This is a genomic window from Campylobacter coli (assembly GCF_009730395.1).
Lineage (GTDB): Bacteria > Campylobacterota > Campylobacteria > Campylobacterales > Campylobacteraceae > Campylobacter_D > Campylobacter_D coli.
The window spans coordinates 57,672-519,044 of the sequence record NZ_CP046317.1 but is presented as its reverse complement, the minus strand read 5'-3'; the positions used below and the strand labels follow the sequence as shown (position 1 = coordinate 519,044).

Here is a 461,373-nt window from a genome sequence, read left to right as displayed (position 1 = left end):
CCACCATTCTAAGTCCTGGCATAGAACCCATATCGATACCTAGAAAATCGATTTTAATCTGCATTTCATCTAAAAATCTTAACCACTCTCTTCCACCTATGATCAAAATAGCTCCCAAAATAGCTCCCGTAGTAGAACCTAAGCCGCCTAAAACTATAATTATAAGCAACATAAAAGTAAATTCAAAACCAAATTGCTCTGGAGAAACAGAGGCAAGAAGACAAACCAAAAGTCCTCCACCTACGCCCTCTAAAAAAGCAGAAGTTCCAAAAGCAAGAGTTTTAGTCCAAAAAGTATTTACTCCCATAGCGCTTGCAGCGTCTTCATCATCTCTAATTGCTTGCATTGCCCTGCCAAATTTAGAATAAACCAAATTTAAAATCAAAATAACAGATATAATCGCCACTCCACCTGTCCAATAAAGATTTGAAAGCAAAGGAATACCATTTAAGCCCATAGATCCATTTGTCCAACTTGGAAAATTAATCGCTAATTTTTGGATAATAATACCAAAACCTAAAGTTACAATAGCTAGATAATCCCCTCTTACACGAAAAACAGCAAAAGCAAGGATTAAAGATAAAACACAAGCGCTAAAGCCAGCGACTAAAAGTGCTAAGATGAAAGAATTTGTATGCAAAGCTAAAATGATAGGATTTGGGTCTTCTAAACTGAATAAATCTAATTTTTGTTCCGAGCTTAAAAGCACTAGAGCCGCAGCATAAGCACCTACTGCTATAAAACCATTTGGCTCTAAAGAAAACTGACCTGTGACACCATTGATTAAATTATAACTTACTGCTAAAGTAATATAAATAGCAATTTGATTTAATATACCAATACCATAGCCATCAAAAAATTGTGGAGCAAGCATAATAAAAGCAATAGCTAAAACAATATAAACTAAAGCTGAAATTTTAATTTTTACCATTTTTAAAACCTACTCTTTTCAAAATTTATGCCCAAAATTCCCGTTGGTCTAAAAAGTAAGATAAACACAAGAAAAATAAAAGCAAAAGCATCCTTAAAACCCGAAAGCTCTGGAAAGAAAGCCACGGCCATAACTTCAGTCAATCCTATAATGAGTCCTCCTAGAACCGCTCCTACTACAGAGCCAATCCCTCCTAAAACTGCTGCTGCAAAGGCCTTAAGTCCAACTAAAGTTCCCATAGTAGGATAAGCAGAATAGTAATTACTCGACCAAAAAATCCCTGCTAGAGCAGCTAAAGCAGATCCTAAAGCAAAAACAATGGCAATAATTCTATTTGCATTAATTCCCATTAAATTTACAGTTTGTATATCAAAAGCCAAAGCACGAATGGCTATGCCGTATTTACTTTTATAAAGGATAAAAAGGACTCCAAGCATTACTACTAGAGTTACTAAAGGTACAAGCAACGAACCTAAAGTTGTACTAACACCGCCTATGCTAACCAAAGTTTCAAATATTGGTGGTGCTGGAAATTGCTGTTCGGTTGAAGTAAAAATCACATTAAAAAGATTTTGTAAAAAAAAGCTAATACCGATTGCAGTTATCAATAATGAAATTCTAGGAGCTTTTCTTAAAGGCTTATAGGCAATTTTATCTATCAATATTCCCACAATAGAAGAAAAGATCATAGAAGCCACAAGTGCAGCTGCAAAAATAACAACAAGATATTTTCCAAGCTCATCGCTACCAAAAAAAGTTTGATTTAAATGATTGATAATTGGAGAAAAAAAATTTATCAACAAAAGGGCTATATAAGCACCCACCATCATAATATCACCGTGTGCAAAATTGATCAGCCTTAATACACCATATACCATGGTATAGCCCACGGCAATAAGTGCGTACATGCTGCCTAGACTAAGACCATTAACAAGTTGTTGTAAAAATAAAGTAGAGTCCATATTTTTCCTAAGGATTTATAGTATCTTTATAAGTTTGTTTTTGATTTTTAATTTCTTTCACTACCACAGAACGAGTTGCATTTCCGCTTTTATCGATACTAATAACCCCAGAAACTCCTTCATAATTGTTTGTTTGGTGAATTTTTTCATTAATACACTCACTTGTAAGTGTATTTTGACAAGCATTCATAGCATTAAACATTACAAAATAAGCATCCGCTCCCATAGCTGTAAAATTTGGAACCTCTTTACTTTGATTTTCCTTTGCGTATTTAGCTATAAAATCTTTACTTAGCTGGGTTGTAGGATTGTTTGCATCAAAGCTATCTGTAAAAATATATCCTTCGCTTGCATTGCCTGCTAATTTAATAAAAGTAGCATCTGCAACCCCATCAGCTGAACCCATTGGGGTATTTAAACCTATGAGCTTTGCTTGCCTAACAAACAAAGAAGCTTCGCTATAATAAAGCGGAAGGAAAATAAAATCAGGATTTAAAATTTTAATTTGAGTTGCAATAGCTTTAAAATCTTTATCGCCTGAATTTACTCTAAGAGTTTTTAAAATTTCACCACCCTTAGCCTTAAATTCTTTTTCAAAAGCCTTAGCAAGTCCTAAAGAATAATCCGTACTTTGATCAACCACAATTACAGCTTTTTTGTGGTTTAATTTTTCAAAAGCGTATTTTGCCAAAGATGAGCCTTGAAAACTATCCATAAAGCAAACTCTACTTGAATATAATTTGTTTTCTAAAAGCTTATCTCCTGTTGCAGCAGGAGCGATAAGAGGAACTTTATTTTCTTCAGCTATGCGCATTACTTGTAAAGTATTTGCAGTAACCATTTCACCGATAAGTCCTAATACCTTATCTTGATTTACAAGGCGGGTAGCAGCACTTGCGGATTCGATCTTATCTCCCTTAGTATCCAAAACAACAAGATTGATTTTATCTCCGTTAGCTAAAGTACTTTGCATTTCATTAGCTAATTTTATACCCTCTAAAGCACTTTGTCCATAAGCTGCCGTTGCCCCACTTAAAGGTAAAACAACTCCTAAATTTACTTCTTTTGCTTGTAAACTTAAAGCCAAAGCTGCTGCTAAAATTATTTTCTTTTTCATTACTTTTCCTTAGGATTGATTAAAGTTTTATAAACTTGCTTGCCATCTTGTATTTCTTTTATAACAACAGGACGAATTGCATTACCGCTTGCATCAATGCTAATAATTCCACCCACACCTTCGTAATTGCTTGTTTGATGGATTTTTTCATTGATACACTCGCTAGTAAGTGTATTTTGGCAAGCATTCATAGCATTTAGCATTACATAATAAGCATCCGCACCCATAGCTGAAAAAGCTGGAAGATTTGCATTGCCTTTTATTTTTTCATATTCATTGATAAAAGTTTTACCACGAGCAGTAGAAGGGTTACTTGAGTCAAAACTATCTGTAAAAACCACTCCATTTACAGCAGTTGAGCCCAAATCTATAAAAGTTTGATTATTAACCCCATCTCCAGCAGCTAATAATTTATCAAAACCAATTTGTTTAGCTTGTCTAGCAATAAGAGCAGCTTCAGGATGATAAATTGGCATATAAACAAAATCAGGATTTAAACTTTTAAGCTGTGAAACTACAGCTCTAAAATCTTTATCGCCTGAACTGATTGCAAGTTTTTTGATCACCTTACCGCCATTCTCTTTTAAAGATTTTTCAAAAGCTTTTGCAAGTCCTAAAGAATAAACATTACTTTGATCTATAATAACAACAGTATTTTTAAGGTTTAATTCTTTTGTAACATAACTCGCAAATTTATCCCCTTGAAAACTATCGCTAAAGCACACACGAGAAGCGTATTTTTTGCCCTCTAGAAGTTTATCTCCTGAAGCTACTGGAGCAATGAGTGGAATTTTTTTATCTTCTACAATTGATATAGCTTGTATAGTATTTGGCGTGGTAGCCTCTCCTATAATCCCTATAACCTTATCTTGCGCTATAAGACGATTTACTGCACTTGTAGTTTCAAGTTTATCGCCTTTAGTATCAATAACGATTAACTTTACTTCATCACCATTATCTAACTTAGCATTTAATTTATTAGCAAGTTCTATACCATTAAAAACATCTTGCCCATAAGCAGCCACTGGTCCTGTTAATGGCAACACTACTCCTAAATTAATTGTTTTTGCATATAAACAATTTGCCAAAGCTAAGGCACTAAAAACTAAAGTAACTTTTTTCATCTTATCCATCCTTTCATTAAATTAAACTCAATATTTTATTTTAAAAAAGTATTATGTTTCGTTTTTTGCGGTGGTTCTTCTTCTAATAAATCTTTCACTTGCAAATCAACAGCAAAATTTCCACCCTTGATATATGCAATGATATTATCCATATCATCGTGGCTTAAATTTCTAGCATAAAAAGCCATTTGTGAAGCATTAGCAGAAGTACTACCATCAAGAGTATAACCCACCAAGGCCGCTTTAATATCCTCAGGAGACATATCTTTTAATACTCTAGAACCTGCGACACTTTTTTCAGCATTATCTCCATGGCAAGTATTGCATTTATTTTTAAAATATAAATCCTTGGCTTGAACCATATCGTATTGTTTATTTGCATCAAAAGTATAAGTAAAAAAAGACTTCAAATTTATACCAAAAAGCGCTACAACAAAAATCGAAAAAATTGTCAAGTAACGAAACATATCCTACCTCTATTTTATAGTGATTTCGGTGCGGTTTGTAACATTGTGTTTTTTGTTTTTATTATCTGTTTTTTTAACCCTTTGCGTCTCGTATCTATAGCGCACAACGCCCGAAACTTCAACATCTTTAAAAACTTCATCTAAGGGAGCCGCATAAGAAAAAGTTAAAACATTAATTACCGCCGATAAAATCAAAAATAGCTTTTTCATAATCACCCTTACAAACCAAAATTTTAATTATATCAAAAAAAGATAATCAAGCCTCAATGTCCGCCCTTGTGTAAAAAATAAAGCCCCACACAAAGAGCTAAAATAGATCCGGCAAGAAAAGCCATATCTGTAGGAGTAGCAAATTTCATTTGTAATACCCTTTGAAAGAAATTTACTACCAAAACCATGATAATCACTTTTGCAAGCTTATCTTTAAGCTGATCTAAACTATGCACCTCCAAGACTTTACTTTGCTTGGTTTGTTTAAATTCTTCTATCTCGCTAATAAAAAGTTCATACACTCCAAAAGAAAAAATAAATAAAACCAAAGCCATAAGATAAAGATCTACAGCTCCTATAATCAAAGCTACCACATCTTCATGTAAATCAATCTTGATTCCAGCGCTAAAGAAATATTGATAAGTATAAAGAATTACTTTTAAAACATCATAGCTTGCAATAAAAAATAAAACAAAAGCGCCCACAAGACCGAATATTACGGGTAAAATTGTAACAATACGACTTTTAACAAGCAAGGATTCAAAAATTTTCTCTAACACTCTTTTACTCCTTTTATTTATTTTCTAATTCTAACCATTTTTGAGCAATGCGCACTGCATTTGTAGCAGCACCTACGCGAATTTGATCTGCTACGCACCAAAGATGAAGTATATTTTTATGTGCAACATCTAAGCGAATTCTACCCACATAGGTTTCATTTGTATCGCTAGTCATTAAAGGCATAGGATATTTTTTATCTTTTGGTTCATCTATAACAACAACACTTGGTGCATTTTGGAGTATATCTCTTGCTTTATTTACATCTACTTCTTTTGCAAAATGCATAGTAATTGCTTCACTATGACTTCTTAAAACTGGAACTCTTACACAAGTAGCTGAAATTTCTAAATTTTTATGAAGAATTTTTTGTGTTTCATTGATCATTTTAAGCTCTTCTTTTGTATAGCCATTATCCATAAATACATCAATTTGAGGAATCAAATTAAGTGCTAAAGTATGAGGAAATGTTTGAGCTTCAAATTCATCAAGCTTGAAAGCAAAAAAGCTTTGCATTGCGCGAACCAATTCTTCCATACCTTCCTTACCTGCTCCACTTGCTGCTTGATAGGTACTTACATCCACACGCTTTAAATCAAAAGCATCATTTAAAGGTTTTAAAATATGCACCATTTGTATAGTTGAACAATTTGGATTTGCAATGATACCTGTTTTTTTCCATTCTTTAATATCTTCAGGATTGCATTCTGGAACGACTAAAGGCACATCTTTTTCCATTCTAAAATGACTTGTGTTATCAATTATCACAGCACCTGCTTCTGCAGCAAATTTAGCATATTTTTCACTTACACTTCCGCCTGCACTAAAAAAAGCTATATCTACAGGATTTTCTCTAAAAACATCCTCGGTAAGCTCTTTTATTGTATAAGATTTGCCTCTAAATTCTATTTGATTACCTGCGCTTTTTGCACTAGCCAAAGGCAAAATACTCTCGACTGGAAAATCAAGCTCATCTAATACATTTAAAAGCTCTTCTCCAACCGCACCTGTTGCTCCAACTATAGCTATTTTTTGTTTTTTTGACATTATTTTTCCTTTATTTTGTATTGTTTGATTTTATTGTTTAAATTTTCTATACTCATTCCAAGTTCGTTGCTTACTTTTTCTTTATCAAATTCACATTGCTCTAAAATTTGCTCTAGCAATTCTTTTTCTAAATTTTTTACATCTTTTTTTACACTTCTTGCTTCTAAAAATAAATCTTGTTCTGAAATTTCTAATCCCTCGCTTAAAATACAAGCACGCTGAACTATAGAAATAAGCTCTCTTATATTGCCTGGAAAATTATATTCAAGCAAAGCTTTTTGAGCTTCTTGACTTATTTTTTTCATTTCGAGCTCATACTCTTTACAAGTATTTTCTAAAACTTTTTGCGCTATGCCCAAAATTTCTTCTTTTCTTTCTCTTAAAGGGGGTATATTAATAGGAACTGTATTTAAACGATAATACAAATCCGATCTAAATTCTCCATTATCGATCTTATCTTGCAAATTTGCATTGGTCGCACTAATAATCCTTACATCTATTTTGATACTTTTAGTACTTCCAAGTCTTGTGATTTCTTTTTCTTGCAAGGCCCTTAAGAGTTTGGCTTGAATTTCATAAGGCATTTCACCTATTTCATCTAAAAATAAAGTTCCATTATTTGCCATTTCAAAAAGTCCTATTTTGGTGGCATTAGCATCAGTAAATGCCCCTTTTTCAAATCCAAAAAGCTCACTTTCTATCAAATTTGAAGGGATGGCAGCCATATTGATAGCTACAAAAGGCTTTTGGGAGCGTTTAGAATTTTGATGAATAAAACGTGAAAAAACTTCTTTACCCACGCCACTCTCACCAAAAAGCATAACTGATGCATCTGTTTTAGCAGCCTTTTGACTCAAGCTTAAAACTTGTTCTAATTTATCAGAACTCGAGAAAAAACCATTTTCTTGTTTTTCTTCTTGCTTTTTTATTTTTTTATCCGCAGTTTTTTCTCGAATAACTTTTGCACGCTTGATAGCCTCAACCAAAGTTTCTATATCAAAAGGTTTAGTTAAAAAATCCTTCACACCTAAGCGTACCGCTTCTATGGCGCGATTTAAAGTTGCATTTCCTGTCATAATGATAAAATCATATTTATTTTCACAAGCCTTAATAAATTCTAGTCCATCAATTCCAGGCATATTAATATCTGTAATAATCAAATCTGTATCTGAATCAATTTTTTTTAAAGCTTCTGTGGCTGATTTGTAAGATTTTATTTGAAATTCTTCATATTCCCCAAGAGCTATTTCAAGGGATTTTCGCATATTGATATCATCTTCAACAATCACCAAATTCATAACTAGCCTTTGATTTTTTAGCAAATAATAGCAAAATACGGCTTAAATTTACTTTTTTTTAAGATAGTAAATCAAAGCATTTCTTTCTCCAAATTCTACACTAAAACGCAAAGGTAAAATTTTAACATAGGTTTCATTTTGTGCTTTTAACAAGTCTGTTTTGACTATATCTTTTACAGAAATTCTAGCACCCATAAAACAATCACTTAATTCATCTTTATGGGCATTTAAAAAATCAAATTTAATAGCCTTAGACATATCATCATCTATCATACCCAATTCTGTTCTTGGAAGTTTTTTTAAATCATCATCAGTATAAGAAATTTCGCAAGCAAATTCACTTATAGTATTTTCACTACGCGTCATTGCAGGGGATAAATTTTGACTTTGATGAAAAAGGATTAAATTTTTGTTAGAAAGTTCTGCCCAAAATATAAATTCATCTTGGGCAATTAGTTTAAAACTAAAAAATATTAATAAGCAAACAATTCTTTCCACTTGTCCGCATCAATCTTAAGTTCTACATTAACTCTGTAAAGGCCTTGATTAAAATTCTCATCAATTATGCTAGCATTTTTAATTAAACCATTTACTTGTACAGTGATGGTTGAGCTTCTAAGCATTGCATCTTTTACAGTATCTTTACCATTAACTTTAACGCCATAAAGCTTACTTGCAAGCTGTCTATAAGCATCTGTAATTGCGGCTCTTTTTGCTAATGCTAAAGCTTGAGCACTTGAAACAGTATTAAGAGGAGCAATTCCTTCTCCTACAGCACTAAAACTAAGCTCACTTTCGCTTACATCAGGAGCTAGCATTTTTTCTTCTCTAATAATATCACGAACATCGTCTTTATCCACTTTTTGAACAACAATATCCGATGCTTGAGCTGAAGTACTTGGACTATTTGGATTTTTAGCTGTAGTACTGTTTGTACTCGCTGTACACCCTGCAAAAATTCCTGCTATTATTAGCATAAAATAAAATTTTTTCATATTTACACCTTCAAAATATTGTAATTATTTGATAAAAAAGCAAAAAGCGTTCCAACTCAAATAACTATTATAAATTTAAATCTAAGTTTTCATCGCTTATTTCATCCTCAAGCTCTTCTTTAGGACATTTAGCGATGCTAACCACCTCGTCATTTTCAACATTAACCACAATAACACCACTGGTATTACGCCCCGCTTTTCTAATGCTTTGCATATCAACGCGTATCATTTTACCACTGCTTGTTAGTGCCATTAAATCCATACTTTCATCTACAATTACAACGCTAATAAGCTCTTTGGTTTTATCGGTTAACTTCATACAAATGACACCTTTTCCGCCTCTGCTTTGAAGTCTATATTCTCCCGCATTTGTTCGCTTTCCTATACCCTTAGCGCTGATACTTAAAATCTCTTGCTCATCATTTTCTATAACAACAGCACCTACTAATTCGTCATTTTTCTCTTTAAACTTAATAGCTGTTACCCCACGACTTACGCGACCAATCTCACGCACTTTTGCAAGAGGAAATTTAATACACATACCCTTTTTAGTCACTGCAAAGAGCATTTTACCCTTAATGGATTCAATTAAATTTTCATCAGAGTTTGTATTTTCATCATTAAGACTGTCATCATCTAAAAGTCCTGTTTCTTCATTCTCATCTCTTTGAACGATAATAGCAGTAACTAATTCATCATTTTCATCTAAGTTAATCGCTTTTACACCCACACTTCTGATATTTTGATATTCACTTAAATTGGTGCGTTTTACTATACCATTTTTAGTAAAGAAACATAAGGATTTGTTTTCATCAAAATCAGTAGTCGGAATGATAGCCATGATTTTTTCATCAGCTTGTAAATTAATCAAATTAACAACCGCTTTTCCTTTAGCTGTTCTTGAGCCTTCAGGTATCTTATAAACTTTCAACCAATAAAGCTGTCCTCTATCAGTAACAAACATTAATGTATCATGAGTATTAGCAGTAAAGAAACTTTCGATAAAATCATCATCATAAGTCGTTACAGCAAGCTTACCTTTTCCACCGCGTTTTTGTTTTTCGTATTGTTTACTTGGCACTCTTTTAATGTATCCACGATGAGTAATGGTTACAACCATATTTTCATTAGGAATCAAATCTTCAATATCAATATCATCATAATCATCTTCTATTTGCGTAATACGCGGCACATCAAATTTGCTTTTTATCTCTTTTAATTCATCGCGGATAAGATTTTCTAGCAAAGTTTCGCTTTTTAAAATCTCATCAAGTCTTGCGATTTCTTTCATAAGCTCTGCAAGTTCATTTTCAATTTTTTCTCTTTCAAGTCCTGTTAAACGGCCGAGTTTCATATCTAAAATCGCATTAGCTTGAAGCTCGGTAAGTCCAAATTTAGCTACCAAAGAATCTCTTGCTGTAGTATTATCAGGACTATTTTTAATTAAAGCTATAACTTCATCAATATTATCTAAAGCTATTTTTAAACCTTCTAAAATGTGAGCTCTTGCTCTTGCTTTTTGAAGTTCAAAAATTGTTCGTCTGATAATCACTGTTTTTCTATGGTTTAAGAAAAGATTTAAAAGTTCAATTAAAGAAAAGATTTTTGGCTCTTTGTTGTGAATAGCAAGCATAATCACACCAAAAGTACTTTCCATTGTAGTAGATTTAAAAAGATTATTAAGCACTATCTCACTCATCGCCTCACGCTTGAGTTCGATTACAACACGAATTCCTTCTCTATCACTCTCATCTCTAACTTCTGAAATTCCTTCGATTTGCTTTTCTTTTACAAGCTCTGCAATTTGTTCTATGAGTCTTGCTTTATTAGTCTGATATGGAAGTTCATCTATAACGATAATGTCTTTATTGGATTTTTTTTCTATGTGAGTTTTAGCTCTTATTTTTACTCTACCACGCCCTGTGCGATAAGCTTCGATAATGCCTTTTTTGCCATAAATTATCCCACCCGTTGGGAAATCAGGACCTTTGATAAATTGCATCAAATCTTCTAAACTAGCATCCTTATGATCAAGCAAATACAAAAGTCCATCTACAAGCTCGTTAAGACTATGCGGAGGAATATTTGTCGCCATACCTACAGCAATACCACTAGAGCCATTTAATAATAAATTTGGCACCCTAGCAGGTAAAACATCGGGCTCACTCATAGAATCATCGTAGTTTGGAACAAAATCTACCGTATCTTTATCTATATCGCGTAAAAGCTCTTCTGCTAAAATTGTCATTCTAGCTTCAGTATAACGCATTGCAGCAGCGCCATCACCATCGATAGAACCAAAGTTTCCTTGTCCATCGATACTTGGATAACGCATAGAGAAATCTTGTGCCATTCTTACTAAGGCATCGTAAACAGCAGTATCGCCATGTGGATGATACTTACCGATAACATCCCCTACTATACGAGCAGATTTTTTATATGCACTTCTACTTCCTACGCCAAGATCATTCATAGCATAAAGTATTCTTCTGTGAACAGGCTTTAAGCCATCTCTAGCGTCAGGAAGTGCACGACCGATAATAACGCTCATAGAATAATCTAAATAACTACTTTTAATAGAATTTTCTATATCTATAAGTTCAATATCAGAATCTTTATTAAAAATATTCTCCATCAATTTTCCTTCGCAATTTCAAACTATTATTATAGCATATTAAACTTTTGCATCAGCTAAAACAACCGCAAAAAGAACAGAAATTTTATTTTTTTCTAAAAATTGCTTAGCTTCAAGTAAACTAGAACCCGAAGATACAATATCATCTACCAAAATTACAGGATTGTTAATTTTTTTTAAAAGTTTAAATTTTCTTTTATTGTCTTGTCTAAATTTTAAACTTTTTCCAGAATACTTTAGATGATTTTGTGCATGTAAGGCACCAAATATAGGCTTAATAAATTCTGTCTTTAAATATTTTGCTAAGATGGCTGAATGAGAATAAAGTAAATTTTCAACTCTATCATCTAAAGGAATAACATTAATTTGCTCATTTACAGAAAAAAAATTTTTAAATTTAAAAAAACTTAATTTTGCCAAGAAATGAAATACAAAATAACCATAAAATTTATGTTTAGCGTGCAAAAGATGTTTAATCTCATGATATTTATAAAAAGAATAAACTTTAAAATCTTTTTCAAGTTCTCTTACGCCTAAAGAAAATTCCGATAATTCTTCAGCGCAATGATGACAAAAACAAAGCAGAGTAAAAACTCCGCAATTTAAACATTTCAAAGCTCTGAGATTATGCTTGCTGCTTTATTTGCCATCTGTTTAATCAGTAAATGTGTGTAAAAACTGATATCTTTTAAATTTTCAAAACCTTGAACATCTTGTTTGGTGCGTAAAGTGAATTTTTTATTTTTATTAATATCACTCAAGCTTAATACTCCAACAAGTCTTGAATGAAGTCCTAGACTATCTTGTTTTGCACTATAACCCGTAAAAGCAAGATCAATTTTAGTTACATAAGGTGAATTGGCTTTATTATCATCAAGGACGATAATACCTCTTGCTTCAAGCTCTTGTTTTAAATAAACATAAAAAATAGCATTAAAATCAAGATTTACAAATAATTTTTGCCCATTGGCATTAAGCACTTTTTGCTCTTCTTTTAAATCATAAAATCTATGCAAGTAGACTTTTTTGAGAGCCACACCCGTATCTAAAGTTCTTTTATTTGCACAACATTGTATCCCAATATCGCTAACATATAAAAGGCCTTTGATTTTTGCCTCAAAACCACTAGAACTCTCGCAAGGAACACACTGAGAAGCTTTAGAAAGCTGATTTACTTGAGTAAAAGTATTTTGTTTGCTCGCACAAGCATTTAAAAATAAAGCCAATGCTATAAAAAATAAAATTTTCTTATTCATCTTTTTCTCCTTAAAAAATATTTTGAAAAATATTTTTCTAAATTGTATTAAAAATACAAGCAAATTTCAAGCCAAGTTTTAAATTTATCATCAATCTATCTTTAAAACACTCAAAAAAGCCTCTTGAGGTAAATTTACCTTACCTATAGCTTTCATTCTTTTTTTACCTTCTTTTTGCTTTTCTAAAAGCTTTCTTTTTCTAGTAATATCCCCACCATAGCATTTTGCGGTTACATTTTTACCCATAGACTTAACCGTTTCTCTTGCGATGATTTTATTGCCTATGCTTGCTTGAATGGCCACTTCAAAAAGCTGTCTAGGAACTATTTCCTTCATAGCACTAACAAGTTCTCTTCCTTTACTTTGCGCTTTTTCATTTGGCACGATAATACTTAAAGCATCGACATTTTCACCCGCTACTTTAATATCAAGCTTTACTAAATCCCCTACACGAAATTCAATAGGCTCATAATCAAAGCTCGCATATCCTTTTGTTAAAGACTTTAATTTATCATAAAAATCCATCACAATCTCATTTAAAGGCACATCGTATTCCAATAAAACACGCTCAGGTGTAATATAGTCCATCTTAACCTGCACTCCTCTTTTTCGATTTAAAAGAGTGATTAAATTTCCTAAAAATTCACTAGGGGTAATGATAGTAGCTTTTACATAAGGCTCTTTGATATGATCGATCTTATTCACCGGCGGTAATTCGCTTGGATTTTGAATTTTTATAAGCTCTCCATCGGTTTGATAAATCTCATAAGTTACAGTTGGTGCTGTGGCGATTAAATCAAGATTAAATTCTCTTTCAAGTCTTTCTTTAATTACTTCCATATGTAAAAGCCCTAAAAATCCTACCCTAAAACCAAAACCTAAAGCTAAAGAGGTTTCAGGCTCATAAGTGATGGAGCTATCATTAAGCTTTAATTTATCCAAAGCATCTCTTAAGTCTTCAAATTTATCCGTTTCTATAGGATAAAGTCCTGCAAATACAAAAGCTTTAGCCTTTTCAAATCCCCCTATGGCTTCTTTGGCTTTGTTTTTTACTAAGGTGATAGTATCGCCCACTTGCACATCACCTACTGTTTTAAGCCCAAGCACTACAACCCCTACTTCGCCTGATTGCAAGGATTGAGTTTTGATAGGACTTAAGGGATGAGGATAAAAAAGATCTTGAACTATATGTTTTTTTTCTGTACTCATTACCAAAACTTCATCATTTTTAGCAATGCTTCCTTCATAAATTCTAACCAAAGCCAAAGCCCCTAGATAATTATCAAACCAAGAATCATAAATTAAAGCCTTAGTAGGAGCTTCATCATCTGTTTTTGGTGCAGGGATTTTAGTAATAATTGTTTCTATAAGCTCTTTTATACCCACTCCTGTTTTTGCACTCACGCAAATTGCATCTTTGCAATCTATACCTATAATATGCTCGATTTCATGCTTTACTTTCTCAACATCAGCATTAGGCAAATCGATTTTATTAATCACAGGAATGATTTCAAGATTATTTTCAAGCGCTATATAAACATTAGCTATAGTCTGTGCTTCAACACCTTGAGAAGCATCTACTACAAGCAAAGCCCCTTCACAACTTGCCAAAGAACGACTCACTTCATAAGAAAAATCCACATGGCCAGGAGTATCAATAAGATTTAAAACAAAATTTTCATTATTAAATTTATAATTTAAACGCACTGATTGTGCTTTTATGGTGATACCACGCTCTTTTTCTATATCCATAGTATCCATAACTTGTGAACTCATCTGCCTATCGCTAATAGCACCACACTCGCTAATAATCCTATCTGCAAGAGTAGATTTTCCATGATCTATATGTGCTATGATGGAAAAATTTCTAATATTTTTTACCGACAAAATTTCATCCTAAATATAAAATTTTAAAGCTAGGATTTTAACAAAATTTATGTTTAAAACAAATAAATTTTATTTTATATAAAAAACTTCAATTGAAATTTATATAAAGCATATTAAAATATCAAATGCTTGAAAAATATTTAAAATCAGCTATATTTTTAGCTCTTTATCCCTTAGCAATGTTAGCTTCTAATTTGCACGAATTTATAGCACTAAGTCAAAATAATGAATCCTATCTCATTAAGCAAATGCAAAGCGAACAAGCAAATTTAGACAAAGAACAAGCTTTTAGAAATTACCTACCCTCTCTTAGTCTAAACTCAGCTTATGTAGCCAACAATAAAGATCGCTTCATTATCGATCCACAAGAAAGTTTATTTGCTAAAGTTTCTCTTAATTTTTTACTTTTTGATGGGGGTGCTAGAGAGGCTAATTTAAGAGCTTTAGAAAGCAAAGAAAAATTAAGCCTTTTAGACAAAGAACAAAGCAAAAATTACCTTGCCCTAAATGCAATCACACTTTATTTTAACACCCTAAGTCTTAAAAAAATTTTACTAGCAAATCAACAAAAAGTAGCTTTTTTAAAATCAACTTTTGAAAGATTGCAAAAATTTTACGACGCAGGACTTAGCCCTAAAGATGAACTTGAAAGCATTAAAGCTAAATACCATTTAAGCTTATTAGAGCTCAGTCAAAATGAATTAAAACTTGCCAATATACAAAAAGAGATTAAAATTTTAAGTGATACAGATTTTAAAGTGCAAGGGAATGCTTTTTTAGAAAATCCGCAACAAGAAAAAAGTCAAAACTATGAAGTAATGATAGCTAAAGAACAAATCAATCTTGCTAAAGAAAGTGTAAATTTAGCAAAAGCTGAATATTTTCCAAAATTTTATATTCAAGATAATTTTAACTTTTATAAAAACAATTATAATCCAAAAGTTCCAGCTCCTTTTGTAAACTTAGCAGATCAATTCTTAGAAAAATATTCTCAAGGTAATCAGTTTATTTTAGGTATGGAATGGAAAATTTTTGATTTCAATGCAAGGGCTAAAGAAGTTGAAAAAGAGCGTTTAAACGTTCAAATAGCCAATGCAAACGCAAGATTTAGTGAGAGAAAAAATAAAGAAGAATTAAATTATTTAGACAAAAGTTTAAAAGTTTTACAAGAACAAATTTTAGCTCTTAATCTTAGCTTAAATGCTGCAAATTTGGCTTTTGAAAGTGTAGATAAAAAATACCAAGCAGGACTTGTTTCTTATGTGGAATATCTTCAAGCTTTAGAGGCTAAATTTAAAGCACAAAGCGATTTAGAGCTTGCTAAAAATGAATTTGAAATTACTAAAGCAAATTATTATTTTAATGCGGGTATAGATCTTAATTCAAAGGTTAAAGAATGAAAAAAATTCTATTTTTACTTCTTGCTTTTAATTACGCCTTTGGCGAAGAAATTTACGCGAGTTTCAATGTAGAAGCATCAAAACAAAGCAAGCTTACCCTTGAAAGCATAGGTTTAGTTCAAAAAATTCCTGTAGAAATTGGACAAAAAGTCAGCAAAGGAGAACTTTTACTTGCTCTTGATCAAGAAAGTGAAAAAATAGCTCTTCAAAATGCTCAAAATTCTTATCAACTTGCCCTTGTAGAATACGAAAATACTAAAAGTAGAATGCAAAAAATCAAAGCTGTAGAAAATGTTATAGACAAACAAAGCTATGAAGATATGAAAGCTAAATTTGATGCAGCTAATTTAAATTTAATCAAAGCAAAAATCAATATAGCTTATTATAAAAATATCATGGCAAAAAAAGAATTGCGTGCACCTTATGATGCTATTATCGCAAACAAATTTATACAAGTGGGCGAAGGAGTAGGAGGAGTAGCTCAACCTTTGATAGAAATTTTTTCCTATCCACAAAGCAAACTGATTTTAAGTTTTGATGAAAAATATAAAGATAAAGTTAGATTAGGCGATGATTTCTTTTATAAAATCGATCAAAATGGTACAGAATTGAAAGGAAAAATCAGCCTTATTTATCCAAGTATAGAAGTAAAAACAAGAAAAATTTATGCTGAAGTGCAAACCACAAATCTAACACCAGGGCTTTTTGGTGAAGGTAGAATCATCACTAAAGATTAAAAATGTTTAAACTAGCTATAAACCGACCTATTACCGTGCTAATGTTTTTCTTAGCTCTTATGATTTTTGGGCTAATCTCTGCTTTTAGCATGAGTGTAAATTTATTTCCTAATGTTTCCATACCTCTTATAAAAATCACAAGCAAGATAAATGGGGATTTAAATTTCGTAGAATCAAAAGTCACTAAAGAAATAGAAAATGCTTTAAGTGAAATCGATGGAGTAAAGACCATAACCTCAACTGCATATGATAATTTTAGTGTAAGTGTAGTTGAGTTTAAACTGGGTAAAAATCTTGAAGTAGCTGCCAATGATGTGCGTGATAAAATAGGAACTTTAAGCCTACCTTCTAAGCCTGAAATTGAAAAAATCAGTTCAGATTCTGGTTCTGCTATTTCACTTTTTCTATATTCTAAAGATAAATTACAACTCATGCGTGAAATTAATGATAAAATCAAGCCTTTTTTGCAAAGGATTGATGGGGTAGGAAAAATCGAAGCTAAGGGGTTTTTAGAACCCCAAATTCGCATAGAATTAAAACCAAACGAACTTAGAAAATACAATCTTAACGCCCTTGATGTAGCAAATATCATCAAAAGTCAAAATTTTAAACAAGCCCTAGGTGAACTTAACAACAATCAAGATAACTATATCATCAAAGGCTATTTTGAAGCCACAAATTTAGAAGAACTTAGCAATCTTCGCATAAAAACAGGAGTATTTTTAAGTGATATTGCTAATATTTCAAGCCTTTATGAAGATGAAAAACAAAGTGCTTTATACGAAGGTAAAGAAGGGGTGCTTTTAGAACTCGGAAAAATCACAAATTATAACACCCTTGAAATGATTAAAAATGTCAAAAATGCCTTGCCTATTTTAGAAAAACAAATTCCAAAAGATATAAGCATTAATATGCTTTATGATAAAAGCTTAAATATCCACAAGCACCTTTCTCAAGTGATTTTTGATATGGTTTTGGGGATTTTTCTAACCCTTGTTATCGTGTTTTTATTTTTAAGAAATTTAAGTGCAACTCTCATTGCTTGCATAGCTATACCTACTTCTATCATTTCAACTTTTTTTATTATCGATCTTTTAGGCTATGATTTAAACCGCTTAACTTTTATAGCTTTAACCTTAAGCATAGGAATTTTTATCGATGATGCTATAGTAGTGATTGAAAATATTGCTAAAAAACTAAAAACTTATCCGCCTTTACAAGCTGCTTTTTTAGGTATCAATGAAATAGGTTTTAGCGTTTTAAGCATAAGTATAGTTTTACTTTGTGTTTTTATCCCTATTTCTTATATGAACTCTATATCAGGGCTTTTTTTCAATGCCTTAGGCATAAGCGTTGCAAGTGGGATAGTTATAAGCTTTTTGGTTTCTGTATTTTTAATACCTAGTATTGGGGCAAGATTTTTAAATCCAAAAGAAAACAAGTTTTATGAAAAAACAGAAGCTTTTTTTGAAAAAATAGAGCAAAAGTATGAAAATTTACTCTATAAAATTTTACAAAATAAAGTAAAATTTATCCTAGCCACTCTTGTTTTTATAGGGTTTTCTTTTGCTTTAGCCACTCGCATAGGGCTTGATTTTTTACCTATGGAAGATGATAGTGAAATTCAAGTTTTGCTTGAAAGCAAAAAGGATTTAAGTTTAGAAGCCATGAAAGAAAAAAGTTTAAATTTGCTTGAAAAAATCAAAAATGATAGCAATGTCAAATACGCTTTTTTACTTGTAGGCTATGATGATGCCAAAGATGCTACAAAGGCTAAAATTTATGTTAAACTTAAAAATTTAGACGAAAGAAATTTAAGACAAAGTGCCATAGTAAGTTTATATCGTCAAAAATTTCAAGATGAAAGTTTAAAAATCAAAATTTTAGAACTTCCAAAGATAGAGGGTGCAGGCATTGATGATCCCGTGCAATTTTTAATCTTAGGAGATGATTTAAACACTCTAAAAGAAGCTGCTTCTCAGGCAAAAGAAATTTTAGGTACTAATGCACGCATTGTAGATATAAGTGATAATGCTAATGCTACAAAAGATGAAGTAGCCTTACACATCAACAAAGAAAAAGCCAAACTTTTAGATGTCAATCCTCAATATATCGCTGGGGTTTTAGGGTATTCTTTCTCGCAACTTAGCGTAGGAAGCATGGATAGAGGCAATTCAAAAGATGATATTATCCTAAGTTTTGCTCCAGAATTTAAAAAAGACATAGAAGCTTTAAAGCGCATTAGCATTAAAAACAACCAAGGTATAAATTTAGAACTTTCAAGCGTGGTGGATTTTATATACAGTAAAGATTTAAAAACTATCAATCGTTACAATAAAAACCGCTCTGTGAAAATCACAGCTGGAGTGAATGATCTTTCCTTAGGAGCGGTGCAAAAACTTTTACTAGATAATATGGATAAAATTTTAAATAACAATCCAAGTCTTAGCTATGCTTTTTCAGGCTTTATCAATCTTTTAGGTGAAACCGTGCAAGGTTTTGCTATGGCAGTAGCACTTGCTTTTGTTTTAATTTATCTTGTTTTAGCCGCACTTTATGAAAGTTTTATTCTGCCTTTAATCATCATGATAACCATGCCTTTAGCCTTTGGCGGAGCTTCTATAGGGCTTTTTATCACAGGGCATAATTTTTCACTTTTTGTACTTATTGCCATCATCTTACTTTTTGGTATGGTAGGGAAAAATGCTATTTTACTCGTAGATGTAGCTAATAAAAAATGCCATGAAGGTTTAGATCCCGATAAAGCTCTTTTAATCGCTGGAAAATCGCGCTTAAGGGCTATATTGATGACAACTTTTGCTATGATTTTTGCTATGCTCCCACTTGCTCTTTCAAGGGGTGCGGGCTATGAAGCTAATTCTCCTATGGCAATAGCCATTATCTTTGGACTTATAAGTTCGACTTTGCTTACCTTACTCGTAGTACCTGCACTTTTTAAATTTTGTTTTAAACTAGATAGCAAATTAAGAAAAATTTATGAGAGAGAAAAATTAAATTAACCAAAATGATTAATTTAATTTTTTTAAATATTATTCTTATAAAGTGCTTTTAAGTTATCATAGGCGATTTGTATTTTTTCAAACTGTTCTCTTGCGTAAGCTTTTTCTATTGCACTTTTTCCTTGATGAAAATCAGGATGATAAAGTTTTACCAAAATCAAATATTTTTGTCTGATTTCACTAAGATCATTTTGCGGAGTGCATTCTAAAGTATTAAAATAATTACTAAAAAGCTTAGCTAAAGCATTAAATTTCCATTTCATATTTTCTTTATTGTGAATATTTTGGCGAAATTTTTTATACTCTTCGCGGTCAACTTCAAAATTCACGCAATATTTTAAATGCTCGCTCTCATTTGCAAAAGCTTCAAAAAGTTCAAGGGTATTCTCGTTTTTATATTCTAAAATTAGAATATTTGTCATTTCATTATATTCTATATTATGATCTTGAAAATAATTTCTTATATAAGTAATAAATAATTTTTCATTAGAGCTTAACTTCATCAAAATTCTACCCGCAACAAAATCAATCTTGATAAACAACATAGGCTTAAGCATATTATTTTGCTCAAAAATTAATCTAAAAGTTTTAAAATGAGCATCTTGTAAATTCTCTATACCTTCATTTGTGCTTTTACGATATTTTTGATCTAAAACTTTTAAGAAATAACGGCGCTGTGGAATTTCATTTTCTTCAAAAAAAGAAAAAATTTTATTTTTACGCCCTACTACCTTTGTGAAATTTTTGGTAATTAAGTCTTTAAAATACTGAAAAACATTAATATCATCGGTATTAACATTGATAGTTTCTAAAGTTTGCACGATCTGCATCTCATCTCTCCCATAAAATCTCATTCTCAAAAAGCTCTTTTGTGCCTTTTAAAATTTCATTGGGTGTATAATCGGCTTTATACGATAAAGATTGACACTTTTTTACAAAATATCCCAAATAAATATATTTTAATTTTTCTTTTTTGGCTATCTTTATTTCGCTAAGTAAAGAAAATTTACCCAAAGAAAGATGAGAAAAATCTGGATCATAAAAGCAATAAATACTAGAAATTCCATCTTCAAGCCAATCGATTAAATCCACACAAACAAGCTTATCCTCCACATAAAAAGCAAGCTCATAGCCAAAATTCATAAATCCATCAACATAAAGATTGTAATATTGTCTGAAATTTAAATCATATCTTTTCCAAGTTTTTTTCTCTTCCATAAAGCGGTGATATTTATCATACAAAAACAAATGTTCATTACTTAGTAAAGGTTTTCTTAATATGATTTTGGTATTTGTGTTTTTATTGATCACTCTTCTTTCGCTGCGCGAAAATTGATATTCGTCTACTAAAATTCTAAGGCTTAAACATTCTTTGCAATCCTTGCAAATAGGACGAGAAAAATACCTACCAAAACGACGCCAGCCACGCCTGATAAGCTCGCTATTAATTTCCTTAGAGCAATTTTCTATATATTTGTACTCTATCCTAGAACGCCTATCTTTTAGATAAGGACATTCGTCTTCAAGAGTACAAAAACCAATTTCTAGCATTAAATTTTCTTAATATCTGCATTTTTAATAAATTCCAAAAACTCATCCTGTAATTTCTCTTGTTTTAAAAAAACTTCTTGCATTTCTTTATCTAAGTTCATTTCTGGTGGCTGTGTTTTTATCTCTTCATTAAAATGCTTCATATCCTTTTTATTTGAATTTTTAGGGCTTTTTTGCTCCTTAGAATGAGTTTGCATTTCTTTTTTTATGCTCTTAAGACTATCAAAAAAATCCATTATTCTCTACTTTCGCGTATTTTCTTTAAAGTAGCTGCGATTGCAGCGATAACTTCTTCTTTATTATCTTGATGGCGATCTTCGGTATTTTCTAATAATTCTTGCATATGAGTTTCTATGAAAGAAGTGTCAAAATACCCTCTTCTAAATTCTCTTGTTTTAGTAATCGCGATCAAAAATGGTATAGTTGTTCTAATATCTATGGTAAATTCTTTCAAAGCTCTTTCAAGTTTATTAACCGCTAAATCATAACTTGTAGCTTTTATGATTAATTTTGCAAGCATAGAATCATAATAAGGAGGCACGGTATAATCTTTATAAATATGACTGTCCACCCTTACAGATGGTCCAAGTGCTGGATAATACTCCCCTATCTTACCTGGACTTGGAATGAAATTTTTCCATACATTTTCAGCCGTAATCCTTGCTTCTATAGCAAAACCTCTTGGCTTGATATCACTTTGTTCTAGATCTAAAATTTCCCCGCCTGCGATACGAATTTGACGCACGATCAAATCCACACCCGTAATTTCTTCAGTTACAGGATGTTCTACTTGAATTCTTGTATTCATTTCCATAAAATAAAAGCGGTTATAATCATCAAGTAAAAATTCTATAGTCCCCGCATTTGTATAGCCAACAGCCTTAGCAGCAGCCACAGCAGTAACACCCATAGTTTTTCTTAGATTGTCTGAAATTCCAGGACAAGGTGCGATTTCGATCACTTTTTGATGTCTTCTTTGAATAGAACAATCCCTTTCGCAAAGATGGATAATATTTCCATAATTATCCCCTAAAATTTGAAATTCTATATGGCGAGGATTGACTACATATTTTTCCATAAATACTTCATCATTGTTAAAATAAGTCAATGCTTCTCTTTTACACGAATCAAAAGCATTTTCTAATTCTTCTTCTTTATGAACGACGCGAATTCCTCGTCCGCCACCACCTCCTGAAGCCTTTAAAATCACAGGATAGCCTATTTTTTCTGCAAATACTTTGATTTCATCCATGCTATAAGCATTTAATTTTTCTGTTCCTGGAACGATAGGAATCCCATTTTGAGCCATTAATTTACGAGCTATGTTTTTATTTCCCATTTTGTGGATAACTTCAGATTTTGGACCTATAAAAATAATTCCTGCTTCCTCACAAGCTTTAGCAAAATCATAATTTTCACTTAAAAATCCATAACCAGGATGTATAGCATCAGCCCCACAAGCTTTAGCAATTTCTATAATTCTTCCTACATCCAAATAACCCCTTATAGCATCTGTGCCTATGCGATAAGCTTCATCGGCAATTTTTACATGCAAACACTCACGATCAGGTTCTGTAAAAACCGCAACACTTTTAATATGTAAATCCCTACAAGCACGGATTACACGGACAGCTATTTCAGCACGATTTGCTATAAGAATCTTATGAATTTGTACCATAATTTGCCTTTATAAATTTTATTTACATACTCATATTCTAGCAAAATATCCTTACAAAAACTTAGCAAAAAATTTAATTTATTTTAGTTATAATAAACTTTTAAATTATTCCGAAAGAAAAATTACAATTTTACATGATTGCCGATAAAAAATTATTTTATTTAAGTTGCATTTTAATAAGCATAGGTATAGTATTTTCATATTCTCTTACTGTTTTTACTGTGCTTTTTTTTGATTATAATGAATTTCACTTTTTTATACGCCAACTCTTTTTTGGGCTTAGCGGTATATTAATCATGTTTTTTATTTCTCGTCTTGATCCTGATAAAATACTTGCTAAAAGAATTATCCTAGCCATACTTATAGGCTCTTTTATATGTATTATTATCCTGCCTTTTTTACCCTCTGCTTTGGCGACTGCTAGTGGAGGCGCAAAGCGTTGGATTCGCTTAGGACCTCTTTCTATTTCACCTGTGGAATTTTTTAAAATAGGACTGATTTATTTTTTAGCTTGGAGTTATACAAGACGCATTGATGATAGCAAAAAAGCGATTAAGCATGAAGCTTTAATTCTCTTGCCTTATTGTATTTTAGCTTCTATCGTGATAGGCTATATTTACATCACACAAAATGATTTAGGGCAAAGCGTTATTTCTTTCTTTTTAATTTTAGCTCTAGCTTTTTTTGCAGGTGCTAGCAAAAGACTTTTTGCCTTTGGAATTTTAATCATTATGATGATAGGAATCATGGTAATTTTTAGCAATCAAAGGCGTATCCAAAGGATAGCTTCTTGGTGGGGAAATATACAAGATGCTTTCTTGCCTATGCTTCCTGATTGGATGGCAGATGCTTTAAGGGTAAGTGGCAATAGCGAGCCTTATCAAATTTCACACTCCTTAAATGCCATAGCTCATGGAGGGTTATTTGGTGAAGGACTTGGGCTAGGTACTTTTAAACTTGGTTTTTTAAGTGAGGTGCATACTGACTTCGTTCTTTCAGGCATCACAGAAGAGATAGGACTTTTTGGCTTGGGGCTTATTTGTTTTATTTATCTTTGGATGATTTTAAGAATTTTTAGAATTGCAGGAAGATGTGAAGAAAAACAAGATTTTATATTTTGTTCAGGCATTGCTTTGCTTTTACTCTTTTCATTCTTTATGAATGCCTTTGGTATCATTTCTCTTACGCCTTTAAAAGGGGTTGCAGTACCTCTTTTAAGCTATGGGGGAAGTTCAATGTGGGCAATTTGTATAGGAATTGGATATGTTTTAATGATTTCAAAAAAGGTTAAATTATGACAATAGTTCTAACAGGTGGCGGAACGGGTGGACACCTAGCCATTGTGCGATGTTTACTAGAAAGTGCGATTAAAAAAAACATAGAGTGTGTTTATATAGGAAGTCAAAATGGTCAAGATAGAGCTTGGTTTGAAAGCGAAACTCGTTTTAAAGCGAAATTCTTTTTAAGTTCTCGTGGGGTTGTCAATCAAAACAAACTTGGAAAAATCAATTCCTTACTCCACACATTCAAGCTTAGTAAAGAATGTAAGCAAATCTTTAAAGATTATGATATCAAAGCGGTTTTTAGCGTAGGAGGATACAGTGCTGCTCCTGCTTCTTTTGCTGCTTTGTTTTCACACTTGCCTTTATTTATTCACGAGCAAAATTCAAAAAGCGGTTCTTTAAATAAACTTTTAAAGCCTTTTGCTAAGCAATTTTATAGCGCTTTTGAAAAAGAAATCGTACCCTACCCTGTGGCAGATAAATTTTTTGAAAAAGCAAGAATTCGCAAAGAATTAAAAAATATCATTTTTCTAGGCGGATCCCAAGGAGCTAAATTCATAAACGACTTAGCCTTAAACCTAGCTCCAGAACTTCAAAAAAAAGGCATTAATATCATTCATCAATGCGGAAAAAACGAGCTTGAAAAGTATCAACAAGCTTATAAAGACTTAAATATACAAGCTGATGTATTTGACTTTAGCCCTCATTTAGAAGAAAAAATGCAAAATGCAGATTTGGCTATTTCGCGAGCGGGTGCAAGCACACTTTTTGAACTTTGTGCCAATACTCTACCAAGTATTTTCATACCCTACCCTCACGCTGCTAAAAATCATCAGTATTTTAATGCTAAATTTTTACAAGATAAAGCTTTATGTCAAATTTTTATGCAAAATAACACCTATCCTGATGAAATTTTAAAAGCTATATTCAAGCTAAATTTAGAAGATATTTCTACAAGGCTTAAAGATATGGCACAAAAAAATGGTGCAGATATTTTGCTTGAAAAGGCATTAAAGCTTATCAAATAACTTTGCTTTTATAGGCTAAATATCCAAAAATATTAACAAGTATGCCCACGATAAAAAGTATACAAATAGAGCTTGTAAAATTTCCAAACATATCATGGAAAAATCCTATGATCCATTGCCCTTGCGCTGCGATTAAATATCCAAACCCTTGAGCAAAAGCCGAAAGTCTTGCAGCTATTTTTGCATTAGAACTTTTTTGAGCGATAAAAAGCAAAGCGATGCCAAAAACACCACCCCAAGGAAACCCCACAATAAATGCAGCAAGCATAATCATAAACCGAGTATCAAATGCAAGTAAAATTCCAAAAGATACCGCATACATCGCGCACAATATAGCTATATAAGGCGTATGTAAACTCTTTTTAAGTTTTCCTAAAAGCAAGGGACCAAAAAGAGAGATTGGAGCGGCTACAAGTTGAGAAAAAAGTACTATATTGGTTGCAAAATCTTTATCATAGCCTTTTTCTACGATTATTTGCACATACCAAAAAAACAAAGAATAAGCCAAAAAACTTTGAAAACCCATAAAAAGAGTGATTTTCCAAGTGGTTGGATTTTTTAAAAGATTGATTTTTTTACTCTCTTTTTTCTTGGTACGAAAAAAGCGGCCATTTTTAGCTTGGGGATAATAAATCATTAAGGCAATAAAAGAAAAAACCGACCAAAAAACCATAGCACCCGCTAAATCAAATATATTTAACAAAGGCATAGATAAAGCAATTCCTGCTATAGAAGAAATGCTTAAAACAAGACTATAAATTCCCATCATACTTGCCATTTTTTTAGGAAATTTTTCCTTAATAAAACTTGGCAATAACACATTGGCAATAGCTATACCACAACCTATACCAAGCATTCCTAAAAATAAACCATAAACACCTAAATAAGAACGAATAAGTTCTGCGATAAAAATAAGAAAAATTCCAACAATAATCGCACGAATAGGAGAAAAATAACCCACTATAAAAGAAATGCTACCAAAAGCTATCAAAGGAAGGCTAGTAAGCACACCTGCAAGAGTGGAATTAAGATTATACTCATCTTGGATAATATCGATCATGGGTCCTATCGCAGTAATAGGAGCCCTAAGGTTAAATGCTACAATTATGACAATAGCAACATTTAACCAAAAAATTTTTCTAAAAGAAAGCATTAAATCCTTAATTTTTAAGTTCTACTTTAAGTATTTTACCTTCTACCATCTTAGGAATCCATAAAGTATCACCCTCTATAAAGATATCTGCAGGACCTTTGATAGAAGGCAAATCAAGCTTTAATGCTTTATCATCTTCTAAACGATAAATCACCCCGTTTAAATTTTCACCCCAAGAACTTACAAGCAAGGCATTTTCATAAGGAACGATTCCATCATAAGCTTCTTTTTCATTTTTAATCACGCTTAGTTTTTTGTCATTTAAATCATAACTCATCACAACACCGCCACTAGCACCATCTGGATGATATCCTGCTATAAAAAGCTTATCATTTTTTCTATCTAAGTAAAGTCCATTAGGACCGCCAAATTTAGCGATATCAAGTTTTAATAACTCATCATATTTTTTCGCTTTTAAATCCACTTTTAAAACAAGTCCTGTGCCTGTATCGCTTACCAAAAGTGTATCGTCATTTAGTTTTTCGATAGCATTTAGAAAAATTGCACCCTTTATAGGCAAATTAAACACTTCTTTTTTGCTTTTCAAATCAAAACCACGCACCACATCAATATCCACCACATAAAGTGTATTTACAACTTCCATCATACCTTTTGGGGCATTTAGATTGCTTATAAATTTATGCTCAAGCACTTTGCCATTTTTATCAAGCTTAGAGATAAAACCATCATTGTCTTTTGCCAAAGGCTCAAGTTTTTCACCTACATTAGATACATATACAGAATTTTTATCTACAAAAATACTTTCAGGGCTTTTAAAGCCATCAAATTCTTGATATTTCAACTCGCTTGCTCCAAGCAAACTTGCTCCAACAAGCGCTAAACTTAAAACATATTTTTTCATACTTTTCTCCTTTTGTTAAAAATATTTATGCTGATTATATTGATTTAGATAGAAAAAGTGTGCTAGTTTTTTGATAAAAAATACAAGTTTTTTGATTTTTGATATTGCTTAGGGGTTTGATTGTATTTTTCTTTAAATCTCTCGATAAACCAAGCCACTGAAGAAAAAGCACATTCATTAGCTATTTCATTTACATTTTTTTTAGAAAATTCAAGCAAAACTTTAGCTTTTTGCAATCTTTTTTCATCTAGCCATTTTTTAGGACTTTGCCCGAAGCATTTTTTAAATTCTCTAGAAAAAGTAGCAAAATCAAGCTTTGCAAAATCAGCCATTTCGCTCACGCTTACAAATTCTCTCCCACAATACTCAAAAAGCTGCGAAAGATCTAAACGAAATTCTTTTAAAATTCCAGCTAAAAAGCCTATGAAATAAGTATTTTTATTTAAAAGTAAATGCAAAAAAATCTCTTCAAATTTAAGACTGACTATGGGATCTAAAATTTGTGTATTCTCATCAAAATGCGGGGTAAAACTTTCTAAAATTCCTTGTAAAATTTTATCATTTTTTACCCAAAAAATTTCACTCTCCTCACTTGCTTGTTCTAGTTTAAAAAGATCTTTATACTTATAAATAAGCTCGATTAAAAAAGCATTATCAAAGAAAAACAAATAAGCTTCATAAACACCGCTACTAAGTCCTACATTGCTTAAAGTATAATTTCCCGCTTTTAAAAATAAGGTTTCATAAGAGTCGATTTTATAGTCTTTTGATGCCGTATGTAAAATTTTATATCCTTTTCTTACAAAGGTTAAAAGATGGCTGCCTACATTGACAAAAGAAGAGTGTGAGGCGCTTACTTGGGTATATTTTGCAAAAGTACAGGATTTAAAATTTTTATAATCCACACCTTTTAATTGTTTTAAATCTTGTGGCAAGGAAAGAATTTGCTCCATTGTTTCACTCTTTATCAAAGCAAGTTTCTTTTACATTCAACAAGATATTTTTTCACATCTTTTTCGCGCATTAAAACCTCACGCATACAAACACCAGCTACATTGATATCTTTAAAGCTTGCAATATTTTGTACATTAATCCCGCCTATAGCATAAAGTGGAATTTGGCTAAAAGAAAGTAAAGAATTTAAAAATTCAAGCCCCCTTGGCTCTAAATCTTTCTTACAAGAACTCTCAAAAATATGACCTACAAAAGCATAATTTACCCCATAATTCATCGCCTCTAAAAGCTCTTCTTTACTATGCACTGAAGTGCCTATCATATGAAAATACTTACTCATCTTTGGCTCTTGCCTTAACAAAGCAAGTGGCATATGAAAATAGCGATGTCCTAACTTTAAACACTCTCTATCAAAAAAATGCAAAAAACAAGTTGTTTTATGTTTAGCACAAATAGCTAAAACCTCTTTAGCCAAATCATAATACTCAAATTCACTCAAATCCTTCTCTCTAAGCACAAAAGCATCTATGCCTGATTTAGCAAGCTTTTCTACTTGTTTTAGAAAGTCTATCTCGACGCATTTTCTATCGCTTATAGCAATGATTTTTTTATCCCACATAAATACTATCGCTCATCACAGCTTGCAAATTTGAGTTTTTAAGCATAGCTAAAATTTCATCCACGCCTCGATCATCTGAAATTTCAAATTGTCCATCGCCTTTTTTCTCGCCCTTATGCTCTCCTATACCCACGCTTACTCCTGCACTCATTTTTGTCGCTCCAAGTTTTACAACCTCATCTCTAAAGCCTACTCTTTCACGACTTGATATAGTAATACCTGCAAAAGGCAAAAAAAGTCTATAAGCACAAAGCACTTGCAAAAGACGTTTTTCGCTTACATCTTTGGGGTGAATTTTAGCATTATTGATAATAGGTCTTAAACGAGGTACTGAAATAGAAATTTCAGCATGCGGATAAGCCTTTTGTAAAAAGTACGCATGAAGAGCTGTTGCAAGTGCATCTTTTCTAAAATCATCAATCCCCAAAAGTGCTGCAAAAGCTACTCCTCGCATACCCGCTCTTAAAGCTCTTTCTTGCCCATTAAAACGATAAGGAAAAATACGCTTTTCACCCCCTAAATGAATTTTAGAATACTTTAAAGGATTGTAGGTTTCTTGAAAAATGGTTACATAATCACAGCCATTTTCATGCAAAATTTTATACTCATCCTCATTCATAGGATAAATTTCAACACCTACAACCTTAAAATACTGCCTAGCTATCTTGCAAGCCTTTGCGATGTATTCTACGCTTGCAAACTCTCTTCCTTCGCCTGTTAACATTAAAATTTCTTGCAAACCCGTTTTAGCAATAGCTTGCATTTCTTCATGAATTTCATCTTCACTCAGCTTGGCTCTTGCGATTTTATTTCCTTTTTGAAAACCGCAATAAACGCATTTAGAATTACAATAATTTGACAAATAAAGTGGAGTAAAAAGCGAGATAGAATTCCCAAAATATTTTTGCTTGATTTTAGCCGACTTAAAAGCTAATTCTTCTATAAAATCTTCAGCCGCACTTGAAAGTAAAGCTTTTAAATTCTCAATGCTCAAATGTGTAGCATTTAAAGCCTCTTGCACTTCTTTAGCACTGTATTTTGTTTCATCATAATTTTGAATTTCATCTAAAACCTTAGATAAAATATCACTTTTTATCTCTTGCATATGGGGTAAATACTGCATATAATCTTGCATGATCAATCCCTTAAAAAGCCTGTTAATGGAGAACTAGCCTTAGCCTCACTCACACTTGCTAAACCTGCTAGATAACCCGCTCTTCCAGCCTGTATAGCCAAGGAAAATGCTTTTGCCATCAAAGCGATATCCTTTGCTTCAGCTATAGCTGTATTTGCCATCACTGCACTTACTCCCATTTGCATAGCCTCGCACGCTTGCGCAGGAGTTCCAATACCTGCATCTACAATGATAGGCAAATCGATCTCATTAAGCAAAATTTGTATAAATTCCTTAGCACACAAGCCTTTATTACTCCCGATAGGCGCTGCTAAAGGCATGATAGCTGCAGCCCCTGCATCACGCATAGCTCTAGCCGCATAAAGATCAGCATGCATATAAGGCAAAGGGGTAAAGCCTTCTTTTGCTAAAAGTTCACAAGCCTTAATGGTTTCATAATTATCAGGCAACAAATACTTACTATCGCCTATAACCTCTATCTTTATAAGCTCTCCACAGCCAAGCTCTCTAGAAAGTCTTGCGATACGCAAAGCCTCATCAGCATTTCTAGCTCCTGAAGTATTAGGCAAGAGGGTTATATTTTTAGGGATATAATCAAGTATATTAGCAATCTCACCCGTATTTGCACGGCGCAAAGCCAGCGTGATGATTTCTACTTTGGCTTCTTCTATGGCTGATTTTATAAGCTCTAAAGAATACTTTCCTGATCCTAAAATAAATCTTGATTTAAATTCATATTTTCCTATTTTTAAGCTATCATTTTTTAAATTTTCTTGCATTTTTTACTCCTTATCTGCTAAAAGCTCTAAGACAAGATTACTTTGATGTCCAGCACAAATATTTACACGCGGTGCCATAAGTCCATTTCCCACTTTAGCACCATTTACCAAATCCCCGCATACATAGAAATTTTTAGCGATTTTTCTTGTTTGTATGCTATTGCTATCGCCATATCCTGCAAGTCCTGAAGCACAGATTAAAGTAGTATCTTTATAAAATCTATGAAAATTTTGCGCTATCATAGCCTTTGCAAGCGCGCCATCAAAAGCCTCGCAAACTATATCCATATCTTTAAATAAATCGGGTAAATTCTCTTCATCGATTTTTAAGGTGCAAATTTCAGTTTTGATATAAGGATTTATTTCACTGATTTGCTCTTTTAAAGCCTCGGTTTTAAATTTCCCCAAATCACTTACGCGGTAAGCTTGGCGGTTAAGATTGCTAGGCTCAACCACATCAAAATCAATCAGCTTTAAATACCCCACACCGCTTCTTGCCAAATTTATCGCTATATGTGAGCCAAGCCCACCCAAACCACAAACCGCCACGCGCCCATTTTTAAGCTTATCGTGAAGTTTTGGAGTGTGTCTTGCCCTCATCATCGCATCTAGAGCATCTTTTGGAGGCAAGGTGTTTCTTTCTATGCAAAAAAGCTCATCATTTTCGTGAATTTTTATATTTTCTTTCGTTGCAAAACCATTGACAATCCACACATCATTTTCATTTTTGCTTACACTTTTGAAAAAATCCAAACTGGTGCTAAATTCTATATCTAGTTCCTTACCATTGAATTTAATTCTCATCAGCCACCCCCTACAAAACTCACGATTTCCGCTTTATCGTCTTCTTTTAAAATCAAATTTTCAAATTCACTTTTAGGTATAATCTCTCCATTTAATTCTAAGGCGATAAGTTCGATTTTAAAACCCTTTTCTTTGATAAAATCCATAAATTTAAGCTCTTTAAGCTCAAATTTTTCTCCGTTGATAATCATACTTTTCCTTGTATTTGCTCTTCTACTTTAATTTTTGCATTATCTAACAATTGTTTAGATTTTTTCCTTAAATTAAAACTTTCTTGTATATATTTTGCAATTTTTTCTTGAGTTGTAGGATCTATTTTAGGGATAAAAATTTTAGACAACTCTTCTTTGTTTATAGCGCAAAGTATTGTTCCGCTTGGAAATTTCTTTAAATATTCTTGAAATATTTGACTTTTAAACATTACAAGCAAAGTTTCACTATTTAATAATTTTGAATTTAATACAAAAAACCCTGTTGAGACTAAATGCTTGTCAAATTCTTGAGTAATCAAAGCACAGCTTGATAGGCTACCCTCGATACTTGAAATAATTACATCTCCATTGCTTACTATTCTTCTTGCTCTTGTGGGTAAATTTTTTCCCAAATCACTAATTGGCTCGTTAATATTACCATTGTTGCCTATATTTGCAAGTTCTATGTAATTATAATTTTCATTGTTTTTAGGTGTAAAATTTGTGTCTTTATTGTTTATAATGTTTAAAAAGCTATCATATCCATTTGAATAAGATTTTATAAATTTTTCTATGTCTTCATATTTACTTTGATAATATTCACTATCCAACCTTCCTGTTTTTAGAAAAGATTCTTTTAGGGTGCGTATGGAAATATTTGGTGAGTTTGTAGAATTATTTGTTTTAGAATTTAGTAAACTTTGCAATGGATTCTTTGGATCAAGTCCTAGTTCATTATATAAAATTTCCTCTGCTTTTTTATACAACTCTTTGCTTTCTTCTAATGCCTTATGAGAATCTTTTACCAAATTTTGAATTTCTAGCTGAAATTCTATAGGAAGAATGGGGATTGGTAGTTTCTCATAAAATGCCGTTGGCACTCTTTGTCTTCCACTAGTACCTACCATATTATCAGTGGCTATCTTTCTTATAGAGTCCCTATTTAAATAACAAAATACAAACTCTGTGAGAAATCTAGGATCACGAATTCTAAACACATTAAATTCTGTACTCCCAAAACCAATGCCATTGTATAAATCCGTAGCAATTGCACATTTGCCATGTTCCATACAAGGCGTTATTTTGGCAATCAAAATATCATTTTCTGCAAAATAAGTATATCCATTTTCAAATTCTACAATTTGTCCCTGTTCTCTATGATGTATAAAACCACTACCTAGATTTTGCATTGACAAAAAAGTAACAATCGCATCTTTTGAAAAATTATTTATTTCAGCTTTTGAAGGATTTATATCTGCAATATTTGATAATTTTTCATATGATAAATTAGTATTTGTATATAAATTTGATTTTTTAAATGGTTCAGAATCTATTCTAAAGCTCTCATTATCCTTTTGAGCTTCACTAAGCTTTAATACACTTACTTCTAAATGTGGATATTTTTCCTGCAAAGTTTGGTTTAGATTCATTTTATTCCTTTTTTTTATTTCAATCTAAGTAAAAAATATTTATAATTATAAAGCTCAACTACCGGTGGTAGAAAGAGATGGCTAGCTTTATGCTTCTTGCAGATGCCTAAATCTGCACCAAACCCCTAAAACCATTCGCAATTCTTTAGCTCTATATCATTTCCGTTTATATAATTTCTATATCTTTTTTCATAAGTATTTTTATTATATCCTTTATCTATGTAGAAACTTGTCACTAAAAATGAACTACTTCTGCCTAGCTTTTGCAAAATAACTATAAAGTTATGGTTATGTAACCACAAATAAAAACGGATTGCCCGTTTCTCTTTATAATAAAAAGCTTTGATTTCAGAATGAGTATGATTGATAATAATTTGTTTAATCCAATTTATTCTGCAAGCTCTTTGGCTATCAAACTCCCTTGTTTTATTTTGTTTGTTTTCTCGTGTTGTGATATGCCAAAATATCTTTTCTTTCCCCTTATGCTTCTTATGTGATTGCGGATCTATATAAATACAACCTGCTAAATACAATGGAGCCTCAATAAAGTCTTGTTTGAAAATTTTATAAGCTAAGTCAAATTTTTCATTTTCACATTTACAAGTGCTAAAATCCAAGAGGTGATACATTATTGTTTACCTTTACTCAATTGAATCCTAAAAATATTAAATTTATTTTCCCAAGGTGGCGTTCCTTTATCTAATTCAATATTTGCCAATGTTTCAATTTTATTTATAATATAATTTTTTATTTCGCTTACATGTTCTATATCATTTCTTGCTTTGTATGAAATAGCACCTATTAACAAATCCACAAGTTGAACAATATTTGATTCATGTGATTGAATTGTAAAAATTTTTATATTTACTGATTGTTTAAATTTATTAAACAAAACTTTTTCCAATCCTTTTATTTTATCTCCACTCTTCGTATCTTTATAATCAAGATATATTTTTATTTTTGTATCAATATCTATTAAATTATGCAATGCTTGATAATACATTTTATAATAAAATAAATCGTGATCTCCTTGATTGTAAATATCATGTTGTAGAATGGTTTTATTTGGAATTAATACAGCTTTAAACCACATATATACAGAAGAAAAAAAGAATTCTAATAATTCATCATAAAAACCTTTTTGACTTAAATTTAGTTTTGTCCATTTAATTTCTTTATTATATTTATATTTATGCTTTAAATATTTAATTGTTTTATTAATTTTAATAATTTCAGATGATGGAACTTTAAGCGCTCCTAATACCATAACCTTTGAACACAAAGTTAGATTATCTTTGTAGGATAAATGATTGCTTTCATCGCAAAAAATTTTAAATTCTTTCATACTATCCATTCGCTTATTCTTTCCAAAAACTCAAATTTTCTGCTTTTGCAAATTCAATAAAAGCTTCAGCTATGCCATCTTTTTGCAAGTCTTTATATTTTTCTACATTTAACCTATATTCTTGTATTCTTTTGTCAAACTCTTCTTGGCTTTCATCTTTTTGTTTTATAGGCTCATCGCCTTCTAAATGCGGATGAAACAAATCATGTTTTACAACTAAATGATCATGAGAATCTAAAAGTGGGTAATAAATCTTTTCACCTGAATTATCCTTACTGGGCTCACTCATAGTAGCAAAGAAGATATTATAGTCCTCACACTTTGGACATAATTTATCATCCCATTTTTGTAAAAATAAAACACTTGTTTTTGTCCCCGTGTGTGGTTTAAAGACATTTCCATGAAGTCCTACAACTGCCAAGATTCTAGCTTTTTGTGCGATAAATTCTCTTATATATTTATCGCTTGAATTATTAAAACGCCCTTGTGGAAGCACAATAGCCATTCTGCCACCAGGACGCAACATATCTAAATTTCGTTCGATAAATAAAATATCTCTTCCTACTTTACTTTGAGGTTTGCCATTTTCCTTTTTGCCCAACTCATATCTAGCTAAAATTCTACTCTCTTTTATATCTCCTGCAAAAGGTGGATTTGCCATTAAAATATCAAAATTAAAATCCCTATTTTGATTTTTAGTCGCTCTTAAATTTTTTAAGCGTTTAAAACCTTCAAAATACACATCTTGCCAATCTTCATCATCTTTTACCCATTCATCCCATCTATCAAAGTCAATGGAATTTAAATACAAAACATTTGTATGCCCATCACCTGCAATTAGATTAAGCATTTTTGATACGCGCACACTCTTTTCATCAAAATCTATACCAAACACTTTTTCTTTTACATAATCTTGACACTCAGAAATCTTTTCTTGGGCTGTAAAGAGATGGCTTGCTTCTATGCCTCTTTCTTTATAAATTGAACGCCACACATAAAAACAAGTATGTATCGGAAATCCACAACTTCCACTTGCAGTATCTATCATACTTTCATCTTTTTTAGGATTTAGCATTTTTACACACATATCTATTACATAACGCGGAGTAAAATATTGCCCTTTTTCACCTTTTGAGGATTTATTCACTAGATATTCAAAAGCATCATCAATCACTTCTAAATTTGAGTTAAATAACTTTACATTTTGCAATGATGATACACATACACTTAGGTGCGAAGGAGAAAGTTTAATTTTCTCATCATTATTAAATACACCTTCCCATTTTTTCTTTGCTTTATCAAAGAGTTTTTCTATTTTTTGCTTAAGTTCAGAATCAGACTCTCCATAATTTCTAAACTCTAAGCTCTTTGTTCTATCTCTTGCACCCTCTAGCTCATCAAAAAGTTTTATAAATATAAGCTTAAAACATTCTTCAAATACATCAACTCCAGCATTTGCCAACACCTCATCTTCCATTTCTGTAACTAAATTCTTTAAACTTCGCTTTTGACTTTTTAAAATATCTTCTTTAATCAAATCATCAAAGGTAAATTTTACTTTCAACAGATCTGGTAATGTCTGGTTTGATGCAGGAATATTTGGAATAGATTCAAAATAATTTGGATCTTTTCTATGATAATAGCTAATTTCTTTACCATTGCACCACACAGCCATAGTTGCACCTGTAGCATTACAATAACTTTTTAATTGTTCTTTGCCATCTTTCAACTTTGGCTTTTTTACTTCTATAATGATGTATGGGGTTGTGATTTGGATTTTATCCATTATCACAATATCAGCCCTTTTTACTTCGCGTCCAAAATGCACACCAAATTCAATTTTTATCATATCTTTAGGATAGTTATATTCATTTAAAAGCTTATCGATATAAAGCTGACGCACAATTTCTTCTGGCGTAAGTTTAATTTCTTTATCGCGGATAAGGCAATTAGTATAGTATATAATTTGGTTATTTTTGTTTGTTTTAGCTATAATTTTAGTTTCCAATTCAGCAATAGCTTTTTTACTAAATAGATCTAGCTTGTAATCACTATCTTTTAAAATTTCCTCAATCATTCTAAACCTTTAAAAATTTTCTATCAAGTCTTTAAAAACAAGGCAAAGTTTTTCAAATTCTTCTATACTTACTCTTTCATCAATAGCGTGAATTCTATCATTACAAACCCCAAATTCCACTACCTTTACACCGTATTTTGCAAAATACCTTGCATCACTTGTGCCGCCTTTAGTATTAAGCTCTGGCACTTCATGGGTGATTTTTTGAACGCTTTCATTCATTTTTTGAACGATTTTATTGTCGATATTTGTCAAAAAAGCTTCGCTTGATTGTTTTAGCTCTAACTCATAGTTTAAACCATGACAAATTTTTTCTACATAACTTTTTACATCTTCTAAATTTGTATCAGGAGAATTGCGAACATTAAACATAAGTCTTAAATCATTTGGAGTAACATTACACACCCCCATACCTCCACGAATATCAGTTATAACGATTTTTGAAGGGCTAAATTCAGCACTACCTGGATCAAGATCAAAACCCGCTAAAAGTTTTAAAACCGGTGCGAAATCATGCACAGGATTGATACATTTTTCAGGGTAAGCCGCATGTCCTTGTTTTCCGCGTATCAAAAGCTTACCATTGATAGAACCACGACGCCCTATTTTAATACTATCGCCGATTTTTTTAACACAGGTTGGCTCTGCAACCACAGCATAATCAGGTAGCATATCTCTTTCTTGCATCCATTCTAAAACAGCCTTAGTTCCATATATAGCTTCGCCTTCTTCATCACTTGTTAAAATAAGACTCAGTCTTGCTCCTTTAAAATCCGCATTCTTTACCGCATCCACAAAGGCTGCTACTCCGCTTTTCATATCTTGAGCACCCCTTGCATAGATAAAGCCTTCTTTTTCCACAGGCGCAAAAGCATTATTACTCCAACCCTCGCCTGCAGGCACCACATCTACATGCCCACCAAAAGCTAAATGCTCGCCTTCATCTTTAAATTTTTTAGTGAGTAAAAGGTTTTTAATGCCTTCTTTTTCTATAAAAAAAGCTTCAAAATCACTCAGTTCCATAGCGATGAAATTTAAAGCTCCATCATCATTTGGCGTAACAGATTTAAATTTTAAAAGTTCGATTAAAAATTCTTTTGCATTCATTTTTTTATCCTATAAAAGTTTTATATAATAAATTAAGAGCAAAATACTCTATAATTATAGCTGAAATTATATTGATTATAAAAACAACTTTTGCACTAAAAACATGACTATATCTTGCCACCACAAAGGCTAAAGCACTTACCCAAAAAAGTATAGCCACAACAAGCCCTAAAGTCATCAAATAAGCATGATCACTACTTAAAACCACACTTGCAGCGCTAAGCCAAAAACCTATCACATAAGGATTAGAGCCATTTAAAATGATACCTTTAACATAGCTTTTTAAAAGACTTTCTTTAAAATCTTTATGCTGATCCAAATGCAAATCTTCATTTTTCTTTTTTAACATCAAATAAGCCATATAAGTTAAAAAACAAAAACCAAAAATCGCCAAAAAACGCATAAAAATGACATTGTCTAAGAAATTTAAAAGCCCAAATTGAAGCAAAAAAAGATAAAGCATATCTATACTAAATGCTCCAAGTCCTACAGCTATGGAATTTTTAAAAACTTTTAGTGCATAAGTTAAAATCAAAATATTTACAGGTCCAAAAGGCACACTCACTCCAAAGCCCAAAAAAACTCCACTTAAAAAAGAATCAAACATTGCCATCTTTCATAAAATTTTCTATATCAAGTGCGATTTTATCAATAGCGCTTATAATATCTTCAGTGTAGATTTTATCAAAATACCGCTCTAAATTCGCATCTTTTTCATAGATATTTAAAATACTTTTTTCGCATATTGAAGCATAACGCCCTACAGGCAAAACCGCCCCACTTGTGCCTACGCTGATAAAAAGCGAAGTTTGATTTAGCAAAGAATAAAGCGTAGCATAAGCAGGGGCTTGCTCTTCAAACATGACTATATTGTGTCTTAAATCCTTACTTTTGCATTTTGGACATTGTTTATCTGTGAATTTTTCATAGCCTATATTAAAAATTCCTTCACATTTTAGGCAACGAAGTTCGGGCAAAAATCCATGCAAATGTACTACATCTTTACACCCTGCACGCTCTAGCAAATCATCTACATTTTGCGTGATGACAAAAAGGTTTTTACCCCATTTTTCTTTTAACTGTGCGATTTTTTCATGGGCGTGATTTGGCTTTACATTTTGAAGTTGTGCCCTTCTTGCATCGTAAAAATCAAGTACTTTTTTAGGATTTTTTCTAAAACCTGTTGCAGAGCAAACCTCCATCACATCGTATTCTTCCCAAAGTCCATCATTGTCTCTAAAAGTTTTAAGCCCGCTTGGAGCAGACAAACCCGCTCCGCTTAATATCATAATGTTTTTCATAGCTAAACCTTATAAAATTTACAAAGTTTAGCGAAAAATGCTTTAAGAAAATAAATATTTTTGTAAGATTTTTTCTTTTTCTTTTTCTAACAATTCTAATTTAAGATTAAGAAAATCAATTTGTTGTTCCACTAATTCAATGTTTTGAACAATTTTTTCTTGAATTTCTAGCGGTGGGAGTGGGATTGTAAGATTTTCATAAAAACTTATAGGAACTCTTTTGTGTCCACTTGCTCCAGTCATAGCAAGAGCTGCTTTTTCTCTTATATTTTGTTGATTTAGATTATAGAATAAGAAACTGCTATCAAGCCCTGTTTTTGCTCTAAAAATATGAAATTCTGTGCTACCAAAACCTATGTTATTTGTTAGATTTTTTGCGATAGCACATTTACCATTTTCCATGCAAGGAGTAATTTTTGCAATCAAAATATCATTTTCTATAAAATATGTGTAGCCTTTTCTTACTTCGTTTAATGACCTATCTATCTTACTTTGAATATAACCCTTATCTGAAACACTAGCCATTTCTATAAATGAGACAAGCATATTTTCATCAAGTTTTGATATTTCTTTTTTGCTAGGATTAAGTTCTATATATTGTTCATTCTTTAAAGAAATTCTCTTCCAGCCATCTTTTGGTGGAGTTGAGAGAGTTTGTAAAAGCTCTTGTATGGTTTTAGAAAAGTTTTTAAAAGCATTAAAATCTTGCTTTCTTTCCTTGCTTTGAGTTTCTTCAACTAATACTTCAGAATGACTAATTTGTTCTTCAATTAGCGAAAGCAAAAGATTAAAGTCAAGTTTAGATTCTAATTTTTGCAAATTTTCTAAAATAGAATTTAGCTCATACCCCCCCCCATCATCTATAATACCGCATTTTTGAAGTATTGTCTTGATTAAATTTTGATACTCTTCTACACTCATTCTTATTGTGTTATACTGCTCTTCTACCTTTTCACATTCTGCCACGATTTGCTTTTGAATCTCAAAGTCTGCATTTGGTATTAAAATAGATTCTAAATTTGTTTTATTGATTCCGCCTTGAGCCGAACCTGTAATTTTAGATTTTAAAGCTTGTTGTCCACTATAAGAATGTAATATATAAAATAAATATTTTTGTTTTGCTATATTATCACAACGCAATAAAAAAATATGCTCATTAATCATTGCAGATTTCCTAATAAATTCATTACGCACCATTGCAATTTTTCCAGTTAATGCACCATCTTTACATATTAAAATATCAAATTGTTTTACAATTCCTTTATCTTGCAACGCAAAACTTTCATAAAATTCTATTGGTACATACTTAGGATTATCTAATTTGATATACCCACTTTTATTGTCTATATGTTCTCCACCAAGACTCAGTGCACCGTTTTCATATTTGCCGACACCACCACTAGGACGCTTTGCGGTTTGAATATCTAATACAAAATCTTTAAGTCTTACTAACTCAAATTTAGAATTTATAAAAGGATTAGACATCTCACTTTGCGTTGAATTGCTAGGATTTAAACTTATAGCTTTATTAAATTCCACTTTTTCAAAATCCATCATATCAACAAGCCTTGCTTTTGTAGCATAAATCTGCAATTCTTGCGGGATAACATCAAGCGTATTTAAAAAAGATTTGTAGATTAAAGTATTAAGCTTAGTTTCATTTTGTGGATTGCCTCTTTCAAAAAGTGGGCTCAAATAAGGCTCGTGCAATTCTTTTAAACCTTCATCACCTTTTCTATTACTCCACTCATAACCTAAAAATTTCTTTTGTTCTTTTATATCACTTGGGGATTTTATGATTAAAACTTCTTGATTAAGACTTAGACTAAAATAAAGCAATTTATCCTTTTCGATTGCCTGAGCATAAGCTAAAAAGGCTTTATCTTCTAAATCTTGCTTATCTTTACTTTCTTTATAAATTTTAGATTCTTTAAGTTTTTTATAATCACTTGTTTGCCTAAATGCATTGCGATAATCTTTAAAGGCTTCTAGCTCTGCAAGTTTAGAATCTAAATTACCATTTAAAAAATTGCTATAAAGCTCTTTATCAAATTTTCTAAAATCACAATACGCACTTAGATAATTTTGATAAAAGTTTTCATTGTCTTTTAAATTTTCAGTTTCTATGCGTTCTTTAATCAAACTATAATCTTGAGAAATAAGATGATTTTCTTGTTTAAAAGTTTCTTTTTTGCGTAAAAATAAAATAATCGTATTTGTCCCTGTTGCTCCAAATGTTTGATTACCTAGCTCTACAATGGCAATAAAATCAAAATTTTGAAATAATATTTCTCTTGTATTTTTATAAATAGAATCTTTATTTAAAATAGAACTTGGTAAGATAATAGCAGCTTTAGCATTATCATTTAAAATTTGATTTGCTCGCTCGCAAAAAAAGCATTCGATAGAATTATTTGTTTCTATGTTTATATCATCGTTGAAAAGTTTATAAGTATTTTTAGATTTATCACTTAAAGTTTCTAAAAATCCTTTTACAGAATAAGGCGGATTTGCTATAAGCAAATCAAAACTATTTGATTCTATTTGTGGTTTTGCTTTTTCTCCTTCTAAATTATTTGTATTTGCTAATTCAAAAGAAGCAAGTGCATCAGCATATAAAATATTGATTTCATTTTGCCCATACATTGCACTTGATACCTTAGAAACCTTACTTAAGCGATACTCTTTTTCAATACCATAAATATTTTTATAATGCTCTTTAAGCTCATCTTCTGTTAGATAACGCTTAAGCTCATTGGCATAGGTGTTTAAAAAATGTCCAGCACCACAAGCATAATCAATCACCCTTAAAGCTTTAGAGCTTTTGCTTAACATTTCTTGAAGCGGTAAAGAATACATAATAAATTCACAAATTTGAATAGGGGTAAAAAACTGCCCTTCATCTTGCTTCATACCTTTTTGTAAAAAAAGTTCAAAAAGATTGCCTAAAAATTGATTTGTAGAGTTTTGAGTAAGCTTGTAATTTGCAAAAAGCTCTACTATTTCTTTTAATACAAGTGCATTTTTTAAGAATAATTCTTTATTATGCACTTCTAAAATGCAAAATCATTATTTGAATAAAATTTTAATTCTTTGATGTAATTTTGCATTACTTCTTTTAAAGTTTTTATCTTTAATTGCTTAAAGTCTTTTTCTATATCTTCATTAGATACAAAGGTAATTTTCTCTCCTAAGAATTCTTTCATAGCTTCTTTATAAAGCCACATTAATCTATCTTGCATATTTGCATAAGTATCTGCCATTACACCAAAATATCCAAATTTGAGATTGTTTTTATTAAAAGTTTCATCATAAATTTTGCAAAGAAAAATATTTACAAGTTTATCAAAGGCATTTTCCTTGCCTGATATATTATGCTTGCGTAAAATTTTTGCAAATTCGTGATATTTGCCTTCTTCTTTAAGTTCTTTAAGATTATCAAAAGTTGGAGTAATTTCTAAAATTTTATAGGCATTGACATTTGCTTCAAAAATACCTTGTTTAAAATATTGCAGTTCATAACTTTCTTTCCAAGTTTTAAAAAGTTCTATATTGTTATTAGATTTTTTATAAGAATTTTGCAATTCCTTTTCTTTTAGATATTCTTCGTTATCGTAAGCTTGTATGATGTAATTTTTATATTCTAACTTATCGCTAAAATCACTTGTATAAAGACAAAGATATTTTACACCTTTTTCTTGCTGAAAATAAGAAAAAAGCTGTCCGCCATCTTCTTGCATTCTATTCCATTCTTTTATAAATTCACTATTTTTAGAATCTGTGGTTTTACATTCTATAATCAAATAAGGATTGTTTTCATTATCCTTTACTAAAATATCAGCCTTACCACCTTTTTTATCCCTGCCAAGATTCCATTTTGGCTCTAACTCTAAATGTTCAGCCTTATAACCTTTTTCTAAAAGTCTATGCACACATTCAAAAACTACAAAATTTTCAGGGTGTGAAAAATTAGAAGTAGTTTTATCGTGAATTTTTATTTCTTTTGGATAATTAATACTTTGGTTTTTATAATCTATTAAAAGAGTGTAATTATTGATTGTTTTTACATAATTTTCATTTTTATTTTTAAAGCCTAAGTTTTCTAAAACTTGTTTTAAATTATCTTTTGTAATCATTTATTTCCTTATAATTTTACCACCTTAGCACCAAAACCACCTTGATTGATCGGTGCGTCATTAAAGCCCTTGACACTTTTATGAGTTTTCAAAAACTCTCTTACAGCAAAGGCAAGCTTTCCTGTTCCTATACCATGGTAAACTAAAACTTCATCAAAGCCTGCAAGCAAAGCATCTGAAATAAATTTATCAAGCCTTGAAATAGCTTCATCACTCCTAAGCCCGTGCAAATCCAAGCTAACGCTAAGATTAGTCGGTTTTGCCACACTAATGCTTGTTTTTGGACTTATTTTAGGTGCAGGAGTGCTTTTTTTAAGCAGTTTTAAAGGCACACGAAGTTTGATCCCATCACTTTCAACCATAGCATCGTTTTTAGAAATGCTTATGATTTTACCCTTAATTTTTTCATATTTTACAAAATCCCCCACACGCAATTCTTCGTTTTGCTCCATACTTGGCAAGATGATTTCTTTTTTAAGTTCATTGGCTTTATTAAGACTTCTTTGCTTGTCTTTTATATCTTTAAGCTGTATGGTTTTTTTAGCTTCTTCTATGGCTTTGTGAAATTTAAATTCTAAATTTCTCAAACTCGTACGAAATTCTTGTTCATTTTTTTCTTTTTGCTCTTTTAAGGAAAGTAAAATTTCATCGACTTTTTGCTCTTTTTTCTCGACATTTTCAAGCTTAGCTTTTAGTTCTAATTCAAGATTGATATTTTTACCCACAAGCTCTTCTAAATTTTCTTTATCCTCGCCATAAAGCTTTTTAGCCTCGCTAACTAAATTCGGCGGAATCTGATAACGCAAAGCGGTTTCAAAGGCATAAGATTTTCCTATGGTGCCTTTTAAAAACTCGTATTTTGGGCGTGAAAGCTCTTCATCATATAAGGCAGCGATGAGTTCAACTTGCTCATTCTTTGCTAAAAGCATGGCAAGGCGTTTGTGGTGTGTAGTAATGATGATTTTAAGATTATTAGCTATGAGTTTTGAAATTAACACACTATACAAACAAGCCGCTTCTTCAAAATCTGTTCCAAGCTCTATTTCATCGATACCTAAAAGCAAATTTTTCCTAGAAAAAAGTCTAGAAAAATGCAACATTCTTCCTGCAAAAGTTGAAATGTCGTTTTTAACATTTTGCGGATCTTCTATGATGGCATCAAATTCTTTAAAAGTACCGATTTTACTTTCACTTGCTTTTATATGCATAGGCAAAAGATGTTTAGCTAAAAATGCTGCGCTTAGCATGGATTTTAAAAGCATGGATTTTCCGCCTGCATTTACCCCTGTGATGATTAAAACTTGTTTTTTAAATTCCAAACTCACGCTTTTTGGATTTTTTAAGGCAGGATGAGCGAAATTTTTAAGCACTAAATCCGTACTTTGATCACACAAAACAAATTCAAAATCCCTTTTTTTAGCAAGCAAAACCCTAGCACTATAATGATCAAAAAGATCAAAGGCTGTATTGATAAATTTTAAAAAAGGTAGGTTTTTTGCTAAAAAAGCTGAGAAATTTTTAGCGTATTCATAATAAATTTCTTCTTTTTGATTTTTGATTTTTTCTATATCATTTTGCAAATTTTCAACACTTAAAGGCACGATATAAAAGCCACCGCCATTACTTCTGCCTATGATTTTTGCTTTAATAGCGTGATTAAACCCGCCTCTTACAAGCAAGGCTTCAAGATTGTTTATAAGATGGATTTGTGTATCGATAAGATAAGGCATTAAAGCTTTTGTATAGCAAAATTTCTTAAACTCAGCTATTATGCTTTCATTTTTTAATCTTAGAGCGGCATTAAGATTTACAAGTCTTTCATCTAAACTTTCTTTTAACTCCCCTTTTTCATCGAAATTCAAACAAAGCTCCAAAGCCCCGCTAACAAATTCTATCTTTTGTAGCCAAGAGTCTAAATTTGTTCCTAGTTTTATTTTTTTTAACTTTTCAAAATAACGAAAAATTTTTACAAATTCAAAAATTTCATCTAAATGTAAAATTCCTTGCTTACTTAAATGAACCAAGGCTTTATCAAGATTGCTAAGCTCTGGTATAGTAGGAAATTCCACCTCGCAAAGCTCATGTATACGTTTAAAATGAAGATTAGAATCTCCTTGCAAAAAAATCTCCTTATCTCTTGCAAAAAGGGCTTTAAACTCTTCTAAATAGCTGTTTAAATCAAGCTTTGAGATCAATTCTTCTTTTGTATCATTCATCATTTAACCTACAATCTTTAATATCTATGATTAAAGAATTAAAACTTTGATTATTATCCTTTGAAATAAAACTTCCTGTACCAAATTCATAATTAAAATACGCCTTAGAAACATTGATATCTTTACATAAAATATTTTTATTTTGATTAAAAGCTACGATAATATCTGTTCTTAAATGACTTTTTTGCGTGTTTTCAAATTCAAAAAATACTGCTAAAACAATAAAAATCACAAGCAAAATACCAAAAAAAGGTTTAGTTTTTTTGCCTAATTTTTCACGCAAAGCAAAAGTGATTAAGGCTAAAATTAAGATGATTAAAAGATATAAAAAAAACCTACTCATTCTTTTGCCTTAATTTATTACTGATATCTCCTGCGCCAAAACCTATAATAAGCCCTTCTTCAAAAACCTGCCCCTTAGAAGCCACCAAAAATTTACCCTCTCTTTTAATATCTTCTACAAATAAAGCCTTAGGAAAAACCGCCTTTAAATCAAGTTCTATAGACTCTTCTCCTGCAGCATAAACAGGTAAAATTATAAGCTCATCAACACCTTCAAAAGCCTTTGCAAATTCCTTTAAATTTGTAGCCAAACGCGTGTAGCGGTGAGGTTCAAAGATAGCTGTGATTTTTTTATATCCGCCTAATCTTGCATATTCTTGTGCTGCACTTAAAGTCGCTTTTATTTCGGTAGGATGATGACCATAATCATCGATTAAAACCAAATTTTCATCAGCATGTAAAATATCAAAACGCTTTTTAATACCTTGATAATTTTTAAGCCTAGTTCTTATCGTTTCTATATCTAAGAAATTTAAAGCCGCTAAAATCGCCAAAGACGCATCAAGGGCTAAATGATATCCCATGCCAAAAACTTTAAATTCACCTAAATCTTTCAACTCAAAGCTTGTAAAAGGTTTGAAATTTTCTATACACATGGTGCAGTTTTTGATATCTTTGCTTGGATAAAGCTTGATTGACTCATTTTTATAATTTTTCAAAAACTCATCTTCAGCATTAATCACGCGAATTTTAGCCGTGTCTAAAAACTCTGTATAAGCATGATGGAGTTTTGAAACTTCATTACCATAATGATCTAAATGCTCTGCTTCTGCATTAGTAACTATAGCCAAATAAGGATTTGAATTTAAAAAAGAACTATCGCTCTCATCAGCTTCAAAAACAAGGTTTTGGCTTTCTTTATAAATCATATTTGAACCAAATTCTTTTAAAATCGCTCCGATGATCACAGAAGCATCATCAAGTAAAGAAGCTAAAATACTTGAAGTCGTGCTTTTTCCATGTGCTCCTGCAACTGCAAAAACACGCTTATCTTCTAAAATAAGAGGTAAGGCTTCCTTGCGTGAAAGGCATTCAATGCCTAATTCTTTAGCGTGTTTAAATTCAGGATTTTCTTCTTTGATAGCAGCAGAATAAATAACTAAATCTTTGTTTAAAATATTGTCTTTATGATGAGGGATACTGACCTTAACCCCTTCTTTTTCTAGTTCGTTAGTGATTTTACTTTCTTTAAGATCACTTCCGCTAATCTTAAAACCTTTTTCTTTTAAAAATCTTGCTAAAGCGGAAATTCCTATACCGCCTATGCCGATAAAATGGATATTTTGCATCATTTAAACCTTTATACCTTAAAGGCTAAATTTTAGCACTTTTTTACTAAAATAAAAATATAAAAAAGCTCTTAAAACTTTATAAAAAAGCATTATTTTTAAAAATTTATATATTCTTTATTAACTCCCAAATCATTTCATTTCTAAAAAAATCAATTTTTCATTTCCTTGTGTATTATTTTCATTCATCTTTTTTCTCTTTTCTGAGTTCCATTGCTTCTTTAAGGAAAGTGGTATCAATTTCACTAGTAGCGTTTATATGGAAAAAGATTTTTTCAAATTCTTCATCACTTAAGCCTAGCAAATAAGGCATTACATAGGGTTTTATAATGGCATTAATTCTTTCAAAACAACCTTTTGTTGGATCATCGCCATCACTGAATAAACCAGGTTCAAGGTATTCTTTGGCCTTATCTCCAAAGGTATGTATCACTATATGTCCTGGAGAAGGTGAATATGAAATTTTACGATAATATATAAAAAAAGTTCCTAAAGGAAAAACCAAATCATTTTTAATATGATACTCAATCACAAGTTTTTCTTTTGTGACATAAATTCTTTTAATATTTGCCATTTTATAGATCGCTCGTGCAAATGCATATATGCCTAAAAGAAATGTAAAAAAACTATAAACCATTTATAATCTATTTCTTTATTAAATAATCTAGGAAATAAATAAAGAAAAAAACATAAAAATACAATATATGTTATCCAATAAAGCAAAAACGAAGGTATATCCTTTTTTCCTTCCCAAATGATTTCATCTTGAGTGTCTTGTTCTTTGATTTCTGTGTTATTGTTTGTTTGGCTCATTTTTATCCTTTACTCTGCCTTAAGCTCTCCACCTTTAACCACAAGTCCATTAGAGTCTATAATCACTTCTACTCCGCCTGCTTTAATAATAACACAATCTTTCTTAGTAACAATTTGAGTATCACCTACTTGATGGAGGATTTGATTACCTGCCTTTACTTCACAATCTGTTTGAAAGTCAAAAGTTGAATTGTCTGATTCTAAAGAATATTGCTCTTCTATCTTTGTTTGCATGGAATTAGACTTTAAAGATGTGTTATCTTGTATATGGGCGGATAAATTTTGATGAACATTAAGGAAAAATTCTTTTTCTATTGTTTGGGTTAAAGACTTTTCTATTAATAATTTATTTTCTCCCTTCACATTCCTTATCTCATCTTTATGGATAATAGTATTTTGATTTGCACCTATTTCTATGTCTTTGTTTTCTCCTACAAGCTCATGAGAGTTTTTAGCTATTCTTACTTTATTATCTACTCCTACATTTAAAGTATTGCTTAATCCTACTAATTTTTCAAAAGCGGAAATTCCTATACCACCTAACCGATAAAATGGATATTTTTCATTATTTAAGCCCATATTAAAAAAAGTTATTTATAATAAAAAATTTAAATTATAAATAAACAATAAATATAAGGAGTATTTTATGAATCCATTAAAGGTTTTTAGTAATGTAAATTTAGGTTGGCTTATAAGGCACTACATCTTTGGAATTATTATTTTATCATTCTTTTATTTTGCCTTGCCCACACATGACTTTTATTTATTTTTTACTTTAATAATTAACCTAATATTCTTTCCTTTTGCATGTTTTGTATGGGAAGAACTAAAAAATATGCTATTAGGTGATAATGTATTTATTGTTAATGCTATATTTTTACTTTTAAGTAAAATAATTATTAAATTAATTTTATTTATGCTTGCTATACCTATTGGAATTATTGGATTTTTAATTCTTTGGTTTATAATCAACAAAAAACAAGAATTATGAAATTCACACTAAGCTTATTTAAATAAGCTTAGTGTGAATTTAATCTTTAAAACCCTTTAACTATCTTATCAAAAGCCCAAATTTTTCTAGCTTCATCTGCTTTTTTAGGCTCTATGATAAGCATTTCTTCTTCAGAACCTAATTTACTTTCTATCTCACCAAAAGCATTGATAAACAAAGTATCACCGTAAAAATTCCATTCATCTTTTGTTTTACCTATGCGATTGACTCTTAAAATGCTTGTAGAATTTAAAAACGCTCTTGTTTTTAAAAGTTCTTCCCATCTTTGTTTACTTTCAAAGGTACAAGCACTAGGAACGATAACCAAATCAATTTTTTTCGCCATAATCTGTTGCCAAAAAATATCAAAATGTGTCTCAAAACCAAAAAGCAAAGCACATTTTAATTTTTCATAATTAAAAGTAAAAATTTTTAATTCTGATGGAGTTTTGTTGCTGAAAAATTTTTCTTCATTCCAATGTTCATAAGGCATTAAAATTTGCTGTTCATAACTTTTAACACCATTTGGAGTAACTTTTAAGCAGAGTTTTTTATAACTTTTAGCTTCAACGCTAACATAAGGAGCGATGATTTCTAATTCGTATTTTTTAGCAAGTTTAATCAAGCTTTCTTTTTTAGCTTCGCTTTGTTCTTTTATCATATTTTTTGGCATGTGTAAAAGTTCTGTAAAAAAACTATTAAGCACATATTCGCCCAAAACGACTAAATTTGCTCCACTATCCTTAGAAGCTTTTAGATAATAATCAAGCCTTGATTCGCTCAATGCTAAAGTCGGAAACTGCAAAGCTGCTATTTTACTCATCGATTTGCTCCACTTCAAGCCTTGCTTTTTCAATGCTTTTTAATCCTTCTTTATAAATTTTCACACTTTCATCTAAGCTTAGTTCTTTATCATTGAGCTTTTCTAAGGATTCGTTTGCATTTTTTAAGTTTTCTTCAAAACTCATTGATTTACCTTATAATTTGGCGCTTCATGAGTTATCGTTACATCGTGAACATGGCTTTCTTTAAGTCCCGCACTTGTGATTTCAACAAATTCAGCTCTTGCTTGAAAATCTTCTATATCTTTAGCACCCACATAACCCATAGAAGAACGAAGTCCCCCTAAAAGCTGATGTACAACATTTTTTATACTTCCTACATAAGGCACGCGTCCTTCTATACCCTCAGGAACTAATTTATCCTGTGCAGTTCCTTGCTGAAAATATCTATCTGAACTTCCTTTTTGCATAGCCCCTATCGATCCCATGCCACGGTAGGATTTGTATTGTCTTCCTTGATAGGTAAAGAGCTCACCTGGACTCTCATCAGTACCTGCCAAAAGAGAACCTATCATGATCGAACTCGCACCCGCTGCCAAAGCCTTTGCAATATCACCTGAATACTTAATCCCTCCATCAGCGATCACAGGAACACCATATTTTTTAGCCTCCATAGCACACTCATCAATAGCTGAAATTTGTGGCACACCTACTCCTGAAACGATACGCGTAGTACAAATACTTCCTGGGCCAATACCCACTTTAACAGCATCAGCGCCTGCTTCACAAAGTGCTTTTGCAGCAGCTGCGGTAGCGATATTACCCGCGATTAAATCTAAATTTGGATATTTTTCTTTAACGCTTTTTACTGTATCAATGATACCTTTAGAATGCCCATGCGCTGAATCAAGAACTACAGCATCTACTCCAGCTTCTACCAAAGCATCTACTCGATCCATTTGCCCTACTCCAATCGCAGCCGCTACGCGCAATCTTCCAAAACTATCTTTATTTGCATCTGGATATTCTTTGCGTTTTTTAAGATCTTTTATGGTGATAAGTCCTTCTAAGCGTCCTTGCTCATCAACTATAGGAAGTTTTTCTACTTTGTTTTTGCTAAAAATTTTCTCTGCATCATCTAAAGTGCACCCTTTAGGAGCTGTGATCAAAGGAGCCTTAGTCATTACATTTTCAACCAAATTTGAATAATCATTTTCAAATCTCAAATCGCGATTAGTAAGAATGCCTATGAGCTTTCTATCGCTATCTATCACAGGAACTCCTGAAATTCTATACTCTGCCATGATTTCCAAAGCCTCTGCTACACTTGCTTTAGGACCTACAAAAATAGGATCTATGATCACCCCGCTTTCACTTTTTTTCACTCTTTTAACTTCTCTCACCTGAGAAGCTATATCCATATTTTTATGAATTACACCAAGTCCACCAAGTCTTGCCATCATGATAGCAGCCCTATGCTCTGTCACTGTATCCATAGCAGCAGAGATTAAAGGCATGTTTAAAGTGATGTTTTTAGTAAGTTTGGTGTGAATTTTTACCTGTTTAGGTAAAACCTCAGAGTAGCAAGGGCGTAAAAGTACATCCTCAAAAGTCAAAGCACGCTTAATTATATTCATTTATTTTTCCTTTATAATTTTTTCTAAACTTAAAGCTCCATCTAGCAAAGTCTGCTCATCAAAAGCCTTGCAAATAAGCTGGGCTGAGATATTAAGCCCTTCTTTATCCTTGCCCACAGGCACACTAATGCCTCCAAGTCCTGCTAAATTTACAGAGATAGTATAAACATCTTCTAAATAAGTTTGCATAGGGCTTTTTTGAGTATCAAATTTAAAAGCCGTTGTAGGAGTTACAGGCATAAAAATAAGATCAGCATCTTGTAATATTTCTTCATATTTTGCCTTGATAAAAGCCCTAGCTTTTTGTGCTTTTATATAATAAGCATCATAATAACCACTGCTTAAAACAAAGGTTCCTAGTAAAATTCTTCTTTTTACCTCTTCACCAAAACCTTCGCTACGAGTATTGATATACATATCTTTAAGATTTTCTGCATTTTGCGAGCGTTTTCCATAACGCACCCCATCATAACGACTTAAATTTGCACTCGCTTCAGCTGTTGCGATGATATAATAAGCTGCAATATCAAATTTAGAATCAAGCATATTTTTATAAACAATTTCATGTCCATTTGCTTTTAACATCTCTATACTTTTTAAAAGCGCGGCTTTTACTTCAGCGCTTGCTTCATTGACATAATTTTCTATCACAGCAATTCTCAATTTTTTCTCTGCATTTAAATTAGGAGCAGTAGGTGTAAAATCTACTTTCGCACTTGTGCTATCCATCTTATCATAACCTGCAATGGCATCATAAAGAATAGCTGCATCTTCTACATTTTGCGTTAAAACGCCTATTTGATCAAGGCTTGAAGAATAAGAAGCAAGCCCATATCGACTCACTCTTCCATAGCTAGGCTTAAACCCCACACAACCACAAAAAGCAGCTGGCTGACGCACTGAACCACCCGTATCGCTACCCAAACTAGCCAAAGCCAAACCACCTGCTACGGCAGCAGCACTACCACCACTTGAACCACCTGGAACTCGAGCGAAATTTAAAGGATTTAGGGTTTTTCCATAAAATGAAGTTGCACTTGAGCTTCCCATGGCAAATTCATCCATATTAGTCCGTCCATAAGGACTAAAACCTTTAGATCTTAAATTTTTAATAGCAGTAGCATCATAAGGAGCTACATATCCTTGTAAAATTTTACTTGCACAAGTTAATTCCCAGTCTTTTACACTGATATTATCCTTAATCGCTATAGGTATACCTTCGCCCCCATCGCTTAAGTCTTTACCTAAGAATTGCTCTATATAAGCACCTATTTTATTTTCTTTCTTAGCCTTATCATTGAGTTCTTTTTTTAGATTTTCAAGCTCTTCTTTAGAGTATTTCAAAGCTTCTTTTAAGGTTATCATTCTTTTTCCTTCTGTTTCTTTGCCAAATTTTTAATAAAAACAACCGCCACTGCACAAAAAATAGCGGTGATTGCTATAGTAGCTATAATAATGGAATTGGGGATAGGATTATCAAGCATGTTTTAAAACCTCAGCGCAACGCATGCAAGGCTCATCCTCTTTAGCGCTTTCTACTTTCCAACATCTAGGACATTTGCAAAGCGTAGCTTTCATAATCCTAAAGCTCTCATTCTCCACTTCAAATTCACACAAAACTTCACCCTGTAAATTTTCATCAAAACTTACCATAAACCAATCATTTAATTCATCTTTAGGTATAGAATTTAAAAGTTTTGAATTTGTGTCAAGATTGAGTTCTAATGTTGATTTGATCACTTTGTCTTTTTTTAGTATATCGATATTTTCAAAGAATTTCTCACGCACGCTCAATAAAAATTCATCATCTATATTAAAATCATATTCAAATTTTTCTTCCAAGCTCAAATCAAATACATCCTTAGCATCGCCTTTTATCAAGCTATTAGCATGCTCTAAAGCCTCATCTACACTATAGGTTAAATTTGGAGCTAATAAATTTAAAAGTTCTCTAGCGATTAAAGCCATTGCCACTTGTGCAGATTTTCTGCGCTTGCTATTTTTAGCATCACAATACAGCCTGTCTTTGCTTATGTCAAGATAAATTCCACTTAAATCAGCGCTTAAGAAATTTAAAAGCACATTAAAACCTTTTGCAAATTCATAGGCTAAGAAATTTTCTTTAGCACTTTTAAATACGCGTGTAGCACGAGTCAGTATCCATTTATCTATAAAGCTAAATTCCTCTACTTCTAAATTTTCCAAGTCATTAGTATTTGCAAGTAAAAATCTTATGGTATTTCTTATTTTTCGGTATTGCTCGCCTACTTGTTTTAAGATATTGTCTGAAATTTTTAAATCAGTAGAATAATCACTCAAAAGTATCCAAAGTCTTAAAATTTCCACCCCATAAGTTTTAGCTACATACTCAGGAGCTATAACATTACCTTTGGATTTTGACATTTTTTGCCCTTTTTCATCCGTGGTAAAGCCATGGGTTAAGATACTTTCATAAGGAGCAAATTCATTGATAGCTGTTCCTACAAGCAAAGAGCTTTGAAACCAACCTCTATGCTGATCGCTTCCTTCTAGATACATACTTGCTCTTTTCTCTCCTGCATCGTAAATTCCGCTATTTAAAACCGCATTCCATGTGCTTCCACTATCAAACCAAACATCTAAAATATCATAAACTTTTTCTAAATTGTCTGCATTGTATTTTGAATTTTGTGGTATTAAATCTTTAATTTCAAATTCCCACCAAGCATCTGCTCCATGTTTTTCAAATATATTTGCCACAAAATCAAAAAGCTCAGCATCAAAAATCACTTCTTTAGTATTTTTATCTCTAAAGAAAGCTATAGGCGTCCCCCAATCTCTTTGTCTTGAAATACACCAATCAGGACGATTTTCCACCATAGAGCCTATTCTTTTTACTCCGCTTTGTGGATAAAATTTTGTTTTTAAAATTTGCTCTTTAGCACATTCTCTTAAAGTTTTGCCTTTTAATTTTGGCTCATCCATTAAAATAAACCATTGCTTAGTCGCTCTATAAATCACAGGTTTGTGAGTTCTCCAACAAAATGGATAGGAGTGTATGAATTTAGAAGAATGTAGAAGATGATTTCCTAAAAGCTCTAAAATTTTTTCATTAGCCTTGAAGATATGAAGTCCTATAAACTCATCAAGCAAATCAGATGGCAAGAGTCCTTTGTGGCGTAAGGTTTCATCATAACATCCACCATCATCAACAGGCATTAAAACTTCAATACCGTATTTCAAACAAGCATAATAATCATCTTCGCCATGTCCTGGAGCTGTATGTACAAGTCCGCTTCCACCTTCCATTAAAACATGCTCGCCCATAATCAAGATGGATTTTCTTGAATTTAAAGGATTGATAGCTTCTAATCCTTCAAACTCTTTTGCATTAAGCTCTTTTTGAATTTCACCCTTTGTCAAACCTTTAGCTATCATACTTTCAAGCAAAGCACTAGCAAAAATCAATCCTTCTTTAGTGATAACATAGTTTTCATTTGGATTTAAAGCGATAGCTTGATTTGCCACCAAAGTCCAAGGAGTAGTAGTCCAAATCACTGCACTTGCTTTTGAAATGCCCAATTTTTGACAAGATTGCTCATCCAAGTCAAAAGCCACAAAAATAGAATAATCCTCTTTATCTTCGTATTCTACCTCAGCTTCAGCAAGAGCTGATTTAGCCGCCCAACTCCAAAAAACAGGTTTAGAACGCTCGCAAAGCAAACCTTTTTTAGCAATCTCGCATAAAGTGCGGTAAATCGCCGCTTCAAATTCAAATTTCATCGTAAGATACGGCTTATCCCAATCCGCAATCACACCAAGACTTTTAAATTCATCTCTTTGGATGTTCACAAATTCGTTTGCATGCTCTCTACAAAATGATCGAATTTCTTTTTTACTCAAGCTTTTTTTCTTATCTCCAAGTTTGATTTCAGCTTGCTGTTCTATAGGCAAGCCATGACAATCCCAACCTGGAGTAAAGCGAATGCTTTCTCCATTAAAATAATGCGTTTTGATAATCGTTTCTTTTAAGATTTTATTTAAAGCATGTCCTATGTGGATATGTCCATTAGCATAAGGAGGGCCATCATGAAGAGTAAAAGCTTTCTTCGCCTCTTTGCGTTTTGTTTTCATTTTTTCATAAGCGTAATTCTTGCTAAACCATTTTTCAAATCTCTTTGGCTCAAATTCTGCCAAATTAGCGCGCATTGCAAAAGTAGTATTTGGCAAAAGCAGGGTATCTTTATAATCCATTGTTCCACCTAGATGAAGTTTTTATAATCTTAAATTCTACTCAAAATAATTTAAAATTTAGCTATAATTACTATAAAAAAGGAAAAAATTATGAAACATTTGCTTTTTCTTATCGGTGATGAACTTATAATGAATGAAAATTTTAAGGATTATATTTATCGTAGTTATGAAAATAAATTTAAAGAAATTCATGAAACTCGTTTTCAAAATAAAACCGATAAAGAATTACCCTTTTTGCTTGAAAAATTACTAGACAAATATGATTTCATAACTCTTTTTACCACGCCAAACCACTATGCTACCATAGCAAAAATTTTAGCCACCCTAAGTGAAGACAATCTAGTCTTAAAAGAAGATAATCTAGTCCCTGATAAAGCTTATTTTCAAAAGGATAGTTTTATATGTGATTTTATCAATTCAAAAATCAATGTTATCAAAACAAATCCAGGACAAAAACTTCCTCCTTTGCTTGGAGATATTTTTCCTAATTTTGCTTATTTTTGTTTATTAGGCATAGATGATGAGAGTGCCGTTTTACTGCTTGATACCTTAACCAAATCTTACGAAGTCAGTATAAAATCAAGCAAGATATTAGAAAATCTTACTCTTATTAAAGCAAGTTGTGTTAATTTTGGCAAGCTAGATGGTTTTTTAACGAGTGTAAAAAATCTTTTTGGACAAAAAGTATTTTTAGGCAAAGATCCTATACAATTTATCGTTTCAAAACTTTTAGAAAAAAAGATCAAAATTTCTTTTGCAGAAAGCTGCACAGGCGGACTTTGCGCAAGCACTCTTACAAAATTTAGTGGAGTGAGTGAAATTTTTGAAGGTTCTATCGTAAGCTATTCTAATAAAATCAAACACGAATGGTTGGGTATTAGTGAAAGCATTTTAGAAAATCAAGGCGAATACAGCGAGCGTTGTGTGTATTTTATGCTTAAAGGTATCTTTAAGACCGCAAAACCTGATTTTGCACTAGCTATTAGCGGTGTTACGGGAGAGCAAGATGAAGGGTTGGTAAAATCAGGCACAGTTTATATAGGAGCGATGTTTAAAGATGGAACATTCGTCCAAGAAACTCTTTATTTAAGTGGCGACCGTGAATTTATGCAAAAACAAGCTACTTTAGCGAATTTTTGCTTGCTTTTAAAATTAAAACCTGAAATATTTGAATTTTAAAGGGATTGATAGTGAGAGAAATTAATTTAAAAGAAGACTTAGAAAAAATTTATCCCTTAATAAAACAATTAAGAAATAATCTGTCTTTAGAGGATTTTTTAGAAAAATTTCAACTTGCTAAAAAAACTCAACATTATAAATTTTTTGCATATGAAGACAAGGGAGCTTTCAAAGCAGCTTGTGGAGTCATGCCCTTTAATGTACTTTATCATAATCATTGTCTTTATATTTGTGATTTTGTCGTAGATGAAACTTTAAGAGGAAAAGGTATAGGTCAAGCTTTTTTGAAAAAAATCCAAATTTGGGCAAAAAATCAAGGATATGAAGAATTAGAACTAAGTTCAAGTTTTTTTAGAACACAAGCTCATGAATTTTATATCCAAAAAATGGGTTTTGAAAAATCTGGTTTTGTTTTTAAGAAAAATATCAAACTATAATATTTTTTGATTAAGCTTTGCATTTTATAATTAATATTATTATTTTTGATTTTAAGGAATAAAATGAATTTTAAAGAACTAATTTCAAAACGCAGAGCTTGTAAACTTTTTAATGATAAAAAAATCAATGAAAAGGATTTGCATTTTATCTTAGAAAGTGGAATTTTAGCTCCTAGCTCACATGGATTTGAGCCTTGGAAATTTATCATACTAGACAAAAAAGAAGACAATCAAAAGCTTGCTAAACTTTGTTTTGATCAAGCAAGCGTAGCAAGTGCGAGTCATAATATCATTCTTTTAGCAAGAAAAGACTTGCAAAGCAAGGATGAATTTGCACAAAAACAGATTCGTCGTTTTGCAGGCTCCAAGGAAGAAAATTTTCAAAGAATTTTAAAGATTTATACTCACGATACTGATGCAATGAATGAAAAAGAACTTTATCATTTTGCACAACTTCAATGCTATCTTGCAATGATGCAAATGTCGCTAGCTGCGATGAGTTTGGGGATTGATTCTTGTATGATAGGGGGCTATGAAAAAGCTAAGGTTGATAATTTTCTTAATTTAACTTATCCTTTTGAAACTGCTGTAATTTTATCCTTAGGATATAAAGCCCATGAACCAAAATATTCTACTCAACGCTTAAATTTTAATGAAGTCGTCGAATTTTACAAGGAAAAATAATGAAAAAAGAACTTGAAATTTTTAGCACAAGATATTCTTGTAGAAATTTTAAAAATGAAAAACTTAAAAAAGAAGATTTGGATACTATTTTAGAGATAGCAAGATTAAGTCCTAGTTCTTTAGGGCTTGAGCCTTGGAGATTTTTAGTGGTGCAAGATGACAATAAAAAAGAAGAGCTGGCTCAAATTTGCAATCAACAACAACATGTAAAAGATTGCGGGGCGTTAATTATCATTGTTTCAAGGCTTGATTTTTTAGATTATTTTGAAGATAAGCTTAGAAAAAGAGATATGAGTGAAGCAGAAATTCAAAAACGCTTAGATACTTATATGCCTTTTTTACAATCCCTTAGTCAAGAACAAAAAATATCCTATGCAAGAGAACAAGCTCATATAGCACTTGCGAGTATACTTTATAGTGCCAATGCTTTAAATATAGCAAGTTGTACCATAGGCGGTTTTGATAAAGAAAAACTCGATTCTTATCTTTTGCTTGATACTAAAAAAGAAAAATCTACTTTGGTGATAGCTTTAGGGTATTCTAATGATGAGAAAATTCCACAAAAAAATCGCTTTGAATTTGACAAGATAGTTCAATTTCTTTGATTTTTACCTTGCTCTTTTAGGCAAGGTGTTTATATTTTTTACATTATATTTCAAAAAAATATAAATTTAAATATTTTTTTACTAAAGCTTTGCCTAAATCTTATACAATTTTATCTAATAGTTTTATCTTAATCTAAAATAAGGTTTTTTATGAACATACCCAATACTTTAGCTGTGCTAAGGATGATTTTAGCACCCTTGCTCTTTTTTTTATTGAGTTATAAATTTGATAATATACATCAAAGCTGGATTAATTATTTTGCTGCTTTAACTTTTGCTTTGGCAGCCTTGAGTGATTTTTTTGACGGCTTTATAGCTAGAACCTTACAACAAACCACAAAGCTTGGTGGAATTTTAGATCCTCTAGCAGATAAAATGTTAACCCTAGCAGCTTTTTTAGGCCTTCTTCTATCAGGAAAGGCTAATGAATGGATTGTTTATCTTATCTTAGTGCGCGAATTTTTTATCACGGGTTTTCGCGTGGTTATGGTAAGTGAAAATTTAAATGTCAATGCTTCTTTTACTGGAAAATTAAAAACAACTTTTCAAATGATAGCCATAGGGTTTTTAACTATGGAATGGATAGGTGGAGATATCTTGCTTTACATTGCTTTATTTCTCACGCTTTATTCAGGATTTGAGTATATTTTTAGTTATGTTAAGCAAAGCAAAGGAAAATTACAATGAAATCTTTACTTTTTTTAGCTTTGATTTTAATTCTTGGGTTTAAATTTTACTCTATAGAATTTTTAGCAACCATCTTAGTTATTTCTTTTTTGATTTTCTTTCACGAACTAGGTCATTTTTTAGCAGCAAAATCCTTAGGTGTTAAAGTAGAAATTTTTAGCATAGGTTTTGGACAAAGCTTATTTGAGCGTGAATTTAAAGGTACCAAATACCGCTTGAGTGCTTTACCATTAGGCGGTTATGTTAAGCTTAAGGGGCAAGATGATATGCAACCTGGTTTAGAAAATCAGGATCAAGATAGCTATAGTATTTTAAGCCCTATGAAAAAAATTTATATTCTTTTTGCAGGACCTTTTTTTAATCTTTTCCTAGCCTTTTTGCTTTACATAGCCATAGGAAATTTAGGCATACAAAAACTAAGTCCACAAATAGGAAATATCGCACCTAATTCAGCTGCAGCTTTAGCAGGACTTGAAAATAATGACACTATACTTGCTATAAATGGCATAAAAATTCAAAGTTTTGATGAAATTTCTAATCACCTAAGTCTTGAACCCTTAAAAATTCTTATCGACAGAAAAGGAGAAAATTTAGAATTTCTTATCACTCCAAAACTAGGACAAGCTTATAATGATTTTGGACAAGTTGTTTCAAAAGCCCAGCTTGGAGTAAGCCCTAGTGGAAGCACCACTATAATCTATCATCAAGGCATGCAAAGTATAAATTATGCTTTAGATGAGAGCATTAAAGCTTCTACTCTTATAGTAAAAGGTATAATCAAGCTCATAAGTGGTGAAGTTGAGGCTAAAAATTTAGGTGGTATTATCACCATGACTGAGCTTACTTCAAAGGCGGCTGAGAAAAGCTTGGTTGTATTGCTATTTATCACTGCTTTAATCTCCATCAATTTAGGAATTTTAAATCTCTTGCCTATCCCTATGCTAGATGGAGGACATATACTTTTTAATCTTTATGAAATGATTTTTAGACGCAAAGTTCCACCAAGAGCTTTTGAATACCTTAGCTATGGAGGAATGGCTTTGCTTTTAAGCTTGATGGTTTTTGCAACATTTAACGATATCATGAGAGTGATGCAATGAATTTATTTAAATTTCCTATACCTAATTTTAATGACAAATCCAAAAGTACTATTTTTTGGCGTCATATGCGATTTTATTCTAGAAAATTTTTATACTATCCTCAAGTTAAATTTCTTGAAAAAACGCTCAATATGAAAGGAAATGAACACCTAAAGAACTTTTTTTCAAATAGACCCGATGCTTGCTACAATGTCACAAGAAGATTTTGCGATAAAAGCTTTAGCGCTAATGAGCGTGTTAAAACTTTGATTTATGATGTAAACAAGGGACTTGAAAGTTTTAAATTTCTACCCCAAGATCAAATTATTTTCAAATTTGATGAAGATTTTGAACTCTACTTAGGAAGCAATCGTCATGTATCCGAAGAGGGTTTTTGGGCACTTTCTTTAAGATATCAAAACGCACCATTGAACAATGCTGTTTTTGTTTTACCTTAGATAATAAGCTTTTAATTTCTTGCATACAAGGTTATCAATACTCTGATTTTAATGTTTTAGATATCAATAAAATCTTTACAAAAAAATGCTACGGATTGCGTCCTATTGCCCTGCTTATAGAGTGTATTAAAATGCTTTGTGTATCTTTAAAACTCGATGCCACGCTTGGAGTCCATGAAAAAAATCAAATCCGCTCTCAAAAAGGAGAGGATAAAGGCTATTTTGTTGATTATCAAAAAATTTGGTTAGAAAATGGGGGAAAGCTTGTCAAGATCAATAATCATTTATATTATGAACTTTCTCACAAGCGAAAAAATCTTGAAGAAATTCCAAGCAGCAAGCGTTCAATGTATAAAAAACGCTTTGCTATACTTGAAGAAATCAAACAAGCTTTAGATCAAAGCTTGTTTATATAATACTCTTTAGATATTTCACACTTCTTTCACAACCCTCTTTTTGTAAAATTAAAAGTCTTTCTAGATGCTCTTTAGAGACTTCTTGAGGGTAATAATACTGCATTGCTTTTAAGTCATTAAACAAGGGCTTTTCGATTTTAAAAGCTCCTTTGCCCAGCTCTTTAATCCCACCTGCACCCTCTTCTCTCTTAAAAGTGGCACAATAAGGATAGCATTGTTCTACATTGATACGATCTAATCCAGCTTGTTTTAAAATTTCTACACAAGTCTTAATATCCAAATTTCCCTCACCTAAAGGCACGCCACATACATACTTAGTATCATCTTCTATAAATACGATATGATCTTTACAATGTGTACTAAAAGTATGTTTAGCCATATTCTCACAAGCTTTAATAGGCTCTTCATAAGCCATCATTGAATTCCCAAAATCATATAAAAATCCTATTCTAGGATGATGAATCAAATTTAATAATTCAAGCAAATCATCAGAAGTTTGATATTCGTGATTTTCGATGGCAAGTTTTAAATCATACTCTTCTAAAAGCGGAATTAAAGCTTTGATCTCATCTGCTGTACTTAAAAATTCACTCTTGTCAAATTTGGCCGTGATTTTAGAATCATCATAAGCTCCATCGCTAGCATTTTTAACCTTTTTATTCTTGTCTGTCAAGGGGACATAAGAACGGATGATTTTAACCCCTAAAAGCTGAGAAACTTTCGCAATTTTTTCAAATTTGTCCTTATCAAAACCCTTAGAATCAATCTCACAATACATACCATACGTGTCTAATTTTTCTTTAATTTTTTTAAGATGACTCTCGTCGTTGCTTCCTAAACAGCCCCACTCCTCATCCAAGCCAAAATCTTTGATAATATTTATAATAATGCCATCACAACCTAGCTCCTCAGCAAAATCGATATAAGAAAATATATCCATTCTGCCATTTTGAAACCAAAGGTGCATACTTTCTGTTTCTAAACCAATTTTCATCACGCTACCTCTTGTAATGTTTTTTTCTTAGCTATCATTCTAAGCAAGATAGTTGTTATAATCACTCCACAAATCGCAAAAAATCCCATTAAGGCAAAAACGATTTGATATCCCAATAAACCTTTAAACTGATCTATAATAAAACCATAAAGCGCGAAACAAAAAAGTTGTGGAGAATAACCAAATATACAAGCTATACTCATCGCAGCACCACTGATCTCTCTTGGCATTTCAATCTCATCCACAGGAGCAAAAAATGTAGCACGCATAGTAAAAACAATAGCTGCAAACCCTAAAGTTAAACTCATTCCAAAATAAATATTTAACTTTTCATGCGGCATAAAAATAAAAATTAAAATTGCAACTGCAGCCAAAATAAGAGCAAAGCGCAAGTATCTTGTAGAAGAACGGAAAGTCTTATCTGCCAAATAGCCTCCAATTGGTCCTCCAACCAATTTTAAAGTATATTGATTGATAATACCATAAGCACCCACCAAAGCTACTGGCATACCATAAATATCTTTTAAAAAAGGTATAAAATATGTAAGTCCACAATACACCGAATAAATAGTAAAAATTGTCAAAGAAACTACCCAAATTTCAGGTGTTTTAACAGCTTTTATAACTCCATTCCAAGCAGCTTTATTTTTACTGATTTCATGCCCCTCGTCATCTTTAGTGCTGATCTTATCATCTTCAAGTAGAAAATATGCTAATATACCCGCAATAATTACACAAGCACTATAAAAAAGTATAGCGGCTTTAAGTCCACCTGCTCCAGAACCCAAAAGTAAGAAAATCCCTAAAGCACTAAAAGCAACTATAGTATCTACAACCCCACGCCCTGCTTCTAAAAATCCAAAAAGTCTTCCTTGTTGAGTAGAGTCTCCAAGTAAACGAATAGCCTTTAAAAGCACAGGCCAATACACCACTTCACCAAACAAAGAAAGCAAACCCCAAGCAATCAAAATTCCATAAAATGAAGGAAAAGTAGAAATATAAATTCCCACCAAGCCAACGCAAATCAATGAAAAAGGAATAAGAATTTTTTTGGAAAATCTATCTGCTATATAAATAGAAGCGAAATTTCCTACAGTCTGAACTATCCCATATACTGAAAGCGCAAGCCCAATTTGAGTATTGCTAAGATTCATAAATTCCTGCATAGGTACATAAAAAGCATCTTTTAAAGAAGAAAGTTTAAAAACCGTTCCCCCGCCAATCACTAAAACAATAAAAGTAAACCATCGTATAGGTTTTGCATTTTGCATGAAATATCCTCCCGTATTTTAATTATCTAAACTCAGGTATCATCAAAATAAATAATAACATAAAATCAAAATAAGCAAGTATATAAATATTAATTTTTTTTAATATGTTGTAATTAAGTAACAAATGATAATCAACATAAAACTAAATTAAACATTCTCTATTGACGCCCGAAAAGTAAAGATTAAGTATATTTTGATATAATTAAGCTTTGCATTGTAAAAACTTTGCAAAATCCTTGCCTGTGAAAAACATAGGCTTAACATCCAAAAGGAGAATATATGAAACATTATGAGGTTTTATTTATTTTAAAACCAACGCTTACCGAAGAGGAAGTGAATGCAAAGTTGGAATTCGTAAAAGAAGTCCTTGTAAAAAATGGTGCAGAAATTGAAACCGTTGTTCCAATGGGCACTAGAAAATTAGCGTATAAAATCAAAAAATACGAAAGAGGAACTTATTTTGTAATTTATTTCAAAGCTCCTACAAACTTAATTGCAGAGCTTGAAAGAATTTTAAGAATTACAGAGGAAGTAATAAGATTTTTGATTGTAAAATATGAAAATAAAAAAGAAATTGCAGCTTGGGAAAAACTAAGCCATGGCATCAAACAGTCTAAAAAAGAGATCAAACCTTTAGACGCGCCTGAAATTCAATAAGGAAAAAAATGTTTAATAAAGTTGTTTTGGTAGGTAATCTAACACGCGATATAGAAATGCGTTATGGTCAAAATGGAAACGCTATCGGAGCTTCGGCTATCGCGGTAACAAGAAGGTTTACCACAAATGGAGAAAGACGAGAAGAAACTTGCTTTATCGATATTAGCTTTTATGGTCGTACTGCTGAAGTAGCAAACCAATATCTCTCTAAGGGTTCTAAAGTCCTTATAGAAGGTCGTTTAAGATTTGAACAATGGAATGATCAAAATGGACAAATGCGCTCTAAGCACAGCGTTCAAGTTGAAAACATGGAAATGCTAGGAAACAATCCTCAACAAGGTGGAAATTTTAACAATGGTGGAAATAATTATGGAGCTAATAATAATTATTCAAATTATGAAAACCAAAGTTACGATCCTTATATGAGTGAAAATAATTTCAAAAAAGCTCCACAGCAAGCACAAACAAAAACACAAAATCCTAACCAAAACCAAGAAAAAATTAAAGAAATTGATGTTGATGCTTATGATAGCGATGACACCGATTTACCATTTTAAAGGATAAACTATGGCAGAAAAAAGAAAATACTCTCGCAAATATTGCAAATACACAGAAGCAAAAGTTGAATTTATTGATTATAAAGATACAGCTATGTTAAAACATGCTTTATCAGAAAGATTTAAAATCATGCCCCGCCGCTTAACAGGGACAAGCAAAAAATACCAAGAAATGGTAGAAGTTGCTATCAAACGCGCTAGACATGTAGCTCTTATTCCTTATATAGTAGATAGAAAAGAAGTAGTTAACAATCCTTTCGAAGGACTATAAGTTATTAAAAAAGGCAAAATCAATATTTTGCCTTTTTCTCCCCTCGCTCTAGATTTTAAACCAAAGCGTATTTTAAAACCTCATCAAAATCTTTAACTCCAATTATTTTCATATTATCTTTAACCTCATCAGGAATATCTTTTAAATCTCTTTCGTAATTTTTCTTTGGAATCAAAGCTATTTTAATATCAGCCTTATATGCTGCGATAAGCTTTTCTTTGAGCCCTCCTATAGGCAATACATTACCCGCCAAATCTATTTCTCCTGTCATTGCTACATCAGAACGAACTTTTTTATCACTAAAAACTGAAGCAATAGCTGTACTCATCGTAATTCCAGCACTTGGTCCATCTTTTGGAGTTGCACCATCGGGTACATGGATGTGCAAATTATAACTATCATAAACATTAGTTTTAGGATCAAGAATCATCTTTTTAGGAATTTTAATCTTCCCTTCATCGATTAAAACCTTAATCACACTAAAAGCAATTCTAGCAGATTCTTTCATCACATCACCCAAACTTCCAGTAAGAGTTAACTCTCCCTTGCCTTTGATCTTAATCGCTTCAACCTTTAAAACATCTCCACCCACACTGGTCCATGCTAAGCCATTGACTTGTCCTATGCGGTTTTCTCCATCATGCTTTTCTATCTCAAAAACTTTTTTATCTAAAAATTCATTTAAATTTTTAACATTGATACTTACTTTTTTGATATTTTCTAAAAGTAATTTTTTAGCACTTTTACGGCACAGTTCAGCTATCTTTCTGCGTAGATTTCTTACCCCTGATTCTCTAGTGTATTCGCTTATGATAAGCTCTATAGTCTCATCATTAATATCTAATTCACTAGATTTTAATCCATGTTTTTTAAGTTCATCAGGAATTAAATATTTTTTAGTAATGTGAAATTTTTCATTTGGAGTGTAAGAGCTTAACTCTATAAATTCCATCCTATCTCTTAAAGGAGCAGGTATATTGCTTATATCATTAGCTGTTGCTATAAAAATCACCTTGCTTAAATCAAGATTAAAATTTAAATAATAATCCCTAAATTTAGAATTTTGCTCCGGATCTAAAATTTCTAAAAGAACTGCGCTAGGATCACCTCTAAAGCTTCTGTTTAACTTATCAATTTCATCAAGCACAACTACAGGATTGATTTGTTTTGCTTCAATTAAACCCTGAGTAATGCGCCCCGGCATCGCACCTATATAGGTACGGCGGTGTCCGCGCAATTCATTCACATCTTCTAAGCCCCCTAAAGCTATACGAATAAGTTCTCTTTTTAAGGCCTTAGCGACAGAATTAGCCAGTGAAGTTTTTCCAACTCCTGGAGGCCCATAAAGACAAAGTATAACCTTAGCCCCATCTTTATCTGCTACACCGCGTTTTTCTAAAAGCTCACGAACAGCAAAATACTCTTCAATGCGCTCTTTTGGTTTATTAAGAGCATAATGATCATGATTTAACTGCTTAGCCACTTCTTTGATATCAAGTTTTTTCTTTGCTATTTTCTCAAAAGGCACATCCAAAGCGGTTTCAATATAAGTTTGTATCATAGAAGCTTCAGAATTATCCTGATGTATACGTTCAAATTTTTCAATTTGCTTTTTAATTTCCTTATAAGCATCCTCGTGCATAAATTTCTTTTTGCTTTCTAATTTTTTATAATAATCTCTAACTTCGTCTTCTTTTTGATTGTCACTACCTAATTCTTTTTGAATTTGTCTAAGTTGCTCTTTTAAAAAATATTCTTTATTGACTTTATCAATACGAGAATGAACTTTGTTTTTAATTTCCTTTTGAATTTTATTGGCTTCTATCTCTTGGGCTATCAAGTCTATTAATTTTAAAAGCTTTTCTTCTAGATCGGTTAAGATAAAAAATTGATAAGCTTCTTGCTTTTTTATACGAACAGTATTTAAAATCAAATCACAAATTCTAGAAGCATCTAAACCCTCATCTATAGTTCGGAGCAAATCAGGTGAAAAATAATGGCTAATATTTGCCAAAGCTCTAACTTTTTCTTTTAAAACATCCAGTAAAGCTTCTTTTTTTGTGCCCTCTAAAAACTCTTCTTTAATTAGCTCTATTTTAGCCTCTAAGGGCTTGCTCGAAAGTGGTTTTATAATCCTAGCCTTAGCATAACCTTGAAAAAGTATTTTTACTCTACCATCAGGCAAGGGAACTTTTCTCATAATCGTTCCAACTACCCCACAATCATAAATTTCATCAAAAGATCTTCCATTTTCGAGCTTTGAAGGGGCTACAAAAAGCATTGAATCATTTTTAATAGCTAAATCCAAAGCTTTCATATTTGCTGAATCGCTAATAAAAATTGGAGTAATCATAAATGGATATAAAAATAATTCATCTTCTACTAAAATAGGTAAATTACTTGGATAATTTTGCATTTCTTCAATTTGCATCAGTTTCCCTTAAATCTAAAATTTTTCAAATATACTTCTATACCAAGGAAGTTCTGGCTTGATAATGCTTTGTTGATAAAACTCACTTTCTTGCAATCTTTCTTGGTAAATTTCAGCACTTTGAGTATGACCTGTACGCTCATATAAATCCTGTATTGTATCATTTAAATAAAATACAGCTAAATTAAATTTAGTTAACATAGTCTGTACTAAAGGTTCGTATTCTGTATAAGGATAATCATTTAAAAAACTATCTATTTCTTTTTGGCTTTCAAGCATTAAAGCTTGGTTACGATTTGGCACGGCAAAGGCATCAAATTTAGCTTTGATTTTAAGATAGCGAATATAATCTGCATTGCGTGAATTTCCAAATTTTTTATTATACTCATCTAAATAAAACTCCGCTAATTGATATTCTTCTTCATCCATATGTGCTTGTGCTAAGATAATTTGTGTTGTTTCTAAAAGCGGATCTGCTATATGCTCACTTGCCATACCATTATAATGATCATCAGCTTTTTCCAAATCTTTATCTTGCAAATCTTTAATGATTTGTTTATACCATTCACTTGCACTTAAATTATACAATCCTTCATCATTTTTTGTACTGCAAGCACTGAATAAAATCCCCAATAAAATACATAGAAAGAAATTTTTTTTCATTAATTTTTACCTTTTTCATTTTTTAGTTAAATACACTATTTTAAATGCTTTATGATTATTTCTAGTTAAAATTATAGTGAAAATAAATAAATAAATTTAAATTTTGGAACTAATATTGCTTATTTTGTGATAAAATATTTTATTATAAACTCGAGGAGAAAAAATGACACTAGCTGTTAAATGCCCTATCTTAGGTTTTGAAGAAACCAAAAATATGGAATTTTCAACCATTGATGAAGTGTTTGTAAGACTTAAAAGTCTTGATGGAAAAGATTTTTCTTTTGTTCTTATTAATCCTTATCTTATAAGACCAGATTATGAATTTGAGATACCTACATACTACCAAGAATTGCTTTCTTTGACACCAGAGTCAAATATGAAAATTTTCAATATAGTAGCAATTGCTAAAAGTATAGAAGAATCTACTGTAAATTTCCTAGCTCCTGTGGTTATTAATCTTGATAATAATTCCATGGTGCAAGTAATCTTAGATACTGTAGCTTATCCTAACTTTTTTCAAGCGGATCAAATTGCAAATTATATTAAGAAGTAATGAAAGCTGATTTATATATACTTGCTAATGGTGCGATGGCGCAAGCTTTGGCTTATGGATTAAAAGATTCTTATAATATCTATATAGTCGGTAGAAATTTAGAAAAGCTTCAAATTTTAGAAAAAGAAGGTTTTAAAACTTTACTCTATAAAGATTTTAATATAGAAAATAAAAATATTATCTTAGCTTTTAAACCTTATGCCTTAGAAAGTGTCGCAGCAAATTTAAAAGGCAAGGCAAAAATTTTAATTTCAGTTTTAGCCAATACGGATTTTGATAAATTAAAACTTATCCAAGCCCAAAATTATGCAAGGATAATGCCAAATACAGCAGCTAAATATAAAGCTTCCACAACTCCTTATGTTTTAAAAAATTCAAATTTTAAAGATGAAGTCATAGAAATTTTAAATACTTTTGGCAAAGCTTATAAGTTAAACGAAGAAAAACAAATGAATGCTGCCATGGCTATAAGCGGTTGCGCTCCTGCTTTTTTAGCATTAGTAGCTGAAAGCATTGCTAATGCTGGCGTGTATGAAGGATTATCAAAAGAGCTGAGTTTAAATCTCACTCGTTCGCTTTTTAAAAGTGCTGCAGCCTTGCTAGAAAACGAGCACCCAGCCATCATTAAGGAAAATATCTGCTCGCCTGCAGGTGTTACCATAAAAGGGATTAAAGTATTAGAGCAAAAAGGTATCCGTGGGACTTTTTTTGAGGCTCTTAATGCTAGTGCAACATGAAAGTTGCATTCTCGCTTTTAGAATTAATTCTTTATATAATTATCCTAGGATTAATTTTTACAAGTATTTCTAAATTATTTTATCAGCTAAATGACAATCATGATTATTTAAATTATTTTGAAAGATTATACACACTGCAAGATAAACTTTATACCGATCCTCATCAAAGAGATATAAAACTTCATATACAGAATTTAAAAACTTTTGATTTTAAAGAAAACTTTGTAAATGATAATATCTTTCAATTTAAAAAATTACATATTCAAAATCAAGATTACTCCCTATATTTTTACGATGAATAAAGCTTTTAGTCTTTTTGAAACTATTCTTGTATTAATTCTAATCGGATTTTTAGCACTTTTTCTATCAAGGACATTGTGGGAATTTTATTATTTAAACAATCAACAATTAAAAATGAAAGATTTGATACTAAAAACTCATTTAAGTGTGTTAAGATTAGAAAAATTGCTTCAAACTTGCACTAATATTACTTTTGAGCCAAATCATATAAGCTGTTTGCTTAAAGATGATTTATTATATCTTGATGATAATAAAGAAAAATTATTAAATTCTAGCCTTATTTTAGAAAACAATACAAGTTTATATTCTCCCAATAGTAATTTTAAACTTCAACTTCAAAATCGAAAAGAATTGTATAATGATGAGCAAAATATCATTTATGCTTTAGTAAATAAAGAAATTAAAAAAATATTCATTCATTCAGAAAATAATATCACTGCTTCTTTTAAGGGTAAATTTATCCCTATCCAAGCTAGAATAAAATTATTTCTTAAAGAAGATAAAATTCATTATGAGCTCTATCCTTATTTTAATAATCAGCTTGAGCAATATTCTATATTTATGGATAATGTAAGCTTATTTGAAATAGAAAAACAAAAACTTAAAATATGTTTAAAAGAACAAGAGCAAGAATATTGCCTTACAAAAAGGTTATTCATATGAAACGAGCCTATATTTTACTATCCTTGGTATTTTTAATCAGTGCTTTAGGGATATGGCTTAGTTTAAATATCACCACTTCAAGTTATATACCAAGATTTGTAAAAGATGCTTATTATTATTTACAAGCCCAAATTTTAGCCGATGAGAAACTCGTTAAATATTTACTTTATCAAGCTAAATTAGACGGAAAGGAATGTTTAGATTCTATCACGCTTCACTATCCTAATTTAAACGATAAAATCAAAATACAATACCACTATCCCATAGCCCAGTGTAAAAATTTCAAATTTCAAGCGATCAACAAAGATGCAAATTTAAGCCAAGATGGTATCATAATCGCGCATATGAGTATAGCGTTAAATACACAAAAAAATGTCAATGATGAAATTTTAATAAATAAAACCTTTATCTTGCATACAAAAGAATCATTTTGGAATCAAACTAAATAAGACTTTTAGCCAATTTCACACACTCTTTTAAATCCTGTTTAGAACTTATAAAAAGATTATCTAGATGAGTAAGTTTTTTTGCTGTGCTCTGCCCTATTGCTATGACCTTATCTTCCTTTTTTAAATCATATTGTTTAAAAAAATTTTCCACACTCAAAGGAGAAGTAAAAATAAAAATAGCAGGATGAAGGATTGTTTGCTTGCTTTTTTTAAAAACATTCTTATAAACAATGATATCTTGTAAATCTACCCCATAAGTTCTAAGATCTAAATTTAAAGTAGAAGCTATATTTTCAGCCCTTAAATAAAGGCATTTTTGGTTTTTTAATTCCTCTTTAAAATGATTAAAAAGCTCACTTCCATAAGATTTTGGCGCAAATTGAACCTTTTTAAAACCCATATCCTTAGCAAATTGAGCAGTGTTTTGCCCTACTGCATATACATTAATATCTAAATTTAAACTATTTTTTGTTTTTTTTAAAGCTTTTAGGGCATTTTTTGAAGTACAAAGTAAAGCATCAAATTCATCTAAATTGACACCAAAATCGTAAAAAACTATCTCATTTAAAACAAGATTTTCCACACCCTCAAAAACAGTCTCATTTAAAAGATAAATTTTCATTCATTTCTTGCCTAAGCTCTTTAGCTGCCAAATAAGCATTTTGCGCATCCATTATGGCTCTAACTACTGCAATGCCACTTATTTTAATGCCCTTTAGTTCTTTAATCAGCTCTTTATCAATCCCGCCTATTGCTACCACGCCTATAGGGCTTTTTTCGCAAATTTGACTCAAGGTTTCAAAACTTATAACAAAACTTTCTTTAGTTGGAGTAGCCTTAATCGCACCACAACCTAAATAATCAGCCCCGTCAATATCTTTTAATTGTTCTAAGTTCTTAAGACTTAAGCCTATGATTTTTTCTTTACCTAAAATTTTTCTTGCAAAGCGCACTTCTAAATCCTCTTGCCCTAAATGCACCCCATCAGCATCTAAAGCCAAGGCGATATCGATTCTATCATTGATTAAAAAGGGTATTTCATACTCCTTGCAAAGCTTTTGTACTTTCAAGCCAAGCTTGTAAAATTCTCTTGAACTTAATTCTTTTTCACGAAGTTGGATTATACTTACTCCACCCTTTATCGCTTCTTCAAGCGTGTTTAAAAAAAGCTCGTCACTTTTTTTTCCACGACTTGCTACAAGATAAAGACTAAGATCTAAATCATTTTTCATTTAAAAACCTGAAAAAATGGTTAGTTGGCCCACAGCCCTTCCCTAAATTTAAAGAATAATAAATCGCATTTCTTACATATTCTTTTGCCTCACTTACAGCATTATACAAATCTTTTCCCAAGGCTAAATTACTAGCAATTGCCGAAGAGAGTGTACAACCTGTACCATGAGTGTTTTTTGTTTCTATGCGTTCGCCTTTTAAAATAAAAATTTCATTACCATCAAAAAGCACATCATTGGCATTTTCTTCACTATGCCCCCCTTTAAGCAAAACAGCTTTTGCTCCTTGCGTACATAAATATTTAGCCGCTTTTATCATATCTTCTTCATTTTTTATTTTAAAATCGCAAAGAAATTCCGCTTCTGGGATATTAGGCGTAAGAATATCTGCAAATTTCACTATGGTTTTTTTAAAAAAATCACAATTTTCTTGTGGCATTAAAGCAAAACCATTTTTTGCAAACATCACAGGATCGATAACTATATTTTGGGGTTTGAATTTTTCTAAATTTCTAGCCACGCACTCCATCAGCTCACAAGTTCCTATCATTCCTATTTTAGTAGCCTTTGGCACTATATCTTCAAAAACAGCAAGCATTTGCTCATCCACGCTTTGAGCGGGTATGTCATGAACTGAAATCACTCTTGCTGTATTTTCAGCTACCACACTCAAAACAACACTCATACCAAAAAGATTGTGAGCACTAAAAGTTTTAAGATCAGCTTGTATGCCAGCCCCACCACTACAATCACTTCCAGCTATACTCAATACAGGAATTAAATCACTTCCTTTTGCTTTCATTATTCTTCCTTTAAATTTTGAATCAAATTTTCACCCTCTAAAGTCAATTTTACTCCCTTGAAGGCAACTTTTCCAAAAGCAATAATCGCAACATGGAAAATTTGATAAAGTTCAAAAAGCTCGTATTTTTTTTCTAAAATTTGACACAAATTTTCTTGCTCGTTTTCTATGCCGCTTTCAAAAAATTCTCTCAATTCTTCATAATTTTCAAATTCATAACCCAAATGTGTAGCCAATCTTTGCGTATAGCTATCCACAACCAAAATTTCTCTTTTGCAAAGATAATTTAAAATGCTATCCACGCTTTCAAAGCCTAAACCTTTAGTATTTAAAAGCCATTCTCGATCTACATTTTTCTTAAAATTTTCTATATTGCTATAAGTATCTAAAATCTTATTTGCTAACTCTTTTAAGCGTTTAGCTTTGGTATTGTAAAATCCACTTGGTTTTATCAGAGTAGCAAGCTCTAGATTGGATAAATTTGAAAGCTGCTCTAAGCTTGAAATTCGCGCATTTTTTAAGTTATTTAACGCCTTTAAGACATTATCCCATTTTGTATTTTGGGTTAAAATCACAGAAATTAAAAGCTCAAAATCGCTCAAGCCTTGATTCTCAAGCCAATCAAATTCTTTAAAATCCAAATTGCAAGCAAGAAGTTTTTTAAAAATATCAGCTCCATTCATTCAATACTCTCCTTAAAGGCTAAATAAAATTGCTTTGCAGTTCTTCCACTTCTACTTGCTCTTAAATTTGCAAATTCTTTTGCTTTTTTATGCAAAAGCTCTTTATCGCATTTTATATCTTTAAAATAAAAATCAACAAGCTTTAAATACTCGTTTAAATTTCCTTGATAAAAACTAAGCCAAAGGCCAAATCTATCGCTTAAACTCAATCTCTCCTCAGCCGCATCGCTTGCATGAAGCTCTGTATGAGCAACTTGAACTCCTTGATTATCACTCATACTTTCACTTAATAAATGGCGTCTATTAGAACTCGCATAAATAATAATATTTTGCGGAGGTGCTTCTATACTACCCTCTAACAAGGGCTTTAAAAATTTATAACTATCATCGTTTTTTTCAAAGGAAAAATCATCACAAAATAATATAAATTTAAAAGGCTGTTCTCTTAACTCATCGATAATATCAACTAAAGCAAATAAATCATCTTTAGCTAACTCTACAAGCCTTAAGCCTTTGTCTTTAAATTCATTAAAAATAGCCTTAATCAAGCTTGATTTACCCGTACCCTTAGCACCCCATAAAAGTGCGTGATTTGCTCCTTTATTATGGATAAAATTTAAAGTATTTTGATAAAGGACATTTTTTTGTTCTTCCATGCCCAATAAATCATTTAAGCTGATATTATCAAGATCTATAATGGGTTTTAAATAATCTTTTCTAGATCTATAAATTGCCGCATAAGTTTTATCCCAGTCAATCATTTATTTATCTTTCCTTAAATGCGTTAAAACTGCTTCTATAATATCATCATCATCTTTGCTTCTTGCTTTAATAAACTCTTTTTCATCATTGATCTTTACAAATTGTATATTTTGCTCAAAATTGCTTATGGTTTTAAATTTCCCCAAAGCTAAAATTTTAATTATAATCAGCATTAAAAATTGCTTCGTATAAAGATCAAGTTTCCCAAAGCGATCCTCTATCTCACCTTCAATTTCATAGACTTCATCTATATTTTTACATTTACTAAGTCTACGATAAAGCTCCAATCTTAAACGATCTTCATTGATAAGTTCTGAATTTAAAAAAGCATTGATGGTAAGTTTTAAGTCTATTTTTTTCTCTTCAAAGCTTTCTTTTTTAGTAAGTGCATTTAACTCATCTTCTAGCATTTTAAGATACAAGCTAAGTCCAATTTGCTCTATGTGTCCGCTTTGATCGATACCTAGCAAATTTCCACCTCCGCGAATTTCAAGATCATGATAAGCTAAAACTGAACCTGCTCCTAAATAAGAATTACTCTCTAAAGAAACAAGACGCTTAAGTGCATCTTGAGTAAGTTCTTCTTTATTTTCAACTAAAAAATAACAATACCCCTGCCTATCACTCCTGCCTACACGGCCGCGTAATTGGTGCAAATCAGCCATTCCAAATCTATCACTTCTTTCGACTATCATAGTATTTGCATTAGGCAGATCAATACCGCTTTCAACAATAGAAGTGCTTAAAAGTAAATCGTATTCTTTGTTTTCAAATTTAAGCATTTCTTCTTCTTGAATCTTCGCATCAATTTTAGAATGCAAAATCAAAATCCTTAAATTTTTAAATAAATCAAGTAAATGTTTTTTACATTGCTCTATACTTGCAATATGATTGTGTATATAAAAAATTTGTCCGCCGCGTCTTAATTCTCTTGTTATAGCCTCTTTTAAAAGCGCATCATCATTTTCTTTCACAAAGGTTCTAACATCAAGCCTATCTTCTGGAGGGGTTTGTAAAACACTATAAGATTTTATAGAGCTTAAAGCTTGATTTAAACTCCTTGGTATAGGAGTAGCAGACATAGATAAAAGATGAGAATTTTGGGTTAATTCTTTTAATTTTTCTTTTTGTTTTACTCCAAATTTATGCTCCTCATCAATGATAACAAGGGCTAAATTTTCACATTCTACATTTAAAAGTGCGTGGGTGCCAATCACCACGCAGGCTTTGTTTTGTTCTAAATTTAACATTAAAGTTTTTTTCTCTTTAGTGCTTGTAAAGCGATCCAGTTTAAAAACTTCAATGCCAAAAGGCTCAAAACGCTTTTTTAAACTCTTATAATGCTGATGAGATAAAAGCGTGGTAGGCGCAAAGAAAAAAGCACAAAAACCGCTTTTTACCACGGGATAAATAGCATTCATCGCAACTTCGGTTTTACCAAAACCCACATCACCGCTTAAAAGTCTATCCATCACTTTGCCGTTTTCAAAATCGTTTAAAATTTCTTCACAAGCCTTATTTTGATCTTGTGTATAAGAAAATCCAGCTTTTGAAACAAAATAAGCTTGATCTGCATAATCTATCTTGATTTCTTTTGGTTTAATTAAAGCTCTTTTAGCCGCCATAATAACAATCTCAGAAGCAATAGCCAAAAGCTTGGTTTTTAGCCTTTCTTTTAGCCTGATAAAAGTCATTTTTCCCAAGCGATCTAAAAGCGGTATGCCTCCACTAGCTCCTAAATACTTATCTATCATATAAAGATTTTCAACCGGTAAAAGAAGTTTATCGCTATTTTGATATTCAATGGCAACAAATTCTTTCTTAGCCTCACTAATGCTAATCATTTCAAGACCTAAGAATTTACCCACACCATAATCCTCATGAACGATAAAATCACCAATTTTTAACTCATCTATAATCAAATTTGCTTTACGCTTATATTTTTGTTTTTCTTTATGATTTAATGAGATGATAAGTTCTTGATTGCTAATTAAATTAAGGATCAAATCGCTTTTTTGAAAAGAAATATTTTGTGTATTTTCAAGCTCTAAAGCCTTAAACAAAGCTTCATTTTTAGCCAAAATCGTAATTTTTTTATTTTGTTGCAAAGAAAAGAAGTCTTTATTGTAAGAACTTTTTAAATCCTTATAAACAGAGGATTGGGGTATAATTTTAGCATTGATTTTGCTAAGATCTTTATCCCATTCTTCTTGATTGAATTTTTTGATACTTATAAAATCAAGTTCTAAATAATCACAAAAATCATCAATACACCAAAATCCTAAAGAATTAATATCATTAATCAAAACATCGCTATTGAAATTTTCTAATTTGTCTTTAAAATTTTCATAATTTTCCTCAGAAAAATATGTCAAAAAAGGACAAATTTCAAGTTCTTCATATTCTTTGGGAAATGATTTTTGATTCATAGGATCAAATTTTCTAATGCTTTCTAACTCATCTCCAAAAAGCAAAACCCTAGTAGGTAATTCTTCATTGATACAAAATATATCAATAATCTCTCCGCGTATACTTACCTCACCCTTATCTTGAACCATATCCACAAATTCATATCCAAGCTTGTTGAGCTCATTTTTAAATTCACTTAAATTAAAAACATTTTTCTTAGAAAGTTTGTAATTTTTTAAATGTTTTTGACCGGGTAATTTTTTAAGTATGGTAGACAAAGGGGAAATAAGAATTTTAGTATCTTTTTCCTTGTGATAAGCATTTAAAACCTTGCAAAGCTCAAAAAGCTCCTTGGAAAAAGCCCTTAAATCATCTCCGAATTCAGCTCTAAAATCAGGTAAAACAAAGGTTTTTAGATCCTTAAAAAGAGCAACTTGAGAAAGCAAAAAAGATTCTTTATCATCTTCGCAAAGCACTAATTGTGCTATATTTGAATCTTGTAAATACTCAAAAAAATTTGCTTGCATTATTCTGAGCTATTCTCTAACAACCTTACAGGCTCTTCTTGCTTTATTTTACTAGTCCCATTAAAACGACCGCCATTTTCTATAGCTAAGTCTTTAATGCTGATATTCCCGCTAACCACGCCACCTGCTAAAATTTCAAGGCTATCTGCCTCCAAATCGCCTTCAAAGCAGCCATTAACAACTATCTTATCAGCCTTAAGCTCACCTTTTAAATTCCCATTTTTTCCTATAACTACTATGCTTTCAGAATGCACTATACCATTAAGCTCTCCATCCACATGAAGCATAGAAGCAAAATAAAATTCACCCTCTATTCTAGCACCTGATGAAATTACTGTTGTTTCGGAACTGGAGCTAAGTGCTGTGCCGTTACCGCTTTTATTAAAGATTGCCATGGAACTCTCCTTTCTTGATTAAAAAACTCATTCATATTTTTTCTTTCTAAATTTAAAAAATATAAAGGTTCTAAGGTTTTATTAATAAACCTTACTTCATAGTGCAAATGCGGACCTGTTGAAAGTCCTGTGTTGCCAGTATAGCCTATCAGTTGCCCCTTATTGACAAACTGGCCTGCTTTAACAACATCTTTTCTCACCATATGAGCAAAAACAGTTTTAAAGCCAAAATTATGTAGCAAAATCACATTATACCCATAACCATTGTCACTATATCCTGAAAACTCAACCACCCCACTAGCAGGTGCATATATAGGCGTACCTATCGCTGCTCTTAAATCAATACCTGGATGAAATTCTCTTCTTTTCAAAAGAGGGTGTTCCCTCCATCCAAAATTTCCCGTAACGCCTTTATTTTCAATAGGCCATCCATTAGGAATTTGTCCTAAAATCCCAATTTGCTGCTCATTTGTAAGCTTTAAATTATCAAGCCTATCTGTAATAGTAAGATTATTTTCAGCTTCTAAGCCCAAAGCTTCTTCAAAAGAAGCAATCTTATCTTCTATAGCTGCATATTGCTTTGCTTTTTCTTCAACATTTTTTTGCATTTGCGCATTAGCAAGTTCTAATTCCTTGCTTTTTGCTAAAAGCTCTTCTCTTTTAGTACTAATATCACTCAGTTTGCTATCAAGATATTTAATATAAAAACCGCTAAAAATTAAAAACAAAAATATAAAAGCTACTACATAAAGAACGATTTTTTTAATGATCTGATTTAAATAAAAATGCCTTGAACCATTAATATCTGTAATAGTGATGGTAAATTTATTTTTTATCACTCCACTCCTTTAAAAAACTTTCGACTAAAGCGAAAGAACCAAAAACTAAAGTTTTTTTCTTTTCATCTAAAGAAACAAATTCTTCACACTTAAGATTTAAAGCATTGGCAACTTGATAAATTTTATCATTAGCCAATCTTCTTTCTAAACTTACATATTTATATATTTTTATTGTATCAATAATAGGCTTTAATGTTTTTAAAATCTCAAAAATATCTTTATCAAGATAAGAATTGTAGATTAAAACAAGCTTTTCGCCACTAAATTTTTTACACAGGGCGCTAGCAGCCATAACATTATGACCCACATCCACATACAAATGGGGCGCAATTTGCTCACAGCGTCCCTTTAAATTTAATTTTCCTAATTTTAACAAAGCTTGACTAAGTTTTTCTTTAGAAAGTAATATTTCTAATGCATTTAAGGCTAAAATTAAATTGTGTCTTAAAAATTCAGGCAAATCGTATTTTTGAACATACTCATTTAATTGCATTAAATTTTCATCCTTTAACTGCCATGAAAAATATAATTTTGTATTTTTTAAAAATGCTATTTTTTGAGCCATTTGCAAAACTCTTTCATCTTGCTCGCTTGAAATCAAAGCTTGTTTTGCCATAACTTTAAATTTTGTTCTAGTAATCTTTTCTAAACTATCTCCTAAAATTTGAGTATGATCAAATCCCACCTTTGTAAAAATACTCAAGCTTTTATCAAAAACAGAAGTTGCATCATATTCACCCCCAACTCCTGCTTCAAAAATCGCATAATCACAATCTTTAAAAAGCTCGACTGCTAAAAAAGTAGCATATTCAAAATAGCTAAGTTTTTTTAAATTATCCTTAAAAATATCTAACAAATTTTCATGCGCGAGCTCTAAATCATTTTCGCTAATAATATCTCCATTTTTATAAAAGCGCTCACGAAATTCAAAAATATGCGGACTGGTATAATGCCCCACTTTAAAACCCAAGCCTTCTAAAAGCTGGGTTAAAAATCTACCCGTACTTCCTTTTCCATTGGTTCCTATAATATGCACAATGGGTTTAATCGAAAAATTTGTTTTATATTTTTCATACATTCTAAACATAACAAAACGATCGATCTTGTCATAATTTGTACTTTTTTGTACTAAAAATTCATCAACCTTACTGATCTTTTGCATTGTTTCTTTCATCTAAATTTGAAATTTGATTCATTAATTCTTCTAAAATATTAGCATGGGGCTTACTTTGCTTATCCAAATAAGCTGTGATAATTTTTGGAGTAATAATATCTTGCTTATAAATAAAACGAAAATTTTCAATAGTCTTTAAATTTTCTCGGACAAGCTGTGCCACTTTTTCTTTATTTCTTCCAGGTGAAATAATAAGATAACTCTTTTCATCTATCATCCAAAGCTCATCAAATTCAGAGCAATTATCTTTTAAAATTTTTTTAAAACGCACAAAAATTTCATTTAAGCTACCTACCCCATACCTTTCCATAATAAAACGATAATTTTTTATAGAAAATAATGCTAAAGAATAATTAACTTTATATTTATTGTAATTTTCATCCAATCTCTCAAGCTCTTTTAAAACACTCCAAGATTCACGCTCTTCTAAATTTTGCGTAAATTCAATTTGTGCATTTAAAGAATTAATCCTCTCATTAAGTTGTATAAATTTTTGTTTTAAAAGTTCAAAACTAAGTTTTATTTCCCCTTGTTTATCGGGTTTTAAGGTATTTATAAAATCCATATTTTGCTCATTGGACTTGTTTAACAGCATAAAAAGTTCATAAATCTTTTTCAAGTTATCATTAAAAAAATTTAAATTTTTTTGCACATACATATTATCAACCATCACACGACGATTGACAAATTCTAAAAGTTCATTTTTAAAACCGCTTTCACTTAAAAGAAAGGGTTTTTGAAGTAAATTTTGTGCAAAACCATGAATTTTAAGATCCTCAACCAAAGATGGATTCAAACAAGAGGCCAAAAGTTCAGCAAAAACTTCTAAACTTCTTTCTTCTAACTTATTTAAAAGTTTTTTAACCACGGTATCAAAATCATCATATTTTGCGATGCCATATCTTCTTAATCCACCTTCTAAATCATTTTCGTTATAATTTTTTTCAAATTCTTTCCATTTTTTAGAAAGCAAATAAATACTTTCGCTGTCCATAGTTTTTGAAATTCTAATAGAAGTAATTTTAGCCAAGTCTCTGATTTTTTTATCTTTACTTACTTGCAAACTTTTAGATAAGGTAGCCAAAAAATCGAAAAATTCACTAAATTGCTTTCCATTTTGTCTATTTAATGCGGAGATTAAAAAGCTTATTAATTCTTCTAAAGTACGGATGGATTTAGAATTTAACTCTTGTTGATAGTTTGGTAAAAGCAAAGCTTTATATTTTTCAAGCTTGGCTTTATTTGAGCTTATTAAACCATATTTTTTAGAAAGCTCTTCAAAAATTTCTGTATAATTTTCAGGGGTAGGACGAAGCTTTCTATCCTTAAGTGTGATTAAAGTTTCTTTTGCTATTTCATTAATATTGGGCAGCACGCTTTTGTCCCTTGATAGCTATTACTGAAATAAATTCATCAAAAGCTTCGCTAGAAGCTGAGCGTATAGCTTCGTAGCGCGCTGTATCACTGATAATACTGTTAGGTGATATATCAAAATTATAGCTTCCACTTGTATTAAAATGTTCGACGCTACCATCCTTAAATACCACTTTAAATTCTAGATTAAGTTTGGCTTTGTAGCTTACAACATAACCATTTTGATCATAGATTAAAGGGATAAATTCAAGATTATTCATCCTAACATTGATCACATCATCTGCCTCATGTTTTAAAGCCAATCTTCGTCCCAATTTTGAAATAACCATCTCTTTAAGCGTATCGGCTACGAAAATACTGTTTCTAGGATCTTGAAGGCTTAATTCCACATTCACATATACTTTATCATCAAAAATATTATCCGCTACTTTTGAAGTTGGAACATAACCACACGCCCCTAAAAACAAAGCTACGATAAAAAATAAAATTCCTTTCATTTTATCACCAAATTTACCAGTTTTCCCTCTACATAAATCTCTTTAACTATGTTTTTACCCTCTAGCCATTTTGAAACTTTTTGCTTTGCTAGCTCTAAAATTTCATCTTGACTTGCCGAGCTTGAAACTTCAATTTCTCCACGCTTTTTGCCATTTACGCTGATGCCTAAATTTAAACTATCTTTTACAAAAACTTCTTCTTTTAAATTTAAAACCTTAAAATTCTCACATTTAAAAAGCTTATCACTTAATTCAAAGCACACATGAGGAATAATAGGTTCTAAAATATTTAAGATAATATAAAAAGCTTCCTGTTCTAAAGCTTCATTTTTACAAGGAGCTAAAGCATTAAGCGCTTCCATACAAGCAGCGATTAGGGTATTAAAAGCAAAGCTTTGAGTATAAACTTCAAAAGATTTTTTCAAAGCTTCATACACTTTCAATCTAGCGTATTTTTCTTCCTTATTTAAATCATCATGCTTAAATTCTAAAAGCTCCCCAGCTCTTACATTTTGAGCCCTATCATAAAGCCTACAAATAAACCTATAAGCCCCCTCAACCGCATCATCATTCCATTCAAGTTCTTTAACAGGAGGTGCAGCAAAAAGGATAAAAAGTCTTGCAGTATCGGCTCCGTATTTATTGATAATATCATCAGGATCGACTACATTTCCTTTGGATTTAGACATTTTGGCACCATCTTTTAAAACCATACCTTGAGTTAAAAGTCTAGCAAAAGGCTCATTATCCTCTAAATAGCCTAAATCTTTTAAAACTTTTTGAAAAAATCTTGCATAAAGCAAATGTAAAATGGCATGCTCTATGCCACCTATATATTGATCAACATTCATCCAATACTTCACACTTTCTTTATCCAAAGCCTTTTCTTGCCATGTTTTTTCATCACTTGCAAAGCGTGCAAAATACCATGAACTTTCAAAAAAAGTATCCAAAGTATCGCTTTCTTTTTGTGCTTCTTGTCCACATTTTGGACAAGTACAATTTTTCCAAATAGGATGTTTTTCAAGCGGATTGCCCTCTCCTGTGATTTGAATATCTTCAGGCAAGGTAATAGGTAAATTCTCAATTTTTTGAGGCACAATCCCACAATTTTTGCATTTTACCATAGGTATAGGAGCACCCCAGTATCTTTGGCGAGAAACTCCCCAGTCGCGAATTTTAAAATTAATAACCCTTTTTCCTAACTTTTCATCTTCAAATTTTGAAATAATTCTCGCTCTTACTTCATTGCAATCAAACCCATTAAATTCACCACTTTGGATAAGCTTTCCTGTTTTTTGAACATGAGGAAGCTGTGCATCTTCACACTCAATCACTTGCTTGATTTCAAGTTTGTATTTATTAGCAAATTCAAAATCTCTCTCATCGTGAGCTGGAACAGCCATTACAGCCCCACTACCATAATCAGCTAAAACAAAATTTGCCACCCAAACAGGGAGTTTTTCTTGAGTCAAAGGATGGATAGCGTAAATTCCTAAAAAACACCCTTCTTTATCAGCTATTTGTCTTTCCCTAGCGCTTTGTTTTTGCATATTTTTAATTTGTTCTACTTTTTCATCATCTAAACAATTTGCTTGTATTAAATTTTGCACAATTTTATGTTCAGGTGCTAAAGCTACATAAGAAATACCATAAATAGTATCTGCGCGAGTAGTAAAAACTTCAAAAGATTGTGTCTTTGTTTTTTCCAAGCTTTCTTTGTCTAAATTTAAAGAAAATTCCAAACCTTCACTTTTACCTATCCAATTTTCTTGCATGGTTAAAACCTGAGAAGGCCACTTATCTTTTAAATTTTCAAGTTCGCTTAAAAGTTCCTCTGCATAGGCTGTAATTTTTACATAATACCCTGGCATCTTTTTTTGAACCACTTCATGTCCACAACGCCAACACTTTCCATCTTCTACTTGCTCATTTGCCAAAACGGTTTGATCTTGCTCGCACCAATTTACATTCGCTTCTTTGGTATAAATCAAACCTTTTTCATACATTTTGATAAAAAATTCTTGTTCAAATTTTGTATAAAGCGGATCAGAGGTTGCAAGCATTCTTTTTTTTGAAAAAGAAAACCCTAAAGAAAAAAGTTCATTTTTCATATAGGCTATATTCTCATAAGTCCAAGATTTTGGATGAATTTTGTGCTTAATAGCTGCATTTTCAGCGGGCATACCAAAACTATCAAAACCGATAGGATGTAAAACATTATAACCTATCTTGCGATAATATCTAGCAATAGCGTCACCTATACTATAATTTCTCACATGTCCCATATGTATACGACCACTTGGATAAGGAAACATAGATAAAATATATTTTTTAGGTAGGGTTAAATCATCTTTGGGTTCAAAATACTCATTTTTGTCCCAAATTTCTTGCCATCTTTTTTCTATTAAATTTGCATCATAAGCCATAATATTCCTTTAAACCGTTCCTTTTTCATACATTGCACGATTGCGTTCTTTTTCTTGCTTTCTTTTAAGTTTTTCAAGCTCTTTATTTCTAAAATCAATAACACTGAATTTAAACCAAAGTAAAGTCGGACTAGCTACAAAAATAGAACTTAAAGTTCCTACAACAATACCCACTATCAAAGCCAAAGAAAATCCTTGTATCATCTCTCCGCCAAAAAAATAAAGTATGACAACAGTGGCCAAAGTAAGACCTGAAGTTAATACCGTTCTAGATAGGGTTGCTGAAACACTTTCGTTAATAATAGGAGCAAGCTCGCTTTTTTTACTCGTCTTAATTCCCTCTCTAATTCTATCAAAAATGATGATTGTATCATTTAAAGAATATCCAAGCACTGTTAAAACCGCAGCCAAGGTATCTAAATTTACATCGATTTTAAACAATGAAATCGCCCCTAAAGTAATCACAACATCGTGAATTTCGCTAATAATTGCCGCTAATGCAAAACGCCATTCAAAGCGTATTGCGATATAAATTAAAATCGCTACTAAGGATACAATGATAGCCATAATACCTTTATTTCTAAGCTCATCGCCCACTTTTGGACCCACAACATCCGCGCGACGCACTTCAAATTTGCCCGTATCTTTTAAAAGGGTGCTAATATGCTCTCCTATATCACTACCTAAGCTATCATTGCTTCCTAAAAAACGGATAGTAATCTCTTCTTTGCTTCCAAATTCAGTTACGGATAAATTTTGAAAACTGCCTTGTTTTTCTAAGATTTCACGAATTTGAGGAATGGGAGCTGCTGTATCGTATTTAAGCTGGATTAAAGTACCTCCACTAAAGTCAATACCAAATTGCAAACCCCTATCCCAAAGCAAATAAATAGACCCAAAAAATAAAACGATAGAAAGAGAAATTGCAGCAAAACGCATTCTCATAAAATCATAAATTTTCTTTTCGCTAAAAAACTGCATTATTTTCTCCTATAACCAAACCAAAATCTTGTATTATTACTTTTTTCAATACGGCGCATAAAATAATCAAACATTCCATGCGTTCCCCAAATAGCAGTAATCATAGAAACAACAATACCAATTCCTAAAGTCACTGCAAATCCTTTAACAGCACCTGTTCCATAAGCATAAAGTGCTATAGAGGTTACAAGAGAGGTGATATTAGAATCTATTATCGCGCTCATAGCATTTTTATAACCTTGCTCTATACTTGCTTTGATATTTGCACCCTCGCGCAAAAGCTCTCTGATACGCTCATTAATGATAACATTGGCATCAACAGCCATACCTACAGTTAAAACAAGTCCTGCCATACCTGGTAAAGTCAAAGTTGCACCAAACATTGCCATTACAGCCACAACAACCAAAACATTAACGAGCATTGCAATATTTGCAAAAATTCCTGCCATACCATAATAAAGCACCATAAATACCACGATAAAAATCGAAGCACCTATAAGAGCTATCATACTCATTTTAATACTATCAGCACCCAAAGATGGACCTATACTTCTTTGCTCTAAAAGTTTAACTGGCGCCAGTAAAGCCCCACTTCTTAAAGCCACAGCCACATCTCGTGCTTCTTCTTGAGTAAAAGCCCCGCTGATTTGACCACTTCCACCGCCTATGCGTTCATTAATCGATGGAGCAGAATATACTTTATTATCAAGCACGATAGCCAAACGCTTTCCAACATTTGCTCCTGTATAATCAGCAAATTTCTTAGAACCTTCAGCATTTAAAGTAAAATTAATAACAGGATAATTACTCGTATCACTAAGCCCTACTCTAGCATCTGTAAGCATAGAACCATCTAAAATAGGAATGCTTTTTAAAGGATATTTTAAATTTGGATTTCTAGAATCAGGAACTAAAACAAGCCCATAGCTTGCCGCTTCAGCATCACTCATATTAGAAGCTTGACTCATTTTAGAATCATCCACTTCCATGAGTTGCAAATGAGCTGCTTTAGTAATGCGCTCTTTAGCCCTTAGTTCATCCTCTTTGGTTTTAATTCCTGCCAATTCGACTAAGATTTTATCTTCGCCTTGTTTTGCAATCGTTGGTTCTGCTAAGCCAAATTGATCCAAACGATTTCTAATAGTCTCAACTGCTTGCAAAAGAGCAAAATTCTCTATACTTTTAACCTCTTCTGAGGTAAAAGAAATTGTATAATGCATATCTTCTCTTTGCACATTAAGTCCATTAATTTCCTTAAGCAAATTCTCAGTCTTAACTATATCTGCATTATCTAATAAAGTAAAATCCAAACTATCATCATGAATATTTAATCCATCGTTTAAAATATTCTCTTTGTTAAAAGAATAACTCAAAGAAGAAGCGACGGATTTGATTTTAGATTTTACAGCCTCTTGATTATCTACACCCAAAAGCATATAAAGTCCGCCTTGTAAATCAAGTCCTAAATTGATTTTCACTCCTCGCTCGGATTGCAAAAAAGAAGGGAGTGAAAAAACAACTCCAAAAATAAATACCGCAATAAAAACAACCAATCGATAAGTGATTTTAGAATTACGCATCAATTTTCTTTGCTATAAATTCTCTTGAAATTTTTGCAGTAACATTGTCTTCATTAAGCTTAACTTTGATAAAATCGTCCTCTGGTTTTACGACTTCACAAATAAGTCCGCCATTAGTGATGATTTTATCTCCTTTTTGCAAAGACTCAAGCATTTGTTTATGTGCTTTTGCTTGTTTTTGTTGTGGTCTTATAACCAAAAAATAAAAAATTGCAAATAGCACAACAAGAGGTAACAATGAAGTTAAAATTGAATTTTCTGCCATATTTTTCCTTTATTCCAAAAAAATTAAACACTAATTCTACCATTTTTAAAATAATAAAAGTCTTTTTTATAGCATTTTTGCTTTCAAATTGTATTTATTTATCTTTTTTTGAAAATATTTTTACCCAAGCGATCAGTTCATTTCTTGCAATTTGGGGCTTAGTCTTGCTTTTAAAAAGCAAAAGTCCTAAGCAATATTTTTGGATAGGATTTTTTGTAGGGATACTTTGGTTTTGGTGGATAGGACTTTCTTCGATTTATTTTGACTTAAATTATTTAGTACCTATAGTTATTATCCTTATAGGTATAGTTTATGGAATACTCTTTAGAATTTGTTATTTATTTAAATTCGATTTTTTACGCCTTTGCGGAATTTTTTGTTTAAGCTTTATTCATCCTTTAGGCTTTGATTGGCTTAATTGGGGAGTTTATACTGTATATGGTTTTTTTGACCCAAGTTATCGTGGTATTATTTGTATTTTTTTACTAGCATATATTATTCATGAAAATTATATTTCAAGATATTATAAAATTGCTATTCTCTTAATTATATTTTTTATAGGCTTTCAATACGATGAAAAAAAATCAGAAGAGCTAAATCTATCCTATAAGCTTATCTCCACAGATATATCTCAAGATCAAAAATTCCTTCAAGAAAATGTATCTGTAAATTCAGACAATCTAATCAAAGAAATTATTCAAGCCATCAATGAAAAAAAAGAGCTCGTCATCTTGCCAGAAACCGCTTTTGCATTTAATCTCAAAAACACCTTATACGAAAAAATGCTAAAAGAGCTATCATACCAAATTATCATCATAACTGGAGCATTTAACATACAAGAGGGTAAAACTTACAATAGTACATATATTTTTAAAGGAGGCAATAGCTATATACTCAATAAACATTTTTTAGTACCTTTTGGAGAAGAAATTCCATTTTTCAAAAAAACAATACAAAAATACTTCTTACCCAATATAGCAGAATTTGATCAAGGACCATTACAAAGCAAATACAAACTCAATGATCAAATCATTACCAATGCTATTTGTTACGAAGCTACAAAAGAACAAAATTATAAAAATTCAAAAATTATTATAGCTATAAGTAATAATGCTTGGTTTAATTATTCTAGCGAATACAAACTACAAAAACTACTCATGCAATTTTATGCAAGCAAATATGGAGTTAGTGTATACCATGCCACAAATGGCAAGGAAAGTGGTGTAATCAAACCTAAAGAAAAATTTGTGCAAAAGATTAAAAATTATTTTAACAAGCAAGATAAAAGTTAAAAAATTTTTATCTTTGTGCAAAAAATTATATTAAATACACAAGCTCTCAAAAAAATTAATCATTAAATTTTAATTTTAAGATATTTTAAAATTAGATATGTTTTAATAATTTCTTTATAATTTACAAAAGGAGATAATGCTATGGATAAAGTTGTATTTATTACAGGAGGCTCTACTGGTATTGGCAATGCTTGTGTACATAAATTTCATAATGAAGGCTATAAAGTAGCCTTTATGGATATCAATCAAGAAGAAGGACAAAAAATAGCGAATAATTTAAAAGATGTCTTATTTATAGCAGGAGATACAAAAAATAAAGAAGATATTAAAAATGCTGTCGCTAGAGCATTAGAAAAATTTGGAAATTTTGATGTAATTTCTTTAAATGCAGGAATTCATCGCTGCAATACCATTCTTGATATTAGCGATGAGGAGCTTGATTTGATTATTCAAACCAATATTTATGGCTATGTAAACACCATGAGGATCGCCATTCCTCATATGAAAAAAGAAGGCGGAAGTATTGTAATCAATGCCTCTGACTAATGTTTTGTAGGAAAGCCAAATAGCTTTGCATACGGACTTACAAAAGGTGCTTTAGGACAAATAACAAAATCTTTAAGCTTAGATTTAGCGCCAAAAATTAGAGTAAATGCTGTATGTGCAGGAACTATCAAAACACCGATGGCAGAGAGATTATTTCAAGACTTTGCCAACATTACACATGGTGGAAATACAGATTTTTATTGGCAAAATGAAGCAGAAAAATATCCTTTAAAAAAAGTAGGACAAGCCAATGAAGTAGCCGAGCTGATTTATTTTTTAGCAAGTCCAAAGGCAAGTTTTATAACTGGTGGACTTTATTTGATTGATGGTGGATTAACAGCAGGAATTCCTCATTAAATACAATTTTTACTTAAGAAAAAATCATTTTTGCCGATTTACTTTATAAATAAAACTTTATTTATAAGGTGGCAAAGATGATTAATGGTATAAATTCCTATTCAAGCTACAATTATACAAATACTTTTAGCAATAATACTCCAAATACAAAATCATCTAACACTGTAAATGAAACTTCAAACCTTGTAAGCGATAAATCTGGGGCAGTAAATAAAGTTTTAGGTTATGGAGTAGATGAGAATGGCTTTTTTACAAGCGATTTTAACGAAGCTGCAGGCTTACCAAAAGATTATAAGATTTATGCTAAAGATATAGAAAATTTTGTTAATATTCAAACAAAAAGTCTATTATCAAGTTATATTAATATTGATATAGCAAAAAGTATAGGAAATGCTTATAAAGTATTTTCACAACTTTTAAATGATGAGTTAAACAATAAAATCAATTTTGCAAAAGAAGACTTAGTAAAAATACCACAAGGTTTCGAATTTAATCAAAATACTTTGGAGATAAATAAAAAATATAATTTAAATGATAAAGAGTATAAAGATTTTATGTCTAATTATCAAAATTACTCTCCGACTTCCCATAATATAAAAATAATGACTTTTTTCTCACTTGATGATAAAAGTGATATTTTTAAATATTCTTTAATAGATCCTACTCCTTATAGTAATAATGATAAAACTATAACAAAAAGTGGTATTTTTATGACTTTCTTTACTGGATTTCAAGCAAAAAACTATTTTATCGAAGGACAAACAAGTATTTTAGGCAAAATGCAAGGATTTGATAAAACTATGAGTCAAAGTGAAATTGATAATTTAAACAAATTCATAAGTGAAAATAGTATGAATTTTAAAGGAGATATTTTTAAGCTTTTTGATTTATTAAATTCAGATATGAGCATTGATGATTTTAAACAAAAAATACTAGAACAAAAAGAAAATTTAAACAATCCTACAAAAAATACAAATAACAAAGAAACTTTAGAAGAAGACAAAGAAAAGCCATTTAAACCTATACAAGCGCAAAGTTCAAGCGAAACCTATAAAGATGATAATAAAATGAATGAGCTTTTAAAAAAGCTACTGGAAAATAAATTTGGCACAAGCGATGAATTAGAAATTCTTTTTGGTATGAAGTTTAGCGATGATGATACAGGAGAATTTAATAAAATTCTTTCTTTAAACTCTGCACCAAAAAGCATAGATATTAAGGCTTAAGAATTATTTTTATCTATCAAGCCTTTTAATATCCCTTGCATTTTTTTAGAGTTTTCAACCATCTCACTATCAAGATAAAATAACTCTTCGGCTTTATCCTTTACTTTTTATAAAGCCTTTAAATCTTTAAAATCTCTTATTAGATATTTAAACAATCGCTTGTCTGTTTTTCTTTCTGCGATTATAAATAAGCTTTTTCTGTCTTTTTCATATTCATAAGAAATGGACTATCATACCTTGTATCGTGGATACTTTTGCCTATATATTCTTTTACAATCTCAATAAGTCTATTGATGAAGTTTGAATTTTAAATTGGTTTTATATTAAGATGAAATTTAAAGTATGATAAGCCTTGAAAAACAAGGCTTATTTAATTAAAGTCTTAAATTGATCTATAGCATCAAGTTTTTCCCAAGGATAATCCTTTTGTCCTACTTGTCCGCGAGCTGCTACATCAGCATAAAGAAAAGTGTCTTTGCTAGGTTTATCAAGACCAAATTTATCACGAATCCAATTTGGGGTTAAAGAGAAATTTTTCATTACAAAATCACTTAAAACATCATCATTTACCCCTGTATTGGTTCCTAAACAATCTACACTTACAGAAGTAGGTTTAGCAACACCTATGGCGTAACTGAGTTGAACTATACATTTTTTAGCAAGTCCTGCTGCGACTATATTTTTAGCAAGCCATCTGCCCGCATAAAGTCCACTTCTATCAACCTTGGTATAATCCTTGCTAGATTGCGCACCCCCTCCTATAGGAGCATATCCTCCAAAACTATCCACTATAAGTTTTCTTCCTGTTAAACCACTATCATGTAAAGAAGAGTGATTGACATATTTTCCTGTTGGATTGATCAAAATTCTAGTTTTTTCAGGATTAAAAAGTTCTTTTGGTAAATCACTTTCTAGGATCAATTTATTTACTAAAGCTCTTAAATCCTCTATTTTCATACTTTCAACGCAAGGTACAGAAACAACGATAGTATGAATACTTTGCGGTTTACAATTTTCAAAATTAGCTTTTGTACCATAATCAATAGTCACTTGAGTTTTAATATCTACACCCAACTCTTGCGGATGAGCTTTTGCATAAGCATAAACCTTATCACAAAGCGCTCTTGCGTAGCTTATAGCTGCTGGCATATACTCTTTAGCCTCACAACTTGCAAAACCAAACATAATACCTTGATCTCCAGCACCTGTTTCACCATCTTCTTGATCTACACCTTGATTAATATCAGGGCTTTGCTCATTTAAAAATACCATAACATCGACTTCATCAGGATGCAAACATTGTTCTTTACTAAAATATCCTGCTCCATCATAGCCTATATTTTTCAAAACATCTTTAACTAAATTATCGTAATCGGCTTTACTAAGCTTGTGATTTGATTTAACTTCTCCTCCTATCACAACCTTATTTCCTGCGACAAAAACCTCACTCGCCACCCTTGAATTTTTGTCATTTTTCAAGAGTATATCCACTATTGTATCAGCGATTATATCAGCGCATTTATCTGGATGACCTGCGCTTACGACTTCTGAAGTGAATAGATACATAAAAAGTCCTTTCATAAAAAATGAGTTACAATTCTAACTCAAATAAATTTATTCAAGCTTAATGCTTTAAAAAATTCACTAAAATTAAGCAAAAGTTCGTTAAAATCAAGTCCGATATATTGCATCAAATTTCAAAATAATAAAGGTTCTTATGTTCTCAAAACTAGTTCAAAGCTACGCCAAAGGTAGTCTAATCCTTCAAATCTGCGCAGGTATAATTTTAGGCATACTCGTAGGAATAAGCTCTAAGGAAATAGCTGAAGTTGTCAATTTATTGGGAGTTTTATTTACCAATGCTTTAAAAGCTATAGCTCCTATTCTTGTCTTTATACTCATTTTAACTTCGATTTGTACGAGAGATTTTTCTCAAAGTAGTTCTAAGATAAGAAATATTGTCATTTTATATATTGTAGGAACTTTTTTAGCAGCAGCTTGTGCAGTGATTGCAAGTTTTATGTTTCCTGTGGAATTAGTCCTAGAAGGAGTTCAAAAAGCAGAAAATACTTCTCCTATGCATTTAAATGAAATTTTTAAGAATTTACTTTTAAATATAGTAGATAATCCTATCAATGCACTTTCAAGTGGAAATTATTTAGGAATTTTAGCTTGGGCAATAGGCGGTGGTATAGCTTTGAAAAATTGCTCGCAAGAAGCAAAACAAATTTTTGTAGATATCAATGAAGGGGTTTTAAAAATTGTTAAATTTATAGTAAAACTCGCTCCTTTTGGAATTTTTGGTTTGGTGGCTAATTCTGTGGCACAAACAGGAGCGCAAGGATTGTTAAGCTACGCAAAACTCTTAGTATTGCTTGTACTTACTATGCTTTTTGTTGCTTTTGTAATCAATGCCTTAATTGTTTTCATTTATACTAGAAAAAATCCTTTTCCTTTGATTTTTATCTGCTTAAGACACAGCGCTTTTTTTGCTTTTTTTACAAGAAGCTCAGCTGCAAATATTCCTGTAAATATGGCACTTTGTGCTAAACTTGGAATCAATAAAGAATTTTATAGTATCTCCATCCCTCTTGGAGCAACCATAAACATGGCAGGTGCAGCAGTAACCATAGCTATACTAAGCCTTAGTGCCGCACATAGCGTTGGCATACAAGTAAGTTTTTTGCAAGCCTTTTTATTAAGCATTATTGCTACTTTTGCAGCCTGTGGCGCAAGTGGCGTAGCGGGCGGTTCGCTTTTACTTATCCCTTTAGCTTGCTCTTTATTTAACATAGACTATGATATCGCTATGAAAGTAGTTGCAATAGGGTTTATCATAGGCGTAGTACAAGATAGTGTTGAAACGGCATTAAATAGCTCAACAGATGTTTTATTTAGTGCTATTTGTTCTAAAGATGAGTTAAATTACGATATAAGGTAAATACAATGAGGCATCTCATCACAACAAAAGATTTTACTAATGATGAAATAATGGAGCTTTTTGAAGAAGCAAGAAATTTTTTAGATGAAAAACCTAGAACCTTACTCGAAGGCAAAAGTGTTACAACGATATTCTTTGAAAATTCCACGCGTACACTCTCATCCTTTGAAAGTGCCGCAAGAAGACTAGGAGCTAGAATTTTACGCCTTGATGTTTCAAGATCGAGCTCTAGTAAAGGCGAAACACTCTATGATACAGCGACTAATTTAGACGCTATGAGTCCTAATGCTATCATAGTAAGACATGCAAATTCAGGAGTACCTCATATTTTAGCTTCTCATATGCATTGTCCTGTTGTAAATGGTGGAGATGGCAAACATGCACACCCTACTCAAGCCCTACTTGATCTTTTTACAATTTATGAACATTTTAAAGGTGATATCAAGGGTAGAAAAATCTTAATCGTAGGAGATATTAAAAATTCAAGAGTTGCCTCTTCAAACGCTGAGCTTCTAACAAGATTTGGTTTAGATATCACCTTTGTGGCACCGCCCCATTTTATGCCTCATTCACCTTTAAAAAAATCTTATTCTTTAAATGAAGATTTAATCTCAAAAACCGATATTATAATGAGCTTAAGAACACAAACAGAAAGACATAATAAAATCATTTATGGTTCTTTAAAAGATTATGCAAATGATTTTTGTATCAAGCTTGATTTGATTAAAGATAAAAAACTCATCTTGCTCCATCCTGGCCCTGTACATAGAAATATCGATATAAGCGATGAAGTGATGGATGATGAAAGAGCTTTAGTTTTAAAACAAGTTAAAAATGGCGTTGCTATCAGAATGGCTGTTTTAAAAAAATTGATTTTAGAAAGCTAAGGAGAAAATATGTTAACTTGGGATTTGGGAGTATTGTTTAAAAACGAAGATGAATTAGAAAACACAACGCAAAACTATATTCAACAATCTAAAGAATTCAAAAAAAATTATTCTACTACTTTAGATAAATTAAACCCTGATGATTTTCTAAACGCTTTAAAAGAATACGAACATTTACATTTAATACTCTCAAAAATTATGACTTATGCTTATTTATGCTTTGCTAAGGATAGCTCCAAGGGTTCTTTTTATACTAAATATGAACAAGAATGTAAAAAAATAGAAGAAAATTTATTATTTTTTGAATTAGAATTTTGTGAACTTAGTGAAGAAAAAACTAAAGAATTGATTAAATTTTGCAAAGGCTATGATTTTTACTTGCAAAATCTTCTTCAAAATAAACGCTATAATCTAAGCCAAAAAGAAGAACGCATAATGCTTTATCTTTCAAACACAGGAGCTAATGCTTTTAGTAGATTATTTGATGAAAGCATGACTGCATTAAAAATTCCTTTCGAAGGCAATAAGCTTAGCGAGGAAGAAATTTTAAGCAAGCTTTACAATAATGACAGAAAAATAAGAAAAAAAGCCGCTAAAAAATTTACCAAAGCTCTTGATAAAAATTTAAATTTACTCACTTTTATTTTCAATATGATCAAAACAGAATTAAACAATATCTGCAAATTACGCGGATATGAAAGCGCAGAAACTCCAAGGCACTTGCAAAATCAAATCACCCAACAAAGTGTTGATTCGCTGATTCAAACCACGCAAAAACATTTTTACCTCGTATCTAATTTCTATAAAAGAAAAAAACAAATTTTAGGCTTTAACAAACTTAAAGATTATGATCGTTATGCACCCATTGGCAAAGAGGCAAAATTCAGTTTTGAGGAAAGTAAAAAAATCATTTTAAATGCTTTTTATGATTTTTCTCCTGTTTTTGGAGATATTGCAAAAGAAGCATTTAAAAAGGGTTGGATAGATGTTTATCCACAAGATAAAAAACAAAGTGGTGCTTTTTCACATTCAGCTACCCCAGATACTCATCCTTTTATCTTGCTAAATTATACAGATGGAAGGCGCGATCTTTTTACGCTTGCTCATGAGTTAGGACACACCATACATCAAAAACTTTCTTATAATGTTTCTTTTTTAAATCAAAATACTCCTTTAACTACAGCTGAAACTGCTTCAGTGTTTGCTGAAATGTTGGTATTTGATTATGTTAAAAACAAGCTCAAAAAAGAAGAATTGTTAGCGCTTTATGCTGCAAAAATCGAAGATATTTTTGCCACTCTTTATAGACAGATTAATTTCACTTGTTTTGAAAGACGCATTCATGTTAATGAAAATGAGCTAAAAAGTGAAGAAATTTCTCAAATTTGGATGGAAGAATCTCAAAAAATGTTTGGTGAAAGCGTGGAACTAAGTAAAAATTATGCCCTTTGGTGGAGTTATATTCCTCATTTTATCCATAGCCCTTTTTATTGTTATGCTTATGCTTATGCCCAGCTTTTAGTACTCGCGCTTTATGGGCTTTACAAGAGCAATGCTTGTAGCAATTTTAAAGAACTTTATATCAAAATGCTCTCTCTTGGAGGAAGCGTGAGTCCAAAAGAACTTGTGGGAATGTTTGGATTTGATATAGAAGATAAAAGCTTTTGGGAAATAGGTATAGTAGAAATCAAAAAACTTATCGATGAATTTATGAGGCTAAAATAATGATAGAAAAAATTCTTGAAAATGAAAATTTCATTGCTTTAATGCAAAAAAATTGCTATGATTTACTTTCAATCTTAATCCAAGAAAATATAGAATTTTCTATAGTGGCTAATACAAATTTTATTGATTTTGATCCTGTGTTGCCTGAAAATTTGGATGTTAAACAAAATCCTTTTGCATTATTTGTCCTTGGAGGATATACTTTTGAGTCCATTCAATTAGAAAAAGATCATATACAATTTCATGCAGGTTTTGGTCCTGATGATTTTGCTAGCTATGTTAAAGTAGATCTTGGAGCAATTACTCAAATTCAAGTTGAAAATAGTGTTTTGTTTGTTAATTTTAGTTTTTACAAACGCAAAGATAATACAAAGTCACAAAAATCCAAAAATATCTTTTTAAACAACCCTAAAAACAAAGACATTTTCAAAAAATGAATTTATTTACAGGTTTAAACGAAAGTCAAAAAGAGGCTGCAAGTCATATCGATGGCCCTATGCTTATACTAGCAGGTGCAGGTAGTGGAAAAACCAAAACAATTACAACGCGTCTTGCCTATATGATTGGGGAAGTTGGAATTCCTGCTATCAATACCCTAACCCTAACCTTTACAAACAAGGCTGCAAGTGTGATGAAAAATAGAGCCTTAAGCCTTCTTAATAGCAATGAAAATCCTTTACTTTGCACTTTTCATAAATTTGGCTTATTGTTTTTAAAACTCCATATAGAAAGATTAGGAAGAAAAAATAATTTTATTATCATCGATAATGATGATTCTAAAAAAATTTTAAAAGAACTCATTAATGATGATAAAACTAGCCCTCATCAAATTCTTCAGTTTATCTCACACTTTAAAAATGAAAGTAAAAGTGTTCAAGATGTATTTAATGATCTAGAATTGTTAAAAGATAATGAAATCAAACACCAAGCCTTGCAAAAAATTGCTATTTATTATCAAAACTATCAAGAATATTTACTCAAGCACAATTTCGTAGATTTTGATGATCTTTTACTTTTGACCAATATTCTTTTGGAAAATGATCAAAATTTCGCCAAAGAGCAAAGCTCTTTTTATCGTTATATCACAGTCGATGAATATCAAGATACCAATGCTTTACAATACAAAATTCTTAAAAATCTTTGCTGCGTTCATGAAAATATATGCGTTGTAGGGGATGATGATCAAAGCATTTATAGTTGGCGTGGTGCAAAGATAGAAAATATTTTAAATTTCCAAAGTGAATTTTCAAATGTAAAACTTGTTAAATTAGAGCAAAATTATCGTTCTGTGGGTATGATTTTAAAAGCTGCTAATAACCTAATATCACACAATAAAAAACGTCTTGGAAAAACCCTACTTTGCACAAAAGATGAGGGTGAAGATATTCAAATTCTAAGTTCAGATAATGAAAAAATCGAAAGTGCATTGGTGGCTAAAAAAATCAAAGAGCTTTTAAATTCGGGCATTTATGCTGGAGAAATTGCTGTTTTATTTCGTATCAATGCTCTTTCAAGATCCATAGAGGAAGCCTTTATGAAGGAAAAAATTCCTTATAAATTGCTAAGCGGAATGCGTTTTTATGAAAGACTTGAAATCAAAGATCTCATTTGCTATTTTAGAATTTTAATCAACCCTAATGATGATTTATCCTTTAAACGCATTATCAATAGGCCTAAAAGAAGCATAGGTGAAAAAGCTTTACAAAATTTAGAAGATTATGCACAAAAAAGAAAAATTTCACTCTTTGAAGCATTGTGCGAAAGCGATGGCAGTGTGGGAATTTTTTCTCTTAAAAAAGCACAAAATGAGGCAAAAAAATTCATACAAAATATTTACAAACTTAGAGAATATTCTGATTTAAAAAAAATGATTGAAAAATTTGAAGAACTTTTTGCTCTTAAAGAATTTTACGCTCTTCAAGAGGATGGCGATGAGCGCGTATTAAATATTGATGAATTTTATGCAAGCATCAAAGAAAAAATAAAAGAAGAACCACAAACAACCCTAGAAGATATTTTAAGTGAAATTTCACTGTTAAGCGATCAAGATGGGATTGAGGGAGAATGTGTATATCTTATGAGTGTGCATGCGAGCAAGGGTTTGGAATTTGATCATGTATTTATAGTAGGACTTGAAGAAAGATTTTTTCCTTTGAATGAAAGCGATATAGAAGAAGAAAGACGCCTTGCTTATGTGGCTATCACTCGCGCTAAAAAATGTCTATCGCTAAGCATTGCAAAATCTCGTTTTTACCGAGGAAGTCGCACGGAATTAGACTCTAGTCGTTTTTTAGAAGAAAGTCAATTAACAAAAAAAATCTCTATAAACAAAACCGAACAAGGATATCATAAAGGAGATCTAGTCAAACATAAAATTTTTGGCATAGGACGCGTTATTAGTGTCAATAAAAGCGCAAAAGAAGAAAAACTTACCATAAATTTTGGCGGGATAGAACGCATTATTATGGCAAGTTTTGTGGAAAAAGCCGTATGAATAAAATTTTTGTTGCTTTTAAACCCGCGGAAATGAGTTCTAATGCTTTTTTAGGTCAGATAAAAAAAAGATATAAAAATAAAAAGGCAGGTTATTCAGGAACCTTAGATCCCTTTGCCAAAGGGGTTTTAATAGTCGCCTTTGGGCAATACACTAAGCTTTTTAGATTTTTAAAAAAAACTCCAAAAACATACCAAGCAACACTTTGGCTTGGGGTTAAATCTCTAAGTCTTGATAATAAAAACATACAAGAAATAAAGCTTATAAAAGCTTTTGACATTAAACTCTTAGAACAAATCAAAATGGAACTTTTAGGAAAAATTTCTTATACTCCACCGCAATTTAGTGCTAAAAGAATAGAAGGTAAAAGAGCTTATGAATTTGCCAAAAGAGGTGAAAATATAGAGTTAAAATCTTGTATAATGGAAATTTTCTCTTGCAAAATCATACATTATACTCATCCCTTTTTACAGCTTGAATTAAGCGTTAGCGAAGGAGCTTATATAAGATCTTATTGTGAGCTTTTTGCTAAAAAATTAGGTATTAATGCCACTTTAAGTTCTCTTGAGCGCACCCGTGAGGGAGAATTTTTTTATAATCACGAAAAAAGCTTAAATGTGTTAGAATATCTAAATTTAAAGCCCAATTTCATTAAAGATTTAACAAAACTTGAAAATGGCACTAAAATATCCTTGGAAGAATTAAAATTTCAAGATGAGGGTTTTTATTATATAGAAAATAAAAAGTATTTTAGTATTATAAATATTAAAGAAAATAAAGTAGAATATCTTTTAAATAAGGTTGAAAAATGTTAATATTATCGCGAAAAGAAAATGAAAGTATTGTTATTGGTGAAGGAATTGAAATCAAAATCGTTCAAACTGGAAAAGGATATGCCAAAATAGGCATCGATGCTCCAAAATCTCTAATGATTTTAAGAAAAGAACTCCTTACTCAAATCAAAGATGAGAATTTACATTCTGTGGTAAAAAACGATGTTAAATTAGATGATTTAAGCAAAAAATTGATCCCATGAAAGCATATGCTAAAGCAAATATTTTTTTAAAACTTGTCGGATTTGATAAAAGACGATATCATCTTTTAGAATCTCGCTTTATACTTTTAAAAAACCTTTTTGATGAAATTCGTATCGTTGAAAAAAGCTCTAATTCTCCTAAAGGTTTTGAAATCATTAGCAATTTTAATTGCGAGGATAATATCATCACAAAAGCTTATCATTTACTTTGTCAAAATGGCTATCAAAATAAATTAGAAGAATTTTTTAAAACCAAAAGCTTAAAATTAATCAAAAATATCCCCACATGTGCAGGACTTGGGGGAGGTAGTAGTGATTGCGCAAGTTTTTTAATGCTAATTAATGAAGAACTAAACTTAAAATTAAGCACTCAAAAACTTATAGAATTAAGCACTCAACTAGGCAGTGATATTGCTTTTTTCTTGAGTGGTTTTGAAAGTGCTAATGTAAGCGGATGTGGTGAAATCATAGAAGAATTTAATGATACTATACCGAGCCTAGAATGGGTTTTTCCTGAAGTATCTTGTCAAACTAAAAAAGTTTATGATGAATTTGATAAAGGGGAAATTGATTTTGAAAAAAACATTCTTGAAGCTAAAATTTACAAAGATTTAAACACGAAAGAACTTTTAGAAACTTTTAAAAATACCCAGCTTAATGATTTATTTACTCCTTGTGTAACTTTATATCCTAAAATGTTTCTTTTTTTAGAACAAGGTTTTTTCCTAAGTGGAAGCGGAAGTAGTGTTTTTAAGGTACATCAATGAAAGTCATTGCTAGAAATAAAAAAGCCTTATTTGATTATAGCATTATAGAACGCTTTGAATCAGGAGTGGTTTTAAAGGGTAGTGAAGTCGTGGCTTTACGCGCTGGAAGGGCAAATTTAAAAGACTCTTTTGTGCGTATTATTAAGGGTGAATTATTTTTGCTAAATGCTCATATATCGCACCTTAGCACTACGCATTCTTATTATAAACATGAAGAAAGAGCTGCTAGAAAACTTTTAATGCACCGCAAACAAATAGATAAGCTTTTAGGCAAAGTTAGTATTGAGGGATACACCTTGGTAGTCTTAGAACTCTATTTTAACCATAAAAACAAAGTTAAAGCCACGCTAGCCTTAGCCAAAGGAAAAAATCTGCACGATAAACGCGAAAGTTTAAAGAAAAAACAAGCAGATATGGAAGCAAGATCTGCTATGAAAAATTACAAATAAAGGACTAGTATGAAAAAGAAAACGATATTGTCATTTTTTATCATTATAGGTTTTTTTATAAGCGCTTGCTCGCACCAAGAAGACATACAAAATGATTTTATGTTTGAAGAATACAGCAAAGGCGATAAGATTGTATTAAATAGCGTAAATGGAGGAGCTAAAACCTTAATTCGAACCGATAAAGGCTTCATTGTTGAAGGCGAGGAAGATAAAGTGTTGATGATTGATTTTTTTGGAACTTTTTGCGCTCCTTGCAAAGAAGAAGCTTTAGAGCTTAGCAAACTTTGGAAAAATAACTCAAATAAATTTATTATCATGGGGCTAACACATTTTGAAGATGTAAGTGATGAAACGGTTAAAAAATTTGCTGATGATTATGGAGCTTATTATTTCTTAAGTAATGATTCGCAAAATGATCGTATTATTGCTCAAATTTTAAAAGATATAGATTATCAAAGCATGGAGCAATTGCCTTTTAAAGTAGTAATGAAAAATGGAATTTATCAAAATCTTAGCAATTATTGGGATAGTAACACTTCAACAAATTTTTATTTAGGTAAAATTCCAACAGATTTTATACAAGATGATTTAGATAAAATTTATAAAGAAAAATAATGCCAAAGTTAAAAGTATTAGAAAAAAGTAAGCTTAAAGAGCCTAAAATGTTTAAGGTTATATTATTAAACGATGATGTAACCACGATGGACTTTGTTATTGAAGTTTTAATCAATATTTTCTACCATGATTTTGAAACAGCTAATAAAATTATGTTAGAGGTTCATCTTAATGGCAGTGGAATTTGTGGAATTTACACTCAAGAAATTGCACTTTCAAAGCAAAAAAAAGTTTCTGATGCTGCTAAATTGGCAAATTTTCCTTTACAAACTAGAGTGGAAGAAGAATGAAATATCAAGAAAATTTACAAAAATACCTTGATAATGCTAAACATTTAAGCACTATCAATCGTCATGAATTTACAACTTGTGAGCATGTGCTTTTTGCTATATTAAAACTAAGTTCAGATTTTAAATCAATATTTGAAGAACTCGCAGATGCCGAATTTGAACTTTTAGAAAGTGAACTTAAAAATTATATAGCAGAAAAAAACCAAAGTTTGGATCAAGAAATCGAACCTGTTAATTCTATAGTTTTAGATGAAATTCTTAATCATAAAAATGAAATAAAAATCATTGATTTTTTAGAAAAACTCATCCAAGATGATAGGACATATTCGAGCTTTCTTTTACAAAAACATGGTATGAATTTAGAAAAAATTCAAGATTTTAAACAAAATAGCGAAATAGAAAATTTAAATTCTTACGCAAGCGACTTAACGCTTTTGGCGCAAAAAGGTAAAATAGACCCTTTAATAGGAAGAAAATTCGAGCTTGAGCGTATTATACAAATCCTATCAAGACGCAAGAAAAACAATCCTATTTTAATCGGAGAAGCTGGAGTTGGAAAAACTGCGATAGTTGAAGGACTTGCATTGGCCATTGCTGAAAAAAAAGTTCCAAAAAATTTGCAAAATGCTAAAATTTTTAGCCTAGATATAGCAGGATTGCTTTCAGGGACTAAATATCGTGGCGATTTTGAAAAACGAATCAAAGAAGTCTTAGAAGGACTTCAAAAACTTCCTAATGCTATCTTATTTATAGATGAAATTCACACCATAGTTGGAGCTGGAGCAACTGGAGAATCACATACAGATTTTTCTAATCTACTCAAGCCAGCCTTAAGCAATGGCACTTTAAAATGTATAGGTGCAACCACTTTTATGGAATATAAAAATACTTTTGATAAAAACAAAGCCTTAAGTCGCCGTTTTGCTAAAATCAATGTAGATGAACCAAGCCAAGAAGAAGCTTTTCAAATTTTACAAGGCTTAAAAAGCAAATATGAGGATTTTCATAAGATTAAAATTAGTGATGAAGTCCTTCAGCAAGCTGTTATTTGGGGCAAGAAATTTTTCAGCGATAAATACCTTCCTGATAGTGCTATAGATCTTATCGATGAGCTTGGAGCTTCTTATGTTCTTAAGGCAAAAACTAAAAAAAATGCCGATATTAAAGATTTAGAACAAGTTTTAGCCAAAATGACTCATCATCATAAAATGTTTGAATTTGATCAAAATAAAGCCTTGATGAATCTAAGTCTTAATTTAAAGGCAAAAATATTTGGTCAAGATGAAGTGATTGACAAGCTTGTTGCGACCCTAAAACAAAGTTTTGCAGGATTTAAAAATTTAAATACCCCACGAGGAGTATTTTTATTTACAGGATCTAGCGGAGTTGGAAAAACTGAACTTTGCAAAGTTTTAGCAGAATTTTTAGGTTTAAATTTAGAGCGTTTTGATATGAGCGAATATGCAGAAAAACATAGCATAAGCAAACTCATAGGTTCTCCTGCAGGATATGTGGGATATGAAGATGGAGGACTTTTAAGCAATGCGGTTCGAAAAAATCCTTTCAGTCTTATCCTCTTTGATGAGATAGAAAAAGCTCATCCTGATTTAAGCAATACTTTCTTGCAAATCTTTGATAATGCAGAGCTTACAGACAATAGTGGCCTTAAAGCTGACTTTAAAAATACTATTATAATCATGACTTCAAATTTAGGGCTAAAAGAAAGCAATGAGCTTGGATTCCTAAGCAAAAATGAAGAAAAAAGCAACCGTGCTATTAAAGATTTTTTTGCACCTGAATTTATCAATCGTATTGATAAAATTCTTCATTTTAACGATCTAGATGATACTGTGCTTGTTAAAATCATTCAAAAAGAATTAGATGAAATTTCTAAAAATCTTAAAAATATCCAATTAGTTGCTGATGAAAAAGCTAAGCTATACTTAGCGAAAAAAGCCTACAATAAAGAATTTGGAGTAAGATTATTAAAACGCATTATTTCCGAAGAAATCGGAGAAAAAATCAGTGATGAAATTTTATTTGGAAAACTTAAAAAAGGCGGGATAGCTAAAATCAAGCTTAATAAAAATGGAAAGCTCGATCTTATATTCTAAACTTATGGATGCGCCCAAAGACGCACCCGTTTTTTTAAGTCAAAAACTAGAACCTGATTTTATCTTAAAAGCCTATCGTTTTGGGCTTTTTCCATGGACCAACAAACCCGTTACTTGGTGGTGCCCTGATCCTAGATGTGTATTAAATCCCAGCGAAATTCATATCCAAAAAAATATGAAAAAATTTATCAATCTTTATCAAATTAAACTTGATTATGATTTTTTAAGCCTTATCCATTTGTGTCGCAACACGCGTCCTCAAAGTTGGATTGATGATGAGTTTATAGAAAATTACTATGAGCTTTTTAAACAAGGATACGTTCATACTTTAGAACTTTATGAGGATAAAGAATTAATTGGGGGAATTTATGGACTGATTATAGGTAAGGTTTTTTTTGGAGAAAGTATGGTAAGCCTTAGAAAAAATGCTTCAAAAATAGCTTTAATCAAACTTTGCAAGCTTCTTAAACCCTATGATTTTGTCATAGATTGTCAAGTTTATAATAAACATTTAGAATTTATGGGAGCTAAAAATATCGAAAGAAAAATATTTTTAAATATTTTAAAAGAAAAATGTGATCAAGAAAGTGGATTTACAAATTTTAGCACCTTAATCAATCAAATATAACTTCTCTTCATTTTTATACTTATTTTTTAATTTTTGATTATCATTAGCTTGTGATTTGCATTCATATCAACTTTTTATTGTCTAATCAAATGTTAAATATATTTTTGATACCTATTATAATCATCTTACACCCCATCGCCACAATAAAAACCTGAGCGATACGCGAAAAGACATGTAAAATAAGCTTTCCAACAATTTTTTCAATCGTAGCAGCAAAATGAAAAAGTGCAAACATAAAAATAAAAGCTATTATCACACCTCCAAAAGCTATATCCAATCCACCATCCTCTGAAATCACTATCACACTAGCTAAGGTTCCAGGACCTACAAGCATTGGAAAAGCCATAGGTATTAAACTTTGGCGTAAAATTTCTTTCTCATTTGCTTCTTGATAAGAATCAAAACTTTGAGTTGCAAGCTTGGTTGAAAATAATAAATTTTTAATAGCCATTATAATTAAAACCAAACCCCCAGAAACTCTCAAATCATCTAAAGAAACCCTAAAAATATAATTCATAAACAAAGGTCCTGAAAATAAAAAAGCAAGCACAATAGCCAATGCTGTATAAAGTATAGTTCTAAAAAGTTTTTTTCTAAGGGCTAAAGGTAGGCCATCGCTCATGGCTAAAAATTGCGTTAAATTACCAAAAGGATTTAACACAGCCAATAATGTTATGCCCGCAAAAAACATTAAATAAAGCTCAGAGCCTACATTTGAAAACATTTATTATTCACCTTTTACAAATTCTAAAGAGATGGAATTAACACAATGTCTAATATTTTTAGCAGAAAAACCCTCTCCCTCAAATACATGGCCTAAATGGCCATTGCAATTTGCACATACAATTTCCGTGCGAATGCCATCTTTATCAGGAAGTCTTTTAATAGCCCCTTTGATTTCATCATCAAAGCTTGGCCATCCACAACCTGACTTGAATTTATCTTCAGATCTATAAAGCTTAGACCCGCATTGCTTGCAAAGATAGATCCCTTTTTTGTAAAAATTATTATATTTACCACTAAAAGGAGCTTCAGTGCCCTTGTTTAAAATAACCCTAGCTTCTTCTTCGTTTAATTTTTTCATAGTTTATCCTTGATGAAATTGTTCTAAATTACTACTTAAGAATTATAGCAAATTTTATTTTTTATCAAAATGTATTTTCCAAAAAAGCTTTAGTTTGAATTTTTTATAGTAAAAATTTAGTTTTATATATTAAAATCAAAAAAATATTTTAGAAAGACTTAAAATGCAAAAAGAATTTTTTAATGAACTTGAAAAAATACTCTATGAGCAAAATCTTGATAACAAATTTGAAAATTTTGCTATATTTTATGATGATTTTAAAAGCCAAAAATTCATTTTTAATCACGAGCAAGGAAGTATTTTTAAGACAAATATTAACCCTGCTTTAAAATTATTGCACCCTACTCGCATTAGACGCCCTAAATTTGTAAATTCTACCCATTCTTTAGCAAAGATTGTTCATTCCATTGCGCATATAGAATTTAGTGCTATCAATTTAGCCTTAGATGCAAGTTATCGTTTTAAAAATCTACCTCAACAATTTTATATCGATTGGCTAGAAGTTGCCGATGAAGAAATCAAACATTTCAAGCTTTTAAATGCAGCATTAGATGAGCTAGGTTATAAATATGGGGATTTTGCTATTCATGATAACTTAGAAGCCGCGCTTGAAGCCACAAAAGATTGTTTGAGTTTAAGAATGGGAGTGGTTCACCGAGGGTTAGAAGCCAAGGGGCTTGATGCAAATCCTTTTGTAGTAGCAAAACTTGAAAGCTCAAACCATCCCATAAAAAGTCTTTTAAAAGATGTTTTGCATATTATCTTAAATGATGAAATAAAACATGTAAGCAAGGGTGATAACTGGTGGAAATTTTCCAATCAAAACAATTATGATTTTATAGAACTTTGTAAAATGTTTAATCAATTTTCCCTAGCAGGTAAAAAACTTAATATCGAAGCAAGAATAAAGGCTGGATTTAGCAAAGCAGAATGTGAGGCTATAGCTCAATTCTATGCTTAAGCTTTCATCTTAAATTTAGAAAAAATAAGGGTATAAATCGCTCTTATTATCCCATAAATCACATACAAACTTGCTAAGATTACTAAACTTTCAAGTGGATAAAGATATAAAAAAGAAAAAACAATAATTAAGATAATCAAAACCTTTAAAACACTTGATCTATTAAAATCTAGCTTTTTAAAACTTGGATAGCGTATATTGCTAACCATTAGCAAGCCTAAAATCGCTTGCAAGATTAAAAAAATGATTCCATATGCTCTTAAAAAATCATAATAATAATAACTATAAGTCCAAATAGCACTTACTACAGCAGCAGTAGGTATAGGAAGTCCTATAAAAACAGATGGTTCATAAGTTCCTGTAGTGACATTAAATCTTGCTAGGCGTATTGCTCCAAAAACAACAAAAAAAGCAGTTATTAAAGAGCCATATCTTCCAAATTCAGAGCCAATAACCATATAAAAAAATATGGCCGGTGCGGCGCCAAAGGCTATCAGATCGGCCAAAGAGTCAAATTCAATGCCAAATTTAGAAGTAGTCTTTGTAAGCCTTGCAACACGACCATCAAGACCATCACATATTAAAGAAAAAATAATATACAATAAAGCCATATAATAATTGCCTTGTATAGAGGCGATTATAGAAATTACACCCAAAAACGCTGAAGCTGCTGTAAAAAGATTGGGTAAAATATAAATAAATTGTGATTTATTATTGTTCATTTTTTATCCTTAAGCTAAGTAGCCTAATAAAGAACCTGATTTTAACTCGTCTCCAAGTCCTACATGAATTCGTGTATCTCTTGGCAATAAAATACTTATGGTTCCATTAATTAAAAAACCCATTTTATCTCCAACTGTCAAGCTATGAGATAAATTATCAAGCTTCAATTTTCTATCAAAAGAGCCTGCATATATCCGTAAAACAACATTAGATCCGTTACTTGAAGCAAAAATACTTACATTTTCATTCATTATTCTAGCGCTTTTTAATTCGCTGCATAAAAAAAGTCCATGCTTTAGCGCAATATCATTAATATCCATTTTAAAAGGAGTGTAAAAAGCTCCAGCATCATAAAAAGCATTTTTAATGCTTATTTCAACACTTTCACCTAAATATTTATCAAATGTATTTTCTATTCTAGTTATCCTGCCATCAATAGGTGATAATATAGCCTTACTATCATTGCATACCCTTACACGATTTGGGATTCTAAAAATAAACAAAAGTACCAATAAAAATAAAAAAAGAAGGACAGAAAAGCTATAAAATATCCAACAAATAACAAATAAGATAAAAACTATAGCTATAAACCAATGTCCTTCTTTAGCAATATATTTTCCCATTACTCTGCTTGTTTGCTTTCTTCTTTATGTTCTTCGTTTATTTCCTGCAAACGCGTAGGAAGATTGTTTTCATTTTCATAACTTTTGATAATATCTCTTACCTTAGCACCTTCTATGGTTTCTTCTTCATAAAGTGCTGCAACCATGGTTTCAATCGCACCCTTATAAGTATTTAAAGTGTCTTTAACATCTTTATAACGCTCATCCAAAGTCTTTTTAACATAATCATCTAAAGATTCAGCCATTTTTTCAGAATAATCTTTTATAGTTTGGCCACCTGTTAAAAAAGTATTTCTTTGCTTTTCAAGCACCATCAAGCCTGCAATTTCACTCATACCATACATTGAAATCATAGCCTTGATAATATCTGTTGCTCTTTCAAGGTCATTGCTTGCACCGGTAGAAATTTCGCCTATAAATACCTCTTCTGCAGCACGCCCGCCCAAAAGCACATCAACTTCGGCAATAAGCTCATGCTTTTGCATTAAAAATTTATTTTCTTCAGGCGTATTGAGTGTATAACCAAGTGCAGCAAGCCCTCTAGGAATCACAGAAACCTTACTAACGCGTTTTGCACCCTTTGTAGTTTCAGCAATTAAAGCATGTCCACATTCGTGATAAGTAATGATTTTCTTCTCTTTGTCGTTAATGCGACGTGATTTCTTTTCAAGGCCAGCTATAGCTCTTTCAACAGCTTCTACAAGATCATTTTGTTCTACATATTTTTTCGAATCCCTACCTGCTAAAAGCGCTGCTTCATTGATAATATTTGCAAGATCAGCTCCCGCAAGCCCTGCGGTTAAACGCGCTATATCTTCTACTTTAACCTTTGGAGAAATTTTCACATCTTTCATATGCACTTTTAAAATATCACATCTACCTTTAAAATCAGGCTTATCAACCAAAACTTGACGATCAAACCTTCCCGGTCTTAAAAGGGCCGCATCCAAAACTTCAGGTCTATTAGTAGCTGCTAAAACAATTACTGGAGAACTTTCAGTCCCAAAACCATCCATTTCAGCTAAAAGCTGATTTAAAGTTTGTTCTCTTTCATCATTGCCACCCATCATACCGCTTGCGGCACGACTTTTACCTATGGCATCAATTTCATCGATAAAAACAATAGCAGGAGCTTCTTTTTTTGCATTTTCAAATAAATCCCTCACACGAGAAGCACCCACACCCACAAACATTTCTATAAAAGATGAACCCGAAACGCTAAAAAATGGCACATCAGCTTCACCCGCTACTGCTTTTGCTAATAATGTTTTTCCTGTGCCCGGAGGTCCTACAAGCAATAAACCTTTTGGAATTTTTGCACCAAGCTTAATGTATCTTTCTGGATATTTTAAAAAATCTACTATTTCCTTAACTTCTTCTTTTGCCTCTTCTACGCCCGCAACATCGTTAAATTTAACTTTTGGTTTTTCTGAATTTACAAGTTTTTTAGAGCTGCCTATACCAAGTATAGAACTTCCCATGTTTTTTTGCATACGACTTGCCAAAAACATCCAAATTCCAAAGAAAATAAATATAGGCAAAACCCAAGAAAATAAAATATCTGTAAACCAATTTGTTTCAGAATAAGCTCCATAAGCAATATTCTTACTATCAAGCAAGCTTACAAATTCAGGATCATTAACTTTTTTAGTAGTATAGACTGTATTTTGAGCACTAGAAACTGCTTTTATAGTAGTTTGTCCTATACTTACTTGATTGATCTGTCCACTTTCAATAAGTTTTTTGAGTTCAGAATAAGGTACATTTTTGCTAACCTCAGTTCCATTTAAAGCACCACCTAAAGATCCATTGCCATCAAAAAATCCCTTAAAGACAATTATCATAACAATAGCAAAAATCGCAAAAATAAAAATTGGATTCTTGTTGAAAAAGTTATTGCCCTGCGGATTACCCTTATTGTTAGGAGCATTGTTGTTATTATTCATCATTTTTCCTTTGTTTTATTTTTATATACCAAAGAGCACCATTCATTGATTTGCATTTCATCAATAAGCTCTAAATCCTGAAATTTTTCTTTTACTCTTGTTTTATACTTATCCAAAATTCCAGATAAGATAAGTATAGCATTATCTTCTAAATGCTTTTTAATATCTTTTTCTAAAATCAAAATCACATCAGCAATTATATTTGCAACCACCAAATCATATAATCCCTCTGCCTTATCTACAGAACCATGCCAAGCTTGTGCGAAATTTACATTATTTAACTTTGCATTGTCTAAGGCACTTTCAATAGCCAAATCATCAGTATCACAAATTTCAACTTTGCATCCTAATTTTGCCATAACAATGGCTAAGATACCGCTTCCACAGCCTATATCTAAAGATCTTGAATTATTTTTAGCAAATTTTTGTAGAAATTTTACACAGCCATAAGTACTTTCATGATGCCCAGAACCAAAAGCTAAAGCAGGATTGATTTTAATATTAAGATAATTTTCTTTTTCTTCTTGCCAAGTAGTATGAATATAAATATTATCAATTAAAATGGGCTTTATTCCTTTTTTATATTCTTCCACCCAGTCTTTATTTTCTTTTTTTTCAATGCTTTTATGAAGTATAATATTTTCTTTTAAATTGAATCTTTGACTTAATTTTTGGGCAAAAATTTCAATTGCCCAAGCAAGCTCTTCTAAATTTTCTTCCGAGCGTATATAAATACCATTATCTTTTTCTTCTATAGCGTCTACACCCAAATCGAAAACAAAATCAAGAAATAAATTTTTATACTGCTCTTGAATTTCAAGAAACAGTTCATAATAAAATTTTTGCATTAATTATTAAAAATTACTCAGCTTCAGAGTCTCCGTTGCCGGTACCTAAAACATCTTCAAGTTTTTCTTTTAATACTTGTGGAGTAAAAGGCTTAACTATATAATTGTTTACCCCTGCTTTTAAGGCAGTAATCACCTCAGCCTTGCCCCCTTCGGTAGTAACCATAATAATAGGCATATCTTCATATTTTTTTTCTGCTCTTACTTTTTTAACAAGCTCTAAGCCATTCATCTCAGGCATATTCCAATCAGTAATTAGAATTTTAATATCTTCGTTTTTTTCAAGTAAATCCCAAGCTTCAACTCCATGTTCAGCTTCAAGAACATCATTATGTCCGAGTCTTGTTAGGGTATTTTTTATAATCCTTCTCATAGTAGAACTGTCATCAACAACTAACAATTTCACAATTTCGTCCTTTCAAAATTTTCATAAATTTTATATATTGTATCCTTTTTAGCCTTATTAATCAAGTTTCTAAAAAATTTTAAAAGTGAATTATAGCATTTTTTACTATATTTTTGTTTAATTTTTTTTATAAAAATGATTGTTTTTTAATTTTTTAATCCAAAATTTCATAAAGAATTTCAGTAAAATCAAACTTTAATATATTAAAATAATATTAATTACCATCTTTATTATGATTAAATTCAGGAACTATTTCTTTTAAAATTTCAGCTATATTTTGGCAATCTTGCAATTTTTTAATATAATCATTTAAAATTTGAATATCCATCTTTTCATTTTTAGCAACAAAAATACTCTCATATTCTGTCTTTGCATCATTCTCATCGATTAGCAATTCTTCAAAAAGCTTTTCTCCACGTCTTAAACCTGTGATTTTTATCTCTAAGTCTTCTCGGTTGGATAGAATAAGCATTTTTTTAGCCAAGTCCATAATCTTAACCGGCTCGCCCATATCCAGCACAAAAAGCTCACCTCCTTTTGCGATAGCTCCAGCTTGCAAAACAAGCTGCACTGCTTCACTTACTAGCATAAAATAACGCACTATATCAGGGTGAGTTAAGGTTAATGGCTCATTATTTGCAATTTGAGCTTTAAATTTAGGTATCACACTTCCACTTGATCCTAAAACATTTCCAAAGCGCACACAAGAAACTTCAAAATTTTCATCACTCGAATTTAAGGTATAAAGCTCACATACTCTTTTAGTGCATCCCATGATATTTGTTGGACGTACCGCCTTATCTGTACTTATCATAACAAATTTTTTTACTTTATTTTTTTTAGCTACATCGCATAGAGTTTTAGTACCTACGATATTATTAAGCACAGCAGAATGCGGATTTTGCTCACAAAGAGGCACATGCTTATAAGCAGCTGCATGCAAGATCAATTCAGGCTTATACTCCTTAATAATCTCATCTAAACTTTGCTCGTCTAAAATACTAAGCAAAACAGGGGTAATTTTTTCTTTATATAAGCTTAAATCTTCATTAATCTTATAAAGATTAAATTCGCTATGATCAAGCATTATAAGATGTTTTGCACCAAATTTAATACACTGCTTACAAAGCTCACTTCCTATAGTTCCGCCTGCGCCACTTACCAAAACTACTTTATCTTTTAAAAATGAAGCCACAGCACTATCATCTAAATCTTTAGGTTTTCTAGCAAGCAAATCTTCTATGCTGATATCTCTTGCTTCATTTCTTGTAAAAGAAAAAATCTTAACATCACTGATTCCATAAGCAATAAGCTCTTCAAACAAAGCTTTAAGCTCAGCTTGATCTAGTTTTAAAGCTATAATAGCAGTTTTAACACCTTCATTGACATAATCTTTAATTTTACTTTTATCTTCAACGATAAATTTATCGCAATATGTTCCTATAAGCTCTCTTCTAGCATCTACAACACCCACAGGAAAAAGACCCAAAGAGCCTTCCTTTGCTCCCTTTAGCAAATGCAAAGCCTTTGAAGTAGCACCCACCACTATACAAGGAGTTTCTTCTTCTTTTGCGCGGGAAGGCTTAAAGTCTATAAGCATTCTTTTAGAAATTCTTAAAGTGCCTACAAACATATAAGAAAGAATAAGATCAATACCTATAACCGAACGCGGGAAAGGATTGAAAAAATCATCGTAAAAATAAAAAATCAACAAAAAACAAATTTCAGCCAAAACCAAAGCAAAAAATATCTTTCTTGCTTCACTTAAGGAAAAAAATCGCCATGCCACCTTATAAATTCTAAAAATAAATAAAAAAGCTATTTTTAAAACCAGTAAAATAAGTCCCGCTTTAATCATACCCTCATAAAAAATACTAGGAATTTCCCCGCTAAAACGCAAAGAAAAAGCTAAAAATATAGAGAGTATAAACAAAAATGCATCAAAACATAAGAAAAAAATCAGCCTTTTGCTTTTATAAAAATCCATCATCAAGCCTTTACGCTCTTGATAATAAGTTCTGAAATTTCACGCACATTGTCTTTACTCATCGCTGTGCCACTTGGCAAGCATATCCCTTTTTTAAAGAATAACTCACTATTGCCATTTACATAAGCCTTGGCACCTTTGAAAACCTCTTGAGTATGCATAGCTTTCCAAAGTGGGCGTGTTTCAATTTGCTCTTTTTGCAAATCTGTTATAAGTTTTGAAATTTTTGGATGCAAAATCAAGTCTTTTTGCGAAATTTCTATACATTTTTGATAAGCATTCATTTCGTTTTTATCAAAATCAATCAAAGCCGTGCTTAACCAGCGATTGCTTCTTGAATTTTCAAGCTCATCTAAAAAGACAAAACTATCACCTAAAAATTCTTTATACCACTCATAAATTTCTCTTTTTTTTAGCACTCTTTGTTCTAAAACTTCCATTTGCGCCACGCCAATAGCGCCTAAAATATTACTCAAGCGGTAATTATAACCATAATCTAAATGTTCATAATGCAAACAATTTTCCCTTGCCTGAGTGCTGTAAAATCTCGCTCTTTCGATTTTTTGCTTATCTTTACCTATAAGCATACCACCGCCTGAAGTGGTGATGATTTTATTTCCATTATAAGAATAAGCTCCAAATTCTCCAAAAGTTCCTAAAGCCCTACCCTTGTAAAAACTTCCCAAAGCCTCGGCGGCATCTTCGATTAAAATAATATTTTCTTTTTCGCAAATTTGGACGATCTCATCCATTTTGGCCGCATTGCCATAAAGATGAGTTAAAATTAAGGCTTTTGGTTTTTTTTCGCTCTCTTTAATAGCAAGCTTTAACAGATCAATATCTATATTAAAAGTCTCATCACAATCAATAAAAACAGGTTTTGCCTTAAGATAGCAAATAGGAGCCACTGAAGCAATAAAAGTAAAAGATGAAGCTAAAACAATATCATCTTGCTCCACTCCTGCTACTCTTAAAGCCAAGTGCAAAGCGGCCGTAGCTGAATTTAGCGCCAAAGCATTTTCGCATTGAGCGTAATCTTTAACACTTTCTTCAAAACGATTTACAAATTCGCCCAAAGGAGCTATATAATTGCTTTTAAATACTTCTTCTATATATTTTAACTCATTGCCACCCATGTGCGGAGGAGAAAGAAAAAACCTCATTTTTTATCCTTTATTATAAACAGTGATTTTACTAAGATGATGTATTTTATCTAAAATAATTTACTAAGTATCAAACATTAAAAATTCTTTTGCAATCAAAGCTTATTTTTATTATATCTTAAGATTAAAAGTAATTTTTTAAGGATTAAAATATCTACATTCTTTTTGCAGGCACTCCCACAAAAACACCCTTTTCGCTTTGACTTTTCACTAAAGTCGCCCCACCCCCTAAAATGCTATCATCTGCCAAACTTAAATTTGGCAAAACACAAGAATTAATCCCTAAAAAACAATTTTTGCCAATTTTGACATTTCCTGCACACTTAGCCCCAACGCTTATATGGGAAAACTCACCCACCTCACATTCATGCTCTATCACGCTTGAAGTATTTAAAATCACGCCTTTTTTGATTTTTGCTTTTGCATTTACTACCACATAAGGCATTATTAAAATTCCAGCATCTTCTGCTATATCCGCACTTTGGCTAATAATCGCACTTTTGTGGATAAGATTTACGATCTTAAAGCCACTGTCTGAAATTTGGTTAAAAAGCTTTTTTCTTATTTCATTATTTCCAATAGCTATGAAAATATCATATTTTGGCAAAGAGCTTTCAAATTTTTTACCCTTAAAATCATCTAAAAAAATACATTCTTTATAGCCCAAATTCGTAGCGACATCAGCACAAACAAGCCCATGTCCGCTCGCACCATAAATGTAAATTTTTTCAGTTCTTGCCATTAAATTTCTCCGTTGTAACATGACCTTCTTTGCTTACTCCGCTTCTTTTTAAAACCTTTAAGGCTGTTAAGAACATGATTTTTAAATCTAGTAGAAAAGAAATATTTTTTACATAATACACATCAAGTTCAAATTTTTTTTGCCAAGAAATCGCATTTCTACCATTTACCTGTGCCCATCCTGTGATACCAGGACGCACTTTATGGCGGAGTTTTTGCTCTTCATTGTAAAGGGGTAAGTATTCTACTAAAAGAGGTCTTGGACCCACAAAACTCATATCACCCTTTAATACATTAAAAAGCTGTAAAAGCTCATCTAAGCTTAAACTTCTAACAATCTTCCCAAAAGCCTTCAAACGCAACTCATCACTTAAGAGCTCGCCCTTTTCATCTCTTTCATCACTCATGGTTTTAAATTTATAAATTTTAAAAATTTTTTCATTTAAACCTGGACGATTTTGAGTAAAAATCACACTACCTTGAGTTATTTTTAAAAGCAAAGCAGTGATTAAAATAAGAGGCGAAAAAAGCACCAAAAGAAACAAAGCCAAAACAAAATCAAAAATTCTTTTTATCCATTTCTCATACATTTTTAATCACCCTATCATAAAGTTCTAAATAACGCTGCGCGATAACATTTTCATCGTATTGTAAAGCATCCTTAGCTGCATTTTTACCTAGATTGATTCTTAAACTTTCATCTTCTAATAAAACTTGTATTTTTTCTATTAAATCTTTACTATCTTTGGTCTTAGCCCAAAGCCCATCATAAGCATTTGAAATTGCCTCAACACAACCCTCACAATCACTTACTACAATAACTTTGCCACAAGCTTTCGCCTCTAAAACACTTACTGGAAATCCTTCTTTATAGCTTGGCAAAACAAAGATATCGCAATTTTGCAAAAGTTCTACTATATCACTTCTAGCACCCAAATAAAAAACCTTGCCTGAATTTAAAAATTCCAAACTCGCACAAGAAGGATTATCATCTCTTCCGCCCACTAAAACAAAATTTGCCCTATCTTTTAAATACTCTGCACTTTCATAAAATTCTTTTACACCTTTATGCCACAAAGCCCTAGCTATCATCAAAACAATAGGCTTTTCATCAATTTTTAAATTTTGCCAAAAAGCTTTTTTAGCTTCTTGCTCCACTCTCATAGGAAAGAATTTTTTAAGATTGATACCCACGGATTTAATCACGCAAATTTTATTTTCCTTAAGTCCTAAATTTCGCATAAAATCCGCATTAGCTTGATTTACAAAGATGAAAGAATCAGCGATTTTAAAACTAAGTTTATAAAGAGTATTGATAACAAAACGCACTAAATTTGCTTTAAAACCCTTGTCTATATAAAAAGATCCAAGTCCCTCAACAAGACCGATTTTATAAGGAATTTTGGCATATTTTGCAGCTATTAAACCAAAGGTATTGCTCTTATGAGCTCCACTTTGCAAAAGATCCAAATTTAAGTTTTTTAAAACATTTTTAAGATGTAAAAAATTTTTAAAAACAATTAAAGGATTTAAACTCGCTCTTGAAAGCTCATAAACAACGATATTTAAATTTAAAGCCTTTAATTTTTCGGTATATTCATCTTGTGGCACTATGACAAAAACCTCATCTCCTCTTGCAATCAAAGCTTTAATTATAGGCAATCTAAAATGATATATACTTGCTCCTGCGTGAGTTAAAAAGCCTACTCTCATTGTAAAAACCTTTAAATTTTGAGTTTAAAAACTTTTGCATCTCTAGCATTAATCACTAAATCATACAAATTTTTATCATAATTTCCAAGGAAAAACATTTGCACATAAGCACTATTAAACATAGTTTTATCCATTAAAATAAACTGAGCATAAGGTATGGTGCTATCTTTAAGATAAAAAATATAAAATTGAGCCATATCATCAATAGGAGTGATTTTATATTCACCTTGTTTGATAGAATTAATCTCTATGATACTATTTACGGATATAGTACTATTATTTATTTTAAAACTTCTAAAATCATCACTTAATGCAATACCATTGCTAAGATAAATTTCTCCATTTTTAACATCAAGTGGATAAGCTGCACTAAAAGTAAAAGGTTTATTTATCTCACCTGTCTCCAAATCCACAAAAGAAAAACTAGCCACAGTTGAAAAAATCAAAGACATTCTAGCTGGCATATAGATATACACATCGCGTGTTTTTGGCATATTGATTTTAAAATCAGGCTTGGAAAGCGAAGCTAAAAACAAATCCACATTATTTTGATTATAATCTTTCATCATGGCTTGTAAAAGATCATTTTTTAAAATATCATTTAAAGGGGCGTAAAAACTTTTTTCTGTGTATTCTACACTAAGTCTTGCCATATTTGCAGCAGCCACTTGATCTTTACTTAGAACAAAAGATGGGAAAAAATTATCCTTGCCTAAATGCTTACCCCCATCAGCCAAAGTTTTAACATCGCTGTAATACCTAATAGGATATCCATAATCCCACCAAGTTACTACATAATCTTCTCTTTGTGCAATTTTTTTAAGCTCATCTAATTTCGTAGCCTCATTTTGAGAAAAAACAGTTGGTGCTTTATAATTGTTGATATGATAGAACATAGGAATTAAACTTAAAAAAGTAAAAATAAAAACGCCTATATTGGCCCACCAATAGGTATTATTGTTTTTTTGTTTTCTTTCTTGCAAAAGACTCATTAAAAAACCAAATCCAAGTGCTAAAACAGGTACTGCATAAATAGTAAAACGAAGTCCACTCTTAAGTGCTAAAAATCCTAAAGCTAACATCGGCAAAGCCAAAATCATACTTTTATGTTTTCTAACAAGGAAAATAAAGCCGATTAAAGATACAAAAAATACAAGCTCGCTTCCGCTAATCCTTTGCATAAAAATACTTAAATCTATACTTTCTACCTCTTGTATGGTTTGATTTACATTAAAATACATAAAACCTTGAGCCAAATTTGCACTCTCATCACTTCTAAAAATATAAAATTTAAGTTGATAGAGTATAGGATCAATTCCACCGCTTAGTATCAAAAATACCAAAGTTGCCAAACCTAAAATTCCAAGCAAAGCAAAGCTAAAACGCTTATTTTGCAAAACAAAAAGACTAAAAAGTATGACAATGATGGCGCTTTGATAAAACCAAGCTATATTTGAAAGTGTGATAGAAGCTAGGATAATAGCCATATAAAGCGTTTTTTCTTTTATATGAAAAACCAAGGTATAAATAAAGAAAAGTCCTAGTAAAGCAACATTTAAAGTATAGCTTGATGGATACCACCAAAGATAAATTCCTACAAACAAAGGCAGTGTTATTAAAGATAATAAATCTTTTTTCAAAATCAGCCTTATCATAAAGAAAACTATCATCATTGCAAGAACTATAACAAGCATATCAGTATCATAATATCCGCTCATCGTGCGATTATAATAGCTATTAGCTATACTGGCTAGCAATGCTGCAACAAACCCCATTAAAGGGCGTTTGTATTCATTAGCAATCAAAATCAAAGGTATAACCACCAAAGAAGATAAAAAAGTACTGATATATATAAAAATGCTTTCTAAAGAAAAAGGAGTTATTTTATAAAACCAATATGTGAGCGTTGAAAGCGAAGAACCATAATAACTCAAATCATTAGGTTGATGAAAACCCGCTATCATATCTCTTGCACCCTCTGCAAAAGCATATCCATCATTTGAGATAATCATAAGCTCGTTATTGAAAAAATATTCATTAAACTCACTTGCCCAAAAAATCCAATAAAACCTACATAAAACACTAAAGACATACGCTAAAATTATAAAAGCCAATAAAATAAAAGTTGGGTTTTTAAAGTATTCTTTTTTTAACATATCTTATCCTAATAAATATTTTAAAGCATTGCGTGCGATTTTTGCTTTATCAAAATCAAGAGCCCTATCCTTGGCCTTTTTCTTATAAGCTTTTCTTAAATTTTCATCCTCGAGCATTGTTTTTAAGCCCATAAACATAGAATTTTCATTATTTACTTCTACTAAAAGTCCAAATTCATCATCTCCAAAAAGCTCTCTTGCACCACTTCTATGATCAGTGCAAACCACCGCACAGCCACAAGCTAGACTTTCGATTAAAACATTTGAAAAACCCTCAAACACAGAAGCAAAAGCAAAAAATTCACACTTAGACATATATTTGTAAGGATTATTATCAAAGCCCAAAAGCAAAACTTTATCTTCTAAATTCAAGTCTTTAATCAAAGCCAAAAGCTCATCTTTTAGCACTCCCTCGCCTAAAATCACAAGCTTTAAATCTGTTTTTAATCTCGCATAAGCACGGATAAGCAAGGCATGATTTTTACCCTCATCAAGCCTTCCCACGCTTAAAATAAATTTATCCTTTAAGCTTATATCTTCAAGTGCTTTTTGTTCTATTTTTTCCAAATCTATAGCATTGTATAAAATTTCACATTTTGCTTTGTCAATTTTAAAATTACACAATAAATCTTCTAAATTTCCCTTAGAATTAGGCAAAATCAAATCAGCCCTTGGGTAAAGCAAAGTAATCAAAAGTTTATTGGCTAAAGAATTGAAATTGTTTTTAGCATACATCACGCTTGGAGTGGTACATTCGTTGATTACAAGGCGAGTTTTGTTGCCAAATATTTTTGCCATCAATGCAATATAATTAGGCCTATTTAAAAAAACAAATTCTGTATCGATATTTAATTTTTGGCAAAGTTTTTTATATTTTAAAGCTAAAAAAGGAAGTTTTAAAAATTTTAAAATAGGATTTTCACTAGGTTTTGAACGCTCTAAAAAATGGATTTTGCATTCAGAAATTTCATAAGAAATTTTATCATTCATTAAAATCAAATGCACTTCAAATTTCAAACTTAAAATCGGAAGTAAAGTTGCCACTACTCTTTCAGCACCCCCACTTCCTAAAGAATAAATAAAAATCGCTAATTTTTGCATAAAGCCACCCGAATTTTTGATAGTTTTTCAATCATTTTACTTGGAATTATACTTAAAGTAAGTAATATCAAAGCAGGAGCATTGATTTTAATGCTCAAACTTTTAAACAAACAATGATAAAGTGCTTTATAATTTGCACTTAATTTTGCATAATACGCTGCCATTTTATAATAACTCGCACAAGTTTTTCTATAATCATCATCCCCAGAAGCTTTTAACTCATTTTCTAAAATTTTCGCAAGCTCTAAATACCCCAAATGCACCCTATGAGCATTTTTACTCGCTCCTAGCGTGACACTATCTTTTCTAAAAACACGATAAATTCTAAAAGCTTTATGGATATAAAAACTTTTTTCTTCGTATAAATTCACCCAAAGTGTGGCTTCGTTGCCATAAAATTCCTCGTTAAAACGCTTATTTTTAAGCAAAGAAGCCTTAAAAACAGAAAAAAATTCCCCACTAAAACGCTGCATTAAAAAATCTTTCTTAGAAATTTCATCCTCTTTTTGCAAACCTCTACCGCTAAACTCATCACTTAAAATTCCTTCTTTTTCTATAAGGCAATTTCCAAAAACATGAGAATAACCCTCATCTACTTTTTGCATTAAAACACCCAAAGCATAGGGTAAAAGCTCATCATCATCATCTAAAAAGGTTATAAATTCACCACTTGCTTTATCCAAGCCATTGTTTTTATTGCCATTAGGGCCTTGTTTGTAGTTTTGATTTAAAAAATACTTAATGCGTTTATCACTTTTTTGCAAATTCTCTACAACGCTTTTAGTATCATCACTAGAATTATCATCGCTTATAATGATTTCTAAGTCTTTAAAGTCTTGATTTAAGATACTCTGAACTGCCTTTTGAAGTAATGAAGAACGATTAAAAGTAGGAACTATAACAGAAAGTTTAGGCATTTTTAACCTCATCAATAAGCTCAAGCCATTGCTTTTTAATATGAGAAATTTCAAAATCTTCACATCTTTTTTTAGCATTTATAACGATATTTTTTCTTAGTTGCTCATCTTTTAATACAAGCTCAAGCTTTCTAGCCAAAGCTATTTCATCATCACAACCCACTAAAAATCCATCCTTATTATCGTTAATTAAGTCCTTAGCTCCATTATAATAAGAAGTTGAAATTCTACACACTTCAAAATACAAACTCTCGATCAAAACCGTTGGCAAACCCTCAACAAAAGAACAAAGACAAAGTACTTTAGCCTTTTCATAGAGCGCTTTTACATTTTCAACACGCCCTAAAAACTTCACTCTTATGCCTAAAGATTTTGCCTTATATTCAAGCTCTTGTCTTAATTCCCCATCACCAGCCACAACAAATTCATAATCCTCTTGCAATTTTTTATCTAAATGCGCTATGGCTTTTAAAAACATTTGAGGGTTTTTATTTTGATCTAAACGACCTATAAAAAGCACCGAATTTTCTTTTTCAAAATGCTCATTTAAAGAAATTTCTGTGCTAAAATGACAAGGATTAGGCAAAAGTTTTACCCTTTTTACAAATTTTTCATAATAAATTTTATCACTACTTCCAAGCACGGTCAAAGCATCGCAAAAAGGATAACTCAAGCGTCTTAAAAAACGCCAAATTTTAGATTTTAAATAAGCTTCATTACTATGTTCGCTTATGATTAATGGGGTTTTTAATCCTATCTTAGCAAAAATACAAGCAATATTTGTCGTATCTAAAAAAGAGATAAAAACATCGCTTTCATTTTCTTTTAAAGCTTTTCTTAATGCCAGATATTTTTTAAAACGGCTTGCGATTTTATGATATAAAGTGTCAAATCTAAATTGCTCTAAAGTTATAAGTTTGATATTTTCTTCAAGTTTATAAAAAGAATCGCCCACATGAAATTTGATGATACTTACTTCATGCTGAGTGCAAAGCGCATTTGCTAAAGTCGCTAAAACACGCTCAGCACCTCCTGAATTTAAAGTGGCTATGATAAAAGTTATTTTCACTTTTTATCCTCCTTAAAAAGTTTGCCATGTTCTAAACGATAGATGCTATCACAACGCGTGATGGTTGAAAGACGGTGCGCAATAATAATCATGGTTTTGTCTTTAGAAATCTTATAAATTTCATCCATAATCCTTGCTTCGCTTTCAGTATCAAGCGCAGAAGTAGCCTCATCAAGAACTAGAATTTCAGGATCTAGGTACAAAGCTCTTGCGATGGCTATGCGTTGCTTTTGTCCACCGCTTAAATTACTCCCACCATCGCCTACTTTTGTTTGCACTCCTTGGGGTAAATTTTTCACAAAATGTTCTAAATTAGCTTGCTTAATCACCCTTTGAAGTTTTTCTTCATCTACTTCATCTCCAAAGCTGATATTTTTAGCAATGCTGTCATTAAAAAGATAGATATTTTGCGGGATATAACCTATTTTTTGGCGATAATTCTTAACATTTTTCATATTTAATTCATTTTTATCTACAAGCACCCTACCCTCTCTAGGACTTAAAAGTCCTATGATTATATCCACTAAAGTGCTTTTTCCACAACCACTTTCTCCTATAAATGCGATCTTTTCGCCTTTTTTTATACTTAAATTTAAACAAGTAAATAAATTCTTTTTGTCTTTATATCCAAAACTTAAATTTTCTAGTCTTAATTCTTTATCAAAATCAATTTTTTCTTCACCCAAACTCTCTTCTTTTTGCTTTAAAATTTGATAAATAATATCTAAAGAAGAGCGATAATAAAGTAAATCATGATAGCTTGTAATGATACGATTTGCACTTGGCATCAAGCGATAAAGCGCTAAAACAAAAATGGAAATAGTCGCTAAAATTCCGGATATATCGCTTTGATTTTTAAATACTAAAAAAACCACTATAAAAACAAGTACACAAAAGCCAACCCCTTCAAGATAAATTCTTGGCATGGCACTTACGCTTTCATTGGTGATATTTGCCTTAGCAAAAATCTCGCTTTGAGTTTTAAAAAGATTTAAAACGCCATCTTCTTTGGTTTTGAGCTTTATTAATTTAAAATTATTTAAATTTGTATTAAGAATTTCAAAAAAATTCTTCATCGCTTCTTCGCGTTTAAGACCTGCTTTTTTAACGATAGGACTAAGAACTTTGATCAAGATAAAAGCATTTATAATCATAAAAAGACTTAAAAATAAAGTGATTTTATAATTTACTAAAAGCATGAGAGTGTAAAGTAAAAGCACGACAAAAATTTCACTCATCATCAGCAAAAATGATGAAATCATAGTGCTTAGATTGTAAACTTCTCCGGTAATAGACTTTAGAATTTCGGATTGATTTTTTTGAGTAAAATTTTCATAATCTGTATTTAAAAATTTTGCAAAAACTTTATAAGCGATAGCATGATACCTACCCTTTGAAAAGCGGGCTAAGAGGTGAAAATAATAACTATTTAACAAAGCGCGCAAAACATAAAAGACAATAAGCACAACACCAAAATAAACTATAATCTCAAAAACAGGTAAAGCAAGATAGTCTTTAAGCTGGATTAAATACTTATTTCTATCAAAATAAGAAAAATCACTAGCCAAAGTAATAAAAGGCATCACTAAAGAAATAGCAAAACTTTCTATAAAAGAAATAAAAACCGAAAAAAGCAGTAAAGAGAATAAAAATTTTTTATCCTCTTTACTCAAAATAAAAAATATTTTTTTTAGCACTGCTTTTCCCAATCAAATGCAGATTTGCAAATAAGATCCAAATCATCAAATTTAGGCTGCCAAGAAGTAAGATTTCTAATCTTGCTTGCATCAGAAATCAAAACTGAAGGATCACCTGCACGGCGTGGGGCAAGCTCGACTTTAAAATCCACCCCACTTACTCTTTTCATCGCATCAATAACCTCTTTTACACTAAAACCATGACCATAGCCCACATTAAAAATATTGCTTTCATTATTTTCTAGATAATCCAATGCCGCCAAATGAGCACTTGAAATATCATCTACGTGGATAAAATCTCTTATACAAGTGCCATCTTTTGTATCATAATCATCACCAAATATAAAAAGCTTATCGCGTTTTCCTGCTGCGCATTCTGCTGCTACTTTGATAAGCAAAGTCGCTTTAGGATAGCGCTGTCCTAATTTATAATCCATACAAGCACCTGCAACATTAAAATATCTTAAAATACAGTATTTAAATTCAGGATGAGCCATATTTGCATCACGCAAAACCTCTTCACTCATAAGCTTGCTGCGTCCATAAGGATTGATAGGTGCTAAAGGACTATTCTCCCTTACAACAGGGGTTGTAGGTTCACCATAAGTAGCTGCTGTAGAAGAAAAGATAAATTTACCCACCCCTGTTTGGATACAAGTTTGGATTAAATTGGTTGTATTAATCGTGTTATTCATATAGTATTTTAAAGGATTTTGCATGCTTTCAAACACTTCAATACTCGCTGCAAAATGCACCACTGCATCAAATTTTTCCCTTTCAAAAAGTGCTTTTACGCCTTCAAAATCACTTAAATCTTGCTCAAAAAATTTAAATTCTCTTATATTTTGCAAATCATCAATAGCAATTTTAGAACCCTTAGAAAGATTATCTAAAACGCAAATTTCATGATTTGTTTTTAAAAACTGCCTTAAAGTATGAGAGCCGATGTAACCTGCACCACCACTAATAAGAATTTTCATTTTTTACCTCGATGATTTAAAATTAAAAATCAATTTTAATATATTTATTTTAACGATTAAATTTTCATCTTAGAAATTTCATTTTCACAAGCTTTACAAAAAATTTCCACATAGGCACGATTTGCTTTTTTTGCTTTTAAAAATTCACTCATAGAATTTAAAAAATAAGCATAATCCTCATCGCTTACATTACCCTTGATCAATTCGTATTTTAAAAAAAGCATATAGGTGTTTAAAACATCACTTTCGCAATACTCGTGAATTTTTTCAATCTTATCTTCATAATAAAGCTTCATCACCTCATCGCCATGCACATCGTATTTACCTGGTAAATCTGCCATAGCACAAATCGTATCAAGCTTTAAACCCCTTGTCGAACCAAAACTTTCAAACAAATCACAATGTTTTAATTCTGAAAATCTAGTTTTATAATTATTCCACTTATCACTTTGTGTATCAAGATAATTAGCCGCTTTGATATTGTATTTTAAAGCCCTTAAAACAAGTAAAGGCATATCATAATTTTTACCATTAAAACTGACTAATTTTGGCTCGTATTTTTCAATGAAAGCAAAAAAATTATGGATCATTTCTTTTTCATTTTCTCCATCGATTTTATTTACTTTTATAAATTTTCCATAATGATCGCTAATAACTGCGCAAATGCTTACGATCTTATGATAAGGCAAGGGTAAAAACTCACTTCCGCTTTGCTCTTTTTGCCACTCTAGCGCTTTTAAGCTTACTTCTAAATCTTCTCCTTCAAAAGCCAAAGTTTTGTGAATTAAATCCGTATCTGGGATGCTTTCACAATCAAAAATGCAAATATAACCTTCATTTTTCATCATTTTTAACCTTTTTTCAAATAATTTTGCTAAAATCATAGCAAAAATTTAAAAATTTTAGGTTTTAATGAAAATAGCAATCATTCGTTTATCAGCCCTTGGGGATATTATCCAAAGTGCTGTGGTTTTACAATTTATCAAAAAATTTAAAAAAGATATAGAAATTCATTGGTTTGTGGATGAAAAATTTGAAGGCATACTCAAAAATCATCCCCTAATCGATAAACTTTATGCTTTGCCTCTAAAGGACAAAAAAATCATTCAAAGTTTAAAAATACTTTTAGAGGCTAGAAAAAATAATTATAATGCGGTTATGGATCTTCAAGGGCTTGTAAAATCGGCTATTGTGAGTAGAATTTTAAGTAGAAATAATTTTGGTTTTGATAAAAACAGCCTTAAAGAAAGCTTTGCGCATAATTTTTACAACCAAAAATTAAACATAGATTATAATGAAAATGTTTTTGTAAGATATCTGGGTCTAACTTCTTTCATGCTGAATAAGTATTTTGATCCTAAAGATCTAGCTTTTAAAGAAGATGTTTTTAGCGTGGATGAAAAATTAAAACAACTCTTAAGCGAAAAAATGCAACTTACAAAAAATAAAAAAAACATACTCATCCATGTGGGATCAAGTGAAGAAAATAAAATCTATCCTAAAACCAAACTTGCACTACTTTGCACACTCATCATCAAAGAATTTCCTGAAATAAAAATTTTCTTAGGCTGGGGCAATCTTAAAGAATATGAATTTGCTAAAGAAGTCATAGAGCTAGGCGCTATAAGTCAAGACAATATAGAAATAGCTCCTAAATTTAGTCTTGAAGAATTGATAGTTTTTACAAAATCCATGGATTTAATCATAGGAAATGATAGCGGCCCAACACATCTAGCTTTTGCTTTAAATAGGCCTTCTATAACCATCTTTGGTGCAACGCCAAGCTACCGCAATGCTTTTAAAACCAATATTAATAAAATTATCGATACAGGTAAAAAAATCACAAATGCAAAACATCTTGATAAAAGCGACTTTTGTATAAGTACTATCGAAGAAGAGGATATCTTAAAACTTGTCAAGGAACTTTTCGGAGATGAATAAAGATTATCTTTACCTTAGTGCTTATTATATACTTAAATTTTTAGTCTATACTATGCCTCATTTTATTTTAAATTTCCTTGCTTTTTGTGTTTCAAAGATCGTTTTTAAACTCGATAAAAAACATAGAAAAATCATAGATATAAATTTAAAACTTTGCTTTCCCTATAAAAATGAAAATGAAAGAAAAGAACTTGCTTTTAAAATTTATAATAATTTTGCCAAATTTGGATTAGATTGCATTAAAAACCAAAACACAAGTAAAGAAAAAATTTTAGCTAAAGTCGTCTTTGACAATGAAGAAATTTTAACCCAAGCCTTAAAGGAGCAAAAAGGGGTGATTTTCGCTACTGCTCATTATGGAAATTGGGAGCTTTTAAGTCTTGCTTATGCTGCTAAATTTGGAGCGATTTCCATAGTGGGTAAACAACTCAAAAGTCAAAGAATGACCGAACTTTTAGCTAAAAATCGCACTCAATTTGACATAGAGCTTATCGATAAAAAAGGTGGACTTAGAAAAATGTTAAGTGCTATTAAAAACAAGCGTGCACTTGGCATACTTACAGATCAAAATTGCACCGATAATGAAGGGGTTAGGCTTGATTTTTTTGGTAAAAGAGTAAATTATCAAGCAGGAGCTAGCATCTTAGCCAAAAAAACAGGAGCTTTGATCATACCTGCTTATATTTATCAAGGAGAGGATGAAAAATTTCACATTAAATTTTTCAAAACCCTTGATCCTTTAAACTCTAGCCTAGAAGAACTTACAAAATACCAAGCAAAAACTTGTGAAGAAATGATCCAATTTAAGCCTGATGAGTATTTTTTCTTTCATCGTCGTTTTGCAAGCTATGATGAAAAACTTTACAAAGGTATCAAATGAATCTTGAAAAAATAAGCGTTATCATCATAGTTAAAAATGCTCAAAATACCCTCTTTGAATGTTTAAATTCTTTAAAAGAATTTGGAGAAATCATACTTTTAAACAATGAAAGCACCGATGATACCTTAAAAATTGCCAAAGAATTTCAAAAAGATTTTACGCATTTATACATTTACGAAAGCAAATTTATAGGCTTTGGAGCTTTAAAAAATCTTGCTTTAAGCCATGCTAAAAATGAATGGATTTTAAACATAGATGCGGATGAGATTTTAGAAAACGAAGCCAAAGAAGAATTAAAAAAACTTGAATTTAAAGAGCAAAATATCCTAGCTTTAACGCGCAAAAACCTTTACAAAGGAGAATGGATAAAAGCTTGTGGCTGGTGGCCTGATCATGTTTTAAGAGTGTTTAATAAAAAACATACAAAATTTAATGAAAACTTAGTCCATGAAAGCTTGATCTTATACCCAAATACTCACAAAATTTATCTTAAAAATGGACTAAGGCATTTTGCTTTTGAAAGTATTGATGACTTGCTTGACAAACTTCAAAAATACTCCAAGCTTTGGGCTTTGCAAAATTTACACAAAGAAAGTGGAATTTGCAAGGCTTTGGTGCGTGGGTTTTGGACTTTTTTTAGAAATTATGTTTTAAAAAAAGGAATTTTTTACGGATATAAAGGCTTTATCATAAGTGTATGTAATGGTTTGGGAGCTTTTTTTAAATATATGAAACTATATGAGCTAAAAAAGCAAAAGCCAAAAACTTGCGCTTTAATAATAACAACTTATAATCAAAAAGAACGCCTTAAATTAGTGCTTGATAGTGTTAAAAATCTAGCCTTTTTACCCAATGAAGTTTTAATCGCAGATGATGGTAGCAAAGAAGATACAGCAAGGCTTATTGAAGAATATCAAAAAGATTTTCCTTGCCCTTTAAAACACATTTGGCAAGAAGATGAGGGTTTTCGTGCTGCAAAAAGTAGAAATAATGCTATTAAAGCTTCTAAAAGTGAATATATAATTTTAATTGATGGTGATATGATTTTAGAAAAAGACTTTGTAAAAAATCATTTAGAATTTGCAAAACGCAAAGTAATTTTACAAGGTTCAAGAGTAATTTTAAATAAAAATGAAAGCGAAGAAATCTTAAAAAACAATAATTATAGTTTAGCTTTTAATAAAAAAGATTTTAAAAGTTCTAAAAATTCTTTTTTAGCTAAAATTATCTATAAATTTTCAAAAATAGAGCAAAAATTTTTTGATACCAAGGAAATAGTAAGGGGCAGTAAAACCTGTAATATGAGTTTTTTTAAAACTGATTTTGATGAGCTTGATGGTTTTAATGAAAATTTTATTGGTTGGGGTAGAGAAGATAGTGAATTTGTAGCTAGATTTTTATTTAATAAAGGCATTTTTAGACGCTTAAAATTTAAAGCTATTGCTTATCATATTTATCACAAAGAAAATAGCAAAAAAATGCTCGAATACAACCATAAAATTTATTTAGATACCATACAAAATAAAAAGATTTCTTGGAAAGGTTAAAATCAATGAAAAAAGTTGGTGTGATTGTACCTATATACAATGTAGAAAATTTTTTAAAAGAATGCCTAGAAAGCATAATTAATCAAAGCTTTAACAATTTAGAAATCATACTAGTTAATGATGGAAGCACTGATAAAAACTCTTTTGAGATCGCAAAAGAGTATGCCTTAAAAGATCAAAGAATCACTCTTTTTGATAAAGAAAATGGAGGGCTTAGTTCAGCTAGAAATACGGGACTCGAATATTTTTATAAAGAATATAAGCTTGAGTTTTCAGATGAAAAAGATGATTTTTATACTTTTATAATTGCCAATGAAAATCCACAAAATGTTTATAAAATTTACAAAAGAAAAAATGCTTGCAAAGATAAAATTTTAAAAATTCCTAATATTGATTACTTAATTTTTTTAGATTCTGATAATTCTTGGGAAAAAGATTGCATAAAAGAGTGTGTTAAAAAAATGCAAGGTATAGATGTATTATGGTTTGATCATCTATGTATTTACGAAAAAGAAATTAAAAACAAAGGGCAAAATACAAGAATGCAAATTTTTCAATATAAAGAAGAATGTATTATAAGCCCAAAAGATTATGCCCAAAGAGCTCTAAAAGTTGGTTCAAGAGATATTTCCTTTAGTTGGGGTGGAATGATTGATTTTAATTTTTTAAAACAAATTAAGCTTAAATTTATAAATTATATTATCAACGAAGATATACATTTTGGCATGGTTCTTTTTGCTAGCGCGAACATGATTTATGTCTTACCAAAAAAACTCTATAAATGCTTACTTAGAACAAATAGTATTTCAAATCATGATAAAAAAGTAACCAAAGCCAATATTTCTCATTATTATAAAGATATTTATAGAGCTTTTGATGAAGATGCCAAACTAGCTAAAGAATATTTAAAACTAGCAAGCAGAGTAATTACCATGTTAAAACTCATAGATTTCTTTCAAAATAAACTAGAAAACGAAAATAGTAAAGCTATAAAAGAAGTTTTTTTACCATTTTATGCAAAAAAGGCTTTGAAATTTAACAAAACAAATCTTGATCCTTTAAATCTTAAAAATGAACTAGATAAAATCAAGCCCTTTGCACACAATATTTTACCTTATGATATATGGAAAATTTTACAAAGAATTAAAAATATTTTTAATTAACTTGCATAATGATTTTATCTATATAAGAATCTTTTTTTACACTTCTAAAATGCGTTAGTTTATGTAAAAAACTTTGTTTTTTAATCTCCTCCCAAAGCTTGTTATCAAATTTATCCTTAGCATAAAATTGCAATAAATGGCATTCTATATCACTTTTATTTTCAAAGATTTCATTTTTAATATAACCATTTCGTTTTAGAAGTTCAAATAAAATTTGCTGAGTAAAATAATAAAAATATTTTGAGTTTTCTTCTTTTTGCCAAAAATATATCAATAAATCTCTTAAAACACTAACAATTTTATTATTTTCTTTTGCTATTAAAAAACTGTTTAGAAGTCTAACCATAAAATCATCATTCCAATTAAAGTAACCGTAGGAAAAATATGGACTTTTGATAAACTTTTTTAGTTCTTTCTTATTTGGTCTATGTCTTGCTCTTTCAAAAGCAAAAAATTCCCTATTTCTTAGATCTTGCGGAATTTTATCGCTTAAAAATATACTTGCATCGCACCAAATCCCTCCATAAGTAGCCAATAAACATACCCTTAAAAGATCAGAAAAAAATACTATAGTTTTTTCTCCAAAAGTCTTTTTTTTGATTTTTTCAAGTACAAAGTCTGGAAATTCTAAATAATTTTCTATATTTTTTTCATTTAAAATGATAATTTTATACTCACTACCCATATGCTTCTTTACCGATTTAAAACATTGCCGTATCATATAGCTTGCATTTTCCTCGCCTTGAAACCATAATTGCCATATAATTTTATTGTCTTTAAAATCTTGCTTTTTCTTAAAAACGAATGAAGGAATTTTGCCTTTAAAAAAGGGTTGTATATAATTTTCATCTAAATACTTACTTACTTTTGGATGATCTATTTTGTAAGATATATGAGCCCTTAATTTTCTTCTTAAAGGTTTTATAGGAATTAAATTGGTTAAATTATATATTATCTTATTGTACAAATTCATAGTTTCAAACCTTTTTAAAAATTATTTTAATATAATATCAAAAAATATTTAAGGTTTATACATAATAATGCAAAAAGAAATAACCATTGTTACCGCTTTTTATAATGTAGGCAGAACCACAAGAAGCAATGAACAATATTTGTCTTACTTCGATTTTTGGGCAGGCTTAAAGAATAAGGTAATTATTTACACTACAGATGATATGAAAGAAGCTATTTTAGAAATTAGAAAAAAACATAATTTAGAAGATAAAACTATAATCATTACAAAAGATTTAAAAGAATTTGACAAAGAAAATTTTGAAAAAATCCAAGAAACCTTTAATAACTATGATCAAAGTTTAAATAGAAAACATCCAAAAAACATTGAGTGCAATAATGCAATGTATTGTTATTTAATGTATTTAAAACCTTTTTTTGTAGTTGATGCTATAGAAAAAAAATTAAGCAGTGAAAATATAATATGGCTTGATTTTGGTTTTAATCACAGAGATGAATTTTTTACCAATAAAGCAGAATTTAATTTTTTACTAGAAAAACCAAAAAACATAAATGACAAAAAAATTAATTTTTTCTCAATTAAAAATGAAGAGAAAAATACTATTCCAGCAATTTATTACAATATGGAAATTTTTATAACAGGAAGTATTTTTTATGGCAATATCAATTCTTGGAAGATTTTCAAGCAAGATTTTGAAAAATGTTTAAATTGTTTCTTATCTTTTAATATTGTAGATGATGATCAAATTATGCTTTTGTGGTGCACAAGAAATAATCCAGATAATTATAAAATTATTAGAACTTATGAATGGTTTGGCTCGTTGCTTTCTTTTATTCCTGATGATATTAAATCACATTTAACCTTCAAAAGAAAGAATAGTAAATACTACAAAACCATTAAAGAAGAAATCAAAAAAGATATCTACAATAAACAGTATTTTAAATTTTTATTTCATTCTTTAAAATATGGTTATTATAAATTTATTAATAAAAAAAATATAGATTTATAATCAAATGAACTATAAATTTTTAAAAAGCTTGAATTATTTTAGTAAAATAAATAAAATCTCATTTTTAATTTTAACAATAAATAAACTTAATATAAATTATTTTAATAAATGTTATAATATATTTATAAATAAAAATTATCGCCAAAACCACTCACTTAAAAGTAATTAAATAAGCATGTATGTTTCAAAAATAAAAATCAAAAATTCTGTATAATATAATAGAAATTAATAAAGGTTTTAAAAATGAATAAAAATTTAAATTTTACAAAAAAATCTGTATTAATAGCAGGGAATGGGCCTAGTTTGAAAGAAATTGATTATTCTCTACTTCCGAAAGAATATGATATATTCCGTTGCAATCATTTTTACGCAGAAGATAAATATTATACAGGAAAAAAAATAAAAGCTGCATTTTTTGTTATTCCTTATTTTTTTAATGAGTATTATACTATGCAAAAAATGCTCCAAAATGGTGATTATGAATGTGAAAATATAGTCTGTAAAATGTATAATTTTCAAGATAGAAAAGAGAAAATTTTTCGTGAAAATTTCAAATATTTTTTCCCAGCAGCTATAAATGGATATGATGCTTTCTTTTATAAGCTAAAAGAATTAAGTAACATGATAGATTTTGACTTTTGCTATGAATATAACACAACAGAAATGCTTACTGGCACTTATGTTATATGTTGCGCTGTTGCATGTGGCTATAAAGAAATTTATTTAGCTGGCATGGATTTTGGAGATGAAAAATATAACTATTTTAGCGAAAAAATTGAAAAAATAAAAGAAAGCAAAAAACGAACTACCAAAATGCATCATAAAAGTATTGATTTAAAAATTTTGGATTTTCTACAACAGCAGTATAATGTAAAAATTTTTTCAATTTGTCCAAATAGCTCTATAAATGCATTTATACCTCTACATCCAATACAAAACAATGAAAATATTTTTAAACCCATAGAACGTCCAAAAGATGCTATTAAAACCCAGCTTACTCCACCAATTAAAGCTGTAAGAAGATATAAACGACTTTATTTGGAATCCAATATAATTATTAAGTTTTTTCACGAACTTGTGCAAGTTCCAAGACGCATAAGACATTATTACTCAAAAACAAGATATACAAGATAGGGATAACTATCTATATTGTCCCTTTTTCTCCACTTAATATAATCTTAACTTGAGGATCAAAAAAGGCTTTTATGGTGATATTATAAAATAAATCTTTACTTTCATTCCAAGTAAGTAAATCAATGTCTTGATTTTTAATCATAAATTTAGATTCTTTTAAAAAATGATATAAATATTCCCTATAAGGAAAACTTATAGCGTTAAAATTATCAGTATCGATTGCTTTTTGAATTTGTTTTTTTATTTGATCAGAATTTTGTAAAAGATTTGCACTTGTTATTTCAAATAAATAATAACTTGTATAAAAACCATGGCTTTTAAATATGCCTAAAAACTTAAATTTGGACTTTCAACAATCAAATTTTTAATATTAAAGCCAGTTTCTTTACATATGCCTAAAAGCGTTTGGAGTGATTTTTGCATATTATATTCATTAAGATTTTTAAAATCTATCCACAATTTAGTTTGCAAAGGTCTTATTTCTTCATCTCTAATCACAGCTAATTTTAGCAAATCTTTTAAATTTAAAAATATTGATTCCTCCCTCCTATCATGTCCTATATCAAAGTAATTTTTTTCTGCTAAATAATGCACATCCACTTCAAAACTTTGATACTTTTCTTTAAAATCATTAAATTTTTTTAAATCATTTGTCCTATGAAGCCAAATTTTACTAGGAGATTTAAAAGGATATTGTCAATCACTGCCACACAACTTTAGCTCTTCGTCATAATTTTTATTTGCAAACAATCTAATTCTATCTTTATTATAATTATCGCTAAACAAGCTGCGATTGTTTTCTAAATCTTCCACATCTAAACCTAAAAGATCTAAAAATGCATGCAAAAAATCATCGCTCATAAAAAGTAAATTTTGTGCTTTTTTGATTTTATTGATTATATCTGGATGGTTTTGTTTTAATTTATCACTTGTAAAAATCATAAAAGGAATTTCAGCCATATATCTTGAACCAATTGTTTCAGTATAACCAAAAAAATCTCTAAAATCATAAACTTCATCACCATGATCGCTAAGATAAAAAACAATAGCTTCCTCATCTTTAAAATAATTACAAATTTCGCTTACAACAAAATCATTATAATAGATAGCATTTAAATAGTGTGATTTTATCTTTGCTTGCCTATCATTTAGCTTTGCACTTCCATTTAAATTATCTAAACAATTTTCTTTTAAATCTTTAATGCTAAATTTTTCAAATACTTTAGAGTAACGCTTGGCGTATTCCATATGTGTTCCCTGTAAATGCAAGATATGAAATTCTTTTTCTTTGTGAGAAAGTTTTTTTAATTCCTCTAGTATCTGCTCGTCTCTTGCAAGAGTTTGTCCTGTAAAGAAATTGTCTAAAAATATAGCTTTATTAGATAACCTTGCCATTGATTCTGGCGCATTACCAAGCGTAGATACAGATTCTTGATTACTAATCCAATAGGTATAATATCCACCCTCGCTCATAATATTAACAATATTTTTGTTTAAACCAAGCGATGGAGCTATTTTCATAATTTGAAAATGTAAAAATTTTAGAAATTGCTGGATTTGTATGAGCATGAGGTGCTATAACATCGGTGAAAACAAAAAGATTTTCACTATTTCTTAAAGCCTCTAATTTTGGTGTTGTTTTTAATTTATAATTATAGAGACTCATATAATTCCTTTAAGTTGATTCTCCCATTATAACAACAATTTTTGGAATATTTTTAGAATTGATAACTTTGTAAGTTTTATTTTGTTTTTTTAATTCTCGTTCTAAATCATTAAGTTGCATTAAATACTCATTTGCATTTCCTCTTATTGTTTTTATAGCCTCAAACCAACTATAAAGTAAAAAATCATCTATAAAATACTTATGTGGCTTTTTTACAACTGAAATCAAACATACAAGAAAAATGATAATTTTAGAAATATCTAAAATATGATACTCATTAGGTAAAAATAACAAACCATTATAAGGGATTAAAAATAAAACTATACTAAAAATAAAAAACCACTTAATATACATATTATCTTAAAATCAAAATAGCTTGATATAAATTCTTTTGTTTCAGAAATAGTTGTAAACAGGATAGCTTCTAAAAAAGTTGTATTTAAAAAAGAATTAAATTTAAAAAATAAAAATAAATTCACAATTCCTACTATAAAAAATAAAGCCACCAAAACAAATTCAAATATAGTTTTAAAAAAATCAGGAAAAAACTAATAACAAAAAATAAAATATACAATACACTAAAATTACGTCTTATAATTTGAAACATTCTTTTTGAGAATAATTTAAAATTGAAATAAACTTGCTTAGATAAATATATCAAGGAAAATAAAATAATATTTACACTCAAAACATAAACAAAACTTTTCATAAAAACAACATTTAATATTAATTAATCCCGAAATAAAAATATTATAAAAAATTTATTGTGACATTATTTTACTTAAAATGTAAATTTCTCACTTCATGCAAATTAGATATTTATGTTTTTAAAAATAATATCATATTATTTCAAAATGTGCAATTTTATTTCTAATACTATTTAATTCTTTTTCTTCATCTTTGTTTAAAGTAAACATATGTTTTTTTAAAGTCAATTTTAAATTTTTAATCATCATTTCTTTTAAAAATTCAATATCAAGAATTTTTGGTTCAAAGTCAATTCGATTGTCTTTCAAATCATTAAAAGTATAAGGTTTTAAAATACCCTTTAACGCTGAAAATCTATCTTCATAAACTTTATCTTCTTGCAACAAGATAACAGGAATTCCTAAGGCTATACAAGGCGCTGCACAATGAAGAGCTGTGGTTATAACCAGTTTTGCCTCTGATGCATATTTTTCTAAAATATCTTGAGCTTCTTTATAGCATTCTTGCCATTCATTTTTAAGATTTCTGTTTTTAATTTTTATAGCTTTTTGATTAATTTCTATTGCCTCCTTTTTAATAAAATCGGGAAGCAAGGAACTCATTTCATGATTTAAATTAACCAAAAATATAGAATTTTGCTTTGCACTAACTTCTCTTTTCGGTAAAGTCAAAGTTAAACACCTAGAAAAATAAGCATTTGCACCTTTCTTATTGAAATAATCTAAAGTAGATAAATCTCTACATCCTATTTCAAAATCTTTAAAATCAACATTTAAAACATCAAAATACTCTTGCATTTTTTTAGTGAAATGAGTCCCTATATAAACTGGAAAAATTCGCTCATTAGGCAAAAAATTATAATCATCCGCAAACCAACCTTGCATAATACATATACTTTCTTTTTTATTATAAAGACTAAAACTATCTCTATTGTAAAAATGAAATTTTGCATTTTTATCAATTAGCTCTATGAGACTTCTTGTAGCAATTGTCTGAATATAATCTCCTAAGTTATATGCTTTAATCCCGGGAATATACAAGTATTTAAAAAGACAATAATCTCCTCCTATTTCCTCTCTCCTTGGATATTTTTTCATACCAAAACTAGAAAATTTTTTATTAATCAAATGAGAGTATTTTTTTAAAATAAAATTTTTATTTTGATGATTATACATATAAATTTTATACCTATAATGATCTTTTTTATAAATTAAAGACAATATTTGCCACTTTAAAACACGTATTTTTTTAAAAATCATTTTTAATATCCCTATAAATTATCAATCCTTCTTTTTAAATCCAACTCTTCTTTATTTAAAACATCGAACAATTGTTTGTAAAATTTATCATTTTCAAATTCTAAAGAAAGCTTTTTTATCAGCTCATTGCTTTTTACTTTATCTTGATAATTCTGCCATAAAATTTCTTTATTTTTGTTTTCATATCTTCCATTTGGATTAAATTCATAATGATAAATACAAGTTTTAAAAACAGCTATTTTCTCGCAAAACATAAAATAAATATAACAAAAAAGCACATCTTCGCCGTAACTCAAACGCTCATCTATTTTAATTTTTTCAAAACTTTTTAAGATGATATCTTTTTTAAAGCACTTCGCCCAAACCGACCAGCAAAAATGCCTTTGTTTGCTTAAGAATTCTAAAAATTCCTTTTGATTAAAAACTTCATCTTGTTTAAAACGATAAAATTGTTTGGTTTTTACTCTATGCACAAAGGCATCAAAACAAAGTAAATCAAAACCTTTTTTCATCTCTTTAAACGCTATTTCACAAGCATCAAGCGTCAAAAAATCATCACTATCTAAAAACATTATAAAATCAGAACTGGAATGTAAAACTCCCAAATTTCTGCTTGCAAAAGTGCCTAAATTTTCCTCATTTTGAAAGATTTTTATCCTTGGATCTTTTTTAGCAAATTCTAAAACTATATTTAAACTATTATCTTTACTTTTATCATCAATAATCAAAATTTCAATATCTTTTAAAGTCTGATTTATACAACTTTGCAAAGCCCTTGAAATAAAATCACAAGAATTAAAAAGCGGGATTATGATCGAAAGTTGTGGCATATTTTTCCTAAATTTTGTTAAAATAATAAAAACAATTCTATCAAAGTTTAGGAAATTTATGAAAATTTTTATACATCTTCCCACTTGGCTAGGCGACGCAGTGATGGCTTCACCTGCTTTATACGCTATAAAAGAACATTTTAAAAATGCCCAATTTATCCTTTATGGATCTTTGGTTTCCACAGCACTTTTTAAAGAATTTCCTAATTCTAAAACCATCATAGAAAATAAACAATCCCGCTACAAACAAGCCCTATCTTTACGCAAAGAACTTGGTAAAATCGATCTTAGCTTTGCTTTTAGATCTGCGTTTTCTTCCAAGATTATCTTACATATTCTTAAAACAAAACAAAGATATTTTTTTGACAAAAACAAGCACAAAGAAGAACATCAAGTTTTAAAATACCTTTATTTTATAGAAAACTCACTTAATACAAAAGCTCATTTTAAGGACTTAAAACTTCCATTTAAGCTAAAATTTCAAAACCCTCTTATCTTAAGAAATGGTAAAAAAATTCTAGGACTCAACCCTGGTGCAAGCTTTGGAAGTGCAAAAAGATGGGATGCGAGTTATTTTGCTAAAGTGGCTTTAAATTTCAGCCAAAGTCATGAAATTGTAATCTTTGGCGCAGGAAAAGCCGAACAAGAACTTTGTAATGAAATTTATCAAATTTTAAAAGAACAAAACATAAAAGTAAAAAATCTTTGCAATAAAACCACCATCAAAACCCTTTGTCAAAATATCGCTTTTTGCGATCTTTTCATCACAAATGACAGTGGACCTATGCACATAAGTGCGGTTTATAAGGTAAAAACCGTGGCTATTTTTGGCCCTACGAAATTTACCCAAACTTCACCTTGGCAAAATGAAAACGCAAAATTAGTGTATTTAGATCTAGCTTGTATGCCTTGTATGCAAAAAACCTGTCCTTTAAAACACCACAAATGTATGAAAGATTTAAAGCCTCAAAGGGTTATAGAAGAAGCTAGAAATTTACTTAAAAACCCTCATCTATGATCTGACAAAGCGTGTGCATGATTAAGATATGCATTTCTTGAATTCTAGCCGTATCATCACTTGGCACGACAAGATTATGATCGCAAAGCTCATTCATCTTTCCGCCTCCTTTACCGCTAAGCCCCAAGCAAAGCATATTTAACTCTTTAGCCTTTTTAAATGCTTCTAGGACATTAGGACTTTTTCCACTGGTTGAAATGCCTATTAAAATATCATTTTCATTTCCCAAAGCTTCTACTTGCCTTGAAAAAACAAACTCAAATCCATAATCATTGCCTATAGCACTAAGTGCTGAAGTGTCTGTTGTCAAAGCTATACCCGCTAAAGCTTTGCGTTCTTTTTTATATCTGCCGCTAAGCTCCGCTGCAAAATGTTGAGAATCTGCGGCACTCCCACCATTTCCACAAATTAAAATTTTTCCACCTTTTTTTAAACACTCACACAAAAGCTCGCCTACTTTTGCGATTTGCCCTTTTAAAATTTCACTTTCCTCGGCAACTTTTTGATGTTCTTGCCATTCTTTTTCTACTAAATTTATCATTTTTTATCCTTGATTTTTTCTATAATCTTACTTGTACTAAACCCCTCTTCAAAATCGATCAATTCAACTCTTGAAACTAAATTTGAACCCACTACAAGCTTATCTTTATAATCGGCTCCTTTTACCAAAATATCAGGCTTTAAAAAGCTTATAAGCTCTAAAGGTGTATCCTCATCAAAAATCACTACAAAATCCACAAAATAAAAAGCCGCAAGCATACAAGCTCTTTGAAATTCTGAATTTATGGGACGATCTTCACCCTTAAGCCTTTTTACACTTTTATCAGAGTTTAAACCAACGATTAAAATATCGCCCAATCTTTTTGCTTTTTCAAGATATTTTATATGTCCAAAATGCACGATATCAAAACAACCATTTGTAAAAATGATCTTTTTATCGCTTTGTTCCAAAATCTTTAAAAGCTCTTCTTTGGTTTTGATCTTTTTTTCAAAACCTACGCGTTTAAGACTTTTCATCTCATCAAAGGTCACACTCACACTGCCTATTTTACTCACCACGATAGCCGCTACTTCATTTGCAATCTCACAAGCTTTAAAAATTTCTACCCCACTAGCCAAACAAAAAGCCAAAACAGCGATGACACTATCACCTGCTCCGGTTACATCATAAACTTCTAAAGCCTTAGCAGGAGCTATGCGCAAATTCTCATCAAAAAGAGCAATCCCTGCTTCTGAAAGCGTGATGATAGAATAACGCAAACTAAAATCTTCTTTTAGTTTTTTAATACCTTTTTCTAAATTTTCGCCCTCTAAATTCTCAAATTTCAAAACCTCTAAAGCTTCTTTTTTATTGGGTGTTAAAAGCGTTGCTCCACTGTATTTACCAAAATCATTTCCTTTAGGATCGATTAAAATAGGTATATTTAGCTCATTTGCTTTTTGGATAAAAGCCTTACACACTTTAGGCGTTAAAACTCCTTTTGCATAATCACTTAAAACCACAGCTTTAAAATTTTCAATTCTTTTGTTAAACAATTCTACAAGCTCATCTTCTAGCAAAATCGCACTCGTATCCTCTTCATCAAGTCTTAAAACTTGCTGATTATGTGCCATTATGCGATTTTTAAAAGGGGTTTTGCGTCCTTTTTGGATTAAAAATTCTCCTTTTAAATTTTCTTTTAAAAATTTCCCACTCTCATCATCTCCTACGACACCAAGCGCAAAAACATCTGCTCCTAGACTTTTTAAATTTGCATAAACATTTGCCGCTCCGCCTAGTCTTTTATCTTCTTTTAAAGTTTTTGCCACTAAAACAGGAGCTTCAGGACTAATGCGCGAACAATCACACCAAGTGTAATTATCCACCATAAAATCCCCTATAATTAAAATTTTAGGTTTTTGCTGGCTTAAAAACTCAAGCATTTACTTCCTTTTCAAAAAGTCTTTTTATCTCATCTAAATAATCTTTAATCCCCTCTTCAAGACTAAATTTTGGCTTATAACCCCAAGTTTCATCTAATTTTGCTTGAGTATGAAATTGATAAGATTTTGCATAAGGATTAGGGATATACTCGCAAGTTAAATTTGTATGAAGTTCTTTTTGTAAAATATCTACTATATCTTGAAAGCTTCTTGCTACTCCACTTCCTACATTATAAACCCCGCATTTTGATTCAAGAGCGATTAAATTTGCACTGATAACATCTTTGATATAAGTAAAATCTCTAAAAATTTGATCACTTCCTTCAAATAAACGCGGATTTTTTCCAGCTAAAATTTGATGAGCAAACTGCACCACCATCGAAGCGGTTTTATTTTTATAAAACTCACCCTTACCATAAACATTAAAATACCTAAGTCCTACCAAATGGGCTTTATCGTAGTATTTTTTAGCTAGCTTATCCATCATAAATTTGGAAAATGCGTAAGGATTTTTAGGCTCTTCATCCTTGCCTACGGTTTGTGGGCTTTTTGCATCGCCATAAACAGAAGCTGAACTAGCATAAACAAGCTTTGCGTGAAGTTTTATGCTGAGTTCTATAAAATCTTTAAAAGTATTAAGATTCGTCTGTAAAACCTTAGTTTGATCAAAAACCGTTGTATCTGAAATCGCTGCTTGATGAAAAATCACTTCGGGTTTAAAATCTTCGATTTTTTTTAAAACCTTTTCATCGTTAATATCACCCACAAAAAGCTCACCATTAAAATCGAGTAAATTTTTAAAGTGTCCAAAACTTTGCAAATTTCCATTTTCAAAAGTCGCATAACTACGCATTTTATCGATGATTAAAATTTCATGTTTTTCTTGCAAATTTAAAGCCAGTTGCGAACCTATAAATCCTGCACCACCTGTGATTGCTATTTTCATCTATCTTCCTTTTTTTTGAAAAAATCTAAAAGTTCGTTTAAATTTTTAAATTGTCTAAAAAAATCGCCTTCTTTTTCTTCTTCATTTACCAAACACAAAGTGCCAATTTGTGCATTTTTTCCAGCTTGCATATCGCTAAGATTATCCCCTATAAAAATAGAATTACCCATATCTATATCAAATTCTTCCCTAGCTTTTAAAAGCATCCCTGCCTTAGGCTTGCGACACTCACAACCCTCCAAATGAGGACAATGATAAATTTTATCAATCTTTATATTCTCTTTCAAGAATTCATTAAGCATAAAATCACAAAGCTTAAAAAAGTCTTCTTGGGTGTAATATCCTCTTGCAATGCCTGATTGGTTCGTGGCTACAAAAAGCAAGTATTTTTGCGCTAAAAAATATCTACAAAGCTCAAAAATTCCATCACAAAACTCAAAATCCTGAATTTTATAGATATATTTTTTATCTATATTTATAATGCCATCCCTATCTAAAAATAACGCTTTTCTTTTCATAGAATATATTATAATATAATTCAAATTAAAGAAAATAAACATTTTGATATTTTTAAGAAAAATGTTAAAGTTAAAAATATATAATTATTATGTATTAAAACTTTTCAAGGAGAATATAATGAAAAAATTATTAGTAGTTTCTGCTTTAGCATGTCTTGGCGTATCAGCTTTCGCCGCAGATGGAGCTACACTTTTTAAAAAATGTGCAGTATGCCACGGCGCAAAAGCAGATAAAGTTTATCTAAACAAAGTTCCAGCATTAAAAAGCATCTCTTCAGCTGAAAGACTTCAATATATGAAAGAATACTCAGAAGGTAAAAGAAATGCTTATGGACAAGGCGCTATCATGAAAATCAACCTTAAAGGTTTAACTGAAGAAGATTTCAAAGCTATCGAAGCTTATATCGAAACTTTATAATTTTAAGGCTTTCAAAATTTAGAAAGCCTTTATTTTCTCTTTTCTAAAGCTTCTTTTTTTCTTTTTTCTAATTCTATAGCATCGCGCAAAGCATCCTCATCATCATTTAGAGTAGTAAATTTATAATCATCATCAAATTGTTTAGTCCTTATCCCCCAAAGCAAGGTAGCCAGTATAATAAAAAAACCCAGTATTGAAACCCCTATCATCATCATGATTACACTATTCATTTTTTATCCTTAAAGCATTTAAAATCACCATTATACTACTAAAAGACATAGAAAGCGCTGCAATTAAAGGATTAATTAAACCTAAAAATGCCAAAGGTATGGTAAAAGCATTGTAAGCTAAAGAAAGGATTAAATTTTGCTTGATAATTTTATAAGTATCCTTAGAAAGCTTAATGGCGTATTTTAAAGAAAGCAAATCATTTTTTAAAAGCAAAATATCACTATTTTCAATCGCCAAATCACTCCCTTCTCGCAAAGATATTGCCACAGCAGCATATTTTAAAGCCAAGGCATCATTGACTCCATCGCCTACAAATAAAACTTTTTTCTTATGACTTAAATTTTCAATTGCTTGCATTTTATCTTGAGGCAAGCAGGAAGCATAAAAAGAAGTAATTCCTAATTCTTTGGCAATTTTTTCAACCGCTCTTTCATTATCTCCACTTAAAATCATCGTATCAATCTTAGCTTGTTTAAGATAAGATATAAGCTCTTTAGCACCTTCTCTTAATACGCTTGAAAATTCAAAATAAGCAAGAATTTCATTATCACGCGCAAAGATAAAATGAGAATTGTTAAATTCTTTTTTACATTTTATCCCATTATCTTCTAAAAATTTCGAACTTCCGCCCAAAAATAAAGTATTATCAAGACAAGCTTTAATGCCCTTTGCTTGAATATTGCTCAAACCCTTAAAATCCAAATTTAAAAGCTTTGCATTTTTATCTTGTAAAAACTGCGCTACACTTTTAGCAATAGGATGATTTGAAAGCGATACAAAGCTATAAAACTCATTTAAATTTAGCCTTTCATCTAAAAAAACTTCAGCTATTTTTAATTGGGTTTGAGTAAGAACTCCTGTTTTATCAAATACTGCTATATCGCATTTTGAAAGTTTTTCAACCACGCTTGAATCCTTAAACAAAATCGCCCTTTTTAAAGCCTGACCCAAAGCGATAAGATTGCTTACTGGAGTAGCTAGAGCAAGAGCGCAAGGACAAGCGATGATTAAAACAGAAATTGCATGAACAAGTGAAATTTCAACACTTTCTTTATGATAAAACAACCAAAACAAAAAGCAAAGCAAGGCAAGGGTTAAAATAGTACGAGAAAAATAAGCAGAAATTTGAGAAACCAAACTTTCAAGCCTAGCTTTTTTAGTACTAGCAAATTCTAAAAGTCTTATGATTTGATTTAATTTAGAATCCTTATAAAGCTTATTTGCTTCATATTCTATACTTCCATCTAGCACAATACAAGCTGAATTTACAATGCCACCTACACCTACAAAGCAAGGCTCATTTTCACCACTTAAAGAAGAAGTGTCGATACTTGCTTCACCCTTTTTGCAAATTCCATCTATGAGAATTTTATCCCCACTTTTAAGTAAAATTCTATCTCCGATATTGACCTTTTGAACATCTTTAGGCTCAAAATCTTTGCCATTAAAAACCAAAACTTCATTTTGTAAAAAATCATTTAAGCCATCTACTGTATCCAAAGCGCGTTTTTTGCTAAACATTTCAAGATACTTGCCTATAAAAACAAAACAAATAATCATAGCCACAGAATCAAAATACACCTCACCCACTCTAAAAAACATCGCCCATAAAGAATATCCATAAGCCAAGCTTGCTCCGCTTATAACCAAACTATCCATATTTAAACTACGCATTTTTAGGGCTTTAAAAGCGCTTTTATAAAAATTCGAACCCGTATAAAAAAGCACAGGAGAGCAAAGGATAAATTCAGCAAAATTTAAAATATCTTTAATATCTCTATCCATACCGCTAAAAAATCCCGCGTATTTTGCTACTGCTATCCACATGATATTCATCACACAAGCAATGGCAACTATGAGTTTAGAATAAAATTCGCGCTTGATCAAATCCGCCTTTTTGGAATTTTTAGACGGATCATAAGCACTGGCTTTGTATCCTATGCTTTCAATAAGATTTAAAATTTGTGCCAAAGAAACGCTTTGCTCATCAAAAACAATGCGTGCTTTATGCGAAAGGTGATTGATATCTAATTCCAAAATTCCTTCTTGTTTGGTTAAAACTCTCTCATTAAGCCAAACACAAGCAGAGCATTCTATACCGTGTATCATGAGATAAATTTCGCTAAAACCCTCTTTGGTTTTGGTGATAAACTCATCATAATTTTTGTTAGAAAATTCCAAGCTAACCGGCTTTAGTGCGTTATTGCCCAATCTTTCGTAAAATTCATCTAAGTCACTTTCATGTAAAATTTCCCAAACGCTCAAACAGCCCCTACAGCAAAAAAATTTACCCTTAGCTTCTATCATTTGAGATTTTTGATAATCTAGTCTACAATGTTCACATTTCATAATCATTCTTTAAAAAAATATTTTTTATAATTATAGACAAATTTGACAAAAAGTATATTTTTTTACTAAAATCACGGTTTTAATTTGCTACAAAATTACTGCTTTCTTGCGAGGACTTATGGAAAAAGAAAAAAAACAACATCAAAGAACCCACATTCCAGTGGAGGGTTATAAAATTGAAGACTTAAAACTACTTGACTTAGAAAACCTAGTTAAAATAGCTAATGAATGCGAGATAGAAAATCCTAGAGAATTTCGCCGTCAAGAACTCATTTTTGAAATTTTAAAAGCCCAAACCAAAAAGGGTGGTTTTATCCTTTTTACAGGAATTTTAGAAATTTCTTCAGAAGGTTATGGCTTTTTAAGGGGTATGGATTCAAATTTAAGCGATAGTGTCAATGATGCTTATGTTTCAAACTCACAAATTCGTAAATTTGCTCTACGCGTGGGCGATATAGTAACTGGACAAGTTAGAGAGCCTAAGGATCAGGAAAAATACTATGCTCTTTTGAAAATAGAAGCGATTAATTATTTGCCTTTGCAAGAAGCTAAAGAAAGACCTTTATTTGATAACTTAACTCCTATTTTTCCAACAGAAAAAATCAAACTCGAATACGATGCTATGAAATTAACTGGAAGAATTTTAGATCTTTTTACCCCTATAGGTAAAGGACAACGCGGACTCATCGTAGCACCGCCAAGAACGGGTAAAACAGAACTTATGAAAGAGCTAGCAAGTGCGATTGCTAAAAATCATCCTGAAATGCATTTAATCGTTCTTTTAGTCGATGAAAGACCTGAAGAGGTTACTGATATGCAAAGATGTGTAAAGGGTGAAGTGTTTAGCTCTACTTTTGATTTGCCTGCTTATAATCATGTTCGCGTGGCAGAACTAGTTATCGAAAAAGCAAAAAGAATGGTAGAAACAGGCAAAGATGTTATCATTTTGCTAGATAGTATCACAAGGCTTGCTAGAGCTTATAACACTGCAACTCCAAGCAGTGGAAAGGTACTAAGTGGTGGGGTGGATGCTAATGCACTTCATAAACCTAAACGCTTTTTTGGTGCAGCAAGAAATATAGAAAATGGCGGATCTTTGACCATAGTAGCAACTGCACTTATCGACACAGGTTCAAGAATGGATGATGTGATCTTTGAAGAATTTAAAGGAACGGGTAATAGCGAAATAGTCTTAGATAGAAATATTTCAGATAGAAGAATTTATCCTGCGATTAATATCATCAAATCTGGAACTCGAAAAGAAGAACTTTTACAAGGAGTGGCAGAACTACAAAAAATTTGGGCTATTCGTTCAGCGATTTCTCAAATGGATGATATCGAAGCGCTTAAATTTCTTTATTCAAAAATGTTAAAAACTAAAGACAATGTAGAACTTTTATCTATTATGAATGAGTAGAGATGCTTCAAGCCTTAGCGATTAAATACAGACCTAAAACCTTTGATGAACTCATAGGACAAAAAACAGTCAGCACAAGCTTAAAATATGCATTAAATCACAATCGCCTAGCTCATGCTTATCTCTTTTCAGGCTTACGCGGAAGCGGTAAAACTTCAAGTGCCAGAATTTTTTCTAGAGCTCTAGTTTGTGATAATGGCCCAAGTGATACTCCTTGTGGAACTTGCAAACAATGCCTTGCCGCACTTGAAGGTAAACATATAGACATCATAGAAATGGACGCCGCTAGCAATCGCGGGCTAGAAGACATACAAGCTCTTATTGAACAAACTAAATATACCCCTTCTATGGCAAGATTTAAAATCTTTATCATCGATGAAGTGCATATGCTAACACCTCAAGCTGCTAATGCACTTTTAAAAACACTAGAAGAACCTCCAAGCTATGTGAAATTTATCCTAGCGACCACCGATCCTTTGAAATTGCCCGCTACCGTGCTTTCAAGGACACAACATTTTCGCTTCAAACAAATTCCACAAAATGAAATTTTAAATCATTTAAAAGAAATTTTAAACAAGGAAAATGTCAAATTTGAAGAAGAAGCCTTGAAATTTGTCGCAAGAAGTGGAAATGGCTCTTTAAGAGATACTCTTACCTTGCTTGATCAAGCTATTATCTTTTGCCAAAATGATATAAGCACGAGTAAGATTACTGATATGTTGGGTTTTTTAGATCCTGCTAAAATCAAAGAATTTTACCATGCCATTTTAACCAAAAACAAGGATAGAGTTTTTGATTTTTTAGAAGAGCTTAAAGACTATGAAGCCTCAAGCGTGATCGATGAAATGCTTTTTTATCTAAAAGAAAGTTTTTTTGCAAAAAGCAGTGAATTTTCAACTCTCATTTATGAAAGGTTTTTCCGTATCCTAGCAAGAGCAAAAAATCTCATCTGTGATGATGATGGCTTTACGCTTTGTGTGATGGCTTTTATGATGATGGAAGCAAGTCATTTAAAAGAAATCGATACACAAATTAATGAAATTCAAAAAAACCTTACAAATACAAATTCTAATCTAGAAAAACAAGAGGTAAAAACCCCTATAGTATTAGAGATTCAAAAATCTTCAACGATTAAAAATGCATACGAAATTTTACTTGAAAAAATCTACGATAGAGATTATGAACTTGGAGAATGCTTTAAACAAAGCACTCAATTTGTAAGTTATGAAAATGAAATTTTAACTATTAGTTCAAACGCGCAAGGAAGTAACCGCGATAAGCTTAATAAGGGCTTTAAACTCATTCAAGAACTTTTTAGAAATCATTTTGGCTCTAATGCTAAAATTGTCGTGCAAAAAGCAATCATTATAGATGAGAGCAAATTACAATCCCTAACCCAAGAACTGCCTCAACAAAATAATGAAGCACAAGCTCCTAAAAAAATAGATCTTCACTCTTCTTTTAATGAGCTAAAACAAGGAGCAAAGAAATTTGATCCTCAAGAGGATACAAAAGAAGCTTTAAGAGAATATTTTGGCGAACCCAAAATAGAAAACTAAGTCTCTAAAGCTTAGACTTTTCTAAGTCTTAGAGAATTAAGCACTACACAAAGTGAGCTAAAACACATTGCAAGTGCTGCTAAATGAGGACTTAAAGTGATGAAAGGCACAAAGCCTGCGGCTATGGGAATACAAAGAATATTATAAAAAAACGCCCAAAAAAGATTGAGCTTAATAATATTTTTTGTCTTTTTAGCAAGCTTAAAACACCAAGAAATAAGCCTTAAATCATCTTTCATAAGTATAAAATCTCCAGCATTTTTAGCTAAATCACTTCCTTCTTTAAAACTCATACTCACACTTGCTAAATTTAAAGCAGCTGCATCATTAATCCCATCTCCTACAAAAAGTGAATTTTGCTTATGCTCTTTAATGATTTGCAATTTTTCTTCAGGCAACAATCCTGCCTTAAAATCAGCAATACCCAATAAATTTGTGACACTTTGTACGCTTTTTTCATTATCTCCACTTAAAATAATGCTTTGAATTTTTTGCTTTTTAAAATCCTCTATAAGCTCTTTAGCCCCTTCTTTTAAGGTATTTTTTAGAGTAAGCACCCCTAAGCACTCACCATTTTTAGCAAAATACACACAAATTAAAGCTTCTTCTTTTAAACTCTGTAAAAATTCATCTGCCTTTTCTAAATTTTTTACTCCACTCTCTTGCATAAATTTTAAATTTCCTAGCAAGTATTCTTCATTTTCTTCTATGTATTTTACACCCTTGCCTATAAAAATTTCACTACTTCCTTTTAGAATTTGAGCTTTTATCTTAGAAGCTTTAAAGATAGCCTTAGCGATAGGATGAGAACTTGAACTTTCGATTAAGGCTAGCATTTGAAAATCTTTAGCATTTAAATTGTGCCTAAAAAGTTCTAAATTATTTTGCGTTAAGGTGCCTGTTTTATCAAAAAAAGCTGTCTTGATTTTATTTAAATTTTCTAAAGCAGCAGGGTTTTTGATTAGGATAAAATTTTTCATCGCCGCACCTTGAGCGGTGATTAAAGCGATAGGAGTTGCAAGCCCTAAGGCGCAAGGGCAAGAGATTAAAAGGACTGCACAAGCGTGTAAAAAAGCTTCACTTACGCCTACTTTAAAACTCCAAAATACAAAAACTGCCAAGGCAAAAGCGATTATTGTGATGACAAAATATCTAGAAATTCTATCGACTGAATTTTCCAAAGGAGTTTTGACATTTCCTGCTTTAAAGACAAGATCTTTGATCTGTTCTAAAGTGCTATCCATAGCCTTTTTACTTGCTTTTATATGTAAATTTCCATTTAAAAGTATAGAGCCTGCCTTTATCTCATCATCAACTCTTACACTGCTAGGCAAAAATTCTCCGCTTAAAAAACTCGTATCAATCTCGGCCTTACCTTGGATCACTACCCCATCAACTGCTACGCTTTCACCCTCTCTTACTACTATAATATCTCCATTTTTAACAAAAGCACTTAAAATTTCATTAAGCTCCCCTGCTTCGTTTAAAATTTTAGCCTTTTTTATATCAATTTCATTGAGTCTTTTTTGATAATTCAAAGCCTTAAATTTAGCATTTGTCTCTAAAAATTTACCCAAAAGCACAAAACTTATAATCATGGCCGCACCGCTAAAATAAAGGTGCTTTTCATCTTCAAAAAGATTTAAATATATACAAAAAGAGTAAGCAAAGGCACTGATACAGCCTAAAGCGATTAAGGTATTCATATCTAAATTCCAATTTTTTAAACCCTTAATCGCATGAGAAAAAAAAGTCCTACCGCAATAAAAAATCACAAAAAAGCTTAGAAGCATTTGCATATTTTGACTTAAAAAACTTGTGTCAAACATTTCAAAATACATAATCAAAGCACTTAAAACTATGCTTAAAAGCAAATTTTTACGCAAGGAGATGAGTTCTTTTTTACGGTATTCTTCCAAATTTTGCTCATTTTCTAAAATCTCAAAGCCAAGACTTTGAATTTTTTCAATCACATCTTGACTCCTTGCCTCATCTTCGAGTAAAAATACCCCACTAGAATTCACATAAGAAACACTTGCATCACTCACTCCTTGTATTTTCTTACAAGCACGCTCTATGGCATTAGAGCAATTTACGCAAGTCATTTTGCCTATTTTTACACGAAATTCTTGCATTATTCAATCTTTTCTAAAACTTCAAAACCAAGTTCGCCAAGTTCTTTTTTAAATTCTTCTTCTCTCGAGCTATCTAAATTCAAACTTAGTGTGCGGGGATTTGCATCAAGATCTATTTTGATCTCTCCAAAAATATCTTCTAAAGAATTTTTAATCAAATTTGCACAATTTTGACAATTGATATTTGCGACTTTAAATTTCATTTTTACTCCTTAAAGGTTGAATGGTAATATGCCCTATTTCAAATCGGTGTAACAAATCATGCGACAAATCATAAGATAATTGTTCAAATTCTTTCAAATCATCGATATTAACTCGTAAATGCATAGAAGCTACTAACATTTTATTGGTAATTTGTGTGATATGCAAATCAATCACCTCTTCTACTTTAGAATTTAAAAGCAAAGCTTGTTTTACCTCTTCTATATCCACAGGAGAGGTTTCAAGTAAAATATTTACACTTTGCTTAAGAAGTGTTATAGCCCATCTTAAAAGTAAAAGCGATAAAATAATAGCTAAAATCGTATCTATATAAACTATACCGCTAAAATATACAGCAATACCACCTATAATCACTACCAAAGAGCCCAGCAAATCACTCATCATATGCAAAAAGGCTGATTTCATATTGACATTTTCTAAATTTGCGCCTCTAAACATCATAAAAGCATTTATAGCATTGACTAAAAAACCTAAAACAGCTACTATAATCATAGTTTTAGCATCGATACTGCTTGGATTTATAAGCTTTTCTATAGCTTCATAGATGATAAAAATCGCTGATAAAATGATAGTTAAAGCATTGATAAATGCGACCAAAATTTCTAAGCGAAAATAACCAAAAGTCTTTTGATGATCCTGCCATTTTTCTATAGCGATAATAGCTAAAAAACTAAGTGTTAGAGCAAAAACATCTGAAAACATATGCAAAGTATCACTTAAAAGCGCAAGAGAATTAGAAAGTAAAGAGTATATAAATTGAACCAGCATCATTGAAAAAGTCATCAAAAGAGAAATTTTCAATATTTTTTTATCCACACTCCTTGCATCAGCATGATGATGTTCATGAGAGTGATCTTCGTGGTTATGTTTAGATTTATTCACTAAGGGTTCGTGTAGTAAAAATTCATACATTTTATATCCTTTTTGCTTGATATTTTAAGATATTAAACTAAAAAGGATATAAAGATTTATATTTTTCATAAAAATTAAAAATCAAAAAGTTCGCCTAGCCAGCTTTCTCTTTTTTTCTTTTTGTAATAATGATCGTGGCTTTGATGACTATAAGAATGATCATTATATCTAGGCTCTTGTCTTGGAGCTTGGTTAAAACTTGCCGTATTAGGAGTGCTGCGTTCTATGATTTTATCAAGTTCTCCACGATCAAGCCAAACACCACGACACTTTGGACAATAATCAATCTCAACTCCGCTTCTATCGCTCATTACCAAATCAACATTACAAACAGGACACAACATGTATTTTTCCTTTTTTATAAAATTTTCAAAATTATAATAAGAAAGATTAAACAAAAATCAATGCTTTTTAGCATGCCTTGTCATCATAAAACTTTGCTCAAAGAATATAAGCAAGGTAACGCTTACCCCTATAGCCAAAGCCAAAGTTACCGAAAGTGTGGTAAAAAAATAATCAAAAAACTGCACCAAAAATTCAGACTTAGCCTTTAAATCATCACTGCGTATAAAAGAGATAAGATATAAAATAGCCTTATAAGCATAAATACCAGGTATCATAGGAATAAGCGCAGGAAAAGCAATAACCTCAGCAGGGGTTTTAATAATCTTAGCCAAAGCAATACCCAAACAACCCACGCAAAAAGAAGCTACAAAAGTTGCAATTGCCAAAGTTTCAAAATGAAAATATTCTATCAAGGTAAAGCGAAGTCCGTGAGCAATGGCCGCTAAGAGTGCAGATAAAATAAGAGTTTTTAAAGGAGGATTACAAGCATACGCGAAACCAAACCCAGCCATAGCAGCAAAAAACATATCTTTTAAGATAAATTCAATCATTGTAAAATCCCAAATTTTGAAATACTAAGAGTCATATAAATTCCAAGAGCAATACAGCAAATTAAAATAGCTACGCTGATAATACGACTTAAACCCATTAAAATATGATCTTTTAATATATCGATTATAGAATTGATAAAAAATACCCCCGGTATAAGATATAAGATACTAGAACCAAGTGCTGCATCAGAAGTATTTGTATAGCCCATATCTAAACCCAAAAATACAAACCAAGAAGAAACAAAAGAGCAAAGAATGTATTGAATTCTTAAATCTATTTTTATCTTAGTAAGGGCAAATCTTAAAAGCAGTCCTAAAAAAGTCGCAAAAAATACCAAAACCCCTGCGCCAAAATCCCCGCCAAAAAGTCTACAAAAACCTGAATTAGCTATAGAAACAAATAAAAGATTTAATACATAAGAATGTTTTTTTTGAATACTTATAGCATTAAAGGCTGATTTTGCTTTTTCAAGTTCGTATTTGTGATCGTATATGGCCCAACTTAAAGCACTTAATTCAAAAATAAGTTTAAAATTAATATGAGCATGATGATTAGGTATCACATAGGTTCTTTGTATGGAATTATCTTCAATATCTACAATATTTAAAGTGATATGGTGAAAAAAGAAATTAATATTGATCTCATATCCATAAACTTGAGCTATCCTGCCAACGCATTTAGCAACTCTAGCTGTGTAGGTTCCTGCGCTTAAAAGTGTTTTGGTATAGTCGATTAGAAAATTTGTTAAACTTTGAATATCAGGCTTTTGCATATTTATAATTTCTTTAAAATCAAATTTATATAATTATAACAAAATTTCAAAGCAAAGGAAATAAAATGTCAAAAATCGGTATTGTGGGTTTGGGTTTTGTGGGTGCAGCAAGTGCTTATAATATTGTTGTGCAAAATATTTGCTCCGAACTTTATTTATATGATATCAAGCAAGACTTAGCCTTAGCACACGCGAGAGATTTAGAAGATATGTCTGCGATTCATTCTTCTTATACGAGAATAATTCATGCTACAAATTTAGAACAACTAGCAAGTTGTGATATTATCATCCTAGCTTTCAGAAAAGAAAATTTAAAAGAATTATCCAGTCGTTTAGTTGAGCTTCAAAACAATATCACCGAGCTTAAGGATATTGTTTTGAGTTTAAAACATGCAAATTTTAAGGGTAAATATATCGTTGCTACAAATCCAAATGATACGATTACTTATTATACTCAAATTCTAAGCTCTTTACCTAAAAACCATGTTTTTGGAAGTGGAACCAATCTTGATAGCTCTAGACTTAAAAAAATTCTAGCCAAAGATTTAGATCTTAATCCTAAAGATATCACCGCTTATATGATAGGAGAGCATGGGGATTCGCAATTTGCCGCCCTTTCTACGGCTAGTGTTTTAGGGCAAAATTTACTAACATTTTGCGATAAGATGGGTAAAAAATTAGATATAGAAAATATCGAAAAAGCAGTTGTTGATGAGGGGTATTTTATCTATAAACGCAAAGGAAGAACCGAATTTGGCATAGGAACTTCTTGTGCAAATTTAGCTAAAGCTGTTTTAGAAGATAGAAAAAGCTTGTATCCTGTAAGTGTGGTTTTTGATGATTTAGCATTTTCATTGCCTGCTATCATAGGAAAAAATGGGGTAGAAAAAATCTTTGAACTAGATTTTAACGAAAGAGAAAAAATCAAGCTAGAAAATTCAAAACTGCAAATTAAAAATGCTATACAAAGTGTGAGCGATAAAATTTAAGCCTTTTTAGCAAAAGGCTTTTTTATTTTTATATAAATTAAACTTGCCAAAACTATAAAAATAATTATAACAATAAGAATTTGAGTCAGATAAGCTTTAATCAATTCTTCATTTTCTCCTATATAATAACCCAAAAATGCGAGTATACTTACCCAAATAGCACTACCTAGTGCAGTAAAAAGCACAAAATTAACAAGTTTCATTTTAACCAAACCCGCAGGCATGGAAATATACTGACGAATTCCTGGCAAAAGCCTACAAGTAAAAGTGGAAAATTCTCCGTGTTTATTAAAAAATTCTTCAAATTTGGCAAATTTAGCTTCATTGATACCAAAATATTTACCCCATCTAAGTACAAATTTTTTACCCCAAAAAAAGCAAATATAATAATTAATCAAAGCTCCTAAAACAGAGCCTAAAACTCCACTTAATATACAAAAAACTATATCAAGCTCGCCCTTATGCGCTAAATATCCTGCTGGAATCATCACAACTTCACTTGGAAAAGGTATAAAACAACTTTCTAAAGTCATTAAAATAATAATGCCTAAATATCCCCAATCACTAGCAGTTTCGATAATAAAATGAATGATTTCTTGCATATTAGCCTTATAGAAGAAAAATTTCCAAAATTGTAACTTAAAAAAATAAACAAATTAAAGCAAGTATTTAAAATCATACTTTCTAACTAAGATTTATACAGAAGCTATCTTAGCTAGTCTAGTAAAAGACCAGCTTTAGTAGGCAAGATAAAAATTAATGTAAATTAGATTTTATCACAGATTTTAATATCGATGATTTTATCACCTTGACGAATAGAATCTAGCACTTCCAAACTTTCTTCATCTTTTGGATCAATTTGCCCAAAAACAGTATGAACTCCATCTAAATGAGCTTGAGGGCTGTGACAAATAAAAAATTGAGAGCCACCCGTATCGCGTCCTGCGTGTGCCATAGATAAGGTTCCACGCTCATGTTTATGTTCTTGATCATCACATTCGCAAATGATTTCATATCCAGGCCCACCTACACCATTGCCGTGTGGACAACCTCCCTGTATGACAAAATTTGGGATCACACGATGAAAATTTAAATCTTTATAAAATCCCTCATTAGCCAAAGTAGCAAAATTACAAACCGTTTGCGGAGCCTCATCGCCAAAAAGTTTTAATTTCATTGTGCCTTTTTCAGTTTCTATAAGAGCAAATTTGTATTCATTTACTTTGCTTGTGTCGATTGTTTTTATCATTATTTCTCCTTAATCTATATTTGTATAAACAGCTTGAACATCATCATCATCTTCTAACTTATCTAAAAGTTTTTCTATATCGCTAAGCTGTTCTTCGCTAAAGCTTACAGGATTGTTTGGTATATACTCAAGTCCTGCTTTTTTAAGAACTAAACCCTTAGTCTCTATAGCAGAACTTAGCTCACCAAAGGCAGTATAATCACCGCTAATTACTAACTCTTCTTCATTTTGTTCTAATTCTTCAAGCCCTGCATCGATCAAATCAAGTTCTAATTCTTCTAAATCTCCTGCAAATTTTTCAAGATGAAAAACCGCTTTTCTAGTAAACATAAAGCCTAAAGATCCATTTTGTAAAACTTCTCCACCATTTTTGCTAAAAATGGCTTTAACATTAGCCACGGTGCGCGTAGGGTTATCGCTCATACATTCAACTATAACCAAAGCTCCATGTGCAGCTTTTCCTTCATAATGAATGTTTTTAATATCTGCGCTATCTTTTCCACTCGCACGCTTAATAGCCGCATCTATATTATCTTTTGGCATATTATTTGCTTTTGCTGTGGCTATAGCACTTCTTAATTTTGGATTCATATCAGGATCAGTGCCACCTTCTTTAGCAGCTACTTGTATGGCTTTAGCAAGCTTAGGAAAAAGCTTACTCATTTTATCCCATCTAGCCTCTTTAGAAGCTCTTCGGTATTCAAACGCTCGTCCCATAAATTCTCACTTTCTTTAAAGATTTTTAAACTTAAAAGTATAAACTAAAAAGGCTAATTAAAGCTTTAAATGGTATGATTTTACCATTTATTTTTAGGGAGAAGCTTTTTGAATATCGCAAAAAAAGAACTTTTTGTTGCTTGGTTTTTCTTGATTGCTGCTATTGTATTTGAAGTTTTAGGCACTAGTTTTTTAAAAATGGAAAATCAAATTTTAGGCTATATATTTATGGCTTTATTTATAGCTTTTTCTTATTTTTTTATGGGCAAGGCGATTAAAAAAATTCAAGTAGGCATAGCCTATGCTGTATGGGAACTTTTAGGGATTATTCTTATACTTTTAGTTTCTTTTATAGTTTTTAAAGAGAGTTTAACCTTAACTCAAATTCTAGGCATTATTCTTTCTATCGTTGGAATTATCATGATTAATATAGGCGAGGTTAAAGAATAATGTATATTTTTATTATTGTTCTATCGGCATTGTTAGATATCGTAGCAAATTTATTGCTAAAAAAATCAGATGGTTTTAAGAATAAAATTTGGGGCTTAGCTGCGATTGTCAATGCTATACTTGCTTTTTTTCTACTTTCTTTTTCTTTAAAATATGTTCCTTTAAGCATAGCTTACTCAACTTGGGGTGCTATAGGCATCATAGGAACTTGTCTTGGTGGATGGATTTTATATAAAGAAAAATTAAACAAAATAGGAATTTTAGGTATCATTATCGTGATAATAGCAGTATTTTTGCTAAATTATTAAAACAGCAAAATGCTGTTTTAATGTTCCATTTTGTTTTTTGCTTCAATACCCATTAAAGAAAATGCGGTTTTAATACTAAGAGCAACCAAAGAAAATAATTTAAGCAAATCATTTTCATTTGCAGAGCCTACAACTTTATTTTCATTGTAGAATTTATGAAAATTTGCAGCTAAATTTTTAAGATAATCAGGAATTTTTTGCAAAGCTCTAGCCTCAAAAGCATCGTTTAAAACAGCCTTTAAATTCAAAGCTTCAAAAAGCAAATTTACGCCATCTTGATTTAAACTTTGTAAATCAGCTTTCATTACATCATCGATTTTTTTACCAGCTTTAGCAAACACTTGATGAATTCTAGCGTGTGCATAGTTGATATAATACACAGGATTAGAACTATCTTCTTTTTGCAAATCACTGATATCAAATTCCAAATGCGTATCGCATTTTTTGCTCAAAAAGATATAACGCAAAGCATCACTTCCTATCTCATCAACCACATCGCTCATCAAGATAAAATTTCCTGCTCTTTTACTCATTTTATAAGGTTCTCCATCTTTAAGTAGGGAAACCATTTGTGCTAAAATAATCTCAAGATTATTAGAGTCAAATCCCAAAAATTCCATCGCAGCTTTCATTCTAGGGATATAACCATGATGATCTGCTCCCCAAATATTAATACACTTTCCATAACCACGACTCATTTTATCTTTATGATAAACAATATCTGCTGCCAAATAAGTCCCGCGTCCATCTTCACGGATAATTACCCTATCTTTTTCATCGCCTTTTTGCGAAGAAGCAAGCCAAATTTTACCTTCTTGCTCGTAAATTCCTTTATGCTCTTTTAAAGATTCTAAAGTTGCATTTAAAGCATCATAATACGATCTTTCGCTTACATAGCTGTCAATTTTAATCTTTGCTTGTTCTAAATTTTGTTTAATCAAAACAAGCATTTTATCTTTTGCCCAATCAGCCAAACTAGGGATATTTTCTTCGCTAAAAAATTCTTTACCAAATTTTTCAAAAGCTTCTTTTGCTAAATCCGCTATATACTCGCCTTTGTAATATTGCTCTGGATATTCAACATTTTCATGAAGTATATTTTCTTTCACACTTAGTAAAATAGAAAGCCCTAGTAAATAAATTTGATTACCCGCATCATTGACATAGTATTCTGTATTAAATTTATAGCCCAAATGTCTTGCAAGTCTTGTTAAGGTATCACCAAAAACCGCACCTCTTGCATGCCCTATATGTAAAGGGCCTGTAGGATTAGCACTGACATATTCAAGCAAAAAACTTTCAGTTTTATCCTCTCCTTTGGAAAATTCATTTGGATTTTGTAAGGCTTTATTTGCAAGCTCATTTAAAAAGGTTTTTGATAATCTAAAATTCAAATATCCATTGAGTGCTTCAACCTTATCAAAATAGCTATGTTCTTGAAATTTAGCAGCTAGTTCATTTGCTATAGAAATAGGCGATTTTCTTAATTCTTTAGCTAAAGAAAAAGCCAAAGGGGTAGCAAAATGAGCTAGATTTTTATCCTTTGGATTTTCAAGTGCAAAATCGCACTCTAAAATTTTTTTAATTTCATTAAAAATAATATTTTTCAAAAACTAAGCCTTAAGATTTTTTTACTTCATCTATATTTGCATCAGTATTTGCATGATTGGTTGTATTTTGCTTTTCTTCGATTTTATGCGCATTTTTTGCTGCTTCATCCTCATTGCTCATTTCATCTTTAAAAGTCTTAATACCCTTACCCAAGCCTTTTGCAAGCTCTGGTATCTTTTTGGCTCCAAAAAGTAATACAACAATTAATAAAATAATTAACCAATGACTTGGACTTGACCAACCACCCATTTTATTCTCCTTTGTTCCAAATATTTTGAATTTGCTCTAGATTTTGCCCTTTAGTCTTAAACTTATGGGCAATTAAAATTGCTCTTAATGCTTCGTAACTTTCCTCTAGCTTATCGTTAATGATAAAATAATCATACTCATTAAGCTCTTTCATTTCATCACTTGCATTTTGCAATCTCTTCTCTAGTTGCAATATTGTATCAGTATTTCGCTTAATAAGTCTTTTTTTTAATTCATCTTTATTTTTTGTAGTGATAAAAACAGAAATGATTTTTTCAGCCATTTTCTTTTTGACTATCTTAAAACCTTGTACATCTATATCAAAAACAACTATTTTTCCATCATTTAAAGCATTTTGTGTATGCTCAAGCGAAGTGCCGTAAAAATTTTCATGCACTTTAGCCCACTCTAAAAACTGCTCTTTATCTATACCTTGCTGAAATTCATCATGCGTGATAAAATAATAATCCACTCCATGTTGCTCACCTTCTCTTGGTAAGCGTGTTGTCGAAGAAATAGAAAAATAAAGCTCTTCTTGAAATTCATCAAAAAGCTTTTTTAAAAGAGTGGATTTTCCAGCTCCACTTGGCCCTGAAACCAACAATATAAAAGCACTCAATTTTTATCCTCATTAAAACTAATGCTAATATTTATATTCATATTCATACCCTTAAGTGCTGCTTTTAAGGTATCATCTTTAATGCTTGAAGTGATAGCCCCTGCTATACTTTGGCTTAATTCATTAACAATTTCTTCACCTGCTTCACTTGCTAGTTGATCTTCTTTGATTTTTAATTTCTCGCTTTTGTTATCCTCTAAAGTAGATATTTCTTCGCCTAAAGCTTCTTGTATATCGCTTTCTTTTAAACTATCAAAATCATTGATTTGTAATTTTGGAACAACGATTTCCTCATCATTATTTGGCAAATCTTTATCGTCTAAAATAGGCTCTTCTTTAAAATCCTCTAAAACCTTAATACTATCATCGCTATCAATATCGTATTCAAGCTCATCAAGTTGTGCTAACTCTTCTTTGATTTGATCTTGAGTGCTTAAGCTACTCATTTCTTCAAAATCATCATGTTCATTTAAATTTTCTTGATCTTCTACAACAGGCAAGAAATCCTCTACAGCTTCATCCTCTTCTTTTCTTTGACCTAAAAATTCAGCATCTTCTGGAATATCATCAAAATCGATTTTTCTTTCTTGCTCTTCAACGATAGGAAAATCATCTGTAATAAAATCTTGCAACTGAGTTTTACTAGGCTCCTCTGCATCTTCTAGTACTTCCGGTTGAGCTTCTTCTGCATCTAAATTATTATTTACAATTGCCTCTTGAGCTTCAGAGTTTTCATTATCTTGCACTAAGTCACCATTTAAATTATCAACTTGATCTTCAAGTTCTTGAGTATCTTCTATTTTATCTTGTTCATCTTGGTTTGCATCTTGTTCTTGTGTATCTTGCTCTTGAATTTCAAATTCTTCTTCATTTTCTTCGCTAGTTTTGTCATTTAAAATATCATCTTGAAATGCTACTTCCAAAGCTTGCTCATCTTCATTTTTTTCCTCTATATGATTAGCTGTGGTTTGTTCTGACGCATCATTCTCTTCTTGATCTTCATCAAGACTTAAATCATCTAAATTTAATTCTTTATCGGTATTTTCACTAGCAATTTCTTTCTGGTTTGTTTCTTCTTCCATGTCATATAAAGCTAAAGATTCTAAATTTTCTTCCATAGAAAGCTCATTTTCTTGCGTATCTTCAGTATTTTCATCAGGCAAGTCATCTAAATTTAAACCATCTAAATCTAAACTGATATTAGCGTAAGGATTTTCAGCTTCTTCGATTGGCAAAATAATGTCATCTGCGATTTTAAGATTTTCTTGATTGAGTAAATTTAAAAAGTCTGTAGGTAAAAATGGTTTATGCAAAATTAAGGCATCAATATCCACACTTTGATTACGCGGCGCTAAAAAAATTAATTTATCGCATTTTTCTTTAAGAATTTTCAAAGGAGCAGGTGTATCACTGTCGACTATAATCACATCATAATGACCTAAATTTTCATCATAGGCATTAATTTCCTCAAAATCATAAGACATTTTTTTTGCACTCAAGCTTATAAGTCTTGATACAACAGGGTTTTCATTCAAAAGTAAAATTTTCATCACTTTAATCCTTAAAAATAATTGCTATTCTATAACATTTTCATTTATCCTTTGCTTAGGCGAAAAACAGAGTTTGCATATGAGTAAAAACCTCCAAAATCAAATCTTTAAAATATTGCATCATCACAAGCAAAATAGCTATTAGAACTACAAATCCTAAAGCTATCTTGATAGGATAACCAATTACTAAAAGATTGAATTGTGGCATAGTTTTCATTAAAAGCCCAAAAATAGTATCTGCCAAAAGAGAAATTCCAAGTATTGGAAAACTCATCGTAAAACCTATAATGAAAATATTCAACATCCCCATATTTAGATAATGCATTAAATTTTCATGAGGATAAAAACCGCCAAGATTTATATAACCCAAAGAATGACTTAGAAATAAAAGCATTAAATGATGACCATCAAAAGCAAGAAAAAATAATAAAGCAATCAAATGCAAAATTTGAGAAGTAATAGGCATATTTGTTCCAGAACTTGGATCTAAAACGCTTGCCATAGTAAATCCCATAGTAAAAGCTATCTGCTCGCCCGCCATCATAACAATAGCAAAAACAATCTGCAGCATAAGCCCTGCTATCATTCCAAAAACAATTTCACTTAAAAGCTGTATAATAAAAAAACTATCTAAATGCAAAATTTCAAGTTTTGCTAAAGGAAATAAATACATTGTTAAAAATAATGCAAAAGTAGTTTTGATAATCATAGGGATAGAATTATGAGAAAAAAAAGGGAAAAATACTATAAGCCCACTCATTCTAGCAAAAAGCAACATAAAGGTAGCTACATTTTTATCTCCTAAATAATTAACAAATTCCATTGGTATTTAAAATATAAGTTTTATCACAAAATTGAGCAAGCTTAGAATCATGAGTAACAAAAAACAAAGCAGCATCATTTTCTTTAGCATAAGAAACCAAAAGCTCTATGACATTTTTAGCATTATCAAAATCTAAATTTCCTGTAGCCTCATCGGCAAAAATAATTTTTGGTTTTTTACAAAGCACTCTAGCTATACTCACGCGTTGTTGCTGACCTCCGCTTAATTTACCTATTTTTTGTTTTAAAAGCTCGTGAATGCCTAGTTTTTTTAAGATTTTTTCATCTAAATCTTGGTTTGATAAAACACTAGCAAGTTCTATATTTTCTAAAGCTGAAAAACCTTTAAAAAGATAATGGGTTTGAAAAATGATGCCCAAGTCATAACGACGAATTTTCAGTCTTTCATTTTCACTTATCTTGTAAAGATTTTGACCCTTAAAAAAAACTTCGCCCTTATTTGGCTTTAATAAAGAAGAAATTATATGCAAAAGAGTAGATTTTCCGCAACCACTACTGCCTTGTATAGCAATGCAATCTTTTTGATTTAAAGAAAAATTTAAATTTTCAAAGAGCGGATAATCAAAGCTGTGACCTAAATTTTCCGCTCTTAATAATTCCATTTTGATACTTTAAAGCTGTGCAGCAACTTCAGCAGCAAAATCTTCGGTTTTCTTTTCTAAACCTTCTCCTACTTCAAAACGAATAAATTCAACGATTTTAATTTTTCCACCTAATTCTTTTTCTTTTTCAGCAATTACTTGTTCAATGGTTTTTTTATCATCCATTACATAAAATTGACCCATTAAAGTAAGTTTGCTGTCAAGTTGAGAATTATCCGCTATAAAGCTATTCATTTTACCAGGAATAATATTGTCCCAAATTTTCTCAGGTTTGCCTTGAGCTTTGAGCTCTTCTTTTATATTTTCTTCTGCTTCTTTTAAAATCGCATCGCTAAGTTGTTTGCGGCTTGCAAATTTAGGAATTTTATGCTCTGGTTTGTTTGGATCTTTAAGTCTGCGTCTTTCTTCATTTTCTTTTTCAAGCTCTGCAACTAAAGCTTTGTATTCATTTTCTACAAATTCTATATCCAAATCTTCATAGCTTAAATAGCTTGGCTTCATAGCAGCTATATGCATACAAAGTTGTTTTAAGAAATCTCTTGATTTATTTGCTACCTCAGCATTATCACAAGCTGCAGCGATGATAACACCCACACGACCATTAGTATGGATATATCCATTTACCACACCATTTGCACTTGCTTTTAAGCTAGCAAATCTTCTTACAACCAAATTTTCACCGATAGTTGCAATTTGACTTTTTAAATATTCTTCAAATTTTACGCCGTTGATTGTACTAGAGTGAAGCTCTTCAACACTTTGCAAGCTATTGTTTTGAATGTGTGCTGTTGTATCTTTTGTTAAAGCAATAAATTGATCATTTTTAGCCACAAAATCTGTTTCTGAGTTAATCTCACTTACCGTTGCGCTTGTAAAATCATCACTTACCTTAACACTTACCAACCCTTCTGCGGCAAGTCTATCAGCTTTTTTAGCAGCTTTACCCAAGCCTTTTTCTCTTAAAAGTTGAACTGCTTTATCAAAGTCTCCATTTGTTTCACTCAAAGCATTTTTACAATCCATCATCCCCGCGCCTGTACTTTCGCGGAGTTCTTTTACCATTGCAGCAGTAATTTCAGCCATTATTCTTGCTCCCCATTAAAATCTTCTTCACTCATTGCTTCATCTAAAACTTCTTTTTTTTCTTCATCTGTGATTTCTTTTTCTTCACTTGGCAAAGCTTCACCATCTTGTTCTCTTAACGCTTTTCCTTCATTGATAGCTTCAGCCATTTCTTGGCAGAAAAGTTGCACTGAGCGGATTGCATCATCATTTCCTGGAATAGGATAAGTTACAAGATCAGGATCGCAGTTTGTATCTAACGGAGCTACTACAGGGATTCTTAGTCTATTTGCTTCTTGAACTGCAATTTTTTCTTTTACTGTATCTATAACAAAAATCATATCTGGTTGTGTTTTCATATAACGAATTCCACCAAGATAAGCCAATAATTTTTCTTTTTTTCTTGTAAGCATTAAAGCTTCTTTTTTGGTTAAAAGTTTAATACTTCCATCTTCTTCCATTTTTTCAATAACTTCTAATTTTCTAATTGATTGGCGAATAGTTCCAAAATTTGTCATCATACCGCCCAACCATCTGTGATTTACATAAGGCATACCGCATTTTTCAGCATATTCTTTAATCGCTCCACCCGCTTGTTTTTTTGTACCAACAAAAAGTATAGTTTTTCCTTCAGCAGCAGCATCGCGAACGATATTGTAGGTATATCTAAAATATCTCAAAGTTTTTTGTAAGTCTATTACATAAATACCTTTTCTCTCACCAAAAATAAATTTTTTCATTTTTGGATTCCAGCGTCTTGTTTGGTGTCCAAAGTGTACACCACATTCCAATAAATCTCTCATACTTACCATGAGTTTCTCCTTATAATTTAGCTTTATTCCTCCGCATCCCTTATCTATAAAACAAGCTAAAAGGACTTGATGCGTGTGAAATGAAGCTAAAATTATATCAAATTTAAGTTTAGTATTTACTTATAAATATACTCTTTAGTAAGGCTAAGATTATTATTGATTTCTTTCGTAATTAAAAATTGAAACAAATCTACACTTCCAACGCGAAATGCAGAAGCACAAGAACGAAGATACAGATCCCACATTCTTACAAATTCTTCATCATATTTTTCTCTGACTTGAGGTAATACTTGATTAAAATTCTCACTCCATATATCTAAAGTTTTAGCATAGTGTATTCTCAAGCTTTCTGCCAAAAGAAGATGAAAATCCCACTCACTCATAGCACTTACAACCTCTCTTAACGATGGCAAATAACCTCCTGGAAAAATATATTTATCTATCCAAGCATTAGTTTTTCCTTCAAACATTGCCAAAATTGAATGCAAAAGCATAGAACCTCCTGGTTTTAATACTTGTTTTGCCTTCATGAAATAAAGTCCTAAATTTTCTTTACCCACATGTTCAAACATTCCCACTGAAACAACCTTATCAAAATAATCCTCAAATTCTAAATCTTGATAATTTTGAAGTCTTATCTCCACTCTATCTTCAAGCTTAAGCTCTCTTACTCTTTCTTGGGCTTTCTTGCATTGCTCTTCTGAAATAGTAACTCCAACAACCTTAACTCCATATTTTTGTGCCGCCATAATAGAAAGCCAACCCCAACCACAACCTATATCCAAAAGCTTTTCGTTAGGTTTTAAATCGAGTTTTTTAAGAGTATGCTCTATTTTGTTGATTTGAGCTTCATAAAGAGTATCGCTAGAAGTCTTAAAATAAGCGCAAGAATAACTCATCGTATCATCAAGCCAAAGCCTATAAAAATCATTGCCTATATCATAATGACTTTTGATGTTTTTACTTTCTTCTTTTTGGGCTATTTTACTCAAGATATCTTCTTTATTTTTTAAAAAACGTTTATTGGAAAAATAATACAAAACTTTAGCTATTTCATCATAATCACCCTCTATTTCTAACTTGGACTCCATATAATGTTTTGCAAAAACTAAACTCGTATCACTAAATAATTTTAACAAAGGTATTTTTTCTTTGAAAATTAAAGAAAATTTAGCAGGTTGATTGCCCACATAAAATTCTTCTTGATCCCAAAATACAATTCTAAAATTTCCATAATTCCATTTTGAAAGAATAAATTTAATCATTTGTTTTTCAAGCATGATATACTCCAATTAATAAAAATTATTATTTGATAGTATCTCTTAATTAGGTTTAAAATTTAATAAAATCGAAGAAAAGAAGGATTTTTGCCACAGATGTAAAATAGTGGCAAAAATTTTATAATATTAATGTAGTTTAGACCAAACAGAACGCTTCCAGCCTATAGCAAAAATACTTAGAATTACAAAGAATATCATTATATAAATTCCTGTGCTTTCTCTTTCTTCTTTTTTGCTATCGCCCACTTTTTCAAGATAAGAAACAACTTTAACTTGTGCATCTTCTGTTAAACCTACTCTTGGCATAGCAGTTCCTGGAAGAAGTTTTTGAGTATTATTGATAAAATCATGCAAGTATTGCTCCCCGCGAGATCTAATCATCATAGAAAGATCAGGTGGAACCGAACCTAAATAATTTGCCAAGTCATTATGGTTAGATAGGGTAAAGAAATTATCATACTTAATATCATGACAACGACCACAAGCTTCTATAAAAGTACTTTTATCTTTAGCAAAAGCAATTTCTTTTTCAACTAAAGCTGATTTCTCGTTAGCGTCTTCAATTTTTGAGTACTTAAGCTCTGCCTCTTGTTTAATTGTAGCATTTTCCTTAGCTTCAAATTTAAGACCTACTTCTTTTAAATAAGCAATAACATCGGCTATATTTGCATTTACAAGCTCTTCACTATCTCCTGAAACCTCACTATTGTAAGCAGTCATAATGAAAGCATCACCAAATTTATGATCTACCTTCAAAGCAAGAGCAGGATTCATGATCAAAGCAGCTAAAAACTTCTCATCAAAAATAACACCTGCTGAGCTAAGATCTGGTGGAATTACACCTAAAGAAGAATCTGTAATATTTGCTGCTATATCATCTTCTTTAACGCCATGACATGCAAAACAATTATTATTAAAGAACTCCTTGCCTTTTGCGGCGTTTCCTTTAGTAAAATCAATTTTTGCAACATCTGCCCAAAGCTCTTCTACTTTAGCTAAATTTTCTTTAGCCTTATCTAGATCTTTTTGAGCACTTTCTATTCTTTTTGCGTCATTTGATTTTTTCGCATCTTCTAAAGCTATTTCTTTTTCTGCTATAATACCTTTAGCATAAGCTGTATCTTCTGCTGCATAATCAAAATTAGCAGGAGCAACATGGGGTTTCATTACAGAGTGAGCATAAGGCTCAACTCCCCAATAAACAAGAGCAGTAAAAACTACTACTACTAAAAATATTTTTAGCTCTCTCATTGCTTAGCTCCTTTTCTTTCCATGATAGTTATTACAGGTAAAACGACTATAAATAAAAGTAAAAATATTATAGAAGCATAAAAACCAACCCAAGCATTTACACCTGTTGGAGGTAATTTTCCATAAATAGTTAAAACTATGAGATCTATAAGCAATACCCAAAACCAAATAAAAAATAAAGGTCGTTCATGAGCAGGTTTAACTACATCACTTCTATCAAGCCAAGGAAGCAAGAAGAAAATAATTTGTGCGATACCAAAAGCAGCCAAACCTATATCAAAAGCTTTAATACCTGCAATATCAAAGAAAAATCCTCTTAAAACTTCATAACTCCACAAGAAATACCACTCAGGATAAATATGTGCTGGGGTTTTAAGTGCATTAGCTGGATCAAAGTTGATAGGATCCATTGCAAAACCAAATTTAAAACTTACCAAATAGAAAAAGAAAATCATAAAAAGACAAATATACATAAAGTCTTTAGATAAAAATCCTGGCCAAAAAGGAATTACTTTAGAACCTTTTGTATCACCTGCCATGTATTTTTCAGCTTCTAAATCAAAATCTAATTCTTCAGCAATTTCATTATTTACATGAGGAATTCTTAAAGAATAAAAGTGGAATGCTATGATAGCAATGATTACTATAGGAAGTAAACATACATGAAGCATAAAAAATCTTGTCAAAGTTGGATCAGAAACTGCATAATCACCACGAATCCAAATAACAAGCTCAGGTCCAATAAGTGGAATTCCACCAAAAAGATTAGTAATAACTTGAGCTGCCCAATAACTCATTTGTCCCCAAGGAAGCATATATCCACTAAAAGCTTCGGCAGAGAATACAACAAACAAAAGCATACCGCTTACCCAAATCATCTCTCTACCACGCTTATAAGAACCATAATAAATTCCTGTTAGCATATGAATATAGATAATTAAGAAGATAACCGAAGCGGCAACACCGTGCATATGACGCCAAAGCCAACCATATTCCACTTCCTGCATGATAGTTTTATTTACACTATCAAAAGCAAGAGCAGTATCAGGCTTATAATACATAACAAGCAAAAGCCCTGTAATAAAAAGCACAGTAAAAAGAGTAGTTAAAATAACTCCCATTGCCCAAAGAAAATTGATTTGCTTTGGAATCCAATATTTTACCATTAAAACATCAAGTAATTTATGTACTGCTAGTCTTTGATCAAGCCAATCCACTAGCCCATTAGCCTTTCTAATATGCGCCATATTAAGCTTCCTCCGTCATTTTTTTGTATTCTGGACCTTCTTCACCTAGAACAAGTTTGGTTCCATCTATTTTAAAAGGAGGTATATCAAGAGGTCTTGGAGGAGGCCCAAAGGTATTTTTTCCACTTGTATCAAATTCACCACCATGACAGGCACATTTAAAAAGTTGCTCACTTGCGTGATAAGCAGGAATACAACCCAAATGAGTACAAAGTCCTATAACAACAGTATATGCAGCATTATCTACCACAACATCTCGCTTTGTATCCTTTTCCATATTTGGATCTTTTTTTAAGATAAAAATAGGCTTTTTACGCCATTCTATAGTTCTAAGCTCTCCATCTTGCATTCCTGATAAATCTACTGTAGTAAAACCCGCAGCTTTAACACTTGGAAGCGGATCCCAAGTTTTTTTCACCGCAACAAGTGAAAAAACACCGCCTACAGCAGCTACTGTTCCAAATGCAAAACCCATAAAGCTTCGTCTACTTTCAGATGTAGCCATAACTTTGTCCTTTCGTTTTTTTATTTTTAACCAAATTATTAGTGTATCTAAAATAAAATAAATTTTTTCTTTGTTTACTAAGTTTTGTTTTAATATTGTAAAACAAGTGCAAAAAGTGAACAAGTAAGTACTGGTAAAGTGATTAAAAAACCAAATTTACAATACTTCCAAAAAGAAATTTCTATACCTTTTTTTGCTAAAAGTCCCAACCAAAGCAAGGTAGCTAAAGAACCTATGGGAGTAAGTTTTGGTCCTATATTAACTCCTAAAAGATGTGCATAAACCATACTTTGAGGAAAATTTTTTAAAGCCAAATCGCCAATCAATGCCATAGGCAGATTATTAAATACAGAAGAAAGAAAAGCCGAGATAAACCCTGTTCCAAAAATAGCAGTAATTGCATTTTGAGCCAAAATATCATAGATAAAAATTAAAATATCGCTGATTCCAACTTTATGTAAGGAAAAAACCACCATATAGAGTCCAAAACTAAAAGCAAAAATACCCCAAGGTACATTTTTGATAATTTTCAATGCCTCTCTTTTTTTTAAAAAACAAACAAAAAACCAAAAGAGTAAAGCGCCGCTTACAGCAAAAAAACTAGCATTTAAGTTATAAATTTCTCCTATAAAAAAACTTGATACAAAAAATATTAAATAAATAACACAAAAAATAAAAAGCTTTACCGAAATACAATCATTTGATAAAATATTGATTTCAAGCCCCTTAGGTAATATTTTTGCAAAAATCAAAAATACCATTATAATAGTAGACAATAGCACAAATAAATTAGGCAAAAACATAGTCTTAGCGAATTCTAAAAAATCAAGATTAAAATAATTAGCTGTAATAATATTTGTCAAATTTGAGATAATTAAAGCATTTGAACTTGCATCGCACAAAAAAGAAACACTGAGTAAAAATGCACTTAAGATAGCGCTTTCTTTATAATTTTTAAGAGTTGAAAAAAGCGCAAGTACAATAGGCGTAATGATTAAAATAGCTCCATCATTTCCAAATAAAGCCGAAAGACAAAAAACAAAAGCGAGCATAAAAAGCATTAATTTTTTAGTGTGAATTGCATGAGAATTTTTAAGTTTTGAAAGGCGCAAAATTCTTATAGCTATAAAGCTAAAAAACCCTAACACTTCCAAGCTAAAGGAAAGTATAATCAAGCCCACAAGTGTTAAGGAGCTATCCCAAACAAGATCAAAAACAAAAGAAGCATCCTCTAAATTAACCAGCTTAAAAATAAATGCAAACAAAGCCCCAAAAATAGCAATCAACCATAAAGGCAAATTCCACGGACGCCAAAAAAGTAAAATCAAGGTAATTATAAAAATTACACTGGCAAGCATTAAGATTTTTTCTTTTGCATTTTTATATAAATTTGTAAAATATCCAAAGCCGCAGGGGTAATCCCACTGATCTCACTCGCTGCAAAAAGCGTTAAAGGCTTATGTTTTTGAAGTTTTTCTACAACTTCATTACTCAATCCACTCACACTTGTAAAATCAAAATCACTTGGAATTTTCATATCAATTAAATTTTTCATTTTTTCAACTTGTGATTTTTGCATAGCGATATAATGATAATATTTAGCCTCATTTAAAATTTCTCTTAAAGAATACTCATCCATATTCTCAAAAATCGTATTTAATTTTTTTAGCTTTTCTATATCAAAACTCGATCTTGCGACAATTTTTTGCAAATTGACTATGGAAGTGATTTTTTCCTCTCCTATACTCGCTAGAAAGGCATTATTTTCAGTATTTGGAGTAAATTCTTTTTCAAGAAGTAATTCAAGTCCTTTTTGAGTATTTAAACGAATATTTTCTATAAACTGATAAGACTCATCTTCTAAAAGACCCAACTCTTTACCATACTTTCCAAGTCTTACGATGGCATTTTCTTCTCTTAAAAGCAGTCTAAATTCAGCCCTTGAAGTAAACATTCTATAAGGCTCTTTTGTGCCTTTAATGACTAAATCATCAATCAAAACACCGATATAAGCTTCATCTCTACGCAAAATAAAAGGTTCTTTATTATCCAAAGCTAAAACAGCATTCACTCCCGCCATAAAACCTTGAGCCGCTGCTTCTTCATATCCTGTAGTGCCATTAATTTGTCCTGCGCAATAAAGATTTTTAATTTTTTTTGTTTCTAGAGTATGATAAAGCTCCGTTGGTTCTATATAATCATATTCTATAGCATAGCCAAAGCGTGTAATTTTAGCCTCTTCAAAACCTTTTACTGAGCGTAACATTTGAGTTTGTACTTCATAAGGTAAAGAAGTAGAAAAACCGTTAATATAATACTCCGTCGCATCGATAGTTTGAGGCTCTATAAAAAGATGATGACTTTCTTTGTCGCTAAAACGATTGATTTTATCTTCTATAGAAGGACAATATCTTGGCCCCACACCTTCAATCTGTCCCGTAAAAAGTGGAGCACGATAAAAATTATTCTTAATAATCTCATGTGTAGTTGTATTAGTGCGTGCGATATAACAAGGAAGTTGTATAGGATTAAAATTTTTTGTTCTAAAGCTAAAAGCTTTAGGGTTTTGATCGCCGTATTGAATTTCTAATACATCAAAATCAATACTCTTAGCATCCACTCTTGGGCAAGTCCCTGTTTTTAGTCTACCCATTTTTAAGCTAGTACTTAATAAATTCTGACCCAAATTCACAGAGGCAAGCTCCCCTACCCTACCCGCTGTAAGTTTATTTTCCCCCACATGGATAAGTCCGTTTAAAAAAGTCCCTGTAGTTAAGATCACTTTCTTCGCTTCATAAGTATTTTGAAGATTGGTTTTAACCCCTACAACGCTACCATTTTCATAAATCAATTCGCATACTTGCTCTTGAGAAATTTCTAAATTCTTAAGCTTTAAAAGCTTATTGCGTGCAACGATACGATATTTATCCATATCAATTTGCGCCCTACTTCCTCGCACCGCAACACCCTTACTTTCATTTAAAATGCGAAATTGTATCCCTGCTTCATCGGTGATTTCACCCATAAGACCACCCATGGCATCAAGTTCTTTTACCAAATGTCCTTTTGCAAGCCCTCCTATAGCCGGATTACAACTTGCTGCTCCTATTTGCTCAATCAATGTAGTTAAAAGTAAGGTTTTTTTACCCATTCTAGCAGCAGCAGCACTTGCTTCAACACCCGCATGTCCGCCACCTATAACAATGACATCAAACATATTTTGCCTTAAAAATGTGAATTATTAAAAGAAAGATTATATAATACTTAGACTTAAAACAAACTCGTTTTAAGTCTAACAAAAAATTATCTAGTTTCTTGAAGAGAGAAAATTAACTCATTATAAGTTTTATCTGCATCTTTGCAGAAATTTTTAAGCATCTCAACACCCTTATTTAAACCTTGTTGTTGTTCTACTCTTAGAAGATCACTATAAAGGCTTTCTATCGTAGAAATAGCGCTTTTATTTGGCATACGACGAACGGAATAATAGCCTATGATATTATTATTAATATCTATTGATGGAGTTACATTTGCAAAAACCCAATAATAATTATTATCTTTGGTTTTGTTTTTTACGTAAGCAAAAATTTCCCTACCCTCTCTCATATAATCCCATAAATATTTAAAAACAGTTTTTGGCATCTCTTCATGTCTTACTATGTTATGAGGTTTATTTAAAACTTCACCCATGGTATAACCTGCATATTTTAAAAAATCATCATTTGCATAAACTATTCTACCTTTTAAATCTGTTTTAGAAGTAATTAAACTATCTTCTTGCAAAAAAATTTCTCTTGACATTTTCCCACCCTCTTAATTTATATTTTTAATTTTGCTAAGATTTCAGCACTTCTTTGCTCTAGTGATTTAATATCATTTACAATCGCATCATAAGCTTTTTGATCGATATAATCTTGACTTGATTCTTCTATTGCTTTTTTAGCGTTATCTTTTATAAATTCTTTAGCTAAATTTAACTCAGTTTCAGAACTAAGCTCATTAATAACACCTTGAGCTCTCTCATCTTGACAAAGATTAGAAATTGGATCTACACTTTCAAGATTGAAATTTTGAGCCCCATTTAAATTTAAATATATATTTGATTTATAAAGAATATGATCGATTTTAACCACAGATAAAATCAATCTCTTTGCAAAGGATCCAAAATTAACACCAAGAGTACTACTATTTTCTTCTAGACGTTTAAAAGCTTGAGAAAATTTATTAATTCTTTCTTCAGATTCACTAACAATGTTAAAAACTTGCTCACTGCCACTTTGGATATTTACAAAATCTTGTTGCATAGTCTGAATTGCAATAGAAATTTCACTTGTAGATCTTTGAGTCCTTTCTGCTAATTTTCTAACCTCATCAGCCACAACAGCAAATCCTCTACCATGCTCTCCTGCACGCGCAGCTTCAATAGCAGCATTTAAAGCTAGAAGATTGGTTTGATCAGCTATATCACGTATTACTTCAACCACTGAAGTGATATTTTGAGAATTAGCCACAAAAGTTTGCACTGTTTCCTTGCTTGAATTTACAACATCCATTAAAGAACCCATAGCACTTTGTAAAGAATCCACTTCTGAGCCATTTTCTGTAGCTGTATGAGTAATGGCATCAACTGTATCATATACATTTTTCATCATACTAATATCTTGATTTAATGAGCTAGAAATTTGAGACATATCTTTATTTTGATTTCCAAGGCTTAAATCCATTAAAGTTCTTGATAAAGCATTTTTAAAAGTAGATCTTGCTGTCACTTCTATGTTTGCTAAAGCTTTATTTATAAATTCGATATTATGAGCAAAAATTCCTTTTAAACCTTCAGGTAAAGCCTTGCGATAAAATTCACCTTTTTGAGAACAAGAAATAGACGTATTAATTTCCCTTAAGTAAGCTTCTAGCCCATCAATAGTATTGTTAAGATTATCTGCTATTTCGGCTAATTTTTTGCTTTTTGTTTTTACATAGATAATTCTATTGTCAAAATTTCCTTCTTTTAACTCTCTACAAAGAACCAAAAGTTTATCTATCATTATTTGCTCATCTTTGTGTTGTCTAAACAAATAAATCATTAAAACAGCGATTAAAATAAAAATTATCACTCCAACATAAATATGAAAAAAAATAGCACCTAAAATACCAATAATGCTTAGAAAAATAGTTAATAATAATCCATTTTTCACCATAAATTTACCCCTTTTATTGAAAATTTTTTGAAATCATAAATCAAAACAATACTTTAACGATGCACTGATTTAATTTTTAGTAGAAGATTATATAATAATAAAGATTAGATATATCTTATTTTAATTATTTTCTTGTAAGTTAAAAATAAGCTCATTGTAAGTCATTTTATAAGAACTTACAATATCCATTAAAGCTGAAACTCCAGCATTAATACCTGATTTTTTCTCTTTTTCAAGTAAAATTTTATAAACTTCTTCGATTATAGAAATAGATTTTCTATTGGGTGCACGACGAACAGAATAATAATTGATGATATTTCCATTAGCATCAAATGAAGCACTTACATTTGCAAAAACCCAGTAAAAATTACCATCTTTGGCTTTATTTTTCACAAATGCAAAAATTTCATCTCCTTTTTGAATATAATCCCAAAGACATTTAAATACAGTGCGTGGCATATCTTCATGTCTTACTATATTATGAGATTTATACAAAAGTTCATCAACTTTATAACCTGCGTATTTTAAAAAGTCATTATTGGCATAAATGATATTTCCCTTAAGATCAGTCTTGGATGTGATAAGAGCATCTTTTGCTAAGAATATTTCTTCCATAGTTTAATTTTAATTCCTTAAAATTTTAAATATAATTTCAAATTATTATAATTTATTTATAATAAAAAATAAATAAATTAATTATGATATTTAATGAGATAAATAAAATCATAATAATTGAGAAATTTAGTAACACGATTAAAAAAATTGATTTTACTAAAAACTTGTTTTAATTATTTAAACTATGTTCTATTTATTTTTTGCTAAACTTTTAGAATTAACTTAATCTCTAAAAGTGGAATTATAAGGAGTTATTTTGGAAACTTTAAGTCAAACCTTTGCAGAAAGAAAACCTCCATTATATAAACGCATGTTTAAAAGTTTGGGTTTTTGGGTTATTGTAGGTATTGTTGCAGGCATTGTGCTTGGCTATGTAAATAAAGAAATGGCTATAGCGAGTAAACCTGGAGTTGATTATTTTATAAGCGCTTTAAAAGTTCTTATTGGTCCTATTATTTTTGTTACCCTAGTTTTAGGTATCATTAGCCTTGAAAGCCTTAAAAAAGTTGGAAGTATAGGTGCTAAAGCAGTTATTTATTTTGAAGTTGTAAGCACCTTAGCGCTTGCTTTAGGTATTTTTATGGCAAACATAATGCAACCTGGTCACGGGATGAATCTTGATCCAAAACAACTTGATACTACAAGCGTGCAAAAATACATTTCTCAAACAACTGAAGTAAGTGCAAGTTCAGAGATCATGCATATTTTACAAGATGCTATGCCAAGGGATATCATAACTCCTTTTACCGAGGGCAAAACTATGCAAGTTTTAGTTATTGCTATCATTACAGCTCTTATTATTTCTTTAATGAGAATAGAAGATAGACAAGCTATTCAAAGAGTTCTTGAAGTAATTCAAAACTTTGTCTTTAAAATTTTACAAGTTATCATGTATTTTAGTCCAGTTGCTGCTTTTTCGGCTATGGCGGTACTTATAGCCCAATACGGTTTAGGCTCTTTAATTAATCTTGCATATTTATTACTAGTTATGCTTGTATCATGTCTTATTTTTATTTTTGGAATTTTAGGTTTAATTTGTTATTTTGCAAAAGTCAATATATTTAAATTTATGCGCTTTATTTCTAGAGAAGTACTTATAGTATTTGCAACAAGCTCTAGCGAATCCGCTCTTGCTCCTTTGATGAGAAAACTTGAAAAAGCAGGTCTTTCTAAGGCCACTGTCGGACTTGTTTTACCAACAGGTTATAGTTTTAATCTTGATTGTACCAATATATACCTAGCTATGAGTTTGATTTTCTTAGCTCAAGCTTTCAATGTAAATTTAAGCTTAGCTCATGAAATAAGTATTCTAATAGTCTTGATGATAGCTTCAAAAGGTGCAGTAGGTGTTACAGGATCAGGATTTATTGTTCTTGGAAGTACTCTAGCCGCTTTAGGCAATATGGAAATTTCTGAAGCAAATGCAACTTTAGCACAAGTTTTACCTGTAGCTGCGATAGGAGTTCTTTTAGGGGTTGATAAATTTATGTCAGAAATGAGAGCGGTTGGAAATCTTTGTGGAAATTCAGTTGCAGCTTTAATCGTAGCAATATGGGATAAGCAAATTGACTGGGAAAAATTCCGCTACGCTCTAGATAATCCAGAAAAATTCCACAATGCTGGTATGCATTAACGCACCCTTTGCAAGAAGTCATAACGATTAACTTCTTGCAAGACATTATCCTTTTTTCTAAGTTGCTTCACAAAGCTCTCATTAAAATTGAAACTAAAACCCACCTGCAAAACAGTATCGTCAATAGCTTCATTTGCACTAAAATCACGGTGTAATATTTTTAAACTCAAAACACTATAGGGCGAATACGACACTTGATAATTTATCTTCTCACTATCCTTGCTGATATCAAAGATAAAAGCACTATAAGATGGTATAGTAAAACTTACTCCAAACTGCAAATTTTCATCTGCTTCATTTGGAACATAATAATTACTATAAGCTTTTACAAATTGATAATAACCCAATTCAGCTCCAAAGCTTTTACTTTCTTTTTGCTCTTTTTGCCCATCAATAAAGCCATTTATACCCAATAAAAAATCATCTTTCTCATAACGATTGATTAAACCACCTGAATAATTATAACTATCTTGTGTAGCATAAAATTCTTTTTGAAAAAGCAAAGAATTATTCTCCCCCTCATAAAGCGAGTTTAAATTTTTAATTTGCACATTTTCATTTTGAAAATCTAAATTTCCATCCGTTTTATCAATACCATTTTTATTTTCTAATACATTAGATAATATACCATTTAAAGCACTTTTAAAATCAATATTTTCTTCCTTTATTGTCGGTGCTTTTTGGGTAGCTTGATAATTAAATTTTTGCCATTTATTTTGATTATTTTTTAAGGCATTATCTAACTCATCGGCATTTAGCAAAGAGAAAAAAAGTATAAGCATATATAAAATACTTTTCATCACTTTTCCTAAAATTATAATTTATTTATTTTTCATTATAAAAAATTAAAATAAATAAAAATTAGCTACAGAGAATAAGAGCTCTAAAATTTGCAAATTCAGGATTATAAGGGTATAATTAAAGTTAAAAAAGGCTTAACTTTATGCAAAAAGATAATCTTATCGCATTTATCATCTTTACCATTAGCGTAATCGCATTTATCATTTGGGGATTTGGCTATATCTCCCAGCACCAACTCATACTCTTTATACTCGCTTCCATTTTTGGCATATTTATGGCATTTAACATAGGCGGAAATGATGTAGCAAATTCTTTTGGTACTAGTGTGGGAGCTAAAACCGTAACCATAAAACAAGCTTTGATCATAGCAGCTGTTTTTGAACTCAGCGGTGCTATTTTTGCAGGGGCTGAAGTAACCAAAACTATACGCAGTGGAATAGTTATATTTCCTGAACAATTTGATCCTATGCTTTTTGTTGCTATCATGCTAGCCGCTCTTTTAAGCTCGGGTGTTTGGATTTTTATCGCCACAAAAAAAGGCTTGCCTGTATCTACTACACATAGTATCATTGGTGGTATAGTTGGAGCTAGTATCATGATGGGGCTTTTAAAATTTGATGGATCACAAACCTTATCCATGGTTAAATGGAGCGAAATAGTAAGGATTGCTGTATCTTGGGTGATTTCACCTCTTTTAGGAGGACTTGTAGCTTATATCATCTACTCTTATATAGATAAAAAAATACTCAAACCCTCAGAGAAACTTGGCGAAGAATTAAAAAATTTAAAAAAAGAAAGAAAGAAATTTAAAGAAAATTATTTTTTAAATCTTAAAACCAAAAGTATGGAAGAGCAAATCAAAGAACTCTCAGCCATAGCCTTAGAGGATGAAGGACAAGAAAATAGCTTCTATAAAAATCAAATCAAAGAATTTAAAGAAAAAGAAAAAAATATAGATATTTATTCTGTTTTAAAAACACATATGCCTATTATCGCTTGCATTGGAGCTGCTATAATTGCTGCTATGTTTTTATTTAAAGGTTTAAATAATGTTAGCACTTTAGATATTTTGCAAAATTTTTGGATTATAGGAATTGTAGGAACCATAAGCTATGTTGTAACCTTTGCCATAGTAAAGATTGTTAAAAAAACCGAATTAAACAAAACGACCGATAGACTTTTTGCTTGGTTTCAAATTTTTACCGCTTCTAGTTTTGCTTTCTCTCATGGGGCTAATGATATAGCTAATGCTATTGGCCCTTTTGCTGCGATTTTAGATGTTCTTAAAAACGGTACTATCAATGCAAATTCTCCCGTACCTTTTGCTGCTCTAGCTATGTTTGGAGTCGCTTTGGTTATAGGACTTTGGTTTTTAGGAAAAGAAGTAATTACCACTGTGGGTTCTAAGCTAGCTTCTATACGCCCTACCACAGGATTTAGTGCAGAACTTGGAGCAAGTATAGTCATACTTTTAGCAACTCAATTTGGAATTCCAGTAAGCTCAACACATATTTTAATCGGTGCAGTTTTGGGTATAGGGGTATATAATAAAAATGCAAATTGGATGATGATGAAACCTATAGGTTTAGCTTGGATTATTACTTTGCCAGCCGCTGGGATAATGGCAGCACTTGTATTCCTAGGATTTAAATTAAGCTTAGGACTTTAAGCTTAATTTAAAATTATTTTTTCACCCTTTACAAGATGTAATTTAACCTTTCCAAAAAGTTTGTCATTTGCATAAAGTGAGCTTTTTGGAGCAGAAATTTCTTCATTTTGATCAAAAAGAACCAAATTTGCTTCCTTACCAACTTCTATAATTCCACTATTTAAACCTAAAAATTCACTTGGATTTTGGCTTGTTGCTTTGCAAAGATTTTGCCAAGTTAGAAGATCTTCTTTGATAAGAAAAGTATAACAAAGGCTCATAAATTCACATACACTATGAATGCCAAAAGCCGCCTCATCAAAAGCTAGATCTTTTAAAGAAATAGACTTTGCGCTATGTAAAGAACTTAAGAAGTCTATCTTTCCTTGTTTTAAAGCTTGTTTCAAACTTTCTTTATCTTCTTTGCTTCTTAAAGGTGGATTGAGTTTTGCTGCTGTATTAAATCCAGCACATGCACTATCATCTTTGATTAAATGATGTATGCTGATAAGTTTTAAATTTTCATCCTCTAAAAGCTCTATAGAACGCTTAAGACTGAGCAGATCAAAAATCACTTTAACACCATAAAATTTAGCTATTTCTTGAATCTTTGCTACTTCACTACTTTCAGCTACTGCGCTCATGCCTGCAAGACCTAATTCAAAACCTGTCTCACAATCATTCATCACGCCATTATCATCAAAATTCTCATCATGACATTTTACAAAAATACTTTTTTCTTTCATTAAAGCATATTGCATACCTACACGCAAAATATTTGCATTACTCGAACTCTTAAGTTCTAGAGCATGCGCACCTTTGTTAAAAAGCGTAGCTAAATTCTTAAGCTTGCCTTGTTTGTCTAAAGCACAAATACTTGGAAAAATTTGAATCTTTCTAGTTTTTAAATTCTGCAAAAAAAGCGAAAAGCTTTCTTCATCAAAATCCATGCAATCACGCAAGATTATAGCACCAACCCCTCCTCTTAAGCACTCTTTTTCTAAGAGTTCTAAATTGCTTAGGGAGAATTTATCATTTTTTAAATTTACACATAAATCTACAAAGGATGGCAATAAAGTCATTCCTTGAGCATCTAATACTTCATCATTATCGTCTAAATTTGCGCCTATTTTTACTATCTTTCCATCTTTAATTAAAAGATCTTGTAAATTTTCACCATAAATTTTAGCATTTTTAATCAGCATTGAAACTCCTAATTATCCTTTGTTTTTAATAAATTTTGTACTGCTTGTTTAACATTTTTTCCTTGCAAGATCTGTACTATTTCATTTACAATAGGTGTATAAATTGCTTTATCTTTTGAAATCTTTGCTATAGCATAGGCTGTTTTTACCCCCTCTGCCACCTCACCTAATTCCTGTAAAATATCATCGAGTTTTTTTTCTTTTGCCAAAGCCAAACCCACGCGATAATTTCTTGACAGTACACTAGTTGCAGTTAAAAATAAATCTCCTGCGCCCCCAAGCCCCAAGAAAGTTTCTTCCTTAGCTCCAAAAAATTTACCAAAACGATGCATTTCAATAAGACCTCTAGAAATCAAAGAAGCCCTTGCATTATTTCCAAGTCCTAAACCATCGCTTATACCGCTAGCAATGGCTAAAACATTTTTATAAGCGCCACAAATTTCAGCACCGCGCACATCATCATCTGTATATACTTTAATAAAATCTGGAAAAAAACTTGCAAATTTTTTACATAATTCTTCTTTTATCCCACTTACAACTAAAGCACAAGGAAGATTTTGCATTACTTCGGCTGCAAAAGAAGGACCGCTTAAAACACATAGCTTATCTCTATCTATAAATTCGCTAAAAATTTCATCTAAAAACTTACAAGTTGAAGTATCTATACCCTTAGAAGCGATAAGAATTTTTTGACCCTTGTTAACAAAATTTTGTTTAAGCCAAGAATAAATTCCTTGAGAGCTTAAAGCAAAAACCAAATATTCACAATTCAAAGCCTGCTCTAAACTCACAAAATAAGGCAAATCTCGCTGTGTGCGAGAAGTCATAAAACAAGTATTATTAATACTTAAAGCACTGTATAAAGCACTGCCCCATTTTCCTGCGCCGATGATTGCAATTTTGCTCATCAGCCCAACTTTGCTTTTAAAATTTCATTGACCTTGTTAGGATTAAAGGCTCCCTTACCTTCTTTCATAGTCTGCCCTACAAAGAAACCAAAGAGCTTATCCTTCCCGCTTTTATACTCTGCAACCTTATCAGCATTGGCATTTAAAATTTGCTCAATTACTGCTTCGATAGCTGAATCATCGCTAACCTGCTTAAGCCCTAACTTTTCAATCGTTTCATCAATATCCATATCTGGATTTTCAAAAACATGAGCTAAAACATCCTTTGCTGCTTTTGCACTGATCACACCCTCTTCTATGCGTTTGATTAAGGTACCAAGTTTGATCGCATCTACTGGGGAATTTTCTATCGTTAATTCCCCTTTTAAAAGTCCCATAAGTTCAGTATTTAACCAATTTACACAAAGCTTAGGATTTAAATTTAAAGCAATCAAACTTTCAAAAAAACGACTCATTTCTAAAGAACTGATTAAAACCTCAGCATCACTTTCTTTTATACCAAGCTCGTCTATAAAGCGTGCTTTCTTCTCATCAGGAAGTTCAGGGATTTTAATATCCAAAAACTCATCTTTTAATAAAACAGGCAACAAATCAGGATCTGGAAAATAGCGATATTCTGCCGCTTCTTCTTTACCACGCATACTTCTTGTAACTAAATTTGTTGTATCAAAAAGTCTGGTTTCTTGAACTACTTCTTGTTCGTAAGTTCCATCTTCCCAAGCCTCACTTTGTCTTTTTACCTCATATTCTATAGCTTTTTGGATAAAACGGAAAGAATTAAGATTTTTAATCTCTACTCTAGTGTAAAGCTTAGTATCGCCCTTTGGTCTTATACTTACATTAGCATCACATCTAAAACTTCCCTCTTGCATATTTGCATCAGAAATATCTAAAAAACGTATGATAGAATGAAGTTTTTTAAGATACGCCACTGCTTCATCACTGCTTCTAAGTTCAGGTTCGCTTACAATTTCAAGCAAAGGAGTTCCTGCGCGGTTTAAATCTACTTTAGAATAATTATTTTCGTGGATATTTTTACCCGCATCTTCTTCTAAATGCGCTCTTGTAATACCTATGCGTTTATTTTCGCCATTTATATTGATAAAAAGCTCACCTTTTTCTACTATAGGAATATCAAATTGTGAAATTTGATAAGCTTTGGGCAAATCTGGATAAAAATAATTTTTTCTATTAAAAACACTTTTTTTGTTTATAGTGGCATTTACCGCTTTCCCAAAAGCGATGGCCTTTTTTACCGCTTCTTCATTTAAAACAGGTAAAGCACCCGGTAAAGCCAAACAAGTGGGACAAACATTTGTATTTGGAGCTTCTCCAAAAGAAGTTGCGCATGAGCAAAATATTTTTGTTTTGGTGTTTAGTTGAGTATGTACTTCAAGTCCTATAACTACTTCAAACATTGATTTTCCTTGAATTTTAATGCTTTATTTTATCCTTTTTTCTTTTAGAAAGGCTTTAAATATTATTTTTAAATGTTATAATCTATAAAATAATTTATATACAAAGGAGTTAAAATGCCATTACTTGATAGTTTTAAAGTAGATCATACCAAAATGCCAGCACCCGCTGTGCGTTTAGCTAAAACAATGAAGACACCAAAAGGCGATGATATTAGCGTATTTGACTTGCGTTTTTGCATACCCAATAAAGACATCATGAGTGAAAAAGGTACGCATACACTAGAACACTTATTTGCAGGTTTTATGAGAGATCATTTAAATTCGGATTTGGTTGAAATCATCGACATTTCGCCTATGGGATGTCGCACAGGTTTTTATATGAGTTTAATTGGCACACCTGATGAAAAAAGTGTTGCTAAAGCTTGGGAAGCCTCAATGAAAGATATTTTAAATGTGAGCGATCAAAGTCAAATTCCTGAACTCAATATCTATCAATGTGGAACTTGTGCTATGCATTCTTTGGATGAAGCAAAAGAAATTGCACAAAAAGTTTTAAATTCTACCATAGGCATAATGAACAACGAAGAATTAAAACTTGAAAATATCTAAAAATTAGTCCTTAAATTTCTAATGACTAAGCTTTTTTTAATATATTTTTTTATACAATGTGCAGAATTTAACTTTCTAAGGAGAAAAAATGAAACTGATGTGCCAGATGTGTAATATCTAGTGCGTCCTTTGGCTTTAACATTATGTTTCCAAAGGCCCAAAAGGTGGATAAGGAGATATAATGTGTAGAAAAGTCAAAAAGTTTATTTTTTTCAAAACACAACTTAAAATCCTAATTTTTAGTTAAATCTTACGAAACAAAATCTAAACATTAAGATATCTTCTTATCCTTAAATATAATTTTAAGGAGAGAAAATGAATTTACCTGTACTTGATTTAAAGATTTATGAAAAAGACAAAAGTGCCTTTCTTAAAAATCTAAGAGAAATTACTTCAAATGTAGGTTTTTTTTATCTTATCAATCACGGTATCGATAAAAATTTAAATGAAAATTTATTTAAACTTAGTAAAGATTTTTTCAATCTTCCTAGAAGCTCTAAAGAACTTATTTCCATGGTGCATTCGCCTCAATTTAGAGGTTATACAAGCGAAGGCTTTGAATATACTGCTGGAGAAAAAGATTATAGAGAACAAATTGACATAGGCACAGAAAGAAAAGCTTTAAAATGGGATTTAAATTCGCCCCTATGGCAAAGATTAGAAGGTCCAAATTTATGGCCTGATGAAATTCCTGAACTTAAAGAAATATTTTTAGCTTGGCACGAACAAACAAGAAACGCTTGTTTAAAAATTTTACAAGCATTTGCCGAAGCTCTTGATCTGCCTAGCGATGCCTTTGGCAAACTCTATGGTGAAAATTCTTATGAACATTGTAAAATCATACACTATCCAAAAATCTCCAAAGATGCCTCTCAAGGAGTAGGACCACACAAAGATGGTGGACTTATTACCTTTGTTTTTCAAGAAGAGCAAAACGGACTTGAGGCTTTCATAGACGATCAATGGATTAGTGTTCCTCCACTTGAAGGTAGTGTTGTGGTTAATATAGGAGAATTTTTAGAATTAGCCACTAATGGTTATCTAAAAGCTACTATACACCGAGTAAATTTAAGCCCTAAAGAACGCTTTAGTATAGCTTATTTCCTTGGAGTGCAGCTTGATAAAGATATTCCTATTTTTCCATTAAATCCTGAACTTGTCCAAGAAAGCAAGGGCGTGGATACAGATCCAAAAAATCCACTTTTAAGAAATGTTGCTAGCAACTATTTTAAAAGAATGATACGCTCACATCCTGATGTAGCACGCATTTATCACAGCGATTTAATAGAAAAATTCAGTTTCGCATAAAAAGGAGGGAATAATGACTATATTTGCAAAAGCTTTTTGCATAGCAACTCTTTTTACAGGCTTTGCCTGGGCTAATGAAGAACTTAAAGTAGGTTCTTCAGTTGTCCCACATGCAGACATTTTAAAGTTTATCAAACCTACTCTTCAAAAGCAAGGTTATGATTTAAAAATTTACGAATTTAATGATGGGGTGATTCCTAATATTATGGTGGAAAATGGCGAACTTGATGCAAATTATTTTCAGCATGAACCTTATTTGAAAGAATTTAATCAAAGACAAGGCACTCATCTTGTAAAAGTTGCTAGTATTCATATCGAACCTATGGCGGTATATTCTAAAAAACATAAAGAATTTCAACCTAAAACAGGGGCAAGTATATCAATACCTAACAATCCTACAAATGAAAGTCGTGCTTTACGCATAGTAGCAAGTGCGGGATTAATCGAGATTAAAGATAGCGAACTTGTTACGCCTTTGGATATCGTAAAAAATCCTAAAAATCTTAAATTTGTAGAATTAAAAGATGCCCAACTTACAAGAAGTTTAGATGATGTAGATTACTCTCTTATCAATAGTAATTTTGCAATTTTATCGGGCTTAAATCCTATAAAAGATGGACTTTATACAGAAAATAAATATAGCGAATATGGCAATATCATCGCCGTTAAAGCAGGAAATGAAGAGCTTGATAAAATCAAAGCCTTAGTCAAAGCTTTACAAAGTGATGAAGTTAAAAATTTTATAGAAGAAAAATATCAGGGTGCTTTAATCCCTACTTTTTAATTTAACAACAAAGGAGAACAATATGAAAAATTCAATCATTTCTTACCCAAGAATAGGTGCAAATAGGGAATTAAAATTTGCTATTGAAAAATATTTTAAAGCTCAAAGTTCTAAAGAAGAGCTTTTAGAAACTGCTAAAAATTTAAGAGCTAGACATTGGAAAGATATCCAAAATGCGGGGATTGATTTCATTCCTAGCAATGATTTTTCGTTGTATGATAATGTACTAGATGTGGCTGTGCTTTTTAATATCACTCCAAAACGCTATAAAGATTTAAATTTAGATCCTTTAGATGAGTATTTTGCACAAAGTCGTGGTTATCAAGGAAAAAATGGAGATACCATAGCTCTAGCAATGAAAAAATGGTTTAATACAAACTATCATTATTTAGTACCTGAGTGTGATGATGCAAGTATTATAGCTTTAAGTGGAGATAAAATTTTTAAAGAATACCTTGAAGCAAAAGAGCTTGGCATAGAAACAAAACCTGTTTTAGTGGGAATTTTTACCCTCTTTAAACTCATAGCCTTTAAAGATGAAAATACTAAACAACTCGCTAAAGACAAGCTTTTACAAGCATACATTGAACTTCTTAAAAAGCTTAATTCATTAGGGGTAGCATGGTTAGAACTTGATGAACCTTATTTAGTTTATGATTTAAATCAAGAAGATATTGCTTTATTTGAAGAATTTTACAAAGAACTTTTAAAACACAAGGGAGAAGTTAAAATCTTGCTTCAAAGCTATTTTGGAGATTTAAGAGATATTTATACTAAACTTCTAGAAAGTGATTTTGATGCTTTGGGGCTTGATTTTGTAGAAGGCAAAGAAAGTTTAAATTTAATCCAAAAACATGGTTTTGCTAACGACAAAATACTTTTTGCAGGTATAGTAAATGGTAAAAATATCTATGCTAATGATTACGCAAAAAGCTTAAAACTTATCAAAGAACTTCAAAAATACACTCAAAATATAGTTATAAATACCTCGTGTTCACTCTTGCACGTTCCTTATAGCACAGAATTTGAAACTAAATTAGATTCAAGTTATCTTAAACTTTTCTCTTTTGCAAAAGAAAAACTTAAAGAATTACAAGACTTAAAAGCTATCATAAATAGCAATGAAGAAAATCCTCTTTTTAAAGCCAATCAAGAACTCTTTAAAAATATTCCTAATCGTTTAGATGAAAAAGTAAAAGCTAGACTTCAAACTCTAAAAAAAGAAGATTTTGTAAGAAAGCCTGAATTTAAAGAGCGTATCCAAATTCAAAAAGAATTTTTAGAACTTCCTGTTTTACCAACCACAACCATAGGATCATTTCCTCAAAGTGCTGATGTACGCTCTAATCGTCTTGCTTTTAAACAAGAAAAAATTTCAGCACAAAACTATACTGAATTCAATCAACAAAAAATTAAAGAATGTATCCAAATTCAAGAAGAAATAGGACTTGATGTTTTAGTGCATGGGGAATTTGAAAGAAATGATATGGTGGAATATTTTGGAGAAAATTTAAAAGGCTTTTTATTTACTCAAAATGGCTGGGTTCAAAGCTATGGAACAAGATGCGTAAAACCACCTGTAATTTGGGGCGATGTATCACGCACAAAACCTATCACTCTAGCATGGTCTAAATTTGCTCAAAGCTTGAGTAAAAAAATCGTAAAAGGTATGCTAACAGGTCCTGTGACTATACTCAATTGGTCTTTCCCAAGAGAAGACATCAGCCTAAAAGAAAGCACCGAGCAAATAGCTTTAGCTTTAAGAGATGAAGTTTTAGATCTTGAAAATGCGGGCATTAAAATCATACAAATTGATGAAGCGGCTCTAAGAGAAAAACTGCCTTTAAGAAAAAGCGATTGGCATAGTGAATATTTAGATTGGGCGATTCCTGCTTTCAATCTTGTACATAGCGGAGTAAAAACCAAAACACAAATTCATACCCATATGTGTTATAGCGAATTTAGCGATATCTTAAAAGAAATTGATGCAATGGATGCAGATGTAATATCTTTTGAAGCTTCAAGATCAAATCTCAATCTTTTAGATACCCTAAAAGCTGTTAACTTTCAAACTGAAGTTGGACCAGGAGTTTATGATATACATAGCCCTAGGGTGCCTAGCGTGGAAGAAATAAGCTCAACCATAGAAAAAATTCTTAACAAATTGCCTAAAGAGCAAATTTGGATCAACCCAGACTGCGGACTTAAAACAAGGGGTTATGAAGAAGTTGTAGCTGCTCTTAAAAATTTAGTTATTGCCACACAAAAAATAAGAGAGAAATTATAAGGGGGTTTTATGTGTAGCTTTTCTTTTGAAATTTTTCCACCAAGAAGAGATGAAAACATTAAGAATCTTAATGCAATTTTAGATGATTTAGGACAATTAAGTCCTAACTTCATCAGTGTAACTTTTGGTGCTGGCGGCTCTATAAATTCAAAAAATACCCTAGAAACAGCAAGCTTAATTCAAGAAGAATATAAAATTCCTAGCATAGTGCACCTACCTTGCATTCATTCTAGTAAGGAAAAAATTATAAGCATACTTCAAGAATGCAAAGAAAGACAACTTGATAAAATTCTTGCTTTAAGAGGGGATGTATGTAATGATTTGGAAAAAAGTAAAGATTTTTCTTATGCAAGTGATTTGATCTCTTTTATCCGAAAGCAAGGAGAAATTGAAATTTATGCGGCTTGTTATCCTGAAAAACACAACGAATCTCGAAATTTTATAGAAGATATACACCATCTTAAAAATAAAGTTGATGCAGGCACAGACAAACTCATCACTCAACTTTTCTACGATAATGAAGATTTTTACACTTTTAAGCAAAATTGTGCTTTAGCGGGTATTAATATTCCTATTTATGCAGGCATTATGCCTATTACAAACAAAAGACAAGTATTAAAAATTTCACAGCTTTGCGGAGCTAAAATTCCACCTAAATTTGCCAAAATTTTAGAAAAATACGAAAACAATACTTTAGCCTTAGAAGATGCTGGAATTGCTTATGCCATAGATCAAATTGTAGATTTGATTACTAGCGGGGTGGATGGAATTCATCTTTATACCATGAATAAATCCAAAGCAGCTATAAAAATTTATGAAGCCGTAAAATATTTATTAAAAGAAGAACTTCACGCTTAAAAATAAAACTTACTTGCTTTTATCTTGATTGATTTTAAGTTTTAATTCATAATTTTCTATAAGACAAACAAAAACTAAAGATAAAAGCAAACCCGGAAGAAGTCCTAAGAAAAAATATAAAAAAGAATGAAATTTAAAAAAGAAAAAAAGTGCGCCAAAAAGCATTAAAGCTAAGGACGCACCTTTGAAGAATTCTAAGATATAAATCAATGACCTTCCTCAACTATCGTTGCACCTGCTAGATAAACATAAGTCAAAATCATAAAAATGAATGCTTGTAAAAATGCCATAAAAGTTAAAAGAACATATGCAGGAAGCGGTGCAATATAAGGCACAAGAGCCAAAATTACCATTAAGAATAAATCATCACCCTTGATATTTCCAAAAAGACGAAAAGATAAAGAAACAACGCGAGAAAGGTGAGATACTACTTCGATAGGAAACATCAAAGGAGCAAGGAATTTAATAGGACCCATAAAATGAGCAAAATATTTTATAAAACCTTGAGTACGAATTCCTTCAAAATGATAATAAACAAATACAATAATAGCCAAAGAAAGTGTTAAATTTAAACTTGCTGTTGGAGCATGAAAGCCTGGTATAATACCGATGATATTACTAAAGAAAACTATAATTCCCAAGGTTGCTACAAGAGGAAGATATTTTCTCGCACCTTTTTCATCTCCCATAGTGTCGCGTCCCATTGACAAAACACCCTCTAAAAACGCTTCACCTAAATTTTGCATACCGCGTGGAACAAGTTGCATAGAACGAGTAGCCATTGAAGCACAAATGACAGCAATCAAAGCTACCAAACCTAAATGAAAAAAATAAGAAAAAGTATGACTTGAGTCAAGTAAAGAACTGAATAAAAATAAATCTTTCATAATTTCCTCGCTATTTTTTTAAACTCTAATTATATTATCATCTTGCTTATATTTTAATGAAAACCAACAAAATATTTACTCCTAATTTAATAAAAAAATAGCTCTAAATTTGTTGATGTTAAAACAAAAAATATAAGGCTTTATAGCAATATCACATCCATTCTAAAACTTGGGCAAGCTCTTTGGCTACAAAGCATTTAAGCCCTACATCTTCTAAAGGTTTAGATGGAATAATAGCATTTTTAAATTTTTGCATTTTAGCTTCTTTTAAACGGGTATCAAGACTAAAAACTTCTCTTATTTCTCCATTTAAACTCAACTCCCCTATAAAAACACAATCCTTACTCAAAGGGCGATTTTTAAAACTAGAAATAATAGCCGCAACCACAGCCAAATCAGCCGCAGTTTCATTTACCCTTACTCCACCGCTAATATTTACAAAAACATCATAATGACCAAGAGGAATTTCTAATTTTCTTTCAAGTAAAGCCAAAAGCATATCAAGACGATTTTTTTCATAGCCTGTGGCACTGCGTTTAGGATAAGAACTCTCGCACACTAGAGCTTGCACCTCTAAAACCAAAGCACGAGAACCCTCCATTACAACACCTAAAGCACTGCCTGAAGTAGCTTTACCTCGCGTAAAAAAACGATTGGCTAAATCTTTTGCACTAATTAAACCCTTAGGAGTCATTTCAAAAATTCCCACCTCGCTTGTGCCACCAAAGCGATTTTTAAAACCCCTTAAAAGCCTGATTTCTTTAGTTGCATCCCCTTCAAAATAAAGCACCACATCGACCATATGCTCTAAAACCCTAGGGCCTGCTATGGCTCCTTCTTTGGTGATATGTCCTATTATAAAAGTGCTGATATTGTAAGTTTTGCTTACTCGCATAAGTTCAAAAGTGATCTCGCGCACTTGAGTGATACTTCCAGCTGCTGAAGCAATTTTGTTTGAATATAAGGTTTGTATGGAGTCGATGATAAGAATTTCATAATTTTTCTTATGCAATTCTTCTAAAATATTTTCAAGACAAAGCTCTGTAAGTAAAAATAAATTAGGAGTATTAGCCTCAAGACGATCGGCTCTTAATTTGATTTGCGCCTTACTTTCTTCTCCGCTTACATAAAGAACTTTTTTATTTTTTTTAGCCAAATTAGAAGCAATCTTTAGTAAAAGTGTAGATTTGCCAACCCCAGGGCTACCACCTATAAGCACCAAAGAACCCTCAACAAGCCCTCCACCTAAAACCAAATCCAGCTCATCATCATCAGTGCTACACCTTGAAAAATGCTCGAGCTCCACATCTTCTATACAGATAGCCTCGCTTGCTTTTGTACTTGCTTGTGCGATTTCTTTTAAAACTTTAATTTGTTCAGATTTTAATTCTATAAAACTATCCCAAGAACCACACTCAGGACATTTTCCAAGCCATTTGCTTTGCTGATTTCCGCAAGCTTGGCATTCAAAAAGAATTTTATTTTTAGCCATGATACTTTCTTTAAAGAATATTTATTGCAATAATTTTTCACATTATAACAAAAATTAAATTAAAATTTAACAAAAAGTCAAATAAAATTAAGTTTTATATGATTATAATACAAATAAAATAAAAAAGGCTAGAGTATGCAAAAATTACTAAAAGTCGCCCTAATCCAATTTGCTCCAAAATCTTACGAGGTTCAAAACAATCTCGATAAAGCCTTAAAGCTTGCCCATCTTGCATTAGAGCAAGGTGCTAGACTGATAGTTTTGCCTGAACTTTACGATAGTGCTTATTGTGTGGAAGATCAAGATGAAAAATTTAGCTTAAATTTACATCAAGCACATCCTAATCTTGATGCATTACAAAAATTAGCTAAAAACTATCAAGCTTATATCGTAGCATGTTCTATAGAAAAAGATACCCAACTTTATGATAGTGCTTACATCATTAGTCACAAAGGTCTTTTAGGTGTTTATAGAAAAATTTATCTTTGGGGTAATGAAAAAGAAAGATTTGCAAGAGGAGATAAATATCCTATTTTTGAACTAGAATTTGAAAATTTTAAACTCAAATTAGGTTTGCAAATTTGTTATGAAATAGGCTTTAGCGAAGGATCTAGATTTTTAGCGCTTCAAGGAGCTGAAATCATTTGCTTTCCTTCAGCTTTTGGAAAAGCAAGAACTTATGTTTGGGATCTAGCAAGTAGATCTAGAGCCTTAGAAAATGGTGTTTTTGTCTTGGCTGCTAACCGATCTGGAAGTGAAATTTCTAAGATAAATAATGAAACTTTAACCTTTGCTGGAAAATCAAAAATTATCAATCCTAAAGGAGAAATTATAAAAGAGATCTTAGAAGAAGAAGGTTTTATCATAGCTGAACTTGATCTTGAAGAAGTTCAAATTCAAAGAAAAAATTTACCTTATCTTAAGGATTTAAATCTCAAATTAAATCAAGAAATATTAACAAACATCCATCTTAATACAAAGGAGTAAAAATGGCAAAAGAAATTCTAGTTGCTTATGGCGTGGATATTGATGCGGTAGCAGGATGGCTAGGAAGCTATGGAGGTGAGGATTCTCCTGATGATATTTCAAGAGGTCTTTTTGCGGGTGAAGTGGGTATCCCTAGGCTTTTAAAACTCTTTAAAAAATATAATATTCCTGCAACTTGGTTTGCTCCAGGACATTCCATAGAAACCTTTCCTGAACAAATGAAAATGATAGTGGATGCAGGACATGAAATAGGTGCCCATGGATATTCACATGAAAATCCTATTGCAATGAGTGCTAAACAAGAAGAAGATGTTTTACTTAAAAGTATAGAACTTATAGAAAAAATCAGCGGAAAAAAACCAAGTGGATATGTGGCACCTTGGTGGGAATTTTCAAATATCACCAATGAGCTCTTGCTTAAACACGGCATCAAATACGACCATTCTTTAATGCATAATGACTTCACACCTTATTATGTGCGTGTTGGAGACAAATGGACTAAAATTGATTATAGTAAAGATGCCAAAGAATGGATGAAGCCTTTGGTACGCGGACAAGAAACAGATTTGATTGAAATTCCTGCAAATTGGTATTTAGACGATCTTCCTCCTATGATGTTTATAAAAAAATCTCCAAATAGCTTTGGTTTTGTCTCTCCAAGAGATATAGGCCAAATGTGGATAGATCAGTTTGATTGGGTTTATAGAGAAATGGATTATGCTATTTTTCCTATGACTATACATCCTGATGTAAGCGCTAGACCTCAAGTTTTACTCATGCATGAAAGAATTATTGAACATATCAATAAACACGAAGGTGTAAAATGGGTAAATTTAAACGATATGGCGGATGATTTTTCAAAACGCTTTCCAAGAAAAAAATAAATTTGCAAGGCTTTTAGCCTTGTGAATTCAAAAGGATAAAAATGTGTATTTTATGTGGCGAAATGATAAGTACTTTACATTGGAGTGAATTAAATTTTAAAGAAGAAAAACACGAACTTAGCGTAGGTGAAGAACAAAAAGAAAGATTAAGGATAAGACTTAAAAAAGTCAAAATTTTAAATGAAATTTTAGAATTTTATGGATTAAAACTTAAAGAATGGCAAAATTCAAAATACATACTAAGCAATAAAAAAGGGCGTGATATTATCGTTAATGATTTGGGCGATTTGTGGATTAAGGCTAGCGAGCTTGAAAAAAAATCATTTGATGTATTAGATGAAAATCTACTTCATTTTTTAAGAGCTAAGCATGGCTAAAATTCCCGTTCATGTTGTTACCGGTTTTTTAGGAAGTGGAAAAACAACCTTTTTAAAAGAAATATTAACCAATCAAGCTCTTAACGATATCGCTCTTGTAATCAACGAACTAGGGGAAGTTTCTTTAGATCATAAACTCGTACAAACAGATTTTATCGAGGAGCAAACTTTATTTTTAAATGCAGGTTGTGCTTGCTGCAATAAAAGAGAAGATTTGCAAAAGAAATTTAAAGAATTGCTTGACAATTTTGAAAACAAAGGTAAAAAACCTCAAAGAGTCATACTAGAAACCTCAGGCTTAGCAAATCCTGCACCTATTATCTTTACTTTTCAAAGTGATGTGTTTTTAGCCAACCATTTTGAATTAGCCAATATTATCACTTGTATTGACGCTTTTGAAGGGCTTAATCACTTACAAAATGAAGAAGCTTGCAATCAAATATTAAGCTCTGATTTTTTAATACTCACAAAAAAAGATCTTAATCCCCATACCCAAAGCTTAGAAGAAAAGATAAACACTTTATATCCTAATATACAAATCATAAGCAAAGAAAATTTTAATTTCGATATGCTTTCTAGCCATCATAAAATTCAAAGAGAAATTAAAAATATAGAAATAAAAAGCCATAAAGATGACATAAGTTCTATAACTCTTATTTTTGACAAGGCTATAAATTGGAATATTTTTAGCATTTGGCTTAGCATGCTTTTACATGAACACGGATCAAAAATTCTAAGAGTAAAAGGACTTATCAATACAGAGGAATCTTATCTAACCAACATTAATGGAGTAGGACATCTGATTTATCATCCTACGCATACTAAAATTTCAAGCCTTAATCATCCTTCGCAATTGGTATTTATAGCGAAAAATTTAAAGCTAGATAAGATTAAGGAATCTTTAGAAAATTTTTTAAGGCTTGAACAATTAAATTAATCAAAAACACCCTCTAAAAGTGTGTCTAAGAAATTTTGTGCATTAAATTCTATCAAATCTTGCATTTTTTCACCCACCCCTATATACAAAATAGGAAGTTCTAATTCACGCGCTATACTAAAAAGCGCTCCACCCTTTGCTGTGCCATCAAGTTTAGTAATAATAACTCCATCAAGCTGAACAAGTTCATTAAAAGCTTTAGCTTGTAAAATGCCGGCATTGCCTTGAGTGCCATCAAGTACTAAAATTTTTCTATGCGGGGCATGAGGCATAGCTTTAGCCGAAATTCTAACGATTTTCTCTAGCTCATTGGCTAAATTTTTTTGATTTTGCAAACGACCCGCTGTATCGATGATAACCTTATCAAAACCCTTAGCTCTAGCCTTGCTAATAGTATCAAAAGCAACCGCCGAAGGATCATGACCTTGTTGGGTTAAAACTATATCTACCCCTACTTTTTCAGACCAAAGTCTTAGCTGCTCTATCGCCCCTGCCCTAAAAGTATCACAAGCGCCTAAAATCACTTTTTGACCTTGGCTTTTGTATAAATTAGCAAGCTTAGCTATACTCGTGGTTTTACCCGCGCCATTTACCCCTAAAATAAGCTCCACAAAAGGCTTTTCATCTAAGAATTCTTTATTTTCGTAAAGAAAATAAGAACCCATCACACGCTTTAAATCTTCTTTTTTAACCTCATCACTGGGTGGTAAATAATAAATGATTTCTTCTACGATCTCATACGCCACATCTGCTTCAAGTAAAATTTCCTCTAGTAAATCTTTGGTAATTTTTTTATTTTCACCTTTAACACCCACTATACTTTCAAGGGTTTTTGCAAGTCCTTTTTTAAAAAAATCAAACATTAAAGTATCGCCTTTTGTATATCAATTTCTAACATTTCTTCTGGAATCAATCCTAAGTATTGATTTATAAGCTGAGAGTTTTTATCATATAAAAACATAGTAGGAATTCCATTAACTCCGCCTAAAATTTTAGCTAAAAGATAATTATTTTCACCATTGGCTATTTTATATAAAATCTGATTTTTTTGAGCAAAAGCTCTAAGCTCCTCATCACTCTTATCTTCAAGTAAAACACCCACTATATTAAACTGCTCTTCATATTTTTCTTGAAGCTTATTAAGATGCGGAATCTCTGCAATACAAGGGGAACACCAAGTAGTAAAAAACACAAACAAAGTTGCTTTATCTCCATCAGCAAAATTTAAATTTTCATTATCTTTTTTTATAAAAATTGAATTTCCGTCTATTAAATTGAGATTAAATCTCAAGTTCTCACTTTGACTTAAGCTTGATTGAACGCTTGCATTCATATCACTTTGATCTTTTTCTTTATCATTGCTACAAGCAACAAAAAAACTCAAGAGTATAGCTAGTGTAAATACTTTTTTAATTTTCATTCTATTATTTTCCTTGTATCTTTGTAAAAAATGTTAAAATTATATCATAGTTAAGATAATAATTTTTAAAAAGGCACACGATGCAAAAAACATCTTTTAGGACTTTGCAAAAAAACCGTCTCGCGCAACACAAAAAACTTAAATTCAAGCAAGATTTCATAGTGTTTAAGGAATGTTTTAACTTGATTAAAAAAACAAAAGCGAAAAATATTCTAATTTTCATTCCTTTAGGATATGAGCCAAATTTACTCAAATTTAGACATATTTTTAGTAAAAATCATAAACTTTTTGTCCCATTTATGCAAGATAAAAGTTTAAAAATTGTAAAATTAAGATTGCCTTTTATTAAAAAAAGGTTTGGGGTATTAGAACCCATGGACTCCTTTTTGAAAACTAAAATTGATATAGCTATCATACCCGTGATAGGAGTAGATAGAGAATTAAAAAGAATAGGACATGGGCAAGGTTTTTATGATAGATTTTTTGAAAATTTAAACTATAAACCTCTTGTAATTTTTGCTCAAAGTATCAATGCTATAAGTGAAAAAAAATTAACCCAAGAGCATGATATTGCGGGTGAATTTTATATCAACCCTTATAAAAAATACTACAAGAAAGACAACAAATATGATAGAATCACTTATCGCACTTATAACCGCTATAGTCGGTCTTGGAATAGGATATTTAGTTGCAAAAAAAATCAATGATGCTAAATATGAAATTTTTGTTGAGCAAGCAAAAGCGAAAGCAAAAGCTATAGAATACGAAGCTGAACTGATTTTAAAAGATGCCAAAAATTCAATCCTTAATGCCGAACTTGAAGTGAAAAAAAAATACGAGGATAAAACTCACAAAATTCAAAAAGAATTCAATCAAAAATTTGATGAATTATCCAAAAAAGAGCAAAAACTTCAACTTCAAGAAGAAAGCTTAAAAGAAAATCAAGAAGAATTATTACGCTCTAAAAAACAAATGCTTGATTTACAATCAGATGCTGACAAGCTTAAAAAACAATACCAAACAAAACTCAATGATGTTTTAAATATTTTAGAACATTCAGCAGGGCTCACTCAAGATGAAGCAAAAAATATCATTCTTGAAAAAGTAGAAGAAAACTCACGCAATGAAATTGCTCATATCGTTAGGAGATATGAAGAAGAGGCTAGAAATGAGGCTAAAAGAAAGGCAAATTACATCATAGCACAAGCAACCTCTCGTTTTGCAGGAGAATTTGCTGCTGAAAGACTTATTAATGTTGTCAACATCAAAAACGATGAGTTAAAAGGGCGTATCATAGGCAAAGAAGGACGCAATGTTAAAACCTTAGAAATGGTTTTAGGAGTAGATATCATCATCGATGATACACCTGGAGCCATCATAGTAAGTTGCTTTAATCTTTATCGCCGTGCTATTGCAACTAAGGTGATTGAACTTTTAGTAGAAGATGGAAGAATTCAGCCTGCTCGCATAGAAGAAATTCACGAAAAAGTATGCAAAGAATTTGATAATGCTATTTTAGAAGAAGGTGAAACTATACTGATGGACTTAGGGCTTTCTAAGGTCCATCCAGAAATCACCAAACTTATAGGAAAGCTTAAATACCGCGCAAGCTATGGACAAAATGCTTTAGCACATTCTTTAGAAGTAGCTCATTTAGCAGGAATCATCGCTGCTGAGTGTGGAGGGGATGAAAATTTAGCACGACGCGCAGGAATTTTACACGACATAGGCAAAGCTTTAACGCATGATTTTGAAGGCTCTCATGTAGACTTAGGAGCAGAACTTTGCAAACGCTATAAAGAACATCCTGTGGTTATTAATGCTATTTATGCTCACCATGGACATGAAGAAGCTACAAGCATAGAATCAGCAGCCGTTTGCGCAGCCGATACGCTCAGCGCTGCAAGACCGGGTGCTAGACGCGAAGTCTTAGAAGCTTTCTTAAGAAGAGTAAGCGAGCTTGAAGAGATTGCTAAAAGCAAAGAAGGTATTAAAAATGCTTATGCGATTAATGCGGGAAGAGAAATTCGTGTCATTGCAAATGCAAAACTTGTAAATGATGATGAAAGCGTGCTTTTAGCCAAAGAAATAGCTGCTGAAATTCAAGAAAAAATGCAATACCCTGGAGAAATCAAGGTAAATGTCATACGCGAACTAAGAGCCATAGAATACGCCAAATAAGAGAGCTAATATGCAAGATATGATAGATACCTTACTAAAATACGGCTATATAGTTTTATTTTTCTATTCTTTAGGTGGTGGAATGGTAGGAATTTTAGCCGCTGGAGTTTTAAGCTCTCAAGGAAAAATGGATTTGGCTTTATGTATAAGCATAGCTTTTGTGGCTAATACTTTGGGTTCTACCTTGCTTTTTATACTTGGAAAATACTATAAAAAAGATATTATGCCTTATTTTAAAAATCATCGCCGAAAACTTGCCCTTGCTATGATGAAAACCAAACAACATGGAGTCGTTTTGCTTATAACTCAAAAATTTGTCTATGGCTTAAAAACTTTTATCCCCATAGCTGCAGGCATAGCAAAATATAAATTTATTAATTTTTTCATCATCAATACTTTTGCTAGTTTACTTTGGGCAGTGCTTTTAGGATATAGCGCTTATGCATTTGGTTTTGCCATAGAAGCAATTTTTAATAAGTTAAGCTCTTATCCTTATATTGCACCTTTATTTTTAATCGTATTGGTTGGAATTATTTGGTTTTATTTGACTAAATTTTCTAAAAAATAATGTCTTTTTGGAATTCTTTATATCTAAACCTTAAAGAATTCCGTTATTTATTTTTATTTGGCTTTATTGTTTTTGTTTTTAATATATTTTTAGAATATAATCATTTTTTAAACCTTAAAGAAAAGAAACATTATCTAGTAGAAAATGCCTTGCTTTTACAGTATTATCCAAAACATAATAAAAACAATAAAAAATACTGGGTTTTAAAACTTAAAACAAAGGATTTTATCCTTTATACTACAAGCTTTAAGGATTTAAATTTAAGCAAAAATCAGCTTTTGAATTTAAAAATAATCACAAATAATATTTCCTTTAAGGATTATCTTGGAAAAAGCTTTTATGCTCCTAGCTATGGTTTTGAAGTATTAGGATATCTTAAAAACAATACTCTCATTTCTTATTTTTTAAACCAACATACAAATGAAAAAATACAAGAATTTTACGGAGCTTTATTTTTTGCCCTACCCATCTCCTCAGAACTTAGAAACGATGTTAATCATTATGGTGTTGCTCATTTAATAGCAATCAGTGGTTATCATATAGGTTTACTTTTTACTTTGGTATTTTTTATACTCGCACCCTTGTATAGTTTTTTTCAAAAAAGATATTTTCCCTATAGAAGCTTACGCTTTGATTTAAGCATTTTTATTTTTATCTTGCTTTTTGCTTATGCTTATCTTATAGGCTTTGTGCCTTCTTATGTTCGTTCTTTAATCATGGCTCTTTGGGGTTTTTATCTGCTTTGTAAAAATATCAAAATTCTAAGCTTTTTTACCCTTTTTATAAGTATATATCTTTGTATAGTCCTTTATCCTAGGCTTTTATTGAGTATAGGATTTTTCTTTTCTTGCCTAGGAGTTTTTTATATTTTTTTATATTTGCACCATTTTTCAAAATTATTTAACAATTTCTTAAATATCATCTTAGTGAATATATGGACATTTTTTTGTATGATTACTCCTGTGCTTTATTTCTTTCCTCTTATCAGCTATCAGCAATTCCTAGCCATTATTTTGAGTGGAATTTTTATAGTCTTTTATCCTTTGGTTTTATGTTTGCATTTTATAGCACATGGAAATCTTTTAGATCCTGTATTGATTGACTTTTTTAATCTTAAATTTTATGCTTTAAATATTAAAATACCAACTTGGGCTTTAATATCCTATCTCATACTTTCTTTCATAGCTATGCGTTATAAAATTTTAGCTCTTTTTTGTATTTTTGCGAATTTTATCCCCTTTATCATGATTATGATTTAAAAAATAATAAATTTTAATCCCAAAAAGATAAACAATCCAAGAAATATAAATCCAAATAAAGAAAAAAAGTATAGTAGAAAAAGAACCATAAACACTAGCATAAGTTTTGTTATAAACTATATAATACACAAACAAATTCTTTCCTATATACCAAATAGCTCCCGCCGCAAAAGAAACGAATATCAAGCTTTTAAGAGTTCCTTTTTGAATAGAACTTGAATAAGATATAAAAAACAAACCCCAAATGATCACAAAAGGCAAAATTTCAAAAAAATTAAAACCTATTTTATAATCATCCAAAGCTTTCTGAATCAAACCCGATATATAAAAACTAAGTCCTAAGCCTAGTGGGACAAGGGTTAAAAGCGTCCAGTAAGAACTAATACTTTGCCAAAGTCCTTTTGGCTCACTTTTTGTAATGCGATTGATTACAAAATCATAGCCTGAAAAAAAAGCCAAAGAAGTAAAGGTCATCGCTATAAGACCCACTATACCCAAATTTACACTATTATTTAAAAATGTGTCAAGATAAGCAGCAACTATATCTTGCTGTGCAGGTATTAAAAAAGCAAAAATGATTTGCTTGGCTTTTTCATAATAAGCCTTAAAACTTGAAATTTGCGTAAAAACAGAAAAACACACAAACAAAATTGGTATCAAAGATAAAATAGTATAAAAACTAAGCGCTGCGGCATAATTTAAAATTTCTTTATCTCGCAAATTGGATAAAATAGCAAAAATTCTCTTCAATCTTTTCCTTTTTAAAGCCCCATTTTAAAAGGATTGAGAATATTATTTGGGTCAAAAGCTTTTTTAATATTTCTCATTAAATTCATTTCGGCATCAGAAAAAGCTAATTTCATAAAAGGAGCCTTAGAAAGTCCTATTCCATGCTCTCCACTTAAAGTTCCTCCAAGCTCCACAGTAAGCTTAAATACCTCTTCTACTGCTTCATAGCCTTTTTTTACTTGTTCTTCATCATTTTTATCAGGAACCATAATATTAGTATGCACATTTCCATCACCAGTATGACCAAAACAAGGAATTTTAAAACCATATTTTTTAGAAATTTCATCTATACCTTCAAGTAAAGCAGGAAGTTTTGACCTTGGGACAGTAATATCTTCATTTAATTTTAAAGTCCCATACATAGCTATACTTTGAGAACAATTTCTTCTAGCAAACCAAATATCTGCTGCTTCTTGCTCATCTTTGGCTATTTTAAACTGACTTGCTCCTGCGTCTAAAAAATGCTCTCCTAAAATTTTCAAATCTTCATCAATAGCTTCTTTTACATTGCCATCTACATCAGCAATCAAAATAGCTCCCGCATCCACAGGCAAACCTTTGTTAAATTTACTTTCTACTGCTCTAATGCTAAGATTATCTAAAAATTCCATAGATACAGGATTAACCCCACTTGCAAGACTCTTATAAACTGCATTCATAGCGCTTTTTACACTTGGAAAAATTCCAAAAGCTGTTTTCTTGAATTTAGGCAAGACAATAAGCTTTAAGGTAAGCTCACTTAAAACCGCTAAAGAACCCTCACTCGCGATTAAAATACCTGCGAGATTATATCCTGCAACATCTTTGATGGTGCGTTTACCCGCACGAATGATTTCCCCATTAGGCAACACAGCCCTTAAAGCCATAACATAATCTTTAGTAATGCCATACTTTGCAGCTCTCATACCTCCAGCATTTTCACTTACATTGCCTCCTAAGCTAGAATACTCCATGCTAGCAGGATCGGGCGGATAAAAAAGTCCATGCTTAGCCACTTCTCTTTGTAAATGTATATTAATCACACCTGGTTGCACTACTGCGACTAAATTTTCAAGATCGATTTCTAGAATTTTATTCATATGTTTTTCAAAGCTTAAAATCAAACCTCCATTAACAGCCAAAGCTCCTCCTGTAAAACCCGAACCCGCCCCACGAGGAATGATAATGATATTATTTTCATTACAAAATTTTAATATTTTAGAAATATCCTCCTCGTTTCTTGGAAACAGCACCCCATCGGGCAAATAATGCTTTTTTGTAGCATCATAACTATAAGCACGCTTATGAATATCATCAAAATAAGCATTTTCACTACCTAGAAGTTTTATAAAATATTGTTCAAATTCTTTTTTCATTGGCTTACCTTAGGAATATTAATTAAAGCATCATAATATCTATAATAATTACCCACTTCTTGGGAATTAAAATCAAAAAAATTACTTTTATAACCACCTATACGAGAATAAAAAGGAACTTGTATACTGCTTGGTTTAGATATGGTTAATTCATAAAGCTCACTAAAATCTTGACAATCAACTATCTTTGCCTTATCCTCTAAAGCAAAAATCAAAATTCCCACAGCATTATCGGCACAAAATTTTCTAAAATCACTACGCTTTGGAGCAAGAGATGAAGAGCGGATGAGTTGTGCTCCTAGCATATCAATATGAGTAAAATAAATTTCTGGAAAGCTAAATACAAGCTCATTATAAGTTTGTTCATCTGGAGCAATCACTAAACCTCTATCATAAAGAAAATTTAAAACCACCTCATTACCCTTTTGTGGTACAACATTTGGCAAAGGCAAGGCATCTTGCTCAAGATCAGCAAAAACACTGAATTTTAATTTTGCCAAACCCTTTTCTTTAGCTATAACACTAGCTCTTGCTATAATGCTTTTTGAAGTTTGAAAACGCTGTATAACAACACCGCTTGAATTTAATTTTATATCAGGACTATCTTCAACATAACCATAAATATCTTCAACCTTTAAAAGTTCCATTTTTACAGGCTTTAAATTTAAATCTATTGCAAAAAGACTCATACTTAAGCTTAAAATAAATGCTAGAAATTTAAGCAAACTAACTCCTTAAAAAATCAATTTAATGTATTATAATCCTTTTTTGTTAAGCAATTGTAAGAATTATAAAGTAAAATATAGCTTTTAAAAATTTAAAAATCCTCGAAAAAATAAGGTCTTTATATGAAAAAACTCTTACTCCTATTTGCATTTGTTATTCAAAGTTTTGCCGCACTTAGCGTTGAAGAACTTACTTGGGATAATGGCGATACTTTGCTTAAATTCTTGCAAAGAAATTCTATCCCTATATCGCTTTATTATGGGCTTGATAGAGAAGATCAAGAACTTGCCTCTGATATAGCTTATAAAGTAAAATATCAAGTTTTAAAAGATGAAAATAATAATATAGAACAAGTTTTAATCCCTATCAGTGATGATTTACAAATTCATATTTATAAAGATAAAAACAATCAATACACCCTTGCCTTTTCTCCTATTTCTTATCAAAAAGAAGATAGAATTTTACATTTAACAATCAAAAGTTCAGCCTATCAAGATGTTTATGAAGAAAGTGGTAGCAGTACTCTAGCTCGTGCTATGGTGCGCTCCTTTCGAGGAAGTGTTAACTTTCGCAATATCCAAAAAGGCGATAAGGTTACTCTTTATTATGAGCAAAAAAGACGCATGGGAAAACTTTGGGGGGATATTGCTATAAAAATGGCTGTAGTAGAAATTAACAAAAATGCACAAGAAGTATTCGCTTTTAATGATATTTTTTACAATCGCGATGGAAAAGAAGTGGAAGCTTTTTTATTAACCAAACCTGTAAATTATACAAGAATATCATCAACTTTTAGTACTGCAAGATATCATCCTATACTCAAACGCTATCGTGCACACCTTGGTATAGACTATGCAGCGCCTACTGGAACACCTGTAAAAAGTGCAGGCAAAGGGACAATCACTTTTGTAGGCACTAAAGGAGGATATGGAAATGTCATACAAGTAAAGCATGATTCAGGCTATATGACTTTATATGCTCATTTAAGTCGTTTTGCAAAAATTAAGAAGGGCCAAAAAGTAAATCAAGGTCAACTCATTGGTTATGTAGGTTCAACAGGCATGAGTACAGGCCCACATTTACATTTTGGTGTTTATCTAAACAATAAAGCCATCAATCCTGCTTCAGTAGTTAAAATCGCTAAATCAGAGCTAAGCGGAAAAGCCAAAGAAGAATTTAAAAGCACTATAGTAAAATATGAAGGAATTATAAACGAAGCCTTAGCTGCTAATAAGCCAAATCCTCCTAAAGAAGAAGATTTTGAAAATTATATAGAATTTTAAGGATTGCTAAGCAAAGCCTTATCTTTAGCTTCTATCAAGGAATTAAGAAGAGCTATAAGCCCTTCTCTTTCTTTGCTTTCTATCTCTTTAAATTCAGCATTAACAAGCTGATTTACTAAAGCTTCATTAAGCAAATCCCCATCCCCAAACTCTCTAGCTTTTTGAATAATTTTTAATACTCTTAAATCTTTTTTTTCATACATCAAATCAACCCTTTAGATAAACAACACTCACAAAGCGTTTTAAAGTCTTATCGCGACGATAAGAGTAAAATGTCTTATCATCAAAACTACAAATATTACTGTCGATAATATTTTTAATACCTAAATTTTGAGCCTGAAATTTTACCAAAGCTTTTAAATCAAGTTTTCTTTCATCTAAAAAATCTTTAAATTCTACTCTTGCAAATTCTAAAATTTCTCCATCTATTTCATAGTTTTTAGCACAAATACTAGGCAAGATAAAAAGATGAAATTTCTGCATGTCTAAATTAGGATTTTTTGTATAAATTTTATCCACACACTCTTTTAAAATATTTTCAAAACTCCCTTTTCTTCCTGAATGAAGTGCCGCTATAATGCCACTTTCATGCCATAAAATCAAAGGCAAACAATCAGCACTTAAAACACAAAGTGCGGTATTTTTTTCTATACTTATCAAGCCATCGCAACTTAGATTTTTTAAATTCTCATCATAAATTTCAACTTTATTGGAGTGAATTTGATCCATAAAAACACATTTTTCAATATCCTTAAAACCCAAATGAGAAAATAAATTTTCTTTATGAACTTTGGCTCTAAAGATATTATAGTCTTTATCATAAGCGCAAAAAACACTGACTTTTTGATTCTTTAGTAAAGATAAGCAATTCTCTCCACTTCTTCCCATGATAGTCCCTTATCCTTATCTTGCATTTGTGCATAAATATAACGAGCAAGCAAATCGCTTTCTATATTGATTTCTCGGCCTATTTCATATTCTTTAAAAAGTGTTTCCTTAAAAGTAATAGGTATAATGGTTAATCTAACGCCATTTTCTATAATTTCATTGATCGTAAGGCTAACCCCATCTATACCTATACTGCCTTTTCTTGCCATAAATTTCATCGCTTCTTTAGGCAAAGCTATATAAAAATCAACCCCATTTTCATCTTTTTCAATCTTTTCAAGCCTACCAATAAAATCAATATGTCCTTGCATCAAATGTCCATCTATCCTATCTCCATACCTTAAAGCAGGTTCTATATGCACCTTATCTTTTAAATTTTGTACTGCTATGTGCTTGCGACTCTCGTGTGAAAGTTCGAGTTCAAAACCATCGCTATGAAGTTTAGTCACGCTCAAACAAGCTCCATTAACAGCTACACTATCGCCCAAATTAGGGCGATAATTTGCCTTTAAATTCAAAACATTATTTTGATAAGATTTAACCTTAGCAATCTCTCTTATAAGTCCATTAAACATCACTTAACCTTAAAAAATTTTATTCAATAATTTATTGATACCCTCATCTACTTTTTCTCCTGCTTTTTGAACTCCATCTTGGGCTTTATCGCCTACAATATTTTTAATGGAATTTACTACACTACCCGCTTCAAGTTTAACTTGGGGCTTTTGTGTTGTTCCTGTTATATTGCCTTTAAAATTGGCTCTATCTATCTTGATATCAAAAGGCAAATTCAAGCTTCCGCTTTTAGAATTCAGCATACCTGAAGAAACAAGGACATAAGAACGATCCGCTTGCATATTTAAATCAAGCTTGATGTTTTCTTTGTTAATAAGCGCTTTAGCATTGGCAGTATGAAAAACATCAGTAGTGATATCTTTTAAAGTAATAAGCTTAAGAGCTGCAGTGATAGCATTAGGTTTAAGCTTACCCTCTTTCATATCTGCATTAACCTCTCCTTGCTCGCTTATAAGATTATACTTAGCATCTAAATTTGCCTTGCCTTGATATATATCTATAAAATCAAGTCCACTTGCCAAAGTACTTAAATCCACTCCCTCTAACTTTGCATTTAAAATATTATTTTTCAAAGTACTATCAAGTTTTCCTTCAAATAAATTTTTACTCAATGCAGTAAAATTTAAAGTTTTATCAAAACCAATTTTTCCATTAAAACTCGCCTTTCCTTTGAGTTTTCTATCGAGTAAAAAACCTAGCTTTGAAAAATCAGCAATATCTAAAACATAATCCGAATTTAACACCATTTTGTTAATGTCAAATTTTCCTTTAAAATTACTAAGATTAGCCAAAGAAGAATTTAAAACACCCTCAAAATCAGCGATATTATTTTTTAAATCTGCTTTGATATTTAAATCATAATTTGTATTGCTTGGAAATTTTTTATCCATTATCTGACTTAAAACTACAGCATTTAAAATACCTTTAGCTTCTGCATTTATCTTGCCATTAAGATTGTTAAAATTTATATCATCTAAACGCGCACTAGCATTAACTATCCCGCTTGCATAATTTGGCATACCTACAATAGTAAAAACCTTGGAAAGATCAAGCTTGTTTATATCTAAGTCTAATTTTTTTCCATTAGAATTTGCCTTGATTAATCCACCTGCTATATTTGCATTAGCATTTAAATTCTGAATTTGAGCGCCTATAATATGTGCTTTTGCGTTAAGTTCTGCCTTGCCTTGTAACTTTTGTCCTGCTATGGCATTAAATTGAGATAAATCATCAATAAAAGCATTTAAGTCTGTGTTTAATTCTGCATTTTTAAGATTGTAAGTTCCATCAAGTTTTTTAATATTGAGCAAATTAGACGCTAAAAGCGCATTATAAGATATATTGCCATTTTTAGCTTTAGCTTTGGCATCAAGACTAAAATTTGTATTTGGAAGATCGAGCTTGGCTATTTTTTTAATTTCAGCACTATTTAATTTTGCATTATTGATTTTTACATCTGCATTGAAATTTGCAAAATCCAATCCCTCGCTTACAAGATTTGCATTTAAATTTCCAGAAACAATACCACCATAGCCTATAAGAGCTAGTATTTTTTCCAAGCTAGCATTGCTTGCATTAAGATTTAATTGATTGTTTTTTAAATTTGCCTTCACTTCTCCGCCAAGCCCTATAACATTAGCATTTAAACCAGTTAAAGCATTATTAGCTACACTCGCATCACCCTTTACTCCTAAAGATCCATTTAGCTTTGTTTTTGTAAGCTTTTCAAGTTTTGCAAGATTAGGGACTGATAGATCAAAATCCGTATTTAGGGTATTTTGAATAAGATTATAAAGGGTTTTTTGAGTTTGTAAAGTTAAATAACTATTATAAATTTTACTCACTGTATAGACTGTATCATCTTTAATATTTGCTAAAATTTCAGCTTTAAGATTGGAATTTTCAGGTAAATCTATATTGAATTCTTTTTTAATTTCTGCATAATTTATATAAGTATTATCAAGTTTAATGATAGCATTTCCATCAGGTTTTAAATCTTTAGCAGAAATTTTACTTGCTATATCTATAGTTCCTTTGGCTAAATTTCCTCGTCCAAAAAGTGCTAGCAATTCAGAAATTTGAAGATCGTTAGCGCTTAAATTTAAAGCAATAGGAGAATAATTATAAACTCTTGCATCTAAAAGCACATTAGAGCCAAACAAATACCCCTTGCCATCGATCATAAAATCGCTCGATTTACCATTAATCTTTCCCAAAAAAGCCAAATTTTGATTTAAATTTAAACCTAAATTTTTAGCATAATTTTTATCCAAACTGATAATATAATCAAGATCAAAGCCAAGTTTAAATAGACTTAAATTTCCTTCTAGTTTTAAATCGGCCATATTGGCTAAATTTGCCTCAATATCAAGACTTGAAAAACACAAAACAAACTGAGTAATATTGGCATCAAGACCTGTACTTTGCTTGATTTTATCTTGAATAAAATTTGCGACTATATTATTACCAAGGCTAGTAAAAAGCAAGGTATAAAGTGCGATTAAAAGCACCACAATAAAAGCCGCTACTCCATAAAATATTTTCTTCACTTTAAATCCTTTAGTTTTTTTTATTAATTAACTTTAGTCTAATTAACTAAAGTTTTATAAATATTTTTACTCAAAGTATTGACAAAATTCATTTTTTATAGTATGATATTATCACTCAAAATTAAAGAGTGCTAAAAATCAATATTTTTAAGGATGGACAAAATGAATTTTCAACCTTTAGGAAAGCGTGTTTTAGTAAAACGCGTAGAAGAAACCAAAACAACAGCTTCAGGTATAATTATACCAGATAATGCTAAAGAAAAGCCTTTAATGGGTGAAGTAGTAGCAGTAAGTAAAGAAATCACTGATATTGCAAATGGTGATAAAATCGTATTTGCTAAATATGGCGGAACAGAAATCAAAATTGATAATAGCGAATATTTAGTTTTAAATTTAGATGATATTTTAGGAATTTTAAAATAATTTATAAAAAAGGATAAAAAATGGCAAAAGAAATTATTTTTTCAGATGAAGCAAGAAACAAACTTTATGAAGGTGTTAAAAAATTAAATGATGCAGTAAAAGTTACTATGGGACCAAGAGGACGCAATGTTTTAATCCAAAAAAGCTTTGGTGCTCCAAGCATTACTAAAGATGGCGTAAGTGTTGCTAAAGAAGTAGAGCTTAAAGATAGTCTTGAAAATATGGGTGCTTCACTCGTAAGAGAAGTAGCGAGTAAAACAGCTGATCAAGCAGGCGATGGAACAACTACTGCAACGGTTTTAGCTCATGCAATTTTCAAAGAAGGTTTAAGAAATATCACAGCAGGTGCAAATCCTATCGAAGTAAAACGCGGTATGGATAAGGCTTGCGAAGCTATAGTAGCAGAACTTAAAAAACTTTCTCGCGAAGTAAAAGATAAAAAAGAAATTGCACAAGTTGCTACAATTTCAGCCAACTCTGATGAAAAAATCGGAAATTTAATTGCTGATGCTATGGAAAAAGTAGGCAAAGATGGTGTTATCACTGTTGAAGAGGCAAAATCAATCAATGATGAATTAAATGTAGTTGAAGGTATGCAATTTGACAGAGGTTATTTAAGCCCTTATTTTATAACCAATGCAGAAAAAATGACGGTAGAACTTTCAAATCCTTATATCTTGCTTTTTGATAAAAAAATTGCAAATTTAAAAGATTTGTTACCGGTTTTAGAACAAATTCAAAAAACAGGGAAACCACTTTTAATCATCGCTGAAGATATCGAAGGTGAAGCACTTGCAACTTTAGTTGTAAACAAACTACGCGGCGTATTAAATATCTCTGCTGTAAAAGCTCCAGGTTTTGGAGATAGAAGAAAAGCTATGCTTGAAGATATAGCGATTTTAACAGGTGGTGAAGTGATCTCTGAAGAGCTTGGAAGAACTCTTGAAAGCGCTACAATACAAGATCTTGGACAAGCTTCAAGCGTAATCATCGATAAAGATAACACAACCATCGTAAATGGCGCAGGCGAAAAAGCAAATATTGATGCAAGAGTAAATCAAATCAAGGCTCAAATAGCTGAAACAAGCTCTGATTATGATAGAGAAAAATTACAAGAAAGACTTGCTAAATTAAGCGGTGGTGTTGCAGTTATCAAAGTAGGTGCGGCAACTGAAACTGAAATGAAAGAGAAAAAAGATCGCGTTGATGATGCTTTAAGTGCAACTAAAGCAGCAGTTGAAGAAGGTATAGTAATAGGCGGTGGCGCAGCTTTAATCAAAGCTAAAGCTAAAATCAATCTTGATTTAAAAGGTGATGAAGCTATCGGCGCGGCTATAGTTGAAAGAGCTTTAAGAGCACCTTTAAGACAAATCGCTGAAAATGCAGGATTTGATGCAGGTGTAGTTGTAAACAGCGTTGAAAATGCTAAGGATGAAAATACAGGTTTTGATGCTGCAAAAGGCGAATATGTAAATATGCTTGAAAGTGGAATTATCGATCCAGTTAAAGTAGAAAGAGTAGCTTTACTTAATGCAGTTTCTGTAGCTAGTATGCTTTTAACCACAGAAGCAACAATCAGCGAGATCAAAGAAGATAAACCTGCAATGCCTGATATGAGTGGCATGGGCGGAATGGGTGGCATGGGCGGAATGATGTAAGCCCTACTACGAATAATCAGCAAATTCCTTGCTGATTATTTCTTTTTAAACTGCCAAATTTTATAAGATACAAAAAATAAAATCAAAAAAACAAGAAAATTAAAATACGCATTAAAAATCTGCCAAGATACGATAAAAGACAATACCATAATCACGCCATAAAAATTTGCAAAGCGAGTCATTTGCCTAAAAGTCTTCGCATTTATCAAAATATACTCTAAAAATAAAAGTGAAATTAAGATACAAAGATTGCTTAAATCATTGTGTGTCAATGACATCCCCCAAAAGGTGGTCTTCCTATGTATGTTTGCTCTCCAACACCTGGTGCATTAGCATACGAAATGCCATAACCCATACCAAGCCTTATTAAAGCAGCAATAGGCACAGCCCTATCTTCTCTTTGTTCTTCGGCATATTTACAAACAGCTTGCATAGCTGTATAAGACAAACATAAAGCTATGAGATAAATCAAACTTTTTTCATGGTTCATTTCTCTCCTTTGTAATTTGTGAAATTCTACTTTATATTTAATAAATTTAATATTAATTATCAAAAATTTATTTTATTTTATAAGATTAAATATCTATAATAAAGCTTTTTTAATAAACTTATTTTTATAGAAAAATAAATTTTTATTGATAATAACTATTATAAAATGAGAAAATGTTTATAGAGAGTTTCAAGCAAGTGGATGCAAAAATTTTATTGTCCTTTTTCAAATCTTCTTTGCACTCCAGCTTAACTCAAAAACACTCCCTTGATTTTCTACAGATTCGCAAATGATTTTAATATCATTATCATCGCAAATCTTTTTCACCAAAGAAAGCCCTATGCCAAAACCTCCTTGATCGGTATTAAATCTCGCATATCTATCAAAAATATGCTTAAGATTTGATTTTGAAATTCCACAACCTGTGTCTGCGATACTTAAAAAACCTGTTTTTAACTCTATCGAAATTTCCCCACCTTTTTTGTTGTATTTGATTGCATTACTTAAAAGATTATCTATGAGTTTAGAAATTTGGTTTTTAGAAGCGAAAATACTTGCTTGATGTAAATTAAGCTTTAGACTGATTTTCTTTTGCTCAAAAAATATTTTAAAATATTCTAGCCTTTCTTCAATCAATGCTTTTAGGTCAAGTTCTTGTTTGTTAAGCTCTAAGGTATTGGGAAAATTATAAAAAACAAGATCTGAATACACTTGAGATAAACTTTTTGCAGCTAATTTTATCCTTGTGAATTTGGTATTATGCTCTAGTTTTTGATTTTCAAGTTGTTCTATACTCATCAAAATCACACTTAAAGGGGTGTTAAGCTCATGGGTTGAATCTTTGATAAACCGATTAAGAGTGATAATCTTATCCTCTAGTGGCTTTAGGGCAATTTTTACTAAAATATAAGCTATCAAACCCAATATGCAAAAAGCCATAATAGCAAAAGAAAAAACCTTTATTCTAATCCAAATAAGATCCTTTTTAACATCCTCACCTTGAATTAAAATTTTCAATCTACTTTCAGTATTTGCATTATCTTCATTTGTATGTTTTAAAAAATAATTATCTGTATTCATACGATCAAGAAAAAATACTTTTCCATCGTAAATTCCCCTGCCCTTAAGTTCAACCTTTGCTTTTCTAAAATCAAAATCCAAATTATCAAAAATAGCTTGTTTTTTATCAAAAATAGCAAATTTAAGTCCAGTACTTTGAGCAATATTGCTAGCACTTTCATTCATAGGAACAAAACGAGAATTTAGGATATTTATAATGATATTTCTATGATTTTCTCTTAAAGAAGTACCTTTTACAACCACTAATTCTTCATATAATTTTTGATACCATAAGGTAAAAAAGATTGCTAAAAAAATACCCGTAGTAGTTAAATAAATCAATAAAATTTGCCTAATGACTTTTTTAGCCATAGCAATATCCTCTACCCCTTTGATTGATAATTTTTTCTTTTCCTAATATTTTGCGTAAATTTTTAATATACGCTCTTAAACTAAGCTCGCTAGGTTCTTCATCATACTCCCAAAGCTCTTCAAAGATTCTTTCTGTACTTAAAAAATTATTTTTATTTTTTAAAAGCAAAGATAATAGCTTGATCTCTTTACTGGGTAGAGTTAAAGCCTTATCAAAATGATAAAGAATTTGTGAGGTAAAGCTGAATTTAAACCCATTCCCCAAATCTTCATAATCTTCATTTTTATGAGAAAAAGCTCTCTTTAACAAAACTTGAATACGAATTGAAAGTTCTGCAAGCTCAAAAGGCTTGCGTATATAATCATCACAACCTGCATTATAACCCTCTTTCAAATCTTCTGTCGTATTTAAAGAAGTCATAAAAATAGCTGGAGTTTGTTTTCCACAAGCTCTTAATTCTTTTAATAAAGAAAATCCATCACCCAAAGGAACCTTAACATCTAGTATCCACAAATCAAAATGTTTTTCATAAGCAAGTTCTAAAGCTTCTTTAGCATTGGTGCATAAATAAACTTCATAACCCTCATCGATTAAAAATTCTTCTATAATCTCACTTAAACTTAAATCATCTTCTAAAAGCAGAATTCTAGCTGCCACAAGACACCTTTCTTTGATATTTCTTGAAATTGTATCAAAAAATATTGAAAAAATGGTTTAATACAAATTAATTTATATTTAACTTATTTTTATGTTATAATCTTTAATGCAAATAAATTTTTCAAGGAGTCAAAATGCTTCCAAAATGGGATAGCAGTTTTAGTGTGCACAATGCCAAAATTGATGATCAGCATAAAAAACTTTTTGAGCTTGCAGCAAAGGTTGAAATTGTTTCTGATAGATCGGTAAGCAAAAATGAAGTAAAAGAGCTTTTGGCTGAATTTTTCAATTACATGAAAGATCATTTTAATGATGAAGAAAAATATATGCAACTCATTGCTTATCCAGCATTTGAAGAACATAAAAAAATTCATAAAGAAATCATACAAACTATGATTAATCTTATTAAAGATATCAAATCTACAAATGATCTTAAGGAAAAACTTTACATCATAGCGAAAAAATGGCTTTTAGAGCACATACTCTATGAAGACATGAAGGTAGAAAAATGGAGAAGCTCTTCTTTAGCAACAGATGAAGGTAAAGATGTCAGCTTTGAAGCAGCAGATGATAGTGATGATGACAAGCCGCAATTTTATCTTTATAAATGCAATTGCCCAGGTAAAGTACATGATGTCCCTTATGGTATCCATCAAAAAATTGAATTACAAGGGCACAAATTCACTTGCAAAATCTGTAAGCAAGCAATTACATTTTTTCAAAAACATTCCTAGAAAGGTTAAGTTAATGAAACAAGAAACTAGAAATTATTCCCTTAGAATGCCTTTAGAACTTAAAAAACGCTTAGATAATTTGAGTAAAAATCTTTCCAAGCCTAAATCAAGTATAGTTAGAGAAGCCTTAGAAGCCTATCTTAACGAAATTGAAGATTTTTCTTTTGCAGTCAATGCCTTAGAAGAATTAAAAGACGGAGATTATTCAAAAGCAAGTAAAAAGATAGATAAGGTTGTGGAAAATCTTCAAAAGGAATCAGATGATTTAGGTGATTTTGATTTTGCTATCGAAGCCTTAGAAGAACTAAAGGACGGAGATTATTCAAAAGCAAGTAAAAAGATAGATAAAATCGTTAAGAACCTCAAAAAACCTGAATAAAAACTTTTATAGAAACTTTATCACAATGCGATAAAGTTTCTTGGCTGTAAAATTGATTTAAAAGCCTTAAAAATAAAATCCCATACTTGTATAGAGTCTATCTCTTCTTTTTCCATCTGCTTCGTATTTATAAGCTGCCTTTGCTAAATCTAGTTTAATATAAAATCCATTGGGTTTAATATAAAGCAATTCCAACCCCACTGCATCCACAAAAATATCATTTTTTCCTTCTCTACCCGCCATATTGATATCATTATCTAAATAATCTTCATTCCATCCATGGGCAAATTCATAAAAAAGGGGTAATGTAAAAATTAGGATTAAATATATTAAATCTTAGTCCAATTGTTGTTAAAATCATACTATCTGCCTCTCCAAATCCATTAGGATAAGCTCTAACGCCGTAAGCTCCTCCCAAAGTCGCAGTCTCACTAGAATCTAGCTGATAATCTCCGATAGTTTTTTGATAGCTAATATTAAGAATGTGTGAAATTTTATTATTAAAATAATAAGCATTATTCGAAGCTGCATTAAATTTCCAAAATTCTCCCATGACAGGACTATTTTCTAAAAATACACTTTTTGGCTTTATATCCCCATAAGTAAGTTGCGTGTTATAGCTAAGAATGTTATTAGGAATTAAACCTATAGTTCCTTCAGTTCCTAAATAAAAGGCATTGCTTTCTTTGTTAAAATCAATTCCAAAGCTTCCATAAATATCTTCAAGCTTTCTATAAACATAACCTCCAGTAAGATATAGAGAATTAGTTGTGTTGATAAAGAGTGGATAAGATAAATCCACCCCTAAATCTAAAGAACTTCCATAAGCACCTAAACTTTCGTATTCTTCTCCTAATTCATAATTGCTTTTATTCACTCTAGGAGAAACTTTGAGATTTCCTAAGAAAAAATTATAAGTAAATCCATAACTTTTTTGCATTTCATCAGAAAGTTGTGCAAAGTAATTAAGAGAATCTCCATATCCTAAGAGATTATTTAAAGCGCCACTCACACCAGCTCTATAAACACCAGAGCCCTTGCTTCCATAATTATCAAAGAAAAGTATCGCATTTGCTTTTTTGGAATCTTCTATTGTAATAATCACATCTGTAGTTTCGTACTCACTCCCAGCAACTAAACTTCCGCTTGCTTTAATTCCTGACATTTCATTGATTTTATAAATCGCATCTTCCAATGCTTTAGTTCTTAAAATTTTTCCTTGGAGTGATTCTTTTAGCTTAGAGCTAATAGCACTCTCTTTTAGATGCTTAGAATAATTTTTAACTTGATATTCTCCAAGTTTTCCTAGCATAATATTAATTTGGATTGAATCTGTGATCTCTTGTTGAGGAATATAGGCAGTTGCCGATGGATAACCATGGTATTGAAAATAATAAGAAACGATATTGACAATTTCTTGCAAGGTTTCTACATTTAAATCCGATCTTTTTAGAGCAATAATAGATTCTCTAAGCCATACTTCATTGATTCCAAGATCTTCTAAAGTGAGTGTTTTTCCATCCTCTTTAGTATCCACAAAGAATTTATATTTAAAGCGAAATTCTTCAGAGCTTGGTGCTACTAATCCCTCTTTATCTAAGACTTTCTTAGTATCCTCTTGTAAAGAATCTTGTTTATCCATTTTAATATCTAAAGGGGATTGTTTACTTTTTAGAGTATTTTGAGTGTTTTCGTTTTGAGGGACATTTTTATAATGGGAAATCTCTATCATTTGCTCTAAAGCTTCTGCATTTTCTTTGTTTTGTTGCGAAAGTGCTCTTGTTAAAAGACAAGAAGCTAGAATGATACTCTTTAAAAAAGGTTTTTCCATAAATTTCCTTGCTTTGTATTTTTTATTTTGCTTTAGGCAATTGGGCGATATAAGCACTCACTGCTTCAATATCGGAAGTGGTAAATTTCCAATTTTTCATATTAGCATACATGATAACTTTTGCTCCCCCATTATCTGCTTTCCCTACAGCATAGCCTTGAAGCTGTTTTATGAGATAGGCTTTATTTAATCCTCCGATTTTGATATTACCCTTGCTTCCAGGAGCTATTTTATCTCCATTTACGCCATGACAAGCAATACATTTTTTATAAAGATTCTCTCCCTTTTTGATTAGGATATCATTCGCTATGCATACTCCTACACACAATTTTAAACCCACTAATATTTTTTTCATTTTTTGTCCTTCTTTTAAAATTTTCTTTGTTAAGTTATTGATTTTTAATCACTTTGGATTTCTCCATAAATCACTTTTCCTTTATTATCTAAAGATAAAGTTAAAGGAACAACCCTTAGGTTTTCTTGTTGGAGCTGAGGAATCTTTTTATAATTAAGTGTTTTTGGATTTTTAGAAATCCTCCCTAAGAGTTGATTTAATTGGCTTTTATTCATAGCATTGCCATTAATACCACTAAAACCATTTTGACTTGAAATTAATGCAATTTTACTTCCTTTTTCAGGAGCTTTTTCTCCCTTTTTTAAAAGTAGAGTGATTTAGGATTCTTCAGAGAGATTAATAGGAGTCTCTAAACTTTCAATAAAAGGTTTATCTTGATTATTAGAATGATAAATTAAACTATAATGTTCAAAGTTATTAACTACTCTAGCCCTCAGAGCTTGCTCTAAAATCAAATGGTTATCTTTTGTAAGCTGCGCCAAAGAAGGTGCAGGCAGTGTGATATCATCGGCTTTATTATTTGTATAGTTTGGAATTCTAATCACACTCCCACTTAGCACATTTAAAAGCGATCGCTCATGGATAGAAACATCTCCACCAATATAGAGTGTATTGCCATAAGAGAGTGCTAGATTGCTATTGGCATCAGGAATTGCACTTGCTGCAATATAGATAAAATCTTTTTCTTTATCATAAGCTCCAATTTCTAAATCTTGAATACTTAAAAGATTGTGATGTACTCTCTTGCCAACTCCACCTATTAAAATCAATTCCGAACCTTCAGAAATTCTATCAGTATTAAAGCCTACATTATTAAAAATAACTTGATTATTTTTAGATTCTTCCACCTCACGAATACCATAAATATTAAGCATAGAAGTCGCCCAATAATTGCTTGCTTTAAAGAGATTATTCTTTGCAAGATTGGCTGCTCTAATATACACACTGCTTTCTCTATTAACTCCCTCTCCAGAAGCTTGTGCTTCTACATTGTGATAGAAGACTTGATTGTTTTCTACATTCATAGCCTCTACTCCAGAGCGAATATCCTTTCTTCCAAAGACATTATTTAAGCTAATCTTATTGTGTTTTGCATACTCTGGATAATGGATAGATCCTTCAAAGTTTTCTTGTGTGGTTGCATAAATAAAAAGTGGTAGAGAAGCTTGAGAATCTTTAAAATCAATCACATTAAAATTAGCCTCTCCATCAAGTGTGTATCCACTAAAGAAATCATAAATCCCTTGTACTTTCACTTTTTTACTTATTCTTTTTAGCGCAGGAACATCTTTTAAGACAATGGAGTTTGCATTTGCATCCCCTTTATTTGTCTTTCCTCCAAAGAAATTTGCTAAAAAATAGCGTTATAAAAAATGGGAGTTTTTCCATCCGCTCTTAAATTTAAAAGAAAATTATCTATAACAAGGGTGTTTTTGGTTGCATCATAAGCTTTTTTACCATTCCCATCAACAAAAGCTCCCGCGATATGAACAGGAGCAAAAGAAGAATACAAACCGCTTGGAGCATGGATGTTGAATTCCACCCCATTAAGATTAAGTTTATTTTTTTCAACCTTTCCATTATAGGCTAATCCTCCAACAAGATGGGTTATCCTTTCATCAAGAATAAATTCCCCTACCATATCTCTATAAAAAGAGGCAGTGTGAATATCTACTTTAGAGCCTTTTTGGGCAAGCAAAGAATTTCCTATCGCATCACCAAAGATAGCAAGCCCTCCTACAGCATAAGGAGCTCCGTTTAATTTAAGATTATAAATATTTTCTACTCCCATATTTATATAACTTCCATCAAGAAGTTCTAAGGTATTATTTTTCGCATTTCCTTCTCTAGCAAGCCCACCACTAATAACATAATTTATTTTATCTTTCTCTTCTTTTTTTGGAGGATTTTTTGTTTTTATGTTGCTTGGCTCTAGAAAAACCGCAGAGCTTAATTCTGCCTCTTTAATAAGAAGTTTATTGTTGATAGAATCTCCCTTTAGAGAACTCCCGGCCACTAAAAAAGGAAGGATTTTTATAGGATGCAAGTTTTTATCCATAGGGTTAGCAGCATGCATACTTTGCACTTCCAAGATTTCTTCTGAGGAATGATTAAGAGTTAAAATTTCAAGCTTAGCGCCTTGTAAAGACTGCTTAGGGTTAAAAACTTCTAAAGTGATGTCGCTTACAAGTCCTTGTTTAAATACACCATAATAATTAGTGCCATTGATTTGCTTAAAGGTTTTGTCATCAAAATCCCAAACTTCCTCATTAGAAAAACTATGCCTTGGAGTTTGAAATCTTTTATCGCCTATAGATATAGCTTGACTTGCTGCATACGATACGCTATTAAATATCAAAGCTACGCTCGCAAAAGATAAAAATATTCTATTTTTTAGAAAAAATTTCACCTGCATTATTTTCCCCCTCAACTTAATAAATTGAAATTATATTTGATTAAAATCTTGTTTATCTCACAAAGAAAGCTTTTACTTTCTTTGTGATTAAAATGTGATTGCTATACAAGGATTATTAGTTTTTGCATTGTCACTTGTGATGCAAACTCTTCCTCGTTCTCTTTCGTCTTCTTTGATATGACTTTGTGTTTCTTCTGCAGGAAGAATAAGAATAGACTCTGTAGAGGTAAGTTTTACTTGTTTAGAAAAAGTATTAACTATATCTGTGCTATCTGTGTTGTTTGTAGTTTGGCTATCTCCTGAATTCTCATTTTCTGGAAGAGATAAAATAGGTTTATCTGCCAAATTTTCGATGGCATTAGCATCAATACTACTTCCTGCGATAGCAAATGTCCCTTGAATATCAGTATATTTATCTTCAAATGAATATTCTTTAGTAATTAAATCGTCTAAAAAAGGTTTATTTTTGTTTTTAAGAATATCCAATAAACCCTGTGCTTCAGCATAGTAAGCATCGATTTTTTCTTGTGTGTTTTTATAGACAACTTCTAACTGATCATAAGGAAGTAAATCATTTTGCATAGCTTTTTGATAGACTCTTTCTAATCTTTTTATTTCAGCTTTTAAAAATTCCAATCGATTGAGATTGTTTTTAATACTTTTTAATTCAGGTTTTAAAATAGTGTTTACATACTCTTTTAGATTGGCAAGACTCTCAATGATATAATTGTATTTACCCATAGAGGTTTTGTAAGTACTTTCATCACTTCCATACCATTTTTCAAATTCTGTTTTTAATCCTCCTTTGTTAAATTCAGTATAGAATTCTAAGGATTGTTTTAAAGATTCTTTTAGCTTTTTATCGCTTGTATTTTTTAATAGATATAAAAGAATAGCCACATCACCTTCATTGAATTTGTTAAAATCGATAGAATCTATATTTAACACATAATCCTCATTTAAAATTTCATCGATGATGGTTTTTAAAATTTCATCTTCAAAATCACTCTGTTCAAGAGTAATACTTGAAAGCTCTCCTTCGTTTGGAGCTGTAGGTGAAGAGCTTGATCCTGATCCGTCGGGATCTACCTCTGATATTTTTGGAGTATTGTAAGTAAAATTATCCTTATCGAAGGTGATTTTGAATTTCTCATTTCCTATTTTACCACCATTTATCATATGAAGATGGGAGTTGCTAGTGGAAGTATTTGTAAGATACTCCAAACCTGCAATTTTGCTTTGATTAATAAAAGTTTGAAAATCAGTTGTATTTGATAGATTTAGGATATTTTCATTGTGGGTAATATAATTCTTGTTCGACGATGAATTTAATAACCCATAGAAGTAAATATTAGAATTGGCAATGTTACTACCATTCTCTATATTTCCAACAAATCCACCTGCATAAATAGATTTTTCATCCAGACTAGCGGTACCATTGGCGCTAATTTCTCCTATGTTATTTAAAATAATATTTTTATAAGTTCCAGCGCCTGCATATCCTGTAAAGCCACCTGCATAATTATTATCACTAATATTTTTTATATTATTTAAAGCAATATTTTCAAAAGTTCCATTGTTTATCCATCCGGCAAAGCCACCTATAAAACCAATACCTTTAATACTTTCAATATTGTTTAAAACGATATTTGATAAGCTCGCTATACCATTCTCATTATTAAGAACACCTCCCACAAAGCCACCTGCATGACTACCACTAATCTCTTCTAAATCATTTAGAACAATATTCTCAAATATCACATTACCTTATGTCATTCCCGCAAAACCACCTGTAAAAGCTCCAGATTTAATAAATCTTATATCTTTTAAACCGATGCCATCAAAAGTTGTATTGCCCGTTGTATATCCTACAAAACCCCCACCATTATTCTTACCATAAATACTTTCTATATTACTTAAAATAATACTTGAAAAATCTCCACCGTTAATTTGACCAGCAAAGCCACCTGCATATTTCGCAACTCCAATGTTGCCTAGATTTTTTAAACTGATATTATTAAAAGTCCCAGAATTTATCTCTCCTGCGAAACCACCAGAAGAACTATTTTCGCCATTAAAGCCTTCTATGGTATCTAAAGCAATATTAGAAAAAGTTCCATTTTCTATATGCCCTGCAAGTCCTCCTAGGTATTTATAAGAAAAGGCATATTTGGGAAATTGCAATCCATCAATAGTTAAATTTTGCACACTCCCACCCTTAATATAACCAAATAATCCTACATAAGTTTTATCAGCAACATCAATTTGTATATTAGAAAGTGTATGGTTATTACCATAAAAATTACCTACAAAACCATTACCAAACCCCACAGGATTGATTGTACTAGCACCTGCAAAATCAATATCTTTGCCTAAATATACATCTTTAAATTTTAATTCTCCAAATATCCCCTCATTGACTAATTTTGCAAATCCTTTCCAAGAATTAATCATCTCTTCATTGCTTGCACTTTGAGATCCAATGTAAAGGTATTCTTTAAAATTTCCATTAATAGTAGCAGTACCAGTAAACTCATAATTATCAACTAAATTTGAATCATCTTTATAGGCATCATATACATCTTTTACCTCATATTTAAAAAAGCCTTCACTCCCAATTTCTGCTTTTAAATGAGTAGAGTTGATTCCAAAATCTTCTAAATAAACCTTATCTCCCTTGATATCTACTTTATCTGCTTGAAGTGTTCCTTTTATATTTTCTACCTTGTTTCCTACTAAAACAATTTCATTGGCTTTAATAGTTCCCATATTAACCACATCGCCTTTATTGGCATTAAAAACTGGAGAAAAAGAACCATCGACTGAAAAAGTATTGATTGCATCTATACCCATTGGAGTTATAGAAACTCCAAATTTATTGGCATTGATTGTAGCTCCTTCGCCTACTAATACCCCACTAGGATTTACAATATAAACATTGTTAGTTCCACCATTTAAAGTTCCTAGAATTTGAGAAGCTTTGTTGGTATAATCTAGATTTAAATAGTTTTTGCCATTTGTAGTGAAATTAACAGTATTGTCTTTTCCGATATTAAATCCACCGCCCCAAGCAATCACATTGTGTGTTTTATCTCCTGTGATATTCATTATATTGCCATTTGTAGCAATACTTCCAGTTCCATTGATAAACTTACCTCCGCTAGGTAAATTTGATGCTGTTAAGCTTTGAGCTAAAACCAAACTTGTAATTACAGAAATATTTACAATAACTCTTAAAGATTTGCTAAGATGATTAGTAAAGTATGATGAAGTATTTAAAAAATGTTTTATGTTTAAAAGATTAGTTATGTTCATCCCCCCCCCCTTTTTTTTTAAATACACAATATACGATCAGGACTTTTTAACATTATATTCCCCTTCTTTTTTATGGTTCGGATTATACTTATTGTTTTATTAAAAAAATAAAAATGAGATGTTCTGAGTGAAATTTTAATACAAAATTACTCTTAAATAATATCTTTATATTTAAAATTCTATAATATCTTAAAATTTAAGTATTTTATAATGCTTATAATTCAAGCATCACACGCAAAAATTTACACCATGCTTCATAATGAAAATACAAACATAAAATAAATAAATTTCATATTTCAAATACTAAGAATTTATATCAAAATTTGCTATTTAAAAGATAAAAAATAAATTAAAAAACTGATATGATTATAACATTGGGTTTTGGTATGATAAAATATACTTAATTCCATAACTTAATATTTGGATTTATTAAAAAATAAAATATGATTTTATAGAGAGTTAGAAGTGGCTCCGGATGTAGGATTCGAACCTACGACCAATCGGTTAACAGCCGACTACTCTACCGCTGAGCTAATCCGGAATATCTTAAAAAGTAAAATGTAATTATATTTGATTTTTAAAACTTTGTCAAGCATTTTTTTAAAAAAATGCAAAAAATATTTTATTCTTTAACGATAATACTCTTTAAATTTCTAAAATAAAATAAATTTACACCCTCTTCATAATCATAATCAAGCTTCATTCCATGAGATTCTAAAATAGTATTGACTATGTAAAGTCCAAGTCCAAAGCTTGATTTTTGCTTCGAGCCTCCTTGGGTAAAAGCTTGAGTATAATACTCTAAAGTGTTATTTAATTCAGGACCTCTATTTTTAAAACAAATATAATCATCCATTATATCGATTTGTATAAAGCCATTTTCAGAATGCTTAATACCATTATCAATCATATTTTTAATCGCAGTGGTAAAAAGCTTGAAATCTACATTTACAAAAAAGCTTTCATCCATAAAAATGCGTATGTTATTATCATCTCGCATAGCAATTTCTTTGGCTTCATCCAAAACATCTAAAATATTGTATTTTTTGCGGTTGATAAATGCTGCTCCTGAAGTAATCTGCTCTATGGCCGCAAATTCATTGATAAGAATTTCAAGACGGTTAAATATACTTTCTAATCTTTCTTTGTATTTATTATCCTCTAGCATTTCAAGAGTTATAAGCCCTTTGGTAATCGGGGTTTTAAGCTCGTGCATCATATTTCTTAAGAAAAATTGGCGTGATTGATTGAGCTTACGAATTTGAACGATCGCTTGATAAAAAGCCTCACTTACTTGAGAAATTTCATCCACCCCCGTGCTTACATCTTCTATATCATTAAGCTTTCCTTGTGCAAATTTATCAATTTGCTTCTTTAAAGCTTTTAAAGGCTTCAGTTTTTTAAATATATAAATATAGAGCAACACAAGTATACAAATCACGGCTACAGCTATGGCTTTAATGATAAAATATCTATAGGTTTGATAGTCTTGATCTTTGTAAAGATTTACCTTGCCATCAAAAATGATATTTAAATACACTTGTCTATCATAAGAGATGATTTCGATCAAGCCATTATTGACCTCGACTCTAGCTAACACTTCCCCGCCAAAAAGAATTCTACGAATTTGTCTAACCTCTAAGATAGGCTCCATTTTATTGTAATTTTTCGTTTGTTCTTCAAATTCTCTTTCACTAATTATCCCTGCAAAATTTAAAAGCCTTGCGTTGGCTATTAAAGAATATTTGGTATTTAATTCTCTAGTATAATTTTGCTGATCGTATTCTATAAGCCACAAAAACCCAAGAATAACACTGACACCAGCAAAAATAAAAATAAAAGTTATGGTATAAAAAATAGATGAACGATTCATTGAGTCAGCTTATAGCCTATACCTCTGATAGAATGGATATATTTTGGAGTTTTTGGATCATCACCCATTTTTTGACGAATACGGCTGATGATTACATCGATGCTTTTATTGCTTGAGTCTTCACTGATTGAAGAACAATTATAAACAAGCTCTTCGCGACTGACAACACCGCCTTCTTTTTTGATCAAATAGCTTAAAATGTCAAATTCCGCATTGGTTAAAGTCAGCTCTTGTCCTTTCATTGTGATGATATGCTTGTATTGATCATAAACAAGATCTTTAACGCTTTTTGCTATGGCGCTTTTTGTATTTGAAATGCGTCTTAAATGGCTTTTAATGCGCGCTTGAAGTTCTTTAGGATTATAAGGCTTTGGCAAATAATCATCCGCGCCCAATTCTAAAGCATTAACCTTATCTGTAATATCATGTCTAGCGCTTGAGATAATAATAGGCGTATCATACTTTTTACGAATTTCCTCACACACTTCAAGTCCATCAAGTCCTGGCAAGGAAAGATCCAAAATTATAAGCTGATATTCTTTTAAAGCAAGTTTTGAAAGACCTATATAAGGCTCGTGTGCGATATCAACTTTCATATCAAATTTTTCTAAATACTCAGCCGTAATTTCAGCAAGCTCTAAATCATCTTCTATCATAAGGATATTTGTCATTGCATTCCTTTTACTGTATTTAATCTTAGTTTTTAAATTCTAAACTAAATTATATAACGAAAGGGAAACCCTTTCATAAAAATTATTTAAGTATCAACAAAGTTGCAAAACCATTACGATAAACCCAAATTTTAGTAAATTCTTTTTTCTTCACTTGTCTTAAGGCTTGTTCTAAATCTTTTAAATTTTTAATTTCACTTTGTCCTACGCCTATAATGATATCACCCTCTTTAAATCCTGAATCCTTAGCCCTGCTCTTATCTTTAACACTTTCTACAAAAACCCCATTTACATCTTTTGGAATTTGCAAACGCTCTTTAAATCTTGGATCTAAATTTCTTAAAGTCATACCCTCGATCAAATCATTTTGAACGGTTTTAGGATTTTCTTTTTCTCCTTTAAGGATAAAATCAACCCTTTTATTTTCCCCATCTCTTTCAAAATCGAGTGAAATTTTTTGACCTATCTCTAAAGTGCCTATATAGTTTTTAAGATCGCTTGGACTTTTAATCACTTTATCATTTACCTTAGTTACCAAGTCCCCACGCTTAAGTCCTGCTTCATCAGCACTTGAACCCTTTTGTATATCGGTAATTAAAGCACCATCTTGATTTTTATAAGCTTTTTTAGTATCACCCTGTAAAGCAGAAATAGTTACACCCAAAAATCCTCTATCAATCCTACCCTTTTCAATAAGCTTTTTAGCTATATCTTTCACCATATTCGAAGGTATTGCAAAGCCGATGCCATTATTTCCACCCCCACGAGAAAGAATGGCTGAATTTATTCCTACTAAAAATCCGCGACTATCGACTAAAGCGCCGCCTGAATTTCCAGGATTGATTGAAGCATCTGTTTGGATGAAATTTTCATATTGGTTTAAGCCTATATTGTCTTTATTTAAAGCAGAAATTATCCCGCTTGTAACACTAAATCCAACACCAAAAGGATTTCCTAAGGCAAAAACAACATCTCCTTCCATTAAATCATCTGAATTTGTAAAAGTAATAGCCCAAAGATTGTTTGCTTCTATTTTAATCACTGCTAAATCCGTCTTTGGATCCTTGCCTATAAGCTTGGCTTTATATTCTGTATCACTGCCTGGCAAACTTACACTGATAGTATCTGCATCATCTACTACATGGTTGTTTGTAACGATATAACCATCTTGCGAAATAATCACACCCGAGCCCAAAGAGCTTACCACTTCTTTATCATTTCCTCCTCTTCTTTGTGGAAAATCAAAATCAAAAAATTGTTTAAAATAAGGGTCGTTAAAAAAATCATCTAAAGGACTTGGACGATTGGCTCTTGTAATGGTTTTTGAAGTAGAGATATTTACAACAGATTTTTTAGCATCTCTTATCGAATTATGATAAGAAAGAACTACATCTCCAGCCGCAGGATTGACACGATTGCTTGTTATACTTGTTTCATTAAAATTGATATTTGCAGCAAATAAAGCACTTGCTAAACTCAATGATACAATAAGCTTTTTCATTTTGTTTCCTTTTTTATTTATATTATTCTTAAAACATATAATTTGTAAAATATTTTACGCATTTCATAAGTATAAAACCGAAAATTTACAAAATTGTAAATGAAAGCTTGAGTGATAAAAATTTATAAAACTTGATTGACTTAGGCTAAAGTTTTTGATATAATTTCTATTAAATAAAACAATTATATATTTTTTAAGGAATAACATGAATAGCTTATATGAAACACTTGGAGTATCTAAAAATGCTAGCGCAGATGAAATAAAAAAAGCCTATCGTCGTTTAGCAAGACAATATCATCCTGATATCAATAAAGAAAAAGGCGCTGAAGAAAAATTTAAAGAAATCAATGCCGCTTATGAAATTTTAAGTGATGAAAAAAAACGCGCACAATACGATCAATACGGAGACTCCATGTTTGGAGGACAAAGTTTTCACGATTTCTCAAAAAATACAGGTGGGGTCAATTTAGATGATATCTTAAAAGATCTCTTTGGTGGAGGCTTTGGTGGAGGCTCTTCTAGAGGAAGTCGTTTTAATGGTTTTTCATCAAAAGGCTTTAACACCGGCTTTGGAGGTTTTGGCGGATTTGAAGAAGAGGATTTGGATTCTACTATAGAACTTAGCATTCCTTTTGAAAAAGCAGTGGTAGGTGGAGAATATAGCTTTAATCTTCAAGGAGAAACGATCAAATTTAAGATTCCACATGGGATCAAACAAGGAGAAAAACTTAGAATTCGTAACAAGGGTAAAAATGGCCGCAATGGAACACGCGGGGATTTGATTGTTAAAGTTAAATTAGGAGAAAGTGAAATATATCAAAGAGAAGATGATGATTTATATCAAAAAGTTGATATCTCTTTAAAAACTGCCCTATTTGGTGGAAAAGTCACCGTTAATACTCTTAAGGAAAACAAAAAAGAAGCCACCATAACCATACCTGCAAATTCTAAAAACGGACAAAAAATTCGCCTTAAAGGCTATGGGGTGCAAAATCGCAAAAGTGACATCTATGGAGATATGTATTTGGTATTAAATGTTGTTTTACCAAACACTGAAACCTTAGATGAGAAATTAATCGAAATGCTAAAAGAAAAACTATCATAAAAAAAGGAGTAAAGTCATGGAACACCATTATAATGAACCCGTATATTTAATAAGTGTCGTAGCAAAAGTATTAAGCATACATCCACAAACCCTAAGACAATATGAAAGAGAAGGTTTGATAGAACCTAGTAGAACTGATGGAAAAATAAGGCTCTATTCTCAAAGGGATATCGATCGTATCAAGCTTATCTTGCGTTTAACGCGCGATATGGGGGTAAATTTGGCAGGAGTAGATGTGATTTTAAAGCTTAAAAATCAACTTCATGAATTTGAAAATTTAATCGATGAGCTACGCTTAGAGCTTAGCAAACAACAAAATCCAAATGCAAGCTCAAAAGCAGTTGTAAAACATAAAAATAGTTTTGATTTAATTTTTTATGAAAAAAAATAGATGGATAATTTTTTAGAAATTTTTTTAATTACAGCTGCTCTAGCTATCGTTCTTAATGTTATTTTCAAGAAATTTGAAATTCCTACTATTATCGGTTACATTGCTGCAGGAGAGATTATTTCTAAAATTTATCATCTAAGTGGCAAGGGTGAGATTACACATATTGCTGAATTTGGTATAGTATTTTTAATGTTTACTATAGGGCTTGAATTTTCTTTTAAGCATTTAATAGCCATGAAACAAGAGGTATTTTTAAATGGCTCTTTACAAATGCTTACTTGCGGCTTTGTTTTTATGTTGCTAGCTATAGGAATTTTAGGACTTGGTGATAAAAGCGCAACCATAGTAGGTTTTGCTCTAGCTCTTTCTTCAACCGCAGTGGTGCTTAAAATTTTAAATGATAATGGCGATATTAATGAGCAATACGGAAGAAAAGCCTTAGGGATTTTACTTTTTCAAGACATAGCTGTGATTCCTTTGTTATTGCTTGTGGATATTTTCTCTTCAAATAATCAAAACATAGGACAATTACTCCTTACAACTCTTCTTTCAGCAGTTATCTTAATCGCTTTACTTTTCTTTATAGGTAAATACTTAGTCGATAGGATATTTAGACTGATTATACGCGCTTCCTCGCAAGAAATTTTTATCAGTACTATACTCTTTATGGTGATTGGGGCAAGCTTTTTGGCAAATTATTTTGGTTTTTCTTATTCTTTAGGAGCTTTTATCGCAGGAGCCTTGATAGCAGAAACTAAATATAAACATAAAATCGAAGCAGACTTAATCCCTTTTAGAGATTTACTCTTAGGCTTATTTTTTATAACCGTAGGAATGCAAATTCAGCTTCATATCGTAGCACAAAATTGGTTTATTATCTGTGTCTTAACCTTACTTATAATGGGTTTAAAATTTGGCATAGTATGTGGTTTTTTATTTTTATATACCAAAAAAAGAGTGGCTTTAAAAACTGCTTTTTCTATCGCTCAAGTTGGAGAATTTGCTTTGGCAATCTTCTCGCTCTTGCAAGCAAAAAGTATGCTAGATGTTGAAACTGCTCAAATTTTGATTGTTGTTTCTATTGTAACTATGATTATCACCCCTTTTGTATTAAACAATATAAGAAAAATAGCCAATGTAGTAGAAGATATGACTTTAAACACTAATGTTGTTCAGCAAAGCACTCACAGCACCCTAAAAAATCATCTTGTAATCTTTGGATACGGACGCTTAGGACAAGAGATAGTGCAAAAAATCAAAAATACTGGTGTTCCTTATTTGGTTTTAGAAAGTGATTTAAATTTGGTAGAACTTGGCATAAGTCGGGGTGAAAATGTCGTTTTTGCCAATGCTGCCCAAGAAGAAACACTCAAGATAGCCAATATAACAGAATGCGCAGTAGCAATCGTAACCATAACCAACGAAGCCAAACTCGAAATGATTTGTCAGGTTTTAGCTTCTTATCCAAAGCCTATTGATACAATTATCCATGTTAATGGTAGTCTTGAAAAGATACTTTTTTCAAGTATCGATGAAAACATACGCATTGTAAGATCTGAAAAAGTCATCGCAAGAAATTTAGTCCAAGAGGCTCTAGAATGCAGAATTCACAAAAATACTTAAAGGATGGTATTGGCAAAAATAGATGAAAAAACTCTAAGGGTTAAATATTTAAGAGCCTTGGAAAAATTTGCAAATGCAGCTATTTCGGCTTTAAAAAAAGAAAATTTTGATAAAGAGAAATTTCAAGAAAGAATGGAAAAAAATAAAAAAATAGTTGAAAAATGCGAGGCGGTAAATTTAAATTCAAGCTATAATAAAAGCTTAGAAAATTTTGTAAATCATTGCCTTGATTTTTCAAAACAAAAAGAAGAACTTCTAAGTCTTGCAAATGCTTTAGATAAACTTAAAAAAGGTGAAAAGAAAGAAAAACATAAAACTTATTTGAAGGATTATTATGATTAATGTATTTTTTGATATGGATGGCACCTTAATCGACAGTGCAAATGCTATATCTTGTGCTGTCAATGAGATAAGAAATGAACTAAATTTAAGCCCACTTTCTAGGGAGAAAATCATGCAAACCATCAATACTCCAAATGTAGACTGGGCAAAAGAGCTTTATAGTATAGATAATTTCCATCATTCTAGCTTTAAAGATGGTTTTGAAAAATATTTCATCAAACACTATGAGCAAAGCGTGGTTTTATTTGAAGGGGTTAAAGAAATATTGGAATTTTTAAAAGAGCAAAATTGTTTTTTAGCTATCGCCACTAATGCGCCTCAAAGCTCGCTTTCTAGCATACTTAAAAAACATGAAATCATTCCTTATTTTGATAAAATTTTAGGTGTAAGTCTTGGTATAGAACCCAAACCCCATCCTATGATGCTAGATCTTTTAAAGTCTGAAGCGCCCCACAAAATAAGTGTTTTTATAGGTGATAGTCAAAAAGATAGAGAATGTGCGAAAAATGCTAATGTGCCTTATTTTCATGCGAAATGGTATCAAAAGGATTTACAAGAAAATGAATTTAGCAATGCAAACGAACTTAAAAACTTTTTAGAGAAGTATTTATAAGTTTTTTAATGAAAATTGAGTTAAAATAAAATAAATTTTTAAAAGAGTACATATGAGTGAATTATTAATAGAAATCGGAACAGAAGAACTACCCGCTATTCCTTTACTAAAAGAATTAGCCAATATAGAAAAAAAATGGAAAGATGTTTTAGAAGATTATCGCTTGGTGAGTGATTTTAAATTTTACTACACTCCGCGTCGCTTGGTGATTTTTCATAAAAATTTCGCAAGCAAACAAGAAGATAGCTTTGCTGAATTTATAGGTGCACCTAAAAATGTCGCTTATAAGGATGGTCAATTATCAGCCGCAGGACAAAGCTTTTTACAAAAAGCAGGCATTAGCGAAAATGAGCTTTCTTTTAAAGAGATCAAAGGTAAAGAAGTCTTGTATCATCAAAAAGCCATTAAAGGTTTGCAAAGCCAAGAAGTTTTAGGAGAGATGATTCATCAATTTTTAAAAAGTCTTAACTTTGGTAAAAGCATGCGTTGGGGTGCGAATTCTTTTGAATTTATCCGTGCAATCCGCTCTATAGTTTGCATCCTAGATGATAATTTAGTCGAATTTGAAAGCTATGGTGTTAAGAGTGCTAAAAAAACTTTTATACACAGAAGTGTAAGCTATGACTTGCAAGAATTTAATAACGCAAAAGAATATTTTAGCCTTTTAGAAAAAAATTACATTATCTTAGATCCACTCCAAAGAAAAGAGAGAATACTCAAGCAATTTAAACTCCTAGAAAGCCAAAACAATATCCAAATAGGCGAAGATGAGGAGCTTTTGGCTGAAGTTATTGCTATCACAGAATACCCTAATGCACTTTTAGGAAGTTTTGAAGAAGAATATCTTCAAATTCCTAGCGAAGTTATCATTACTTCCATGAGAGAAAATCAACGCTATTTTGCAGTCTTTAATGAAAAAGGTTTAAGTAATCATTTTATCGTTGTAAGCAATGCAGTGTGCGAGGATTACTCAAAAATCATTCACGGTAATGAAAGAGTTTTGCGCGCAAGACTTAGTGATGCAATGTTTTTCTATCAAAACGATTTGCAAAGTGGCTTAAATCCTGAAAAACTCGCTAAAATGACTTATCTTGAAGGCTTAGGAACAATGCAAGATAAAAGTCTAAGAGAGATAAAAATCGCTGAAGTTTTATGTCAAATGCTAAACAATGATAAAATCGCAAATATAAGCACTGCGATCAAATACGCAAAAGCTGACTTAGCAACGCAAATGGTTTATGAATTTACAGATTTGCAAGGCATTATGGGAAGCTATTATGCACAAAAAATGGGTCTAGATTATGAAATTTGTCTTGCTATAAAGGAGCAATACCTACCAAATTCCGAACAAGCTCCACTTCCTAGCACTGAATTTTCAAGCATAGTTGCCCTTGCAAACAAGCTTGATACTCTCATAGGACTTTTTAGCATAGGTAAAATTCCAAGCGGTACAAAAGATCCTTACGCCTTAAGGCGTGCTGCTAATGGGATAATCAAAATTGCCCTAAATTTAAACAAAGAATTTGACATTCAAGCACTACTAGAAAAACTAGCAAGCCATTATAAAAACTTTGATATGCAAATTTTAAAAGATTTTATTTTTGAAAGACTTTATACCTTTTATAGCGTTAATGCTTCTTTTATCAAAGCGGTTTTAAGCTCTAAAAGCACAGATCTTATCCACATCAATCAAAGCGTAAAAGCCCTTATAGAATTAAGCAAAAAAGCTAATTTTCAAGAAAATTTCACTACCTTTAAAAGACTGGCCAATATCGCTAATAAAACTTCGCACAAAGTCGATGAAAACCTTTTTGTTGAAGAAGCAGAAAATAAACTTTATAAAGCCTTTAAGGAAAAAATTCAAGCACACTCTTTACAAGAAAAACTTGAAAATCTCTTCTCACTTAAACCTTTTATAGACGAATTTTTTGATAAAGTAATGATCAATGCCAAAGATGAAAAACTTAAAAATAATCGCCAAGCACTTATCTATGAAATTTACGAAGAATTTCTAAAAATTGCCGATCTTAAAGAGCTAAGCCTATGAAAGCTTTTTTTCTTTTTTTAAGTCTTGCTCTTTGGCTCTTTGGAGCTCAAAATTTCGAGCTTATCAAAGGACAAGCTTTATTTTTGGAACTGGATAAAAAAGATTTTATTTCTTTGAAAAACGAAGATAAAATTTTAGCTACCTTTCCTCATCCTAAAAATCAAGAGAAAATTTTAGCTATATTTTCACTGCCTTATAAAAATCCTCCTCAAAATACTAAGCTTACCGCTCTTTATAAAAACAAAAAAGAAGAAATTTTTATAAAAACTTTGGAAGGCAATTACAAAAGTGAAAAATTAAGCGTAGAGAATAAAAAAGTTTTTCCACCTAAAGCTGTTAAAGAACGCATTGCTAAAGAATTTAAAGAAGCTAATGCAATTTATAGTTCTTATACTCCAAAAGCTTTATTTGATGGCTCTTTTAATACGCCTTTAAATTCTTTTATTACGAGTGATTTTGGCAAAGCAAGAACCTTTAATGAAAAAGTTGCAAGCTATCATAGCGGAACAGACTTTAGAGCCGCTGTAGGAACCCCCATCTATGCGGCTAATTCAGGTGTAGTAAAAATAGCAAAAGATCGCTATTTTGCAGGAAAATCAGTAGTCATTGATCATGGTTTTGGCATTTACTCGCAGTATTATCATCTTTCTAAAATCGAAGTTAAGGTAGGACAAAAGGTTAAAAAAGGTGATTTTTTGGGGCTAAGTGGAGCTACAGGAAGGGTTAGTGGACCACACTTACATTTTGGTATTTTAGCTGGAGGTAAACAAGTAGATCCTTTGGATTTTATCTCTAAATTTAATACACTTTTTCAATGAAATTTAGCGAATTTTTTCACGCTTGGCTGCATGAAAGTTATTATAAAAACGCTGTTAGTATAGGCAAAAATGGAGATTTTTTTACCGCAGTAAGCGTGGGAAATCTTTTTGGCACTCTTTTAGCAAAGCATTTTTTAGATCTTATAGATAAAAAAGTCTTAAAACTTCCCTTAGAACTTGTAGAAATAGGAGCCAATGAGGGCTATTTGAGTAGAGATTTTTTAGCCGCTTTGCTTGAATTTAGGCCTGAAATTTTTTCCAAGCTTTCTTTTTTTATCATAGAGCCTCATGAAAAATTAAGAAATTTGCAAAAAAAGACCTTAGAAGGCGTGGAATTTACACATAAGAGAAGCTTAAAAGAATGTCATTTTGAAAATGCCTTTTTCTTTTGCAATGAGCTTTTTGATAGTTTTACTTGTGAATTGATAGATGATGATAAAATGGCCTTTATTAAAGATTTTAAACTTGTTTTTGAGCCTATGGAGGCTAAATTAAAAGAAAAATGCGAAATTTTAAATTTAAAAAAAGGCGAATTAAGCCTAGAATTGGAAGAATTTTTTAAAGATTTGGATAAAGCTTCTAAAAAATTTATCTTTGCAAGTTTTGATTATGGCGTGTTTAATCCCCAACAATTTAGCATTAGAATTTATCAAAAACATGAAGTTTTTAATCCTTTTGAAATCACTTTAAAAGATTTTTTTGGTAAAAGCGATTTAACCTACAATGTCAATTTTAATCAAATTCAACAGCTTATAAAAGAACATGATTTTAAACTCTTAGCTCTAAAAAAACAAAACCAAGCCTTGATTGATTTTGGTTTTGAAGAATTATTAAAATACATCAAAGATAAAAATCTTAAGACTTATGAAAATTTTCTTTCACAAAGTAAAATTTTATTTTTTAATTTTGATGAAAAATTTCACTTCTTTGAATTTGCTAAATTCTAGCATGATTGTTTTCTTTATTTTTCAAATCAAGCATTGCATAACTAGCATCTGCTATATTAGCATAGTCTTTGATTTGAGAGATAAGTTCTTTAGGATTCATCAGTAACTTTGTCCTGTATATTTTTCATCACTTTTTATAAATTTACCATTGGTAAAATAATGAAAAGATCCTCCGCCTGCACTTTTACGACTTATGCTTGAAAAGCTAAATCCTCTTCCTTCATCTCCAAATAAACCATAGTTTTTTACTTTATAATCTATCATGGTAGAAAAAACAACAGGATATTTTTTACCCTCACACACATAATAAGTTGTCATACCTAAATAAGGTCTTAATTTTTTATAGTTTTCTTCACCCATATATGCTTTAAATTGATCTTCATAGTATGCAAATTCGGGTTTATCTTTGAAGTTGAAGTTTGATTCTCCTATTTTATAATTATAATCATTACGATAATATTTACAACCATTAGAAAGGATTTGGGGGAATTTTTTCTTCAAATAAGAAAAATTCACAAAATGAGTTTCATTTCCTACTTTAATTTCACTACCCAAATACTTACTACGAAATTCTTCTCTTTTTTTTCTCTAATTCCAATATCTCTTCTCTTATTTTTTTATCAAAGATATAAATTCCACCATAATTACTTGCAAGAGTTTTTATTTCACTTGCTTTTTTTCTTTAAAAGCACATGCACTTAAAAAGATTAGGGTAAATAAAGTAAAAAATAATTGCTATGGTAATTTTCATTGGTAATCTTTTAAATTTAAATCAGCCATACAAAGCCCCTCCCTTAAACCCTCATCAATCACTATAAGTTTTTCTCTTTCAAAAATACTAAAAAGCAAAAAACATCCCGCAACTAAATAATTTTTTCGCGTATTTCCTACCCAAAAACTTGCCTTTTTTTCATCCATATACCAAAGTTTTTGCCCAAAAGTTAAAAAATCATTGATATTTAATCTTGCACCATTGATTTTCTTTGCCTCGTATTTTTCATAATTTAAGCCTTTTTTTAAAGCCGCTAAAGCCGTAGGGACACCTGAATTTAAAACGATATTTTTCATCTTGCTTTGTTTTAATGCTTTTTTTAAACCATTGCTTTGCCCAAAGGCCTCAAAAGCCATGGTTTTTAAAAAATTATCGTGAATTAAAAAATGAATTTTTAGCTTTTTATCTTTAAATCTATAAGGAAAATTAGGATATTTTTGAAGTATTTTTTTAAAAGAAAAAGAATTTGCGATTTTTTTTATCTTGCATTTTTCATAAAAACTGATAATACCAAAATCAAAACTTTGAAAATTATCCCTAAAAGAAAATTCACAAGATGCGCCCCCTAAATCACAATACCCACAATCCAAATTTAAGCCTAAATTTAAAAGCCCCCTTTTCATACCCAAAACGCTGATTTTAGCTTCAATTTTGGCATCTATCACTTTAAAATCAATTTGAAATTCCTGTTTTAAACGAGTAAAAATTTCATTCGTATTGCTTGCTTTTCTAAAAGCTGCAGTTGCGACTGCTCTTGCTTGGCTTAAGTCATATTTTTTAGCTATTTCTTGAAGTGCATTGCGAAGTTTTTCTATGGCTTCATCACTTATCTTTCCAGTTTTATCTAAGTTTTTAGCCGAACCTATGATAAATTCATATTCATCCAATTTTTCAAATTTTTCATTTATAAAAACCGCTCTTAAAGTATTTGAGCCAAGATCTATACCTAACATCACTATCCTTATTTAAATTTATAGTATAATAGCAAAAAAGTTCTAAAGGAAAAATATGCTTTTAGGTGTAAATATCGACCACATTGCAGTATTAAGACAAGCTAGAATGGTAAATGATCCTGATCTTTTAGAAGCCGCTTTTATAGCTGCTAAATTTGGAGATCAAATCACTTTGCATGTAAGAGAAGATCGTCGTCATGCTCAAGATTTTGATTTAGAAAATATCATACGCTTTTGCAAAAGTCCTATCAATTTAGAATGTGCTTTAAATGATGAAATTCTAAACTTAGCACTTAAATTAAAACCTCATCGTATCACCCTAGTGCCTGAAAAAAGAGAAGAGCTTACCACAGAAGGGGGGCTAAATTTAAATCATAATAAAATCAAAGAAAGTATAGAAAAACTTCAAAATGCGCAAATCGAGGTTTCACTTTTTATCAATCCTAGCTTAGAAGATATACAAAAATCATATGAATTAAAAGCTGATTTTATAGAACTTCACACAGGACATTATGCAAATTTGCATAACGCACTTTTTAGCAATATCTCTCATACAGCCTTTGCTTTAAAAGAATTTGATTTAAGCAAAAAAACATTACAAAGTAAATTTGAAGAGGAGTTAAACAATATAGAAATTTGTGCTAAAAAAGGAGTGGAGCTTGGATTAAAAGTCGCTGCTGGGCATGGGCTAAATTATAAAAATGTAAGCCAAATAGCAAATATCAAAAAAATTTGCGAACTTAATATCGGCCAAAGTATTGTAGCAAGATCGGTTTTTGTAGGACTACAAAATGCGATTTTAGAAATGAAAGCACTGCTTTAAAGATGAAAAAATTAGCCATTAGCATAGGCGATATCAATGGCATAGGGCTTGAAATTCTAGCACGCTCACATGAAAAATTAAGCCAAATTTGCACTCCTTATTATTTTATCCATGAAAGCTTGCTTCAAAAAGCTTTAAAACTTTTAAATTTAGAGCTTTTAAATGCAAAAATCGTAGCTTTTAAAGATGCTAAAAATTATGAATTTACACTGCTTAAAAAGCATAATTCTCTTGAAATTTATTCTTTTGGCTTGCCTTTAAATTTAAAAGTGGATGAAAACTTTGACATTAAAGCAGGAGAAATAGATGCAAAAAGTGGCCTATATAGCTTCTTAAGCTTTAAGGCGGCAAGCTATTTTGTTTATAAAAACCACGCACACGCCCTACTTACTCTACCTATACATAAAAAAGCTTGGGAGGATGCGGGGCTTAAATTTAAAGGACATACTGATGCACTAAGATTCTTTTTTAAAAAAAATGCCATCATGATGCTAGGATGTAAGGAACTTTTTGTAGGACTTTTTAGCGAGCACATACCCTTAGCAAAAGTAAGCAAAAAAATCACTTTTCAAAATTTAAGTATTTTTTTAAAAGACTTTTATCAAGAAACTCGCTTTAAAAAAATCGGACTTTTAGGTTTTAACCCACATGCAGGAGATTATGGGGTGATAGGAGGCAAAGAAGAAGAGCTTATGCAAAAGGCTATCGCTTTTGTTAATGCTTTTTTAAATTCTAAAAAAGATGAAAAATTCTTTAAAAAAGCTCTAAAAGATGAAAAATTACAAAAAGAATTGCTTTTAAATTTTAATACAAAAGGTGTTTATTTGCCCTACCCTTTAGTCGCAGATACAGCTTTTACAAAATCAAATTTAAAAGCATGCAATCGCTTAATAGCCATGTATCACGATCTTGGCTTAGCACCCCTAAAGGCTTTGTATTTTGAAAAAAGTATCAATGTGAGTTTAAATTTGCCCATTATACGCGTAAGTGTTGATCATGGCACCGCCTTTGATAAGGCCTATAAAAATGCCAAAATCAGTACTAAAAGCTATTTTGAAGCAGCTAAATTTGCTTTAGAATTGCCTTCTAAAGCTTCAATCTAGCATTATCATCGATCAAGCCCTCTTGGGCTAGATTGTCTATAAAAATTTCCAAATCTATAGGATCTTGAATGCTCATTTGGATTAAATTTTCATATCTATCTACTTGATTATTAAAAATTTGCTTTAATCTTTCTTTGCTTTGAGTATCTTTTTTAGCTTTTTGCATAAGCTCTAAAAATACTTTAGCATAAGTTTTTTCTATACAATCAGTCTTGTAAACAAAAGGCGATTGAGGATCTTGATCTGCTTGCAAAAGATCGTTTGATATAACTTTGGCACAATTTTTTCTTTCTCTAAACATTTTTTTCACAACCAATTTAAAATCTTCTTTTATAATTTCATTTGCATTTTTTAAAAGCTCTTGATATAAACTTATAAAGATATTATCCATCAAAGCAAGTTTTTTATTTTCAAATTCATTAATAGCGCCTATTTTATTGCATATGATTAACTCATCATCATTTTTGCCATTATTTTTAACCTTAGAACAATCAAAACTCGCTCTAACTTCATTTTTATATATAAGCTCATCAAAACTCAAGCCCCATAAGCTAAGAAAACTTAAAATTGTTAGTAAAATTATCTTCATTGCCTCTCCTTATTTTTTGTTTTATTGTAACAAAAATATTTTTAATTTTTTTAAAAAAATCAAAATACAAATTTTTAACCATCACAATACAGATTTATTTCAAACAAATTAACAAAACTGTGAAAACTCCTTTTACTTTTTGATAAATGATCAAAAATTTTCTAAAAAATTATCCAAAATTTCTAAATTGGAATAAAAATTGCTTATCTAATTTAAAATCAAAAAAACAAAAGGAGGAGAAAATGGTGGTAAAAGATATCCAAACAACTTCAAGCTCTATGTTTAGTGCCACAACCAAGGTTAAGGAAAAAAGCACTTCAGCAGATGAATTTCAAGCTACTCTAAATGAAGTTAAAAACAAAGAAGAAAAAGAAGACAAAAAGACAAGTTCAAGTGAATTTACTAATGAAGATCTTGATCTTAGTGCTGTTAAAGAAGATTTTAAATCTTATGCTTGGCAAAAAATGAGAGAAGATCAATACAAAAAAAATGAAGAAGATTTACTCAATAAACTTTTTGCAACCATTGATGCGGGAAATACTGCTAAAATATAAATTTAAAATTTCATTGCGAGAATTTTTCAATTCTCGTATAAATTTATAAAACACCAAAATAAGACAATCACAAATCTTTCATACAACAAAACACATTTATTTTTATTAATTTCTGTTATAATTTTATGAAAAAAACAAAGGAAAATTATGATTTTTATCGACGCTTGCTTTAAAAAACCTACACCCTATACACCCGTTTGGATGATGCGTCAAGCAGGAAGATATTTGCCTGAATATATGAAAGTTAGACAAGAAGCGGGAGATTTTTTATCCTTATGTAAAGACTACAAAAGAGCTTCGGAGGTTTCTTTACAACCTGTTGATATTTTAGGAGTTGATGCGGCGATTATCTTTTCAGACATTTTAGTAGTCCCTCTTGAAATGGGAATGAATTTACGCTTTGAAAAAGGCGAAGGACCGGTATTTCAAACACCTATTTCAACCTTAGAAGACCTTAACAAGCTAGATGATAAAAATGCTTATAAAAAACTAAACTATGTTTATGATGCTTTAAAACTAACACGCGAAAAATTACCGCTTGATAAAGCTTTGATAGGATTTTGTGGCAGTCCTTGGACTATAGCAACTTATATGATAGAAGGAAGCGGAAGTAAAAATTATGCAAAATGTAAAAAAATGCTTTATCAAAATCCAGAACTTTTGCATGAAATTTTAAATAAACTCACTCAAGTTTTAAAATCTTACTTAGAAGAACAAATCAAAGCAGGTGCAAATGCGGTGCAAATTTTTGATAGCTGGGCGAGTGCTTTAGAATGTGATAAATTCTTTGATTTTTCATTTAAGTATATGCTTGAAATTTCTGATTTTATTAAAAACAAATACCCTCACATACCTGTAATTTTATTTCCTAAAGGCATTAGTGGCTATTTGGATAAAATCGATGGAAATTTTGATGTTTTTGGAGTTGATTGGAGTACTCCTCTTGATTTAGCACGCGATAAATTATCCCACCAATACACCCTACAAGGCAATATGGAACCTTGCAGACTTTATGATAAAAAAGCTATCAAACAAGGCGTAGAAAATATTCTTGAAATTATGCAAAATAAAGCTCATATTTTCAATCTAGGTCATGGAATCTTGCCTGACATTCCTGTTGAAAATGCAAAATACTTTATCCAGCTTGTGCAAGAAAGTTCAGCCAAATGAAAATTCTCTTTGGCCCCATCAATTCAAGACGTTTTGGAAGATCTTTAGGTATTGATCTAAGCCCTAGCAAGAAACAATGCAATTTTGATTGCGTATATTGCGAACTTGAGGCTCAAAAACCTCAAGAAAAACAAGATGAGATTGTAAGCGTAGAAGAAATCATTTTAGAAGTTCAAGGCGCTCTTGAAAAAAATGTCCCATTTGACTTTCTTACCTTAACAGCCAATGGGGAACCAAGCCTTTATCCTCATTTAGATGAATTGATCTCATCCTTACGCAAGATTGCTAAAGATAAAAAATTGCTCATTTTAAGCAATGGCACCGTGGTTTTAGATCAAGACAAATTCAATACCTTATTAAAGTTAGATGTGGTTAAATTTAGCCTAGACAGTGCTATTTCTAAAACCTTTTACCGTATTGATAGGGCTTTAAAAAATATTAACTTAGAAAAAATGATAGAAAAAATGGCAGAATTTAAAACCCAATTTAAAGGTGATCTTGTAATGGAGATCCTTGTCGTAAAAGATCTTAATGACAATGAAGAAGAATTTATCGCTTTAAATCAAGCTTTAGCTAAAATAGCGCCCTTAAGAGTTGATTTAAGCACCATTGATAGACCCCCAGCTTATGCGGTTAAAAAAATAAGCGAAGAAAGACTTTTGGAACTTTCCAAACTCATAACTTCCACTCCCGTGCTTTTGCCCAAAAGACACTATGAGGGTGAAAAGTTAAATTTTAATGAAGAAGAATTGCTAAAAATGCTTCATCTACGCTCACAAAGTGAGATAGATATAGAAAATAAATTAGATAAAACTTCTCAACTTCTTTTAGACAAGCTTATAAAAGAAGAAAAAATAAAGATTCTTAATCTAGCAGGAGTTAAATTCTATAAAGCCTAATTTTTAGGCAAATATTTTCTAATCAAAGCTATAAGATCATTTCTGCTGATATCATTTAAAACCTCGCTTACGCAATCAAAATCCCTCACCCTCTCCCTAGAAAAGAATATAATATGACTTTGAGGGTGTTGCTTTTTATAAGCGCTAAGAATAGAACGCATCTGCTCAAGATCAAATTTAATCAATTCATAATCAAGCAATATCAAACGATAAGCTTCTTTTTTTAATTCTTTTTTCAATTCACTAAAAGAATTCACGCGCATATTTTGGGAGCATTGTTTTTCTATGATATTAAAAAACAAAGTTGCATCAAACTCATTTTGTTTAAAAAGCAAAACATTATTTTGATAAGGAGTTTGAAATTTTAAAGCACAAATTTTATCAAGTTTTCTTTGCAAAATATTTTCAAGCTCTTTTTTTTCAAAAGGTAGGCTTAAAAAATACTCATAATATAAGTTTTTACTACGCCCAAACACGATAAAATCATCAGCTTTCTTAGAACTTTGCTCTAAAATTTTATCCTTAATGAAAACCACATGAAAATCATTGATATCAAAACTCAAACTCTTAAAAATAGTATTTTCTATGCCAAAATAAGACAACAAATTTGCTAGCAAAAATGCTTCAAGCCCATCATCACTTACTATCGCAGCACTTGCTTCAAATTGCAAAACATTGCCCTGTGCCACCCCTATGCTTTTATGGTATTCTAAAGCTTGATTAAGTCCAAGTCTAATTTGTTCTTTTTGATGTTTTAATGCATTTAAAACAAGTGATTTGATTTCCTTGCTTGCTTCTTCTTCATCTAAACATCTTACAACGCCCTCAATATTGCCAATTTGATACAAACTATCCTCTAGCAATTTTGCATAAGTTTCTTTTTCATGAGAAATCTTAAATAAATCTTGATTTAAATGTGCTATTTTTTCCCGAATCAAATCCAAACTCGTTTCGATATCTATCTCTTCAGCATGTATAAATTCATTTTTAATTAATAAAATTTTTTGATCTTTCCTAGCCAAAGCTCGTTTTTTTCGAAAAAGGAAAAATATTAAAGTTAAAGACAAAATAAAAATACTAGCAAAAAAAGTAAGTTTAATTTGCTCAAGGCTTTCATGAATTCTTGTAAAATCTATACTTAAAAAAGCCAAAATAATATTAAAAATAAAAATAATCCAAACCAATAACAAATCAATCTTCCTTTATTTTTTGTGCTGATTTTTTTCCTACTAATTGGCACAATTCTTCAAAATTTGCCTCATAAATAGCTTCAAAACTTCCATAATACGCCAAAAGTTTTTGTATAACTCCCGCACTAAGTCCTGATTTTACAAGCTTAGAGCTTGATAAATCTTGTTTTTTCTTAGTGTTTTGATGAAAACTTATGGCAAAACGATGTGCTTCATCTCTTAATTTCTGTAAGAATTGTAATTTTTTATCGTTAATGCTTAGGGCAAATTCTCCTTTTAAAGAGTGAATTTTATCTTTAGCCCCTCCTTTAGCGCGGTGAGCTTTAGCATTGATTTTTTCTTTTGAGATTGCTAAAATATCAACATTTGCCCCACTACTTAAGATGATTTCTTTAGCTAAATCAAGCAAAGCCTTTCCCCCATCTATAAGCCACAAATCAGGAGCAGGCATTTTGTCAAATTCTAATGCTCTACGCGTTAAAACTTCACGCATTTGCTCATAATCATTTTTGTATTTTAAATGAAATTTTCTATAATTTGACTTATCCCAAGTACCCATTTTATAAGTTATCATAGCTCCTACATTCGCCACACCTTGCAAATGAGAATTATCAAAAACTTCTATACAATTTGGCAGATTTTCAAGCTCGAAATAATTTTTAAGTTCTTTTTGTATATTAAAATCACTATTTTTTTGCTCTTTTTGTATATTTAAACACGCATTTTGAAATGCCAAATCACAAATTCTTCTTTTTTCCCCTATTTTAGGAACTTTAATGCTGATTTTTTTATCAAATCTCTGGCTTAAAATTTCTTCTAAAAGCTCCCTGTCTTCAAAATCCTCATAAACATAAACAGTATTTGCAACCAAAGGAATGTCTACGCTAAAATTTTCTAAAATAAGCTGTTTATAAATCTCATTTTTATCAAAATCTGTATTGTTTTTAAGCGGAGTGATTTTAGAATTAGCGCTGATGATTTTTCCATTTTGCACCACAAAACGCAAAGTTGAAAGCATAGAGCTTTCACAAGCTAAAGCAAAAATTTCAAAGTCTTCTAATTTAGCGATATCAATCTCAACTTTAATTTCCAAATCCCTTATCGTAGCAATCTGATCTCTTATTTTTGCCGCTTCTTCATAATTCTCATTTTGGGCTAAATGAAACATTTGTTTTTCCAAATTTTTCACTAAAATACTAGGGCTTAAAAGAGCATTGATAGCTTTATCTAAAATCAAACGATATTCTTCTTGGGTAATTTTTTTATCACAAGGCGCAAGACAACGAGAAATTTGATAAAAAATACAAGGAGATTTACAACTTGCTTTTTGCTTTAAAGGATAGTATAAATAAAGCGCATCTAAAAGCTCTCTAGCTCCTTTAAAAAAGGGGCCAAAATATTTGATTTTACTTTTTTTAACTAATTTTCTAGTGATTTCAAAACGCGGAAATTCTTCATTAAAATCTACATAAATATAAGGATAAGTCTTATCATCTCTTAGTAAAATATTGTATTTTGGATGAAGTTGCTTGATAAAAGAATTTTCCAAAATCAAAGCATCAGCTTCTGAATTTGTTGTAATAAATTCCAAATGCACCGCTTCTTCTATCATTTTTTGAATTCTTAAAGAATTTTTTGGATTGGCGCGTAAATTTGGGGTAAAAGCAAAATAAGATCTTACGCGGTTTTTAAGATTTTTAGCCTTGCCTACATATAAAAGCTTTCCTTCGGCATTAAAATACTGATACACTCCAGCATTTGCAGGTAGGGTTTGAAGCTCTTCTTTGAGAGTATTTTTAAGTAAAATTTCAGCCATTTCTTATCATCTGCCTTATTTCTTCAAATTTCTTTGCTAAAATTTTATTTTCAAATTTATTTTCAAATTTTCCAAGGCTTAATTCTATATAGGGTTTTTTAGCCGTGAAATTTTCATTATTTTTTATTGTATTATTGTATTTTTGTGTAAAAATTTTTAAATCTTTTATATCTGAAAATCCACTCAAAGGATACATTTTTCCGTATTTTTTTATGAGAACTTTAATATAAATTTTGCTATTATCGTGATTTAATTCTTGGTAAGCGGCTGAATTTAAAGTCACTATATTTAAAATATGATTTTTTATATAAATTCTAGCGATTAAACGCTGTTTGGCAGGCGGAAAAGAATTTAAAAAATCTTTACAAAAAAATAAGGTTTTTAAGGGTCGATAATGAGACTTACTCATCAAGTCATTAAGAATGGCGCTAGTATTTTTAATTATCTTTGGACTTTGAAATTTTTCCATAAGATGATTTTAGCATTTTTTTTCTTAATTTTTTTGTGTGCATGTGGCTATAAGGGCAACCCACAATACACTAGCTACGAACAAAATGGTTCAATAAAAAGCATTAAAAAATACGAACAATTAAATAGGTGGTAGAATGAAAAAAGCAGATATTTTAGTTTTAGATTTTGGATCGCAATATACTCAGCTTATAGCAAGAAGATTGAGAGAGCAAGGCGTTTATGCTGAGATTTTGCCTTTTAATGTAAGTTTAGCAGATATCAAAGCGAAAGAACCTAAGGGTATTATTTTAAGTGGTGGCCCTGCAAGTGTTTATGCAACAGATGCGTACTTTTGTGATAAAGAGGTTTTTAATCTAGGCTTACCCATACTTGGAATTTGTTATGGTATGCAACTCATGGCTCATCATTATAAAGCCAATGTTGCTCCAGCAGGACACAAAGAATACGGCAAAGCAAGTATAGAAATTCAAAAAGATAGCGATTTGTTTAAAAATCTACCTAAAAAACAAATCGTTTGGATGAGTCATTCTGATAAGGTTGAAAATTTACCACAAGGTTTTGAAGTTTTAGCAACAAGTGAAAATAGTCCGTATTGTGTTTTTGCAAATGAAGAGAAAAAATTCTTTGCCTTGCAATTTCACCCTGAAGTACAACACAGTGAATTTGGCAAAAGCATCTTGAAAAATTTTGCAAAATATGCTTGCAATTGCGAAAGTATTTGGAATATGGGATCTTTTGCAAAAACTCAAGCTGAAAAAATTCGCGAAGAAGTGGGCAAAGATAAAGTTCTTTGTGCTGTAAGCGGCGGGGTAGATAGCAGTGTCGTAGCAGCCTTACTAGCAAATGCAATCAAAGATCAAGTTATAGTAGTTTTTGTAGATAATGGACTTTTAAGAAGTGACGAAAAAGAACAAGTTGAATTTATGTTTAAAAACACTTTAGGGATTAATCTTATAAGCATTGATGCAAGCAAGATTTTCCTAGATCGCTTAGCAGGAGTTACTGATCCTGAGCAAAAACGCAAAATCATAGGCAATACCTTTATAGAAATTTTTGAAGAAGAAGCTAAAAAACACAAAGATGTGAAATTTTTAGCTCAAGGCACACTTTATACTGATATCATAGAAAGTTCGGTTATAGGTGCAAGCAAAACTATCAAAAGCCACCACAATGTAGGTGGATTGCCTGAAAAGATGAATCTTAAACTTGTTGAGCCATTAAAAGAAATTTTTAAAGACGAAGTGCGTGCTTTAGGTATCGAGCTTGGATTAAGCAAAGAAATAGTTTATCGCCATCCTTTCCCAGGCCCTGGTCTTGCTATACGCATCATGGGAGAAGTCAATCGCCCAAGTCTTGAATTACTACGCAAAGCAGATGTAATCTTACTTGAAGAACTAAGAAGCACAGGTTGGTATAATAAAACTTGGCAAGCTTTTTGTGTATTGTTAAATGTAAAAAGCGTTGGTGTTATGGGAGATAACCGAACTTATGATAATACCATTTGTGTTCGTGTTGTTGATGCAAGTGATGGAATGACAGCGACTTTTTCACACATACCTTATGAAATTTTAGAAAATATCTCGCGTCGTATTATCAATGAGGTTGAAGGTATTAACCGCGTAGTTTATGATATCTCAAGTAAACCACCTGCAACTATAGAATGGGAATAAATTAAAAAATCTGAAAACCTGATAATAATATACAGGTTTTCAAGAATTTAAAACCCTCATTAACAAATTTTTAATACATAAAAAACTAGCATATAAAGTCATAGAAAAAGCTTATATTAAATGTATTAATTTTATTATAAAAATCAAAGAGTGTTAAAATTTTTAGGAATATGGATGGAAAATAGTATAAAAGATTCATACAATAAAATTTGTAAAAAGTGGAGTGAATTTCGCAAAAATACCTCAATCAATCAATGCATTGTCGACTTCGCAAATAATTTAAGTCCAAATTCAAGAGTGCTAGATATTGGTTGTGGAACTGGATATCCTATCGCTTTATATTTATCAAAACAAGGATTTCAAGTTACAGGGATAGATATTTCAGAAGAAATGATAAAACAAGCACAAAAACTTAACTTACATAATGCCACTTTTTTAGTAGAGGATATTTTAAATTTCAAAACAGATAAAAAATATGATGCAATCATCGCATTTGATTCTATTTGGCACATTAGGTATGATAAACAAGAATGTATTTATCAAATCATTTCTTCTTTGTTGACATCTGGTGGATTGTTTTTATTTACTCATGGAAAAAATGATGGCGAAATTATAAGCACAATGTGGAAAGAATCATTTTATCATAGTGCTTTAGATTTAGAAAAAGTACATAAATTATTAAAGCAAAACGGATTTGATATCTTATCTTCCATAGAAGATTATATAGAAGAAACTACGGGTGATCGAGAATTGCTCATTATTGCTAAAAAGAAAGAATTATAATATAGCTTTATTTAAAATTATCAAGCTTTAATCCAAAAATTTTACAATGCGTGCTTATTTTTAGGACAATCCGTGTAATAAAGCATTAAGTTGTGTTTTATCAAAAAAATGGGGATAAAAATTTACTTCTTACAATAATACACCACAGCGGGTGGGAAATTTTGCCAAACAACTTTTGAAATTCTCACCTCTGTAAAAAGAGAAAATATCTTTTGACGAAATTTTAAACTTGAATAAGTAGGTAGCACATAAGCAAAGGTGCTAAAATATCCGTTAGGTTTTAAACTTTTATGGATGATTTTTAAAAGCTTTTCTTGCTCGTGATCCCTAAGCAAACTCCACGGAATTCCACTTATAATCACATCTGCATAGGTGATATTTCTTTGCCTTAAAAAATAAGGTAAATTTTCAGCACTCCCTATTTCTATATCCAAATTTACAATTTTTCTTTTAAGCTTATCTGCCATATTTTTATTGATTTCTATAGCAAAAAATTGTGCTTTTTTATTTTTATATTTTAAAATATTTTCAGTAAAAACACCTGTGCCAGGTCCAATCTCTACGATATAGTTTGCTTGACGCAAATTAATATTTTGAGTCATAACAAAACCTAGCTTTTGAGAGCTAGAACAAAAAGCACCGATTTGTTTTGGATTTTTAAGATATTCATAAAAAAACATTCAATTTTTCCTATGGTAAAAAAAATATAACTAAAAAGAATTTTAAAATCAAACATGTAATTTTATTCTTTTGCTTATAAAATTTTTATAAAAATAAAGCTAAAATTATCTTTTAAAAACTTTCAAGGATGAAATATGCATGGAAAAATAGCTATATATATGGATTCCACAGGGCGTGGAACTGTAACGAATTCAGCAAATACTTTTTTTGACTTTAGTCGTCAAATTTGGAATGATAAAAAAAGTATGCCAAGTGTTGGGATGCTTGTTGAATTTCGCACGCTCTCTAGTGATAAAAAGTCTGAAAACGGCGCTCCTGTGCCTGTAAGCAAAACTATCACAGGGATAAAACCTTCCAAATTTCAAGAATTTAAAGAGGGTGATTTTATCACTGAACATGATTTTTGGAAAACCAATAGTGATGATGAGCTTGAAGATTTACAAAATTCTCGCAGAAGTGCGTATATTACAGAACTTTATAGAAGCATTGATTTTGATTCTATAGAAAAAATTCCCTTATCTTTTACTATTCCTCAAGCCATACAAAAATATTTTGCCCATGAAATTTTATCTGTTGAAGCCTTGCAAGCCAATTTACAAGATGAAAAAGATATTCCTTGTATTTTGGACTATCTCATTCTTAAGAGATTTTTATTTAAAGCTTATGATACTTTAATTTTTATGGATAATAGTATAGATCAAACCCAATTTAGCGCCCTAAAAAGCATTATGATGCACTTAGAAAATTCTTACAAACAAATGATAGCAGATAAAAAACCCAATATCACTAAAATATTTAATGAAACTTTCTTATCTTTACAATGCCATTACCAAGCTTTAATAGCCACTATAGATACAAGAAAAAACCGCCTTGCTTCACTTGAAGCACAAATGAAAGCTTTACAATCTGAAATTCAACTTAAAAGCAATGCGGCCAATGCAGATCCTGAAAAACTCAAAGCAAGACAAGAAAAATTAGCAAAACTTCAAAAAGAAGCGGAGTATTATAGAACAACCCTTAAAAGACTGGGTGCTATACAAGAGGATTTTTATAAGAAAAATTATAATATTTTTGAAAATGCTTTCAAGCTTTCACGCGAAAAACTCTTTAAAAAAATAATTACAGGTCTTAATTTATGTGCTACGATAATGGATGTTAAAATTTGGCACCTGTCCTTAAAATCATCAGGGGTTAAAAATTCTTATTTTACTATGAGTAATATAGAAAATTCTTTCTGTTCTCTTTCTTTTGCAGAACATTACTTAAGTCGCTTAAATAAATCCGCTCTAAATCCTTTTGATCAAAAACTTTTAGTTTATATCCAAAAAATTACCAAAGAACAAAGAAAAAAATTTTTAGTCGTGACTTCGGATTTGGATTTGCTTTGTAAATTAAAAATAGAAACCTTTGCGCAAAATCCTTATTTCATAGTAAAGTACGCCCCTAAAAAAGTCAATTATCAGTCTTTAATGCGTGATAATAGTTTTGATATAGTGTTTATCGATGAAAAACATGTATGGGAAAGTGTAGCAGATATTATTTTAGAAGGAAAACATTTTGATAAAATAGGAAAAACCAAATTTAAACTGATTTAAACATAGAATTTTAAGCTAAATAAGGCTATAATTTGCTTGCCTAAACAGTTCGTGATATTTAAAGTGATCCAACATATTTTTATTAACTGTGATTGTGCGATTTACCGTGTTCTGTGGCGTCGTTTGAGTTTCGAAAGAAGCGAGAAGTTACAGCCTTTAAAAATCGCCTAACGGTTTTCTTTGACTTTTTGGGGTCAATCTTTATTAAGCGGCTGTTTGGGTTTTATATAAGGAGAATAAATGAAAATAATGATTTTGGGTAGCGGTGCTCGTGAATATTCTATCGCTTTAGCGCTAAAGCGTGTGGATGAAAATTTAGAATTTTACTTTGCTCCTGGTAATGGTGCTACCGAAAGTCTTGGAACCAATCTCAATTTTAAAGATCCTGTAGTTTTAGCCACTTATGCAAAAGAAAAAGAATTTGATCTATGCATAGTGGGTAGTGAAAGTTTTTTAGCTGAAGGCGTTGTAGATATTTTTAAACAACACAATATTCCTATTTTTGGACCTACAAAAGCTGCAGCTATGCTTGAAACTTCTAAATCTTTTATGAAAAGCTTTTTAAAAAAATATCGTATTAAAACAGCAAAATTTTTAAACACAAATGACATAGAAAAAGCAAAAAACTTTATATTAAGCTTAACTCCTCCTATAGTCGTTAAAGCCGATGGGCTTTGTGCTGGCAAAGGAGTAATTATCGCAAAAACTCACGAAGAAGCCATAGAAGAGGCTTCTAAAATGCTAAGTGGAGAAAGCTTTGGAGAAGCGGGTAAACTTATCGTTGTGGAAGAATTTTTAGATGGCTTTGAGCTTAGTATTTTTGCGGTATGTGATGGCAATGACTTTGTGCTTTTACCTGCTGCACAAGATCATAAAAAACTTTTAGATGGGGATAAAGGACCAAATACGGGTGGTATGGGAGCTTATGCTCCGAGTTCTTTAGCTAATGAAAGCTTGCTTAGAAAAATACAAAAAGATATCATTATCCCAACTCTTGCAGGTATGAAAAAAGAAGGCAGTGAATTTTGCGGGGTATTGTTTATAGGTATTATGGTTGTAGGCAATAAGCCTTATGTCTTGGAATTTAATGTGCGCTTTGGTGATCCTGAATGTGAAGTTTTAATGCCTTTGATTGAAAATCCTTTAGAACTTATTTTAGCCACTACACAAAAGCGTTTAAGACACACCAAGATAAAAATTAAAAAAGATTATGCAGTGGGCGTAGTATGCGCGAGTGAAAACTATCCTTACAAAAGCTCTCCAAAAAGTGAAATTTCTATAACAAATATTCCTGAAAATACACATATTTCTTATGCTGGAGTAAGTTTAGAAGATGGTAAACTTATGGCAGATGGTGGGCGTGTATTGGTTTGCGTTGGTACAGGCTCAAGCATAGAAGAGGCACAGAAAAAAGCTTACGAGCTTTGTGAAAATGTTCATTTTAAAGGCAAGCAATTTAGAAAAGATATCGCTCATCAGGTTATTCAATGAAAGAAGATTTACTTACGCGTCTTGAGCGAGAAAATCTTACCATTGCTAGTTTCAATAAAAGGATATTGGCATATTTTATCGATAATCTTGTACTTTCGCTGATTGTATTTGTTATTTTTTATGATAAATTACTTAATGCTAAGGATTTATTTGATACAGCTCAAATTTTGGGCGATTTTTACTTAGGATTTTTATTGCTTCATATTACTTACCAAACAATTTTTACTTATTTATATGGGGCAAGTTTAGGAAAAATGGTATGCAAAATCATTATTTTAGATGAAGACTTATTAGACAAACCCAATTTAAACCAAAGCTGTATACGCTCAATCGTTAGGCAAATAAGCGATATGGCATTTATGTTGGGCTTTGCTTGGGCTTTAAGCAATGATTTACGCAAAACTTGGGAAGATTATCTAGCAAGGACAATAGTAGTTAATGTGGCGTAAAATTTTATTTTTAAGCGCTAGTCTTACTTTACTCAATGCCACTCAAGTTGATATCTATGCACTTGATGCTAAAAAACAAGGGGATATACTCACTGCAAACGATGATGTGATTATTTTTTCAGATTTTTATTTTATCACTGCCAATAAGGCTATTTACAATGAAAAAACCGGAGATTTAGAGCTTTTTGGTGATGTGAATATATTAAGAGGACAAAATGAACGCTCTCATTCAAACTATGCTAAAATCAATTTAAATTCAAATGAAGCTAATTTTAATAATTTTTTCTTTTCTAATAATAATTTAGAAGTATGGTTTCAAAGCAAGACTAGCTATTTAGATGAGAATGTTTTCAAAAGCGAAATTTCAGCTGTTTCAAGTTGTAATGTCGAAGATCCTGATTGGGAAATTCGCTTTTCTAAAGGATGGCTCAATAGGGAAAATAATTTTGTTCATTTATATAATGCAAAATTATATGTTAAAGATTTTCCTATATTTTATTTACCCTATTTTGGTTTTAGTGCAGATACCCACCGCCAAAGCGGACTTTTAATCCCAAAAATAGTCTTAAAAAACAGCGAAGGTTTGTATTATGAACAGCCTATTTATATCGCACCTTATGAAAATTGGGATCTAGAATTAAATCCTCAAATTAGAACCGATCGTGGTTTTGGGCTTTACTCAACCTTAAGATTTATCGACTCTCCTTATTCTATAGGAGAGGTAAATTTAGGAGCTTTTAGAGAAAATTCATCCTATTATCATGATGAAAATTTAAAAAACCAAAGTCATTACGGCGCAGAATTAAAATATGCTAGAAATGATTTAATTAAAACCCTGTTGGGCGATAATTTTCAAGAAGGCTTATGGATAGATGCTACCTATCTTAATGATATAGATTATCTTAATCTTGGCAGCAGGGATTATCGTGATTTAAATTCATTAGTTACTTCAAAAATCAATTATTTTCTAGCGGATGAAAATAATTATTATGGAGCTTATGCAAAGTATTATATCGATACTTCTGCATTAAATAACGATAATACCTTACAAGAATATCCAAGCTTTCAATATCATCGTTTTTTGAATAATTTTTTTGATGAACGCTTGCGTTATTCTTTTGATGCATCTTTTCATAATTTTTATCGCCCTGTAGGCCCTTATGCAAATCAATTGAATTTAAATTTGCCTATTTCTTATCATAATGCTTTTTTTGATGACTTCTTGCATTTTACTTTTACCGAACGCTTTTATGCTTCATTTTTAAACTATAGTCATTATCCTCAAAAAGATCATGAGCATTATTTTAGAAATACGCACGATTTTAATCTTTATACTGATTTATCTAAAGCATATGATAATTTTTTTCATACTCTTAATTTTGGGTTAAAATATGTTCTTCCAGGAGCCAAATCAGGAAGTATTTCAGAAGATTATCTTGAAGAAATTGACAAAGAAGAGGAACATCTTGGCTTTTATACTACTCAATACTTTTACAATAATGAAGGTCAAAAAAAAATCAAACATAGAATTAATATTGATTATTTAAACAAGCAAGGTGAGTTTGATGAGATAAGCAATTTATTAAGCTATTATTATAATAACAATATCAGTTTTAATAGTGAGATTATTTACTCTGATCTTCAAGATCGTTTTACAAATATCATCAGTCAAATGGAGATCAATCCTAACCCTAAATTCAATTGGAGTTTTTCGCATGCTTATCAAAACGATGAGTATGGAAAATATAGTTTTATAGGCACGCGCGCAAATTACCTTGCAAATGCAAATTATCATTTGTTTGGAGGAATTTGGTTTGATACCCAAAGAGCGCATGCTAATATGTGGGAGCTTGGATATACTTTTCAACGCAAATGTTGGAATTATTCTTTAATGTATAGAGAAAGAATTGATCCGCAACTTACAAGTGCGGGAATTACTGCTAAAAATCAAAGCGGTATTTATTTTATTTTTAACTTCTATCCTTTAGGTGGAGTTAAATACGATTTTTCTTTAGCAGAAACGGAGAGTAAAATTTAAAATTAAGGAATGAGATTTGCTAAATATTTTTAAAAGTTTGACAAATTTATTATATGGAAAAAAAGGACAAATGATGCAATACAGTATAGAAATCAATGGCAATTTAGAAGTATTCGATATAGAAAAAGTAGCTAAACAAGCTGCAGGTGCTGTGCTTATGCGACAAGGAAAAAGTGTCGTTTTAGCCGCGGTTGCAAGAGAGGAAAAGCCTGTTGAAGAAGACTTTTTGCCTCTAACTGTTCAGTATATAGAAAAAGCCTATGCAGCAGGAAAAATCCCGGGCGGCTATGTTAAAAGAGAAACCAAACCAAGCGATGCAGAAACTTTAACTGCACGCATTATAGACAGAAGTTTGCGTCCACTTTTTCCAAAAGGATATGCCTACCCGACACAAATTGTCGTAATGGTTCTTTCTGCTGATCCTCAAGTAGATCTTCAAGTTATGAGTCTAAATGCAGCAAGCGTAGCACTTTATCTTAGTGATATTCCTATGAAAGCTCCTGTTTGTGGAGTTCGCATAGGTCGCATAGAAGAAAAATTTGTCCTAAATCCAAACAATGAAGAACTTAAAAATAGCACCCTTGATCTTTATGTAGCAGGGGTTAAAGATGAGCTTTTAATGATAGAAATGCGTGCTTTACCTAATCAAAAAGAAGATGAAATCTTTATCGAAGTTCCTTATGCAGATGTTTTAACCCAAACAACTTCACAAAGCATGAATGAACTTAGCGAAGATGAAATTTTAGAAGCGCTAAGTCTAGCCCAAAAAGCTATATTAAATGGCTCTAATGCTTATGAAGAAGCTTTTTTGAAACATAAAAAATCAAGCGATTTAAATTTCAAAGATGAAATAGAAAATTTCGAACTTCTCGCCTTTATAGAAAATAATTTTCACGATCAAATCGTACAGGCTATCAATCAAATGGCAAAAAGTGAAAGAGCGAGTGAGTTAAATAAAATTGCTGAAAAAATATTAAATTTTGAAAGCGCGACAAAATGGGATGAAGAAAGTATTTTAAATGCCCTAGCAAAAGTCAAACATAAAATCGTTCGTAGCCAAATTTTAAATACAAAAAAAAGAGCAGATGGTAGAAATTTAAATGAAGTGCGTCCTATTGCCATAGAAACAAATATTTTACCTAATGCACATGGCTCTTGCCTTTTTACACGCGGACAAACTCAAGCTTTGGTTGTGGCGACTTTAGGTAGTGAAAATGATGCGCAAATGGTTGATGTGTTAACCGAAAAAAATCCTATCAATGAACGCTTTATGGTTAATTATAATTTTCCAGGTTTTTCAGTAGGCGAGGCAAGCCCTATCAAAGCACCTGGAAGAAGAGAGTTAGGACATGGAAACTTAGCCAAAAGAGCCCTTTATCCAAGCATAGATGAAAATTATCCTTATATTATCCGTTTGGTAAGTGAAATTTTAGAAAGCAATGGCTCTAGTTCTATGGCAACGGTTTGTGGAGGGTCTTTAGCCTTAAGAGCAGCGGGAGTACCTAGCTTAAAACTTGTAGCAGGAGTAGCTATGGGGCTTATTTTTGAAGGCGATCAATATGCTATTTTAACTGATATCATGGGCTTAGAAGATCATGATGGGGATATGGATTTTAAAGTAGCAGGTAGCAAAGACGGTATCACAGCCTTACAAATGGATATCAAATTGGGCGGTATTGATCAAAAAATACTCAAAGAAGCCTTGTATCAAGCTAAAGAAGGTAGAATTCATATCTTAAATATCATGGAAGAAGCACTTAAGGAAATTGTTGTTAATGAAGAGGTATTGCCAAAACTCGAGCTTTTCAATGTTGATCCTTCAAAAATAGTCGATATCATAGGTCAAGCTGGAAAAACTATCAAAGAAATTATTGAAAAATTTGGTGTTTCTATAGACTTAGATCGTGAAAAGGGTGAAGTAAAAATTGCGGGCAATGAAAACGAACAAATTAAAGCCGCAAAAGATTATATTATCAATATCACAAGTTCTCAAAAAAATAATAAAAAAGGCTTTAAAGAAAAAGATCTATCAAACTTTGAAATCGGCGAAGAATTTGAAGGAAAAGTCAAAAAAATCACGAATTTTGGAGCCTTTATAGAACTTAAAAATGGAATTGATGGCTTGCTTCATAATTCTAAAAGTAAAAATCTCAATTTAAGTGAAAATCAAATTTTAAAAGTAAAAGTAAGTGAGATTAAAAATGGCAAAATCTCTGTGGATTTATGCGAGTGAGTGAGTTTTTAACTCATCCTTTTAAACCCTTTTTTGATAAGGATTCTAAAATTTTAATTTTAGGATCTTTTCCCTCGGTAAAATCAAGAGAAGATGGATTTTACTACCAGCACCCAAGAAATCGTTTTTGGCCTATACTAGAAACACTTTTTGATACAAGATTAGAAAATATAACAAAACAACAAGCGTTTTTAAAAGAAAAAAATATCGCCATTTGGGATGTGCTTCAAAGCTGTAAGATTAAAAATTCAGATGATAAAACCATAAGTTACGCAAAGGCTAATGATTTAAATTTAATCCTTTCTCAAGCACAAATCCAAGCTATTTTTACCACAGGGAAAAGTGCTTATCGATTTTTTACTAAATTTCATCCTCATTTAAAAGCCATAGCCCTACCCTCAAGCTCTCCTGCAAATTTAAATTTTTCTTTTGAACAACTTTTGCAAAGCTATAAAATAATCAAAAATTTTATAAAATAATTTTTGATTACGTATGTAAAAAATACCCAAAAGCATATATAAAAATAAAATTATTTCACAAAAAAGTAATACATATAAAAACACACCTTCGCATATAAAAAACATAAATCCAAAAAAGGCAAATAAAAATAAAGCTAAAGTTCCTAAAAACAATTTAGAAAGATCTTTAGCACAAAAAATCATATAATTTATAAAAAAATCAAACATTTTAAGATTTATGACATCCTTTTAGCAAATTTTAATCAGCTTTTGTGATAGTGAGTCATTTTTTATTTATATAAATTTAAACTATAGATGAATTTATATTTTAATACTGATATTAAATTATAATCTTGTTTTTATAAATTTAATATTAATTATCAAAATAATTTTTATAAAAAATGAGCTTTTCTAATAAGCTTGTATTAATGTTTTCTATTTAAAATTATTAAAAAATATATAAAGGAGTTTTAAATGCCTTTTGTAAATATACGCATTACCAAAGAAAACGGTGAACCTACAAGCGAACAAAAACAAGAGCTTATCGCAGGAGTTACAGATTTACTCGCTAAAGTTTTAAACAAAAACAAAGCCTCAACCGTAGTAATCATTGATGAAATCGATACAGACAATTACGGCTTAGGTGGAAAAAGTATCACTCAAGTAAGAAAAGAAAAAAGCTAGTTTATATCTAGCTTTTGAGTATTGTCCTTAAATTCAAACTCTACCTTTTTTGCTCCAAAACCTTTGGCTATAGCTTCTAAAGTATCTCTAGCACTTTTGTGAATTTTACTTTCTAAATTTCTAATAAGATTTAATGACAATTCTTTAACCTCTTCTTTGGCTTCTCTTATAAGTTTATTTTTGTCATTTTCACTAAAGCTAAGTCCTGTGCTATTAATAGAATCAGGCAGTAAAAAAGGCAAAAATTTAGCATTTTTTTCATCATAAAATTTCATATCTATAATGCTGTGCTTGTATTTGCATTCAGGCATAATAATCTTATAATGATCATTATCTAAAACTATGATTTCAAAATTTTTATCTCTTAAATCATATAAAAATGTGATCTCAAATTCAAAAATCAAAGCAATCTGTCTTTCGCTTAAAGACCAACCCAAAATACTTTTCCAAATTCCGTTAAAAGCACTATCTTTTTTAGTAACAATTTCTTTACTAAAGACTTGAAAAACACTAAGCTCTCCTATGGATTTAAGTTGGGTAATATCATTGCTAATATGAATGTCCTTCTCTTCTATTTTAGAGCTATTTTTAAACTGCTTTATAATGACAAATACAAGCAAAATAACAATCAAACTAAGTAAAATGAGTTCCATAAAATCACCTTTCTAAAGAATTATAAACCTTGATTAGAAAAAATATAATTTCTTTCAAATATCAAAAAAATTATAGCATTTAAAATAAAAATACAGCAAACAAAAGCAAAAACAAGTTCTACACTAAAATGCGCTGTTATCAATCCTCCTCCAAAAGCACCGCAAAAATTTCCTAAAAACTGACAAGTTTGATTAAAGCCAAATACAAGGCTTAAATTTTTAGCACTAACACCTTTTTTAAGCAAAGCATTCACGCAAGGCAAAAGTCCTCCAAGACCTATTCCTATAAGCAATCTTACGAAAATAAGTGCATAAACATTGGTAGCCAAGGATTGTAAATAAAAACAAATTCCACAAAATATCAAAGCGCTAAAAATAACCTTGCTAGGGCCGATTTTATCTGCTATTTTTCCAAGTTTTGGCGCAAAGAAAAGGTTGCTAATCCCACTTGCAGCTACAACTATACCTGCCCAAAGAGCCAAATTTTCACCTTGATAAATTTGTTCTACATAAAGACTTAAAATAGGCATAACCCCAAAAGTTCCAAACTGAATGATAAAAGTTGTGATAAAAATAATAACAATAAGTTTTTTATTTTCTTTAAATTCTTGAGTATTTTTTTTTGCTTCTTTTTGAATTTTTCTCTCATGAATAAAAAGAAAAATTGTCACAAAAGAACAAGCAAGCAAAAAGGCTACCAAATCAAAAACTACACTAATGCTAAAAATTCCTGCCGCAACTCCACCAAATAAAGGACCTAACAAACTCCCACTGATAGATGCAGTAGAAAGTGTCCCCAAAGCATAAGCTACTTTTTCTTTGGGTGCTATTACAGCGATAAAAACAACAGCTGCTGCGGTAAATCCTGATACAATACCCGTTAAACCTCGTATCAAAACCACTTCCATAGCATCATGAGCAAAACTAAGCCACAGCGTTAAAGCTGACATTCCTAAACTTGCTCGAAGTAGCATATTTTTATAGCCGTATTTTGCACCCAAATATGCCCACAAAGGTGAAAAAATAGCCATTCCAAGTGGTGTGATTCCAAAAGCTAATCCTGAGTAAAATGCGATTTCGCTAGTATCTGTATGTCCTAATTCTTTGATATATAAAGGCAAGATTGGAGCAATTTGACTAAGTCCCATACTTGTAGTAAAGACGCCAAACCAACATACCCATAAAGTCCTATTGAAATTTTCCATAAAATTATTGTATGATATTTTTTATAATTTTCAATTAAATTTCAAGGATGAAAATGAAAAAGATAGTTTTTGTATGTCTTGGAAATATTTGTCGTTCCCCCATGGCTGAATTTGTTATGAAAGATCTTGTTAAAAAAGCAAATTTAGAAAAAGAATTTTTTATAACCAGTGCTGGAACCTCAGGAGAACACGATGGAGAAAATATGCACTATGGCACTCAAAATAAACTTAAAAGCTTAAATATAAAATATCAAAATTTTACAAGCAAAAAACTCACTCAAGCACTTTGTGATGAAAGTGATTTTTTAATCACCATGGATAATTCTAATTTTAAGAATGTTCAAAAAAATTATAAAAATACTCAAAATAAACTTTTAAAAATCACTGATTTTGCTTCTCATTTAGGATATGATGAAGTCCCTGATCCATGGTATAGTGGGAATTTTGATGAAACCTATCAAATCATTTCTTTAGCGTGTAAAAATCTTTTAAGCCATCTACAAAAATAAATCATTTATCTTTACAATATTTAAATATATATCTTTCTAACATAGAGGAATTTCCAGAAATTCCTCCTTGGTGGATATAAAGCAAGGGATTTTTCCATTCTCTTTTTAAGGCTATGCTCAATCCTAGCATGTCATAAAGCAAGTCAAATTCTATTTGACATTCTTGTTTTAAATCTTTATAAAGCTGATAAAATTCTAGATAAAGTTTAGAAAAATGATATTTTTTATCACTTTTTAGAATTTCTAAATTCGAAAAATCATAATTTTTAATAAGATTTAAAATTTGAGTTTTAAGGTAGCACTCATCTCCAACACAAGCACAAGTAAAAACTTTAAATTTGGAATTTTTAGCTAAAAATGCAGCCGAAGTTCCTGTGCCAGAGGGTAGAAAAATATCAAAATCTAAACCTAAATTTTTACTTTGACTTTCTATTTCCTTGGCTAGTTGAATATAACCTGATTCGGCATTTAAATTAGCAACTCCTTGCTCTATAAAAACATCATCTTTTTCACACAAAGAAAGTGCAAATGTTTTTAAGTCTTTATCGCTATGATTTTCAATAAAATAAACATTATTTTCCAAGGCTAATTTATAATTACCGCAAGGATTATTTCTTAGATAAGTAGGAATCTTTTCGCAAGCATAAATAAGAGTTAAATTTCTTTTACTTGCAAATATGCTAAGTGCTACTAAAGCATTACTTTGAATGCCACCATAACTTATAAAGCGTTGGCTCTGATTATAATTTTGAGAAAGGTAAAAAGCAAGTTTTCTAGCTTTATTTCCATTGATCTCTCCTAGCAAATCATCACGCTTGATATAAAATTCAAATCCTTGAAATTGAATTTTTTCTATAGGAGAAATTAGCATTTAAAATTCTTAGTGAAACTCAAAAAACTTTTCAACATCTTTTAAAGCATTATCATTTTTAATACTGAATTTAATCTCTATGCGGCGGCTTTTATCTTTATCCTCTACTCCATTTACAAGAACAGGATCAGAAAACGATCTGCCACTTGCCATCAAAAGTTTTTGCAATCTTATATCCTTATAAAAAGTATAGATAAAATTCATCACTTCATAAGCACGCTTTTGGGATAAATCAAGATTATAAATATAAGATCCATCGCTATCCGTATGCCCTTCAATGATAATATTTTCAATATTAGACAAAATCTTTGGATCATTGATAATAGCATTAAAATACTCACTTAAAATTTTTCTCAAACTCGCCTTAGCTTCATTTTTAAGCGTATAAGAATCCTTATCAAACAATACCTCAGAAGGTAAAGAAATAGAACCTGTTTTTTGATCTATGGTGATATTGCTATCGAGTTTAGCTTGTAGCTCTTTACTTAGATTCTCGCGAATCAAACTTAAATTTTGAACCTTTTCTTTTGCTTTATCAAAGCTTTCTTGCAAATTTCTAATTTCTTCATCTTTCTTTTCTAGCTGACCTAGCAAAATCAAAATTTGCTTATCTTTATTATCTATAGATGAATTAAGCTCTTTGCTTAATTGCTCATAATTAGTGATATTTGCTTCAAGTTCTGCTTTTTGAGAATTTATAAGATTTAAAGCACTTGAAGCATTGTTTAAATCAGAGCTTAATTTAAAAACAATAGCTTCTTTATTTCTAAGCTCTTCCTTGCTTTCTTCTAAGCGTGCTTCTTGTTTGTTAAGATTATCTTTAATTTCTCTTAGATCGCTTTGAGTTAAAACGTATTTAACTACAATAGCACCTATTAACAGGATAAAAACAAAAAGTAGCCCTGCCATCAAGTCAGCATAGGCTATCCAAAAATTACCTTCTTCTTGCTCATTTTTCATTTATCTTCTTTTTCTTCTTTATTAAAATTTTTATTAGAATCTAAAGTGTCGCTATCATTTTGATTTTCTTTGGTTTGCTCTGTATTTTCAGTTATCTTTTCGCTTGAAAGAATTTCATTTTCTATATTATCTTGCTCTTCTTGAGCAGGATTAGGAATTTTACCTATTTTAGCCATCACTTCATTTGTTTCTTCATTTAAATTCTTAATTTCTTGCTTTAATTTATCCATCATTTTGATTTTCGCATCGATACTTTTTTCTTCTTCATAAACTTCTTTAAATTTATGCATACCCTCAAAAAGACTTGCTTTAAAACCTTCAAAAACTTTTTCTTGACTTTCTAAAATGGCTTTTTCATATAATTCAAAATTTTTACCAAAACGATCTACTTTTTCATCAAAAGCAAGCAAGGTTTTATCAAAATGCTGAATTTTTTCACTACTGATATCAAGAAGGCGGTTATATTGTTCAGACATTCGCATATTGATTTCTTTTAAATTTTGATTAAGCATTCCTATACCATTTAGCATTTCGCCATACATTTTTCCAAGATCTCTTTGATCTCTTTGTGCTCTACTTAACTCACCCATAGTTTGCTTAATATGCTCCCCACTCAATCTTATAGCTTTTTCTTCTACATTGAGCATATCTTGAAAAATTCCAAATTTTCTATCTATAGTATGATCAAGCTCTGCAAAAAAATCTTGATTGCTTACTTGTTTAAAAATGGCACTGATTTTTTCAAAATGTTGCAAGCTTTCACTCAAATATCTTTGATCAAGCTCTTCTTTTGTCCAAAAAAATCCACTTGTAGAATTTTTTTGACGATTTAACAAACGCTCGATCTTACTCTTTCCAAATTTTTCAAAAAACATCCACCAAAGAGCTAGAAAAATACCATAAATTGAAACATAAAAAGCAGTTCCTACACCACTTAGCAAAAGAGCGATCTCTTGCTCTAAGGCTGCTGTATCGCTAGAGCTAAAATTAGGCATAGACAAGGCTATACTGATAAAAGTTCCTAAAATTCCCATCATAGGAAAAATAGCTGCACCAATACTAGCAAAGTTTTCATTCCTTGCACCCCTAACATAAGCATAAGCAAAATCATCAAAATTTGCATTAGATTTTGTATCCTTACCTATAGTAAGAAAATGCTTCATAATATGTCTTTTTAAGGCTTGTTTAAATTCATCTTTTTGTTGTTCAAAAATGCTGTATGCGTATTCAGAACTATGCCTTGCAAACACAAGGGCTGTGAAAAAAATAAAGCCTATCATAACAACAGTGTGCAATTCGACTTTAAAATTTATAATATCATAATAACCCAATAAAATAAAAACATAAAGTAAAGCGGGTATAAAAATAATTTTTAAATAAACCAAATATCCTTTTTTCTCTTTACTTTCTGGCAGAATGAGTTCTGAAATTTCATCCGATCTTATATCCATAACACTAATACCCCATTAGCTAAATTCTATTTTAAAGATTGTTATCAAGCAATTTAAAAAATCTTTAAAATAAAATTTGGAAGATTTAAGCCAAAGGCTTAATTTCTTCCTATACAATTTAAATCTTCAAAAGCAAGTTCTAAACGCTTTATCATACTTTCCTCACCGCTTCTTAGCCAAACACGCGGATCGTAGTATTTTTTATTAGGCTTATCTTCACCTTCTGGATTGCCAATTTGGCCTTGCAAATATTCACGGTTTTTTGCTTCATATTCGCGAACTCCGTCCCAAAATGCCCATTGAGTATCTGTATCGATATTCATTTTTACTACACCATAACTCACCGCATCTTTGATATCTTTTAATTCGCTTCCACTTCCACCATGGAAAACAAAATTGATCGGCTTATCAACTTCTAGGCCAAATTTTTCTTTTACAAATTTTTGTGAATTTTTAAGAATTTCAGGTTGTAAACTTACATTTCCTGGTTTATAAACTCCATGTACATTTCCAAAGCTGGCTGCTATTGAAAATTTATCGCTGATTTTCCCAAGTCTTTCATATGCAAGTGCTACATCTTCAGGCTGGGTATAAAGCTTAGAATTATCAATACCTGTATTATCCACTCCATCTTCTTCTCCCCCAGTGCAACCAAGTTCAAGTTCGAGTGAAATTCCCAAAGAATCAAGTTTTTTAAGATATGTTTCGCAAGTGCTTAGATTATCTTCTAAATCCTCTTCGCTAAGGTCAAGCATATGAGAGCTAAATAAAGCCTGTCCGTGAGTTTTTTTGTACTCAGCATTTGCTTCTATAAGTCCATCTATCCAAGGTAAAAGCTTTCTAGCAGCGTGATCTGTATGTAAAATCACTGGGATACCATAAGCCTTAGCAAGCAAATGCACATGCTTAGCCCCGCTAATCGCTCCTAATACATCACCTTGTGGACAATTTTTTCCTGCATAAAATTTCGCTCCTCCATTAGAAAATTGGATGATAACAGGAGAATTTACTTTTTTAGCAGCTTCTAAAACAGCATTGATCGAATCAGTTCCCACTACATTAACGGCAGGGATAGCAAAACCCTGTGCTTTAGCGTATTCATAAACTTTATTAAGCTCATCTCCGCTAACAACCCCTGCTTTTACGATGTCTAACAAGCCCATTATTTGTATTCCACTTTAGCATTGTTTAACAAATCTTGACCTTTTTGATTGATCACTTTTTTAAATTCTTCAAATTTCAAACCATTTTCAATGCCTTTTTTAACATCATCAAATTTGATTTGTTCTTTTGCACGAGAATTTTCTTTTAAGATTACATGATAGCCAAAATTTGTTTTTACAGGAGTGGTTGTAATGGTGCCATTTTTAAGTGCAAATGCTGCGTCAGTGAATGGTTTTACCATTGTTGATTGATCAAACCAACCTAATTCTCCACCTTGATTTTTTGAACCTGGATCGATTGATTTTTCTTGAGCAAGCTGGCTGAAATTATCATCTAAAGCTTTACCTTTTAAACCTTTGAGTTCTTTAATGATATCTTTAGCTTCTTGTTCGCTAGATACTAAAATGTGCTTAGCTTGAACTGCAGCAGGTTTGATATATTTTTCTTTATTTTGTTCGTAAAATGCTTTAACTTTAGAAGAATCAACTTTAATAGAATTAAGAATTTTTTCTTGATAAACATTAACAAGTATGCTATCTTTTGCGCGTTCTAATTCTTTTTTATAAAGAGGATCTTTTTCTAAATTTTGTTTTTTAGCATCTTGTAGTATCAAATCTTGCATGATGTATTGTTGCAAAAGAGCCTTTTTTTGATGATCAGGCAAGCTTTTAAAATCCTCTCCTCTAAGCATCGGTGCAAAAAATTCACTCACTTCAGTATCGCTTATATTTTTACCATTTACAGTAGCTATAGTAGCTGCATTTAAATTTAAAGTTACACCTGCAATTAAAGCTGCGGCAATTAAAGAAACTTTTCTCATTTTAGACTTCCTTTTTTAATAAAATAGATTAAAATCAATTATATCTCAACTTGGTTTAAAGCTAATTAATTAAAATAAAAAAATGAAAAGAAATTCAGAAATCAAAGAACTTTTTTTAAAACATTTTGATAAGCCTACTACAGAATTAAAGTTTTCAAATCTCTATGAACTTTTAGTCTGTGTGATGCTTTCTGCACAATGCACCGATAAAAGGGTTAATCTTATCACCCCTGAGCTTTTTAAAGCTTATCCTGATATCACAAGTCTTGCAAATGCAAATTTATCAAGCCTTAAAACCTATATACAAAGTTGTTCTTTTTATAATAACAAAGCCCAAAATCTCATCAAAATGGCTCAATCAGTCCGTGAAAATTTCAACGCCGAAATTCCACTGGATGAAGAAAAATTAAAATCCTTAGCAGGAGTAGGACAAAAAACAGCCCATGTGGTTTTGATCGAATGGTGTGGTGCAAACTGCATGGCAGTAGATACTCATGTTTTTCGTGTTTCTCACCGCTTAGGACTTAGCAAGGCTAAGACTCCTGAAGCGACTGAAGAGGATTTAACACGCATATTTAAAGACAATCTTAACTATCTTCATCAAGCCATGGTGCTTTTTGGACGCTATACCTGCAAGGCTAAAAAACCTCTATGTAAAGAATGTTTTTTAAACCATCTTTGCAAAAGTAAAGACAAGGAACTTGAATGAAACTTATCATCTTTTTATTAGCATTTACACTTCATGTTTTTGCTTTAGAAGCTTATAAGCCCGATAAAGATTTTGCGCCTTATTTTAATCCTTTAAATTGCTCTGTTGTTTTGGATAAATTTTTTTATACCAATTGTTATGATTATAAACTCAAAGGCACTAAAGCCGTAGCCTATAAAGTCGAAGCGTCCAATCTAAAAGAAAAACAGATCAAAAAACGAGCTCGCTTTGAAGATGACACAAATATCCCTAAAAAATACCGCAGTACTTGGAGTGATTATAAAAATAGTGGTTATACCCGAGGACATATAGCCTCAAATGCTTCTTTTCGCTTTAGTAAAGCAGCACAAACATCGGTTTTTTTGATGAGTAATATCACTCCACAAAATGCACAAGTTAATGCAACGGTTTGGAATGAAATCGAACAAAGAGAAAGAAGTCTTGCTTTTAAATTCCAAAGCGTTGAAGTGCTAAATCTAATACTTTATGGTAAAAATCCTAAATTTATTAAAAATGGCATTGCTATACCGAGTTCTTATGTTAAGATTATCAAAACTTCTCGGTTTGAAGAATGTTATGAAGTACCCAATAACAATATCCAGAGCGAAGAAATCAATGATTATAAAATTTCTTGCAATAAATTCTAAAGGCTATGAATGGAAATCAGTGCTTTAACCATAACCATACTTTACATTATAGGAATTTCAGCAGAGGGTATGACAGGTGCCTTGGCTGCAGGCAGACATAAAATGGATCTTTTTGGAGTAATTTTCATAGCCTTAGTAACTGCCATAGGAGGTGGAAGCATACGCGATGTGCTTTTAGGTCATTATCCACTTACTTGGGTTAAACATCCTGAATATATTGTTTTAATTTGCCTTTGTGCTCTTGTTGCCACTAAAATTCCACGCATTGTTAGCAGATTAGAAAGTTTATTTTTAACGCTTGATGCCATAGGACTTGTAGTCTTTAGCATACTTGGCGCACAAATTGCAATAGAACAAAACCATGGCTTTATCATCGCAATCTCTGCAGCAGTGATTACAGGTGTTTTTGGTGGAATTTTAAGAGATATTTTATGCATGAGAATTCCTTTAGTTTTCCAAAAAGAAATTTATGCAGGAATCGCAATCATAGCAGGGGCGATTTATTATACTTTAATGGTTTATCTTCAACTGCATGCTTTAATTTGCACGCTTGTAACGCTATTTGTAGGAGTTACAGCTAGGCTTTTAGCGATCAAATACCAATGGTCCTTACCCATTTTTTCTTATAATGAGGAAAAATAATGAATTGTATTTATAAAAATTTGCTAAGATAAAAAGAAGCGTGATAAAAGTTTAATTATGCTTTTTAAGGAAAATACTATGAATAAAGCAATACTACTTACCCTTATTTGTTTATTTTTTACAGCTTGTGAACAAACCAAAAGTGTAGAATACTACAAAGCTCATCCCGAAGAAGCCAAAAAAAGAAGTGATGAATGTCGTTTGAAATCTATCATCAGTCAAGATTGTGTAAATGCTCATAGCGTTGCTATCCCAAAAGAAGATTGGGATGAAGGCCATGATACACAAACAAGATAATTTTTATTTAAAGGCTATAAAGGTTTCAAAATTAACCCACTTAAAAACACTTTCTATTTTTTCAAATCCTGCATTCTTAAGCATATCTAAATTTTCTTTTTCACTATAAGGGATAAGAACATTTTCCAAAGCCTCCCTTTTGGCTGCAATTTCGATTTTAGAATAACCTTGTCTTTCTTTATAATCTGCATAAAGTTCTATCATATTTTTAGACAAAAAAGCATCTTCATAAAGAATTTTTTCACTCATGATAAAAATACCACCTTTGTTTAAATTCTTATAAATTTCATTAACAAGTTCTTGTCTTTTAGGCGGACGGATGAATTGCAAAGTATAATTAGCTACAAATACATCACTTTGAAAAAAAACAAAATCACACAAATTCGCTTCAAAAAATTCTATATTTAAGCCATAAGCTTGTGCTTTTGATTTGGCGATTTCAAGCATAGAAGGTGCATTATCCGCACCAAAAAGCTTAAGATCTTTTCTTAAGCTGGCTAAAAAAATTAAAAAATTCGCACTAGAACAACCCAAATCACAAACCTTTGCTCCCTCTTTAGTCAATTTTTTTATCAAATTTGCACAAAGTTCTAAATTTTCCCTATAAAAAGGCACAGAGCGATTAATCATATCATCAAAAACACTTGCGACACTCTTATCAAATTCAAATTGTTTGGTTAGCTTTTCTTTAAAAAGTTCATCTTTCATTTTTTATCCTAAACACTCTTTAGCTTGATTTATATCTTTTGAAATTTGTTCTTTAAGTTGGGCAAGGTCGTTAAATTTTTGATTTTCTCTTAGAAATTCTACAAATTCAAGCTCCAAAACTTCTCCTATAGCTAAGCTTTCATCAAATTTTTCTATAATATGACTTTCTATGGCAAATTGCATATCACTAGAGCGCACACCCACAAAACTTACACTCTTATAGCGCTTATCATGAAAACTCACGATGCTAGCATAAACGCCATTTTTAGGTAAAAAATATTCCTCGCATTCTAAATTTAAAGTTGCAAAAAGCTCTTTTGAGCCAAGCCCTTGACCCTTTATAAGCTTGCCTTTGATTGCATAATTTCGCCCCAAAAAAGAATTTGCCTTTTTGATATCACCTTGCGTCAAATACTCTTTAATCAAGCTTGCATGAACACCTACTCCATCTAGCTTAAATTCATCTATGATCGTTGTTTTAATCCCACTAAGGGCTTCTATATCTTTTGCCTTATAACTTCTATTTTTTCCAAAAGAAAAATCAAAACCTACAACTATACGCTCCAAATTTACAAATTCTTCTTTTAAAGCTTGTAAAAAATCCTTACCATCTAAAGCTTTGATGTTTTCAAAATCAAGCTCTATAATCTCTTTTTGAGCTAGGAATGCTTTGTCTTGATTGGTACAAAGTTTTTTACCCTTAAATTTATCGATAATCAAAAGAGCTCCAGAATCATCTAAACATTCTATAAGTTTTCTATGTCCTAAATGAACTCCATCAAAACATCCTATGGCTAAAGTTTTAATATTATTTTTTAGTGTAGTAGTAAAAATATTCAATATTACCCTCTTTTCCTTTGATTTTAGACTCTTCACAACATTGCAAGATCCAACCTAAACGCGCGCAAGCATTTTCAAATTCTCTCATAGCTTTAAACACGGCTTTTTCATCTTTTAAAACACCCTTTTTATCTCTTTTTGCTTGCTTGCCAACTTCAAATTGAGGCTTAAAAAGCAAAACTATATCCTTTAAAGCTAAATTATCGATATACGAGAGCAAATAAGCTAAAGAAATAAAACTAACATCACAAGTGATGAAATCAAATTTTTGCTCGCTTTTAAAAGTTCTTAAATCTGTATTTTCAATAATTTCAATCCTTTTATCATCGCGTAAACTAGGATGGAGTTGATTATCACCCACATCTAAAGCACTTACTTTTAAAGCCTTGTGTTCTAATAAAATTTGCACAAAACCACCCGTACTTGAACCTATATCAAGGCAGGTTTTATTTGCTATATTGATATTATGATTTTCTAAAAAATATTTGAGCTTAAAAGCCGCGCGAGAAACATAAAGCTCGCCTAAAAGCTCTAAATTTAATTCTTTAGAATTTAAAAGCTCTTCTTGATCTGCTATCTTATTTTTAAGCAAATTTTGCACATCAAAAGAAGCTTTATAAGGCTTGGAATTAAGTAAAATTTCTTCATTTTCTATCAATTCCAAAGCTTTATTTCTGCTAAGATTTAAACGCTTTGCTACAAAAATATCATATCTCATTGAAGACTTTCATTTAAGGCTTTTTGCAATTCTTCTTTCTCTTTGGAAAACCACCAAATTCCTATCTCAAAGGCATTTTTATCCAAAAGTTCTTGCACTTGTTTTAAATTTTTAACTAGTCTATCTTTATCATTTTGAAGCATACTTAAATTTTGCTCTTTTAAAAAAGAAAGATTATTCATCATCAAAACAAGCTCTTTTTGATAAGCTTTTGGATTTTGGTTTTTATCCTCTATGATAAAAAATGAAGCTAGAGTTATAAAAAATGAAAAGACAAAAACATAAGTTTTCTTTTTTGCCTTAAAAGCAAAATTATAAAGATAGGCCACAAAGGAGCAAAAAATAAAAAAATTAATAAAATCAAAAATAAAATTTAAAACCCTAAACCAAAAAAGCCCCAAAGAATATAAAAAATATTCTTTTAAAGCATTTATAAGTGTTAAAATTTGAGAAATTAAATCAAAAATAAAAAACTTTGAGTTTTTATAATAAATAATACTTTGATTAAAATCTTCAAGATTAAAACTTTGTATAGGATTTACCACCCCATTAAAAATCGCATATAACAAAGCTAAAATCAAGCTTGATAAAATGATTATTCTAAAATCATTATAAGCATTATCTAAAAACTGCAACTGAAGTTTTTGCTTGAAAAAAAATAAAAATAAAGGCAAGAGTACAAACAAAAAAAATCCATCTTGTTTTTCAAAACTGATCAAATTTAAAAACAAAGAAGCAAGTGCAAACAAGGCCATAAAAAAACTCAAGCTATAGATATAAAAATCTCCCGCACTCACACGATAAATCAAACTATCTTTAATCATCGTTGCTTCTTTTATGATATTTTTTCTAAGCCTTAAAAAATAAAAAAATTCCAAAAAAAATGCTAAAAAAATAGGGATTAAAAAAAGCGAAACCCAAGCAAATTTTTGCCAAAAAAATAAAAATGCAAAAATACTCAATAAAACAAATAGCTGAATATTATTTTTCAATAAGCTCATTGAATTCATTCTCATCAATACATTTTACACCCAGCTCTTGAGCCTTGTCGAGTTTAGAACCTGCTTCTTGACCAAAAAGCACATAATCAGTCTTTTTAGAAACCGATCCACTAACCTTACCTCCAAGACTTTCTATTAGATTTTTAAACTCATCTCTAGGGCGTGAAAGCGCGCCTGTGATCACGAAAGTCTTGCCAAAAATAACACTATCTTCTTGAATTTGCACCTTTTGCTCTTTTAAATTTAAAAGCTTATAAAACTCATCAATTCTTGCACTATTTACACGAGAAAACTCACACAAAGAAAGAGCCATTTGCTCACCAAAACCTTCTAAATTTGCATAAGCTTCTAAACTTTGTTTATGCCATTCTTTACCAAAACTTAAAGCTAGCTTTTTAGCAGCCACTTCTCCAATATGCTCGATCCCCAAGGCGGTAATAAAACGAAAAAGCTCACAATCCCTTGCTTGCTCAATGGCATTTAAAATATTATTGATCTTTTTTTCTTTAAAACCTTCCAAGCCTTCAAAATCACTAAATTTAAGATGAAAAATACTCTCAAGTGTGTTTATTTTTTTCTCTTTAAACAAAAGCTCGACTATATTTTCTCCAAGTCCGTCGATATTAAGACATTTTTTAGAAACAAAATGAATGATAGAATTTACAAGTCTATCCTCACAATCAATATTTTGACATTTTATTAAAGTTCCTTCATCCAAAAGCTCACTTTGACAAGTAGGACAAAGCTTAGGGCGTGAAATTTCCATCTCTAAACCTTCTCTACGCTCTTTAAAAACCTTAGTGATTTTAGGGATAACATCACCACTTCTTATCACGCTTACAAAATCATTGATTTTAACATCAAGTCTTGCAATCTCATCAAAATTATGAAGTGTGGCTGATTTTACTACAACCCCATCTAAATTTACAGGTTCTAAAACCGCCACAGGAGTGATCACTCCGCTTCTTCCTACTTGTAAATTTACTCCTATTAAACGCGTGGTTTTTTCAAGTGCGGGAAATTTAAAAGCTGCCATAAATTTTGGAAATTTTACCGTATAGCCTAGCTCTTTGCAAAGTGCAAGATCATCAACTCTTACCACCATTCCATCCATCATCATAGGCTTTTGATCTCTTAGGCTTAAAAGCTCGTTATAAGCTTTTAAAACTTCGTCTAAATTAGCACAAAGCTTAATAAAATCATCCTTTAAAAAACCAAGCTCTCTGATAAATTGCATCACTTCGCTGTGCTTGGTAAAATTTAAGGTATTTTCCCCTACTCCCCAAGGATAAAATTTCAAATTTCTTTCTTTAGTGATACTTGTATCAAGCTGCCTTAAACTCCCACTTGCAGCATTGCGTGGATTGGCAAATAAACTTTGATTTAAAAGGGCTCTTTTTTCGTTGATTTTCTCAAAATCATCTTTTAAAATCACCACTTCTCCACGAATTTCTATCTTTTCTTTATAATTTATAGTTTTTGGGATATTGTCGATTTCAAGCACATTAAGCGTTATATCCTCACCCACTTCGCCATCGCCTCTAGTGGCGCCGCTTACTAATTTACCATTTTCATAAAGCAAATTTAAACTCGCTCCATCAAATTTAGGCTCTATAAAAAAGTTTTTTTCACATTTTGCGCGTTTTGCCCAAGCCCTAAGCTCACTCTCATCAAACACATCTTCCATCGACCACATACGCTTTAAATGAGCTATTTTTTTAAACTCGCTTTGTATAGTAGGAGCTATTTTTTGCGTTGGAGAGTCTTTTGAAATTTCATCTTTATTTTGTTCTTCAAAAACTCTTAATTCTCTGATTAAAGCATCGTATTCTTCATCGCTAGCCAAGGGTTCATCTTTTTCATAATACGCCCTCATCCAAGAAGCAGCCAAGGCAACTTTTTCTAAATACTCTTTTTTTGTCATTTAAACTCCTATGCTTTGCATCGCATTTGCCATTGCAAAAAGCTGTTTATGTTCGTATAAATCATGCACCCTTATAATGCTCGCGCCATTTTCAAAAGCCTTTAAATGCAAATACAAAGTCCCCGCTAAGCGATCTTTAACTTCACTTTCATAATACGCATTGATCACACTTTTGCGACTTGCTCCTATAAGCAAGGGCTTTTTAAATTGCAAAAAATGTTCTAAATGCTTGATTAAAATCATATTGTGTTCTGCACTTTTGCCAAAGCCAATTCCCACATCTAAAATGCTTTCTTTCACTCCTAAAGTATCTAAAATTTCAAGTTTTTCTTTAAAAAAACTACTCATTTCATCAAGCAAATCATCATATCTTGGATCATCTTGCATGGTTAAAGGATCATTTTGCATATGCATAAGGCAGTATTTTGCATTGTATTTGCTTGCAAGTTTAGCTAAATTCAGATTTCTTAAGCTGCTGATATCATTGATAAATTTAAAGCCTTTGTTTAAAGCGTATTCTAAGCAATATTCATCAAAACTATCCAAACTAAAAATGGCTTTTTCATAATAATTTTTATCATAAATTAAATCCAACACATTTTTAAGTCTTCTAAACTCTTCTTCCTTGCCACAATATCTAAACTCTTCTTCCTTGCCACAATACACGCTTTTTGGCCTAGAGCTTACCGCTCCTATATCAATATACTCGGGATTTAAGGCCAAAATTTCATTTAATCTTTCTTCAAAATCTTTATAACTCACCCTAGAATCAGCATTAAAACTATCTTCATTGACATTTATAACCGCCATAAGCTCTGCTTGCTTTGGTTTTGAAAAATCATTTTCTAAAAACCTAGCTAAATTTTTAAGCCCAAAATCTTGAAGTTTTTCTTTGTTTATAAGTTTTTGAATTTGTTCTTTTGTGGCCATTAAAAGTGCATTAGAATATGTGATTTTAGCAGTGATGACTTCCTTGTGTGTTATAAGCTCAGCTCCCACCCTTAAGGCATCTTGTTTTAAAATATTTGCCGCAGGAGTAGCTATATCTTTAATCAAAATAAAATGAATTTGAGTTTTTTCACTCATAATTTTTTGCCCCATTTTATGAGGATTTATAAAAGAGCAAAGTAAGTTAAAATCAGTGTTTGGATTGATTTTAAAAAATTTCATTTTTCATTCTTTGTATAATAATTTAATAAAAGCGTAGCCAGTATCAAAGAGCTTTTGGAATTTAATTTTGCAAGCTCATAGCTTTCATAAAAAAATTCAAGCTCATCGGCATTAAAATCTTTAAATTTAACACTTTCTTCTGCAATCAGTGCGATTTTTTCCATTAATTCTGCTTTATCTAAATTTTCATTTTCTTGTAAAAACTCAAACAAAGTCTTTAAATCCATTTTATTAAGTTCTAAATTTAAAGTATTTTTAGCCTTTATTTTGTTGCGTTTTTCACAAATAAGACGCGATTTTATAGTGGGCAAAAGTAAATTTTTAGAAGGAACTACGATGAGAAATTTGATATTTTTTGGTGGCTCTTCAAGAAGCTTGAGTAAAAAATTTTGAGCTTCTATCCTAAAAGAATTCGCCATTAAAACAATGATTTTTTCACTTGTTTCTGCGATATAACTTTCCTTTTCAACTGCCTTAGCATCATCGATTAAAAACTCACTTGCAACTTCTTTAGGTATAAAACGCAAAGAATTAGGATGAAATTGTTTTAAAAGTTCAGCTCTAATACCGTCAAAATCATCAGTGATGATAATTTTACTTACAAACACTAAAGACTCACTTTGGAAAATAAAATCGCATCCAAACTCGTATCAAAAAGTTTATAAAGAGTGATAAGCTTGACATCCAAATCTTTATCTTTGGAATTCAAATAAAAACTATCTTGCAATTGCTCATCAAAAAGCCATAAAAGACTATCGTCGCGTGATTTAGCGATTAATGATTTCTTATCGCTTGCACTTCCTATATAAAAATAAATAAAGCCATTAGGAAACGAAATATCAAGTAAATCATTAAGCAAGGCTATATCTTCGATATTTTGTATCTTTTTTTTACATAAAGATTTTAAAGACACAAAAGGAAGCATGGGGCGAGTAGTTTTGGAATTTATATTTGCTAAAAAGTATTCTTCATACCAAGCCCTTTGTTCATCACACATTAAAACAAAGGTTCGCCCCTCTAAAAGGTATCTTAATCTTGCGGCCATTAAAGGAGCCCATTCTAAACGACGGGACTCCATCCAAGCCATAAATGTTCCGCCATTGCGGATATTTTCAAGTGTAAAACTTAAAAAATCGCTCATTTATTTATCAAGTCCATAGCACTCATGCAAGGCTCTTACCGCAAGCTCGCCATATTTTTCATGTACAATCATTGAAATTTTAATCTCGCTTGTAGAAATCATACCTATATTAATACCCTCATCCGCCAAAGCTTTAAAGGCTTTACTTGCTACACCCGAATGTGATTTCATACCCACGCCCACTATAGAAACCTTAACCACAGCACTATCACTTTCTATAGTTGTCTTAGAACCTAAAATTTTCTGCATAGCATTTTTTGCCAAATCAAGCTCGTTTTGAGGCACGGTAAATCCTAAATTTGTAGCTCCATCTACCCCAACATTTTGTATGATCATATCTACATTGATATTTTCATCCGCTAAAACAGAAAAAATTTCAGCTGCAATCCCTGGTTTATCTTCTATATTTCTTAAAGTTACTCTTGCTTGATTTCTATCTAAAGCAATACCGCTAACTAAAGCTTGTTCCATTCCATCTTCTTTTGTTATCATTGTACCCTCATTATCATTAAAACTACTTCTAGTAACTAATTTTACATTTAATTTTTTTGCAAGTTCAACCGAGCGATTTTGTAAAACCTTAGCCCCCAAACTAGCAAGTTCAAGCATTTCTTCATAAGAAATTTTATCAAGTTTTTTTGCCTTTGGTTCAATCCTTGGATCTGTAGTATAAACTCCATCCACATCGGTATAAATTTCACATAAATCCGCCTTAAGAGCTCCCGCAACAGCAACCGCACTCAAATCACTTCCGCCACGCCCTAAAGTTGTAACATCACCCTCTTTATCAACTCCTTGAAAGCCTGCTACAACAACTATCTTTCCTTCATTTAAAGCCTTGGTGATTGCTTGAGTGTCGATATAAGAAATTCTAGCCTTTGTAGAAACGCTATCTGTAATAATTCCTGCCTTTCTTCCTGAAAAAGCAAGAGAAGGATATCCCCTTTCATTTAGTGCAATAGACAATAAAGCACTCGTTACGCGCTCACCACTACTTAAAAGCATATCCATATCTTTGCCATTAGGATTTTTACTAAAATATTCTGCTTGCTCTATTAAAGTATTTGTAACTCCGCTCATCGCTGAAACTACAACCACAAGTTGATGTCCCTCTTTTGCACTTTTTATGACACGCTCTGCTACTGCATCAATGCGTTCTAAAGTGCCGACACTTGTTCCGCCATATTTTTGAACTATAAGCATTAAATATAACCTTTCTCTTCAAAATATTTAATAACTTTAACATAAATATTTCTTTTGAAATGATTTATGATTTCAAACACTTGTTTTACTCCGACAAATTGATAAGCATCAAATTCAGGATGTTTTGTATTAATATTAATTTTAGCGCCATGTTTTAATCGTACTAAAAAATATTTTTGGCTTTGTCCATCATAAGGATACATTTTTTTAGCAACCTTTTCTGGAAAGTCATAACTCAACCATTCAGGGTGCTCAGCTATGATTTCCACTTCGTCTGTGCCAATCTCTTCTTTAAGCTCTCTTAATACAGCACTTTTAGGGTCTTCTCCCTCATCGATACCACCTTGTGGAAACTGCCAAATATTATCCATATCGCTTCTTTTAGCTATAAAAAGCTTACACTCAAAAGGATAAGCGCTTGATAAAACAATAGCAGCGACATTGGGTCTATATTTTTTTTCTTTTTCCACTTTTTTCCTTCAATTTTAAGCTTATAATTTTAACCTAAATGAAATCAAAATTTCATTAAAATAAGAAAATAACATTATAAATTTTAAGGTTTTTATGCATTTATATATTCATATCCCTTTTTGCGAAAGCAAATGCCATTATTGTGCTTTTACGAGTCTAAAAAAACATGATTATGAAAATAGGTATTTTGAGGCTTTATATGAAGATATTTCTTTTCACTTGCAAAAATTAAATATCAAAAAAAACAGCATTAAAACCCTCTTTATAGGAGGAGGCACCCCAAGTGCTGTTAGTGCAAAAAATTTTGAAATGATCTTAACACTTTTAGAACCTTTTTTAAGTAAAAATATAGAATTTTCAAGCGAGGCCAATCCCAATTCAGCCGATATAGAATGGCTTAAAACAATGAAAAATTTAGGGCTTAATCGTATCTCTTTTGGAGCACAAAGCTTTCATCCTAAAAAGCTGGAATTTTTAGGAAGAATTCACGATCAAAAAATGATTTTTAAAGCATTAGAAAATGTGAACAAATTGGGATTTAAAAAGATTAATTTAGACTTGATTTATGATACAAAATTAGACGATAAAAAAATGCTTGAATTTGAACTTGAACAATTAAAACAAATTAAAAATTTAATCACTCATCTAAGTGCTTATAATCTTACCATAGAACCACTGAGTGCTTTTGCAAAAAAGGAACATTTTAAAAAAAACGCACCCTATTTAATGAAATTTTTCATCCAAGAACTTCAAAATCTTGGATTTTTACAATACGAAATCAGCAATTTTGCTAAAAATAATGCCCAAATTTGCAAACATAATTTAGCCTACTGGAAGGGTTTGGATTATCTAGGTTGTGGTTTGAGTGCGGTAAGTTGCTATAAAAATGAGCGTTTTTATACGGCTAAAAATTTAAAATCCTATCTTCAAAACCCTATATTTAGAGATGTTGAAAAACTAAATCAAGAAGATTTGAATTTAGAACATTTATTTTTAGGACTAAGAAGTATAGTGGGTATTAAAGAATGCAAATTAAGTAAAATTCAAAAAGAAAAGGCTAATTTGCTTGTAAGAGAAAAAAAGCTCAAATTTGAAAAAGGGCGTTATTATAATCTTAATTTTTTAATTAGCGATGAGCTTGCCTTATATCTCTCATCTTAAATTCAACTTTTTTAAGTAAAATGTTCCTTTTATAAAATTTCAAATTTTTAAGAGTATTGTTTATGAGTTTTGGTGAAATTATTGTAATTTTAATAGTAGCAATTTTAGTTTTAGGGCCTGATAAACTTCCTGAAGCCATAGTGCAAATAGCAAAAATTTTAAAGGCTTTAAAACGCAATATCGATGATGCAAAATCAAGCATAGAAAAAGAAGTTCGTATCAATGATTTAAAGGAAGAAGCTAAAAAATACAAAGATGAATTTTCAAGTGCAAATGAAAACATCCGTAAAAAACTTAGTTTTGAAGAATTTGATGATTTAAAAAGAGATATTTTGGATAAAACTAAAGTGGATTTGACTTTTGATAGCAGAGAAAATTCCACCCCTAGCCCAAACGAACAAAATCCAAATGAAAATCAAAAACCCAAACTCAATCCATTTGAAAATCAAGAAAAAGTAGAAAAATAAATGTTTGAAGAATTAAGACCCCATTTAATAGAACTTAGAAAGCGTCTTTTTATTAGCGTTGCTTGTGTGATTGTAATGTTTATAGTATGTTTTGCTTTTCGTAGCTATATCTTAGATGTATTAAAAGCACCTCTTATTCAAGCTTTACCCGAAATAGCTAAACATGTCAATGTTATCGAAGTTCAAGAGGCTTTATTTACAGCTATGAAGGTAAGCTTTTTTGCTGCTTTTATCTTTTCTTTACCTGTTATTTTTTGGCAGTTTTGGAAATTTGTAGCTCCAGGTCTTTATGATAATGAAAAGCGTCTTGTAGTACCTTTTGTAAGCTTTGCAAGCATTATGTTTGCTTTAGGGGCTTGCTTTTGCTATTTTATTGTAGTGCCTTTGGCTTTTAAATTTTTAATCAATTTTGGTTTAAGTGAAGATTTTAATCCTGTAATCACCATAGGAACTTATGTGGACTTTTTTACAAAAGTAGTTGTTGCTTTTGGCTTGGCTTTTGAAATGCCTGTTATAGCATTTTTCTTTGCTAAAATTGGACTTATTGATGATAGTTTCTTAAAACGCCATTTTCGCATAGCTGTTTTAGCTATCTTTGTATTTTCAGCCTTTATGACTCCACCTGATGTCTTATCTCAATTTTTAATGGCTGGGCCACTTTGCGGACTTTATGGACTTTCTATTTTAATCGTTCAAAAAGTAAATCCTGCTCCAAAAGATGAAGAAAAAGAAGAAAGCGATAAATGAAAGATTTACTTCTTTCAAGCTATGATTATACCTTACCCAATGAACTTATAGCTACTTATCCTGTGCATCCTAAAGAAGATGCTAAACTCTTAGTTTTTGAGCAAAAAAATAATCAAATTTCTCATACTACTTTTAAAAATTTACAAGATTTCTTACCTGATTGTGCTCTCTTTTTTAATGATACTAAGGTGATTAAAGCAAGAATTTATGGAAATAAATCAAGCGGTGGAAAAATAGAACTTTTCTTACATCAACCCTGTTTAGATTCACAAGATTCGCTTTTTTTAGCACAAATTAAAGGGCGTGTTAAAAAAGATGAAATTTTATCTTTTGAACAAAATTTAAAAGCCAAGGTTATAGAACTTTTAGATGATGGCTTACGCAAGGTGCAATTTTTTCAAAATGATGAAGTTTTAAATACCTTCAAGCTTTATGAACTCCTTGATACAATAGGACATGTGCCCTTGCCTCCCTATATCAAAAGAAGTGATGAAAAAAGTGATTTAGAAGATTATCAAAGTATTTTTGCTAAAAATTTAGGGGCAGTAGCAGCTCCTACAGCTAGCTTACATTTTAGTGAAAATATGCTTGAGAATTTAAAAAAAAGACATGAAATTTATCATTTAACTTTGCATGTTGGTGCAGGAACTTTTAAAAGTGTAGAATGTGAAAATTTAGAAAATCACAAAATACATAGTGAATTTTTTGATATTCCTAAAAAGGCATGTGAAGTGATTGATTCCCAAAAAAAGATTTTAGGCGTAGGCACTACAGTAACAAGGACTATAGAATACTACGCAAGAACCAAACAAAACCAAGGCTTTTGCGATCTTTTTTTGCATCCTCACAACCCGCCCTTAAGACAGGACTATCTTTTAACTAATTTTCATCTACCAAAATCAACTCTGATTATGTTGGTTTCAGCATTTATAGGCAGGCAAAATTGTCTTAAGCTTTATGATATTGCCATAAAAGAAAAATATCGTTTTTACTCTTATGGCGATGCTATGCTTATTTTATAAATTTATTCTTTAAATTTCATAGCAATTTTTGCTTGAAGTTTAAGCCAATCTTTTTGAAGCATTATAGGAAAACCCCCATAAACCCTACCGCCTTCAAGATTTTTACTCACACCACCGCGTGCTGCAATAGTGCTAAAATCCCCTATTCTTAAATGGCCGCTCGTTGCACTTTGTCCACCCATAACCACATTGCGTCCAAGCTCACTTGAACCCGAAATTCCAGTTTGTGCAACGATAATGCAATTTTGTCCTATATCGCAATTATGACCTATTTGGACAAGATTATCTACTTTTGTTCCTGCTTTAATGATAGTGCTATCAAACACTGCTCTATCTATTGTTGTGCAAGCTCCTATTTCAACAAAATCTTCTAAGATAACATTACCATTGTGATAGATTTTATAATGCTCTCCATTTTTATTGTGCGCATAACCAAATCCATCGCTTCCTATTACGCAATTTGCAAGTAGATGACATTTTTTGCCAATTTTGCTATCATTATAAATCACCACATTAGGATGGATAATGCTTTCTTCGCCTATGCTAACATTATCTCCTATATAAGCTCCTGCCATAATGACAACATTTTCGCCTATATTGACATTATTGCCTATATAAACATTTGGCATGATTTTTGCACTTTTTGCTATATTTTGAACTTTTTCTTTTGCGTTGCTAAATAAAGGTTTAGCAAAAATTTTACTCAAAAAAGCAAAACACAAATGCGGACTTTGAGTAATGAGAGCTTTTGTATCTTTAGGCACTAAATTTTCATATTCTTTAGCAACCAAAATCGCTGCTGCTCCTGTGTTGGGTATATCTTTAATATTTCTTTCACCATCACAATAAGTAAGCTCGGTAAAATTCGCCCTCAATAAAGAATTTAAAGCCGTTATTTCGATATCTTCGCCTTCGTATTCTAAACTTAAAAATTCCGCTATTTCTTTTAATCTCATTTAAGCTCCATTAAAACCGATCCACTGCGAACAATGTCGCTAGGATTGTATTTTTTAATTGTTTTTAGAAAATTTTCTATACGATTTGTATCATCAGCTACAAGCAAGAAAAGAAAATTTTCATTGCTATTTGCAATAGTACCATTATAAGCTTTCAAAACGGCATCAAGTCCACCTAAATTTTCACTGAGTGGAATTTTTACAAGCGCCATTTCTTTTTCTATAAATTCATCTCTTTCTATTACCTTATAAGTAGGTATAAGTTTATGCAACTGCTTTACTATTTGCTCAAAAACACGCTCATCTCCAAAAGTAACTATATTGATACGAGAAAATTCTCCACCTAGTAAAGGAGCGACGGTTAAGCTATCGATATTATATCCCCTACCTGAAAAAAGTCCTACGATACGAGAAAGCACACCATGTTCATTTAAAACTATAACCGATAAAACACGTCTCATTGCTTATCCTTTAATTTTGGTAAAATCATATTATAAATAGCCCCACCCGCTGGCACCATAGGAAGCACATCTTCAAAGCGATCTATAAATACGTTAAGCAAGCTTGTTTTATTGGACTCTAAAGCTTGCTTGAATGCTGTGCGAAACTCATCTTTTGTTTTTATATTATATCCTTCACATCCAAAACCTTCAGCTATCTTTATAAAATCTGCTTGCAAGCTTAAATCTGTAGCCGAAAAATGCTCTTCATAAAACATGCTTTGCCATTGGCGAACCATTCCCAAGAATGAATTGTTTAAAATAATATTTATGGTTTTAATACCATTTTCATAAGCTGTCATCAGTTCTTGAATATTCATTAAAACAGAACCATCACCCACAAAATTTATAACAACTTCTTCTCCTACCGCAAGCTTTGCACCCAAAGCAGCAGGTAAAGAATACCCCATCGTTCCTTGTCCGCCACTGGTTGCAAGCTGTCTTGGGTAATTAAAAGGATAAAATTGTGCAACCCACATTTGATGTTGTCCTACATCAGTGATTATCCTTGCATCTGGAGCAAGTTTTGCACATTCTTGTATTACCCATTGAGGTTTTAAAACCTCATCGCTATCTTCATAAGCTAAAGGATAAAGCTCATCATAACGCTTAAGAGTTTGCCTCCACTCATGGATATTTGACTTAAATTGATTTTTTTTCAATTCTTCCAAAAGCTCTTTAACAACTTCTTTAATATCTCCAACTATAGGAAAATGCGCATTGATAATCTTAGAAATAGAACTTGGATCTATATCAATATGCACTATTTTAGAATGCTTGGCAAATTCACTTGTTTTACCTGTAATCCTATCATCAAAACGCGCGCCTATTGCTACCAATAAATCACATTCACTCAAAGCCATATTAGCTGTATAACTTCCATGCATTCCTGCCATTTTAAGATTTAGCTCATCATCACTTCTTAAAGTTCCAAGAGCCATTAAGGTTTCAACGGCTGGAATTTGAGTAATCTTAACAAGTTCTCTGATCTCATTAGCCGCATTTGATGCTATACATCCGCCTCCAAGGTAAAAAAGAGGACGCTTAGCTTCTTCTAAATTTTCAGCCAATTTTTTAATTTGTTTTGAATTTCCTTTATAAATAGGCTTATAAGTTTTCATTGAAATTTCTTTTGGATAATCCCAAATACCAAGGGCTGCACTTACATCTTTTGGTACATCAATATGCACAGGACCTTTTCTTCCACTTTTTGCTATGTAAAAAGCCTCTTTTAATATTCTTGGAAATTCTTCTATGCAAGTGACTAAATAATTATGTTTTACACAGGGGCGAGAAATTCCTACCGCATCAATTTCTTGAAAAGCATCGGTGCCTATTAATGAATTTGCAACTTGACCTGAAATCAAAACCAAAGGTATAGAATCACTATAAGCTGTCGCAAGTCCTGTGATGGTATTAGTAAAACCAGGTCCGCTTGTAACAACAGCTACACCCACTTCACCGCTCATTCTTGCATAAGCATCGGCTGCATGTACAGCAGCTTGCTCATGACGCACCAAAATATGCTTAAAATACTTTTGCAAATAAATTTCATCATAAATATTTAAGGCTGCTCCACCAGGATAACCAAAAACTATCTTAACATTCTCTTCTTTTAAAGCTTCGCAAATCATTGCCGAACCGCTTATTTTTCTCATAAGGCCTCCTTTGAAAATCAAATTATAACAATAATTCAATCTTTTATTTAGATAAAATATAAAAAAGTTTGAAAATTTTAATTTAAAAGCTCTCTAAGTGTTACATTTAATCTTTTTCCATCCACCCTTGCTCCAAATTTAGCCTTTGCTTCTTTCATCACCAAACCTTGATCTTTTAAAGAACTAACCCCTAAATTTGCAATCATTTCTTTTAAAGCTGCTTGCAATTCCTCATCGCTTAATTGCTGAGGTAAATAACTTTCAAAAAGTGCTATTTCTTTTTGTTCTTTTTGTGCCAAATCCTCTCTTCCACCTTTAGAATAAAGCTCGATAGCATCTTTGCGCTTTTTAATCTCGCTTGCGATAATTTTTAAAATTCTTTCATCACTTAGCTCTATTCTTTCATCTACTTCGACCTGTTTAAACGCGGCATTTAGCGTTCTTAAAGTATCGCGTTTAAAATCATCTTTTTGCTTCATCGCTTCTTTGATATCATTTAATATCTGCTCTTTTAAATTCATTATATATCCTTTTATTTTAGTTAAAATTACAAATTTTAAGATTTAAACCAAAGCCTTTTAAGCCTATATAATCCTTATCACAACTTTGCGACATAAGCTTAATCTCTTCTATGCCAAAATATCTTAAAATTTGCGCACCTATACCATAATTTTTAAATTGAGTTACACTTGATTTTTCACCCTGCATAAAAACTATCACTCCTCCATTTTCACTCAAAAAACGAATTTGATCTAATAATTTAGAAAATTTATCAGAGGTTAAAAGCTCAAAATCACTTCCGCTAATATGAAATTTAACATTTTCACATTTTTGAATTTCTTTAAATGCAAATGCTATATGCTGAGCATTATTATGATCTGTAAAAATGAATTTTTGTGCTTTAAAACCTGCTAAAATAGCATCACTTTTTTCTTGTAATTTAATAAGACTTTCATTTTTTAAGCGATATTCTATGATATCAGAAACAGCTATCATGTTTAGATTATGCTTAGTGCAAAATTCTTCCAAATCACTTCTTCTTGCCATATCTCCATCATCTTTAACAATCTCACAAATCACGCAAGCTTGTTTAAGCCCTGCTAAATGACAAAGATCAACCGTTCCTTCTGTATGGCCTGTGCGCTCTAAAACACCGCCTTTTTTGGCTATCAAAGGATTTATATGTCCAGGGCGTACAAAATCACTCGCTTTTGCATTATCGTCTGCAAAAATTTTTATCGTCATATCTCTTTCATAAGCACTTACACCTGTAGTTGCATCTTTTGCATCCACTGTGATTGTAAAGGCTGTTTCATGATTTGAAGTATTTTTGGGCACCATCAAAGGAAGTTCAAATTTTCTTGCAAGTTCTTCTGCGAGTGCTACACACACAACCCCTCTAGCTTCTTTTATCATAAAATTTACTTTTTCTTTAGTGCTAAATTGAGCTGGAAAAATCAAATCTCCTTCATTTTCTCTATCTTCTGCATCTACCATTACAAGCATTTTTCCTTCTTGTAAATCCTTAATTGCTTGTTCAATGCTTACAAACTTCATTTATAATCCTTAAAATATTATTTTTTTTAAAATTATAACTTCATTTGCTTGACAAATAAATTAAAATTGATTATAATCTCGTTTTTACTTTTTAAAAATTAAATATTGGGGTATCGCCAAGCGGTAAGGCAACAGGTTTTGGTCCTGTCATTCAGGGGTTCGAATCCCTTTACCCCATCCACGAACTAAACTTCAAACACAAATTTGATTGTCGCGAAGTAGAGCAGTGGTTAGCTCGTCGGGCTCATAACCCGAAGGTCGGGAGTTCAAATCTCCCCTTCGCAACCAAAACTTATCCATAACTTTAAATCTTAAATATGCAAAAATGATTTATTTTAATTTTCTAGAATTTTATTTTTTAACTAAAAAAAATCGCATTATAAAATAATATAAAAAATAAATTTATAACTAACACATAAGATATAATATGATATAAATTTTTAAATAAAATTTGATGAAGAACTTAGGAAGAAATTAAAGTCATTTTTAATAAAAAATAAAATGATGGTGGTTAGAGGCAGAATCGAACTGCCGACACGCAGATTTTCAGTCTGCTGCTCTACCGACTGAGCTATCCAACCGAGTCATCTTTAAAAATAAAGTGTAATTATACTTTTTTTTCTTTAATTTAAGTTTAAATATAAAAATAAAATTTTATTTGCCTTAAAGTTTTAATCCGATAGAATAGTCGGTTTAAAATTAAAAACCAATGAGGATTTTTTTGAAACAATTTGGCTTAGACAGACGAACTTTTAAAATTTTGCTAGCAGGATATATTGTCATTGCTTTACTTGGCGCTATTCTTTTGCATTCAAGTTGGGCTCATACAAGTCCTATTAGTTTTATCGATGCTTTTTTTACTAGTACTTCAGCTGTGAGTATGACTGGACTTATTGTTAAAAATACAGCAGTTGATTTTACCTTGGCAGGACAAATTATTATTTTAATTTTAGTTCAAATTGGCGGCTTAGGTTATATGAGTATAGGGCTTTTTGTTTACTTGATTATACGCAAAAAAGTAGGTTTTAATGGTAGAAACTTACTTAAAGAATCTTTATTTTATCCTTCCATGGAAGGACTTTTTAAATTCTTTAAAAAAGTTTTACTATTTATTTTTACAATAGAACTTATAGGCACTATACTTCTTACCATGCGTTTTGCACTTGAGATGAATTTTGGTAAAGCCTTATGGTTTGGATTTTTTCATTCAATCAGTGCTTTTAATAATTCAGGTTTTACTATTTTTGAAAATGGACTTCTTGCCTATAAGCACGATGTAGCTATTAATCTCATCTTTACTTCTCTTATTATCATTGGTGGACTTGGATATTTTGTCTTAGTTGAATTGTATTTTTTTCAAAGAAAAAGACTGCAAAATTTAAGCCTACATACCAAAGTAGTTATTATGGCAACCCTTTTTCTTATCATTTCTTCAACACTTATTATCTTTCTTTTAGAGTATGCTAACCCAAAATCCATAGGTAGCTTTTCTCTTTTTGATAAAATTTTGAGTTCTTATTTTATTGCGATCAATTACCGCACAGCAGGATTTAATACACTCGATATGAGTGGCTTGCATGATGCAAGCTTATTTTTTGGCTCTTTATTTATGGTGATTGGAGGAGCACCGGGTGGAACAGCAGGGGGAATGAAAATCACAACTGTTGTGGTGCTTTTGTTTTATGCTTACTGGAGCATTCGCAATGGAAGGGTAAGAATTTTCAACCACGAAATTCCACAAGAGATCATTTCAAGAGCATTTATTATAGCAGTGGGTTCGGCTGTTTATATAGTTATAGCGGTTATTTTCCTTTCTTTGCTAGAATCAGAATTTAATTTTATCCATCTGCTTTTTGAAACCTCATCAGCATTTGCAACAGTGGGAATTTCGGTAGGAGATGGGGGAGATCTTTCGCTTTGTGCTTTATTTAGCAATCCAAGCAAAATTATTATTATTATTATGATGTTAAGCGGAAGGATTGGTGTTTTTGCGTTTTTACTTTCTGTATTTCAGCAAGATAAAGCGATACATATCAAATTTCCTAAAGGAAAAATCTATTTATAAAGGTTAAATATAATGAAAAAGCTTAGTTACGGGGTTATAGGACTTGGAAAATTTGGATCCGTAGTCGCAGATGAGCTTCTTGCTGGAGGACATACTGTAATCATAGCCGATAAAGATGAAGAAGCTTTAAAAAGTATACAAAATTCACCAAGCTATGCCTATATCTTGGATTCTACCAATATTTCAGCACTCAAAGAAGCGGGTTTTCATGATGTAGAAGTCGTGATTGTAAGCATAGGTGAAAATGTTGAAAAATCCATACTTACTCTAATGGCTCTTAAAGATATAGGAGTAAATAATATTATCGCAAAAGCCACTTCTAACATTCATGGGCAAATTTTATCCAAACTTGGGGCTACAAAAGTAATCTATCCTGAAAAAGAAAGTGCTAAAAAGCTTGTAAAAGATTTTTTAACCAAAGATGCAGATTATGAGGTTTTTGATCTATCGGCTAATACTATCCGTGCTATTAAAATCACTATAGATGACAAATTAGCAGGAAATTCATTAAAGCACATTGCACAAAATATGAGAGTTATTAGCTATAAAAAACTTAATACAGACTGGGAAATATTGCCTGATTTAGAAACAACTACTGTTTATGGTGGTGATGTTGTAATCTTACTTGGAACGGTTAAAGAGCTTAGAGAATTTGAGCATTAATTAAGTAAGATTTAAAGCCTTGCAAACCTTTATAAAACGCTTTAAGGCTGCTTTTTCTTTGGTGGAAATTTTATGATATATGATTTCATCTAAATAATATCTAATATCTTTTATATCTAAATCCCTTGTTTTAGCATAATTTTGGAGTATATAATAAGGAATTTTAATCTTTGTTTTTGGAAATTTTTTTAAGATTTGTTTATATAAAGCTTTTTTTTGCACACATGAAAACCTAGCAAAAACAAAAGGCAGGCCTGTTTTTTCATGCCATTTTGTGCACAAATCAGTATACCTAGAAGGATCTTGTAAATAAAGTTTTAAAGCCTTATCACCTATAATCACCCTCCCCTCTTGTTTTAAAACCTTAGCTAAAGCATTAGAAGTTGCCGAGCTTGGATCTTTAGCATTGGGTGTATTTTTTTCTACTAAAACACTTAAAACTCTTTTATTGGCACAAATACCCAAATCTAAATTTTTATATTTTTTTCTAGCGCTTTCTATACTTGAAACAATAGCTGCATCAATTCTTCTATAAAATAAATCTTTATTTAGCTTACTTGGAACTCCTTTTTTATGCTCCATACTTGCTTTAAAACCATTAGGTAAAGGATATTTCTTAAGATATATATGCAAAGGTAAAAGATTAATATAATCAATTTTTCCAAAAATCATCTCTTTTAAAGAGTGTTAAACACTCTATCTCCTGCATCTCCAAGCCCTGGGATAATATAACCTTTTTCATTTAAACCTTCATCAATACAAGCCACAAAAACTTCTACATCATCATGCATTTGGCTAAATTTTTGCAAACCTTGTAAAGCAGCAAGTATGGATATAAATTTTATTTTTTTAACTCCTTGGCTTTTTAAAAAATTACAAGCCTCTATAGCAGTCCCACCTGTAGCAAACATAGGATCTATAACAATAGCGGTGCGTTTTTTTGCATCTTTAGGAAGTTTTTGAAAATAAAAATCCGCCTTGAGAGTTTTTTCATTTCTAACAAAACCCAAAAATCCTACACTAGCATCAGGAATAAGTCTAAAAATACTATCAAGCATACCCAAAGCTGCCCTTAAAATAGGGCATATCATAATCTTTTCATCTAATCTTTTTACCTTAGCATTAGCAACAGGGGTTTGAATTTGTGTTTCTTTTAAACATAAATCTTTAGTCGCTTCAAAAAGCAAGAAAGTAGAAATCTCATCAATGAGCATTCTAAAATGGAAAGGTTTAGTTTCTTTATCGCGCAAAAACCCTAATTTATGCTCTATCAAAGGATGGCATATGTGATGAATATTTTTCATTTTAAACTCTCAAAATATGTTTTCTCATCAAATTCCTTAAGCAAAGCTACCCCATCTTTTACAGCCGCAGCAGCTACCGCAGTACTTACAACAGCCTTAACCCTCTCATCAAAAGGTTTTGGGATAACATAATCCTTTCCAAATTCTAAATGGCTTATCTTATAAGCATTTTTAACCGCATCACTTACAGGTAATTTTGCCAAATCTGCTAAAGCTTTTGCTGCAGCTACTTTCATATTTTCAGTAATTTTTGTCGCACGCACATCTAAAGCCCCACGAAAAATAAAAGGAAAGCCTAAAACATTATTGATTTGATTAGGATAATCACTTCTTCCCGTTCCTACAATAGCATCTTTTCTAAGCCTTGCCACATCTTCAGGCATCACCTCTGGAATAGGATTTGCCAAGGCAAAGATAACAGGATCTTTTGCCATAGACAAAATCATCTCATCATCTAGTATCTTTGGTGCACTAAGCCCCAAGAATACATCCGCATCTTTCATAGCCTCTTTTAAAGTATCTGCTTGCGTATCGCTTACAAATTCAAGCTTGTATTGATTTAAGTCTGTTCTTTTTTTATTGACCACACCCTTACTATCTACAAGAATGATATTTTTAACACCTAAATTTCTATACATTCTAGCACTAGCAATACCCGCAGCTCCTGCTCCACTTACAACAACTTTAATCTCTTCAAATTTTTTACCACTTATCTCCATAGCATTCATAAGCCCTGCGGTTGAGATAATAGCGGTTCCATGCTGATCATCGTGCATTACAGGAATTCCTAAATCCTGCAAAGCCGCTTCGATTTCAAAACATTTAGGTGCTGAAATATCTTCTAAATTGATTCCGCCAAAAGTAGGTGCTATGGCTTTACAAAAAGCAACAATTTCTTCAATGCTGTGTGCTTCGATTTCTAAATCATACGCATTTACATCAGCAAATTTTTTAAACAAGCAAGCCTTACCTTCCATAACCGGTTTAGAAGCTTGCGCGCCGATATTTCCAAGACCTAAAACCGCAGAACCATCACTAACGATAGCTACTAAATTCGCTTTGTTTGTATAAGTATAAGCAAGCTCATTATTAGAAGCAATTTCAATGCAAGGTTCTGCAACACCTGGACTATAAGCCAAAGATAAATCATGACTTGAATTCATAGGTTTTGACGGCTTTATATCTATCTTGCCTCCTAAGTGATATCTTAAAGCCTCTTCTTTTAAATTCATTATTTTCCTTTAAAATCTAAAAATTTTTTTATTCTTTTTTTACATTCATTGACCCCTAAAAACTCTAAAACTTCAAAAATGCTAGGACTAACCGCACTTCCTGTTAGAGCTATGCGTATAGGTTGAGCCAAATCTTTTAATTTTACCTCATTTTTTTGTAAGAATTCGTTAGTAAATTCTTCAAAATCTTTTGCACTTTTCTCTTCATTTAACTCATTTGCATAGTTTTGAAGCAATAAAAGATTGTTTTCGTTTATAAATTTATTTATAGCATTTTCATCATAATTTTGTGGCGCTTCAACGATACTTTTAGCTCCGCTAATAATTTCAAGTAAAGTTTTTGCGCGCTCTCTTAATAAATCGAGTAAAAATCCTGCTTTTGTATAAACGCTTAGATCAAAACCAAGATCTTTTAACTGACGATTGATTTCTTCAAAAGGCAAAGTCTTGATATAATGAGCATTGAGCCATTCAAGTTTTTTAAAATTATAACAAGAAGCACTTTTGTTGATATGATTAGGATCAAAAAGCCTTTTAAGATCTTCTAAAGAAAAAACCTCATCATCGCCATGGCTCCATCCTAAACGCACTAAAAAATTTAGCAAAGCTTGAGGTAAAATTCCCATAGCCTTGTATTCCATCACATCGGTTGCTCCGTGTCGTTTTGAAAGCTTTTTACCATCTTCTCCATGTATCATAGCCACATGGTAAAATTTAGGAATTTCAAATCCTAAAGCCTCATAAAGCACGATTTGTTTAGGAGTATTTGAAAGATGATCATCCCCTCTAATCACATCGCTTACTCCCATTAAAGCATCATCAATTACAACTGTAAAATTATAAGTAGGACTTCCATCACTTCTTGCTATGATAAAATCATCTAAAATATCTTCTACTTTAAATTTCACTTCCCCTTTAACACCATCTATAAAGCAAATTTCACCCTTTTGAGGAGCTTTTATACGCACCACGGGTTCTATATTTGATGGTGGAGTTCCTGTAAAATCCCTGTATCTGCCATCATATCTTGGGCGTTCTTTGGCCGCTTCTTGTTTAGCACGGAGTTCGTCAAGCTCTTCTTTACTCATATAACAATAATAAGCCTTGCCCTCATCCAAAAGTTTTTGTATGTATTTTTTATAAAGATCAAAGCGTTCAGACTGGTAAGTTACCTCACCATCATAATCCAAACCACACCATTTAAAGGCTTCTATGATAGCTTGCGTAGCTTCTTTGGAATTTCTTTTTAAATCCGTATCTTCTATACGAAGTAAAAAATTGCCCTTATTTTTTCTTGCATACAAATAACTATAAAGAGCGGTTCTTAAACCACCTATATGCAAATATCCTGTAGGGCTTGGAGCGAAACGAGTCGTAAGTTTTCCTGTCATTTTTTGCCTTTTCTTAAATTTTAATTGATATAATGCGATATTTACACTTAAATAAAGGTTTGAAATGAAAAAAATTTTACTAAGTTTTGTATTTTTTATAAGCTTAACTCATGCAAATACTATAAATGCTATTGCTGTAGTGGTAGATAAAGAGCCTATCACAACCTATGATATAGAACAAACCATGAAAACCCTAAATATACCTAAAAATCAAGCCTTGGGGATTTTGATTAATGAAAAAATGGAGCTTTCACAAATAAAACAATTTGGAATTTATACGAGTGAGCTTGAGCTTGATAATGCCATTGGTAAAATGCTAGCACAAAATAAAATTTCACTTGAAGACTTTAAAAGAGATTTACAAGCTAAGGGGCAAAATTACGAACAATTTCGTAGCAATTTTAAAAAAGATTTTGAAAAAAGAAAACTTTATGAAAAAATTGCCAGCACAGCTAAAACCGATTTTAGCGATGAGGGGGCTAAAAAATTTTTCGAACAAAATAAAAATAAATTTACACTCTTTACCGAAATTAATGTAAATATCTATCGTTCTAACAATGCACAAGATTTAGAAAATATAAAAGCTACCACAAAAACTGCACTTAAAGCAGAAAAAGCCACCCTCACTCCTAATAATTCAGATCCAAGACTTTTAGGACTTTTATCATCTATACCCATAGGAAGCTTTTCTCCGGTTTTAAATTCGCAAAAAGGTTATGAAATTTATCAAGTAAAGGATAAAAACGGAGGACAAACTCCAGAATATTATCAAATTAAAAATGAAATACTCAATGCTTATGTAAGCGAGCAAAGACAAAATTATATACAAGATTATTTCGATAAATTACGCTCAAAAATCAATATAGAGTATTTAAGATAAAATCAAGATGGAAAAAATCCATCTTGATTAATGTCTAGCAAGATAGTTGGTATCGTAATTATTACTAATAAAATCAGGATTATCCATCATTGCAAGATGAAAATCTTTAGTAGTTTTAATCCCACCTATAATCAGCTCATCCAAAGCTACTTTCATTTTTGAAATGGCTTTGTTGCGATCTTCTGCCCAAACCACAAGTTTTCCTATCATAGAATCATAATACGGCGGCACGCTGTAGTCTTGATAACAATGGCTTTCCATTCTAACATTGCGCCCTGCAGGTGGAACATACTTGATAATCTTACCTGGACTTGGCAAGAAAGTCTTAGGATCTTCAGCAGTGATTCTACATTCTATAGAATGTCCTTTTAACTTCACATTTTCTTGAGAAGGTAAAGCATAACCTTCAGCTACTTTAATCATTTGTTCAATGATATCAATCCCGCTCACCATTTCGCTCACACAATGCTCAACTTGCAAACGCGTATTCATCTCTATAAAATAAAAATCCAAATTTTTATCTACTAAAAATTCAAAAGTCCCTGCACCCTCATAGCTTATAGCTTTAGCAGCTTTTACTGCTGTTTCGTGAAGTCTTGCGCGAGTTTTTTCATCGAGTAAAATTGCTGGAGATTCTTCTATAAGTTTTTGGTGGCGTCTTTGCATAGAGCAATCCCTCTCACCAATATGGATCACATTTCCAAAACTATCTCCGATGATTTGAACTTCTATATGGCGTGGATTTTGTATGTATTTTTCCATATACATAGTCCCATCGCCAAAAGCTGTCATCGCTTCACTTTCAGCTGACCAATATGCTTTTTCAAGGTCTTTTTCATGCTCTACTACACGCATTCCACGACCTCCGCCTCCAGCTGCTGCTTTTAAAATCACAGGATAACCGATCTCTTTAGCAAGTTTTTTAGCCGCTTCAGCACCCGCTAAAGCTCCATCACTTCCTGGTATAACAGGAACTCCTGCTCTTTGCATAACTTGCTTAGCTTTTGATTTATCACTCATCAAATTCATAGCTTCAACCGAAGGCCCTATAAATTTGATATTGTGTTTAGCACAAATTTCAACAAAAGTTTGATTTTCGCTTAAAAATCCATAACCTGGAAAAATCGCATCCGCTTCTGCAATTTCAGCTGCTGAAATAATAGCAGGTATATTAAGATAACTTTCAGAACTTCTTGCTTTTCCTATACAAATACTTGCATCTGCATATTTTAAATACAAAGCATCTTTATCTGCTTCAGAATAAACGCAAATTGCTTTTTTTCCCATTTCTTTAATTGTTCTTAAAGCTCGAAGTGCTATTTCTCCACGATTAGCAATTAAAATGCTTTTAATTTCCATTTTATAATTTCTCCACCGTAAATAAAGGCATACCAAATTCTACAGGCTGACCATCTGCAACTAAAATTTCTACTATTCTACAATCAAATTCAGCTTCGATCTCATTCATGATTTTCATCGCTTCGATGATAGCGATAGTATCGCCTTTTTTAACTGAACTACCCACTTTCACAAAAGGAGCTGCGCCTGGGCTTGGAGCTTGATAAAAAGTTCCTACCATAGGGCTGTTTATACTTGGTTTATTTGATTTTGCACTTGAAGGCTGTGCTTCATTAACTACATTAACATTAATAGGCTGTGGAGCTGGAACAGGTGGGCAAGCCAAAGGAGCTGGAACATCACAACACATATCTCTTTCAAGTTCGATTTCAAATCCATCTTGCTCTTTGATTTTTATTTTACTGATATTAGCCTCGGCAAACAAATTTACTAATTCTTTAATCTCTTCTTTTGTCATATTTTCATCTCCTGATTTTAAGAACTTAATCTAGTATTATATTAAAAAACTTGAAATTTAACTTTAAAAAATAAAATTTCACGCTTAAAAGTTTCATAAAATATAAAAAATAAGCTATAATCCAAAAAAATTATGTTTAAAAATAAAGGTATATTAAATGGGTTTAAAAGCGGATAATTGGATAAGAAAAATGGCATTAGAACACAAGATGATCGAACCATTTTGCGAAGCAAATATAGGAAAAGGCGTAGTAAGCTACGGACTTTCAAGCTATGGTTATGATATACGCGTGGGGCGCGAATTTAAGATTTTTACCAATGTAAATTCTACCGTAGTGGATCCAAAAAATTTTTTAGAAGAAAATGTGGTGGATTTTGAAGGTGATGTATGTATAGTCCCTGCTAATTCTTTTGCACTTGCTAGAACTATAGAATATTTTAAAATGCCTGATGATGTTTTGGCTATTTGTCTTGGAAAAAGCACCTATGCAAGATGTGGTATCATCGTAAATGTAACTCCTTTTGAACCAGGCTTTGAAGGGCATATAACCATAGAAATTTCAAATACCACTCCCTTGCCTGCAAAAATTTATGCTAATGAGGGCATTGCACAAGTATTATTCTTACAAGGTGATGAAAAATGTGATACAACCTATAAGGATAAAAAAGGCAAGTATCAAGCTCAAACGGGTATAACCTTGCCAAGAATTTTAAAATAGGAACACTTATTGCTTTAATTTTAAAAAAACTTAAACAAAGGAAGGCAAAATGTTTAACAAAAAAAATATCTTAATCACAGGCGGAACAGGCTCTTTTGGAAAAACCTATACTAAGGTTTTATTAGAAAATTATAAACCTAATAAAATCATCATTTATTCTCGTGATGAGCTCAAACAATTTGAAATGGCAAGCGTTTTTAATGCTCCTTGTATGCGTTATTTTATAGGGGATGTAAGAGATAAAGAACGCTTAAGCGTTGCTATGCGTGATGTGGATTTTGTTATACATGCTGCTGCGATGAAGCATGTGCCTATTGCTGAATATAACCCTATGGAATGTATCAAAACCAATATCCATGGCGCTCAAAATGTGATCGATGCTTGCTTTGAAAATGGGGTTAAAAAATGTATCGCTCTTAGCACAGACAAGGCTTGCAATCCTGTAAATTTATACGGTGCAACCAAACTTGCAAGCGACAAGCTTTTTGTCGCTGCAAACAATATAGCAGGTAACAAACAAACACGCTTTGGTGTTACAAGATATGGCAATGTTGTAGGTTCAAGAGGATCGGTAGTACCTTTCTTTAAAAAGCTTATTGAGCAAGGTGCTAAAGAACTTCCTATCACCGATACAAGAATGACTCGTTTTTGGATCAGCCTTGAAGATGGAGTGAAATTTGTACTGAGCAATTTTGCAAGAATGCACGGAGGAGAAATTTTCATCCCTAAAATTCCTTCGATGAAAATCACCGATCTAGCTCATGCTTTAGCTCCTCATTTAAGTCATAAAATCATAGGTATCAGAGCAGGAGAAAAACTACATGAAATCATGATTTCAAGTGATGATAGTCATTTAACCTATGAATTTGAAAACTACTATGCTATAAGTCCTAGTATTAAGCTTGTAGATCAAGAGAGTGATTTTAGTATCAATGCCTTGGGCGAAAAAGGACAAAAGGTAAAAGATGGTTTTTCTTATAGTTCGGATAATAATCCTTTATGGGCAAGCGAAAAAGAACTTTTAGAAATCATCAATCACACCGAAGGTTTTTAAAATGCTTACTTATTCTCATCAAAACATCGATCAAAGCGATATAGATGCGCTTACAAAAGCTTTAAAAGATGAAATTTTAACTGGAGGTAAAAAGGTAGATGAATTTGAAGAAGCCCTTTGCGAATATGTGGGCGTAAAACACGCTTGTGTATTAAACTCAGCTACTTCAGCTCTTCATCTTGCCTACACAGCACTAGACATCAAAGAAAAAATCGTTTTAACCACTCCTTTAACCTTCGCTGCTACAGCTAATGCAGCCTTAATAGCTGGAGCTAAGGTAGAGTTTATCGACATTAAAAACGATGGCAATATTGACGAAAAAAAACTAGAAGCAAGACTTTTAAAAGATAGTAAAAATATAGGAGCTATTAGCGTGGTGGATTTTGGGGGAAATAGCGTTGAAATAGATGAAATTTCAAGCCTTGCTAAAAAATACAATATCCCTTTAATCGATGATGCAAGCCATGCTTTAGGTGCCTTATATAAAAGTGAAAAAGTAGGAAAAAAAGCCGATCTTTCTATCTTTTCTTTTCATCCTGTTAAACCCATCACTACTTTTGAAGGCGGGGCTGTGGTGAGTGATAATGAAGAGCTTATCACCAAAATCAAGCTTTTAAGAAGCCATGGTATCATTAAAAAAAGGCTTTGGGATAGCGATATGATAGAACTTGGCTATAATTACCGCTTAAGCGATGTTGCTTGTGCTTTAGGGATAAACCAGCTTAAAAAACTCGATCACAATCTTGAAAAAAGAGAAGAAATTGCAAGTTTTTATGATAAAGAATTTGAAAAAAATCCTTATTTTTCCACGATAAAAATCAAAAATTATAAAAAAAGCTCAAGACATTTATACCCTATCTTGCTTTTTCCTGAATTTTATTGTCAAAAAGAAGAACTTTTTGAAAGCTTACTTCATGCAGGAATTGGCGTACAGGTACATTATAAACCAACTTATGAGTTTAGTTTTTATAAAAAACTCTTAGGAGAAATCAAACTCCAAAATGCGGATAATTTTTACAAAGCCGAGCTTAGCATACCTTGTCATCAAGAAATGAATCTAAAAGATGCAAAATTTGTAAAAGATACTTTATTTAGCATTCTTGAAAAAGTTAAAAAGGGATATTGTGAATAAGCTAGACTTTAGAAGCCAAGATTTTAGCCAAACTGGAAAGGCTATGTATGAACTAGCTTGCGAACTTTTTCCTATCCCTAGAAGCATCACAGGGCAAGGTTTTAGAGCTAGCTTAGAAATTTTAAATAAAACTCTGGGCGGGGGGGGGTATACTCAAATTTCACTCTATAAAAAGTGGCACAAAGGTTTTTGACTGGATAGTCCCTGATGAATGGAACGCTAAAGAAGCCTATATCATCACTCCAGAAGGAGAAAAAATTTGTGATTTTAAAAAGCATAATTTACACCTTCTAAATTATAGCGAAGCTATCGATAAAGAAATCGAACTTGAAGAACTTCAAAATCATCTTTACTCCATAGAAGAAATGCCCGATGCTATTCCTTATGTAACGAGTTATTACAAAAGGCGTTGGGGATTTTGTCTCACGCATAATGAAAGAAAAAAACTCAAAAAAGGCAAATACAAAGTCTATATCAATGCGAAACATGATGAAAATGGGGTTTTGGATTATGCTGATTTTATCCTACCTAGTACGCAAAATTCAAAAGATGAAATTTTAATTTCAACCTATCTTTGCCACCCTTCCATGGCAAATAATGAGCTTAGTGGTCCTGTGGTGGCTATTTTCCTAGCAAAATGGCTTTTGAGTTTAAAAGAAAGAAAGTATAATTACCGCTTTGTCATCATTCCTGAAACCATAGGCTCTATAGTCTATCTTAGCAAACATTTAGAGCATTTAAAAAAACATGTTAAAGCAGGCTTTGTGCTTTCTTGCTTAGGCGATGATCATGCTTACTCACTCATACACACACCCAAAAAAAACACTCTAAGTGATAAAGTTGCCTTACATACGCTTAAAAATAAAGAAAATTTCAAAGCTTTTAGTTTTTTGGATCGTGGGAGCGATGAAAGACAATACAATGCTCCGCTTGTAAATCTTGGCATTGTAGGAGTATGTCGCACAAGATACCTAGAATACGAACAATACCACACCAGCAAAGATGATCTCAATTTTATCTCTGAAAAAGGTTTAATGGGTGGACTTCAAAGCATACAAGAAATGATTTTAAATCTAGAAATCAACGCCGTATATGAAAACACCATAGTATGCGAGCCCAATCTTGGCAAAAGAGGACTATATCATACCCTTAGCACTGCCAATGACATTCCTTTAGCTTGTAATTTTCTAGCTTACTGTGATGGAGAGAATGATATCATCGATATAGCCAATATCTTAAATATGCAAGCTTATGAATTTAAAGAACTTTTGGAAAAAATTTTAGAATATAAACTTTTAAGCATAATTCATTAAATTTTTAGCATGATTATCTTCAATATCCTTAACAATTACATCATATGCCTTAGATAAATCGATTTTCTTAATACAAAGATTTTCAAATTTTTTAAGCTCCATCACATTTTCTTTTATAAAAAGATTTTCCAAACCATTAACATCTGTTAAAACTCCATCTTTACGAACAAACATATCATAAGTTTTCAGTTGCGTAAATCCTTTTTCGTCTGTATATAAAGCCTCAAAACTTTTGTTAAAACGATAATCGACTTTTAAACACTCTTCCACATAATGCACAAAAGTAAAAGAATCTTGCAAAGGCAAATTTACAATAATCATTTTTGCATTATTTTTATGCATAAAAGCAAAAGGAGAATTATTATCAAAAGCTCCCTTATTCTCAAGCATAACAAGTTCTTTTTGAAATTTTCCAGCAACCGCAAAAGAATAAATAGGGTGTTTTGTTCTTCTAAAATCATCTCTTTTAAGAGCTATATTACCTAAAGCTCCAGTTTGTGATTTAGAATTTAAAATATCATATGCCAAACCTTTACAAAAATCCCAATTAAAAGTATGAATAGCTAGTGTATCTACATTATCTTTCATACAATCTAATAAAAAATTTAATTTTTTTCTATTATCTCCATCTATATTTTGCAAAAATTGCATCAAATTCCCTGTAAATAAAATAAAATCATCTTTATTTAACTCTAAGAAATTTATAAATCGTATTATCTTTTCCATGTTAAAACCTAAATAAAATATTTTATAATTAATGAAAAATTTTATGATACAATATATTAATTTTAAACATTCTTAAGAAAGTGGTATACAATGGAAAAACAATTTTATGAAATTTTAGAAAATATACTTGAAACCAAAGTAGATGAAAATACAAATTTAAGCATGGAAAACTGCAAGAACTGGACTTCTTTAGCTCATATTGATATCATCATGAGTTTAGAAGAAGAATTTGAAATCAAATTCAACAAAGATGAATTAAGTCAGCTAAAATCTCAAAATGAACTTTTAAAAGCTATTAAGGAGAAATTATGTTAAAAAATACTAAAAAACTATTTAAACTCATAGAAGAAAAAAATGCTTTGCATAAAAAATGTTTAGATGGATTGCAACTTTCAGATGAAGAATATAATGATTTAGAAAAACTTATCATCTATTATAAAGATACATTAAACATCAATCTAGAAGAACAAGCTAAAAGTTATATAGTTGTACTCAATGACACTCTAGAAGAAACTAAATATTTTATAGAATTTGGAAAATATAGATATAGCACTTTAGCAGAAGTAAAAAATATGGTATATTTCAATGAAAATTATATGAAGCAATACATGGTGGGACTTGCTATATCTTCTTTTATTTGGAATGCTCATATTGAAGTTAGAAGATATTTTGCTAAATATATAGATAAAAAACAAGATCGAAAAAGCACTTATCTTGAAATCGGTCCTGGTCATGGAGAATTTTTTGTTAAAGCACTAAGAAGTCAAAAATTTATAGAATATTATGGAATAGATATTTCTCCTATAAGTTGTCAAATGAGCAAAGATATGGTAGAAAATCAATTTGGAGTAATTAATCAAAATAATTTTAAATGTGATTTTATATGTAAAGATTTCACTAAATGCAATTTCAACAATAAAGCAGATTTAGTTGTAATGGGAGAAGTCTTGGAGCACGTAGAACAACCTTTACAGTTTATGAAAGATGTAAAAACTTTACTGAATGATGGTGGAGAAATTTTTGCAACCATCCCTATCAACGCTCCTGCTATTGACCATATTTATTTATTTTCCCATCCTGATGAAGTTAAAGATTTACTTAAAAATGCAGGTTTAAAAATCAAAGAATGCGAATATTTTATGGCAAATAATTATTCTTTAGAAAAAGCATTAAAAACAAAAAATGCCATTGTTATGGCAGTGGTTTTGGAAAAATAATGAATCTTTTTTCACCCCATTTAAAACGCAATGAGCTTATAAAATTTGCCAAAGAATTAGACTTTAGTAAAAGTCAAGATCTTCTTATCAATATCCATAGAAATCATGCTTTTGAAGGAGTGCAAAGTATCATTGCTCCTTTTTTACATTTTGCTAATTTAAGAGCTGATTTTAATTTCAGCTCTTATGATGATAGCTTGAGTTTTGATAATTTTAAAGAAGCTAATTTAGAACTTTTATGGCTAGATTTAACCCGCTATAAAAATAATGTGCAAAATTTTATAGAAGAAAGACTTTTAGTATTAAGAAAAATTTCACAAAACCCTATTTTAGTCCTTAGTTTAGGAGAATTTAAAACAGATAAAAAAATTTTAAATTGTGAAATTTTTAACATAGAAAAACTCATAAAAGAGTATTTTGATGAAGAAGATATTTTAGACTTAGCTAAAGAAGAACTTACAGGCTCTAAGCTTAATAATAAAGCCTTGATTTTTTTAGCACAAATTTTAGGACTTAGCCTCATCCCTGCACTCGTAAAACCCGCTCTTAAAGCTCTTGTACTTGATCTTGATAATACCTTGTATCAAGGAATTTTAGGTGAAGAGGGTATAGATAATCTTAATTTAAGTCCTTTGCACAAAACCTTACAAGAAAAAATTAAAACTTTTAAAAAACAAGGGTTTTTACTTGCCCTAGCTTCAAAAAATGAAGAAAAAGACGCAAAAAAACTTTTTGAAATAAGGAAAGATTTCATCTTACAATGGGATGATTTTGATGCTAGAATGATTAATTGGGAGCCAAAGGGTGAAAATATCTTAAAAATTGCTAAAAAATTTAATATAAATACTAACGCTATGCTTTTTATAGATGATAATATCGCCGAGCTTGAAAATACCAAATTTACAGGCGTTAAAACACTTTTATGCGATGAAAATATACTTTATAAAATCAAACTTTTTCCTAATCTTTTAAAACTTTCAAATACCAAAGAAGATCAAATTCGTGCCAAAGATATAGCAGCCAATGCTTTAAGAGAAGAGCTTAAAAGCTTAAGCGATGAAGAATATTTTCAAAATCTTGAAATCAGCTTAAATTTTAGCAAAAATGATCTGCAAAATATCCCTCGCATTAGCGAACTTTTAGGCAAAACCAATCAATTTATCGCTAATTACACACGCTTAAATCAAGAAAAAGTCGCACAACACATGCAAAAAGAACTCATTGTAAGTGTGAGTATGAGTGATAAATTAAGCGATAGTGGGATTATCGCTATTTTTGTTTTTTCTTGTAAAGAAGGAAATTTATTTATCGATGATCTTTGCATTTCTTGTAGGGCTTTAGGTAGAAAACTTGAAACTAGAATGTTTTTTAAAGCCTTTGAACTAGCTTTATATTTCTTTGATCTTAAAAACAATAATGCAAGGCTTTACTATCAAAAAGGCGAAAGAAATATGCCATTTTTGAGCTTTTTAGAACAAATTTCCAAAAAATTTGAAAAAAACTCAGCCCTTATTCCATTTCAAAATTTAAACTTCAAAGGACTTATAATCCATGAAAACTAGATTTGATAAAGCTAAAATTTCAGGCATTTGCGTAAGCGTACCTGAACATAAAATTTGCATTGATGATGAGTTAGAAAGCGTTTTTTCAAATGATATTAAAACCCTTAAAAGAATGAAAAAAGTCATAGGCTTAAAAACACGTTATATTTGTGATGAAAACACTTGTGTAAGCGATCTTGGCAAACACGCAGCCAATACACTTTTACAAGGTTTAAATATAGATAAAAATAGTCTTGATGCACTCATCGTAGTAACTCAAAGTCCTGATTTTTTCATGCCTTCTACGGCTTGTTATTTACACCAACTTTTAAATTTAAGTTCTAAAACTGTAGCTTTTGATTTAGGGCAAGCTTGTGCAGGGTATTTATACGGCTTATTTGTCGCTCATTCTTTAATACAAAGTGGCTTAGGTAAAATTTTACTCATTTGTGGAGATACTTTAAGCAAATTCATCCACCCTAAAAATATGAATTTAGCTCCTATTTTTGGTGATGGAGTAAGTGCAACTTTGATTGAAAAAACGGATTTTAACGAAGCTTTTTTTGAGCTTGGAAGCGATGGAAGACATTTTGATAAACTCATCATTCCAAAAGGTGCGATGAGAATACCTAAAGCAGATATTTTTAACAATGATTCGCTCATGCAAACTGAGGAGTTTAGACAATTAGAAAATCTTTACATGGACGGAGCAAATATTTTTAATATGGCTTTAGAATGCGAACCTAAAAGCTTTAAAGAAATTTTAGAATTTTCTAAAGTAGATGAAAAAGACATTGCTTTTCATCTTTTTCATCAATCTAATGCGTATTTGGTTGATTGTATTAAAGAAGAATTAAAACTTAATGATGATAAAGTTCCTAATTTCATCATGGAAAAATACGCTAATTTAAGCGCTTGTTCACTACCTGCTCTACTTTGCGAACTAGATACTCCAAAAGAATTTAAAGCGAGTTTAAGTGCTTTTGGTGCAGGGCTTAGCTGGGGAAGTGCGGTCTTGAATTTCAAAGATTTATACACAAAAGATATTTTAATTTACACAAAGGAGAAATAATGACAAAAACTGAATTTTTAGAAGAGCTTAAAGAAGCTATGCATAGAGATGAAGACTTAAATGAAGATATGCTACTTGATGATATAGATGAGTGGGATAGTTTGGCTTTTGTATCTGTGATGGTGCTTTATAAAAATCTTTTTGCTTTAAAAATCACAGCCGAGGACTTGAAAAATTGTCAAAAAGTGAGTGATTTAATCGATTTAGCAAAGCTTGATTAAAACCTTTAAGGTTTTAATCTTTTATCTCTAATTCAAATTTATCTCCCACATCTTTAAATATAAACACTTTATTCCCACAAGGATAAGAGATGGAATTTTCTTGCATAAAAGATTTTCTTTTTTGTAATTTTTCAAGCATTAAAGGAAGTTCTTTTCTAAATAAGGCTTTATCAGGTATACCACAACCATGATCTAAATTTTTAATAAATTTTCCATCAATTTTATTTTCATCTATCAAATTTAAGCTTACATCGTAACCTAAAATTTTTAATATTTGCATGGTTTGTTCTTTAAAATTTGCTGGAGTTAAAGGATCTTCTTTACTATGATAACTCACATAAATAATATTTTTATTTTTTTGACTTTGCAAAATCAAATGATCCTTATTTAACAATGTTCTAATAAAATAATTTTCATTATTAAAAAAATAAGGTGAATTTTCTTTACGCGTCCAGTGGGTTTTTAGAAAAAAAATAATCCTATTATGTGGAAAATCTTCATAATAATCACCGTAACTATGTTCCATTTCTCTTCCTAAAATATAATTTAAAGGTGGCAAAGCCGAACCCGAATTATCAACCACACCATCCACATACCAAGGAGCTATCTTTGCTATGAGTAAAGATAGGTATCCTCCATAAGACCCCCCCCCATAAATTTTTGGTAAATCTGCAAATTTTGGAAAGCGTTTAACTAGATCTTTTAAAGCATTGATATGATCAATAGCTGCCATAATGCCAAAATTTTGATAATCTCCATTAGGCGGGATAAAAGTTGAAGTAAAATTTAGTTTAAAGTTATGATCGAGTTTATTTTGCATTTTTAAATTTTCTACATGTTTCACTAAAGAATTCGCTAAAAAAAGCGCATTATCATTATTTATTTCACCATAAGAAAAATGAAACTGATTTAATAAATTTTTAATATTTTCAATATCTTCCTCTTGAAAATATTTGTATGCACTATATTTCTCAACATCTGAACGCCTTTGGCAAAAACAATGATAAAAAACATTTATTGTCACTACATCAAAATTTTTAGCAATATAATTTCTATAAGAATCTAAAAAATATATATTTGCATTAGCTCCATAACCTCCTATGACAAAAACTATAGCTTTGAGATCTTTTTCATCATCATAACTTATGCGGTATTCAAGTTTACTAGTTCTTTTTATATTTAATTCTACATCATCACAAGAATCGATTTCAAAGATTTGGTTTATGAGCATATAAAGGCCTTTTTTATTAATTTATCGATATTATATTACAAAAAATTAAAAAGGTAAATCATGACAACTCACATCTACGATTTTTTAGAAAAAAGTTTAATCAAATTTAGCGAAAAAACTGCTTTTGTAGAACCCTTTGCCAAGGAAAGAAAAGAAATCACTTATAAAGACTTTGATCTTTTTTCTAAGAAACTAGCCAGTGAAATTTTAAAAACTTTAGGAAATGATAATCCTACTCAAGCTCCTGTTTTAATCATCTTGCCTAAAGGGATTGATTGTTTGATTTCATTTTTTGGAGTGGCACTCAGTGGAAATTTTTATACACTTTTAGATGAAAAAAGTCCTAAAGAAAGAGTAGAAAAAGTTATAGAAGTTTTAAAACCTAAACTTTTTATCACTTCAAAGGATTTAAATTTTAATTTAGATTTGCCTACGCTTTATACACAAGACTTTGAAAGTTTTAATATAGATGAGAGTTTGCTAAAAAATGCTAAAGAAAAACATATAGATACTAATTTACTCTATGTTTTCTTTACAAGTGGGAGCACAGGCATTCCTAAAGGAGTAAGCATAGCACATAAGAGTGTGATTGATTATACTTTTTGGGTGTGTGAGACTTTTAAATTTGATGAGAATGAAATTTTAGCCAATCAAGCACCATTTTATTTTGACAATAGCATTTTAGATATTTTTTCAAGTGTAAAATCAGGAGCGACTTTACACCTTTTACCTAATCATCTTTTTGCTTTTCCAAATAAAATTTTAGAATGCTTAGAAAAAGAAAAGGTTAGTGCTATATTTTGGGTACCTTCAGTGCTGATTTATTTTGCAAATACTAACGCGGTAAATGCTTCCACTCTAAAGAATTTAAAAAAAGTATTATTTTGCGGAGAAATCATGCCTAATAAACAATTAAACATTTGGCGCAAACATTTATCCGATACACTTTTTGCCAATCTTTATGGCCCTACAGAAATCACTGATGTGTGTTCTTTTTATATAGTAGATCGTGAATTTAAAGATGAAGAACTTTTGCCTATAGGTAAAGCTTGTAAAAATACAGAGCTTTTAGTCTTTGATGAAAATATGAATTTGATAAATCCTAAACAAACAGGTATAAAAGGTGAACTTTATGTGAGAGGAACTTCTTTATCTTTAGGATACTATAATGATAAAGAAAAAACCAAACAAGCTTTTATTCAAAATCCTTTACATGATAATTATTTAGATTTACTCTATAAAACAGGAGATATCGTTTCTTATAATGAATTTGGTGAGCTTTTATGCTATGGACGTGCAGACAATCAGATAAAATATATGGGACATAGAATAGAACTTGGAGAAATAGAAAGCGTGATAAATTCTCATGTGAATATTAAAAACAGTGCTTGTATTTTTAAAGAAGATATTATTTGTTTTTATGAAAGTGAAGAAGAAATTAATTTTAAAGCCTTTTTAAAAGAAAAATTGCCTAGTTACATGATCCCAAAAAATTTTATTAAACTCGACAAATTTAAGCTTAATCAAAATGGTAAAATTGATAGAAAGGTTTTAAAAGAACTTGTTTAAATAAATATTTTATAATTTCAAAAAACTAAAGGAGAAAAAATGCAAGAAATCAAACAATTTTTTATCAATATAGAAAGAACAGATATCAATGAGAGTATGGAAAATCTAGTAAGTGAAGATTTTATCGATAGTATCGATATTATGGCTTTGGTTGCCGAAATAGAAAAATTTTATAAAAAACCCTTAAAAGCAGAATTTATCACACCTGAAAATTTTGAAAGCTTTGAAAATATCAAAAAAATGCTTGAAACTGCAATGAAAGACTAATCTTTCCTTGCAAGTTCAAGCTGTTCTTTTAAAGAATTGATGATTTCATTTTTAGAAACAATAATTTGTGCTATAAAATCTGCCACATCATCCCAATCTTTACTTAGCATATGGGTTAAAGTATAGTTTTGTTCATATTCTTCCCAATTCACAGGAGTAAAAAGAGAATTTTTATGCGGGAAATATTTGTTTTTTACCCATTCAAGTGAAGAAGCAAAATAATCCACATAAGCTTTAGCAATATCTTTTTGCACTGCAAATTTTAATCTTTTTTCTTTGCTGCCTTCAAATTTTCTTCTTGCCATAAAAAGCAAAGAATTAAGATTATCCTGCTTTAAATCTTTTTGATTTAATCTTGACATAAGCTCCATTCCTAAAAGATTAAAACTTTCATTTTTGGTTTGTTTTAAAACAAAACTCTCATCCCATTCAAGTCCTAAATGATAAACAAAATCCTTAAGTAAAGTCCCTCCTACATAATCCTCCCTTAGAAGTCTTACTATCAAATTTTCTTCTCCAAATACCTCAGCATGAGTTTTGCAAATCCATTCATAGTCAAAAATATATTTTCTAGGATGATCTTGCGGAGCAAAATCAGCAGAATAATACCCCATATTGTTTTTATGATCTTGAGAACAATGTGAGTTTAAATAACCCAAAGTATCTCTAAAATACACAATAATATAAATTTGAGTAAAACCTAACTCTCTCATAATCTTTTCTAAAATTTCTACATGTTTTTTGGTAGAAAAATCCCAAACTATACCCTCAGCTGAAAAAATAAATTTTTTATCTTTATGTAAAGCACTTTCGCTTTTAAAATTTTCTATAGCTCTAAGAAGTCTTTCGTTTTTAATACAGCTTAAAATACTCTCTTTTTGCAAAATATCTTCTTTTTGAACTAGTTCTAAAACCATATCTACCAAAGCCCAATGCCTATTTGCCACTCTAAGGCTTTTTGGATAAATATAAGCTTGATTTAACACTTTATTTTCATTTATAATAAGAAAATTTTGCAAGCTTGTCGTTCCAGTTTTTGGTGTTCCTATATGCAAATATGCTGTCATTTAATTTCCCTTGTTTTAATCTTTTATCTCTAATTTAAATTTATCTCCCACATCTTTAAAAGCAAACACTTTATTTCCACAAGGATAAGAGATAGAATTTTCTCGCATAAAAGATTTTCTTCCTTGTAGTTTTTCAAGCATTAAAGGAAGTTCTTTTCTAAATAAGGCTTTATCAGTCATTCTAAGCCCATGTTCTAAACTTTTTATAAATCTACCATCTACATCATTTTCATCTTTTATTAAATGTAAAGTAGCATCATATCCTAATTCTTGATAACATTTATAAAGCTCTATTTTGTTTTGCGCTGATGCACGCGTATCTTGTAAACTATGATAACTCGAAAAAACAATATCACTATCAATATTTGCTTGAATTTTAAGATGATTTGAATTTAAAATTGCTCTAATTAAATAATTCTCATCCCCAAAATAATAAGAAGAATTCATATTTCTATTCCAGTATTTATATACAAAACAATAAAGTCTATAACCACTTCCTTCGAAATAAAATTCCCCTTGATTCATTTCTCTTCCTAAAATGCACACCAAGAATGGTAAGCAAACACCCGAATTATCAACCACACCATCCACATACCAAGGAGCTATCTTTGCTATGAGTAAAGATAGGTATCCTCCATAAGACCCCCCCCCATAAATCTTTGGAAGGTTTTTAAAATTTGGAAATTTTTTTACAAGATCTTTTAAAACATTGATATGATCAATAGCTGCCATAACGCCATAGTTTTGATAATCTCCATTAGGTGGGATAAAATCACAAGAAAGTTCTATTTTTTGGCTTTCATCAACCAAACCTGCTTGTTTCATTTTATTAACTTTTTGCTCTATAAGAGGAATAATTGATTCAAAATTATCTTTATTAACCGATAAATGTCCTAAATTAATATTTTTTAAAATACCATTGATACGCTCTAAATCATCTTGATTGGGAATAAGCTTTGGATTATACTTTTGATCAATACTTTGTCTTGCACAAAAACAATGATAAAAAACATGTATCACTACAACATCAAAATTTTTAGCAATATATTCCCTATCAAAATCTAAAAAAGAAATATTTGCATTAGCTCCAAAACCACCCACTATAAAAACTATGGCTTTGATATCTTTTTCATCATCATAGCTAATGCGGTATTCAAGTTTGCTAGTTCTTTTTATATTTAATTCTACATCATCACAAGAATCAATTTCAAAGGTTTGATTTATAAGCAATTTTAAGCCTTTTATTGTATTTTAAAGACAATTATACTTAAATTTTAGTAAAATAAAACACAAAAAACAAGGCTTAACTATGAAAAATCTTTGCATAATCCCTGCTCGTGGTGGATCAAAAAGAATTCCTAGAAAAAATATCATTGATTTCCTAGGCAAACCTTTAATCGCTTATAGCATAGAAAATGCTTTAAATTCAGGTATTTTTGATGAAGTGGTGCTTTCAAGTGATGATGAAGAAATCATAGAAGTAGCCTTAAAATACGGTGCAAAAGCTCCTTTTGTGCGTGATAAAAATTTAAGCGATGATTATGCTTCAAGCACTGCTGTAGTGCAAAATGCCATAGAAATTTTACAAAGCCAAAATCAAATTTATGATCATGTCTGCTGCCTTTATGCTACTGCTCCTTTATTAAATAAAGACATTTTAAAACAAGCCTATGAAAAATTTATACAAAATCAAAGCAAGTTTTTATTTGCTGCTACTGAGTTTGAGTATCCTATACAAAGGGCATTTTATCTAAATGAAAACAATCAAGTTTATATGTTTGATGAAAAACATTATAAAAGTCGTTCACAAGATCTAACAAAAGCTTATCATGATGCAGGAGCTTTTTATTTTGGTACAAGCAAAGCTTGGCTTGAGGAAGATTTTATATTTAAACCTCATTCTAGCGTGTTTGTATTGCCAAAAAATTTAGTTTGCGATATAGACACCATACAAGATTTGGAATTTGCAAAAATACTTTATAAGGTAAATCATGAAAGTGCTTTTTAGAAGCGATAGCTCCAGTCAAATAGGCTTTGGACACATTAAACGCGATCTAGTCTTAGCTAAACAATATGATGATGTAAGTTTTGCTTGCTTGCCTTTAGAAGGCTCCTTGATCGATGAAATTCCTTATCCTGTTTATGAGCTTAGTAGCGAAAGTATCTACGAGCTTATCAATCTCATCAAAGAAGAAAAATTTGAACTTCTTATCATTGATCACTATGGCATCAGCGTAGATGATGAAAAACTGATCAAGCTTGAAACAGGGGTGAAAATTCTAAGCTTTGATGATGAAATAAAGCCTCATCATTGTGATATTTTACTCAATGTCAATGCCTATGCAAAAGCAAGTGATTATGAAGGTTTAGTGCCTTTTAAATGCGAAGTAAGATGTGGTTTTTCTTATGCTTTAATCAGGGAAGAATTTTATCAAGAGGCCAAAGAAAATAGAGAAAAAAAATATGATTTTTTCATTTGCATGGGTGGAACTGATATAAAAAACCTTTCTTTACAAATTGCTAGCGAATTACCTAAAACAAAAATCATCAGCATTGCAACCAGCTCTTCTAATCCTAATCTTAAAAAATTGCAAAAATTTGCAAAATTACATAACAATATTAGATTATTTATCGATCATGAAAATATTGCAAAATTGATGAATGAAAGCAATAAACTCATCATTAGTGCAAGTTCTTTAGTCAATGAAGCCTTGCTTTTAAAGGCAAATTTCAAAGCTATTTGTTATGTTAAAAATCAAGAATCTACAGCAACTTGGCTTGCTAAAAAAGGGTATGAAGTGGAGTATAAGTATTGATAAAACTTAAAAATTTCACAGAACTTAATTCTCAAGAAATAGAGCTGATTTTTAAATGGCGCAATCACCCCGATATCAATCAATTTATGAAAACAAAATATATTGATTTTGAAGAACATTTAAGATTTTTAAAAAAATTACATCAAGATTCTAGCAAAAAATATTTTTTAGTTTTTCAAGATGAACAGATTATCGGCGTAATTGATTTTGTCAATATCACAACTAAATCTTGCGAATTTGGACTTTACGCAAAACCTAATTTAAAAGGCGTAGGACAAATTTTAATGAATGAAATTATAAAATACGCTTTTGAAAACTTAAAAGTAAATACTCTTAAAGCTTATGTTTTCAAAGACAATCGCAAAGCTTTAAAATTATATCAACAAAATCATTTTACTATTTATGATGAAGATAAAGATTTTTACCATATTTGCCTAAAGCAATCTGACTGCAAAGCCTTGCCTAGCTAATTCTTCTTTTACATCTTTAGGGGTATACTTAGAAAAATGAAAAATATAAGCACCCGCTAAAGCATCAGCACCTAAATTTAAAGCCTCGACTCCATCACTTGGATTGCTAAGTCCTCCATTGATAATAAGAGGAATTTTAAGTTTATTTTGAAAGATCTTTAAAAGTTCTAAATCATAACCCTTTGCCCTTCCTTCAAAATCCACAGAAGTTAAAAGAAGCTCTCCAGCTCCTTTTTTTTCATATTCTAAAGCAAGTTCTAAAGGACTTTTTTCAAGTAAATTTCCCCTGTCATAAACACAAAATTGCTCTCCTTTTCTTTTAACATCTATAGAACAAACTATACATTGAGAACCAAAACGATTAGCCGCTTTACTTATAAAATCCATATCTTCTAAGGCCTTAGAATTGATAGAAATTTTATCCGCACCTAAATTTAAAATCTTTTGTATATCTTCAAGGGTTTTTATCCCGCCACCTATAGTTAAAGGCATAAAACATTCTTTAGCAAGATCTTCTATACTTTCAAAATCTATTTCTCCACTTTTTGAAGCATCTATATCTAAGATAATAAGCTCATCAACATTGCGTGCATTATAAATTCTCATTGTTGAAGTTAAATGCCCTATAGTGCGAAAATCTTTAAATTCTATACTTTTAACAAGTTGAGAATTTTTAAGCAAAACACAAGGAATTATTCTAGTTTTTAACATTTAAAGCCTTATAAAATTTTCTAAAAGTTTTAAGCCTAAATTTTGACTTTTTTCAGGATGAAACTGCGTCGCAAAAATATGATCTTTTTGCAAAGATGCGACAAATTTATGCCCATATTGTGCTTTAGCACTTACAAACTCATCTTTGCATTTCACATAAAAAGAATGCACAAAATAAAAATCACTCTTATCTTCTATGCCTTGATACAAAGGATCTTGTTTTAAAATTTCAAGCTCATTCCAACCCATGTGTGGGATTTTTAAATTTAAATCCTCTTCAAATTTGACTACTTCACCTTCTATAAAACCAAGTCCTTCGCAAACTCCACCTTCATAGCCCCTTTCTAAAAAAAGCTGCATTCCTAAACAAATGCCTAAAATAGGTTTTTTTTGTACTAAAACTTGCTCTTTTAAAGCTTCTATAAAACCAAGTTCTTTTAAATTTTTCATCGCTTCTTTAAAAGATCCCACTCCAGGTAAAAGCAATTTATCTGCTTTTTGCAAATCTTTTGGATTTTTAGCTATGAAATTTATAGCTCCTATTTTTTCAAAAGCCTTAGCAACAGAGTTTAAATTTCCCGCCTTGTAATCAATGAGCGCTATCATTTTAAAACACACTCGTCTTTTCTTACCAAAGAACCATCATAATCTCTTATAAATTTACCATTTTCATCACGTTTAAAAATTTTTTTATTGGTAAAAGAATCTACTATTTTTTGAAATTCTTCCTCGCTAAAACCACTGAATTCAAGGTATTTTTTAATAGCCTTTTTAGGGGGCTTGCCATCGTATTTTTGTACCAAACGCACCCCTTCTTCACGACTGATATAACCTAAACGAATATCCAAACAAGCATTATCTGTTGCTCTACCAAAGCCGTATTTGCAGTATTTTAAATAATCATGCACATGATTAGAATAACAATCTAAATTTTCAAAATTTTCATAAGTAGTCTCAACAGGATGATCTAGAGTTAAAAAACCATATTTTTTAGAAATTTCAAGAATTTTTTTATAATCCCATTTAAAATAATACCCTAAAAATAGCCCCGTAACCCCTACTCTTTGAAGTTCTTCATCACTTGGATAAGTATATAAAAACAAATCTTTTTCAGTGATACCATTTACCCCAAGCATATCAGAAGCACGATTTCCTAAAAGCCCGCCAAATTCTTCAAGCCACTCTCTGCCTAAAATATTTTTATTTTTACTACTCGCAGGACCGCCATACTCTATCTGTGGACTTTCTCCCCAGATGATCAAAGGCACTCCAAAATTTACCGCTATGCGTGGAACAGAAGTAAAAATTCCCAAATGGTTTTGCCACTCATTATCCCCTGTTCTTATAAAAGCTTCACGGGCAAGTTTTTGATAAACTTTTGGATCACGCTTGATATGGATCAAATCCACGCCAAGATGATTTAAATTGTCTAAATTTTTGCGCCCTATTTTCGTAGGCACACTAGGCTCAAAACACACACACAAAGGATTAAGTCCAAGTTCAAGCATTTTAACCACTTGAAAAGTAGAATCTTTTCCGCCACTTACTCCGATAACACAATCATAAACAGGATGTTTTTTGTATTTTTTTATAAGCTCAAAAAATTCTTTTTCTCTTTCTTGCCAATTAATATTTTGATTTTTAGCTTCTTGAGAACGACAAGCATCACAAACACCTTCTTCATCAAAATGTAAATCAGGCTTAGTATCTGGCATCACACATTTTTTACAAAATCTCATAAATTTCCTTTAATTAGTCTTAAATATATATCGTTATAATTAAATTTTATTTTATAATTTTATATATTTATATTATATAAAAATTAAAAAATGAATAAATTCTATGATTTAAATCCCTATGGCATTTTTTGAATGAAACCAAGCAAAATCATAACAAAGTCGTAATATTTATATAATATAAATATATAAATTGAAGAAATATATAATATAATTATATATCATTTTAGTCAGGAAATTTACCAAAGAAAGAAAAACATGCAAATAGGAAATTTTAACACCGATAAAAAAGTTTTTATCATAGCAGAACTTAGTGCAAATCACGCAGGAAGTCTTGAGATGGCACTTCAAAGCATAAAAGCAGCCAAAAAAGCAGGTGCTGATGCGATAAAAATTCAAACTTACACTCCAGATAGCATGACTCTAAATAGCAACAAAGAAGATTTTATTATTAAGGGTGGGCTTTGGGACAAAAGAAAACTTTATGAGCTTTATGAAAGTGCAAAAACCCCCTATGAATGGCATTCTCAAATCTTTGAAACCGCACAAAATGAAGGCATACTTTGTTTTTCAAGTCCCTTTGCTAAAGAAGATTTGGAATTTCTAAAACGCTTTGATCCTATAGCCTATAAAATCGCTTCTTTTGAAGCTAATGATGAAAATTTCATGCGTTTAATCGCCAAAGAAAAAAAACCTACTATCGTTTCAACGGGCATTGCTACAGAAGAAGAACTTTTTAAAATCTGTGAAATTTTTAAAGAAGAAAAAAATCCTGATTTAATCTTTTTAAAATGCACTTCGGCTTATCCTACTGCCATAGAAGATATGAATTTAAAAGGCATAGCAAGTTTAAAAGAAAAATTTAATGTTGAAGTGGGACTAAGTGATCATAGCTTTGGTTTTTTAGCCCCTGTTATGGCAGTAGCACTTGGAGCTAGAGTGATAGAAAAGCATTTTATGTTAGACAAAAACATAGAAAGCGAAGACAGTAAATTTAGTCTTGATTTTGATGAATTTAAAGCTATGGTAGATGCAGTAAGACAGGCTGAAAGTGCTTTAGGTGATGGTAAGTTAGACTTAGATGAAAAAGCTCTTAAAAACCGTGTTTTTGCAAGAAGCTTATATGCAAGCAAGGATATCAAAAAAGGTGAAATGTTCAGTGAAGAAAATGTAAAATCCGTGCGTCCTTCTTTTGGACTACATCCTAAATTTTATCAAGAACTTTTAGGAAAAAAAGCTAGCAAAGATATAGAATTTGGCACAGCTTTAAAACAAGGAGATTTCCAATGACCTTCACTCCTACTCAAAAAGAACTCTTTAATAAAAACATTGAGGCTTTAAGTAATATTCTTTTAAAAGAAAGTTTAAAAGAAATTAAATCAAGTAAATTTGAACTTATCTTAGGTAAAGATAATCTAGATATCAATTTAAAAGATACAAGTATAAAAAATAATGGGGGGGGGTATAATGAAAATTTACTTTATCAAGATCCCATTAAAGAATTGCAAACTATGCTAAACACTTATAATGATAAATATCTACTTTATCCTGTATTGTATTTTTATGGTTTTGGAAATGGAATTTTATTTAAAGCTTTATTGCAAAATAAAAATCATCAACATATTGTTGTTTTTGAAAAAGATATAGAAATCATTTGGATAATGTTTCATATCTTAGATTTTTCACATGAATTACAAAGTGCAAGATTGATAGTTTTGGAAAATGATAAATTACAAGCTCAAGATTATACTGAACTTTGTTCTTCTAAACCTTTCTTTCAATTTTCTAGAATTTATTTTTTAGAACTGATGAGTCATTATTATGAAAGATTTCATGAAGATATTTTAGGATTGAATAAAAAATTAGCAGAAAATTTTAAAAATTCTATTGTTTCTTATGGTAATGATCCTCTTGATGCTCTTCAAGGCATAGAACAATTTGTTTATAATCTTCCTCAAATGATTACTCATCCTAGTTATAAAGAATTACTTTCTAAAAGAAAAAATTTAAGTGATACAGCTATCATTGTTTCTACGGGACCATCTCTTACTAAACAACTTCCTTTGTTAAAAAAGTATGCTAGTAAAGCTACGATTTTTTGTGCGGATTCTTCTTATCCTATTTTAGCTAAACATGGCATAAAGCCTGATTATGTTTGTATGCTAGAAAGAACTGAAATTACTGCTGAATTTTTTAATAATAATTTTGGGGAATTTGATAAGGATATTGTATTTGTTTGCGCAGGGGTTGTTCATCCAAAAACAATTGAATATTTAAAAAATAAAACTTTTATCATAACTCAAAAAGTTCTTGCCTTTCCATATTATATAAATCTTAAAAATTTTTGCTATGCTGCTGTAGGATTTAGTGTTGCACATACATTATCTTATCTAGCAACTCATCTAAGTCATAAAAACATCATTTTTATAGGACAGGATTTAGCTTATGCTGAAAATGGCAATTCTCATCCTGATGATTATCAAAATTCAGCTAATTATGAAAGTCAAATGTATGAACATATTTTAACTATAGCTTATGGAGGCAACGGAAAAGTTGAAACTCATAGTATATGGCTTTTATTTAAAAATTGGTTTGAAAATGAAATGATTCCAAATACTAGAAAAATGGGTATCACCACCTACAACTGTACCGAAGGTGGAGCAAGGATAGAAGGAACCATAGAAAAACCTTTTCTATGGGCTTGTGAGAATTTACTTGATAAAGATTTAAATAAACCTTTTGAAAAATTAGAACCTTTAAGTTTAAATAAACAAAATGAATTTTTACTTAAGGCTTATTATAAAGTTTATCAAAGTATTAAACATTGTAGAGATTTTAGTAAAATACTCAGCAATGATTTTGAAAATATACAAAGTGTATATTTGAGTTTAAATGAAAAAGAAGAGGATATCAATTTAGCTATTAAAAAAATAGATGAATTTAAAAACAAATTAGAAAATATCAAACAAATGCAAGATTTATATGAAATTTTAAGTCCTTTGCTAATCCAATTTGAACTTAATCTTGCTAAAATTTATGTCTTAAATCCTAAAACCAAAGAAGATGCTTTTAATAAAAGTATTCTTTGGATAAAAGAACATTTAGAATTTATGGAATTAGTTTATGGACATATTAAAGCACAAGAAAATGCTTTGATAAAAAATATACTTCCTTTAGAAGAAAAACTCAAAGAAAGAAAATTAGATAAATGGATGGAAAGGGTGAGAAGGTGAGAAATATTTTAGTTACAGGTGCTGATGGTTTTATAGGTTCTCATCTTTGTGAAAGTTTAGTCAAAAAAGGTTTTAAAGTCAGAGCTTTAAGCCAGTATAATTCTTTTAATTTTTGGGGACATTTAGAAAAAAGTCCTTTTTTAAAAGACATGGAAGTTATAAGTGGAGATTTAAGAGACAGTTTTTTTTGCGAAAAAATCACCAAAAATATAGATGCGATCTTTCATCTTGGCGCTTTAATCGCTATCCCCTACTCCTACACAGCCCCACAAAGCTATGTGGATACCAATGTCAATGGCACTTTAAATATGCTCGAAGCAGCTAAAAAAAACGAGATTTCACATTTTATCCACACCTCAACAAGCGAAGTTTATGGCACAGCCTTTTATGTACCTATCGATGAAAAACACCCTTTACAACCTCAAAGCCCTTATTCTGCAAGCAAAATCGCTGCAGATATGATGGCGCTGAGTTATTATAATTCTTTTAATTTAAATGTCAATATTGCACGCCCTTTTAACACCTATGGACCAAGACAAAGCGCAAGGGCTATCATACCTACCATCATCACACAAATTTTAAGTGGAACAAAGGAAATCAAACTAGGAGATTTAAGCCCTAAAAGGGATTTAAATTTTGTGCTAGATACTTGCGAGGGTTTTATCTCTCTTTTAAATTTAAAACATTTTGGAGAAGTTTATAATATAGGCTCAGGAGTGGAATACTCCATGCAAGAAGTACTTGATCTCATACAAAAAATTTTAGATTCTAAAGTAAAAATCATCCAAGATGAACAAAGATTGCGTCCTAAAAATAGCGAAGTTTTTAGACTTTGTTGCGATGCAAACAAGCTTAAAAAAGCTACAAATTGGCAAAGCAAAATAAGTCTAGAAGAAGGCTTGAGACAAAGCATAGAGTATTTTAAAGAAAATTTAGAAAATTATAAAAGTGAGCTTTATAATGTTTAAAAAAGAAATTTCTTTTATAAAAAGTCTTTTTAATAAAGAAAATATCGCCCTACATGAGCCTTGCTTTATAGGCAATGAGAAAAAATATCTCTTAGAATGTATCGATAGCGGTTTTGTTTCAAGCGTAGGAGAATTTGTAACGCGTTTTGAAGAAGCTTTAAAAGAAAAAACCAAAGCACGCTTTGTCATCGCTACAAATACAGGCACAGCAGCCCTTCATATCGCTTTACTAGCTAATGGTATCGATGAAAACTGCGAAGTCATCACTCAAAGCATAAGCTTTGTCGCTACGGCCAATGCTATCGCTTATACAGGTGCAAAACCCGTTTTTTTAGATATAGATGAAAACACTCTAAGTTTAAGTCCTAAGGCTTTAGAGCATTTTTTAGAAAATCAAACTTATCAAAAAGATAATCTTAGCTATAACAAAACCACACACAAACCCATCAAAGCTTGTGTTATTATGCACACCTTTGGTTTAAGCGCTCATATAAAAGCCATCAAAGAGCTTTGTGAAAAATACCACATCCTTTTAATTGAAGATGCTGCAGAAGCCTTAGGAAGCACCTATGAAAACAAGGCCTTAGGCACTTTTGGAAAGTGTGGAATTTTAAGCTTTAATGGCAATAAAATCATCACAGGTGGATGCGGTGGGGCGATATTAAGCGATGATGAAAATTTAGCCAAACTTGCAAGACACCTTAGTACCACAGCTAAAATCCCCCATCCTTACGAATACGATCATGATAGGATAGCTTATAATTACCGTCTTTGCAATATAAACGCAGCAATCTTGCTTGCAGGACTTGAAAATTTAGAACTTTTTTTAGAAAACAAAAGAGAACTTGCTAAAATTTACAAGGATTTTTTTAAAAATCACGATAAATGTAAATTTATCGATGAAAAAAGCAATGAAAGAAGCAATTTTTGGCTCAATACCTTGCTTTTTAAAAATGAAAATTTAAGAAATATTTTTTTAGAAGAATGCTTGAAAAATAATATTTTCGTCCGTCCTGTATGGAAAAGCTTACCGAGTTTAAAAGCTTTTCAAAACTGTCAAAGCAATGAGCTTATAAACACTAAAAAATTAGAAAAACGCTTGATTAATTTACCTAGTAGCGTTAGAATAGCAAATAAAAAGGAATGATGCGTTGCAAAATTTAATTCAAAGCATTAAAAAAATTTAATAAGAAAAAATATGAGAATAGCGGGGGGGGGGATTTGATTTTTTTACTTCTTCTTTTAGGAGAAGTGCGTGAAAAATGTCATCATCATAGGAGCGGGTGGCTTTGCTAGAGAGCTTTATTCTTATTTAAAAGATGCAAATTACGAAATTATAGGCTATATTGATATACAAGAAAATAATTTTTTTGACTTAAAATATCTAGGCAATGAAGATAATTTCGATAAAAAGTTGATTCAAAAAGCATCTTTTGCTTTAGGTGTAGGACAAATCAATTTAAGAAAAAAAATCCTTGTAAAACTTTCAAAAAAATCATGTAATTTTATCACTTTTATACATCCTCAATCTTTTGTTTCAAAAGAAGCTAAAATAGGACAAGGGGTATAGTGTGTCCTTTTGTAACCATTAATGCTAATTCAAATATAGGAGATTTTGTGCTTTGTAATATTTATTCAAGCATAGCTCATGATTGTAAGGTAGGAGAAGGAAGTATTTTAAGCCCTTATGCTACACTTAATGGAAATTCAAGCATAGGAAAAAATTGTTTTTTAGCTACTAGAGTTAGCCTGTTGCCTTGCGTAAACTTAGAAGATAACTGCATAGTAAGCAGGTAGTATTATTAGCAAAAACTACACATCCAATCAACTTATTTTTCATAAAAATATAATTAAAACAAGGAAAAAACAATGAAAGAAATTAATATCATAGACTTTGGTTTAATGGGTAAGCAAATAAGTGCTTTATTTTATTTATTAGGCTATGAAATAGGTGTTTATAATAAAAGCAAGCTCAATATATACGAATTTGAAAAACAAATAAAACTTCTACAAAGAAAAATAGATTTTTCTAATTTTAACGCCGGAAAAATAAACATTTACCAACATATAGAAGATCTTAAAAATAGCTTGACTATAGAAAGCTTAAATGAAGATTTAAATTTAAAAAAGAAATCATGCAAATTCTTAGAGATAATAATATAGTTTTTCGAATTCAAGTTCTTTGAGTATGGATGATTTAAACTGCGATTTTATACATTTTTTCAATACTATTTATATCAAATTAATAGAACTTTGTGGTTCTAATTTAGAACGATTTACCCCATTGAAAGATCTTAAAAAATTAGGATTTCATATCATTTGCAGTAAAGGCAATCGAGGAGCTTTAGCAAATTTGCTTTTGTTCAATGAAATTTCATCATTTTTTAAAATTATAGAAAAATACGATTATAATTTCAAAGAATGTCAAACAGTTTATGATTTGCTTTATGAAAAAAGAAATTTGTTAAATATTATCGACACTATAGGCATAGAACTTTGTAATAAAATTTGTAAGAATTTAAAAGAAGATGATGAAAATTTTTACCATCCAAAAATCTTTAAAAAGGCCTTATAAAAAGGAATTTTAGGTAGAAAAATAAAACAAACATAAGTGATATTTTATAAAATAAGCAAATATTAATTTAATATTTTATACAATCTAATATTTTTACTAAATTGAAGGGGTGGGGAATGATTTATTGTGATCACTGCGTGATGCCAAATACTAGACCTGGTATTAATTTTACAAAAGATAAAGAAGGTAAAAATATCTGTTCAGCTTGCATCAATCATAAAAATAAAGAAAATATTGATTATAAAGCAAGGTTTAAAGAGCTTGAAGTCTTATGCGATAAATACCGCAGAATGAATGGAAAATTTGAATATGATTGTGCTATTGCCGTAAGTGGAGGTAAAGATTCGCATTTTCAAGTGCATATCATGAAAGAAAAACTTGGAATGAATCCTATTCTTTTTAGCGTTGAAGATAATTTCACCATGACTGAAGCAGGTAAGAAAAATCTTAAAAATTTAAGTGAAACTTTTGGTTGTCATATTATTAGCTTAAAGCCTGATATCAAAACTCAAAAAAAAGTTATGCTAAAAACCTTTGAAAAATATGGAAAACCCACTTGGTTTATTGATAGACTAATTTACAGCTATCCTTTTGCTATGGCTTTAAAATTTAATACACCTTTATTGGTTTATGGAGAAAATGTTAGTTATGAATATGGAGGTAGTGATACCGAAGAAACTCCTAGCGCTAAAGAAATATTTTTAAATGGTGTAGCTAGTGATTTAAATATAAATGAATTTATAGATGATGAAATCAAAGAAGAAAATTTGCAACTCTTTTTCAATCCAAACAAAGATAAACTCGATAAACTTAACCCTATCTATCTAAGTTATTTTGTAAAATGGAATTCTTATAGCAATTATATTTTTGCTAAAAGTCGTGGTTTTACTGATCTAGAAGGCGAATGGGATAGAACAATGTGTGCAGAAAATTTTGATCAAGTTGATAGTATAGGCTATATCCTACACGCTTGGATGAAATACCCTAAATTTGGTCATGCTTGTGCGAGTGATTACGCAGCTCGTTTCGTGCGTTATGGACTTTTAAGCAGAAAAGAAGCTATTGAACTTGTGCAAAAAAGAGATCATAAGCTTGACAATAAATGCGTTGAAGATTTTTGCAATTTCATAGGTATTAGTAAAACTACATTTTGGAAAATAGTAGAAAAACATTACAATATGGATTTATTTTATAAAAATGATTTTGGAGAATTTAAATTAAAAAACAAATTACAATAAAAATATAAAGGAAAAAAATGCAAAACTCATTAGAAGCTTATACAATGAAATATAATGAAAATGGATACGGATTACTTTTTCCAGATGGTCATGTAGTACGTTTTTATGAAAGAATTTTAAAATACAAACTAAATAAAATAAATGGAAATTTACTTGATTTTGGTTGTGGCAATGGTGTACATTCAGCGTATTTTCAAAGCAAAGGGTTTAAAACTTTTGGAATAGATATAGTTCCAAGTTTAAAAGAAATTTGGGAGCAAAATATTAGCGGGGGGGGTATTGTAAAATTATAGAACCAAATTCTAGCATCAAAGGACTTTTTGATGAAAATATGGATATTATCTTTGCAAATCAAAGTCTTTACTACATACCTCTAAAAGAACTTAAACAAAATATTTTAGAATTTTACGAACTTTTGAACACAGGTGGAATACTTTTTGCTACAATGATGAGCAAGAAAAATTATTATTTTTCCCACAGTCAAAAAGAAGAAAAAAATGGCTTGAGTAAAGTTGAAATTAATGGAAGATTAAATGAAACAAGCTTTATACATTTCATCGATAAAGCCGAAGATCTAGAAAATCTTTTTCAACCTTTTGAAACTTTATTTCTAGGAGATTATGATCCTATTAATTTTTATAATTTTGAAGGATCGGCACACCATTATATTTATATAGGTATTAAAAAATAAAATTTTGCCTTTATTTTAAGGCAAAATAAAGGCAAAACTATGAAAAAAACTTTAATCATCGCAGAAGCAGGAGTTAATCACAATGGTGATTTAAATTTAGCTAAAAAGTTAATAGAAATCGCAGCAGATTCAGGAGCTGATTTTGTTAAATTTCAAAGTTTTAAAGCCAAAAACTGTATCAGCACAAAGGCTAAAAAAGCACCCTATCAGCTTAAAACCACGGCTAGTGATGAGAGTCAGCTTCAAATGGTACAAAAACTCGAACTCGATCTTAAAGCTCATAAAGAGCTTATCTTACACGCAAAAAAATGCAATATTGCCTTTCTTTCTACTCCTTTTGATCTTGAAAGTGTAGATCTTTTAAATGAGTTAGGCTTAAAAATCTTTAAAATTCCAAGCGGAGAAATCACCAATCTACCCTATCTTAAAAAAATTGCAAAGCTTAATAAAAAAATCATACTTTCAACAGGTATGGCAAATTTAGGCGAGATAGAAGAAGCTTTAAATGCGCTTTGTAAAAATGGTACTAAACGCCAAAATATCACTCTTTTACACTGTACTACAGAATACCCTGCCCCTTTTGATGAAGTCAATCTTAAAGCCATGCAAAGCTTAAAAGACGCTTTTAAGCTTGATGTGGGTTATTCTGATCACACTCAAGGCATACACATTTCTCTAGCTGCAGTTGCCTTGGGAGCTTGTGTAATAGAAAAGCATTTTACTCTAGACAAAAATATGTCAGGGCCTGATCATAAAGCAAGCCTAGAACCTCATGAACTAAAAACGCTTTGTACTCAAATAAGACAAATACAAAAGGCTATGGGTGATGGCATAAAAAAAGCAAGCAAAAGCGAAAGAAAAAATATCAACATAGTAAGAAAAAGTTTAGTCGCTAAAAAAGATATCCAAAAAGGAGAAATTTTTAACGAAGAAAATCTTACTACCAAACGCCCAGCAAATGGTATAAGTGCTATGAGATATGAAGAGTTTTTAGGTAAAATTGCTACAAAAAACTACAAAGAAGATGAGCTTATCTGTGAGTAAAAGAAAAATTTGTATAGTCAGTGCAACAAGGGCTGAATGGTATCTTTTAAGAAATTTATGTCGTGAAATTCAAAACGATAAAGATCTAAGCCTTCAAATCATTGCTACAGGAGCGCATTTAAGTCCTGAGTTTGGACTCACTTATAAAGAAATAGAAAAAGAATTTAAAACCACTAAAAAAATCCCTATCCTGCTTGCAAACGATGATAAAATAAGCCTTTGTAAAAGTATGAGTTTAGCTTTTAGTGCTTTTAGCGATGCTTTTGAAGACTTAAAGCCTGATATGGTGGTCATTTTAGGCGATCGTTATGAAATGCTTAGCGTAGCAAGTGTATGTCTATTGATGCACATACCTTTAGTGCATTTATGTGGCGGGGAGCTTACTTTAGGGGCTATTGATGATAGTATAAGACACAGCATTTCAAAAATGTCACATTTACATTTTGTAAGTCATGAAATTTATAAAAAAAGGCTTTTGCAACTTGGAGAAGAAGAAAAAAGGGTTTTTAATATAGGATCTTTAGCTTCTACTATCATAAAAAATATGAATTTTTTAAACAAAAAAGATTTAGAAAAAGCCTTAGAAATGAAACTAGATAAAGAACTTTACTTAATCACTTATCATCCTTTAACCTTAAATGTAAAAAATACTCAAAAAGAGATTAAAACCTTACTTAAAAAACTTGACACCCTTAAAAACGCAAGTTTGATTTTTACCAAAGCAAATGCCGATGAAAACGGACTTTTAATCAATGAAATTTTGCAAAATTACTGCCAAAAAAACTCACACAAGGCTAAACTTTTTGATAATCTTGGCTCACAAAAATACCTAAGTCTTATGAAAATAGCCAAGGCCATGATAGGCAATTCTTCAAGTGGTATTAGTGAAAGTCCTTTTTTTAAAACTCCTTGCATTAATATAGGCGATAGACAAAAAGGGCGTTTAAGAACTCAAAATATCATTGATTGTGAAATTAATGATCTTGATCAAGCTTTTGAAAAATTAGAAAGCAAAGAATTTAAACAAATTTTAAAAAATTTTAAAAACCCTTATGATAATGATAAAAATCCCAATAAATTCATAAAAACTTGCCTAAAAAATGTAAATTTAGATACAATTTTACATAAAAATTTCATCGATTTATAAGGCTTAGTGTGGATATAAACAAACTCAAACTCACCCCTGATTCTAGCATAAAAGAAGCTTTAAAAATAGTCGGGCAAGAGCGCGTTAGACTAGGCATTATAGTTGATAAAAAGGATAAATTTTTAGGAGTCATTAGTGATTCAAACATCAGAAAAGCTTTAATTAGTGGCAAAACTTTAAAAGATAGTATCAAGGATATTTACACTAAAAATCCCATCACCATAAAAGAAAACACAAGCAAAGAACAGCTTTTAAGAATTTCTGCTAAAACCGATATTTACGACTTTCCTGTTTTAGATGAAAAAGGGCAAATTCTTTCCATAAAATCTGTCTCATCGCTTTTAAAAACCAATCCAAACTCCATTGTCATCATGGCTGGAGGCTTAGGATCTCGCTTAAAAGAGCTGACTAAAGATACTCCAAAACCTATGTTAAAAGTAGGCAAAAAACCCATTTTAGAAAGCATAATCCAAAGACTTAAAAATCAAAATTTTGAAAATTTTATCTTTTGTGTGAATTATAAAAAACAAATCATAGAAGATTATTTTCAAAAAGGGCAAAAATTTGGGGTTAAAATTTCTTATATTAAAGAGCGTAAAAAACTAGGCACAGCAGGAGCTTTAAGCCTTATAAAACAAGAATTTAAAGAAAGTTTTATCGTTATGAATGCAGACATTTTAACCGAGCTTGATTTTAATGATCTTTTAAAAGCGCATAAAAAATCAAAAGCTTTAATGAGCGTTTGCGTGCGTGAGTTTGAGCAACAAATTCCTTATGGAGTGATCACTCAAAAACAAGGTTTTATAGAAAATATAGAAGAAAAACCTACCCAAAAATTCCTAGTAAGTGCGGGGATTTATGTACTTGAAAATGAAATTTTAAATTTAATTGCTAAAAATGAATACCTAGATATGCCAGAACTCATCAAACTCGCTCTGCAAAAAGGTAAGGTAAATACCTATATCATCAACGATTATTGGATTGACATTGGAAGGCCAGATGAGTTTTTAAAAGCCAATGAGGATTTTAAATGAAAGTCTTAATCATAGGCTTTGGAAGCATAGGAAAAAAGCATTTTTTAGCCTTAAAAAATTTAAATCATGAAGTGAGTTTGCTTTCTTTAAGTGCTAAAAAAGAAGAATTTAAAAACACTCCAATTTATCGCTCTTTGAAAGAATGTGATTTAAACGAATTTGATCTTTTTATCATCGCAAATATCACCACAGAGCATTTTAACACCTTAAAAACTTTAGATGGGCTTGTAAAAGATAAAACCATACTCGTAGAAAAACCTTTATTTGAAAAAAGCCAAAATTTCACAAGTTTAAAAAATCACATTTATGTAGCATATTTACTGCGTTTTCATCCTGTGATTGTCGCTTTAAAAAGGCTTTTAAAAGGTGAAAAAATTTATTTTGCTAGTTTGATTTGCAATTCTTATTTGCCCCATTGGAGAGCTTTAGACTACAGGCAAAATTACAGCGCTAAAAAAGAGCTAGGTGGTGGGGTTTTACTCGATCTTTCTCATGAAATCGATCTAGCCTTTTTTCTTTTTGGAAACTTAGAGCTTATATACTCCCAAAATGCTAAAATTTCAGAGCTTGACATAACAAGCGATGATTTTGCCTTTTTGGCTTTAAAAAATTCACAAAAAGCTAAAATTCATATAGAACTAGACTATTTTTCTAAATTCAACAAAAGAGAAATTACCATCCATACTTTAGAAAAAAGCTTTAAAGCCGATTTAATAAACAATAAAATCGAAATTTATCACAAAGATCAAAGTCAAAAAATCTTAAATTTTGAAAATGATACGATAAAAACCCTTCAAAATTTACATCATGCAGTCTTTGAAAAAGACAAAGAACTTTGCGATCTTAAACAGGCTTTAAAAGTGCTTGAACTTTGTGATGAAGTAAGGAAAAAAAATGGCTGAAATTTTATGTACCATTTGTGCTAGAGGTGGAAGCAAGGGTGTTAAAAACAAAAATATTAGAAAGATTAACGAACTTGAAATGATAGCTTATAGCATCATACAAGCTCAAAATTCAAAGCTTTTTAAACACATAGTCATAAGTACTGATAGTGATAAAATCGCAAGTGTAGCCCAAAAATATGGCGCTGAAGTTTTTTTCAAAAGAGAAGCTCATCTTGCCAATGATCGGGCTGCAAAACTTCCTGTCATGCGTGATGCCTTGCTAAGAAGTGAAGAGCATTTTAAAACGCGTTTTGAAACTCTCATAGACTTAGATGCTTCAGCCCCGCTTCGCTCAAGCCTTGATATAAAAAAAGCTTATGAAAGTTTTGTTGAAAATGATAATTCCAATCTCATCACCGCAGTTCCTGCTAGACGTAATCCTTATTTTAACCTCGTAGAAATACAAAATAACAAGGTAGTAAAATCCAAAGAAGGAAATTTTACCACTCGCCAAAGTGCCCCAAAATGCTACGATATGAACGCTAGTATTTATATCTTTAAAAGGGATTATCTTTTAGAAAATGATAGTGTTTTTGGAGAAAAAACAGGGCTTTTTGTAATGGATGAAAGCACGGCTTTTGATATTGATAGCGAGCTTGATTTTAAAATCGTAGAGTTTTTAATCTCTTTAAAAAATTTATCGCCAAAGGATTTTTAATGCTTGAAAATAAAATCATCTTTGTAGCAGGAGCTTGTGGGCGTATAGGTAAAGCGCTTTGTCAAAAAATACTTCTTAGCAAAGGTATCCCTATACTCGCAGATATCAACAAAGAACGCTTAAATAAATTGCAAGAAAATTTAGAAACAAATTTTAAAACAAAACTTTTAAGCTTAGAACTTGATATCACTAAACAAGAAAGCTTACAAACCGCCCTTCAAAAAAGTCAAGAAAGATACGGCAAAATCGATGCTTTTGTTAACTCAAGCTATCCTTTTGGCAAAGATTGGGGTAAAACGCCTTATTATGAACTCAAATACGAACAAATTTGTGAAAGTTTAAATTTACATTTAGCAGGCTTTATGTTGGCTGCTCAAGAATTTGTGAAATTTTTTAAACAACAAGGCTATGGTAATATCATCAATCTTAGCTCCATCATGGGAGTTTATGCGCCAAAATTTGAAAACTATGAAGGCACTTCCATGCAAAGCTCTTTAGAATACAGTGTGATAAAAGCAGGGATTAATCACATGAGCTCTTGGCTAGCTAAAGAGCTTTTTAATCAAAACATACGCGTTAATACTCTAGCAAGCGGAGGAATTTTGGATAATCAAAATGAACTTTTTTTAAAAGCTTATAGAAAATGTTGTGCGAGTAAAGGTATGCTAGATGCAGATGATATATGTGGAACTTTGGTATTTTTACTTAGCGATGAGAGTAAATTTATCACAGGGCAAACTTTAGTGGTAGATGATGGATGGGGCTTATGATGACCTTCACCCCTACTCAAAAAGAACTCTTTAACAAAAACATTGAGTCTTTAAGTAATATTCTTTTAAAAGAAAGTTTAAAAGAAATCCAGTCTAGTAAATTTGAACTTATCTTAGGTAAAGATAATCTAGATATCAATCTAAAAGATACAAGTGATAATACTTTTCTTTATGAAAATGTTATTGATGAATTAAACTCTATGCTAAACACTTATAATGATAAATATCTACTTTATCCTGTATTGTATTTTTATGGTTTTGGAAATGGAATTTTATTTAAAGCTTTATTGCAAAATAAAAATCATCAACATATTGTTGTTTTTGAAAAAGATATAGAAATCATTTGGATAATGTTTCATATCTTAGATTTTTCAAGTGAATTACAAAGTGCAAGATTGATGGTTTTGCAAACAAGTTCTTTGGATATAGAATTTTTTTCTAATTTTTGCTCTAGCAAACCTTTCTTTCAATTTTCTAGAATTTATTTTTTAGAACTGATGAGTCATTATTATGAAAGATTTCATGAAGATATTTTAGGATTGAATAAAAAATTAGCAGAAAATTTTAAAAATTCTATTGTTTCTTATGGTAATGATCCTCTTGATGCTCTTCAAGGCATAGAACAATTTGTTTATAATCTTCCTCAAATGATTACTCATCCTAGTTATAAAGAATTACTTTCTAAAAGAAAAAATTTAAGTGATACAGCTATCATTGTTTCTACGGGACCATCTCTTACTAAACAATTGCCTTTATTAAAAAAGTATGCTAGTAAAGCTACGATTTTTTGTGCGGATTCTTCTTATCCTATTTTAGCTAAACATGGCATAAAGCCTGATTATGTTTGTATGCTAGAAAGAACTGAAATTACTGCTGAATTTTTCAATCATGATTTTGGGGAATTTGATAATGGAATTTGTTTTATTATCAAATCCATAGTACATCCTAATGCCATAAATTACCTAACCAAAAAAACCGATAATTTTACTATAGTTTCAACCTATGCAAGTTTTATACAATATTTAAAATTAGATTATTTTGGATATTTTAACATGGGATTTAGTGTTGCACATATGGCTTGTTATCTTTCCTTACATTTAAATCATAAAAACATCATTTTTATAGGACAGGATTTAGCTTATGCTGAAAATGGCAATTCTCATCCTGATGATTATCAAAATTCAGCTAATTATGAAAGTCAAATGTATGAACATATTTTAACCGAGGCTTATGGTGGGAAAGAAAAAATCAAAACTCACCATGTCTGGCTTATGTTTAAACGAAATTTAGAGCAAGATGTGCAAAAAATACAAAAGTATTTAGATACTAAAGTTTACAACTGCACCGAAGGTGGAGCAAGGATAAAAGGAACCATAGAAAAACCTTTTCTATGGGCTTGTGAGAATTTACTTGATAAAGATTTAAATAAACCTTTTGAAAAATTAGAACCTTTAAGTTTAAATAAACAAAATGAATTTTTACTTAAGGCTTATTATAAAGTTTATCAAAGTATTAAACATTGTAGAGATTTTAACGATAATTTTATTAAAGTTTATGATAAAATAAAAAACTCTTTTATGAGTTTACAAAATTCTCAAAAAAATGAAATTTTTATTCAAGAAATTATTCAAGATATAGACAAAACCAAAACTCAAATAGATGAACTTTACAATACTCAAAAAGATTTGATACAAATTTTAGGCCCTTTACTAACACAATTTGAACTTAATCTTGCTAGAATTTATGTTTTAAATCCTAAAACCAAAGAAGATGCTTTTAATAAAAGTATTCTTTGGATAAAAGAACATTTAGAATTTATGGAATTAGTTTATGGGCATATTAAAGCACAAGAAAATGCTTTGATAAAAAATATACTTCCTTTAGAAGAAAAACTTAAAGAAAGAAAATTAGATAAATGGATGGAAAGGGTGAGAAGGTGAAAGAAGAGCTTTTTTTAAAAAATACTCAAGCTTTATTTGAAGTTGATGAATTTTTAGCTTGTACACTGAGATCACTTAAATACTTAACTTTTGCACTTATCCAAGATGAAAATGGAATAAATTTTAAAAAAGATGATATTTTTCTTTATGAAAATCCCAATAAAGAGCTTTTGGAAAACCTTACTCTGTTTAAAACCGAATATAACAAATATCCTGTTTTGTTTTTTTATGGCTTTGGAAATGGAATGTTTTATAAAACTTTATGTAAAAACAAACAACATAAACACATTATCATTTTTGAAGACAATCTTGAAATTTTAACTTTAGCTTTTCATTTATTTGATTTTAGCGAAGAATTAAAAAAAGAACAACTAATACTTTTTTATACTCCAAATATTAATACAGCACAACTTACCACACTTTTTACTTATGAAATCATTCAAAAAAGTGTAAAAATTTTTAATCTTTTTATCCATAATGATTTTTATCAACAATTTTATAGCACTCAAATACAAAATATAAATACTCAACTGATAGAAATGATACGATTTATCGTTTTAAACAAAGGTAATGATCCACATGATTCTTTAGTAGGGATCAAACATACCCTAGACAATCTCCCTAAAATGTTAAATCATGGAATTTTTCAAGAATTTCTCAAAGAAAGAAGAGCTAAGGTTAAAAATGCTATCATTGTTTCTACAGGACCATCTCTTACTAAACAACTTCCTTTATTAAAAAAGTATGCTAATAAAGCTACGATTTTTTGTGCAGATAGTGCTTATGTTATTCTTGGAAAATACGGTATAAAGCCTGATTATGTTTGCATGCTAGAGCGTGATGACATAGTTTCTAAATGTTTTGATAATGATTTTGGCGATTTTAACAAAGGCATACTTTTCATACTTGCTTCTGTGGTTCACAAAGAAGTATTAGATTTTTTAGAAAAAGATCAAAGAGCTTATATGCTTGTACATCGCCCTTTAAATTTTGCAGCTAGTTTAAAACTTGATGAATATGGATATCTTGGAGTAGGACACAGTGTTTCCAATATGATCTATGAACTAGCAGGAGCTTTAAGATTTGAAAATATCATTTTTATAGGACAAGATCTAGCTTATGGCGAGGATGGAAGTTCACATCCTAAAGAGCATATACATGGAAGCCAAGGTGAAGAAATCAGAGGAGAAAAATATACACTAGCTTATGGGGGAAAAGGCAAAGTAAGAACTCAACTCACTTGGAATTTATTTCGTCAAGCTTTTGAAAAAGATATATTTTGGGCAAAAGAAAAACTCAATATCACCACCTACAACTGCACCGAAGGTGGAGCAAGAATAGAAGGAACTATCGAAAAACCTTTTTTATGGGCTTGTGAAAATTTACTTGATAAAGATTTAAATAAACCTTTTGATTTTCCAAAATTTCTAGATAAAAAACTAGCCAAAGAAAAATTAGAAAAAACAAAAAAATATCTCCAAAAAAGCATTTTAGAATCCAAAGAATTTATAAAAAAAACTCAAACTCAGCTTCAAAAGCTTAGATACACTTTAGAAAAAAATGACAAGAATTTTCAAACTCTTGAAAAAATCAAAAATGATCTTTTAAATCTTTTTAAAGAATTTAAAAAACTCAAGCTTTTTAATGAACTTTGTCAAGCTATTTATTTTCATAACGAATGCGAAATTTTAAAATTTGAAGTTTTAAACACAAATAAGCAAAAAGAAAATTTAATAGACTTTTTAAAAATACAACACAATTGGTTTATCCAAGGCCTAGGATATCTTGATACTCAAAACAAAACCATAGAAAAAAGTTTAGAAAATTGGAATTTTGACGATATAATCAAAAAATAATTAGGATTTCCAATGATCTTCACCCCTACTCAAAAAGAACTCTTTAACAAAAACATTGAGTCTTTAAGTAATATTCTTTTAAAAGAAAGTTTAAAAGAAATCCAGTCTAGTAAATTTGAACTTATCTTAGGTAAAGATAATCTAGATATCAATCTAAAAGATACAAGTGATAATACTTTTCTTTATGAAAATGTTATTGATGAATTAAACTCTATGCTAAACACTTATAATGATAAATATCTACTTTATCCTGTATTGTATTTTTATGGTTTTGGAAATGGAATTTTATTTAAAGCTTTATTGCAAAATAAAAATCATCAACATATTGTTGTTTTTGAAAAAGATATAGAAATCATTTGGATAATGTTTCATATCTTAGATTTTTCAAGTGAATTACAAAGTGCAAGATTGATGGTTTTGCAAACAAGTTCTTTGGATATAGAATTTTTTTCTAATTTTTGCTCTAGCAAACCTTTCTTTCAATTTTCTAGAATTTATTTTTTAGAACTGATGAGTCATTATTATGAAAGATTTCATGAAGATATTTTAGGATTGAATAAAAAATTAGCAGAAAATTTTAAAAATTCTATTGTTTCTTATGGTAATGATCCTCTTGATGCTCTTCAAGGCATAGAACAATTTGTTTATAATCTTCCTCAAATGATTACTCATCCTAGTTATAAAGAATTACTTTCTAAAAGAAAAAATTTAAGTGATACAGCTATCATTGTTTCTACGGGACCATCTCTTACTAAACAACTTCCTTTGTTAAAAAAGTATGCTAGTAAAGCTACGATTTTTTGTGCGGATTCTTCTTATCCTATTTTAGCTAAACATGGCATAAAGCCTGATTATGTTTGTATGCTAGAAAGAACTGAAATTACTGCTGAATTTTTTAATAATAATTTTGGGGAATTTGATAAGGATATTGTATTTGTTTGCGCAGGGGTTGTTCATCCAAAAACAATTGAATATTTAAAAAATAAAACTTTTATCATAACTCAAAAAGTTCTTGCCTTTCCATATTATATAAATCTTAAAAATTTTTGCTATGCTGCTGTAGGATTTAGTGTTGCACATACATTATCTTATCTAGCAACTCATCTAAGTCATAAAAACATCATTTTTATAGGACAGGATTTAGCTTATGCTGAAAATGGCAATTCTCATCCTGATGATTATCAAAATTCAGCTAATTATGAAAGTCAAATGTATGAACATATTTTAACTATAGCTTATGGAGGCAACAGAAAAGTTGAAACTCATAGTATATGGCTTTTATTTAAAAATTGGTTTGAAAATGAAATGATTCCAAATACTAGAAAAATGGGTATCACCACCTACAACTGTACCGAAGGTGGAGCAAGGATAGAAGGAACCATAGAAAAACCTTTTCTATGGGCTTGTGAGAATTTACTTGATAAAGATTTAAATAAACCTTTTGAAAAATTAGAACCTTTAAGTTTAAATAAACAAAATGAATTTTTACTTAAGGCTTATTATAAAGTTTATCAAAGTATTAAACATTGTAGAGATTTTAGTAAAATACTCAGCAATGATTTTGAAAATATACAAAGTATATATTTGAGTTTAAATGAAAAAGAAGAGGATATCAATTTAGCTATTGAAAAAATAGATAAATTTAAAAACAAACTTGAAGATATAAAACAAATGCAAGATTTATATGAAATTTTAAGTCCTTTGCTAATCCAATTTGAACTTAATCTTGCTAGAATTTATGTTTTAAATCCTAAAACCAAAGAAGATGCTTTTAATAAAAGTATTCTTTGGATAAAAGAACATTTAGAATTTATGGAATTAGTTTATGGACATATTAAAGCACAAGAAAATGCTTTGATAAAAAATATACTTCCTTTAGAAGAAAAACTTAAAGAAAGAAAATTAGATAAATGGATGGAAAGGGTGAGAAGGTGAGAGAAGAAAATAATTTTAACAAAAATTTAAAAGCTTTAAGCGGTTTTGAGTATAACAACTTACGCAAAAAACTTGAGGATCTAAAAGAGCTTAGAGAATTTACTTTCACTCAAGGAAAAGATAATCTTGATATCAATATCATAAAAAAAAGAAATTTAAAAAAAATGTATCAAGATCCCATCAAAGAGCTTGAAAAAAATTTAGAATATTTTAAAGATTTTGCACGCTATCCTGTGCTTTTTTTTTATGGTTTTGGAAATGGAATTTTATATAAAATTCTACTTCAAAATCAAGCACTTAAAAGAATAATCATCTTTGAAAAAGAATTAGAACTTATCTTTTTGGCTTTAAATTTCATAGATTTTAGCAAAGATTTAAGCTTAGGGCGACTCATTATTTTACATCATGATGATATTAATCTTCCTAAAATGGATAAAGTTTTTCGTTTGATAGGGGATTTGTTTTATCGTTCTTATAACCTACACATTGCTAATGATTTTTATGAACACTATAAAGAAGATATTTTAAAACTTAATAAACTCAATATGCAAACCATCAAAAATCACAATCTTATGCATGGTAATGATCCAAAAGATGCTCTTCAAGGCATAGAACAATTTGTTTATAATCTTCCTCAAATGATTACCCATCCTAGTTATAAAGAATTACTTTCTAAAAGAAAGGGTATAAGTGATACAGCTATCATTGTTTCTACAGGACCATCTCTTACTAAACAACTTCCTTTGTTAAAAAAGTATGCTAGTAAAGCTACGATTTTCTGTGCCGATAGTGCTTATCCTATTTTAGCTAAGCATAATATTAAGCCCGATTATGTTTGTATGCTAGAACGCGATGAAATAGTAGCTGAATGTTTTAATAATGATTTTGGGGAATTTGATAAAGACATCATTTTTCTAGTAGCTTCTTTGGTGCATAAAAAAACCATTTCTTATCTTGAAAAAAATCAAAGAAAATACATTTTAATCATAAAAGGCCAGCCTTTTGCTAGATGCTTGGGGCTAGACGATTATGGATATATTAACGGAGGTATGAGTGTATCTCACATGGCTTATGAACTGGCTGAAAATTTAGGACATAAAAACATCATTCTCATAGGTCAGGATTTAGCTTATGCCAAAGATGGGCAAACACACTCTCAAGGTTTTATCCATGCTAATTTACACAATGGAGACTATGAAAGGGACTTAGATAAATTTAGCACTACAGCTTATGGAGGAAATGGAAAAGTTCAAAGTTCTGAAATTTGGACACTTTTTAGACAAATTTTTGAAAATTTCATTGCTTTTAGCAAAAGTAAAACTTATAATTGCACCCAAGGAGGTGCTAGGATAGAAAGCGCTATAGAAAAACCTTTTAAAGAACTTTGCGAAGATTTACTCAAAAATAAAAAAGATAAAAAATTTAAAAAATTACAAGTTTTAAATACTAAAGAACAAGTAAAACTCGGATTAAAAATCTATCAAAAAATCAAAAAAAATATGAATTTATCCTTGAATTTTAAAAAAGAGTGTAAAAAAGTTCAAAAACAAATTTACAATCTTACCCATGGAAAGAACAAACTCTCTCTTGAACAAATAAATCAAAATATAGACAAAATCAAAGAAAAACTTTCAAATAAAAAATATCTCTTTTTGCAAGAAATTTTAGGCCCTACTTTACATCACGAACAAAGTATATTAACGCCTTTATATCTTAAAGATATCAAAGATGAATCTGATAAACAAAATAAACTTTTTGCTTGGATTTATGCGCATGAATCTTTGATAGAAAATATCATAGAACTTTTAGAAGTCCAAGACAAAAGACTTAAAATCGCTATTTTACCTTTGCAAGACTTTTTAGAAAAGAAAAAAGCACTTTAAAAGCTTAGATGCATAAAAGCATCTAAGAAATTATTGAAGAAGTTTTAAAACATTTTGCTGCACTGCATTAGCCTGACTCATAGCATAAGAACCTGATTGCGCAAGGATGTTATATTTAGAAAAATTTGCACTTTCAGCTGCAAAGTCTACATCTCTTATGGTTGATTCAGCTGCTTTAACGTTTACTTGAGTAACAGTAATGTTGTTTATAGTCACTTGAAGTTGATTTTGCACCGAACCAATGTCGGCTCTGATTTGATCAAGATTTGTTGTGGCTGTTTCAGCTATATCCATCACTGCCATAGCACCTTTAAGTGTAGTAACACCTGCTGTTTCATCTTTAGCTCCAAGAGAGTTACCTGCTGAGGTTTTCATGGTTGCAAACTGAGAAAGTGTTGAACCACTTGAAAAACCAGAACCTGCAGAAACATTATATATTTTAGAAACAGCTGAAGTATTAGAAATTACTACGGCATTAGCAGCAATCACAGCAGAATAATTTTTGCCACTACCTGCGGAATAACCTGAACCTGCAGAAAATCCACTTCCTGCAGCACTCATATAAGCGCTAACAGAAGAAGCTCCAGCTAATATAACTCCTTTATTTACAGAACCAAATCCCATAGCATCAGCGATATTAGCATTAAGCTGTCCTTTTGATTCTCTTAAAGAAACAGAAGCCTGAGAGATAAAATTACCTGCTCCAAAACCTGCAGATTCAAGACCTGTACCGCTTACTAAAATATCTTTACCATCGTTTTTAACCAAAGATAAACGACCATAATTTTCCATCATATCTTTATTGATAAAAGCTCCACCACCGATGCTTCCTTCGATTTTAATTCCTCTTCCTTCTCTTGAGCTAAGCAAAAGCTGTCCATTAGCATCGATTGAAGCTTCAACCCCTGTAGTATCTTTAACCGAATTGATTGCAGCAACCAAAGCACCGTTGCTATCGCCATCTTTATATTCTACTTTACCAATTTTGACTCCATTGATAGCAAAGTCATCTGAAGTAGTTCCAGCTCTAACTGCAGCCATACCTCTAGTTTCTACCGTAAAAGTAGCTCTAACACCTGTTTTATCAGCATTTTTATTGATCTCATCTGCTAAGGCTCCAAGTCCTGTTCCAACTGAAGTTGAAATCACAACTTTTTGAAACTGAAAATCATCTATACCATTGTAATTTTTAAGGGTAAATTGCACTTCACCACTAGTTGAAATTCTTCCTCCTGTTTCAAAGCGTGTTAAACCTATCTTAGAAGACTGGGTTGCTCCTATAGTAGCTTTTACAGTTTGATTTGAACTAGCACCGATTTGAAATTCTTGATTGATAAAATTTCCACTTAAAAGTTGCTTACCGTTAAATGAAGTAGTATTTGCGATATTGTCAAGTTCTTCCATTAAACGGTTGATATCTGCTTGAAGCATGGTTCTTGTTTTTAGACTTTGTCCATCTTGAGCCGCTTGAGTTGCCTTAGTTTTGATTGTATCTAAGATTTTAAGTTGCTCATCCATAGCCTTATCAGCAGTTTGTAAGATACCTAAAGCATCGTTACCATTAGATATAGCTTGACCTAAAGTATTAGCTTGAGATCTTAAACTATCTGCTATCGCCATCCCTGAAGCATCATCTGCTGCGGAGTTGATTCTAAGACCTGAACTAAGTCTGCTTAAAGAAGCATCTAAACTTTTACTATTTAAATCAGCGTTTGCTTTAGCATTTAAAGCTGCAACATTGGTGTTAATACGAAATCCCATTTTAAATCCTTTTAAAAAAATTCAAGCTCATCCATGAACTTGTTAAATGCTATATCGTGCAATCAAAAAAATATTTTATACTTTAGCAATAAAATTTCATACTTTTGACAAAGACTTGTATTTTTGCTCTAATTTTTCTATAAAATAAAGCAACCATTCATGGTAAGCTTTAATATAAGCTGTGATGAAATGTGTTTCATCTTTTATATGAAGTTTCAATACATCAGCAATCATTTTTCCACGATAAGCAAAAGCTCCTCTTAAAACTTCATCCTGTATAAACTCATCTTCATCTAAAGAGTGATTAAAATTTTCTATGTTTTGATATACTTTTTCTAAAAATTCTAAAGGTAAAAGAAAATCTTTACTGAGTATATTTTCTAAAATTTGTTTTAAAGCTAAAGCATCGTCTAAAAATCTTTTAGCATTATCTTGATCTTTTTGTATTTTTTCTTTGAATTTAACTAGGAGTTTATCACTTCTATTTTTAGTTAAACTTTTTGGAAGTTCAAATTTGGGTTTTTCTTTTGTAAGGAGTTTTTCACAACATTCTTTAAAGGAAAGTTCTTCAGTGAAATTAATCCTTGCTCCACCTTCAGTAGCATTGTAAAATTTAGCCTTTTGATCATTGCAAGCAAAAAGATATTCAAGTTTTATACGATAATCATTCCAAGTTATATGGGTTAAAACTTCACCTTTACCTGCATAGGCAGGGACTTTAAGTTTATCTATATTTTCTTCACCACTAAATTTCTCTCCAAAATCAAAACCTTTTGAGTGTGAATTTCCTTCTTCATCAAAGGCTAAATCTTGCCCTATCATAATAATATTTTTAAATCCCAAAGCCAAAGCTAAAGTATAAGAAAAATGACTTACATGAGTACCCGTATCTATATAGCCAAAGTCATTAAGGTTAAAGCGTTGATAAAGGGCTTTATTTCTTAAAACAATCATACAATTTTCAGCATTTAAACTACGCACGATATTAGGATGCGTAGCACACTCAAGAGCAATGATGCTTTGTTTTAAATTTTCTTTATTTTGAAAAAATTTCATTGCTAGATCAGTAAAATCTAAATTCGTAACATAATCAGGCACTATACCTTCTTTTTCAAGCATACTCAAAGCCCCATCCGCGCAAAATATCACTGCTTTATCTTGATAAGCTTTAAGTAAAGGAAGTTGTTTAGTAAGAGAAGGTCCTGCAGAAACTACTATAGCATTTTCGAATTTGTTTTTTCTTTGGCTTAAGATTCTTTGAAAAGGAATGCTTTCAAGCATAGAAGGGATGTTTTGTAAAAACTGTCCATGTGTTAGCAAAGGTAAAAAACAAGTAATATCTGCATTCCTTATTGCTACACTTGCACTTTTAATACAAAGTTCATTTAAAGATAAAATAGAAGTTTCATAGTATTTAAGATAATAATGCGAGCTAATAAACATTTCATATAAACTTAAATACTCTAAAATACTTTGCTGATCAAAAATCATAGCAATTTGAATTTCTAAATCCTTTGCAACACAGTCAAATAATACAACCTTATAAACTTTCAACTCTTCACTCAAATCTATCGTGCTTAAAGCTAGGATAAAAAGTTCTATTTCACTTTCAAATACAAAAAGATGTTTATAGTGTTTGGATAAATTTTTAATCAGTAAAGCATTGCCTATACCATAAATACATATAAAAGGATATCTATGAGTTTTTTCTAAAATACTTTGATAGAAAAAATTTAATTCTTCTTCTAAATTTTCATACATAAAAACATTATGAGTTTTATCATAGATATTTAAATTTTCATCTATATTAAAACGAGAACAAGTTTTATTTTGTATGAAATTTAAAAGTTTATTTCCTAAGGGTTCATTTACCCCACTTAATAAAGCTTGTATGTTTTTTTCTAGCAAATTCATGGAAGTTCCTTAGGAAAATTTATAATAATATTTATTTTTTGTTCTAACTTTTCCATAAAATAAAGCAACCATTCATGGTAAGCTTTAATATAAGCTGTGATGAAACTAGCATTATCTACAATATTTTTTTTATAAACTAAACTTATCTTAAGTCCTCGCTCATACATCACTGCTTTTAAAATACCATCCTGTATAAACTCATCTTCATCTAAAGAGTGATTAAAATTTTCTATGTTTTGATATACTTTTTCTAAAAATTCTAAAGGTAAAAGAAAATCTTTACTGAGTATATTTTCTAAAATTTGTTTTAAAGCTAAAGCATCGTCTAAAAATCTTTTAGCATTATCTTGATCTTTTTGTATTTTTTCTTTGAATTTAACTAGGAGTTTATCACTTCTATTTTTAGTTAAACTTTTTGGAAGTTCAAATTTGGGTTTTTCTTTTGTAAGGAGTTTTTCACAACATTCTTTAAAGGAAAGTTCTTCAGTGAAATTAATCCTTGCTCCACCTTCAGTAGCATTGTAAAATTTAGCCTTTTGATCATTGCAAGCAAAAAGATATTCAAGTTTTATACGATAATCATTCCAAGTTATATGGGTTAAAACTTCACCTTTACCTGCATAGGCAGGGACTTTAAGTTTATCTATATTTTCTTCACCACTAAATTTCTCTCCAAAATCAAAACCTTTTGAGTGTGAATTTCCTTCTTCATCAAAGGCTAAATCTTGCCCTATCATAATAATATTTTTAAATCCCAAAGCCAAAGCTAAAGTATAAGAAAAATGACTTACATGAGTACCCGTATCTATATAACCAAAGTCATTAAGATTGAAGCGTTGATATAAAGGGTCATCTCTTAAAACTACACTTTTATTATCTAAAAAATGAACCAAGCTAAGATGAGTAGCACATGAAAGCACATTTAAAGAAGTTTTATTTTCTTTATTTTGAAAAAATTTCATTGCTAGATCAGTAAAATCTAAATTCGTAACATAATCAGGCACTATACCTTCTTTTTCAAGCATACTCAAAGCCCCATCCGCGCAAAATATCACTGCTTTATCTTGATAAGCTTTAAGTAAAGGAAGTTGTTTAGTAAGAGAAGGTCCTGCAGAAACTACTATAGCATTTTCGAATTTGTTTTTTCTTTGGCTTAAGATTCTTTGAAAAGGAATGCTTTCAAGCATAGAAGGGATGTTTTGTAAAAGATGAGAATAACACTCAAAACCGATACATAAACTGGAATTTAAATTTCTTATCACAACTTTAATATTTTTCTCGCAAAGTTCATCTGCTTTATGCCAAATATCTTCATAAAACTTTTTGCAATAAACATTATTTACAAACATTTCATATAAACTTAGATACTCAAACATATCTTTCATATCAAAAAGTATAAGTAGTTGAATATCCACTCTTTCTTCTTCGATATCCACAAGATAAATTTTTCCACTACAAAGTTCCTCGCTCAAATCTATCGTACTTAAAGCTAGAATAAAAAGTTCTATTTCACTTTCAAATACAAAAAGATGTTTATAGTGTTTGGATAAATTTTTAATCAGTAAAGCATTGCCTATACCATAAATACATATAAAAGGATATCTATGAGTTTTTTCTAAAATACTTTGATAGAAAAAATTTAATTCTTCTTCTAAATTTTCATACATAAAAACATTATGAGTTTTATCATAGATATTTAAATTTTCATCTATATTAAAACGAGAACAAGTTTTATTTTGTATGAAATTTAAAAGTTTATTTCCTAAGGGTTCATTTACCCCACTTAATAAAGCTTGTATGTTTTTTTCTAGTATGGTCATTAGATTTCCTTAAATTTTATCTATCTTTAACAATATTTTGTCATCTTTTTCGCTAAATTTATACAACAAATCCTCACAAGGATAAGAGATGTATTTTTCTTTACAATCTTTTTTTAGATTTTGTTTTATTTTTTCTAACATTAAAGGAAGTTCTTTTTTAATCAAAAGTTTTACTGGAATTCCCATGCCATGATTTAAGTTTTTAATAAATTTTCCATCAACTTGAGATTCTTTAGTAATAGAACACAAAGTTGCATCAAAGCCAAGTTTCTCAAGCTCTTCATAAAGCATAGTTTTTTCTTTTAAAGAAACATACTCATCATATAACGAATGATAACTTATAAAGCAAGTTTTTAAATATTTTGATTGTTCTAAAAGATGATCTTCCTCTAAAAGATTTCGAATTTTTCTTCTTGCGGGAGAAAAAAAACAAGGCGATGAAGAATTACTTGTCCAAAAAGTTTTTGTCGAACAATGTGTTTTAATATGATGAAAAAAATCAAAAGTAGCAAATTCACTATACTGCATAAAATCTATTTCCTTTCCAAAACCTACAACTCTCCATAAAAACTTAGCGTATGCAGAATTATCCAACACTCCATCTATTAACCAAGGTGCAATCTTAGCCGCCAAATGTGCTAAATATCCCCCGTGAGAACTACCTATCATAATAACTGGTATACCCCCCCCCATAGTATCAAAAGGAGCATATTTTTTAAGGTAAAGTGTGACATTTAAAAGATCTTGAGCTTGCATAATCCCAAAATTTTGATATTCGTTTTTTGCAGGTTGTAAACTCACATGTAAATTTAAAAAATAATTTGGTGTAAAATTACCTTTTTGCTTGCCTTCAATTATTTGATTATTTACAAAATGAAAAATCTCACTCATTTGTTTATAGTCTTGAATTTTATCAACATCATAAGGAAGCTTGATATCCGCAGCTTCACAACTTACTTTTAAAATAAGCTTGTCTATATCATCTAAATAAAAAGTTGATCCAGTTTGAGGACGATTACCAATACAATGATAATTTACTCCAACTACAGCAGTATTAAATTGCCTTACCATATAATCACCAACATATTGGATCGATGATATATCATCGCCCATACCTTGCACCACAAACACCAAGGCTTCAGGTGTTTTTTCATCATCATACCAAAGCTTAAATTCAAGCTTTGATTCTCTTTTTATACCAAGCTCTACATCATCACAAGAGTCAATCTCATAAGCTTTACTCACTATCATTACATTCCCCCTATTAAAAGATAAGTTTTACTAGCTAAATTTTTAAAATTCTCATTTTTACTTAGTGCCACGCAAGCTTTATTTTTTGAATTGCTTGTAAAATCTAAGTTTTGAAATTCTTGTTTGGGGTTATTGGCTATATTGATTATGGCATTTTTGCTTGCTTCATTACTAGAAATTCCCATCAGTACAAAATCATTTCTATCGATGAAAATCAGTTTTATACACTCTTTATCCTCTCCGACCCTAAAATTTACTTCTTTTATGCCTATAAAATTGTTAAGATCGACATTTTCTACTCCACTTACATTGCTCATAAAATTCATAGTGTTTAAATGACTATTTTTTAAGGCATAGATGCTTATATCATTGATTAAAGTTTTAAGATTGTTTAAGGATTTACTCACTTCAGCTTCATCTCTACTAGAACTGAATTTTGGCAAAGCAATCGCTGCTAAAATTCCTAAAATCACGATAACAAAAACAAGTTCTAATATAGTAAAAGCTCTTTTCACTTTTTACATCCTTAAAAAATTTTTATTTTTTGGGCTTAAAATCTCCTCTTCAAGCTCCACAAATTCTTTTCTTTTATAAGTATCAACCCCAGCTCTTGCTATCATCAAAGCATTATCAGAGCAGTATTTTAAAGGGGCTAGTTTTAATTTACTTTGATATTTTTCACATAAATTTTGCAAACGAGAACGCAAATTTAAATTCGCACTTGCTCCTCCCACAACACCAAAGGTTTTAAATTTATAAAGATTAAAAATCTTTTCTAATTTATCCATGATATGCTCACATGCTACATTTTCAAATCCATAAGCAATTTCTGCTTTTATATCATCGCTTAAATTTTCATGCTTTAAAATTTCTAAACGCACCGCATTTTTAAGCCCTGAAAAACTATAAGCAAGCTCTTTAGAGTGTTTTAAAGGGATGTTAAAATGGATATTTTTTGATTTAGCTTTTTGGGCTAAATTTTCTATAAGCACTCCACCAGGATAGCCCAAATTCATCATCTTAGCTACCTTATCAAAGCTTTCGCCAAAGCTATCATCATTGGTCCTTGCTAAAATTTCTATTTTTCCATCTTCCTTAAGATAAAGAACCTTAGTATGCCCACCACTTACGAGCAAAATTCCCATATCAAGGCAAATAGGCTCCTCTAAAAAAAGACTATAAATATGACCTTTAAGATGATTGATAGCCATTAAGGGCAAATTTAGGCTAAGTGCTAAAGTCTTTGCCATGCTTATGCCACTAAGCAAAGAAACACTAAGTCCAGGTTCATTTGTCACAGCTATGGCACATAACTTATCAAAATACCCCTTGCATTGCTCAAGTATCTTTGGCAAAGCCTCGCTATGAAGTCTTGCTGCAAGCTCAGGTACCACTCCGCCATAAACATTGTGCTCCATTTCTTGAGAGATTTTTTTATGAAATTTACACTCTAAAGTATCTTTATCAATCACTGCTATAGAGCTATCATCACAAGAACTTTCTATAGCTAAAATAAGATTTTTCATTCAAATTCCACTAAAATAGAACCGATAAATTTATCTTTAGCTCTTGCAGTTCTTAGCGTAGCAAGATCAAGCATTTTAGCATTTTTGATAAGCTTGCTTTCGACACTATTTTCTAAGAATTGCTGCAAATTAGCCCCTCTTAACTCATAAAATTCTACGCGATAAATTTTTCCTGCCATATCTAAAGAATAAGGCTTTTGCATATTTTTTTTAGAAACTAAAATATTGCTTTCATCCTTGCTATGATCAAAACCTATGATATTTACGCGCACATTAGCTATCTTTGGAATAAGAAAATTCTCTTTTACTTTTACCTTGGTTCCAAAAGGAACTGTGGTTTCATTGCTATCAACTTGAAAAGTTACTTCATTAAAAGGGTTGCTAAATTCAAGATATTCAGGATAGAGCCTTGTTTGAAATCGGTTGCCGTATTGGATATAAAAAGAATTATTTTCAGCTATGACCGCGGTAAGTTCATTGCTGGTATTATAATTTAACTCCTTATTAACAGGAAAAGGCACATAATTGATAACTTGTCTTGGATTTTTTAAAGAAAGTAAAATTTTATCATCAAAAAGCTTGACTTCGAGCTCTTGATTGATGGCTTTATCAACACCTTGTGGGGTAAGTTCAAAAGTTCTAGTAAATTCAATTCCTGCTGTTTTGAGATAGTTTTCAATAGCCAAAAGATGATAATAAGCTCTTAAATTTACAGGCAGATTTTTACTCGCTTCATTTGCAAAAGCGGCTTTGCGATTGGATATAACAAAATATGTTAAAGCTTTTAGCATTTCAGCATCACCAAGCTCTTGAGTTTTAGTATTTTTAAGATGATAAGCATGTTTTGGATCAACCAAGGAAGCATTGACACTATTTACAGTTTGAGTGGCTATGCTTTCAAGATCAGGATATTTACTAGCATTGATTTCATTTGTATCAATCACACTTGAATTTCCCCAACGCTTAGGATTTTGCATAGCATCGATATAGGTGGGCTTATAAAAACCCCAACCATCATGAAGATTGATGACCATACTGACTTCAGGAAGCAAAATAAGCTCTTTAATGCGTTTAACTGTTTGATAATCAGGATCTTTTGGACTTATGCTTGCAAATTTGCGATTTAAATCTCCATTTTTCCCGCGTGAGCGTTTAATAATGCTATCAAAAGCTAAATTAGGAGCAACTATGATTTTACCCTTAGTGATATTATAATCACTCAAAAGTAAGCTTGCCGCATGAAATCCACCAGGCTCATCGCCTTGAATTCCTCCAAAAATCAAAACCGTATTGTTATCATCTAAGCTTTTTCCATTCTCTCCCACGCTAAATTCTAAATCTAGAGCAAAAAGTCCGCTTATAAAAAAAATAATCGATATAAAAAATTTCATTTCATTCCCCTTAAATACTCTCTTGTTTTATAATCATACTCAAAAACCTCATCAATACTTGAAATTTTAGGCACACCAAAATGATCCAATGCTTTAAAAACAACATGAGCGATATCTAAAAATTGTATTTTATGATCTAAAAAATTTTGCACTCCAATTTCGTTAGCAGCATTGATAATCACGCCTAAATCAGGATTGTTTAAAAGCTCGTCTTTGAGTTTAAAAATAGGATATTTTTTCGTGCTGATTTTATAAAATTTTAAACCAGAAAGTTTAACAAAATCAACCGGCTCTAAAATTTTACTATCATGCTTAGAAAAAATAGCCTCTGATATAGATAGTTTCATATCAGCCCTTGAAAAATACGCCGTACTTGCACCATTTTTAAACTCACACATGGCATGGACTAAAGATTTTGGTTCGATGAGAGCATCGATATTTTTAAAATTATACAAATGATAAGCTTCGATGATTTCAAAAAGTTTATTTGCCATTGTTGCACTATCTATCGTGATCTTTGAACCCATATTCCAATTTGGATGCTTTAGAGCATCTTTGACACTCACATGACTTAAATCTTTAATTTTGTGTTTATAAAAAGCTCCGCCACTTGCGGTAACATAAAGCTTTGCTATGTCTTTTTTACCCTCAAGTAAAAATTTCAAAGCCGAATGCTCGCTATCTACGGGTAAAAATTTCGCACCTTTTAGAAATTTTCCAGCAACGACCAAGCTTTCTTTGTTTGCCAAGGCGATTTTTTTGCCAAGTTCCTTTGCTTTTAAAGTGCTTTTTAATCCTGCAAAACCCACAATGGCATTGAGCAACAAATCATCTTCACACAAGCTTAAAATTTCTTCTAAACCCTCTTGTCCTACAAAAACTTTATCGTGTTTTACTAAATGCTTATCTTTAGAGTTTTTAATCGCTACAAATTGGGGTTTAAATTGTTCTATTTGCTCATTTAAAAGACTTATATTTTCCCCGCAAGCAAGAGCAGAAATCTTGATATTTTTTAAAGTGGCAAGTTTTAGGGCATTAAGCCCTATACTTCCTGTACTTCCAAAAACTATCATAAAAGAGCAACCATCACAAAAGTAGCGATAATCACCGCATCAATTCTATCTAAAATTCCACCATGCCCTGGTATAAGATCTCCACTATCCTTTACACCCGCTTCTCTTTTAAAATAACTCTCAAGCAAATCACCAATGACTGCAAAAAATGCTACAAAAAATGAGCAAAGCAAAGAAAGCCAAAAACTATAAACAAAAATTCCTATCAAAGTGCCCAAAATACTCGCACAAACAAGACCACCTATCACACCTTCTAGGGTTTTGTTAGGACTTGTTGGAGAAAAAGGAGTTTTACCCATAAGTTTTCCGATAAAATACGCCCCACTATCACAAGCTGCAACGATAATGATAAGCCAAAAAAGTGCAAACATACCCTGATCTAAATACACCTGCCAAAGCGCTAATACAGGCAAACTAGGATAAATATAAATAAGAGCTGGTTTTAAGGAAGTCTTTTTATAAACCAAATATCCAACGACTAATAACAAAGCTAAAATCCCAAAAAGCAAAGCTTTATGCGATAAACTTCCCAAAATAAAAGCTATAGCCAAAGGGATAATAGAGATATTTTCTAAAGCAAAAAGTTTTTTTGCTTCACTAAAAGATAGATACAATAAAACCGCAAAAACGATAAAATTGATAAAAAATTGATCAATCAACGCGATAATAATAATAGCCCCTATCATCACAAGAGCTGAAATAATTCTAGTTGTATTAAACATATTTTTCCTTATATACTAATATCTAAGCGATGAATGCTTTGTGCGTCTTTAAAATTTGGATCTTTAGACTCATCTTCTTCATTTTTCTCATCATCGCTGGTTTTAGCTTCTTGATTGTGTTTTTTCTTTTTTTCTTCTTGTTCGGCTTTTTCTTTGATCTCTTCTTTGATTTCATGAGTCTCATTGACTTTCTCAAGCTTGTTTAAAGTTTTTTCTTTTTCATTAAATTCAGCCATATTTAGCGTAGCTGCAAAACCTTCTTTTGCAAGCTCATTGCTTGCTTGTGTAGCTGGATAAGCCATATTCTGATTAACAAAATTCATATTTCCTATTGGGCTAACTGGCATTTTAATCCTTTGTGATATTAATACTTTTAAAATTTGTATATTTTACAAACGCCTTTTGCTGAACCTTAACAAAATTCTTTAAAGCATAATCGACCCAATATGAACCTTTCTTTAATCCTGAAAAATTCACGCAAAGCCTTGCGCTAAATTCTATCACTTCTTCGCTGATTTTTTGCTTGTTTGAAATAATTAAAACATGAGAACTTGGAATATCTCTTACATGCAGCCACAAATCATCTTTTTTTGCGCTCTTTAGCAAATTTTCATTGCCTTTTTCATTTTTGCCTACGCAAATTTTAAACTCATTAAAATAAAAATTAGCTATGCCATTATCTTGCTTGTTTTCTTGATTTTTCTTGGTGCTTTTTTTAGGCAATAAAATTTCAAGCTCAAATTCATTTTTAGCCTTGCTTAGCATTTCTTTTAAGCCATAAGCAAAGTCTAATTTTTCTTTTAAATTTTCTCTTTGTAAATTTAAATTTCTAGCTTTTTGTTCTAATTTTTTAGCATTTTTATAAAATAAATTAGCGCTTTCTTTTGGACTTAAATCGAGTTTAAATTTTACTTTTTTTCCTTCAAAATCATCAAGTTCAAATTCTCTTTCGTATTCTTTTAAAATGCTTAAATTAGCAAATAAAATATCCGCTTGCTTTCTTAAATTTAAAGCTTGATCTAATAAAACTTCTTCTTTGTCTAAAGCAAGATAAAGCTCTTTTAAATTTTCTATTTTTTTATCGATTTGAGCGAGTTTGAGTGTTTGAATTTGCTTGATTTTATTTGCATGTAAAATTTCAAATTTTTGAGTAAAATAATCTTTAAAATTTTTTATTTCTTCAAATTTTTCATCCATTTTATAAGGCTTTAAAGCCTCTAAAACAACATTAGGCTTAACAACGCGGTAACTTTTATCAATATGCCTTAAAGCCTCTATAATCAAATCTTTTTCATCTGTAATAATTACATTGGTATTTTTACCTGTAAATTCAAAATAAATCTTGCTTTCATAGCTCTTATAAGCTTTATCTACCTTAACACTAAAACACAAAATGCGATTATCTTGAAGCAATTTCACCTCTTTGATAAAAGCATTATTAAAGTATTTTTTTAGCATAAAATCAAAAGGAGCGTTATGGTTTTTACTCATTAATTTTGCAGTATAAATAGCACTCATTCCACGAGTTAAATCAAAAATAAATCTTTCTCTATTAAAGCTTAGCTCTAAAATATTATCATTAACACGCTTGATAAAATCGATTTTTTTAAATTGGGAAAAAAAATTTTGTAATTGCATAAGTTCTGTGTATTTCATAAAAGAGATTATAAGATATTTTTGATGAATTTATGATAGAATTGAAATAAAAAAGGAAATTTTTGAAACTTGAAAATTTAAATTGCGTGATTTTATGCGGTGGTAAATCAAGTCGTATGGGAGAGGATAAAAGCAAATTGATTTTTAAAAATCAAACCTTAACCCAATTTCAAGTAGAAAAATTTTCAAAAATATTTAAAAATGTTTATGTGAGTGCTAAAGAGGACAAATTTGGAGCAAAATTTAAACTCATAAAAGATTGCCCTGAATTTGAGATTTATTCCCCCATGCTTGCACTTTATTCTATACTTTCAAATTTTAAAGATGAATTTGTTTTTATTTTAAGCGTGGATAGTCCTAATCTAAGTGATAAAGAACTTTTAAAGTTCTTGCCTTCTTTAAAGCAAGACTATCAAATCATCATTGCCAAAACTCCTTCACATAAACATCCTTTATGCGGATTTTATCACAGCTCTGTAGCTCACTTTTGTAAAAAATTGCTAGAAAAAAATGAACAAAAAATCGCTTTATTATTTTCTAAAGCAAAGACCCACTTTGTAGATTTTGAGGATGAAAGTCCTTTTTTAAATCTTAATTTTTATCAAGAATATGAGCAATTTAAAAGCGAGTACGAGTGAAAAAAATTCTTTTTTTGATATTTTTTTATAGTTTGGTATTTTGCGATGATTTTGAACAAGCTTTAGAATTTGAGAAAAAAGGACAATATGAAAAAGCTATGCAAATTTATAAAAAACTAGCCTTGCAAAATTCTCCTAAACAAGATTTAAAAGAAAATAATGCTTCTTTACTTTCAAGCATAAAGCACGAAACACAAAATACCCAAAAAACACCTAGCACAAAAGAGGATTTTTCGCGCATTGCTTTGGCAAATTATTTAGGAGAAAATTCAAGTTTTAATCCCCTTGGAATCAGCTCATATAAGATGAATTATTTCCTACCTTTTGCTTATAGTTTTGGCTCATTAGGCGGGGAAAATAGAAAAACTGAAATGAAATTTCAACTCAGTATTAAAAAAAGATTATTTGAAGATTTGTTAGGATTAGGTGAAAAATATTATGTAGGCTACACTCAAACATCTTGGTGGCAAAACTATAAACATTCCTCACCCTTTAGAGAAACAAATTATCAACCTGAATTTTTTGTAGATATTCCTTTGCATTTTGAAGATTATAAATTTCTTAATAATCTAAGAGTAGGAATTTTGCATGAAAGCAATGGCAAAGGAGATGAGAATTTAGAATCACGCTCTTGGAATAGAATTTATGCTTCAAGCGTGTTTTTATATCAGCGTTTTTTATTTGTTCCTAGAATTTGGTATAGAATTCCTGAAAACAGCGAAGATGATGATAATCCTGAAATCACACATTATATGGGAAATTTTGATATCAATATAGGGTATTTAGGAAATGATTATTTTATAAATCTCATGCTAAGAAATAATCTTGATTTTCATGACAATAAAGGCGCTGTGCAAGTGGATATAGGATATGATATTTTTGATAATGGAATTTATTGGTATTTACAATACTTCAATGGCTATGGAGAAAGCCTTATAGATTACAACAAACGCTTACAAAGACTTTCTACGGGATTTTTGATTTCATATTAAATTTAATTTTCTTTTTTGTAGATTAAATTAAAACAATCAATTGAAATTTTATAAATTTTTATAGTTTTTTAAATTATTTTATTTTAAAATACGATTTTATTTTTGATAATTATTATTACTATAAGGAAAAAATTGCTTTTTAAACACTTGTTTAGTTTAAATATTCTTTTAATTTTACTTGTTGTTTTTGGAATAATAAGCTTATTTATAGGGGTTATTCGTATCAATTTAGACGATATTTTTTCACTCAGCACTACCCAGCTCGAAATCATTTTACTTACAAGAATTCCAAGGCTTATTGCAATTTTACTTACAGGTATGAGTCTTAGTATATGCGGACTCATCATGCAACAACTCACGCAAAATAAATTTGTTTCTCCAACCACTGCAGGGACTATGGATTGTGCTAAATTTGGCATTTTGATTTCTTTAATATTTTTTACAGGAGCTTCTTTTTTTACTCAAACTATCATTGCTTCTGTATTTGCACTTTTGGGTTCTTTTATATTTATCCAAATTCTAAGAAAAATTAAACTTAAAGATGTGATTTTTGTGCCTTTGATAGGATTAATGTTTGGTGGGATTATAAATGCTATAACCACTTTTTTTGCTTATGCTTTAAATTATATACAAAATATCCAAGGCTGGCTACAGGGCAGTATGGCAAATGTTATGCAGGGAAATTATGAATTGCTTTATATTTCTTTACCGCTTTTTATACTTGCTTATTTTCTAGCCCATAAAATCACTATAGCAGGTATGGGAGAAGATCTTGCTTTAAATCTTGGAGTTTCTTATAATACAATCTTATTTTTAGGCTTAATAATAGTTTCTATTATCACTAGCGTAGTGATTGTAAGCATTGGAGTTATACCTTTTTTAGGTCTTATCATCCCTAATCTTGTTGCCATTTATCGCGGGGATAATCTTAAGAAAAATCTTATCTATATAGCATTATGCGGGGCTTTGTTTTTACTTATTTGCGATATTATCTCAAGACTTGTGATTTTTCCTTTTGAAATGCCTTTGAGTATAACCACAGGTGTTTTGGGCTCTTTAATTTTTATTTTTCTTTTACTCAAAAGGAAAACTTATGCGTAAAAAAATCTTAATCTTAGCTTTTTTAACCCTTATAATGGCACTTGTTTTTGTATTTGCAGGTTTAAAAGATTTTGATGAATACGCATTAAAAAATCGCTTTTTGCAAATCGCAGCTATTGTTATAGTGGCTATTTGTATAGCTATATCAACTGTGATTTTTCAAACTCTTTGCAATAACAAAATTTTAACCCCTGCCATCATAGGCTTGGATTCTTTATATATGCTTCTTCAAAGCGCCCTTGTCTTTTCTTTAGGTTCTGCAAATTTGAGTGTATATAGAAATGATATTAATTTTTTAATCACTCTAGCTTGTATGGTTGTATTTTCTTTAGGACTTTATAAAATTCTTTTTAGCAGTGATAAAAGTATTTATCTTATCATGCTTTTAGGTTTGATTTTTGGAACACTTTTTAGCACACTAAGCTCTTTTTTTGAAATTCTTATCGATCCTGATGAATTTATGATTATTCAAGGAAGAATGTTTGCAAGTTTTGATAATGTAGCTTTTGATGTTTTAGCCCTTGCTTATATCGTAACTTTGCTTAGTTTTATTTGGATTTTTCGCTATATGAAATTTTTAGACCCTTTAAGTTTGGGCAAGGATTTATCCATAAATTTAGGGATAAACTATCAAAAAATTTCAAAACATCTTATGATAATAATTGCTATTTTAACTTCTATTAGCACAGCACTTGTGGGTCCTATCACCTTCCTAGGACTTTTAGTAGTAAATATCACTTACGAACTTTTTAAAACTGCAAAGCATAGCATTTTACTACTTGCTTGCATACTCATTAGCATTTTAGCTTTACTTGGGGGAGTATTTTTTGTCTCTAGAATTTTTGATTACAATACAACCATAAGCGTTATTATCAATTTTTTAGGTGGAATATATTTTATCTATCTTGTATTAAAAGGCAATAAACTATGATAAGATTACAAAATATCACCAAATGCTACGATCAAAAGGCTATCATTTCAGATCTTAGTATCGATTTTCATAAAGGAAAAATTACTTCCATTATAGGGGCAAATGGAGCAGGAAAATCTACTCTTTTAGCTCTTGCAAGTCGTTTAATCAAACCCGATAGTGGGCGAATCTATATCGATGGCATGAATTTAACACTATACAAAGAACAAGATCTTGCGCAAAAAATTTCCATTCTTAAACAGCAAAATCATATTAATTTAAGATTAAAAGTTGAAGAATTGGTCGCATTTGGACGCTTTCCACACTCTCAAGGAAGAATTAATTTAAACGATAAAATGAAAATCGATGAAGCACTTGAGTATATGGGACTTAACACTCTAAGAAATGAATTTTTAGACAGCTTAAGTGGGGGACAAAAACAAAGAGCTTTTATAGCAATGATTATCGCTCAAGATACTGAATTTATCATGTTTGATGAACCTCTTAATAATCTTGATATGAAACATAGCGTACAAATCATGCAACTTATGAAAAATTTAGTAAAAGACTTTAATAAAAGCATAGCCGTTGTACTTCATGATATCAATTTTGCTTCGATTTATTCTGATGAAATCATAGCCCTAAAAAATGGAAAACTCTTAAAACAGGGTTTAAAAGATGAAATCATCCAAGAAGATGTTTTAAGACAAATTTATGATATGGATATCCCTGTAAGTCAGATTGATGGGAAAAAAATTTGTATTTATTTCTAAATAAAGGAGAATATATGAAAAAATCTTTAGTTTTTGCATTTTTTGCATTCTTTTTAAGTCTAATTTTAACAGCTTGCGATTCTAAATCCAATGAAAACAACGCAAGTACTGCAATAAAAACTAGCACTACGGTAAAGGTTATACCTATTAGTATGAGTGATGAGGGTGATAGCTTTTTAGTAAAAGATAGCCTAGGTGAAAACAAAATTCCAAAAAATCCTTCTAAAGTTGTGATTTTAGATCTTGGAATTTTAGATACTTTCCATGCCCTAAGACTTAACGATAAAGTTGCAGGAGTTCCAGCTAAAAACTTGCCAAAATACTTACAGCAATTTAAAGACAAGCCTAGTATAGGTGGAGTTCAACAAGTTGATTTTGAAGCTATTAATGCTTTAAAACCTGATCTTATTATCATTTCCGGACGCCAAAGCAAATTTTATGAAAAATTAAAAGAAATTGCTCCAACTATGTTTGTAGGACTTGATAATGCAAATTTCTTAAGCTCTTTTGAAAACAATGTTTTAAGTGTTGCAAAACTTTATGGCTTAGAAAAAGAAGCTTCTGAAAAAATTGCAGATATTAAAAATGAGATAGAACAAGCAAAAAGCATAGTAGATGAAGATAAAAAAGCTCTTATTGTTCTAACCAATTCTAACAAAATTTCCGCTTTTGGACCTCAATCTCGCTTTGGAATCATTCATGATGTTTTAGGAATCAATGCTGTGGATGAAAATGTAAAAGTAGGCACACATGGAAAAAGCATTAATTCTGAATTTATACTAGAAAAAAATCCTGATTATCTATTTGTAGTTGATAGAAATATCATTGTGGGCAATAAAGAACGCGCACAAGGCATACTTGATAATGCACTTGTAACTAAAACCAACGCTGCTACAAATAATAAAATCATTTATCTTGATCCTGAATACTGGTATCTAGCAAGTGGCAATGGCTTAGAATCATTAAAAACCATGATTTTAGAAGTAACAAACGCTATTAAATAAACCCTATGTAAGAGAAGTTGTTCTCTTACATTCTCTTATCCAAATCCAACTATCAAGTACAAATCTTAAACAAATTTAAGTTTATATCCACTATAAAAAATTCACTTTCGCTTCACATTCTTTTGTCAAAATACCATACAAATTGATAATCAAAAAGGAGAGAAAATGATTAACAAAAACAAATTATTTAGACAAATTCACATTTATGTGAGTTTATTTTTCTTACCCTGTGCTGTACTTTTTGCACTTACAGGGATTGCTTATATCCTTGGAGCCGATCAAGATACGGGTTTAAAGGTAGAAACTTATAAACTTGTAAAAAATATAGAACCTGGTAAAGAAAAAGATGCACTCATCCAATACTTACAAGAAAACAATTTAAAAGTTCCATCTGACGCTGAAGCTACTCAAGGCAAAGGCAAGGGGGCGAATATGGGCGGAATACACCATAATGCCAATGCAGCTCCCGCTAATGTCAAAGCTGGCAAAGGTAAAAACAATGAAATAACTATAGGTGGAGCACATTATAGCGCCAATATAACTCCTGTTGCTCAAAATGAGTATGTAATAACTCTTAAAACTAGATCTTTGTTAGGCGATATGATCATGCTTCATAAAGATAAAGGGGCGTGGTATTTTTCTGTGCTTAGCATAGGCTTTGGTATTGCTTTATTTTTACTCTATATCTCAGGACTTATCATTACTTTATTTGCTAGCAAAAAAGATAGACAAAAACAGCTTGCAACACTTGGAGCTGGGGTTGTTATCACTATACTTTTAGCTTATCTTAGTCTTTAATTTTTTTATCTAGCTTTTTTAAGCTAGGTATTATCTAATTTTTTATATAATCACACTTTAATTTATTGGACAGATGGGTGAGCGGCTGAAACCACACCCCTGCTAAGGGTGCAGATCTTAATCGGGTCTCGAGGGTTCAAATCCCTCTCTGTCCGCCACTGACTTTCAAAAAAAACTATCAACTATCATTTTAATTACCTTTTATATATTATTTGCATTTCAAAAATAAACTTTACAAAGCTTTTTCTTAATCAATAAAATAAAATTCAATTTTATCCTTATTTTTCAACCAAATAACGCAAGCTTTAAAAATAAAAATTTCTATACTTTATCCATCTAAAATAAATGAGCTTTTTTCGTATAATCCAATAATAAAATCGGTTATTTTTCATTTAAAAACGATCTATTTAAAGCAAAGAAGCATTGATTTAAATTCTAATTTTAAAAAACTATAAAAATTATTTTTGTCGTTTTTCTTAAGCAAGTGCTATATTTTTTATAAATCCATCTTATCGTGTGTGCTAAACAACTCAAAATTAATCATAGACTTTTATCTATAAAAATTTACTGCTTAAAAGCATAGAAAATATAAAAACATTAAACAGATAAAAATTATAAGATTTTATTTTGAAAGATATAAAAAAGCCCTAAAATATAGGGCTTTTAAGAATTATTTTTTATCAATTACTTGATAATTATACGGAGCAAGGTTTTTATCGTGTTCTAAAAGTTCTTTTGGAGGATTACCATTTACTTCTATTTCATCACCATAATAACGCTCTCCTGCTTTATGTCCATTAACATCTACTTTATAATAAAGCTCTCCAGGATTAAATTTTTGCATATCTTCAAAACCTAAATTTGAAGTTTTAAAATCATTAATGCCATTAGCATTAGCAATTTCTATAAGTTTAATTTGTCCTGTTTTAGCCATATCTACAGCTTGTAAAAGCATTCTTGAAGCCTCACGAGGATTGTGGAAACCTGTTGAATTTTCAGCATTAACAAAATCAGCTCTCATTTGAGATTTGCGGTGAAGCTCTAAAACTTCTTTAAGTTCTTCACTAATCTTGCTTGCATCAGCTTTACCATCAGTTTGGAATTTTTCCATATTGCCTAACTCATCACGCAATTTTTTAGTATCCATGATTAGGCTAACAATAGCATATTCAGCTGTTCTTTGATCATGCGCTACACTATTTTGTATATCACGAACTTGAGCTCTTAAATAATCCTCGCTTTGTTTATGGCAAGTTTTACAAGCAGAATTAATATCTCTTAATGGAGAAGTGATATTGTGTTGAGAAATTTTCTTAGCACCTTCTCTAACATAAGGCATATGACAATCCGCACAACTTACTCCATTAGCAGCATGCACACCACCACTATAAAGCTCACTTTCAGGGTGTTGAATTTTAATGATTTGCGCACCTGTTAATTTATGAGTGAAATCCGCACCAAATACATTGCGAACTTTATCATAATAATCATCTAACATTTCGATTCTAAAAGGCTGATCTTTTTTCCACTCATTCCATGGGAATGTTAACATGATACCATTAGCTTCGATTTCTTTTGGTTGGTTGCCATCTCTCCAAAATTCATATTCATCATAATTTTTTTGAGTGCCATCCCACCATTTTTTAGAACTATCATCAGCAATGGTTTCGCCCATTACTTTTACTTTTTCTCCTGTTGGTTTAAAATAATACTCAACATGGCATTGTGAACAAACCAAAGTTCTCATCTCTTCTCTTGTGGCTTTTACGCCTTGTACTGGATCTTTTTCATAACCTCTAGCAACTAAAGCGTTAATTGCAGCAGGACGAGTAAGTCTTAAGCTCATATCGTTTGGATTATGACAATCTGCACAAGTCACACCCATTCTCTTACCACCATGCGGTCCTGCATGCTCTGGAGAATTTTCTACTATACCATCAACAGCGGGAACATTTTTAATCATAGTCCAATAATTTGTAGAGTTAAATGCGACAAAATCTCCCTTTGCAATATTATTGATAAGCCATGGAGTCCATCCACTATGGCAGTTCATACACGCTGCTGGCTGACCCTTAAATGCTTTAAGTCCGTGAGCATTAAGAAAATCTTTATTATTTCTTGCGGTTTTCATTTGATCTACTTGAACCCAAAAATGTCCTCTTTCTTCATTAAAATCAAGACTAAAAGGATATCCAGCCCAAAGTATTGTTAGTTGAGGAAAACGAATAAGTTTTGAATAAGATAAGTTACCACCAAATTCTGTAGCCTTAGGCTCTTCTTCTTCAACTGTTAAATACATTTTAAGTTGCTCTGGAAAAACCTTTCCCCATCTTTCAAAATTTGGATTATCATCGCTAAGTAAAGAAAAATCCGCATTTGCAGCAATGGCATTTTTGTTTGCCTCGTCTTCTTTTTTTTGATTTATATCATTATTGAGCCATAAAACTCCCACTATAAGCAAAACTAAAACAACGATAGCTAAGCGTAAAAAATTTTTTTTCATTCAATTCCTCCTTAATTAAATTCCATGTTTGTGACCCACATCTTGATGACAAGAAGCACATTTTAAAGATTTGTCCGCATGTGGATTTGTTGTAGCATTGATGGCTGTTTGAGCAAAATCAGCATGACAACGAACACAATTATCTTGTATCATATTCCTGCTTTTTTCAGTTGCACTCAAATTTGTAGGAAGCTCATCAAGTTTAAAAGTAAAAGCATAAGCATGATTTAAACCGCTTTCAGCTTTAGCTATCCACTTAGCCAAGAAACCATGGGGTAAATGACAATCAACACAGGTTGCCCTAGCTTCTCCTTTTACCTTTTGTGCATGTGGCCCTGCCATATATTCATTATAAACCTCGTTCATAATATGGCAATTGTTACAAGATTCACTTGCATTACTTAAGTAAGATGTACCTTTTGCATTATAAAAGGTATAAAATCCTACCGCAAAGAACACAAAAAGCAAAACAAGAAAAATACCAAAAAGATTCAAAGATTTTTTCAAAATTTTCCTCCTTAAACTTTCAGAATAAATGAAATTGTTATTCTAACATATAGCTTTTTAAGATAAATTTAAAGATATATTTACTCTTAATTAACCGGAATAAAAATTTTGAATTTTATTTCTCTAAAAAACTCATTATTTTCAAAAATAAATGTTAAAATAACGCAAAAAAAGGAGTTTTAATGCAAACAAATCCGAATATGTTTTTAAATAGAGAACTTTCTTGGCTACGCTTTAACTCACGGGTATTAGATCAATGTTCGCGTCCGTTGCCTTTATTAGAACGCCTTAAATTTGTAGCTATATATTGTACCAATTTGGATGAATTTTATATGATACGCGTTGCCGGATTAAAACAACTTTTTTCAGCTGGAGTTAATATAAGCAGTAGTGATGAGATGTCTCCTTTGCAGCAATTAAAAGCTATACGCAAATATCTTCACAAAGAAAAAGATCTTTTAGAGCATTATTTTAATGAAATTATAAGCGATCTTGAAAAAGAAAATCTTTTTATCAAAAATTATGAAAATTTAGACAACAACCTCAAACAAAAATGTGACGAATATTTTTTCTCTACTATTTTTCCTGTTATTGTTCCAATCGCTGTGGATGCGACTCACCCTTTTCCGCACCTAAATAATCTTTCATTTTCTTTGGCGGTTAAAATTTGTGATAAAACCCATCCTGAGCTTATCAAATTTGGAATGATTCGAATTCCAAGAGTTTTACCTCGTTTTTATGAAGTGAGTGCCAATGTTTATGTTCCAATTGAAAGTATAGTAGAAAAACATACAGAAGAAATTTTTCCAGGTTACAAACTCCTTGCTTCAGCTGCTTTTAGGGTAACTAGAAATGCAGATATGGTGATAGAAGAGGAAGAAGCTGATGATTTTATGATGATATTAGAGCAAGGCTTAAAACTTCGTAGAAAAGGTGCTTTTGTAAGATTACAAATTCAAAAGGGTGCAGATGAACAAATCGTAGAATTTCTTAATACTCATATGAAAATTTTCCACAAGGATGTTTATGAGTATTCTATCTTGTTAAATCTTCCTAGCCTTTGGCAAATTGCTGGCAATAAAACCTTTACTCATCTTTTAAGTCCCCTTTATACACCTAAAACCTTACCGCCTTTTGATGAAAATTTATCCATTTTTGATGCGATAGATAAAGAAGATATACTCATCATTCAACCTTTTGAAAGCTTTGATCCTGTTTATAAGTTCATCAAAGAAGCAAGCAAAGATCCTGAGGTTATTTCTATAAGAATGACTCTTTATAGAGTAGAAAAAAACTCTAACATAGTCCAAGCCTTAATCGATGCAGCAAGCGATGGGATACAAGTTACAGTTATGGTAGAGCTTAAAGCTCGCTTTGATGAAGAAAACAATCTTCACTGGGCAAAAGCTTTAGAAAATGCTGGAGCTCATGTGATTTATGGAATCACTGGCTTTAAAGTTCATGCCAAAGTTTCTCAAGTTATACGCAAAAAAGGCGATAAGCTTAAATTTTATATGCATTTAAGCACGGGAAACTACAATGCAAGCAGTGCTAAAATCTACACTGATGTGAGTTATTTTACAAGCAAAGTTGAATTTGCAAGAGATACAACAAGCTTTTTTCATATACTTTCAGGTTTTAGCAAAAATCGTCGCCTTCAAACTCTCTCTATGAGTCCAAATCAAATCAAAGAAAAAATTCTAGAAATGATAGCTTTAGAGGCAAGCAAAGGAAGCGAAGGAGTTATCATTGCAAAGATGAATTCTCTTGTAGATAGCGATATCATAAAAGCTCTTTATGAAGCAAGTATAAAAGGAACTCAAATCGATCTTATCGTGCGTGGAATTTGCTGTTTAAAACCTAATGAAGAATTCAGCAAAAACATACGCGTTAGAAGTATTATAGGAAAATATTTAGAACATGCTAGGGTGTTTTATTTTAAACACAGTGAGCCAAATTATTTTATATCAAGTGCGGACTGGATGCCAAGAAATTTAGAGCGTCGTTTAGAACTTATGACTCCTATATATGATGAAAGAAGTAAGGCAAAATTAGCACAATTCTTGCGCTTGCAACTCAGCGATAATTTACTTGCTTATGAACTTCAAAATGATGGAGAATATGCAAAAGTTGCTAGCAATGAAAAAGTGATTGACTCACAACAAATTTTAGAAGAATATGTCAGTAAAATTTATAAAACACTTAAAAAAGATACAGATCAAAGTCGTGCAACGCACTTAGCTTCCAAACTTTTCAAAGAAAACTAAAAGTTTTTAAGGTTTTTACTCTAAAGACTTATTTACTTGTTTATTATAAAAAAGGGCTTTAAAATAAAGCCCTAGGAGATTTCCCATAGAAATAAACAATCATTTCTAAACTATAAAAAGATTTAGAAATGATTTTTAAGATTAAAATTTATACTTAAGTCCTACTTGACCACTTAAGTAAGTTTCATTTTTATTATCTACTTTACCTGCTAGTATTTGTTTAGCACCAAAGCCAAGATTCATACTGAGTTGATTTGTAAAATCTACATTACCCCCTACGATAATTTGTCCGTATGTTTTTTTCTTGTTGTTAGCTTCAATACTAGTAAAGAAAGCATTATTTACAGCTAGGTTAGCTGTGTAATCATCACCACTATTGATAACAAATTGTTCTATTTTTGGAGTTACAAAAATATAAGAGTTTTCATTCATATATTTTCTAAATTCAGCACCCACTTCAACACTTACAGAATTGTTTTTTATAGAATCAATATCTTTAGCAATAGCACCATTTTCTGTATGAGATGGAGTATAACTAAAATAATAATTTACTCCCGCAAAAGGTTTAATAAATAAAGTATTATCACTAAAGTCAAACACACGACCTACATTAGCACTAAGTCCTAAGAATTTGCTTGTATAATCTGAATTATATGCACCGTCTATTTGAACATTGTCTTGTTTAGTTGGAGAAACTTGAGCATAAGCTTTAAGATTAAGTTCCCATTGTGGAGCTATATTGATAGTAGAATACATACCTAATTGGAAGTTATCGCTTTTTTGTTCTAAATTATTGTCTTTGATTTTAGCATTTGCATAAGTAAAATAAGTACCCCATAAAACATCATCATTAGCTTGTTTATCTACACCTATAGTAGCACCATACATTGCACCACTATCTCCATCGATAATATTAGCACCACCAAAAGCATTAGCCCAAACACTATTGGTATATTCATTTACATAGCTTGGTCTCATATCACTATCTAAAGCAGCAAATTTAAGACCATTCATTTTAGAAGCATAAGTTCCAAAAGGATTGTTTAGCATTGCTACACGAGAACCTATAGAAACATCATTAGAAATATTCATAGTGGTATTCACTGCACTAGAAGCTGAATTGAGATTAGATACAGATTTACCTGTATTGTCTGTGTCTTTTTTGATATCTAAAGCTAGTTTTACACCTTCTCTACTTGCTAAATCTGCTCCTATACTTCCTAATTGTTCTGTAATAGAACGAAGTGCTAGGATAGAAGCTTTATCATTAGCACTAAGATTTAAATTTGAATTTTTATTTACTAAATCAATGTATTTTTCATCATCGATTTTACCACCGTTTTTCTCAGCTTCTTGTTTGAGTTGTTCAAGTTCAGTTTTTTGTTTTTCAAGGGCTTCTTTGGCTTTTGTCCATTCTTCATCTTGACTAGAATCAAATTCATTTTCAAGCAATTTATTGATAGTATCTATATCTACTTGAAGTTGAACTAGCTTATCTTTAGCTGCTGCAGTAGCACCTCCATTAACTACCAAGCATTTATTGCCACCGCAGTTTTGAACGCTAAGTTTATAATCTACTAAACCTCCGCTATATTTGTCATCAGTGATATCCAGTACAGTTCCTGCTTCCAAAGGATCTTTGCCTTGAACATTGGTTGAGATATAATCACTTGCGAATTTTAAAAGTAATGCACCCGCGTTATTATTTGATTTTTCTTCTAAGATATCTTTGTTAAAATCTTTAGCTTGAACTATTACTACATTATTTGCTTCTAAGTCTGTATAAGAGCGCTTCATAAGTCCAAAATTTGAATTTGTAAGATTTGCAGTTCCATTTACCTTAACAAAATTTCCATAAGTAGCAAAAAGGGTTTTATCGGCAGTAAAATTTCCATTTATAGTTAAGCTACCATTAGCACTTTTTCCTTCAACTGCTCCATTATAAAGAATTATACCTGAACCTTTTTTTTCATCCTCGGTAATGGCTCCAGCTCCTGAGCTAGTCATAGTTAAATTTCCATTAATCACCGAAGGTGCAAAAGCTTGTAAAACTATATCTGTTGTTTTAACCTCTTTAGCAGTAGCGTTTAGATTTGTTACATAAGCAGGTTCTTGATTGTTATTATGCGTAAAGCTTAAAGTATTGTTTTTACCGATATCAATGTTAAATCGATAATCAGCGCTATCATAGCCATCGCTTGGTAAATCCCCAATGCCCATTTTGATACTTAAATCTTGCCCTTTGTACTGATCAGGATTTTTAAGATTGATATCCTTACCATTTTCTTCAAAATATTTTCCTATATCTGAAGACCCTGCAAGATTGATTTCTTGTGCAAAAGCACTCGAATAAAGCAAAGTTGCTACACCTAAGCTTAGCAATATCTTGCTCGAAGCATTTTTTTTCATAAGTTTCTCCTTCAATAAATTTAAACTGAAGGAATAATTATACCCCCCCCCTAAAAATAAGCTTAAAAATAAAACTATAAATTTTTAATGAAAAATTATAAAACCCAATATATCAAAATTTTAAGGGTAATAAATCATTCTTAACTTCATATAAAAAATTCTAAAAATTTGAAATAAACTTATGATTTACTTAAAATTAGCGTGATGGTGGAAGCGAGGGGAATCGAACCCCTGTCCAAAAATAATCCCACAAAGACCTCTACATGCTTAGCAAAGATGACTACTTCACCCTACTTCGCTCATCTTCCAAAACTCAAAAGCAAGGCTAAGACCTTATTTCACCTCAACGCTTGTCAAACGCAAGGCTACACTATCAAAAATGACCGAAAATTAAGCTAGATAGTATGACTTAAATTTCAGGCTCAACTGAACTTACGCAGCTTTAGCGTAAGCAGGAGCGAATTTAACGTTGTTTGCGTTTAATTTTATTTGGGCTTTTTACGCTTTGCCCAAAGCGACATGCCATCTAAGCAGACTTACTCCTGTCGAAGCCAAGTCGCTCCCTTATTTAGAAATAATATTTGGAACATTAACAATTAAAGGATTAAAAACCGCTAAAACAGAATCATCATTTTCATACGAACGACAATATTTTTCAAATTGATCACTCATCAAAAGCATCCAATCCGTAAATTCATCACTAGCAGGCCCATTAAAGCGATTTGCTTGCGCCATCATCTCTTCACAAAATACACAAAAATCAGTCACTTCTTCAAGATTTAAGCGTCTTGCTGCCCAAGCGGTATTGTGTGCTAAAGTTTCAAGCTCTTTTATGGCTTCTTTATAACGCACACTATCGCTTCCAAGCTTGATGATTAAAGGTTCAAACCTATCGCACATGGTTCTAAAAAATTGCAAAAATTTTTCTATATCGTCAATTTCATAATCTAATTCTAATTTTGTTAAAATTCCCATTTTTAAACCATAATCATTAAAGTTTAATGTAAATTCTAGCAAATTTTAGCTAAAATCTTATTTTAATTTTTCCAAAATATAAGCAAAGATATGGATAGAATAGTAGAAATAGAAAAATACTCCTTTGATGAAACTTACGAAACTTCGTTGCGTCCTTCAAATTTTGATGGTTATATAGGTCAAGAAAGCATTAAAAAAAATTTAAATGTCTTTATAGCTGCAGCTAAAAAACGCAATGAATGTTTAGATCATATACTTTTTAGCGGTCCTGCAGGACTTGGAAAAACAACACTAGCTAATATCATCTCCTATGAAATGGGTGCAAATATCAAAACAACCGCCGCTCCTATGATAGAAAAAAGCGGAGATTTAGCAGCCATTTTAACCAATCTTAGCGAAGGAGATATACTTTTTATCGATGAAATTCATCGCTTAAGCCCTGCTATTGAAGAAGTACTTTACCCTGCAATGGAAGATTATAGGCTAGATATCATCATCGGTAGTGGCCCTGCAGCACAAACTATAAAAATCGATTTGCCTAAATTTACACTTATTGGCGCTACAACCCGTGCAGGAATGCTTAGCAATCCTTTAAGAGATCGTTTTGGAATGCAATTTAGACTTGAATTTTATAAAGATGAAGAGCTTGCTATCATACTTCAAAAAGCTGCACTAAAGCTCAATAAAAGCTGTGAAAATGAAGCTGCACTTGAGATTGCCAAAAGAAGTCGCTCTACCCCTAGAATCGCACTTAGACTTTTAAAAAGAGTGAGAGATTTTGCAGATGTAAATGACGAAGAAACGATCACCAAAGAAAGGGCTAAAGAAGCATTAAATTCTTTAGGTGTCAATGAGCTTGGTTTTGATGCGATGGATTTAAGATATCTAGAGCTTTTAACAGAGGCTAAAAGAAAGCCTATAGGACTTTCTAGTATAGCGGCAGCTTTGAGTGAAGATGAAAATACTATTGAAGATGTAATCGAACCTTATTTGCTTGCAAATGGCTACATAGAACGCACTGCCAAAGGTCGTATAGCAAGTACAAAAAGTTTTAGTGTACTTAAGCTTAATTACGAACAAACTTTATTTGATGAAAATTGAAGGAAAAAAATGCAAACTGGAAAAATTTTTCTTATCTGTTTTATTTTAGTGGTTTTATCCCTTTTACTTTATCTTTTTAAGGGTTTTTTACTTGTTATTATCATTGCAAGTTTAATGGCAGTTGCTACCTCAAATGCAAATGCTAAATTTTTAAGCCTAACAAATGGACGTAAATTTTTAGCCTCTATGCTAACAACTGCATGTATGGTTTTACTTTTCTTCGCTCCCTTTGTCTATGCGATGATCGAGCTAGCTAAGGCTTTAAAGAATTTTGATATCAATCTTGTCACACAAACGCTCAATTATGTTAAAAATTATCAATTTACCCTACCCGAAAGCCTTAGCTTTTTAGAACCTAAAATCAAAGAATTTCTAGCTTCTATAGACTTAAATAGCATTTCTAAACAAATTTTAAATTATGCTTCAAGTTTTACAAAATCAGGAGCTAAATTTCTTATAGATATGGTGTTAATCTGTATATTTTATTTTTTTGCTAATCTATATGGAACAGAATTAGTAATCTATATAAAATCTGTCATTCCTATCGACAAACAAGAACTTGATGATATTTTAAGCGAAGTGGGTAATGTTATGGCCGTGGTGCTTTATTCTATGATCATTATCGCCATACTTCAAGGAGCACTTTTTAGCATCATTGCTATGTTTTATGGATATGATGCCATCTTAATGGGTGTAATTTTTGCTGTAAGCTCTCTCATACCAGCTTTGGGTGGAGCTTTGGTGTATATCCCTATAAGTCTTTATGAATTTGCTTCAAGCAGTCTTGGTTCTGCACTTGTTATTTTTATTTATTCTGTTGTTGTTATCTCTTTTATCGCTGATACCCTAGTTAAGCCTTTAATCATTAAATGGATTAATGAAAAACTCGTAAAAACACCCGCTAAAATCAATGAACTTTTGATTTTCTTAGCCATGATAGCTGGAATTTCAACTTTTGGTTTTTGGGGTATTATTTTAGGACCTGCAATTTTAACTTTTTTTATTTCAACAATAAGACTTTATATGATTTTAAAAGATAAGAATTTAATTTAAAATAAAAAATGTTTCTCTCGCGTAAGAGAGAAACATCAAACTAGATTTAAGCTTTTGGTCCTATCATTTTAGCAGGATCAACGAATTTAGCAAAGTCTTCTTCGCTAACCAAACCTAACTCCATAGCACTTTCTTTTAAAGAAATACCTTTTTTATGTGCATTTTTAGCTACCTTAGCAGCATTTTCATATCCAATGTGTGGGTTTAATGCAGTCACTAGCATTAAAGAATTGTGTAGATTGTATTCTATTTTTTCACGATTTGGCTCTATACCTACAGCACAATGAATATTAAATGAATGCATAGAATCAGCAAGTAAATCAAGACTTTGTAAGAAATTATAGATAATCACAGGTTTAAATACATTAAGTTCAAAATTTCCTTGACTTGCAGCAAAACCTATAGCCGCATCATTTCCCATCACTTGAACCGCAACCATAGTAATAGCTTCACATTGTGTAGGATTAACCTTACCTGGCATGATAGAACTTCCTGGTTCATTCTCAGGGATATTAAGCTCACCAAGTCCGCATCTAGGACCCGAAGCTAACCATCTGATATCATTTGCTATTTTCATTAAATTTGCAGCCAAGCCTTTCATAGCTCCATGAGTAAAATTAATAGCATCATGGCTTGTTAAAGCATGGAATTTATTTGGACTTGAAACAAATTTTGTACCTATAAGCTTACTAAGTTCTTCGCTCACTTTTTCACTGAGTTCTGGATGAGCATTAAGTCCTGTTCCCACCGCTGTTCCGCCTATTGCCAATTCTCTTAAGGTTGGTAAAGAAGCGATAATTTGCTCTTTTGAATGTAAAAGCATAGAAAGATAACCGCTGAATTCTTGCGCTAAAGTAAGCGGTGTAGCATCTTGTAAATGCGTGCGTCCTATTTTGATAATTCCTTCAAATTCTTTTACCTTTTTTTCAAAAGTAGCAATAAGCTCATCAAGTGCAGGAATAAGCTTTTTCTCCACTTGTTCTACTGCAACTATACTCATAGCAGTTGGGAAAGTATCATTAGAACTTTGAGACATATTTACATGATCATTTGGATGTACAAGTTTTTCTTTACGAAAATCTCCGCCCATGATTTCAGTTGCACGATTTGCAATCACTTCATTCATATTCATATTGCTTTGTGTGCCTGATCCTGTTTGCCAAATTGCAAGTGGGAAATTATCATCAAATTTACCTGCGATAATCTCATCACAAGCTTGAACTATAGCACTTTTTTTAGCATCATCTAGCTTGCCAAGTTTATTATTTACCAAAGCTAAGGACTTTTTAAGATTTGCAAAAGCATAGATTAGCACCTTTGGCATCTTTTCGCAACCAATTTTGAAATTTTCAAAACTTCTCTCTGTTTGAGCACCCCAATATTTGTCATTTGGAACTTTAATTTCGCCCATGGTATCATGTTCAATTCTATATTCCATTAGGTTTCCTTTCTAGAAAATTGTTATGCAATTATTTAAACAAAAATAAGCATAAAATTAGCTTATAATTTAAAATTTATTTATTTTTTTGGAATTTATGAGAGTTTATGTGCAGTTTTATAACTGCACGGGGTTTATTCAACGGTTACACTTTTTGCTAAATTTCTTGGCATATCTACATCATTGCCAAGTCTTATAGAAATTTCCATCGCTAGAAGTTGAGTGATCACCATCATTTCAAAAAATTCACACATATAATGATCTTGCTCGTTGGTTTTTATAAAATCATCACTTAAATCAAAATCCAAAGGAGAAACGCAAAGAACAGTAGAATCCCTAGCTATCAATTCCTCAACATTTGATTTGGTTTTTTCATAAAGTAGGGTTTTAGGCATTAAAGCTATAGTATAAAGCTTAGAATCAGCCAAAGCTATAGGTCCGTGCTTCATTTCTCCTGCAGGATAACCTTCAGCATGCAAATAAGAGAGTTCTTTTAATTTTAAAGCTCCCTCTAAAGCCAAAGGATAGAACACATCTCTACCTATAAAGAAAAATCCATGGCCGTCTAAGTAACGCTTAGATAAACGATGAATTTTTTCATGTAATTTAGCACTTACCGCAACGCAATTAGGAGTATGTAAAAGAGCTTTGATTTGGGCACTCATATCAATTTTTTTCTTTTGAGCAATAAAAATTGCCAACATCCAAAGTGTTAAAACTTGAGTTGCAAAAGCCTTGGTTGAAGCTACACCTTTTTCAATGCCTGCGCGCGTTAGAAGACTTAAGTGTGCCAAACGGACTATATTGGAATTATCCACATTACAAATAGCAAATGTTTTAGCTCCTTGCTCTTTTGCAATTTTTAAGGCTTCTAAAGTATCTGCGGTTTCTCCGCTTTGAGAAATTACGATAAATAAAGAATTAGGCTTAATAATGGCTTCTCTGTAGCGAAATTCACTAGCAATTTCTACCTTAGCCTTAACCCTAGCCAAACGCTCAAACAAATATGCGCTTGCCATAGCAGCATGATAGCTAGTTCCACAAGCACAAAGTGTGATTTCATCAACTGTACTTAAATCCTCATTTTCAAGCTCATCAAAAACCACCTCATCACCATTAATGCGCCCCATCAAAACCTCGCTCATTACGCGACTTTGCTCATAAATTTCTTTTTCCATAAAAAAGCGAAAACCATCTTTTTTTGCATAAGCTTTATCGCCTGAAAGCTTGGTAAAGGAATTTTGTTTTAATTGATTATTTTCATAAATAACAAGTTCCTTTTCATTAGCATAGCCTAAGCTTAAATCCTCAAGATAAATTACCTCATCGCAAAGCCCTATCAAAGGCGTATCAGCACTTGCAAAATAAAATTCATTATTTTGAGATTTTCCTACAATTAAAGGAGCGGCATTTTTAGCAAAAAATACACGAGTAGGATCTTTTTTACTCACTAAAAGTGTGGCAAAAGCACCTCTAAGTTCTTCTATTGTTTTTTTCCAAGCCTCGAAAACTTCCATTTTTTCTGCATAAAATTCAAAAAGTTGAACTATAACCTCTGTATCTGTTTGGCTTAGAAAACTCACTCCTTGGTCTTCAAGCTTGTTTTTAATCTCTTTATAATTTTCTATAATACCATTATGAATCACACAAGAATACTGACCCAAATGAGGATGTGCATTGATTTCATTAGGTTTTCCATGAGTTGCCCAGCGTGTATGACCTATAGCAAAACCAAATTCCTCACTTGTAAAATTTGCACATTTATTGGCCAAATTTTCAAGCTTACCTACAGCTTTGAAAAAATCAAGCTCTCCATTTTTCATCACTGCTAAACCCGCACTATCATAACCGCGATATTCAAGCTCTTTAAGCCCACTTAAAATGGTATGTTTTTTTTCATTTTTTCCTATATAACCTACAATTCCACACATGATTTACTCACTTATTAAAGAAATTAACAATTTTTCTTCATTTTTCTCCAAATTTTCATTTTTTTGAAAAATAAAGGTATTACGCGTTCTTTGGCGTATGGTTTGAATTTTTGCTGCAGATAAAACCAAACCTAACTCGTTAAAAATATTCATCATATATGCCATCAAACCTTGTTGATCTTTAGTATTTAAACTAAGTTTTGCATAGATTTTGGAATAATTTAAATCCAATTTTAACTCATCTTTTTTAATGATTGGCTTTTTGATCTTTCTTGAAGAAAAACCACTTAAATTTGAATTTAAAAGCTCGCAAAGTTTGTTTTTTTGCTCATCTGTAATGATATTATCATACTCAAATCTTAAATAAATTTTATCATCAAATAACTCAAATAAATTCATAAAAACTAAATTTAAATTTGCTAAAGCGGTCAAAACAATTTCTATTTTAAAATCCTTAAAAGCAACGATTTGAAGACTTAAATTTGTACTATTGCTAAACCAAAATTTAAAATCATTTTCCTTTGCAAATCGTGCAATTTCAACAATATCTTCAAAAGTATTTTTGATGATAAAAAGATTGGATTTTATATGAGTGATCTTATCTTGTAAAATAGCATTTTGCTCCAAGAAAAGCTTTGTTCTTTTGAGTGTTAATTCTTTTTTTACACGCCTTGCGGTTTCATCAAGTAAATTTTCATCATCAAAACCTTGTTTAGCATTTTCTAAAATTCTATCTATAACCTTATAAAAAAATGGATTACGATTTAAAGCTTTTGCTTTAAGCCAAGTAAGAGTATGTAAAAGCTTTAAGGTTTTTAAATTTTCAACCTTAGAAAGCAAAGCACATATAATGATAGGATTATAAACGTCTTCTTTTTCGGCAAGCTCTTTTAAAGCATTGTGATTTTTAAAAATCCTAAGCCCAAGTTCAAAAATATCATTTTTTAGATTAAATTTAATACAATAGGCCCTATATATACTCGCTAAAGAAATTTCATTTTCATTGTTAATTGCGCTTAAAAGTATGACTAATTTTAAAATCATTTTCTCATCTGTATTTAAATTTTTCAAACTCTCAAGTTCATCTTCGTATTTTTCAAATTCTTTTAAAAGCAAAAATGCTTGCTCATCAAAACTATAATCCCCCTCCTCATCGCTTAAAAAACGCACCATACCAAAAGGCTTGCATAATTCTTTTAAAATTCCACTATCAAGTAAAAGTTTTAAAATACAAAAACTATGTCTTTTATAAAATATTTTTTCAAAAAGAGCTAAAGCTTTCTCTAAATCCTTTTTTTCATAACTTAAATTTTTAAGAGCAAAAACCAAATCTAAATCAAAAGCAATATCTTGATCTTTCAAACCCAACAAAAAAGTTAATGCTTCTGCTAAATTTTTAAATCGGTATTGTTTTTGTGCAATATTTTGTAATTCATTTTGAATTTTATAAGCTAAAAAATGGGTATAAAAACCTATAGTATGCATACTTTGCAAGGCTTTTTGCACTAAGATTTTTTCAGCATCTAAATTTTTCTTGCCCTTTCTATACATCAATTCTGCAATCTCGTGAATATTGCTAAATAAAAATTCGTCTTGATCTTTATTGCTTTGCAAATTTATAGCAGATTTTAAGGACAATAAAAAATCCGCCGCTAAGCGCAACTCGCTTACATTTTTTTCATCCATAAAATTTAAAGCATAATTTTTAGGGGAATTTTTAAAAAGAGTTAACAAGCTTTCTAAAGCTCGTAAGTGATCTAAGCCCCCAAAATCTTTTTTTATGTTGAATTCTTGCTTGATAAAAGGAAGGTTAAAATCTTTAAAATTAGCAAGTAAAATTTGAGCAAATTCATTTTTATTTGCATGGAGTATGCTGTCAAATTTTTCCTTGACTGATTTAAATAAAATTTTAGATCCACATATAAAGCGAGCACCTATTATGGTTGTTTTAAGCTCATTGCTAGCATTATAAAGTCCATTTAGTTCTAAAACCACATAATCAATTTGCAAATGCACATCATTTAATATCTCTATAAAAGCTTTAATCATAGGTTTTAAATGATAAGCTTTAATATCCTTATAAACAAAAATCAAAGAAACGCTTTCATTTGCACAAAGATTATTTTTTGCATATCCTTTGCTTGCCAAAACACAAAAGGGTATATTATCGCTTGTAGGCAAAAAATTTTCAAAACATTCCTTTAATACTATATCATAAGTTTTTTTTAAAAAATTATCCATATTTTTAGAATGATACAGACTAAATGATCCTTGTTTTAAAAAAAATTTTCTATAGTTTTGCGCATAGGTATTGAGATTTTTCTTAAAAAGTTCTAATTCTTTATTTAACAAATCTTTACTCTCTTTTAAAATTTCATTTATAAGATTTTAACAAAAATATCTTTTATTTTGGCTTTGCTATAAACTCTTTTTCAGTAAGCAAAATTTATAATGTTTTTTCAAAAATTCTAAAAATTTATAGAAGTGAAAATCAATGAAAAATCTACTTGAAAAACTAGAAAATGAAGAAAGATTAAATGAAAATGAAGCAAATGCCCTATGGGATTTAGATCTTTTTACCTTAGCTAAATTCGCACACAAAAAACGCACTAAGCTTCATGGAAAAAAGGTGTATTTTAATATAAATCGCCATATAAATCCTACAAATATTTGTGCAGATACATGTAAATTTTGTGCTTTTTCAGCACACCGAAAAAATCCAAATCCTTATCTTATGAGCCATGAAGAAATTATGAAAATAGTTGATGATACTATAACTCGTGGCACTAAAGAAGTGCATATTGTTTCAGCACACAATAAAGACACAAGTTGGCAGTGGTATTTAGAAATTTTTAAAATGATTAAGGAAAAATACCCTCAAATGCATATAAAAGCTATGACAGCGGCAGAAATTGACTTTTTGCATCGCCGTTTTAAAATGAGCTATGAAGAAGTGATAGAAAAAATGCTTGAATACGGCGTGGATTCTATGCCTGGGGGTGGAGCAGAAATTTTTGATGAAGAAATACGCAAAAAAATCTGCCATGGAAAAGTAAGCAGTGAAAATTGGCTCAAAATTCACAAACTTTGGCATGATAAAGGCAGACAAAGCAATGTTACTATGCTTTTTGGACATATCGAAGAAAGACGCCATAGGATAGACCATATGTTAAGACTTCGTGCCTTGCAAGATGAAAGTGGGGGTTTTAATGCTTTTATTCCTTTGGTTTGGCAAAGAGATAATAGTTACATACAAACAGATAAGATAATGGATAGTGAAGAAATTTTAAAAACCATAGCTATTTCTCGCTTAGTACTTGATAATATCAAAAACATTAAAGCTTATTGGGCGACTATGACTTTAAATTTAGCCATGGTTGCGCAAGAATTTGGCGCAAATGACTTAGATGGCACTATAGAAAAAGAAAGTATACAAAGTGCAGGAGGAGCAAAATCTGCTAAGGGTACCAATCTAAAAACCTTTATAGAAATGATAAAAACAGCAAATTTAACTCCTGTAGAGCGCGATAGTTTATATAATGAACTAAAAACCTACTAAGGATTAAAAATGGATTTTTTTAAACTCAAAGAAAATGGTACCAATATTCGAACCGAAGTTGTAGCAGGATTAACAACTTTTTTAGCCATGGTTTATATCATTCCTGTAAATTCAAGCATAGTAGGCAATACAGGCATGCCGATAGAAGCTTTAATTACTGCAACTGCTTTAATTACTATTGTTGCAACTGCTTTTAATGCCTTTTTTGCTAATACTCCAGTAGCCATGAGTGTTGGAATGGGTTTGAATGCTTATTTTACTTTTGCAGTTTGCTTAGGACAAAAAATACCATGGCAAAGTGCCTTAGGGGCAGTCTTTATCTCAAGTATTATTTTTCTAATCCTTTCTTTTACCCCCTTTCGCCTTTGGGTTATACGCAATATACCTAAAGATTTGCGCTTAGCCATTTGCGCAGGGATTGGATGCTTTATCGCTTTTTTAGGCTTAAGTCAAATGGGCATTATAACGCCAAATAAAGATACTTTAGTCAGCATAGGAAATTTTAAAAATCCCCATGTGCTTTTTGGAATTTTTACCCTCATTTTAATTGTATTTTTTTGGGCTATAAAACTAAGAGGGGCTTTTATTTTAGGAGTTTTAATAAGCTCTATTATAGCTTGGATTTTTGGGATTGATAATGCAAGTTTTCCTAAGCAAATCCTTTCTTTACCTAATTTTAGTAGTGACAATGGCTTAGGAGCTATTTTTTTAGAACTTGATATCAAAAGTGCTTTAAATATCACTATGATACCTATTATCCTTACTTTTTTTATCACTCAACTTTTTGATAGCATAGGCACTATCACGGGTATAGGCGAGAGGGGTAAAATTTTTGATGATGCAAAAGATGGAGAGAAAAAACTAGGTAAAACCCTTATGGCAGATGCTACAGGTTCAGCTCTAGGTGCACTAGGCGGAACTTCGACTGTAACTGCTTTTGTAGAAAGTACAACAGGGGTTGAAAGTGGAGGTAGAACAGGACTTACCGCTTTAGTTGTGGCTATTTGCTTTGCTTTCACACTTTTTTTGCTCCCACTTTTTAAAGCTATTCCCGCAAATGCTATATATCCTGTACTTGTAATGGTAGGAATTTTAATGTTTATGGAAGTTAAAAATATAGACTTTAAAGACAGTGCTATTGCAGTAGCTAGCTTTTTTACTATCATTATGATGCCTTTTACTTATTCGATTACCGCAGGTTTTGCCTTTGGTTTTCTTTCTTATTTATTGGTTCGAATTTTTAAGAGAGAATGGGATAAGATTAATCTTGGTATTATAGTTTTAAGCTTAATTTCCTTAGGAAATTTCTTACTCATTGCTTTGCAATAAAAAAAGGGGACAAAAATGATTTTTTATTCTTATGAAGAATTTAAAGAAGATGTAAAAATTTTGGCTAAAGAAATCAAAGAAGATTTTAATCCTGATGCACTTTTAGCCATAGCAAGAGGAGGAATGAGTTTAGGACATTCTTTAGCAGTTGCTCTTCAAACACGCAAGCTTTTTGCTCTAAATTCTATCCACTATGATGATACAAAAAAACTTGATACTATTGAGATTTTTAATATTCCTGATCTTAGCAAGTACAAAAAAATTCTACTCATTGATGATATTGTAGATAGTGGGGAAAGTTTGGCTGAAATTAAAAAGGTTTTACTTGAAAAATTTCCACATATAGAACTTAAAGTTGCTACGATTTTTTATAAAAAAACTGCACTTTTAGAACCCGAATTTAAGGTAAAAGAAGCTAAAGAATGGGTTGAATTTTACTGGGATATTCATATTGATTAGAATCTGCTATAATAACGGCTTTTAATCTTAGGAGTTTTATTTGAAATTAAAATTAATATCCTGTATTTTACTCTTTAGCACAATCTTTGCTTTTGCAAATGAGCTTGATTTAAATGATTTTGAAGAAGAGTATCAAAGCTATAAAGTAAATGACCCACTTTATGGGTACAATAAAGCAATGACAAGCTTTAATGTAGCTTTGTATGATTATAGCCTTCGTCCTATTCTTAAAGGCTACAATGCTATCACTCCTGAATTTATTCGCACGGGCGTAAGAAATTTTTTTGATAATTTATTTGCACCCCTACGCTTTGTAGGCAATGTCTTGCAATTTAAATTTGAAGAAGCAGGAGAAGAATTTAAAAGATTTAGTGCTAATACCATTATGGGTTTTGGTGGGATTATGGATCCTGCAAGTAAAATGGGACTTAAAAAACACCCTGCTGATTTAGGAACTGTTTTAGCGCATTGGGGAGTGGGAAGCGGTTTTCATATCGTTTTGCCCATACTTGGACCTAGCAATTTAAGAGATACATTAACCCTACCTGCAACTTGGTATGCAAGCCCAACAGCTTATATCGATCCCACTTGGGCAAGCATAGCCATAAGCGCCTATGGCTTTGGAAATGAACTTAGCTTTAGACTTGATGAGATTGATGAGATTTATTATAACACTCCTAACTTATATCCGTTTATACGCGATGCTTACGAGCAAAGACGCAATGAACTTAGTAAATAAAGGAAAAAAATGAAAAAAATATTTTTAATTCTAGCTTTATCTTTAAATATTTTTGCCTTACAATTAGATGAAATTTCTAATACCATGCAAAAAAATATCAATAAAAGTCTACAACTTCTACAAAACAACAAAGAAGATAAAAAACAAGCTGCTGATGGAATTTTTCTAATTTTTGATCATATAATTGATTATAAACTCATGGCTCAACTGAGCCTTTCTAAAGATTATGCTAAATTAAACCCTAAAGAACAAGAAAAATTTGCTAGTGCTTTTGAGGCAAGCCTTAAAAAAAGCTTTACAGATAAACTCGATCTTTATAAGGATCAAGTTTTAATGGTAAAAAATGGAGAATTAAAAAACGCAAAACGATATTTTTTAACCTCTTCGATGATAGTAGATGGGGAAGAAAAAAATATCATCTTTAAATTTTATAACAATAATAATGATTGGCTTATCTACGATATCGATGTTTTGGGTGTTAGTATAGTTCAAACCTATAGATCTCAATTTGGGGATATTTTAGCAAACCAAGATTTTGATACTCTACTTCAGAAACTTGAGAATATAACCATAGAATAATGTTTGCGAAATTCTTAAAAATTTTTATTTATCATCCAAAAAGTACTTTTTTTGCTACTCTTTTTATATGCTTATTTTTAAGCTTTTTCGCTTCTAAATTAAGCGTAGATGCAAGTGCTGAAAGCTTGCTTTTAGAGGATGATAAAGATTTAAAAATTTTTAGAGAACTTTCTAAACATTATAAAAGTGATAATTTTTTACTTTTAGCTTTTAAACCTGAAGATGAAAACCCTTTTTCAGGTAAAAATTTAAACAAATTAAAAGAGCTTCATCAAGAATTAGAACAAGTTTCATTAGTCAAGCGTGTTTTTAGCATTATCAATGCTCCTTTGCTCCAAAGTTCAGAAAATACAGACTTAAAAGAACTTTTAAAAAATATTCCCAATATACAAAGCAAGGATATTAACCTCACCAAAGCTCAAAATGAAATTTTAAACAGTCCTTTTTATAAAAACAATATCATTTCAAAAGATGGCAAAACAACAGGACTTATCATCTATCTTAAACCCGATACAATCTATAATGAACTCATAGAAAAACGCGATCTTAGCACAGATGAGAATAAAAAAGAGCAAATTCGCTTAGCAATTAAAAAACACCAAGAACAACAAAAAATCATTACAAAACAAGGCTTAGATACAATCAAAAATATCATCAAAAAATATGAAAAAAATGAGGATAGATTCTATCTTGGCGGGGTGAGTATGATTGCTGATGATATGATAACTTATATAAAATCTGATCTCATGCTCTATGGAATTTCTCTTGTGTTTTTATTAGCATGTGCACTTTATTGCTTTTTTCGTGCGTGGCGTTTTGTATTTTTACCTCTCTTTATTTGTTTTATAAGTTTAAGTGCGGCAAGTGGCGTTTTTGCTCTTTTAAATTTTCAAATCACGGTTATTTCTTCAAACTATGTTGCTTTGGTCTTAATCATCACTCTAAGCGTAGTCATTCACCTCATCACACATTTTATAGAAATTAGCAAGCTTTATCCAAAAGCTAAAATCGAACGCCTTGTACTTCAAACCCTACTTGCAAAAGCAAATCCTAGTTTTTATGCCATCATTACAACCATGATAGGCTTTTTCTCCCTCATGCTTTCAAATATAGAGCCTATCATAAAACTTGGTATTATGATGAGTATAGGTATAGGACTTGCACTTATTTTTAGCTATTTATTTTTAGCAAGTATTTTAGTGCTTCTTAAACTCAAAAAATACTACAAAAAAGAATTTAAATTTAATTTCTTAGCTTTTTGTGCTAAAACAAGCCTAGATCCTAAAAAACGCTCTATTATATACATACTCTCTATTACTACTATTATCTTGGCTCTAATAGGAATTTCTAAACTAAGAGTTGAAAATTCTTTTGTAAATTATTTTAAAGATGGAAGTGAAATCAAAAAAGGCTTATTGGTTATTGATAAAAATTTAGGCGGAACCCTGCCTTTGGATATTATCATTCGTTTTCCTGATAATAAAAACAACCCTAGTTTAAATGATGTATTTGATAGCTTTGAAAGCGAATTTGATGCTCTAGCAACAAAGGATACTTATTGGTTCAATTCTCAAAAAACGCGTATTGCAAAAAAGGTGCATGAATTTTTAGAAAATAAAGAATTCATAGGTTCGGTTTTAAGTCTTAATAGCCTTTTAAGTCTAGGAAAAAATATCAATGATGGCAAGGATTTAGATGATTTTACTCTTGCGTTTTTAAACGAAAATTTACCCCCAGAACTTAAGCAAGAACTTCTTTCACCCTTTGTTAATATAGAAGAAAATGAGTTAAGATTTAGCATACGCATTATAGATTCTGATCCAAAACTAAGGCGTAATGAATTTCTAACAAATCTCAAGCAAGAGCTCGAAACACTTTTAAAAAATGATGGTGTGGAAATTCAAATCACAGGCATTATGCTACTTTATAATAATATGCTTCAAAGTCTTTTTTCATCACAATTTGATACACTTGTTTTTGTTATCTTAGTTATCTTTGTATTGTTTATCATTATTTTTAGAAGCTTGAAATTTTCAATTATTGCCCTACTGGTTAATATCATTCCTTTAAGTATGGTTTTTGCCCTTATGGGAATTTTAGGCATACCTTTAGATATGATGAGTATTACCATAGCTGCTATAGCCATAGGTATAGGCGTGGATGATACCATACATTATATCTATCGTTTTAAAGAAGAAATAAAAACCAAAAGCGTAGAAGAAGCGATTTTAGCTTCACATCTTAGCATAGGATCGGCACTTTATTATACAACCATTGGTATAGTTTTAGGTTTTAGCGTTATGATGAGTAGTAATTTTATTCCTACGATTTATTTTGGAGTTTTAACTGTATTTGTGATGATTTTACTTTTAAGTGGAAGCTTATTTTTGCTTCCAAGTCTTTTGGTTACAATTTATACTAAGAAAACCAAAGCTTTAAACCCGCATAAAGCACATAAATAAATACAACCACTAAAATATACTTGATAAAATTTCTCACCCTTTTCCTTTATTTAAAACTTTTAAAACAATCCTTGTAAGTTCCAAAGCTTTAAAACGATGCGAAAGTTGGTTTTTTTCATTATGGCTAAGTTCTGCTAAAGTTTTATCAAAGCCTTTAGGGATAAAAAGGCTATCATAGCCAAAGCCATTTTCACCTCTTTCTGTGTTAATTACATGTCCGTGCATAGTTCCATGCATTGTCCATTCACCCTCTAAGCTTACCAAAGCGATAGCAGCTACATAATGAACCTTACTTTTTTCAAAGCCCAAAACTCTCATTTGTTTTACAAGCTCATCACGATTGCTTTTATCATCTCCCTTACCACTAAAACGCGCAGAATAAATTCCTGGCTTACCGCCCAAAACATCGACACAAATTCCGCTATCATCGCTTAAAACAATAAATTCATTTTTTTGATTTTCATCCAAAGCATTAAAAACCGCTCTTGCTTTTATAAGAGCATTTTCTTTAAAACTATTGCCATTTTCTTCTATTTCAAAGGTGGTTAGAATTTCATCAAAGGCATAAATTTCAAATTCTTTTAAAAGTTCTTTTAATTCTATAACTTTGTGTTTATTGCTTGTTGCTAATAAAATTTTCATTATCTTGCTCCAAAAATTGAATTATTTTCGCTAAATTATCATTTTTAATCCCTTGCCAAACTAAGAAAAAATCAAGTATATTCCATATAAAAAGAGCGACGATATTAAAAATCCATACTACAAGCATAGAAGATGAATCAAAAAAACCTGCAATAAGTAAACCTATAAAAATAAAAGCCCACATTGCCATTTTTGCAAAACCAAGCCCCATATCCCCTTTATAAAAACGATCAAAAGTAAGCCCTGATAAAATAAAAGCAGGTACTACGCCTAAAATAAGCCCTATAATAGGATTTTTCAATTCTAAATAACAAAAACGAAACAATGTTTCATCGCTTAAAGTTTCAATTTTATCTTTATAAGCTGCCAGCAGCTCTATATTTACTTTACCTTCCATTGCCAAAGAAAAAGTTTGAAAACGATTCATAAACCCATCCTTTTAAAAAATTAAAATCTTACTTTTTTAAGCCTTTTAAAAAGATAAAATAAAAAACTTAACAATCCTTAATATAATTCATAGTAAAATTATCTTTTTTTGTAAAATTTAAGATTTTTAGGAAACCAAATAATGCTAAATAATGTCTTACCCCTATCTTTTATCGTTGGAACAAGATTTTTTGGACTTTTTATAGTTTTGCCTGTGCTTAGCTTTTATGCTCTTGAACTCCAGGGTGCAAATGAATTTTTAGTAGGACTTCTAGTGGGTGTTTATGCTCTAACTCAAATGGCTTTACAAATGCCTTTTGGAATACTAAGTGATAAAATTGGACGCAAAAAAACCATGCTTATAGGACTGATTATCTTTATCATAGGCTCTTTAATCTGCTCTTGGGCTGATAATATTTATACAATGCTAATAGGCAGAATGCTTCAAGGTGCAGGGGCTATTGGTGCAGTAGCTACAGCAATGATTAGTGATTTTATCACTGAAGAAAATCGCGGTAAAGCTATGGCAATAATGGGATCTTTTATAGGACTATCTTTTGCAGCTTCTATGGTAATCTCGCCTTTAATGAGTGCTAAATGGGGGCTTTCTAGTCTTTTTGATCTTAGTGCTGTTTTATCGCTTTTGTGTATTATCTTGCTTTATACCGTCGTTCCAAAAGAAAATAAACTCACCCATGAAAATACCAAAACTCCTTTTTTTCATCTTATTAAACAAAAAAATTTAGCCCTAATGAATTTTACTAATTTCATGCAAAAAATGCTTATGAGTATAGCATTTTTAAGCATTCCTATCATTTTAGTAAAACATTTAGGCTTTGATGAACATAAACTTTGGATTGTTTATACAGCATCTATGATAGCAGGCTTTATCGCCATGGGATTTTCAGGAAGTTTAGGCGAAAAAAGAGGCTTAGCAAAGCAAATTTTACTTTTAGGGATAGCTTTTTTTATCCTTTCTTATATCTTTTTTGTTTTTTCTAGCACAATTACTTTCTTTATCGTTGCGGTTGTGATATTTTTTATAGGTTTTAACTTGCACGAGCCCATTATGCAAAGCTGTGCTTCTAAATTTTGTAAAGTACATGAAAAAGGCGCAGCTTTAGGACTTTTTAATGCTTTTGGATATGGTGGAAGTTTTATAGGAGGTATAATAGGAGGTATATTTTTACATCTTAATAAATTAGAATTACTGGCTATTATTTTAGTGATTTTGTCTATTGTTTGGTTTATAGCTTTGTTATATTTAAAAAATCCTTCTGAATTTAAAAATATTTATTTGCCTTTAGAAACGACTTTAAATTTGAGCGAATTTGGTAAAAATTTAGGCGTTGTAGATATATACAAAAACTCAAAAAATCTAGTCATTAAATTTGATAGCAAGCTAACAAATAAAGAAGAATTAGAAAGTAAAATTTAAATCAAAAATAAAAAAAGCTTGAAATTTGATCTATAATTTTATTTTCTAAGGAAAGCTGACAACGCTTTTTATCACTAAGATAAGCTGTGCGAGCAAACAAACTCGTTTTTTGCAGAGTATTTTTAGAGCCAATTTGTATATTTACTTGCATGGTATAATAATTTTCAATATACCATTCCCCATTATTTTCAAAAGGATCAAAATCATAAAAAAATCTTCCCGAACTTGTAATTCTTTGAGCGTAGGAATGCTTTTTAAAATCTACAAGATTGATTAAAATTTCATAATCGGCATTCAAAGATACTTCTTTTAATCCTAAATTTTTAAGTCTTAAAGCTAATTCATCTTTTAGAGTACTTTGAATTTTGCTTGGATTTTGCAAAGTGATACTAAAACTTTGCCCTTGTTTAGCCTTTAAAAAAATGCCTTCATTGCTTGTTTGTATAGAGCTTTGAACAAAGGCAGGCTTTGCGCAAGCACTCAAAAAGAGTGCTAGAAATAAAACTGAAATTAGACGAATTTTTCTCATTATTTGATGATGGTTGGAGTAGCACTAAGGCCTAAAGAACGATATTTTTCATAAAGAGAAAATACTTCTTTTAACTCGCTATCGCTCACCTTTGGATAAGATTTGATATTTGCATCATAATATTTATTTAAAATAGCTATTTTCTCATCATCACTCTTAGCTTTTTTACTCTCTTTGTAAATCAATGCTGATTTTTCAAAAGCTGATTTACCATGCACTGGGGTTAAGATATAATTGACTTGATAATTTTTAAGCTCATCTTTAATCTGTGCCAAATGATCTCTACAATAAGGACATTCTGGATCTGAAAATACATAAATAGCGGGTTTGCTTTTATCGCCTAAAGCTATAAGCATTGTTTCTTTTTGAACTACAGGTTTAACATTTTTAGTGAAATTTGCTCTAGCCTCTTGGAATTTTTTCATTTCATATTCTTGAGCATAAGAAGTTTTAGTTTTTAAATCAATAATATCAGGAACGATAAGATTATCTTTTGTAAAAAGAATTTGCTCTTGCTTTTGTCCTTCAAGCGTTATCGTAACAATTACGCTTTCAAAACCTGTATTTCCAACCTTTTGGCGATTACCTACACTCACTGTTGCATTTGGAAATTGTGCTTTAATGCTTTTGGAATAAAAATCACTGATTTCAGAATTGCTAGCAGCAAATAAAGACATTGAGCAAGCAAGGATTAAGCTTATTTTTTTCATTTATTTTCCTTAAAATCAAATATTAAGATTTTATTTTATAATGATATTCTAAATATTTGTTTTTAAAAATCTTTTTTCATCCTTTTTTTGCACCCTCTCATCTTTATCAAGATATTCTAAATAAGCTATGGCATATTTTCTTGAAAGATTAAAACGCTCTTTCATACTTTGTATATCAAGGCTTTGACTCTTTAAAATTTCTAAGCACTCTTGCATAAGCTTATCTAAGGCATTTTTTTCTACAAAAAGATTATGAGAAAGTCTTATAACGCAATTTTGCTTGGTAAGTTTTTTTAAAATTTCATCTCCACTTTTTCTGTCTAATTCTAAAAATTCGTATAAATTATAAGGTGCTTGAGGTTTTATGCCTTGTTTTTTAAGTATATTGTATAGCTCATCGTTGTTTTTTTCCCTAAGCTTTTCATAATTAATTCCTTTTTTAAAATACACTCCCTTTTCAAATTCAAGTAAATTTGATAGATTTTGAAGTCCAAATTCACAAAATTCCGCACTAGCCCAAGGAAGTCTTAGAGCTAAAGAGCTTGCTGAAAGCATGGCATAAGGATTTTTTTCAAGTATAAAAGAAATGAATTTTTTAAGCTCATCTAAGGCTAAGAGATTATAAATATTAAGATTTTTTTCATCTATAAAAACTCCATTTAATTCTTTGGCTAAATTCAAAGCTTCTTCATGACTTAACTTAAATCTTTGATAACTTGAAAGCAAGCCAAAGCCATATTTATGCGTATTTTTTAGAAATTCGAAAGCTTTTTTTAATTCTTTATTTTTCAAAAGCATTAAAAATTTGTTTTTTTGCTCCTTTTTCAAAGGCTCACTCACAGGATTTAAAACCTCTCCTCCGCCCACAACACGATTATTTTGCAATAAAATAAATTTTTCATTAAAACATAAAAAAAGATTTTTTTCAAATTCAAGATGAGCAAAAAATTCATTATTTTCTAACTCTTTTAAAATGCTTATCTTGCACTCTATGCTTTTTGCACCCACGCAAAAAAGCATTTTTTCATTTTTTAATCTTTTAGCTTTAATCAAAACATCACATTCTTTAAAGCCCTTAAAAAAACCTTTTTTACTTAAAACATAACCTTTTTTTAATTCTTTATAATCACAATTTAAGCTCAAAGCCACACGGTTAAAAGCTGAAATTTCAGCAAAATTACTTTCATGATTTTGTATATTTTTAACCACAAGTTCTTTTTGATTGTCAAGACAAATGATTTTTTCATTGAGGGAAATTTTGCCCTCATTAAGGCTTCCAGTAACTATAGTTCCTATACCTTTTAAAGAAAAAACCCTATCGATATAATAACGAAAAACAAGATTTGCATTAGCATTCTTACATTCTAAATTTAAAAGATAATTTTTTAAGCGCTCAATGCTCTCTTGATCCTTTATCGAAGTGTGAAACACTTTCATAGGTATAAACTCAAGTGAGTTTAGAATTTTTTGCTCTTGTTCCTTAGGATTTTCACATAAATCGCATTTGCTAAGCACCAAGATAATATCTTTGACACCTAAAAGTTCAAGTACTTCTAAATGCTCTATACTTTGTTCTTTTAAGCCCTCATTGATATCAACTACAAACAAACAAGCACTAAAACCAAAAGCCCCGCTTATCATCGTTTTAACCAAGTCTTTATGACCTGGCACATCAATAAAAGAAAGGTGTTTTTGCTTATAGTTTAAATTAGAAAAACTTAAATTAATGGTAATTTGTCTTTCTTTTTCCTCTTTTAAACTATCTCCTTCAAAACCATTTATAGCTTTAATCAAAGAAGTTTTTCCATGATCAATATGCCCTGCAGTACCAATTAATAGCGAATTCATAAATTTTCCATAGTATTGATAATTTGAATTAATTTTGATAAATCTTTTTCTCTAATTGTCCTAAAATCCAGCACAAAAGCTTCATTTTCTATGCGACCTATGATATTTTTTGCTCTAAATTTTTCTTGCAGTTTTAAAGCATTGCCATTAAAAGCTAAAACATAAGTTTCTAAAGTTTTATCAGGCATAGAACCACCCCCTACCAAACTTTTACTCATTTTCAATTCACTTTTAATCTGAATTTCATTTTGTACCCTTAAAGCTTTTTCTTTAATATGAGCGATTTCATCATTTAAAAGCTTTAAACTTGTGATTTTTTCATAATCTTTTTCAAGATAAATCTTAAGACTTTCATTTAACAAAGCAAGTGTGATTTTATCTACTCTTAGCATTCTTAGCAGTTGATTTTCTTTAATTTTATCAATCAATTCTTTTTTACCCAGTATAATTCCAGCTTGCACACTACCAAAAAGCTTATCCCCACTAAAGCTCAAAATATCGCAATGCTTTATCAAATCTTTGATTTTAGGCTCATTTTTTATTAGTTTTGGATTTAAATTCTCACACCAACCCGAACCTAAATCATAATAACTCAAAAGTCCTTTTTCTTTTGCCAAATTTCCTAAATCCTTGATGCCAACCTCGCTATGAAAACCAATCAAAGCAAAATTAGACTTATGGGTTTTTAAAAGCATTTTAGTATTTTCGTTTATAGCTTTTTCATAATCTTTTAAATGCGTTTTATTGCTCGTACCTACTTCACAAAGCTTTACTCCTGCAGCTTTAATCACTTCACTCACACGAAAACTTCCGCCAATTTCAACAAGCTCACCCCTTGAAGTTACAAGTTCTTTGTCAAAACAAAGAGAATGAAGTACCAAAAAAACTGCTGCGGCGTTATTATTTACAACCAAAGCATCTTCGCATTCAAAAAGCATTTTAAGTTTTTCAAGCACCAAGGCATAACGACTTCCTCTTTTACCGCTTTCTAAGTCAAATTCGATATTAGCATAATTACAAAGCACATCTTTGGACTTTTCAAAAATACTCTCATCAATAACACTACGCCCCAAATTTGTATGAATAACCACACCCGTAGCATTAATGACACTTTGTAAATCTTTGCGTAAATGTTTTTGAATTTCTTGCTGTATTTTTTCTAAAATAGTATTTTTATCTAGCAAATCTTCGCTTATATTCGCCTTGAGTTTAGCGACAACACTTTTGCAAAAATAAGATCTTAAATAAAAAGGATATTCTTTTAAACTCTCATCATCAATCAAGCTTCCAATTTGTGGAAAAGTTCTAAATTTGTTCATCTTAAGCCTTAAGAAAATATTTGGTTATTTTACCATAGAATTTGGCAAATTGACCATCAAGGAAAATCAATGAAAGACTTTGTTTTCATACAAAATGAAAATCTTATTCCCTTGCCCGATGAGATAAATATTTGGGAAAATTGCAAAGATGAAGAAGTTTTAATTTCTAATGAAAAAGCACAAAAAGCACAAATTTATGCTCCAGAAATCAATTTTTATCTTAAAAGTTCACAAGATGAAATTTTAGAAAAAAGTAAAAATATATTAAAACTTTATGAAGCTAGGGCAAATGTCTATGATTTAGGGCTTGATTTAGAACAAAACAAAGAAGTAAAAAACCGCATTATTTTAGTAGATTCTGATGATACTATGGCTGATTTTTTAAAAAAACAAAACTTTAAAATCATAAGCTTAAAAAATGAAGAAATTCTAGCAGTATTTGGCAGCATAGGCGAGCTTTGTGCTGTGATTTTAAATCAAGGAGAAGAAGTAGAAATTGATTTTGATATTTTACTTTTTAATACAAATTCTAACGACATTCGCAAGGATTTTACAAGACAAAGTGGCTGTTATAATATTAGCAATTTTAAAAATCAAGAAAGTTTACTGAAATTTTTACAAGATAAAAGCCCAAAATACACATACAAAACCTATATTACCTATGATTCTAGCGTATGTCAATACCACGAAAGACGCAGTGAGCATTGCGCAAAGTGTGCTGAAATTTGCCCTACGATAGCTATTTTAAAAGATGATGAAAACAAGCATTTAGAATTTTCTCAAGTAGATTGCCTAGGCTGTGGAGGCTGTATCAGCGTGTGCCCTAGTGGTTCGCTTGATTATGCACCCATGCCTAGGGAAAGTTTTTTTGAACTTTGTGAATTTTATAAAGAAAAAAAGATTTTAATCATACCTAAAAAAATGTCTTTAGAAAATTTAAATATAAAGCTACCCAAAGATGTTTTGCCTTTTATGATAGAAGGTGAAAAGTGGCTTTCTTCTATGCATTTTCTAACTCTTTTGCAAAGCAGTGGTGCAAATTTGGTTTTTTACACGGATTTTATTTCACGAGGAAGTGCTGAAGCAATAGATCTTTTAAATACTTTTTTTGAAAGAAAATTTCAAAAAGAAGCTATTTTTACCGCTAAAGATGAAAAAGAATTGCAAAATGCTTTAGGAAAGCAAGAATTTATAGAAAATTTAAGTTTTGATTTTCACAATAACACTCTTACTACTAGAGAAAATTTTGCCAAAAGAATGCAAAATTTGATCCAAAATGATGATTTTGGCGTAAAAGAAAGTGGCGAATGGTTAAGATATGGAAAAATAGAAATCAATGCAAATACCTGTACTCTCTGCCTTTCTTGCGTAGGAGCCTGTAATGTAGGAGCTTTGATTGCTGATACTAAAGAAAATGCACTTAAATTCAATGCTTCATTATGCACCACCTGTGGATACTGCGAAGTAAGTTGTGCTGAAAAAGATACTCTAAAACTTACGCGTAGTGGAATGGAATTTAATCCCAACTATTTTGAATACCAAACCATGGCAAAAGATGAACTTTTTGCTTGCATAGAGTGTGGAAAAGAGTTTGCCACTAAAAAAGCGGTAGAAAAAATTGCGAATTTGATGAAGCCTAAATTTGGCAATGATGAGAGCAAGATAAAAACCCTTTATTGTTGTGCAGACTGCAAAGCAAAGGTAATGATAGAAGCAATGAGAAAAGGATAAATAATCAATCAATTGGCTCTGATTTGATATTTTCTATAGCCCAAATCATAGCCTTTTCTATTACACTCCCATGAGTTTCATTCTCAAAAAGTTTAAATTCAACTTCACAAGCACTATGATTTAAAATTTGCATACCAAGTTCTTTAACACTTATTTTAGCTTTAGCTTTCTTAATGCTAGAATTACTCTCAGCCGAACCTAAAGCCATATAAATTTGAGGACAATTTGATAAAGAAATTCGTTTAGGTATAAATTCACTACCACCCCACCACAAAGAAGGTGAAATAATAAAATAATGGCTAAAAAGCTTTGTATCATTAAATAAAGTATCTAAAGCAAAAAGTCCGCCAAAAGAATGTCCAAAAAGAATTTGAAAATCTTCACTGGTTTCATAATGTGTATTAATATAAGGTAAAAGCTCTGTTTTGATAAATTGTCTAAATTCAAAGCTACCTCCTCCATTTTGAAATTCCAAACCTTGAACCTTAGGAGTATAATCTTTTGTCCTATGGGTAGTATCAAACGCCAAAGGGCTATCATAACCTATACCAACAATTAAAATATCTTCTTTAGGCAAATAATTATAAAGATTTAAAAATCTCGAAAAAAACGCATTGCCATCAAGCAAATAAATTACCTTATATTTTTTATATTTTATTTTACTTTTTGCCACAAAAATTCGATAACTTGTATGATAATGCGTTAATTTTAAATCTTTCTCTATAAAAAAGTAATCTTTTGCTTTTTCTATAATAGGAGTAATTTTTTGATCTGGTTTTGAAAAAAGTGGAATAGTTAAAATTAAAAATACAATACAATATCGGCAAAGAAAGCCGATATTTTTAAAAATTAAGCAAAATGAGCTTTGATTTGTTCTACCCAAGCGTCAATTCTTGCTTCAGTTTGATCTTCTTGATTGTCATTATCAAGTGCAAGACCTACAAATTTTCCATCAACAACTGCATCGCTTGATTCAAATGTATAGCCATCAGTTGAAACTTCACCTACTAAATTTGCGCCTGCATTTTTTAAATTTTCTGCAAGTTTTCCCATACCGCCGCAGAAAGTGTCTGAATAGCTTTCACTATCACCCATTCCAAATACAGCTACAGTTTTTCCACCAAGGCTAAGACCTGAAAAATCAAAACCATCCCAATCATCTTGTAAATCACCACTTCCCCAAGTAGAAGTTCCACAAATTAATTTATCATAAGAATTAATTTTAGCTGCATCAATATCTGCAACATTTAAAACATCACTAATTCCTAATTTTGAAGCGATTGTATTTGCTGCTCCTTCTGTATTTCCCATAGCACTTCCATAAATTACTGCTACTGACATTATTTTCTCCTTATAAGTTTATTTGTTATTGAATACGGAACTAATTTTAACATAGTTTTATTTAAATCGCATAAAAAATGTTTTATTTGAATAAAATGTGTGAATTTTTTGTTACGCGGACAAACTATGTAGATTTGTTCAAATTGATTTTGATATATAAATTTAGATATTTTTTGAATTTCGTTATCGATATTTAAATTTTGAAGATCCACTTCCTTGCAAAGAGGTAAAACGGCAATTTTATTATCTATGATAATCAAATTATCATTTTGAACAATGCTTCGATTTTGATTTTGATGAGAAATTTTATCATATACATAAAAATCAAATAAAACTTGCGCATCAAAACAAATTCCTCTAAAATAAGCTCTTAAAAGCCTTAAAATATCGACATTTTGAAATATCTTAGTCTTAAAAATCAAACTCTTTCTTTTTTGAAAATAAGAAATGTTCAAAGTAAGATTTTTATCGATATTTTTTATCTTGCCAAAAGGCGTATGTATCACATCTTGCAAGAAGTTTTGAAAAGGCATTTTTAAATCCTTTGCACTTTTTGCATATGAAAGCGGGATTCTTAAAGCACTATCAATACTAGCATTGTATTGGATCAAAAAAGTTTTGACAAGCTCTTGCTTGCACAAAGAACTATAAACCCGAGGGATAAATTCTCTTTTATCATCAAATCCAAATAGCATTATTCAACCTTAGAGCAAGAAAATTCTTTATCTAAATTAAATATCTTGCAATACTCACAATACACGCAACTTACGCTTCTTTTTGCGCAAACTAATGGAATTTTTCGTTTTTTAGCCTCGTTTTTAATTTTTTTCATAGTATTGTGATTTAAGAAACTCGTAAGCATTACTATACATTCTGTATCACAAGGAATAGGTTTGCGATTGACTCTATTTTCATTGCGCGCATCCCAATGCTCTATTTTTTTTGCACCTAAATCATACAAAACAGCCTTAATAGGTGTTATTTCATCTGCACCAATAACCAAAACTGACATAAGCTCTCCTTTGTGATTTTTATTTTAAATTATTTTGATAATTATTATTATAATATAATCAAACTAAATTTATTTTGAAATTTATTATCATTAATATTTTTTATTAATTTATATTAATTCAGTTAATTTTAATTTTTAATAGATATAATTTCTCAACTAATAAAAATTATTATTTAGGAGAAAATAATGAAAAAATTAACTAACGACTTCGGAAACATTATAGCCGATAATCAAAACTCTTTAAGCGCAGGTGCAAAAGGCCCTTTACTTATGCAAGATTATCTTTTACTTGAAAAACTTGCTCATCAAAATAGAGAAAGAATTCCAGAAAGAACAGTGCATGCAAAAGGAAGCGCAGCTTATGGCGAAATAAAAATTACAGCAGATTTAAGTGCTTATACCAAAGCTAAAATTTTTCAAAAAGGTGAAGTTACTCCATTGTTTTTGCGTTTTTCAACAGTAGCTGGCGAAGCAGGTGCAGCCGATGCTGAACGCGATGTTAGAGGTTTTGCTATTAAATTTTATACCAAAGAAGGAAACTGGGATTTAGTAGGAAACAATACCCCAACATTCTTCATCCGTGATGCTTATAAATTTCCTGATTTTATCCACACTCAAAAAAGAGATCCAAGAACGCACTTAAGAAGTAATAATGCCGCTTGGGATTTTTGGAGTTTGTGTCCTGAAAGCTTACACCAAGTAACTATTCTTATGAGCGATAGAGGAATTCCGGCAAGTTATCGCCATATGCATGGTTTTGGAAGCCATACTTATAGCTTTATCAATGACAAAAACGAAAGATTTTGGGTGAAATTCCATTTTAAAACCCTACAAGGTATTAAAAATCTTAGCAATAAAGAAGCTGCTGAACTTATCGCCAAAGATAGAGAAAGCCACCAAAGAGATCTTTACAATGCTATAGAAAATAAAGATTTCCCAAAATGGAAAGTTCAAGTTCAAATTCTTGCTGAAAAAGATGCTGACAAACTAGGCTTTAATCCTTTTGATTTAACTAAAATTTGGCCACATAGCGTAGTGCCTTTAATGGATATAGGCGAAATGATCTTAAATCAAAATCCACAAAATTATTTTAATGAAGTAGAACAAGCAGCTTTTAGCCCAAGCAATATAGTACCTGGTATAGGTTTTAGTCCTGATAAAATGCTACAAGCTAGAATTTTCTCATATCCTGATGCACAAAGATATAGAATAGGAACTAATTATCATCTTTTACCTGTAAATCGTGCTAGAAGTGAAGTAAACACTTACAATGTTGCGGGTGCTATGAATTTTGATAGCTATAGAAATGGTGCTGCGTATTATGAGCCAAACAGCTATGAAGAAAGCCCAAAAGAAGACAAAAGCTATCTTGAGCCTGATTTAGTTTTAGAAGGTAATGCGCAAAGATATGCTCCTTTAGATAATGATTTTTACACTCAACCAAGAGCGTTGTTTAACATCATGAATCAAAACCAAAAAGAACAACTTTTTGAAAATATAGCAGCTTCTATGGAAGGTGTAGAAGAAAAAATCATTACTAGAGCTTTAGGACATTTTGAAAAAATTTCACCTGATTATGCACAAGGTGTTAAAAAAGCTTTGGGAAAATAATTTTTACTTGCCACTTTTTAGGTGGCAAACTAAAGATTATAAACAAAGGAAAAACGATGATGACACTTAGCTTAGAAGAAGAAAAAAGATTTGCCGAGCTTTGCAAAATGGCTTTTAATTTTGCTAGAAATAACGAATATGAAAATCTTAAAATCATGATAGAAGCAGGACTGAATGTGAATTTAAAAACACATAAAGGCGATACCTTGCTTATGCTTGCAGCTTATAATAATTCTTACGAATGCGCAAAAATGCTTTTAGAAAAGGGTGCGCTTGTTGATGAAAAAAATGATCGAGGACAAACACCTTTAGCAGGAGTTTGCTTTAAGGGCTATTTGCCTATGTGCGAGCTTTTAGTAAAATATGGAGCAAATATAGATGAAAATAATGGCTTAGGTATGACACCTTATAGTTTTGCTATCATGTTTGGCCGTAAAGATGTAGCCGAGTTTTTACTCAAAAGCTCTAAAAAAAGCCTAAGTAAACGCCTTTCTTTAGGAATTTTAAAATTATTTAAAAAATAATTTCTATGATTTAAAATTTTTTAAATACCTATAGACACTAGGCTCTGAAATTTTTAAGAGTCTAGCCACTATAGGCACAGAACCCTTGATATTAAAAATACCCTTTTGATATAAAGTTTTTGTAATCTCTTCTTTTTGTGCCATGCTAAGTTGATAATCCGAATTTAAATAATTCATATCAATGCTTTGAGCTAAAATTTCTTCTATAGAATGACTTAGGGTTTCTATATTTCCTAAACTATCTACACTGGTATTATTTTCTTTGTCTTGATTTAAAAATTCACTCATATCGCCTAATTTTTCTATATCTATAATCCTACAAACCAAGTCTCTCATCATGCTCGTATCGTGATTGATACACAAAATTCCTACCAATTCATCAGAATTTTTTATAAAAAATGTCGAACCTCTAACAAGTTTTGATTTTCCAATCAAAGCCTTATAATCACACAAAAAATCTTCTTTTAAATAAGCCTTATTTTGCACAAGTTCACTTGCAAAAGCACTCAAGGGAGATTCAAGAGTTCTACCGCTGACATGACTATTTGCAATAGCTGCTATATAAGCACCCTCTTTAGAAAGAACATGAAAAACCACTTCATACTGCTTACCTAAAACTTGTCCTAAAAAATTCGTGAGCTTTATAAATTGCTCTTTTTGTTTTTCATCCATGAAAATATTCCTAAAATAATAAAATTTAGAATCCAAAGCTTAAATTTTAACTTTAATTTTTTAAAAATATTCTTAAAGATAATATTTTATTATCGTGATAATAAAATATTGACAAATTATTATTATCGTGATAAAATACGTTTATTTAATTTACATTAATAAAAAAGGAGAGAAAATGTCAAATTATCCAAAGGCTATCGGCCCTTACTCAGCTTATAGAGAAGCAAACGGCTTGCTTTTTATCTCGGGACAACTTCCTATCAACCCTGCTTCAGGAGAAATAGAAAGCTCTGATATCAAAGAACAAACCAAACAATCTTTAAAAAATATCGGCGCTATCTTAGAAGAAAATGGTATCAGTTATGATAAAGTGATTAAAACCACTTGCTTTTTAGCTGATATTAATGATTTTGTAGCATTTAATGAAATTTATGCTGAATTTTTTAAAGCTCCTTATCCAGCAAGAAGTGCTTTTGCAGTAAAAGATCTGCCAAAAAAAGCTAAAGTAGAGATAGAGATCATCGCTCAAAAAGGATAAAACATGCTAGGTATTGTTTTTTCTTTATTTAGTATTTTTTTACTTGTTTTTATGCTTTATAAAAAAATCAATGCTCATATGGCTTTGCTTTTAAGTGGTTTACTTTTACTTTCCTTAGCTGCTATTTTTGGACTTTCTCCACACATTGTCGCTAAAGGTTCTTTAAATTTAGGTTTTTTTGATATTTTTCAAGTTTTCAATCAAACCATGTCAAATACATTAGCAGGGCTTGGACTTACACTTATGACTATAGCAGGTTTTTCTGCTTATATGGATCATGTAGGGGCTTCTTATGCACTTTTTAAAGTTTTTGAAAAACCTTTAAAAGCCGTAAAATCTCCTTATGTTTTACTCATAGTTGCTTATTTTATCGTGCAATTTTTAGTTCTTTTCATCCCTTCTCACGCAGGCTTAGCACTTTTACTTATGGTTACTATGTATCCTATACTTGTACGCTCTGGTGTTTCAAAACTTTCTGCCTTAAGTGTGATTGCGATTTGTCAATATATCGATCATGGACCTGGAAGTGGAAATGTGATCATGGCGTCAAAAGTAGCTGAAGTTGATCCTGCAATTTATTTTGTTCATTATCAACTCCCTACAACCTTGCCTATCATTATAGCTGTAGGTATTGCGATATATCTTTGCAATAAATTTTTTGACAAAAAAGATAATTTTGTCTTCAATGCACAAGAAATTGAAAAAGAACTAAATGAAAATGAAGGTAAAGAAAAAGAACTTAAAAAGCCTCCTAGAATTTATGCGATTTTACCTATAATTCCTTTGGTTTTAATCCTAGGATTTAGTTCCGTGCTTGATAGCATCTTGGTTTTAATGGGAATAAGTAGTGCTGAAGAAGTTAAAGCAGCTGCTAGTACTGCCATTAAAATGAATGTTCCAGTAGCAATGGTGATTTCAACTTTTGTGGCTATTATTTTTGAAATGATACGCTATAAAAGTATAGTAGAAACTCTTAATTCTATTATGATTTTCTTTAAAGGAATGGGACATTTATTTGTTATCACTGTTTCTTTGATAGTATGCGGTCAAGTATTTGCAAGCGGGCTTTTATCGGTTGGCTTTGTAGATACCTTAATAGAATTTTGTAAAAATGCAGGATTTGGAGTACTTGCTATCATCATCGCAGTTTCAATTTTACTTGCAGTTTGTGCTTTCTTAATGGGTTCTGGAAATGCAGCATTTTTTAGCTTTGCCCCACTTATCCCAAATATAGCAAAACATTTTGGCATTGAAACTATCACCATGATAGCACCTATTCAAATCATGACAGGCTTTGGAAGATGTGTGAGCCCTATAGCACCTGCTATTTTAGCTATCTCAGCTATCGCAAAAGTAAATCCTTTTGCTGTAGTTAAAAGAACGGCTATTCCTATGCTTGTAGCGGCTATTGTAAATATCATTATGACTTATATTTATCTTTAAAAGGAGACAAAATGAACTCAAAAACCAAACTTATTCATTGCGGTAGAGGTGATCAAAATGTTGAAGTAAGATCAGTCAATCCTACACTTATGCGTGCATCAACCATACTTTTTAAAGATCATGCCACTTGGCAAAAATATAGAGAATTAAGAAAAACTGATCGTGTATTAAGCTATGGTGCTAGAGGAACGACAACTAACTTCGAACTTGAAAAACTTATCTGCAGCTTAGAAGGCGGCTACAGAGCTCAACTTTTCCCAACAGGACTTGCAGCATTAGCTATGGTGCTTTTAAACTATGCTAGTAAAGACGCACATTTTTTAATCACTGATGCAATCTATGGGCCTGTAAGAACAATTTGTGAATTATTTTTAGAAAAAATGGGTGTTGAGATTGATTTTTTAAAAGCCGATGCAAGTGATGTAGAAGAAAAAATCAAGCCTAATACCAAACTCATCCTATGCGAAAGCCCTGGTTCTATACTTTATGAAATCATAGATTTGCCAAAGCTTTGCAAAATTGCACACTCTCATAATATTCCTGTAGCTATTGATAATACTTATTCAAGCGGATACTTCCTAAATCCACTTGAGCTAGGCGTAGATATTTCGGTTATCGCCGCTACAAAATATCTTAGCGGTCACTCTGATGTTACCATGGGTGTAGTGGTTATCAATGAAAAAGAATGGAAAAATTTTGACAAACTCCCTGAAGCTTTAGGCTTTACAACAAGCCCTGATGATGCTTATTTAGTTCTTCGTGGTATGAGAACTTTAGATGTAAGAATGAAAGCTCATGAAAAAAGTGCAGATGAAATCGTAGAGTTTTTACAAACAAGAAAAGAAATTAAAACTATTTTCTATCCAAAACTCAAAACCCATCCAAACCATGAAATTTTTATGCGCGATCATAAAGGTGCTAACGGTATGGTTACTATCGAATTTGCAGAGGGTTATAGTAAAGAAGATGCTATTAAATTTGTAGATGAGTTAGAATATTTTTCTATAGGTGCTAGCTGGGGTGGCTATGAAAGTTTAGCAACTGTAACTACTCCACCAAGAACTGCAACAGACTGGAGCAAAAGAGGTCCATTTGTAAGATTTCATATAGGACTTGAAGATACTAAAGACTTGATTGCTGATTTAGCTAAGGCTTTTGATAGTATTAAAAAATAAGGAAATAAAATGACTGGAATTAGCGTATTTGATCATAAATTATTAGCAGATTCATGGAGCACGCAAGATATGCGTGCTGTTTTTTGTGAAGAAAATCGCGTACAAAAATGGCTTGATGTTGAAGCAGCATTAGCAAAAGCACAAGCAAAACTTAATATCATCCCCCAAGAAGCAGCAGATGAAATTGCAAAAAAAGCTTATTATAAATTTATGGATATGGATTTTATTTTTAATGAATTTAAAAAAACCAAACATCCTTTAGTTCCTACTGTTAGGGGATTAGAAAAAGCTTGCGATAATAATCTAGGCGAATATGTACATTTTGGGGTAACCACTCAAGATATCATCGATACGGGACTTGTTTTGCAATTTAAAGAAGCTATGACTCTTGTAAAAAGCGAATTAAAAGCCATTGCAAAAGCTTTAGTAAAACTTGCTAAAACACACAAAAATACTGCTATGATGGGAAGAACTTTAGCACTTCAGGCTTTGCCTATTACTTTTGGACATAAAGTGGCTATTTGGTTAAGCGAACTTGAGCGTCATTTTGAAAGAATACTTGAACTTGAAAAAAGACTTTATGTAGGCAGTATAGTAGGCGCTGTAGGAACTAAAGCAAGTTTAAGTGATGAGTGCAATGAAGTAGAAAAACTCACTTTAGAAAATTTAGGACTTGATGTGCCTAATATTTCTTGGCAGAGCGCACGTGATCGCTTTATAGAACTTGGTTTTGTACTAGGCAATATCAACGCAACCTTTAACAAAATCGCTCATGAAATTTTAATCCTTTCACATAATGAAATTGATGAAGTTGCTGAACCTTTTGGCAAAGGACAAGTAGGATCAAGCACTATGCCACACAAAAGAAATCCTGCAGTAAGCGAAAATGCAGTTACAGTAAGCAATGCCTTTAAGGCAAATTTAGCCATTTTAAGCGATATTGAAAGACATGAACATGAAAGAGATGGTCAAGTTTGGAAAATGGAATGGAAGCTTTTACCTGAAATGTTTTTAATGCTTTCTGTGGTTTTAGCAAATATGAAATTCGCTCTTAGTGATTTAGAAGTAAAAAAAGACAAAATGCTTAAAAATTTAAATACTCTTAATGGTTTTGTTTTAGCAGAGCGTGTTATGTTTGCATTAAGCGATCATTATGGAAAACAACACGCCCATGAGATTGTTTATGAAAATGCTATGCTAGGTATCGAAAAACAAAAAACTTTTAAAGAAGTTTTACTTGCAGATAAAAGAGTATCTAAGGTATTGAAAGAAAAAGAAATCGATGCTTTGCTTGATGCAACAACCTATGTAGGATATGCACCAAAACTTGTAGATGAATTTTTGGAAAAAATCAAAAATAGTGCTATTTTAAAATAGGAAAAACGATGTTATATAGCGAAATTTTAGCGGATTTTATTTTCAATCTTAAATATGAAAATATCCCTAATACAGTTGTTCAAAGAGCTAAAGAACTTATGCTTGATAGCCTTGGAACAGCTATAGCAGCAAGCAAAGAAGAATGTGTTTTAAATGCTTTTAAAGCTTTTGAAAATTTAAGCACAGAAAAAAATACTCTTATTTGGGTAAATGATCAAAAATTAGATCCTATATACGCAGCCATGCTAGATGGCATTGCTTCTCATGCACTTGATTTTGATGATACACATACAGAAGCGATTTTGCATGCAAGTGCAATTTTAACTCCACTTTGTTTAAGTTATGGTTTTCATGTTAGCAAAGATGCGAAAAAAATCATCAAAGCTTTTATAGCAGGCTGGGAAATTGCAGCTAGAGTAGGCATTGCAAGCAAAGGTACTTTTCATAAGCGTGGTTTTCATACCACTGCTATTGCAGGAATTTTTGGAAGCGTAAGTGCAAGTGCAATCTTGCTAGATCTTAACAAAGAACAAATCATCAATGCTTTAGGACTTGCAGGAAGTTTTGCAAGTGGGATTAATGAGTTTTTATCCAATGGATCTAATTCAAAAGTTTTGCATATTGCCAATGCTATTAAAAACGGCATTATGGTAGCTCATTTTACTAAAAACCATATGAGTGGACCTTTGAGTATTTTTGAAGGTAGGGATAATATCTTTAAATGTTGTGGCATAGAAGAAGAATGCGATAAAACAAAACTTTGCAAAGCCTTAGGCGAGATTTGGCAAACCATGCAAGTTTCAATCAAGCCTTATCCAAGTTGTCATTTTGCTCATGGGCTTATTGATTGTGCCATTGCTTTAACAAATGATGGTTTAAAAGCTGATAAAATTAAATGCATTCGTTGTTTTTTGTAGATGAAGTTCCTATTTCTTTTATCTGCGATCCTTTGGAAGCAAAATACACTCCAAATAGTGCTTATGAAGCTAAATTTTCCATGCCTTTTTTAATGGCTCTAGGATTCTTTGATGGTAAAATCACTCTTGAATCTTATGAAAATTTAAAGCGTGAAGAAGTACTAGAATTTGCCCAAAAAATCAGTTACGAAAAAAGAAAATCTCAGGGCTTTCCAAAATATTTTCCAGGGCATTTAGAAGCTAGTTTGCAAGATGGACGCATAATCCAAAAAGATATTTTTATCAATAAAGGTAATTTTGATAATCCACTAAGTTTTGAAGAATTAAAAGCTAAATTTTTAGCCAATGCACAAATTTACCTTGATAATACTAAGACCAACAAAATTCTAGATCAAATCATCAATCTAGAAAATTTAAATCACTTTTCTTTTTAAATATTTATCCTTCTTTTTATAAGAAGGATAATTTCATTACACTTTATTATTATAATATTTATTATTAATTTAGGAAACATAATGACTTTAGATAATTTAAAAGATAGATAAAAGGCTATTATTGTCAATTTAAACGCTCAAAAATAGACTTTTAAGCTTTGGATTTATCAAAAATAAAAACTTGAAAAAATTCACTCCTCTTTAAAAAATGCCACCATAATGGTAGAACTTGATACAAGTTGTGTTATCCTAAGATCTGATGAAGTTAAAACCATAGAAGTGAATCTTATATGAAAAAAATCAAAATAGCCCTTATAGGTCAGCCTAATGTAGGCAAAAGTCTTCTTATTAATGCGCTTTGCAAAGCCAATATGAAAGTAGGAAATTTTAGCGGAGTTACTATAGAAAAAGCAAGCGCAAAAACTTTTTACAAAAACTATGAATTTGAAGTTATTGACTTGCCAGGAACTTATTCTTTAGATGGATATAGCGAAAAAGAAAAAATCACACGCCATTTTTTAAATCAAAATGACTATGATGTTATTGTTAATGTTTTAGATGCTACCGATTTAGAACGCAATCTTATCCTTAGTGCAGAACTTTTAAGCCTTAATAAAAAAATGCTTTTGGCTTTAAATATGTGCGATGAAGCCAAAAAAGAAGGTATAGAACTTGACACTTCTGTTTTAAGCCAAGAATTTCAAAGTCAAGTTGTTGAAATTTCAGCAAAAACAAAAGAAAATTTAGAACTTTTACTGCAAAAAATTATTATTTTATTTGAAAGTAAATTTATTCCAAGATCTCAATTTTATACTCCGCTTTGCGAAAAAAGTCCGGAAAAAGAAGATTTATTATATTTTATTAATGAACTTTCAAAAAAAATTATCACACACAAAAAAGAAGAAAGAAATTTAACCAAAAAAATCGATGCCTTACTTATCCATAAATTCTTTGGCTTACCTATATTTTTATTTTTAATGTGGCTTTTATTTCAACTTACCTTTAGCTTAGGACAAATTCCTATGGATTATAGAATCGGGTTTTAATGCCTTAGGTGAACTTGTTAAAAACAATATTTCTAATACCTTTATCGCTTCAGCTTTGGCTGATGAGATTATCGCAGGTGTTGGCGCTGTGATACTTTTTTTACCTAATATAATGATTTTATTTTTAGGTATAGCTCTTTTAGAAACCACAGATTATATGTCAAGAGTAGCTTTTTTACTTGATGGGATTTTACATAAAATTTGGTTTGCATGGTAAAAGTTTTATTCCACTAATCACTGGTTTTGGTTGTTCGGTATCTGCTTTTATGGCTACACGCACTCTTAAGAGTAAAAGAGATAGACTTTTAACTCTTTTTATAATCAATTTTATGAGTTGCGGGGCAAGACTTCCTGTATATGTTCTTTTTATCGGTGCTTTTTTTCCAAGTGAAAAAACAGGAAATTATCTTTTTGGAATTTATATTTTAGGTGCGATTTTAGGACTTTTTGCTGCAAAATTTTTAAGAATGACAGCATTTCGTGGACTTGATGAACCTTTTGTTATGGAAATGCCAAAATATCGTATGCCAAATTGGCATTTAGTTTGGTTTATGGTTTATAATAAAGCCAAAATGTATCTTAAAAAAGCAGGAACTTTTATACTTTTGGCCTCTTTACTTATATGGTTTGCTAGCAATTCTCCAAAAAGTGAAGAAAATTAAATGATTTTAATGCTCAAGAAATAGCTATAGAACAAAGTTATTTAGGACAATTTGGCAAAGGCATAGAACCTATTTTAAACCCCTCGAGTTAGATTGGAAATTAAGCGTATCTTTAATCAGTGGTTTGGCCGCTAAAGAAGTGATGATTTCAACTATGGGAGTACTTTATTCACTAGGAAAAGATGTAGATGAAACAAATAATGATTTAAAAGGAATCATCGCTAAAAATACCTATACCAAGTGTAGTGGCTTTTATTTTATTTGTAATGATTTATAATCCTTGCTTTACTGCAACCATAGTCTTTTCAAAAGAAAGCGGAAAAATAAAATATACTTTTTTCCTTTTTCTTTTTACTTGCATCAGCGCCTATATAGTGGCTTTTATAGGGTTAAATATTACAAAATTTGTAATCAATTAACCCGCTTTTTGTTTATTAAAGTCTATCACGCTTTTAATATTTTTTTCAAAAGCCTTCAAAACGCTATAAGCAAGAGCTTCAAAATCAAGCCCTCCGCAAAGATAAATCAAAGGCATACGAAAAGATTTACTCACATCAAGTTTTGATTTTTCATTAAGAGTAAGTTTAAAATCATAAGGACTTGCATGCTTAAAGCTATAATTTTGCGCCGCTTTTAAAAAATCGTTTTTATCTTGTAAAAACTCACCCTTTGCCAAAATAAAATTGATCTCAAAATACTTCCAAATATCACTAGAAGGCATAGGATTTTCATCAAAATTTTGCTCTATAAAAATAAAGTTTTTTTCAAAAGATGTTTTGTAATTTTCTACAAGTAAAGCACCTAATTTATTTTTAGCAATGTTTTGCAAGATAAGCTTTAAATTACTTTCAAATTCAAAATCCATCGAAGATAGGATTTGAATTTGCTCTTCTAGGGCAAATTCTGTACTAAATTCCTGATTTACAAGCTTAGCATAAGAAAAAGGATTTGCCATAGGTTTTTCATAATTCCCAAACTCATCCCAAAAATTTTTCTCACTACAGGCTATACAACCATGTCCTGCAGCCACAGGCCAAGAAGTTTTAGCATTAAATTTTACTTTAGGACAATTATTATAAGTATAAGGACCTTTACAGCCTATTTTAAATAAACAAGCTCCACTTTTAGCCTTTTCATCATCAAAATGTTCTGCAAAAATTCCACTCTCAAATTTAGCCTTTCTTTCGCACAAATCATGCAAACATTTACCATAAGCCCAAACGGGGCGGTTTTGCTCATCAAGTTCAGGCAAAATTCCAAATAAAGCAAAATAAGTCAAAGTTGCGATGATATTTACATCGCTTGGAGGACAGCCAGGGATATTGACTACTTTTTGGGTTAAAACTTCAGAAATACCGCAAGTTTTGCTTGGATTTGGATAAGCAGCTTGAATTCCCCCATAAGAAGAACAAGTTCCCACAGCAAAAATAGCTTTGGCTTTAGCTGCTAATTTTTCCAAAATTTCATAACCACTCTCACCCTCTGCACCTATAGTAAGAAAAAATGTATCAATAGCTGCAACACCGCCTTCAACCGCTAAAACAAAATCTTCTTTTAAAACATGCTCTAAAAGTTCTTCAGCTTTTGTCCCATTTGCTGCCATTAAAGTTTCGTGATACTCTAAAGAAAAAAAGTCAAAAACTAATTCATCAAAACTTGGTAAATCCGCACGCAATAAACTCTCACTACAACCTGTACATTCGCAAAGATGAAGCCAAACAACCTTAGTCTTAGGAGCAAGTTCGAAAAACTTTTGCGCAAGAGCTGGAATTTCATTTCCCAAAGATAAATGCTTAGCAAGAGCCTTTACGCTTTCTTCATTGATAGTTTTTTTATCTACCAAGTCTGAATTTTCGATTTTTTCAATGCGTTTTATAAGTATATCTTTTAACTCTTCATTGCTGAGTTTTGCCATTATTGTCCTTTTTGATTATCCCAACAAAGCACAGTATTTCCATTTTCGTCTTTTGTGACATCTCCCATTCCCATGATGTTATATCCTGCATCAACATAATGCACCTCACCCGTAACACCACGAGCTAAATCACTGAGTAAGTACATCGCTGAATTTCCTACATCTTCAATACTTACATTGCGTTTTAAAGGAGAATTGATTTCATTGTATTTTAATATCATTCTAAAATCACCTATTCCACTTGCTGCTAAAGTTTTAATAGGCCCTGCCGAAATCGCATTTACACGAATTCCTTTGATACCTAAATCTCTTGCCAAATAACGCACAGAACTTTCAAGAGCTGCTTTTGCCACACCCATAACATTATAATGAGGCACATATTTTACCCCGCCAAGATAGCTTAAAGTCAAAATTGCACCCTTTTCTTTTAATACTGGCAATACCGCACGCGTTAAAGAAAGTAAAGAATACACAGAAGTTTGCATAGCTATATCAAAAGCTTCTTTTGAAGTTTCTAAGAATGAATTTTCTAAAGCTTCTTTTGGCGCATAAGCAACAGCATGTACTATAAAATCAATCTCACCTAAATCTTTTTTAATTTTTTCAGCAATAGAATCTAAATGATCGCTGTTATTTACATCAAGCTCATAAACAAAGTTTGATCCAAATTCTTCTGCTATAGGCTCAACGCGCTTTTTTAATGCATCATTTAAAAAAGTAAAAGCTAAACTTGCTCCTTGCTCATAACAAGCTTTTGCTATACCATAAGCTATGGATTTATTATTGGCTACGCCTACTATAAGGCCTTTTTTGCCTTTCATTATCATCATTTATCCTTTAATTAATTTTATAAAATTTTCAGCTTTTAATGCAGCAGATCCTACTAAAACACCGCTGCAATGTTTTATATTTAAAATATCTTTGATATTGTCCCCATTTACACTTCCACCATAAAGTAAAGGAGCTTGCGTAAGCGAAGAAACAAATTCAAGCACTTTAGCAATATCTTCTTTTTTAGCACTCACACCACTTCCTATAGAGTAAATAGGCTCATAAGCGATAATGAGATTTTTATAATCTAGGTCAATAACTTCAAGTTGTTTTTTTAAAAAATCTAAGGTTTGATTTGAGTTTTTAAGCTTTAAATCCTCGCCTATGCAAAAAACGATTTTATAAGCATGCTCTTTAGCAAAATCAAATTTAGCTTTGATTAAATTTTCATCACCCAAAGCCCTTCTTTCAGAATGCCCTATCAAAACACATTTGATTCCAAATTCATCCAAATGCTCTTTTCCAAGTTCACCTGTAAAAGCTCCATTGACACAAGGATAAAAATTTTGCGCCCCTTGTATAAAATTTAATTCATTTTCTAAAAAAGCTATACTAGGTGGGAAAACGATAATATCATCACATTTTGCTCCCATAGTTTTATTTAAAATTTCAGCATAAATTTTAAAACTTGCTCTTGTGTGATTGCATTTTAAATTTGCAGCAAAGATCATTCATTTTCCTTAGATCTTAAAGCTTTTACGCCTGGAAGTTCTTTACCTTCTATAAGTTCAAGAGAAGCACCACCCCCAGTGGAAATAAAAGTCATTTCATCTGCATCACCTGCGCGCGCAACCACATCAGCCGTATCACCGCCTCCAACAACAGAAGTTGCATGTCCTTCGCTGATATAATGACTCATTTTAATGCTACCTTTTGAAAATTTATCAATTTCAAAAACACCCATAGGTCCATTCCACCAAATCGTTTGCGCATCAGAAATCACCTCTTTAAAAAGTCTCACACTCGCAGGTCCTATATCTAAACCCATCCAACCATTTGGAATTTCTTGCGCTGGAACAAATTTCATCGGCGCATCTTGTGAGCACGCAGGAGCGGCTACAACGTCTACTGGAAGATAAATTTTCACTCCTAAATTTTTACCCTTGGTAAGAATTTTATTAGCTTCTTCTAAAAGTTCTTCTTCTAAAAGTGAATTTCCTATATCATAACCTAAAGCTTTTAAAAAAGTAAATGCCATACCTCCGCCTATGATTAATTTATCTACCTTTGGTAATAAATTTGTCAATGCTTGAAGTTTTCCACTTACCTTTGAACCTCCAACAACAGCGACAAAAGGACGTGCTGGATGTTTGATAAGATTGCTTGCAAAATCAATTTCTTTTTGGAGTAAAAATCCTGCACCCTTATGGTTTTCATCAAAAAATTTAGTAATCGCCTCTACACTAGAATGTGCTCTATGGCATACTCCAAAAGCATCATTGATATAAACTTGAACCATAGAAGCAAGTTCTTTGGCTAAATTTTCATCATTTTTAGTTTCGCCTTTTTCAAAACGCAAATTTTCAAGAAGTAAAATTTCGCCCGCTTTTAAATTCATAGCTTTGGTTTTTGCATCTTCGCCGATAACATCTTTTGCCATAATAATTTCTTTATCTAAAAGTCTAGCAAGACGCTTAGCCACAGGTTCTAAAGAATATTTAGAGCTAATTTCTTTTGGACGCCCTAAATGAGAGGCTAAAATCACACTACAACCATTATCCAAACAATATCTTATCGTAGGAATAGCTGATCTTATGCGTCTATCATCAGTGATATTTAAAAAATCATCTTGAGGAACATTAAAATCACATCTTATAAAAACTTTTTTCTTAGCTAAATCAATGTCTTTTATAGAAATAATATCACTCATGATTAAGCCTTATTTGCAATATATACTGCCATATCTACTAGACGACTTGAATAGCCCCATTCATTATCATACCAAGCAATTACCTTGATAAAATCATCCGCAATCACTTGAGTTAAATCACTTGCTACAATAGCTCCATAAGAACAAGTGATAAAATCGCTTGAAACTCTTTCATCATCATCTACCATTAAAATGCCTTTTAAATTTGTAGTTGCAGCTTTTCTAAAAGCTTCATTGATTTCATCTTTGCTGACTTTACGGCTTAGTTGTGCAGTTAAATCCACGCTTGATACATCAATCACTGGCACACGCATACTTTGTCCATGAAGCTTGCCATTAAGTTCAGGCATAACAAGTTTCATAGCTTTTGCTGCGCCTGTAGAAGTTGGAATGATATTTTGCGCTGCAGCACGAGAACGGCGTTTATCTTTAGCTTTAGCATCAATAATACTTTGTCCATTTGTATAAGCATGTATTGTTGTCATAAGTCCTTTTTCTATGCCAAAATTATCTTGTAAAACACGACAAACAGGACCTAAACAATTTGTTGTACAACTTGCATTAGAAATAATGCTTTCACCCTTGTAAAGTTCTGAATTTACTCCTAAAACATAAGTAGGAGTATCATCTTTTGCAGGAGCACTCATGATCACTTTTTGCACTCCCATATCTAAAAATCCTTGGCATTTTTCTATTGTCAAATGAGCCCCTGTGCACTCTAAAACAATTTGTGCACCGTATTTTGCAAAATCAAGTTCTTTTATATCGCGGCTTTTAAACACTTTGATTTTTTTACCATTTACCACTAAATCATCACCTTCACTATCAACACTGCCTTCAAATTCTCCATGCACTGTGTCATATTTAAAAAGATATTTTGTAAGTTCGATATCTGTAGTATCATTTATCGCTACAAGTTCGATATCATCTCGTTTTGAAATAATTCTTGCTACACACCTTCCTATGCGACCAAAACCATTTATAGCAACTTTTACAGCCATTTTGTTTCCTTTTGCGAAGTTTTTTATGCTAATATTTTACTAAAAAAAGGTTAAAATTTTAATGAAAATTGCACTTTTTGGTGGCAGTTTTGACCCACCACACAAAGGACATGACGCTATTGTCAAAGAAGCTTTGGCAAAACTTGATATCGATAAACTCATTATTATGCCTACTTTTATCAATCCTTTTAAAAAAGGATTTTTCGCCGATGAAAAACAAAGATTTGCTTGGGTAAATAAACTTTGGGGAAATTTAGAAAAAGTAGAAATTTGCGACTTTGAGATCAAGCAGAAACGCCCCGTACCAAGCATTGAAAGCGTAGAATATCTTTATAAAATTTATCATCCTAGCAAATTTTATCTTCTAATCGGTGCGGATCATTTAGAAAAACTTCATCTTTGGCATGATTTTGAAAGACTTAATTCTTTAGTAGAATTTATCATCGCAAATCGCAATGATATAGAAATTCCAAAAAATTTTAAAGATTTAAAAACCAATATAAAAATCGCCTCATCTTTCATAAGAAGCACCCTAGATACCCATGAAGTTTGCGATGAAATTAAAAATGAAGTGAAAAATTACTATGAAAAATTACAAAAAAACTGATACAATTTCAAAAATTTAAAGGAAAAAAATGCAAGAAAGAGTAGATTTAATCGTTAAAATTTTAGATGAAAAAAAAGCTGAAGACATAAAAACCTTTGATATGAGCGAGCAAGATTATTTTGTAAAATATGTCATCATCGCAGCTACCTTGGGTGAAAAACATGCCTTATCTTTAATCGATGAACTTAAAATCAAACTCAAAGCCAAGGGTGAAGAATTTTTAAATATAGAAAGCAGTGAAGAATGGAGTGTCATTGATCTAGGTGATATACTTATCCATCTTTTAACACCTGAGCACCGAGGAATTTACAATATAGAAGAATTGTTAGAAAGTCTTAAAAAAATCAAGGCATAAGCTTAAAATGCAAAAAATACACTAAAAATTTCAAAAAAATAAACAAATTTTATGATTTTTTTGAGTTTTCCAATGAGCTTTTTTTGCCCTCATTGTCAAGCAAGATATCGTTTAAATTTCAATTCGCCCATGTTTTGGGCGGATATCTCTTCTTTTTTGGTTTAATTATCTTATTTGGTTTATTTGATAGTGATTTTTGAGAATTTTTTAAATTTTTCCTTCAAATAGGAATGATTTTAATCCCACTTAGAGTAGTCTTTATCATCCTTGTGCCCTTTCATTTAGAAAATTCTTTTTTAGGCAAAACTTTTTATTTTTTAGAAAATCTTTTTTGTTTGGTATTTGCAATTTTACTAATCATTGCAATTATTATGCCATTTTAGAACGAATCTCCAAAATATTTTTCTAAATATCCTATGCGTTTTTCAAGGCTTGGATGTGTGGCAAAAATACCATCAAAGGCTTTTAGGAAAAATGTACACACAATTTTGTTTAAGTTTTTTATCATAAAAGTGGATCTTTAGTGTATATTTTTACTACATTCTCACACAAACAACGCGTTATATAAATGAGAAAAAGCTCTTGTTTTCGTGCTTTTCTCTAAATTTACAAATAAACCTAAAATACTTATTAAACCGATTCTTTAATATCATTAAAAAGTTTAAATACTTTAGCTTCAAGTTCTTTTGCTTGCTCCAAAGAACTTGCTTCAAAACGCGTGATAAGATAAGGGCTGGTATTGGACGCACGAAGTAAAGCCCATCCATCACCAAAATCAATCCTGGCTCCATCGATTTCACAAAGACTTTTAACACCTTTTAAAGCTCCTTTTTCAATCTCTTTTTGAAATTCTTCCACAAGTTTGAATTTTTCTTCTTCATTTACAGGAATTTTAATTTCAGGTGTAGTATAAAGTTTTGGTAAAGCTTTAATCATACTTTCTAGATCAAAACCTTTATAAACAAGCTCCAAGGCTCTTAAAAATGCATAAATTCCATCATCATAACCAAAATATCTATGTTTAAAGAAAATATGCCCACTCACTTCAGCTGCTAAGTCAATATCTTTTTCTTTCATCATTTTTTTAATATTTGAATGTCCTGTTTTTCCCATAAAAATAGTACCAAATTTTGCCACCTCATCAAAAAGATTTTTAGAGCATTTTACCTCGCCTAAAATTCTAGGATTAGGAATATTTTTTGCAAACAAATAACAAAGCTCATCCCCACAAAAAATATGAGTTTTACTCAAAGCTACCATTCTATCTGCATCACCATCAAAAGCAAATGCTAAAGGATATTCTTGATTTTCATTTAAAAAATTCTTTATAGCGTGCAAATTTTTTTCTTCTGTAGGATCAGGTTCGTGGTTTGGAAATTGTCCATCAGGATTTGAAAACATAACATGAGCTTTTAAATTTAAAGCTTTTACTAAAGGCTTTATAACAACCCCAGCGGCTCCATTGGAGCAATCGATTGCAAATTTATAATTAAAATCCTTTAAAAAGTTAAATTGCTCACACATAAAATTCACATAAAGACTTAAAATATCGTATTTTTGAGCCTCTAAATTTTCTTCAATCTCATCCTCTAAATGCTTATAAACTTCTTTTGAAAATTCTTTAAGTTCAGCTCCAAAAAAACTTTCCTTACCTATGGTGATTTTAAAGCCGTTATAATCTTTTGGATTGTGCGAACCTGTGATCATAATATTTGCATCAAATTTCATACCCTCATAAAGGCTAAAATATCCAAGTGGAGTGGGGACAAGTCCTATGTTGTAAACTTGTATGCCTGCTTTATTAAGCCCGCTAACTAGATATCTATAAAGCTCATCAGCACTATATCTTGCATCATAACCCACGCTTACATTTTTACAACCTTTTGCAAGCATGGTTTGTCCCAAACAAAAACCTATAGCTTTGACACTTTTTTCATTGAGTTCTTTGCCATAAAGTCCGCGTATGTCGTATTCTCTAAAAATCACATCTAGCATAATTTTTCCTTAAATCTTTTTAATCAATTTTCTTTTTATAATGTAAAATTTGGATAGAAAAGAAAATTTTGCTACAATTTTACATTAATTTCACTAAATAAAGGAAAAATTAATGGATGAAGAATTAGAAAATAACGAAGAAAAAAAGAAAAAAGGCGGTTCGCTTGTTATCATTATAGTGATTTTACTTTTTGTTCTACTTCTTAGCATCATGGGTGTGATTGCATGGCTTATTTCAAGTAGCTCAAGCGATGAAAGCGAAGTCAAAGCAGCTCCAAAAGAAGAGGCAAAAACTGATAAGGCTAAAGTGACAGCACCGGCGCAACGTGGAAGTGATTTTGCAAATATAGGACCTATGTATCCTCTTGATCCTTTTACTTTAAATTTACTTAGTGATAGCGGCTCAAGATATGTAAAATGCACTATAGAATTAGAGCAAAATACAGAGCTTTTAAAACCTGAGCTTGATAAAAAAGTAGCGGTAATTCGCGATATCATTATCCGCACCTTAACTGCAAAAACCTTTGAAGAGGTTAGCACGCAAAAAGGCAAAGAAAGACTTAAGGATGAGCTTGTTGGAAAAATCAACGAAATTCTTACCGATGGCTTCATCAAAAATGTTTATTTTACTGATTTTGTAGTTTCTTGATGCGTATAGGTTGCGATATAGTTGCCATTTCTAGGATAGATACAATCTATCAAAAGCATGGCAACGCTTTTCTTGATAAATTTCTAAACCAAAATGAGCAAAAATTGATAAAATCTAGCTCAACTTTAGCAGGTTTTTGGGCTGCAAAAGAAGCAGCAAGTAAAGCTTTAGGCGTAGGAATTTCAAAAGAATGTGGCTTTTTGGATATAGAAATTTCAAAAGACAGCAAAAATGCTCCTCATTTAAAACTCGCTTCTCATGTATTAGAAAAATTTAAAATCAATTCTACCTCTCTTAGCATCTCACATGATAATGGTTTTGCTATTGCAGTAGTTGCTTTGGATTAATTTTATCTCTTACCTATAGTTTGTTTATCTAAATTTCTTGAAAGTATAAAATCAACGACAGGTTGTTCTCTTTTATTGGCTCTTTTGCAATGATCTTTTTGAAAAAAATCTGTGATTTTAATCACTACCCTTGCCCATTTTTTTCTATTTCTTTCGCGCCACGCGTGTGAAGATACACTTTCCCAAGCATAGCCATTAAACAAACTTGCATTTACAAAATGATCCAAAGCTCTTACACCTTGCCTTGCTCTAGCTGTATTAAAAAAAGTTCCCACTATCACTATGAGTAAATATCCACAAATTGCCAAAGGTACTATGGCACAAAGTAAGATCGTCCCTGCTAGTTTTTCTTTTAAACTTCCTTTTAGATTGCGCTTAATGCGGTTGCGAAAATTGGCACGAATTCTTGCTTTGACTCTTTTCATGGCTCTCTTTTACTAAATTTTATCCTCATTCCATTTGCAGAACGTATGGTTAAACGACCCACCACATCTGGAACAAAACCCTCTTCAAGCTCTAATTTGTATTTTTTTAAGATATTGGCCAAAATTAAAATAGCCTCTTGCATCGCAAAACCTTGACCTATACAAATTCTCTCTCCTACTCCAAAAGGTAAATAAGCATCTTTTTTATACTCGCCTTCAAAACGAGAAGGTTTAAATTCATGCGGATTAGCCCAAAAGCCTTCATGTCTGTGTATCAGCCAAGGTGCTATAACAACACCTGAGCCTTTTTTAATCATCTTATCCCTTACCTTTGTATCTTTTTTTGCTTCTCTTGCAAAAAAGCCTACAGGAGGATAAAGTCTTAAAGATTCTTTAAAAATATGAGTTAGGTATCTAAACTGTTTTAAATGTGAAATTTGTATATTTTCACCTTGTAAAACTTGAATAATTTCTTTATAAGCTTTTTCTTGTTCATCAGGATAAAGGCTGAGTAGATAAAGCGTCCAAGTTAAAGAGCTTGCTGTTGTTTCATGACCTGCTAAGAAAAGCATAGCCACTTGATCTAGAATTTCCTCAAAAGAAAAGCGTTGATTAGTCTGCGCATCTACTACTAAGAGTAAAGAGCCTAAAATATCCTCAAAATTTTCAGCTTTTCCGCTACTTACTGCATCATATCTTGGCTTTATGATATCACTTAAAGCTTGCCTGATCACATCGCCCGCTTTAGCACGCTTACGATCACCCAACACATAAGAAAGCCATTTAGGGAAACGAAACATACGACGCATAGCCGTATGTACGCTTTGTTCTTGAAAAGTCACAAAAGCATCTAGGATTTTCTTTCCTTGCTCTTCATCTAACTTAGAAGACATGATGGTACGAAAAATGACATCAGCAGTGATGAAAGTCATAGCCTCATCCACTTCGATAATAGAAGCATTAGGGTATTTTTCAAAACGCTTCATCATATCGCTTACTGCTTCACTCATGAGATTGAAAACCTTTGAAATACGAGTCATTTCAAAACTTGGGCGTAAAAGTTCGCGTTGCTTTTTCCAAACCTCACCATTTGTTGTAAAAATGCTCTCCCCTAAAAGAGGGCTTAAAAGCTCATGTAAAAATGCACTTTTTGGGAATTCTTTAACCTCATCCACCATCATTCTTTTAACTTCTTTGGTATCATTGATCACATAAAGATCAAAATTTGGCATTTTTACATAGCCTGTTTGCATTTTATAGCTACGCTCATAAAGACCATCAAGCCATGATCTGCGTTTTAATAAAAAGGTTAAAAGTGTTGAAGCTTTATTTTTATAGGGTTTGGGAAAAAATGGACACTGACTCATATCTTTACCTTTTCTTCTAAAAATTTAGGTATCACAACGAAAGCAAAAAAATCATAACTCCCTTTAATATGAGGACTATAAAGATATAAAAAATGTGCTTTATTTTTATCTCTTTTGATTTTTTTATATTCATTTTTTTCATACAAGGTATGAAATTTAGCACTTAAAAACGGTGGGGTAAAGTTAGCTTGCACCCCGCTTGTGCGGAAAAAATCCACTTGTGGAAAACACGCCCCATCGATTATCGAGGTATAATCATACCATTTTAAATCAAATGCAGAAACAAATTCAAGTTTTTTTCTAAAATCATCCGAATTTTTTTGATAGCTTGTTAAAGGAATGCATTCTCCTAGTGTAAGAATTTTTAATTTGTCCAATACTCTTTTATCTAAATTTTGTTTTAAAATATGCTCTAAAACTTCTATGCAAACTATGGTTCCAACACTGTGAGCTACTAAGATAAGTTCGTAATCTTGCCTGTTTTCATTTTGTTTTAAAGACTTTAAAATTTCATCTGCAAAAAGCTTTATCCTTTGCTCCATAGCCCCCAATCTTTTCTCTTTCCAAGTAGCACAAAAAGCACATATCCTTGCTATCCAAAATACAGCCAATTTTCTACCTAGCTTGAATAAAAAACGATTGAGTAAAAATCCTAAAACTATACCTATAACAATCGCCAAAAAAGAAGGGATATGATTTTGCAAAAAAACAAAACTTCCCAAAGCTAAGCCTAAAGATAATAACAAAGAAAAAATAACATAAAAGAAAGGATAATAACCCGTAACTAGCTGATAAATCGATTCTTTACCAAATTTAAGAAAAAGCCCAGTAATGGTATAAATTCTAAAAAAACTATAACAATCCATCAAAGCATCTTTATAACTTTGAGACCAATTTTTTTTAACTATATCATTCCAAGTTAAAAAATGATAGCGTGTTTGAGTGTTTTCACAATTTATCTTAAAAAATGGAAAGTTTCCATTCTTTTCAATCCCGCTTAAGTCCGCTTTAAGATCAAATCTATGAGAATAATCTTTTAAATTCTTCTTAAATAAATCATAATAAAATCTATAGCTCTTAGGATCATAGCCTGCTATATAAAATACTTCTCTATCCATAAAAATTCATTTTCTTTTTTTCAAGGATTATAACATTTTGTTTTAAAAGCTGTCTTAATCGGACTTTTATCGACTTAAAAAAGAATTTTTGTAAAAATTGCCGTTGAATTGATTTGTATTTAAAAGATAGTTTTTGAAATTTAAAACCAAATTAGGATTGGGTTTGTAAGCATGAGCTTCGCGCCAAAAAAATTGGAGTTTTTTAGGATAAGCTAGGCCTTCAAAATCATAAAAAGCATTGCCACAAACCTTAGTAGGACAGCCCTCCAAAATAGCACTTAAACCCACTGTAGAATTAATCGTGATGCAACCCAAAGCCTTTTTTAAAAGAGTAGGTAAATAAGTATCGTGCACATATAAAATTCTTCCTTGTACATGGTATTTTTGGCTTAGCTCATTTATCAGTTTAGAATAATTTCTATATCCCCTGTCCATAGGATGATGTTTAAAGACAAGATAAGACTTTGCTCTTGCGTGATTTGCAAAAGAAAGGATAAGCTCTTCTATAAAATCTTCTATACTTTTTTTATAATGATACTTAATCTGTGTATCGCTATAAACTTGCAAAACAGCTAAAAAATACTTTTTTTCAAGGCTGTAAATTTTTTGATTGAGTTTTTTTTCTGTGAATTTATAAAGGTATTTTCTATATAAAGATCTAAACCAAAATAAAAATTCAAAAGGATATAGGGTGCGATGATGAAGCTTGTTGTTAAAAAAAGGAGCTAGCAGAAAAGAAAAAAACCAATACAAAAAAGCACTAAAGGCCATAAATTTAAAGCCACCTGGAATTTCTTTTATGCTTTCTTTTGTAAGGATATTGCAAGAAAGATAGAAATTTTTATCGCGAGGCAAGGAGGAGTTTGCATTGACCCCATCTTTTTCAAAAGTGATACAATAAGGCCTTAAATACCCCTCTTCAAAAATCCAAATACCAATGCCAAGCTCCTTAGCTACTTTGATAGCTTTTGCATGAATCAAACGACAATCATTATACATCACAATAGCATCTATTTTTTTTTCTTTAAAAAAGTTCTCATAGAAATTTTCAAGATCCTTTTCGTCGCACTTGCACCTTTTTCCGCTTGGATAGAAAAGAAAATCCCCTCCATTAAAATTAAGCTTAAAAACTTTGGTTTTATTTTTTTTCATCTTTATAGCAAGGCGGTGAAAAAAAGTGCCTACAGGTCCTTGTAAAAGCAAGACAGTTTTACCGCTAAATTCTTTTTTAATCTTATCGCTAAATTTCATCTTTTTATAAAAACTTCACCTATTCTTCTTATCTTTCTAAGCATTAAAATTCTAAAATCAATTAAAATTTTTAGCCATCTTTTTGAAAAATAATCTTTTTGCAAAGCTAACATTGTATCCAAAGCAAGCTCAACTTCACATAAATTTTTACTCTTTGGATGAATATATCTTGGATAAAGGATCAAAACTCCTGCCACAAGCTCTTCTAAACTAAGCACTCTTGTGCGTCTTGAGATGTGATGTAAATCTTGAGTCAAACCCCAGCCCGCATAAAAAGGTTTACCATATACCACTACTTTTTTAGCACGCAAAAGAGCGTCAAAGCCACTTGTAGAAGTGATAGTATGTACTTCATCACATGCATTTATGGCGCTGTCTATGCTGACATTTTCTATGATCTCATCGCAGTATTTTAAAATGATATCTTTATCCTTTAAACCCTTGCGATTTCCACTTAAAACATCAGGATGAGGCTTAAAAACGACAAAGGCGTCTTTATTTGCAGCTCTTACGCTTTGTAAAAGCTTTAAGGTGTCAAAATCTGCCCCACCTAAGATCATCGAAGCATCATCTTCTACTTGAGCGGGAATTAAAATGATTTTTTTATTTGTATTAAAGTCAAGTTTTTCATGCTTTAGGCCGTTGTACTTTGAAAATTTATTTTGCGTTATGGTAGTGATGAGCTTTTTGGCTCTTTGTCTTAAAGTATCATCAAATTCATGATTTTGCAAAAGCTCTTCTAAATCGCTAGGGTGATTAGGATCTACATACAAACCCTTGCTATCTACTATCAAAGAAAAAGGACGCGTAAGATCTGAACCTAAAAAAACCGAGCGCAAAAAGCCATCTTCTACTAAAAAAATTTCATTGTTAAAATCTTTGGCCAGCAAAGCTTTATCATACTTTTTACCCCAAATGAAGATTTTATCTTCGGAATTTAAATTCGCTTTGTAAAGTTCATTAAGTGAGTTTAAAAAAATAATTTTATTGTTTTTGGCCTTGAAAAATGGCTTCATAAACCAACGCTTCCATAAAGTAAAGCCTAAAAAATATAAAGTATGAGAATTTACTTGCTCTATCTTTTTGTATCTTGCTAGGGTAAAAATAGTATCAAAAATATCACTTTTTTGATTTAAATAAGGATTAAAATACTCGCTGTATAGGATATAAGCGGCACAAAAAACTTCTTCTAAGGATCTTTTTTTAATCCTTCTTTTACACTCTAGCTTATCTTGAGTTAATCCCCATCCTGCATAAAAAGGCATGCCATAGCACACGCATTTACATCCTAGCATCAAAGCTTCAAAACCCATACCTGAAGTCTTAGTATAGACTTTTTTAAAATGGCTTAATAATTCTATGGGATTATAATTTTCTTTTAAAATCACGCATCTACTGGGTAAATCTTGCATGCTAAAATCGCTTTGTTTTTTGCCACTTAACACATCAGGATGGATTTTGATATATATTTTAGCATTTGGATTTTCTTTTAGGGCGTCATTTATGATATCTTGGGTCGAAAAATCACTTGCCAAACCAAATCGAAGTGAAGCGTCATTTGCCACTTGAGTGATGATTAGAACGCGTTCTTCATTGGCGCTGAAAAGCTCTTGAGGTATGCAAAGATTGTTATTATACTTGCTGAGTTTTTCTTTTTTGATAAGCTCTATGGCTTTTTTTGCCCAAGTTAGCTCTTTGGGGCTAAACTCATAAGTATTTAAAATATTTTCAAGCCTTGAAGGAGTGCTCGCATCATAATAAATCCCCACATCATCTTTAACTATAGAAAAACTCGGACTATTTTCTATGCCTAAATTTAATGAGCGCAAAAAACCATCTTCTAAAAGCATAAATTTAGCATTGTGTTTTTTGGCTAAACTCACAGCTTTTAAACCTGAATTTTTCCTGCCCCAGCCTACAAAAACATCTTCTTTGCCTATGCTTTTATAGGCCTTATATAAGACTATATTGTAAAAATCTTTAACATTTTTTATAAGTTTTTTTGAAGTGGTGTGAAATTTCATAAATCTCTCTTTAAATTAAAAAGAGATTATATCATTTATTTCTTTTTAAATTCCTTCTTTAGCTTCCTAATCTCAAGCAATAATTTGATATACCCCCCCCCATACCAATTATTACTTGCTTTTATAAGGGCCTCTCCTAGCTTATAAGTCAAACACTCTTTTTCTTTTAGAGCTTCTTTATAATCAGGGTAAGATTCTAAAGGGGGTAAAGCTAAATTTGGATTTTTCTTTATTTTTAATTTATAAGCTTTTTGGGCTTGTTTGTGCGAAATTATTATATTTAATAATATCATGGGCATTATTAAATAACCTAGTAAAGATTTTGAATTTATTATCATAGCTTGTCCTAGTTTATAAGAGAGTTGGTTTTGAATGCGGGATTTGGCTGTGCCGTATTGGGTTTGGAAAGATAATTTAGATTGAAGTTGGTTAAGTTGGGTTGATTTTTCTTGTATATTGTTTTGCAAAATATGAAGTTGTTTTATTTTCTCTTTTATATTGTTTTGCAATTGATCGATTTGGTTTATATTAGAATTTATGATAATATCTTTTTCTTGTATAGTTTTATTAAGAGTATTGTTTAGGTTTTGAGCTTGGATTAAGTGTGCTTTGTTATCCTTTAAAGTTGTTTGTAAAGAATTTATTTGATTGGTTTGATTAACAATAACCTTGTCTTTATTTTGAATAATAATAGTTTTATCTATGATAGTTTGATTTTTAGTTTTAACGATATAAGCTATAAATTCAGCTATTTTATCCCAATACTCGGGTTTCATTTCCTTAAGTTCATAATTTTCTTTATAATTACTTAAATCTTTTTTTGGAAATAATCTTTCTTTATGAGGAAAGAATTCTTTTCTTACCCATTCGTTTGATTCTTCGAAATAATCTATATAAGATTGCACTACTTCCTTTGGAGGTTGGAATTTAAGGTGAGAATCTTTGGAGGTGAAGTGTTTTACTGCAAAATGATGCAAATCACCTCTAAAAATATTTCTAGCATTATTGCAAAAAAGAGGTAAAAATTTATTAATTCTTCTCAGTAAATCTATTCCCAATAAATCTAAACTCTCATTTTGCTTTGGAGGTATGATAAATTCATCATCCCATTCTAAACCTATACTATGTATAAAGTCTTTTAATAAATCTCCTTGATAAAATTCATTTTTGTCAAATAATCTTACAATCAGATTTTCTTTGCCAAAAACTTCTCCCCACCACTGCAATGTCTGTTTATGATTGCAAATGTGGTGGAAATGAAATAAATTTTTCTTATAACCCAATTTATACTCTTCTTTTTCTTCTTTTAATTCAAAACTATCTATTTCCTCCCATTTAATAGCTTCTGATAATAAAGATCTTAACATCTCATTTGCATCTCGAATATAACATATAACTTTGATATTTGTAAATCCTATTTTTTTAAAAAAAGTATATAATTTTACAATTTCTCTTTTGCGAGTTAATCTAGATTGTAACAGTTCGGAAGAAAAAATAATTTTATGATTGAACTTTACTTCATCTTTAATTTTACTAAAAATATTTTTTTTATGTTGTTTTATTGCTTGAAAATTCCATAAAGAGTTATTTAAAATATAACTATCTTTTTTATTTAAAGAATATCCTAAAAAAGCTAAATCCCAATGATTTTTTATACCTATAGATTGAGCAAAAAAATAATTTTGTTTTTGAATTATACTTTTATTGATATATAAAAATTCTTGTATACTAGTAGTTCCTGTTTTTTCAGTCCCTATATGCACATAAGCAGTCATTTATACTTCCCATTTAAAAATCTCAAAATCATATCCACATTTTCATTAAGATCTTCTTTTATTATATGTATATGTGGATTTTTAGGTTTTTCATAAGGGCTATCTATACCTGTAAAATTTTTAATCTCTCCGTTTCTTGCTTTTTTATAAAGTCCTTTTGGATCTCTTTTTTCACAAATTTCCAAAGGTGTATCAATAAATATTTCTATATATTCATCATCATTTAAAAGATCTTTTATAAGCTTTCTATCTTTTTCAAAAGGGGATATAAAAGCACAAAGCACTATCATACCAGCATCCATAAAAAGCTTACAAAGCTCTCCTATACGCCTTATATTTTCTACTCTTGAAGCTTCATCAAATCCCAAATCACCATTAAGTCCATGGCGTACATTATCTCCATCTAAAAGATAAGTATGAAAACCTTGCTCAAAAAGTTTTTTCTCCACTGCATTGGCCAAAGTGGATTTACCACTTCCGCTTAATCCCGTAAACCACAACACACGAGGTTTTTGATTTTTAAGTTTAGCTCTTTGAGTTTTTGTAATGCTACTTGTATGCCAAGTGAGATTATTATCCATTTTTTAGCCTTAAAATTTAAAAAATATCGGAGTCATGATCAAAACCATAGCCGAATATGTCAAAGAAACTATCCAGCCAATCTTTACAAAATCAGTAGTTTTATATCCGCAAATCGATCCTACCATGAGATGAGTTTGGTAACCATGAGGCATCATAAAACCACAACTTGCCCCATAAGCAACTGCTAGGATAAATGGAACCGGATTTACTTCAAGCGCTAAAGCTGTGCTATAAGCGATAGGAAAAGCTAGAGCTGCAGCAGCGTTATTAGTAATGATCTCGGTTAAAAGCAGGGTTAAAAGATAAATTCCCACAAAACTTCCATAAAGTCCATATGCTCCAAAAGTCCCTATAATCAAATCAGCAAAATCCTTAGCCAATCCACTATCAACCAAAACCTTTGTAATAGCTAAAGAAGATCCTACTATGATAAAGATTTCCAAAGGAAAGCGTCTTTTTATCTCATCAAAACTTATAAATTTAAATACAAACAAAAAAGCTAAAAATACTAGCAATGCTTTAAGCAAAGATACTATCTCTAAGGCTGATAAAGCAATGATAGCCAAAAATGCAAATACCACTATAAAACTTTGGACATTGCTTAGTTTTTGATTTTGAATAATATTTGAAATGATATAAAAGTTTTTGTTGATATTATCCCTTGAGTGAAAATCCTTACCCACGCTTAAGATAAGTCTATCTCCAGCTTGCAATACGCTTTTACCTATCTTGGAAATATTTTGAGAGCCTCTTTTTAAAGCTATAATCCCCGCATCAAATTTAGCCCTAAAATTAGCCTCTTTTACGCTTTTACCTATCAAGCTTGACTCAGAATTTATCACCACATCTACTAAATTTAATGTTTCAAGCTTGATCTCTTGAGCACCCATTTGTAAGCCATCAAATTTTTTTAAAGTTTCTAGATGAGTTATATCTCCACTAAAAATCAACACATCACCTTCTTTTATAATCTCATCATGACTTACTGGAGAAATGATCTCATCTTGTCTTTGAATTTCAAATAAAAACAAAAACTCCAAATTTCTCAGACCATTTTCTTGTATGGTTTTTCCCGCTAATGAGCTATTTTTCAACACTTTAGCATTAATCAAATACTCATTAATGGCATTTTCTTTTTCTTTATACTCAGGCAATAAAAAACTAAAAATCAAAAGCACTATAAGTACACCAATACTTATACAAAAACCCACTGCAAAAAAATCGAAAATTTTTAAACTTTGTAAACCATTTTGCACTACAAAAGAATTAACTATCAAGTTAGTTGAAGTGCCTATCAAAGTCATCGTGCCACCAACTATGGAAAAATATGAAAGCGGGATAAGTAGTTTAGAAGGAGCTTGAAATTTATTGTTTTTTATAATACTCATAAAACTTGCTACTACTGCGGTATTATTTAAAAATGCAGAAATACCAGCTGTAATAACACCAAGTTTTAAAAGTGATAAATGATAATTTTTTCCTATGATAAATTTAGAACACCAAGCGATAACTGCACTTTTTTCTATCGCTAGTGAAACTAACAAAAGCAAAATAAGCACTATCAAAGATTCGCTCGTATAAGAGCTAAGCCAGGTGTTTAAATTTAAATACCCCAAAAGATAATAAAGCACAGCTACACTACCAAATAAAATAAAAGGTTTAATTTTATTACTAATTAATAAAATAAGCAAGATTAAAATACTTAATGCAACAATAATTTTCATATTTTTTTACATTCCCATTCAGGATAGTTTTTTCTAATGTAAGCATTAAGTTCTATTTCTGCTTGAGTGTAAATTCTACTCTTTTCTTCACTTGCTAAAATTTCTTCTACCATACCTGCTGCTAAGGTTTCATTAGAGTATTTATCTATAATGATAAAACTTCCTAAAGTTTTATTGTCCTTATAAGCTTTAAGAGCTGTTTTTTTATTAAGCTTTAAGGTACATTTAGCAATATCATTGAGTTTTAATTCACTGCTTTGAAATTCTTTGAAAGTATTAATGTCTTTTTTAAAATCAATTTTTTCAAATACTACATTGGTAGTTAAATTTGCTATTTTGATAAGATAGTTTTCACTTAAATTAAATTTAACCTCACTCATCCATATCATCATAGCTTTGAAAGAATTTGAAATTTTTAAACTATGATTTTTAGAAACTATAACATCACCCCTTGAGATATCTATCTCATCTTCTAAAGTCAAGGTTATAGCGCTTGGAAAACTAGCATTTTTAACACTTTGAACTTTTTCATTTTTATCTAAAACTTTTAAATTTTTTATATCAGGCGTGATGATTTGTTTTACTTTACTTGTTTTTAAAGAAGGTAAAATCATAACTTCGTCTTTAACATTTATACTGCCACTCGCAATATTTCCACAAAAACCTCTAAAATTTAAATGAGGGCGATTGACATATTGCACACTCATGATAAACTCATTGCTCAAGCTAGTAGTAACAGGCAAAGTATCTAAAAGCTCAGATAAGGTTTTTCCATCATACCAAGGCATATTAATGCTTTTAGAAGCTATATTGTCTCCATCTAATGCACATATAGGAACAAAGTGGGTTTTAATATGCTCATGATTTTTTAAGCATGGTAGAATTTCTTGATAATTTTTACAGATTGTATTAAAAATTTCTTGATTATAATCAATCAAATCCATTTTATTCACAGCAATAATAAATTGTTTTATATCAAGCAAACTCGCTATATAAGAATGCCTTTTAGTTTGAGTTAAAACCCCTTTTCTAGCATCTATAAGTATGATAGCAATATCAGCTGTACTAGCACCTGTTGCCATGTTTCTAGTGTATTGTTCATGGCCTGGAGTATCTGCTATGATGAATTTTCTTTTGTCACTTGTAAAAAAACGATAAGCCACATCTATAGTTATACCTTGCTCTCTCTCGCTTGCAAGCCCATCTACTAAAAGTGCAAAATCAAGCTTTTCTCCTGCATTGCCAAGCTTTTTACTATCTTTTTCTAAAGATAAAATTTGATCTTCAAAAAGCATTTTTGCATCATAAAGCATTCTACCTATAAGGGTGGATTTGCCATCATCTACACTACCACAAGTGATAAACCTACAAAGCTCTTTATTTTCATGTTCTTTTAGGTATTTTTCTACATTTGTTTTCATTAAAAATACCCCTCTTTTTTCTTTTTTTCCATACTTGCTTCTTCATCAGTGTCTATAAGCCTACCTTGTCTTTCACTTGTCTTAGAAAGCAAAAGCTCTTCGATGATTTCTAAAACATTGCTAGCATTTGAATTTATAGCTCCTGTTAGCGGATAACATCCTAAAGTCCTAAAACGAACCAATTCTTCTTTAGCATTTTTAGCAAGCTCTTTTGGCATTCTTTCATCATCGACTAAAATTTTAGCTCCCATATACTCTATCACTGGACGCTTTTTAGCAAAATAAAGACTTGGTATGGGAATGTTTTCTTTATAAATATATTGCCATATATCAAGTTCTGTCCAATTGCTCAGCGGAAAAACCCTTATAGACTCGCCTTTTTTGTGACGACCATTGTAAATATTCCATAATTCTGGGCGTTGATTTTTAGGATCCCACGAGTGATTTTCATCTCGAAAGGAGTAAATTCTTTCTTTTGCGCGTGATTTTTCCTCATCTCTTCTTGCTCCGCCAAAAACTGCATCAAATTGATATAAATCAAGCATTTGTTTTAAGCCTTGAGTTTTAGAGATGTCAGTGTGCATAGATGAGCCATGTGTAAAGGGAGAAAGGTTTAATTCTTTAATCTTAGGGTTTTGATAAACGATAAGCTCCATACCAAGCTCTTTGGCTCTTTTATCTCTAAATTCTATCATTTCTTTAAATTTCCATGTAGTGTCTACATGCACCAAAGGAAGTGGTGGCACGGCAGGATAAAATGCTTTTTGTAAAAGATGAAGCATCACTGAACTATCTTTGCCTACGCTATAAAGCATAGCTGGTTTTTCAAACTCAGCTACAACTTCACGGATAATATGGATGGACTCTGATTCTAAAAAGTCTAAATGGGTCATTTTTCTACTTTACTATAAAATATGGGTTTAATAAATTTTCTTTATTATACACTAAAGGTTTTTGGGTGTCAAAATTATAAGTCATTTTACCCACTTCCCTAACTATAGCATCAGCGGCTGCAGTATCCCACTCCATAGTAGGGGCTAGTCTTGGGTAAATATCTGCTTCATTGCTAGCTACTAGACAAAGCTTTAAAGAGCTGCCCATGGAAACAAATTCTTTTTGTTTGGTCGTTTGGATACTATCGATAAAATTTTTTGTTTGCTCGTTTAGATGGGATTTGCTAGCGACTATTTTTAAAAAATCATCATTTCTTTGCAAGGGTAACTTTATGCCATTTTTAAAAGCGCTTTCACCTTTTTTAGCACTATATAGTAGATCCAATGCCGGAGCATATACTACACCCAAAACTGGAGTATCTTTATAAATCAAAGCTATATTTATAGTAAATTCTCCATTTTTGTTGATAAACTCTTTAGTGCCATCAATTGGATCTACGCACCAAAAATATTCCCAATTTTTTCTTTGCTCATAAGGTATAGTTTTGCTTTCTTCTGAGAGTATAGGAAGGCTAAATTTAACAAGCTCTTTGCAAATAATCTCATTTGAGATCAAATCTGCTTCACTTAAAGGCGAATTATCATCTTTATAAGAAATTTTAAAGTCTTGATTGTAAATTTTTAAGACACTCTTGCCTGCTTTTATGGCTATATCGTTTATATCTTTTAAGATAATTTGACTAAGCATGATTAGCCTTTTTTCTAAATTCTCTTTTTAACTTCCTAATCTCAAGCAATAATTTGATATACCCCCCCCCATACCAATTATTACTTGCTTTTATAAGGGCCTCTCCTAGCTTATAAGTCAAACACTCTTTTTCTTTTAGAGCTTCTTTATAATCAGGATATGATTCTAAAGGAGGTAGTTTTAAAGAAGGATCTTTTTTTATTTTTTCTTGATAAATTTTTTGTTCTTGTTTGTGCGAAATTGTTATACTTAGTAACGCTATAGGTATTGCTATATAGCCTAGTAAAGATTTTGAATTTACTATCATAGCTTGACCTAGTTTATAAGAGAGTTGGTTTTGAATTCTTTGTTTGGCTGTGCCATATTGAGTTTGGAAAGATAGCTTAGATTGAAGTTGATCGAGTTGGGTTGTTTTTTCTTGTATGGTTTTATTAAGAGTATTATTTAAATTTCGCATTTGCACAAATTTGGCTTCACTATCTTTGAGAATTATTTGTAAAGAATTTATTTGAGTGGTTTGAGCTGCAATAGTTTTGTCTTTATTTTGAATAATATTAGTTTTATCTATGATAGTTTGATTTTTAGTTTTAACGATATAAGCTATAAATTCAGCTATTTTATCCCAATACTCGGGTTTCATTTCCTTAAGTTCATAATTTTCTTTATAATTACTTAAATCTTTTTTTGGAAATAATCTTTCTTTATGAGGAAAGAATTCTTTTCTTACCCATTCGTTTGACTCTTCAAAATAATCTATATAAGATTGCACTACTTCCTTTGGAGGTTGGAATTTTAGATGGGGGTCTTTGGAGGTACATAAATATGCACCAGAAATAGTACTTGGAAGCAAATGTTTATAGCTTTTATTGGTTCTTTTAAGCAACTCTATTCCCAATAAATCTAAACTCTCATTTTGCTTTGGAGGTATGATAAATTCATCATTCCATTCTAAACCTATACTATGTATAAAGTCTTTTAATAAATCTCCTTGATAAAATTCATTTTTGTCAAATAATCTTACAATCAGATTTTCTTTACCAAAGACTTCTCCCCAAGATTCACAAATCCATTTGTAATCAAAATTATGTCTTTTAAAATGTTTTTCAGGGCTGGTTTCATAAGAAATATACTGATGTGCATTTTTTATATCTTGTGATGAAAACGAAATCATTAAATCAACTGGATTTCTGATATAAAGTAAAATAAAAATTTTAGTAAAACCCAATGAAATTAAAAGATTTTTTAATCCAAGTATGTTTTTTTTATCCTCTATAGACCATACAAATCCTTCTGATGAAAATATAGTGGTAATTTTATCATCTATTTCACTTTTTAGTTTGTCGAAAAAAATATTATTATAATTATTTATTTTATTTTTTTGAAATTCACAAGATAAAGTAACCAATTTCCAATGTTGTTTATCTTTTTCTATACTTAAAGGATATAAAAATTTATTCTGTTTAAGTTTACTCCTATTTTCAAAAAGAAAATTTTGAATAGTTGTTGTTCCTGTTTTAGGCGTCCCAATATGTACATATGCAATCATTAATAACCTTTACAAATCTAATATTTTTAAAATACCTTCTCTAAAATATATTTTTTGTTCCCAATTTGGTAGCTTTTCTCCACCTTCAAAAGGTATAAAATTTTCTCTATTAGAATAAGGTAATACACCCCAGATAATATTTAATTTTTCTTGAGCACATTCTTCAAAGATATTTGATAACTGCTTTAAAGTAATTCTTTCTTTTGAATGTAAAGCATAAATTACATTATTTGTATTTTTTTTATTCTCAAAGTTATGAATACATTTTTCAAAAGCATTAATAACATCGTCAATATAAAGCATATCAATAATTTGTTCTCCACCACTCATTCTAATAGCTTCTTTAGTCTCTAATGACTTTTTCCATAAATTAATAATTTTTGGACGCCAATCATTTAGTCCATATGTATCATTTAATAAAATAGTTACAAATTTATATTTAGCAATCTGAGTATAATAATTTGCAATATTTAAAAAAGCTGTTTTTGTTGCTGCGTATAAATTAAGGGGATTGTTTGACAAGTTTTGATAGAATTGCCAAAAAGTCCCAATATTTATAAACCAGCCAGAAAAACCAATTAAATATAAGATTTCCAATAATTTAATACCAAATAAAATATTAGAATCAATTAAATCTTTTAAATCTTCGGGCCTATGATGCTTTAAATATAAAGTCGCAAGATGCAAAACTCCATCTATTTGTTCTTCTTGGAGGTTTTCTTTCAGCACAGCAAAATCTTCATAATAACAAATTTTACAATAATCTTTGATTTTATCTATATTGCTACTTTTTCTTACCAATGCGATAATCTCATATCTATCGTGCATTTGTAAGATAAAATTAGTCCCTATAAAACCCGTTGCACCAGTTACTAAAATTTTCACTTATTTTATCCATCTCAAATTATAAACAATCTTATCTTGTCTTTCGATCAAAGGTTTGAACTCCATCCAAGCTGTAGCTATAACCAAAACATCACATTCAGAAATAATCTCATCAAGACTGTTTCTATAATACAATTTATAGTCATAAGTCTTAGCAAATACATCATTTGCTATAGGATCGTAAGCATATATATTCTCAAAACCTAAATTTAAAAGTTTAGAAATCAAGGTGGCAGATTTAGTATCCCTTACGTCATCACTTCCTGGCTTAAAACTTAGACCTAAAATTGCAATTTTTTTATCTTTGGAAATTTCTTTTTGTATTTTATAAGCGTAAAAATCAAGAATTTCATCATTAACTTTTAAAATATCATTTAAAATTTTTGCCTCATATCCTTTATCTTTACTTTTTTTATACAAAGCAAGAGTGTCCTTAGGTAAACAATATCCACCAAAACCCATTCCAGGGTATAAATAACTAGTTATACCACTAGGATTTCCACTAAATCTTTTATCGCTATGTAATATTTTAAAAGCACTTATAACATCTATATCGCCTATATTTTGTGCAATCATGCTCATTTCATTAGCATAGCTTATACTCAAACTTAAAGTAGTGTTACTAAGATATTTAATAAATTCACCTGTATTTAAAGAAGTAAAAAATACAGGTGAGCTAAAAGGCTTATACAATTCTTCTAGCTCATGAAAAATTTGTGCATCCTGACTACCAATAACCACCCTATCAGGATTCATAAAATCACTATAAGCAAAGCCTTCTCTTAAGAATTCAGGGTTATTTACAAGATGACATTTTTGCCCTACACTAAGACCCAAAGATTCTAAATGTGGAATAAAAACTTCTTTACAGCTTGAAGGTGGAACTGTGGATTTTATCACCAAAATTGGCTCTTTTTGGCATTTATTTAAATTTTTTGCAGTTGTCCTAAGCGCATCCAATAAAAAACTCAAATCAGCGCTTCCATCTTCACTCATAGGTGTACCAATACAATAAAATATAATTTTAGCTTCTTTTAAAGCTTCTGTTGCATCGTTAGTGATTTTCAACTTTTTTCCCAAAACATCATTTAATGCTTCTGGCAATCCTTCTTCATGAAATGGTATTTTTCCGTCGTTAAGCAATAAAGCTTTATTTTTATCTATCTCATATCCAATAACATCAAAGCCTTTTTTTGCAAATCCAACTGCTGTAGTAAGACCAACAAAACCTAATCCAAAAACTGTTACTTTTAACGACTTCATAAAAGCTCCCCATTTTCTTTTTCAAATTTCAAAAACTTTAAAAATCTTCTCACACCATCTTCAACTAAAATAGTAGGGTTGTATTGTAATTTATTTCTAGCTTTATCAATAATTGGACATCTACGATTTGGATTATCTTTTAAATAATTTTTATCTTCTGAAACAGCAAAGTTAACTTGTGGCTCAAAATTAAAAATTTCTTTTGAATATTTAGCATATATATACGATAGCTCTTTTACAGAAATTTCAGGTTTATCAATACCTATATTAAAATAATCAAATTTTCCATGCACTAAAACCTTTAAATATCCCACAATAGCATCAGCAATATAACAAAAAGTTCTTTTTGGGGATCCATCACTAAGAATTTCTATATTTTTACCTTCTATAACTGCTTTAGCAAAATCTGCAGGTACCCTTTTGTCTCCTATACTCATTCCTGGACCATAGTTGTTAAAAGGTCTTGCTATAGTAATTGGCATATTAAACTTTTGTGCAAATAAAGAACACATTGTCTCACCAAATCTTTTAGATTCATCATAACATGCTCTAGGACCTATACAAGCTACATTGCCTCTATACTCTTCATCAGTTGGAATTTGACTAATATCAGGATCACCATAAATTTCAGAACTAGAAAAAAATAAAAATCCTTTGATGTTTTTATTTTTATAAAAATCAAGCAAAGAGCGTAATCCCCAGATATTTGCATCTAGAGTCTCTATAGGATAAGTACGATAAAACATAGGGCTTGCAATACTTGCAGCATGAATTATCAAATCAGCACTATGAGCATCTTTTAAAAGATCGATTTTATCATTTATAATATCAAATTTATGGAGCTCTAAAATATCAAAATAATCATTCGATAAGTGTTCTAACCATTTTGGCTTTCTAAGCATAAAGTTATCTAATGCAATAATTTTTTTTATATTTAGGTCTTTTGAATATTTTATAAAAAAATTAATAAAATAAAATCCCAAAAAACCTGCACACCCTGTAAATAAAATTGTAGAGTTATTAAATTTTTGTTTTTCAACTTTAGTTAGAGAATTATAGATATACTCTAAATCCTCTATCACTATTGGATTTTCCAAACAACTATAAGATTTCATATTAATCTCCAACTTACTTTTGTTTTGCACAAAATTCTTGAATTCTGCAAATCATATATTCAATCATTTCTTCACTCATACCTGGGTATACTCCAATCCAAAAACTATCATTCATTATTTTTTCTGTTACTTCTAAATTTCCTACTACTCTATAGTCTTTATCCTTTTCCAAAACATCAAAAGCAGGGTGTCTTATAATATTACCTGCAAATAATGTTCTTGTTTGAATATTACACTCTTCTAAGAAACTAGTAATTTCATTACGAGTAAATTTTACACTATCTTTTAGAGTAATCATAAAACCAAACCAACTTGGTTGAGAATTTGGCTGTGTTTCTACCAAATGAAATTCACTGAGATTTTTTAGTCCATTATATAGTTCTTGATAATTTTTTTGTCTTTTTTCTATAAATTCAGGAAGTTTTTTAAGCTGAGCACAACCTATCGCAGCTTGCATATCTGTAGCCTTTAAATTAAAACCAAAATGAGAATATACATATTTGTGATCATACCCTTTTGGCAAACTTCCAAACTGTTGAGTAAAACGGCAACCACAAGTATTATCTTTTCCTCCTTTACACCAACAATCTCTCCCCCAATCTCTCATAGATAATATAATTTTTTTAAGCAAAAGATTATTGGTATAAACAGCTCCACCCTCTCCCATGGTTATATGATGAGCTGGATAAAACGAACTTGTACCTATATCTCCCCAAGTACCAGTATATTTATTATCATATTTAGAACCCAATGCATCACAATTGTCTTCAATCAACCAAAGATTATTTTTATCACAAAACTCTTTAATAGCTTTAATGTTAAAAGGATTGCCTAAGCTATGCGCAATCATAATCGCTTTAGTTCTAGAACTTAAAGCTTTTTCAAGTTGAGTTACATCAACATTGGCAAATCGCAATTCCATATCAACAAAAACAGGAACTGCTCCATACTGAACAACAGGGGCAATTGTTGTTGGAAATCCCGCAGCTACAGTTATAATTTCATCACCTCTTTTGATTTGTCTTTCCTTTAGCAATGGTGAGGTTAAAGCATAAAAGGCTAATAAATTTGCAGATGAGCCAGAATTAACTAGAAAGGCCCATTTCACTCCTAAAAAATTAGCAAGATTTTTTTCAAACTGCTCAGTATATTTTCCAGCAGTAAGCCAAAAATCTAATGAACTATCAACCAAATTTTCCATTTCTTTTTCATCAAAAATACGCCCTGCATAATTTATCTTAGTTTTTCCTTCTATAAACTGAGTTTGTTTGTTTGCATGATATAGTTTATAATACTCTTTTACTTTATTTAGAATATCTTGTTTTAACATATCCGAATTCATTTAATCTCCTTTTATTAATTATTCCATAAGACCCATGGAGCTTTATTTTCTATCCACATTTTTGTAAGATCATTTTTATCTTTTAAAGTATCCATACACTTCCAAAAACCATAATGTTGATAACTATAAAGCTCACCATCTTGTGCTAAATTTCTTAATGGTGCTTGTTCAAAAACTGTCATATCACCTTCTTTAATATAGTCAAACACCTTAGGCTCGCATACAAAAAAACCACCGTTTATCCATCCTGCATTATTTAAACTAGCATCACCCTTTGGTTTCTCTGTGAAACTTTTTATACGATTTGTTGAATTATCAATATCCAAAGCTCCAAATTTTCCCTCAGGAAGCACAGAGGTCATTGTAATAGCTTTACCATGATTTCTATGAAAACTCAACAAGTTATTGATATTTACATCACTTACACCATCACCATAAGTAAGCATAAAAGTTTCATTGCTCACATAATCTTTAGCATGCAAGATTCTACCGCCCGTCATAGAATCTTGTCCAGTATAAAGCATGGTTACTTTCCATGGTTCGTGTCTAGTATTATGAATTTGAACAGAATTATCTAACATATCTACTGTTATATCGCTGTATTGCGTGTAGTAATTTATAAAATAATCTTTTATAATATGCCCTTTATAGCCTGTTAAAATAATAAAATCATTAAATCCATAATGACTATATATCTTCATTATATGCCATAAAATAGGTTTTCCACCTATCTCTACCATAGGTTTTGGCTTTAAACCTGTTTCTTCCGAAAGCCTTGTCCCAAGACCACCTGCTAAAATTAAAACTTTCATTTACGCACCTTTCTTCCTTCTCTTTTTAACTTCCTAATCTCAAGCAATAATTTGATATACCCCCCCCATACCAATTATTACTTGCTTTTATAAGGGCCTCTCCTAGCTTATAAGTCAAACACTCTTTTTCTTTTAGAGCTTCTTTATAATCAGGGTAAGATTCTAAAGGGGGTAAAGCTAAATTTGGATTTTTCTTTATTTTTAATTTATAAGCTTTTTGGGCTTGTTTGTGCGAAATTATTATATTTAATAATATCATGGGCATTATTAAATAACCTAGTAAAGATTTTGAATTTATTATCATAGCTTGTCCTAGTTTATAAGAGAGTTGGTTTTGAATGCGGGATTTGGCTGTGCCGTATTGGGTTTGGAAAGATAATTTAGATTGAAGTTGGTTAAGTTGGGTTGATTTTTCTTGTATATTGTTTTGTAATTGATCGATTTGGTTTGTATTGGAATTTATGATAATATCTTTTTCTTGTATAGTTTTATTAAGAGTATTGTTAGAAGTTTGCATTTGCACTAATTTTGCTTCATTATTTTTGATAGTTGTTTGTAAGGATTTTATTTGAGGAACAACAGTATTTTGATAAACATCTACTTTATTATTTTCAATTCTTCTATATATCTCAATCAATTCTTTTTTAAATACTGGAGTTTGCATTGCAATATGCCACCAAGTATCATAATAAGGATATTTTATAAATTTAAAATCTTGATCTAGGTGAGAATAAGGTGTAACCCAAGGCTTTCTACAACAATGTGTAAAATGAGCAATTTGAATATTCCTTTCAGACTGCTCAAATTCACTACGAGTATATTTCCAGTAGGGTTTTAAACTTTCTCCTTTAAAGGTTATTTTTTTTCCTAGTCTACTTATAACATAATGACCGCCTATCCAAAAATTCCACCTTGGTGATAATTCATAAATATCATCTCCCAATACAGCATTTATCAAATCTTGCTCTACCCATTTTGGAATATACTGTTGAAACAATAATTCACATTGCTGTGAAATATTTTTTTGCCTCCACTGTTTAAGATCAATTAACATCACATCTACATTCGAGTAATATTCAGGATAAGGAAAAATAAAATCTAATTTTTCTACATCCCTAGATTTCATACTTCTTAAAAAACCTTTAAAATTAAAGCAATCTGGTGCCATGCCAACTGTTTTATTTTGCAAATCCATTTCAATAAGCTTTTTTATATTTCCAAGAACCAAAACATCAACACCTAAAAAAATGCACTTGTCAACATCAACAGGCAATGCTTCTGCGACCTTTAGCCTCCAAAAACTTGCGGTAGAACCTGCATAAATCGGATGATTTTTATACTCATCTTCATTAATAAAAAACAATGAAATATTGACAGTGTAGTTTTCATTAAGCTTTTTTTCAAAAGCCTTAATTCGATCTACCATTGATTTGGTTATCGAGGATGAGGTTATAATATAAAAACAATATTCTTCCTTATGATCTCCATGCATTAGTATACTTGTAATCACAACAGCACAATACTTAATATACTCAATACTACATGAAAAAGCAATATGCAACATTAATCTTCCTTAAATTTAGAATAAAATAAATAATAATCCTCAGGTATGCCAATATCTATAAAATAATCATCAAAAATTTGGGTTTGTATTTTTAATGATTTATAGTTTTCTTGCAAAAATTCTTCAAAAGAAAATTTCTTCTCTAAACTAAATTCATCAAAAATATCTTTTTTGAGTAAGTATATACCACCGTTGATTAAACCCTGCTTTTTAAATACCTTTTCTTCAAAAGATGTCACAATACCTTGCTCATCAACATTGACTGTACCATATCTATCAAAATTTTGCATTTGTTTTAAAGCTATGCAAATTTTACTACCATTTAAAACAAGCTTTTTTAAATCAATGTCAAAAAAAGTATCTCCATTTACAACATAGACTTCATTTTTTACCAATTTTAAAGCATCTTTTATAGCTCCACCTGTGCCCAAAAGCTCTTTTTCGATGTTATAGTGTATTTTCATACCATGAAATTCATCTTTAAAATACTCTTGAATCAGTTCATATTTATACGAAACACTTAGAATAATCTCAGTAATTCCTTGCTTTTTCAAATACTCTAAAACAAAAGCTAAAAAGGGTTTTCCATTGATCGGCGCCATAGGCTTTGGAAGATCTTGCACTACGCTTCTAAGCCTAGTGCCAAGACCCCCAGCTAAAACTATAGCTTGCAATCAAATCCCTTGCCAAAAAGCTCTTCTTCTACTATAGCACAGATAATATGCCCTATCAAAATATGTGCTTCTTGAATTCTTGGCGTACAAGATGATGGCACTTTGATACAATAATCACAAAGTTCATTCATAGCTCCGCCACTAGCTCCGGTTAAACCTATGCTTAAAATTCCTTTTTCTTTGCAAACCTCCAAAGCTTTTAAGATGTTTTTACTATTTCCACTTGTAGAAATTCCTATAAAAACATCCCCACTCGCACTTTGAGCTTGTACTTGTCTAGCAAATAAATTTTCATAGCCATAATCATTGCCAATAGCTGTTAATATACTCGTATCCGTTGTTAAAGCTATACTTGCAATACCTGGTCTATCAAAGTAAAATCTACTTACAAACTCCCCTGCTATGTGCTGTGCATCAGCTGCGCTTCCTCCATTGCCTGCTAGTAAGGTTTTATGGCCATTTTTGTAAGCGCTGATAACTTTTAAAGATGCTTCTTTGATCAAATTAATCATATTATCATCATTTAATATTTTATCTTTAACATCAATCGAATCGCTAAAATGAGATTTTATATATAGGTTTAAATTTTCCATGATTTTGCCCCCTCTTTTGTAAAATAAAATTCCTGTACATAGCCTTGCTGTTCATTTAAAATTTTTCTAAGCTTATATTTTTTCACAGGATCTACCATAAAAAACATAAATCCTCCAGCACCTGCTCCGCTTGTCTTGCCACTATAAGCACCATTTTCCATAGCTAAATGATAAATCCTTTCAAGCTCATCATTGCTAACAATTTCAGAAATAATCTTTTTTGATTGCCAAGATTTACCTAAAATTTGTGCTATTTTTTCAAAATCAGCTCTAAATAACGCCTCTTTCATATCTAACGCATCTTGTTTTATCGCATGCATGGCATTAAGTGAGTTTTCATCTCCTAGCTTTCCCTTTTTATGCTCTTCTATGTCCTTTGCTTCTCTAGTGATATTTGTAAAATAAAGCAAAACCCTAGCTTCAAGCTCACTTGCTATCCAGTTTTTAATGCGTAGAGGATTGACTATAACTCTTTTTTGATCATAAAATTCCATAAAATTAAATCCACCAAAAGTCGCAGCGTATTGATCTTGTGCGCCTCCTACTATAGCCATATCTTCCCTTTCTATCTCATAAGCCAAACGAGCGATTTCATACTCACCTAAAGGAAGATTGAGCCACTCAGCAAATGCTTTGATGATACCTACTACCAAAGTAGAACTACCCCCTAGTCCACTACCACTTGGTACATCTGAATAAGTATACAAAGAAAAACTTAAAGGTCTTTTAACATAGTCTTTTATCAAGCGATTATAAATCGCTTTGTAAAGATCTAATTTGCCATCATTTTCTAAAAACTCTTTACTTTGATACTCTACTCTTATGCCAGTATCAGAAGAATCAAAAACGATTTTTTGATCATTTCTTTCTGTCAAAGTACAATGCACATAAAGAGATACTGTCGCATTTAAAACATAACCTGTGTATTGATCACAATATAAATTTATATCAGTACCCCCACCGGCCAAACCTAAACGCAAAGGTGTTTGAGAACGGATTATCATGATCTGCTACCTATTAAGTGGGATTCTGCCCATGGAGATTTCTTTTCTCCAATGATTTAGTAAATCTTCAAACATTTTTTTAGTTGGAATTTCTGGCTTCCAATCGATATAACTTTTTATTTTGGTATTGTCAAACATTTGATAGTCTGCATCAATAGGACGTAATCTTTCTTCATCTTGCTCCACTTTGATATCTTTTCTTGTAGAAAAACCTAAAAGTATATCAATAACTTCAGGAAGTTTAAAGGCTTCTTCACCGGCTATGTTAAAAGCTTCGCCGCAAGGAACATTGCCTTTTTCACTTTCTAATGAAAGTAGATAATAAGCTCTTATAGCATCACGACAATCCTGAAAGGTTCTTACACTGGATAAATTTCCTACTTTTACAACAGGCTCTTGATACCCTGCTTCTATCAAGGCAATCTGCTTTGCAACAGTGCTTTCAAAAAATACATCAGAACGCCTTGGGCCACTATGAGTTCCCATTCTGGTAACATATGTTTTTATACCATAGGCCTCACCGTAAAATCTTCCTAAATAGTCCGTGCCAATTTTACTTATACTATAAGGGCTTGCACCATGAAAAGTCGTATCTTCATTTAGCTTGACACCCACTTTTGCCCTACCATAAACTTCACTAGAAGAGCAAACATGTACCACAGGATCATAGCCATCTTTAGCTTTTAATAATCTAATATTTTCTAAAATATTTGCTGTGCCTATGATGTTCGTCTGTAGAGTTTCTATAGGTATATCAAAAGAGGTTTTTGGATAAGACTGTGCGGCTAGATGAAAGATCACATCAGGTCTTTTGCTTTCAAAAAGCTTTTGAATACTTGAGTAATCGTTTAAATCAGCATAAAAAATGCTGATTCTATCTTTTTTATTTATCCTGTCGCTTAAATGATAGATATTATCCATTGGCTCTTGCCAACGCATCATGCCTATAACATCATAGTCTGTATTTTCTAGTAAAAAATCTGCCATTTGCGAGCCAACTTGCCCTGTAAAACCAGTAATTAACGCTGTTTTTTTCATAGATTATCCTATTGTCTTATATTTTGCTCTTTTAAATACCACTCATACATCATTTTGATACCCTCTTCCAACTTAACTTTTGCCTTCCAGCCTAATTTTCTAATTCTTTCAGTATCAGTTGTCTTTAACATTGTTCCATCAAGCTTAGAAGAATCAAAAACAATATCTCCTTTATATCCTATAATATCTTTTATCAAAAAAGCAATTTCTTTAATTGAGTAATCCCTACCATCGGCCAAATTTAAGTGGGTATTATGAAAATTTTCATCATATGATTTTAACACAGAAGTATCAATTTTATCCATTGCAAAAATGCAAGCATCTGCAACGTCGTCCACATAAATAAACTCTCTTCTAGGATTACCACTTCCAAGTAATGTAACCTTATTTTCATCAATATCAAATTGACTTAAATATTTTAAAACATCTTGTATATTATCTAGTCTCAAATTATTGAATAATTCTTGATGTTTTTGTTCGTTTAGTAATTTTCCTAAATAAATTTTTGCAAATATTGCAGGGAAAACATGAGCTGTAGCTAAATTAAAATTATCTCCAGGTCCGTAAATACTTGTTGGAACTAGAGTGATAAAATTTGTACCAAATTGCTGATTATAAAACTCACACATTTTATTACCTGTAATTTTAGCAATCGCATAAGGTTCATTAATAAATTGTAATTTTCCTTCAAGCATACTTGTTTCCTTTATTGGCAATGACACATTCTGAGGGTAAATACAGAGAGAACTCAAGTAAAGCAATTTTTTACAATTATTTTTATAAGCCTCATGTAGTACAAAAGTTTGCATTATTAAATTTAAATACAAAAAATCAGCTCTTTTTTCTAACTGTTCCATCATGCCACCCATTTTAGCCGCACAAAAAAAGATATACTCGGGCTTCTCCTTGAAAAAAAATTCTGATACAGCTTGTTGATTTGTCAAATCAAGCTCAGAATGCGTTTTAAAAATTAAATTTTCATAACCATCATTTTGTAATTTTTTCAAAATTGAAGAACCAATCAATCCCATATGTCCTGCTATATAAATTTTAGAATCTTTATTCATTTAATTTCCTTTTGAAGCTAAAATATCTCTTTCTGAAAGAATCGGAGATTTAGTTGGCCAATCAATTCCTATTCTCTCATCATTCCAAGCATAAGTAAATTGATCAGGTGCATCCAAATACTCACCCTCATATGCGAGCTTATAATAATAAACAGCATCTTTTGAGCTAACATAATGTGAATTACCCATATTTGGTGGTAGCAAGATTAATTGCTGATTATCTTGATTAATAATAAATTTTTCCCATTTAAGATAAGTTGGAGAATCTTTTCTACAATCAACCACGACTTGATGCACTTCTCCATAAACACAAGTAACAAGTTTCCAAGTCTTAATATCACCATGAATACCTCGCAATACATTAAAGTGTGAATTTATAAATTTATCATGTTTAAATTTTAAACCTTTGGGTACAATATCTCCCAAATCTTCCTCAGTAAATGCGGTCCATATCTCTCCTCTTAAATCTCTAAATTTATTTGGAGTTATGATATATACTCCTTTTAAAATTTCTGATTCTTTTATATTAAATTCAATTGCCATTATTTCTCCTTAAATTCCCTCTTCAATTTCCTAACTTCAAACAACATCTTAACATATCCACCCTTATACCAAGTTTTATTAGCCTTTATCAAAGCTTCTCCTAGCTTATAAGTCAAACACTCTTTTTCTTTTAGAGCTTCTTTATAATCAGGGTAAGATTCTAAAGGGGGTAAAGCTAAATTTGGATTTTTCTTTATTTTTAATTTATAAGCTTTTTGGGCTTGTTTGTGCGAAATTATTATATTTAATAATATCATGGGCATTATTAAATAACCTAGTAAAGATTTTGAATTTATTATCATAGCTTGTCCTAGTTTATAAGAGAGTTGGTTTTGAATGCGGGATTTGGCTGTGCCGTATTGGGTTTGGAAAGATAATTTAGATTGAAGTTGGTTAAGTTGGGTTGATTTTTCTTGTATATTGTTTTGTAATTGATCGATTTGGTTTGTATTGGAATTTATGATAATATCTTTTTCTTGTATAGTTTTATTAAGAGTATTGTTTAAATTTTGTATCTGCAAACTAGTTCTAAATTTTAAAATATGCATAGCAACATATGCAATATAAGGATATTGCAAACAACTACTTTTTAAATATATATCAAACAAATTAGAATAAACAACCCCTATCCATCCCTTTAAAAATAAAGTTTTTAAATATTCGCTCTCTCTTGTCAATAATATTGTTTTTAACATTTCATTTGCTTTTGAAAATTCATTATGATTTAATAAAACATCAATAAGATGTATTCTATATTTGTCATTTTCATAATCATACTCTAATGCTTTTTCCAAAAATTCGATTAAATTTTCCTTAGAAATATTTATTTTTTTAGACACTATAAATAAATGAAAATAGCTAAATGCTTTCTGTGAGTTAGATGTATTAAATTTTTCTATATTTTCTTTTATAATATCATATAACTCTTTTTCATTAAAAACAGAATAATTATTAATAAATTTTTGATTTCCTATATAATTAGCTAGTCTTACAACAGCGGAATTTGTTCCATACAATATTTTAGCATATGACATGAATATTACATCGTAAAAGAATAATTCCATATTTGAAAGTTGGTTTGAATTTCTAAAATCTTCCATTACAAAAACATTTTTAAAGTTACAAAATTTAGCGATTTGACGAATGGATAGCAAGTCATCCCCAACCAATACAATATTTTTATTTTTATTTTTTTGTATAATTCCAATAGCTATTTCACATGGTGTTGCATGATAAATAGATTGTAAATTAAATTTCCTAAACTCAGCATAATCATAAATAGCATCGCCACTTCTAATGTGAATACATATAAAATCTTTAAATTTCATACAAGTTTGCTTTGCCATATTAACTATTTTTTTTACAGATTCTGAAAATTCAATATCTTTCCAAATATTTTGCATATATTTTCTATACTCTAAATCATCTATATCTTTAAAAACTCTTGTTGATAGATCAGAAAGAGGTACTGAAATATAATCATATTTATTAACTTTTAATTCTTTTAAAAACAAATCAAAATTTGTATAAACTTTACCATCAATTCCAAAAATTGAACCATTTATACTCTCTAAAAAATATTTATCAATAAAATTTTTAGAAAATATTTCGGTATGCGACTCAACACATAATCCTAAAATACTAACATTATCATTTTCAACTTTTCTAAAATTATTAGTATCAGAATCTTTAGTAAAGGGAATATAATTTTTCCATGTAAATTTAACTTGTTTATTTAATATTTTAGCAAGATACATAGCATTCATCAAAGATATCAATCTAGAACCAGTACCATCTGTTCTGTTAGCTATAATTATGCTCATATAATTTCCTTAAAAAAATTTTCAAAACAATTATATTTTTTACTATTATTTTGCTCAAATGCTCGACTTATCAAAGATGATTGAAATAACAATAATTTCTCAAAAATACTTTCTTTACTTTTTGCAAAATCATTAATTAATATTTTATAATTTTCATAAAATAATTCTTCATTATCAATATATAAAGAATATCTTAATTTAAATTGAATAATTGCTTCACCTTCCAACAACTGTTCAGCCAAAATGAATACATTTTTTACGTCTTTAATCTCGACTAAATTTTTAAGTATTTCTATCTTTGTTTTAATACAATATTTCTCTATGCTTTGTTGATCTTCAATAAATTCTTTAACAAAAATATAACAGCTGCTATTATATGCACAAAAAGCAAAATTATACACTACATCCTCTGATATAAAATCATTTTTTATAATATTTAACCATTTTTCAAATGCTTCATAATATAATTGTTTATTCTGTGCTAATAGGGCTTTTTCTTTTGTAGCAAACGCTTTATTGTGTTCCTGTTTTGACATTTTTATTATAGAATTATAAATTCTAGAACAACTCTCTATATCTCTATGTATAAAAGTTTGTGTAATATTTTTACTATAAAAATCATCTAACTCACATTTGTTATTAAGCAACTCATCTAATTTTACCATCAATTCTGATTCATTATTTACAACTGGTCCAAATCCATTTTTTCTATAATCAAAATTATAATCTCTTTGATGGTGAATACCTTGTAAATTTTCTTCTTCATCAAATTGATAAAAAATAGTAGGTTTATTTTGTATAGCCATTTCACTACATGCTGTACTATAATCAGTTATCATAAGATCCACATTAGCAAAAATATTTTGCAAACTCATACCATTATTTCTTACATCCACTTGAATATAAGAAGGTACTTGAAAATAAGATAGGTAAGGACGGATTTGAAAATGAGGAAAAAAATAAATTTTATAATCATATTTTTTCACAAGCTGCTCAAGCTGAGAACTTTGTATAACACTTTTCCATTTTTTAAAATACTCACATTCTAAAAATTCCAAATTTATTTCTCTAATCCCTGTATTAGGAATTACATTGCCAACTATATTTTTTCTCCATGTTGGCATTATAAGGATTTGTTTATTTTCTTTTTTACTTTTTTTTAAAAGACTATCATGTCTTGCAAAACCCGTCAATAGTACTTCTTTTTTTCCAAATTTATAGCGACTATAATTATCTGCTATATTATGCCGCTCTAAAGTATTTGCAACGGTTATCATTTTAATCCAAGGATTACAATTAAACCAAGCAGACACATCACTTGCAAATGTTACCCCATGTTGTAAGAAGATAAAATCCTTATTAAACTGTTTTAAATATCTTCCAAGATAAGCATCGCAATGAGAACTAATAACTTTGGAAGCTTTTTTTATAATCCTTTCAAATTCAAAACTTTCAAATTCTACTAGATTAAAACCTTCTTTTTCCAATCTTTCCCAATCTGAGCTTTCTTTTCTTAATGCAAAAACTATTTCTTGCTCAGGATGATTTTGCATAATATATCTGTATAAATGTTCTGCATTATCATCTGCTTCATAATCTCTATCCATTAAAAGCCAAATATTACTCTTTGGTAATCTTTTTTGAAATTCTTTTCGGATGTCTTGGATGTTTACATTTTGAAGTTGCTTCTTATTGAAAGTTATTCTGGTCTTTACTCCATCTATAAAAAATTCCAATTTACCCTTAATATCAATAGGTATAGAAACCCATAATCTTTTTTGATAGCAAAATACTCTATCTAAAAAATCGTATTTAACTATCTTTTCATAATCTGCATATATTACTTCATTATCTATTCTAATACTTTCGATATCTTTATCATCTCCAGTATAGTAAGTAATTAAAATTTGCTCTTTGTAAGGGTCATAATCTTCTATATAAGCTATTTGAAATGATGGTTTTTCATTTTTGAAACAATTTAAAATTCCTACTTTATAAAAAAACCAACAACCAGCTAAATCAAAATTAATAATTGTTTCAGTATCTATATAGGAGAAATTTTGATCTAGTAGTTCTAAATATCTTTGTTTTTCATTTTTACTCATAAAAGATAATTTTTCAGGAGAGTTGATTAGATCTCGGAATTGCCACATGAAGTGGTATAAACAAATATTTTGAATATTCAAAAGAATCTTATCTTTAAACAAAAATCTGTTATACTTTAATAATTCTAAAGTTCCAAGTTCACTTCCAATTAAATATAAATCAGAAGTATATATTGATTTTTGAGAAGTTGAATTTCTATCTTTCCTTCTTCTATAAAAGTATTTTGCCTTTGACAAAAAGGCACTTTTTAAGTTAATATTTTCTAATAAATACTCATTTATAAATTTAGCATCTTCGAAATTTGGTTTCAATTTCTCATCAAATATTAAATTGTTAATATACTCATAAAAAATAAATGTACTTCCAATGCTACCTTGAATATACTTATTTAAATTACTATTTTGTAATATGGTATATTCGATGCGAAATTTATGCTTTAAAGGATGTTTATCACAATAAGTAAATGTTGACTCCATATAATATATCATATTACACGCTATCATACAAATATCATCATCTTGGTGAGCTGATAAAAATTTATCTACTTCATAAAAATAATTTCTATCCAAAAAATCATCTGGATCGGTAAAAGTAACCCAAGGAATTTGATAGTCATTTTCTTGCATATATTTTAAGCCTAAATTTCTAGCACTAGCTTGACCACCATTTTCTTTGTAAAGATAGACGATATTTTTAGGATATTTTTTTTGGTATTTTTTGATTATTTGTGCAGAATTATCAGTAGAGCCATCATCTACAAGTATCATAAAAATATTTTTTTTAAAATCAAGTCTTTGGTTTATTATGGATTTAAAATAATCATCTAAATATTTTTCTACATTATATACAGCTGATATTATAGCGTATTGAGTGAAGCCTTTGTGTTTTTTGGGAAGGTATTTGTTATATACACCACTCAACCAGAAAACTTTTTTTTCTATAGCATCTTTGAAGAATAGTTTTGGGTCTTTAAATAATTTTTTTGTTTTTTTAAAAACAGACATAAACAACCTTTTTTTAATAATGAATTTTGCATTATAATATAAAAATACTTAATATTAAATTGGATTTAATTTTTTATAAATTCTTTCACAACATTTACGATCTTTAAAAACAAAAGCTGAATCTATATTATCTTTATAAACACCAAAAGATTTACAATCATTTTGTAACAAGCTTTCAAGTTCTTTTAATAGATTTTCCTCATTTTCAACAACAGGTCCAAAACCATCTTTTGTATAATCAAAATATCCTTTTTGCAATGTATGAGAGTTAAAAAAATCCTCTTTATCAAATTGATAATAAATTACTGGTTTTTCTAGATATGCCATCTCAAAAGCCACACTGGAATAATCTGTTATCATTAAAGAAGAATTACAAAATAGCACCTGTAAGCTTTCATCTTGATTTGCTATTTTTATATAAGATGGAAGATTGAATTCTTTTAAATATGGCATAATATTAGGATGAGGATTAAAAACTATAGTATAAGAGTACAACTCACATAGTTTTTTTAGACTATCATTATTCAACAAAGAATTCCATTTTTGAAAATATTCACTTTGTTTGAAATTTTCTTTTAATTCTCTTTTACTAGAATTTGTAACATTGCCAACTATACCTGCTCTCCATGTTGGCATCATAAGAATTTGTTTAGTATCAGATTTATTATTTTTTAGTAAAACATCATGTCTTGCAAGACCTGTTAATAATACTTCTTTTTTTCCAAATTTATAACGGTTATAATTATTTGCTATAGAATCATACTCAGCCCTTGTTGAAGTTATAAATAAATTTATTTTCTTAGAATTAAGCCATCTAGAAAGGTCATTCATAATAACACCATGTTGTACAAAAACAAATTGTTGCGTTAGTGTAACATGTCTTATCAAATACTCATTAGCATGGGAACTAATAACTTTGGAAGCTTTTTTTATAATCCTTTCAAATTCAAAACTTTCAAATTCTACTAGATTAAAACCTTCTTTTTCCAATCTTTCCCAATCTGAGCTTTCTTTTCTTAATGCAAAAACTATTTCTTGCTCAGGATGATTTTGCATGATATATCTGTATAAATGCTCTGCATTATCATCTGCTTCATAGTCTCTATCCATTAAAAGCCAAATATTACTTTTTGGTAGTCTTTTTTGAAATTCTTTTCTGATACTTTTAATATCTAAAGAATATTCACCATATCTTCCAACCATACTTTGTTCGTTGTTAATAAACATCTCCAACTTATCTTTAGCATTTTTTGGTATATGAACCCATAATCTTTTTTGGTAACAAAATACTCTATCTAAAAAATCGTATTTAACTATCTTTTTATAATCAATATATACTTCTTCCCCATCCACAACAATACTTTCTACATCTTTATCATCCCCAGTATAGTAAGTAATTAAAATTTGCTCTTTGTAAGGGTCATAATCTTCTATATAAGCTATTTGAAATGATGGTTTTTCATTTTTGAAACAATTTAAAATTCCTACTTTATGAAAAAAATTATAATTTGGAATATAAAAACTCATAATAACTTCTGATTCAATATAGTAAAAATTTTCATCTAATAAATTTAAATATTCTTGTTTTTCGTTTTCATTTAAAATAGAAATTTTTTCAGGAGAATTGAGTAGGTCTACAATATGCCAATATAAATCATATAGTACTAATTTACAAATAAAACTATAAGAAAAATTTTTATGTAATATTTTCAAATAACCATACTTTGGAACAATCAAAAAAAAATCTTTTGAACGTAATTTTAAATTTAAAGTAGAATTTCCTTCTTCCCTCTTTCTATAAAAATATTTTGCTTTTGATAAAAAAGCACTTTTTAAGTTGATATTTTCTAGCAAATACTCGTTTATAAATTTAGCATCTTCAAAATTTGGTTTTAATTTTTCATCAAATATTAAATTATTTAAAAGTGTGATATTCATAAAGCAACTTGCAGCGGATAATTGTATAAAATTATCAAGATTGTAATTTTTTATAACTTGTATACCATTTTTAAATTTAAAATTCAACGAATGATTATCTTTATATATTCTTTGTTTTTTATGATAAAAAATTACATTACACGCTATCATACAAATATCATCATCTTGGTGAGCTGATAAAAATTTATCTACTTCATAAAAATAATTTCTATCCAAAAAATCATCTGGATCGGTAAAAGTAACCCAAGGAATTTGATAGTCATTTTCTTGCATATATTTTAAGCCTAAATTTCTAGCACTAGCTTGACCACCATTTTCTTTGTAAAGATAGACGATATTTTTAGGATATTTTTTTTGGTATTTTTTGATTATTTGTGCAGAATTATCAGTAGAGCCATCATCTACAAGTATCATAAAAATATTTTTTTTAAAATCAAGTCTTTGGTTTATTATGGATTTAAAATAATCATCTAAATATTTTTCTACATTATATACAGCTGATATTATAGCGTATTGAGTGAAGCCTTTGTGTTTTTTGGGAAGGTATTTGTTATATACACCACTCAACCAGAAAACTTTTTTTTCTATAGCATCTTTGAAGAATAGTTTTGGATTCGTTCTAAGCTTTCTTAATTTTTTAAAATTTAAAACCATATTTAACCTTTAAGTGACATGATTTTTAGTCCAATATCATGCAATGATTGAATTAATTTTTGATTTTTTAAGGTCAAAGCCTGCTGGTAATCTCTGTAAAATTCTAATGGCAATCTTTTATTTAAAACATCTCTTTTAATATTTTTTTTATATTCTATGAAGCCTTTTTGATGTTGTAAAGATACTCTAATAACGCTAAAGGGCAAAGTTAATCTTAATATACCTTTTTTTCTAGAGAGTTCTTTTGTAAGTTTATACGAAAGATATTTTTTCACTCTATCAACTGCTCCTAAGGGTTGATTTTGTATATATATTTTTAAATTTTTAGTGTGTTTTTTTAGACACAATGGATCTTTGTCGAACCTTTGTAAAGTTAAAGCCTTATTACAAACTACTGGTAAAAAATGTGTTTTTATACCTTCACTTAAATAGTGATTAGAATCAATGAATTTGATAAAATCTAATGCGATTTGCATCCAACTTGCACTTTCATAGTATAGTCTAGTTATACTTGAATTCTCAAAAACATCTATTTTTTTTAGATGCGAATTGGGATGTATTATCCATTTTTTATTAGTAAAATTCATAGAGCTTAGTTCTCTTAAACGATAAATATATATTTGTTTTGATAATACATAGATATTTTTACTTAATGCAAATAATAACACTCCAAAATGACAATCTTCTGCAAAAATTCCATTAATAAATTTTAATTTTATATTTTTAAAAAAATCAAAATTAATCATACCTTGCCAAGTAAACCAAAAATAAAAAAGTCTTCTTTCTCTAGCCTTCTCTAGCCATTCTTTAGGCGTGATGATAATCTCATTTTTATAATCAAAATAAGTCATTTGGCTAATGTGCTTTCTTTTGACTTTATCATACAAAGGTCTATAATCAAACCACACCACATCTACCCCATCCATTCTAGGTACACATTCTTCTATGCAGTTTAATTCCCAATAATCATCAGAATCTAAAAAGATAATATAATCTATAATAGGATAAGTAAAGCTTGTTAAATCTTGTTCATTATTAAAAGCTTTATAGCTTTTATATACAGTATATATTTCATAAGGATTATTACCCTCTATATTAAATTCTATTAAAGAATTTTCTTTTATAGTTTGAGTTTTGTTTTTGAGTTTATATTCTCCACTAAAATATTCTATCCCTACATTTCTAGCTGTACTTTGTCCACCATTTTTTTTATCAAAAAGAGTGATTCTTTTATCTTTTAGAGTATATTCTTTTGCAATATTGAGCGAGTTTTCATCTGTACTACCATCATTTACTAGTATGATTTCTAAGTTAGTATAAGTTTGATTGATTACACTATCTAAACATTCTTTTAGATATTTTTCTACATTGTATATAGGGATTACTACGCCGATGGTTTTAGTTTGCATTGTTATGCCTTTTATAAAATTTAGAATCTTTAAAAAAATCCCTAGGATTAAAAAATAATTTTCTTGCTAAACGATAAAATTTAGTCTGTGAAATCAAACTTAATAAGAAATTTAAACCCAGAAATTCTAAAATTTTGGAAAAAAATCTCACCCTTTTTATCTCATACAAATAAGGCTTATAAACAAAAGATTTTAAAGAATAATACTCTTTGTCATAATTTCCCAACATAAGCATTTTTTTCTTATTAAAAATAATTTGATAAAAATCATCATTTTTGGCAAAACTATAAAGTTCATTTTTTAAATAAAAAACAATTTTATACAAATCATCATCTTTATCAAATCCTAATTTCTGGATAAAAGTAAGAATTTTCTTCTTTTCTTCAAATTTCAAAGAAATGATATAAGCTTGCATTTCTTTAATTTGTAATTTATCTAAATCAATATCCCAATACTTTCTATCATAAAGCCCATTGGCATCTTTATAAAACAACCAAGAATCAGGCAAAATTCCAGACTCAAAATACACACAAAGATAGTCTTTAAAAATTTTGTGCAAATCTTCGTTGTATATATTTTTATCTAGTAAAATTTTATCGAATTTTTCTTCTTGTAAATAAATTTCAATTTCTTTTTTACTTTGATAAGCAAGCTCATCTAAGCTTCTATAAACAAACTTGCCCAAATAAACGCTCAAAGCTCTAAAATTATATTTTTTATTTGCAATAACTAAAATTTTAGTATTTTTTACACTTGAAATTTGCAAAGGATCTATAGAATAATCTTTTATTTTTTTCAAGTGTTTGTAAAATAACTTATGATTTTTATGCTTTTTATCCATATAACCATTTTGATTTGGCTCTATATGCCAAAGATGGTACATATAAATTCCATAAAAACATAGCTCATAACCAAGTAAAGAAAACCAAGAACGAAAACCTTTAAAGTTATAAAAATTCCAATTTCTAGAATCATAATTTAAATTTAAAGGAATCTTCTCAAATTTTAAACAAGAGTTTAAAACTCTAGCAAAAAGATCAAAATCTTCATAGCCATGACCTATAAAATTTTCATCATTTCCGCCAATTTCTAAAAATTTATGTCGATTGATAATCAAACCCGAAGTCGAACTCGGAGCAAAAAACTTAACAAGAAAATTTTTTCCACTGATTAAATCTTCTTGAATCAATACATCCCATAAATCCATTGGATATTCTTTTAAAATTTCGCTAGCCTCTTGCGTTAAATATACTACAGGCAATACTAAAAGAGCACTGGGGTTGTTTAAAATATTTTTGATTTTTATAAGTTTTAAAATTTTTTCAAGACTATCAAAAGAAATAAAACAATCAAGATCTAAAAACAAAAGTACGCTAGCATTGGCATAACTAGCACCAAAATTTCGACATTTGCCTTGAGAAAAATACTCTTCTTGACTCTCATCTTTGAGATAAATGTGATTGTTTTTTAGAATACATGTCTTAAGATTATGCTCTTGCGAAGAATAACCCTCGACAAATATAAATTCTATCTTTTCATCAGTTTTAAAACACTGTGCCTTTTCATAAACTCTTTCCTGTATATAAGAGCGTTCTTTACTCAAACCAAAAGGTATTATCACAGATAATAAGGGCATAAATATTATACATTCCCTATCGCATAAAGCTGTATGATGCCTACCACTTTATCTTCTTTGGAAACGACAATTTCTTTGATCTTATACTTTAGCATGATCTCTTCTGCTTCACTTGCCATAGCATCAGCATCGACCACTTTAGGATTTATACTCATGATCTCTTTGGCTTTAAAATCAAATCTTGGTTTATCATTAGCCTTTAAAGCGCGGCGCAAATCCCCATCGGTTATAATGCCTACTAACTTTTCATTTTCAACCACCAAACAAAGTCCTAATTTCCCACTTGTCATCACATCAACAAGATCATTAAATTCAGTATCAGGATGAACTATAGGAAGATTTTTAGATACCATTAGATCACTTACCCTAGTTAAAAGCTTTCTACCCAAACTTCCACCTGGATGAAATAAAGCAAAATCATCAGGTCTAAAATTTCTAGCCTTCATCAAAGCTGCTGCTAAAGCATCACCCATTACTAAAGTAGCGGTTGTCGAAGACATCGGAGCAAGTTGCAAGGGACATGCTTCTTCTTTTACAGATATATTTAAAAAAACATCCCCTTGTTTTACAAGAGTAGAGTTTTTCTTTCCACACATGGCTATAAGAGGGATTTTACGTTTTTTAATCGCAGGGATGATTTTTAAAATCTCTTCAGTCTCACCTGAATTTGAAATAGCTATCAAAACATCATCAGGAGTAAGCATCCCAAGATCCCCATGCAAAGCCTCTCCAGGATGGATAAAAAAGCTTGGAGTTCCTGTGCTTGCTAAAGTTGCAGCTATCTTAGCCCCTATATGACCTGATTTTCCCATGCCACTGACTATGCAACGCCCCTTTGTATGAAGCATAAGTTCTATGGCTTTAGAAAAATTTTCATCCAAATTTAAAGCCAAATCCTCTATAGCCTTAGCCTCTGTCGCAAAAACTTCTTTAGCTATCTTTAAAGTATCAATTTTCATTTTATATTACCCTAAAATCATCATAAATTTAACACCACATTCGTTGCAACGGCAATTTGATATAAAATTTGCGTTAGCATAGAAAAAATTTGTAAATTCTCACTCTCAACCTTAGGCAAGACTAAGACAGAATCACCTGGCATCATATCAACACTTCCACTATATCTTTGAGCCTTGCCATTGTTGCGTATAACAAGTACTTTGGAGGTATCTGCTCTTTCTCCATAACCTCCTGCGAGGTTGATATAGTATTTTAAATTTTCACCCTTATTATAAACAAAAGCTCCTGGTAAAGTAACCTCGCCTTGGACTATGATAAGATTGTTTTTACTAGGGACATTGATAGTATCACCCTCTTCTAGTATAACCTCTCCATAAGATTTTGGTTTATCGATAACAATTTGCCCCTTAGGCTCTAATTCTCTTGCTCTTTGGATAAACTCAAGTATCAATTTTGCTTGTTCTGCTTTGATAGCCGCACCCTGAGAAGTCACTGAAGGACTAGTTAAAGCAAGGGTTTCAAGCTCTTTAAGCTGAGCATTGATAAGATCTTTTTGAGTTTTGGCAACACTTTTTCTAAAAACTTGCAAGGCATTCATGTCCGATTGCCCATTTGCCACGATCAGTCTTGAAACATCCTCTAGCGTCGTTCCTTTTCGAACTACCAAAGTTTTAAGCCCGCTATGCTCGCCATTGACTGTTATACTGATATTTTGCGAAACGTATTCGGGATTAAACTGCACCTCATCACCCGTTTTTAATAAAACTTTAGAAAATTGCATTTTATTATAAGCACTTACTTCAAGCTTATGATCATTTCCATAACTTCTTAGTATCGCATTAGTTACTATAGGTTTGGCACCTGCTACGCGGGCTAAATCAAATAAAGTTTTAATATCATTTGCAAGCTCAAAGCGAAACGGTCTTTGCACATCTCCATTTACAAAAACATAACTTTGGACATTGCCCACCAAAACCACATCGCCACTTCTAAAAGGAAAAAGATCCATTTGACCCTTAAGTAAAAAATCATACAAATCTATCTTTTTAATCACAGCATTATTGCGTAAAATTTGAATATCTCTAAAACTTCCGTATTCTAAATTTATCCCGCCTGCCTTATCAAGATACTGGATCACAGAATCCGAGCTAAGACCTTGATAAAGCCCTGGAGCATTAACACTGCCTGTGACAAAAACGCTAACATTTTGATAAGCATTCATATCCGCATAAACAAAAACATTATTTTTATAAATTTTATTTACCTGAGCTTTAATCACACTTACAAGAGCACTATTTTTTACCCCTAGTAAATTTACCGCTCCTACCTTAGGGATAAAAATATTTCCTTGAGAATCCACAACTAAAATTTGTTCAAATTCAACCGCACCCCAAATTTTAAGACTGATTTGATCTCCTACTGCGATTTTATAGTCAGGATTATAAATCCTTTGAGTGTAATTTTTGAAATTTCCATTAAATAATTCCGCGCCAAATACAGGAATTTGAGTAGGGGCACTCTTACTGATATTGTTTTCTAATCCTTGAACAAAGCTAGTTGTGCTAGAATTTCCACTTGAGCTAATCTGTGAAACATCTATAGCTCCAAAACAAAAAATACAACTTAAAAATAAAATTAATATTTTTTTCATTTTAATACTTGTGCTCCTCTATAATCATTTTAACAAATTTAATCACCCCAAAAATCAAAGATAATACAATAAATGCTGTTAAGATATTATAAATTTTTTCAGGGTATTTTGCACTTTGGGGTACATCAGGGGTTTGAACGATAACTAGTTGTTTAATCTTTCTTAAAGCTTCTATCCTTGCACTTTCATAAGCTTTCAAAGCCGCCTCATAAGCACTTTGAGCAAAGCCTGCTTCTATGATTAGATCTTGAAATTTAGCAGCTAGATCATTGAGTTTTTGAGAAGAATTATCGGCTGAAATTTTAGATCTTTCTTTGACTAATTGTTTTTTTAAAGCAGTGATTTCAGCCTTTAGGGTTACAATTTCAGGTGCGTGATCATTCATATAGCTTTGCATGGTTAAAAGCTTAGCTTCTCTTTGAGCGATATCTGATTCAAGTTGAGTTACTAAGCCAGCTTTAGCTTCTGCTTGTTTTAGAGGATCAAAAACTCCGTATTTATTTTGAAAGGCAATCAAATCGTTTTGCGCTTTTTGATAGCGTTCTTTATATTTTACCAATTCTTCTTCCGCAAAGCTCATTTGTTCTCTTGCTGCCTTGTGTGAAATTTCATTGATAAATTTTTCACTTTCTTGCATAATGGTTTTGGCGATTAAATGCGCAGATTCTGGAGTAAATCCTTCAACCTCGACATTTAAAAGTCCTGTTTTATCATTCACATGTACTTTAACGCGGCTTTGATAATATTTTAAATAACTTTCTATAGAGCTAGAACTTGATAAGCTAAAAAATAAATCGATATATTGCTCATTGTAAAGTTTTTTTAGATGAATTTTTTCATCTAGAATCTTTAACATATCAAGCGATTCTATATAGCCTTGTAAAAACTTGATATCTTCGCTAGTATTGGAAGTTGCGGTTAAAAGCGACAAAACCCCGCTTGCTTGAGTGCTTCCAGTAGTTGATTTTACACTCATGGTGATAGTACTTACATAACGATCAGCGGCAATTAAAATATAATAAATGATCACAAAAATCATCAAGATCCATACTATCTTGAAAGAATCAAAAATACTTAGATCTTTAATTTTATTAAAAAATGTATTTATTTTTGTCATTATTTTTTTCCTTGATAGACGGCTATGCCCTCATCTACATCATCATAAACAGTAGCTTTTCCATTTTCCATAAAGATAATTTTATCACACCATTCTTTAATTTCAGCCACATTGTGTGAAACCATGATCACTTTAGATTGGCTCAATCTTTCTTTATATAATTTATGGCTTTTTTCTCTAAATTTAGGATCTCCTACAGCTCCTGCCTCATCAATTAGATAATAATCAAAATCAAAAGCCATGCTAAGCCCAAAAGCTATCCTAGCACTCATACCCGAAGAATAAGTATTCATAGGCTCATCAAAAAATTTGCCAAGCTCTGCAAAATCTTCTACAAATTTGACTTTTTCATGAAGCTCTTCACCCTTATAGCCATAAACCCTAGCTACAAATTTAGCATTATCTCTAGCTGTTAAGGATCCTTGAAAAGCTCCACTTAGACCCAAGGGCCAAGAAAATTTTTTATTGGTGATGATTTTTCCTCTATCGGGAAGCTCAGAGCCACTTAAAAGCTTCATTAAAGTTGATTTTCCTGCACCATTTCTACCCATTAAACCTATACTACAATTTTCAGGAAATTCAAAAGTAAAATCTTTAAAAACATAATGCCTTCCGCCATTAAATAAAGGATAAGATTTGGTTAAATTTAAAACTTTTATCATGTTCTTCTCACTGCTGTTAAAGCTTGTCTATTGTAATAATATAAAAAAAGTCCCACAAAAGAAGTGCATATAATGCAAAATATAGGATAAGTATAAGTATAATCATCTTGCAAAGGATAATTTTCAAAAAAATTAAATCTTAAAAGCTCCATAACATGAAGCAAAGGATTATAATATAATATATCAAGAATAGGTTTTGGCATAAGCCAAGTAGGAAAGATAACACCCGAACCCCAATAAAATACTATACTAAAATAATTAAGCAAAGTCTTTAAGGGCTCTAAAAAATATCCAATGATAGCAAAAACCATACCCAAAGCAAAACCCGAACACATAAGCAAAAATATACAAATCATCACGCTTAAAAAATGCCTAGGGATAACTTCTAATCTAAAAAACCAACCCACTATAAACAATACTGCTACAAATATAACAAAATAAATACAAAACTCAAGTAAAGTCCTAGCGATAAAAACATGTATAGGTTTTACAGGTTTGTAAGCAAAAAGAGCCAAATTTGCTCCTATGCCATTCATAAGCTGAGTGACTATACTTCTAAACATAAAATAAGGAACTATGCCTGAAATTAAAAACATAAAAATAGAAATCCCTTCAGGCATTAGCTGATGATGATATTCTCTGAGAATAGTCACAATAGTAGTAAGTATTAAAATGACACTCATAGGCTCGCCAATAACCCAAAAATAACCCAAATATTTATTTTTACCAAATCTAGTCTTTAATTCTCTAAAAAACAAAGCGTGAATTACATTTAACATTTATTTATATACCTAATTTTTGCATAAGCTATAATCATAACTCATTTTTTTAAACAAATCATAAAATTTTATCTTTATAAAATTCAAGCTTTTTGCCAAATCCTAAAGCATTGTTTGTAAATTTAAGCCAATCAAGCTCTAAAGCATAAATTTTTGCACTCTTATCCAATTTTGCAAAAGGAAATTTTGAAAAATAAATTTTTATTTGCTCCTTGCTTGCGCTTTTAAATTTGGCCTTAGCTTGGATGCCTTTTAAAAAAGCTATCTTGCTTTCTTTGGCTATATTTAGCGCTATGCTAGGATTTTTACTAGCTAATTTTATATGCTTTGTATCTTCATGTGAAGCGATGATAAAAGCTAAATTTTTTTCATCAAAGACATAAAAGGCATTGGCTATATAAATGCCCTTTTCATCGCTCATAGCCCAAGATAAAAGCTGCTCATTTTTTATAAATTCTAAAATTCTTTCATCCATTGGGTAAAATTATACTAAATTTTTTTAAAAAATAACCGATTTTTCATTTTAAGTATATCAACACAAGGGGAGTAAAATGCAAATTGATGCGAGCAAAAATCAAAGTTTTTCAATGGACTATACAACAAAAAGTGGCAAACATTTAGCCTTATCTATGTATGACAATCAAAGCGTGAGTTATGCAAATAATGAAGAAGGTAAAACTCTTAATCTTAAGCGTCAGTATGGTTTTAGCTTCACTTTTGAAGGCTTTAAACTCACCCAAGCTGATCTTGATGAGATAAAAAATGCAATGAAAGAAGTCGAACCCATGATAAAAGACTTTTTGGCAAATTCTAAAGTAGGAGAATTAAAACCAAAAGAAATCATAGAATCAGCAATGCAAATGGCAAATGTATTGCCAACGCCAAATGATGAAAACCATCAAAATGCTATCATGAATAATTTTACAAATAAACTTAGTGATTTACTCAAACAAAATCAAAGCAATGATAAAGATATCAATACATCCATGCTCGAAGATAGCAAAAAACTACTAGATGAAGTGTTAGAGCAAATGAAAAAGCAGCTTGAAAAACAGCAAGAAAAAGCTAAAGAAAATCAAAATAATGCAGAAAAAGGTTTAAATCTTTACGCTTAAATTTTATAATAAATCATAAAAAATTAAAAAAGGCACAAGATGAAAAATGTTGAAATTTTAGAAAATATGCTCAAGCTCCAACAAAAACTCAATGATGAAACTAATGGTTTAAATTGGGAAGAAGGTTATACCAAGGAAGGAAAGCTCATCAGCTGGAGACGTTGTATTTATATGGAATGTGCCGAACTTATAGATTCTTTTGCTTGGAAACATTGGAAAAATATTTCAAGCCCTACTAATTGGGAAAATGTTCGTATGGAAATCGTAGATATTTGGCATTTTATCCTCAGTCTTTTACTTGAAGAATATACAAATAAAAAGGATAAAAATTTCCAAGCCATAGCGAATGAAATCATCTGTGTTAGTGTTTTTCAAGATTTTTGCAAAGAAGAGGGCAATCCTAGCGAAAATGATCTTTATAGCATTTTAAATGACATAGAACTTATCATTCATAAATGCAGTGGCTTTGGATTTAGCCTTGGAGAGCTACTTTCTAATTATTTTATCCTAGCGATTAAGTGTGGACTTAATCTTGAAATTCTTTATAAAACCTACATAGGAAAAAATATTTTAAATATTTTTAGACAAAACAATGGCTATAAACAAGGTACTTATAAGAAAGATTGGAACGGAAAAGAAGATAATGAAGTATTGGCTGAAATTTTAGAGCAAGAGCTTGATTTTGATACTATTTATAAAAAATTAGAAGAATATTATAAAAAGGTGTAATTTGAAAATTTTAAGACTTGCTATTAAGGATTTTTTCACACTTCAATTTTTGAAATTTGCCTTAATTCCACTTACTTTTAGTTTTATTTTGATGATATTTTTGGCAATTTTTGGTTTTTCTTTTTTGCTTGATTATTTTAATTCTTTATTTAGTGTTGGAGAAGACTCGTTTTGGGCATGGTTTTACGCTCTTCATTTTGTTCAAATTTTAATTACGCTTATAAGTGTTTTATTTTCGGGCTTTGTTATAATTTTTGCTTCAGTTTTCCTAGCCCTTTTTATCACCTCTTTTCTTACTCCTCTCATTGTAAAACAAATCAATAACAAATACTATCATCACGAAGTACAAAACATCTCAAATATGTATATAATTTTTGAAATTTTCAAAATATTTTTAAAATTTATAGGAATTTTTTTACTTTGCACCTTGGCTTTGTTTTTGCCTTTTATCAATCTTTTTGTGTATTATCTTGCTTTTTATTATCTTTTTCACAAGCTTTTAATGCTTGATATAACAAGTTCGGTTTTAGATAAAGAAAATTTTAAAATTTTTAACGCTCAAGCATCTACCTTTGAATTTAAATTCAGCACTTTATGTTTTTACTTGCTCTCATCTATCCCGCTTTTAGGAATTTTTTTGCAAGTATTTTTTGTGATTTTTTTAACACATTTAGCTTATCAAAGAATTTTAAAATTAGAAGTTAAGGGATGAAATATCGATTTTGTGATTGTATAAATAAGCTCTTAAAAGTCTTGGTATTTTAGCGATTCTGCAAGCTTCTTTAAATTCTTTTGGCAATTTTTGACAAGTTTCATATTTAAAAACGATAGCCTTTTCATCCTTATACACGATGCCTATTTTTCCACCTAAAACACAATCGCCCTTCAAAAACTCTTTTCTTTGTGCTGCGCTTAAAAGCAAACCTTTCATTTTTACAGCCTTAGCAATCAAACTTTCATTTTTAGGACAAATCATAAGACCTTGAATTTCTTTTATAGACTCCAAATCATAGAGTTTTTTTCTATCCTCATCAAGATAAAAAAAACTTCTTTTTAAACCTTGATGAAATTTACTCACAAAGGCATTGGAAAAATTTTTTCTTATATAATTTCTAAAATATTTTTCATTCTCATTACTCTCATCTTGAAAATAAAAAATATCATTCTCTTTTAAATAACTTAAAATTTCATCCTTACTCATAAAAAGCAAAGGGCGTAAAAGTGTATAATTTGAGCGCTTTTCACACTCTTGCATGCCTAAAATTTCAGCCAAACCCGCCCCACGAGAAAGCTGCATTAAAAACCACTCCAATTGATCATTGAGATGATGAGCTAAGATAAGATTGCTATAATTTTGCTCAAGACAAATTTTTTCAAAGAAATCATAACGAAAATCCCTAGCTTCTTTTTCAAAATTCCCCTTTATCACAGGAGCACTTTTTATAAAAATTTTTTTATGAAATTCCAAGGCAAGCTCCTTGGCTTTTTGCTCTTCTAAATCGCTATTTTTTCGTGTTTTATAATTAATCATCACAAGATCAAAATCAATCTTTTTTTGCACTAAAAAATGAAAAAGTGCACTAGAATCACTTCCATAAGAAAAAGCGAGTAAATTTCTACCCTTTTTTAACAAGGATAAAATTTCATCTTTAATTTGCATCTATTTTTCTTAAAGCCTTGGCTATGAGCTTTTTATCAACATTTTGAATGATTTCGCATTCATAAATTTGTCCCATTTCCAAATTCCCGCATTCGCTTTCATTGATAAGAATTTCTCCATCAATCTCTCTATCCCATCTTAAATCTTTAGCTGCGATAAAAAACTCACCCTCGCTACTCTCACCTGTACAAACAACTAAGCGCTTTTTTCCCACTTCTTTTTCAAAACTTTTTTCTATGACTTCATCTACAATTTTTTCTATGATTTTAAGCCTTTTATTGATCACTTTAAAAGGCACTTGCTCCATATCAAAAGCAGCTGTATCTTCTTCTTTAGAATACGCAAAAACACTCACTCTATCAAAACCAAAATCTTTGATAAATTCACAAAACTCCTCAAAATCCGCATCACTTTCACCTGGGTGCCCTACGATAAAACCCGTACGCAAAAAGCTATCAGGTGCACTTTTCATCAAATTTAACATTTCTTTAAGTCTTGTGCTATTTGCTCCGCGTTTCATAATCTTAAGCATATTGTCGCTAATGTGTTGCAAAGGCATATCAAAATAATTTACAAAAATTTTAGAAGCTATAATGCGCTTGATCAAAGCCTCACTCGCACTTGTAGGATAAAGATATAAAATTCTAGCCGCTTTAATACCCTCGATCTTTTCTACCTCATCAATCAAACGTATAAGCCCATCTTTTTCACCCTTATCAAACAAATAAGAACTCGTATCTTGTGCGATAAAAGAAAAATCCTTATAACCCCTAGCCACCAAATCTTTAAGCTCGGCTATAATGCTAGAAATTTCACGCGATTTTAACTTACCCTTAAAACTTGGGATCGCACAAAAAGAACATTTTTGATTGCAACCTTCAGCGATTTTTATAAAAGCATGCGAATTAGAACCTGTGATGATGCGTTTGGAGTTTTCACCCTGCAAATAAGTCGAATTTGAAAATAAATTGGTTTTTTTAAGTATCATTTCATCGATTCTTTCATAATCACCCACACCAGTAAAAAGATCAACTTCAGGAAGTTCTTTCATAAGCTCTTCGCGGTAACGCTGCATCAAACAACCCGTCACAACCAAAAGCGAATCTTTTTTTCTTTGCTCATGCAAATCTAAAATCGCATTGATACTTTCTTTTTTTGCACTATCTATAAAGCCACAGGTATTTACGATTAAAACATCAGCTTTACTTGGCTCATCGCAAAGCTCATAAGCGCTAAGACGCCCTAGCATAATCTCACTATCGACTAAATTTTTATTACAGCCTAAAGACATAAGATAAAGTTTTGACATTTTTTTCCTATATTAAAGTTTTATTTTGATATAATCTTTGATTTTAAAAATATAATTATAGCAAAGAAATTTTATGGATAATTACGAATTTAGCGAACTTTTAAAAACTTTAAAAAACAAAGTCGGCAACATAGCCTCTATCATCAAGCCTGAAAACATCCAAACAAGGCTTAAAGAGATCGAAGAGCTTGAAAATTCTCCTTCTTTTTGGAATGATGTCAAGCAAGCAGGAATCATAGGCAAAGAAAAAACCAAGATTACCAATCTACTAAAAAACTACGAAAATGCTTTCAATGCTCTAAATGACGCAAGCGAACTTTTCGATCTAGCCAACAGCGAAAACGATACAGAAACGCTTGAAGCTTTATTTAATGATGCGCCAAAACTTGAAGATACCATCACAAGTCTTGAAATTTCCATGCTTTTAAGCGGAGAAAATGATGGTAAAAATGCCATTGTTTCCATTCACCCAGGTGCGGGTGGAACGGAAAGTAATGACTGGGCAAGCATGCTTTATAGGATGTATTTAAGATTTTGCGAAAGAGAAGGTTTTAAAGTCGAAACTTTAGACTTTCAAGAAGGCGAAGAAGCAGGACTTAAAGATGTGAGCTTTTTGGTTAAGGGTGAAAATGCTTATGGGTATTTAAAAGCTGAAAATGGAATTCACCGCTTAGTAAGAACCTCTCCTTTTGATAGCGCGGGACGCCGCCACACAAGCTTTTCAAGCGTTATGGTAAGCCCTGAACTTGATGATGATATAGAAATAGAAATCGAAGAAAAAGATATAAGAATAGATTATTATAGGGCAAGTGGAGCGGGTGGACAACATGTCAACAAAACAGAATCAGCCGTAAGAATCACACATTTTCCAACCGGTATAGTCGTGCAATGTCAAAATGATAGAAGCCAACACAAAAACAAAGCCACCGCTTTTAAAATGCTAAAATCCCGCCTTTATGAGCTTGAACTCATGAAACAACAAGATAGTGCTAATGCAGGTGAAAAAAGTGAGATAGGCTGGGGGCATCAAATCCGCTCTTATGTGCTTTTCCCTTATCAGCAAGTTAAAGATAATCGCAGTGGAGAAGCTTTTTCTCAAGTAGATAATATCCTTGATGGGGATATCAAAAAAATGATAGAGGGTGTTTTGATTGCTTTAAAATCAGAGTAACAGGCTTAAAAATAAGTAATTTCCGCAAAATGTCGGTATAAAAAGAATTAGAAAGATAGCGGGATTTTCCCGCTTGTTTTATTTTAAACTCCACGCCCTGTAGCATTTTCTATTTTGCAATTTTCCACTTTGCTATCTTCGCAAATTAAAGCCCAAAATTCCCTTTTATCGCTCTTATCTTTATTGACACTATATCATATATTGATAACCTTTAACACTGCCATAAAGTCGGAAGTCTTTTGATTTTAAATATTTGTATCTTTTTTCATCGAAATTTTTTAAAGTTTCTGGAGAATAAAAATCCATATTAGCATTATTGTTTTTTGCTTTAATTAACTCAAAACCTTTTTCCACAAAAGAATTTAATTCGTTTTTATTAAATTTTCCACAAAACGATCATCACCGCCACAACCTATAATCAAAGTCATAGCTCCTAAAGCCAAAGCACTTGTTAAAATTTTTTTCATTTTTACTCCTATTTTAAAAATTAAATTAATATAATTGTACCTAAATTTAAAATTTAAATATCATTTTTGTAATAAATTTTTAAAGTAAAAATCACATTAAAATTTAACTCGCAATCATTTCATTCAAACAAATTTTTATGCAAAATTTCTTCTAAAACTACAGTAGCGTAAGAGCCTTTTTGCAAGAAAAACTCCATGCAAAAATGGGCTTTTTGCTCATCATAACGCCATTTAACATCTTCTAAATACGACCACATAAAGCGTCTTGAGCCTTGCATTTTAGCTTTAAATTCCAAAGCGTCTTTAAAAATTTCATTTTCCAAATTTAAAGCCAGTCCTTGACTAGCCTCATAAGCTTTAGCACCGATTAAAAGTCCCATAGCACTGATATCTCTTGCCTTAAAACGTTCAAGTTCAGCACTTAAATCCTCGCATAAAAAGCATTTTCCAAAAGGATAATGCCCCAAAACCTCGCCTTTTAAAAGCTTAAAAAACTGCTCTTGTTTTTTAAGTTCTTTAGCTTCTTCTTTGGAGATGCTATAAATTTGTGCCAATTCTTTTTCGGTAAAATCATTTGCAAAATGCGATAATTCCACTCTTTTACTCAAATAACGATTAAAAAGCTCGCTTTGAAAAGCAGAGATTAAAAACTCCTTCATTTTGACATTTTTCATCTTTTTACCACGTAAAATTTCAAGCCCTTCTTTGTAATTGTCCCCAAATTTTCCAAAGCGTTGATAACCAAAATAATTTGCAAACCCCTGTTTATCTAAATTTATCAAAGCCTGCTCTAATTTTAAAGCATCGCTTGGCATTACTTTTTTTAAGCGTATAAAAAAAGAATTTCCTTTTAAATGGCCTATTCTTAATTTATTTTCGTGAATAAAAGTTTCTAAAATTTTAAGCTTAGGATGAGAAAAATTAGCCAAAAAACTCTCGAATTTTTTAGGCATAGAAAGATATTGAAAAGTAGAGCCTTGCTTGTCTTTAAGTCCAGCATAGCCAAAATCACGCATCTTAACCCCGCTTAATTCGCTTAAAATTCTTAAAGCTTCATTAGTGCTTAAATCTTTTTTATTGATATGCAAGATAAGATGTTCGCCCTTGCCACTCAATTCATACAAAGGCCTTTCACGCACTACAAAATCATCGCTATTTTTACTAAAATACGCATTAATAGGACTGTGTTTTAAACTATACAAAGGCTTAAAAATGGTGTTCTCTTCCTCTAAATTCATATTTTCCTTTCACTGCTTTTCCAAAAATATTTAATTTCACGCCGTGTTTTTTGGCTATTGTTTTTATATTTTGACGCTCTTTTTCATCAAAAGCAAACAAAATTTCATATTCTTCCCCACTATAAAGCGTATAATCATCAAGTTTTTTAAACCAAGAAATGCCGCATTTATTTTGTGCCAAAAGTCTTGATAAGTCTTTACTCAAACCATCTGAAATATCCATAGCACAAGATATAAAAGGGGCGATTTCATAAAAAAAATCAGGCCTTAATTTTGGCTTTATAAATACATGATTTGAATTTAAAGTGCCGCCATTTTGCAAAATTTCAAGCCCTCTTAAACTTTTACCCAAAACCCCTGTATAAGCAAGCAAATGTCCTTTTTTTAGTCCTTTTCTAAAAATAGCCTTATTTCTCACTTTAGAAATGATAGTAATGCTAATATCAATCTTATCATTACTAATCGTATCACCGCCTATAATTTTGATATTAAATTTTTTAGCCGTTTTTAAAAAACCTTTTTGCAAGGCCTTAATCTCATCTTCACCTAGGCTATTTGGCAAAGCAAGCCCTAAAAGTGCGTATTTTGGCTTAGCATTCATCACAATAGCGTCTGAAATATTTACAAGCATTGCTTTTGTAGCAATTTGCCCTAAGCTAAACCACTCTCTTTTAAAATGCACATTTTCAAAAAACAAATCCTTACTCAAGCACCATTTATCGATAATAGCTCCATCATCGCCGTTTTTTTCATTTAAAAAAGCTTTGATTATAAAATCTTCCTTATTCATGAAAAGATTTTATAAAATTTCCTTTTAAATTCTAGTGAATTTTAAAAAAATTTTATATAATACTTATCAAAAGGAAAAAGCATGAAAAATTTAGAACTTAGAATTTTTAGATTTGATAAACAAAAAGATTATGAGGCTTATTATAAACCCTATGTTTATAATAATTATGAAAATTTTGCCACTCTTTATGATTTACTTTTGCAAGTGCAAAATGATGATATTTATTTTGATTTTGAAAAAAATGATAAAAGCTATATCGTAGTCAATAAAGAATTTTTACCATTAAATACACCTTTAGATATCTTGGTGAAAAAATACGATTTTAATCTCATCATAGAGCCACTAAGCACCAAAAGATCAGTAAAAGACCTCATTATCAACAAAGATGATTTTTTAGAAAAATTTAAATACCTTGCTCCATTTGCAAATGAGGAAGATAAAAAGCTTTATGAAAAATATGATTATTTGTATTATTCAAGCGAAATTTTAGACTTTTTACCTGAATATATGGGCGATGCAGTGTTTTATCTGACTTCAAAAATGATAGAAAAATATCCTGATAAAAAAATAAAAATTTTAAAGACAATTTGCGATACGCAAAAAGGCATCTTTTATCATCTTACAAGTAAAAATGAAGATTTAGAAAATACTATCAAAAATTTACAAAAAGAAATCATAGATTTAAAACTTATCAATGAGGCTGCTTTAGAATTTGATTTACCAAAAATCAATGCTTTTGATAATGAAATCAAAGAGCTTGGTGAAGTAAAATATGATTTTGATAATTTTAATATCGCTTGTTATGGTTTTAAAATCAAAGATGATATAAAATCAAAAATCAAAGCCCATTTTATCTCTTATGAAAATAGCGATAAAAACAATGGATTTTCACTACTTCAACTAAACCCTGAACTTAGCTATAAAATGGCAGCAAATATCATCCTTGATGCTTACGATAGTGGTGCTGATTTTATGGTGGTAAATCAAGCAAAAGATTTTTATATGTTTGATACTTGCTCGAAAAAACTTATGCAAAGTAGTGGAAGAGAATTTAAGGATTTTTATGTTTTAAGTTATTTTGAATTCCTTTCTTTAATCCAAGGCATTAAAAATCCTTCTTTGCAAAATCATGACTTGAAAGTAAGTTTGATATGAAAATTTCTTTAGAATGTAAAGATTTGATCATCGAAAAAGCCTTAGAGCTTTTTTTAAAAGAGCATTTAGTGATGAAAAAGGACTGCGATTTTATCATAAGCGATGAAAAAATCTCTACTCAAAAGCCTTTATTTATCATCGCTAAAAATTCACCCTTTTTAAGTTTGCCTTTTAGCAAAGAAGCTCTCATGAATTCCTTAAATGAATTCGATAGCGCGCTAAAAGCAACAGCTCAAAAACTAGCCGATGAAAGAAGAAGAGTGCTAGAAGCAAGGATAGATGAAATCGCAAGTGAATTTAAAAGAGACTATCAAAGCAAGATAGATCTTGCTATCAGCGAGCTTAAAGATAAACTGGTTAAAGCTTTAATGTATGAATAATGAATTTATAAGCGTTAAGGATTTTTTACAAGGTAAGAAAAATATCCATTTTAACGACTCTACCCAGCCCAATAAAAAAGAAAAAACCAAAAAAACCTTGCCTAAATTATATACAAGCATAGAAAGTGGCATATATAAGGGTAAAAAACTGCTTTTACCTAGTCTTCAAACCACAAGAAGCACTAAAAGTATCGTAAAAAAATGTGTTTTTGATGTCTTAAGATCAGATTTAAGAAATAAAATTTTTATCGAAGCTTTTGGAGGAAGTGCTTTAATGGCTGCTGAAGCTTTAAGCAATTACGCTCTTAAAGCTTATGCTATAGAACTTGATTTAAACGCTTATAAAATCGCTTTAGAAAATGCTAAAAATATAGATACAAACTTAAAAGTAATTCATGCTAATACTTTTGAAATACTGCCTAAACTTATAGAAGATTCTAAAGAAGATATCATTTTATATCTTGATCCGCCTTTTGATATAAGGGAGGGTTTTAGTGGAATTTATGAAAAAATTTATAATTTTTTAGAAAAATTAAAATTAGATGCTTTATTTTGTATCATTTTAGAACATAATTCTAAAATCAAAACTCCTGATAATATAGCAAATTTTACCAAAATAAAAGAAAAAAAATTCGGATCAACTAGTCTTAGTTTTTATCAAAAAAATATTCTAGAAGAATAAATTTTAATCTTGGAACACTTATTGCTTCTTTTATTCTAACTATCAGATTAAAGGAAGAATCGATGAGGGTTTTAATATTTTTTTTACTTTTGATGACAAGTGTTTTTGCAACACAAATAAAAGATATAGCCAATACCGTAGGCGTAAGAGATAATCAGCTCATAGGTTATGGTCTTGTTGTAGGATTAAATGGTAGCGGAGATGGAACAAGCTCGAAATTTACACTACAATCCATATCCAATCTTTTGCAGGGTATGAATATCAAAGTAGATCCTAACGATATCAAATCAAAAAACACAGCAGCAGTTATGGTAACAGCTAAACTTCCAGCCTTTGCAAAAAGTGGAGATAAGCTCGATATCACAGTTTCATCTATGGGCGATGCAAAATCTTTGCAAGGTGGAACACTCTTGCTTACCGCACTTCGTGGAATCGATGGGGAAATTTATGCTATTGCACAAGGTTCTATCTCAACAGGAGGATTAACTGCTAGACCAGGAGGAGCAGGCTCTCACTCTACTGCTGCTACTGTGATGGGTGGTGCTAATGTAGAAAGAGAAATTCCGCAAAATTTTAGCCAAGATAGTGATTTAACCCTAAGCTTAAAAGTAGCAGATTTTAAAACAGCAAGCGATATAGAAAGAATTTTAAATACTATATTTGAAGAAGATGTGGCTAGAGCTATTGATTCTCGTACGGTAAAACTTAAAAAACCTGAAGATCTTTCTAATGTTGATTTTATGGCAAGAGTTTTAGAGCAAGATATTGCTTATACTCCTCAAAGTAAGGTAATTATCGATGAAAGAACAGGAACGGTGATTGCAGGAGTGGATATTGAGGTTGAGCCTGTTTTAATCACCCATAAAGATATTACCATAAAAATTGATCCAAACAATAATGCAGCAGCAGCTCAAAATGAGATCGATATGAAAGATGGTGGCTTTGTAGACCCTAATTCAAATACCCTAAGAATCAACAATGCTAAAAGCACAGTTGCAAACATTGCTAGAATGCTAAACAAACTTGGAGCAACGCCAAATGATATCATTGCTATCATGGAAAATTTAAAGCGCGCAGGTGCAATTAACGCGGATTTGGAGATCATCTAATGAAAGTGGATAATTTTTTAAATACTTATAGTATGAATAGCGCTTTACTTGATCGTGCAGCCAAAGCAAGAAGTTTAGAATCAAGCATCAAAATAAATGACAATGATATAGTTACAAAGAGCAAAGAAGATGAAGCCTTAAAAGAACAAACGGATGCTTTTGAGGCATTTTTTTTAAAGCAAGTTTTAGATGTATCTTTAAAAAGTCAAAATTCACTCTTTGGAAAAGATGCCAGCGATGAAATATACTCTTCCATGTATAATGATACCATGAGTAAAGCTTTAAGTGGAGGTATGGGTTTTTCAAAATTATTATACGATTTTTTAAAAGAAAGGGGTTAAGTTTTTTAAATTTAGGTCGATATGGTTTGTAGAGGATTATAACTAAGATCAAGGAGGCAGAAATGATCAATCCTATACAACAAAGTTATGTGGCAAATACCGCATTAAATACAAATAGAATAGATAAAGAAACTAAAACAAACGATACTCAAAAAACGGAAAATGATAAAGCGAGTAAAATCGCAGAGCAGATTAAAAACGGTACTTATAAAATCGATACAAAAGCTACGGCTGCTGCGATTGCTGACTCTTTAATCTAAAACTTTCATTCTCCTTTTTTTGAGAGAGAAAAGGAGAAACTATGCTTAAACAAAGACTTGATGAAGTAAATGCTATCTTAGCAAAACTTATTGCTTTAACCGAAGAAGATATAGAAAATATCAAAGTGGCTAAACATGAGAGTGTAACGCCAAGTGTAGAAGAAAAAAACAAACTTATCGCCGAATTTATTACAGCTAAAAAACAACTTGATGTTGCCTTGGTTGAGCTAAATAATAGCTCTACAAAAGGGCTTAGTGAACTCTTAGATGATGAAGATAAACAAAAACTAGATCTACTTAAAAAAAATCTTCAAAACCTTCATAGTAAAAACAAAGAGTATGCTAAATTTGTTCTTATTGTCAAAGATTTTCTTGATGGCTTAGTAAATAAAATGTTTGATATCAATGATGGAACAAATAATGCTTATGGAGATAAAAAGACAAATCCAGAGTCAATTTTCAAGATCAATGTATAAGGATTTATAATGGGTATTTTTGGAACATTATACACAGGTGTTACAGGCTTAAAGGCAAGCGAAGTTCAAATCGCAACAACTGGAAATAATATCTCAAATGCTAATGCAACTTTTTATACACGCCAAAGAGTGGTGCAAACTACAAATGGATATATTACAACAGGTGGAGTTCAAGTAGGTACAGGAACTACTGTAGAAAGTATAGTGCGTTTGCATGATGAGTATTCTTACTATAAATTAAAAGGTGCATCTACTCAACTAGAATATACTAAATATATGGCTTCCACTTTACAAGAAATTGCGCAGCGTTTTCCCGACTTACAAAATACTGGAATTTTGCAAGATTTAGAAAATTACAATAAAGCATGGAATGACTTTGCTTCAAATCCAAATGAAAATGCCACCAAAATAGCCCTTGTAAAAGCTTCTCAAACCTTGACAGAAAGTGTAAATAATACCTTTGCTACCTTAGATAAAATCCAAAAAAAAGTAAATGATGATATTAAAAATACAGTTGATGAGATTAATAGAATTGGCGAAGAAATTGCTACTATAAATAAACAAATTTATGGACAAGAAGCCTTACCAACAGAACACGCAAATGAACTTAGGGATAGAAGAGATGAACTTGAGCTTACTCTTTCAAAGCTAGTTAGTGCAGTTGCAAGCAAAAATGAAATCAATCAAGACAATCGCCTTGATACAACCATCACTGATCCAGGACATCAATACAATCTCAGCATAGAAGGTTTTAGTATAGTAGATGGTGTTAATTTTCATCCTTTAAAACTTGATTATGATGATAAAAATAAAGCTTATAGCATTTATTATGAAACTCCAGATGAAAAAGTTCGCGATCTAACTGCAAAAATTAACGGTGGACAACTTGGAGCTCAACTTGACTTACGCGGAAGAAATTATAGCAA

445 protein-coding genes, 5 tRNA genes, 1 other RNA gene and 11 pseudogenes (2 of these 462 running past the window's edge) are annotated in these 461,373 nt (G+C 30.9%); 185 read left to right on the top strand and 277 right to left on the bottom strand.

From position 1 onward, the window contains the following. The 15 genes from FOC43_RS02580 to lepA all read right to left on the bottom strand — a co-directional run. Positions 1–931 carry the 5' portion of a branched-chain amino acid ABC transporter permease gene (locus FOC43_RS02580; protein ID WP_002782148.1) on the bottom strand. The gene continues 110 nt to the left of window position 1, outside the view, so only the first 931 of its 1,041 coding nucleotides appear in the window; the start codon lies at positions 929–931; its stop codon lies off the left edge, out of view. A 2-nt stretch (positions 932–933) separates the two neighbouring features. After that, entirely contained in the window at positions 934–1,893 is a 960-nt protein-coding gene (locus FOC43_RS02575) for a branched-chain amino acid ABC transporter permease (protein WP_002779036.1), read from the bottom strand. Positions 1,894–1,900: 7 nt separating this feature from the next. Continuing rightward, positions 1,901–3,010 carry an ABC transporter substrate-binding protein gene (locus FOC43_RS02570; RefSeq protein ID WP_002779043.1) on the bottom strand — a complete coding sequence of 370 codons (1,110 nt, stop codon included), beginning with the start codon at positions 3,008–3,010 and terminating at the stop codon, positions 1,901–1,903. After that, entirely contained in the window at positions 3,010–4,134 is a 1,125-nt protein-coding gene (locus tag FOC43_RS02565) for an ABC transporter substrate-binding protein (RefSeq protein WP_023890828.1), read from the bottom strand. Before FOC43_RS02565 ends, FOC43_RS02570 begins: the two co-directional genes overlap by 1 nt. 35 nt (positions 4,135–4,169) lie before the next feature. Next, positions 4,170–4,601: a c-type cytochrome gene (locus tag FOC43_RS02560; RefSeq protein ID WP_002779047.1), complete on the bottom strand. Its 432-nt coding sequence runs from the start codon at positions 4,599–4,601 to the stop codon at positions 4,170–4,172. Positions 4,602–4,610: 9 nt separating this feature from the next. Then, the gene (locus tag FOC43_RS02555; RefSeq protein WP_004284025.1) at positions 4,611–4,811 is read right to left on the bottom strand and encodes a mini-MOMP protein; all 201 of its coding nucleotides are present in this window, start codon (positions 4,809–4,811) and stop codon (positions 4,611–4,613) included. A gap of 53 nt (positions 4,812–4,864) precedes the next feature. Beyond that, entirely contained in the window at positions 4,865–5,371 is a 507-nt protein-coding gene (locus tag FOC43_RS02550) for a YqhA family protein (protein WP_002779051.1), read from the bottom strand. Between the two features lie 13 nt (positions 5,372–5,384). Beyond that, a complete protein-coding gene (locus FOC43_RS02545) occupies positions 5,385–6,416 on the bottom strand; it encodes an aspartate-semialdehyde dehydrogenase (RefSeq protein WP_002779054.1) in 1,032 nt (343 codons plus the stop codon). Continuing rightward, complete coding sequence (locus FOC43_RS02540) at positions 6,416–7,714, bottom strand: sigma-54-dependent transcriptional regulator (RefSeq protein WP_002790196.1); 1,299 nt, start codon at positions 7,712–7,714, stop codon at positions 6,416–6,418. The genes FOC43_RS02545 and FOC43_RS02540 overlap by 1 nt, the downstream gene beginning before the upstream one ends. A gap of 48 nt (positions 7,715–7,762) precedes the next feature. Then, positions 7,763–8,212: a hypothetical protein gene (locus tag FOC43_RS02535; protein ID WP_002779058.1), complete on the bottom strand. Its 450-nt coding sequence runs from the start codon at positions 8,210–8,212 to the stop codon at positions 7,763–7,765. Continuing rightward, positions 8,188–8,709 (bottom strand): flagellar assembly lipoprotein FlgP, encoded by a 522-nt coding sequence (gene flgP, locus FOC43_RS02530; protein ID WP_004284020.1) that lies wholly within the window; start codon positions 8,707–8,709, stop codon positions 8,188–8,190. Before flgP ends, FOC43_RS02535 begins: the two co-directional genes overlap by 25 nt. Positions 8,710–8,776: 67 nt before the next feature. Continuing rightward, a complete protein-coding gene (gene gyrA / locus FOC43_RS02525; RefSeq protein ID WP_002779062.1) occupies positions 8,777–11,344 on the bottom strand; it encodes a DNA gyrase subunit A in 2,568 nt (855 codons plus the stop codon). Positions 11,345–11,383: 39 nt separating this feature from the next. After that, on the bottom strand, positions 11,384–11,959 hold the full coding sequence (locus FOC43_RS02520) for a phosphoribosyltransferase family protein (RefSeq protein ID WP_002779063.1): 576 nt from the start codon (positions 11,957–11,959) through the stop codon (positions 11,384–11,386). Further along, positions 11,956–12,600: an outer membrane lipoprotein MapA gene (gene mapA, locus FOC43_RS02515; protein ID WP_002779064.1), complete on the bottom strand. Its 645-nt coding sequence runs from the start codon at positions 12,598–12,600 to the stop codon at positions 11,956–11,958. The genes FOC43_RS02520 and mapA overlap by 4 nt, the downstream gene beginning before the upstream one ends. A gap of 90 nt (positions 12,601–12,690) precedes the next feature. Then, on the bottom strand, positions 12,691–14,487 hold the full coding sequence (lepA, locus tag FOC43_RS02510; RefSeq protein ID WP_002779065.1) for a translation elongation factor 4: 1,797 nt from the start codon (positions 14,485–14,487) through the stop codon (positions 12,691–12,693). A 125-nt stretch (positions 14,488–14,612) separates the two neighbouring features. Between lepA and cmeD the strand changes: the two genes are divergently transcribed. Genes cmeD through cmeF form a run of 3 tightly spaced genes read left to right on the top strand, consistent with a single transcriptional unit; the run spans position 14,613 to position 19,644 of the window. Continuing rightward, a complete protein-coding gene (cmeD, locus tag FOC43_RS02505; RefSeq protein ID WP_002779066.1) occupies positions 14,613–15,887 on the top strand; it encodes a multidrug efflux RND transporter outer membrane subunit CmeD in 1,275 nt (424 codons plus the stop codon). After that, positions 15,884–16,624, top strand: a complete 741-nt coding sequence (gene cmeE, locus FOC43_RS02500; protein WP_002779067.1) for a multidrug efflux RND transporter periplasmic adaptor subunit CmeE — start codon at positions 15,884–15,886, stop codon at positions 16,622–16,624. The genes cmeD and cmeE overlap by 4 nt, the downstream gene beginning before the upstream one ends. A 2-nt stretch (positions 16,625–16,626) precedes the next feature. After that, positions 16,627–19,644, top strand: a complete 3,018-nt coding sequence (cmeF, locus tag FOC43_RS02495) for a multidrug efflux RND transporter permease subunit CmeF (RefSeq protein WP_002779068.1) — start codon at positions 16,627–16,629, stop codon at positions 19,642–19,644. A 23-nt stretch (positions 19,645–19,667) separates the two neighbouring features. Here the strand turns inward: cmeF and FOC43_RS02490 are convergent, their stop codons facing one another. Genes FOC43_RS02490 through FOC43_RS02475 form a run of 4 tightly spaced genes read right to left on the bottom strand, consistent with a single transcriptional unit; the run spans position 19,668 to position 22,873 of the window. Beyond that, positions 19,668–20,474, bottom strand: coding sequence for an adenylosuccinate lyase (locus tag FOC43_RS02490; RefSeq protein WP_031263868.1), 807 nt, complete (start codon positions 20,472–20,474; stop codon positions 19,668–19,670). 1 nt (position 20,475) lies between these two features. Further along, the gene (locus tag FOC43_RS02485; protein ID WP_002779070.1) at positions 20,476–21,195 is read right to left on the bottom strand and encodes an arginyltransferase; all 720 of its coding nucleotides are present in this window, start codon (positions 21,193–21,195) and stop codon (positions 20,476–20,478) included. After that, positions 21,195–21,431, bottom strand: a complete 237-nt coding sequence (locus FOC43_RS02480; RefSeq protein ID WP_002780315.1) for a hypothetical protein — start codon at positions 21,429–21,431, stop codon at positions 21,195–21,197. The genes FOC43_RS02485 and FOC43_RS02480 overlap by 1 nt, the downstream gene beginning before the upstream one ends. Then, positions 21,431–22,873, bottom strand: a complete 1,443-nt coding sequence (locus FOC43_RS02475) for an acetyl-CoA carboxylase subunit A (protein ID WP_002779072.1) — start codon at positions 22,871–22,873, stop codon at positions 21,431–21,433. Before FOC43_RS02475 ends, FOC43_RS02480 begins: the two co-directional genes overlap by 1 nt. 134 nt (positions 22,874–23,007) lie before the next feature. Between FOC43_RS02475 and ftsW the strand changes: the two genes are divergently transcribed. Continuing rightward, positions 23,008–24,171, top strand: coding sequence for a putative lipid II flippase FtsW (gene ftsW, locus FOC43_RS02470; protein WP_002779074.1), 1,164 nt, complete (start codon positions 23,008–23,010; stop codon positions 24,169–24,171). After that, positions 24,168–25,184, top strand: a complete 1,017-nt coding sequence (gene murG, locus FOC43_RS02465) for an undecaprenyldiphospho-muramoylpentapeptide beta-N-acetylglucosaminyltransferase (protein ID WP_002780313.1) — start codon at positions 24,168–24,170, stop codon at positions 25,182–25,184. Before ftsW ends, murG begins: the two co-directional genes overlap by 4 nt. Here the strand turns inward: murG and FOC43_RS02460 are convergent. The 22 genes and pseudogenes from FOC43_RS02460 to FOC43_RS08965 form a co-directional block, all read right to left on the bottom strand. Further along, on the bottom strand, positions 25,177–26,337 hold the full coding sequence (locus FOC43_RS02460) for an MFS transporter (RefSeq protein ID WP_002779078.1): 1,161 nt from the start codon (positions 26,335–26,337) through the stop codon (positions 25,177–25,179). The two genes, murG and FOC43_RS02460, sit on opposite strands and share 8 nt — an antisense overlap. 7 nt (positions 26,338–26,344) lie before the next feature. After that, positions 26,345–27,199, bottom strand: coding sequence for a YncE family protein (locus FOC43_RS02455; RefSeq protein WP_002797142.1), 855 nt, complete (start codon positions 27,197–27,199; stop codon positions 26,345–26,347). Positions 27,200–27,261: 62 nt separating this feature from the next. Next, positions 27,262–28,152 (bottom strand): helix-turn-helix domain-containing protein, encoded by an 891-nt coding sequence (locus tag FOC43_RS02450; protein ID WP_002779082.1) that lies wholly within the window; start codon positions 28,150–28,152, stop codon positions 27,262–27,264. Positions 28,153–28,166: 14 nt separating this feature from the next. Further along, on the bottom strand, positions 28,167–28,772 hold the full coding sequence (locus tag FOC43_RS02445) for a thiamine phosphate synthase (protein ID WP_002780305.1): 606 nt from the start codon (positions 28,770–28,772) through the stop codon (positions 28,167–28,169). Continuing rightward, entirely contained in the window at positions 28,762–29,907 is a 1,146-nt protein-coding gene (thiH, locus tag FOC43_RS02440; protein ID WP_004284004.1) for a 2-iminoacetate synthase ThiH, read from the bottom strand. The genes FOC43_RS02445 and thiH overlap by 11 nt, the downstream gene beginning before the upstream one ends. A 2-nt stretch (positions 29,908–29,909) precedes the next feature. Then, on the bottom strand, positions 29,910–30,686 hold the full coding sequence (locus FOC43_RS02435; RefSeq protein ID WP_004284002.1) for a thiazole synthase: 777 nt from the start codon (positions 30,684–30,686) through the stop codon (positions 29,910–29,912). Between the two features lie 3 nt (positions 30,687–30,689). Continuing rightward, positions 30,690–31,493, bottom strand: a complete 804-nt coding sequence (gene thiF / locus FOC43_RS02430) for a thiamine biosynthesis protein ThiF (protein ID WP_141043481.1) — start codon at positions 31,491–31,493, stop codon at positions 30,690–30,692. Then, positions 31,490–31,681, bottom strand: coding sequence for a sulfur carrier protein ThiS (gene thiS / locus FOC43_RS02425; protein WP_004283998.1), 192 nt, complete (start codon positions 31,679–31,681; stop codon positions 31,490–31,492). The genes thiF and thiS overlap by 4 nt, the downstream gene beginning before the upstream one ends. Then, positions 31,678–33,111 carry a restriction endonuclease subunit S gene (locus FOC43_RS02420; protein WP_004283997.1) on the bottom strand — a complete coding sequence of 478 codons (1,434 nt, stop codon included), beginning with the start codon at positions 33,109–33,111 and terminating at the stop codon, positions 31,678–31,680. Before FOC43_RS02420 ends, thiS begins: the two co-directional genes overlap by 4 nt. 125 nt (positions 33,112–33,236) lie before the next feature. Then, positions 33,237–33,740, bottom strand: coding sequence for a hypothetical protein (locus FOC43_RS02415; RefSeq protein ID WP_004283995.1), 504 nt, complete (start codon positions 33,738–33,740; stop codon positions 33,237–33,239). Beyond that, positions 33,740–34,465 carry a DUF3800 domain-containing protein gene (locus FOC43_RS02410; RefSeq protein WP_004283994.1) on the bottom strand — a complete coding sequence of 242 codons (726 nt, stop codon included), beginning with the start codon at positions 34,463–34,465 and terminating at the stop codon, positions 33,740–33,742. Before FOC43_RS02410 ends, FOC43_RS02415 begins: the two co-directional genes overlap by 1 nt. 4 nt (positions 34,466–34,469) lie before the next feature. Beyond that, complete coding sequence (locus FOC43_RS02405) at positions 34,470–36,533, bottom strand: N-6 DNA methylase (RefSeq protein WP_004283991.1); 2,064 nt, start codon at positions 36,531–36,533, stop codon at positions 34,470–34,472. Between the two features lie 9 nt (positions 36,534–36,542). Further along, the gene (dapE, locus tag FOC43_RS02400; RefSeq protein WP_004283989.1) at positions 36,543–37,640 is read right to left on the bottom strand and encodes a succinyl-diaminopimelate desuccinylase; all 1,098 of its coding nucleotides are present in this window, start codon (positions 37,638–37,640) and stop codon (positions 36,543–36,545) included. A gap of 4 nt (positions 37,641–37,644) precedes the next feature. Continuing rightward, on the bottom strand, positions 37,645–38,247 hold the full coding sequence (locus tag FOC43_RS02395; RefSeq protein ID WP_031263858.1) for a LysE family transporter: 603 nt from the start codon (positions 38,245–38,247) through the stop codon (positions 37,645–37,647). Then, positions 38,240–38,941, bottom strand: a complete 702-nt coding sequence (locus FOC43_RS02390) for an SIR2 family NAD-dependent protein deacylase (RefSeq protein WP_004283985.1) — start codon at positions 38,939–38,941, stop codon at positions 38,240–38,242. The genes FOC43_RS02395 and FOC43_RS02390 overlap by 8 nt, the downstream gene beginning before the upstream one ends. Positions 38,942–38,983: 42 nt before the next feature. Next, a pseudogene (locus FOC43_RS02385) lies at positions 38,984–43,077 on the bottom strand (N-6 DNA methylase). A gap of 8 nt (positions 43,078–43,085) precedes the next feature. Then, the gene (locus FOC43_RS02380) at positions 43,086–45,296 is read right to left on the bottom strand and encodes an endonuclease MutS2 (protein WP_023890825.1); all 2,211 of its coding nucleotides are present in this window, start codon (positions 45,294–45,296) and stop codon (positions 43,086–43,088) included. Next, entirely contained in the window at positions 45,286–45,636 is a 351-nt protein-coding gene (locus FOC43_RS02375) for a hypothetical protein (RefSeq protein WP_002805008.1), read from the bottom strand. The genes FOC43_RS02380 and FOC43_RS02375 overlap by 11 nt, the downstream gene beginning before the upstream one ends. Next, positions 45,629–46,927 carry a UDP-N-acetylmuramate--L-alanine ligase gene (gene murC, locus FOC43_RS02370; RefSeq protein WP_004283970.1) on the bottom strand — a complete coding sequence of 433 codons (1,299 nt, stop codon included), beginning with the start codon at positions 46,925–46,927 and terminating at the stop codon, positions 45,629–45,631. The genes FOC43_RS02375 and murC overlap by 8 nt, the downstream gene beginning before the upstream one ends. Before the next feature lie 178 nt (positions 46,928–47,105). Then, positions 47,106–47,561: a hypothetical protein gene (locus FOC43_RS02365; protein WP_004283968.1), complete on the bottom strand. Its 456-nt coding sequence runs from the start codon at positions 47,559–47,561 to the stop codon at positions 47,106–47,108. Then, positions 47,531–47,737: a hypothetical protein gene (locus FOC43_RS02360; RefSeq protein ID WP_002795637.1), complete on the bottom strand. Its 207-nt coding sequence runs from the start codon at positions 47,735–47,737 to the stop codon at positions 47,531–47,533. Before FOC43_RS02360 ends, FOC43_RS02365 begins: the two co-directional genes overlap by 31 nt. Positions 47,738–47,746: 9 nt before the next feature. Then, positions 47,747–48,316: a hypothetical protein gene (locus FOC43_RS08965; protein WP_004283965.1), complete on the bottom strand. Its 570-nt coding sequence runs from the start codon at positions 48,314–48,316 to the stop codon at positions 47,747–47,749. Positions 48,317–48,383: 67 nt separating this feature from the next. On the opposite strand from FOC43_RS08965, the gene FOC43_RS02350 reads away from it, so the two are divergent. Continuing rightward, entirely contained in the window at positions 48,384–48,728 is a 345-nt protein-coding gene (locus tag FOC43_RS02350; RefSeq protein WP_002790635.1) for a hypothetical protein, read from the top strand. Between the two features lie 46 nt (positions 48,729–48,774). On the opposite strand, the gene FOC43_RS02345 is transcribed toward FOC43_RS02350, so the two are convergent. From FOC43_RS02345 to ileS, 6 genes are read right to left on the bottom strand one after another with little or no spacing between them, the layout of a single operon-like run. Further along, positions 48,775–49,551, bottom strand: coding sequence for a carbon-nitrogen hydrolase family protein (locus FOC43_RS02345; protein ID WP_004283963.1), 777 nt, complete (start codon positions 49,549–49,551; stop codon positions 48,775–48,777). Beyond that, positions 49,544–49,696 (bottom strand): exodeoxyribonuclease VII small subunit, encoded by a 153-nt coding sequence (locus tag FOC43_RS02340; RefSeq protein WP_155820393.1) that lies wholly within the window; start codon positions 49,694–49,696, stop codon positions 49,544–49,546. Before FOC43_RS02340 ends, FOC43_RS02345 begins: the two co-directional genes overlap by 8 nt. Then, positions 49,693–51,147, bottom strand: coding sequence for an IMP dehydrogenase (guaB, locus tag FOC43_RS02335; protein WP_002829834.1), 1,455 nt, complete (start codon positions 51,145–51,147; stop codon positions 49,693–49,695). The genes FOC43_RS02340 and guaB overlap by 4 nt, the downstream gene beginning before the upstream one ends. Further along, positions 51,148–52,512, bottom strand: coding sequence for an Asp-tRNA(Asn)/Glu-tRNA(Gln) amidotransferase subunit GatA (gatA, locus tag FOC43_RS02330; RefSeq protein ID WP_004283960.1), 1,365 nt, complete (start codon positions 52,510–52,512; stop codon positions 51,148–51,150). It abuts the gene before it with no gap. Next, the gene (locus FOC43_RS08960; protein ID WP_002777045.1) at positions 52,509–52,631 is read right to left on the bottom strand and encodes a hypothetical protein; all 123 of its coding nucleotides are present in this window, start codon (positions 52,629–52,631) and stop codon (positions 52,509–52,511) included. Before FOC43_RS08960 ends, gatA begins: the two co-directional genes overlap by 4 nt. Further along, the gene (gene ileS, locus FOC43_RS02325) at positions 52,624–55,380 is read right to left on the bottom strand and encodes an isoleucine--tRNA ligase (protein WP_004283957.1); all 2,757 of its coding nucleotides are present in this window, start codon (positions 55,378–55,380) and stop codon (positions 52,624–52,626) included. The genes FOC43_RS08960 and ileS overlap by 8 nt, the downstream gene beginning before the upstream one ends. 90 nt (positions 55,381–55,470) lie before the next feature. On the opposite strand from ileS, the gene FOC43_RS02320 reads away from it, so the two are divergent. The 7 genes and pseudogenes from FOC43_RS02320 to FOC43_RS02290 all read left to right on the top strand — a co-directional run. Next, positions 55,471–56,559 (top strand): CinA family protein, encoded by a 1,089-nt coding sequence (locus FOC43_RS02320; RefSeq protein WP_002822375.1) that lies wholly within the window; start codon positions 55,471–55,473, stop codon positions 56,557–56,559. An 11-nt stretch (positions 56,560–56,570) separates the two neighbouring features. Further along, positions 56,571–56,996 carry a GNAT family N-acetyltransferase gene (locus FOC43_RS02315; RefSeq protein ID WP_002844944.1) on the top strand — a complete coding sequence of 142 codons (426 nt, stop codon included), beginning with the start codon at positions 56,571–56,573 and terminating at the stop codon, positions 56,994–56,996. A gap of 63 nt (positions 56,997–57,059) precedes the next feature. After that, positions 57,060–57,680 (top strand): nitroreductase family protein, encoded by a 621-nt coding sequence (locus tag FOC43_RS02310; protein ID WP_002787892.1) that lies wholly within the window; start codon positions 57,060–57,062, stop codon positions 57,678–57,680. Further along, positions 57,680–58,285, top strand: coding sequence for an NAD(P)H-dependent oxidoreductase (locus tag FOC43_RS02305; RefSeq protein ID WP_002787894.1), 606 nt, complete (start codon positions 57,680–57,682; stop codon positions 58,283–58,285). The genes FOC43_RS02310 and FOC43_RS02305 overlap by 1 nt, the downstream gene beginning before the upstream one ends. Before the next feature lie 150 nt (positions 58,286–58,435). Next, a complete protein-coding gene (gene pgsA, locus FOC43_RS02300) occupies positions 58,436–58,972 on the top strand; it encodes a CDP-diacylglycerol--glycerol-3-phosphate 3-phosphatidyltransferase (protein ID WP_002777068.1) in 537 nt (178 codons plus the stop codon). Then, the gene (rseP, locus tag FOC43_RS02295; RefSeq protein WP_002787897.1) at positions 58,969–60,072 is read left to right on the top strand and encodes an RIP metalloprotease RseP; all 1,104 of its coding nucleotides are present in this window, start codon (positions 58,969–58,971) and stop codon (positions 60,070–60,072) included. Before pgsA ends, rseP begins: the two co-directional genes overlap by 4 nt. Further along, a pseudogene (locus FOC43_RS02290) lies at positions 60,069–60,847 on the top strand (DUF535 family protein); the annotation flags it as partial. The gene rseP and the pseudogene FOC43_RS02290, both read left to right, overlap by 4 nt. 70 nt (positions 60,848–60,917) lie before the next feature. Here the strand turns inward: FOC43_RS02290 and FOC43_RS02285 are convergent. Together FOC43_RS02285 and FOC43_RS02280 are read right to left on the bottom strand one after the other, a co-directional pair. Next, entirely contained in the window at positions 60,918–61,919 is a 1,002-nt protein-coding gene (locus FOC43_RS02285) for a sugar phosphate isomerase/epimerase family protein (RefSeq protein WP_002777078.1), read from the bottom strand. Then, the gene (locus FOC43_RS02280) at positions 61,919–63,190 is read right to left on the bottom strand and encodes an MFS transporter (protein ID WP_002777080.1); all 1,272 of its coding nucleotides are present in this window, start codon (positions 63,188–63,190) and stop codon (positions 61,919–61,921) included. Before FOC43_RS02280 ends, FOC43_RS02285 begins: the two co-directional genes overlap by 1 nt. 279 nt (positions 63,191–63,469) lie before the next feature. Here FOC43_RS02280 and rpsF point away from each other — a divergent pair, with 279 nt between their 5' ends. Genes rpsF through rpsR form a run of 3 tightly spaced genes read left to right on the top strand, consistent with a single transcriptional unit; the run spans position 63,470 to position 64,675 of the window. Then, the gene (gene rpsF, locus FOC43_RS02275; RefSeq protein WP_002777082.1) at positions 63,470–63,847 is read left to right on the top strand and encodes a 30S ribosomal protein S6; all 378 of its coding nucleotides are present in this window, start codon (positions 63,470–63,472) and stop codon (positions 63,845–63,847) included. 8 nt (positions 63,848–63,855) lie between these two features. Next, positions 63,856–64,404, top strand: coding sequence for a single-stranded DNA-binding protein (locus tag FOC43_RS02270; RefSeq protein ID WP_002777084.1), 549 nt, complete (start codon positions 63,856–63,858; stop codon positions 64,402–64,404). Between the two features lie 10 nt (positions 64,405–64,414). Next, entirely contained in the window at positions 64,415–64,675 is a 261-nt protein-coding gene (rpsR, locus tag FOC43_RS02265; RefSeq protein WP_002777087.1) for a 30S ribosomal protein S18, read from the top strand. 55 nt (positions 64,676–64,730) lie between these two features. On the opposite strand, the gene lon is transcribed toward rpsR, so the two are convergent. Continuing rightward, positions 64,731–67,106 (bottom strand): endopeptidase La, encoded by a 2,376-nt coding sequence (gene lon / locus FOC43_RS02260; protein ID WP_002783351.1) that lies wholly within the window; start codon positions 67,104–67,106, stop codon positions 64,731–64,733. Between the two features lie 15 nt (positions 67,107–67,121). After that, on the bottom strand, positions 67,122–67,769 hold the full coding sequence (locus tag FOC43_RS02255; RefSeq protein ID WP_002777091.1) for an outer membrane protein assembly factor BamD: 648 nt from the start codon (positions 67,767–67,769) through the stop codon (positions 67,122–67,124). A 163-nt stretch (positions 67,770–67,932) separates the two neighbouring features. Between FOC43_RS02255 and fliW the strand changes: the two genes are divergently transcribed. Genes fliW through FOC43_RS02230 form a run of 5 tightly spaced genes read left to right on the top strand, consistent with a single transcriptional unit; the run spans position 67,933 to position 70,471 of the window. Next, positions 67,933–68,322, top strand: a complete 390-nt coding sequence (fliW, locus tag FOC43_RS02250) for a flagellar assembly protein FliW (RefSeq protein ID WP_002777093.1) — start codon at positions 67,933–67,935, stop codon at positions 68,320–68,322. Continuing rightward, a complete protein-coding gene (locus FOC43_RS02245) occupies positions 68,322–69,059 on the top strand; it encodes a pyrroline-5-carboxylate reductase (protein ID WP_002834520.1) in 738 nt (245 codons plus the stop codon). The genes fliW and FOC43_RS02245 overlap by 1 nt, the downstream gene beginning before the upstream one ends. Beyond that, positions 69,056–69,361 carry a hypothetical protein gene (locus tag FOC43_RS02240; protein ID WP_002834517.1) on the top strand — a complete coding sequence of 102 codons (306 nt, stop codon included), beginning with the start codon at positions 69,056–69,058 and terminating at the stop codon, positions 69,359–69,361. The genes FOC43_RS02245 and FOC43_RS02240 overlap by 4 nt, the downstream gene beginning before the upstream one ends. Then, on the top strand, positions 69,354–70,022 hold the full coding sequence (locus tag FOC43_RS02235; RefSeq protein WP_002797569.1) for a hypothetical protein: 669 nt from the start codon (positions 69,354–69,356) through the stop codon (positions 70,020–70,022). Before FOC43_RS02240 ends, FOC43_RS02235 begins: the two co-directional genes overlap by 8 nt. Beyond that, positions 70,019–70,471: a hypothetical protein gene (locus FOC43_RS02230; RefSeq protein ID WP_002777117.1), complete on the top strand. Its 453-nt coding sequence runs from the start codon at positions 70,019–70,021 to the stop codon at positions 70,469–70,471. Before FOC43_RS02235 ends, FOC43_RS02230 begins: the two co-directional genes overlap by 4 nt. Here the strand turns inward: FOC43_RS02230 and FOC43_RS02225 are convergent. From FOC43_RS02225 to yajC, 15 genes are read right to left on the bottom strand one after another with little or no spacing between them, the layout of a single operon-like run. Then, positions 70,464–71,093: a uroporphyrinogen-III synthase gene (locus tag FOC43_RS02225; RefSeq protein ID WP_002777119.1), complete on the bottom strand. Its 630-nt coding sequence runs from the start codon at positions 71,091–71,093 to the stop codon at positions 70,464–70,466. The genes FOC43_RS02230 and FOC43_RS02225 overlap by 8 nt on opposite strands. Continuing rightward, on the bottom strand, positions 71,071–71,703 hold the full coding sequence (thiE, locus tag FOC43_RS02220) for a thiamine phosphate synthase (RefSeq protein ID WP_002834515.1): 633 nt from the start codon (positions 71,701–71,703) through the stop codon (positions 71,071–71,073). Before thiE ends, FOC43_RS02225 begins: the two co-directional genes overlap by 23 nt. Continuing rightward, the gene (gene thiD / locus FOC43_RS02215) at positions 71,693–72,505 is read right to left on the bottom strand and encodes a bifunctional hydroxymethylpyrimidine kinase/phosphomethylpyrimidine kinase (protein WP_002797568.1); all 813 of its coding nucleotides are present in this window, start codon (positions 72,503–72,505) and stop codon (positions 71,693–71,695) included. The genes thiE and thiD overlap by 11 nt, the downstream gene beginning before the upstream one ends. Continuing rightward, the gene (locus FOC43_RS02210; RefSeq protein ID WP_002791740.1) at positions 72,505–73,188 is read right to left on the bottom strand and encodes a 3-methyladenine DNA glycosylase; all 684 of its coding nucleotides are present in this window, start codon (positions 73,186–73,188) and stop codon (positions 72,505–72,507) included. The genes thiD and FOC43_RS02210 overlap by 1 nt, the downstream gene beginning before the upstream one ends. After that, a complete protein-coding gene (locus FOC43_RS02205; RefSeq protein WP_025431509.1) occupies positions 73,185–73,946 on the bottom strand; it encodes an ATP-binding protein in 762 nt (253 codons plus the stop codon). Before FOC43_RS02205 ends, FOC43_RS02210 begins: the two co-directional genes overlap by 4 nt. A gap of 3 nt (positions 73,947–73,949) precedes the next feature. Next, entirely contained in the window at positions 73,950–76,886 is a 2,937-nt protein-coding gene (locus tag FOC43_RS02200; RefSeq protein WP_002799252.1) for a DEAD/DEAH box helicase, read from the bottom strand. Beyond that, a complete protein-coding gene (locus FOC43_RS02195) occupies positions 76,886–77,281 on the bottom strand; it encodes a bactofilin family protein (RefSeq protein WP_002791735.1) in 396 nt (131 codons plus the stop codon). The genes FOC43_RS02200 and FOC43_RS02195 overlap by 1 nt, the downstream gene beginning before the upstream one ends. Further along, positions 77,218–78,120: a peptidoglycan metallopeptidase Pgp4 gene (pgp4, locus tag FOC43_RS02190; RefSeq protein WP_002777140.1), complete on the bottom strand. Its 903-nt coding sequence runs from the start codon at positions 78,118–78,120 to the stop codon at positions 77,218–77,220. Before pgp4 ends, FOC43_RS02195 begins: the two co-directional genes overlap by 64 nt. Next, a complete protein-coding gene (locus tag FOC43_RS02185; RefSeq protein WP_002791730.1) occupies positions 78,107–79,294 on the bottom strand; it encodes a Mur ligase family protein in 1,188 nt (395 codons plus the stop codon). Before FOC43_RS02185 ends, pgp4 begins: the two co-directional genes overlap by 14 nt. Next, positions 79,266–80,669, bottom strand: a complete 1,404-nt coding sequence (locus FOC43_RS02180; protein WP_002780232.1) for a hypothetical protein — start codon at positions 80,667–80,669, stop codon at positions 79,266–79,268. Before FOC43_RS02180 ends, FOC43_RS02185 begins: the two co-directional genes overlap by 29 nt. Beyond that, on the bottom strand, positions 80,653–81,165 hold the full coding sequence (lptE, locus tag FOC43_RS02175; protein ID WP_002777144.1) for an LPS assembly lipoprotein LptE: 513 nt from the start codon (positions 81,163–81,165) through the stop codon (positions 80,653–80,655). The genes FOC43_RS02180 and lptE overlap by 17 nt, the downstream gene beginning before the upstream one ends. After that, positions 81,162–83,594: a leucine--tRNA ligase gene (gene leuS / locus FOC43_RS02170; protein ID WP_004283931.1), complete on the bottom strand. Its 2,433-nt coding sequence runs from the start codon at positions 83,592–83,594 to the stop codon at positions 81,162–81,164. Before leuS ends, lptE begins: the two co-directional genes overlap by 4 nt. 9 nt (positions 83,595–83,603) lie before the next feature. Then, a complete protein-coding gene (secF, locus tag FOC43_RS02165; RefSeq protein ID WP_002777148.1) occupies positions 83,604–84,575 on the bottom strand; it encodes a protein translocase subunit SecF in 972 nt (323 codons plus the stop codon). Beyond that, positions 84,575–86,155 carry a protein translocase subunit SecD gene (secD, locus tag FOC43_RS02160; RefSeq protein ID WP_004283929.1) on the bottom strand — a complete coding sequence of 527 codons (1,581 nt, stop codon included), beginning with the start codon at positions 86,153–86,155 and terminating at the stop codon, positions 84,575–84,577. Before secD ends, secF begins: the two co-directional genes overlap by 1 nt. Then, a complete protein-coding gene (gene yajC / locus FOC43_RS02155) occupies positions 86,148–86,420 on the bottom strand; it encodes a preprotein translocase subunit YajC (protein ID WP_002777154.1) in 273 nt (90 codons plus the stop codon). Before yajC ends, secD begins: the two co-directional genes overlap by 8 nt. Between yajC and FOC43_RS02150 the strand changes: the two genes are divergently transcribed. From FOC43_RS02150 to FOC43_RS02140, 3 genes and pseudogenes are all read left to right on the top strand, one after another. Continuing rightward, entirely contained in the window at positions 86,393–87,712 is a 1,320-nt protein-coding gene (locus FOC43_RS02150) for an apolipoprotein N-acyltransferase (RefSeq protein ID WP_002783373.1), read from the top strand. The genes yajC and FOC43_RS02150 overlap by 28 nt on opposite strands. A 141-nt stretch (positions 87,713–87,853) precedes the next feature. Next, a pseudogene (locus FOC43_RS08955) lies at positions 87,854–88,615 on the top strand (SDR family NAD(P)-dependent oxidoreductase). A 77-nt stretch (positions 88,616–88,692) separates the two neighbouring features. Next, the gene (locus tag FOC43_RS02140) at positions 88,693–89,841 is read left to right on the top strand and encodes a Cj0814 family flagellar-dependent secreted protein (protein ID WP_032685566.1); all 1,149 of its coding nucleotides are present in this window, start codon (positions 88,693–88,695) and stop codon (positions 89,839–89,841) included. A 366-nt stretch (positions 89,842–90,207) separates the two neighbouring features. Here the strand turns inward: FOC43_RS02140 and metK are convergent, their stop codons facing one another. Next, the gene (metK, locus tag FOC43_RS02135; RefSeq protein ID WP_002777165.1) at positions 90,208–91,407 is read right to left on the bottom strand and encodes a methionine adenosyltransferase; all 1,200 of its coding nucleotides are present in this window, start codon (positions 91,405–91,407) and stop codon (positions 90,208–90,210) included. A gap of 151 nt (positions 91,408–91,558) precedes the next feature. Between metK and sstT the strand changes: the two genes are divergently transcribed. Genes sstT through aat form a run of 13 tightly spaced genes read left to right on the top strand, consistent with a single transcriptional unit; the run spans position 91,559 to position 103,787 of the window. Continuing rightward, on the top strand, positions 91,559–92,782 hold the full coding sequence (sstT, locus tag FOC43_RS02130; RefSeq protein ID WP_002782167.1) for a serine/threonine transporter SstT: 1,224 nt from the start codon (positions 91,559–91,561) through the stop codon (positions 92,780–92,782). A gap of 5 nt (positions 92,783–92,787) precedes the next feature. Beyond that, positions 92,788–93,669: an aspartate carbamoyltransferase catalytic subunit gene (locus FOC43_RS02125; protein ID WP_002777170.1), complete on the top strand. Its 882-nt coding sequence runs from the start codon at positions 92,788–92,790 to the stop codon at positions 93,667–93,669. A gap of 9 nt (positions 93,670–93,678) precedes the next feature. Then, entirely contained in the window at positions 93,679–95,394 is a 1,716-nt protein-coding gene (locus tag FOC43_RS02120; RefSeq protein ID WP_002783713.1) for a M3 family oligoendopeptidase, read from the top strand. After that, positions 95,394–95,831: a hypothetical protein gene (locus FOC43_RS02115; protein WP_002777175.1), complete on the top strand. Its 438-nt coding sequence runs from the start codon at positions 95,394–95,396 to the stop codon at positions 95,829–95,831. The genes FOC43_RS02120 and FOC43_RS02115 overlap by 1 nt, the downstream gene beginning before the upstream one ends. Then, the gene (locus tag FOC43_RS02110; RefSeq protein ID WP_004283915.1) at positions 95,828–97,888 is read left to right on the top strand and encodes an ATP-dependent helicase; all 2,061 of its coding nucleotides are present in this window, start codon (positions 95,828–95,830) and stop codon (positions 97,886–97,888) included. The genes FOC43_RS02115 and FOC43_RS02110 overlap by 4 nt, the downstream gene beginning before the upstream one ends. Beyond that, complete coding sequence (truB, locus tag FOC43_RS02105; RefSeq protein ID WP_002777177.1) at positions 97,885–98,703, top strand: tRNA pseudouridine(55) synthase TruB; 819 nt, start codon at positions 97,885–97,887, stop codon at positions 98,701–98,703. Before FOC43_RS02110 ends, truB begins: the two co-directional genes overlap by 4 nt. Beyond that, positions 98,697–98,924 carry a carbon storage regulator CsrA gene (gene csrA, locus FOC43_RS02100; RefSeq protein ID WP_002777178.1) on the top strand — a complete coding sequence of 76 codons (228 nt, stop codon included), beginning with the start codon at positions 98,697–98,699 and terminating at the stop codon, positions 98,922–98,924. The genes truB and csrA overlap by 7 nt, the downstream gene beginning before the upstream one ends. Beyond that, the gene (locus tag FOC43_RS02095; protein WP_002783708.1) at positions 98,921–99,691 is read left to right on the top strand and encodes a 4-(cytidine 5'-diphospho)-2-C-methyl-D-erythritol kinase; all 771 of its coding nucleotides are present in this window, start codon (positions 98,921–98,923) and stop codon (positions 99,689–99,691) included. Before csrA ends, FOC43_RS02095 begins: the two co-directional genes overlap by 4 nt. Then, positions 99,688–100,140 carry an SsrA-binding protein SmpB gene (smpB, locus tag FOC43_RS02090; protein ID WP_002777180.1) on the top strand — a complete coding sequence of 151 codons (453 nt, stop codon included), beginning with the start codon at positions 99,688–99,690 and terminating at the stop codon, positions 100,138–100,140. The genes FOC43_RS02095 and smpB overlap by 4 nt, the downstream gene beginning before the upstream one ends. A 9-nt stretch (positions 100,141–100,149) precedes the next feature. Beyond that, positions 100,150–100,755 (top strand): TlpA disulfide reductase family protein, encoded by a 606-nt coding sequence (locus tag FOC43_RS02085; protein ID WP_002777181.1) that lies wholly within the window; start codon positions 100,150–100,152, stop codon positions 100,753–100,755. Then, the gene (locus FOC43_RS02080) at positions 100,755–101,045 is read left to right on the top strand and encodes an ATP-dependent Clp protease adaptor ClpS (protein WP_002777182.1); all 291 of its coding nucleotides are present in this window, start codon (positions 100,755–100,757) and stop codon (positions 101,043–101,045) included. The genes FOC43_RS02085 and FOC43_RS02080 overlap by 1 nt, the downstream gene beginning before the upstream one ends. Further along, on the top strand, positions 101,042–103,159 hold the full coding sequence (locus FOC43_RS02075; protein WP_002783705.1) for an AAA family ATPase: 2,118 nt from the start codon (positions 101,042–101,044) through the stop codon (positions 103,157–103,159). Before FOC43_RS02080 ends, FOC43_RS02075 begins: the two co-directional genes overlap by 4 nt. Then, complete coding sequence (aat, locus tag FOC43_RS02070) at positions 103,134–103,787, top strand: leucyl/phenylalanyl-tRNA--protein transferase (RefSeq protein WP_002777184.1); 654 nt, start codon at positions 103,134–103,136, stop codon at positions 103,785–103,787. Before FOC43_RS02075 ends, aat begins: the two co-directional genes overlap by 26 nt. A gap of 85 nt (positions 103,788–103,872) precedes the next feature. Here the strand turns inward: aat and FOC43_RS02065 are convergent, their stop codons facing one another. After that, the gene (locus tag FOC43_RS02065) at positions 103,873–104,511 is read right to left on the bottom strand and encodes a MarC family protein (RefSeq protein WP_002777185.1); all 639 of its coding nucleotides are present in this window, start codon (positions 104,509–104,511) and stop codon (positions 103,873–103,875) included. A 3-nt stretch (positions 104,512–104,514) separates the two neighbouring features. Then, complete coding sequence (locus FOC43_RS02060; protein ID WP_002783702.1) at positions 104,515–104,871, bottom strand: methionine-R-sulfoxide reductase; 357 nt, start codon at positions 104,869–104,871, stop codon at positions 104,515–104,517. Positions 104,872–105,034: 163 nt separating this feature from the next. Here FOC43_RS02060 and FOC43_RS02055 point away from each other — a divergent pair, with 163 nt between their 5' ends. Beyond that, positions 105,035–105,832, top strand: coding sequence for a ferritin-like domain-containing protein (locus tag FOC43_RS02055; protein WP_002783701.1), 798 nt, complete (start codon positions 105,035–105,037; stop codon positions 105,830–105,832). Here FOC43_RS02055 and pssA read toward each other — a convergent pair. From pssA to FOC43_RS01970, 17 genes are all read right to left on the bottom strand, one after another. Further along, positions 105,829–106,554, bottom strand: coding sequence for a CDP-diacylglycerol--serine O-phosphatidyltransferase (pssA, locus tag FOC43_RS02050; RefSeq protein WP_002777189.1), 726 nt, complete (start codon positions 106,552–106,554; stop codon positions 105,829–105,831). The two genes, FOC43_RS02055 and pssA, sit on opposite strands and share 4 nt — an antisense overlap. A 9-nt stretch (positions 106,555–106,563) precedes the next feature. Beyond that, on the bottom strand, positions 106,564–107,178 hold the full coding sequence (locus FOC43_RS02045; protein ID WP_002780656.1) for a phosphatidylserine decarboxylase: 615 nt from the start codon (positions 107,176–107,178) through the stop codon (positions 106,564–106,566). Then, positions 107,178–109,124 carry an ATP-dependent zinc metalloprotease FtsH gene (gene ftsH, locus FOC43_RS02040; protein ID WP_002780655.1) on the bottom strand — a complete coding sequence of 649 codons (1,947 nt, stop codon included), beginning with the start codon at positions 109,122–109,124 and terminating at the stop codon, positions 107,178–107,180. Before ftsH ends, FOC43_RS02045 begins: the two co-directional genes overlap by 1 nt. Next, entirely contained in the window at positions 109,124–109,972 is an 849-nt protein-coding gene (locus FOC43_RS02035) for a 50S ribosomal protein L11 methyltransferase (RefSeq protein WP_002777195.1), read from the bottom strand. The genes ftsH and FOC43_RS02035 overlap by 1 nt, the downstream gene beginning before the upstream one ends. 13 nt (positions 109,973–109,985) lie before the next feature. Then, entirely contained in the window at positions 109,986–110,378 is a 393-nt protein-coding gene (locus FOC43_RS02030) for a chemotaxis response regulator CheY (protein WP_002777196.1), read from the bottom strand. Between the two features lie 214 nt (positions 110,379–110,592). Beyond that, entirely contained in the window at positions 110,593–112,365 is a 1,773-nt protein-coding gene (pglF, locus tag FOC43_RS02025) for a UDP-N-acetylglucosamine 4,6-dehydratase (configuration-retaining) (protein WP_002777199.1), read from the bottom strand. 2 nt (positions 112,366–112,367) lie between these two features. Next, the gene (gene pglE, locus FOC43_RS02020; RefSeq protein WP_002786286.1) at positions 112,368–113,528 is read right to left on the bottom strand and encodes a UDP-N-acetylbacillosamine transaminase; all 1,161 of its coding nucleotides are present in this window, start codon (positions 113,526–113,528) and stop codon (positions 112,368–112,370) included. Positions 113,529–113,682: 154 nt separating this feature from the next. Then, on the bottom strand, positions 113,683–114,270 hold the full coding sequence (gene pglD / locus FOC43_RS02015) for a UDP-N-acetylbacillosamine N-acetyltransferase (RefSeq protein ID WP_002780649.1): 588 nt from the start codon (positions 114,268–114,270) through the stop codon (positions 113,683–113,685). Further along, a complete protein-coding gene (gene pglC, locus FOC43_RS02010) occupies positions 114,257–114,859 on the bottom strand; it encodes an undecaprenyl phosphate N,N'-diacetylbacillosamine 1-phosphate transferase (protein WP_002777206.1) in 603 nt (200 codons plus the stop codon). The genes pglD and pglC overlap by 14 nt, the downstream gene beginning before the upstream one ends. Next, positions 114,852–115,982, bottom strand: a complete 1,131-nt coding sequence (pglA, locus tag FOC43_RS02005) for a N,N'-diacetylbacillosaminyl-diphospho-undecaprenol alpha-1,3-N-acetylgalactosaminyltransferase (protein WP_002777209.1) — start codon at positions 115,980–115,982, stop codon at positions 114,852–114,854. The genes pglC and pglA overlap by 8 nt, the downstream gene beginning before the upstream one ends. A gap of 11 nt (positions 115,983–115,993) precedes the next feature. After that, a complete protein-coding gene (locus tag FOC43_RS02000) occupies positions 115,994–118,138 on the bottom strand; it encodes an STT3 domain-containing protein (protein WP_002780646.1) in 2,145 nt (714 codons plus the stop codon). A gap of 3 nt (positions 118,139–118,141) precedes the next feature. Then, entirely contained in the window at positions 118,142–119,239 is a 1,098-nt protein-coding gene (gene pglJ / locus FOC43_RS01995) for an N-acetylgalactosamine-N,N'-diacetylbacillosaminyl-diphospho-undecaprenol 4-alpha-N-acetylgalactosaminyltransferase (RefSeq protein WP_002777212.1), read from the bottom strand. Continuing rightward, complete coding sequence (gene pglI / locus FOC43_RS01990; RefSeq protein WP_002777213.1) at positions 119,227–120,156, bottom strand: GalNAc(5)-diNAcBac-PP-undecaprenol beta-1,3-glucosyltransferase; 930 nt, start codon at positions 120,154–120,156, stop codon at positions 119,227–119,229. Before pglI ends, pglJ begins: the two co-directional genes overlap by 13 nt. After that, positions 120,149–121,225: a GalNAc-alpha-(1->4)-GalNAc-alpha-(1->3)-diNAcBac-PP-undecaprenol alpha-1,4-N-acetyl-D-galactosaminyltransferase gene (gene pglH / locus FOC43_RS01985; RefSeq protein WP_002780642.1), complete on the bottom strand. Its 1,077-nt coding sequence runs from the start codon at positions 121,223–121,225 to the stop codon at positions 120,149–120,151. The genes pglI and pglH overlap by 8 nt, the downstream gene beginning before the upstream one ends. Next, positions 121,222–122,922 (bottom strand): BC-type lipopolysaccharide transporter PglK, encoded by a 1,701-nt coding sequence (pglK, locus tag FOC43_RS01980; protein WP_002786296.1) that lies wholly within the window; start codon positions 122,920–122,922, stop codon positions 121,222–121,224. The genes pglH and pglK overlap by 4 nt, the downstream gene beginning before the upstream one ends. Further along, complete coding sequence (gene galE, locus FOC43_RS01975) at positions 122,916–123,902, bottom strand: UDP-glucose 4-epimerase GalE (protein WP_004283893.1); 987 nt, start codon at positions 123,900–123,902, stop codon at positions 122,916–122,918. Before galE ends, pglK begins: the two co-directional genes overlap by 7 nt. A gap of 56 nt (positions 123,903–123,958) precedes the next feature. Continuing rightward, positions 123,959–124,750 carry a 3'-5' exonuclease gene (locus tag FOC43_RS01970; RefSeq protein WP_031263840.1) on the bottom strand — a complete coding sequence of 264 codons (792 nt, stop codon included), beginning with the start codon at positions 124,748–124,750 and terminating at the stop codon, positions 123,959–123,961. A 64-nt stretch (positions 124,751–124,814) separates the two neighbouring features. On the opposite strand from FOC43_RS01970, the gene waaC reads away from it, so the two are divergent. The 4 genes from waaC to FOC43_RS01950 are packed head-to-tail and all read left to right on the top strand — an operon-like array spanning position 124,815 to position 129,433. Then, complete coding sequence (waaC, locus tag FOC43_RS01965) at positions 124,815–125,843, top strand: lipopolysaccharide heptosyltransferase I (RefSeq protein WP_004283889.1); 1,029 nt, start codon at positions 124,815–124,817, stop codon at positions 125,841–125,843. Further along, a complete protein-coding gene (locus FOC43_RS01960; protein WP_002786301.1) occupies positions 125,836–126,723 on the top strand; it encodes a lipid A biosynthesis lauroyl acyltransferase in 888 nt (295 codons plus the stop codon). Before waaC ends, FOC43_RS01960 begins: the two co-directional genes overlap by 8 nt. Further along, entirely contained in the window at positions 126,720–128,270 is a 1,551-nt protein-coding gene (locus FOC43_RS01955) for a glycosyltransferase family 2 protein (protein WP_002780634.1), read from the top strand. The genes FOC43_RS01960 and FOC43_RS01955 overlap by 4 nt, the downstream gene beginning before the upstream one ends. Positions 128,271–128,275: 5 nt before the next feature. Then, positions 128,276–129,433: a glycosyltransferase gene (locus tag FOC43_RS01950; protein WP_002780631.1), complete on the top strand. Its 1,158-nt coding sequence runs from the start codon at positions 128,276–128,278 to the stop codon at positions 129,431–129,433. Here FOC43_RS01950 and FOC43_RS01945 read toward each other — a convergent pair. Continuing rightward, positions 129,426–130,406: a capsular polysaccharide synthesis protein gene (locus tag FOC43_RS01945; RefSeq protein WP_002780630.1), complete on the bottom strand. Its 981-nt coding sequence runs from the start codon at positions 130,404–130,406 to the stop codon at positions 129,426–129,428. The two genes, FOC43_RS01950 and FOC43_RS01945, sit on opposite strands and share 8 nt — an antisense overlap. Positions 130,407–130,473: 67 nt before the next feature. On the opposite strand from FOC43_RS01945, the gene yibB reads away from it, so the two are divergent. Together yibB and FOC43_RS01935 are read left to right on the top strand one after the other, a co-directional pair. Then, positions 130,474–131,415 carry a protein YibB gene (gene yibB, locus FOC43_RS01940; protein ID WP_002780629.1) on the top strand — a complete coding sequence of 314 codons (942 nt, stop codon included), beginning with the start codon at positions 130,474–130,476 and terminating at the stop codon, positions 131,413–131,415. 243 nt (positions 131,416–131,658) lie between these two features. Continuing rightward, a complete protein-coding gene (locus FOC43_RS01935) occupies positions 131,659–132,549 on the top strand; it encodes an alpha-2,3-sialyltransferase (protein WP_002780628.1) in 891 nt (296 codons plus the stop codon). A gap of 10 nt (positions 132,550–132,559) precedes the next feature. On the opposite strand, the gene FOC43_RS09055 is transcribed toward FOC43_RS01935, so the two are convergent. The 7 genes from FOC43_RS09055 to FOC43_RS01905 form a co-directional block, all read right to left on the bottom strand. Continuing rightward, a complete protein-coding gene (locus FOC43_RS09055) occupies positions 132,560–132,691 on the bottom strand; it encodes a hypothetical protein (protein ID WP_004283885.1) in 132 nt (43 codons plus the stop codon). Positions 132,692–132,876: 185 nt separating this feature from the next. Beyond that, positions 132,877–133,149 carry a hypothetical protein gene (locus FOC43_RS01930; protein ID WP_002780626.1) on the bottom strand — a complete coding sequence of 91 codons (273 nt, stop codon included), beginning with the start codon at positions 133,147–133,149 and terminating at the stop codon, positions 132,877–132,879. A 96-nt stretch (positions 133,150–133,245) separates the two neighbouring features. Next, positions 133,246–134,022, bottom strand: coding sequence for a sulfatase-like hydrolase/transferase (locus FOC43_RS01925; protein WP_050456352.1), 777 nt, complete (start codon positions 134,020–134,022; stop codon positions 133,246–133,248). Between the two features lie 4 nt (positions 134,023–134,026). Next, complete coding sequence (locus FOC43_RS09050; RefSeq protein ID WP_032682936.1) at positions 134,027–134,215, bottom strand: sulfatase-like hydrolase/transferase; 189 nt, start codon at positions 134,213–134,215, stop codon at positions 134,027–134,029. Between the two features lie 9 nt (positions 134,216–134,224). Continuing rightward, the gene (locus tag FOC43_RS01915; protein WP_002780624.1) at positions 134,225–134,569 is read right to left on the bottom strand and encodes a hypothetical protein; all 345 of its coding nucleotides are present in this window, start codon (positions 134,567–134,569) and stop codon (positions 134,225–134,227) included. 485 nt (positions 134,570–135,054) lie between these two features. Beyond that, a complete protein-coding gene (locus FOC43_RS01910) occupies positions 135,055–136,182 on the bottom strand; it encodes a polysaccharide pyruvyl transferase family protein (protein ID WP_002780621.1) in 1,128 nt (375 codons plus the stop codon). An 11-nt stretch (positions 136,183–136,193) separates the two neighbouring features. After that, positions 136,194–137,012 (bottom strand): glycosyltransferase family 2 protein, encoded by an 819-nt coding sequence (locus tag FOC43_RS01905; protein WP_002780620.1) that lies wholly within the window; start codon positions 137,010–137,012, stop codon positions 136,194–136,196. Positions 137,013–137,070: 58 nt separating this feature from the next. On the opposite strand from FOC43_RS01905, the gene waaF reads away from it, so the two are divergent. Continuing rightward, positions 137,071–138,030, top strand: coding sequence for a lipopolysaccharide heptosyltransferase II (gene waaF / locus FOC43_RS01900; protein ID WP_032685565.1), 960 nt, complete (start codon positions 137,071–137,073; stop codon positions 138,028–138,030). Here the strand turns inward: waaF and gmhA are convergent. Genes gmhA through FOC43_RS01880 form a run of 4 tightly spaced genes read right to left on the bottom strand, consistent with a single transcriptional unit; the run spans position 138,011 to position 141,459 of the window. Next, complete coding sequence (gene gmhA / locus FOC43_RS01895; RefSeq protein WP_004283875.1) at positions 138,011–138,571, bottom strand: D-sedoheptulose 7-phosphate isomerase; 561 nt, start codon at positions 138,569–138,571, stop codon at positions 138,011–138,013. The genes waaF and gmhA overlap by 20 nt on opposite strands. Continuing rightward, positions 138,568–139,953 (bottom strand): D-glycero-beta-D-manno-heptose-7-phosphate kinase, encoded by a 1,386-nt coding sequence (gene rfaE1 / locus FOC43_RS01890; RefSeq protein ID WP_004283873.1) that lies wholly within the window; start codon positions 139,951–139,953, stop codon positions 138,568–138,570. The genes gmhA and rfaE1 overlap by 4 nt, the downstream gene beginning before the upstream one ends. Further along, positions 139,946–140,899 carry an ADP-glyceromanno-heptose 6-epimerase gene (gene rfaD, locus FOC43_RS01885; protein WP_004283871.1) on the bottom strand — a complete coding sequence of 318 codons (954 nt, stop codon included), beginning with the start codon at positions 140,897–140,899 and terminating at the stop codon, positions 139,946–139,948. Before rfaD ends, rfaE1 begins: the two co-directional genes overlap by 8 nt. Then, entirely contained in the window at positions 140,896–141,459 is a 564-nt protein-coding gene (locus FOC43_RS01880; RefSeq protein WP_002787747.1) for a D-glycero-alpha-D-manno-heptose-1,7-bisphosphate 7-phosphatase, read from the bottom strand. The genes rfaD and FOC43_RS01880 overlap by 4 nt, the downstream gene beginning before the upstream one ends. A 76-nt stretch (positions 141,460–141,535) precedes the next feature. Between FOC43_RS01880 and FOC43_RS01875 the strand changes: the two genes are divergently transcribed. Continuing rightward, positions 141,536–141,835 (top strand): c-type cytochrome, encoded by a 300-nt coding sequence (locus FOC43_RS01875; protein WP_002777238.1) that lies wholly within the window; start codon positions 141,536–141,538, stop codon positions 141,833–141,835. Between the two features lie 29 nt (positions 141,836–141,864). Here FOC43_RS01875 and FOC43_RS01870 read toward each other — a convergent pair whose 3' ends face one another. Together FOC43_RS01870 and FOC43_RS01865 are read right to left on the bottom strand one after the other, a co-directional pair. Beyond that, positions 141,865–142,065: a cbb3-type cytochrome oxidase assembly protein gene (locus FOC43_RS01870; protein WP_002777240.1), complete on the bottom strand. Its 201-nt coding sequence runs from the start codon at positions 142,063–142,065 to the stop codon at positions 141,865–141,867. Continuing rightward, positions 142,058–144,421, bottom strand: a complete 2,364-nt coding sequence (locus tag FOC43_RS01865; protein ID WP_004283865.1) for a heavy metal translocating P-type ATPase — start codon at positions 144,419–144,421, stop codon at positions 142,058–142,060. The genes FOC43_RS01870 and FOC43_RS01865 overlap by 8 nt, the downstream gene beginning before the upstream one ends. A 112-nt stretch (positions 144,422–144,533) precedes the next feature. Here FOC43_RS01865 and rho point away from each other — a divergent pair, with 112 nt between their 5' ends. Together rho and FOC43_RS01855 are read left to right on the top strand one after the other, a co-directional pair. Continuing rightward, positions 144,534–145,832: a transcription termination factor Rho gene (gene rho / locus FOC43_RS01860; RefSeq protein WP_002780613.1), complete on the top strand. Its 1,299-nt coding sequence runs from the start codon at positions 144,534–144,536 to the stop codon at positions 145,830–145,832. Positions 145,833–145,834: 2 nt separating this feature from the next. Next, positions 145,835–147,391 (top strand): DNA polymerase III subunit gamma/tau, encoded by a 1,557-nt coding sequence (locus tag FOC43_RS01855; RefSeq protein WP_004283862.1) that lies wholly within the window; start codon positions 145,835–145,837, stop codon positions 147,389–147,391. Positions 147,392–147,402: 11 nt separating this feature from the next. Here the strand turns inward: FOC43_RS01855 and FOC43_RS01850 are convergent, their stop codons facing one another. The 6 genes from FOC43_RS01850 to FOC43_RS01825 form a co-directional block, all read right to left on the bottom strand. Beyond that, entirely contained in the window at positions 147,403–149,526 is a 2,124-nt protein-coding gene (locus FOC43_RS01850; protein WP_004283860.1) for a heavy metal translocating P-type ATPase, read from the bottom strand. Beyond that, a complete protein-coding gene (locus tag FOC43_RS01845) occupies positions 149,526–149,729 on the bottom strand; it encodes a heavy-metal-associated domain-containing protein (protein WP_002777252.1) in 204 nt (67 codons plus the stop codon). The genes FOC43_RS01850 and FOC43_RS01845 overlap by 1 nt, the downstream gene beginning before the upstream one ends. Beyond that, positions 149,719–150,660, bottom strand: a complete 942-nt coding sequence (gene czcD, locus FOC43_RS01840) for a CDF family cation-efflux transporter CzcD (protein WP_002822511.1) — start codon at positions 150,658–150,660, stop codon at positions 149,719–149,721. Before czcD ends, FOC43_RS01845 begins: the two co-directional genes overlap by 11 nt. Before the next feature lie 74 nt (positions 150,661–150,734). Then, positions 150,735–151,004, bottom strand: coding sequence for a TFIIB-type zinc ribbon-containing protein (locus FOC43_RS01835; RefSeq protein ID WP_002777256.1), 270 nt, complete (start codon positions 151,002–151,004; stop codon positions 150,735–150,737). A gap of 57 nt (positions 151,005–151,061) precedes the next feature. Continuing rightward, positions 151,062–151,556 (bottom strand): threonine/serine exporter family protein, encoded by a 495-nt coding sequence (locus FOC43_RS01830; protein WP_002780608.1) that lies wholly within the window; start codon positions 151,554–151,556, stop codon positions 151,062–151,064. Further along, complete coding sequence (locus FOC43_RS01825; protein ID WP_002780607.1) at positions 151,553–152,329, bottom strand: threonine/serine exporter family protein; 777 nt, start codon at positions 152,327–152,329, stop codon at positions 151,553–151,555. The genes FOC43_RS01830 and FOC43_RS01825 overlap by 4 nt, the downstream gene beginning before the upstream one ends. Before the next feature lie 65 nt (positions 152,330–152,394). Between FOC43_RS01825 and FOC43_RS01820 the strand changes: the two genes are divergently transcribed. Then, the gene (locus tag FOC43_RS01820; RefSeq protein WP_002777262.1) at positions 152,395–153,318 is read left to right on the top strand and encodes a lactate/malate family dehydrogenase; all 924 of its coding nucleotides are present in this window, start codon (positions 152,395–152,397) and stop codon (positions 153,316–153,318) included. Here the strand turns inward: FOC43_RS01820 and FOC43_RS01815 are convergent. From FOC43_RS01815 to FOC43_RS01805, 3 genes are all read right to left on the bottom strand, one after another. Beyond that, on the bottom strand, positions 153,315–153,920 hold the full coding sequence (locus tag FOC43_RS01815; protein ID WP_002777264.1) for a DedA family protein: 606 nt from the start codon (positions 153,918–153,920) through the stop codon (positions 153,315–153,317). The genes FOC43_RS01820 and FOC43_RS01815 overlap by 4 nt on opposite strands. Positions 153,921–154,084: 164 nt before the next feature. Further along, entirely contained in the window at positions 154,085–154,567 is a 483-nt protein-coding gene (locus FOC43_RS01810) for a peptidylprolyl isomerase (protein WP_002777266.1), read from the bottom strand. A 9-nt stretch (positions 154,568–154,576) separates the two neighbouring features. After that, positions 154,577–155,284: a YebC/PmpR family DNA-binding transcriptional regulator gene (locus tag FOC43_RS01805; RefSeq protein ID WP_002787769.1), complete on the bottom strand. Its 708-nt coding sequence runs from the start codon at positions 155,282–155,284 to the stop codon at positions 154,577–154,579. Between the two features lie 108 nt (positions 155,285–155,392). Between FOC43_RS01805 and FOC43_RS01800 the strand changes: the two genes are divergently transcribed. After that, positions 155,393–155,734, top strand: coding sequence for a DMT family transporter (locus FOC43_RS01800; protein WP_002783013.1), 342 nt, complete (start codon positions 155,393–155,395; stop codon positions 155,732–155,734). Next, entirely contained in the window at positions 155,734–156,042 is a 309-nt protein-coding gene (locus FOC43_RS01795; RefSeq protein WP_002777309.1) for a DMT family transporter, read from the top strand. Before FOC43_RS01800 ends, FOC43_RS01795 begins: the two co-directional genes overlap by 1 nt. Before the next feature lie 17 nt (positions 156,043–156,059). Here FOC43_RS01795 and argS read toward each other — a convergent pair whose 3' ends face one another. The 17 genes from argS to cetC all read right to left on the bottom strand — a co-directional run bounded on the left by argS (position 156,060) and on the right by cetC (position 173,486). Beyond that, entirely contained in the window at positions 156,060–157,652 is a 1,593-nt protein-coding gene (argS, locus tag FOC43_RS01790) for an arginine--tRNA ligase (RefSeq protein WP_004283831.1), read from the bottom strand. Between the two features lie 10 nt (positions 157,653–157,662). Next, a complete protein-coding gene (locus tag FOC43_RS01785; protein ID WP_002777313.1) occupies positions 157,663–157,902 on the bottom strand; it encodes a Sec-independent protein translocase subunit TatA/TatB in 240 nt (79 codons plus the stop codon). Position 157,903: 1 nt separating this feature from the next. Then, the gene (gene gmk / locus FOC43_RS01780; RefSeq protein WP_002777315.1) at positions 157,904–158,521 is read right to left on the bottom strand and encodes a guanylate kinase; all 618 of its coding nucleotides are present in this window, start codon (positions 158,519–158,521) and stop codon (positions 157,904–157,906) included. Beyond that, positions 158,518–160,071, bottom strand: a complete 1,554-nt coding sequence (locus FOC43_RS01775; protein ID WP_002787778.1) for a hypothetical protein — start codon at positions 160,069–160,071, stop codon at positions 158,518–158,520. The genes gmk and FOC43_RS01775 overlap by 4 nt, the downstream gene beginning before the upstream one ends. A 55-nt stretch (positions 160,072–160,126) precedes the next feature. Continuing rightward, positions 160,127–160,894: a flagellar biosynthetic protein FliR gene (fliR, locus tag FOC43_RS01770; RefSeq protein WP_002780591.1), complete on the bottom strand. Its 768-nt coding sequence runs from the start codon at positions 160,892–160,894 to the stop codon at positions 160,127–160,129. Further along, positions 160,881–161,516 carry an ABC transporter ATP-binding protein gene (locus tag FOC43_RS01765; RefSeq protein ID WP_002777321.1) on the bottom strand — a complete coding sequence of 212 codons (636 nt, stop codon included), beginning with the start codon at positions 161,514–161,516 and terminating at the stop codon, positions 160,881–160,883. The genes fliR and FOC43_RS01765 overlap by 14 nt, the downstream gene beginning before the upstream one ends. A 9-nt stretch (positions 161,517–161,525) precedes the next feature. After that, the gene (gene tsf / locus FOC43_RS01760) at positions 161,526–162,599 is read right to left on the bottom strand and encodes a translation elongation factor Ts (protein WP_002784397.1); all 1,074 of its coding nucleotides are present in this window, start codon (positions 162,597–162,599) and stop codon (positions 161,526–161,528) included. Further along, positions 162,599–163,390: a 30S ribosomal protein S2 gene (gene rpsB / locus FOC43_RS01755; RefSeq protein WP_002777325.1), complete on the bottom strand. Its 792-nt coding sequence runs from the start codon at positions 163,388–163,390 to the stop codon at positions 162,599–162,601. Before rpsB ends, tsf begins: the two co-directional genes overlap by 1 nt. Positions 163,391–163,506: 116 nt before the next feature. Beyond that, on the bottom strand, positions 163,507–164,670 hold the full coding sequence (locus FOC43_RS01750; RefSeq protein WP_002777326.1) for an SAM-dependent methyltransferase: 1,164 nt from the start codon (positions 164,668–164,670) through the stop codon (positions 163,507–163,509). A 126-nt stretch (positions 164,671–164,796) separates the two neighbouring features. Next, a complete protein-coding gene (locus FOC43_RS01745) occupies positions 164,797–165,921 on the bottom strand; it encodes a c-type cytochrome (RefSeq protein ID WP_002790073.1) in 1,125 nt (374 codons plus the stop codon). Beyond that, a complete protein-coding gene (locus tag FOC43_RS01740) occupies positions 165,918–167,168 on the bottom strand; it encodes a cytochrome b (protein ID WP_002780567.1) in 1,251 nt (416 codons plus the stop codon). Before FOC43_RS01740 ends, FOC43_RS01745 begins: the two co-directional genes overlap by 4 nt. 1 nt (position 167,169) lies before the next feature. Further along, entirely contained in the window at positions 167,170–167,673 is a 504-nt protein-coding gene (gene petA, locus FOC43_RS01735) for a ubiquinol-cytochrome c reductase iron-sulfur subunit (protein ID WP_002780564.1), read from the bottom strand. 89 nt (positions 167,674–167,762) lie between these two features. Beyond that, complete coding sequence (locus tag FOC43_RS01730; RefSeq protein ID WP_002788356.1) at positions 167,763–169,031, bottom strand: arsenic transporter; 1,269 nt, start codon at positions 169,029–169,031, stop codon at positions 167,763–167,765. Next, a complete protein-coding gene (gene mnmG, locus FOC43_RS01725; RefSeq protein ID WP_002784393.1) occupies positions 169,031–170,890 on the bottom strand; it encodes a tRNA uridine-5-carboxymethylaminomethyl(34) synthesis enzyme MnmG in 1,860 nt (619 codons plus the stop codon). Before mnmG ends, FOC43_RS01730 begins: the two co-directional genes overlap by 1 nt. A gap of 86 nt (positions 170,891–170,976) precedes the next feature. Continuing rightward, a complete protein-coding gene (cetB, locus tag FOC43_RS01720) occupies positions 170,977–171,474 on the bottom strand; it encodes a bipartate energy taxis response protein CetB (protein WP_002803924.1) in 498 nt (165 codons plus the stop codon). A 17-nt stretch (positions 171,475–171,491) separates the two neighbouring features. Next, entirely contained in the window at positions 171,492–172,238 is a 747-nt protein-coding gene (locus FOC43_RS09120; protein ID WP_370658905.1) for a methyl-accepting chemotaxis protein, read from the bottom strand. Positions 172,239–172,991: 753 nt separating this feature from the next. Further along, a complete protein-coding gene (gene cetC, locus FOC43_RS01710; RefSeq protein WP_002777342.1) occupies positions 172,992–173,486 on the bottom strand; it encodes an energy taxis response protein CetC in 495 nt (164 codons plus the stop codon). 256 nt (positions 173,487–173,742) lie between these two features. Here cetC and FOC43_RS01705 point away from each other — a divergent pair, with 256 nt between their 5' ends. Further along, positions 173,743–175,119, top strand: coding sequence for a cation:dicarboxylate symporter family transporter (locus FOC43_RS01705; protein WP_002788132.1), 1,377 nt, complete (start codon positions 173,743–173,745; stop codon positions 175,117–175,119). On the opposite strand, the gene FOC43_RS01700 is transcribed toward FOC43_RS01705, so the two are convergent. Beyond that, positions 175,116–175,919 (bottom strand): inverse autotransporter beta domain-containing protein, encoded by an 804-nt coding sequence (locus tag FOC43_RS01700; protein WP_002826865.1) that lies wholly within the window; start codon positions 175,917–175,919, stop codon positions 175,116–175,118. The genes FOC43_RS01705 and FOC43_RS01700 overlap by 4 nt on opposite strands. A 143-nt stretch (positions 175,920–176,062) precedes the next feature. Between FOC43_RS01700 and FOC43_RS01695 the strand changes: the two genes are divergently transcribed. Beyond that, a complete protein-coding gene (locus FOC43_RS01695) occupies positions 176,063–177,589 on the top strand; it encodes an inorganic phosphate transporter (protein WP_002777345.1) in 1,527 nt (508 codons plus the stop codon). A 2-nt stretch (positions 177,590–177,591) separates the two neighbouring features. Here FOC43_RS01695 and FOC43_RS01690 read toward each other — a convergent pair whose 3' ends face one another. Genes FOC43_RS01690 through gatB form a run of 3 tightly spaced genes read right to left on the bottom strand, consistent with a single transcriptional unit; the run spans position 177,592 to position 181,099 of the window. Continuing rightward, positions 177,592–178,773 (bottom strand): metal-dependent hydrolase, encoded by a 1,182-nt coding sequence (locus tag FOC43_RS01690; protein WP_002786473.1) that lies wholly within the window; start codon positions 178,771–178,773, stop codon positions 177,592–177,594. Between the two features lie 8 nt (positions 178,774–178,781). After that, complete coding sequence (locus tag FOC43_RS01685; protein WP_002777349.1) at positions 178,782–179,681, bottom strand: NAD(P)H-dependent glycerol-3-phosphate dehydrogenase; 900 nt, start codon at positions 179,679–179,681, stop codon at positions 178,782–178,784. Next, positions 179,681–181,099, bottom strand: a complete 1,419-nt coding sequence (gatB, locus tag FOC43_RS01680; protein WP_002786474.1) for an Asp-tRNA(Asn)/Glu-tRNA(Gln) amidotransferase subunit GatB — start codon at positions 181,097–181,099, stop codon at positions 179,681–179,683. The genes FOC43_RS01685 and gatB overlap by 1 nt, the downstream gene beginning before the upstream one ends. Positions 181,100–181,213: 114 nt before the next feature. On the opposite strand from gatB, the gene luxS reads away from it, so the two are divergent. The 5 genes from luxS (at position 181,214) to metF (ending at position 186,945) form a co-directional block, all read left to right on the top strand. After that, positions 181,214–181,708, top strand: coding sequence for an S-ribosylhomocysteine lyase (gene luxS, locus FOC43_RS01675; RefSeq protein WP_002786475.1), 495 nt, complete (start codon positions 181,214–181,216; stop codon positions 181,706–181,708). 315 nt (positions 181,709–182,023) lie between these two features. After that, complete coding sequence (locus FOC43_RS01670; RefSeq protein ID WP_002788130.1) at positions 182,024–183,016, top strand: isopenicillin N synthase family dioxygenase; 993 nt, start codon at positions 182,024–182,026, stop codon at positions 183,014–183,016. A 13-nt stretch (positions 183,017–183,029) separates the two neighbouring features. Next, positions 183,030–183,800: a MetQ/NlpA family ABC transporter substrate-binding protein gene (locus FOC43_RS01665; protein ID WP_002781303.1), complete on the top strand. Its 771-nt coding sequence runs from the start codon at positions 183,030–183,032 to the stop codon at positions 183,798–183,800. A 22-nt stretch (positions 183,801–183,822) separates the two neighbouring features. Further along, positions 183,823–186,087, top strand: a complete 2,265-nt coding sequence (gene metE, locus FOC43_RS01660) for a 5-methyltetrahydropteroyltriglutamate--homocysteine S-methyltransferase (protein WP_002781301.1) — start codon at positions 183,823–183,825, stop codon at positions 186,085–186,087. Positions 186,088–186,096: 9 nt separating this feature from the next. Further along, positions 186,097–186,945 (top strand): methylenetetrahydrofolate reductase [NAD(P)H], encoded by an 849-nt coding sequence (gene metF / locus FOC43_RS01655; protein ID WP_002794477.1) that lies wholly within the window; start codon positions 186,097–186,099, stop codon positions 186,943–186,945. Between the two features lie 9 nt (positions 186,946–186,954). Here metF and FOC43_RS01650 read toward each other — a convergent pair whose 3' ends face one another. From FOC43_RS01650 to radA, 3 genes are all read right to left on the bottom strand, one after another. Continuing rightward, on the bottom strand, positions 186,955–187,155 hold the full coding sequence (locus FOC43_RS01650) for a hypothetical protein (protein ID WP_002777366.1): 201 nt from the start codon (positions 187,153–187,155) through the stop codon (positions 186,955–186,957). Beyond that, complete coding sequence (locus FOC43_RS01645; protein WP_002777368.1) at positions 187,152–187,832, bottom strand: F0F1 ATP synthase subunit A; 681 nt, start codon at positions 187,830–187,832, stop codon at positions 187,152–187,154. Before FOC43_RS01645 ends, FOC43_RS01650 begins: the two co-directional genes overlap by 4 nt. Positions 187,833–187,983: 151 nt before the next feature. After that, the gene (gene radA, locus FOC43_RS01640; RefSeq protein WP_002777369.1) at positions 187,984–189,324 is read right to left on the bottom strand and encodes a DNA repair protein RadA; all 1,341 of its coding nucleotides are present in this window, start codon (positions 189,322–189,324) and stop codon (positions 187,984–187,986) included. 135 nt (positions 189,325–189,459) lie between these two features. Here radA and FOC43_RS01635 point away from each other — a divergent pair, with 135 nt between their 5' ends. From FOC43_RS01635 to FOC43_RS01620, 4 genes are read left to right on the top strand one after another with little or no spacing between them, the layout of a single operon-like run. Further along, a complete protein-coding gene (locus FOC43_RS01635) occupies positions 189,460–190,311 on the top strand; it encodes a carbon-nitrogen hydrolase family protein (protein ID WP_002784379.1) in 852 nt (283 codons plus the stop codon). A gap of 2 nt (positions 190,312–190,313) precedes the next feature. After that, positions 190,314–191,195 (top strand): polysaccharide deacetylase family protein, encoded by an 882-nt coding sequence (locus FOC43_RS01630; RefSeq protein WP_002781290.1) that lies wholly within the window; start codon positions 190,314–190,316, stop codon positions 191,193–191,195. A gap of 41 nt (positions 191,196–191,236) precedes the next feature. Beyond that, the gene (locus FOC43_RS01625) at positions 191,237–191,572 is read left to right on the top strand and encodes a hypothetical protein (protein ID WP_002777373.1); all 336 of its coding nucleotides are present in this window, start codon (positions 191,237–191,239) and stop codon (positions 191,570–191,572) included. Beyond that, complete coding sequence (locus FOC43_RS01620; protein WP_002777375.1) at positions 191,565–192,509, top strand: CobW family GTP-binding protein; 945 nt, start codon at positions 191,565–191,567, stop codon at positions 192,507–192,509. The genes FOC43_RS01625 and FOC43_RS01620 overlap by 8 nt, the downstream gene beginning before the upstream one ends. Here the strand turns inward: FOC43_RS01620 and ftsY are convergent. Together ftsY and FOC43_RS01610 are read right to left on the bottom strand one after the other, a co-directional pair. Beyond that, the gene (gene ftsY / locus FOC43_RS01615) at positions 192,506–193,372 is read right to left on the bottom strand and encodes a signal recognition particle-docking protein FtsY (RefSeq protein WP_002777377.1); all 867 of its coding nucleotides are present in this window, start codon (positions 193,370–193,372) and stop codon (positions 192,506–192,508) included. The genes FOC43_RS01620 and ftsY overlap by 4 nt on opposite strands. Further along, positions 193,372–193,929, bottom strand: coding sequence for a TlpA family protein disulfide reductase (locus FOC43_RS01610; RefSeq protein WP_002777379.1), 558 nt, complete (start codon positions 193,927–193,929; stop codon positions 193,372–193,374). The genes ftsY and FOC43_RS01610 overlap by 1 nt, the downstream gene beginning before the upstream one ends. Before the next feature lie 80 nt (positions 193,930–194,009). On the opposite strand from FOC43_RS01610, the gene FOC43_RS01605 reads away from it, so the two are divergent. The 4 genes from FOC43_RS01605 to FOC43_RS01590 are packed head-to-tail and all read left to right on the top strand — an operon-like array spanning position 194,010 to position 197,937. After that, a complete protein-coding gene (locus FOC43_RS01605; RefSeq protein ID WP_002777380.1) occupies positions 194,010–194,636 on the top strand; it encodes a 5-formyltetrahydrofolate cyclo-ligase in 627 nt (208 codons plus the stop codon). Beyond that, a complete protein-coding gene (rny, locus tag FOC43_RS01600) occupies positions 194,557–196,110 on the top strand; it encodes a ribonuclease Y (RefSeq protein ID WP_002777382.1) in 1,554 nt (517 codons plus the stop codon). Before FOC43_RS01605 ends, rny begins: the two co-directional genes overlap by 80 nt. A 10-nt stretch (positions 196,111–196,120) precedes the next feature. Then, a complete protein-coding gene (locus tag FOC43_RS01595) occupies positions 196,121–196,678 on the top strand; it encodes a DedA family protein (RefSeq protein ID WP_002788123.1) in 558 nt (185 codons plus the stop codon). Then, positions 196,678–197,937 carry a ComEC/Rec2 family competence protein gene (locus FOC43_RS01590; protein ID WP_002777385.1) on the top strand — a complete coding sequence of 420 codons (1,260 nt, stop codon included), beginning with the start codon at positions 196,678–196,680 and terminating at the stop codon, positions 197,935–197,937. The genes FOC43_RS01595 and FOC43_RS01590 overlap by 1 nt, the downstream gene beginning before the upstream one ends. Here FOC43_RS01590 and FOC43_RS01585 read toward each other — a convergent pair. The 3 genes from FOC43_RS01585 to FOC43_RS01575 are packed head-to-tail and all read right to left on the bottom strand — an operon-like array spanning position 197,881 to position 200,770. Further along, positions 197,881–198,687, bottom strand: a complete 807-nt coding sequence (locus FOC43_RS01585; RefSeq protein ID WP_002788121.1) for a YihY/virulence factor BrkB family protein — start codon at positions 198,685–198,687, stop codon at positions 197,881–197,883. The two genes, FOC43_RS01590 and FOC43_RS01585, sit on opposite strands and share 57 nt — an antisense overlap. An 11-nt stretch (positions 198,688–198,698) precedes the next feature. Then, a complete protein-coding gene (locus FOC43_RS01580) occupies positions 198,699–200,081 on the bottom strand; it encodes an FAD-linked oxidase C-terminal domain-containing protein (RefSeq protein ID WP_004283792.1) in 1,383 nt (460 codons plus the stop codon). Continuing rightward, on the bottom strand, positions 200,078–200,770 hold the full coding sequence (locus tag FOC43_RS01575; RefSeq protein ID WP_044278711.1) for a plasminogen-binding N-terminal domain-containing protein: 693 nt from the start codon (positions 200,768–200,770) through the stop codon (positions 200,078–200,080). The genes FOC43_RS01580 and FOC43_RS01575 overlap by 4 nt, the downstream gene beginning before the upstream one ends. A gap of 159 nt (positions 200,771–200,929) precedes the next feature. On the opposite strand from FOC43_RS01575, the gene pgp5 reads away from it, so the two are divergent. Beyond that, complete coding sequence (pgp5, locus tag FOC43_RS01570) at positions 200,930–202,090, top strand: peptidoglycan metallopeptidase Pgp5 (RefSeq protein WP_002777393.1); 1,161 nt, start codon at positions 200,930–200,932, stop codon at positions 202,088–202,090. Here pgp5 and FOC43_RS01565 read toward each other — a convergent pair. Genes FOC43_RS01565 through FOC43_RS01550 form a run of 4 tightly spaced genes read right to left on the bottom strand, consistent with a single transcriptional unit; the run spans position 202,087 to position 206,103 of the window. Then, entirely contained in the window at positions 202,087–202,293 is a 207-nt protein-coding gene (locus FOC43_RS01565) for a hypothetical protein (protein WP_002784371.1), read from the bottom strand. The genes pgp5 and FOC43_RS01565 overlap by 4 nt on opposite strands. A 4-nt stretch (positions 202,294–202,297) precedes the next feature. Then, a complete protein-coding gene (locus tag FOC43_RS01560) occupies positions 202,298–202,978 on the bottom strand; it encodes a polyphenol oxidase family protein (protein WP_002784370.1) in 681 nt (226 codons plus the stop codon). Continuing rightward, on the bottom strand, positions 202,942–203,553 hold the full coding sequence (gene ribE, locus FOC43_RS01555) for a riboflavin synthase (RefSeq protein ID WP_002777399.1): 612 nt from the start codon (positions 203,551–203,553) through the stop codon (positions 202,942–202,944). Before ribE ends, FOC43_RS01560 begins: the two co-directional genes overlap by 37 nt. Before the next feature lie 9 nt (positions 203,554–203,562). Beyond that, a complete protein-coding gene (locus tag FOC43_RS01550; protein WP_002786496.1) occupies positions 203,563–206,103 on the bottom strand; it encodes a translocation/assembly module TamB domain-containing protein in 2,541 nt (846 codons plus the stop codon). A 162-nt stretch (positions 206,104–206,265) separates the two neighbouring features. On the opposite strand from FOC43_RS01550, the gene groES reads away from it, so the two are divergent. Both groES and groL read left to right on the top strand, forming a co-directional pair. Beyond that, positions 206,266–206,526, top strand: a complete 261-nt coding sequence (groES, locus tag FOC43_RS01545) for a co-chaperone GroES (protein WP_002777403.1) — start codon at positions 206,266–206,268, stop codon at positions 206,524–206,526. Positions 206,527–206,546: 20 nt separating this feature from the next. Then, the gene (gene groL, locus FOC43_RS01540; protein WP_002777408.1) at positions 206,547–208,184 is read left to right on the top strand and encodes a chaperonin GroEL; all 1,638 of its coding nucleotides are present in this window, start codon (positions 206,547–206,549) and stop codon (positions 208,182–208,184) included. A gap of 35 nt (positions 208,185–208,219) precedes the next feature. Here the strand turns inward: groL and FOC43_RS01535 are convergent, their stop codons facing one another. The 4 genes from FOC43_RS01535 to dccR all read right to left on the bottom strand — a co-directional run bounded on the left by FOC43_RS01535 (position 208,220) and on the right by dccR (position 210,763). Next, on the bottom strand, positions 208,220–208,462 hold the full coding sequence (locus FOC43_RS01535) for a hypothetical protein (protein ID WP_002777410.1): 243 nt from the start codon (positions 208,460–208,462) through the stop codon (positions 208,220–208,222). Continuing rightward, positions 208,453–208,674 carry a hypothetical protein gene (locus FOC43_RS01530; RefSeq protein WP_002781237.1) on the bottom strand — a complete coding sequence of 74 codons (222 nt, stop codon included), beginning with the start codon at positions 208,672–208,674 and terminating at the stop codon, positions 208,453–208,455. The genes FOC43_RS01535 and FOC43_RS01530 overlap by 10 nt, the downstream gene beginning before the upstream one ends. Positions 208,675–208,899: 225 nt before the next feature. Next, positions 208,900–210,105 carry a two-component system sensor histidine kinase DccS gene (gene dccS / locus FOC43_RS01525; protein ID WP_002784367.1) on the bottom strand — a complete coding sequence of 402 codons (1,206 nt, stop codon included), beginning with the start codon at positions 210,103–210,105 and terminating at the stop codon, positions 208,900–208,902. After that, the gene (dccR, locus tag FOC43_RS01520; protein ID WP_002790675.1) at positions 210,098–210,763 is read right to left on the bottom strand and encodes a two-component system response regulator DccR; all 666 of its coding nucleotides are present in this window, start codon (positions 210,761–210,763) and stop codon (positions 210,098–210,100) included. Before dccR ends, dccS begins: the two co-directional genes overlap by 8 nt. A 134-nt stretch (positions 210,764–210,897) precedes the next feature. Between dccR and FOC43_RS01515 the strand changes: the two genes are divergently transcribed. After that, the gene (locus tag FOC43_RS01515; protein WP_002777416.1) at positions 210,898–211,497 is read left to right on the top strand and encodes a bacteriohemerythrin; all 600 of its coding nucleotides are present in this window, start codon (positions 210,898–210,900) and stop codon (positions 211,495–211,497) included. A 13-nt stretch (positions 211,498–211,510) separates the two neighbouring features. Then, positions 211,511–211,750: pseudogene (locus FOC43_RS01510) on the top strand (ribbon-helix-helix domain-containing protein); the annotation flags it as partial. Positions 211,751–211,942: 192 nt separating this feature from the next. Here the strand turns inward: FOC43_RS01510 and FOC43_RS08815 are convergent. The 12 genes from FOC43_RS08815 to htrA all read right to left on the bottom strand — a co-directional run bounded on the left by FOC43_RS08815 (position 211,943) and on the right by htrA (position 223,838). Beyond that, positions 211,943–212,119: a hypothetical protein gene (locus FOC43_RS08815; protein ID WP_002784445.1), complete on the bottom strand. Its 177-nt coding sequence runs from the start codon at positions 212,117–212,119 to the stop codon at positions 211,943–211,945. Positions 212,120–212,165: 46 nt separating this feature from the next. Further along, on the bottom strand, positions 212,166–213,707 hold the full coding sequence (locus tag FOC43_RS01505) for a ShlB/FhaC/HecB family hemolysin secretion/activation protein (protein ID WP_004283787.1): 1,542 nt from the start codon (positions 213,705–213,707) through the stop codon (positions 212,166–212,168). 22 nt (positions 213,708–213,729) lie between these two features. Beyond that, positions 213,730–214,062: a c-type cytochrome gene (locus tag FOC43_RS01500; protein ID WP_002784449.1), complete on the bottom strand. Its 333-nt coding sequence runs from the start codon at positions 214,060–214,062 to the stop codon at positions 213,730–213,732. A gap of 44 nt (positions 214,063–214,106) precedes the next feature. Then, positions 214,107–214,277 (bottom strand): hypothetical protein, encoded by a 171-nt coding sequence (locus FOC43_RS08810; RefSeq protein ID WP_002784451.1) that lies wholly within the window; start codon positions 214,275–214,277, stop codon positions 214,107–214,109. A 102-nt stretch (positions 214,278–214,379) separates the two neighbouring features. Next, positions 214,380–215,318, bottom strand: a complete 939-nt coding sequence (locus tag FOC43_RS08950) for a hypothetical protein (protein ID WP_004283784.1) — start codon at positions 215,316–215,318, stop codon at positions 214,380–214,382. Positions 215,319–215,413: 95 nt separating this feature from the next. Beyond that, a complete protein-coding gene (locus FOC43_RS08940; protein WP_002786455.1) occupies positions 215,414–216,478 on the bottom strand; it encodes a hypothetical protein in 1,065 nt (354 codons plus the stop codon). An 87-nt stretch (positions 216,479–216,565) separates the two neighbouring features. Then, positions 216,566–218,239, bottom strand: a complete 1,674-nt coding sequence (locus FOC43_RS09115) for a hypothetical protein (protein WP_002790566.1) — start codon at positions 218,237–218,239, stop codon at positions 216,566–216,568. Between the two features lie 6 nt (positions 218,240–218,245). After that, on the bottom strand, positions 218,246–219,793 hold the full coding sequence (locus FOC43_RS09110; RefSeq protein WP_004283781.1) for a filamentous hemagglutinin N-terminal domain-containing protein: 1,548 nt from the start codon (positions 219,791–219,793) through the stop codon (positions 218,246–218,248). Positions 219,794–220,259: 466 nt separating this feature from the next. Further along, positions 220,260–220,334 (bottom strand) — tRNA-Asn (locus tag FOC43_RS01480). Positions 220,335–220,415: 81 nt separating this feature from the next. Then, positions 220,416–221,666, bottom strand: a complete 1,251-nt coding sequence (locus FOC43_RS01475; protein ID WP_002777440.1) for an ArsS family sensor histidine kinase — start codon at positions 221,664–221,666, stop codon at positions 220,416–220,418. Then, the gene (locus tag FOC43_RS01470; RefSeq protein ID WP_002777451.1) at positions 221,663–222,337 is read right to left on the bottom strand and encodes a response regulator transcription factor; all 675 of its coding nucleotides are present in this window, start codon (positions 222,335–222,337) and stop codon (positions 221,663–221,665) included. The genes FOC43_RS01475 and FOC43_RS01470 overlap by 4 nt, the downstream gene beginning before the upstream one ends. Before the next feature lie 82 nt (positions 222,338–222,419). After that, a complete protein-coding gene (htrA, locus tag FOC43_RS01465) occupies positions 222,420–223,838 on the bottom strand; it encodes a serine protease HtrA (RefSeq protein ID WP_002784457.1) in 1,419 nt (472 codons plus the stop codon). A 205-nt stretch (positions 223,839–224,043) separates the two neighbouring features. On the opposite strand from htrA, the gene FOC43_RS01460 reads away from it, so the two are divergent. The 8 genes from FOC43_RS01460 to FOC43_RS01425 are packed head-to-tail and all read left to right on the top strand — an operon-like array spanning position 224,044 to position 231,724. Continuing rightward, on the top strand, positions 224,044–224,943 hold the full coding sequence (locus tag FOC43_RS01460; protein WP_002777454.1) for a DnaJ family protein: 900 nt from the start codon (positions 224,044–224,046) through the stop codon (positions 224,941–224,943). Between the two features lie 16 nt (positions 224,944–224,959). Continuing rightward, positions 224,960–225,334, top strand: a complete 375-nt coding sequence (locus FOC43_RS01455) for a heat shock protein transcriptional repressor HspR (RefSeq protein ID WP_002777456.1) — start codon at positions 224,960–224,962, stop codon at positions 225,332–225,334. Next, positions 225,335–226,957 carry a cation:proton antiporter gene (locus FOC43_RS01450; protein WP_002792450.1) on the top strand — a complete coding sequence of 541 codons (1,623 nt, stop codon included), beginning with the start codon at positions 225,335–225,337 and terminating at the stop codon, positions 226,955–226,957. A gap of 9 nt (positions 226,958–226,966) precedes the next feature. Further along, entirely contained in the window at positions 226,967–227,299 is a 333-nt protein-coding gene (locus tag FOC43_RS01445; protein WP_002781908.1) for a hypothetical protein, read from the top strand. Beyond that, a complete protein-coding gene (locus FOC43_RS01440) occupies positions 227,292–227,912 on the top strand; it encodes an HAD family hydrolase (RefSeq protein ID WP_002777462.1) in 621 nt (206 codons plus the stop codon). Before FOC43_RS01445 ends, FOC43_RS01440 begins: the two co-directional genes overlap by 8 nt. Before the next feature lie 52 nt (positions 227,913–227,964). Next, positions 227,965–229,959: a glycine--tRNA ligase subunit beta gene (gene glyS, locus FOC43_RS01435; RefSeq protein ID WP_002790569.1), complete on the top strand. Its 1,995-nt coding sequence runs from the start codon at positions 227,965–227,967 to the stop codon at positions 229,957–229,959. After that, positions 229,956–230,777, top strand: a complete 822-nt coding sequence (pgp3, locus tag FOC43_RS01430) for a peptidoglycan metallopeptidase Pgp3 (RefSeq protein ID WP_002777466.1) — start codon at positions 229,956–229,958, stop codon at positions 230,775–230,777. Before glyS ends, pgp3 begins: the two co-directional genes overlap by 4 nt. After that, positions 230,774–231,724, top strand: coding sequence for an SAM-dependent methyltransferase (locus FOC43_RS01425; protein WP_002781910.1), 951 nt, complete (start codon positions 230,774–230,776; stop codon positions 231,722–231,724). Before pgp3 ends, FOC43_RS01425 begins: the two co-directional genes overlap by 4 nt. Before the next feature lie 99 nt (positions 231,725–231,823). Here the strand turns inward: FOC43_RS01425 and FOC43_RS08805 are convergent, their stop codons facing one another. Together FOC43_RS08805 and FOC43_RS01415 are read right to left on the bottom strand one after the other, a co-directional pair. Then, positions 231,824–232,279 carry a hypothetical protein gene (locus FOC43_RS08805; protein WP_002786814.1) on the bottom strand — a complete coding sequence of 152 codons (456 nt, stop codon included), beginning with the start codon at positions 232,277–232,279 and terminating at the stop codon, positions 231,824–231,826. Between the two features lie 192 nt (positions 232,280–232,471). Then, the gene (locus tag FOC43_RS01415; RefSeq protein WP_002777475.1) at positions 232,472–233,449 is read right to left on the bottom strand and encodes a Ppx/GppA phosphatase family protein; all 978 of its coding nucleotides are present in this window, start codon (positions 233,447–233,449) and stop codon (positions 232,472–232,474) included. Between the two features lie 55 nt (positions 233,450–233,504). Between FOC43_RS01415 and FOC43_RS01410 the strand changes: the two genes are divergently transcribed. Together FOC43_RS01410 and pdxA are read left to right on the top strand one after the other, a co-directional pair. Further along, positions 233,505–234,272 carry a pyridoxine 5'-phosphate synthase gene (locus tag FOC43_RS01410; protein ID WP_002783656.1) on the top strand — a complete coding sequence of 256 codons (768 nt, stop codon included), beginning with the start codon at positions 233,505–233,507 and terminating at the stop codon, positions 234,270–234,272. A gap of 2 nt (positions 234,273–234,274) precedes the next feature. After that, entirely contained in the window at positions 234,275–235,375 is a 1,101-nt protein-coding gene (gene pdxA / locus FOC43_RS01405; RefSeq protein WP_002777479.1) for a 4-hydroxythreonine-4-phosphate dehydrogenase, read from the top strand. Here the strand turns inward: pdxA and FOC43_RS01400 are convergent. Then, positions 235,359–235,964 (bottom strand): lysozyme inhibitor LprI family protein, encoded by a 606-nt coding sequence (locus tag FOC43_RS01400; protein ID WP_002789871.1) that lies wholly within the window; start codon positions 235,962–235,964, stop codon positions 235,359–235,361. The two genes, pdxA and FOC43_RS01400, sit on opposite strands and share 17 nt — an antisense overlap. 242 nt (positions 235,965–236,206) lie before the next feature. Between FOC43_RS01400 and ciaC the strand changes: the two genes are divergently transcribed. The 3 genes from ciaC to FOC43_RS01385 all read left to right on the top strand — a co-directional run bounded on the left by ciaC (position 236,207) and on the right by FOC43_RS01385 (position 238,587). Further along, on the top strand, positions 236,207–236,518 hold the full coding sequence (gene ciaC / locus FOC43_RS01395) for an invasion antigen CiaC (RefSeq protein WP_002777486.1): 312 nt from the start codon (positions 236,207–236,209) through the stop codon (positions 236,516–236,518). 147 nt (positions 236,519–236,665) lie between these two features. After that, positions 236,666–237,688, top strand: a complete 1,023-nt coding sequence (gene hemE, locus FOC43_RS01390; RefSeq protein WP_002789869.1) for a uroporphyrinogen decarboxylase — start codon at positions 236,666–236,668, stop codon at positions 237,686–237,688. After that, positions 237,685–238,587 carry a radical SAM protein gene (locus FOC43_RS01385; protein ID WP_002777490.1) on the top strand — a complete coding sequence of 301 codons (903 nt, stop codon included), beginning with the start codon at positions 237,685–237,687 and terminating at the stop codon, positions 238,585–238,587. The genes hemE and FOC43_RS01385 overlap by 4 nt, the downstream gene beginning before the upstream one ends. On the opposite strand, the gene FOC43_RS01380 is transcribed toward FOC43_RS01385, so the two are convergent. Genes FOC43_RS01380 through FOC43_RS01370 form a run of 3 tightly spaced genes read right to left on the bottom strand, consistent with a single transcriptional unit; the run spans position 238,584 to position 242,062 of the window. Continuing rightward, positions 238,584–239,777, bottom strand: a complete 1,194-nt coding sequence (locus FOC43_RS01380) for a hypothetical protein (RefSeq protein WP_002777493.1) — start codon at positions 239,775–239,777, stop codon at positions 238,584–238,586. The two genes, FOC43_RS01385 and FOC43_RS01380, sit on opposite strands and share 4 nt — an antisense overlap. A gap of 1 nt (position 239,778) precedes the next feature. Continuing rightward, on the bottom strand, positions 239,779–241,593 hold the full coding sequence (gene uvrC, locus FOC43_RS01375) for an excinuclease ABC subunit UvrC (RefSeq protein WP_002783664.1): 1,815 nt from the start codon (positions 241,591–241,593) through the stop codon (positions 239,779–239,781). Next, on the bottom strand, positions 241,586–242,062 hold the full coding sequence (locus FOC43_RS01370) for a hypothetical protein (protein ID WP_002777499.1): 477 nt from the start codon (positions 242,060–242,062) through the stop codon (positions 241,586–241,588). The genes uvrC and FOC43_RS01370 overlap by 8 nt, the downstream gene beginning before the upstream one ends. 136 nt (positions 242,063–242,198) lie before the next feature. On the opposite strand from FOC43_RS01370, the gene guaA reads away from it, so the two are divergent. Further along, complete coding sequence (gene guaA / locus FOC43_RS01365; RefSeq protein ID WP_002777501.1) at positions 242,199–243,734, top strand: glutamine-hydrolyzing GMP synthase; 1,536 nt, start codon at positions 242,199–242,201, stop codon at positions 243,732–243,734. Positions 243,735–243,908: 174 nt separating this feature from the next. Next, a complete protein-coding gene (locus FOC43_RS01360) occupies positions 243,909–244,517 on the top strand; it encodes a class I SAM-dependent DNA methyltransferase (protein ID WP_002783669.1) in 609 nt (202 codons plus the stop codon). A gap of 122 nt (positions 244,518–244,639) precedes the next feature. Here the strand turns inward: FOC43_RS01360 and FOC43_RS01355 are convergent, their stop codons facing one another. Then, complete coding sequence (locus tag FOC43_RS01355) at positions 244,640–245,197, bottom strand: class I SAM-dependent methyltransferase (RefSeq protein ID WP_002831311.1); 558 nt, start codon at positions 245,195–245,197, stop codon at positions 244,640–244,642. 135 nt (positions 245,198–245,332) lie between these two features. Between FOC43_RS01355 and FOC43_RS01350 the strand changes: the two genes are divergently transcribed. From FOC43_RS01350 to FOC43_RS01315, 7 genes are all read left to right on the top strand, one after another. Continuing rightward, entirely contained in the window at positions 245,333–246,793 is a 1,461-nt protein-coding gene (locus FOC43_RS01350) for a hypothetical protein (protein WP_002845086.1), read from the top strand. A 240-nt stretch (positions 246,794–247,033) separates the two neighbouring features. Next, the gene (gene purD / locus FOC43_RS01345) at positions 247,034–248,284 is read left to right on the top strand and encodes a phosphoribosylamine--glycine ligase (protein WP_002777514.1); all 1,251 of its coding nucleotides are present in this window, start codon (positions 247,034–247,036) and stop codon (positions 248,282–248,284) included. After that, positions 248,281–248,733 (top strand): RDD family protein, encoded by a 453-nt coding sequence (locus tag FOC43_RS01340; RefSeq protein ID WP_002777521.1) that lies wholly within the window; start codon positions 248,281–248,283, stop codon positions 248,731–248,733. Before purD ends, FOC43_RS01340 begins: the two co-directional genes overlap by 4 nt. Then, a complete protein-coding gene (locus tag FOC43_RS01335) occupies positions 248,723–250,771 on the top strand; it encodes an LPS-assembly protein LptD (protein ID WP_002777523.1) in 2,049 nt (682 codons plus the stop codon). Before FOC43_RS01340 ends, FOC43_RS01335 begins: the two co-directional genes overlap by 11 nt. Before the next feature lie 73 nt (positions 250,772–250,844). Then, positions 250,845–253,004, top strand: coding sequence for a polyribonucleotide nucleotidyltransferase (locus FOC43_RS01330; protein ID WP_002789865.1), 2,160 nt, complete (start codon positions 250,845–250,847; stop codon positions 253,002–253,004). Next, entirely contained in the window at positions 253,001–253,483 is a 483-nt protein-coding gene (locus tag FOC43_RS01325; RefSeq protein WP_002780181.1) for a DNA-deoxyinosine glycosylase, read from the top strand. Before FOC43_RS01330 ends, FOC43_RS01325 begins: the two co-directional genes overlap by 4 nt. 453 nt (positions 253,484–253,936) lie before the next feature. Continuing rightward, on the top strand, positions 253,937–254,146 hold the full coding sequence (locus tag FOC43_RS01315; RefSeq protein WP_002777534.1) for a 2-hydroxymuconate tautomerase family protein: 210 nt from the start codon (positions 253,937–253,939) through the stop codon (positions 254,144–254,146). On the opposite strand, the gene FOC43_RS01310 is transcribed toward FOC43_RS01315, so the two are convergent. Beyond that, positions 254,143–254,799 (bottom strand): DUF4230 domain-containing protein, encoded by a 657-nt coding sequence (locus FOC43_RS01310; RefSeq protein ID WP_002777536.1) that lies wholly within the window; start codon positions 254,797–254,799, stop codon positions 254,143–254,145. The two genes, FOC43_RS01315 and FOC43_RS01310, sit on opposite strands and share 4 nt — an antisense overlap. Positions 254,800–254,819: 20 nt before the next feature. Then, positions 254,820–256,004, bottom strand: a complete 1,185-nt coding sequence (locus tag FOC43_RS01305) for an MFS transporter (RefSeq protein ID WP_004283737.1) — start codon at positions 256,002–256,004, stop codon at positions 254,820–254,822. Between the two features lie 53 nt (positions 256,005–256,057). Here FOC43_RS01305 and FOC43_RS01300 point away from each other — a divergent pair, with 53 nt between their 5' ends. After that, positions 256,058–256,513: a low molecular weight protein-tyrosine-phosphatase gene (locus tag FOC43_RS01300; RefSeq protein WP_002777540.1), complete on the top strand. Its 456-nt coding sequence runs from the start codon at positions 256,058–256,060 to the stop codon at positions 256,511–256,513. 1 nt (position 256,514) lies between these two features. Here FOC43_RS01300 and FOC43_RS01295 read toward each other — a convergent pair whose 3' ends face one another. The 5 genes from FOC43_RS01295 to FOC43_RS01275 form a co-directional block, all read right to left on the bottom strand. Continuing rightward, on the bottom strand, positions 256,515–257,384 hold the full coding sequence (locus FOC43_RS01295; protein WP_002789861.1) for a 1-aminocyclopropane-1-carboxylate deaminase/D-cysteine desulfhydrase: 870 nt from the start codon (positions 257,382–257,384) through the stop codon (positions 256,515–256,517). Positions 257,385–257,393: 9 nt separating this feature from the next. Continuing rightward, entirely contained in the window at positions 257,394–258,344 is a 951-nt protein-coding gene (locus tag FOC43_RS01290) for an OmpA family protein (RefSeq protein WP_002789860.1), read from the bottom strand. Continuing rightward, positions 258,341–259,795 carry a MotA/TolQ/ExbB proton channel family protein gene (locus tag FOC43_RS01285; RefSeq protein ID WP_002780172.1) on the bottom strand — a complete coding sequence of 485 codons (1,455 nt, stop codon included), beginning with the start codon at positions 259,793–259,795 and terminating at the stop codon, positions 258,341–258,343. The genes FOC43_RS01290 and FOC43_RS01285 overlap by 4 nt, the downstream gene beginning before the upstream one ends. Before the next feature lie 98 nt (positions 259,796–259,893). Continuing rightward, positions 259,894–260,958 carry a class II fructose-bisphosphate aldolase gene (fbaA, locus tag FOC43_RS01280; protein WP_002777549.1) on the bottom strand — a complete coding sequence of 355 codons (1,065 nt, stop codon included), beginning with the start codon at positions 260,956–260,958 and terminating at the stop codon, positions 259,894–259,896. Continuing rightward, positions 260,958–261,779 carry a peptidylprolyl isomerase gene (locus tag FOC43_RS01275; RefSeq protein WP_004283735.1) on the bottom strand — a complete coding sequence of 274 codons (822 nt, stop codon included), beginning with the start codon at positions 261,777–261,779 and terminating at the stop codon, positions 260,958–260,960. The genes fbaA and FOC43_RS01275 overlap by 1 nt, the downstream gene beginning before the upstream one ends. Positions 261,780–261,861: 82 nt before the next feature. On the opposite strand from FOC43_RS01275, the gene nth reads away from it, so the two are divergent. From nth to FOC43_RS01255, 4 genes are all read left to right on the top strand, one after another. After that, on the top strand, positions 261,862–262,488 hold the full coding sequence (nth, locus tag FOC43_RS01270; RefSeq protein ID WP_002777553.1) for an endonuclease III: 627 nt from the start codon (positions 261,862–261,864) through the stop codon (positions 262,486–262,488). Beyond that, entirely contained in the window at positions 262,485–263,135 is a 651-nt protein-coding gene (locus FOC43_RS01265) for a DNA/RNA non-specific endonuclease (protein WP_002780169.1), read from the top strand. The genes nth and FOC43_RS01265 overlap by 4 nt, the downstream gene beginning before the upstream one ends. A gap of 9 nt (positions 263,136–263,144) precedes the next feature. Then, the gene (locus tag FOC43_RS01260) at positions 263,145–263,777 is read left to right on the top strand and encodes a trimeric intracellular cation channel family protein (protein ID WP_002780167.1); all 633 of its coding nucleotides are present in this window, start codon (positions 263,145–263,147) and stop codon (positions 263,775–263,777) included. 78 nt (positions 263,778–263,855) lie between these two features. Further along, on the top strand, positions 263,856–264,074 hold the full coding sequence (locus tag FOC43_RS01255) for an EexN family lipoprotein (RefSeq protein ID WP_002780165.1): 219 nt from the start codon (positions 263,856–263,858) through the stop codon (positions 264,072–264,074). A gap of 3 nt (positions 264,075–264,077) precedes the next feature. Here the strand turns inward: FOC43_RS01255 and cmoA are convergent, their stop codons facing one another. Genes cmoA through FOC43_RS01205 form a run of 10 tightly spaced genes read right to left on the bottom strand, consistent with a single transcriptional unit; the run spans position 264,078 to position 273,249 of the window. Then, on the bottom strand, positions 264,078–264,782 hold the full coding sequence (gene cmoA / locus FOC43_RS01250; RefSeq protein WP_002780163.1) for a carboxy-S-adenosyl-L-methionine synthase CmoA: 705 nt from the start codon (positions 264,780–264,782) through the stop codon (positions 264,078–264,080). Between the two features lie 3 nt (positions 264,783–264,785). Beyond that, entirely contained in the window at positions 264,786–265,622 is an 837-nt protein-coding gene (locus FOC43_RS01245; protein WP_002780161.1) for a bifunctional riboflavin kinase/FAD synthetase, read from the bottom strand. Beyond that, positions 265,591–266,340 carry a 23S rRNA (cytidine-2'-O)-methyltransferase TlyA gene (tlyA, locus tag FOC43_RS01240; protein WP_002777566.1) on the bottom strand — a complete coding sequence of 250 codons (750 nt, stop codon included), beginning with the start codon at positions 266,338–266,340 and terminating at the stop codon, positions 265,591–265,593. Before tlyA ends, FOC43_RS01245 begins: the two co-directional genes overlap by 32 nt. After that, positions 266,337–267,341 (bottom strand): hypothetical protein, encoded by a 1,005-nt coding sequence (locus FOC43_RS01235; RefSeq protein ID WP_002786117.1) that lies wholly within the window; start codon positions 267,339–267,341, stop codon positions 266,337–266,339. The genes tlyA and FOC43_RS01235 overlap by 4 nt, the downstream gene beginning before the upstream one ends. Then, positions 267,322–269,265 (bottom strand): NAD-dependent DNA ligase LigA, encoded by a 1,944-nt coding sequence (ligA, locus tag FOC43_RS01230; protein ID WP_002845080.1) that lies wholly within the window; start codon positions 269,263–269,265, stop codon positions 267,322–267,324. Before ligA ends, FOC43_RS01235 begins: the two co-directional genes overlap by 20 nt. Beyond that, entirely contained in the window at positions 269,266–270,435 is a 1,170-nt protein-coding gene (gene folP / locus FOC43_RS01225; protein ID WP_002777574.1) for a dihydropteroate synthase, read from the bottom strand. Next, positions 270,432–271,043 (bottom strand): DNA polymerase III subunit delta', encoded by a 612-nt coding sequence (locus tag FOC43_RS01220; RefSeq protein WP_002777583.1) that lies wholly within the window; start codon positions 271,041–271,043, stop codon positions 270,432–270,434. Before FOC43_RS01220 ends, folP begins: the two co-directional genes overlap by 4 nt. Further along, on the bottom strand, positions 271,043–271,576 hold the full coding sequence (locus FOC43_RS01215) for a HobA family DNA replication regulator (protein ID WP_002777585.1): 534 nt from the start codon (positions 271,574–271,576) through the stop codon (positions 271,043–271,045). The genes FOC43_RS01220 and FOC43_RS01215 overlap by 1 nt, the downstream gene beginning before the upstream one ends. Further along, positions 271,577–272,779 carry an aspartate kinase gene (locus tag FOC43_RS01210; protein ID WP_002777587.1) on the bottom strand — a complete coding sequence of 401 codons (1,203 nt, stop codon included), beginning with the start codon at positions 272,777–272,779 and terminating at the stop codon, positions 271,577–271,579. It abuts the gene before it with no gap. Further along, positions 272,779–273,249 carry an RNA pyrophosphohydrolase gene (locus tag FOC43_RS01205; protein WP_002777589.1) on the bottom strand — a complete coding sequence of 157 codons (471 nt, stop codon included), beginning with the start codon at positions 273,247–273,249 and terminating at the stop codon, positions 272,779–272,781. The genes FOC43_RS01210 and FOC43_RS01205 overlap by 1 nt, the downstream gene beginning before the upstream one ends. A gap of 94 nt (positions 273,250–273,343) precedes the next feature. Between FOC43_RS01205 and hemW the strand changes: the two genes are divergently transcribed. From hemW to queA, 4 genes are all read left to right on the top strand, one after another. Further along, on the top strand, positions 273,344–274,411 hold the full coding sequence (hemW, locus tag FOC43_RS01200) for a radical SAM family heme chaperone HemW (protein ID WP_002786109.1): 1,068 nt from the start codon (positions 273,344–273,346) through the stop codon (positions 274,409–274,411). A gap of 62 nt (positions 274,412–274,473) precedes the next feature. Continuing rightward, a complete protein-coding gene (gene tatB / locus FOC43_RS01195; RefSeq protein WP_002782021.1) occupies positions 274,474–274,878 on the top strand; it encodes a Sec-independent protein translocase protein TatB in 405 nt (134 codons plus the stop codon). Further along, positions 274,879–275,625 carry a twin-arginine translocase subunit TatC gene (tatC, locus tag FOC43_RS01190; protein ID WP_004283725.1) on the top strand — a complete coding sequence of 249 codons (747 nt, stop codon included), beginning with the start codon at positions 274,879–274,881 and terminating at the stop codon, positions 275,623–275,625. Beyond that, complete coding sequence (queA, locus tag FOC43_RS01185) at positions 275,622–276,647, top strand: tRNA preQ1(34) S-adenosylmethionine ribosyltransferase-isomerase QueA (protein ID WP_002801361.1); 1,026 nt, start codon at positions 275,622–275,624, stop codon at positions 276,645–276,647. The genes tatC and queA overlap by 4 nt, the downstream gene beginning before the upstream one ends. Before the next feature lie 2 nt (positions 276,648–276,649). Here the strand turns inward: queA and lpxD are convergent, their stop codons facing one another. The 5 genes from lpxD to FOC43_RS01160 form a co-directional block, all read right to left on the bottom strand. Further along, positions 276,650–277,603, bottom strand: a complete 954-nt coding sequence (gene lpxD / locus FOC43_RS01180; RefSeq protein ID WP_002777599.1) for a UDP-3-O-(3-hydroxymyristoyl)glucosamine N-acyltransferase — start codon at positions 277,601–277,603, stop codon at positions 276,650–276,652. Then, positions 277,600–278,064, bottom strand: a complete 465-nt coding sequence (gene ilvN, locus FOC43_RS01175) for an acetolactate synthase small subunit (protein ID WP_002777607.1) — start codon at positions 278,062–278,064, stop codon at positions 277,600–277,602. The genes lpxD and ilvN overlap by 4 nt, the downstream gene beginning before the upstream one ends. After that, positions 278,061–279,761, bottom strand: coding sequence for an acetolactate synthase large subunit (locus tag FOC43_RS01170; RefSeq protein ID WP_002777609.1), 1,701 nt, complete (start codon positions 279,759–279,761; stop codon positions 278,061–278,063). The genes ilvN and FOC43_RS01170 overlap by 4 nt, the downstream gene beginning before the upstream one ends. Before the next feature lie 77 nt (positions 279,762–279,838). Then, the gene (locus FOC43_RS01165) at positions 279,839–280,282 is read right to left on the bottom strand and encodes a GatB/YqeY domain-containing protein (RefSeq protein WP_002777611.1); all 444 of its coding nucleotides are present in this window, start codon (positions 280,280–280,282) and stop codon (positions 279,839–279,841) included. Positions 280,283–280,298: 16 nt separating this feature from the next. Next, positions 280,299–281,318 (bottom strand): bifunctional 3,4-dihydroxy-2-butanone 4-phosphate synthase/GTP cyclohydrolase II, encoded by a 1,020-nt coding sequence (locus tag FOC43_RS01160; protein WP_002777613.1) that lies wholly within the window; start codon positions 281,316–281,318, stop codon positions 280,299–280,301. A 106-nt stretch (positions 281,319–281,424) separates the two neighbouring features. Here FOC43_RS01160 and FOC43_RS01155 point away from each other — a divergent pair. Together FOC43_RS01155 and FOC43_RS01150 are read left to right on the top strand one after the other, a co-directional pair. After that, positions 281,425–281,499, top strand: a tRNA-Gln gene (locus FOC43_RS01155). Between the two features lie 31 nt (positions 281,500–281,530). Beyond that, positions 281,531–281,606: transfer RNA gene (locus FOC43_RS01150), tRNA-Met, on the top strand. 217 nt (positions 281,607–281,823) lie between these two features. Here FOC43_RS01150 and FOC43_RS01145 read toward each other — a convergent pair. Beyond that, a tRNA-Phe gene (locus FOC43_RS01145) sits at positions 281,824–281,899 on the bottom strand. A 140-nt stretch (positions 281,900–282,039) separates the two neighbouring features. Between FOC43_RS01145 and FOC43_RS01140 the strand changes: the two genes are divergently transcribed. Together FOC43_RS01140 and FOC43_RS01135 are read left to right on the top strand one after the other, a co-directional pair. Further along, positions 282,040–283,383 (top strand): TrkH family potassium uptake protein, encoded by a 1,344-nt coding sequence (locus FOC43_RS01140; protein ID WP_002786100.1) that lies wholly within the window; start codon positions 282,040–282,042, stop codon positions 283,381–283,383. Between the two features lie 12 nt (positions 283,384–283,395). Further along, the gene (locus FOC43_RS01135) at positions 283,396–284,046 is read left to right on the top strand and encodes a potassium channel family protein (protein WP_002777618.1); all 651 of its coding nucleotides are present in this window, start codon (positions 283,396–283,398) and stop codon (positions 284,044–284,046) included. On the opposite strand, the gene FOC43_RS01130 is transcribed toward FOC43_RS01135, so the two are convergent. The 4 genes from FOC43_RS01130 to gltX are packed head-to-tail and all read right to left on the bottom strand — an operon-like array spanning position 284,047 to position 287,973. Continuing rightward, positions 284,047–284,718 carry a menaquinone biosynthetic enzyme MqnA/MqnD family protein gene (locus FOC43_RS01130; protein ID WP_002788400.1) on the bottom strand — a complete coding sequence of 224 codons (672 nt, stop codon included), beginning with the start codon at positions 284,716–284,718 and terminating at the stop codon, positions 284,047–284,049. Positions 284,719–284,723: 5 nt separating this feature from the next. Further along, a complete protein-coding gene (upp, locus tag FOC43_RS01125; RefSeq protein ID WP_002788402.1) occupies positions 284,724–285,350 on the bottom strand; it encodes a uracil phosphoribosyltransferase in 627 nt (208 codons plus the stop codon). Next, positions 285,347–286,582 (bottom strand): malic enzyme-like NAD(P)-binding protein, encoded by a 1,236-nt coding sequence (locus FOC43_RS01120; protein ID WP_002782010.1) that lies wholly within the window; start codon positions 286,580–286,582, stop codon positions 285,347–285,349. Before FOC43_RS01120 ends, upp begins: the two co-directional genes overlap by 4 nt. Further along, positions 286,582–287,973 carry a glutamate--tRNA ligase gene (gene gltX, locus FOC43_RS01115; RefSeq protein WP_002777625.1) on the bottom strand — a complete coding sequence of 464 codons (1,392 nt, stop codon included), beginning with the start codon at positions 287,971–287,973 and terminating at the stop codon, positions 286,582–286,584. The genes FOC43_RS01120 and gltX overlap by 1 nt, the downstream gene beginning before the upstream one ends. A gap of 64 nt (positions 287,974–288,037) precedes the next feature. Between gltX and FOC43_RS01110 the strand changes: the two genes are divergently transcribed. Then, on the top strand, positions 288,038–288,853 hold the full coding sequence (locus FOC43_RS01110; protein WP_002777626.1) for a peptidylprolyl isomerase: 816 nt from the start codon (positions 288,038–288,040) through the stop codon (positions 288,851–288,853). A 27-nt stretch (positions 288,854–288,880) separates the two neighbouring features. On the opposite strand, the gene FOC43_RS01105 is transcribed toward FOC43_RS01110, so the two are convergent. Then, a complete protein-coding gene (locus FOC43_RS01105; RefSeq protein ID WP_002777627.1) occupies positions 288,881–290,212 on the bottom strand; it encodes an acetyl-CoA carboxylase biotin carboxylase subunit in 1,332 nt (443 codons plus the stop codon). Between the two features lies 1 nt (position 290,213). After that, on the bottom strand, positions 290,214–290,669 hold the full coding sequence (gene accB, locus FOC43_RS01100; RefSeq protein ID WP_002777628.1) for an acetyl-CoA carboxylase biotin carboxyl carrier protein: 456 nt from the start codon (positions 290,667–290,669) through the stop codon (positions 290,214–290,216). A gap of 157 nt (positions 290,670–290,826) precedes the next feature. Between accB and dcd the strand changes: the two genes are divergently transcribed. From dcd to FOC43_RS01080, 4 genes and pseudogenes are all read left to right on the top strand, one after another. Beyond that, the gene (gene dcd / locus FOC43_RS01095; RefSeq protein WP_002788404.1) at positions 290,827–291,387 is read left to right on the top strand and encodes a dCTP deaminase; all 561 of its coding nucleotides are present in this window, start codon (positions 290,827–290,829) and stop codon (positions 291,385–291,387) included. Positions 291,388–291,436: 49 nt separating this feature from the next. Next, complete coding sequence (gene pseB / locus FOC43_RS01090) at positions 291,437–292,441, top strand: UDP-N-acetylglucosamine 4,6-dehydratase (inverting) (RefSeq protein WP_002777630.1); 1,005 nt, start codon at positions 291,437–291,439, stop codon at positions 292,439–292,441. Between the two features lies 1 nt (position 292,442). Next, complete coding sequence (gene pseC / locus FOC43_RS01085; protein ID WP_004283700.1) at positions 292,443–293,573, top strand: UDP-4-amino-4,6-dideoxy-N-acetyl-beta-L-altrosamine transaminase; 1,131 nt, start codon at positions 292,443–292,445, stop codon at positions 293,571–293,573. Then, positions 293,566–294,886, top strand: a pseudogene (locus tag FOC43_RS01080) (DUF4910 domain-containing protein). Before pseC ends, FOC43_RS01080 begins: the two are co-directional and overlap by 8 nt. Here FOC43_RS01080 and FOC43_RS01075 read toward each other — a convergent pair. Continuing rightward, positions 294,869–295,612, bottom strand: coding sequence for an AAC(3) family N-acetyltransferase (locus FOC43_RS01075; RefSeq protein WP_004283694.1), 744 nt, complete (start codon positions 295,610–295,612; stop codon positions 294,869–294,871). The pseudogene FOC43_RS01080 and the gene FOC43_RS01075 overlap by 18 nt on opposite strands. Before the next feature lie 90 nt (positions 295,613–295,702). On the opposite strand from FOC43_RS01075, the gene FOC43_RS01070 reads away from it, so the two are divergent. Genes FOC43_RS01070 through FOC43_RS01050 form a run of 5 tightly spaced genes read left to right on the top strand, consistent with a single transcriptional unit; the run spans position 295,703 to position 299,663 of the window. After that, a complete protein-coding gene (locus FOC43_RS01070; RefSeq protein ID WP_004283690.1) occupies positions 295,703–295,927 on the top strand; it encodes an acyl carrier protein in 225 nt (74 codons plus the stop codon). After that, on the top strand, positions 295,921–296,829 hold the full coding sequence (locus FOC43_RS01065) for a class I SAM-dependent methyltransferase (protein ID WP_002777637.1): 909 nt from the start codon (positions 295,921–295,923) through the stop codon (positions 296,827–296,829). Before FOC43_RS01070 ends, FOC43_RS01065 begins: the two co-directional genes overlap by 7 nt. Continuing rightward, entirely contained in the window at positions 296,829–298,391 is a 1,563-nt protein-coding gene (locus FOC43_RS01060) for an HAD family hydrolase (protein WP_004283683.1), read from the top strand. Before FOC43_RS01065 ends, FOC43_RS01060 begins: the two co-directional genes overlap by 1 nt. Then, positions 298,381–299,442, top strand: coding sequence for a beta-ketoacyl-ACP synthase III (locus tag FOC43_RS01055; RefSeq protein ID WP_004283680.1), 1,062 nt, complete (start codon positions 298,381–298,383; stop codon positions 299,440–299,442). The genes FOC43_RS01060 and FOC43_RS01055 overlap by 11 nt, the downstream gene beginning before the upstream one ends. Further along, positions 299,442–299,663, top strand: coding sequence for an acyl carrier protein (locus tag FOC43_RS01050; protein ID WP_002786077.1), 222 nt, complete (start codon positions 299,442–299,444; stop codon positions 299,661–299,663). The genes FOC43_RS01055 and FOC43_RS01050 overlap by 1 nt, the downstream gene beginning before the upstream one ends. Before the next feature lie 13 nt (positions 299,664–299,676). On the opposite strand, the gene FOC43_RS01045 is transcribed toward FOC43_RS01050, so the two are convergent. Further along, on the bottom strand, positions 299,677–300,894 hold the full coding sequence (locus FOC43_RS01045) for a DUF2920 family protein (RefSeq protein WP_004283672.1): 1,218 nt from the start codon (positions 300,892–300,894) through the stop codon (positions 299,677–299,679). A 60-nt stretch (positions 300,895–300,954) separates the two neighbouring features. On the opposite strand from FOC43_RS01045, the gene FOC43_RS01040 reads away from it, so the two are divergent. Continuing rightward, positions 300,955–302,463 (top strand): amino acid adenylation domain-containing protein, encoded by a 1,509-nt coding sequence (locus FOC43_RS01040; protein WP_004283670.1) that lies wholly within the window; start codon positions 300,955–300,957, stop codon positions 302,461–302,463. 39 nt (positions 302,464–302,502) lie between these two features. Further along, complete coding sequence (locus tag FOC43_RS01035; protein WP_002777686.1) at positions 302,503–302,730, top strand: acyl carrier protein; 228 nt, start codon at positions 302,503–302,505, stop codon at positions 302,728–302,730. Here FOC43_RS01035 and FOC43_RS01030 read toward each other — a convergent pair. Together FOC43_RS01030 and FOC43_RS01025 are read right to left on the bottom strand one after the other, a co-directional pair. Beyond that, the gene (locus FOC43_RS01030; RefSeq protein WP_004283642.1) at positions 302,727–303,797 is read right to left on the bottom strand and encodes a hypothetical protein; all 1,071 of its coding nucleotides are present in this window, start codon (positions 303,795–303,797) and stop codon (positions 302,727–302,729) included. The two genes, FOC43_RS01035 and FOC43_RS01030, sit on opposite strands and share 4 nt — an antisense overlap. A 15-nt stretch (positions 303,798–303,812) precedes the next feature. Continuing rightward, a complete protein-coding gene (locus FOC43_RS01025; protein WP_004283640.1) occupies positions 303,813–305,027 on the bottom strand; it encodes a DUF2920 family protein in 1,215 nt (404 codons plus the stop codon). A gap of 79 nt (positions 305,028–305,106) precedes the next feature. Here FOC43_RS01025 and pseF point away from each other — a divergent pair, with 79 nt between their 5' ends. The 3 genes from pseF to pseH are packed head-to-tail and all read left to right on the top strand — an operon-like array spanning position 305,107 to position 307,083. Next, a complete protein-coding gene (gene pseF / locus FOC43_RS01020) occupies positions 305,107–305,805 on the top strand; it encodes a pseudaminic acid cytidylyltransferase (protein ID WP_002838678.1) in 699 nt (232 codons plus the stop codon). Beyond that, positions 305,789–306,613 (top strand): UDP-2,4-diacetamido-2,4,6-trideoxy-beta-L-altropyranose hydrolase, encoded by an 825-nt coding sequence (gene pseG / locus FOC43_RS01015; RefSeq protein WP_002784879.1) that lies wholly within the window; start codon positions 305,789–305,791, stop codon positions 306,611–306,613. Before pseF ends, pseG begins: the two co-directional genes overlap by 17 nt. Further along, on the top strand, positions 306,610–307,083 hold the full coding sequence (gene pseH / locus FOC43_RS01010) for a UDP-4-amino-4,6-dideoxy-N-acetyl-beta-L-altrosamine N-acetyltransferase (protein WP_002781802.1): 474 nt from the start codon (positions 306,610–306,612) through the stop codon (positions 307,081–307,083). The genes pseG and pseH overlap by 4 nt, the downstream gene beginning before the upstream one ends. On the opposite strand, the gene FOC43_RS01005 is transcribed toward pseH, so the two are convergent. Genes FOC43_RS01005 through pseA form a run of 3 tightly spaced genes read right to left on the bottom strand, consistent with a single transcriptional unit; the run spans position 307,048 to position 309,533 of the window. Next, positions 307,048–307,794 (bottom strand): HisA/HisF-related TIM barrel protein, encoded by a 747-nt coding sequence (locus FOC43_RS01005; protein WP_002777703.1) that lies wholly within the window; start codon positions 307,792–307,794, stop codon positions 307,048–307,050. The genes pseH and FOC43_RS01005 overlap by 36 nt on opposite strands. Beyond that, entirely contained in the window at positions 307,795–308,400 is a 606-nt protein-coding gene (gene hisH, locus FOC43_RS01000) for an imidazole glycerol phosphate synthase subunit HisH (RefSeq protein ID WP_004283605.1), read from the bottom strand. Beyond that, positions 308,397–309,533 carry a pseudaminic acid biosynthesis protein PseA gene (gene pseA / locus FOC43_RS00995; protein WP_002801008.1) on the bottom strand — a complete coding sequence of 379 codons (1,137 nt, stop codon included), beginning with the start codon at positions 309,531–309,533 and terminating at the stop codon, positions 308,397–308,399. The genes hisH and pseA overlap by 4 nt, the downstream gene beginning before the upstream one ends. Before the next feature lie 255 nt (positions 309,534–309,788). Here pseA and pseI point away from each other — a divergent pair, with 255 nt between their 5' ends. The 20 genes and pseudogenes from pseI (at position 309,789) to FOC43_RS00900 (ending at position 331,446) form a co-directional block, all read left to right on the top strand. Then, positions 309,789–310,820 carry a pseudaminic acid synthase gene (gene pseI, locus FOC43_RS00990; RefSeq protein ID WP_004283604.1) on the top strand — a complete coding sequence of 344 codons (1,032 nt, stop codon included), beginning with the start codon at positions 309,789–309,791 and terminating at the stop codon, positions 310,818–310,820. Beyond that, positions 310,817–312,763 carry a motility associated factor glycosyltransferase family protein gene (locus tag FOC43_RS00985; RefSeq protein ID WP_155820390.1) on the top strand — a complete coding sequence of 649 codons (1,947 nt, stop codon included), beginning with the start codon at positions 310,817–310,819 and terminating at the stop codon, positions 312,761–312,763. Before pseI ends, FOC43_RS00985 begins: the two co-directional genes overlap by 4 nt. Next, positions 312,760–313,731, top strand: coding sequence for a 4,6-dehydratase LegB (gene legB / locus FOC43_RS00980; protein ID WP_002796111.1), 972 nt, complete (start codon positions 312,760–312,762; stop codon positions 313,729–313,731). The genes FOC43_RS00985 and legB overlap by 4 nt, the downstream gene beginning before the upstream one ends. Then, positions 313,724–314,878 carry an aminotransferase LegC gene (gene legC, locus FOC43_RS00975; protein WP_004283601.1) on the top strand — a complete coding sequence of 385 codons (1,155 nt, stop codon included), beginning with the start codon at positions 313,724–313,726 and terminating at the stop codon, positions 314,876–314,878. The genes legB and legC overlap by 8 nt, the downstream gene beginning before the upstream one ends. A gap of 108 nt (positions 314,879–314,986) precedes the next feature. Further along, on the top strand, positions 314,987–315,301 hold the full coding sequence (locus tag FOC43_RS00970) for a PglD-related sugar-binding protein (protein WP_002843554.1): 315 nt from the start codon (positions 314,987–314,989) through the stop codon (positions 315,299–315,301). Further along, the gene (locus FOC43_RS00965; protein ID WP_002872953.1) at positions 315,301–315,528 is read left to right on the top strand and encodes an LbetaH domain-containing protein; all 228 of its coding nucleotides are present in this window, start codon (positions 315,301–315,303) and stop codon (positions 315,526–315,528) included. Before FOC43_RS00970 ends, FOC43_RS00965 begins: the two co-directional genes overlap by 1 nt. A gap of 72 nt (positions 315,529–315,600) precedes the next feature. Continuing rightward, positions 315,601–315,917, top strand: a pseudogene (locus tag FOC43_RS08935) (3-hydroxyacyl-CoA dehydrogenase NAD-binding domain-containing protein). Between the two features lie 2 nt (positions 315,918–315,919). Continuing rightward, positions 315,920–316,306: a hypothetical protein gene (locus FOC43_RS08930; RefSeq protein ID WP_002782233.1), complete on the top strand. Its 387-nt coding sequence runs from the start codon at positions 315,920–315,922 to the stop codon at positions 316,304–316,306. 116 nt (positions 316,307–316,422) lie between these two features. Then, positions 316,423–317,544 carry an N-acetyl sugar amidotransferase gene (locus FOC43_RS00955; RefSeq protein ID WP_002782235.1) on the top strand — a complete coding sequence of 374 codons (1,122 nt, stop codon included), beginning with the start codon at positions 316,423–316,425 and terminating at the stop codon, positions 317,542–317,544. A gap of 17 nt (positions 317,545–317,561) precedes the next feature. Then, a pseudogene (locus tag FOC43_RS00950) lies at positions 317,562–318,235 on the top strand (class I SAM-dependent methyltransferase). 39 nt (positions 318,236–318,274) lie between these two features. Then, positions 318,275–319,279, top strand: coding sequence for a N,N'-diacetyllegionaminate synthase (gene legI, locus FOC43_RS00945; protein WP_002794799.1), 1,005 nt, complete (start codon positions 318,275–318,277; stop codon positions 319,277–319,279). Further along, positions 319,272–320,426: a GDP-N,N'-diacetylbacillosamine 2-epimerase (hydrolyzing) gene (legG, locus tag FOC43_RS00940; RefSeq protein ID WP_002805712.1), complete on the top strand. Its 1,155-nt coding sequence runs from the start codon at positions 319,272–319,274 to the stop codon at positions 320,424–320,426. The genes legI and legG overlap by 8 nt, the downstream gene beginning before the upstream one ends. Positions 320,427–320,434: 8 nt before the next feature. Then, positions 320,435–321,460 (top strand): nucleotidyltransferase family protein, encoded by a 1,026-nt coding sequence (locus FOC43_RS00935; RefSeq protein ID WP_004283577.1) that lies wholly within the window; start codon positions 320,435–320,437, stop codon positions 321,458–321,460. Beyond that, entirely contained in the window at positions 321,457–322,362 is a 906-nt protein-coding gene (gene ptmF / locus FOC43_RS00930) for an L-glutamine-D-fructose-6-phosphate isomerase subunit (RefSeq protein WP_004283574.1), read from the top strand. Before FOC43_RS00935 ends, ptmF begins: the two co-directional genes overlap by 4 nt. Next, entirely contained in the window at positions 322,355–323,062 is a 708-nt protein-coding gene (legF, locus tag FOC43_RS00925) for a CMP-N,N'-diacetyllegionaminic acid synthase (RefSeq protein WP_002805727.1), read from the top strand. The genes ptmF and legF overlap by 8 nt, the downstream gene beginning before the upstream one ends. Then, positions 323,062–323,832, top strand: coding sequence for a flagellin modification protein PtmA (ptmA, locus tag FOC43_RS00920; RefSeq protein ID WP_002798114.1), 771 nt, complete (start codon positions 323,062–323,064; stop codon positions 323,830–323,832). Before legF ends, ptmA begins: the two co-directional genes overlap by 1 nt. After that, complete coding sequence (locus FOC43_RS00915) at positions 323,832–325,772, top strand: motility associated factor glycosyltransferase family protein (protein WP_155820417.1); 1,941 nt, start codon at positions 323,832–323,834, stop codon at positions 325,770–325,772. Before ptmA ends, FOC43_RS00915 begins: the two co-directional genes overlap by 1 nt. Continuing rightward, a complete protein-coding gene (locus tag FOC43_RS00910; RefSeq protein ID WP_141110473.1) occupies positions 325,769–327,628 on the top strand; it encodes a motility associated factor glycosyltransferase family protein in 1,860 nt (619 codons plus the stop codon). Before FOC43_RS00915 ends, FOC43_RS00910 begins: the two co-directional genes overlap by 4 nt. Positions 327,629–327,640: 12 nt before the next feature. Beyond that, complete coding sequence (locus FOC43_RS00905) at positions 327,641–329,563, top strand: motility associated factor glycosyltransferase family protein (protein ID WP_155820387.1); 1,923 nt, start codon at positions 327,641–327,643, stop codon at positions 329,561–329,563. Further along, on the top strand, positions 329,560–331,446 hold the full coding sequence (locus FOC43_RS00900) for a motility associated factor glycosyltransferase family protein (RefSeq protein WP_155820384.1): 1,887 nt from the start codon (positions 329,560–329,562) through the stop codon (positions 331,444–331,446). The genes FOC43_RS00905 and FOC43_RS00900 overlap by 4 nt, the downstream gene beginning before the upstream one ends. A 30-nt stretch (positions 331,447–331,476) precedes the next feature. On the opposite strand, the gene FOC43_RS00895 is transcribed toward FOC43_RS00900, so the two are convergent. The 11 genes from FOC43_RS00895 to FOC43_RS00845 all read right to left on the bottom strand — a co-directional run bounded on the left by FOC43_RS00895 (position 331,477) and on the right by FOC43_RS00845 (position 344,560). Beyond that, positions 331,477–333,207, bottom strand: a complete 1,731-nt coding sequence (locus FOC43_RS00895; protein ID WP_155820381.1) for a flagellin A — start codon at positions 333,205–333,207, stop codon at positions 331,477–331,479. Between the two features lie 96 nt (positions 333,208–333,303). Beyond that, positions 333,304–335,121 (bottom strand): motility associated factor glycosyltransferase family protein, encoded by a 1,818-nt coding sequence (locus FOC43_RS00890; protein ID WP_155820378.1) that lies wholly within the window; start codon positions 335,119–335,121, stop codon positions 333,304–333,306. After that, positions 335,118–336,941, bottom strand: coding sequence for a motility associated factor glycosyltransferase family protein (locus FOC43_RS00885; protein WP_155820375.1), 1,824 nt, complete (start codon positions 336,939–336,941; stop codon positions 335,118–335,120). The genes FOC43_RS00890 and FOC43_RS00885 overlap by 4 nt, the downstream gene beginning before the upstream one ends. Before the next feature lie 9 nt (positions 336,942–336,950). Next, the gene (locus tag FOC43_RS00880) at positions 336,951–338,192 is read right to left on the bottom strand and encodes a DUF2920 family protein (protein ID WP_052774887.1); all 1,242 of its coding nucleotides are present in this window, start codon (positions 338,190–338,192) and stop codon (positions 336,951–336,953) included. Next, on the bottom strand, positions 338,192–338,707 hold the full coding sequence (locus FOC43_RS00875) for a type II secretion system protein (RefSeq protein ID WP_002801535.1): 516 nt from the start codon (positions 338,705–338,707) through the stop codon (positions 338,192–338,194). Before FOC43_RS00875 ends, FOC43_RS00880 begins: the two co-directional genes overlap by 1 nt. Positions 338,708–338,710: 3 nt before the next feature. Next, the gene (gene tsaD, locus FOC43_RS00870; RefSeq protein ID WP_004283557.1) at positions 338,711–339,718 is read right to left on the bottom strand and encodes a tRNA (adenosine(37)-N6)-threonylcarbamoyltransferase complex transferase subunit TsaD; all 1,008 of its coding nucleotides are present in this window, start codon (positions 339,716–339,718) and stop codon (positions 338,711–338,713) included. Continuing rightward, a complete protein-coding gene (gene pgp1 / locus FOC43_RS00865; RefSeq protein ID WP_002788428.1) occupies positions 339,715–341,109 on the bottom strand; it encodes a peptidoglycan D,L-carboxypeptidase Pgp1 in 1,395 nt (464 codons plus the stop codon). The genes tsaD and pgp1 overlap by 4 nt, the downstream gene beginning before the upstream one ends. Further along, the gene (dxr, locus tag FOC43_RS00860) at positions 341,106–342,182 is read right to left on the bottom strand and encodes a 1-deoxy-D-xylulose-5-phosphate reductoisomerase (protein ID WP_002777756.1); all 1,077 of its coding nucleotides are present in this window, start codon (positions 342,180–342,182) and stop codon (positions 341,106–341,108) included. The genes pgp1 and dxr overlap by 4 nt, the downstream gene beginning before the upstream one ends. After that, entirely contained in the window at positions 342,179–342,904 is a 726-nt protein-coding gene (locus FOC43_RS00855; protein ID WP_002792130.1) for a phosphatidate cytidylyltransferase, read from the bottom strand. The genes dxr and FOC43_RS00855 overlap by 4 nt, the downstream gene beginning before the upstream one ends. An 8-nt stretch (positions 342,905–342,912) precedes the next feature. Beyond that, the gene (locus FOC43_RS00850) at positions 342,913–343,251 is read right to left on the bottom strand and encodes a hypothetical protein (RefSeq protein ID WP_002777761.1); all 339 of its coding nucleotides are present in this window, start codon (positions 343,249–343,251) and stop codon (positions 342,913–342,915) included. A 1-nt stretch (position 343,252) separates the two neighbouring features. Then, positions 343,253–344,560, bottom strand: a complete 1,308-nt coding sequence (locus FOC43_RS00845) for an NFACT family protein (RefSeq protein WP_002822032.1) — start codon at positions 344,558–344,560, stop codon at positions 343,253–343,255. 62 nt (positions 344,561–344,622) lie between these two features. On the opposite strand from FOC43_RS00845, the gene FOC43_RS00840 reads away from it, so the two are divergent. From FOC43_RS00840 to FOC43_RS00805, 8 genes are all read left to right on the top strand, one after another. Next, positions 344,623–345,198 (top strand): molybdenum cofactor guanylyltransferase, encoded by a 576-nt coding sequence (locus tag FOC43_RS00840; protein ID WP_002797427.1) that lies wholly within the window; start codon positions 344,623–344,625, stop codon positions 345,196–345,198. Between the two features lie 98 nt (positions 345,199–345,296). Next, complete coding sequence (locus FOC43_RS00835) at positions 345,297–346,190, top strand: phospholipase A (protein WP_225847699.1); 894 nt, start codon at positions 345,297–345,299, stop codon at positions 346,188–346,190. Between the two features lie 132 nt (positions 346,191–346,322). Continuing rightward, positions 346,323–347,291 carry an enterochelin ABC transporter permease CeuB gene (gene ceuB, locus FOC43_RS00830; protein WP_002799191.1) on the top strand — a complete coding sequence of 323 codons (969 nt, stop codon included), beginning with the start codon at positions 346,323–346,325 and terminating at the stop codon, positions 347,289–347,291. Then, complete coding sequence (ceuC, locus tag FOC43_RS00825; RefSeq protein WP_002777770.1) at positions 347,284–348,222, top strand: enterochelin ABC transporter permease CeuC; 939 nt, start codon at positions 347,284–347,286, stop codon at positions 348,220–348,222. The genes ceuB and ceuC overlap by 8 nt, the downstream gene beginning before the upstream one ends. Next, on the top strand, positions 348,219–348,974 hold the full coding sequence (gene ceuD / locus FOC43_RS00820) for an enterochelin ABC transporter ATP-binding protein CeuD (RefSeq protein ID WP_002785724.1): 756 nt from the start codon (positions 348,219–348,221) through the stop codon (positions 348,972–348,974). The genes ceuC and ceuD overlap by 4 nt, the downstream gene beginning before the upstream one ends. Before the next feature lie 14 nt (positions 348,975–348,988). Beyond that, positions 348,989–349,978 carry an enterochelin ABC transporter substrate-binding protein CeuE gene (gene ceuE / locus FOC43_RS00815; protein WP_002777774.1) on the top strand — a complete coding sequence of 330 codons (990 nt, stop codon included), beginning with the start codon at positions 348,989–348,991 and terminating at the stop codon, positions 349,976–349,978. Between the two features lie 165 nt (positions 349,979–350,143). Continuing rightward, the gene (locus FOC43_RS00810) at positions 350,144–350,776 is read left to right on the top strand and encodes a membrane protein (RefSeq protein ID WP_002777778.1); all 633 of its coding nucleotides are present in this window, start codon (positions 350,144–350,146) and stop codon (positions 350,774–350,776) included. 67 nt (positions 350,777–350,843) lie between these two features. Beyond that, a tRNA-Ser gene (locus FOC43_RS00805) sits at positions 350,844–350,934 on the top strand. Between the two features lie 512 nt (positions 350,935–351,446). Here the strand turns inward: FOC43_RS00805 and FOC43_RS00800 are convergent. Beyond that, positions 351,447–353,279, bottom strand: coding sequence for an ammonia-forming cytochrome c nitrite reductase subunit c552 (locus tag FOC43_RS00800; RefSeq protein WP_002777780.1), 1,833 nt, complete (start codon positions 353,277–353,279; stop codon positions 351,447–351,449). A gap of 15 nt (positions 353,280–353,294) precedes the next feature. Beyond that, positions 353,295–353,786 carry a cytochrome c nitrite reductase small subunit gene (nrfH, locus tag FOC43_RS00795; RefSeq protein ID WP_002777782.1) on the bottom strand — a complete coding sequence of 164 codons (492 nt, stop codon included), beginning with the start codon at positions 353,784–353,786 and terminating at the stop codon, positions 353,295–353,297. Between the two features lie 182 nt (positions 353,787–353,968). On the opposite strand from nrfH, the gene FOC43_RS00790 reads away from it, so the two are divergent. Beyond that, the gene (locus FOC43_RS00790; RefSeq protein ID WP_002780516.1) at positions 353,969–356,053 is read left to right on the top strand and encodes an RNA degradosome polyphosphate kinase; all 2,085 of its coding nucleotides are present in this window, start codon (positions 353,969–353,971) and stop codon (positions 356,051–356,053) included. Positions 356,054–356,194: 141 nt separating this feature from the next. Here the strand turns inward: FOC43_RS00790 and FOC43_RS00785 are convergent, their stop codons facing one another. From FOC43_RS00785 to FOC43_RS00775, 3 genes are all read right to left on the bottom strand, one after another. Then, positions 356,195–358,462 (bottom strand): autotransporter family protein, encoded by a 2,268-nt coding sequence (locus FOC43_RS00785; protein ID WP_004283547.1) that lies wholly within the window; start codon positions 358,460–358,462, stop codon positions 356,195–356,197. Positions 358,463–358,667: 205 nt separating this feature from the next. After that, positions 358,668–359,026: a transfer-messenger RNA gene (gene ssrA / locus FOC43_RS00780) on the bottom strand. Next, positions 359,027–359,437: a hypothetical protein gene (locus FOC43_RS00775; RefSeq protein WP_002783915.1), complete on the bottom strand. Its 411-nt coding sequence runs from the start codon at positions 359,435–359,437 to the stop codon at positions 359,027–359,029. 90 nt (positions 359,438–359,527) lie between these two features. Here FOC43_RS00775 and ruvB point away from each other — a divergent pair, with 90 nt between their 5' ends. Together ruvB and FOC43_RS00765 are read left to right on the top strand one after the other, a co-directional pair. Then, on the top strand, positions 359,528–360,538 hold the full coding sequence (gene ruvB / locus FOC43_RS00770; RefSeq protein ID WP_004283528.1) for a Holliday junction branch migration DNA helicase RuvB: 1,011 nt from the start codon (positions 359,528–359,530) through the stop codon (positions 360,536–360,538). A gap of 9 nt (positions 360,539–360,547) precedes the next feature. Next, positions 360,548–361,591, top strand: a complete 1,044-nt coding sequence (locus tag FOC43_RS00765) for an AI-2E family transporter (protein ID WP_002789620.1) — start codon at positions 360,548–360,550, stop codon at positions 361,589–361,591. A 46-nt stretch (positions 361,592–361,637) separates the two neighbouring features. Here FOC43_RS00765 and fumC read toward each other — a convergent pair whose 3' ends face one another. The 3 genes from fumC to FOC43_RS00750 form a co-directional block, all read right to left on the bottom strand. Next, positions 361,638–363,029: a class II fumarate hydratase gene (fumC, locus tag FOC43_RS00760; protein ID WP_002777799.1), complete on the bottom strand. Its 1,392-nt coding sequence runs from the start codon at positions 363,027–363,029 to the stop codon at positions 361,638–361,640. A 134-nt stretch (positions 363,030–363,163) separates the two neighbouring features. After that, on the bottom strand, positions 363,164–364,960 hold the full coding sequence (gene glmS / locus FOC43_RS00755) for a glutamine--fructose-6-phosphate transaminase (isomerizing) (protein ID WP_002777801.1): 1,797 nt from the start codon (positions 364,958–364,960) through the stop codon (positions 363,164–363,166). Positions 364,961–364,963: 3 nt separating this feature from the next. Then, on the bottom strand, positions 364,964–367,312 hold the full coding sequence (locus FOC43_RS00750; RefSeq protein WP_002789618.1) for a [protein-PII] uridylyltransferase family protein: 2,349 nt from the start codon (positions 367,310–367,312) through the stop codon (positions 364,964–364,966). A 142-nt stretch (positions 367,313–367,454) separates the two neighbouring features. On the opposite strand from FOC43_RS00750, the gene mqnE reads away from it, so the two are divergent. Genes mqnE through FOC43_RS00720 form a run of 6 tightly spaced genes read left to right on the top strand, consistent with a single transcriptional unit; the run spans position 367,455 to position 374,087 of the window. Further along, positions 367,455–368,519 carry an aminofutalosine synthase MqnE gene (mqnE, locus tag FOC43_RS00745; RefSeq protein WP_002789617.1) on the top strand — a complete coding sequence of 355 codons (1,065 nt, stop codon included), beginning with the start codon at positions 367,455–367,457 and terminating at the stop codon, positions 368,517–368,519. 9 nt (positions 368,520–368,528) lie between these two features. Beyond that, the gene (locus tag FOC43_RS00740; RefSeq protein WP_002789616.1) at positions 368,529–369,848 is read left to right on the top strand and encodes an NCS2 family permease; all 1,320 of its coding nucleotides are present in this window, start codon (positions 368,529–368,531) and stop codon (positions 369,846–369,848) included. A gap of 15 nt (positions 369,849–369,863) precedes the next feature. Continuing rightward, complete coding sequence (locus FOC43_RS00735) at positions 369,864–370,307, top strand: phosphoribosyltransferase (protein WP_002785706.1); 444 nt, start codon at positions 369,864–369,866, stop codon at positions 370,305–370,307. Between the two features lie 40 nt (positions 370,308–370,347). Beyond that, a complete protein-coding gene (locus FOC43_RS00730) occupies positions 370,348–371,046 on the top strand; it encodes an MlaA family lipoprotein (protein ID WP_002777810.1) in 699 nt (232 codons plus the stop codon). Between the two features lie 9 nt (positions 371,047–371,055). Next, positions 371,056–371,625: a Tgt2/MlaC family protein gene (locus FOC43_RS00725; RefSeq protein ID WP_002777812.1), complete on the top strand. Its 570-nt coding sequence runs from the start codon at positions 371,056–371,058 to the stop codon at positions 371,623–371,625. Beyond that, complete coding sequence (locus FOC43_RS00720) at positions 371,625–374,087, top strand: efflux RND transporter permease subunit (RefSeq protein WP_002792144.1); 2,463 nt, start codon at positions 371,625–371,627, stop codon at positions 374,085–374,087. Before FOC43_RS00725 ends, FOC43_RS00720 begins: the two co-directional genes overlap by 1 nt. Positions 374,088–374,120: 33 nt before the next feature. Here the strand turns inward: FOC43_RS00720 and rdgB are convergent, their stop codons facing one another. Further along, positions 374,121–374,729: an RdgB/HAM1 family non-canonical purine NTP pyrophosphatase gene (gene rdgB / locus FOC43_RS00715; RefSeq protein ID WP_002780486.1), complete on the bottom strand. Its 609-nt coding sequence runs from the start codon at positions 374,727–374,729 to the stop codon at positions 374,121–374,123. Then, complete coding sequence (locus FOC43_RS00710; RefSeq protein ID WP_002780484.1) at positions 374,701–375,156, bottom strand: hypothetical protein; 456 nt, start codon at positions 375,154–375,156, stop codon at positions 374,701–374,703. Before FOC43_RS00710 ends, rdgB begins: the two co-directional genes overlap by 29 nt. A gap of 141 nt (positions 375,157–375,297) precedes the next feature. Between FOC43_RS00710 and FOC43_RS00705 the strand changes: the two genes are divergently transcribed. After that, positions 375,298–376,593, top strand: coding sequence for an MFS transporter (locus FOC43_RS00705; protein ID WP_002783899.1), 1,296 nt, complete (start codon positions 375,298–375,300; stop codon positions 376,591–376,593). A gap of 1 nt (position 376,594) precedes the next feature. Here the strand turns inward: FOC43_RS00705 and FOC43_RS00700 are convergent, their stop codons facing one another. Genes FOC43_RS00700 through selA form a run of 4 tightly spaced genes read right to left on the bottom strand, consistent with a single transcriptional unit; the run spans position 376,595 to position 380,999 of the window. After that, the gene (locus FOC43_RS00700) at positions 376,595–377,122 is read right to left on the bottom strand and encodes a hypothetical protein (protein WP_004283518.1); all 528 of its coding nucleotides are present in this window, start codon (positions 377,120–377,122) and stop codon (positions 376,595–376,597) included. Next, complete coding sequence (locus tag FOC43_RS00695; RefSeq protein WP_002777827.1) at positions 377,122–377,832, bottom strand: bifunctional thiol oxidoreductase; 711 nt, start codon at positions 377,830–377,832, stop codon at positions 377,122–377,124. The genes FOC43_RS00700 and FOC43_RS00695 overlap by 1 nt, the downstream gene beginning before the upstream one ends. 48 nt (positions 377,833–377,880) lie before the next feature. Then, entirely contained in the window at positions 377,881–379,680 is a 1,800-nt protein-coding gene (gene selB / locus FOC43_RS00690; protein WP_004283515.1) for a selenocysteine-specific translation elongation factor, read from the bottom strand. Beyond that, on the bottom strand, positions 379,677–380,999 hold the full coding sequence (gene selA / locus FOC43_RS00685; RefSeq protein WP_002777832.1) for an L-seryl-tRNA(Sec) selenium transferase: 1,323 nt from the start codon (positions 380,997–380,999) through the stop codon (positions 379,677–379,679). Before selA ends, selB begins: the two co-directional genes overlap by 4 nt. Before the next feature lie 69 nt (positions 381,000–381,068). Here selA and FOC43_RS00680 point away from each other — a divergent pair, with 69 nt between their 5' ends. After that, positions 381,069–382,730 (top strand): 4Fe-4S dicluster domain-containing protein, encoded by a 1,662-nt coding sequence (locus FOC43_RS00680; protein ID WP_002780476.1) that lies wholly within the window; start codon positions 381,069–381,071, stop codon positions 382,728–382,730. A gap of 4 nt (positions 382,731–382,734) precedes the next feature. On the opposite strand, the gene FOC43_RS00675 is transcribed toward FOC43_RS00680, so the two are convergent. Genes FOC43_RS00675 through FOC43_RS00660 form a run of 4 tightly spaced genes read right to left on the bottom strand, consistent with a single transcriptional unit; the run spans position 382,735 to position 385,083 of the window. After that, on the bottom strand, positions 382,735–383,613 hold the full coding sequence (locus FOC43_RS00675; protein WP_002787799.1) for an alpha/beta hydrolase: 879 nt from the start codon (positions 383,611–383,613) through the stop codon (positions 382,735–382,737). Next, the gene (gene fldA, locus FOC43_RS00670; protein ID WP_002777839.1) at positions 383,580–384,071 is read right to left on the bottom strand and encodes a flavodoxin FldA; all 492 of its coding nucleotides are present in this window, start codon (positions 384,069–384,071) and stop codon (positions 383,580–383,582) included. The genes FOC43_RS00675 and fldA overlap by 34 nt, the downstream gene beginning before the upstream one ends. After that, positions 384,071–384,766: a hypothetical protein gene (locus FOC43_RS00665; RefSeq protein ID WP_002783868.1), complete on the bottom strand. Its 696-nt coding sequence runs from the start codon at positions 384,764–384,766 to the stop codon at positions 384,071–384,073. The genes fldA and FOC43_RS00665 overlap by 1 nt, the downstream gene beginning before the upstream one ends. Then, the gene (locus tag FOC43_RS00660; protein ID WP_002777843.1) at positions 384,766–385,083 is read right to left on the bottom strand and encodes a DUF2325 domain-containing protein; all 318 of its coding nucleotides are present in this window, start codon (positions 385,081–385,083) and stop codon (positions 384,766–384,768) included. The genes FOC43_RS00665 and FOC43_RS00660 overlap by 1 nt, the downstream gene beginning before the upstream one ends. 186 nt (positions 385,084–385,269) lie before the next feature. Here FOC43_RS00660 and FOC43_RS00655 point away from each other — a divergent pair, with 186 nt between their 5' ends. Both FOC43_RS00655 and FOC43_RS00650 read left to right on the top strand, forming a co-directional pair. Beyond that, positions 385,270–386,694 carry a catalase gene (locus FOC43_RS00655; RefSeq protein ID WP_002780467.1) on the top strand — a complete coding sequence of 475 codons (1,425 nt, stop codon included), beginning with the start codon at positions 385,270–385,272 and terminating at the stop codon, positions 386,692–386,694. 56 nt (positions 386,695–386,750) lie between these two features. Then, positions 386,751–387,218 carry a Cj1386 family hemin-binding protein gene (locus FOC43_RS00650; RefSeq protein WP_002777848.1) on the top strand — a complete coding sequence of 156 codons (468 nt, stop codon included), beginning with the start codon at positions 386,751–386,753 and terminating at the stop codon, positions 387,216–387,218. Between the two features lie 3 nt (positions 387,219–387,221). Here the strand turns inward: FOC43_RS00650 and FOC43_RS00645 are convergent, their stop codons facing one another. Continuing rightward, positions 387,222–387,890, bottom strand: coding sequence for a helix-turn-helix transcriptional regulator (locus tag FOC43_RS00645; protein ID WP_002780465.1), 669 nt, complete (start codon positions 387,888–387,890; stop codon positions 387,222–387,224). Between the two features lie 175 nt (positions 387,891–388,065). On the opposite strand from FOC43_RS00645, the gene FOC43_RS00640 reads away from it, so the two are divergent. The 7 genes and pseudogenes from FOC43_RS00640 (at position 388,066) to feoB (ending at position 395,901) form a co-directional block, all read left to right on the top strand. Further along, a complete protein-coding gene (locus FOC43_RS00640; RefSeq protein ID WP_002779137.1) occupies positions 388,066–388,428 on the top strand; it encodes a RidA family protein in 363 nt (120 codons plus the stop codon). A gap of 3 nt (positions 388,429–388,431) precedes the next feature. After that, positions 388,432–389,871, top strand: coding sequence for a C4-dicarboxylate transporter DcuC (gene dcuC, locus FOC43_RS00635; RefSeq protein ID WP_002800026.1), 1,440 nt, complete (start codon positions 388,432–388,434; stop codon positions 389,869–389,871). A gap of 11 nt (positions 389,872–389,882) precedes the next feature. Next, complete coding sequence (locus tag FOC43_RS00630; protein WP_002783851.1) at positions 389,883–391,046, top strand: trans-sulfuration enzyme family protein; 1,164 nt, start codon at positions 389,883–389,885, stop codon at positions 391,044–391,046. Positions 391,047–391,055: 9 nt separating this feature from the next. Next, positions 391,056–392,423, top strand: coding sequence for an adenylosuccinate lyase (purB, locus tag FOC43_RS00625; protein ID WP_002779145.1), 1,368 nt, complete (start codon positions 391,056–391,058; stop codon positions 392,421–392,423). An 8-nt stretch (positions 392,424–392,431) separates the two neighbouring features. Continuing rightward, positions 392,432–393,774, top strand: a pseudogene (locus FOC43_RS00620) (MmgE/PrpD family protein). A gap of 117 nt (positions 393,775–393,891) precedes the next feature. Then, a pseudogene (locus FOC43_RS00615) lies at positions 393,892–394,068 on the top strand (FeoA domain-containing protein). Next, positions 394,065–395,901, top strand: a pseudogene (gene feoB, locus FOC43_RS00610) (ferrous iron transport protein B). Before FOC43_RS00615 ends, feoB begins: the two co-directional pseudogenes overlap by 4 nt. Here the strand turns inward: feoB and FOC43_RS00600 are convergent. Genes FOC43_RS00600 through gap form a run of 5 tightly spaced genes read right to left on the bottom strand, consistent with a single transcriptional unit; the run spans position 395,898 to position 401,099 of the window. Beyond that, positions 395,898–397,397: a hydrogenase small subunit gene (locus FOC43_RS00600; RefSeq protein ID WP_002787813.1), complete on the bottom strand. Its 1,500-nt coding sequence runs from the start codon at positions 397,395–397,397 to the stop codon at positions 395,898–395,900. The pseudogene feoB and the gene FOC43_RS00600 sit on opposite strands and share 4 nt — an antisense overlap. Further along, positions 397,397–398,224: an enoyl-ACP reductase FabI gene (gene fabI, locus FOC43_RS00595; RefSeq protein WP_002783843.1), complete on the bottom strand. Its 828-nt coding sequence runs from the start codon at positions 398,222–398,224 to the stop codon at positions 397,397–397,399. The genes FOC43_RS00600 and fabI overlap by 1 nt, the downstream gene beginning before the upstream one ends. Positions 398,225–398,227: 3 nt before the next feature. Beyond that, positions 398,228–398,899 carry a triose-phosphate isomerase gene (locus FOC43_RS00590; protein ID WP_002783835.1) on the bottom strand — a complete coding sequence of 224 codons (672 nt, stop codon included), beginning with the start codon at positions 398,897–398,899 and terminating at the stop codon, positions 398,228–398,230. Continuing rightward, positions 398,896–400,098, bottom strand: a complete 1,203-nt coding sequence (locus FOC43_RS00585; protein WP_004283477.1) for a phosphoglycerate kinase — start codon at positions 400,096–400,098, stop codon at positions 398,896–398,898. Before FOC43_RS00585 ends, FOC43_RS00590 begins: the two co-directional genes overlap by 4 nt. A 2-nt stretch (positions 400,099–400,100) precedes the next feature. Then, complete coding sequence (gap, locus tag FOC43_RS00580; RefSeq protein WP_004283476.1) at positions 400,101–401,099, bottom strand: type I glyceraldehyde-3-phosphate dehydrogenase; 999 nt, start codon at positions 401,097–401,099, stop codon at positions 400,101–400,103. Between the two features lie 61 nt (positions 401,100–401,160). On the opposite strand from gap, the gene nadD reads away from it, so the two are divergent. After that, a complete protein-coding gene (gene nadD, locus FOC43_RS00575) occupies positions 401,161–401,706 on the top strand; it encodes a nicotinate (nicotinamide) nucleotide adenylyltransferase (RefSeq protein WP_002783829.1) in 546 nt (181 codons plus the stop codon). A gap of 28 nt (positions 401,707–401,734) precedes the next feature. Continuing rightward, the gene (gene rsfS, locus FOC43_RS00570; protein ID WP_002800020.1) at positions 401,735–402,061 is read left to right on the top strand and encodes a ribosome silencing factor; all 327 of its coding nucleotides are present in this window, start codon (positions 401,735–401,737) and stop codon (positions 402,059–402,061) included. Positions 402,062–402,691: 630 nt separating this feature from the next. Here rsfS and FOC43_RS00565 read toward each other — a convergent pair. Continuing rightward, complete coding sequence (locus tag FOC43_RS00565; protein ID WP_004283467.1) at positions 402,692–404,056, bottom strand: phosphomannomutase/phosphoglucomutase; 1,365 nt, start codon at positions 404,054–404,056, stop codon at positions 402,692–402,694. Between the two features lie 112 nt (positions 404,057–404,168). On the opposite strand from FOC43_RS00565, the gene fliL reads away from it, so the two are divergent. Both fliL and acpS read left to right on the top strand, forming a co-directional pair. Beyond that, on the top strand, positions 404,169–404,705 hold the full coding sequence (fliL, locus tag FOC43_RS00560; protein ID WP_002779164.1) for a flagellar basal body-associated protein FliL: 537 nt from the start codon (positions 404,169–404,171) through the stop codon (positions 404,703–404,705). Beyond that, positions 404,705–405,052 carry a holo-ACP synthase gene (gene acpS / locus FOC43_RS00555; RefSeq protein ID WP_002779165.1) on the top strand — a complete coding sequence of 116 codons (348 nt, stop codon included), beginning with the start codon at positions 404,705–404,707 and terminating at the stop codon, positions 405,050–405,052. The genes fliL and acpS overlap by 1 nt, the downstream gene beginning before the upstream one ends. Positions 405,053–405,054: 2 nt before the next feature. Here acpS and FOC43_RS00550 read toward each other — a convergent pair whose 3' ends face one another. The 35 genes from FOC43_RS00550 to FOC43_RS00380 all read right to left on the bottom strand — a co-directional run bounded on the left by FOC43_RS00550 (position 405,055) and on the right by FOC43_RS00380 (position 448,040). Beyond that, positions 405,055–405,477, bottom strand: coding sequence for a hypothetical protein (locus FOC43_RS00550; RefSeq protein WP_002779166.1), 423 nt, complete (start codon positions 405,475–405,477; stop codon positions 405,055–405,057). Next, positions 405,474–406,844, bottom strand: a complete 1,371-nt coding sequence (locus FOC43_RS00545) for a cytochrome P450 (RefSeq protein ID WP_002783822.1) — start codon at positions 406,842–406,844, stop codon at positions 405,474–405,476. Before FOC43_RS00545 ends, FOC43_RS00550 begins: the two co-directional genes overlap by 4 nt. Continuing rightward, on the bottom strand, positions 406,841–407,962 hold the full coding sequence (locus FOC43_RS00540) for a hypothetical protein (protein WP_004283441.1): 1,122 nt from the start codon (positions 407,960–407,962) through the stop codon (positions 406,841–406,843). Before FOC43_RS00540 ends, FOC43_RS00545 begins: the two co-directional genes overlap by 4 nt. 66 nt (positions 407,963–408,028) lie before the next feature. Next, positions 408,029–409,213 (bottom strand): capsule polysaccharide modification protein KpsS, encoded by a 1,185-nt coding sequence (gene kpsS / locus FOC43_RS00535; RefSeq protein WP_072221110.1) that lies wholly within the window; start codon positions 409,211–409,213, stop codon positions 408,029–408,031. After that, a complete protein-coding gene (locus tag FOC43_RS00530) occupies positions 409,210–411,237 on the bottom strand; it encodes a capsular polysaccharide biosynthesis protein (protein WP_004283437.1) in 2,028 nt (675 codons plus the stop codon). Before FOC43_RS00530 ends, kpsS begins: the two co-directional genes overlap by 4 nt. Before the next feature lie 35 nt (positions 411,238–411,272). Next, positions 411,273–413,012, bottom strand: a complete 1,740-nt coding sequence (locus FOC43_RS08925) for a hypothetical protein (protein WP_231133869.1) — start codon at positions 413,010–413,012, stop codon at positions 411,273–411,275. Continuing rightward, positions 413,009–413,593, bottom strand: a complete 585-nt coding sequence (gene cysC, locus FOC43_RS00520) for an adenylyl-sulfate kinase (RefSeq protein WP_004283433.1) — start codon at positions 413,591–413,593, stop codon at positions 413,009–413,011. The genes FOC43_RS08925 and cysC overlap by 4 nt, the downstream gene beginning before the upstream one ends. Positions 413,594–413,602: 9 nt before the next feature. Continuing rightward, positions 413,603–415,318 carry an SLC13 family permease gene (locus FOC43_RS00515; RefSeq protein ID WP_004283430.1) on the bottom strand — a complete coding sequence of 572 codons (1,716 nt, stop codon included), beginning with the start codon at positions 415,316–415,318 and terminating at the stop codon, positions 413,603–413,605. Beyond that, positions 415,315–416,739 carry a sulfate adenylyltransferase subunit CysN gene (gene cysN / locus FOC43_RS00510; protein WP_004283422.1) on the bottom strand — a complete coding sequence of 475 codons (1,425 nt, stop codon included), beginning with the start codon at positions 416,737–416,739 and terminating at the stop codon, positions 415,315–415,317. The genes FOC43_RS00515 and cysN overlap by 4 nt, the downstream gene beginning before the upstream one ends. Beyond that, positions 416,739–417,632 carry a sulfate adenylyltransferase subunit CysD gene (gene cysD / locus FOC43_RS00505; protein ID WP_002789583.1) on the bottom strand — a complete coding sequence of 298 codons (894 nt, stop codon included), beginning with the start codon at positions 417,630–417,632 and terminating at the stop codon, positions 416,739–416,741. The genes cysN and cysD overlap by 1 nt, the downstream gene beginning before the upstream one ends. Before the next feature lie 4 nt (positions 417,633–417,636). Then, positions 417,637–418,380: a 3'(2'),5'-bisphosphate nucleotidase CysQ gene (cysQ, locus tag FOC43_RS00500; RefSeq protein WP_004283418.1), complete on the bottom strand. Its 744-nt coding sequence runs from the start codon at positions 418,378–418,380 to the stop codon at positions 417,637–417,639. Then, positions 418,373–419,926 (bottom strand): hypothetical protein, encoded by a 1,554-nt coding sequence (locus FOC43_RS08920; RefSeq protein ID WP_231133867.1) that lies wholly within the window; start codon positions 419,924–419,926, stop codon positions 418,373–418,375. The genes cysQ and FOC43_RS08920 overlap by 8 nt, the downstream gene beginning before the upstream one ends. Positions 419,927–419,935: 9 nt before the next feature. Beyond that, entirely contained in the window at positions 419,936–420,811 is an 876-nt protein-coding gene (locus tag FOC43_RS00490) for an NAD-dependent epimerase/dehydratase family protein (protein WP_004283413.1), read from the bottom strand. After that, the gene (locus tag FOC43_RS00485; RefSeq protein WP_002837095.1) at positions 420,812–422,074 is read right to left on the bottom strand and encodes a UDP-glucose dehydrogenase family protein; all 1,263 of its coding nucleotides are present in this window, start codon (positions 422,072–422,074) and stop codon (positions 420,812–420,814) included. Further along, positions 422,071–423,189 (bottom strand): NAD-dependent epimerase/dehydratase family protein, encoded by a 1,119-nt coding sequence (locus FOC43_RS00480; protein ID WP_002837096.1) that lies wholly within the window; start codon positions 423,187–423,189, stop codon positions 422,071–422,073. The genes FOC43_RS00485 and FOC43_RS00480 overlap by 4 nt, the downstream gene beginning before the upstream one ends. A gap of 13 nt (positions 423,190–423,202) precedes the next feature. Next, positions 423,203–424,531, bottom strand: a complete 1,329-nt coding sequence (gene rfbH / locus FOC43_RS00475) for a lipopolysaccharide biosynthesis protein RfbH (protein WP_004283411.1) — start codon at positions 424,529–424,531, stop codon at positions 423,203–423,205. 14 nt (positions 424,532–424,545) lie between these two features. After that, positions 424,546–425,343, bottom strand: a complete 798-nt coding sequence (gene rfbF, locus FOC43_RS00470; RefSeq protein WP_002837098.1) for a glucose-1-phosphate cytidylyltransferase — start codon at positions 425,341–425,343, stop codon at positions 424,546–424,548. A 25-nt stretch (positions 425,344–425,368) separates the two neighbouring features. Then, on the bottom strand, positions 425,369–426,907 hold the full coding sequence (locus tag FOC43_RS00465) for a glycosyltransferase (protein WP_155820372.1): 1,539 nt from the start codon (positions 426,905–426,907) through the stop codon (positions 425,369–425,371). Then, the gene (hddC, locus tag FOC43_RS00460; protein WP_002836594.1) at positions 426,907–427,581 is read right to left on the bottom strand and encodes a D-glycero-D-manno-heptose 1-phosphate guanosyltransferase; all 675 of its coding nucleotides are present in this window, start codon (positions 427,579–427,581) and stop codon (positions 426,907–426,909) included. The genes FOC43_RS00465 and hddC overlap by 1 nt, the downstream gene beginning before the upstream one ends. Further along, positions 427,569–428,174, bottom strand: a complete 606-nt coding sequence (gene gmhA2, locus FOC43_RS00455) for a D-sedoheptulose 7-phosphate isomerase (RefSeq protein WP_002836597.1) — start codon at positions 428,172–428,174, stop codon at positions 427,569–427,571. The genes hddC and gmhA2 overlap by 13 nt, the downstream gene beginning before the upstream one ends. After that, positions 428,162–429,181: a D-glycero-D-manno-heptose 7-phosphate kinase gene (gene hddA / locus FOC43_RS00450; RefSeq protein WP_141043353.1), complete on the bottom strand. Its 1,020-nt coding sequence runs from the start codon at positions 429,179–429,181 to the stop codon at positions 428,162–428,164. The genes gmhA2 and hddA overlap by 13 nt, the downstream gene beginning before the upstream one ends. Before the next feature lie 3 nt (positions 429,182–429,184). Then, complete coding sequence (locus FOC43_RS00445; protein WP_002836601.1) at positions 429,185–430,216, bottom strand: GDP-mannose 4,6-dehydratase; 1,032 nt, start codon at positions 430,214–430,216, stop codon at positions 429,185–429,187. Positions 430,217–430,224: 8 nt separating this feature from the next. Then, positions 430,225–431,283, bottom strand: a complete 1,059-nt coding sequence (locus FOC43_RS00440) for a GDP-L-fucose synthase family protein (RefSeq protein WP_004283408.1) — start codon at positions 431,281–431,283, stop codon at positions 430,225–430,227. Then, a complete protein-coding gene (locus FOC43_RS00435) occupies positions 431,284–431,826 on the bottom strand; it encodes a dTDP-4-dehydrorhamnose 3,5-epimerase family protein (RefSeq protein ID WP_002836604.1) in 543 nt (180 codons plus the stop codon). It abuts the gene before it with no gap. Then, the gene (locus tag FOC43_RS00430) at positions 431,826–433,649 is read right to left on the bottom strand and encodes an O-fucosyltransferase family protein (protein WP_052784057.1); all 1,824 of its coding nucleotides are present in this window, start codon (positions 433,647–433,649) and stop codon (positions 431,826–431,828) included. The genes FOC43_RS00435 and FOC43_RS00430 overlap by 1 nt, the downstream gene beginning before the upstream one ends. Next, complete coding sequence (locus FOC43_RS00425; RefSeq protein ID WP_155820369.1) at positions 433,646–436,759, bottom strand: CDP-glycerol glycerophosphotransferase family protein; 3,114 nt, start codon at positions 436,757–436,759, stop codon at positions 433,646–433,648. Before FOC43_RS00425 ends, FOC43_RS00430 begins: the two co-directional genes overlap by 4 nt. Positions 436,760–436,813: 54 nt before the next feature. After that, entirely contained in the window at positions 436,814–439,351 is a 2,538-nt protein-coding gene (locus tag FOC43_RS00420; protein ID WP_155820366.1) for a CDP-glycerol glycerophosphotransferase family protein, read from the bottom strand. Between the two features lie 2 nt (positions 439,352–439,353). Then, positions 439,354–440,760: a glycosyltransferase family 2 protein gene (locus FOC43_RS00415; protein ID WP_004284260.1), complete on the bottom strand. Its 1,407-nt coding sequence runs from the start codon at positions 440,758–440,760 to the stop codon at positions 439,354–439,356. Then, entirely contained in the window at positions 440,750–442,396 is a 1,647-nt protein-coding gene (locus FOC43_RS00410; RefSeq protein ID WP_004284262.1) for a galactosyltransferase-related protein, read from the bottom strand. The genes FOC43_RS00415 and FOC43_RS00410 overlap by 11 nt, the downstream gene beginning before the upstream one ends. A 5-nt stretch (positions 442,397–442,401) precedes the next feature. Then, a complete protein-coding gene (locus tag FOC43_RS00405) occupies positions 442,402–443,349 on the bottom strand; it encodes a KpsF/GutQ family sugar-phosphate isomerase (protein WP_141110474.1) in 948 nt (315 codons plus the stop codon). A 26-nt stretch (positions 443,350–443,375) separates the two neighbouring features. Continuing rightward, positions 443,376–445,007 carry a polysaccharide biosynthesis/export family protein gene (locus FOC43_RS00400; RefSeq protein WP_004284266.1) on the bottom strand — a complete coding sequence of 544 codons (1,632 nt, stop codon included), beginning with the start codon at positions 445,005–445,007 and terminating at the stop codon, positions 443,376–443,378. Position 445,008: 1 nt separating this feature from the next. Further along, on the bottom strand, positions 445,009–446,124 hold the full coding sequence (locus FOC43_RS00395; protein WP_004284268.1) for a capsule polysaccharide transporter: 1,116 nt from the start codon (positions 446,122–446,124) through the stop codon (positions 445,009–445,011). Beyond that, positions 446,124–446,786, bottom strand: a complete 663-nt coding sequence (locus tag FOC43_RS00390) for an ABC transporter ATP-binding protein (RefSeq protein WP_002785623.1) — start codon at positions 446,784–446,786, stop codon at positions 446,124–446,126. Before FOC43_RS00390 ends, FOC43_RS00395 begins: the two co-directional genes overlap by 1 nt. Beyond that, complete coding sequence (kpsM, locus tag FOC43_RS00385; protein ID WP_002788478.1) at positions 446,783–447,565, bottom strand: capsule polysaccharide transporter KpsM; 783 nt, start codon at positions 447,563–447,565, stop codon at positions 446,783–446,785. The genes FOC43_RS00390 and kpsM overlap by 4 nt, the downstream gene beginning before the upstream one ends. A gap of 58 nt (positions 447,566–447,623) precedes the next feature. Next, on the bottom strand, positions 447,624–448,040 hold the full coding sequence (locus FOC43_RS00380; RefSeq protein WP_002797190.1) for a hypothetical protein: 417 nt from the start codon (positions 448,038–448,040) through the stop codon (positions 447,624–447,626). Between the two features lie 76 nt (positions 448,041–448,116). Here FOC43_RS00380 and ciaI point away from each other — a divergent pair, with 76 nt between their 5' ends. The 3 genes from ciaI to FOC43_RS00365 are packed head-to-tail and all read left to right on the top strand — an operon-like array spanning position 448,117 to position 450,121. Further along, positions 448,117–448,680, top strand: a complete 564-nt coding sequence (gene ciaI / locus FOC43_RS00375) for an intracellular survival protein CiaI (RefSeq protein WP_004284272.1) — start codon at positions 448,117–448,119, stop codon at positions 448,678–448,680. Positions 448,681–448,719: 39 nt separating this feature from the next. Beyond that, on the top strand, positions 448,720–449,409 hold the full coding sequence (gene dut, locus FOC43_RS00370) for a dUTPase (protein WP_002797181.1): 690 nt from the start codon (positions 448,720–448,722) through the stop codon (positions 449,407–449,409). Between the two features lies 1 nt (position 449,410). Beyond that, a complete protein-coding gene (locus FOC43_RS00365) occupies positions 449,411–450,121 on the top strand; it encodes an EI24 domain-containing protein (RefSeq protein WP_002788466.1) in 711 nt (236 codons plus the stop codon). Here the strand turns inward: FOC43_RS00365 and tilS are convergent. Both tilS and rimO read right to left on the bottom strand, forming a co-directional pair. Next, positions 450,104–451,069: a tRNA lysidine(34) synthetase TilS gene (tilS, locus tag FOC43_RS00360; protein ID WP_002788464.1), complete on the bottom strand. Its 966-nt coding sequence runs from the start codon at positions 451,067–451,069 to the stop codon at positions 450,104–450,106. The genes FOC43_RS00365 and tilS overlap by 18 nt on opposite strands. Then, on the bottom strand, positions 451,059–452,378 hold the full coding sequence (gene rimO, locus FOC43_RS00355) for a 30S ribosomal protein S12 methylthiotransferase RimO (protein WP_002803305.1): 1,320 nt from the start codon (positions 452,376–452,378) through the stop codon (positions 451,059–451,061). Before rimO ends, tilS begins: the two co-directional genes overlap by 11 nt. A gap of 73 nt (positions 452,379–452,451) precedes the next feature. On the opposite strand from rimO, the gene prfB reads away from it, so the two are divergent. Next, positions 452,452–453,549, top strand: a complete 1,098-nt coding sequence (gene prfB / locus FOC43_RS00350; RefSeq protein ID WP_002779247.1) for a peptide chain release factor 2 — start codon at positions 452,452–452,454, stop codon at positions 453,547–453,549. Positions 453,550–453,943: 394 nt separating this feature from the next. Here prfB and FOC43_RS09105 read toward each other — a convergent pair. From FOC43_RS09105 to FOC43_RS00335, 3 genes and pseudogenes are all read right to left on the bottom strand, one after another. After that, positions 453,944–454,016: pseudogene (locus FOC43_RS09105) on the bottom strand (hypothetical protein); the annotation flags it as partial. A 119-nt stretch (positions 454,017–454,135) separates the two neighbouring features. Further along, positions 454,136–455,254: a tRNA pseudouridine(13) synthase TruD gene (gene truD, locus FOC43_RS00340; RefSeq protein WP_002795350.1), complete on the bottom strand. Its 1,119-nt coding sequence runs from the start codon at positions 455,252–455,254 to the stop codon at positions 454,136–454,138. Then, positions 455,223–456,044: a thiamine-phosphate kinase gene (locus tag FOC43_RS00335; protein ID WP_002795351.1), complete on the bottom strand. Its 822-nt coding sequence runs from the start codon at positions 456,042–456,044 to the stop codon at positions 455,223–455,225. The genes truD and FOC43_RS00335 overlap by 32 nt, the downstream gene beginning before the upstream one ends. An 81-nt stretch (positions 456,045–456,125) precedes the next feature. Between FOC43_RS00335 and FOC43_RS00330 the strand changes: the two genes are divergently transcribed. From FOC43_RS00330 to flgK, 8 genes are all read left to right on the top strand, one after another. Then, entirely contained in the window at positions 456,126–457,199 is a 1,074-nt protein-coding gene (locus FOC43_RS00330; protein WP_002804868.1) for an HdrB C-terminal domain-containing protein, read from the top strand. Then, the gene (locus FOC43_RS00325; RefSeq protein WP_002779258.1) at positions 457,196–457,579 is read left to right on the top strand and encodes a hypothetical protein; all 384 of its coding nucleotides are present in this window, start codon (positions 457,196–457,198) and stop codon (positions 457,577–457,579) included. Before FOC43_RS00330 ends, FOC43_RS00325 begins: the two co-directional genes overlap by 4 nt. Further along, entirely contained in the window at positions 457,572–458,261 is a 690-nt protein-coding gene (locus tag FOC43_RS00320; RefSeq protein WP_002784053.1) for an RsmD family RNA methyltransferase, read from the top strand. Before FOC43_RS00325 ends, FOC43_RS00320 begins: the two co-directional genes overlap by 8 nt. Before the next feature lie 62 nt (positions 458,262–458,323). Further along, complete coding sequence (locus tag FOC43_RS00315) at positions 458,324–459,370, top strand: flagellar basal body P-ring protein FlgI (RefSeq protein ID WP_002779260.1); 1,047 nt, start codon at positions 458,324–458,326, stop codon at positions 459,368–459,370. Next, positions 459,370–459,711: a hypothetical protein gene (locus tag FOC43_RS00310; RefSeq protein ID WP_002784057.1), complete on the top strand. Its 342-nt coding sequence runs from the start codon at positions 459,370–459,372 to the stop codon at positions 459,709–459,711. Before FOC43_RS00315 ends, FOC43_RS00310 begins: the two co-directional genes overlap by 1 nt. Before the next feature lie 62 nt (positions 459,712–459,773). Beyond that, positions 459,774–459,971, top strand: coding sequence for a flagellar biosynthesis anti-sigma factor FlgM (flgM, locus tag FOC43_RS00305; protein ID WP_002779262.1), 198 nt, complete (start codon positions 459,774–459,776; stop codon positions 459,969–459,971). Positions 459,972–460,012: 41 nt separating this feature from the next. Then, the gene (locus FOC43_RS00300; RefSeq protein WP_002779263.1) at positions 460,013–460,447 is read left to right on the top strand and encodes a flagellar protein FlgN; all 435 of its coding nucleotides are present in this window, start codon (positions 460,013–460,015) and stop codon (positions 460,445–460,447) included. A 9-nt stretch (positions 460,448–460,456) separates the two neighbouring features. After that, positions 460,457–461,373, top strand: the 5' portion of a protein-coding gene (gene flgK, locus FOC43_RS00295; protein ID WP_002779264.1) for a flagellar hook-associated protein FlgK. 910 nt of this gene lie beyond the right edge of the window; 917 of the gene's 1,827 nt are visible here — the first part of the coding sequence; its start codon is at positions 460,457–460,459; the stop codon falls past the right edge of the window.

Excerpts from the sequence above, each read along its gene's own strand:
- FOC43_RS00645 (WP_002780465.1), bottom strand. The coding sequence starts at position 387,890 with ATGGATGAAAAACAAAAAGAGCAATTTATAAAGCTCACGAATTTTTTA.
- FOC43_RS02455 (WP_002797142.1), bottom strand. The coding sequence starts at position 27,199 with ATGAAAAAATATGTTTTAAGTTTAGCGCTTGTTGGAGCAAGTTTGCTT.
- pgp3 (WP_002777466.1), top strand. The coding sequence starts at position 229,956 with ATGAAAGCTTTTTTTCTTTTTTTAAGTCTTGCTCTTTGGCTCTTTGGA.
- rseP (WP_002787897.1), top strand. The coding sequence starts at position 58,969 with ATGAAATCTTTACTTTTTTTAGCTTTGATTTTAATTCTTGGGTTTAAA.
- FOC43_RS01905 (WP_002780620.1), bottom strand. The coding sequence starts at position 137,012 with ATGCCACAACTTTCGATCATAATCCCGCTTTTTAATTCTTGTGATTTT.
- FOC43_RS02545 (WP_002779054.1), bottom strand. The coding sequence starts at position 6,416 with ATGTCAAAAAAACAAAAAATAGCTATAGTTGGAGCAACAGGTGCGGTT.
- FOC43_RS01350 (WP_002845086.1), top strand. The coding sequence starts at position 245,333 with ATGCATGGAAAAATAGCTATATATATGGATTCCACAGGGCGTGGAACT.
- FOC43_RS00480 (WP_002837096.1), bottom strand. The coding sequence starts at position 423,189 with ATGAAATCTTATAGTTGTTTGGAAAATCCAATAGTGATAGAGGATTTA.
- FOC43_RS01560 (WP_002784370.1), bottom strand. The coding sequence starts at position 202,978 with ATGGGAAGAAGTGGAGAGAATTGCTTATCTTTACTAAAGAATCAAAAA.
- glmS (WP_002777801.1), bottom strand. The coding sequence starts at position 364,960 with ATGTGTGGAATTGTAGGTTATATAGGAAAAAATGAAAAAAAACATACC.
- FOC43_RS02060 (WP_002783702.1), bottom strand. The coding sequence starts at position 104,871 with ATGAAAAAATTAAACGAAGAAGAAGCTAGGGTTATTTTAAACAAGGGC.
- FOC43_RS00445 (WP_002836601.1), bottom strand. The coding sequence starts at position 430,216 with ATGAAAAAAACAGCGTTAATTACTGGTTTTACAGGGCAAGTTGGCTCG.
- pseG (WP_002784879.1), top strand. The coding sequence starts at position 305,789 with ATGAAAGTGCTTTTTAGAAGCGATAGCTCCAGTCAAATAGGCTTTGGA.
- FOC43_RS02375 (WP_002805008.1), bottom strand. The coding sequence starts at position 45,636 with ATGAGTAGGTTTTTTTTATATCTTTTAATCATCTTAATTTTAGCCTTA.
- FOC43_RS01425 (WP_002781910.1), top strand. The coding sequence starts at position 230,774 with ATGAAATTTAGCGAATTTTTTCACGCTTGGCTGCATGAAAGTTATTAT.
- FOC43_RS00665 (WP_002783868.1), bottom strand. The coding sequence starts at position 384,766 with ATGCTATTTGGATTTGATGATAAAAGAGAATTTATCCCTCGGGTTTAT.
- FOC43_RS02110 (WP_004283915.1), top strand. The coding sequence starts at position 95,828 with ATGAATTTATTTACAGGTTTAAACGAAAGTCAAAAAGAGGCTGCAAGT.
- FOC43_RS01865 (WP_004283865.1), bottom strand. The coding sequence starts at position 144,421 with ATGATTATGAAATGTGAACATTGTAGACTAGATTATCAAAAATCTCAA.
- uvrC (WP_002783664.1), bottom strand. The coding sequence starts at position 241,593 with ATGGCTGAAATTTTACTTAAAAATACTCTCAAAGAAGAGCTTCAAACC.
- FOC43_RS02200 (WP_002799252.1), bottom strand. The coding sequence starts at position 76,886 with ATGCAAGCAAATTTTTTTGAGTATTTACAAGATTCAAATATAGCACAA.
- FOC43_RS08940 (WP_002786455.1), bottom strand. The coding sequence starts at position 216,478 with ATGCAGGTGAAATTTTTTCTAAAAAATAGAATATTTTTATCTTTTGCG.
- FOC43_RS01330 (WP_002789865.1), top strand. The coding sequence starts at position 250,845 with ATGCAATACAGTATAGAAATCAATGGCAATTTAGAAGTATTCGATATA.
- murC (WP_004283970.1), bottom strand. The coding sequence starts at position 46,927 with ATGATGCAAAATATCCATTTTATCGGCATAGGCGGTATAGGAATTTCC.
- yibB (WP_002780629.1), top strand. The coding sequence starts at position 130,474 with ATGCAAAAAGAAATAACCATTGTTACCGCTTTTTATAATGTAGGCAGA.
- FOC43_RS00325 (WP_002779258.1), top strand. The coding sequence starts at position 457,196 with ATGAAAATTTCTTTAGAATGTAAAGATTTGATCATCGAAAAAGCCTTA.
- FOC43_RS00680 (WP_002780476.1), top strand. The coding sequence starts at position 381,069 with ATGAAAGACTTTGTTTTCATACAAAATGAAAATCTTATTCCCTTGCCC.
- FOC43_RS02345 (WP_004283963.1), bottom strand. The coding sequence starts at position 49,551 with ATGAGTAAAATAGCAGCTTTGCAGTTTCCGACTTTAGCATTGAGCGAA.
- FOC43_RS01505 (WP_004283787.1), bottom strand. The coding sequence starts at position 213,707 with ATGGAAAAACCTTTTTTAAAGAGTATCATTCTAGCTTCTTGTCTTTTA.
- FOC43_RS00890 (WP_155820378.1), bottom strand. The coding sequence starts at position 335,121 with ATGAATTTGCTAGAAAAAAACATACAAGCTTTATTAAGTGGGGTAAAT.
- FOC43_RS02150 (WP_002783373.1), top strand. The coding sequence starts at position 86,393 with ATGAAGTTAAAATTGAATTTTCTGCCATATTTTTCCTTTATTCCAAAA.
- ligA (WP_002845080.1), bottom strand. The coding sequence starts at position 269,265 with ATGACAAAAAAAGAGTATTTAGAAAAAGTTGCCTTGGCTGCTTCTTGG.
- FOC43_RS00655 (WP_002780467.1), top strand. The coding sequence starts at position 385,270 with ATGAAAAAATTAACTAACGACTTCGGAAACATTATAGCCGATAATCAA.
- FOC43_RS01210 (WP_002777587.1), bottom strand. The coding sequence starts at position 272,779 with ATGCTTATAGTTCAAAAATATGGCGGAACAAGTGTCGGCACTTTAGAA.
- FOC43_RS01135 (WP_002777618.1), top strand. The coding sequence starts at position 283,396 with ATGAAAAAGCTTAGTTACGGGGTTATAGGACTTGGAAAATTTGGATCC.
- ceuD (WP_002785724.1), top strand. The coding sequence starts at position 348,219 with ATGATAAGATTACAAAATATCACCAAATGCTACGATCAAAAGGCTATC.
- FOC43_RS02395 (WP_031263858.1), bottom strand. The coding sequence starts at position 38,247 with ATGTTTGATTCTTTTTTAAGTGGAGTTTTTTTGGGCTTTGGAGTGAGT.
- FOC43_RS02555 (WP_004284025.1), bottom strand. The coding sequence starts at position 4,811 with ATGAAAAAGCTATTTTTGATTTTATCGGCGGTAATTAATGTTTTAACT.
- metE (WP_002781301.1), top strand. The coding sequence starts at position 183,823 with ATGAAAAATTCAATCATTTCTTACCCAAGAATAGGTGCAAATAGGGAA.
- FOC43_RS02140 (WP_032685566.1), top strand. The coding sequence starts at position 88,693 with ATGATTAATGGTATAAATTCCTATTCAAGCTACAATTATACAAATACT.
- hemW (WP_002786109.1), top strand. The coding sequence starts at position 273,344 with ATGCATTTATATATTCATATCCCTTTTTGCGAAAGCAAATGCCATTAT.
- gyrA (WP_002779062.1), bottom strand. The coding sequence starts at position 11,344 with ATGGAGAATATTTTTAATAAAGATTCTGATATTGAACTTATAGATATA.
- FOC43_RS02410 (WP_004283994.1), bottom strand. The coding sequence starts at position 34,465 with ATGGATAGTATGAAAGAATTTAAAATTTTTTGCGATGAAAGCAATCAT.
- FOC43_RS02460 (WP_002779078.1), bottom strand. The coding sequence starts at position 26,337 with ATGCTTTCTTTTAGAAAAATTTTTTGGTTAAATGTTGCTATTGTCATA.
- FOC43_RS01055 (WP_004283680.1), top strand. The coding sequence starts at position 298,381 with ATGAAAACTAGATTTGATAAAGCTAAAATTTCAGGCATTTGCGTAAGC.
- FOC43_RS02115 (WP_002777175.1), top strand. The coding sequence starts at position 95,394 with ATGATAGAAAAAATTCTTGAAAATGAAAATTTCATTGCTTTAATGCAA.
- FOC43_RS01360 (WP_002783669.1), top strand. The coding sequence starts at position 243,909 with ATGGAAAATAGTATAAAAGATTCATACAATAAAATTTGTAAAAAGTGG.
- FOC43_RS01925 (WP_050456352.1), bottom strand. The coding sequence starts at position 134,022 with ATGAGCGAGGGTGGATATTATACCTATTGGATTAGTAATCAAGAATCT.
- FOC43_RS00515 (WP_004283430.1), bottom strand. The coding sequence starts at position 415,318 with ATGAAAATTATTGTTGCATTAAGTATTTTAATCTTGCTTATTTTATTA.
- FOC43_RS02185 (WP_002791730.1), bottom strand. The coding sequence starts at position 79,294 with ATGAAAGAAACAATGCAAAAGATCAGTAAGGTTGATGAATTTTTAGTA.
- rimO (WP_002803305.1), bottom strand. The coding sequence starts at position 452,378 with ATGTCAAAACTTTATCTTATGTCTTTAGGCTGTAATAAAAATTTAGTC.
- FOC43_RS02450 (WP_002779082.1), bottom strand. The coding sequence starts at position 28,152 with ATGGAGCAAATTCTTTCCTTGCCACAAGATTTAAAACAATTAAAAGGT.
- FOC43_RS00530 (WP_004283437.1), bottom strand. The coding sequence starts at position 411,237 with ATGAAATTTCACACCACTTCAAAAAAACTTATAAAAAATGTTAAAGAT.
- FOC43_RS01805 (WP_002787769.1), bottom strand. The coding sequence starts at position 155,284 with ATGGGACGAGCGTTTGAATACCGAAGAGCTTCTAAAGAGGCTAGATGG.
- FOC43_RS02210 (WP_002791740.1), bottom strand. The coding sequence starts at position 73,188 with ATGAATGGAGCTGATATTTTTAAAAAACTTCTTGCTTGCAATTTGGAT.
- FOC43_RS01565 (WP_002784371.1), bottom strand. The coding sequence starts at position 202,293 with ATGTATGAAAAAAAAGATTTAAGAGTATTAAAAATTATTCAAAAAGCT.
- radA (WP_002777369.1), bottom strand. The coding sequence starts at position 189,324 with ATGGCTAAAAATAAAATTCTTTTTGAATGCCAAGCTTGCGGAAATCAG.
- purB (WP_002779145.1), top strand. The coding sequence starts at position 391,056 with ATGACTGGAATTAGCGTATTTGATCATAAATTATTAGCAGATTCATGG.
- acpS (WP_002779165.1), top strand. The coding sequence starts at position 404,705 with ATGCGTATAGGTTGCGATATAGTTGCCATTTCTAGGATAGATACAATC.
- FOC43_RS00810 (WP_002777778.1), top strand. The coding sequence starts at position 350,144 with ATGATTAACAAAAACAAATTATTTAGACAAATTCACATTTATGTGAGT.
- FOC43_RS01120 (WP_002782010.1), bottom strand. The coding sequence starts at position 286,582 with ATGAATTTAAAAGAAGAGGCTTTAAGATATCACTTAGGAGGCAAGATA.
- FOC43_RS02235 (WP_002797569.1), top strand. The coding sequence starts at position 69,354 with ATGAATAAAGCTTTTAGTCTTTTTGAAACTATTCTTGTATTAATTCTA.
- csrA (WP_002777178.1), top strand. The coding sequence starts at position 98,697 with ATGTTAATATTATCGCGAAAAGAAAATGAAAGTATTGTTATTGGTGAA.
- FOC43_RS01075 (WP_004283694.1), bottom strand. The coding sequence starts at position 295,612 with ATGGAAAAGATAATACGATTTATAAATTTCTTAGAGTTAAATAAAGAT.
- pglE (WP_002786286.1), bottom strand. The coding sequence starts at position 113,528 with ATGAGGTTTTTTCTTTCTCCTCCGCACATGGGTGGCAATGAGTTAAAA.
- FOC43_RS08810 (WP_002784451.1), bottom strand. The coding sequence starts at position 214,277 with ATGAATAAAAGCCAATTAAATCAACTCTTAGGGAGGATTTCTAAAAAT.
- FOC43_RS00335 (WP_002795351.1), bottom strand. The coding sequence starts at position 456,044 with ATGAATAAGGAAGATTTTATAATCAAAGCTTTTTTAAATGAAAAAAAC.
- pgp5 (WP_002777393.1), top strand. The coding sequence starts at position 200,930 with ATGAAAAAACTCTTACTCCTATTTGCATTTGTTATTCAAAGTTTTGCC.
- groL (WP_002777408.1), top strand. The coding sequence starts at position 206,547 with ATGGCAAAAGAAATTATTTTTTCAGATGAAGCAAGAAACAAACTTTAT.
- fliR (WP_002780591.1), bottom strand. The coding sequence starts at position 160,894 with ATGGAATTTGTTAATTATTTAGGAGATAAAAATGTAGCTACCTTTATG.
- FOC43_RS01685 (WP_002777349.1), bottom strand. The coding sequence starts at position 179,681 with ATGAGCAAAATTGCAATCATCGGCGCAGGAAAATGGGGCAGTGCTTTA.
- FOC43_RS00330 (WP_002804868.1), top strand. The coding sequence starts at position 456,126 with ATGAAAAATTTAGAACTTAGAATTTTTAGATTTGATAAACAAAAAGAT.
- rho (WP_002780613.1), top strand. The coding sequence starts at position 144,534 with ATGGAAAAAGAAAAAAAACAACATCAAAGAACCCACATTCCAGTGGAG.
- FOC43_RS00410 (WP_004284262.1), bottom strand. The coding sequence starts at position 442,396 with ATGCCCTTATTATCTGTGATAATACCTTTTGGTTTGAGTAAAGAACGC.
- cysC (WP_004283433.1), bottom strand. The coding sequence starts at position 413,593 with ATGGATAATAATCTCACTTGGCATACAAGTAGCATTACAAAAACTCAA.
- FOC43_RS01580 (WP_004283792.1), bottom strand. The coding sequence starts at position 200,081 with ATGAAAAAAGAATTTGAACAATATTTTATAAAACTTCTAGGTAGTGAA.
- FOC43_RS00430 (WP_052784057.1), bottom strand. The coding sequence starts at position 433,649 with ATGAGCATAATTATAGCTAACAGAACAGATGGTACTGGTTCTAGATTG.
- mnmG (WP_002784393.1), bottom strand. The coding sequence starts at position 170,890 with ATGTTTGATGTCATTGTTATAGGTGGCGGACATGCGGGTGTTGAAGCA.
- cetC (WP_002777342.1), bottom strand. The coding sequence starts at position 173,486 with ATGGAAGAAATATTCTTAGCAAAAGATGCTCTTATCACATCCAAGACT.
- tilS (WP_002788464.1), bottom strand. The coding sequence starts at position 451,069 with ATGCAAATTAAAGATGAAATTTTATCCTTGTTAAAAAAGGGTAGAAAT.
- czcD (WP_002822511.1), bottom strand. The coding sequence starts at position 150,660 with ATGTATGAATTTTTACTACACGAACCCTTAGTGAATAAATCTAAACAT.
- FOC43_RS02340 (WP_155820393.1), bottom strand. The coding sequence starts at position 49,696 with ATGAGTTTTGAAGAAAACTTAAAAAATGCAAACGAATCCTTAGAAAAG.
- ftsW (WP_002779074.1), top strand. The coding sequence starts at position 23,008 with ATGATTGCCGATAAAAAATTATTTTATTTAAGTTGCATTTTAATAAGC.
- sstT (WP_002782167.1), top strand. The coding sequence starts at position 91,559 with ATGTTCTCAAAACTAGTTCAAAGCTACGCCAAAGGTAGTCTAATCCTT.
- FOC43_RS01285 (WP_002780172.1), bottom strand. The coding sequence starts at position 259,795 with ATGGATATAAGATCGGATGAAATTTCAGAACTCATTCTGCCAGAAAGT.
- FOC43_RS01910 (WP_002780621.1), bottom strand. The coding sequence starts at position 136,182 with ATGATTTTTAAAAAAATACGTGTTTTAAAGTGGCAAATATTGTCTTTA.
- FOC43_RS01880 (WP_002787747.1), bottom strand. The coding sequence starts at position 141,459 with ATGTTTATTTTCTTTAATTTGAATTATATTATAATATATTCTATGAAA.
- upp (WP_002788402.1), bottom strand. The coding sequence starts at position 285,350 with ATGAAAAATATTCATCACATATGCCATCCTTTGATAGAGCATAAATTA.
- FOC43_RS00985 (WP_155820390.1), top strand. The coding sequence starts at position 310,817 with ATGACCTTCACTCCTACTCAAAAAGAACTCTTTAATAAAAACATTGAG.
- FOC43_RS00800 (WP_002777780.1), bottom strand. The coding sequence starts at position 353,279 with ATGAAAAAAAATTTTTTACGCTTAGCTATCGTTGTTTTAGTTTTGCTT.
- dcd (WP_002788404.1), top strand. The coding sequence starts at position 290,827 with ATGGGTTTAAAAGCGGATAATTGGATAAGAAAAATGGCATTAGAACAC.
- FOC43_RS01815 (WP_002777264.1), bottom strand. The coding sequence starts at position 153,920 with ATGCAAGAAATCATTCATTTTATTATCGAAACTGCTAGTGATTGGGGA.
- FOC43_RS01970 (WP_031263840.1), bottom strand. The coding sequence starts at position 124,750 with ATGATGAAAAATGAAGGTTATATTTGCATTTTTGATTGTGAAAGCATC.
- FOC43_RS01935 (WP_002780628.1), top strand. The coding sequence starts at position 131,659 with ATGAATAAAAATTTAAATTTTACAAAAAAATCTGTATTAATAGCAGGG.
- FOC43_RS01635 (WP_002784379.1), top strand. The coding sequence starts at position 189,460 with ATGCAAAAATTACTAAAAGTCGCCCTAATCCAATTTGCTCCAAAATCT.
- FOC43_RS01590 (WP_002777385.1), top strand. The coding sequence starts at position 196,678 with ATGTCTTTTTGGAATTCTTTATATCTAAACCTTAAAGAATTCCGTTAT.
- cmeF (WP_002779068.1), top strand. The coding sequence starts at position 16,627 with ATGTTTAAACTAGCTATAAACCGACCTATTACCGTGCTAATGTTTTTC.
- thiE (WP_002834515.1), bottom strand. The coding sequence starts at position 71,703 with ATGAAAAATGATTTAGATCTTAGTCTTTATCTTGTAGCAAGTCGTGGA.
- rfaD (WP_004283871.1), bottom strand. The coding sequence starts at position 140,899 with ATGAAAATAGCAATCACAGGTGGTGCAGGATTTATAGGTTCGCAACTG.
- FOC43_RS00735 (WP_002785706.1), top strand. The coding sequence starts at position 369,864 with ATGATTTTTTATTCTTATGAAGAATTTAAAGAAGATGTAAAAATTTTG.
- cysQ (WP_004283418.1), bottom strand. The coding sequence starts at position 418,380 with ATGCTTAGTCAAATTATCTTAAAAGATATAAACGATATAGCCATAAAA.
- ciaC (WP_002777486.1), top strand. The coding sequence starts at position 236,207 with ATGGTGGTAAAAGATATCCAAACAACTTCAAGCTCTATGTTTAGTGCC.
- FOC43_RS08925 (WP_231133869.1), bottom strand. The coding sequence starts at position 413,012 with ATGACTGCTTATGTGCATATAGGGACTGAAAAAACAGGAACTACTAGT.
- FOC43_RS01040 (WP_004283670.1), top strand. The coding sequence starts at position 300,955 with ATGACAACTCACATCTACGATTTTTTAGAAAAAAGTTTAATCAAATTT.
- pgsA (WP_002777068.1), top strand. The coding sequence starts at position 58,436 with ATGAACATACCCAATACTTTAGCTGTGCTAAGGATGATTTTAGCACCC.
- thiS (WP_004283998.1), bottom strand. The coding sequence starts at position 31,681 with ATGATTATCAACGGAGAAAAATTTGAGCTTAAAGAGCTTAAATTTATG.
- FOC43_RS01700 (WP_002826865.1), bottom strand. The coding sequence starts at position 175,919 with ATGAAAAGTATTTTATATATGCTTATACTTTTTTTCTCTTTGCTAAAT.
- FOC43_RS01070 (WP_004283690.1), top strand. The coding sequence starts at position 295,703 with ATGGAAAAACAATTTTATGAAATTTTAGAAAATATACTTGAAACCAAA.
- FOC43_RS00390 (WP_002785623.1), bottom strand. The coding sequence starts at position 446,786 with ATGATAAAAGTTTTAAATTTAACCAAATCTTATCCTTTATTTAATGGC.
- cysN (WP_004283422.1), bottom strand. The coding sequence starts at position 416,739 with ATGAAAACAAATGTAGAAAAATACCTAAAAGAACATGAAAATAAAGAG.
- glyS (WP_002790569.1), top strand. The coding sequence starts at position 227,965 with ATGAGTGAATTATTAATAGAAATCGGAACAGAAGAACTACCCGCTATT.
- dxr (WP_002777756.1), bottom strand. The coding sequence starts at position 342,182 with ATGATAGTTTTTGGAAGTACAGGAAGTATAGGGCTTAATGCCCTAAAA.
- mqnE (WP_002789617.1), top strand. The coding sequence starts at position 367,455 with ATGAAAAATCTACTTGAAAAACTAGAAAATGAAGAAAGATTAAATGAA.
- cmeD (WP_002779066.1), top strand. The coding sequence starts at position 14,613 with ATGCTTGAAAAATATTTAAAATCAGCTATATTTTTAGCTCTTTATCCC.
- cmoA (WP_002780163.1), bottom strand. The coding sequence starts at position 264,782 with ATGAAAGATGAACTTTTTAAAGAAAAGCTAACCAAACAATTTGAATTT.
- FOC43_RS00545 (WP_002783822.1), bottom strand. The coding sequence starts at position 406,844 with ATGAGTCAGTGTCCATTTTTTCCCAAACCCTATAAAAATAAAGCTTCA.
- FOC43_RS01830 (WP_002780608.1), bottom strand. The coding sequence starts at position 151,556 with ATGATTGAATTTATCTTAAAAGATATGTTTTTTGCTGCTATGGCTGGG.
- FOC43_RS00400 (WP_004284266.1), bottom strand. The coding sequence starts at position 445,007 with ATGAAAAAAATATTAATTTTATTTTTAAGTTGTATTTTTTGTTTTGGA.
- folP (WP_002777574.1), bottom strand. The coding sequence starts at position 270,435 with ATGAAATTTTTTAAAATCAATCCAAACACTGATTTTAACTTACTTTGC.
- FOC43_RS01105 (WP_002777627.1), bottom strand. The coding sequence starts at position 290,212 with ATGGAAATTAAAAGCATTTTAATTGCTAATCGTGGAGAAATAGCACTT.
- FOC43_RS01915 (WP_002780624.1), bottom strand. The coding sequence starts at position 134,569 with ATGTATATTAAGTGGTTTTTTATTTTTAGTATAGTTTTATTTTTAATC.
- FOC43_RS01300 (WP_002777540.1), top strand. The coding sequence starts at position 256,058 with ATGAAAAAGATAGTTTTTGTATGTCTTGGAAATATTTGTCGTTCCCCC.
- FOC43_RS00320 (WP_002784053.1), top strand. The coding sequence starts at position 457,572 with ATGAATAATGAATTTATAAGCGTTAAGGATTTTTTACAAGGTAAGAAA.
- FOC43_RS00540 (WP_004283441.1), bottom strand. The coding sequence starts at position 407,962 with ATGGATAGAGAAGTATTTTATATAGCAGGCTATGATCCTAAGAGCTAT.
- FOC43_RS00425 (WP_155820369.1), bottom strand. The coding sequence starts at position 436,759 with ATGTCTGTTTTTAAAAAAACAAAAAAATTATTTAAAGACCCAAAACTA.
- FOC43_RS01810 (WP_002777266.1), bottom strand. The coding sequence starts at position 154,567 with ATGATAAAAACAATCGACACAAGCAAAGTAAATGAATACAAATTTGCT.
- dccS (WP_002784367.1), bottom strand. The coding sequence starts at position 210,105 with ATGGCTAAAAAAGTCATTAGGCAAATTTTATTGATTTATTTAACTACT.
- FOC43_RS02435 (WP_004284002.1), bottom strand. The coding sequence starts at position 30,686 with ATGCAAGAAAATTTAAAAAATGATAGCTTAAAAATAGGAAAATATGAA.
- petA (WP_002780564.1), bottom strand. The coding sequence starts at position 167,673 with ATGGCTACATCTGAAAGTAGACGAAGCTTTATGGGTTTTGCATTTGGA.
- pseI (WP_004283604.1), top strand. The coding sequence starts at position 309,789 with ATGCAAATAGGAAATTTTAACACCGATAAAAAAGTTTTTATCATAGCA.
- FOC43_RS01110 (WP_002777626.1), top strand. The coding sequence starts at position 288,038 with ATGAAAAAAATTTTACTAAGTTTTGTATTTTTTATAAGCTTAACTCAT.
- metF (WP_002794477.1), top strand. The coding sequence starts at position 186,097 with ATGTGTAGCTTTTCTTTTGAAATTTTTCCACCAAGAAGAGATGAAAAC.
- FOC43_RS01355 (WP_002831311.1), bottom strand. The coding sequence starts at position 245,197 with ATGTTTTTTTATGAATATCTTAAAAATCCAAAACAAATCGGTGCTTTT.
- FOC43_RS02095 (WP_002783708.1), top strand. The coding sequence starts at position 98,921 with ATGAAAGCATATGCTAAAGCAAATATTTTTTTAAAACTTGTCGGATTT.
- FOC43_RS00640 (WP_002779137.1), top strand. The coding sequence starts at position 388,066 with ATGTCAAATTATCCAAAGGCTATCGGCCCTTACTCAGCTTATAGAGAA.
- FOC43_RS02240 (WP_002834517.1), top strand. The coding sequence starts at position 69,056 with ATGAAAGTTGCATTCTCGCTTTTAGAATTAATTCTTTATATAATTATC.
- gmhA (WP_004283875.1), bottom strand. The coding sequence starts at position 138,571 with ATGATAAATTTAGTAGAAAAAGAATGGCAAGAACATCAAAAAGTTGCC.
- FOC43_RS02310 (WP_002787892.1), top strand. The coding sequence starts at position 57,060 with ATGAATTTTAAAGAACTAATTTCAAAACGCAGAGCTTGTAAACTTTTT.
- FOC43_RS01530 (WP_002781237.1), bottom strand. The coding sequence starts at position 208,674 with ATGAACCATGAAAAAAGTTTGATTTATCTCATAGCTTTATGTTTGTCT.
- FOC43_RS02065 (WP_002777185.1), bottom strand. The coding sequence starts at position 104,511 with ATGTTTTCAAATGTAGGCTCTGAGCTTTATTTAATGTTTTTTGCGGGC.
- FOC43_RS02125 (WP_002777170.1), top strand. The coding sequence starts at position 92,788 with ATGAGGCATCTCATCACAACAAAAGATTTTACTAATGATGAAATAATG.
- truD (WP_002795350.1), bottom strand. The coding sequence starts at position 455,254 with ATGAATTTAGAGGAAGAGAACACCATTTTTAAGCCTTTGTATAGTTTA.
- rfbH (WP_004283411.1), bottom strand. The coding sequence starts at position 424,531 with ATGAATTCGGATATGTTAAAACAAGATATTCTAAATAAAGTAAAAGAG.
- FOC43_RS00695 (WP_002777827.1), bottom strand. The coding sequence starts at position 377,832 with ATGAAAAAAATAAGCTTAATCCTTGCTTGCTCAATGTCTTTATTTGCT.
- FOC43_RS02280 (WP_002777080.1), bottom strand. The coding sequence starts at position 63,190 with ATGCAAAATGCAAAACCTATACGATGGTTTACTTTTATTGTTTTAGTG.
- FOC43_RS01670 (WP_002788130.1), top strand. The coding sequence starts at position 182,024 with ATGAATTTACCTGTACTTGATTTAAAGATTTATGAAAAAGACAAAAGT.
- FOC43_RS01060 (WP_004283683.1), top strand. The coding sequence starts at position 296,829 with ATGAATCTTTTTTCACCCCATTTAAAACGCAATGAGCTTATAAAATTT.
- FOC43_RS08815 (WP_002784445.1), bottom strand. The coding sequence starts at position 212,119 with ATGGCGGGTAGAGAAGGAAAAAATGATATTTTTGTGGATGCAGTGGGG.
- FOC43_RS01595 (WP_002788123.1), top strand. The coding sequence starts at position 196,121 with ATGCAAGATATGATAGATACCTTACTAAAATACGGCTATATAGTTTTA.
- FOC43_RS00905 (WP_155820387.1), top strand. The coding sequence starts at position 327,641 with ATGATCTTCACCCCTACTCAAAAAGAACTCTTTAACAAAAACATTGAG.
- FOC43_RS01870 (WP_002777240.1), bottom strand. The coding sequence starts at position 142,065 with ATGAATAGTGTAATCATGATGATGATAGGGGTTTCAATACTGGGTTTT.
- FOC43_RS00705 (WP_002783899.1), top strand. The coding sequence starts at position 375,298 with ATGCTAAATAATGTCTTACCCCTATCTTTTATCGTTGGAACAAGATTT.
- rfaE1 (WP_004283873.1), bottom strand. The coding sequence starts at position 139,953 with ATGCTTGAGTTTTTAAGCCAGCAAAAACCTAAAATTTTAATTATAGGG.
- FOC43_RS00395 (WP_004284268.1), bottom strand. The coding sequence starts at position 446,124 with ATGACAAAAATAAATACATTTTTTAATAAAATTAAAGATCTAAGTATT.
- FOC43_RS01535 (WP_002777410.1), bottom strand. The coding sequence starts at position 208,462 with ATGTCATTGACACACAATGATTTAAGCAATCTTTGTATCTTAATTTCA.
- FOC43_RS01275 (WP_004283735.1), bottom strand. The coding sequence starts at position 261,779 with ATGAGAAAAGTTTCTTTAATTGCCGCAGCTTTAATTGCAGGTGTAACT.
- FOC43_RS01255 (WP_002780165.1), top strand. The coding sequence starts at position 263,856 with ATGAATAAAGCAATACTACTTACCCTTATTTGTTTATTTTTTACAGCT.
- FOC43_RS01215 (WP_002777585.1), bottom strand. The coding sequence starts at position 271,576 with ATGAGCGATTTTTTAAGTTTTACACTTGAAAATATCCGCAATGGCGGA.
- FOC43_RS08965 (WP_004283965.1), bottom strand. The coding sequence starts at position 48,316 with ATGGGCTTAAATAATGAAAAATATCCATTTTATCGGTTAGGTGGTATA.
- lon (WP_002783351.1), bottom strand. The coding sequence starts at position 67,106 with ATGCAAATTGAAGAAATGCAAAATTATCCAAGTAATTTACCTATTTTA.
- groES (WP_002777403.1), top strand. The coding sequence starts at position 206,266 with ATGAATTTTCAACCTTTAGGAAAGCGTGTTTTAGTAAAACGCGTAGAA.
- pglF (WP_002777199.1), bottom strand. The coding sequence starts at position 112,365 with ATGGATTTTTATAAAAGCAAAAGGCTGATTTTTTTCTTATGTTTTGAT.
- tlyA (WP_002777566.1), bottom strand. The coding sequence starts at position 266,340 with ATGAGATATGATATTTTTGTAGCAAAGCGTTTAAATCTTAGCAGAAAT.
- FOC43_RS02540 (WP_002790196.1), bottom strand. The coding sequence starts at position 7,714 with ATGAATTTGGTGATTGTTGAAGATGATATCAATATGCGAAAATCCCTT.
- ciaI (WP_004284272.1), top strand. The coding sequence starts at position 448,117 with ATGCAAATTGATGCGAGCAAAAATCAAAGTTTTTCAATGGACTATACA.
- FOC43_RS00880 (WP_052774887.1), bottom strand. The coding sequence starts at position 338,192 with ATGATAGTGAGTAAAGCTTATGAGATTGACTCTTGTGATGATGTAGAG.
- dapE (WP_004283989.1), bottom strand. The coding sequence starts at position 37,640 with ATGAATGCAAAAGAATTTTTAATCGAACTTTTAAAATTTAAATCTGTT.
- FOC43_RS00955 (WP_002782235.1), top strand. The coding sequence starts at position 316,423 with ATGATTTATTGTGATCACTGCGTGATGCCAAATACTAGACCTGGTATT.
- FOC43_RS08920 (WP_231133867.1), bottom strand. The coding sequence starts at position 419,926 with ATGATTGCATATGTACATATTGGGACGCCTAAAACAGGAACAACAACT.
- FOC43_RS01765 (WP_002777321.1), bottom strand. The coding sequence starts at position 161,516 with ATGGAATTATTAAGAGCGGAAAATTTAGGTCACAGCTTTGATTATCCG.
- legC (WP_004283601.1), top strand. The coding sequence starts at position 313,724 with ATGTTTAAAAAAGAAATTTCTTTTATAAAAAGTCTTTTTAATAAAGAA.
- tsaD (WP_004283557.1), bottom strand. The coding sequence starts at position 339,718 with ATGAAAAATCTTATTTTAGCTATAGAAAGTTCTTGTGATGATAGCTCT.
- FOC43_RS01045 (WP_004283672.1), bottom strand. The coding sequence starts at position 300,894 with ATGCTCATAAACCAAATCTTTGAAATCGATTCTTGTGATGATGTAGAA.
- FOC43_RS01855 (WP_004283862.1), top strand. The coding sequence starts at position 145,835 with ATGCTTCAAGCCTTAGCGATTAAATACAGACCTAAAACCTTTGATGAA.
- FOC43_RS02045 (WP_002780656.1), bottom strand. The coding sequence starts at position 107,178 with ATGGGAAAATATATTGCTAAAGAAGGACATTGGTTTATAGCTATAGTT.
- FOC43_RS02420 (WP_004283997.1), bottom strand. The coding sequence starts at position 33,111 with ATGAATCTAAACCAAACTTTGCAGGAAAAATATCCACATTTAGAAGTA.
- FOC43_RS01645 (WP_002777368.1), bottom strand. The coding sequence starts at position 187,832 with ATGAAAGATTTATTTTTATTCAGTTCTTTACTTGACTCAAGTCATACT.
- ftsH (WP_002780655.1), bottom strand. The coding sequence starts at position 109,124 with ATGAATAATAACAACAATGCTCCTAACAATAAGGGTAATCCGCAGGGC.
- FOC43_RS09120 (WP_370658905.1), bottom strand. The coding sequence starts at position 172,238 with ATGGGTTCTTTAATGGATGTTGTAAATTCAAGCAAGGAAACAGTGCAA.
- FOC43_RS00915 (WP_155820417.1), top strand. The coding sequence starts at position 323,832 with ATGACCTTCACCCCTACTCAAAAAGAACTCTTTAACAAAAACATTGAG.
- FOC43_RS01875 (WP_002777238.1), top strand. The coding sequence starts at position 141,536 with ATGAAAAAATTATTAGTAGTTTCTGCTTTAGCATGTCTTGGCGTATCA.
- FOC43_RS01415 (WP_002777475.1), bottom strand. The coding sequence starts at position 233,449 with ATGTTAGGTATAGATCTTGGCTCAAATACTTTAAGAGCGGTTTTTATA.
- FOC43_RS01370 (WP_002777499.1), bottom strand. The coding sequence starts at position 242,062 with ATGGAAAAATTTCAAAGTCCAAAGATAATTAAAAATACTAGCGCCATT.
- FOC43_RS01260 (WP_002780167.1), top strand. The coding sequence starts at position 263,145 with ATGGAAATCAGTGCTTTAACCATAACCATACTTTACATTATAGGAATT.
- lptE (WP_002777144.1), bottom strand. The coding sequence starts at position 81,165 with ATGAAAGGAATTTTATTTTTTATCGTAGCTTTGTTTTTAGGGGCGTGT.
- FOC43_RS02255 (WP_002777091.1), bottom strand. The coding sequence starts at position 67,769 with ATGAAAAAAAATTTCTTTCTATGTATTTTATTGGGGATTTTATTCAGT.
- FOC43_RS02085 (WP_002777181.1), top strand. The coding sequence starts at position 100,150 with ATGAAAAAGAAAACGATATTGTCATTTTTTATCATTATAGGTTTTTTT.
- selB (WP_004283515.1), bottom strand. The coding sequence starts at position 379,680 with ATGAATTCGCTATTAATTGGTACTGCAGGGCATATTGATCATGGAAAA.
- FOC43_RS02490 (WP_031263868.1), bottom strand. The coding sequence starts at position 20,474 with ATGCAGATCGTGCAAACTTTAGAAACTATCAATGTTAATACCGATGAT.
- FOC43_RS00740 (WP_002789616.1), top strand. The coding sequence starts at position 368,529 with ATGGATTTTTTTAAACTCAAAGAAAATGGTACCAATATTCGAACCGAA.
- FOC43_RS02405 (WP_004283991.1), bottom strand. The coding sequence starts at position 36,533 with ATGATTGAGGAAATTTTAAAAGATAGTGATTACAAGCTAGATCTATTT.
- leuS (WP_004283931.1), bottom strand. The coding sequence starts at position 83,594 with ATGGCTTATGATGCAAATTTAATAGAAAAAAGATGGCAAGAAATTTGG.
- FOC43_RS00850 (WP_002777761.1), bottom strand. The coding sequence starts at position 343,251 with ATGCCAGTTAGCCCAATAGGAAATATGAATTTTGTTAATCAGAATATG.
- FOC43_RS02560 (WP_002779047.1), bottom strand. The coding sequence starts at position 4,601 with ATGTTTCGTTACTTGACAATTTTTTCGATTTTTGTTGTAGCGCTTTTT.
- FOC43_RS02415 (WP_004283995.1), bottom strand. The coding sequence starts at position 33,740 with ATGTATCACCTCTTGGATTTTAGCACTTGTAAATGTGAAAATGAAAAA.
- FOC43_RS00435 (WP_002836604.1), bottom strand. The coding sequence starts at position 431,826 with ATGGCAATTGAATTTAATATAAAAGAATCAGAAATTTTAAAAGGAGTA.
- FOC43_RS02475 (WP_002779072.1), bottom strand. The coding sequence starts at position 22,873 with ATGGTACAAATTCATAAGATTCTTATAGCAAATCGTGCTGAAATAGCT.
- pseF (WP_002838678.1), top strand. The coding sequence starts at position 305,107 with ATGAAAAATCTTTGCATAATCCCTGCTCGTGGTGGATCAAAAAGAATT.
- ileS (WP_004283957.1), bottom strand. The coding sequence starts at position 55,380 with ATGGATTATAAAGATACCCTGCTTTTGCCAAATACTACTTTTGCAATG.
- gatA (WP_004283960.1), bottom strand. The coding sequence starts at position 52,512 with ATGATAACCTTAAAAGAAGCTTTGAAATACTCTAAAGAAGAGCTTGAA.
- galE (WP_004283893.1), bottom strand. The coding sequence starts at position 123,902 with ATGAAAATTCTTATTAGTGGTGGTGCAGGTTACATCGGCTCTCATACT.
- FOC43_RS01500 (WP_002784449.1), bottom strand. The coding sequence starts at position 214,062 with ATGAAAAAAATATTAGTGGGTTTAAAATTGTGTGTAGGAGTATGCATA.
- FOC43_RS01400 (WP_002789871.1), bottom strand. The coding sequence starts at position 235,964 with ATGAAGATAATTTTACTAACAATTTTAAGTTTTCTTAGCTTATGGGGC.
- fumC (WP_002777799.1), bottom strand. The coding sequence starts at position 363,029 with ATGGAATATAGAATTGAACATGATACCATGGGCGAAATTAAAGTTCCA.
- FOC43_RS01795 (WP_002777309.1), top strand. The coding sequence starts at position 155,734 with ATGTATATTTTTATTATTGTTCTATCGGCATTGTTAGATATCGTAGCA.
- rsfS (WP_002800020.1), top strand. The coding sequence starts at position 401,735 with ATGCAAGAAAGAGTAGATTTAATCGTTAAAATTTTAGATGAAAAAAAA.
- dut (WP_002797181.1), top strand. The coding sequence starts at position 448,720 with ATGAAAAATGTTGAAATTTTAGAAAATATGCTCAAGCTCCAACAAAAA.
- pdxA (WP_002777479.1), top strand. The coding sequence starts at position 234,275 with ATGAAAAAATTAGCCATTAGCATAGGCGATATCAATGGCATAGGGCTT.
- FOC43_RS00720 (WP_002792144.1), top strand. The coding sequence starts at position 371,625 with ATGTTTGCGAAATTCTTAAAAATTTTTATTTATCATCCAAAAAGTACT.
- ceuE (WP_002777774.1), top strand. The coding sequence starts at position 348,989 with ATGAAAAAATCTTTAGTTTTTGCATTTTTTGCATTCTTTTTAAGTCTA.
- FOC43_RS02055 (WP_002783701.1), top strand. The coding sequence starts at position 105,035 with ATGCAAAAAGAATTTTTTAATGAACTTGAAAAAATACTCTATGAGCAA.
- FOC43_RS01785 (WP_002777313.1), bottom strand. The coding sequence starts at position 157,902 with ATGGGTGGTTGGTCAAGTCCAAGTCATTGGTTAATTATTTTATTAATT.
- pgp1 (WP_002788428.1), bottom strand. The coding sequence starts at position 341,109 with ATGAAATTTTTTATATCGATTATTTTTTTTATAAGCGGACTTTTTGCT.
- pglA (WP_002777209.1), bottom strand. The coding sequence starts at position 115,982 with ATGAGAGTAGGCTTTTTAACTCACGCAGGAGCAAGTATATATCATTTT.
- cysD (WP_002789583.1), bottom strand. The coding sequence starts at position 417,632 with ATGACCCATTTAGACTTTTTAGAATCAGAGTCCATCCATATTATCCGT.
- FOC43_RS01035 (WP_002777686.1), top strand. The coding sequence starts at position 302,503 with ATGCAAGAAATCAAACAATTTTTTATCAATATAGAAAGAACAGATATC.
- purD (WP_002777514.1), top strand. The coding sequence starts at position 247,034 with ATGAAAATAATGATTTTGGGTAGCGGTGCTCGTGAATATTCTATCGCT.
- FOC43_RS02120 (WP_002783713.1), top strand. The coding sequence starts at position 93,679 with ATGTTAACTTGGGATTTGGGAGTATTGTTTAAAAACGAAGATGAATTA.
- hemE (WP_002789869.1), top strand. The coding sequence starts at position 236,666 with ATGATTTTTATCGACGCTTGCTTTAAAAAACCTACACCCTATACACCC.
- aat (WP_002777184.1), top strand. The coding sequence starts at position 103,134 with ATGGAAAGCTCGATCTTATATTCTAAACTTATGGATGCGCCCAAAGAC.
- tatB (WP_002782021.1), top strand. The coding sequence starts at position 274,474 with ATGAGTTTTGGTGAAATTATTGTAATTTTAATAGTAGCAATTTTAGTT.
- legF (WP_002805727.1), top strand. The coding sequence starts at position 322,355 with ATGGCTGAAATTTTATGTACCATTTGTGCTAGAGGTGGAAGCAAGGGT.
- FOC43_RS00585 (WP_004283477.1), bottom strand. The coding sequence starts at position 400,098 with ATGAGTGATATTATTTCTATAAAAGACATTGATTTAGCTAAGAAAAAA.
- selA (WP_002777832.1), bottom strand. The coding sequence starts at position 380,999 with ATGAACAAATTTAGAACTTTTCCACAAATTGGAAGCTTGATTGATGAT.
- dcuC (WP_002800026.1), top strand. The coding sequence starts at position 388,432 with ATGCTAGGTATTGTTTTTTCTTTATTTAGTATTTTTTTACTTGTTTTT.
- FOC43_RS02245 (WP_002834520.1), top strand. The coding sequence starts at position 68,322 with ATGAAAGCTGATTTATATATACTTGCTAATGGTGCGATGGCGCAAGCT.
- FOC43_RS02075 (WP_002783705.1), top strand. The coding sequence starts at position 101,042 with ATGAAATATCAAGAAAATTTACAAAAATACCTTGATAATGCTAAACAT.
- legI (WP_002794799.1), top strand. The coding sequence starts at position 318,275 with ATGAAAAAAACTTTAATCATCGCAGAAGCAGGAGTTAATCACAATGGT.
- tatC (WP_004283725.1), top strand. The coding sequence starts at position 274,879 with ATGTTTGAAGAATTAAGACCCCATTTAATAGAACTTAGAAAGCGTCTT.
- FOC43_RS01295 (WP_002789861.1), bottom strand. The coding sequence starts at position 257,384 with ATGCTAATTTCTCCTATAGAAAAAATTCAATTTCAAGGATTTGAATTT.
- FOC43_RS02380 (WP_023890825.1), bottom strand. The coding sequence starts at position 45,296 with ATGATGAATGATACAAAAGAAGAATTGATCTCAAAGCTTGATTTAAAC.
- yajC (WP_002777154.1), bottom strand. The coding sequence starts at position 86,420 with ATGGCAGAAAATTCAATTTTAACTTCATTGTTACCTCTTGTTGTGCTA.
- FOC43_RS00310 (WP_002784057.1), top strand. The coding sequence starts at position 459,370 with ATGAAAGTGGATAATTTTTTAAATACTTATAGTATGAATAGCGCTTTA.
- luxS (WP_002786475.1), top strand. The coding sequence starts at position 181,214 with ATGCCATTACTTGATAGTTTTAAAGTAGATCATACCAAAATGCCAGCA.
- FOC43_RS00775 (WP_002783915.1), bottom strand. The coding sequence starts at position 359,437 with ATGGGAATTTTAACAAAATTAGAATTAGATTATGAAATTGACGATATA.
- FOC43_RS01695 (WP_002777345.1), top strand. The coding sequence starts at position 176,063 with ATGCAAAAAGATAATCTTATCGCATTTATCATCTTTACCATTAGCGTA.
- cmeE (WP_002779067.1), top strand. The coding sequence starts at position 15,884 with ATGAAAAAAATTCTATTTTTACTTCTTGCTTTTAATTACGCCTTTGGC.
- FOC43_RS01835 (WP_002777256.1), bottom strand. The coding sequence starts at position 151,004 with ATGTTGTGTCCTGTTTGTAATGTTGATTTGGTAATGAGCGATAGAAGC.
- FOC43_RS01620 (WP_002777375.1), top strand. The coding sequence starts at position 191,565 with ATGGCTAAAATTCCCGTTCATGTTGTTACCGGTTTTTTAGGAAGTGGA.
- FOC43_RS00765 (WP_002789620.1), top strand. The coding sequence starts at position 360,548 with ATGCAAACTGGAAAAATTTTTCTTATCTGTTTTATTTTAGTGGTTTTA.
- FOC43_RS01005 (WP_002777703.1), bottom strand. The coding sequence starts at position 307,794 with ATGTTAAAAACTAGAATAATTCCTTGTGTTTTGCTTAAAAATTCTCAA.
- flgM (WP_002779262.1), top strand. The coding sequence starts at position 459,774 with ATGATCAATCCTATACAACAAAGTTATGTGGCAAATACCGCATTAAAT.
- FOC43_RS02320 (WP_002822375.1), top strand. The coding sequence starts at position 55,471 with ATGAAACATTTGCTTTTTCTTATCGGTGATGAACTTATAATGAATGAA.
- FOC43_RS01730 (WP_002788356.1), bottom strand. The coding sequence starts at position 169,031 with ATGCTTGCCAGTGTAATTTTTATAATTACCTTGATTTTACTTTTTTGG.
- smpB (WP_002777180.1), top strand. The coding sequence starts at position 99,688 with ATGAAAGTCATTGCTAGAAATAAAAAAGCCTTATTTGATTATAGCATT.
- htrA (WP_002784457.1), bottom strand. The coding sequence starts at position 223,838 with ATGAAAAAGCTTATTGTATCATTGAGTTTAGCAAGTGCTTTATTTGCT.
- FOC43_RS01575 (WP_044278711.1), bottom strand. The coding sequence starts at position 200,770 with ATGAGTCTTTTTGCAATAGATTTAAATTTAAAGCCTGTAAAAATGGAA.
- FOC43_RS01820 (WP_002777262.1), top strand. The coding sequence starts at position 152,395 with ATGTCAAAAATCGGTATTGTGGGTTTGGGTTTTGTGGGTGCAGCAAGT.
- waaC (WP_004283889.1), top strand. The coding sequence starts at position 124,815 with ATGAAAATAGCAATCATTCGTTTATCAGCCCTTGGGGATATTATCCAA.
- FOC43_RS01740 (WP_002780567.1), bottom strand. The coding sequence starts at position 167,168 with ATGGCGCATATTAGAAAGGCTAATGGGCTAGTGGATTGGCTTGATCAA.
- FOC43_RS01290 (WP_002789860.1), bottom strand. The coding sequence starts at position 258,344 with ATGAAAAATGAGCAAGAAGAAGGTAATTTTTGGATAGCCTATGCTGAC.
- FOC43_RS01030 (WP_004283642.1), bottom strand. The coding sequence starts at position 303,797 with ATGACAGCATATTTGCATATAGGAACACCAAAAACTGGAACGACAAGC.
- nadD (WP_002783829.1), top strand. The coding sequence starts at position 401,161 with ATGAAAATTGCACTTTTTGGTGGCAGTTTTGACCCACCACACAAAGGA.
- guaB (WP_002829834.1), bottom strand. The coding sequence starts at position 51,147 with ATGAATATAATTAAGCGTGCTTTGACTTTTGAGGATGTACTTTTACGC.
- FOC43_RS00550 (WP_002779166.1), bottom strand. The coding sequence starts at position 405,477 with ATGAAAAGAGTCAAAGCAAGAATTCGTGCCAATTTTCGCAACCGCATT.
- FOC43_RS01165 (WP_002777611.1), bottom strand. The coding sequence starts at position 280,282 with ATGAATTTAAAAGAGCAGATATTAAATGATATCAAAGAAGCGATGAAG.
- FOC43_RS02485 (WP_002779070.1), bottom strand. The coding sequence starts at position 21,195 with ATGCTAGAAATTGGTTTTTGTACTCTTGAAGACGAATGTCCTTATCTA.
- hisH (WP_004283605.1), bottom strand. The coding sequence starts at position 308,400 with ATGATAGCGCTCATTGATTACAAGGCGGGAAATTTAAACTCTGTTGCT.
- FOC43_RS00785 (WP_004283547.1), bottom strand. The coding sequence starts at position 358,462 with ATGAAAAAAAATGCTTCGAGCAAGATATTGCTAAGCTTAGGTGTAGCA.
- FOC43_RS01750 (WP_002777326.1), bottom strand. The coding sequence starts at position 164,670 with ATGCTTGAAAAACAAATGATTAAATTTATTCTTTCAAAATGGAATTAT.
- truB (WP_002777177.1), top strand. The coding sequence starts at position 97,885 with ATGAATAAAATTTTTGTTGCTTTTAAACCCGCGGAAATGAGTTCTAAT.
- FOC43_RS00465 (WP_155820372.1), bottom strand. The coding sequence starts at position 426,907 with ATGTTGCATATTGCTTTTTCATGTAGTATTGAGTATATTAAGTATTGT.
- FOC43_RS00415 (WP_004284260.1), bottom strand. The coding sequence starts at position 440,760 with ATGCAAACTAAAACCATCGGCGTAGTAATCCCTATATACAATGTAGAA.
- rfbF (WP_002837098.1), bottom strand. The coding sequence starts at position 425,343 with ATGAAAGTTTTAATTTTAGCAGGTGGTCTTGGGACAAGGCTTTCGGAA.
- FOC43_RS01625 (WP_002777373.1), top strand. The coding sequence starts at position 191,237 with ATGTGTATTTTATGTGGCGAAATGATAAGTACTTTACATTGGAGTGAA.
- rdgB (WP_002780486.1), bottom strand. The coding sequence starts at position 374,729 with ATGAAAATTTTATTAGCAACAAGCAATAAACACAAAGTTATAGAATTA.
- FOC43_RS02575 (WP_002779036.1), bottom strand. The coding sequence starts at position 1,893 with ATGGACTCTACTTTATTTTTACAACAACTTGTTAATGGTCTTAGTCTA.
- gmhA2 (WP_002836597.1), bottom strand. The coding sequence starts at position 428,174 with ATGGAAAATTTAAACCTATATATAAAATCTCATTTTAGCGATTCGATT.
- FOC43_RS00895 (WP_155820381.1), bottom strand. The coding sequence starts at position 333,207 with ATGGGATTTCGTATTAACACCAATGTTGCAGCTTTAAATGCTAAAGCA.
- FOC43_RS00440 (WP_004283408.1), bottom strand. The coding sequence starts at position 431,283 with ATGAATAAAGATTCTAAAATTTATATAGCAGGACATATGGGATTGATT.
- FOC43_RS01605 (WP_002777380.1), top strand. The coding sequence starts at position 194,010 with ATGCAAAAAACATCTTTTAGGACTTTGCAAAAAAACCGTCTCGCGCAA.
- ruvB (WP_004283528.1), top strand. The coding sequence starts at position 359,528 with ATGGATAGAATAGTAGAAATAGAAAAATACTCCTTTGATGAAACTTAC.
- FOC43_RS01960 (WP_002786301.1), top strand. The coding sequence starts at position 125,836 with ATGAATAAAGATTATCTTTACCTTAGTGCTTATTATATACTTAAATTT.
- FOC43_RS02270 (WP_002777084.1), top strand. The coding sequence starts at position 63,856 with ATGTTTAATAAAGTTGTTTTGGTAGGTAATCTAACACGCGATATAGAA.
- FOC43_RS01850 (WP_004283860.1), bottom strand. The coding sequence starts at position 149,526 with ATGCAAGAATTTCGTGTAAAAATAGGCAAAATGACTTGCGTAAATTGC.
- FOC43_RS01050 (WP_002786077.1), top strand. The coding sequence starts at position 299,442 with ATGACAAAAACTGAATTTTTAGAAGAGCTTAAAGAAGCTATGCATAGA.
- FOC43_RS02225 (WP_002777119.1), bottom strand. The coding sequence starts at position 71,093 with ATGAAAATTTATCTTTTAAATGAGACTGTTTTTGAGGGTGTGGAAAAT.
- FOC43_RS00700 (WP_004283518.1), bottom strand. The coding sequence starts at position 377,122 with ATGAGAAAAATTCGTCTAATTTCAGTTTTATTTCTAGCACTCTTTTTG.
- FOC43_RS01775 (WP_002787778.1), bottom strand. The coding sequence starts at position 160,071 with ATGAAAATTTTACTTTTGAATGAAAACCCTGTTGTATCAAGACTTATA.
- FOC43_RS02195 (WP_002791735.1), bottom strand. The coding sequence starts at position 77,281 with ATGGCAATCTTTAATAAAAGCGGTAACGGCACAGCACTTAGCTCCAGT.
- nth (WP_002777553.1), top strand. The coding sequence starts at position 261,862 with ATGAAAAGAAATTCAGAAATCAAAGAACTTTTTTTAAAACATTTTGAT.
- FOC43_RS02350 (WP_002790635.1), top strand. The coding sequence starts at position 48,384 with ATGAATCCATTAAAGGTTTTTAGTAATGTAAATTTAGGTTGGCTTATA.
- FOC43_RS02000 (WP_002780646.1), bottom strand. The coding sequence starts at position 118,138 with ATGTTAAAAAAAGAATACTTTAAAAACCCAACTTTTATTTTATTGGCT.
- guaA (WP_002777501.1), top strand. The coding sequence starts at position 242,199 with ATGAAAAAAGCAGATATTTTAGTTTTAGATTTTGGATCGCAATATACT.
- FOC43_RS01235 (WP_002786117.1), bottom strand. The coding sequence starts at position 267,341 with ATGAGCTTATTGAAAAATAATATTCAGCTATTTGTTTTATTGAGTATT.
- FOC43_RS09055 (WP_004283885.1), bottom strand. The coding sequence starts at position 132,691 with ATGATTAAAAATCAAGACATTGATTTACTTACTTGGAATGAAAGTAAA.
- fabI (WP_002783843.1), bottom strand. The coding sequence starts at position 398,224 with ATGATAATGAAAGGCAAAAAAGGCCTTATAGTAGGCGTAGCCAATAAT.
- FOC43_RS01825 (WP_002780607.1), bottom strand. The coding sequence starts at position 152,329 with ATGCAAAAGCCTGATATTCAAAGTTTAACAAATTTTCTAATCGACTAT.
- pssA (WP_002777189.1), bottom strand. The coding sequence starts at position 106,554 with ATGAACAATAATAAATCACAATTTATTTATATTTTACCCAATCTTTTT.
- FOC43_RS01265 (WP_002780169.1), top strand. The coding sequence starts at position 262,485 with ATGAAACTTATCATCTTTTTATTAGCATTTACACTTCATGTTTTTGCT.
- FOC43_RS00835 (WP_225847699.1), top strand. The coding sequence starts at position 345,297 with ATGCAAATTTATAAAAAACTAGCCTTGCAAAATTCTCCTAAACAAGAT.
- lpxD (WP_002777599.1), bottom strand. The coding sequence starts at position 277,603 with ATGAGATTAAAAGAAATAGCGGAATTTTTAAGTTTAGAATACGAAGGC.
- ptmA (WP_002798114.1), top strand. The coding sequence starts at position 323,062 with ATGCTTGAAAATAAAATCATCTTTGTAGCAGGAGCTTGTGGGCGTATA.
- gap (WP_004283476.1), bottom strand. The coding sequence starts at position 401,099 with ATGGCTGTAAAAGTTGCTATAAATGGTTTTGGTCGCATAGGAAGGTGT.
- FOC43_RS01065 (WP_002777637.1), top strand. The coding sequence starts at position 295,921 with ATGTTAAAAAATACTAAAAAACTATTTAAACTCATAGAAGAAAAAAAT.
- FOC43_RS00630 (WP_002783851.1), top strand. The coding sequence starts at position 389,883 with ATGAACTCAAAAACCAAACTTATTCATTGCGGTAGAGGTGATCAAAAT.
- FOC43_RS01335 (WP_002777523.1), top strand. The coding sequence starts at position 248,723 with ATGTGGCGTAAAATTTTATTTTTAAGCGCTAGTCTTACTTTACTCAAT.
- FOC43_RS02445 (WP_002780305.1), bottom strand. The coding sequence starts at position 28,772 with ATGTGGGATAAAAAAATCATTGCTATAAGCGATAGAAAATGCGTCGAG.
- FOC43_RS00590 (WP_002783835.1), bottom strand. The coding sequence starts at position 398,899 with ATGATCTTTGCTGCAAATTTAAAATGCAATCACACAAGAGCAAGTTTT.
- pglD (WP_002780649.1), bottom strand. The coding sequence starts at position 114,270 with ATGGCAAGAACTGAAAAAATTTACATTTATGGTGCGAGCGGACATGGG.
- ribE (WP_002777399.1), bottom strand. The coding sequence starts at position 203,553 with ATGTTTAATGGACTTATAAGAGAGATTGCTAAGGTTAAATCTTATCAA.
- ilvN (WP_002777607.1), bottom strand. The coding sequence starts at position 278,064 with ATGAGACGTGTTTTATCGGTTATAGTTTTAAATGAACATGGTGTGCTT.
- FOC43_RS01845 (WP_002777252.1), bottom strand. The coding sequence starts at position 149,729 with ATGAAATTTAAAGTCGCAAATATCAATTGTCAAAATTGTGCAAATTTG.
- FOC43_RS01690 (WP_002786473.1), bottom strand. The coding sequence starts at position 178,773 with ATGCTGATTAAAAATGCTAAAATTTATGGTGAAAATTTACAAGATCTT.
- FOC43_RS00315 (WP_002779260.1), top strand. The coding sequence starts at position 458,324 with ATGAGGGTTTTAATATTTTTTTTACTTTTGATGACAAGTGTTTTTGCA.
- secF (WP_002777148.1), bottom strand. The coding sequence starts at position 84,575 with ATGCAGTTTTTTAGCGAAAAGAAAATTTATGATTTTATGAGAATGCGT.
- thiD (WP_002797568.1), bottom strand. The coding sequence starts at position 72,505 with ATGAAAGCAAAAGGAAGTGATTTAATTCCTGTATTGAGTATAGCTGGA.
- FOC43_RS01385 (WP_002777490.1), top strand. The coding sequence starts at position 237,685 with ATGAAAATTCTCTTTGGCCCCATCAATTCAAGACGTTTTGGAAGATCT.
- FOC43_RS01745 (WP_002790073.1), bottom strand. The coding sequence starts at position 165,921 with ATGAGAGAGCTAAAAATATTTTTAGTAGTAGTAGTTTTTACTGCTCTT.
- waaF (WP_032685565.1), top strand. The coding sequence starts at position 137,071 with ATGAAAATTTTTATACATCTTCCCACTTGGCTAGGCGACGCAGTGATG.
- FOC43_RS01460 (WP_002777454.1), top strand. The coding sequence starts at position 224,044 with ATGAATAGCTTATATGAAACACTTGGAGTATCTAAAAATGCTAGCGCA.
- FOC43_RS00485 (WP_002837095.1), bottom strand. The coding sequence starts at position 422,074 with ATGAAGTCGTTAAAAGTAACAGTTTTTGGATTAGGTTTTGTTGGTCTT.
- FOC43_RS01470 (WP_002777451.1), bottom strand. The coding sequence starts at position 222,337 with ATGACAAATATCCTTATGATAGAAGATGATTTAGAGCTTGCTGAAATT.
- pseC (WP_004283700.1), top strand. The coding sequence starts at position 292,443 with ATGCTTACTTATTCTCATCAAAACATCGATCAAAGCGATATAGATGCG.
- FOC43_RS08960 (WP_002777045.1), bottom strand. The coding sequence starts at position 52,631 with ATGCTTGATAATCCTATCCCCAATTCCATTATTATAGCTACTATAGCA.
- FOC43_RS01945 (WP_002780630.1), bottom strand. The coding sequence starts at position 130,406 with ATGAATTTGTACAATAAGATAATATATAATTTAACCAATTTAATTCCT.
- mapA (WP_002779064.1), bottom strand. The coding sequence starts at position 12,600 with ATGAATAAGAAAATTTTATTTTTTATAGCATTGGCTTTATTTTTAAAT.
- pglJ (WP_002777212.1), bottom strand. The coding sequence starts at position 119,239 with ATGCAAAAATTAGCGATTTTTATTTATTCTTTAGGAAGTGGGGGTGCT.
- FOC43_RS00420 (WP_155820366.1), bottom strand. The coding sequence starts at position 439,351 with ATGGTTTTAAATTTTAAAAAATTAAGAAAGCTTAGAACGAATCCAAAA.
- FOC43_RS01610 (WP_002777379.1), bottom strand. The coding sequence starts at position 193,929 with ATGAAAATTAAAAAAGTATTTACACTAGCTATACTCTTGAGTTTTTTT.
- FOC43_RS00660 (WP_002777843.1), bottom strand. The coding sequence starts at position 385,083 with ATGTCAGTTTTGGTTATTGGTGCAGATGAAATAACACCTATTAAGGCT.
- murG (WP_002780313.1), top strand. The coding sequence starts at position 24,168 with ATGACAATAGTTCTAACAGGTGGCGGAACGGGTGGACACCTAGCCATT.
- FOC43_RS01630 (WP_002781290.1), top strand. The coding sequence starts at position 190,314 with ATGGCAAAAGAAATTCTAGTTGCTTATGGCGTGGATATTGATGCGGTA.
- ptmF (WP_004283574.1), top strand. The coding sequence starts at position 321,457 with ATGAAAGTCTTAATCATAGGCTTTGGAAGCATAGGAAAAAAGCATTTT.
- FOC43_RS00710 (WP_002780484.1), bottom strand. The coding sequence starts at position 375,156 with ATGAATCGTTTTCAAACTTTTTCTTTGGCAATGGAAGGTAAAGTAAAT.
- FOC43_RS02480 (WP_002780315.1), bottom strand. The coding sequence starts at position 21,431 with ATGGATTTTTTTGATAGTCTTAAGAGCATAAAAAAAGAAATGCAAACT.
- secD (WP_004283929.1), bottom strand. The coding sequence starts at position 86,155 with ATGCGTAATTCTAAAATCACTTATCGATTGGTTGTTTTTATTGCGGTA.
- fbaA (WP_002777549.1), bottom strand. The coding sequence starts at position 260,958 with ATGGGCTTGTTAGACATCGTAAAAGCAGGGGTTGTTAGCGGAGATGAG.
- FOC43_RS01340 (WP_002777521.1), top strand. The coding sequence starts at position 248,281 with ATGAAAGAAGATTTACTTACGCGTCTTGAGCGAGAAAATCTTACCATT.
- FOC43_RS01950 (WP_002780631.1), top strand. The coding sequence starts at position 128,276 with ATGAAAAAAGTTGGTGTGATTGTACCTATATACAATGTAGAAAATTTT.
- FOC43_RS01450 (WP_002792450.1), top strand. The coding sequence starts at position 225,335 with ATGGATAATTTTTTAGAAATTTTTTTAATTACAGCTGCTCTAGCTATC.
- FOC43_RS00565 (WP_004283467.1), bottom strand. The coding sequence starts at position 404,056 with ATGCTAGATGTGATTTTTAGAGAATACGACATACGCGGACTTTATGGC.
- FOC43_RS00790 (WP_002780516.1), top strand. The coding sequence starts at position 353,969 with ATGCAAACAAATCCGAATATGTTTTTAAATAGAGAACTTTCTTGGCTA.
- rpsB (WP_002777325.1), bottom strand. The coding sequence starts at position 163,390 with ATGGTAAGTATGAGAGATTTATTGGAATGTGGTGTACACTTTGGACAC.
- FOC43_RS02305 (WP_002787894.1), top strand. The coding sequence starts at position 57,680 with ATGAAAAAAGAACTTGAAATTTTTAGCACAAGATATTCTTGTAGAAAT.
- FOC43_RS02565 (WP_023890828.1), bottom strand. The coding sequence starts at position 4,134 with ATGAAAAAAGTTACTTTAGTTTTTAGTGCCTTAGCTTTGGCAAATTGT.
- FOC43_RS01515 (WP_002777416.1), top strand. The coding sequence starts at position 210,898 with ATGCTTCCAAAATGGGATAGCAGTTTTAGTGTGCACAATGCCAAAATT.
- FOC43_RS00725 (WP_002777812.1), top strand. The coding sequence starts at position 371,056 with ATGAAAAAAATATTTTTAATTCTAGCTTTATCTTTAAATATTTTTGCC.
- metK (WP_002777165.1), bottom strand. The coding sequence starts at position 91,407 with ATGTATCTATTCACTTCAGAAGTCGTAAGCGCAGGTCATCCAGATAAA.
- pglC (WP_002777206.1), bottom strand. The coding sequence starts at position 114,859 with ATGTATGAGAAATGGATAAAAAGAATTTTTGATTTTGTTTTGGCTTTG.
- FOC43_RS02230 (WP_002777117.1), top strand. The coding sequence starts at position 70,019 with ATGAAACGAGCCTATATTTTACTATCCTTGGTATTTTTAATCAGTGCT.
- FOC43_RS02390 (WP_004283985.1), bottom strand. The coding sequence starts at position 38,941 with ATGAAAAACATTATGATATTAAGCGGAGCGGGTTTGTCTGCTCCAAGC.
- FOC43_RS01130 (WP_002788400.1), bottom strand. The coding sequence starts at position 284,718 with ATGATTTTTGGAAAAATTGATTATATTAATCTTTTACCTTTGCATATA.
- flgP (WP_004284020.1), bottom strand. The coding sequence starts at position 8,709 with ATGAAAAAATTTTATTTTATGCTAATAATAGCAGGAATTTTTGCAGGG.
- FOC43_RS01170 (WP_002777609.1), bottom strand. The coding sequence starts at position 279,761 with ATGAGAAAAATAAGCGGTTCGGCAATGATTTGCGAAGCTTTAAAAGAA.
- ceuC (WP_002777770.1), top strand. The coding sequence starts at position 347,284 with ATGCGTAAAAAAATCTTAATCTTAGCTTTTTTAACCCTTATAATGGCA.
- FOC43_RS09050 (WP_032682936.1), bottom strand. The coding sequence starts at position 134,215 with ATGAGTCTCTATAATTATAAATTAAAAACAACACCAAAATTAGAGGCT.
- kpsS (WP_072221110.1), bottom strand. The coding sequence starts at position 409,213 with ATGAAATTTAGCGATAAGATTAAAAAAGAATTTAGCGGTAAAACTGTC.
- queA (WP_002801361.1), top strand. The coding sequence starts at position 275,622 with ATGAAAGATTTACTTCTTTCAAGCTATGATTATACCTTACCCAATGAA.
- ftsY (WP_002777377.1), bottom strand. The coding sequence starts at position 193,372 with ATGTTTGATTTTTTTAAAAAAGGACTTGCAAAAACCCTTGAAAGTATA.
- FOC43_RS00300 (WP_002779263.1), top strand. The coding sequence starts at position 460,013 with ATGCTTAAACAAAGACTTGATGAAGTAAATGCTATCTTAGCAAAACTT.
- FOC43_RS01955 (WP_002780634.1), top strand. The coding sequence starts at position 126,720 with ATGAATCTTGAAAAAATAAGCGTTATCATCATAGTTAAAAATGCTCAA.
- kpsM (WP_002788478.1), bottom strand. The coding sequence starts at position 447,565 with ATGTTAAATGTAATTCACGCTTTGTTTTTTAGAGAATTAAAGACTAGA.
- FOC43_RS00845 (WP_002822032.1), bottom strand. The coding sequence starts at position 344,560 with ATGAAATACACAGAACTTATGCAATTACAAAATTTTTTTTCCCAATTT.
- FOC43_RS00855 (WP_002792130.1), bottom strand. The coding sequence starts at position 342,904 with ATGTTTAATACAACTAGAATTATTTCAGCTCTTGTGATGATAGGGGCT.
- FOC43_RS02570 (WP_002779043.1), bottom strand. The coding sequence starts at position 3,010 with ATGAAAAAGAAAATAATTTTAGCAGCAGCTTTGGCTTTAAGTTTACAA.
- gltX (WP_002777625.1), bottom strand. The coding sequence starts at position 287,973 with ATGACAGGAAAACTTACGACTCGTTTCGCTCCAAGCCCTACAGGATAT.
- FOC43_RS02080 (WP_002777182.1), top strand. The coding sequence starts at position 100,755 with ATGCCAAAGTTAAAAGTATTAGAAAAAAGTAAGCTTAAAGAGCCTAAA.
- FOC43_RS01475 (WP_002777440.1), bottom strand. The coding sequence starts at position 221,666 with ATGAATCGTTCATCTATTTTTTATACCATAACTTTTATTTTTATTTTT.
- gatB (WP_002786474.1), bottom strand. The coding sequence starts at position 181,099 with ATGTTTGAAGTAGTTATAGGACTTGAAGTACATACTCAACTAAACACC.
- pglI (WP_002777213.1), bottom strand. The coding sequence starts at position 120,156 with ATGCCTAAACTTTCTGTTATAGTTCCTACTTTTAATCGTTCTTCATTA.
- FOC43_RS01665 (WP_002781303.1), top strand. The coding sequence starts at position 183,030 with ATGACTATATTTGCAAAAGCTTTTTGCATAGCAACTCTTTTTACAGGC.
- FOC43_RS08930 (WP_002782233.1), top strand. The coding sequence starts at position 315,920 with ATGGATGATTTAAACTGCGATTTTATACATTTTTTCAATACTATTTAT.
- prfB (WP_002779247.1), top strand. The coding sequence starts at position 452,452 with ATGGATAATTACGAATTTAGCGAACTTTTAAAAACTTTAAAAAACAAA.
- FOC43_RS02360 (WP_002795637.1), bottom strand. The coding sequence starts at position 47,737 with ATGAGCCAAACAAACAATAACACAGAAATCAAAGAACAAGACACTCAA.
- rpsF (WP_002777082.1), top strand. The coding sequence starts at position 63,470 with ATGAAACATTATGAGGTTTTATTTATTTTAAAACCAACGCTTACCGAA.
- tsf (WP_002784397.1), bottom strand. The coding sequence starts at position 162,599 with ATGGCTGAAATTACTGCTGCAATGGTAAAAGAACTCCGCGAAAGTACA.
- FOC43_RS01410 (WP_002783656.1), top strand. The coding sequence starts at position 233,505 with ATGCTTTTAGGTGTAAATATCGACCACATTGCAGTATTAAGACAAGCT.
- FOC43_RS01440 (WP_002777462.1), top strand. The coding sequence starts at position 227,292 with ATGATTAATGTATTTTTTGATATGGATGGCACCTTAATCGACAGTGCA.
- FOC43_RS00650 (WP_002777848.1), top strand. The coding sequence starts at position 386,751 with ATGATGACACTTAGCTTAGAAGAAGAAAAAAGATTTGCCGAGCTTTGC.
- FOC43_RS01160 (WP_002777613.1), bottom strand. The coding sequence starts at position 281,318 with ATGAAGTTTGTAAGCATTGAACAAGCAATTAAGGATTTACAAGAAGGA.
- FOC43_RS01455 (WP_002777456.1), top strand. The coding sequence starts at position 224,960 with ATGGAACACCATTATAATGAACCCGTATATTTAATAAGTGTCGTAGCA.
- FOC43_RS02365 (WP_004283968.1), bottom strand. The coding sequence starts at position 47,561 with ATGGTTTATAGTTTTTTTACATTTCTTTTAGGCATATATGCATTTGCA.
- FOC43_RS01305 (WP_004283737.1), bottom strand. The coding sequence starts at position 256,004 with ATGGAAAATTTCAATAGGACTTTATGGGTATGTTGGTTTGGCGTCTTT.
- FOC43_RS00600 (WP_002787813.1), bottom strand. The coding sequence starts at position 397,397 with ATGGCAAAACTCAGCAATGAAGAGTTAAAAGATATACTTATAAAACGC.
- FOC43_RS01315 (WP_002777534.1), top strand. The coding sequence starts at position 253,937 with ATGCCTTTTGTAAATATACGCATTACCAAAGAAAACGGTGAACCTACA.
- fliL (WP_002779164.1), top strand. The coding sequence starts at position 404,169 with ATGGATGAAGAATTAGAAAATAACGAAGAAAAAAAGAAAAAAGGCGGT.
- pseB (WP_002777630.1), top strand. The coding sequence starts at position 291,437 with ATGTTTAACAAAAAAAATATCTTAATCACAGGCGGAACAGGCTCTTTT.
- thiH (WP_004284004.1), bottom strand. The coding sequence starts at position 29,907 with ATGCAAGATTATATGCAGTATTTACCCCATATGCAAGAGATAAAAAGT.
- fldA (WP_002777839.1), bottom strand. The coding sequence starts at position 384,071 with ATGTCAGTAGCAGTAATTTATGGAAGTGCTATGGGAAATACAGAAGGA.
- FOC43_RS00380 (WP_002797190.1), bottom strand. The coding sequence starts at position 448,040 with ATGGATGAAAGAATTTTAGAATTTATAAAAAATGAGCAGCTTTTATCT.
- pseA (WP_002801008.1), bottom strand. The coding sequence starts at position 309,533 with ATGAGATTTTGTAAAAAATGTGTGATGCCAGATACTAAGCCTGATTTA.
- cetB (WP_002803924.1), bottom strand. The coding sequence starts at position 171,474 with ATGTCAAGAGAAATTTTTTTGCAAGAAGATAGTTTAATTACTTCTAAA.
- FOC43_RS01310 (WP_002777536.1), bottom strand. The coding sequence starts at position 254,799 with ATGGAACTCATTTTACTTAGTTTGATTGTTATTTTGCTTGTATTTGTC.
- FOC43_RS02035 (WP_002777195.1), bottom strand. The coding sequence starts at position 109,972 with ATGCAAAAATTTTATTATGAACTGTTTCTTGAAATTCAAGAGCAGTAT.
- rpsR (WP_002777087.1), top strand. The coding sequence starts at position 64,415 with ATGGCAGAAAAAAGAAAATACTCTCGCAAATATTGCAAATACACAGAA.
- rny (WP_002777382.1), top strand. The coding sequence starts at position 194,557 with ATGATAGAATCACTTATCGCACTTATAACCGCTATAGTCGGTCTTGGA.
- fliW (WP_002777093.1), top strand. The coding sequence starts at position 67,933 with ATGACACTAGCTGTTAAATGCCCTATCTTAGGTTTTGAAGAAACCAAA.
- accB (WP_002777628.1), bottom strand. The coding sequence starts at position 290,669 with ATGACAAAAGAAGAGATTAAAGAATTAGTAAATTTGTTTGCCGAGGCT.
- FOC43_RS09110 (WP_004283781.1), bottom strand. The coding sequence starts at position 219,793 with ATGAACATAACTAATCTTTTAAACATAAAACATTTTTTAAATACTTCA.
- FOC43_RS02285 (WP_002777078.1), bottom strand. The coding sequence starts at position 61,919 with ATGAAAATTGGTTTAGAAACAGAAAGTATGCACCTTTGGTTTCAAAAT.
- FOC43_RS00885 (WP_155820375.1), bottom strand. The coding sequence starts at position 336,941 with ATGACCATACTAGAAAAAAACATACAAGCTTTATTAAGTGGGGTAAAT.